The organism is Rhizobium sp. KNZ14-9A (assembly GCF_056755015.1).
The window spans coordinates 2501-453772 of record NZ_JBPGXB010000002.1 but is presented as its reverse complement, the minus strand read 5'-3'; the positions used below and the strand labels follow the sequence as shown (position 1 = coordinate 453772).

Annotated in this window: 428 protein-coding genes, 2 tRNA genes, 2 rRNA genes and 10 pseudogenes (1 of these 442 running past the window's edge); 222 read left to right on the top strand and 220 right to left on the bottom strand. The window is 59.9% G+C overall.

Annotated features, from left to right (window positions below; all coding sequences use genetic code 11):
- Positions 1–1259, bottom strand: partial view of a formate--tetrahydrofolate ligase gene (locus ACR9ZQ_RS08310; protein ID WP_481427527.1) — the 5' portion only. It extends 421 nt beyond the left edge of the window; 1259 of the gene's 1680 nt are visible here — the first part of the coding sequence; the start codon lies at positions 1257–1259; its stop codon lies off the left edge, out of view.
- A gap of 154 nt (positions 1260–1413) precedes the next feature.
- On the opposite strand from ACR9ZQ_RS08310, the pseudogene ACR9ZQ_RS08305 reads away from it, so the two are divergent.
- Positions 1414–1941 (top strand): annotated as a pseudogene (locus tag ACR9ZQ_RS08305) (TIGR00645 family protein).
- A 90-nt stretch (positions 1942–2031) separates the two neighbouring features.
- Here the strand turns inward: ACR9ZQ_RS08305 and ACR9ZQ_RS08300 are convergent.
- Together ACR9ZQ_RS08300 and putA are read right to left on the bottom strand one after the other, a co-directional pair.
- Positions 2032–3723, bottom strand: a complete 1692-nt coding sequence (locus tag ACR9ZQ_RS08300) for a COG3904 family protein (protein WP_481427526.1) — start codon at positions 3721–3723, stop codon at positions 2032–2034.
- A gap of 95 nt (positions 3724–3818) precedes the next feature.
- Positions 3819–6935, bottom strand: a complete 3117-nt coding sequence (gene putA, locus ACR9ZQ_RS08295; RefSeq protein ID WP_481427525.1) for a bifunctional proline dehydrogenase/L-glutamate gamma-semialdehyde dehydrogenase PutA — start codon at positions 6933–6935, stop codon at positions 3819–3821.
- Positions 6936–7047: 112 nt separating this feature from the next.
- Here putA and ACR9ZQ_RS08290 point away from each other — a divergent pair, with 112 nt between their 5' ends.
- From ACR9ZQ_RS08290 to ACR9ZQ_RS08280, 3 genes are all read left to right on the top strand, one after another.
- Positions 7048–7509: an Lrp/AsnC ligand binding domain-containing protein gene (locus ACR9ZQ_RS08290; protein WP_007824522.1), complete on the top strand. Its 462-nt coding sequence runs from the start codon at positions 7048–7050 to the stop codon at positions 7507–7509.
- Positions 7510–7654: 145 nt separating this feature from the next.
- On the top strand, positions 7655–8380 hold the full coding sequence (locus ACR9ZQ_RS08285) for a helix-turn-helix transcriptional regulator (protein WP_007824523.1): 726 nt from the start codon (positions 7655–7657) through the stop codon (positions 8378–8380).
- A 46-nt stretch (positions 8381–8426) separates the two neighbouring features.
- Entirely contained in the window at positions 8427–8888 is a 462-nt protein-coding gene (locus tag ACR9ZQ_RS08280) for a PAS domain-containing protein (RefSeq protein WP_113321981.1), read from the top strand.
- On the opposite strand, the gene ACR9ZQ_RS08275 is transcribed toward ACR9ZQ_RS08280, so the two are convergent.
- The 3 genes from ACR9ZQ_RS08275 to ACR9ZQ_RS08265 form a co-directional block, all read right to left on the bottom strand.
- Entirely contained in the window at positions 8885–10006 is a 1122-nt protein-coding gene (locus ACR9ZQ_RS08275) for a DUF2333 family protein (protein ID WP_481427524.1), read from the bottom strand. The genes ACR9ZQ_RS08280 and ACR9ZQ_RS08275 overlap by 4 nt on opposite strands.
- A 151-nt stretch (positions 10007–10157) precedes the next feature.
- A complete protein-coding gene (locus ACR9ZQ_RS08270) occupies positions 10158–11231 on the bottom strand; it encodes a hypothetical protein (protein WP_481427523.1) in 1074 nt (357 codons plus the stop codon).
- A 73-nt stretch (positions 11232–11304) separates the two neighbouring features.
- Complete coding sequence (locus ACR9ZQ_RS08265) at positions 11305–11907, bottom strand: thymidine kinase (protein WP_481427522.1); 603 nt, start codon at positions 11905–11907, stop codon at positions 11305–11307.
- 236 nt (positions 11908–12143) lie between these two features.
- Here ACR9ZQ_RS08265 and ACR9ZQ_RS08260 point away from each other — a divergent pair, with 236 nt between their 5' ends.
- The 5 genes from ACR9ZQ_RS08260 to ACR9ZQ_RS08240 all read left to right on the top strand — a co-directional run bounded on the left by ACR9ZQ_RS08260 (position 12144) and on the right by ACR9ZQ_RS08240 (position 16388).
- Positions 12144–13100 (top strand): choline ABC transporter substrate-binding protein, encoded by a 957-nt coding sequence (locus tag ACR9ZQ_RS08260; protein ID WP_481427521.1) that lies wholly within the window; start codon positions 12144–12146, stop codon positions 13098–13100.
- Between the two features lie 77 nt (positions 13101–13177).
- Positions 13178–14023: a choline ABC transporter permease subunit gene (choW, locus tag ACR9ZQ_RS08255; protein ID WP_481427520.1), complete on the top strand. Its 846-nt coding sequence runs from the start codon at positions 13178–13180 to the stop codon at positions 14021–14023.
- Positions 14020–15066, top strand: a complete 1047-nt coding sequence (gene choV, locus ACR9ZQ_RS08250; protein WP_481427519.1) for a choline ABC transporter ATP-binding protein — start codon at positions 14020–14022, stop codon at positions 15064–15066. The genes choW and choV overlap by 4 nt, the downstream gene beginning before the upstream one ends.
- A gap of 139 nt (positions 15067–15205) precedes the next feature.
- Positions 15206–15955: a HugZ family pyridoxamine 5'-phosphate oxidase gene (locus ACR9ZQ_RS08245; RefSeq protein WP_481427518.1), complete on the top strand. Its 750-nt coding sequence runs from the start codon at positions 15206–15208 to the stop codon at positions 15953–15955.
- Between the two features lie 115 nt (positions 15956–16070).
- On the top strand, positions 16071–16388 hold the full coding sequence (locus ACR9ZQ_RS08240) for an ArsR/SmtB family transcription factor (RefSeq protein WP_007824533.1): 318 nt from the start codon (positions 16071–16073) through the stop codon (positions 16386–16388).
- Positions 16389–16531: 143 nt separating this feature from the next.
- Here the strand turns inward: ACR9ZQ_RS08240 and ACR9ZQ_RS08235 are convergent, their stop codons facing one another.
- Positions 16532–18505, bottom strand: a complete 1974-nt coding sequence (locus ACR9ZQ_RS08235; protein ID WP_481427517.1) for a PhoX family protein — start codon at positions 18503–18505, stop codon at positions 16532–16534.
- Positions 18506–18752: 247 nt separating this feature from the next.
- Here ACR9ZQ_RS08235 and aptA point away from each other — a divergent pair, with 247 nt between their 5' ends.
- Together aptA and ACR9ZQ_RS08225 are read left to right on the top strand one after the other, a co-directional pair.
- A complete protein-coding gene (gene aptA / locus ACR9ZQ_RS08230) occupies positions 18753–20081 on the top strand; it encodes an omega-aminotransferase AptA (protein ID WP_481427516.1) in 1329 nt (442 codons plus the stop codon).
- A 139-nt stretch (positions 20082–20220) separates the two neighbouring features.
- On the top strand, positions 20221–21279 hold the full coding sequence (locus ACR9ZQ_RS08225; RefSeq protein ID WP_481427515.1) for an alpha/beta hydrolase family protein: 1059 nt from the start codon (positions 20221–20223) through the stop codon (positions 21277–21279).
- Positions 21280–21385: 106 nt separating this feature from the next.
- Here ACR9ZQ_RS08225 and ACR9ZQ_RS08220 read toward each other — a convergent pair whose 3' ends face one another.
- Entirely contained in the window at positions 21386–22297 is a 912-nt protein-coding gene (locus tag ACR9ZQ_RS08220) for an HD-GYP domain-containing protein (protein WP_310386844.1), read from the bottom strand.
- Between the two features lie 622 nt (positions 22298–22919).
- Here ACR9ZQ_RS08220 and ACR9ZQ_RS08215 point away from each other — a divergent pair.
- Both ACR9ZQ_RS08215 and ade read left to right on the top strand, forming a co-directional pair.
- Positions 22920–24023, top strand: coding sequence for a branched-chain amino acid ABC transporter substrate-binding protein (locus ACR9ZQ_RS08215; protein WP_481427514.1), 1104 nt, complete (start codon positions 22920–22922; stop codon positions 24021–24023).
- 117 nt (positions 24024–24140) lie between these two features.
- On the top strand, positions 24141–25838 hold the full coding sequence (gene ade, locus ACR9ZQ_RS08210) for an adenine deaminase (RefSeq protein ID WP_481427513.1): 1698 nt from the start codon (positions 24141–24143) through the stop codon (positions 25836–25838).
- Here the strand turns inward: ade and bglA are convergent.
- Positions 25831–27480 carry a beta-galactosidase BglA gene (gene bglA, locus ACR9ZQ_RS08205; protein WP_481427512.1) on the bottom strand — a complete coding sequence of 550 codons (1650 nt, stop codon included), beginning with the start codon at positions 27478–27480 and terminating at the stop codon, positions 25831–25833. The two genes, ade and bglA, sit on opposite strands and share 8 nt — an antisense overlap.
- A 376-nt stretch (positions 27481–27856) precedes the next feature.
- Here bglA and ACR9ZQ_RS08200 point away from each other — a divergent pair, with 376 nt between their 5' ends.
- The 6 genes and pseudogenes from ACR9ZQ_RS08200 (at position 27857) to ACR9ZQ_RS08175 (ending at position 34347) form a co-directional block, all read left to right on the top strand.
- Positions 27857–29437 (top strand): peptide ABC transporter substrate-binding protein, encoded by a 1581-nt coding sequence (locus ACR9ZQ_RS08200; RefSeq protein ID WP_037100156.1) that lies wholly within the window; start codon positions 27857–27859, stop codon positions 29435–29437.
- 48 nt (positions 29438–29485) lie between these two features.
- Positions 29486–30409, top strand: coding sequence for an ABC transporter permease subunit (locus ACR9ZQ_RS08195; protein WP_310386835.1), 924 nt, complete (start codon positions 29486–29488; stop codon positions 30407–30409).
- On the top strand, positions 30406–31323 hold the full coding sequence (locus tag ACR9ZQ_RS08190; RefSeq protein WP_007824543.1) for an ABC transporter permease: 918 nt from the start codon (positions 30406–30408) through the stop codon (positions 31321–31323). The genes ACR9ZQ_RS08195 and ACR9ZQ_RS08190 overlap by 4 nt, the downstream gene beginning before the upstream one ends.
- 1 nt (position 31324) lies before the next feature.
- Entirely contained in the window at positions 31325–32344 is a 1020-nt protein-coding gene (locus ACR9ZQ_RS08185; protein ID WP_113321966.1) for an ABC transporter ATP-binding protein, read from the top strand.
- Positions 32337–33323: an ABC transporter ATP-binding protein gene (locus ACR9ZQ_RS08180; RefSeq protein WP_113321965.1), complete on the top strand. Its 987-nt coding sequence runs from the start codon at positions 32337–32339 to the stop codon at positions 33321–33323. The genes ACR9ZQ_RS08185 and ACR9ZQ_RS08180 overlap by 8 nt, the downstream gene beginning before the upstream one ends.
- 113 nt (positions 33324–33436) lie before the next feature.
- Positions 33437–34347, top strand: a pseudogene (locus ACR9ZQ_RS08175) (sugar kinase).
- A gap of 90 nt (positions 34348–34437) precedes the next feature.
- Here the strand turns inward: ACR9ZQ_RS08175 and gstI are convergent.
- Entirely contained in the window at positions 34438–34629 is a 192-nt protein-coding gene (gene gstI, locus ACR9ZQ_RS08170) for a glutamine synthetase translation inhibitor GstI (RefSeq protein WP_113321963.1), read from the bottom strand.
- Between the two features lie 427 nt (positions 34630–35056).
- On the opposite strand from gstI, the gene ACR9ZQ_RS08165 reads away from it, so the two are divergent.
- Together ACR9ZQ_RS08165 and ACR9ZQ_RS08160 are read left to right on the top strand one after the other, a co-directional pair.
- The gene (locus ACR9ZQ_RS08165; protein WP_113322021.1) at positions 35057–36097 is read left to right on the top strand and encodes a glutamine synthetase beta-grasp domain-containing protein; all 1041 of its coding nucleotides are present in this window, start codon (positions 35057–35059) and stop codon (positions 36095–36097) included.
- Positions 36098–36343: 246 nt separating this feature from the next.
- Positions 36344–37522 (top strand): glycosyltransferase family 4 protein, encoded by a 1179-nt coding sequence (locus ACR9ZQ_RS08160; RefSeq protein WP_481427511.1) that lies wholly within the window; start codon positions 36344–36346, stop codon positions 37520–37522.
- Between the two features lie 3 nt (positions 37523–37525).
- Here the strand turns inward: ACR9ZQ_RS08160 and ACR9ZQ_RS08155 are convergent, their stop codons facing one another.
- A complete protein-coding gene (locus ACR9ZQ_RS08155; RefSeq protein ID WP_481427510.1) occupies positions 37526–38539 on the bottom strand; it encodes an alpha/beta hydrolase in 1014 nt (337 codons plus the stop codon).
- A 165-nt stretch (positions 38540–38704) separates the two neighbouring features.
- Between ACR9ZQ_RS08155 and ACR9ZQ_RS08150 the strand changes: the two genes are divergently transcribed.
- Both ACR9ZQ_RS08150 and ACR9ZQ_RS08145 read left to right on the top strand, forming a co-directional pair.
- Complete coding sequence (locus ACR9ZQ_RS08150; RefSeq protein WP_439016098.1) at positions 38705–39142, top strand: MarR family winged helix-turn-helix transcriptional regulator; 438 nt, start codon at positions 38705–38707, stop codon at positions 39140–39142.
- Between the two features lie 141 nt (positions 39143–39283).
- Positions 39284–40318, top strand: a complete 1035-nt coding sequence (locus ACR9ZQ_RS08145; protein ID WP_481427509.1) for a calcium-binding protein — start codon at positions 39284–39286, stop codon at positions 40316–40318.
- 34 nt (positions 40319–40352) lie between these two features.
- On the opposite strand, the gene der is transcribed toward ACR9ZQ_RS08145, so the two are convergent.
- The 3 genes from der to ACR9ZQ_RS08130 form a co-directional block, all read right to left on the bottom strand.
- Entirely contained in the window at positions 40353–41777 is a 1425-nt protein-coding gene (der, locus tag ACR9ZQ_RS08140) for a ribosome biogenesis GTPase Der (protein WP_481427508.1), read from the bottom strand.
- Between the two features lie 15 nt (positions 41778–41792).
- Complete coding sequence (locus ACR9ZQ_RS08135; RefSeq protein WP_310386815.1) at positions 41793–42476, bottom strand: tetratricopeptide repeat protein; 684 nt, start codon at positions 42474–42476, stop codon at positions 41793–41795.
- Between the two features lie 101 nt (positions 42477–42577).
- Entirely contained in the window at positions 42578–43174 is a 597-nt protein-coding gene (locus tag ACR9ZQ_RS08130) for an NnrU family protein (RefSeq protein WP_310386813.1), read from the bottom strand.
- Positions 43175–43303: 129 nt separating this feature from the next.
- On the opposite strand from ACR9ZQ_RS08130, the gene ACR9ZQ_RS08125 reads away from it, so the two are divergent.
- Together ACR9ZQ_RS08125 and ACR9ZQ_RS08120 are read left to right on the top strand one after the other, a co-directional pair.
- Positions 43304–44293, top strand: coding sequence for a polysaccharide deacetylase family protein (locus ACR9ZQ_RS08125; RefSeq protein WP_481429285.1), 990 nt, complete (start codon positions 43304–43306; stop codon positions 44291–44293).
- Between the two features lie 120 nt (positions 44294–44413).
- Positions 44414–44944, top strand: coding sequence for a PAS domain-containing protein (locus ACR9ZQ_RS08120; RefSeq protein ID WP_481427507.1), 531 nt, complete (start codon positions 44414–44416; stop codon positions 44942–44944).
- Positions 44945–45004: 60 nt separating this feature from the next.
- Here the strand turns inward: ACR9ZQ_RS08120 and sbmA are convergent, their stop codons facing one another.
- Positions 45005–46270, bottom strand: a complete 1266-nt coding sequence (gene sbmA, locus ACR9ZQ_RS08115) for a peptide antibiotic transporter SbmA (protein ID WP_481427506.1) — start codon at positions 46268–46270, stop codon at positions 45005–45007.
- Between the two features lie 123 nt (positions 46271–46393).
- Positions 46394–47575 carry a YbfB/YjiJ family MFS transporter gene (locus tag ACR9ZQ_RS08110; protein ID WP_481427505.1) on the bottom strand — a complete coding sequence of 394 codons (1182 nt, stop codon included), beginning with the start codon at positions 47573–47575 and terminating at the stop codon, positions 46394–46396.
- 162 nt (positions 47576–47737) lie between these two features.
- Here ACR9ZQ_RS08110 and ACR9ZQ_RS08105 point away from each other — a divergent pair, with 162 nt between their 5' ends.
- Complete coding sequence (locus ACR9ZQ_RS08105) at positions 47738–48355, top strand: PadR family transcriptional regulator (RefSeq protein WP_310386806.1); 618 nt, start codon at positions 47738–47740, stop codon at positions 48353–48355.
- Between the two features lie 39 nt (positions 48356–48394).
- Here the strand turns inward: ACR9ZQ_RS08105 and ACR9ZQ_RS08100 are convergent, their stop codons facing one another.
- Positions 48395–48991, bottom strand: a complete 597-nt coding sequence (locus ACR9ZQ_RS08100) for a TetR/AcrR family transcriptional regulator (RefSeq protein WP_310386805.1) — start codon at positions 48989–48991, stop codon at positions 48395–48397.
- Positions 48992–49184: 193 nt separating this feature from the next.
- Between ACR9ZQ_RS08100 and ACR9ZQ_RS08095 the strand changes: the two genes are divergently transcribed.
- Positions 49185–49583: a RidA family protein gene (locus tag ACR9ZQ_RS08095; protein WP_310386803.1), complete on the top strand. Its 399-nt coding sequence runs from the start codon at positions 49185–49187 to the stop codon at positions 49581–49583.
- 39 nt (positions 49584–49622) lie between these two features.
- Here the strand turns inward: ACR9ZQ_RS08095 and greA are convergent, their stop codons facing one another.
- The 6 genes from greA to ACR9ZQ_RS08065 all read right to left on the bottom strand — a co-directional run bounded on the left by greA (position 49623) and on the right by ACR9ZQ_RS08065 (position 54357).
- Positions 49623–50105, bottom strand: coding sequence for a transcription elongation factor GreA (gene greA / locus ACR9ZQ_RS08090; protein ID WP_481427504.1), 483 nt, complete (start codon positions 50103–50105; stop codon positions 49623–49625).
- A 29-nt stretch (positions 50106–50134) separates the two neighbouring features.
- Positions 50135–50884, bottom strand: a complete 750-nt coding sequence (gene map, locus ACR9ZQ_RS08085; RefSeq protein ID WP_037104909.1) for a type I methionyl aminopeptidase — start codon at positions 50882–50884, stop codon at positions 50135–50137.
- A gap of 40 nt (positions 50885–50924) precedes the next feature.
- Positions 50925–51986 (bottom strand): LLM class flavin-dependent oxidoreductase, encoded by a 1062-nt coding sequence (locus tag ACR9ZQ_RS08080; protein WP_481427503.1) that lies wholly within the window; start codon positions 51984–51986, stop codon positions 50925–50927.
- A 106-nt stretch (positions 51987–52092) separates the two neighbouring features.
- Entirely contained in the window at positions 52093–52599 is a 507-nt protein-coding gene (locus tag ACR9ZQ_RS08075; RefSeq protein ID WP_481427502.1) for an N-acetyltransferase family protein, read from the bottom strand.
- A 124-nt stretch (positions 52600–52723) separates the two neighbouring features.
- Positions 52724–53986, bottom strand: coding sequence for an RNA polymerase sigma factor (locus ACR9ZQ_RS08070; RefSeq protein ID WP_481427501.1), 1263 nt, complete (start codon positions 53984–53986; stop codon positions 52724–52726).
- Positions 53983–54357, bottom strand: a complete 375-nt coding sequence (locus ACR9ZQ_RS08065) for a YciI family protein (RefSeq protein ID WP_113325623.1) — start codon at positions 54355–54357, stop codon at positions 53983–53985. The genes ACR9ZQ_RS08070 and ACR9ZQ_RS08065 overlap by 4 nt, the downstream gene beginning before the upstream one ends.
- Positions 54358–54561: 204 nt before the next feature.
- Here ACR9ZQ_RS08065 and ACR9ZQ_RS08060 point away from each other — a divergent pair, with 204 nt between their 5' ends.
- Positions 54562–55524, top strand: a complete 963-nt coding sequence (locus tag ACR9ZQ_RS08060; protein ID WP_481427500.1) for a hypothetical protein — start codon at positions 54562–54564, stop codon at positions 55522–55524.
- A 51-nt stretch (positions 55525–55575) separates the two neighbouring features.
- Here the strand turns inward: ACR9ZQ_RS08060 and ACR9ZQ_RS08055 are convergent, their stop codons facing one another.
- The gene (locus tag ACR9ZQ_RS08055; RefSeq protein WP_481427499.1) at positions 55576–56217 is read right to left on the bottom strand and encodes an HD domain-containing protein; all 642 of its coding nucleotides are present in this window, start codon (positions 56215–56217) and stop codon (positions 55576–55578) included.
- Between the two features lie 117 nt (positions 56218–56334).
- On the opposite strand from ACR9ZQ_RS08055, the gene ACR9ZQ_RS08050 reads away from it, so the two are divergent.
- Complete coding sequence (locus tag ACR9ZQ_RS08050; RefSeq protein WP_481427498.1) at positions 56335–57306, top strand: GlxA family transcriptional regulator; 972 nt, start codon at positions 56335–56337, stop codon at positions 57304–57306.
- Between the two features lie 4 nt (positions 57307–57310).
- Here the strand turns inward: ACR9ZQ_RS08050 and glpK are convergent, their stop codons facing one another.
- The gene (gene glpK / locus ACR9ZQ_RS08045) at positions 57311–58804 is read right to left on the bottom strand and encodes a glycerol kinase GlpK (protein WP_310386784.1); all 1494 of its coding nucleotides are present in this window, start codon (positions 58802–58804) and stop codon (positions 57311–57313) included.
- A 180-nt stretch (positions 58805–58984) separates the two neighbouring features.
- Here glpK and ACR9ZQ_RS08040 point away from each other — a divergent pair, with 180 nt between their 5' ends.
- The 4 genes from ACR9ZQ_RS08040 to xdhC are packed head-to-tail and all read left to right on the top strand — an operon-like array spanning position 58985 to position 64447.
- Positions 58985–59761 (top strand): 3-hydroxybutyrate dehydrogenase, encoded by a 777-nt coding sequence (locus ACR9ZQ_RS08040; protein ID WP_310386782.1) that lies wholly within the window; start codon positions 58985–58987, stop codon positions 59759–59761.
- 29 nt (positions 59762–59790) lie between these two features.
- Complete coding sequence (gene xdhA, locus ACR9ZQ_RS08035; RefSeq protein WP_481427497.1) at positions 59791–61257, top strand: xanthine dehydrogenase small subunit; 1467 nt, start codon at positions 59791–59793, stop codon at positions 61255–61257.
- On the top strand, positions 61257–63593 hold the full coding sequence (xdhB, locus tag ACR9ZQ_RS08030; protein WP_481427496.1) for a xanthine dehydrogenase molybdopterin binding subunit: 2337 nt from the start codon (positions 61257–61259) through the stop codon (positions 63591–63593). Before xdhA ends, xdhB begins: the two co-directional genes overlap by 1 nt.
- Positions 63594–63595: 2 nt before the next feature.
- Positions 63596–64447 carry a xanthine dehydrogenase accessory protein XdhC gene (xdhC, locus tag ACR9ZQ_RS08025; protein WP_481427495.1) on the top strand — a complete coding sequence of 284 codons (852 nt, stop codon included), beginning with the start codon at positions 63596–63598 and terminating at the stop codon, positions 64445–64447.
- On the opposite strand, the gene ACR9ZQ_RS08020 is transcribed toward xdhC, so the two are convergent.
- Positions 64423–64620, bottom strand: a complete 198-nt coding sequence (locus ACR9ZQ_RS08020; RefSeq protein ID WP_481429284.1) for a hypothetical protein — start codon at positions 64618–64620, stop codon at positions 64423–64425. The genes xdhC and ACR9ZQ_RS08020 overlap by 25 nt on opposite strands.
- A 100-nt stretch (positions 64621–64720) precedes the next feature.
- Between ACR9ZQ_RS08020 and ACR9ZQ_RS08015 the strand changes: the two genes are divergently transcribed.
- Positions 64721–65617: a LysR substrate-binding domain-containing protein gene (locus ACR9ZQ_RS08015; protein ID WP_481427494.1), complete on the top strand. Its 897-nt coding sequence runs from the start codon at positions 64721–64723 to the stop codon at positions 65615–65617.
- 36 nt (positions 65618–65653) lie between these two features.
- Here the strand turns inward: ACR9ZQ_RS08015 and ACR9ZQ_RS08010 are convergent, their stop codons facing one another.
- A complete protein-coding gene (locus ACR9ZQ_RS08010) occupies positions 65654–65986 on the bottom strand; it encodes a hypothetical protein (protein WP_113323240.1) in 333 nt (110 codons plus the stop codon).
- 251 nt (positions 65987–66237) lie between these two features.
- On the opposite strand from ACR9ZQ_RS08010, the gene ACR9ZQ_RS08005 reads away from it, so the two are divergent.
- Both ACR9ZQ_RS08005 and ACR9ZQ_RS08000 read left to right on the top strand, forming a co-directional pair.
- The gene (locus ACR9ZQ_RS08005) at positions 66238–67767 is read left to right on the top strand and encodes a winged helix-turn-helix domain-containing tetratricopeptide repeat protein (protein ID WP_481427493.1); all 1530 of its coding nucleotides are present in this window, start codon (positions 66238–66240) and stop codon (positions 67765–67767) included.
- 112 nt (positions 67768–67879) lie between these two features.
- Positions 67880–68134 carry a hypothetical protein gene (locus ACR9ZQ_RS08000; RefSeq protein ID WP_481427492.1) on the top strand — a complete coding sequence of 85 codons (255 nt, stop codon included), beginning with the start codon at positions 67880–67882 and terminating at the stop codon, positions 68132–68134.
- 1 nt (position 68135) lies between these two features.
- Here ACR9ZQ_RS08000 and ACR9ZQ_RS07995 read toward each other — a convergent pair whose 3' ends face one another.
- Positions 68136–68330 carry a hypothetical protein gene (locus ACR9ZQ_RS07995; protein WP_310386770.1) on the bottom strand — a complete coding sequence of 65 codons (195 nt, stop codon included), beginning with the start codon at positions 68328–68330 and terminating at the stop codon, positions 68136–68138.
- A 168-nt stretch (positions 68331–68498) separates the two neighbouring features.
- On the opposite strand from ACR9ZQ_RS07995, the gene ACR9ZQ_RS07990 reads away from it, so the two are divergent.
- The 3 genes from ACR9ZQ_RS07990 to ACR9ZQ_RS07980 all read left to right on the top strand — a co-directional run bounded on the left by ACR9ZQ_RS07990 (position 68499) and on the right by ACR9ZQ_RS07980 (position 72282).
- Complete coding sequence (locus tag ACR9ZQ_RS07990) at positions 68499–69737, top strand: urate hydroxylase PuuD (protein WP_310386768.1); 1239 nt, start codon at positions 68499–68501, stop codon at positions 69735–69737.
- Positions 69734–71041 (top strand): guanine deaminase, encoded by a 1308-nt coding sequence (gene guaD / locus ACR9ZQ_RS07985; RefSeq protein WP_481427491.1) that lies wholly within the window; start codon positions 69734–69736, stop codon positions 71039–71041. The genes ACR9ZQ_RS07990 and guaD overlap by 4 nt, the downstream gene beginning before the upstream one ends.
- 98 nt (positions 71042–71139) lie before the next feature.
- Positions 71140–72282 carry an alpha-hydroxy acid oxidase gene (locus ACR9ZQ_RS07980; RefSeq protein WP_481427490.1) on the top strand — a complete coding sequence of 381 codons (1143 nt, stop codon included), beginning with the start codon at positions 71140–71142 and terminating at the stop codon, positions 72280–72282.
- Here the strand turns inward: ACR9ZQ_RS07980 and ACR9ZQ_RS07975 are convergent.
- From ACR9ZQ_RS07975 to ACR9ZQ_RS07930, 10 genes are all read right to left on the bottom strand, one after another.
- On the bottom strand, positions 72263–73024 hold the full coding sequence (locus tag ACR9ZQ_RS07975; RefSeq protein ID WP_481427489.1) for a metallophosphoesterase family protein: 762 nt from the start codon (positions 73022–73024) through the stop codon (positions 72263–72265). The genes ACR9ZQ_RS07980 and ACR9ZQ_RS07975 overlap by 20 nt on opposite strands.
- Before the next feature lies 1 nt (position 73025).
- Positions 73026–73382: a hydroxyisourate hydrolase gene (gene uraH / locus ACR9ZQ_RS07970; RefSeq protein ID WP_113323246.1), complete on the bottom strand. Its 357-nt coding sequence runs from the start codon at positions 73380–73382 to the stop codon at positions 73026–73028.
- The gene (locus tag ACR9ZQ_RS07965) at positions 73379–73879 is read right to left on the bottom strand and encodes an ureidoglycolate lyase (RefSeq protein ID WP_310386760.1); all 501 of its coding nucleotides are present in this window, start codon (positions 73877–73879) and stop codon (positions 73379–73381) included. The genes uraH and ACR9ZQ_RS07965 overlap by 4 nt, the downstream gene beginning before the upstream one ends.
- A gap of 5 nt (positions 73880–73884) precedes the next feature.
- Positions 73885–74247, bottom strand: a complete 363-nt coding sequence (locus tag ACR9ZQ_RS07960) for a HepT-like ribonuclease domain-containing protein (protein WP_481427488.1) — start codon at positions 74245–74247, stop codon at positions 73885–73887.
- Entirely contained in the window at positions 74244–74531 is a 288-nt protein-coding gene (locus ACR9ZQ_RS07955) for a nucleotidyltransferase family protein (protein ID WP_481427487.1), read from the bottom strand. Before ACR9ZQ_RS07955 ends, ACR9ZQ_RS07960 begins: the two co-directional genes overlap by 4 nt.
- A 57-nt stretch (positions 74532–74588) precedes the next feature.
- The gene (alc, locus tag ACR9ZQ_RS07950; RefSeq protein ID WP_481427486.1) at positions 74589–75611 is read right to left on the bottom strand and encodes an allantoicase; all 1023 of its coding nucleotides are present in this window, start codon (positions 75609–75611) and stop codon (positions 74589–74591) included.
- Positions 75612–76109 carry a 2-oxo-4-hydroxy-4-carboxy-5-ureidoimidazoline decarboxylase gene (gene uraD / locus ACR9ZQ_RS07945; protein WP_481427485.1) on the bottom strand — a complete coding sequence of 166 codons (498 nt, stop codon included), beginning with the start codon at positions 76107–76109 and terminating at the stop codon, positions 75612–75614.
- Positions 76109–77032 (bottom strand): allantoinase PuuE, encoded by a 924-nt coding sequence (gene puuE / locus ACR9ZQ_RS07940; RefSeq protein WP_481427484.1) that lies wholly within the window; start codon positions 77030–77032, stop codon positions 76109–76111. Before puuE ends, uraD begins: the two co-directional genes overlap by 1 nt.
- A gap of 99 nt (positions 77033–77131) precedes the next feature.
- On the bottom strand, positions 77132–77839 hold the full coding sequence (locus ACR9ZQ_RS07935; protein WP_310386749.1) for a DUF1045 domain-containing protein: 708 nt from the start codon (positions 77837–77839) through the stop codon (positions 77132–77134).
- A 116-nt stretch (positions 77840–77955) separates the two neighbouring features.
- A complete protein-coding gene (locus ACR9ZQ_RS07930) occupies positions 77956–79134 on the bottom strand; it encodes an NAD(P)/FAD-dependent oxidoreductase (protein WP_481427483.1) in 1179 nt (392 codons plus the stop codon).
- Here ACR9ZQ_RS07930 and mnmC2 point away from each other — a divergent pair.
- On the top strand, positions 79133–79855 hold the full coding sequence (gene mnmC2, locus ACR9ZQ_RS07925) for a tRNA (5-methylaminomethyl-2-thiouridine)(34)-methyltransferase MnmC2 (protein ID WP_481427482.1): 723 nt from the start codon (positions 79133–79135) through the stop codon (positions 79853–79855). The genes ACR9ZQ_RS07930 and mnmC2 overlap by 2 nt on opposite strands.
- Here mnmC2 and ACR9ZQ_RS07920 read toward each other — a convergent pair.
- Both ACR9ZQ_RS07920 and ACR9ZQ_RS07915 read right to left on the bottom strand, forming a co-directional pair.
- The gene (locus ACR9ZQ_RS07920) at positions 79849–83259 is read right to left on the bottom strand and encodes a response regulator (protein ID WP_481427481.1); all 3411 of its coding nucleotides are present in this window, start codon (positions 83257–83259) and stop codon (positions 79849–79851) included. The two genes, mnmC2 and ACR9ZQ_RS07920, sit on opposite strands and share 7 nt — an antisense overlap.
- A gap of 126 nt (positions 83260–83385) precedes the next feature.
- Positions 83386–83601: a hypothetical protein gene (locus ACR9ZQ_RS07915; RefSeq protein ID WP_481427480.1), complete on the bottom strand. Its 216-nt coding sequence runs from the start codon at positions 83599–83601 to the stop codon at positions 83386–83388.
- Here ACR9ZQ_RS07915 and ACR9ZQ_RS07910 point away from each other — a divergent pair.
- The 3 genes from ACR9ZQ_RS07910 (at position 83600) to ACR9ZQ_RS07900 (ending at position 87054) form a co-directional block, all read left to right on the top strand.
- The gene (locus ACR9ZQ_RS07910; protein ID WP_481427479.1) at positions 83600–83917 is read left to right on the top strand and encodes a hypothetical protein; all 318 of its coding nucleotides are present in this window, start codon (positions 83600–83602) and stop codon (positions 83915–83917) included. The genes ACR9ZQ_RS07915 and ACR9ZQ_RS07910 overlap by 2 nt on opposite strands.
- A 72-nt stretch (positions 83918–83989) precedes the next feature.
- Entirely contained in the window at positions 83990–85117 is a 1128-nt protein-coding gene (locus tag ACR9ZQ_RS07905) for a DNA alkylation repair protein (protein WP_481427478.1), read from the top strand.
- 206 nt (positions 85118–85323) lie between these two features.
- Positions 85324–87054, top strand: coding sequence for a DEAD/DEAH box helicase (locus ACR9ZQ_RS07900; RefSeq protein WP_481429283.1), 1731 nt, complete (start codon positions 85324–85326; stop codon positions 87052–87054).
- Between the two features lie 10 nt (positions 87055–87064).
- On the opposite strand, the gene ACR9ZQ_RS07895 is transcribed toward ACR9ZQ_RS07900, so the two are convergent.
- Positions 87065–87376: a hypothetical protein gene (locus ACR9ZQ_RS07895; protein ID WP_481427477.1), complete on the bottom strand. Its 312-nt coding sequence runs from the start codon at positions 87374–87376 to the stop codon at positions 87065–87067.
- On the opposite strand from ACR9ZQ_RS07895, the gene ACR9ZQ_RS07890 reads away from it, so the two are divergent.
- The 6 genes from ACR9ZQ_RS07890 (at position 87354) to ACR9ZQ_RS07865 (ending at position 93260) form a co-directional block, all read left to right on the top strand.
- Positions 87354–88763, top strand: a complete 1410-nt coding sequence (locus tag ACR9ZQ_RS07890) for a circularly permuted type 2 ATP-grasp protein (protein ID WP_113185316.1) — start codon at positions 87354–87356, stop codon at positions 88761–88763. The two genes, ACR9ZQ_RS07895 and ACR9ZQ_RS07890, sit on opposite strands and share 23 nt — an antisense overlap.
- On the top strand, positions 88763–89704 hold the full coding sequence (locus ACR9ZQ_RS07885) for an alpha-E domain-containing protein (RefSeq protein ID WP_113185317.1): 942 nt from the start codon (positions 88763–88765) through the stop codon (positions 89702–89704). Before ACR9ZQ_RS07890 ends, ACR9ZQ_RS07885 begins: the two co-directional genes overlap by 1 nt.
- Before the next feature lie 12 nt (positions 89705–89716).
- Positions 89717–90541, top strand: coding sequence for a transglutaminase family protein (locus ACR9ZQ_RS07880; protein ID WP_113325155.1), 825 nt, complete (start codon positions 89717–89719; stop codon positions 90539–90541).
- Positions 90542–90732: 191 nt separating this feature from the next.
- Positions 90733–91788 carry an HD domain-containing phosphohydrolase gene (locus ACR9ZQ_RS07875; protein ID WP_481427476.1) on the top strand — a complete coding sequence of 352 codons (1056 nt, stop codon included), beginning with the start codon at positions 90733–90735 and terminating at the stop codon, positions 91786–91788.
- Between the two features lie 97 nt (positions 91789–91885).
- The gene (locus tag ACR9ZQ_RS07870; protein ID WP_310386729.1) at positions 91886–92527 is read left to right on the top strand and encodes a DUF2268 domain-containing putative Zn-dependent protease; all 642 of its coding nucleotides are present in this window, start codon (positions 91886–91888) and stop codon (positions 92525–92527) included.
- A gap of 139 nt (positions 92528–92666) precedes the next feature.
- A complete protein-coding gene (locus ACR9ZQ_RS07865; protein ID WP_481427475.1) occupies positions 92667–93260 on the top strand; it encodes a nucleotidyltransferase family protein in 594 nt (197 codons plus the stop codon).
- 199 nt (positions 93261–93459) lie between these two features.
- Here the strand turns inward: ACR9ZQ_RS07865 and araD are convergent, their stop codons facing one another.
- The 6 genes from araD to chvE form a co-directional block, all read right to left on the bottom strand.
- Positions 93460–95199 carry an L-arabinonate dehydratase gene (gene araD, locus ACR9ZQ_RS07860; RefSeq protein ID WP_481427474.1) on the bottom strand — a complete coding sequence of 580 codons (1740 nt, stop codon included), beginning with the start codon at positions 95197–95199 and terminating at the stop codon, positions 93460–93462.
- A gap of 62 nt (positions 95200–95261) precedes the next feature.
- The gene (locus ACR9ZQ_RS07855; RefSeq protein WP_481427473.1) at positions 95262–96695 is read right to left on the bottom strand and encodes an aldehyde dehydrogenase family protein; all 1434 of its coding nucleotides are present in this window, start codon (positions 96693–96695) and stop codon (positions 95262–95264) included.
- Between the two features lie 61 nt (positions 96696–96756).
- A complete protein-coding gene (gene araD1 / locus ACR9ZQ_RS07850) occupies positions 96757–97752 on the bottom strand; it encodes an AraD1 family protein (RefSeq protein WP_481427472.1) in 996 nt (331 codons plus the stop codon).
- A 107-nt stretch (positions 97753–97859) separates the two neighbouring features.
- Positions 97860–99071, bottom strand: a complete 1212-nt coding sequence (gene mmsB / locus ACR9ZQ_RS07845; protein ID WP_113325148.1) for a multiple monosaccharide ABC transporter permease — start codon at positions 99069–99071, stop codon at positions 97860–97862.
- Positions 99068–100606 carry a multiple monosaccharide ABC transporter ATP-binding protein gene (mmsA, locus tag ACR9ZQ_RS07840; RefSeq protein WP_481427471.1) on the bottom strand — a complete coding sequence of 513 codons (1539 nt, stop codon included), beginning with the start codon at positions 100604–100606 and terminating at the stop codon, positions 99068–99070. Before mmsA ends, mmsB begins: the two co-directional genes overlap by 4 nt.
- Positions 100607–100698: 92 nt before the next feature.
- A complete protein-coding gene (chvE, locus tag ACR9ZQ_RS07835) occupies positions 100699–101763 on the bottom strand; it encodes a multiple monosaccharide ABC transporter substrate-binding protein (protein WP_310386719.1) in 1065 nt (354 codons plus the stop codon).
- 270 nt (positions 101764–102033) lie between these two features.
- Here chvE and ACR9ZQ_RS07830 point away from each other — a divergent pair, with 270 nt between their 5' ends.
- Positions 102034–103044, top strand: a complete 1011-nt coding sequence (locus ACR9ZQ_RS07830) for a LysR family transcriptional regulator (RefSeq protein ID WP_310386717.1) — start codon at positions 102034–102036, stop codon at positions 103042–103044.
- A 35-nt stretch (positions 103045–103079) separates the two neighbouring features.
- Here the strand turns inward: ACR9ZQ_RS07830 and ACR9ZQ_RS07825 are convergent, their stop codons facing one another.
- A complete protein-coding gene (locus ACR9ZQ_RS07825) occupies positions 103080–103634 on the bottom strand; it encodes a putative glycolipid-binding domain-containing protein (protein WP_481427470.1) in 555 nt (184 codons plus the stop codon).
- Positions 103635–103870: 236 nt separating this feature from the next.
- Between ACR9ZQ_RS07825 and ACR9ZQ_RS07820 the strand changes: the two are divergent.
- A pseudogene (locus tag ACR9ZQ_RS07820) lies at positions 103871–104325 on the top strand (hypothetical protein).
- Between the two features lie 316 nt (positions 104326–104641).
- The gene (locus ACR9ZQ_RS07815) at positions 104642–105532 is read left to right on the top strand and encodes a Hint domain-containing protein (protein ID WP_481427469.1); all 891 of its coding nucleotides are present in this window, start codon (positions 104642–104644) and stop codon (positions 105530–105532) included.
- A 143-nt stretch (positions 105533–105675) separates the two neighbouring features.
- On the opposite strand, the gene ACR9ZQ_RS07810 is transcribed toward ACR9ZQ_RS07815, so the two are convergent.
- Positions 105676–105942: a hypothetical protein gene (locus ACR9ZQ_RS07810; protein ID WP_310385486.1), complete on the bottom strand. Its 267-nt coding sequence runs from the start codon at positions 105940–105942 to the stop codon at positions 105676–105678.
- A 199-nt stretch (positions 105943–106141) separates the two neighbouring features.
- On the opposite strand from ACR9ZQ_RS07810, the gene iolG reads away from it, so the two are divergent.
- Positions 106142–107134, top strand: coding sequence for an inositol 2-dehydrogenase (iolG, locus tag ACR9ZQ_RS07805; RefSeq protein ID WP_310385488.1), 993 nt, complete (start codon positions 106142–106144; stop codon positions 107132–107134).
- Between the two features lie 80 nt (positions 107135–107214).
- Here iolG and ACR9ZQ_RS07800 read toward each other — a convergent pair whose 3' ends face one another.
- A complete protein-coding gene (locus ACR9ZQ_RS07800) occupies positions 107215–108438 on the bottom strand; it encodes an ROK family transcriptional regulator (protein WP_113322473.1) in 1224 nt (407 codons plus the stop codon).
- Positions 108439–108665: 227 nt separating this feature from the next.
- Between ACR9ZQ_RS07800 and xylF the strand changes: the two genes are divergently transcribed.
- The 3 genes from xylF to ACR9ZQ_RS07785 all read left to right on the top strand — a co-directional run bounded on the left by xylF (position 108666) and on the right by ACR9ZQ_RS07785 (position 112073).
- Positions 108666–109706: a D-xylose ABC transporter substrate-binding protein gene (gene xylF, locus ACR9ZQ_RS07795; RefSeq protein WP_007815345.1), complete on the top strand. Its 1041-nt coding sequence runs from the start codon at positions 108666–108668 to the stop codon at positions 109704–109706.
- 259 nt (positions 109707–109965) lie between these two features.
- A complete protein-coding gene (locus ACR9ZQ_RS07790; protein ID WP_439016143.1) occupies positions 109966–111276 on the top strand; it encodes a sugar ABC transporter permease in 1311 nt (436 codons plus the stop codon).
- Between the two features lie 14 nt (positions 111277–111290).
- Complete coding sequence (locus ACR9ZQ_RS07785; protein ID WP_481427468.1) at positions 111291–112073, top strand: ATP-binding cassette domain-containing protein; 783 nt, start codon at positions 111291–111293, stop codon at positions 112071–112073.
- A gap of 302 nt (positions 112074–112375) precedes the next feature.
- Here ACR9ZQ_RS07785 and ACR9ZQ_RS07780 read toward each other — a convergent pair whose 3' ends face one another.
- Complete coding sequence (locus tag ACR9ZQ_RS07780) at positions 112376–112759, bottom strand: nuclear transport factor 2 family protein (RefSeq protein ID WP_310385494.1); 384 nt, start codon at positions 112757–112759, stop codon at positions 112376–112378.
- Positions 112756–113205: a VOC family protein gene (locus ACR9ZQ_RS07775; protein WP_310385497.1), complete on the bottom strand. Its 450-nt coding sequence runs from the start codon at positions 113203–113205 to the stop codon at positions 112756–112758. The genes ACR9ZQ_RS07780 and ACR9ZQ_RS07775 overlap by 4 nt, the downstream gene beginning before the upstream one ends.
- A gap of 51 nt (positions 113206–113256) precedes the next feature.
- On the opposite strand from ACR9ZQ_RS07775, the gene ACR9ZQ_RS07770 reads away from it, so the two are divergent.
- Positions 113257–113862 carry a TetR/AcrR family transcriptional regulator gene (locus ACR9ZQ_RS07770; protein WP_481427467.1) on the top strand — a complete coding sequence of 202 codons (606 nt, stop codon included), beginning with the start codon at positions 113257–113259 and terminating at the stop codon, positions 113860–113862.
- Positions 113856–114106, top strand: a pseudogene (locus ACR9ZQ_RS07765) (ATP-binding cassette domain-containing protein); the annotation flags it as partial. The gene ACR9ZQ_RS07770 and the pseudogene ACR9ZQ_RS07765, both read left to right, overlap by 7 nt.
- Positions 114107–114169: 63 nt before the next feature.
- Here the strand turns inward: ACR9ZQ_RS07765 and ACR9ZQ_RS07760 are convergent.
- Both ACR9ZQ_RS07760 and ACR9ZQ_RS07755 read right to left on the bottom strand, forming a co-directional pair.
- Positions 114170–114460 (bottom strand): hypothetical protein, encoded by a 291-nt coding sequence (locus ACR9ZQ_RS07760; RefSeq protein WP_481427466.1) that lies wholly within the window; start codon positions 114458–114460, stop codon positions 114170–114172.
- 2 nt (positions 114461–114462) lie between these two features.
- On the bottom strand, positions 114463–114942 hold the full coding sequence (locus tag ACR9ZQ_RS07755; protein WP_481427465.1) for a hypothetical protein: 480 nt from the start codon (positions 114940–114942) through the stop codon (positions 114463–114465).
- Between the two features lie 173 nt (positions 114943–115115).
- Here ACR9ZQ_RS07755 and ACR9ZQ_RS07750 point away from each other — a divergent pair.
- The 3 genes from ACR9ZQ_RS07750 (at position 115116) to ACR9ZQ_RS07740 (ending at position 118397) form a co-directional block, all read left to right on the top strand.
- A tRNA-Arg gene (locus tag ACR9ZQ_RS07750) sits at positions 115116–115192 on the top strand.
- A gap of 291 nt (positions 115193–115483) precedes the next feature.
- The gene (gene leuS, locus ACR9ZQ_RS07745; RefSeq protein WP_481429282.1) at positions 115484–118009 is read left to right on the top strand and encodes a leucine--tRNA ligase; all 2526 of its coding nucleotides are present in this window, start codon (positions 115484–115486) and stop codon (positions 118007–118009) included.
- Between the two features lie 124 nt (positions 118010–118133).
- Complete coding sequence (locus ACR9ZQ_RS07740) at positions 118134–118397, top strand: DUF982 domain-containing protein (protein ID WP_481427464.1); 264 nt, start codon at positions 118134–118136, stop codon at positions 118395–118397.
- Positions 118398–118509: 112 nt separating this feature from the next.
- On the opposite strand, the gene ACR9ZQ_RS07735 is transcribed toward ACR9ZQ_RS07740, so the two are convergent.
- Positions 118510–119433, bottom strand: coding sequence for a LysR family transcriptional regulator (locus ACR9ZQ_RS07735; protein WP_481427463.1), 924 nt, complete (start codon positions 119431–119433; stop codon positions 118510–118512).
- A gap of 260 nt (positions 119434–119693) precedes the next feature.
- Here ACR9ZQ_RS07735 and ACR9ZQ_RS07730 point away from each other — a divergent pair, with 260 nt between their 5' ends.
- Positions 119694–120512, top strand: a complete 819-nt coding sequence (locus ACR9ZQ_RS07730) for an alpha/beta fold hydrolase (protein WP_439016151.1) — start codon at positions 119694–119696, stop codon at positions 120510–120512.
- Positions 120513–121159: 647 nt separating this feature from the next.
- Here ACR9ZQ_RS07730 and ACR9ZQ_RS07725 read toward each other — a convergent pair.
- A complete protein-coding gene (locus ACR9ZQ_RS07725; protein ID WP_481427462.1) occupies positions 121160–122482 on the bottom strand; it encodes a virulence-associated E family protein in 1323 nt (440 codons plus the stop codon).
- A gap of 659 nt (positions 122483–123141) precedes the next feature.
- Here ACR9ZQ_RS07725 and ACR9ZQ_RS07720 point away from each other — a divergent pair.
- On the top strand, positions 123142–123288 hold the full coding sequence (locus ACR9ZQ_RS07720; protein ID WP_310385516.1) for a hypothetical protein: 147 nt from the start codon (positions 123142–123144) through the stop codon (positions 123286–123288).
- Between the two features lie 343 nt (positions 123289–123631).
- Complete coding sequence (locus tag ACR9ZQ_RS07715; protein WP_310386167.1) at positions 123632–124315, top strand: hypothetical protein; 684 nt, start codon at positions 123632–123634, stop codon at positions 124313–124315.
- A gap of 18 nt (positions 124316–124333) precedes the next feature.
- Here ACR9ZQ_RS07715 and ACR9ZQ_RS07710 read toward each other — a convergent pair whose 3' ends face one another.
- The gene (locus tag ACR9ZQ_RS07710) at positions 124334–125941 is read right to left on the bottom strand and encodes an FAD-dependent monooxygenase (protein ID WP_481427461.1); all 1608 of its coding nucleotides are present in this window, start codon (positions 125939–125941) and stop codon (positions 124334–124336) included.
- Between the two features lie 135 nt (positions 125942–126076).
- Here ACR9ZQ_RS07710 and ACR9ZQ_RS07705 point away from each other — a divergent pair, with 135 nt between their 5' ends.
- Positions 126077–126511, top strand: coding sequence for a MarR family winged helix-turn-helix transcriptional regulator (locus tag ACR9ZQ_RS07705; protein ID WP_481427460.1), 435 nt, complete (start codon positions 126077–126079; stop codon positions 126509–126511).
- A 217-nt stretch (positions 126512–126728) separates the two neighbouring features.
- Here the strand turns inward: ACR9ZQ_RS07705 and ACR9ZQ_RS07700 are convergent, their stop codons facing one another.
- Together ACR9ZQ_RS07700 and ACR9ZQ_RS07695 are read right to left on the bottom strand one after the other, a co-directional pair.
- Positions 126729–126959, bottom strand: a complete 231-nt coding sequence (locus tag ACR9ZQ_RS07700) for a hypothetical protein (RefSeq protein ID WP_481427459.1) — start codon at positions 126957–126959, stop codon at positions 126729–126731.
- A gap of 53 nt (positions 126960–127012) precedes the next feature.
- Positions 127013–127486: an Hsp20 family protein gene (locus tag ACR9ZQ_RS07695; protein WP_481427458.1), complete on the bottom strand. Its 474-nt coding sequence runs from the start codon at positions 127484–127486 to the stop codon at positions 127013–127015.
- A gap of 242 nt (positions 127487–127728) precedes the next feature.
- Between ACR9ZQ_RS07695 and ACR9ZQ_RS07690 the strand changes: the two genes are divergently transcribed.
- The 3 genes from ACR9ZQ_RS07690 to ACR9ZQ_RS07680 all read left to right on the top strand — a co-directional run bounded on the left by ACR9ZQ_RS07690 (position 127729) and on the right by ACR9ZQ_RS07680 (position 129006).
- A complete protein-coding gene (locus ACR9ZQ_RS07690; protein WP_439016159.1) occupies positions 127729–128064 on the top strand; it encodes a hypothetical protein in 336 nt (111 codons plus the stop codon).
- An 11-nt stretch (positions 128065–128075) separates the two neighbouring features.
- Positions 128076–128372, top strand: coding sequence for a hypothetical protein (locus ACR9ZQ_RS07685; RefSeq protein ID WP_481427457.1), 297 nt, complete (start codon positions 128076–128078; stop codon positions 128370–128372).
- A gap of 109 nt (positions 128373–128481) precedes the next feature.
- A complete protein-coding gene (locus ACR9ZQ_RS07680; protein ID WP_481427456.1) occupies positions 128482–129006 on the top strand; it encodes an AAA family ATPase in 525 nt (174 codons plus the stop codon).
- 44 nt (positions 129007–129050) lie between these two features.
- Here ACR9ZQ_RS07680 and ACR9ZQ_RS07675 read toward each other — a convergent pair whose 3' ends face one another.
- From ACR9ZQ_RS07675 to ACR9ZQ_RS07665, 3 genes are all read right to left on the bottom strand, one after another.
- Positions 129051–129833: an ATP-binding cassette domain-containing protein gene (locus ACR9ZQ_RS07675; RefSeq protein WP_007815323.1), complete on the bottom strand. Its 783-nt coding sequence runs from the start codon at positions 129831–129833 to the stop codon at positions 129051–129053.
- On the bottom strand, positions 129826–132081 hold the full coding sequence (locus ACR9ZQ_RS07670; RefSeq protein WP_481427455.1) for an ABC transporter permease: 2256 nt from the start codon (positions 132079–132081) through the stop codon (positions 129826–129828). The genes ACR9ZQ_RS07675 and ACR9ZQ_RS07670 overlap by 8 nt, the downstream gene beginning before the upstream one ends.
- 84 nt (positions 132082–132165) lie before the next feature.
- Complete coding sequence (locus tag ACR9ZQ_RS07665) at positions 132166–133248, bottom strand: substrate-binding domain-containing protein (RefSeq protein WP_113322496.1); 1083 nt, start codon at positions 133246–133248, stop codon at positions 132166–132168.
- 374 nt (positions 133249–133622) lie between these two features.
- Between ACR9ZQ_RS07665 and ACR9ZQ_RS07660 the strand changes: the two genes are divergently transcribed.
- Positions 133623–133871, top strand: coding sequence for a type II toxin-antitoxin system ParD family antitoxin (locus ACR9ZQ_RS07660; protein WP_310385534.1), 249 nt, complete (start codon positions 133623–133625; stop codon positions 133869–133871).
- Positions 133868–134158 (top strand): type II toxin-antitoxin system RelE/ParE family toxin, encoded by a 291-nt coding sequence (locus ACR9ZQ_RS07655; protein WP_439016164.1) that lies wholly within the window; start codon positions 133868–133870, stop codon positions 134156–134158. Before ACR9ZQ_RS07660 ends, ACR9ZQ_RS07655 begins: the two co-directional genes overlap by 4 nt.
- A 225-nt stretch (positions 134159–134383) precedes the next feature.
- On the opposite strand, the gene ACR9ZQ_RS07650 is transcribed toward ACR9ZQ_RS07655, so the two are convergent.
- Together ACR9ZQ_RS07650 and ACR9ZQ_RS07645 are read right to left on the bottom strand one after the other, a co-directional pair.
- On the bottom strand, positions 134384–135577 hold the full coding sequence (locus ACR9ZQ_RS07650; protein WP_481427454.1) for a peptidase M14: 1194 nt from the start codon (positions 135575–135577) through the stop codon (positions 134384–134386).
- 166 nt (positions 135578–135743) lie between these two features.
- On the bottom strand, positions 135744–136568 hold the full coding sequence (locus ACR9ZQ_RS07645; RefSeq protein ID WP_481427453.1) for an AraC family transcriptional regulator: 825 nt from the start codon (positions 136566–136568) through the stop codon (positions 135744–135746).
- A gap of 167 nt (positions 136569–136735) precedes the next feature.
- Between ACR9ZQ_RS07645 and ACR9ZQ_RS07640 the strand changes: the two genes are divergently transcribed.
- From ACR9ZQ_RS07640 to ACR9ZQ_RS07630, 3 genes are read left to right on the top strand one after another with little or no spacing between them, the layout of a single operon-like run.
- Positions 136736–138763: an FUSC family protein gene (locus ACR9ZQ_RS07640; RefSeq protein WP_481427452.1), complete on the top strand. Its 2028-nt coding sequence runs from the start codon at positions 136736–136738 to the stop codon at positions 138761–138763.
- Positions 138760–138975 (top strand): DUF1656 domain-containing protein, encoded by a 216-nt coding sequence (locus ACR9ZQ_RS07635; protein ID WP_310385543.1) that lies wholly within the window; start codon positions 138760–138762, stop codon positions 138973–138975. Before ACR9ZQ_RS07640 ends, ACR9ZQ_RS07635 begins: the two co-directional genes overlap by 4 nt.
- Positions 138972–139889, top strand: a complete 918-nt coding sequence (locus ACR9ZQ_RS07630) for an efflux RND transporter periplasmic adaptor subunit (RefSeq protein WP_481427451.1) — start codon at positions 138972–138974, stop codon at positions 139887–139889. The genes ACR9ZQ_RS07635 and ACR9ZQ_RS07630 overlap by 4 nt, the downstream gene beginning before the upstream one ends.
- Before the next feature lie 46 nt (positions 139890–139935).
- Here the strand turns inward: ACR9ZQ_RS07630 and ACR9ZQ_RS07625 are convergent, their stop codons facing one another.
- Positions 139936–140691: an SDR family NAD(P)-dependent oxidoreductase gene (locus ACR9ZQ_RS07625; RefSeq protein ID WP_310385546.1), complete on the bottom strand. Its 756-nt coding sequence runs from the start codon at positions 140689–140691 to the stop codon at positions 139936–139938.
- A gap of 202 nt (positions 140692–140893) precedes the next feature.
- Between ACR9ZQ_RS07625 and ACR9ZQ_RS07620 the strand changes: the two genes are divergently transcribed.
- The 6 genes from ACR9ZQ_RS07620 to ACR9ZQ_RS07595 all read left to right on the top strand — a co-directional run bounded on the left by ACR9ZQ_RS07620 (position 140894) and on the right by ACR9ZQ_RS07595 (position 145044).
- Entirely contained in the window at positions 140894–141490 is a 597-nt protein-coding gene (locus ACR9ZQ_RS07620; RefSeq protein ID WP_310385548.1) for a L,D-transpeptidase, read from the top strand.
- A gap of 163 nt (positions 141491–141653) precedes the next feature.
- Positions 141654–141776: a hypothetical protein gene (locus tag ACR9ZQ_RS07615; protein ID WP_007815309.1), complete on the top strand. Its 123-nt coding sequence runs from the start codon at positions 141654–141656 to the stop codon at positions 141774–141776.
- A gap of 157 nt (positions 141777–141933) precedes the next feature.
- Positions 141934–142518 (top strand): hypothetical protein, encoded by a 585-nt coding sequence (locus ACR9ZQ_RS07610; protein WP_310385552.1) that lies wholly within the window; start codon positions 141934–141936, stop codon positions 142516–142518.
- 60 nt (positions 142519–142578) lie between these two features.
- Positions 142579–143166, top strand: a complete 588-nt coding sequence (locus ACR9ZQ_RS07605) for a protein-S-isoprenylcysteine O-methyltransferase (protein WP_310385555.1) — start codon at positions 142579–142581, stop codon at positions 143164–143166.
- A 217-nt stretch (positions 143167–143383) separates the two neighbouring features.
- Positions 143384–144169, top strand: a complete 786-nt coding sequence (locus tag ACR9ZQ_RS07600) for a hypothetical protein (protein ID WP_310385557.1) — start codon at positions 143384–143386, stop codon at positions 144167–144169.
- Positions 144166–145044, top strand: coding sequence for an SDR family NAD(P)-dependent oxidoreductase (locus ACR9ZQ_RS07595; RefSeq protein WP_481427450.1), 879 nt, complete (start codon positions 144166–144168; stop codon positions 145042–145044). Before ACR9ZQ_RS07600 ends, ACR9ZQ_RS07595 begins: the two co-directional genes overlap by 4 nt.
- A 75-nt stretch (positions 145045–145119) precedes the next feature.
- Here ACR9ZQ_RS07595 and ACR9ZQ_RS07590 read toward each other — a convergent pair whose 3' ends face one another.
- The gene (locus ACR9ZQ_RS07590; RefSeq protein WP_481427449.1) at positions 145120–145407 is read right to left on the bottom strand and encodes a hypothetical protein; all 288 of its coding nucleotides are present in this window, start codon (positions 145405–145407) and stop codon (positions 145120–145122) included.
- Between the two features lie 177 nt (positions 145408–145584).
- Here ACR9ZQ_RS07590 and ACR9ZQ_RS07585 point away from each other — a divergent pair, with 177 nt between their 5' ends.
- From ACR9ZQ_RS07585 to ACR9ZQ_RS07560, 6 genes are all read left to right on the top strand, one after another.
- On the top strand, positions 145585–146271 hold the full coding sequence (locus tag ACR9ZQ_RS07585) for a CerR family C-terminal domain-containing protein (protein ID WP_481427448.1): 687 nt from the start codon (positions 145585–145587) through the stop codon (positions 146269–146271).
- A complete protein-coding gene (hlyD, locus tag ACR9ZQ_RS07580; RefSeq protein WP_439016172.1) occupies positions 146271–147278 on the top strand; it encodes a secretion protein HlyD in 1008 nt (335 codons plus the stop codon). The genes ACR9ZQ_RS07585 and hlyD overlap by 1 nt, the downstream gene beginning before the upstream one ends.
- On the top strand, positions 147275–149020 hold the full coding sequence (locus ACR9ZQ_RS07575; protein WP_481427447.1) for an ATP-binding cassette domain-containing protein: 1746 nt from the start codon (positions 147275–147277) through the stop codon (positions 149018–149020). Before hlyD ends, ACR9ZQ_RS07575 begins: the two co-directional genes overlap by 4 nt.
- Positions 149017–150141 (top strand): ABC transporter permease, encoded by a 1125-nt coding sequence (locus ACR9ZQ_RS07570; protein WP_481427446.1) that lies wholly within the window; start codon positions 149017–149019, stop codon positions 150139–150141. Before ACR9ZQ_RS07575 ends, ACR9ZQ_RS07570 begins: the two co-directional genes overlap by 4 nt.
- A gap of 1 nt (position 150142) precedes the next feature.
- Entirely contained in the window at positions 150143–151255 is a 1113-nt protein-coding gene (locus ACR9ZQ_RS07565) for an ABC transporter permease (protein WP_481427445.1), read from the top strand.
- A 239-nt stretch (positions 151256–151494) separates the two neighbouring features.
- Positions 151495–151890 carry a DUF1236 domain-containing protein gene (locus tag ACR9ZQ_RS07560; protein ID WP_113322509.1) on the top strand — a complete coding sequence of 132 codons (396 nt, stop codon included), beginning with the start codon at positions 151495–151497 and terminating at the stop codon, positions 151888–151890.
- A 38-nt stretch (positions 151891–151928) separates the two neighbouring features.
- Here the strand turns inward: ACR9ZQ_RS07560 and olsC are convergent, their stop codons facing one another.
- The 5 genes from olsC to ACR9ZQ_RS07535 all read right to left on the bottom strand — a co-directional run bounded on the left by olsC (position 151929) and on the right by ACR9ZQ_RS07535 (position 156022).
- Positions 151929–152768, bottom strand: a complete 840-nt coding sequence (olsC, locus tag ACR9ZQ_RS07555; RefSeq protein ID WP_481427444.1) for an ornithine lipid ester-linked acyl 2-hydroxylase OlsC — start codon at positions 152766–152768, stop codon at positions 151929–151931.
- Between the two features lie 307 nt (positions 152769–153075).
- Positions 153076–154119 (bottom strand): Gfo/Idh/MocA family protein, encoded by a 1044-nt coding sequence (locus ACR9ZQ_RS07550; RefSeq protein WP_113322510.1) that lies wholly within the window; start codon positions 154117–154119, stop codon positions 153076–153078.
- 9 nt (positions 154120–154128) lie between these two features.
- Positions 154129–154914, bottom strand: a complete 786-nt coding sequence (locus ACR9ZQ_RS07545) for a ThuA domain-containing protein (protein WP_481427443.1) — start codon at positions 154912–154914, stop codon at positions 154129–154131.
- A 183-nt stretch (positions 154915–155097) separates the two neighbouring features.
- Positions 155098–155439, bottom strand: a complete 342-nt coding sequence (locus ACR9ZQ_RS07540) for a DMT family transporter (protein WP_310385579.1) — start codon at positions 155437–155439, stop codon at positions 155098–155100.
- Between the two features lie 19 nt (positions 155440–155458).
- Positions 155459–156022, bottom strand: coding sequence for a TetR/AcrR family transcriptional regulator (locus tag ACR9ZQ_RS07535; RefSeq protein WP_310385581.1), 564 nt, complete (start codon positions 156020–156022; stop codon positions 155459–155461).
- Between the two features lie 247 nt (positions 156023–156269).
- Between ACR9ZQ_RS07535 and ACR9ZQ_RS07530 the strand changes: the two genes are divergently transcribed.
- Both ACR9ZQ_RS07530 and ACR9ZQ_RS07525 read left to right on the top strand, forming a co-directional pair.
- Entirely contained in the window at positions 156270–156671 is a 402-nt protein-coding gene (locus tag ACR9ZQ_RS07530; protein ID WP_310385583.1) for a group II truncated hemoglobin, read from the top strand.
- 2 nt (positions 156672–156673) lie between these two features.
- The gene (locus ACR9ZQ_RS07525; RefSeq protein ID WP_007815276.1) at positions 156674–157045 is read left to right on the top strand and encodes a DUF423 domain-containing protein; all 372 of its coding nucleotides are present in this window, start codon (positions 156674–156676) and stop codon (positions 157043–157045) included.
- A gap of 3 nt (positions 157046–157048) precedes the next feature.
- Here the strand turns inward: ACR9ZQ_RS07525 and ACR9ZQ_RS07520 are convergent, their stop codons facing one another.
- The 6 genes from ACR9ZQ_RS07520 to ACR9ZQ_RS07495 all read right to left on the bottom strand — a co-directional run bounded on the left by ACR9ZQ_RS07520 (position 157049) and on the right by ACR9ZQ_RS07495 (position 160375).
- A complete protein-coding gene (locus tag ACR9ZQ_RS07520) occupies positions 157049–157414 on the bottom strand; it encodes a bleomycin resistance protein (RefSeq protein ID WP_310385585.1) in 366 nt (121 codons plus the stop codon).
- Positions 157411–157725, bottom strand: a complete 315-nt coding sequence (gene hmuQ / locus ACR9ZQ_RS07515; RefSeq protein ID WP_113321676.1) for a heme-degrading protein HmuQ — start codon at positions 157723–157725, stop codon at positions 157411–157413. The genes ACR9ZQ_RS07520 and hmuQ overlap by 4 nt, the downstream gene beginning before the upstream one ends.
- Before the next feature lie 10 nt (positions 157726–157735).
- Positions 157736–158008 (bottom strand): hypothetical protein, encoded by a 273-nt coding sequence (locus ACR9ZQ_RS07510; protein WP_310385588.1) that lies wholly within the window; start codon positions 158006–158008, stop codon positions 157736–157738.
- On the bottom strand, positions 158005–158412 hold the full coding sequence (locus ACR9ZQ_RS07505) for a DUF2325 domain-containing protein (RefSeq protein WP_310385590.1): 408 nt from the start codon (positions 158410–158412) through the stop codon (positions 158005–158007). Before ACR9ZQ_RS07505 ends, ACR9ZQ_RS07510 begins: the two co-directional genes overlap by 4 nt.
- Positions 158413–158520: 108 nt before the next feature.
- On the bottom strand, positions 158521–159888 hold the full coding sequence (locus ACR9ZQ_RS07500; RefSeq protein WP_481427442.1) for an energy transducer TonB family protein: 1368 nt from the start codon (positions 159886–159888) through the stop codon (positions 158521–158523).
- A gap of 55 nt (positions 159889–159943) precedes the next feature.
- Positions 159944–160375 (bottom strand): hypothetical protein, encoded by a 432-nt coding sequence (locus ACR9ZQ_RS07495; protein ID WP_481429281.1) that lies wholly within the window; start codon positions 160373–160375, stop codon positions 159944–159946.
- Between the two features lie 180 nt (positions 160376–160555).
- On the opposite strand from ACR9ZQ_RS07495, the gene hemP reads away from it, so the two are divergent.
- From hemP to ACR9ZQ_RS07460, 7 genes are all read left to right on the top strand, one after another.
- The gene (hemP, locus tag ACR9ZQ_RS07490) at positions 160556–160741 is read left to right on the top strand and encodes a hemin uptake protein HemP (RefSeq protein ID WP_037104648.1); all 186 of its coding nucleotides are present in this window, start codon (positions 160556–160558) and stop codon (positions 160739–160741) included.
- Positions 160742–160761: 20 nt separating this feature from the next.
- Complete coding sequence (locus ACR9ZQ_RS07485; RefSeq protein WP_481427441.1) at positions 160762–161811, top strand: hemin-degrading factor; 1050 nt, start codon at positions 160762–160764, stop codon at positions 161809–161811.
- 11 nt (positions 161812–161822) lie between these two features.
- Positions 161823–162752 (top strand): heme/hemin ABC transporter substrate-binding protein, encoded by a 930-nt coding sequence (locus ACR9ZQ_RS07480; protein WP_310385595.1) that lies wholly within the window; start codon positions 161823–161825, stop codon positions 162750–162752.
- Positions 162753–162754: 2 nt separating this feature from the next.
- The gene (locus tag ACR9ZQ_RS07475) at positions 162755–163864 is read left to right on the top strand and encodes a FecCD family ABC transporter permease (RefSeq protein WP_481427440.1); all 1110 of its coding nucleotides are present in this window, start codon (positions 162755–162757) and stop codon (positions 163862–163864) included.
- Positions 163865–163873: 9 nt separating this feature from the next.
- Positions 163874–164668: a heme ABC transporter ATP-binding protein gene (locus ACR9ZQ_RS07470; protein ID WP_481427439.1), complete on the top strand. Its 795-nt coding sequence runs from the start codon at positions 163874–163876 to the stop codon at positions 164666–164668.
- A gap of 134 nt (positions 164669–164802) precedes the next feature.
- Positions 164803–165147, top strand: a complete 345-nt coding sequence (locus ACR9ZQ_RS07465) for an ElaB/YgaM/YqjD family protein (protein ID WP_310385601.1) — start codon at positions 164803–164805, stop codon at positions 165145–165147.
- Positions 165148–165155: 8 nt separating this feature from the next.
- On the top strand, positions 165156–165557 hold the full coding sequence (locus ACR9ZQ_RS07460; RefSeq protein ID WP_113321672.1) for a hypothetical protein: 402 nt from the start codon (positions 165156–165158) through the stop codon (positions 165555–165557).
- Positions 165558–165782: 225 nt separating this feature from the next.
- Here the strand turns inward: ACR9ZQ_RS07460 and ACR9ZQ_RS07455 are convergent, their stop codons facing one another.
- Positions 165783–166337, bottom strand: a complete 555-nt coding sequence (locus ACR9ZQ_RS07455; RefSeq protein WP_007815244.1) for an RNA polymerase sigma factor — start codon at positions 166335–166337, stop codon at positions 165783–165785.
- A 10-nt stretch (positions 166338–166347) separates the two neighbouring features.
- Positions 166348–166554 carry a NepR family anti-sigma factor gene (locus tag ACR9ZQ_RS07450; protein ID WP_007815242.1) on the bottom strand — a complete coding sequence of 69 codons (207 nt, stop codon included), beginning with the start codon at positions 166552–166554 and terminating at the stop codon, positions 166348–166350.
- A 274-nt stretch (positions 166555–166828) separates the two neighbouring features.
- On the opposite strand from ACR9ZQ_RS07450, the gene ACR9ZQ_RS07445 reads away from it, so the two are divergent.
- From ACR9ZQ_RS07445 to preA, 4 genes are all read left to right on the top strand, one after another.
- A complete protein-coding gene (locus tag ACR9ZQ_RS07445; RefSeq protein WP_113185377.1) occupies positions 166829–167623 on the top strand; it encodes a response regulator in 795 nt (264 codons plus the stop codon).
- 193 nt (positions 167624–167816) lie between these two features.
- Positions 167817–168812, top strand: coding sequence for a sensor histidine kinase (locus ACR9ZQ_RS07440; protein ID WP_310386173.1), 996 nt, complete (start codon positions 167817–167819; stop codon positions 168810–168812).
- Positions 168813–169268: 456 nt separating this feature from the next.
- Positions 169269–170630: an NAD(P)-dependent oxidoreductase gene (locus ACR9ZQ_RS07435; protein ID WP_481427438.1), complete on the top strand. Its 1362-nt coding sequence runs from the start codon at positions 169269–169271 to the stop codon at positions 170628–170630.
- A gap of 15 nt (positions 170631–170645) precedes the next feature.
- On the top strand, positions 170646–171959 hold the full coding sequence (gene preA / locus ACR9ZQ_RS07430) for an NAD-dependent dihydropyrimidine dehydrogenase subunit PreA (RefSeq protein ID WP_310385609.1): 1314 nt from the start codon (positions 170646–170648) through the stop codon (positions 171957–171959).
- Between the two features lie 64 nt (positions 171960–172023).
- Here preA and ftrA read toward each other — a convergent pair whose 3' ends face one another.
- The gene (gene ftrA / locus ACR9ZQ_RS07425; protein ID WP_481429280.1) at positions 172024–173025 is read right to left on the bottom strand and encodes a transcriptional regulator FtrA; all 1002 of its coding nucleotides are present in this window, start codon (positions 173023–173025) and stop codon (positions 172024–172026) included.
- Positions 173026–173097: 72 nt separating this feature from the next.
- Between ftrA and ACR9ZQ_RS07420 the strand changes: the two genes are divergently transcribed.
- From ACR9ZQ_RS07420 to ACR9ZQ_RS07410, 3 genes are all read left to right on the top strand, one after another.
- Complete coding sequence (locus tag ACR9ZQ_RS07420; RefSeq protein WP_310385611.1) at positions 173098–173508, top strand: rhodanese-like domain-containing protein; 411 nt, start codon at positions 173098–173100, stop codon at positions 173506–173508.
- Between the two features lie 257 nt (positions 173509–173765).
- The gene (locus tag ACR9ZQ_RS07415; protein ID WP_481427437.1) at positions 173766–174299 is read left to right on the top strand and encodes a biliverdin-producing heme oxygenase; all 534 of its coding nucleotides are present in this window, start codon (positions 173766–173768) and stop codon (positions 174297–174299) included.
- Positions 174299–176872: an HWE histidine kinase domain-containing protein gene (locus tag ACR9ZQ_RS07410; RefSeq protein ID WP_481427436.1), complete on the top strand. Its 2574-nt coding sequence runs from the start codon at positions 174299–174301 to the stop codon at positions 176870–176872. Before ACR9ZQ_RS07415 ends, ACR9ZQ_RS07410 begins: the two co-directional genes overlap by 1 nt.
- A gap of 29 nt (positions 176873–176901) precedes the next feature.
- Here ACR9ZQ_RS07410 and ACR9ZQ_RS07405 read toward each other — a convergent pair whose 3' ends face one another.
- Positions 176902–177552, bottom strand: a complete 651-nt coding sequence (locus ACR9ZQ_RS07405) for a TetR family transcriptional regulator C-terminal domain-containing protein (RefSeq protein ID WP_481427435.1) — start codon at positions 177550–177552, stop codon at positions 176902–176904.
- Between the two features lie 300 nt (positions 177553–177852).
- On the opposite strand from ACR9ZQ_RS07405, the gene ACR9ZQ_RS07400 reads away from it, so the two are divergent.
- From ACR9ZQ_RS07400 to ACR9ZQ_RS07385, 4 genes are read left to right on the top strand one after another with little or no spacing between them, the layout of a single operon-like run.
- A complete protein-coding gene (locus ACR9ZQ_RS07400) occupies positions 177853–179106 on the top strand; it encodes a Zn-dependent hydrolase (RefSeq protein ID WP_481427434.1) in 1254 nt (417 codons plus the stop codon).
- Positions 179103–179384: a hypothetical protein gene (locus tag ACR9ZQ_RS07395; protein WP_481427433.1), complete on the top strand. Its 282-nt coding sequence runs from the start codon at positions 179103–179105 to the stop codon at positions 179382–179384. The genes ACR9ZQ_RS07400 and ACR9ZQ_RS07395 overlap by 4 nt, the downstream gene beginning before the upstream one ends.
- Complete coding sequence (hydA, locus tag ACR9ZQ_RS07390) at positions 179381–180835, top strand: dihydropyrimidinase (RefSeq protein ID WP_481427432.1); 1455 nt, start codon at positions 179381–179383, stop codon at positions 180833–180835. Before ACR9ZQ_RS07395 ends, hydA begins: the two co-directional genes overlap by 4 nt.
- A 5-nt stretch (positions 180836–180840) precedes the next feature.
- Positions 180841–181218 carry a hypothetical protein gene (locus ACR9ZQ_RS07385; protein WP_481427431.1) on the top strand — a complete coding sequence of 126 codons (378 nt, stop codon included), beginning with the start codon at positions 180841–180843 and terminating at the stop codon, positions 181216–181218.
- A 2-nt stretch (positions 181219–181220) separates the two neighbouring features.
- Here ACR9ZQ_RS07385 and ACR9ZQ_RS07380 read toward each other — a convergent pair whose 3' ends face one another.
- Positions 181221–181634, bottom strand: a complete 414-nt coding sequence (locus ACR9ZQ_RS07380; RefSeq protein ID WP_481427430.1) for a cupin domain-containing protein — start codon at positions 181632–181634, stop codon at positions 181221–181223.
- A gap of 94 nt (positions 181635–181728) precedes the next feature.
- On the opposite strand from ACR9ZQ_RS07380, the gene ACR9ZQ_RS07375 reads away from it, so the two are divergent.
- The 6 genes from ACR9ZQ_RS07375 to ACR9ZQ_RS07350 all read left to right on the top strand — a co-directional run bounded on the left by ACR9ZQ_RS07375 (position 181729) and on the right by ACR9ZQ_RS07350 (position 190522).
- Positions 181729–182511 carry an ABC transporter ATP-binding protein gene (locus ACR9ZQ_RS07375; protein ID WP_113321661.1) on the top strand — a complete coding sequence of 261 codons (783 nt, stop codon included), beginning with the start codon at positions 181729–181731 and terminating at the stop codon, positions 182509–182511.
- A 30-nt stretch (positions 182512–182541) separates the two neighbouring features.
- Positions 182542–183426, top strand: a complete 885-nt coding sequence (locus ACR9ZQ_RS07370) for an ABC transporter permease (RefSeq protein ID WP_481427429.1) — start codon at positions 182542–182544, stop codon at positions 183424–183426.
- Positions 183423–184550 carry an ABC transporter permease gene (locus ACR9ZQ_RS07365; protein WP_310385628.1) on the top strand — a complete coding sequence of 376 codons (1128 nt, stop codon included), beginning with the start codon at positions 183423–183425 and terminating at the stop codon, positions 184548–184550. Before ACR9ZQ_RS07370 ends, ACR9ZQ_RS07365 begins: the two co-directional genes overlap by 4 nt.
- 54 nt (positions 184551–184604) lie before the next feature.
- Positions 184605–185576, top strand: coding sequence for an ABC transporter substrate-binding protein (locus ACR9ZQ_RS07360; RefSeq protein WP_113321658.1), 972 nt, complete (start codon positions 184605–184607; stop codon positions 185574–185576).
- Positions 185577–185986: 410 nt separating this feature from the next.
- Positions 185987–187189, top strand: a complete 1203-nt coding sequence (locus ACR9ZQ_RS07355) for an efflux RND transporter periplasmic adaptor subunit (protein WP_310385630.1) — start codon at positions 185987–185989, stop codon at positions 187187–187189.
- 12 nt (positions 187190–187201) lie between these two features.
- Positions 187202–190522 (top strand): efflux RND transporter permease subunit, encoded by a 3321-nt coding sequence (locus ACR9ZQ_RS07350; protein ID WP_481427428.1) that lies wholly within the window; start codon positions 187202–187204, stop codon positions 190520–190522.
- Between the two features lie 58 nt (positions 190523–190580).
- Here ACR9ZQ_RS07350 and ACR9ZQ_RS07345 read toward each other — a convergent pair whose 3' ends face one another.
- Positions 190581–191642, bottom strand: a complete 1062-nt coding sequence (locus tag ACR9ZQ_RS07345; RefSeq protein WP_481427427.1) for a LacI family DNA-binding transcriptional regulator — start codon at positions 191640–191642, stop codon at positions 190581–190583.
- A 156-nt stretch (positions 191643–191798) separates the two neighbouring features.
- Between ACR9ZQ_RS07345 and ACR9ZQ_RS07340 the strand changes: the two genes are divergently transcribed.
- The gene (locus tag ACR9ZQ_RS07340) at positions 191799–191996 is read left to right on the top strand and encodes a hypothetical protein (protein ID WP_310385636.1); all 198 of its coding nucleotides are present in this window, start codon (positions 191799–191801) and stop codon (positions 191994–191996) included.
- A gap of 111 nt (positions 191997–192107) precedes the next feature.
- Positions 192108–192794, top strand: coding sequence for a Crp/Fnr family transcriptional regulator (locus ACR9ZQ_RS07335; protein WP_481427426.1), 687 nt, complete (start codon positions 192108–192110; stop codon positions 192792–192794).
- 69 nt (positions 192795–192863) lie between these two features.
- On the opposite strand, the gene ureG is transcribed toward ACR9ZQ_RS07335, so the two are convergent.
- From ureG to ACR9ZQ_RS07245, 18 genes and pseudogenes are all read right to left on the bottom strand, one after another.
- Positions 192864–193475, bottom strand: a complete 612-nt coding sequence (gene ureG, locus ACR9ZQ_RS07330; RefSeq protein WP_007816053.1) for an urease accessory protein UreG — start codon at positions 193473–193475, stop codon at positions 192864–192866.
- 87 nt (positions 193476–193562) lie between these two features.
- On the bottom strand, positions 193563–194234 hold the full coding sequence (locus tag ACR9ZQ_RS07325; RefSeq protein ID WP_310385644.1) for an urease accessory protein UreF: 672 nt from the start codon (positions 194232–194234) through the stop codon (positions 193563–193565).
- A 6-nt stretch (positions 194235–194240) separates the two neighbouring features.
- Positions 194241–194786 carry an urease accessory protein UreE gene (gene ureE, locus ACR9ZQ_RS07320; RefSeq protein WP_481427425.1) on the bottom strand — a complete coding sequence of 182 codons (546 nt, stop codon included), beginning with the start codon at positions 194784–194786 and terminating at the stop codon, positions 194241–194243.
- A gap of 85 nt (positions 194787–194871) precedes the next feature.
- The gene (locus ACR9ZQ_RS07315; RefSeq protein ID WP_481427424.1) at positions 194872–195735 is read right to left on the bottom strand and encodes a GGDEF domain-containing protein; all 864 of its coding nucleotides are present in this window, start codon (positions 195733–195735) and stop codon (positions 194872–194874) included.
- A gap of 407 nt (positions 195736–196142) precedes the next feature.
- Positions 196143–196816: pseudogene (locus ACR9ZQ_RS07310) on the bottom strand (TIGR02117 family protein).
- A 21-nt stretch (positions 196817–196837) separates the two neighbouring features.
- Entirely contained in the window at positions 196838–198550 is a 1713-nt protein-coding gene (gene ureC / locus ACR9ZQ_RS07305; RefSeq protein ID WP_481427423.1) for an urease subunit alpha, read from the bottom strand.
- Positions 198551–198553: 3 nt separating this feature from the next.
- Entirely contained in the window at positions 198554–199177 is a 624-nt protein-coding gene (locus ACR9ZQ_RS07300; protein ID WP_442206937.1) for a Urease operon accessory protein, read from the bottom strand.
- Between the two features lie 16 nt (positions 199178–199193).
- Complete coding sequence (locus tag ACR9ZQ_RS07295; RefSeq protein WP_310385651.1) at positions 199194–199604, bottom strand: lysozyme inhibitor LprI family protein; 411 nt, start codon at positions 199602–199604, stop codon at positions 199194–199196.
- A gap of 27 nt (positions 199605–199631) precedes the next feature.
- Positions 199632–199937, bottom strand: coding sequence for an urease subunit beta (locus ACR9ZQ_RS07290; protein WP_113321646.1), 306 nt, complete (start codon positions 199935–199937; stop codon positions 199632–199634).
- Positions 199938–199947: 10 nt separating this feature from the next.
- On the bottom strand, positions 199948–200199 hold the full coding sequence (locus tag ACR9ZQ_RS07285) for a DUF1272 domain-containing protein (protein WP_481427422.1): 252 nt from the start codon (positions 200197–200199) through the stop codon (positions 199948–199950).
- 10 nt (positions 200200–200209) lie between these two features.
- The gene (locus ACR9ZQ_RS07280) at positions 200210–200512 is read right to left on the bottom strand and encodes an urease subunit gamma (protein ID WP_007816043.1); all 303 of its coding nucleotides are present in this window, start codon (positions 200510–200512) and stop codon (positions 200210–200212) included.
- Between the two features lie 20 nt (positions 200513–200532).
- On the bottom strand, positions 200533–201357 hold the full coding sequence (locus ACR9ZQ_RS07275; protein ID WP_481427421.1) for an urease accessory protein UreD: 825 nt from the start codon (positions 201355–201357) through the stop codon (positions 200533–200535).
- A 176-nt stretch (positions 201358–201533) separates the two neighbouring features.
- Positions 201534–202229: an urea ABC transporter ATP-binding subunit UrtE gene (urtE, locus tag ACR9ZQ_RS07270; protein ID WP_007816041.1), complete on the bottom strand. Its 696-nt coding sequence runs from the start codon at positions 202227–202229 to the stop codon at positions 201534–201536.
- A gap of 1 nt (position 202230) precedes the next feature.
- Complete coding sequence (gene urtD, locus ACR9ZQ_RS07265) at positions 202231–202986, bottom strand: urea ABC transporter ATP-binding protein UrtD (RefSeq protein ID WP_113185400.1); 756 nt, start codon at positions 202984–202986, stop codon at positions 202231–202233.
- A 76-nt stretch (positions 202987–203062) separates the two neighbouring features.
- Positions 203063–204154: pseudogene (gene urtC / locus ACR9ZQ_RS07260) on the bottom strand (urea ABC transporter permease subunit UrtC); the annotation flags it as partial.
- On the bottom strand, positions 204151–205770 hold the full coding sequence (gene urtB / locus ACR9ZQ_RS07255; RefSeq protein WP_481427420.1) for an urea ABC transporter permease subunit UrtB: 1620 nt from the start codon (positions 205768–205770) through the stop codon (positions 204151–204153). The pseudogene urtC and the gene urtB, both read right to left, overlap by 4 nt.
- Positions 205771–205964: 194 nt before the next feature.
- Positions 205965–207257, bottom strand: a complete 1293-nt coding sequence (gene urtA, locus ACR9ZQ_RS07250) for an urea ABC transporter substrate-binding protein (protein ID WP_481427419.1) — start codon at positions 207255–207257, stop codon at positions 205965–205967.
- A gap of 184 nt (positions 207258–207441) precedes the next feature.
- Positions 207442–209346 carry an acid phosphatase gene (locus ACR9ZQ_RS07245; RefSeq protein WP_481427418.1) on the bottom strand — a complete coding sequence of 635 codons (1905 nt, stop codon included), beginning with the start codon at positions 209344–209346 and terminating at the stop codon, positions 207442–207444.
- Between the two features lie 179 nt (positions 209347–209525).
- On the opposite strand from ACR9ZQ_RS07245, the gene ACR9ZQ_RS07240 reads away from it, so the two are divergent.
- Together ACR9ZQ_RS07240 and ACR9ZQ_RS07235 are read left to right on the top strand one after the other, a co-directional pair.
- Entirely contained in the window at positions 209526–212912 is a 3387-nt protein-coding gene (locus ACR9ZQ_RS07240; RefSeq protein WP_481427417.1) for a hybrid sensor histidine kinase/response regulator, read from the top strand.
- Entirely contained in the window at positions 212905–213816 is a 912-nt protein-coding gene (locus ACR9ZQ_RS07235; protein ID WP_481427416.1) for a response regulator, read from the top strand. Before ACR9ZQ_RS07240 ends, ACR9ZQ_RS07235 begins: the two co-directional genes overlap by 8 nt.
- A 16-nt stretch (positions 213817–213832) precedes the next feature.
- Here the strand turns inward: ACR9ZQ_RS07235 and ACR9ZQ_RS07230 are convergent, their stop codons facing one another.
- The 7 genes from ACR9ZQ_RS07230 to ACR9ZQ_RS07200 form a co-directional block, all read right to left on the bottom strand.
- Entirely contained in the window at positions 213833–214801 is a 969-nt protein-coding gene (locus ACR9ZQ_RS07230; protein ID WP_481427415.1) for a 2-hydroxyacid dehydrogenase, read from the bottom strand.
- A gap of 165 nt (positions 214802–214966) precedes the next feature.
- Positions 214967–216088, bottom strand: a complete 1122-nt coding sequence (locus tag ACR9ZQ_RS07225; RefSeq protein ID WP_113321635.1) for a branched-chain amino acid ABC transporter substrate-binding protein — start codon at positions 216086–216088, stop codon at positions 214967–214969.
- 119 nt (positions 216089–216207) lie between these two features.
- Positions 216208–216561, bottom strand: a complete 354-nt coding sequence (locus tag ACR9ZQ_RS07220; RefSeq protein WP_113321634.1) for a DUF6867 family protein — start codon at positions 216559–216561, stop codon at positions 216208–216210.
- A 22-nt stretch (positions 216562–216583) separates the two neighbouring features.
- The gene (locus tag ACR9ZQ_RS07215; protein ID WP_007816029.1) at positions 216584–217315 is read right to left on the bottom strand and encodes an ABC transporter ATP-binding protein; all 732 of its coding nucleotides are present in this window, start codon (positions 217313–217315) and stop codon (positions 216584–216586) included.
- Positions 217315–218181, bottom strand: a complete 867-nt coding sequence (locus ACR9ZQ_RS07210) for an ABC transporter ATP-binding protein (protein WP_113321633.1) — start codon at positions 218179–218181, stop codon at positions 217315–217317. The genes ACR9ZQ_RS07215 and ACR9ZQ_RS07210 overlap by 1 nt, the downstream gene beginning before the upstream one ends.
- On the bottom strand, positions 218181–219578 hold the full coding sequence (gene livM / locus ACR9ZQ_RS07205) for a high-affinity branched-chain amino acid ABC transporter permease LivM (protein WP_310385677.1): 1398 nt from the start codon (positions 219576–219578) through the stop codon (positions 218181–218183). The genes ACR9ZQ_RS07210 and livM overlap by 1 nt, the downstream gene beginning before the upstream one ends.
- A gap of 3 nt (positions 219579–219581) precedes the next feature.
- Positions 219582–220484, bottom strand: coding sequence for a branched-chain amino acid ABC transporter permease (locus ACR9ZQ_RS07200; protein WP_310385679.1), 903 nt, complete (start codon positions 220482–220484; stop codon positions 219582–219584).
- 507 nt (positions 220485–220991) lie between these two features.
- Between ACR9ZQ_RS07200 and cysQ the strand changes: the two genes are divergently transcribed.
- The 5 genes from cysQ (at position 220992) to ACR9ZQ_RS07175 (ending at position 225697) form a co-directional block, all read left to right on the top strand.
- A complete protein-coding gene (gene cysQ, locus ACR9ZQ_RS07195) occupies positions 220992–221789 on the top strand; it encodes a 3'(2'),5'-bisphosphate nucleotidase CysQ (protein ID WP_481427414.1) in 798 nt (265 codons plus the stop codon).
- 252 nt (positions 221790–222041) lie between these two features.
- Complete coding sequence (locus ACR9ZQ_RS07190; protein WP_082935752.1) at positions 222042–222392, top strand: transposase; 351 nt, start codon at positions 222042–222044, stop codon at positions 222390–222392.
- Complete coding sequence (gene tnpB, locus ACR9ZQ_RS07185; RefSeq protein WP_003592504.1) at positions 222389–222733, top strand: IS66 family insertion sequence element accessory protein TnpB; 345 nt, start codon at positions 222389–222391, stop codon at positions 222731–222733. The genes ACR9ZQ_RS07190 and tnpB overlap by 4 nt, the downstream gene beginning before the upstream one ends.
- Positions 222734–222807: 74 nt before the next feature.
- On the top strand, positions 222808–224400 hold the full coding sequence (locus tag ACR9ZQ_RS07180) for an IS66-like element ISRle3 family transposase (RefSeq protein WP_016737534.1): 1593 nt from the start codon (positions 222808–222810) through the stop codon (positions 224398–224400).
- Between the two features lie 580 nt (positions 224401–224980).
- Positions 224981–225697, top strand: a complete 717-nt coding sequence (locus tag ACR9ZQ_RS07175) for a sugar transferase (protein ID WP_481429279.1) — start codon at positions 224981–224983, stop codon at positions 225695–225697.
- 24 nt (positions 225698–225721) lie between these two features.
- Here the strand turns inward: ACR9ZQ_RS07175 and ACR9ZQ_RS07170 are convergent, their stop codons facing one another.
- The gene (locus ACR9ZQ_RS07170) at positions 225722–226468 is read right to left on the bottom strand and encodes a LuxR C-terminal-related transcriptional regulator (RefSeq protein WP_310385684.1); all 747 of its coding nucleotides are present in this window, start codon (positions 226466–226468) and stop codon (positions 225722–225724) included.
- 398 nt (positions 226469–226866) lie between these two features.
- Between ACR9ZQ_RS07170 and sciP the strand changes: the two genes are divergently transcribed.
- Positions 226867–227142: a CtrA inhibitor SciP gene (sciP, locus tag ACR9ZQ_RS07165; RefSeq protein ID WP_007533628.1), complete on the top strand. Its 276-nt coding sequence runs from the start codon at positions 226867–226869 to the stop codon at positions 227140–227142.
- 15 nt (positions 227143–227157) lie between these two features.
- On the opposite strand, the gene ACR9ZQ_RS07160 is transcribed toward sciP, so the two are convergent.
- The gene (locus ACR9ZQ_RS07160) at positions 227158–227673 is read right to left on the bottom strand and encodes a paraquat-inducible protein A (RefSeq protein ID WP_481427413.1); all 516 of its coding nucleotides are present in this window, start codon (positions 227671–227673) and stop codon (positions 227158–227160) included.
- Positions 227674–227725: 52 nt separating this feature from the next.
- Here ACR9ZQ_RS07160 and ACR9ZQ_RS07155 point away from each other — a divergent pair, with 52 nt between their 5' ends.
- Positions 227726–228004 carry a GNAT family N-acetyltransferase gene (locus tag ACR9ZQ_RS07155; RefSeq protein ID WP_113321626.1) on the top strand — a complete coding sequence of 93 codons (279 nt, stop codon included), beginning with the start codon at positions 227726–227728 and terminating at the stop codon, positions 228002–228004.
- Positions 228005–228120: 116 nt separating this feature from the next.
- On the opposite strand, the gene ACR9ZQ_RS07150 is transcribed toward ACR9ZQ_RS07155, so the two are convergent.
- Positions 228121–228471, bottom strand: a complete 351-nt coding sequence (locus tag ACR9ZQ_RS07150; RefSeq protein ID WP_481427412.1) for a flagellar export protein FliJ — start codon at positions 228469–228471, stop codon at positions 228121–228123.
- Positions 228472–228907: 436 nt separating this feature from the next.
- Between ACR9ZQ_RS07150 and ctrA the strand changes: the two genes are divergently transcribed.
- Positions 228908–229609, top strand: a complete 702-nt coding sequence (gene ctrA / locus ACR9ZQ_RS07145; protein ID WP_007815188.1) for a response regulator transcription factor CtrA — start codon at positions 228908–228910, stop codon at positions 229607–229609.
- Between the two features lie 127 nt (positions 229610–229736).
- Here the strand turns inward: ctrA and ACR9ZQ_RS07140 are convergent, their stop codons facing one another.
- The gene (locus tag ACR9ZQ_RS07140) at positions 229737–230099 is read right to left on the bottom strand and encodes a response regulator (protein WP_037104520.1); all 363 of its coding nucleotides are present in this window, start codon (positions 230097–230099) and stop codon (positions 229737–229739) included.
- 113 nt (positions 230100–230212) lie between these two features.
- Positions 230213–230860, bottom strand: a complete 648-nt coding sequence (chpT, locus tag ACR9ZQ_RS07135) for a histidine phosphotransferase ChpT (protein WP_113321625.1) — start codon at positions 230858–230860, stop codon at positions 230213–230215.
- Between the two features lie 182 nt (positions 230861–231042).
- Here chpT and ACR9ZQ_RS07130 point away from each other — a divergent pair, with 182 nt between their 5' ends.
- Positions 231043–231633 carry a DUF1134 domain-containing protein gene (locus tag ACR9ZQ_RS07130; protein WP_007815180.1) on the top strand — a complete coding sequence of 197 codons (591 nt, stop codon included), beginning with the start codon at positions 231043–231045 and terminating at the stop codon, positions 231631–231633.
- Between the two features lie 129 nt (positions 231634–231762).
- Positions 231763–232923 (top strand): hypothetical protein, encoded by a 1161-nt coding sequence (locus ACR9ZQ_RS07125; protein ID WP_481427411.1) that lies wholly within the window; start codon positions 231763–231765, stop codon positions 232921–232923.
- A 6-nt stretch (positions 232924–232929) separates the two neighbouring features.
- On the opposite strand, the gene ACR9ZQ_RS07120 is transcribed toward ACR9ZQ_RS07125, so the two are convergent.
- On the bottom strand, positions 232930–233754 hold the full coding sequence (locus tag ACR9ZQ_RS07120) for a TrmH family RNA methyltransferase (protein WP_310385861.1): 825 nt from the start codon (positions 233752–233754) through the stop codon (positions 232930–232932).
- Between the two features lie 7 nt (positions 233755–233761).
- The gene (locus ACR9ZQ_RS07115) at positions 233762–234154 is read right to left on the bottom strand and encodes a hypothetical protein (protein ID WP_310385863.1); all 393 of its coding nucleotides are present in this window, start codon (positions 234152–234154) and stop codon (positions 233762–233764) included.
- 42 nt (positions 234155–234196) lie between these two features.
- Between ACR9ZQ_RS07115 and ACR9ZQ_RS07110 the strand changes: the two genes are divergently transcribed.
- Complete coding sequence (locus ACR9ZQ_RS07110) at positions 234197–235222, top strand: RluA family pseudouridine synthase (protein WP_481427410.1); 1026 nt, start codon at positions 234197–234199, stop codon at positions 235220–235222.
- A 13-nt stretch (positions 235223–235235) separates the two neighbouring features.
- Here ACR9ZQ_RS07110 and ACR9ZQ_RS07105 read toward each other — a convergent pair whose 3' ends face one another.
- On the bottom strand, positions 235236–235397 hold the full coding sequence (locus ACR9ZQ_RS07105; protein ID WP_113185412.1) for an entericidin: 162 nt from the start codon (positions 235395–235397) through the stop codon (positions 235236–235238).
- Between the two features lie 269 nt (positions 235398–235666).
- Between ACR9ZQ_RS07105 and rpoH the strand changes: the two genes are divergently transcribed.
- Entirely contained in the window at positions 235667–236575 is a 909-nt protein-coding gene (gene rpoH / locus ACR9ZQ_RS07100; RefSeq protein ID WP_037104500.1) for an RNA polymerase sigma factor RpoH, read from the top strand.
- Between the two features lie 87 nt (positions 236576–236662).
- Here the strand turns inward: rpoH and ACR9ZQ_RS07095 are convergent, their stop codons facing one another.
- Both ACR9ZQ_RS07095 and ACR9ZQ_RS07090 read right to left on the bottom strand, forming a co-directional pair.
- Positions 236663–239050: a hypothetical protein gene (locus tag ACR9ZQ_RS07095; protein WP_481427409.1), complete on the bottom strand. Its 2388-nt coding sequence runs from the start codon at positions 239048–239050 to the stop codon at positions 236663–236665.
- A 60-nt stretch (positions 239051–239110) separates the two neighbouring features.
- The gene (locus tag ACR9ZQ_RS07090) at positions 239111–240409 is read right to left on the bottom strand and encodes an adenylosuccinate synthase (protein ID WP_113325387.1); all 1299 of its coding nucleotides are present in this window, start codon (positions 240407–240409) and stop codon (positions 239111–239113) included.
- A gap of 188 nt (positions 240410–240597) precedes the next feature.
- Between ACR9ZQ_RS07090 and ACR9ZQ_RS07085 the strand changes: the two genes are divergently transcribed.
- Positions 240598–241515 carry a DMT family transporter gene (locus tag ACR9ZQ_RS07085; protein WP_481427408.1) on the top strand — a complete coding sequence of 306 codons (918 nt, stop codon included), beginning with the start codon at positions 240598–240600 and terminating at the stop codon, positions 241513–241515.
- Here the strand turns inward: ACR9ZQ_RS07085 and ACR9ZQ_RS07080 are convergent.
- Together ACR9ZQ_RS07080 and ACR9ZQ_RS07075 are read right to left on the bottom strand one after the other, a co-directional pair.
- A complete protein-coding gene (locus ACR9ZQ_RS07080; protein ID WP_481427407.1) occupies positions 241512–242360 on the bottom strand; it encodes a GNAT family N-acetyltransferase in 849 nt (282 codons plus the stop codon). The two genes, ACR9ZQ_RS07085 and ACR9ZQ_RS07080, sit on opposite strands and share 4 nt — an antisense overlap.
- 267 nt (positions 242361–242627) lie before the next feature.
- Positions 242628–242966 (bottom strand): hypothetical protein, encoded by a 339-nt coding sequence (locus ACR9ZQ_RS07075; RefSeq protein ID WP_113325390.1) that lies wholly within the window; start codon positions 242964–242966, stop codon positions 242628–242630.
- A gap of 263 nt (positions 242967–243229) precedes the next feature.
- Here ACR9ZQ_RS07075 and ACR9ZQ_RS07070 point away from each other — a divergent pair, with 263 nt between their 5' ends.
- A complete protein-coding gene (locus tag ACR9ZQ_RS07070) occupies positions 243230–243439 on the top strand; it encodes a KTSC domain-containing protein (RefSeq protein ID WP_113325391.1) in 210 nt (69 codons plus the stop codon).
- Positions 243440–243565: 126 nt separating this feature from the next.
- The gene (locus ACR9ZQ_RS07065; RefSeq protein WP_442206901.1) at positions 243566–244405 is read left to right on the top strand and encodes a DUF6030 family protein; all 840 of its coding nucleotides are present in this window, start codon (positions 243566–243568) and stop codon (positions 244403–244405) included.
- On the opposite strand, the gene ACR9ZQ_RS07060 is transcribed toward ACR9ZQ_RS07065, so the two are convergent.
- Complete coding sequence (locus tag ACR9ZQ_RS07060; protein WP_481427406.1) at positions 244406–244939, bottom strand: hypothetical protein; 534 nt, start codon at positions 244937–244939, stop codon at positions 244406–244408. It lies immediately after the preceding gene.
- A 265-nt stretch (positions 244940–245204) separates the two neighbouring features.
- Between ACR9ZQ_RS07060 and ACR9ZQ_RS07055 the strand changes: the two genes are divergently transcribed.
- On the top strand, positions 245205–245405 hold the full coding sequence (locus tag ACR9ZQ_RS07055) for a KTSC domain-containing protein (RefSeq protein WP_051942244.1): 201 nt from the start codon (positions 245205–245207) through the stop codon (positions 245403–245405).
- A 131-nt stretch (positions 245406–245536) separates the two neighbouring features.
- Here ACR9ZQ_RS07055 and ACR9ZQ_RS07050 read toward each other — a convergent pair.
- From ACR9ZQ_RS07050 to ACR9ZQ_RS07025, 6 genes and pseudogenes are all read right to left on the bottom strand, one after another.
- A pseudogene (locus ACR9ZQ_RS07050) lies at positions 245537–247347 on the bottom strand (putative bifunctional diguanylate cyclase/phosphodiesterase).
- A gap of 115 nt (positions 247348–247462) precedes the next feature.
- Positions 247463–249247, bottom strand: coding sequence for an IlvD/Edd family dehydratase (locus ACR9ZQ_RS07045; protein ID WP_481427405.1), 1785 nt, complete (start codon positions 249245–249247; stop codon positions 247463–247465).
- Positions 249244–250167: pseudogene (locus tag ACR9ZQ_RS07040) on the bottom strand (NAD(P)-dependent oxidoreductase); the annotation flags it as partial. The gene ACR9ZQ_RS07045 and the pseudogene ACR9ZQ_RS07040, both read right to left, overlap by 4 nt.
- Before the next feature lie 139 nt (positions 250168–250306).
- Positions 250307–253504, bottom strand: coding sequence for an efflux RND transporter permease subunit (locus ACR9ZQ_RS07035; RefSeq protein WP_310385884.1), 3198 nt, complete (start codon positions 253502–253504; stop codon positions 250307–250309).
- Positions 253505–253625: 121 nt separating this feature from the next.
- Entirely contained in the window at positions 253626–254816 is a 1191-nt protein-coding gene (locus tag ACR9ZQ_RS07030; protein WP_310385886.1) for an efflux RND transporter periplasmic adaptor subunit, read from the bottom strand.
- Between the two features lie 48 nt (positions 254817–254864).
- A complete protein-coding gene (locus tag ACR9ZQ_RS07025; protein WP_310385888.1) occupies positions 254865–255677 on the bottom strand; it encodes an alpha/beta hydrolase in 813 nt (270 codons plus the stop codon).
- 165 nt (positions 255678–255842) lie between these two features.
- Between ACR9ZQ_RS07025 and ACR9ZQ_RS07020 the strand changes: the two genes are divergently transcribed.
- Positions 255843–256754 (top strand): LysR family transcriptional regulator, encoded by a 912-nt coding sequence (locus tag ACR9ZQ_RS07020; protein WP_481427404.1) that lies wholly within the window; start codon positions 255843–255845, stop codon positions 256752–256754.
- Positions 256755–256995: 241 nt separating this feature from the next.
- On the opposite strand, the gene ACR9ZQ_RS07015 is transcribed toward ACR9ZQ_RS07020, so the two are convergent.
- On the bottom strand, positions 256996–257898 hold the full coding sequence (locus ACR9ZQ_RS07015) for an SDR family oxidoreductase (protein ID WP_481427403.1): 903 nt from the start codon (positions 257896–257898) through the stop codon (positions 256996–256998).
- Between the two features lie 82 nt (positions 257899–257980).
- The gene (locus tag ACR9ZQ_RS07010) at positions 257981–258721 is read right to left on the bottom strand and encodes an SDR family oxidoreductase (RefSeq protein WP_481427402.1); all 741 of its coding nucleotides are present in this window, start codon (positions 258719–258721) and stop codon (positions 257981–257983) included.
- A gap of 120 nt (positions 258722–258841) precedes the next feature.
- Here ACR9ZQ_RS07010 and ACR9ZQ_RS07005 point away from each other — a divergent pair, with 120 nt between their 5' ends.
- Both ACR9ZQ_RS07005 and ACR9ZQ_RS07000 read left to right on the top strand, forming a co-directional pair.
- On the top strand, positions 258842–259756 hold the full coding sequence (locus tag ACR9ZQ_RS07005) for a LysR family transcriptional regulator (protein ID WP_310385897.1): 915 nt from the start codon (positions 258842–258844) through the stop codon (positions 259754–259756).
- A gap of 19 nt (positions 259757–259775) precedes the next feature.
- A complete protein-coding gene (locus tag ACR9ZQ_RS07000) occupies positions 259776–260090 on the top strand; it encodes a hypothetical protein (protein ID WP_310385899.1) in 315 nt (104 codons plus the stop codon).
- Here ACR9ZQ_RS07000 and ACR9ZQ_RS06995 read toward each other — a convergent pair.
- Positions 260087–260407, bottom strand: a complete 321-nt coding sequence (locus ACR9ZQ_RS06995; protein WP_310385900.1) for a hypothetical protein — start codon at positions 260405–260407, stop codon at positions 260087–260089. The genes ACR9ZQ_RS07000 and ACR9ZQ_RS06995 overlap by 4 nt on opposite strands.
- An 83-nt stretch (positions 260408–260490) precedes the next feature.
- Between ACR9ZQ_RS06995 and ACR9ZQ_RS06990 the strand changes: the two genes are divergently transcribed.
- Positions 260491–261105, top strand: a complete 615-nt coding sequence (locus ACR9ZQ_RS06990) for a DNA-3-methyladenine glycosylase (protein ID WP_310385902.1) — start codon at positions 260491–260493, stop codon at positions 261103–261105.
- Between the two features lie 16 nt (positions 261106–261121).
- Here ACR9ZQ_RS06990 and ACR9ZQ_RS06985 read toward each other — a convergent pair whose 3' ends face one another.
- The 3 genes from ACR9ZQ_RS06985 to ACR9ZQ_RS06975 are packed head-to-tail and all read right to left on the bottom strand — an operon-like array spanning position 261122 to position 264349.
- On the bottom strand, positions 261122–262663 hold the full coding sequence (locus tag ACR9ZQ_RS06985; protein WP_481427401.1) for a DHA2 family efflux MFS transporter permease subunit: 1542 nt from the start codon (positions 262661–262663) through the stop codon (positions 261122–261124).
- Between the two features lie 5 nt (positions 262664–262668).
- Entirely contained in the window at positions 262669–263892 is a 1224-nt protein-coding gene (locus ACR9ZQ_RS06980) for an HlyD family secretion protein (RefSeq protein WP_481427400.1), read from the bottom strand.
- The gene (locus ACR9ZQ_RS06975) at positions 263885–264349 is read right to left on the bottom strand and encodes a MarR family winged helix-turn-helix transcriptional regulator (protein WP_037070867.1); all 465 of its coding nucleotides are present in this window, start codon (positions 264347–264349) and stop codon (positions 263885–263887) included. The genes ACR9ZQ_RS06980 and ACR9ZQ_RS06975 overlap by 8 nt, the downstream gene beginning before the upstream one ends.
- Before the next feature lie 496 nt (positions 264350–264845).
- Between ACR9ZQ_RS06975 and ACR9ZQ_RS06970 the strand changes: the two genes are divergently transcribed.
- Both ACR9ZQ_RS06970 and ACR9ZQ_RS06965 read left to right on the top strand, forming a co-directional pair.
- A complete protein-coding gene (locus tag ACR9ZQ_RS06970; RefSeq protein ID WP_481427399.1) occupies positions 264846–266021 on the top strand; it encodes an efflux RND transporter periplasmic adaptor subunit in 1176 nt (391 codons plus the stop codon).
- Positions 266018–269197, top strand: a complete 3180-nt coding sequence (locus ACR9ZQ_RS06965) for an efflux RND transporter permease subunit (RefSeq protein ID WP_481427398.1) — start codon at positions 266018–266020, stop codon at positions 269195–269197. Before ACR9ZQ_RS06970 ends, ACR9ZQ_RS06965 begins: the two co-directional genes overlap by 4 nt.
- A gap of 7 nt (positions 269198–269204) precedes the next feature.
- Here ACR9ZQ_RS06965 and ACR9ZQ_RS06960 read toward each other — a convergent pair whose 3' ends face one another.
- On the bottom strand, positions 269205–269981 hold the full coding sequence (locus tag ACR9ZQ_RS06960) for a metallophosphoesterase (protein ID WP_481427397.1): 777 nt from the start codon (positions 269979–269981) through the stop codon (positions 269205–269207).
- Between the two features lie 162 nt (positions 269982–270143).
- On the opposite strand from ACR9ZQ_RS06960, the gene ACR9ZQ_RS06955 reads away from it, so the two are divergent.
- The gene (locus ACR9ZQ_RS06955; protein WP_481427396.1) at positions 270144–271268 is read left to right on the top strand and encodes an acyl-CoA dehydrogenase family protein; all 1125 of its coding nucleotides are present in this window, start codon (positions 270144–270146) and stop codon (positions 271266–271268) included.
- A gap of 66 nt (positions 271269–271334) precedes the next feature.
- Here ACR9ZQ_RS06955 and ACR9ZQ_RS06950 read toward each other — a convergent pair whose 3' ends face one another.
- Both ACR9ZQ_RS06950 and ACR9ZQ_RS06945 read right to left on the bottom strand, forming a co-directional pair.
- Positions 271335–271796 (bottom strand): RrF2 family transcriptional regulator, encoded by a 462-nt coding sequence (locus tag ACR9ZQ_RS06950; RefSeq protein ID WP_113319555.1) that lies wholly within the window; start codon positions 271794–271796, stop codon positions 271335–271337.
- A 207-nt stretch (positions 271797–272003) separates the two neighbouring features.
- Positions 272004–272792, bottom strand: coding sequence for an SDR family NAD(P)-dependent oxidoreductase (locus ACR9ZQ_RS06945; protein ID WP_481427395.1), 789 nt, complete (start codon positions 272790–272792; stop codon positions 272004–272006).
- A gap of 163 nt (positions 272793–272955) precedes the next feature.
- Here ACR9ZQ_RS06945 and ACR9ZQ_RS06940 point away from each other — a divergent pair, with 163 nt between their 5' ends.
- Positions 272956–273723, top strand: coding sequence for a TIM barrel protein (locus ACR9ZQ_RS06940; protein ID WP_481427394.1), 768 nt, complete (start codon positions 272956–272958; stop codon positions 273721–273723).
- Positions 273724–273761: 38 nt separating this feature from the next.
- Here ACR9ZQ_RS06940 and ACR9ZQ_RS06935 read toward each other — a convergent pair whose 3' ends face one another.
- The gene (locus tag ACR9ZQ_RS06935; RefSeq protein ID WP_481427393.1) at positions 273762–274817 is read right to left on the bottom strand and encodes a LacI family DNA-binding transcriptional regulator; all 1056 of its coding nucleotides are present in this window, start codon (positions 274815–274817) and stop codon (positions 273762–273764) included.
- Positions 274818–275003: 186 nt separating this feature from the next.
- Here ACR9ZQ_RS06935 and ACR9ZQ_RS06930 point away from each other — a divergent pair, with 186 nt between their 5' ends.
- From ACR9ZQ_RS06930 to ACR9ZQ_RS06895, 8 genes are all read left to right on the top strand, one after another.
- The gene (locus tag ACR9ZQ_RS06930; protein ID WP_481427392.1) at positions 275004–276929 is read left to right on the top strand and encodes an ABC transporter substrate-binding protein; all 1926 of its coding nucleotides are present in this window, start codon (positions 275004–275006) and stop codon (positions 276927–276929) included.
- Between the two features lie 86 nt (positions 276930–277015).
- Positions 277016–279124 (top strand): family 10 glycosylhydrolase, encoded by a 2109-nt coding sequence (locus ACR9ZQ_RS06925; RefSeq protein ID WP_481427391.1) that lies wholly within the window; start codon positions 277016–277018, stop codon positions 279122–279124.
- A 107-nt stretch (positions 279125–279231) separates the two neighbouring features.
- Positions 279232–280218, top strand: a complete 987-nt coding sequence (locus ACR9ZQ_RS06920; protein ID WP_481427390.1) for an ABC transporter permease — start codon at positions 279232–279234, stop codon at positions 280216–280218.
- Positions 280219–280228: 10 nt separating this feature from the next.
- Positions 280229–281422, top strand: coding sequence for an ABC transporter permease (locus tag ACR9ZQ_RS06915; RefSeq protein WP_481427389.1), 1194 nt, complete (start codon positions 280229–280231; stop codon positions 281420–281422).
- Positions 281423–281432: 10 nt separating this feature from the next.
- Complete coding sequence (locus ACR9ZQ_RS06910; protein WP_481427388.1) at positions 281433–283142, top strand: ABC transporter ATP-binding protein; 1710 nt, start codon at positions 281433–281435, stop codon at positions 283140–283142.
- 10 nt (positions 283143–283152) lie between these two features.
- The gene (gene otnI, locus ACR9ZQ_RS06905) at positions 283153–283932 is read left to right on the top strand and encodes a 2-oxo-tetronate isomerase (protein WP_481427387.1); all 780 of its coding nucleotides are present in this window, start codon (positions 283153–283155) and stop codon (positions 283930–283932) included.
- A 7-nt stretch (positions 283933–283939) separates the two neighbouring features.
- Complete coding sequence (locus tag ACR9ZQ_RS06900; RefSeq protein ID WP_481427386.1) at positions 283940–284815, top strand: 2-hydroxy-3-oxopropionate reductase; 876 nt, start codon at positions 283940–283942, stop codon at positions 284813–284815.
- A gap of 107 nt (positions 284816–284922) precedes the next feature.
- Complete coding sequence (locus ACR9ZQ_RS06895) at positions 284923–287025, top strand: beta-galactosidase (RefSeq protein WP_310385938.1); 2103 nt, start codon at positions 284923–284925, stop codon at positions 287023–287025.
- Here the strand turns inward: ACR9ZQ_RS06895 and ACR9ZQ_RS06890 are convergent, their stop codons facing one another.
- From ACR9ZQ_RS06890 to ACR9ZQ_RS06865, 6 genes are read right to left on the bottom strand one after another with little or no spacing between them, the layout of a single operon-like run.
- A complete protein-coding gene (locus tag ACR9ZQ_RS06890) occupies positions 287026–287754 on the bottom strand; it encodes an ABC transporter ATP-binding protein (RefSeq protein WP_481427385.1) in 729 nt (242 codons plus the stop codon).
- Complete coding sequence (locus tag ACR9ZQ_RS06885; RefSeq protein WP_481427384.1) at positions 287751–288575, bottom strand: ATP-binding cassette domain-containing protein; 825 nt, start codon at positions 288573–288575, stop codon at positions 287751–287753. Before ACR9ZQ_RS06885 ends, ACR9ZQ_RS06890 begins: the two co-directional genes overlap by 4 nt.
- Complete coding sequence (locus tag ACR9ZQ_RS06880; RefSeq protein ID WP_310385943.1) at positions 288568–289425, bottom strand: ABC transporter permease; 858 nt, start codon at positions 289423–289425, stop codon at positions 288568–288570. The genes ACR9ZQ_RS06885 and ACR9ZQ_RS06880 overlap by 8 nt, the downstream gene beginning before the upstream one ends.
- Positions 289422–290504, bottom strand: a complete 1083-nt coding sequence (locus ACR9ZQ_RS06875) for an ABC transporter permease (RefSeq protein WP_481427383.1) — start codon at positions 290502–290504, stop codon at positions 289422–289424. Before ACR9ZQ_RS06875 ends, ACR9ZQ_RS06880 begins: the two co-directional genes overlap by 4 nt.
- Positions 290505–292091 carry an ABC transporter substrate-binding protein gene (locus ACR9ZQ_RS06870; protein ID WP_481427382.1) on the bottom strand — a complete coding sequence of 529 codons (1587 nt, stop codon included), beginning with the start codon at positions 292089–292091 and terminating at the stop codon, positions 290505–290507.
- Between the two features lie 28 nt (positions 292092–292119).
- Complete coding sequence (locus tag ACR9ZQ_RS06865; protein ID WP_310385949.1) at positions 292120–292650, bottom strand: carboxymuconolactone decarboxylase family protein; 531 nt, start codon at positions 292648–292650, stop codon at positions 292120–292122.
- 230 nt (positions 292651–292880) lie between these two features.
- Between ACR9ZQ_RS06865 and ACR9ZQ_RS06860 the strand changes: the two genes are divergently transcribed.
- Genes ACR9ZQ_RS06860 through ACR9ZQ_RS06835 form a run of 6 tightly spaced genes read left to right on the top strand, consistent with a single transcriptional unit; the run spans position 292881 to position 296677 of the window.
- On the top strand, positions 292881–293552 hold the full coding sequence (locus ACR9ZQ_RS06860; protein ID WP_481427381.1) for an amino acid ABC transporter permease: 672 nt from the start codon (positions 292881–292883) through the stop codon (positions 293550–293552).
- Positions 293552–293806, top strand: coding sequence for an ABC transporter permease subunit (locus tag ACR9ZQ_RS06855; protein ID WP_481427380.1), 255 nt, complete (start codon positions 293552–293554; stop codon positions 293804–293806). The genes ACR9ZQ_RS06860 and ACR9ZQ_RS06855 overlap by 1 nt, the downstream gene beginning before the upstream one ends.
- Positions 293803–294201 (top strand): ABC transporter permease subunit, encoded by a 399-nt coding sequence (locus tag ACR9ZQ_RS06850; RefSeq protein ID WP_481427379.1) that lies wholly within the window; start codon positions 293803–293805, stop codon positions 294199–294201. Before ACR9ZQ_RS06855 ends, ACR9ZQ_RS06850 begins: the two co-directional genes overlap by 4 nt.
- A 1-nt stretch (position 294202) precedes the next feature.
- A complete protein-coding gene (locus tag ACR9ZQ_RS06845) occupies positions 294203–294937 on the top strand; it encodes an amino acid ABC transporter ATP-binding protein (protein WP_310385955.1) in 735 nt (244 codons plus the stop codon).
- Positions 294938–294945: 8 nt separating this feature from the next.
- On the top strand, positions 294946–295863 hold the full coding sequence (locus tag ACR9ZQ_RS06840) for an isoaspartyl peptidase/L-asparaginase (RefSeq protein ID WP_310385957.1): 918 nt from the start codon (positions 294946–294948) through the stop codon (positions 295861–295863).
- 22 nt (positions 295864–295885) lie between these two features.
- A complete protein-coding gene (locus tag ACR9ZQ_RS06835) occupies positions 295886–296677 on the top strand; it encodes a transporter substrate-binding domain-containing protein (RefSeq protein WP_310385959.1) in 792 nt (263 codons plus the stop codon).
- A gap of 40 nt (positions 296678–296717) precedes the next feature.
- On the opposite strand, the gene ACR9ZQ_RS06830 is transcribed toward ACR9ZQ_RS06835, so the two are convergent.
- On the bottom strand, positions 296718–297719 hold the full coding sequence (locus ACR9ZQ_RS06830; protein WP_113319536.1) for a LacI family DNA-binding transcriptional regulator: 1002 nt from the start codon (positions 297717–297719) through the stop codon (positions 296718–296720).
- A 148-nt stretch (positions 297720–297867) separates the two neighbouring features.
- On the opposite strand from ACR9ZQ_RS06830, the gene ACR9ZQ_RS06825 reads away from it, so the two are divergent.
- Positions 297868–299226 carry a M24 family metallopeptidase gene (locus tag ACR9ZQ_RS06825; protein ID WP_481427378.1) on the top strand — a complete coding sequence of 453 codons (1359 nt, stop codon included), beginning with the start codon at positions 297868–297870 and terminating at the stop codon, positions 299224–299226.
- A gap of 74 nt (positions 299227–299300) precedes the next feature.
- Positions 299301–299771, top strand: a complete 471-nt coding sequence (locus ACR9ZQ_RS06820; RefSeq protein ID WP_025668423.1) for a cupin domain-containing protein — start codon at positions 299301–299303, stop codon at positions 299769–299771.
- Between the two features lie 3 nt (positions 299772–299774).
- Here ACR9ZQ_RS06820 and ACR9ZQ_RS06815 read toward each other — a convergent pair whose 3' ends face one another.
- From ACR9ZQ_RS06815 to ACR9ZQ_RS06750, 14 genes are all read right to left on the bottom strand, one after another.
- Positions 299775–301388 (bottom strand): GMC family oxidoreductase, encoded by a 1614-nt coding sequence (locus tag ACR9ZQ_RS06815; protein ID WP_481427377.1) that lies wholly within the window; start codon positions 301386–301388, stop codon positions 299775–299777.
- Between the two features lie 8 nt (positions 301389–301396).
- The gene (locus ACR9ZQ_RS06810) at positions 301397–302614 is read right to left on the bottom strand and encodes a mandelate racemase/muconate lactonizing enzyme family protein (RefSeq protein ID WP_481427376.1); all 1218 of its coding nucleotides are present in this window, start codon (positions 302612–302614) and stop codon (positions 301397–301399) included.
- An 11-nt stretch (positions 302615–302625) separates the two neighbouring features.
- On the bottom strand, positions 302626–304044 hold the full coding sequence (gene aldA, locus ACR9ZQ_RS06805; protein ID WP_481427375.1) for an aldehyde dehydrogenase: 1419 nt from the start codon (positions 304042–304044) through the stop codon (positions 302626–302628).
- Positions 304045–304140: 96 nt separating this feature from the next.
- On the bottom strand, positions 304141–305730 hold the full coding sequence (locus ACR9ZQ_RS06800) for a dipeptide ABC transporter ATP-binding protein (protein WP_481427374.1): 1590 nt from the start codon (positions 305728–305730) through the stop codon (positions 304141–304143).
- The gene (locus tag ACR9ZQ_RS06795) at positions 305727–306572 is read right to left on the bottom strand and encodes an ABC transporter permease (RefSeq protein ID WP_310385973.1); all 846 of its coding nucleotides are present in this window, start codon (positions 306570–306572) and stop codon (positions 305727–305729) included. The genes ACR9ZQ_RS06800 and ACR9ZQ_RS06795 overlap by 4 nt, the downstream gene beginning before the upstream one ends.
- A gap of 7 nt (positions 306573–306579) precedes the next feature.
- Positions 306580–307539, bottom strand: coding sequence for an ABC transporter permease (locus ACR9ZQ_RS06790; RefSeq protein WP_310385975.1), 960 nt, complete (start codon positions 307537–307539; stop codon positions 306580–306582).
- A gap of 50 nt (positions 307540–307589) precedes the next feature.
- On the bottom strand, positions 307590–309215 hold the full coding sequence (locus ACR9ZQ_RS06785; RefSeq protein ID WP_481427373.1) for an ABC transporter substrate-binding protein: 1626 nt from the start codon (positions 309213–309215) through the stop codon (positions 307590–307592).
- 36 nt (positions 309216–309251) lie between these two features.
- On the bottom strand, positions 309252–310262 hold the full coding sequence (locus tag ACR9ZQ_RS06780; RefSeq protein ID WP_481427372.1) for a LysR family transcriptional regulator: 1011 nt from the start codon (positions 310260–310262) through the stop codon (positions 309252–309254).
- The gene (locus tag ACR9ZQ_RS06775; protein WP_310385982.1) at positions 310262–311707 is read right to left on the bottom strand and encodes an NAD-dependent succinate-semialdehyde dehydrogenase; all 1446 of its coding nucleotides are present in this window, start codon (positions 311705–311707) and stop codon (positions 310262–310264) included. Before ACR9ZQ_RS06775 ends, ACR9ZQ_RS06780 begins: the two co-directional genes overlap by 1 nt.
- 1 nt (position 311708) lies before the next feature.
- The gene (gene fae, locus ACR9ZQ_RS06770; RefSeq protein ID WP_113319527.1) at positions 311709–312218 is read right to left on the bottom strand and encodes a formaldehyde-activating enzyme; all 510 of its coding nucleotides are present in this window, start codon (positions 312216–312218) and stop codon (positions 311709–311711) included.
- 33 nt (positions 312219–312251) lie between these two features.
- Positions 312252–313247 (bottom strand): aldo/keto reductase, encoded by a 996-nt coding sequence (locus tag ACR9ZQ_RS06765; protein ID WP_310385985.1) that lies wholly within the window; start codon positions 313245–313247, stop codon positions 312252–312254.
- 105 nt (positions 313248–313352) lie between these two features.
- Positions 313353–314525 carry an ABC transporter permease gene (locus tag ACR9ZQ_RS06760; protein WP_310385987.1) on the bottom strand — a complete coding sequence of 391 codons (1173 nt, stop codon included), beginning with the start codon at positions 314523–314525 and terminating at the stop codon, positions 313353–313355.
- Positions 314522–315733, bottom strand: coding sequence for an ABC transporter permease (locus ACR9ZQ_RS06755; RefSeq protein WP_481427371.1), 1212 nt, complete (start codon positions 315731–315733; stop codon positions 314522–314524). The genes ACR9ZQ_RS06760 and ACR9ZQ_RS06755 overlap by 4 nt, the downstream gene beginning before the upstream one ends.
- 1 nt (position 315734) lies before the next feature.
- Complete coding sequence (locus tag ACR9ZQ_RS06750; RefSeq protein WP_310385993.1) at positions 315735–316721, bottom strand: HlyD family secretion protein; 987 nt, start codon at positions 316719–316721, stop codon at positions 315735–315737.
- A gap of 565 nt (positions 316722–317286) precedes the next feature.
- Here ACR9ZQ_RS06750 and ACR9ZQ_RS06745 point away from each other — a divergent pair.
- From ACR9ZQ_RS06745 to ACR9ZQ_RS06715, 7 genes and pseudogenes are all read left to right on the top strand, one after another.
- Positions 317287–318876, top strand: coding sequence for a sensor histidine kinase (locus ACR9ZQ_RS06745; protein ID WP_310385995.1), 1590 nt, complete (start codon positions 317287–317289; stop codon positions 318874–318876).
- Positions 318863–319510 (top strand): response regulator transcription factor, encoded by a 648-nt coding sequence (locus ACR9ZQ_RS06740; RefSeq protein ID WP_113319521.1) that lies wholly within the window; start codon positions 318863–318865, stop codon positions 319508–319510. The genes ACR9ZQ_RS06745 and ACR9ZQ_RS06740 overlap by 14 nt, the downstream gene beginning before the upstream one ends.
- Positions 319511–319603: 93 nt before the next feature.
- Complete coding sequence (locus tag ACR9ZQ_RS06735; RefSeq protein WP_113319520.1) at positions 319604–319972, top strand: response regulator transcription factor; 369 nt, start codon at positions 319604–319606, stop codon at positions 319970–319972.
- Positions 319973–320121: 149 nt separating this feature from the next.
- Entirely contained in the window at positions 320122–320328 is a 207-nt protein-coding gene (locus tag ACR9ZQ_RS06730; RefSeq protein ID WP_310386000.1) for a hypothetical protein, read from the top strand.
- 66 nt (positions 320329–320394) lie between these two features.
- Positions 320395–321129, top strand: a complete 735-nt coding sequence (locus ACR9ZQ_RS06725; RefSeq protein WP_481427370.1) for a helix-turn-helix transcriptional regulator — start codon at positions 320395–320397, stop codon at positions 321127–321129.
- A 240-nt stretch (positions 321130–321369) separates the two neighbouring features.
- Complete coding sequence (locus ACR9ZQ_RS06720) at positions 321370–322119, top strand: GntR family transcriptional regulator (protein WP_481427369.1); 750 nt, start codon at positions 321370–321372, stop codon at positions 322117–322119.
- A gap of 24 nt (positions 322120–322143) precedes the next feature.
- Positions 322144–322536 (top strand): annotated as a pseudogene (locus ACR9ZQ_RS06715) (ACT domain-containing protein); the annotation flags it as partial.
- Between the two features lie 78 nt (positions 322537–322614).
- On the opposite strand, the gene uxuA reads toward ACR9ZQ_RS06715, so the two are convergent.
- Entirely contained in the window at positions 322615–323802 is a 1188-nt protein-coding gene (gene uxuA / locus ACR9ZQ_RS06710; protein WP_481427368.1) for a mannonate dehydratase, read from the bottom strand.
- Positions 323803–323846: 44 nt separating this feature from the next.
- Positions 323847–324569, bottom strand: coding sequence for a GntR family transcriptional regulator (locus tag ACR9ZQ_RS06705; protein WP_481427367.1), 723 nt, complete (start codon positions 324567–324569; stop codon positions 323847–323849).
- Between the two features lie 237 nt (positions 324570–324806).
- Here ACR9ZQ_RS06705 and ACR9ZQ_RS06700 point away from each other — a divergent pair, with 237 nt between their 5' ends.
- From ACR9ZQ_RS06700 to ACR9ZQ_RS06685, 4 genes are all read left to right on the top strand, one after another.
- Positions 324807–325982 carry an extracellular solute-binding protein gene (locus ACR9ZQ_RS06700; protein ID WP_310386012.1) on the top strand — a complete coding sequence of 392 codons (1176 nt, stop codon included), beginning with the start codon at positions 324807–324809 and terminating at the stop codon, positions 325980–325982.
- 121 nt (positions 325983–326103) lie between these two features.
- On the top strand, positions 326104–327207 hold the full coding sequence (locus ACR9ZQ_RS06695) for an ABC transporter ATP-binding protein (RefSeq protein WP_481427366.1): 1104 nt from the start codon (positions 326104–326106) through the stop codon (positions 327205–327207).
- Complete coding sequence (locus ACR9ZQ_RS06690; RefSeq protein WP_481427365.1) at positions 327204–328088, top strand: ABC transporter permease; 885 nt, start codon at positions 327204–327206, stop codon at positions 328086–328088. Before ACR9ZQ_RS06695 ends, ACR9ZQ_RS06690 begins: the two co-directional genes overlap by 4 nt.
- A 3-nt stretch (positions 328089–328091) precedes the next feature.
- Positions 328092–328934 (top strand): ABC transporter permease, encoded by an 843-nt coding sequence (locus ACR9ZQ_RS06685; protein ID WP_310386017.1) that lies wholly within the window; start codon positions 328092–328094, stop codon positions 328932–328934.
- 39 nt (positions 328935–328973) lie between these two features.
- Here ACR9ZQ_RS06685 and ppk2 read toward each other — a convergent pair whose 3' ends face one another.
- Positions 328974–329882, bottom strand: a complete 909-nt coding sequence (ppk2, locus tag ACR9ZQ_RS06680; protein ID WP_113319511.1) for a polyphosphate kinase 2 — start codon at positions 329880–329882, stop codon at positions 328974–328976.
- On the opposite strand from ppk2, the gene ACR9ZQ_RS06675 reads away from it, so the two are divergent.
- The 6 genes from ACR9ZQ_RS06675 to ACR9ZQ_RS06650 are packed head-to-tail and all read left to right on the top strand — an operon-like array spanning position 329881 to position 334778.
- On the top strand, positions 329881–330246 hold the full coding sequence (locus ACR9ZQ_RS06675) for a hypothetical protein (RefSeq protein WP_481427364.1): 366 nt from the start codon (positions 329881–329883) through the stop codon (positions 330244–330246). The genes ppk2 and ACR9ZQ_RS06675 overlap by 2 nt on opposite strands.
- Positions 330216–331391: an ABC transporter substrate-binding protein gene (locus ACR9ZQ_RS06670; protein WP_481427363.1), complete on the top strand. Its 1176-nt coding sequence runs from the start codon at positions 330216–330218 to the stop codon at positions 331389–331391. The genes ACR9ZQ_RS06675 and ACR9ZQ_RS06670 overlap by 31 nt, the downstream gene beginning before the upstream one ends.
- A 54-nt stretch (positions 331392–331445) precedes the next feature.
- Positions 331446–332306, top strand: a complete 861-nt coding sequence (locus tag ACR9ZQ_RS06665) for a branched-chain amino acid ABC transporter permease (protein ID WP_310386021.1) — start codon at positions 331446–331448, stop codon at positions 332304–332306.
- Positions 332303–333337 carry a branched-chain amino acid ABC transporter permease gene (locus tag ACR9ZQ_RS06660; RefSeq protein ID WP_310386023.1) on the top strand — a complete coding sequence of 345 codons (1035 nt, stop codon included), beginning with the start codon at positions 332303–332305 and terminating at the stop codon, positions 333335–333337. Before ACR9ZQ_RS06665 ends, ACR9ZQ_RS06660 begins: the two co-directional genes overlap by 4 nt.
- Positions 333334–334080 (top strand): ABC transporter ATP-binding protein, encoded by a 747-nt coding sequence (locus ACR9ZQ_RS06655; protein WP_310386025.1) that lies wholly within the window; start codon positions 333334–333336, stop codon positions 334078–334080. The genes ACR9ZQ_RS06660 and ACR9ZQ_RS06655 overlap by 4 nt, the downstream gene beginning before the upstream one ends.
- On the top strand, positions 334080–334778 hold the full coding sequence (locus ACR9ZQ_RS06650) for an ABC transporter ATP-binding protein (RefSeq protein ID WP_481427362.1): 699 nt from the start codon (positions 334080–334082) through the stop codon (positions 334776–334778). Before ACR9ZQ_RS06655 ends, ACR9ZQ_RS06650 begins: the two co-directional genes overlap by 1 nt.
- Positions 334779–334780: 2 nt before the next feature.
- Here the strand turns inward: ACR9ZQ_RS06650 and murA are convergent, their stop codons facing one another.
- From murA to ACR9ZQ_RS06635, 3 genes are all read right to left on the bottom strand, one after another.
- Positions 334781–336103: a UDP-N-acetylglucosamine 1-carboxyvinyltransferase gene (gene murA / locus ACR9ZQ_RS06645; protein ID WP_481427361.1), complete on the bottom strand. Its 1323-nt coding sequence runs from the start codon at positions 336101–336103 to the stop codon at positions 334781–334783.
- Between the two features lie 195 nt (positions 336104–336298).
- Positions 336299–337711, bottom strand: a complete 1413-nt coding sequence (gene ligM / locus ACR9ZQ_RS06640; RefSeq protein WP_481427360.1) for a vanillate/3-O-methylgallate O-demethylase — start codon at positions 337709–337711, stop codon at positions 336299–336301.
- A gap of 156 nt (positions 337712–337867) precedes the next feature.
- Positions 337868–338602 carry a GntR family transcriptional regulator gene (locus ACR9ZQ_RS06635; RefSeq protein WP_481427359.1) on the bottom strand — a complete coding sequence of 245 codons (735 nt, stop codon included), beginning with the start codon at positions 338600–338602 and terminating at the stop codon, positions 337868–337870.
- Positions 338603–338800: 198 nt separating this feature from the next.
- On the opposite strand from ACR9ZQ_RS06635, the gene ACR9ZQ_RS06630 reads away from it, so the two are divergent.
- Genes ACR9ZQ_RS06630 through ACR9ZQ_RS06620 form a run of 3 tightly spaced genes read left to right on the top strand, consistent with a single transcriptional unit; the run spans position 338801 to position 341017 of the window.
- Positions 338801–339856 (top strand): alpha/beta fold hydrolase, encoded by a 1056-nt coding sequence (locus ACR9ZQ_RS06630; protein ID WP_481427358.1) that lies wholly within the window; start codon positions 338801–338803, stop codon positions 339854–339856.
- Entirely contained in the window at positions 339849–340691 is an 843-nt protein-coding gene (locus ACR9ZQ_RS06625) for a class III extradiol dioxygenase family protein (RefSeq protein WP_481427357.1), read from the top strand. Before ACR9ZQ_RS06630 ends, ACR9ZQ_RS06625 begins: the two co-directional genes overlap by 8 nt.
- Positions 340691–341017, top strand: coding sequence for a YciI family protein (locus ACR9ZQ_RS06620; RefSeq protein WP_481427356.1), 327 nt, complete (start codon positions 340691–340693; stop codon positions 341015–341017). Before ACR9ZQ_RS06625 ends, ACR9ZQ_RS06620 begins: the two co-directional genes overlap by 1 nt.
- Before the next feature lie 159 nt (positions 341018–341176).
- On the opposite strand, the gene ACR9ZQ_RS06615 is transcribed toward ACR9ZQ_RS06620, so the two are convergent.
- From ACR9ZQ_RS06615 to ACR9ZQ_RS06595, 5 genes are all read right to left on the bottom strand, one after another.
- Complete coding sequence (locus ACR9ZQ_RS06615) at positions 341177–342034, bottom strand: NAD(P)-dependent oxidoreductase (RefSeq protein ID WP_481427355.1); 858 nt, start codon at positions 342032–342034, stop codon at positions 341177–341179.
- A 66-nt stretch (positions 342035–342100) separates the two neighbouring features.
- Positions 342101–343159, bottom strand: coding sequence for a 4-oxalomesaconate tautomerase (locus tag ACR9ZQ_RS06610; RefSeq protein WP_310386043.1), 1059 nt, complete (start codon positions 343157–343159; stop codon positions 342101–342103).
- The gene (ligK, locus tag ACR9ZQ_RS06605) at positions 343152–343823 is read right to left on the bottom strand and encodes a 4-carboxy-4-hydroxy-2-oxoadipate aldolase/oxaloacetate decarboxylase (protein ID WP_481427354.1); all 672 of its coding nucleotides are present in this window, start codon (positions 343821–343823) and stop codon (positions 343152–343154) included. The genes ACR9ZQ_RS06610 and ligK overlap by 8 nt, the downstream gene beginning before the upstream one ends.
- Positions 343823–344551, bottom strand: a complete 729-nt coding sequence (locus ACR9ZQ_RS06600; RefSeq protein ID WP_481427353.1) for a PIG-L deacetylase family protein — start codon at positions 344549–344551, stop codon at positions 343823–343825. Before ACR9ZQ_RS06600 ends, ligK begins: the two co-directional genes overlap by 1 nt.
- Before the next feature lie 3 nt (positions 344552–344554).
- Positions 344555–345514, bottom strand: a complete 960-nt coding sequence (locus ACR9ZQ_RS06595) for a VOC family protein (RefSeq protein WP_481427352.1) — start codon at positions 345512–345514, stop codon at positions 344555–344557.
- Between the two features lie 508 nt (positions 345515–346022).
- Between ACR9ZQ_RS06595 and ACR9ZQ_RS06590 the strand changes: the two genes are divergently transcribed.
- From ACR9ZQ_RS06590 to ACR9ZQ_RS06580, 3 genes are all read left to right on the top strand, one after another.
- The gene (locus tag ACR9ZQ_RS06590) at positions 346023–346943 is read left to right on the top strand and encodes a methylenetetrahydrofolate reductase (protein WP_310386051.1); all 921 of its coding nucleotides are present in this window, start codon (positions 346023–346025) and stop codon (positions 346941–346943) included.
- Positions 346944–346974: 31 nt separating this feature from the next.
- Positions 346975–348171 carry a LysR family transcriptional regulator gene (locus tag ACR9ZQ_RS06585; RefSeq protein WP_310386053.1) on the top strand — a complete coding sequence of 399 codons (1197 nt, stop codon included), beginning with the start codon at positions 346975–346977 and terminating at the stop codon, positions 348169–348171.
- 107 nt (positions 348172–348278) lie between these two features.
- Positions 348279–349250 carry a D-2-hydroxyacid dehydrogenase family protein gene (locus ACR9ZQ_RS06580; RefSeq protein WP_310386055.1) on the top strand — a complete coding sequence of 324 codons (972 nt, stop codon included), beginning with the start codon at positions 348279–348281 and terminating at the stop codon, positions 349248–349250.
- Between the two features lie 112 nt (positions 349251–349362).
- On the opposite strand, the gene ACR9ZQ_RS06575 is transcribed toward ACR9ZQ_RS06580, so the two are convergent.
- From ACR9ZQ_RS06575 to ACR9ZQ_RS06565, 3 genes are read right to left on the bottom strand one after another with little or no spacing between them, the layout of a single operon-like run.
- Complete coding sequence (locus ACR9ZQ_RS06575) at positions 349363–350289, bottom strand: dihydrodipicolinate synthase family protein (RefSeq protein WP_481427351.1); 927 nt, start codon at positions 350287–350289, stop codon at positions 349363–349365.
- On the bottom strand, positions 350286–350990 hold the full coding sequence (locus ACR9ZQ_RS06570) for a ribonuclease activity regulator RraA (protein ID WP_481427350.1): 705 nt from the start codon (positions 350988–350990) through the stop codon (positions 350286–350288). Before ACR9ZQ_RS06570 ends, ACR9ZQ_RS06575 begins: the two co-directional genes overlap by 4 nt.
- Before the next feature lie 10 nt (positions 350991–351000).
- Positions 351001–351786 (bottom strand): SDR family oxidoreductase, encoded by a 786-nt coding sequence (locus tag ACR9ZQ_RS06565; RefSeq protein WP_481427349.1) that lies wholly within the window; start codon positions 351784–351786, stop codon positions 351001–351003.
- A 93-nt stretch (positions 351787–351879) separates the two neighbouring features.
- Here ACR9ZQ_RS06565 and ACR9ZQ_RS06560 point away from each other — a divergent pair, with 93 nt between their 5' ends.
- A complete protein-coding gene (locus ACR9ZQ_RS06560; protein ID WP_310386061.1) occupies positions 351880–352761 on the top strand; it encodes a LysR family transcriptional regulator in 882 nt (293 codons plus the stop codon).
- Here ACR9ZQ_RS06560 and ACR9ZQ_RS06555 read toward each other — a convergent pair.
- The 5 genes from ACR9ZQ_RS06555 to ACR9ZQ_RS06535 form a co-directional block, all read right to left on the bottom strand.
- Positions 352758–353588, bottom strand: coding sequence for a glycoside hydrolase family 16 protein (locus ACR9ZQ_RS06555; protein ID WP_029868545.1), 831 nt, complete (start codon positions 353586–353588; stop codon positions 352758–352760). The two genes, ACR9ZQ_RS06560 and ACR9ZQ_RS06555, sit on opposite strands and share 4 nt — an antisense overlap.
- A 50-nt stretch (positions 353589–353638) precedes the next feature.
- Complete coding sequence (locus ACR9ZQ_RS06550) at positions 353639–355120, bottom strand: oligosaccharide flippase family protein (protein ID WP_029868544.1); 1482 nt, start codon at positions 355118–355120, stop codon at positions 353639–353641.
- 77 nt (positions 355121–355197) lie between these two features.
- Positions 355198–356442 carry a glycosyltransferase family 4 protein gene (locus tag ACR9ZQ_RS06545; protein WP_029868543.1) on the bottom strand — a complete coding sequence of 415 codons (1245 nt, stop codon included), beginning with the start codon at positions 356440–356442 and terminating at the stop codon, positions 355198–355200.
- Entirely contained in the window at positions 356439–357830 is a 1392-nt protein-coding gene (locus ACR9ZQ_RS06540; RefSeq protein ID WP_481427348.1) for a glycosyltransferase family 4 protein, read from the bottom strand. The genes ACR9ZQ_RS06545 and ACR9ZQ_RS06540 overlap by 4 nt, the downstream gene beginning before the upstream one ends.
- A gap of 119 nt (positions 357831–357949) precedes the next feature.
- A complete protein-coding gene (locus ACR9ZQ_RS06535; RefSeq protein WP_007820756.1) occupies positions 357950–358687 on the bottom strand; it encodes a Crp/Fnr family transcriptional regulator in 738 nt (245 codons plus the stop codon).
- A gap of 472 nt (positions 358688–359159) precedes the next feature.
- Between ACR9ZQ_RS06535 and ACR9ZQ_RS06530 the strand changes: the two genes are divergently transcribed.
- The 5 genes from ACR9ZQ_RS06530 to ACR9ZQ_RS06510 all read left to right on the top strand — a co-directional run bounded on the left by ACR9ZQ_RS06530 (position 359160) and on the right by ACR9ZQ_RS06510 (position 365622).
- Positions 359160–359873 (top strand): sugar transferase, encoded by a 714-nt coding sequence (locus tag ACR9ZQ_RS06530; protein WP_310386067.1) that lies wholly within the window; start codon positions 359160–359162, stop codon positions 359871–359873.
- Between the two features lie 89 nt (positions 359874–359962).
- Positions 359963–361714 (top strand): Wzz/FepE/Etk N-terminal domain-containing protein, encoded by a 1752-nt coding sequence (locus ACR9ZQ_RS06525; protein ID WP_029868591.1) that lies wholly within the window; start codon positions 359963–359965, stop codon positions 361712–361714.
- Positions 361711–362661 (top strand): glycosyltransferase family 2 protein, encoded by a 951-nt coding sequence (locus ACR9ZQ_RS06520; protein ID WP_029868590.1) that lies wholly within the window; start codon positions 361711–361713, stop codon positions 362659–362661. Before ACR9ZQ_RS06525 ends, ACR9ZQ_RS06520 begins: the two co-directional genes overlap by 4 nt.
- A gap of 8 nt (positions 362662–362669) precedes the next feature.
- Positions 362670–364037 (top strand): polysaccharide biosynthesis/export family protein, encoded by a 1368-nt coding sequence (locus ACR9ZQ_RS06515; RefSeq protein WP_029868589.1) that lies wholly within the window; start codon positions 362670–362672, stop codon positions 364035–364037.
- A gap of 133 nt (positions 364038–364170) precedes the next feature.
- The gene (locus ACR9ZQ_RS06510; RefSeq protein ID WP_029868588.1) at positions 364171–365622 is read left to right on the top strand and encodes a hypothetical protein; all 1452 of its coding nucleotides are present in this window, start codon (positions 364171–364173) and stop codon (positions 365620–365622) included.
- A 29-nt stretch (positions 365623–365651) separates the two neighbouring features.
- Here ACR9ZQ_RS06510 and ACR9ZQ_RS06505 read toward each other — a convergent pair whose 3' ends face one another.
- Positions 365652–365948: a hypothetical protein gene (locus ACR9ZQ_RS06505; RefSeq protein WP_029868587.1), complete on the bottom strand. Its 297-nt coding sequence runs from the start codon at positions 365946–365948 to the stop codon at positions 365652–365654.
- A 283-nt stretch (positions 365949–366231) separates the two neighbouring features.
- Between ACR9ZQ_RS06505 and ACR9ZQ_RS06500 the strand changes: the two genes are divergently transcribed.
- The 10 genes from ACR9ZQ_RS06500 (at position 366232) to ACR9ZQ_RS06455 (ending at position 377835) form a co-directional block, all read left to right on the top strand.
- Positions 366232–367143, top strand: coding sequence for a glycosyltransferase family 8 protein (locus ACR9ZQ_RS06500; RefSeq protein WP_481427347.1), 912 nt, complete (start codon positions 366232–366234; stop codon positions 367141–367143).
- Positions 367144–367212: 69 nt separating this feature from the next.
- A complete protein-coding gene (locus tag ACR9ZQ_RS06495) occupies positions 367213–368316 on the top strand; it encodes a glycosyltransferase family 2 protein (RefSeq protein WP_481427346.1) in 1104 nt (367 codons plus the stop codon).
- Positions 368317–368472: 156 nt separating this feature from the next.
- On the top strand, positions 368473–369687 hold the full coding sequence (locus tag ACR9ZQ_RS06490; protein WP_481427345.1) for an alpha/beta hydrolase: 1215 nt from the start codon (positions 368473–368475) through the stop codon (positions 369685–369687).
- A gap of 186 nt (positions 369688–369873) precedes the next feature.
- Complete coding sequence (locus ACR9ZQ_RS06485; protein ID WP_481427344.1) at positions 369874–371499, top strand: arylsulfatase; 1626 nt, start codon at positions 369874–369876, stop codon at positions 371497–371499.
- A gap of 72 nt (positions 371500–371571) precedes the next feature.
- Positions 371572–372549, top strand: coding sequence for an AAA family ATPase (locus ACR9ZQ_RS06480; protein ID WP_481427343.1), 978 nt, complete (start codon positions 371572–371574; stop codon positions 372547–372549).
- A complete protein-coding gene (locus tag ACR9ZQ_RS06475) occupies positions 372546–373499 on the top strand; it encodes a DUF58 domain-containing protein (RefSeq protein WP_481427342.1) in 954 nt (317 codons plus the stop codon). Before ACR9ZQ_RS06480 ends, ACR9ZQ_RS06475 begins: the two co-directional genes overlap by 4 nt.
- On the top strand, positions 373499–374011 hold the full coding sequence (locus tag ACR9ZQ_RS06470) for a DUF4381 domain-containing protein (protein ID WP_310386090.1): 513 nt from the start codon (positions 373499–373501) through the stop codon (positions 374009–374011). Before ACR9ZQ_RS06475 ends, ACR9ZQ_RS06470 begins: the two co-directional genes overlap by 1 nt.
- Positions 373998–374987, top strand: coding sequence for a vWA domain-containing protein (locus ACR9ZQ_RS06465; protein ID WP_310386092.1), 990 nt, complete (start codon positions 373998–374000; stop codon positions 374985–374987). The genes ACR9ZQ_RS06470 and ACR9ZQ_RS06465 overlap by 14 nt, the downstream gene beginning before the upstream one ends.
- Complete coding sequence (locus ACR9ZQ_RS06460) at positions 374984–376540, top strand: VWA domain-containing protein (RefSeq protein WP_481427341.1); 1557 nt, start codon at positions 374984–374986, stop codon at positions 376538–376540. Before ACR9ZQ_RS06465 ends, ACR9ZQ_RS06460 begins: the two co-directional genes overlap by 4 nt.
- Positions 376537–377835 carry a hypothetical protein gene (locus ACR9ZQ_RS06455; RefSeq protein WP_310386096.1) on the top strand — a complete coding sequence of 433 codons (1299 nt, stop codon included), beginning with the start codon at positions 376537–376539 and terminating at the stop codon, positions 377833–377835. The genes ACR9ZQ_RS06460 and ACR9ZQ_RS06455 overlap by 4 nt, the downstream gene beginning before the upstream one ends.
- Positions 377836–377850: 15 nt before the next feature.
- Here the strand turns inward: ACR9ZQ_RS06455 and ACR9ZQ_RS06450 are convergent, their stop codons facing one another.
- The gene (locus ACR9ZQ_RS06450) at positions 377851–378606 is read right to left on the bottom strand and encodes a transporter (protein ID WP_405049746.1); all 756 of its coding nucleotides are present in this window, start codon (positions 378604–378606) and stop codon (positions 377851–377853) included.
- 231 nt (positions 378607–378837) lie between these two features.
- Between ACR9ZQ_RS06450 and ACR9ZQ_RS06445 the strand changes: the two genes are divergently transcribed.
- Together ACR9ZQ_RS06445 and ACR9ZQ_RS06440 are read left to right on the top strand one after the other, a co-directional pair.
- The gene (locus tag ACR9ZQ_RS06445) at positions 378838–379842 is read left to right on the top strand and encodes a formylglycine-generating enzyme family protein (RefSeq protein ID WP_113322695.1); all 1005 of its coding nucleotides are present in this window, start codon (positions 378838–378840) and stop codon (positions 379840–379842) included.
- Positions 379817–380833 (top strand): HAD family hydrolase, encoded by a 1017-nt coding sequence (locus tag ACR9ZQ_RS06440; protein WP_481427340.1) that lies wholly within the window; start codon positions 379817–379819, stop codon positions 380831–380833. Before ACR9ZQ_RS06445 ends, ACR9ZQ_RS06440 begins: the two co-directional genes overlap by 26 nt.
- Before the next feature lie 45 nt (positions 380834–380878).
- Here the strand turns inward: ACR9ZQ_RS06440 and ACR9ZQ_RS06435 are convergent, their stop codons facing one another.
- The 3 genes from ACR9ZQ_RS06435 to ACR9ZQ_RS06425 form a co-directional block, all read right to left on the bottom strand.
- Positions 380879–381661, bottom strand: coding sequence for a hypothetical protein (locus tag ACR9ZQ_RS06435; protein WP_481427339.1), 783 nt, complete (start codon positions 381659–381661; stop codon positions 380879–380881).
- A gap of 252 nt (positions 381662–381913) precedes the next feature.
- Entirely contained in the window at positions 381914–383653 is a 1740-nt protein-coding gene (locus ACR9ZQ_RS06430; protein WP_481427338.1) for a hypothetical protein, read from the bottom strand.
- Between the two features lie 126 nt (positions 383654–383779).
- On the bottom strand, positions 383780–384079 hold the full coding sequence (locus ACR9ZQ_RS06425; RefSeq protein ID WP_113322702.1) for a hypothetical protein: 300 nt from the start codon (positions 384077–384079) through the stop codon (positions 383780–383782).
- Between the two features lie 242 nt (positions 384080–384321).
- Between ACR9ZQ_RS06425 and ACR9ZQ_RS06420 the strand changes: the two genes are divergently transcribed.
- The gene (locus ACR9ZQ_RS06420; RefSeq protein WP_481427337.1) at positions 384322–386259 is read left to right on the top strand and encodes a mechanosensitive ion channel family protein; all 1938 of its coding nucleotides are present in this window, start codon (positions 384322–384324) and stop codon (positions 386257–386259) included.
- A 27-nt stretch (positions 386260–386286) separates the two neighbouring features.
- Here ACR9ZQ_RS06420 and ACR9ZQ_RS06415 read toward each other — a convergent pair whose 3' ends face one another.
- The 4 genes from ACR9ZQ_RS06415 to ACR9ZQ_RS06400 form a co-directional block, all read right to left on the bottom strand.
- A complete protein-coding gene (locus tag ACR9ZQ_RS06415) occupies positions 386287–387342 on the bottom strand; it encodes an NAD(P)H-dependent flavin oxidoreductase (protein WP_310386108.1) in 1056 nt (351 codons plus the stop codon).
- Between the two features lie 65 nt (positions 387343–387407).
- On the bottom strand, positions 387408–387653 hold the full coding sequence (locus tag ACR9ZQ_RS06410; protein ID WP_113322707.1) for a tautomerase family protein: 246 nt from the start codon (positions 387651–387653) through the stop codon (positions 387408–387410).
- Between the two features lie 61 nt (positions 387654–387714).
- Positions 387715–388428: an SDR family NAD(P)-dependent oxidoreductase gene (locus tag ACR9ZQ_RS06405; protein WP_481427336.1), complete on the bottom strand. Its 714-nt coding sequence runs from the start codon at positions 388426–388428 to the stop codon at positions 387715–387717.
- A gap of 48 nt (positions 388429–388476) precedes the next feature.
- A complete protein-coding gene (locus tag ACR9ZQ_RS06400) occupies positions 388477–389259 on the bottom strand; it encodes an MBL fold metallo-hydrolase (RefSeq protein WP_481427335.1) in 783 nt (260 codons plus the stop codon).
- A gap of 78 nt (positions 389260–389337) precedes the next feature.
- Between ACR9ZQ_RS06400 and ACR9ZQ_RS06395 the strand changes: the two genes are divergently transcribed.
- Entirely contained in the window at positions 389338–390225 is an 888-nt protein-coding gene (locus tag ACR9ZQ_RS06395) for a LysR family transcriptional regulator (RefSeq protein WP_310386113.1), read from the top strand.
- A 33-nt stretch (positions 390226–390258) separates the two neighbouring features.
- Here the strand turns inward: ACR9ZQ_RS06395 and ACR9ZQ_RS06390 are convergent, their stop codons facing one another.
- The 7 genes from ACR9ZQ_RS06390 to ACR9ZQ_RS06360 all read right to left on the bottom strand — a co-directional run bounded on the left by ACR9ZQ_RS06390 (position 390259) and on the right by ACR9ZQ_RS06360 (position 397788).
- Positions 390259–391017, bottom strand: coding sequence for a FadR/GntR family transcriptional regulator (locus ACR9ZQ_RS06390; RefSeq protein ID WP_310386115.1), 759 nt, complete (start codon positions 391015–391017; stop codon positions 390259–390261).
- 24 nt (positions 391018–391041) lie between these two features.
- The gene (locus tag ACR9ZQ_RS06385; RefSeq protein WP_481427334.1) at positions 391042–392103 is read right to left on the bottom strand and encodes a four-carbon acid sugar kinase family protein; all 1062 of its coding nucleotides are present in this window, start codon (positions 392101–392103) and stop codon (positions 391042–391044) included.
- Positions 392100–393092 (bottom strand): ABC transporter ATP-binding protein, encoded by a 993-nt coding sequence (locus ACR9ZQ_RS06380; protein WP_310386119.1) that lies wholly within the window; start codon positions 393090–393092, stop codon positions 392100–392102. Before ACR9ZQ_RS06380 ends, ACR9ZQ_RS06385 begins: the two co-directional genes overlap by 4 nt.
- Complete coding sequence (locus ACR9ZQ_RS06375) at positions 393092–394096, bottom strand: ABC transporter ATP-binding protein (RefSeq protein ID WP_405049747.1); 1005 nt, start codon at positions 394094–394096, stop codon at positions 393092–393094. The genes ACR9ZQ_RS06380 and ACR9ZQ_RS06375 overlap by 1 nt, the downstream gene beginning before the upstream one ends.
- A complete protein-coding gene (locus tag ACR9ZQ_RS06370; RefSeq protein WP_481427333.1) occupies positions 394096–395055 on the bottom strand; it encodes an ABC transporter permease in 960 nt (319 codons plus the stop codon). The genes ACR9ZQ_RS06375 and ACR9ZQ_RS06370 overlap by 1 nt, the downstream gene beginning before the upstream one ends.
- A gap of 2 nt (positions 395056–395057) precedes the next feature.
- Positions 395058–396014: an ABC transporter permease gene (locus tag ACR9ZQ_RS06365; RefSeq protein ID WP_113322721.1), complete on the bottom strand. Its 957-nt coding sequence runs from the start codon at positions 396012–396014 to the stop codon at positions 395058–395060.
- Positions 396015–396147: 133 nt separating this feature from the next.
- The gene (locus ACR9ZQ_RS06360; RefSeq protein ID WP_481427332.1) at positions 396148–397788 is read right to left on the bottom strand and encodes an ABC transporter substrate-binding protein; all 1641 of its coding nucleotides are present in this window, start codon (positions 397786–397788) and stop codon (positions 396148–396150) included.
- 276 nt (positions 397789–398064) lie between these two features.
- Here ACR9ZQ_RS06360 and ACR9ZQ_RS06355 point away from each other — a divergent pair, with 276 nt between their 5' ends.
- The 4 genes from ACR9ZQ_RS06355 to pdxA all read left to right on the top strand — a co-directional run bounded on the left by ACR9ZQ_RS06355 (position 398065) and on the right by pdxA (position 402654).
- Positions 398065–398970 carry a dihydrodipicolinate synthase family protein gene (locus tag ACR9ZQ_RS06355; protein ID WP_310386127.1) on the top strand — a complete coding sequence of 302 codons (906 nt, stop codon included), beginning with the start codon at positions 398065–398067 and terminating at the stop codon, positions 398968–398970.
- 11 nt (positions 398971–398981) lie between these two features.
- Complete coding sequence (locus ACR9ZQ_RS06350) at positions 398982–400166, top strand: sialidase family protein (protein WP_481427331.1); 1185 nt, start codon at positions 398982–398984, stop codon at positions 400164–400166.
- A 327-nt stretch (positions 400167–400493) separates the two neighbouring features.
- Positions 400494–401627 carry an iron-containing alcohol dehydrogenase gene (locus ACR9ZQ_RS06345; RefSeq protein WP_029868599.1) on the top strand — a complete coding sequence of 378 codons (1134 nt, stop codon included), beginning with the start codon at positions 400494–400496 and terminating at the stop codon, positions 401625–401627.
- 28 nt (positions 401628–401655) lie between these two features.
- A complete protein-coding gene (pdxA, locus tag ACR9ZQ_RS06340; RefSeq protein WP_481427330.1) occupies positions 401656–402654 on the top strand; it encodes a 4-hydroxythreonine-4-phosphate dehydrogenase PdxA in 999 nt (332 codons plus the stop codon).
- 139 nt (positions 402655–402793) lie between these two features.
- On the opposite strand, the gene ACR9ZQ_RS06335 is transcribed toward pdxA, so the two are convergent.
- The 3 genes from ACR9ZQ_RS06335 to ACR9ZQ_RS06325 all read right to left on the bottom strand — a co-directional run bounded on the left by ACR9ZQ_RS06335 (position 402794) and on the right by ACR9ZQ_RS06325 (position 405786).
- On the bottom strand, positions 402794–403576 hold the full coding sequence (locus ACR9ZQ_RS06335; protein ID WP_481427329.1) for a FadR/GntR family transcriptional regulator: 783 nt from the start codon (positions 403574–403576) through the stop codon (positions 402794–402796).
- A gap of 194 nt (positions 403577–403770) precedes the next feature.
- Entirely contained in the window at positions 403771–404757 is a 987-nt protein-coding gene (locus ACR9ZQ_RS06330) for a substrate-binding domain-containing protein (protein WP_029868596.1), read from the bottom strand.
- 48 nt (positions 404758–404805) lie between these two features.
- On the bottom strand, positions 404806–405786 hold the full coding sequence (locus ACR9ZQ_RS06325) for an NAD-dependent epimerase/dehydratase family protein (RefSeq protein ID WP_481427328.1): 981 nt from the start codon (positions 405784–405786) through the stop codon (positions 404806–404808).
- Between the two features lie 256 nt (positions 405787–406042).
- Between ACR9ZQ_RS06325 and ACR9ZQ_RS06320 the strand changes: the two genes are divergently transcribed.
- Positions 406043–406783, top strand: coding sequence for an ATP-binding cassette domain-containing protein (locus tag ACR9ZQ_RS06320; RefSeq protein WP_310386138.1), 741 nt, complete (start codon positions 406043–406045; stop codon positions 406781–406783).
- Between the two features lie 40 nt (positions 406784–406823).
- On the top strand, positions 406824–407822 hold the full coding sequence (locus ACR9ZQ_RS06315; protein WP_113322736.1) for an ABC transporter permease: 999 nt from the start codon (positions 406824–406826) through the stop codon (positions 407820–407822).
- 155 nt (positions 407823–407977) lie between these two features.
- Here the strand turns inward: ACR9ZQ_RS06315 and ACR9ZQ_RS06310 are convergent, their stop codons facing one another.
- The 3 genes from ACR9ZQ_RS06310 to ACR9ZQ_RS06300 form a co-directional block, all read right to left on the bottom strand.
- Complete coding sequence (locus ACR9ZQ_RS06310; protein ID WP_029868626.1) at positions 407978–408331, bottom strand: EF-hand domain-containing protein; 354 nt, start codon at positions 408329–408331, stop codon at positions 407978–407980.
- A 17-nt stretch (positions 408332–408348) separates the two neighbouring features.
- Positions 408349–408591: a glycine zipper 2TM domain-containing protein gene (locus tag ACR9ZQ_RS06305; RefSeq protein WP_310386141.1), complete on the bottom strand. Its 243-nt coding sequence runs from the start codon at positions 408589–408591 to the stop codon at positions 408349–408351.
- 312 nt (positions 408592–408903) lie between these two features.
- Positions 408904–410049, bottom strand: coding sequence for a helix-turn-helix domain-containing protein (locus ACR9ZQ_RS06300; RefSeq protein WP_481427327.1), 1146 nt, complete (start codon positions 410047–410049; stop codon positions 408904–408906).
- 591 nt (positions 410050–410640) lie between these two features.
- Here ACR9ZQ_RS06300 and ACR9ZQ_RS06295 point away from each other — a divergent pair.
- Both ACR9ZQ_RS06295 and ACR9ZQ_RS06290 read left to right on the top strand, forming a co-directional pair.
- Positions 410641–411690: an efflux RND transporter periplasmic adaptor subunit gene (locus ACR9ZQ_RS06295; RefSeq protein ID WP_481427326.1), complete on the top strand. Its 1050-nt coding sequence runs from the start codon at positions 410641–410643 to the stop codon at positions 411688–411690.
- Positions 411687–414853 (top strand): annotated as a pseudogene (locus ACR9ZQ_RS06290) (efflux RND transporter permease subunit). The gene ACR9ZQ_RS06295 and the pseudogene ACR9ZQ_RS06290 overlap by 4 nt, the downstream one beginning before the upstream one ends.
- Positions 414854–414875: 22 nt before the next feature.
- On the opposite strand, the gene ACR9ZQ_RS06285 reads toward ACR9ZQ_RS06290, so the two are convergent.
- From ACR9ZQ_RS06285 to ACR9ZQ_RS06260, 6 genes are all read right to left on the bottom strand, one after another.
- A complete protein-coding gene (locus ACR9ZQ_RS06285; RefSeq protein WP_310386150.1) occupies positions 414876–415892 on the bottom strand; it encodes an AI-2E family transporter in 1017 nt (338 codons plus the stop codon).
- Positions 415893–416063: 171 nt separating this feature from the next.
- Positions 416064–416558: a DUF1269 domain-containing protein gene (locus ACR9ZQ_RS06280; protein ID WP_025669117.1), complete on the bottom strand. Its 495-nt coding sequence runs from the start codon at positions 416556–416558 to the stop codon at positions 416064–416066.
- A 186-nt stretch (positions 416559–416744) separates the two neighbouring features.
- Entirely contained in the window at positions 416745–418415 is a 1671-nt protein-coding gene (locus ACR9ZQ_RS06275; protein WP_481427325.1) for an alpha/beta hydrolase, read from the bottom strand.
- Positions 418416–418498: 83 nt separating this feature from the next.
- Positions 418499–419746: an arginine deiminase gene (arcA, locus tag ACR9ZQ_RS06270; RefSeq protein WP_481427324.1), complete on the bottom strand. Its 1248-nt coding sequence runs from the start codon at positions 419744–419746 to the stop codon at positions 418499–418501.
- A gap of 18 nt (positions 419747–419764) precedes the next feature.
- Entirely contained in the window at positions 419765–421198 is a 1434-nt protein-coding gene (locus ACR9ZQ_RS06265; RefSeq protein ID WP_310386156.1) for a basic amino acid/polyamine antiporter, read from the bottom strand.
- Positions 421199–421444: 246 nt separating this feature from the next.
- Positions 421445–422875, bottom strand: a complete 1431-nt coding sequence (locus ACR9ZQ_RS06260) for a basic amino acid/polyamine antiporter (protein WP_481429278.1) — start codon at positions 422873–422875, stop codon at positions 421445–421447.
- Between the two features lie 347 nt (positions 422876–423222).
- Between ACR9ZQ_RS06260 and ACR9ZQ_RS06255 the strand changes: the two genes are divergently transcribed.
- From ACR9ZQ_RS06255 to ACR9ZQ_RS06235, 5 genes are all read left to right on the top strand, one after another.
- The gene (locus ACR9ZQ_RS06255; protein WP_481427323.1) at positions 423223–423717 is read left to right on the top strand and encodes a YqhA family protein; all 495 of its coding nucleotides are present in this window, start codon (positions 423223–423225) and stop codon (positions 423715–423717) included.
- An 861-nt stretch (positions 423718–424578) separates the two neighbouring features.
- Complete coding sequence (locus ACR9ZQ_RS06250; protein ID WP_481427322.1) at positions 424579–424998, top strand: hypothetical protein; 420 nt, start codon at positions 424579–424581, stop codon at positions 424996–424998.
- A 172-nt stretch (positions 424999–425170) separates the two neighbouring features.
- Entirely contained in the window at positions 425171–427036 is a 1866-nt protein-coding gene (locus tag ACR9ZQ_RS06245) for an ATP-dependent nuclease (RefSeq protein WP_481427321.1), read from the top strand.
- A complete protein-coding gene (locus tag ACR9ZQ_RS06240) occupies positions 427033–428844 on the top strand; it encodes a UvrD-helicase domain-containing protein (RefSeq protein ID WP_481427320.1) in 1812 nt (603 codons plus the stop codon). Before ACR9ZQ_RS06245 ends, ACR9ZQ_RS06240 begins: the two co-directional genes overlap by 4 nt.
- A 120-nt stretch (positions 428845–428964) precedes the next feature.
- Positions 428965–429954, top strand: coding sequence for a hypothetical protein (locus tag ACR9ZQ_RS06235; protein WP_481427319.1), 990 nt, complete (start codon positions 428965–428967; stop codon positions 429952–429954).
- 33 nt (positions 429955–429987) lie between these two features.
- Here the strand turns inward: ACR9ZQ_RS06235 and ACR9ZQ_RS06230 are convergent, their stop codons facing one another.
- From ACR9ZQ_RS06230 to ACR9ZQ_RS06215, 4 genes are read right to left on the bottom strand one after another with little or no spacing between them, the layout of a single operon-like run.
- Positions 429988–430557 (bottom strand): hypothetical protein, encoded by a 570-nt coding sequence (locus tag ACR9ZQ_RS06230; RefSeq protein ID WP_481427318.1) that lies wholly within the window; start codon positions 430555–430557, stop codon positions 429988–429990.
- Between the two features lie 11 nt (positions 430558–430568).
- Positions 430569–431204 carry a TIR domain-containing protein gene (locus tag ACR9ZQ_RS06225; protein WP_481427317.1) on the bottom strand — a complete coding sequence of 212 codons (636 nt, stop codon included), beginning with the start codon at positions 431202–431204 and terminating at the stop codon, positions 430569–430571.
- 14 nt (positions 431205–431218) lie between these two features.
- Positions 431219–431464, bottom strand: coding sequence for a hypothetical protein (locus ACR9ZQ_RS06220; RefSeq protein ID WP_481427316.1), 246 nt, complete (start codon positions 431462–431464; stop codon positions 431219–431221).
- A 2-nt stretch (positions 431465–431466) separates the two neighbouring features.
- Positions 431467–431748, bottom strand: a complete 282-nt coding sequence (locus ACR9ZQ_RS06215) for a hypothetical protein (RefSeq protein ID WP_481427315.1) — start codon at positions 431746–431748, stop codon at positions 431467–431469.
- Positions 431749–431949: 201 nt separating this feature from the next.
- Here ACR9ZQ_RS06215 and ACR9ZQ_RS06210 point away from each other — a divergent pair, with 201 nt between their 5' ends.
- Entirely contained in the window at positions 431950–433224 is a 1275-nt protein-coding gene (locus ACR9ZQ_RS06210; RefSeq protein WP_481427314.1) for a hypothetical protein, read from the top strand.
- Positions 433225–433407: 183 nt separating this feature from the next.
- Positions 433408–433893, top strand: coding sequence for a hypothetical protein (locus ACR9ZQ_RS06205; RefSeq protein ID WP_481427313.1), 486 nt, complete (start codon positions 433408–433410; stop codon positions 433891–433893).
- Positions 433894–434359: 466 nt separating this feature from the next.
- On the opposite strand, the gene ACR9ZQ_RS06200 is transcribed toward ACR9ZQ_RS06205, so the two are convergent.
- Together ACR9ZQ_RS06200 and ACR9ZQ_RS06195 are read right to left on the bottom strand one after the other, a co-directional pair.
- Entirely contained in the window at positions 434360–435277 is a 918-nt protein-coding gene (locus ACR9ZQ_RS06200) for an FRG domain-containing protein (protein WP_481427312.1), read from the bottom strand.
- Positions 435278–435541: 264 nt separating this feature from the next.
- Positions 435542–436153, bottom strand: coding sequence for a recombinase family protein (locus ACR9ZQ_RS06195; RefSeq protein WP_481427311.1), 612 nt, complete (start codon positions 436151–436153; stop codon positions 435542–435544).
- Between the two features lie 231 nt (positions 436154–436384).
- Between ACR9ZQ_RS06195 and ACR9ZQ_RS06190 the strand changes: the two genes are divergently transcribed.
- The 8 genes from ACR9ZQ_RS06190 to ACR9ZQ_RS06155 all read left to right on the top strand — a co-directional run bounded on the left by ACR9ZQ_RS06190 (position 436385) and on the right by ACR9ZQ_RS06155 (position 441553).
- Entirely contained in the window at positions 436385–436696 is a 312-nt protein-coding gene (locus ACR9ZQ_RS06190) for a hypothetical protein (protein WP_481427310.1), read from the top strand.
- On the top strand, positions 436696–437061 hold the full coding sequence (locus ACR9ZQ_RS06185) for a hypothetical protein (protein ID WP_481427309.1): 366 nt from the start codon (positions 436696–436698) through the stop codon (positions 437059–437061). The genes ACR9ZQ_RS06190 and ACR9ZQ_RS06185 overlap by 1 nt, the downstream gene beginning before the upstream one ends.
- Before the next feature lie 62 nt (positions 437062–437123).
- Positions 437124–437528, top strand: coding sequence for a hypothetical protein (locus ACR9ZQ_RS06180; RefSeq protein WP_481427308.1), 405 nt, complete (start codon positions 437124–437126; stop codon positions 437526–437528).
- A 721-nt stretch (positions 437529–438249) separates the two neighbouring features.
- Complete coding sequence (locus ACR9ZQ_RS06175) at positions 438250–438660, top strand: hypothetical protein (RefSeq protein WP_481427307.1); 411 nt, start codon at positions 438250–438252, stop codon at positions 438658–438660.
- A 2-nt stretch (positions 438661–438662) separates the two neighbouring features.
- Positions 438663–438845, top strand: coding sequence for a hypothetical protein (locus ACR9ZQ_RS06170; RefSeq protein ID WP_481427306.1), 183 nt, complete (start codon positions 438663–438665; stop codon positions 438843–438845).
- A 162-nt stretch (positions 438846–439007) separates the two neighbouring features.
- On the top strand, positions 439008–439277 hold the full coding sequence (locus tag ACR9ZQ_RS06165; protein ID WP_481427305.1) for a hypothetical protein: 270 nt from the start codon (positions 439008–439010) through the stop codon (positions 439275–439277).
- A 56-nt stretch (positions 439278–439333) separates the two neighbouring features.
- On the top strand, positions 439334–439705 hold the full coding sequence (locus ACR9ZQ_RS06160; RefSeq protein ID WP_481427304.1) for a hypothetical protein: 372 nt from the start codon (positions 439334–439336) through the stop codon (positions 439703–439705).
- Between the two features lie 291 nt (positions 439706–439996).
- Positions 439997–441553, top strand: coding sequence for a type IV secretory system conjugative DNA transfer family protein (locus ACR9ZQ_RS06155; protein WP_481427303.1), 1557 nt, complete (start codon positions 439997–439999; stop codon positions 441551–441553).
- 126 nt (positions 441554–441679) lie between these two features.
- Here ACR9ZQ_RS06155 and mobQ read toward each other — a convergent pair whose 3' ends face one another.
- Positions 441680–442930, bottom strand: coding sequence for a MobQ family relaxase (mobQ, locus tag ACR9ZQ_RS06150; protein WP_481427302.1), 1251 nt, complete (start codon positions 442928–442930; stop codon positions 441680–441682).
- Between the two features lie 231 nt (positions 442931–443161).
- On the opposite strand from mobQ, the gene ACR9ZQ_RS06145 reads away from it, so the two are divergent.
- A complete protein-coding gene (locus ACR9ZQ_RS06145; protein ID WP_481427301.1) occupies positions 443162–443482 on the top strand; it encodes a hypothetical protein in 321 nt (106 codons plus the stop codon).
- Here ACR9ZQ_RS06145 and ACR9ZQ_RS06140 read toward each other — a convergent pair.
- The 8 genes from ACR9ZQ_RS06140 to ACR9ZQ_RS06105 form a co-directional block, all read right to left on the bottom strand.
- The gene (locus tag ACR9ZQ_RS06140; RefSeq protein WP_481427300.1) at positions 443479–444597 is read right to left on the bottom strand and encodes a hypothetical protein; all 1119 of its coding nucleotides are present in this window, start codon (positions 444595–444597) and stop codon (positions 443479–443481) included. The two genes, ACR9ZQ_RS06145 and ACR9ZQ_RS06140, sit on opposite strands and share 4 nt — an antisense overlap.
- A 17-nt stretch (positions 444598–444614) precedes the next feature.
- A complete protein-coding gene (locus tag ACR9ZQ_RS06135) occupies positions 444615–444980 on the bottom strand; it encodes a type II toxin-antitoxin system RelE/ParE family toxin (protein WP_481427299.1) in 366 nt (121 codons plus the stop codon).
- A gap of 2 nt (positions 444981–444982) precedes the next feature.
- The gene (locus ACR9ZQ_RS06130) at positions 444983–445234 is read right to left on the bottom strand and encodes a ribbon-helix-helix domain-containing protein (protein WP_481429277.1); all 252 of its coding nucleotides are present in this window, start codon (positions 445232–445234) and stop codon (positions 444983–444985) included.
- Between the two features lie 189 nt (positions 445235–445423).
- Complete coding sequence (locus ACR9ZQ_RS06125) at positions 445424–445621, bottom strand: hypothetical protein (protein WP_481427298.1); 198 nt, start codon at positions 445619–445621, stop codon at positions 445424–445426.
- Between the two features lie 459 nt (positions 445622–446080).
- Positions 446081–447340, bottom strand: a complete 1260-nt coding sequence (locus ACR9ZQ_RS06120; protein ID WP_481427297.1) for a tyrosine-type recombinase/integrase — start codon at positions 447338–447340, stop codon at positions 446081–446083.
- Between the two features lie 164 nt (positions 447341–447504).
- Positions 447505–447581: transfer RNA gene (locus ACR9ZQ_RS06115), tRNA-Met, on the bottom strand.
- 234 nt (positions 447582–447815) lie between these two features.
- Positions 447816–447930: ribosomal RNA gene (gene rrf / locus ACR9ZQ_RS06110) — 5S ribosomal RNA — on the bottom strand.
- A gap of 218 nt (positions 447931–448148) precedes the next feature.
- A 23S ribosomal RNA gene (locus ACR9ZQ_RS06105) occupies positions 448149–450947 on the bottom strand.
- Between the last annotated feature and the right edge of the window lie 325 nt (positions 450948–451272).

The window sequence follows — 451272 nt, the reverse complement described above, 5'->3', positions numbered from 1 at the left end:
TCGATGCCTTCAGACCCTTCCGCCCAATGACGGCAGAGGATGGCTTCCGCTCCGTGACGCGCGACGAAATCTTTGACGGCAGCGATTTCCGCATCCGTATCCGAGGTGAAATGGTTGATCGCAACGACGACAGGCACGCCGAACCGGCGCACATTGGCGATATGGCGGCCAAGATTGGAGCAGCCGCGAACCAGCGCCTGAACATTCTCCGCGCCGAGATCGTCCTTCTTCACGCCGCCGTTCATCTTCAGCGCCCGGACTGTCGCCACGATCACGGCAGCACTCGGCTTCAACCCTGCCTTTCGGCACTTGATGTTGAAGAATTTCTCTGCGCCGAGATCGGCCCCGAAGCCCGCTTCCGTCACGACATATTCGCCGAGCTTCAGCGCGGTCTTCGTCGCAATCACCGAATTGCAGCCGTGAGCAATATTGGCGAAAGGACCGCCGTGAACGAAGGCAGGATTGTTCTCCAGGGTCTGCACGAGGTTCGGCTGCATGGCGTCTTTCAGGAGCACGACCATGGCCCCATCCGCCTTGAGATCGCGGGCATAAACCGGCGTCTTGTCGAAGCGATAGCCGATGATGATATCGCCAAGGCGACGTTCCAAATCCCTGAGATCGGTCGCAAGGCAGAGAATTGCCATCACTTCAGAGGCGACGGTGATATCGAAGCCGTTCTGCCGCGGAAAGCCGTTGGAAACCCCACCGAGTGAAGACACCATGCTGCGTAGCGCCCGGTCGTTCATGTCCATCACCCGCCGCCATGTGATGCGGCGCAGGTCGATATTCTCTTCGTTGCCCCAGTAGATGTGATTGTCGATCATCGCCGCGAGCAGATTGTGTGCCGAGGTGATCGCGTGGAAATCGCCCGTGAAATGCAGGTTGATGTCTTCCATCGGCACGACCTGGGCATATCCGCCACCTGCCGCCCCGCCCTTCACACCGAAGCAGGGACCAAGCGAGGCCTCGCGCACGCAGACGATCGCCTTCCTGCCGATGCGGTTCAGCCCGTCGCCGAGACCGACGGTGGTCGTCGTCTTGCCCTCGCCCGCCGGCGTCGGGTTGATGGCGGTAACAAGGATGAGCTTGCCGTCCTTCTTGCCCTCCTGGGCGGCGATGAACTCGGCGCTGATCTTCGCCTTGTCATGTCCATAAGGAACAAGCTGTTCCGGGGGGATGCCAAGCTTGGCGCCGATTTCGAAAATCGGCTTCTTCGTCGCCGCGCGTGCGATTTCGATATCGGATTTGATGGCAGCCATGGATCGTGTCCTCATTCTCTCAGCACAACGGACTCGGCGTTTATTTCAATCGGATAGCGAAATATCCCGAACCTGTGAATAGTACTGCGCCTTGCAGTCCGCCTATTCCATTGTTTATTAGGGGCCAACGATTCTGGGATTTACGGGGTAGATCATGAAATCACTCGAACTTCTGGTCGAGCGCATCATTCTTTCCAGCCGCTGGCTGCTGGTGGTCTTCTATATCGGCCTTGTGCTTGCGTTGGCCGTTTATGCCGTATCTTTCGCCTTCAAGTTCCTGAAGGTCGCAGGAAGCGTGTTCGAACTCGACGAGGCGGAAATGATCCTCGCCATGCTCGGTCTCATCGATGCGGCACTCGTCGCAAGCCTCATCGTCATGGTCATGATCTCCGGCTACGAGAATTTCGTCAGCCGTTTCGACGAGGCCGAAAAAGAAGGCGAAGTCTCCTTCCTCGGCAAGCTCGATTCCGGCAGCCTGAAAATCAAGGTCGCCTCCTCGATCGTCGCCATCTCCTCCATCCACCTCCTGTAGGTCTTCTTGAACGTCGATCAATATACCGACGGCAGGATCATGTGGCTGACCCTCATGCATCTCGCCTTTGTCGTCTCGGCAGTCATGCTCGGCTTCCTCGAGAAGCTGATGAGCGTGACCTCGAAGAATGGTTTGAAGGACAAGGCGTAAGGCGGCGTCAAGCCGGACACATCCGGCGAACGAGAGCCGCACAAAGCAAAAGTGCCGTATCGCGGCGGCGCATCTTTTCGGATATCGGCATCAATTGACCGTGGCCGCAACCGGAACAGTTTCCACACCGGATCTCCTGGGGCACCGGACGCTTCCCTTCGCGTTCGGTCCGCAGAGATGAAGGCCCGGCTCTTCATCGTAGGGAATCACACCATCGATGATGTCAAGCTTGAGCGCCTGAGGTGGATATATATCGCCTCTCCCGAATGACGGCGTTATCATCATCGTGTCGAATGTCTCGGGACTGATGCCCATCTCGCTGAAATAGGCAATGAATTTTCCGCGCTCGGTCTCCGTAAGCTCGATCGCCGGCTGGCTGAGGCCAAGAGCAGAAGTCTTTCCGACGAACCGCAACTCTCCGCCCATGAAGGCAAGCGTGCAGCTCGAAAAGCAGTACGCACCGCCGGCAAAGACCTCACCTTCGGTCGGCCCGTTTTTGGCCATACTCGCAGTGCAACGCGGATCCTGCATCGGACAATTCGGCAAGCGCGTTCTACCAATCGACGTATCGAGACCTGCGGCGCGGATCATACGCCCCATCGCGAAAGCAGCATCTCTGTCGCCGCCATAGGACTGAAAGACGACGGGCAGCTTTTTTTCTCCGAGCGTCTTCAAGACCGCGTCCAGCTGAGCCGGCGTATCCGGCGTGATGTCCCCATCCGCAGAAACCCACTGCGTATACTCGTCCTGGCAATTGCCATCGTACATCACGAGAAAGTCCATAGGATGGGTTTTAGGCAGACCGCCGCTTGTGTATACGGTCGCACGCTTCACCGGTGCCTCCGCCACAGGCGCCGACGCTACAGCCACCTCGGCCGCAGGATGGCGATAGCAGACGGCGCTCGCCGCGGCGTCTTTGGGACAGAGCGGCATACCGGGCCACTCACTGAATGTCAGCACATCCGTGAGAAGACCCATTCGAACTGCGTCTTCAGGCGGTATGACTGCGATGCTTGCAGGGGTGGTCGCCATCATCAGATCAACCAGATCACCACTGACGCCCATTTCTTTCAAATAGCCCGTCAGGGCAGCGGTGGCTTTCTTGCCTAGCTTGGTGGAACTGCGCTGCCCAGCTGGCTTTCGTCCAACCTCCTTGCGGGAGACTTCCGTCTTCTTACCGTTCACCATTTTGTATTCGATCCGGTAAGAGACACGCACCTTCTGATAGACGGTCGTGATCTGGTGGACGCCGATATAGGCCCACTGCGACGAGGCGCGCGACGTGCCACCAGCCAGCACCAGAGGACACGCCGAATAGCAGAACGCACCATCCGAATAAGTGTCCCCGAGCGAAGTGCCATCCTTTGCGATAGCAGCAGCGCAGCGCCTATCGTCATCGGGGCAATCCTTAAGCTGCGTCCCGCCGACTGCCGTTTCAAGACCAGCCTTGCGGATCATCCGGCCCATCGCATAGGCGGCATCGACTTCGCCGCCCTCCGAGCGGAGGACGACAGGTACTTTCCGGTCGCCGATCTTCTTGAGAAATTTTCTCAACCGCGCTGGCGTATCTGACGTTATCCGCCCCTCCGCCGATATCCATTCAGGACAGTCTTCCAGACAGGAGAGGCTGTGCACGAGAATGAAATCCATCGGGGGTTGCCCCGCCTGTTTCTGCTTGGCTGCTTCGGAGGCAGTAGCTCCGATCGGCAAGTTCAAAAGGAACAAAATAAGTAATGATCGGAAGGATAGGCACTTCACCAAAAAAGAAACTGCAAAGCGCACGATTAGATCGCCTTAGTTGCACCTGACCATACGCTTAGCAATTGGATTAAACGGCAGCAAGCGGGATTCCGAGGGCTTGCCGCCGCCTTATTACTTTATTCGCCCATCGCAATCAGGCTGGCATTGCCGCCTGCGGCAGCCGTGTTCACCGAGATCACCTGCTCCAGCGCAAAACGCAGCAGATAGGCGGGCCCGCCGGCCTTGAAGCCGGTGCCGGATAAACCTGAACCGCCGAAGGGCTGGGTGCCGACGACGGCGCCGATCATGTTACGGTTCACATAGACATTGCCAGTATCGAGCGCATCGGTGACGGTGCGGATCGTGGATTCGATGCGGCTGTGAACGCCAAGCGTCAGGCCGTAGCCGGAGGCCTGGATATCCTGCAGCACCCTGGGCAATTCCTTCGCCTTCCATCTCACGATGTGCAGCACCGGCCCGAAGACTTCCTTGGCCAGTGCCGCAGGCTTGTCGAGCTCGATGATATGCGGCGCGAAGAAGCTTCCGCCATCAGGCGCCTTGCCGGCATAGCGAACCTTCTGCGTTTTCTGCATGTTGGCGATATGGGCTTCCAACATCGCCTTCTGCTTCTCGTCGATGATCGGGCCGACATCGGTCGTTTCCAATGCGGGATCGCCAAGCTGCAGTTCGCGCGCAGCACCTTCGATCATCTGCGTCATGTGCTCGGCCACGTCCTCCTGCAGGAAGAGCAGGCGAAGTGCAGAGCACCGCTGACCGGCAGAGCGGAAGGCTGAGAGGACCACGTCATCGGCCACCTGTTCGCCGAGCGCGGTTGCATCGACCACCATGGCGTTGAGACCGCCCGTTTCGGCGATCAGCGGCACGATCGGCCCATCCTTGGCAGCAAGCGCTCGGTTGATCGCCCATGCCGTCTTCGTCGAACCGGTGAAGGCAACGCCGGCAAGCGCTGCATGCGCCGTGATAGCGGCACCGACGTCGGGACCGCCAGGCACGAAGAGCAGCGCATCTTCCGGCACGCCGGCCTTGTGGAACAGCTTCACTGCTTCATAGGCGATCAGCGGCGTCTGCGGTGCAGGCTTTGCAAGCACGGCATTGCCGGAAACGAGTGCGGCCGAAACCTGCCCAAGGAAGATCGCCAACGGAAAGTTCCAGGGCGAGATGCAGGTAAAAACCCCGCGGCCGCGCCATAGATACCGATTATCCTCTCCAGTCGGCCCCGGCATCTTGGTCGCTGTGCCGAAGAGCCGCCGCGCCTCGCTGGCGTAATAGCGGCAGAAATCCACCGCCTCGCGTATTTCCGCAATGCCGTCGTCGAGCGTCTTGCCGGCTTCTGCGGCCAAAAGAACAAGCAGCCTGTCGCGATTTTCTTCCATAAGGTCGGCCGTGCGCTCCAGCGCAGATGCACGTTCTTCGACCGGACGGCGCGACCATGCTTTGTAGCCTTTGGCGGCAACGGCAAAGGCCTTGTCGATATCGGCAACGGTGGCATTGCGAACCGAGCCGACGGTCCTGGAGCGATCGGACGGTGAAAGGACGGGCGCTTCCGAAGCGCTGGCAGCCACGCCCGGAATGAGGGGCGCGGCCGCGATGGCGGGAAGCCCCTTCCGGATCGCCTCCATCAGCTTTTCAAGCGTCGCCCGATGGCCGAATTCCAGTCCGGCGCTGTTCTTCCGCTTGCCGTAAAGCTGCAGCGGCATCGGGATCCTGCTGTTGCGCGCACTGACGCCGACATCGAATTGCAATTTGTCCGCCGGACGCTCCAGCAATGCCTTGATCGGCACATTCTTGTCGCCGGCCATAGCAACGAAGGAGGAATTGGCGCCGTTTTCGAGAAGACGGCGGACAAGATAGGCGAGCAGATCGCGGTAGCCTCCAACAGGCGCATAGATCCGGCAGGCGATCCGGTCGTTGGTATCAAGCAGATGATTGTAGAGGCTCTCGCCCATACCATGCAGGCGCTGGAACTCGAAGCCGGAACGATCATTGCCGGCAAGCTCCAGAATGGTGGAAACCGTCAGTGCATTATGGGTGGCAAATTGCGGGAAAATACGCGCCCGCTTGGCGAGCATGTGCTGCGCGCAGGCGAGATAGGAAAGGTCTGTCGCCTGCTTGCGCGTCCAGACCGGATAATCGTCAAGCCCGCGTTCCTGCGCCCGCTTGACCTCGGTATCCCAGTAGGCGCCCTTGACGAGGCGCACCATCATGCGGCGGCCAAGCTTTGCGCAGAGTTCATCAACATAATCGATCACGGCGACCGCGCGCTTCTGATAGGCCTGGATTGCAAGGCCAAAACCATCCCAGCCGGCAAGCGACGGATCGGAAAAGACCGCGGCGATCACGTCGAGCGAAAGTTCCAGCCGGTCGGCTTCTTCGGCATCGATGGTGAAATTGAGCTGATGTGCCTTAGCCATCTGCGCAAGCTTCAGGAGGTCGGGCACGAGTTCCCTCATCACGCGATCGCGGTGAGTGGCGAGATAGCGCGGATGCAGCGCCGAAAGCTTGACAGAAATACCCATGCGATCGGGCAGATCCTTGCCCTTGGCGTTCTTCGCCATCCAGCCGCCGATCGCTTCGATCGCCATGGCGTAGGATTGCCAGTAACGTTTGGCATCTTCGGCCGTCCGTGCGCCCTCGCCCAACATGTCGAAGGAATGGCGATAGCCCTTCTCCTCGCTCTTGGCCGCGCGGTTGAGAGCGTCCTTAATGGTTTCGCCGAGCACGAAGTGATGGCCAAGGAAGCGCATGGCCTGCTTGGTGGCATTGCGAACGGTCGGCAGGCCCATGCGTTTGACAAGGCCGCGAAGCACGCCCTCGGGCGTCTCACCGGGGCGGATGATGCGGGCTGAAACGCCGAGCGCCCAGGCGGATGCCGAGACAAACCAGCTGTCGGCCTTGCCCTCATGCTCGCTCCAGCCGCCTTCCTTCAGCTTGTCCTCGATCAGCTTGTCCTGCGTCAACGCGTCGGGCACGCGCAGCAGCGCCTCGGCAAGCACCATCAGCGCCAGGCCCTCCTTGGTGGAAAGCCCGTATTCCCTGAGGAAATCCTCCACGCCGCCGATCGATCCCGAATTGCTGCGGATCGCCTCGATCATGCCCCCGGCACGCTTGTCGATCGCAACATCCTGGGAGGCCGAAAAGCGCAAGCCTTCGGCGAAACCATGCAGCAGGCGATCATCGTCACCGGCAAATGGAGCGTTGAACAGGGCAAAAGGCGTGGAAATCTGGGTCGGCATGAAGTGTTCTCCGTGATTTCGGCAACATAGCTGTTCATTCGTGGTGTTTTTCACTAAACTGAGGCCGACCAACACGATCTTCGCCTACCGACCGCCTGAAAGGCCGCGAAAAATGAAAGAGCTCGACCGTCTCGACCGCAAGATTCTCCGTGCGCTGCAGAAGGAAGGACGACTTTCCAACATAGAGCTCGCCGAACGCGTCAACCTGTCTCCCACGGCCACTGCCGAGCGCGTCAAGCGGCTGACCCGAGACGGTTATATCACGGGCTATATGGCAATCCTCTCGCCGGAAAAACTCGGCCGCAACCTCCTCGTTTTCGTACAGGTGAAACTTGACCGCACCACGCCTGACGTTTTCGATGCCTTTGCTGCGGCAGTAAAACGTAGCGACGACGTCATGGAATGTCATATGGTCGCAGGAGGTTTCGACTATCTTGTGAAGGCGCGCATGGCGGGGATGGAGGCTTATCGCCAATTCCTCTCGGAGGTGATTCTTTCCCTCCCCGGCGTACGCGAAACACACACCTATGCGGTCATGGAGGAGGTAAAAGGCACAGCCCTTCTACCCGTATAGCTCGAAAATCAACTTAAGCGCGTTTTTCATCTGGTTAATTTTTCACAAAATGAATTAATCAGCGTGTGCTAAGTCAATTAGGGCTAGCATGCAGGCGGATTTATGTATTTGATAGCGGTAACATAGGGACTTGCGGGGGCATATAATGTCTTACATGACTACCTCTGAAAGGCAGTCATTACTATCGAGCGAACTGGCAGTGGCGCGCACGCGCGGCCTGTTCGCACAAGCGCTTGGAAGGGTGGCAGCCGCATTCGGTTTTGAGCACGCCACCCTGCTGAACGCGCCGACGATAGAAGATTTGCTGCTCAAGCCGCTGATCATCGAGAGCTCGCTGCCGGTTTCCTACATCAGGGATTTCGATCGCGCGCATATGCTGCGCGCCTGTCCCTTTGCCGCACGCATGAGGGAATCAGCCGTACCGCAGGTATGGCATCTTAACGATCCCGGCCATGCCCAATCTTTCCCCGCCGGCACCAGAAACTTGATGCTCCAGCACGCTATGAGCGCCGGCATTGCCATGCCGATCAATTCGGCCGATGGACAGCGCCTCGTCTTCTGGTTCGGCGGCGAACGCGCATCCCTCGGCCAGAGCGAGATCAACGAACTCGCGATGATCGTTCTTCACGCCGTCGACACCTACAACAGCGTCAAGCGCAATGAGGAGAGCCCCCATAGCGCGCTCTCGGCCCGCGAGCTCGAGGTCGTGCGGTGGACGGCGCAGGGCAAGACCTCGATCGAGATTGGCCAGATCCTGGCGCTCTCGGATCACACGGTAAATGCTTATATGACCAACGCAATTAAAAAACTCGATTGCGTCAACCGCACCCAGTTGGTAGCAAAAGCCATCCGATTGAAGCTGATCAACTGAGGAATCAGAAGAGAATCAGCGCGCCATCCCGAATTAGGGGGAAACCGTGCCTCTTCGTTTCGAACAGTCAGCCGTCGAACATCGGCTGCAATCCCGTGCCCACATCGGAATTACCGATGCAGAAGCGCTGACCATGTTCGCTGCCTACCGCCTCTTCGGCTTCTGGCGGATGAACCTCGAGACCGGGCATTTCTTCGCCAGCGAAGACGTACACCAGATCTTCGATCTTCCTTACAGCGAAGGTCCGGTCAACCTGACCGAACTCATGTCGCGCATCCATGCGGAAGACCGGCTGCTGATTGCCGAAACCTTCGAGCAGGCAAGCCTCTACCGGGTCGGCTTCCACTATGTCTATCGCGTCGACAACGGGCTCGGCGGCTACAAGATGGTGCGCTCCGTCGGCAAATTCCGCGACGACGCCAGCGGCGGCGGTATCGTCGGTATCACCTATGAATTCGTCGAGAAGCTGCGCATCCTCGGCTTCGAGGACGGCGGCACTCCGGCTTAACGGTCCAGCACCGAGCGGATTTCAACCAGGTTCGACCGCACTCTCAGCATATAAAAGCCCATCGTGGCGAGATGGCTCGGCATGATCCAGCCATCCTCCCGTCCGTTGGAAATGATTGCCGGCTGGATGCGAAGTGCTGCCTGAAACTGTTTGGTCGTGCCCGCCCAGATTGCTCCGAGGTTCCGTTCTGCCACAACCTGAGAGAAGTCCGACTGCGCGGCCGTCAGAATCGCGTAATAAGCGTATAGCTGGCCATAGGCGAACCAGAATCGATCGTCCGCCCGCGTGTCAAACCAGCCGCGATTATGGTTTTCCGAGCGCTCCGCCAGCATGTCGGAGGTGCTGCCGAGATCGTTGGCGATGCGGTCGATGAACTGCATCAGGTTGTCCGCGCGACCGTCGAAAACTGCGTTGCAGGCGGCGAGATCAGTGTTGAACTTGCGCAAGTCTTTGATGGCCGTGCGATAATAGGCAGGCGTCGGCGTCTTCAGTCCGAAGGGATCGAGCCCGAAATACCAGCTGTGTTCATCGAACTGCAGATTGCCGCGCGCGCTCTGCAGATCGTTGTTGATGCCGGACGTGCCTCGCACGCGCCCGAGCGTATCAACAAGCTCCGCCGAAGTTCGCCGGACCGCCTGGTTGATGCCGCGCTGGAAGGATGCCTTGTTGTCCAGGAAGGGCGTGTGATCCCAATCGATGCCGAACAGGCCCATCTTGTAGAGCACCATCGACGATATCCAGGCATTCTGGTTGACGTTGAAATCCGTCAGATCGGCCGCGACATCGACGATCGCCGAGCGCTGGCAGGTCTTGGCAGCAGTTCCGTCGGCCGCCCGAATTTCCTGTCCTGCCGGCACCTTGCGATCCGAAAGGCGATATTGATCGACGAAGTTCGTATTGAAATTCGACCAGGCCTGCGTCTGCCAGATGAAATAGCCGTAAAGGACGACGAGAAGTGCGAGAAACGCGATGATCGGCAGCCGGATCATCCAGGTCCGCCGCGCATACCATCCGTGCGCGGCCATGAATGGCCAGATCGCCCAGGCGGCAAAAAGGCGAACCCAGCGGCTGATCGTCTGGCCGATCAGTCTGAAAAAACCGGCAATCCGGTCGAGCATCGTCGTCTCCTGTCAGGCGGCGAAAACAGGGATATCCTTTCCATCCACATATGCGCTCGATCGCCCAAGTACAACAACAGACAAGGATATTTCGGCCAACGGAGTGCGAGCCAGACGCGACAGATCGGATACGCCTTCCCTCGCCGCCCCGTTAGGAGCGCAGCGAACGGAGGAATCCGAGGCTGAATATGGGAGATTTTCGCACCACATCGATCAGCGGCGCCTCCGAGGGCTCCTCGGCATAGGCGGGAAATTTCCGGGCAAATTCCTGATCTGCACGGCTCTTTCGCTGGACCAGATCCTGAGGCACCAGCATGCCCTTTTCGAAAAGCGCAATAGATGCGGCAATATTCGGGAAAAGCTCCGGCTTGATCCTCACCTTCATGCCCGGACGGTCGGTATCGACCTGCGCCTGATAGATGATGAGCCGCTCCTCGGTATCGACCGAAAGCTTGCGGACGAGCACGTTGCAGCCGGCGATACGGCCATTCAGCCTGTCGACGAAGGCCTGGAACATGCCGATGAAGCGTTCGCGTCGCTGGCTCTCGTCGCGCATCGCATGTTCCTCGACGGAAATGCGCTCGGCCTCCGCCTTTAACGCTAGGCGCTCCGCCTCCATCTGCTCCCAGTGCGCCTTGTTGCCATAGACCCCGATGCGCCCCTGCGTGTTCAATGCCTTGGCGTTGAGCTCCTTCATCCGCATCCGTGCAATGTCGATCTCGTCGACGAGCCGCCGCCGGTGCTCGACAATGTCGATGAGGCTCAATTCGGCGCTCTTGTGACGCGCGACAAGGGACAGCCTCTGGCCTTTAAGCAGCGTCGCCAGCAGATCGGATTTCGCTAGAAGATCGAGTAGTTGTTCCACGACCGGCGCCTCGCGCACCCGCGCGCTATGCATGCGCCACATGCGCTGCCGGGAAAACCATCCGGCCATTTTTTCGCGGCGCGTCAGCCCGCGAAAACTGTCGAGATCGGCCGAAACCTTGGCCGTCAGCCGGTCCAGGGAGAAGACGAGTTCCGCAAGCAGCACATCGAGCGTGGCACTGTCGTTTAAGAAGGCCTGGAAGCGCGCATTCTGCTCCAGGAAAATCTCGTCGGATGAGCGCGACTCGTCACCATCGAAACTTGTGATGCAGGCGGCGCAATAGTCGGCTTCGCCGGCCATGGCCTCGGCAAGGTCACGGGCAGCATGATACTGGCTATCGAAGGGCGGGCTCTTGCGCACCGGGCACTCCCATGGAATCTCCGTCTTCCAGACTATTCACTTGCCGCGCTAAAGAAAACAGGCGTCGATCCGTTCAGACCGGCTCGGCAATCCATTCGCCGTTCATTGCATCATCCCAATGGCGACGACACAATGAAACATATTTCTCGTTCCCGCCGACATCGATCTGTGCGCCTTCGTGCAGCACCTTGCCCTCGGCATCGAGCCGCACGACCATGGTGGCCTTGCGCCCGCAATGGCAGATGGTACGCACCTCCCTCATCTCGTCGGCAATCGCCAGCAGCTCCTGCGAGGCCGGGAAGAGCTTGCCCTGGAAATCCGTCCTCAGGCCGTAGACCATCACGGGAATGCCGAGCCTGTCGACGACGCGGGCAAGCTGCCAGATATGATCGCGCGTCATGAAATGCGCTTCATCGACGAAGACGCAGGAGATCGCCTGTCCTTCACCGCTGAGTTTCCGGACCAGCGCATAGAGATCGCTGTCGCTTTCGAAGGGGATGGCCTCCGCTTCGAGCCCGATACGCGAACCGATGATGCCGCGCCCCACCCGATCGTCGAAGGCCGCGATCAACAGAACCGTGCGCATGCCGCGCTCCTGGTAATTGTAGGAGGCCTGCAGCAGCATGGTCGACTTGCCGGCATTCATCGTCGAGTAGTTGAAATAGAGTTTTGCCATCGGATTCTCCTTGTCTGGCTTCTTGAAAGCTGGAGAACGCAAAGAAAAGCCCCGACAAATCGATAATCACAGGAAATCTTGGCGGCGAAATCGCCAAAAGCCTTGAAATTCAAGCCTTCCCAAAAAACGCTGGGGCGTCGCAATCATATAGTCCGGAACGCCGCAAACGCGCCGAGATCGCTTGTAAAACTGGTCTATTGATGGTTGGCTTGGGAACGTAAGACTGGGAGTCTAAAATGAAAACAACAAGCGCATTCAAACTCATTACCGCAACTGCCGTCGCAGCTCTCTCCGTTGCGACCGCCGCCTTCTCCGCAGACCCTGAAAGCTGCTCCACCGTCCATCTTTCGGACATCGGCTGGACGGACGTCACTTCTACTACGGCGACCGCCTCCCTGCTCCTCAAGAAGCTCGGCTATGAGACCGACATCAAGGTTCTCTCCTTGCCGGTCACCTATACCTCGATGAAGAACAAGGACATCGACGTCTTCCTCGGCAACTGGATGCAGTCCCAGAAGGCAGATATCCAGCCCTACCTCGACGACAAGTCGGTCGAGTCCTACGGTCCGAACCTCGTCGGCGCCAAGTATACGCTGGCGACCAATGCCAAGGGCGCCGAACTCGGCATCAAGGACTTCAAGGACATCGCCGCTCACAAGAGCGATCTCGACGGCAAGATCTATGGCATCGAGCCCGGCAATGACGGCAACCGCCACGTCATCGACATGATCGACAAGAACACCTTCGGCATGAAGGAGATGGAACTGGTCGAATCCTCCGAGCAGGGCATGCTGGCACAGGTCGCCCGCGCCGAGAAGGAAGGCAAGCCGATCGTCTTCCTCGGCTGGGAACCGCATCCGATGAACACCAACTTCAAGATGACCTATCTGTCGGGTGGCGACGACACCTTCGGACCGAATTTCGGCGGCGCCGAAGTCTACACCAACGTGCGTGCCGGCTATCTAGATGAGTGCCCGAACGTCGGGACGTTGGTCAAGAATCTGAAGTTCTCCCTGACAATGGAGAACGAGATCATGAACAAGATCCTGAACGACGGCGAAGATCCGGAAAAGGCAGCGGGCGAATGGCTGAAGGCCAATCCGTCCACGGTCGAACCCTGGCTTGCCGGCGTCAAGACGCGCGATGGCAGCAGCGATGGCCTCGCAGCCGTCAAGTCAGGCCTCGGCCTCTGATGAAATGAACGGGGCGGATCTGCCGCCCCGTTTTCGTTTTCATCCCGATCTTCGTTCTCAAAAGACAGGCGCGCCTCGTGAATTGGATCACCGACGCTAAAATTCCCATTGGCCCCTGGGCCAAGTCCTTCGTTGACTGGCTGACGACAAACGGCGAATGGTTCTTCAACCAACTCTCCGCGCTGCTGTCCCATGTCATCAATGCCTTGCTTTTCGTGCTGCAGACGCCCAATCCGCTGGTCGCCGTCCTCGCCATAAGCCTCATCGCCTGGTGGCTGCGCCGATCGATAACAGTGGCGGTCTTCACCTGTCTTGGGCTGCTGCTCATCATGAACCAGGGCTACTGGAAGGAGACGACGGAAACGCTGGCGCTCGTACTCGCCGCGACCTTCGTCAGCATGGTGATCGGCATTCCGCTCGGCATTGCGGCTGCCCGCCGCGCCTGGATCTATGCCGCGATGCGGCCCGTTCTGGACCTCATGCAGACCATTCCGACCTTCGTCTATCTGATTCCAGCACTTATCCTTTTCGGCCTCGGCATGGTGCCGGGCCTGATCGCAACCGTCATCTTCGCCATCCCCGCCCCCATCCGCCTTACCCGCCTCGGCATTATCTCGACGCCCCCTTCCCTCGTCGAAGCCGCCGTCGCCTTCGGCGCGACGCCGATCCAGGTTCTGCGCAAGGTCGAACTGCCCTTTGCAACACCGCAGATCATGGCCGGCCTGACACAGACCATCATGCTCTCCCTCTCGATGGTCGTGATCGCCGCCCTCGTTGGCGCTCCCGGTCTCGGCGTACCGGTCGTGCGTGCCTTGAACACCGTCAACATCGCCAAGGGTTTTGAGGCCGGTTTCTGTATCGTCATCCTGGCAATCATTCTGGACCGCATGTTCCGCACCGCAGGCGAAGGAGACGGCGCATGACCGCGGTCAGTTTCAGAGACGTCAACATCATCTTCGGCGACCGGCCGGAAATCGAACTCGCCATGGTCGACCAGGGTCGCTCACGTGACGAGATCGGCGCCGAGACCGGCCTCGTTCTCGGCGTCGCCAATGCCTCGCTGACCATCGAGGAAGGCGAAATCCTCGTGCTGATGGGCCTATCGGGTTCCGGCAAGTCGACGCTCCTGCGTGCCGTCAACGGGCTTGCGCCCGTCGTGCGCGGCGACGTCGCCGTTTCGACGGCAACGGGGTCGGTAAACCCCTACAAATGCAGTGCCAAGGCGCTGCGCGACCTGCGCACGCATACGGTCTCTATGGTGTTCCAGCAGTTCGCTCTCCTGCCTTGGCGCACCGTTGCCGAGAATGTCGGTTTCGGCCTTGAGCTCTCGGGCGTGCGGGAAGCCGAGCGCAAGAGCCGGGTCGGCGAGCAGCTCGAACTCGTCAACCTGACGAAATGGGCGGACCGCAAGGTCAACGAGCTCTCCGGCGGCATGCAGCAGCGCGTCGGCCTTGCCCGTGCATTCGCCACCGGCGCGCCGATCCTCCTCATGGACGAGCCGTTCTCCGCGCTCGATCCGCTGATCCGTACGCGCCTGCAGGACGAGTTGCTGGAATTCCAGCGGCGGCTGAAGAAGACCATCCTCTTCGTCAGCCACGATCTCGACGAGGCCTTCCGCATCGGCAATCGCATCGCCATCATGGAGGGCGGACGCATCATCCAGTGCGGAACGCCACAGGAGATCGTCAAGAACCCGGCCGATCAATATGTCGCCGACTTCGTGCAGAACATGAATCCGATCAACATGCTGATGGCCTCTGACATCATGCAGCCTGGGCTTGGCGACGCAGCAATCGGCATGTCGGTCAGCGCCACCGCCCGCCCCACGACGCCGCTTGTCGATATCCTCGATGCCCTCTCCCGGCAGCCCGGCAGTATCGGCGTGGTCGACAACGGCCAGATCGTCGGCACGATCTCGGCGCAGGATGTCGTCACCGGCCTTACACGGCACAAGCGGAAGGAATAAAGCATGTCGCGCAAAAGTGTGCAGCGGTTTTGCGGTAACGACATGCGAAAACAAAAACCTAAAGCGTGGCAAGCAAATCCTGGAGATCGCGACACGCTTTAGACTTGATCCTTTCACTCCGCTTTGCGACAACGCGGATATGAAAGAACAGTCTTCTACGCTCCGCGAAACCGACGACGAGGCCCGTAAGCTGGCGCGCACTCTCTTGCGCTCCGCCCGCTATGCTGCCCTCGCCGTTCTCGATCCCGAAACCGGCTTTCCCTTCGCAAGCCGGGTTCTCCTCGGCACCGACATAGACGGCGTGCCGGTCATTCTCGTTTCCGCGCTCTCGACCCACACGAAAGCGCTCGCTGCCGATGCCAGGGCCTCGCTCCTGACCGGCGAGCCCGGCAAGGGCGATCCGCTTGCCCATGCCCGCCTGACGACCCAATGCCGTGCGGAACAGGTGGAGCGGGATACGCCTCTCCACGCGCGCATCCGCGCTCGTTTCCTCAACCGTCACGCCAAGGCGAAACTCTATATCGATTTCCCGGATTTCCGTTTCTTCCGGCTCATCCCGCAATCGGCCAGCCTTAATGGCGGATTCGGCCGTGCTTACATTTTGGACGGCAGCGATCTCGTGATTCACTCCGAGGCAAATGATCACATCGCTGAAAAAGCTGACGCCGCAGTGCAAGATTTAGTAGCGCGCCATCCGGACCTCATGTTAGCGCTGACATCCAGGCTGAAGGCACCTGAAGCGGGTCCCTGGCGCATATGTGGGGTCGATTCCGAAGGTTTTGATATGATTTCAGGTGACTTATTGATGCGTTGCGAGTTCGACATACCCGCTGAGGACTTAGATCACATTTGTTCAAACATATCTAAAATAGCATACCTGATACCTTAAATTTAGGTATATACAATCTTCGAGCCCAATTGCTAGTTTTCGCTGTCAGTCAAAGAACCGTCTGACGGCCTGTGCCTGTACGGATGATGTACGTTTCGCATTAGGAAGAAAAAATATGGAAACCTCTGATTTGGCCGAGCACACCAATGTGGCGGCAGCTTTATTATCGGCCATGGCCAACCCCAAGCGTTTGCTGATCCTCACCAGCCTGGTAAAGGGAGAAGTGCCTGTCGGCGTTCTCGCCACCCAGGTCGGCCTGAGCCAGTCGGCCCTCTCCCAGCATCTGTCGAAATTGCGCGCTCAGAAGCTGGTCAAGACCCGTCGTGATGCACAGACGATCTACTATTCCAGCAACTCCGAGCCGGTCATGAAGATCCTCGCGACGCTGGAGGATATCTACGTGGCTCAGAACCGGAGCAGGTCTGCAGCCTGATGTCAGCGCTGACATGATGTCAGTCTGAGCAGCGTTCCAGGGAAATGCTTCCGCGGGCGCCGCTTAACGATTTTCAGCACGTAAAACCTTTGGGACCGGCAATTCGCAAGAATTGCCGGTCCCGTCTGTGTCAGAACGACAGGTTAGCTGCCCACCACTCCGTTGCTAGCGCGCGTCAGCACGACGAGCGACGGACGCGCCGGCACACCCGGCTTGAAGTCCGGCCAGTTAGTGCCGGCATCTTCCATTGAGGTCGCATCCTCGTTATCGGCCATGCGCAATTCGCCCGGATGCTGGACCGAGAGGAAGACGCTGGAGCCGTCCGAGGTAAAGGTCGGCGAGCAGGTCTCCGAACCGACAGGCGCGATATAGATGAGCTTCGGCAAAGCGCGGCCCGAACCCTCCGTATCCATTACATAGACGGAATCGGCGATGCCTTCCGGCGGCGGGCCGTCGGTGGTCACCCAAAGGCGGCCTGCTGGATCCACGGCAAGGTTATCGGGGTCGGTGAACCAGCCGGCCGAGGTGGTCGCTGGATGGAACATCGCCTGGTCTTCGGGCTTGGCCGGATCGCCGCAGAGCACGAAGACGTCCCACTTGAAGCTCTCAGCGGCGTAATCGGGCTTGTCAGGACCGCCTGGCGTTACAAGCTCCAGCAGATGCCCATGCGGATTGGGGCCACGTGGATTGGCAACGTTGACCTGTTCCTTCTCGTCGTCACCCTGGCCCTTCGGCAGGCGATCCTCGTTTTCGGTCATGGCCACATAGAGCTTGCCGGTGCCGAGATGCGGGATGAAGCCCTCCGGCCCGTCCATTGGCGTCGCACCAACGAGGTCGGCGGCAGTGCGGGTGGCGAGAACCACGTCTGCCTGCGTCTTGAAGCCGGCTTCCGCCGTCAACGGGCCTTCGCCAGCAACGAGCGGGATCCAGCGCATCGTGCCGTCGCTTTCGAACTTGGCGACAGACAGGGTGCCGTGATCGAGCAGATCCTTGTTGGCGGCGCGATCGTTGGGGTTCCACGGATCGCGGGTGACGAAGCGGTAGATATATTCGAAATCGTCGTCATCGCCCATGAAGACCACGACGCGGCCGTCAGGCGCGACGCAACATTGCGCGCCTTCATGCGTCATGCGGCCGAGCGAAGTGCGCTTGACCGGCTTTGCCGTCGGATCGAACGGATCGATTTCCACCACCCAGTCGAAACGCATCCATTCGTTCGGCTCTTCCTCGAACTTGAAACGCGGCTCGACGCGGCTGACGGAATAGATGTCGTTCTCATCCTCGTCCCAGCCCTGGCGCTCGACCAGTTCCTGGTTCGGCAACTTGGTATAGTCGCCGGCAAAAACATCCATCGCGCCTTCTTCGCCTGAGAGCATCGTGCCCCAGGGTGTGATGCCGCCATTGCAGTTCGAGATCGTGCCGAAGACAACCGTGCCGGTCGGATCGGCCTTGGTCTTGAGCCGGTCGTCGCCGGCAGCCGGGCCGGAAATGCCGATCTCCGTGCTCATGTGGATGCGGCGGTTATACTTGCCGTCCTTGACCACCTGCCACTGATTGCCATCCTTGCGCACTTCGAAAACGGATATGCCGACAGCAGCCATGACGGCGCGGATCTGATCCTCGGTCATCTTCTCGCGGTAATCGTCCGCCATCAGGCCCGGGAACATCAGAAAGGGCGTCGCATATTCATGGCTGACGACCATCAGGCCGTGATCGGAGCTCTTTTCGCCCCAGGGCAGCGGCAGGAACTGCGTGAAGTCGTTGTTATAGCCGAACTGGCGCTCGGCAGCCTTGCCATTGAGCTTGGCGACATCGAATTCCGGGCTGTCGGTGAAGAGAGCGTCGCCCCAGCGAATGAGGATCTGGCGCTCGTAACCATCAGGCCAATGGTCGGCGGTGTCACGCACGCGCTTCAGTTCGGGGAAAGTAAGGGTCGACTCGGCGGCTTCCGCCCTCGTTGCTTCGAGCGCCGGCGCAAAAGCGGCTGCCCCCATGGCTGCGATGAAGCCCTTGAGAACGGTACGGCGACGAACGCCTTCTTCGAGAATGGTGCCGTAGCTCGGCGCAAATGCACGCCGCGGATTGGGACGCGGTCTGGTTTTCTGGCGGTCCGTCATGACTACCTCCGGTAAAAACGGTTGAATTTCAAGGAAATGGATGAAATGCCCTCGGCCATTGCGGCCATCGATTTTTGTAGCAATGCCGGGCGAAGGATTGATGACGCCCGAAGTGTCCGGCAACGGCAGACAGCGGCGCTTCTTCGGCTTGACGCCTTGCCGGGCGCTGATAATTTGACCGGGCAGTAAAAATAAACGGCGCCAAGCCTTGAACGGGAACGGCCTCCCCAACGGCCAGGAGAACAGCATGTCCAACCGCCTGAATGCAACGCCAAACGACCTTCGCGCCTTTTGGATGCCCTTTACCGCAAACCGTCAGTTCAAGAAGGAACCGCGCCTCTTCGTGAGCGCCAAGGATATGTACTACCAGACCCATGACGGGCGTCAGGTTCTGGACGGTACGGCTGGCCTCTGGTGCGTGAATGCCGGACATTGCCGTCCGAAGATCACCGAGGCGATCAGCGAACAGGCCGGCGAACTCGATTACGCCCCGGCCTTTCAGCTCGGCCATCCCAAGGCTTTCGAGCTCGCCAACCGCCTGGTCGACATCGCGCCGGAAGGATTGGACCACGTCCTCTTCACCAATTCCGGTTCTAAATCGGTGGAAACGGCGCTCAAGGTGGCGCTCGCCTATCACCGCGTGAAGGGCAACGGCTCACGCTTCCGCCTGATCGGCCGCGAGCGTGGCTATCATGGCGTCAACTTTGGAGGCATCTCGGTCGGCGGCATCGTCACCAACCGCAAGATGTTCGGTACCCTGCTGACCGGCGTCGACCACATGCCGCACACCCACCTGCCCGGCAAGAACAACTTCACCCGCGGCGAACCCGAGCATGGCGGCGATATCGCCACCGAACTCGAGCGCATCGTTACCCTGCATGACGCGTCCACGATCGCCGCCGTGATCGTCGAACCGGTCGCTGGCTCCACCGGCGTTCTCATTCCGCCAAAGGGCTATCTGCAGAAGCTGCGCGAGATCTGCACCAAGCACGGCATCCTGCTGATCTTCGACGAAGTCATCACCGGCTTCGGCCGCCTGGGCGCACCCTTCGCTGCTCAATACTACGATGTGAAGCCCGATATCATCACCACCGCCAAGGGCTTGACCAACGGCGTCATCCCGATGGGCGCGGTCTTTGTGACCTCGGAAATCCATGATGCCTTCATGAATGGCCCCGAGCACATGATCGAGTTCTTCCATGGCTATACCTATTCCGGTAACCCGATCGCCTCGGCCGCAGCACTTGCAACGCTCGACACCTACAAGGAAGAGGGCCTGCTGACCCGTGCAGCCGAACTCTCGGACTACTGGGCTGATGCGCTGCATTCGCTGAAGGATTGCCCCAACGTCATCGACATCAGAAATACCGGCCTTATCGGCGCCATCGAACTCGACCCGATCGCCGGTGAGCCGACCAAACGCGCCTTCACGGCCTTCCTCAAGGCTTACGAAAGCGGCCTGCTGATCCGCACGACAGGCGACATCATCGCGCTCTCCCCGCCGCTGATCATCGAGAAGAAGCACATCGACGAACTCTTCGGCAAGCTGCGTACGATCCTGCAGAACAACATCTGAGCTCAATCGTCCCAAGTGAATTCAAGGGCGAGGCTCCGGCCTCGCCCTTTCTTTTGATATCGGCGACCTCAATCGCGTTATCGGTCTCCAGCCTCAGGGATTTCCTCCAGACAGGGCAAATCAACCCAATGGAGATCCCATGCCAAGACTTGCCTTTGTCCTCCCTCTGCTCCTGCTGCTGGTATCGGCAGCACATGCCGGAACCGGTTTCCGCCAAACCACCCTGCCCGGCAAAAACGCCGATCGCCCGATGCATGTCAGCATCTGGTATCCGACCGCGTCTGACGCCACACCGGTCCTTCTCGGCGAAACACCGGCCTTCATCGGCCAACCTGTAATCAAGGATGCCGAACCCATAGCCGGCCCGCATCCGCTGGTCGTCCTCTCCCATGGTTATGGCGGCAGCTGGCGCAACCTCGCCTGGCTTGCGGCCGACCTCGTTGACGCAGGCTATGTCGTCGCCGCACCCGATCATCCCGGCACGACCACATTCGACATGCGAAAGCCCGATACCGTCGAACTGTGGAAGCGCCCCGGCGACCTCAGCCGCACGATCGATGCTCTGCTCGACAATCCCGATCTGACGGGCGGCGTGGCATCCGATCGGATTGCCGCCATCGGCCATTCGCTCGGCGGCTGGACGGTCGTCGAACTGGCGGGCGGCCGCTTCGATGCAGCCAAGGTGACGACGAATTGCGTGGCTGAATTCAGCCCGATCTATTGCAAAATATTCGAGGCGCTCGGCATCGGGCGCGATGCGGCCTCCAATGCGGCGATGGCCGCGGATCTCGGTGATGCGAGGATTCGTGCCGTCGCGACACTCGATCTCGGACCTGGCCGCGGGCTGACACCGGAGAGCCTTGCGGCAATCCATATCCCCCTCATGGTGCTGGGTGCCTCGGCGGATGTCGATGCGGACACGGCAACCGAGGCGGACATAGCCGCCACCAACAAGGATTCCGGTTACCTTGCCCGCTATCTGCCGCCTGCGACCACCACCTACGGCCTTATCCCCGGATCGCTGCATTTCAGCTTCATGCAACCCTGCAAACCGGGCGCCGCCGAACTGATCGAGAAGGAAGCGCCAGGGGAGAGCATCGTCTGCCGGGATGGTGTTGGCGCGGATCGCGGAACAATTCACCAGCAGGTTTCCAGCATGGTCACGGATTTCCTGGGAAAGGCGCTCGCTGATCAATAGAGCAGCTTCCTCATCCTGCGCGCTTTCGGGGAGTCACGGATCACGAAGACATAAGGCCTGCGGCGGATCAGATCCCCGCAGGCCTTATGTGATGAAATAGATACCCTCAGGAAACGGAGGCGATCGACAGGCAGAGGGCGAATTTTTTGACGAGCCGGCGGTCGAAATGCCCTTCATTGGCCAGCATCCAGCTCAGCGCCTCCTTCGCGCTCCACGGAGCCTTGTAGGGGCGCACCGAAGTAACGGCGTCATAGACATCGCAAATCGCGGCAAGACGTGCGTGAAGGCTGATCTCGCCGTGGGACAGCTTGCGCGGATAACCCTTGCCGTCGATCCGTTCATGATGATTGAGGCAAACGTCGAGAACGATTTCCGACATGCCCTCCTGACGCGACAGGATCGCATGCCCTTTTTCCGGATGATCACGGATCAACTGGATCTCGTCTTCGTTCAGGCGCCCTTCCTTGTTGAGTACTTCGAGCGGAATTTCGAGCTTGCCGACGTCGTGCAACAGCCCAGCCGTGCCGAGTGTCTGCACCACTTCCTCATCCAGTCCGAGATGGCGGCTGAAAAGGATCATCAAGGCACTGACCGAAAGGGAATGCAGAAAGGTCACTTCGTCCTTGGACTTCAGCCGGGTAACGCTGATGAAGACGGCGGGGTGGTCATCCATCGATTTGGAAACGGAGGAAATCACCGGCTCGACCTGATCGACGGCGATCCCATCTCCGCCCTGCAGCCGACCGAAGACATTTTCCAGCACCTCCACGGATTTCTGAATGGTCTCACGCGCCGCCTTGACGTCGACCTCGATCTTACGTGAGGTGTTCCTGACATCGAGGCCCTTGGTCGTGTTGATCACGACGCCCGCATCCGCGCACTCGTTAAGCTTCAGCGTATCGCTCTCGCGTCGCAGTAAGAACCGCCGCCGAGATAGAAGAGGATCGTGCCAGATGCCCTCGACCATCTCGATAAACATCCCAGTCCGCACCTGCCTGGCTTCAATACGCTTGAGCATCCAGATATCTGTTCCCGCTATATGCCTGTATCGACAAATCGAATATTTTTTGCGCCGCAACAATATACTAGGGAATGGTAGTATACTGGGATTCTTAGAATCAATTGTTAACTTGCTAAAACAGTAAAACCAAAACAGTGGTCAACGGCGCCATTACCGGATATCTGCTTATCCGCGGCCGTCGATATGCTCTGTCGGGGAAGCTTCGCCTCGACTTTCTGCAAAGGTTGCAAGTCATGCACGACTGAAAGCACGCGATCAAAAAACATCGTCTGACGGTCGCAGATTAGACTGCCCCGATGCGGCCGCGGCAAGTGCGAGGAATGGTCGAGACAAGGCAGACCGAAAATTGCGGGAAATGGACTGAAAAATCAAAAAATCGGGCGCAATCTTTCCAGATTTGGCGAAAACGAACCTGATCTTGTTATCATCTTGCGGAATCTCACCGAAATTCCTAGAAATCTTGCCATGCGCCGCGCGAGCCAAATATGGCCGCTGGGCTCATTGATCGCGCAGCTTTTCCTCGTCCTTGGCACGCTCCCAAAAGGATCGCTGACAAAAGAAACGGCTTTCGCGGCAAGCAACCGGTGGTCGAAGACGACCCTACCCAAGGAGAGAGAACATGACCCTGAAGACTCTGACGGCGACGCTCGTCGCCTCGCTGGCATTTGCGCCGCTCGCACATGCGGATATCGTCATCGGCCTCATCGCACCGCTGACCGGTCCGGTGGCAGCCTATGGTGATCAGGTAAAGAACGGCGCGCAGACCGCCGTCGATGAAATCAACAAGAGCGGCGGCATTCTCGGTGAGAAGGTCGTGCTCGAGCTTGCAGACGACGCCGGCGAACCGAAGCAGGGCGTTTCCGCCGCAAACAAGGTTGTCGCCGACGGCATCCGCTTCGTCGTCGGTCCGGTCACCTCCGGCGTTGCAATCCCGGTTTCCGACGTTCTGGCCGAAAACGGCGTGCTGATGGTCACGCCAACGGCAACCGCGCCTGACCTCACCAAGCGCGGCCTGACCAACGTTCTGCGCACCTGCGGCCGTGACGACCAGCAGGCCGAAGTCGCCGCCAAATATGCTCTGGAACACTTCAAGGACAAGCGCGTCGCCATCATCAACGACAAGGGCGCTTACGGTAAGGGCCTTGCCGACGCCTTCAAGGCGACACTGAACGCAGGCGGCGTCACCGAAGTCATCAACGACTCCATTACGCCCGGCGACAAGGACTTCTCCGCACTCACGACCCGTATCAAGGCCGAAAAGGTCGATCTCGTCTATTTCGGCGGCTACCACCCGGAAGGCGGCCTGCTTGCCCGCCAGTTGCATGACCTATCGGTCAACGCCCAGATCATCGGCGGCGACGGCCTCTCCAACACCGAGTTCTGGTCGATCGGCACGGATGCAGCAGCCGGCACGTTGTTTACCAACGCCTCCGACGCCACCAAGAGCCCGGACTCCAAGGCTGCTGCTGATGCACTGGCCGCCAAGAACATCCCGGCCGAAGCCTTCACGCTCAACGCCTATGCTGCCGTCGAAGTGCTGAAGGCCGGCATCGAGAAGGCCGGTAGTGCCGAGGATGCGGAAGCCGTTGCTGCTGCCCTGAAGGGTGGCGAACAAATCTCGACCGTCATCGGCAAGCTCACCTACGGCGAAACCGGCGACCTCACCTCGCAGAGCTTCTCGCTCTACAAGTGGGAAGGCGGCAAGATCGTTGCTGCCGAGTAATCGAAACGAATGAGACACGCGATCGGGCGCCATTGGCGCCCGGTTTCGTTTGCGGGCATCCAATCCGCAGACGGATGCGCTATAACTCGCGGAATCGATTGTATCGCGAGGATAGTTATGACCGCCAAGCTCGAACGTCTCATCGATCAGGGTGTGGGTCGCATACCGGCCGATATCGTATTGAAAGGCGGACGCTTCTTCGATCTCGTGACGGGTGAACTCGTCCAGTCGGACATTGCCATCGGCGGCGACCGCATCGTCGGCACCTGCGGCAACTATAGCGGTGAGACCGAAATCGATATTTCCGGCAAGATCGTCGTTCCCGGCTTCATCGACACACATCTGCATATCGAATCCTCGCTGGTCACACCGCATGAGTTCGACCGCTGCGTGCTGCCCTATGGCGTGACGACCGTGATCTGCGACCCACATGAGATCGCCAATGTACTTGGTAAGGAAGGCATCGAATTCTTCCTCGCTTCAGCGCTCGAAACGATCATGGATATCCGCGTTCAGCTTTCCTCCTGCGTGCCGGCCACGCATCTGGAAACATCAGGCGCCGATCTGCCGGTCGAAAGCCTCCTGCCCTATCGCGACCATCCCAAGGTCATCGGCCTTGCCGAATTCATGAATTTCCCCGGTGTGATCCACAAGGATCCCGTCTGCATGGCAAAGCTCGATGCTTTCCAAGGAGGTCATATCGACGGGCATGCGCCGCTGCTCTCAGGTAATGATCTCAACGGCTATCTCTCCACCGGCATTCGCACCGAGCATGAATGCACGAGTGCTGTCGAAGCGCTGGAGAAAATTCGCAAGGGCATGCATATCCTCGTGCGCGAGGGCTCCGTCTCCAAGGACCTGCACGCCCTGATGCCGATTATCACCGAACGCCTCTCGTCATACCTCGCGCTCTGCACCGATGACCGCAATCCGCTCGATATCGCCGAGCAGGGCCATCTCGACTACATGATCCGCACGGCGATCGCTGCTGGTGTCGAGCCGCTGGCGATCTACCGGGCCGCCTCGATCTCCGCCGCCCGCGCCTTCGGTCTGCGTGACCGCGGCCTTGTTGCCCCCGGCTGGAGGGCCGACTTCGTCGTTGTCGACAGCCTGGAGAATTGCCGGGCGGAGATGGTCTTCTCGGCCGGCCGCCACGTCACCGACGCGCTGTTTGCCACCCGCAAACCCGTCTCGCCTGTCGGCCTAGACAGCGTCAAGGCGCGGCCGGTCAATGCGGCCCACTTCGGCGTACCCGTCTCGGAAGGCGAAACGCCCGTCATCGGCGTGATGCCCGGCAAGATCATCACCGAGCATCGTCGCTACCGCCTGCCAGCCAGTGGCAACCAGACCACCGTCGACCTCGGGAATGACATCATCAAGGTCGCCGTCATCGAGCGTCATGGCAAGAACGGCAATCACGCGAACGGCTTCGTCCAGGGTTTTGGATTGAAGAAAGGCGCCATCGCATCGACAGTCGGCCATGATAGCCACAATATCTGCGTCGTCGGCGTCAGCGAGGATGACATGGCGCTTGCGGCCAATCGTCTCGGCGAGATCAAGGGCGGCTTCGTCGTCGTCGAAGACGGCAAGGTCACGGGCGAGATTGCCCTGCCGGTCGCCGGCCTGATGAGCCTGGAACCCTATGAGGCGGTGCGCGACACGCTGCATCATCTGCGCAAGGCGGCTTATGCGCTGGGCACGACGCTGGAAGAACCCTTCCTGCAGGTTGCCTTCCTGCCCCTGCCCGTGATCCCCCACTTGAAGATCTCGGACAAGGGGATGGTGGACGTCGATCGCTTCGCGCTGATCAGCTGATACGGGCGCAGAAAGCGTCGAGCGCGTCGAGCTTCACCGCATGATCGCGCGCAACGGCCTTGAACCCCGGCATCGCCAGGGGTTCACCGAGCGACATGCCGGCTGGAAAACGGAACTCCGCGGGCTTGCGCGTCAGGTTGAAGACGAAGAGCAGCTTCTCGCCGCCTTTCTCGCGGACGAAGGCGAGCAGCTCCTGGTTGGTGCCGACGAATTCCATGCTGCCGTCGATCAACACCGGCTGGCTTTTGCGGAATTCCAGCGCGCGCCGGTAATGGTGCAGCACGGAACTGTCATTGTTTTCCTGGGTATCCACGGAAAGCGCCGCCTGTTCGTAGGGCACCGGCAGCCAGCTCTTCTCCGCGCTGGTGAAGCCGGCATGCGCCTTGCCAGCCTCCCATGGCATCGGCGTGCGGCACCCGTCGCGGCCCTTGAAGGCCGGCCAGAAGCGGATGCCATAGGGGTCGCGCAGGTCTTCGAAGGCAAGCTCCGCCTCCGGCAGCCCCAGCTCCTCGCCCTGATAGAGGCAGATCGAACCGCGAAGTGCTGCCAGAACCGAAATCGCCAGCTTGGCGATAACCGGACGCTCCTCTTCCGTCAGCGCGAAACGGCTGACATGGCGGTTGACGTCGTGATTGGAGAAGGCCCAGCAGACCCAGCCGTCCTTCACCATACGCTGGAAACTCTCGACACAGCCGCGGATATGATCTGCCGTGAAGTCCGGACCAAGCAGGTCGAAGGTGTAGCACATATGCAGCTTGTCGCCGCCGGTCGTATAGGCCGCAACAGTCTTCAGCGAGCGCGCACCGTCGCCGACTTCACCGACGGTCGTGCGCCCCTCATATTGGTCGAGCAAAGCCCGAAAGCGCTTGAGGAATTCCAGGTTTTCCGGCTGCGTCTTGTCGTAAAGGTGGTTCTGCATGCCATAGGGATTGCTGTCGGGCGCATCGAGGCCGGGCTGATCCGGGTCTGGCTCATGCGGCGGATTGTCTCGGAGCTGCTTGTCGCAGAAGTAATAATTCACCGTATCCAGCCGAAAACCGTCCACACCGCGGTCGAGCCAGAATTTCACCGTCTGCAGCAGCGCATCCTGAACCGGCTTGCTGTGAAAATTCAGGTCGGGCTGCGAGGTCAGGAAGTTATGCTGGTAATATTGCCGGCGCACGCCGTCCCATTCCCAGCCAGGGCCGCCGAAGATCGACAGCCAGTTGTTCGGCGCTGTCCCATCCGGCTTCGGGTCGGCCCATACATACCAGTCGGCCTTGTCGTTCGTGCGGCTGGAACGGCTTTCCACGAACCATGGATGCCGGTCTGACGTATGAGAGATCACCTGATCGATGATGACCTTTATGCCGAGCCTGTGAGCTTCTGCCATCATCGCGTCGAAATCGTCGAGCGTGCCGAAAATCGGGTCGACGTCGCAATAGTCGGAGACGTCATAACCCATGTCGGCCATGGGTGATTTGAAGAAGGGAGAGAGCCAGATGGCATCGACGCCAAGGCTTGCGATATGGGAGAGGCGCCGGGTTATCCCCTTGAGATCGCCGAGCCCGTCGCCATTCGTATCCTGAAACGATCGCGGATAGACCTGATAGATCACCGCACCGCGCCACCAATCCGCATTCCCGCCTGTCTGCAGCACCATTGACCACCGCCTCCTGCTTCATTTCGCCCGCAACACTAAAGCATGTCGCGCAAAAGTGCGCAGCGGTTTTGCGATAACGACATGCGTAAAACAAAGACTTAAAGCGTGGCAAGCGGATCTGAAAGATCGCGGCGCGCTTTAAGCGGCGAAGCAAAAAACAACAGCGCAATAGCGCATTTGGACTTGAATGATGGACGGTCGCGATCGGACAAAAGGGAGACGCTTATAAGCTTGTCCACACCCGAATGCTACCCACCGGTTTAGGGGTTGCAACGCCAAACCTTTGCGTTAAGGTGCCGTTGACCTGCACGTAACAGGTCAAATCGGGAACAAATGACTAAAGAAAAGGCGAAAAGCCTAGAAAGGTGGACCCAGTATGTCCTTTTTCACGAAAAAATTTCTCGCGTCTGCAATGGTTGGCTCATTGCTCGCATTTTCGGCCCATGCGGCCACGCTGAATATCCATAATGGTGGCGACCCCACCTCGCTGGATCCGCAAAAACTCTCCGGCGACTGGGAAAACCGTATTGCCGGCGACATCTTCGAAGGCCTCGTCACCGAAGACGCCAAGGACAACCCGGTTCCCGGCCAGGCTGAAAGCTGGACCATTTCCCCTGATGGCAAGGTCTACACTTTCAAGCTCCGTGATGGCATCAAGTGGTCCGATGGCCAACCGGTAACGGCCGGCGACTTTGTGTTCGCCTTCCAGCGCCTCATCGATCCGAAAAATGCGGCCGACTACGCCTATCTGCAGTTCACCATCAAGAACGCAGAGAAGATCAATAAGGGCGAGATCACCGATCTGAACGAGCTCGGCGTCAAGGCAATCGATGACAAGACGCTCGAGATCACCCTTGAAAACCCGACCCCTTATTTCATCAACGCCCTGATGCACTACACGGCCTATCCGCTGCCGAAGCATGTCGTCGAGGCCAAGGGTCAGGATTGGGTCAAGATTGGCAACATCGTCACCAACGGTCCGTACAAGCCGACCGAATGGGTCCCCGGTTCGCACGTCACGACCGTCAAGAACGACCAGTATTACGGTGCTAAGGATATCAAGATCGACGGCGCGAAGTTCTTCGTGCTTGAGGATCAGGAAGCCGCGCTGAAGCGTTACCGTGCCGGCGAATTCGACATTCTCACCGACTTCCCGACCGACCAGTACGAGTGGATGAAGAAGAACCTGCCGGGCCAGGCGCATGTCGCCCCCTTCTCCGGCCTCTACTACTACGTCATCAACTCGACCAAGCCGCCCTTCAACGACAAGCGCGTCCGTCAGGCTCTCTCGATGGCGATCAACCGCGAAGTCATCGGCCCGCAGATCCTCGGCACCGGCGAACTGCCGGCTTACTCCTGGGTTCCGCCGGGCACGGCAAATTACGGCGAACCGGCCTACGTTTCGTGGAAGGACCTTCCTTACAAGGACAAGGTTGAAGAAGCCAAGAAGCTTCTGAAGGAAGCCGGCTTCGGCCCGGATCATCCGCTGACCACCGAGCTCAAGTACAACACCAACGACAACCACAAGCGTATCGCCGTCGCGATCGCTTCCATGTGGAAGCCGCTGGGCGTGAATGTTGAGCTCGTCAACGCTGAGACGAAGGTCCACTACGACCAGCTGCAGCGTGGTGAAGTGCAGATCGGACGTGCCGGCTGGCTCGCCGACTACAACGATCCGGACAACTTCCTGAACCTGCTCGTCACGGGCGTTCAGATGAACTACGGCCGCTGGTCGAATGCCGACTATGACAAGCTGATCAAGGACGGCAACGCTCAGACCGATCTGACGAAGCGCGCCGAAATCTTCAAGAAGGCCGAACAGCTCGCGCTGGACGATTCCGCCGCACTTCCGATCTATTACTACGTCTCCAAGAACGTCGTCTCGCCCAAGATCGAGGGCTTCGTCGACAACGTTCAGGACATCCACCGCACCCGCTGGCTGTCCATCAAGGAATAAGGATGAAAGGCTCTTCCCGGTTCTCCCGGGAAGAGCCGCTCCACGCCCATGATCAAATATGCACTCCGTCGATTGCTGTCGACGATCCCCGTTCTGTGGATCGCCGTCACAGCTTGCTTTTTCGTTTTGCGCCTTGCCCCCGGCGGCCCCTTCGATGGCGAAAGGCCATTGCCGCCGGTGATCCTGAAAAACCTTGCGGCCCACTACAATCTGGATAAGCCGCTCATTCAGCAGTACCTGATCTATGTCGGCGACCTGCTGAAAGGTGACCTCGGCCCCTCCTTCGCGAGCGAGGACTTCACCGTCACCCAGCAGATCATGATCGGCCTGCCCTACACCTTCACCATCGGTACGGCTGCCTTCCTGATCGCCATCATCGTCGGCGTGGGTGTCGGCTGTCTTGGGGCGCTCTATCAGAACAAGGCACCGGATTATATTCTGGGTGCCCTTATTCTCGTAGGCGTCGTTCTCCCGAACTTCCTGATCGCGCCCATCATGCAGCTCGTCTTCGGCATCCACCTCGCGTGGTTTCCGGTCGGTGGCTGGGGTGACGGTTCGATCAAATATCTCGTCCTGCCGATTGTCGTTCTGTCCCTGCCGCATGCCGGCCGCATCTCGCGCATCACCCGCGGTTCGATGATCGAGGTGATGAACCAGAACTTCATCCGCACCGCCAAGGCAAAGGGCATCGGTCCGCGCCTGACGGTCATGCGCCACGCGCTGAAGCCCGCCATGATGCCCGTCGTCTCCTATCTGGGCCCGGCGGCAAGTTACCTTCTCACCGGCTCGCTGGTTGTCGAAAGCATCTTCGGATTGCCCGGCATCGGCCGCTATTTCGTCAACGCAGCGCTGAACCGCGATTACGGCATGGTTCTCGGTACGGTCATCTTCTACATGGTGCTGATCGTGTTCCTGAACCTTCTGGTCGACATCGCCTATGCCTGGCTGGACCCGAAAGTGAGAAACAGATGATCCTCAATCCTGCAAAAAGAGAGCTGCTCGCAGCCGAATTGCTGGAAGCGGAAGGCCTGGCTCCGGAAGGCCGCTCGCTGACGAAAGACGCGCTGCGCCGTCTCTCCCGCAACAAGGCGGCAGTCATCTCCATCGGCGTGCTTGTGCTGCTGATCCTCGCTGCCTTCCTCGGCCCGAACTTCATCCCCTTCAACTATGAAGACCCGGACTGGGCCGCCTTCCGCACCCCGCCCTCCTTCGAAAGCGGCCACTATTTCGGCACCGACCCGAACGGCCGCGACCTGCTCGCCCGCGTGCTCTATGGCACGCGCGTTTCGCTGGCCGTGGCGCTGACGGCAACCCTCGTCTCCGTCGTCATCGGCGTGCTCTACGGTGCGGTCTCCGGCTACATCGGCGGCAGGCTGGACTCCATCATGATGCGCTTCGTCGACATCATGTATGCGCTCCCCTACATCCTCTTCGTCATCCTGCTGATGGTCATCTTCGGCCGCAACGTCTACCTGCTCTTTGCGGCGATCGGCGCGCTCGAATGGCTGACCATGGCCCGTATCGTGCGCGGCCAGACCCTGTCGCTCAAGCACCGCGAATTCGTGGAGGCTGCCCGCGCTTCGGGTCAGAAGCCCTTCAAGATCATCACCAAGCACATCATCCCGAACCTCGTCGGCCCCGTCGTCATCTTCGCCGCCCTGACCGTGCCTGAGATCATCGCGACCGAGAGCTTCCTTTCCTATCTCGGTTTCGGCGTTCAGGAACCGCTGACCTCGCTCGGCACACTGATTGCCGAAGGCACCGACGCCATGGAAAGCATGCCCTGGCTGCTGATTTTCCCGGCAAGCTTCCTCGTGGCCCTGCTGCTGAGCCTGCTCTTCATCGGCGACGGCCTGCGCGATGCGTTCGACCCGAAGGATCGATAGGATGACCCCAGAAAATCAAAAAGAAAAACAGAACGATATCCTTCTCGAACTGAAGGACTATTCGATCACCTTCGAAACGCCCGAGGGGCAGGTGAAGGCGGTCTCCAACATGAACCTGACGGTGCGCCGCGGCGAGCGCATCGCCATCGTCGGCGAATCCGGTTCGGGCAAGAGCCAGACCTTCCTCGGCATCATGGGCCTGCTCGCCAAGAACGGTAAAACGACCGGTCAGGCTCTGCTCGAAGGCAAGGACGTGCTGGCGCTTAAACCCCGTGAGCTCGACCATGTCCGCGGCAAGGATATGGCCATGGTCTTCCAGGACCCGATGACGGCGCTGAACCCGTCGCTCCGGATTTCCCGGCAGTTGACGGAACAGCTTGAGATTCATCGCGGCTTTACCGCCAAGGCGGCCTCTGCCGCGGCTCTGGAGATGTTGAAGCGCGTCGGCATTCCCGATCCGACACGCCGTTTCAATCTTTATCCGCACGAGCTCTCGGGCGGCATGCGCCAGCGCATCGTCATTGCCATGGCGCTGCTCACCAAGCCGAAACTGCTGATCGCCGACGAGCCGACCACGGCGCTCGACGTGACCATCCAGGCCCAGATCCTGGATCTCTTCAATGATCTGACGGCCGAAATGAACACGGCGCTTCTGATGATCACCCACGACCTCGGCGTCGTCGCGGGTCTCGCAGACAGGGTTGCCGTCATGTATGCCGGCCGCATCGTCGAGGAAGCTCCGGTCGATGAGCTCTTCGAAAACCCGGCCCACCCCTATACGGCCGCACTCCATGCTTCGATCCCGCGCCCGGACCAGGACGTCGACGACCTCGTCGTCATTCCCGGCCGCCCGCCGAACCTGCAGCACCTGCCGAAGGGCTGCAATTTCTCGCCGCGCTGTTCGCAGGTCCAGGACGATTGCATCGACCGCCCGCCGCAGCTTCAACAGCAGGGGGCAAATCATTGCGCCGCCTGTTTCCATCCCTTCCCCCGCCGCGAGGAGTTGCTGATCCATGGCTGAACGCTCGCTTCTGAGGGTCGAGAACCTGACAACCCAGTTCGAGATCCCCTCGAAATCCTTCTTCAAACCGCCGCTGATGCTGACGGCCGTCAACAATGTCAGCTTCGATCTCGCCGAAGGCCGCACGCTTGGCATTGTCGGTGAATCCGGCTGCGGCAAGTCGACGCTCGGCCGCTCTATCCTGCGTCTTCTGAAGGCACAGAAGGGCCGTATCCTCTGGCAGGGCCGCAACCTGCTCGATCTGACGGATGAGGAAATGCGTGCCGCACGCCGCGACATGCAGATTATCTTCCAGGATCCGATCGCCTCGCTCGATCCGCGCATGACGGTCGGCGATATCATTGCCGAGCCGCTCACCGTCTTCGAGCCGAAGCTGACAAGGTCTCAGCGTCTTGAGCGCGTGCGGGAGATCATGACCGCCGTCGGTCTGGTGCCGGAAATGATCAACCGTTATCCGCACGAATTCTCGGGCGGTCAGGCGCAGCGCATCGGCATCGCCCGCGCTGTCGTCACCCGGCCGAAGCTCATCATCTGCGACGAACCGGTCTCCGCTCTCGACGTGTCGATCCAGGGCCAGGTCATCACGCTGCTTCGCAAGCTGCGCAAGGAGTTCGGCCTGACGCTGATCTTCATCAGCCACGACCTCTCGGTCGTACGTCTGATCTCGGATGACGTGCTGGTGCTCTATCTTGGCAAGGTCGTGGAAGCCGGTGATTGCGCGACCGTCTTCGAACACCCGGCCCATCCCTACACGCAGGCGCTCTTCTCGGCAGCTCCGATCCCGGATCCTAAACTTGCGCGCCTGCGCAGCCGCATCCGACTGCAGGGGGACCCGCCCTCGCCGCTCAATCCGCCGAAGGGCTGCGTCTTTTCGCCCCGCTGCTGGAAGGCGACGGATATCTGCCGCACCGAGATGCCGCCGACGGAACTGGTTCGTCCCGGCCAGACGGCTGCCTGCTATCATATGGACAGGCCCTGACCTGAATTCCCCATCGCCCCGGCATCGGGGCGATGGACTTTCCGCTTTCGTTGACTTGTCTCATCCCGCCTCTTCGCGTATCCGCAAGAGCAGAAAAAATCCGGGAGGATGGCTTGAGCGGACGGTTTCTGTCGATCGGCGAATGCATGGTGGAGCTCTCGCAGGCGGGTGAAGGCCTGCTGCGGAAAGGCTTTGCCGGCGATACTTTCAACACCGCATGGTATGCCCGCGCCTGCCTGCCCCCGCCTGGTCGGTCGATTACTTCACCGCGCTCGGCGATGATCCGATGTCCGACGAGATGGTCGCCTTCATGGGCAAGGCCGGCATCGGCACGGATCTCATCCGCCGCATCAAGGGCAAGACGCCCGGCCTTTACATGATCAATCTGAGGAACGGCGAGCGCTCCTTCAGCTACTGGCGCGACAGTTCGGCCGCCCGCAGCCTCGCGACCGATCCCGACCGCCTGCGCGAAGCAGTGGAAAGTGCCGATGTCGTCTATTTCTCCGGCATCACGCTCGCCATCCTCTCCCAAGACGATGCCGAGACGCTGCTCGCGGAAATCCGCCGTGCTAAGGCCATCGGCAAATTCGTCGTCTTCGATCCCAACATTCGCCCGCGCCTATGGTCGAGCTACGACGTGATGCACATCACAATCAATGAAGGCGCACGTTCCTCCTCGCTGGTCATGCCGAGCTTCGATGATGAGGCCGCCCATTTCGGAGACGCTTCCATCGACGCCACCATTGCGCGCTATCTTGCGCTTGGTGCCTCGCATGTCGTCGTCAAGAACGGCGCCGAAGGTGCAACGCTGAGCTTCGCCAACGAGAAAGCTTACGTGCCGGCGGAAAAGGTCAAAAAGGTCGTCGACACGACGAGCGCGGGCGACAGTTTCAACGGCGCATTCCTTGCTCATTATCTGGAAAACCGGGACGCCCCGGCAGCCGCTCGCTTCGGGGCTAAAATCGCCGCCCGCGTGGTCAGCGAACATGGCGCACTCGTGCCGAAGGAAAAGCTCGGCCTCTGATATCATGATGAAGCCTGCGCATGTCGCTTATCGCGCGGCCACGCGCAGGCCGGCCCCCGCCTAAGCGGTCATTCATCATCGATCGTCAGATCAGGAATTGGGCTTCTTGTCGTCGGCGCGAACGGCTTCGTCGTGATACCAGCAGCTGTCGAGCGCAGCGTCACACACATCAGCGGCCTCCCGCTCCATCATGCGAAAGCGCTCGAAGCGGTTCTGTGCCTGAACGGCCTTGACGGGAAACTGGTAGATTGTCGCGGATTCACGATGGAAACCGATTGCCATGAGATAGCCTTTCTTCAGTTCGGCCTATCAACATTCACGGTCTGTATAATAGCACAATGCACATAGTTTATGCAAATTGCACAAAATAACAGCATTGTTGCAATTATAAACGATCGATGCAGCATTTCCTGATTAAGCTTGCGCTGATTTGTTTAAAACTTCATCCGTCAGCCTCAACGCCAGAATTTTCATCTGGTTCCAACGCGGAAAATGCTCATCTCTAAGCGGGATAGCCATATACCGGCTCCATCCGCCTCCTGCCGCGTCCGCTCCGAAATTGCGATCGCGGGATGATTCGTAAATTTTTTATGTCGACCGCCCGATCTGGCACGCTACGTGCTTCACAAGAGGCATCCCCTGGCGGGAGAGCGCACCCTTGCGTCTACTGCCTCAGGATTTGCTCAAGTTCGCAGCAGAGAGAGTTGCGATGACAAAGTATAAGCTCGAGTATATTTGGCTCGATGGGTACACCCCGGTACCGAACCTGCGTGGCAAGACGCAGATCAAGGAATTCGATAGTTTCCCGACGCTCGAACAGCTCCCGCTCTGGGGCTTCGATGGTTCGTCGACGATGCAGGCTGAAGGCCGCAGCTCTGACTGCGTGCTGAAGCCGGTTGCCATCTATCCCGATCCGGCCCGCACCAACGGTGTGCTCGTCATGTGCGAAGTCATGATGCCGGATGGCGTGACACCGCATGCAAGCAACGCGCGTGCGACCATCCTCGACGACGAGGATGCCTGGTTCGGCTTCGAGCAGGAATATTTCTTCTACGAGAATGGCCGTCCGCTCGGCTTCCCGGAGAGCGGCTACCCGGCTCCGCAGGGTCCTTACTACACCGGCGTCGGCTACTCGAATGTCGGCTCGGTTGCCCGCGAAATCGTTGAAGAGCACCTCGACCTCTGCCTGGCTGCCGGCATCAACCACGAAGGCATCAACGCCGAAGTGGCTAAGGGCCAGTGGGAATTCCAGATTTTCGGCAAGGGCTCCAAGAAGGCCGCCGACCAGATCTGGATGGCGCGCTACCTGCTGCAGCGCCTGACCGAAAAATACGGCATCGACATCGAGTATCACTGCAAGCCGCTCGGCGACACCGACTGGAACGGTTCGGGCATGCATTGCAACTTCTCGACCAAGTTCATGCGCGAAGTCGGCGGCAAGGCCTATTTCGAAGCGCTGATGGCGCAGTTCGACAAGAACCTGATGGACCACATCAACGTTTACGGCCCCGACAACGACAAGCGTCTGACCGGCAAGCACGAGACGGCTCCGTGGAACAAGTTCTCCTACGGCGTTGCTGACCGTGGCGCCTCGATCCGTGTTCCGCATTCCTTCGTCAAGAACGACTACAAGGGCTACCTCGAAGATCGCCGCCCGAACTCCCAGGGCGACCCCTACCAGATCGCTTCGCAGGTTCTGAAGACCATCTCGGAAGTCCCGACTTCCGGTTTCGCTTCGGCTGCAGCCTAAGTTTTACTGCGGCGCCGACTTCCCCGTCGGCGCCGTTCCTTTTCAAGGCGCAAACGCCTTTCGGCCATTCATCGCCGACATAATTGCTGGCCCCGGCTGCCGTAAGTTCCTGTAAATACTCGTACAGGGCTGTAATATTTCCATCATGCACTTCCGCCAAAATAAGAATGCGGGAATCGCCATTCCGGAAACCCCGCCAGGGGTTGTGCGTTGCCAAAACTAAGCGACGCTGATGGAAATGGAAACATGCTGCAACGTCCGTCAAATTCATATAGCGGCGAAAGCTGGGCTAGTGCCGCTGGGGCTGTGCCGGAGCGGCTTGTGATCGTCACCGATGCTTGGCATCCGCAGGTCAATGGCGTCGTCCGCTCGATCGAAAACACCAATCGCGAACTGGCCAGGATGGGCGTCGAAGTCTCGATGGTGACGCCCGAGCGTTTCGCCAGCATCCCCTGCCCCACCTACCCTGAGATCCGCCTGTCGATCGCCTGGTACCGCCGCGTCGCCCGCGAGATCGAAAAGCACAATCCTTCCTACGTCCACATCGCGACGGAAGGCCCGCTCGGCCTGTCGGCGCGGCGGTGGTGCATCCGCAAGCGCATGCCCTTTTCCACCAGCTACCACACCCGCTTTCCGGAATATGTGTCGGCTCGCCTGCCGATCCCCGAGAGCTGGCTCTACGCCTTCGTGCGCTGGTTCCATAATGGCGGCGCCGGCTGCATGGTGGCGACGCCCAGCCTTGCCCGCGAACTGGCTGCCAAGGGGCTCAAGAACCTGATGCCCTGGAGCCGCGGCATCGATGCCACGCAATTTCATCCGATGCCGCAGGAGGAAAAGCCCTTCGGCCTTCCCCGGCCGATTTTCATGACAGTCGGCCGCGTGGCATTGGAAAAGAACCTGCCGGCCTTTCTGGATCTCGATCTGCCCGGCTCGAAAGTGGTGGTCGGCGACGGCCCCGCACGCGCCGAACTCGAAGAACGCTATCCGGATGTGCATTTCACCGGCGTGAAATTCGGCGAAGAACTGGCAAATGCCTATGCGCAGGCCGATGTCTTCGTCTTCCCGTCGCTGACGGATACGTTCGGCAACACCATTCTGGAGGCGCTTGCATCAGGCGTCCCGGTCGCGGCCTATCCCGTTACCGGCCCGCTGGATATCATCGGCGAAGAAAGCGTTGTCGGCGCGCTGGACGAGAACCTGCAGGCTGCCTGCATTGCTGCCCTCTCCAGCTCGCGGGAGAAGGCACGCGAGCTTGCCCTGCAATATTCCTGGGAAGCGGCAACGCTGCAATTCATCAACAATATCCGCGCCGCCAACGGCGTCATCACGCCGAAATGGAAGAAGGCGTGGCAATATGCCACCAAATCCCTTCCAAGAAGCAGAAAGCCCGGCGATACCGCCGGGCCTCTCTCTTCAGCTGATTGACCCTTACTTGTGAAGCGCGGCGCGCAGCGTATCGTTGGCGACGGAGATGGCGCCACGCACGGCCGGCGTTTCGGCAATCGCATTCAAGAGCACGAAATCGTGGATCGTGCCGTTGTAGCGGATCGATGTGACCTTCACGCCGGCCTGAGTGAGCTTGCGGCCATAGGCTTCGCCTTCATCGCGCAGCACGTCGTTTTCATCGGTGATGATGAGGGCCGGCGGCAGGCCGTTCAACTGCTCGAGTGAGGCCTGCAGCGGCGAAGCGGTCGGATCCTTGCGCTTGGCTTCGTCCGGCAGGTAAGCGTTCCAGAACCACTTCATGGCCTCCCTGGTCAGCCACGGGCCATTGGCGAACTGGTTGTAGGAGCCAGTGTCGAAATTAGCGTCGGTGACAGGGTAGAACAGCACCTGCTGGTCGATAGCAGGACCGCCACGTTCCTTGGCAAGCAGCGTCACGACAGCCGCCATATTGCCTCCGACGCTATCGCCGGCAACGGCAAGACGGCTTGCATCCACGTGGAATTCCTTGGCATGATCGGCGACATATTTGGTGGCGGCATAAGCCTGTTCGATGGCGATCGGGTAACGCGCTTCCGGCGAACGATCATAGTCGACAAAGACGACAGCGGCTTTCGCGCCATTGGCAATTTCGCGCACCAGCCTGTCATGTGTATCGGCATCGCCCAATACCCAGCCGCCGCCATGGAAATACATAATCACAGGCAATGTGCCCTTAGCGCCCTCAGGGCGGACGACGCGCAGCTTGACACTGCCCGTCGGGCCGACCTTGATCACCTTGTCCTCTTCCTGGGCCGCCAACTTCTTGACGTCGCCCTTCTGGGCGCCGGCGAGAATGTTGCGGGCATCGCCGGGCGAGAACGTGTAGATCGGCTTGGAGCCGGCCAGGCTATCGATGAATTTCTGCGTTGTCGGTTCCAGTACCGGATCGGCAAACGCTCCAATGGCGGAAGCTGCCAGGATTGCTGCTGCGGAAACTGCGGTCTTGATCGTCGACATTGTCGTGTCCTCTTCGGGTTTGTTGCGTTCGTCCTGAACACAACATTTATATCGCACACGACTAATTATCGTGCGATATAAATTATTACATAACTGCCATGCATTAAAAGCGGCTACGATTATTTATCGCACGATATAATATCCGGCGGTTTTGGAGATCGTGCCATGTCGAACCAACTGAAACTCGACAGTTTCATCTGCTTTGCCGTCTATACCGCAAGCCACGCCTTTAACCGCGTCTACAAGCCTCTGCTGGACGAACTCGGTCTCACCTATCCGCAATATCTGGCGATGGTTTCCCTTTGGGAAGAAGACGGCCAGACAGTCGGCGGCCTCGGCGAAAAGCTCTTCCTGGAATCGAGCACGCTGACCCCTCTCCTCAAACGCTTGGAAACGGCAGGCTACATCCGCCGCGAACGCAGCAGGCAGGACGAGCGCGTCGTCGTGCTTCGCCTGACGGAGGAAGGCAAGCGTCTGAAGGAAAGAGCTGAGACCGTGCCGGGTTGCATCATCGACGCAAGCGGCCGCGACACGGATCAACTTGCACGGCTGCAGGCGGAAATCATCGCTCTGCGGGAAGCGCTGAATAAGAGCACCACATAAAAGAACAATTTTTCATTGCATATAGAAATTGCAATTTCAGGTCGAAATTGTTAACAGTTGGTTACCTTTCTGGGCATGAAGCCAAACGCTCGCTTAGTCCCGACATCAATGTTGATGGCCGGGCTGAAAGGAAACCGTTCAATGACGACCATCCTTCCCCTTAACCTCTCAGCTCTCACCATTTTGCGTGACTCGCGTCAGCCGGGATATGAAGACGCAGCTCAAGACACGGCGCGACGTATTCTTGCATCTTATATGGTCAATGATGAAGCATTGGCGAACGCCCTCAAAACGATCAGCGAGACGCTCTTTGGCAACGGAAACACGTCCGCCGGCGAAGATGGTTCAACGATCAACGGCAGCAACAACAGCGATAAGATTCGCTCGGGTTCGCGGAGCACGGTCAACGGTGGTGCGGGCGACAACTCCATACATGCGGGGCACAACAGTGTCGTTAAGGGCGGGGCCGGCAGGGACATAATTCTTGGCGACACAGAGACCACGATTGATGGCGGCGACGGTGACGATATCCTCGTTAGCGGCCCCGACTACGGCGTGGCCGACAGCCCTATGCGCGGAGGGAAAGGCAACGACGTGCTAACTGTCGGCAATGATACCAGCGCCGATGGTGGCGACGGCGACGATATCATAATCGCCGGCTGCAATGCGACGATCTATGAGCGACTTATCAGCGGCGGCGCAGGTAACGACATCATCACCACTAAATATTACAGCGCTGTGGATGGCGGTACGGGCGACGACAGGATCGAGACAGGGGACAAAAGCTCGGCCAAAGGCGGCTCGGGCAACGATATCATTAGTAGCGACTACGAAAGCACGATCGAAGGCGGCAAGGGCAATGACACCATTACTGCGACAGCGGATTCAACCATCCGTTTTTCTGCAGGGGATGGTGAGGATAGCATCAAGCTTCGGGGTGAAAACAACACCATAGCGCTTGGTCCGGGTCTCGCGGCCGCCAATACCATCATCTCGGTATCTGGCGATAAGACAACGATCACTTTCGCCGGCTCTACTGACAAGATCACAGTCGATACACGGTCGATACGCTCTTTTGCGATCAGCTTTGCAGATGGCACGACACAGCAGATCGGCAGACTGTACCCAGTACGCCCTGCACCATCTTCCTTTGCTCAAGCCTACGCCGAGCATTGACTGCTCCGCTATATCAGCAAGCGACAGAAGCGGACTAAGTCCGCCTCTTCTTGCCCTCAAACGGATTGTCCGGCGACCGGTAGTGGATCCGGATCGGTACGCTCGGCATATCGAAATCCGCCCGCAACCCGTTGATCAGATAGCGTGTATAGGATTCAGGCAGGGCATCGGAACGGGTACAGGACACCATGAAGGCCGGCGGGCGCGCCTTTACCTGCGTCATATATTTGAGCTTGATGCGGCGACCGGAAACGGCCGGTGGCGGATGCTGGACCTGCTGCTGCTCCAGCCAGCGATTGAGCTTGGCGGTGGAGATGCGCTTGTTCCAGACACGGTCCGTATCGATGATCGACTGCATGAGCTTGTCGAGCCCCCAGCCTGTCTGGCCAGAGATCGGCACGGCGCGGATGCCGCGCGCCTGCGGCAGCAGCCGGTCGGTCTTTTCGCGCAGGTCAGCAAGCACGGCCTGGCGATCCTCGATCATATCCCACTTGTTGAAAGCAAGCACGGCCGCGCGGCCTTCGCGCAGCACGAGATCGACGATATGCAGATCCTGCTTCTCGAAGGGGATCGTCGCGTCGAAGACGATGACGACGGTCTCGGCAAAGCGGATGGCGCGCAGCCCATCGGCAACGGAAAGCTTTTCCAGCTTCTCGATCACCTTGGCCTTGCGGCGCATGCCGGCCGTATCGAACATCTTGATGGTACGTCCGCGCCAATCCCATTCAACGGAGATGGAATCGCGGGTGATGCCGGCTTCCGGCCCCGTCAGCAGCCGGTCTTCGCCGAGGAAGCGATTGATCAGCGTCGATTTGCCGGCATTAGGACGGCCGACAATTGCCACGCGCAGCGGCTTGGTGTCGTCATAGGCGGGCTCTTCGTCTTCTTCGCCCTCTTCACCGGTCGGCTGCGGCAGATCGACGTCGGTGATGGCAACGTCGTCTTTCGATGGATAAGCGACATCCTCGCCGAGCGCAGCAACGATGGCGTCGCGCAGATCGAGCATGCCCTGCCCATGTTCGGCCGAAATCGGCACGGGTTCGCCAAGCCCCAGCGAATAGGCATCGTAGAAACCGCTGTCGGAACCGCGCGCCTCAGACTTGTTGGCAACGAGCACAACCGGCTTGCCGCGACGGCGCAGCATTTCGCCGAGCGCCGTATCGACCGGCGTCAGACCGGTTTTGGCATCGACGACGAAGAGCGATAGATCGGCCTCGTCGATTGCCGTTTCCGTCTGCTGGCGCATGCGGCCCTGCAGGCTCTCATCCGTCATCTCTTCGAGGCCTGCCGTATCGACAATTGTAAAACGCAGGTCGATTAGCCGCGCTTCACCCGGACGGCGGTCGCGGGTCACGCCCGGCGTGTCATCGACAAGCGCAAGCTTCTTCCCCACCAGCCGGTTGAAAAGCGTCGACTTGCCGACATTCGGGCGTCCGACGATGGCGACCGTAAAACTCATTATTTTCCCTTAAGCTCAGCCCTGCGCGGCGGGCGCCTTGCCGGATGCGGTGATGAGATCAAGCATCATATGGGCACGATTGGCAACACCGCGCGGGCTGTCCACATCGTCGACGATCGACTGGAACCACTGACGCGCCTGCGCCATGTTGCCGGCCTTGTAGGCTGCAAGACCGAGAGCCTCGCGCGCCGAGTGGCGGAAGGCATTGCCCGGAACGGCCATTTCCTCGACGGCGGCAGAAACCTGCTCATAGGTGCCGTTTTCGATCAGCAGCCAGCCGGCGCGCATCTTGGCGGCGTCCTGCACGGCAGCCGGAACGGACGTGTCCTTGGCAATGGACTGGAAGGATGCAATCGCACCGGCATTGTCGCCCTTCTGCGACTGGACGGTCGCGGCGCGCATGCGCGCCAGGACCGGGTAAGCGCCGTGGCCTTCCTTCTCCAGCTTGTCGAGAGCGGCGAGCGCCTCGTCAGTCTTGTTCTCGTCGGCAAGCTTCATCGCCGCCAGGAACTGGTCGCCGGCGCCGGAGGAACGGGTATTGTCCCAATATTCGTAGGCGACCTTGCCGATGGTTCCGAGCACGATGAGAACGGCAATGGCAATGATATAGCGGCCAAACCGGCGCACCGCGCCCTTCATCTGGTCGGAACGCAGTTCCTCATTGACTTCACGAATGAAGCTATCGTCGTTGAATGCCATTCTCGTCTCCGGCCGCGGATACCCATATACAATGCAAAACGCACATTGTCGGGCCTTCTACTCCATTTTGCAGCAGTTGTAAGGGGGATATCGCAGAATCGTCACGAAGCAAGCATCGGTAGCGGCGCGACACCGATCAGCCATTCGTGAACACGCCAGATCATCAGCGCCCAGACGACTACGCCGATGATGACGGCATAGATGTCATATTTGGCCGAAACGAAGATCGGCAGCGTGATCTCGCCCCGGCGCTGGCGCCGCTTCAGCGAAATGCGCACCACCACGCCCCAGGCAAGGAATGCAGCAAAGAGCAGCACCGAATAGGCCTCGCCATTCGACAGAAGATGAGCAAGCGCCCAGATCTTCACCGACAGAACGATCGGATGTTTCGTCTTCGTCTTGATATAACCGGCTGGCAGGAAACCGGCGACGAGACAGATCACTGCAATCAACATCAGAGTGACGGTGAGATGCGCCATGCCCATGGGTGGATTGTAAAGCATGCCGATCGGCTCGCTACGGGCGACGCCAAAGGCATAGACCACGAAGATCAGCGTCAGAATGCTGGCAATCGAGTGGAAGGCGATCCAGGCGGGCTTGCCCACCCTGTCAATCATCGCCTGCCGGAAGCCCGGAACGACGACACGGATCAGATGCAGGCCGAGGAAGAGAATGAGGCTGAGGACGAGCAGAGCCATGATGATCTGGTTTTCCTATTTTGACGGTCAGCCATGAATTACCGGCAGACGGCGAAAAATGCCAGCAAGACCGCAGCTTCGCCGCATTTCTGTAACAGGAAAACCGCAATGCAAATTGTCGCGGTGCCCATGTTTCGTTTTATTTTTTCTGCGTCCCTCGCTCTCTCCTCGATTTTTCCTGCTGTTGCGGACGCCGCCGACAAGCCGAAACAGCTTGTCATCATTTCCTTTGACGGCGCGCACGACAATGCGCTCTGGCAGAAGAGCCGCGAGATGGCGGCGAAGAACGACGCACATTTCACCTATTTCCTCTCCTGCACCTTTCTGATGAATCAGGGAGCCAAGCAGGCTTACCAGGCCCCTCATCAGAAACGTGGAAAATCCAATGTCGGCTTCGCACAGAGCGACGACGAAATCCGTGAACGCCTCGGCAATATCTGGCACGCTCACCTCGAGGGCCATGATATTTCCAGCCATGCCTGCGGCCATTTCGACGGCCGGCAATGGGGCGAAGCGGACTGGTCAGCCGAATATGCGACTTTCAAGACCACGCTGAGGAACGCCTGGAAAAGTGTCGGCCTGGAAGAGCCAGCCGGCTGGCAGGATCTCGTCGATCACGGCATCAAGGGGTTTCGCGCCCCTTACCTTTCCACTGGCGGCGGCGCGGACATGATCGCAGCCGAGAAGAAGGCCGGCTTTACCTATGATGCAAGCCTCGTCACCAGGGGGCCGGCCATGCCGGTCGAGGAAGACGGCGTCATCCGCTTCGGCCTGCCGCTCATCCCTGAAGGTCCGGGCGAAAAGCCCATCATCGGCATGGATTACAATCTCTTCGTCCGCCACTCCAAGGGCGAGGAGGATGCAGCTGACAGCGCCGCTTTCGAAGAGCGCGCCTATGCCGCCTTTAAGGAAGCCTTCGACAAGCAATATACCGGTAGCCGCATTCCCCTGCAGCTCGGCTTCCACTTCGTGGAAATGAACGGCGGCGCCTATTGGCGCGCGCTCGACAGGCTGGTCAGCGACGTTTGCCACAGATCAGATGTCGCCTGTGTCAGCTATTCCGAAGCGATCCCCATGATCGAGGCCCGCGGCAAGCTGCAGGAGACCTCCGGGTTGTAAGGCGCACTTACAGCTCAAACTGTTGGATATCAAAAACCACCTGCACCTATTGATTGCATCGAGGCTGCACTTCGATAAGCATTACCTCACAAATGCGCGGCAAGCATGGGAGGTAACGTCATGACATTTATTGAGAACCCGGAGTGCCTGGCTGACAAGGACGAATTTCCCGCTTGTGAAACTGGCTTCTTCACTTGGGATATCGTTGCGAACCTCCTCTATGGCGACGGAGCGGTCGCTGAAATGTTCGGACTTGATTCCGCGGAAACGGCAAGTGGCCTTCCACTCGAAGCCTATGTTGCCCGTATCCATCCGGAGGATCAGCCGGCGGCCGCCAAGATCATCCATGATACAATCCTGACGCAGGAGCCAGAGCAACAGAGCTACCGCGTACGTCGCGCCAACGGCACCTTCCGTCAGGTCATGGCATTTGGGCGGTGCTTCCGCGACAAGAACGGCGTTCCGTCTCTCTACGGCGGCATTGTCTTTCCCCTTCCCGAGGAAGCGCCGGTGGCTACACCGCTGCTCGACCATTGCCTGGCGGCCTACGATATTGCCATCAGGGAAGACAACATGGCCGTCGCCGACCATATTCTGGAGGCATTGATGGATATGGACTGGAAAAATACGGGCTGTACGCGCCCGAACTGACGATCCTCGTCGGGTCCCAAAAGAAAAGGGCCACCGCATCGGTGGCCCTTCTTGTTTGTATCAGCCGTCGGCGTGAACGGCACCGGCCTCGCGCTCCAGATAGCGCTGGTCGATATCAGGCAGCGGCTCGTTGTCGATTGCCGCCTCGAAGGCCTTGAGACGCTTGTGGATGGAGAGCAGCTCGATGATCGTCGACCAGGAGTTCACCAGGTATTGGAAAGAATTGCTGACCTGGCCGAAAGCGGTCGCGATCTGTTGGAAGATACCGTACGTGATGGCGCCGGCAACGAGGGTGGGCGCCATAAAGAAATAGACGAAAAGATTGTCTGCCTGCAGATAAAACGAGCGGGCAACGTTAAAATACATGTAGTGAAAGTAGAGCGTGAAATAGTTTTTCCGCACCCTTGAAAACAGTTCTTGGACGGTCGGCGGCTGCGCCCGGTCGGCGTGGTCCTCGCCATAAACCAGTTCCTTGCGGTATGCGGCTTCCACGCGCTGGTTCTTGAAGTTCAGACCAGGCAGCTTGATACCCGCCACAGCGAGCAGGACCGTACCGAAGGCCGACCAGAAGATAGCCAGCCAGAAGAGAGAGTTCGGCACTTCACCAAGAAACGGCAGGGTCGTTACATAATGCGATAGCGCCAGCATGATCGGCAGGAAGACGACCAGCGTCATCACCGAATTGATCAGGTTGATGCCGAGCCCTTCCAGCGTCGTGGAAAAACGCATCGTGTCTTCCTGCACACGCTGCGATGCGCCTTCGATGTGACGAAGCTTTTCCCAATTCGCCATGTAGAAATTGTTCATCGCGGTTCGCCAGCGGAAGATGTAATGGCTGGTGAAAAAGTCGGTCATGATCGATACGAACATGGCGAGGAAGGCGATCTGTGCAAAGATCAGAAACAGATCATAGAAGTTCTCGACGGTAATACCCGGCTTCTTCGCCAGCGCGTTCTGCAGCAGATCGCCAAATGGCCGACGCCAATTGTTGATCACGACCGAGATCTGCACACTAAAATAGGTCACGAAAATGATCAGCGCCGATCCCCATATCGACCATATCTTCCAGGGATGGCTCATCGCCTTGAGATGCCAAGCACCGCAAAAGATCAAAGCGCTCGCCAGGAAGTAGCCGTAAAACCAAAGATTTTCTGGCAGCAGGAAGAACGAGAGATCGATCGGCTGCTGCTCTTCAGGAACCGGCGCAAATCCAAGCGAAACACCAAGATCGGCGGCGAAGAAATACCAGCCTAAAATCGCAGCCAGCGTCCAAATTGTGAGCGAAATAAAGAACGCCTTTGGCTGGGGAAAGAAGGAATGAAACACGGGAGGATTTGCTTTCCTGAACTGGAGTCACGGAAGAGTGGCGAACCACTGATTGCCCGGAAATTAAGGCAGTTCGAAGAAAGCGGCAATGGGTTCAGCCCATTGTTACGCACTTGTAACCACTTAAGGGATTTTCTTCATCACAGGCATGACAAGTAGTGCGCAGAAAACCAGCACGATGGCAGCAATAATGGTCGGCAGCACGAAATTTCCGGTTGCCTCGGCGATCCATCCAGCAACGACTGGGCCGATAATCTGGCCGACACCGAAAGCCGCCGTCATCAGCGCCAGGATGCGGCGCGGGCTTTCCGGTGAGAGCCGGCGGCCGATCTGCAATCCATAGGCGGTGATGGCAAGGAAAGTGGCGCCGAACAGCGCGCCGCCGATCAATGGTGCCACCGAATGCGGCAGTTCGACCGTTGCGAGCACGCCGATAGCCTCGATGATGAGCGCCGCGACATAGACGCCGCCAAGACCGAGCAAGCGCACGAAAGGCTTCCAGATGAACAGCGCGACCGTCGCCATCAGCCCCGCGATGAACCAGCAGAGGAACTCGACGATCGGCCCGGACGCGCTCGCGCGGGCGATGGCGACGAGGAACGTGGCGGTAATGACATAGCCGAAGCCGAACAAACCATAGGACAGTGTCAGCAGCACCATCGGCCGGCTCCAGATCAGCGCCGGCTCCTTCACCTGCCCGTTGTGCACCGGTGCCTTCGGCAGCAATGACCAGACGATAACGAGGCTGACCAGGCAGAAAAGCGCTCCACCGATCCAGTCTGCACGCCAGCCGCCGGCCGCATCGTCAAAAACGTAGCCAAGCGCAAGCACCATGACGGATGAAATCGCAATCCCCGCCCCCGGCCCGCCAAAATGCGTCGCCTGAACGTGATCATTGCCTGCAGCAGCGCCGTGACTCAGCACGATTGCCGAACTGAAGACCAGCGTGAAGGCGCTCGCCACGCCCGCCAGGAAGCGGATGATGGCAAAGAGCAAGACTGAATCCGTCGCCGCCATGGCGGCCAGCAGGATTGCAGTCGCAAGCAAGGAAAGAAGCGCCACCAGCCGCTCGCGCCCCGCCGCCCAGCCATAGGCGGCAAGAACGGCGCCGACGAGATAACCGACGAAATTGGCGGAAGCGATGAAGCCCGCATCGGCGGCCGAAAGCGGCACCCCGACCATCATGCCGGGCAGGATCGGCGTGAAGGAAAAGCGCCCGAAGCCCATGGCCGCCGCCATGGCGACGGCGCCTGCAAGCGCTGTGGTGAGGAGATTGACCGGCCGGTCGTTATTTGGAGCCAACATGGCCCGTTTATCGCGCTGCAACATAGGTGTCACAAGTGAGTAATTCTGATGGGTGCTTCAATTTCGCGAATAGATTTTTCGCGCTCACCTCTTGAACGACATATCTTACGATATATGTTTTACGACATAGTGAGCGATACATCAGATATAAAGGAGCATGTCATGAGAGGTTTTCGAGGTGGTTTCGTCGGTGAGGCGATGCGCATGGGAATGGGCCGCAGGTTTTCCGCAGGCGAATTGCAGACGATCCTGCTGGCGCTTCTGGAAGAACGTCCCAGCCACGGCTATGAACTGATTAAGACGCTGGAAGAGCGCTCCGGCGGCTTCTACGTGCCGAGCCCGGGCGTCATCTATCCGGCGCTGACCTATCTGGAAGAAACCGGCCTGGCGGAAGTCGAAAACGACGGCGCAAAAAAGCTCTACAAGATCACCGAGGCCGGCCGCCAGAAGGTGGAAGATAACCGCGCCGCGATCGACGAGACGCTTGCCAAGCTGGAGCGCATTGCCGAAGGCATGGCCTTCGTCAATCGTATGTTCGACCCTGACCAGCCCCACGGCGGAAATGGTGGTGGTGGCCGCGGCCACCGCCGTCGTGATCAAGAGGACGACGATTTCGGCCGCGACCACAGCAATGTCCATGCCGCACGCCAGTTGCTGCGCTCGGCGCTACGCATGCGCCATCCCTGGTCGGCAAGCGAAGCTGCCAGGATTTCCGGGATATTGGAACGAGCGGCCATGGAAATCCTGCAGGGCGGCAAGACCGACCCGCAGCAGGACTAATTCCGCTTGAACGAGTGGCGGCTCAAGTGGCCGCCCTCGTCAGTTGTCAGTTTTCAAAAGACCGCTTGCCAGACGTCGGAACGCATCGACGACCTTTGCCAGAACAGCATGAGGATCATCCTCCGCGGCAACCCAGAGCGCCGCGCTGAGCGACGCTCCATTGAGCAGCCGGGCGGCGGCTTCCGCATCGACGGATCTGACAGTACCTTCATCGATCAGCGCCTGGATGGTCTGGGTCGTCGTACGAAGGCAAGCATTCTGGCTTGGCCATTGCGAGGGATCGCCCAGCACCGCCGGCCCGTCGAGCATCATAATGCGCTGGATCTCCGGCTCCAGCGACATCTCGATATAGGCTGTATATTCCGCCAATAGCCCGAGCCAGCTCGTCTCCGCACGATCGCGCTCCATGCGCAGCCGCTCCACCATCTCGCCGTCGATCTGGTCGATGACGGCCTGCAACAGCCCCTTCTTGTCCCCGAAATTATGATAGAGAGCGCCCCGTGTCAGGCCGACATCGGCAGTCAGATCGTCCATGGACGCCGCCGCATAACCTTTGACCGCGAAGGCTTTCCGGGCGGCCTGAATGAGCTTCGCCCTCGTCTCCTCCATCATCTGCGCCCGGTTTTTTGCGGCCATCGTCATCTCCAAGTTAACATACGCACCGTATGCGTATTGACATACGCGGCGTATCCCCCAATATATCCACATACGGAGCGTATATCAATTACGGTTCCGCATAACGGACGAGACCCGTACCCACGAATGCTTCACCTCCCACGACGGACGCGAGTCCGGCGATAGGTACTCTTTTGTCTACAGGAGAAAAACAATGACCAAGCGTGACGCGATCTTCCCCGCCGGCAGGCAGGCACTGTATGAAATCAACCGCTATTCGGCAGCGATCCGCTCCGGCGACCTTCTCTTCGTCTCCGGCCAGGTCGGCAGCCGTGAAGATGGCTCGCCGGAGCCCGATTTCGCGAAGCAGGTCCAGCTTGCCTTCGACAATCTGAAAGCCGTGCTGGCCGCTGCCGGCGCCACCTTCGACGATGTCATCGATGTCACGACCTTCCACACCGATCCCGAGGCGCAGTGGCCGGCAATTTCGGGTATCAGAATGAAGGAAATCGGCGAAGCGCCCTACCCGAACTGGACGGCAGTCGGCGTGAACTGGCTTGCCGGGTTCGATTTCGAGATCAAGGTCATCGCCCGCCTGCCGCAGGCCGCCTGACGCAGAGATGAGCGCCGCGTCTCGAAAGCGCGCGGCGCTCTACGCGATCTCGACGATTTCGAGTTCCTGCTGACCGACAGTCACGACATCGCCGACACCCTTGCCCATGAGAATCCGGGCAACAGGCGAGACATAGGAAATCGACCCGGCTTTCGGATCGGCCTCATCCTCTCCAACGATGCGATATGTCTGCACCCGTCCGTCGTCGCGGCTGAAGGTAACGGTGCTTCCGAAGGCCACGACCTCGGTCGAAGCCGGGTCCGCAACCAGTTGCGCCGTGCGGACACGTTCGACGAAATAGCGCAGGTCGCGCAATGGATTTGCCTGCTGCCGCCGACGCTCATTCACATCTTCGAACACGCCTGCTGCCTCGTAGGCCTGCCGCGCTTCCTGCACCTGCAGTTCAAGCGCCTTCAGCCCGGCCTCCGTCACGAGGTTGGGATGAGACGAGATTGGCCGATCGGGCAGCAGCGTTTCCGCTGCGGTTTCGGCACTTTCTTCCTTGGTAAAAGCAACAGCCATCTCGGCCTCCGGCAGCGAGGGAAAAACCCTCAAGCCGCCAATGTCAGAATAATCGGCCCGTTGCGGGTTGCAACGACAGTATGTTCGTACTGCACCGTTGGGGCCTTGGGATCGGCATAAAGCGTCCAGGCATCGTCGCCGCCTTCCGCCCAGGTGGCACCGAGCGACAGGAAGGGTTCGACGGTAAAGACGAGGCCTTCCGTCATCATGCGCCGTTCGGAGGGATCCGGCCAGGTGGAAAGCTCGGCCGGCTCTTCATGCAGCGAGCGGCCGACGCCGTGGCTCGCAAGATTGGCGACGAGCGTATAGCGGTTCTTCTGCGCGAAGGCACCTACGGCATTACCGATCTTCGCTAGCGGCTCGCCAGCCTTGATCTGGTTGAGACCGACCCAGAGCGCCCGCTTGCCGTCCCGGCAGAGCCTCTCGATCCTCGATTTGACCGGCGGCACGGCGAAGGAAGCGCCGGTATCGGCAAAGAAGCCGTCCTTTTCCGCCGAGACATCGATATTGACGAGATCGCCAGGGCGAATGACCCGCGGCCCGGGAATGCCGTGGGCGATTTCCTCGTTGACGCTGATACAGGTCGCACCCGGAAACTGGTAGCAGAATTCCGGAGCGGAACGCGCGCCGGCATCTTCCAGCACCTTGCGGCCGATCTGGTCGAGTTCCAGCGTCGTCATGCCCGGCTCCATGGCCGCCGCCATCACCTGTATGGCATTGGCACAGATGCGGCCGATATCCTTGAGCTTAGTAAGTTCTTCGTCGTTCTCGATAACCATAGACCGTTCCGGATTTTACCCGAGAGCGACAGGCTCTGCGTCAAGCGGTGGCTTTCGCGCCTTCGGGAGCCTCAGTCAATGCCTTTCTGACAATCGGCGCCACTTTTGTACCGTAGAGCTCGATGCCGCGCATGACCTGGTCATGTGGCATCAGGCCGATCGCCATCTGCAGCAGGAAGCGGTCGTTGCGGAAAACCTTGTGCGCGGCAATGATCTTCTCGGCCACGAGTTCCGGATCACCGAGGAAGAGATTGCCGGCCGGGCCGCGTGACACGTCGAACTGCGCCCGGCTCGTCGGACCCCAACCACGCTCGCGGCCGATGCGGTTCATCACTTCGGCCTGCGGGCCGTAAAACTGGTCTGCTGCGGCCTCAGTCGTATCGGCAATAAAACCATGCACGTTGATGCTGGTCTTCAGCTTCGCCGCATCCTGCCCTGCCCGACGGGCAGCTTCCCGATAGAGATCCAACAATGGCGCAAATCGCGGATATTCGCCACCGATGATGGCAAGCGCCACCGGCAGGCCGAGCGCACCGGCGCGAGCGACGGATTGCGGCGTACCGCCCACCGCGATCCACAGCGGCAACGGATCCTGCAGCGGCCGAGGATAGACGCCGCGTCCCTGGATCGGCGCACGAAGCTCGCCTTTCCAGGTGACGACCTCGTTATCGCGCAGCGCCAGAAGAAGATCGAGCTTCTCCTCAAAGAGCTGGTCGTAATCTTCGAGATTGTAGCCGAAGAGCGGGAAGGATTCGATGAAGGAGCCGCGCCCCGCCATGATTTCGGCTCGGCCGTTGGAGATCAGGTCGAGTGTCGCGAATTGCTGGAACACCCGCACCGGATCGTCGGAGGAAAGAACCGTGACGGCGCTGCTGAGGCGAATGTTCTTCGTCTTCGCCGCAGCCACTGCCAGCACAACCACCGGCGCCGACGCCACATAATCAGGCCGATGATGTTCGCCAAGCCCAAAGACATCGAGCCCAACCTGATCGGCAAGCTCGATCTCTTCGATCAGATGCTTGATCCGCTCGGCCCCCTCCACTCCCTTGCTGCGGGACGGGTTGGGATTGACGTCTGCGAATGTATAAAGGCCCAGTTCCATGGTCGGCATCCTGTTGAACTCAGCCGGAGATAAGGATGCGGCGAGTGAAGAGCAAACAGAAATTCTGGAACGATATCTTCGAGAAAATCGATAGTCTGATCGCCCGTCAGCAATGCCGTGTTTTGGCAAGAATACCCATGATGAGCACATCCTGATAGTCGCCATCGAGGATGATTGCATTGCGCAAGACCCCCTCGCGCTCGAAACCAAATTTCTCATAGAGGCGAATGGCACGTTGATTGGAAGCATTCACGCTAAGCTCGATCCGTGTCAGCCCGACGGACCACCCGGCGGCAAGCGCCGCCTCCATCAGCCGACTGCCAATACCCTTTTCGCGATAATCGGCAAGCAACCCCATTCCGAGCATGCCGGCATGAAGCGCATTGAACTCCGTATTGCGCGTGACATCGCACCAGCCGATGACGGCATCGCCATCAAGCGCAACGAAGTGCGGATTGCCGCGCTCCATATTATCGAGCACGAAGATCCTGCTCCGTTCGATCGGCGGCGCGTCGTCGCGCGCCAGATAATTCCGTTCCCGCGCAACAGCACCGAGAACCTGATGATATTGGTCGATGAGATCGGCGGTGATCGGCGCAATCGAAACGGTCATCCGAAATTCCCTGCTGAAATGACGCCATCCTACGGACAAAGCGGCGACACCACCAATTCAACCTGGTGACCAATGCCAGAAGTGAATGGAATGGATTGCCATTTCGATCGGGCCAGAAACAGGATTACGGCCTTGCCGCCGGCTGCGCCGCCTCTTCCTGCATCTTGTCGATCTGCCGGCGGATATGGGCCGCTTCCGCAGCCGAATGGGCAAGTGCAATCGCGCGGTCGAAGGCGATCCGTGCCTGGGCGATGCGGCCGAGCTGCTTCAAGAGATTGCCGTGCAGGCCGTGATAATAGAAGTAACCGTCGAGCTTTTCGCCGAGCGGCTCCATGAGGTCGAGCGCCGCCTGCGGGCCATGAAGTTTGGAAATGACGACAGCGCGGTTCAGCGTCACGACAGGTGATGGCTGGACACGTTCGAGCGCGCGATAGAGCAGATCGATTTCCACCCAGTCGGTATCCTCAGCGCGTTTGGCGCGGGAATGAACGGCGGCGATTGCCGCCTGCAACTGATAGGGACCGGGCTTGCGGTGACGCAGCGCCTTGTCGAGCAGCGCCAGCGCCTCGTTGATGAACGGTTGGTTCCAGAGCGAGCGATCCTGATCCTCGAGCAGCACGATCTCGTCTTCGGCACTGAAGCGTGCCTGCCTGCGGGAAATCTGCAGCAGCATCAGGGAAAGCAGCCCCATCAATTCCGGCTCGGCGGGGAAGATATGCAGCATCAGCCGCGCCAGCCGGATCGCCTCGTCGCTGAAGGCGGCCGCTTCCTGCTCCGGATCAGCCTGGCTGTAGCCCTCATTGAAGATCAGATAGATCATCGTGCTGACGATTATCAGCCGCACGGCCCTCTCCTGCGGGCTGGGCGTCTCGAACGGCACGCCAGCCTTCGCCACCCGTGCCTTGGCCCGCGTTATGCGCTGCTCCATGGCGCTTTCGGAGACGAGGAAGGCACGGGCGATCTGCGTCACCGACAGGCCGGAAACGATGCGCAGCGCCAGCGCGATCTGCTGGGTGGCCGGCAAGTCCGGATGGCAGCAGATGAAAAGCAATCGCAGGATATCGTCACGATAATGGGAATCGTCCAGCCGATCGGCAATGTCGCTTTCAGCGTCCTCGGTGTCAGAAATCTGGTCCTCGTCCGGCAGCGCCTGGATCTTCGCCCGCTTGCGCACCGCATCGATGCCGCTGTTGCGGCCAACGAAGATCAGCCAGGCGGTCGGGTCGCGCGGCGGTCCCTTTTCCGGCCAGGTCCGGATCGCCCTCAGGCACGCCTCCTGAAACGCTTCTTCCGCCGTATCGAGATTACGAAAGTAGCGCAGCAGCGCGCCGAGCGCCTTCGGCCGGGCCGAGGCAAGCGCGAGGTCGATCCAGGCAATGTCTGTCATGATGCTGTATCTCCCGGCCGGAATGTGTAGAACGGCCGAATTTCGTAAGAGGTGGAACCAGGATTGACCGCCGAAAGCTGTTTCGTGAAGCCGATCGCCTCATCCAGCGTTTCGAAATCAACTGTATAGAAGCCGAGAAGCGCCTCCTTCGTTTCCGCAAACGGACCGTCGACCACAAAGGCCTCGTCCCTGCCCTTGCGCACGGTCGTTGCCGTCGTCGTCGGCATCAGCCGGCCGGTCGGGCCGAGCTTGCCGGCCGCGGCGAGCGGCTCGATCACGGCATGGAGATTTCCCATGACGGCAGCCTCTTCCTCCTCGGTCCAGGCGAAGACGGTTTCCTCATTGGCGTAGCAAAGGATTGCGTAAAGCATCGGTGGCTCCTCTTTCCGAATGACGAATGAGTAACCGTTTGGCCGACAGGCCGCATCAAAAAATTACGAATGGGAAAATTGGTAAATCTGATGAATGCAGCGCGGTTAACTATCCACAAGGGCTCTGCAATCGCCGCCATTGAGTTGCCCAATTTGGTCCAGAGAGCTCTGCGCGCTTTCCATCACCTTTCCATTCGAGAACCCATGAACAAATCTCAGAGACTTCTCGTTGCGCTTGCCACCCTCGTGTTGTCGACGCAGGCTGCCCATGCCGCCTCCGCCCCGGAAAACTTCCTCTATATGGGTTCTGGCGATCTCGCCGCCGCAAAGGCGAGGCTCGCCCGGCCCGATATCAGTGGCGTACAGGTCGTCTATAACTGGAAGAGCCTGGAAACGGCGAAGGGACAGTATGATTTCTCGGCCATTGAGCAGGACCTCGCCATCGCCAAGGGCCTGAACAAGAAGATGTTCATCCAGGTGCAGGACCGCTTTTTCAATCCGAAGGCGCGCAACATTCCAGACTACATGCTGACCGAGCCGGAATATGACGGCGGCCTGACCCCACAATTCGACAATCCCGGCGAGAACAAGCCGGTCGGTTCCGGCTGGGTCGCCCAGCAGTGGAACCCGGCCGTTCGCGAACGGTATCAGGCGCTGCTGAAGGCGCTTGCTGAAAAGTTCGACGGCGAGGTCTACGGCATCAACCTGCCGGAAACCTCCATCGACCTCGATCCGAAGCATGAGCCGAAGGGTTTCTCCTGCGACGCCTATTTCTCCGCCGAGATGAAAAACCTCGCCTTTGCCCGCAAGGCCTTCGAGAAGTCGCTGGTTGTCCAGTACGTGAACTTCTGGCCCTGCGAATGGGAGAACGACCATAATTACATGGGCCGTCTCTTCGATTACGCCGCCAAGAACAATGTCGGCCTCGGCGGCCCCGACATCGTGCCGAACCGCAAGGCGCAGATGAAGAACTCTTATCCCTTCTTCAACAAGTACAAGGGCAAGCTCTCCTATGTCGGCTTCGCCGTGCAGGAGCCGACGCTGACCTACAAGAACCCGGCCACCAAGAAGCCCTTCACCAAGGAAGAGTTCACCGCCTTCGCCCAGGACTATCTCGGCGCCAACGTGATCTTCTGGAGCACGGCGACACCCTGGCTGAAAAAGTAACGAGAGCAGGCAGGCGGCGCCGAAGCCGCCTGCCTGGACTTTTCGAATACTCTAGCCGATCCAGGCTGAATTGCGGATCACGCTGCAGAAATTGCCTCTGTGGAAATGCGGATCCTTATCAGCCAGTACATCCGCCTTCACATTGCCAAAAGTCGTTTCCGGCTTGTGCTTGATGCCGTCATAGAAGGTCTGGAGGATATCTTCCTTGAAATGCGGCGTGCGCGGATGGGCATGGACGACTGCGTCTCGATCGGCATCACCGAACCCATGATAATCGATGCCGAGCACATCCATCTCCACGCCCGCCGTCACGAGCGCTACGACCGGATGCATGTGCTGCGGAATGCCGGGCGTCGTATGCAGCGCAATCGCCGTCCAGACCGTATCGATATCGGCATGCGCGATACCGTAACTCTTCAAGAAATCACGAGCGGCATTGGCGCCATCGACCTCGAAACGCTCACGCTCCGAACTGTGCTGATGCGTCAGCCCCATATCGTGGAACATGGCGCCGGCATAAAGCAGTTCGGGATCGAAGCGCAGTCCGCGGCGCTTGCCCGCAAGCGCACCAAAATAGAAGACACGGCTGGAGTGGTGGAAGAGCAGCGGCGACTCGGTGTCCCGAACCAGTTCGGTAATGTCGCGTGCCAGCTTGCTGTCGGGAATACTGATATCGCCAATCGTCAATGTCATCGTCTTTCTCCTTGCTGGTGGATATCAGGGAGAGTAGAAGCTGCCAACGATGGCTGGAATGAACGCTATCCGTCATTTCCTGCCAAAACCATTCTACTGCGGACATGAGGCCATCAGATGAAACTCAGAAACATCGCCATCCTCGCCGTTCCCGGCGTCCAGCTTCTGGATGTCTCCGGCCCGCTCGACGTCTTTGCCGAAGCTAATCTGCAAAGCGGCATGGAAGCCTATCGCCCCGTCGTCATCGCCAGCAGCCACGGCCATATCCGCAGTTCCTCCGGCGTGCGGCTGGTTGCCGATTACACGATCGAAGATGAGATCGGTCCGCTGGATACGCTTCTCGTCGCCGGCTGCCCGAATGCGGCTGAGATCAGACCCGATGCAAGGTTGCTAGATTGGCTCCGCAAGACCGCACCTCGCGCCCGGCGCTACGGTTCAGTCTGCAGCGGCGCATTTCTGCTCGCCGCTGCAGGATTGCTCGACCACCGGCGAGTAACGACCCATTGGGCCGTCACCGAGAGGCTGAGGGAGGCCTACCCTTCGGTGACTGTCGAGGAAGATGCCATCCATGTAGCCGATGGAGAATTGAGGACAGCGGCTGGCGTCACTGCAGGACTGGATCTTGCCCTCTCCCTCGTCGAAGAGGATCTCGGTCGCGATGTGGCGATGCGCACCGCAGCCCAGCTCGTCATGTTCTTCAAGCGCCCCGGCGGCCAGATGCAATTCAGCCGTAAGGGTGAAGCCGCCCCCGCCGGACGCTCGGCATTGCAGGAGGTGCAGCGCTGGATCGCCGCCAATCCGGCTGCCGATCACAGTGTGGCGGAACTGGCCCGCCGGATGGAGCTGAGCCCCCGCCATTTCGCCCGCCTTTTTCGCGAAGAGGTCGGGATGACACCCGCAAGCTGGGTCGAATCCACTCGTATCACGGCTGCCCGTCGCCTGCTCGAAAGCGGCCACGCGCCGAAACAGGTGGCAAGCGAATGCGGCTTTGCCGATGACGATACGCTACGCCGCGCCTTCACGCGCCATCTTGGCGTGACGCCGGCGGAATACCGCAAGCAGTATGCTCATATGAGCTCGCCAAACTGAGCAATCAAAGCTCGTTCAGCGTCCGCTTCACCGCATTCTTCCAACCCTTGAGCTTAGCGGCACGGGTCTTCTCGTCCATCGAGGGCTCGAAGCGCCGGTCACGCTTCCAGGTCGCCGAAAACTTCTCCCTGTCCGGCCACACCCCAGCCCTGCTGCCGGCCAGCCAGGCAGCACCGAGCGCCGTCGTCTCGAGAATGACAGGACGATCGACCGGCGCCTCAAGCAGATCGGCAAGCCGCTGCATCGTCCAGTCCGAGGCCACCATGCCGCCATCGACGCGCAGCACCGTATCGTCGGTTCCGTTCTTCCAGTCCTTCTGCATCGCTTCCAAGAGGTCGCGCGTCTGGTAGCAGACGGCCTCCAGTGCCGCGCGGGAAAGCTCCGCCGGGCCGCTGTTGCGAGTCAGGCCGTAAATCGCACCGCGTGCCTTGGCATCCCAATGCGGGGCGCCGAGGCCGGTAAAGGCCGGCACGAGATAGACGTCCTGTGTCGGATCAGCCTTCTCCGCTAGGTCGTTCGTATCGGACGCCCTGTCGATGATGCCGAGGCCGTCGCGCAGCCACTGCACGGCTGCCCCGGCAATGAAGATCGAACCCTCCAGCGCATAGGTCGTCTCACCATCAAGGCGATAGGCGATGGTCGTCAGCAGCCGGTTCTTCGACCGCACCATATCGCTGCCGGTATTGAGCAGCGCGAAGCAGCCGGTGCCATAGGTCGATTTCAGCATGCCCGGCTCGAAGCAGGCCTGGCCGATCGTCGCCGCCTGCTGGTCGCCGGCAACACCGAGGATCGGGATGGCCGCACCAAAGAGTTCGGGATCGACGGTGCCGAAATCATCGGCGCAATCCTTCACCTCTGGCAGCATGGCGGCCGGCACGCGCAGGATATCGAGCAGATCCTCGTCCCACTCATTGGTCGCGATATTGAACATCAGCGTGCGCGATGCATTGGTCGCGTCGGTCACGAAGCTTTTGCCGCCAGTCAGCCGCCAGATGAGGAACGTGTCGATCGTGCCGAAGCAGAGATCGCCCCGCGCTGCCCTCGCCCTTGCGCCCTTCACATTGGCGAGCATCCAGGAGAGCTTCGTTCCCGAGAAATAGGGATCGAGGATAAGGCCGGTCTTCTTCGTGAAGGTGCGCTCGAGATCCTGCCGCTTGAGATTGTCACAATAGCTTGCCGTGCGCCGGTCCTGCCAGACGATGGCGTTCTGGATCGGCTTGCCGGTTTCGCGCTCCCAGACGACGACGGTCTCACGCTGGTTGGTGATGCCGAGTGCGGCAATATCCTTGGCCGTCACCTTGGCTTCGCGCAGCGCCATGTGGATCGTGGAAACGACCGAGTCCCAGATCTCCTCGGGATCGTGCTCCACCCAGCCGGAGCGCGGATAGATCTGTGTGAATTCCTTCTGGCCCATGCCGGCGATCTTCATGTCGCCGTCGAAGACGATCGCCCGCGTCGAGGTCGTTCCCTGATCGACCGCCAGAACATATCCACCCATGCGATTCCTCCCGCTGCATGCTGTTGTCGTGGCAATCAATAGGGCAGGTCCGCCTGGCTTGGAAGGGCGTAAGTGGCAGCCAGGCCCCTCAGTCACTTCCCGATTGCCAGCTCGCCGCCTTTGGGCATAACCTCGCCTTGACGCTGCAATGCAGCATCTCATAGTCAGGGAGGAAGAAGCATGAGCAGATCAGTCGTCGTCACCGGCTCCACCAGCGGCATCGGGCTTGCGATCGCCACTGCCTTTGCTGCCAGCGGCGACAACGTCGTCATCAACGGCTTCGGAAAGGACGACGAAATCAAGGCGATAATCGAACGCCTTGAATCATCGTCGAAAGCGAAGGCCCTCTATCATCCGGCCGACATGACGAAACCCTCAGAGATTGCCGATCTGATCGAGACTGCCGGCAAGACCTTCGGAACGGTCGATGTACTCGTCAACAATGCCGGCATCCAGCATGTCGAAAAGATCGAGGATTTCCCGATCGAGAAGTGGGACCAGATCATCGCCATCAATCTCTCCAGCTCCTTCCATACGATGCGGGCTGCGATCCCGCTGATGAAGGCGAGGAAATATGGCCGCATCATCAATATCGCCTCGGCCCATGGCCTGGTCGCCTCGCCCTTCAAATCTGCCTATGTAGCGGCAAAGCATGGTATATTAGGCCTGACGAAGACGGCTGCCCTGGAGCTTGCCGAATTCGGCGTGACGGTAAACGCCATCTGCCCGGGCTATGTATTGACCCCGCTGGTCGAAAAGCAGATCCCCGATACCGCCAAGGCGCGCGGCATGACCGAGGAGCAGGTCAAGACCGAGGTCATCCTCAAGGCGCAGCCGACGCATGAATTCGTCAAGGCCGAGGAGATCGGCGCGCTGGCGCTTTACCTCGCAAGCGAGGAAGCCCGGCAGGTAACCGGTACGCATATCTCGATTGACGGGGGCTGGACGGCGGCATAACCATTTTAAGAAAAACAACCGGGAATATCATGAACGACAGCATCCGCTTCATCCTCAATGGCGAGGACGTTTCCTTGAGTAAGGTCCGGCCGACGGAGACTCTTCTCGATTTTCTCCGGCTGAAGCGGCGGCTGACGGGCACCAAGGAAGGCTGCGCCGAAGGCGATTGCGGTGCCTGCACCGTGCTGGTCGGCCGGCTCATCGACGGCAAGCTTTTCTACGAATCCGTCAATGCCTGCATCCGCTTCATCGGCTCGCTGCACGCGACCCATGTGGTGACGATCGAGCACCTGGCAGCCAAGGACGGCACGCTGCATCCGGTGCAACAGGCCATGGTCGATTGCCATGGTTCGCAATGCGGCTTCTGCACACCGGGCTTCATCATGTCCCTTTATGGCCTCTGGCTCTCCAACGAGAAGCCGGACCGTGCCGAGATCGAAAAGGCGCTGCAAGGCAATCTCTGTCGCTGCACCGGCTATGAGCCGATCGTCAAGGCCGCCGAACAGGTGAGCCTGCAGCGGCCGAGCACCCTCTTCGATCCGCTCGAGAAGACCCGTGCCGAAATCATCTCTCGCCTCTGGGCCATGCAAGCATCCGATACGATTTCGATTGTGTCAGAAGAAGGCCGCCTCATCGTGCCGCGCTCCGTCGATGCGCTTGCGCGGGTGCTGGCGGCCGAGCCGACCGCAACCGTCATTGCCGGCTCCACCGATGTCGGCCTCTGGGTCACCAAGCAGATGCAGCACCTGAACCCCGTGGTCTTCATCAATCATCTGGCGGAGCTTCAGACGATCACTGCAGGTGAATATGGCATCGCGATCGGCGCCGGCGTCACCTACACCCGCGCGCTCGACACCATCGCCCGGAAGATCCCCGCCTTTGCCCGCCTCATCACCCGCATCGGTGGCGATCAGGTGCGCAACATGGGCACGATCGGCGGTAATATCGCCAATGGCTCGCCGATCGGCGACAGCCCACCGCCGCTGATTGCGCTTGGCGCGCAGCTGACGCTGCGCTCGGCCGGAGGCGCCCGTACTCTGCCGCTGGAAGATTACTTCATCGCCTATGGCAAGCAGGATCGCCGGCCGGGCGAATTCGTCGAAAGCGTCTTCGTGCCCCACCCGGTCGCGGACGCCAAATTCGCCGTCTACAAGATCAGCAAGCGCCGCGACGAGGATATCACCGCCGTGCTCGGCGCCTTCTATCTGGTGCTTGGTGAGGACGAGCGCGTGACCGAGATCCACATCGCCTTCGGCGGCATGGCGGCAACGCCGAAGCGCGCCCGCAGCGTCGAAGCCGAGTTGATCGGCAAACCCTGGACGGAAGCGACCATAGAGGCCGCACGCCCTGCCTTTGATGCCGATTTCCAGCCGCTGACGGACTGGCGCGCTACGGCGGAATACCGCCAGTTGACGGCCAAGAACCTGCTGACGCGCTTCTATCTCGAAACCGTCGGCGCACCTGCCGAACTGAAGCGGTTCGAGGAGGTTGCCTGATGGACAAATCCACCTTCGAAGACCGCAAGCTCATCAACGGCCAGATGCATGTGTCCTTGCGCCATGATTCAGCGCATAAGCATGTCACCGGAAGTGCCGATTATATCGACGATATTCCCGAACCCGCCGATCTCCTGCACGGCGCTATCGGCATGTCCGATCGCGCCCATGCCGAGATCATCTCGATGGACCTGTCGGAGGTCGCGGCCCATCCCGGCGTGGTCTGGGTCTTCACCGGCAAGGACATCCCCGGCATCAACGACGTCAGCTCGAATGGCAGCCATGACGAGCCGCTGCTTGCCGAAACCCTGGTTCAATTCCACGGCCAGCCGATCTTCGCCGTCATAGCCGAAACCCGCGAGGCTGCTCGTCGTGCGGCCCGCATGGCAAAAATCGAATATCGCGACTTGCCGCACTGGAGCGACATCGACGGCGCCGTCGAAAACGGCAGCCCGCTTGTGATCACCCCGATGACGCTGAAACGCGGTGAGGCGAAAACCGAAATGGAAAACGCCCCTCGCCGGCTGACAGGCCGTATGCGCATCGGCGGTCAGGAGCATTTCTACCTCGAAAGCCATATCGCCATGGCGATCCCAGGCGAGGACGACGAGGTCACCGTCTGGTCTTCGACCCAGCATCCGAGCGAAATCCAGCATATCGTCGGCCATGTGCTGCATATTCCCTCGAATGCCGTCACCGTGAATGTGCGCCGCATGGGCGGCGGCTTTGGCGGCAAGGAAACGCAGGGCAACCAGTTCGCAGCCCTCGCCGCGGTCGCGGCCAAGAAGCTTAAGCGCGCCATCAAGTTCCGTCCCGATCGCGACGAGGACATGAGCGCCACCGGCAAACGCCATGATTTCCGCGTCGATTATGAACTCGGCTTCGATGACGAAGGCCGCATCCACGCTGTCGACGCCACCTATTCGGCGCGCTGCGGCTTCTCGTCGGACCTGTCGGGCCCGGTGACCGACCGTGCGCTCTTCCACGCCGATTCCAGCTATTTCTATCCGCATGTGCATCTGACCTCGCAGCCGCTGAAGACGCATACCGTCTCCAACACCGCCTTCCGCGGTTTCGGCGGCCCGCAGGGCATGCTCGGCGCCGAGCGCTTCATCGAAGAGATCGCCTATTCCGTCGGCAAGGATCCGCTCGATATCCGCAAGCTGAATTTCTACGGCCAGCCAGGCTCCGGGCGCACGACCACGCCCTATCATCAGGAAGTCGAGGACAATATCATCGCCCGCGTGGTCGAGGAGCTGGAGGACAGCGCCGACTACCGCGCCCGACGCAACACCATCGTCTCATTCAACCGCGACAGCCGCTATATCCGCAAGGGCATCGCCCTGACGCCGGTGAAATTCGGCATCTCCTTCACCATGACCGCCTTCAACCAGGCCGGCGCCCTCGTCCATATCTATCAGGATGGCTCGATCCACCTGAACCATGGCGGGACTGAAATGGGCCAGGGCCTCTATACCAAGGTGGCGCAGGTGCTGGCGGACAGCTTCCAGGTCGATATCGACCGCGTGAAGATCACAGCGACCACGACGGGCAAGGTGCCGAACACTTCGGCGACCGCCGCCTCTTCCGGTTCGGACCTAAACGGCATGGCCGCCTATGATGCCGCCCGCCAGCTCAAAGAACGGCTGCTCGCCTTCGCGGCGGAAAAGTGGGAGGTTCCGGTTTCGGAAATCGTCTTCCTCCCGAACCGCGTGCGGGTCGGCGAGATTGAAATCCCCTTCCCCGATTTCATAAAGCAGGCTTACTTCGCTCGCGTTCAGCTGTCCGCCGCCGGCTTCTACAAGACGCCGAAGATCCACTGGGATCGCCAGGCCGGCCGCGGCACGCCCTTTTACTATTTCGCCTATGGCGCTGCCTGCACCGAGGTCACGATCGATACGCTGACCGGCGAATATCTGATCGACCGCACCGACATTCTCCACGATGTCGGCCGCTCGCTGAACCCGGCAATCGATATCGGCCAGGTTGAAGGCGCCTTCGTCCAGGGCATGGGCTGGCTGACGACCGAAGAATTGTGGTGGGATGACAAGGGCCGCCTGCGCACGCATGCGCCCTCCACTTACAAGATCCCGCTTGCCTCCGACCGGCCGAAAACCTTCAATGTGCGGCTCGCCGAATGGTCCGAGAATGCGGAAGCCACCATCGGCCGCTCCAAGGCCGTCGGCGAACCGCCCTTCATGCTGGCGATTTCAGTGCTGGAAGCGCTCTCCATGGCCGTCGCCAGCGTCGCCAACTATCGCGTCTGCCCCCATCTCGATGCGCCCGCAACGCCTGAACGCGTGCTGATGGCGGTCGAGAGGATGAAGAGGGTGTAGCCATGACACGGCGCGAAATCCTTTCCGGTTTTGTGCCCGGCAGCGACTTCCGCGCCTTCCTGGCCCTCCAGCCCGAAGCGATCCTGATCGAGATATCAGGCACGCAGGGTTCGACACCGCGCGACACCGGCACCTTCATGCTGGTCTCGGCAGCAAGCCTCTGGGGCACGATCGGCGGCGGCCAATTCGAATTCATCGCCATCGCCAATGCCCGGGAATTGCTTGCCGGCACCGGCGGCACTGATGTGATGGACATTCCGCTCGGGCCGGAAATCGGCCAGTGCTGCGGCGGCCGCACGCAACTGCATTTCCGCCGTGTGACCGATGCCGTCAGGGACGAACTGGGGAAAAAGCAGGAAAGTGAAGCCGAACGCCTGCCGGAAGTCTATGTCTTCGGCGCAGGCCATGTTGGTCGCGCCCTTGCAGCGGCGCTCGCGCCACTACCGCTTTCCATCACCGTCATCGAGACCCGGCGGGATGAACTCGCCAATCTTCCGGTCTCGACGAAGAGCCTGTTGGTGCCGATGCCCGAGGCATTGGTGAAGGACATGCCCGCCGGCGCAGCACTCGTCATCCTGACCCACGATCATGCCCTTGATTTCCTGATCGCCCGTGAAGCACTTGCCCGCACCGACCTTGCCTATACCGGCATGATCGGTTCGGCGACCAAACGAGCGACCTTTGCGAGCTGGCTTTCCCGCGAAGCCGGCGGCGAACGCTCCTGGCTGGAGCGCCTTACCTTGCCGATCGGCGGTTCCTTCGTGAAGGACAAACGCCCCGAAGTGATCGCCGCCATGACAGCGGCCGAAATCCTGACCGCACTTGCCGCCTACCGCGACCGGTCATCCTCGTAGCGCGGGTCGCGTCCATCCAGGAAACCGAGATCGCGCTTGATGCGATCGGGTGTGACGTCGATATCCAGCCGCGGCCTCCGGCTGCCAATCCCCCGGGCCAGTCGGCGAATGATGACGGTGAACAATGCCTCTCTTGCAGGAGAACGGCTCGCTTCGATAGCTTGGCAGTCCATGACATCACCTTGATGGTTTGATGAGATGATTGCAGTTTGCCGGGAAAAATGCTGCAATTCCAATCGAACAACCGTCTGCATCCATAAAGAGAACTTATCCATGAAACTGTCGAAGCAGTTCCCGCTGAATGCGCTGCGCGTCTTCGAAGCCGTGGCCCGGCTCGGCAGTTTCACCCGGGCCGGCGATGAGCTCGGCATGACGCAGACGGCCGTCAGCTACCAGATCAAGCTTCTGGAGGAGAATATCGGCGAGCCGCTCTTCCTGCGCTTGCCCCGCCAGATCGAGCTGACGGAAGCAGGTAAACATCTGGCCCCCAGGGTCTCCGAAGCATTCAACATTCTGATCGAAGCCATGGCCTCGATGCGTAAGACGACCGGGGAAACGCTGACGATCCATTCGACGGCGACCTTCGCCCAGCAATGGCTCTCGCGTTACATCGGCGCTTTCCAGCTGCAGTTTCCGGACATTGCCGTCAGGCTCGTCACCTCAGGCACGATCGTCGACTTCCAGAAAGAGGCTGCCGACGTGGCGATCCGTTGGGGACGCGGCGATTGGCCCGGCCTGATCAGTCATCGGCTGATGAAACTTGACTACTCCCCCATGCTGAGCCCCAAGCTCGCGGCCGAAATCGGCGGCATCCACGAGCCCGCCGATCTTCTGAAACTGTTCCTGATCAGCGCCGGCAATTCCTGGTGGGCAGAATGGTTCGCGGCCGCAGGCGTCAAGGATGCCGATCTCTCCCGCTATCCGAAAAGCGAATTCGGCACCCAGATCCTCGATGCCAGCATCGCGATTGCCGGCGGCGGTGTCGCCATGCTCAATCCCGGCCATTTCCAGGACGATGTCGCCGCCGGAAGGCTTTACCAACCCTTCGAACTGACCGGCAATGACGGACGCGACTATTGGCTCGCCTATCCTGAAAACAGGCGAAACGTGCCGAAAATCAGGAATTTTCGGAAATGGCTGCTGCAGAAATTCGATGTGGAGCAGGACTGAACATGTCACGCAAAGACGACAGGGCTTAAAATCCTCTCAGTAACCCATATCGGGCGCATAGAAACATCGCGGGGTGTCTTCGTTCGGGAACAGGCAGATATGATAATCGCTATCGCCTGAATGCATCGCCCTGGTCATCGGCAGCAGGAAGACATGGCTTCGCGTCACCAGCCGGTGATCGCCGGGCCTCAGCGTCACGCGATAGCCATCCGGCGTTATGGCCACAGTCTTGGACGGGATCATCTGGCAATCGCCGTTTTCGGCATTTCCATTGCAACAATAGGGGTCGTAACTCCACCCCGTACCGGCGTCGTGGGCTGCCGCGAACGACGCATATGCAATCATCACGCATGTCAGAATGCTGCGCATGGGCATCTTCTCCGTCGATGAATGCGCCGCCGGTCTTTAGCGGTTTCCACCCTTTCCCGGCGGCCTGTGTTTCAAAACTGTAACCCGATCTTCACATTTCAAGGAATCGGCTGCTCCACATCGGAACACCCGCGGTGGATAAAATGTCGCAGAAATCTGATGTTTTTTAAGGCATGCGAATGCCACATCCGCCCGACAGCACAGCAATCAACCAGATTGCCACCTCAAATTGCGCGGATATAAGTATTGTGATGGAAGAGCAGCGCTATGCTTTCGGCCGTTTCATGCTTGACCCCGGCAGCGGCATGCTGCGGCGGGATGGCCAGCCAGTCCCGCTCGGCCAGCGCGCGATTTCATTGCTCAAGGCGCTGCTCGACGCCGACGGACGCCCGGTCGGAAAAGACGCTTTGATCGAAGCGGGCTGGCCGGGACTGATGGTCGAGGAAGGCAATCTTTCCGTCCAGATCGCCCATCTGCGCAAGGCGCTCGGGCCGCGGCCGGACGGGCAGGAATGGATCGTGACACTGCCGCGCCTCGGCTATCGCCTTTTCAGGAACCAGGCTCCGCTCGCGAACATCGGGGAACAGGTCGTCCCATCGCTCGCGGTGCTGCCATTCGAAAACCTGAGCGGAGATCCCGAGCAGCAATATTTTGCCGATGGCGTCGTCGATGACATCATTACTGCGCTCAGCCGCTTCAAATCCTTTGCCGTCATCGCCCGCAATACCAGCTTCGTTTATCGGGACGTGGGCGATATCAGAAAAATCGCAATCGAACTCGGCGTCAAATATGTGCTGGAAGGCAGCCTGCGCAAATCCGGCAACAGACTGCGCATCTATGCCCGGCTGGTGGATGCCTCGGCCAATGTTCAGCTCTGGGCGCAAAGCTTTGACGGCAATCTCGAAGACGTCTTCGAATTTCAGGACCGCATTACCGAATCTGTCGCCATAGGGATCGAGCCCCATCTCCAGCGAGCCGAGCTGGAACGCGCACGCCGGGAACGGCCGGGCAGCATTTCCGTCTATGACATCTGTCTGCAGACCCTGCCGAAGATTCTTGCAGAAACCTCCACTCAGAATGCCGAGGCCCACGCGCTATTGACTGCAGCGCTCGAGCGCGAGCCGGACAATGCGCGTATCCTGGCGCTCGCGTCCTATACGCTCGAACATCGCAGAACGATGGGCTGGCCGCCTTTTGGGCGGGATGATGCAGAAAAATGCGTCGCGCTCGCGCGCCGTGGCATCGAACTGGCGAGAGGCGACGCTACGATCATGGCCACCTGCGGCATGTCGCTCATTCAGGTCGGACGCGAATATGATTGGGGTCTGGCGATCATGCAGGCCGCTGTCGATCTCAATCCCAATAGCCTTAGCGTTGTCGTAAGAGCCGGAATTGCCCACGTTCATTGCGGCAATCTCGATCAGGGGCAGCAATATCTCATGCGTGCCCACCGCCTGAGCCCGCTTGATCCCTACGCCCATATCACCTTTTGCGGTCTCGCCGACATCGAGATGATCCGCGGCAACTACGAGCAATCGCTTCTCTGGGCGTCGCGCTCACTGGCGCTAAACCCGAATTTCGATCCAACAGTCTGGATTCTGATCACCGACAACATGTTTCTCGGGCGGCAGGAAGAAGCAAAACGCTTCCTGCAGCATCTGTTGCGCATCGCGCCCGGTAGCACGCTGGCAAGCATCGCGGCCGGGCAGGTAACCAAAGTCCCGGAGCGCCTGGCCCTTGTCCTGACCGGCCTTCGCAAGGCAGGCCTGCCGGAAGCTTAGGAAGCTTTCGTCATTCTTTGGATCTTTTAGGCTGTCGCTAAAGGACCCGACGCATACAGGCGGAGCAATCTCCTCTCATTGCGCAAACAGCGCAGCACTCTGGGAGGTCCCGATGTTATCGCCCTTGATGATCCTGTCGCTCGACCAGGGCAAACTCGCTCCTGCCCCACGGTCTGTCGGTCCATTCGATGCCCGCCTGCTGGAAGACGTCGCCGATTGTATCGCTGAGCCCAAAGTCCCAGCCGCAGCCGATCCGCAGACCGCCGGACTAATGGCCTTCATCCGCAAGAGACTGATGTTCTGGCCGGCACGCTCTGTGAACTGGCCCGTGCCGCGGCCGGCACAGCTGCACCGGCCTAAACCGTAAACTAGTGCTTCTTCTGCTGCTGTTCGGCAGCCGTGACGCGGTTCAGCATCGCGACCATTTTCGTCTTGATCGATCCGTAGGTGCCAAGTTCGAAATTGCAGCTGAAACAGGTGATGATGTCGCTGTCGATCGGCTGCGGGCGCGGAAACTTCATGCGCGTGTTGCGGCACTTCGGGCAAGGGACTTCGATCTGCATGTTTCAGCGGCTCCTTATTAGCGTCGTCGCCGATGCCCTAGCACAAATGCCGCACCCGGCAAGCTCTTCCTGCAATCTCCACTGCGGCAAGAAACCCCACGTGCCCCCTTTCCTCGCGCCGGAATTTCTCGCAATCTCACGAGTCGGGAAGAAGAACAGGGGAACTGAATGTATGAATATGCAATAGCCTGGGAGTGGCTGGCCTTTGCGGCGCGCTGGTTCCATGTCGTCACCGCGATCGCCTGGATCGGGTCGTCCTTCTATTTCATCGCGCTCGACCTCGGCCTGGTGAAACGTCCGCATCTACCCGCCGGTGTTCACGGCGAGGAATGGCAGGTGCATGGCGGCGGTTTCTACCATATCCAGAAATATCTGGTGGCGCCGGCTGAAATGCCGGAACACCTGACCTGGTTCAAATATGAGAGCTATTTCACCTGGCTCTCCGGCTTCCTGATGCTCTGCATCGTCTATTATGGCGGCGCCGACCTGTTCCTCATCGATCGCCACGTGCTCGATATCTCGAAGCCGGTGGCGATCCTGATCTCGCTCGCGTCTCTCGCCGGCGGCTGGATCATCTACGATCTGCTCTGCAAGTCGCCGCTCGGCAAGAACACCTGGGGCCTGATGGCGGTCCTCTACGTCGTGCTGGTCTTCATGGCCTGGGGCTATACGCAGGTCTTCACCGGCCGAGCCGCCTTCCTGCATCTCGGCGCCTTCACCGCCACGATCATGTCGGCCAACGTCTTCATGATCATCATCCCCAACCAGAAGATCGTCGTTGCCGACCTGATCGCCGGTCGCACGCCGGATGCCAAATATGGCTACATGGCCAAGCAGCGCTCGCTCCACAACAACTACCTGACGCTGCCCGTCATCTTCTTCATGCTGTCGAACCACTATCCGCTGGCTTTCGGCACTGCCTTCAACTGGGTGATCGCCGCACTCGTCTTCCTGATGGGCGTGACGATCCGCCACTGGTTCAACACCACCCATGCTCGCAAGGGCCGACCGACCTGGACCTGGATCGTCACGGTCGTGCTCTTCATCCTCATCATGTGGCTGTCGACCGTGCCCAAATTGCTGACTGGCGAGGATCAGAATGCCTCCGTCGCTCCCGCCTTCCAGCAATTTGCCGGCGATCCGCATTTTCCCGCCGTGAAGCAGCTGATCGGCACGCGCTGTTCCATGTGCCATGCGGCAGAACCGGTCTATGAGGGCATCGCCCGGCCACCAAACGGCGTGATTCTGGAAAATGACGCGGAAATTGCCGCACATGCGCGCGAAATCTATATACAGGCCGGTCGAAGCCATGCCATGCCGCCGGGCAACGTGACCGACATTACGCCCGATGAGCGCAAGCTGCTCGTCGCCTGGTTCGAAAGCGCAGTCGAAGGCAAACAAGAATGACCACGATACTCCTGCGCGGGCGCCTGCTCTCCTTTCGCCGTGCCCCGCTCAGCCTTGCCGATAGCGAGAGCTATCTCTACGAGACAGACGGCGGTCTGTTGATTGAGGATGGCATCATCGCCGCTGTCGGCACCTATGCTGACGTCAGGGCCAAGGCACCTGCCGAGGTCGCCGAAATCGATCACCATCCGCATCTGATCATGCCTGGCCTCATCGACATGCACCTTCACTTTCCCCAGATGCAGGTCATTGCCTCCTATGCCGCAAACCTTCTGGAATGGCTGAATACCTACACATTCCCGGAGGAATGCCGCTTCGTCGAAAGCGCCCATGCGCAGAGGATCGCGACGCATTTCTACGACGAGCTGATCCGCCACGGCACGACGACGGCCGTTGCCTATTGCTCTGTTCATAAGACCTCGGCCGATGCCTATTTCGCGGAGGCCATGCGCCGCAACATGCGCATGGTCGGCGGTAAGGTGATGATGGACCGCAATGCTCCGCAAGGCCTGCTCGATACGCCGGAGATGGGTTATGACGAGACCCGGCAGGTGATTGCCGACTGGCACGGCAAGGGCCGCAACCACGTCGCCATCACACCGCGCTTCGCGATCACCTCGACGCCCGCCCAGATGGAGGCGACGGCAGCACTCGCCCGCGAATTCCCCGATCTGCACATCCAGACGCATCTGTCGGAAAACCACGACGAGATCAAATTCAGCTGCGAGCTCTATCCGGAAGCGATCGACTACACCGACATCTACGCCCGCTATGGCCTGCTCGGACCAAAAAGTCTCTTCGGCCATGCCATCCATCTTTCGGAGCGTGAGGCGGATGCCATGAGCGAGACCGGCGCGGTCGCCGTCCATTGCCCGACCTCCAACCTCTTCCTCGGCTCCGGCCTCTTCCCGCTGAAGGCATTCGCCCGCCGCGAGAAGCCCGTTCGCATCGGCGTTGCCACGGATATTGGCGGCGGCTCCAGCTATTCCATGCTGCGGACCATGGATGAGGCCTACAAGATCCAGCAATTGCTGGGCGAACGACTGAACCCGCTGGACAGCTATTACTACATGACGCTCGGCAATGCCGAGGCGCTGTCGCTGGCTGACAAAATCGGCTCACTGGAGCCCGGCACGGACGCCGACCTCATCGTTCTCAACGCCGCAGCGACACCTGCTATGGCTTTGAAGATGGAAGTGGTGAAGACGCTTCCGGAGGAACTGTTCCTGCTGCAAACCATGGGCGACGACCGCGCTGTGGCGGAGACTTATGTGGCGGGCGTCGCAATGAAAAGCGGGCTTTAGCAAGGCGATGGCCTGATGGTAAAACTCCTCTGAAATCAAATACCAAAGACTGAGAAAGCGTGGTATTCGACCACATCATCAGATGTGAAAGTTCGCTCATGGCCAAGCCGCTGACCATCGCCGATCTCAAGAAAATGGCTCAGCGCCGCGTCCCGAAGATGTTCTTTGACTACGCGGATTCCGGCGCCTGGACGGAATCGACCTATGCCGCCAACGAAGCCGATTTTCGGGACATCAAGCTGCGCCAGCGGGTGTTGGTCGACATGACCAACCGCACGCTTGAGACGACGATGATCGGCCAGAAGGTGTCGATGCCGGTGGCGCTTGCGCCCACCGGCATGACCGGCATGCAGCATGCCGACGGTGAAATGCTGGCGGCGCGTGCGGCGGAAGAATTCGGCGTGCCCTTCACGCTCTCGACGATGAGCATCTGCTCGATCGAGGATGTCGCTTCGGTTACGACCAAACCCTTCTGGTTCCAGCTCTATGTCATGCGCGACAGGGGCTTCGTGATCGATCTCATCAATCGCGCCAAGGCCGCCAAATGCTCCGCCCTGGTGCTGACCGCCGACCTGCAGATCCTCGGTCAGCGCCACAAGGACCTGCGCAACGGCCTCTCAGCGCCGCCGAAATTCACGCCGAAACATATCTGGCAGATGGCGACGCGCCCCTTCTGGTGCATGGACATGATGAAGACGAAGCGACGCAGCTTCGGCAATATTCTCGGCCACGCCAAGGGTGTCACCGACCTCTCATCGATCTCGACTTTCACGCATGAACAGTTCGATCCACAGCTGTCATGGAAGGATGTCGCCTGGATCAAGGAACAGTGGGGCGGCCCGTTGATCATCAAGGGCATCCTCGATGTCGAGGATGCAAAACAGGCCGTAGATACTGGGGCCGACGCCATTATCGTGTCCAACCACGGTGGCCGCCAGCTCGATGGCGCCCCCTCCTCGATCAGCATGTTGCCGAGGATCGTCGATGCTGTCGCCGACCGCATCGAGGTGCATTTGGATGGCGGCATACGCGCCGGTCAGGATGTGTTGAAAGCCGTGGCGCTCGGTGCGCGCGGCACCTATATCGGCCGGCCTTTCCTCTATGGCCTCGGCGCCATGGGCAAAGAGGGCGTGACACTGGCGCTAGACATCATTCGCAAGGAGATGGACATGACCATGGCGCTGTGCGGCAAGCGCGACATCAAGGACGTCGATTCCTCCATCATCGCCGGACGACAGTAAGGTTACGGCATCGGCCTGTCGCGAGCGCAGATGCCCATTCCGGGCGTCCATTGGCTTCTGCCAGCACCGACATCGCCATGTTGTCGTATCGGACATTGCGGAATTGTGCCGTCCATCCACTGGCCGATTTTTCCAGCACCGCATAACTCGCCATCGCGTGGCCGGTTTCGACCTTGTGCGGATAGGGCTTGTCATCGTCATAGGCCGGGCCGCCGACGCTGCCGGGATTGACTATAAGACGGCCGCCTGAAAGTGCTGCCATGCGCGGAATATGCGTGTGACCACACAGGATCAATGGCCTTTCGATACCTTCCGCCAGCGCTTCGATCTCTGCCTGCGGCCGCAGCACCACGCTGCCGTCGGCAACGGCCATGTCCAACCAATAGAGGTTGTCATCCTCGGGCGTGGCGTGGCAGAGATAGACCTCATCCCTGTAGATCAGGTCGACCGGCAGCGACCGTAGCCAATCGAAATGAGCTGCATCTAGCTGCGCATAGGCTGCAGCATCCGAGATATGCATCTCCTCCGGCGGTCCTTCGATCAGATAGCGGTCGTGATTGCCGCGCACGGTCGGAATGGAGAGCGATAGCAGCCGGTCGGCCACCCTGCCCGCCTCCAGTGGGCCACTGAAACAATCGCCGAGATTGACGATATCTGTAATCCCTTGAGCAGCGATGTCAGCCAGCACAGCGTCCAGTGCGGGGTAGTTTCCATGGATATCGGCGATAGCGGCAAAGCGCATGTCAGCTCCCGCGATAGGTGGAATAGCCATAGGGCGAGATCAGCAGCGGCACATGATAATGCGCCGCGATATCGGCAATGCCAAAGCGGATCGGCACGAGATCGAGGAAGGCAGGATGCGGCAGAGGCGTCCCGTTTGCCCTCAGATAATCTCCGGCGTGAAAAAGCAGTTCATAGGTACCAGCGCGAAAGCTCTCGCCGGTGAGGATCGGCCCGCCATCGACGCGGCCATCGGCATTGGTCTCGACCGTCTTGATAAGGTGGCGAAGCTCACCCTCGATGTGAAAGAGATCGATCCTCAACCCCTGTGCCGGCTTGCCGAGTGCTGTATCGAGAACATGAGTGGTCAGTCCGGTCATAGGCCTGGCTCTTTGATGATGAAGGGTTCGTCGAAAAAGAATTCTTCCAGATTGTTGCCCGGCCCGTCACGATCGACAACGAGAAAATCGCTCGGCTCGCCGAGCGCCATCAGCGGATGGTGCCAGACATTGCGCCTGTAATTGACGCCCTGATCGCCGCGCGCGAGAAAGGCCTGCGGACGACCGGGACGACCGCCCTCATCTTCCGAAACGACGACGAGGAAGGGACGGCCTGATATCGGCGAGAAGCTCTGGCTGCCGAACGGGTGCCGTTCCATCATGCCGAGCTCGTAGGGAAAACCGCGCGGCTGGCCACGGAAGAGATTGATGATGATACGAGCGCCCTCGCCTGCAGCTTCAGGCGTGGCAAGCGCATGGAAACGCTCGGTGTTGCCGCCATTGATCAGCCGCATGCTTGTGGGATCGGCTTCGATCACCTCACCGAACGGGGCGAAGGCAGATTTGGTAAGGCGAGAGACGTCAATAAAGCGGGACATTGGGACTACTCGCCTTGCGCACGCCAGTGGCGGACAAGATCAAGCCTGTCGAGCAGATCAGGCACGTCGTCTTTGGCTGTCGCCCAGACCTTCTCCAGATCAATGTCGAAATAGCCATCGGCAATGCGGTTACGCATGCCGCGCATCGCACCCCAGGGAAACTCGGGGTGCTCGACAGCGAATTCAGGATGGATCCTCATCAATTGAGCAGCCGTCTCCGATGCCATTAGGAGGCTCATCCCGACGGCACGCTGCAAAATGATATCCTCAAGAAACCGCTGCTTGCTGACATCTGCGATCATTGCTTGAGCATCGGCCGCCGCCGAGCGCATCCGCTCCAGAAGATACGGGATACGGCTCTCGTTCATATGGGCTTGGCCTCGGAAAGAACCCGGGTCCGGATCGATTCAGGAAAATCGCCGGGGGTCAGCAAGTGGATCGACATGCCAATCATCATCTGCTCCAAAGCATCCTGCAAACCACCAAGCGTCAGCAATGTGCTGCCTGGCAGCGCATCCACCAGAATATCCAGATCCGGCCGATCCTCGCCGCGGGCAACGGAGCCGAAGACACGCGGGTTCGCCGCGTTGAAGCGTTTGGTCGCTTCGCGGATCGCCTGCCTGTTCTTTTCCAGCACTTCCGACGGTCTCATCGCGGCGTCAACCCTGATGCCGCGAATATAAGGGACGTGGCTGAGAGAGGAAAGAACTCAAGCCTTCACCCCATAGAGCCTGAGGCGCATCGTGCCGCCATCCGGATGCATGGCGTAGCGCACATGCGTGATGGGGCCGATATCGGCGATCGTATCGCTGCCATATTCATGGATGTGATCCATCTGCAGCTTGCTGCGCGGAAGGATCGGCTTCCAGTTTTCCGAAGCGGCAATATCGGCCTCCGAGAGCGTATCGCCGAGATCAGGCAGATAGGCGCCGAACAGTTCGCAAGTGTCGGGGAAATTGCCCTTGTAGAAGGCGGTGTCGACGATCACGCGCTTGATCGTGCCGGCATGACCGAGGCGGATGACCGCCCAGTCGTGACCCGGGCCGCGACGACGCTTGGTTTCCCAGCCGTCGCCCATGTTGAGGCCGCGGCCGGGGCCGAGCAGCTTGTCGGGATGGCCGTAATGCGCATCCGACCAGGCAAGCGACTTCGCGCCATTGAAGATATAGGCAAGGTCGATCTCCTCGCCCGCGCCGACCTTAGACCAATCGAAATAGGCCGAGCCATAGACGCGCAGACGCGCCACGCCACCGTCCGGGTAAATATGCAGGCGAAGATGCGTCCAGATCTTCTCCTTGTCGGCATTCTCGAAGAAGTGGTGGGCGCTGGAGCCGAGCGGCGATTTGGGCAGGATTTCCGTCCATGCGGTCGCGTCAGTCGGATCGCCGCTCTCGACGAAGGCCGCCTCGATCGAGCAATGCGGCGGATAGTTGCCGGTGAAATAGCTGGTATCGATATCGAAGCCGAAGATGCGGCCCGGCATGGCGAGCTTCACGATCGCCCAGTCATGGCCCTGCACGCGCTTGCGGCGGCTTTCCCAGCCGTCCATGTACTTGCCGTTATCGTCGTAGAGATCCGGATCGAAGCTTGCCGGCACATCCTGCAGCATGCGCTCCAGCGGCGCGAAGAATTCGTCCGTGGCGTAGAGACCTTTGGCGCCGAGACGGGCCGAGGCAAGATTGATGGCGCCCGTGGCGAAAGCTGGCAGGCTGGTATCGGTCGTAGCGGTCATTCAGGTCTCCGGAAGCATGGATGTCAGGCGCAGCAGCGCGATCTTTTCGACCTCAGCTGCCGCAGTCACGAATTCTTCGTCGCTGGTATTGTCGATCCGCTTTTCGAAAGCCACAAGGATATCGTCCTTGTTCAGCCCCTTCACCGCGATGATGAAGGGAAAGCCGAATTTCTGCGTATAGGCGGAATTGAGCTCGGTGAAACGCGCATGCTCGGCAGGGCTTAACCGGTCGAGCCCGGCACCAGCCTGTTCCTTTTTGCTGTCTTCAGTCAGCTCGCCCGATATCGCCAGCCGCCCGGCAAGATCGGGATGAGCACGCAGGACGCCGAGGCGCTCCTCTCTGCTCGCGGCGCGGAAAATGGCGACGAGCTCCGTGTGCACACGATCCACCGTCAGCTTGTCGCCGACGAAACCATCGTCATAGGCCCGTTCTGCGATGAAGGGCGAATGCTCGAACACCCCACCGAAGCGGGACACAAATTCGTTGCGCGAAATCATCAGACTGTTTCCGGCTTGTGGTTCGCATGCCAGTGCCGCGCGATCTCGATACGGCGAGGGATCCAGACCTTGTCGTGCTTCAGCACATATTCCATGAAGCGCCTCAGCGACGCCACGCGTCCCGGCCGGCCGACGAGACGGCAGTGCAGACCGACCGACATCATCTTCGGACTGCCTTCCTTGCCTTCCTCGTAGAGCGTATCGAAGGCGTCCTTGAGGTAGGTGAAGAACTGGTCACCGGAATTGAAGCCCTGCGGCGTGGCAAAGCGCATGTCGTTGGTTTCGAGCGTATAGGGAATGATGAGGAAGGGATTTTCGTCGATGCCCTTCACCCAATAGGGCAGATCGTCTGCATAAGAGTCCGACGAATAAAGGAACCCGCCCTCCTCCTGCACCAGCTTCAGCGTATTGTCGGAGGGCTTGCCCTGATACAGGCCATAGGGCCGCTCACCGGTCAGCTCGGTATGCAGGCGCACGGCTTCGAGAATATGCTTGCGCTCCAGATCCTCGGGGAAATCCTTGTATTCCAGCCAGCGGTAGCCGTGGCTGGCAATCTCCCAGCCCGCTTCCTTCATGGCGGCCACCGCTTCCGGATTGCGGGCCATGGCAAGCGTCACGCCATAGACGGTCGCCTGCACCTTGAGATCGGTGAAAAGACGCCAGAGCCGCCAGAAGCCGGCGCGGGAGCCGTATTCGTAGATCAACTCCATGTTGAGATTGCGCTGGTTCGGCCAGGGTTGCGCGCCGACGATTTCAGACAGCAGGTTTTCCGAAGCCGGATCGCCGTCGAGGATGGAGCTCTCGCCGCCCTCCTCGTAATTGATGACGAACTGCACTGCGACGCGTGCCTCGCCGGGCCACTTCGGATCGGGCGTATTGCGCCCGTAGCCGATGAGATTGCGCGGATAGGTCTCGGATACCATCAAATCACCTTTTGAAAAGACAGGTGAAACGGTAGCATCCGTGAGCGGAATGTCGAGCCGTAAAAGTGCGTAACTGGCCTTCGGCCCGAGGCGCCCGCCTCAGGCGATTTTGCGCGCGCTGACCTTGCCCATCGGATGCAGCGAGTGCACACGGAACGGGCCGCCGGTGCCCTCCTCGATCATCAGCGCGACATTCGAGACCGTCACCGGTTCGGCAAGCACCGGATCGAACAGTGACCGCAGTGCCTGCTCGATACGCGGCATGTCGACCGCGTTGACCGGACCTGTGACCGGCATATGAAAGCGGAACTCGTCCATCACGTAGGGATTACCCCAGCGATGCAGGTTCGTGAATTGCGCGGCCGACAGTCCATCCGGATCGCTGCGCTCGATATCCGCCTCGGAGAGCGGCGCACGAAACCGGTCGAACTCCTGGACGATAGCAGATGCGAGGTAGTGAACCTGATCGCAAGGACGGATCGGTGACAGGCTGTAGAAAGTGCCGAGGCGCGCAACTTCCAGACGCGGAATCTGGAAGGGCGAAAGCGTCCCGCAAAAGCGCATCAGATCGCGCAGCAGTTGCGATTCGGAAACCTCGGGCGAGAGGTGGAAAGGGGCCTTCAGCACGCCGTGAAACCCATAGCGACGCGGCACTGCCGTATGAAAGGCGATCTCATGGATCCCGAGGCCGCGGATTGCCGGGGGCTCGACCATATCGCCTGAAAATACGTTGCGGCCAAGCCAATTGGCCGCCACATGCGAGAGCGGATCGCTCGCGGGGGGCGTGAAGCAAATGGCATAGCGCATGCGATTTCCTCCATCGGATGAAATGAGCGCGGGATCCCGTCCCGCGCCGTCGATGCGCAAGCAGATAGGTGATTTGCATGACAGAATAACGAAGCGGAGCGGCTTCTAATTCACGTTTAACGTGAAGAGATTGTGATGTGGTTTGAAATTGCAAAGCTTTCCGGCAACAAAAATTCTGCATTTGCATCGCTTGCAATGCGTATCGCCGCTTCCGCCAGCCGATGCGCGAGCCCGAAACTGACCTTGAAACCACCCGTCAGGGCGATGAGATTGTGATTCTCCGGATGCGCGCCGACCATCGGATCGCGGTCGATCGCCTTGGGACGCAATCCGGCCCAGCGCTCGATGACAGGCGCATCGCGCAGCACTGGCGCCATATCACGGGCGGCGTCGATCAGCGCGTCGAGTTGCTCATCGGTGGAAAGCGGATCGGCAAAGCTGTTCTCGCTGGTGCTACCAACAGCCACGTGCCCTCCCTCATGCGCGACCACATAAAGCCCATCGCGGAAGATTGTCGGCAAGGCGGGATCGATATGGGCGGCAAGCAGGGCCGCCTGGCCTTTCACGGCTTGCCCGAGAGGTTTCCGCAACCCGGGCGTCAGTTTTTCCAGAAAGGGAAACGAGCGATATCCCGCTGCGAGGATGCAGCGGCCGAAGGCGATCGTCCCGCCGTCGATAGAGGCCGTTCCCTGCGCTGCATCGATCTCTGCTATTTCCGTATTCTCCAGCACCCGCACATGCCGTGCGCGACGCAGAAAGGCTTCGAGCGCGGCGACCAGCGAACGCGGCGCAACGCGGGCGGCAAGCGTGTCATGCACGAAACCGCTCTCGCCAGCGGCCGGATCGATCCAGCCTTCACCGGGTGGTCTATCCAGCACATGCCAATGGAAACGCCTCTCTCCCGCTCTCCAGTGAGCCTCCGCATCCTTGGAATGGCCAAGGGCGATCTCGCGCAGATGCGGCTTCGGCAGCGGGATGAGCCGGCCGGAGCGCCGATAGCCGGCCGAGAGCCCGGTTTCCGCCTCAATGGTCGCAATCTCGGCCTCCAGCGAAACCAGCGCATCGAACTGAAACTGCTTCTTTTCCGACCAGCGATCCGGCATATGCGGCATCAGCGCACCGAGCAGTCCGCCGCTTGCGCCACTGCCGAGCCGACCTGCATCGACAAGCAGAGTGCTGATGCCACTGCGCTCCGCATGCACGGCTGCCCACAGGCCCATAATGCCGCCGCCGACAATGAGGAGATCGATCGATGATTGACCCGAGGCCGGGGCGGGATTATCGGCTTTTTCCATGACAGACATCAATCCCGATCAGATCGGCGCGGGCAAGCCGCAGCCCCTCGAATGGCGCGACGGCGATATGCCCTATTCGACCGCCTTTGGCGACCATTTTTATTGCCAGACCGATGGAAGGCTGGAATGCGGCCACGTCTTCCTCTCGGGAAACGGCCTGCCTGATCGATGGAGCGGCCGCCCAACGTTTCTCATTGGCGAACTCGGCTTCGGCACCGGGCTGAATTTCTCAGAGACCTGGCGGCAATGGAAGCTTTATCGTCAGTCCGGACAGCATCTGCATTTCATGTCCTTCGAGCTCTATCCGATGCGCCGCGCGGAAATCGACCGCGCGCTGGCCCATTGGCCCGAGATCGATGCCGAGCGGCAGGCCCTCGCCGCCATCTGGCCGGATATTCCCAAAGGCATCGTCTCGCTCGATCTGGATGAGCAGACGAGGCTCAGCGTCGTCTGCGGCCGTGCGATCGATGGGGTTTCTGAAGCCGCTCTCGGATTCGACGCCTGGTATCTCGACGGCTTCGCCCCCTCGCGCAACAGCGATATGTGGTCGGAAGAACTGATGCGTCTCGTCTGCGAAAAGACTGCTGCTGGCGGAAGCTTTGCGACCTATGCCGCCGCGGGCTTCGTGCGCCGCAATCTCACGGCCGCCGGCTTCGACGTGGAGCGTCGCAAGGGCTTTGCCGGCAAGCGGGAAATGCTCTGCGGGGTAAAGCCTCAGTAGCCGGAGCGACCCGGCTGCAATTCGCCGCCACCAAGCCACTGGCGGATCTTATCTTCCAGAAGTTCCGGGCTGATCGGCTTGGACATGTAATCGTCCATGCCGGCATCGAGGCAAAGCTCGCGGTCGCTTTCCAGCGCATGTGCGGTGACCCCGATGACAGGCACGCGATGCCCCTGCCCCTGTTCCTTCTCGCGGATCAGCCTGGTCGCCTGATGGCCGTTCATGACAGGCATCGAGACATCCATCATGATCAGCCGCGGAGTATGATGCTCCCAGGCCTCCACCGCTTCCTCGCCGTTGTTGACGACGAGGAAGGAAAGCCCGGTTCCCTGCAGGATCTGCGTGAAGACGATCTGGTTGACCTCGTTGTCCTCGGCGACGAGCACATCGACGAAATCGGCCGCTCGTCTTTGCGGAGCAGGTGCGGGTGCCGGCGGCGGCACCTCGATCTCTTTCTGCAGCCGCGCAATCTCGGCCTCGGAGGCCTGTTTGACGCGGCTTGCCCGCACCACCTCGACGACCGTATTACGCAGCAAATTGGCGCGCGCCGGCTTCATCAGATGCGCATGGCCGTTCAGCGCCGCAAACTCCTTCTCCGTTCCGGAAATATCCATAGAGGTCAGGAAGATGATCGGCAGCTCTACGAAACGGCTGTCAGCGCGAAGGCGTCGGGCGACTTCGGCGCCGTTCATGTCGGGCATATGATAATCGAGCACGACGGCATCGACCTTGATGCCGAGATCAGCGGCAGCCTCCAGAATGGCAAAGCCTGTGGCGCCACCCTCTGCGGCAACGCCGTCAAAGCCCCAGAGGCCGAGCTGTTCGGTGAGGATCCGGCGATTGACCTCATTGTCGTCGACGACGAGAACGCGCGCACCCTGCACGTTGATCGGCAAAGGCTTCGGCTCGATGCGGGCGGCGGCGATGGCGAAAGGCAGCTTGACGGTAAAGACCGAACCCTTGCCCCATTCGCTTTCGACATCGATGTAACCGCCGAAAAGATCGACGAGACCGGCAGTGATTGCCAAGCCTAGGCCCGTGCCCTCATGCCGCCGGGTCGACGAAGCGTCGACCTGCGAGAATTTGTCGAAGACCGTTTCCACCTTCTCGGGCGGAATGCCGATGCCGGTATCCTCGATGCGGATGCTGATCATGATCTCGCCGCCGGCGGATTGCTCCGAGCCGATATCGACGAAGACATGGCCGCGCTCCGTGAATTTCACCGCATTGCCGACGAGGTTCGTAACGATCTGGCGGAAACGCCCGGCATCGCCGATGACGGCTGCAGGCAGATCGGGTGCCGCGCGCACCAGAAGCTCGATATCCTTCTCGGCTGCGGGCGAGGAAAGCAGCGTCGCCACATCCTCGACAGCCTCGATCAGATCGAAGGCCGCCTTGCGCAGCTTCATCTGCCCGGCATCGATCTTCGAGAAATCGAGGATGTCGTTGATGATCGTCAAGAGCGCATTGCCCGACTTGACGATGATATCGACGAAGGTCTTCTGGCGGGTATCGAGATTGGTCTTGGCAAGCAGTTCCGCCATGCCGAGCACGCCGTTCATCGGCGTGCGGATCTCATGGCTCATATTGGCAAGGAACTCCGACTTGGCGCGGTCTGCGGCCTCGGCGCGCGACAGAAGCTGCGTCAGTTCCTCCTCGCGCCGCTTGAGCTCGGTGACATCGGTAAATAGCGCCACCCAGTGCTGCCGTTCGCTGATGGTGGCTTCCATGTTCACCCAGCGCTCGCCGCCGACGTGGAAGACGGTGGAGATCGGCTGACGCGCGGCGATATTGGCACGCCACCCCTCCAGCGTTTCGACCGCCTTGTCGTGGAAATCGCCGCGATTGGCGCAGAACTGGAAGAGATCGATCCATTCCCGGCCAACTTCCGTCAGTTCGGCCGGAATGCGCAGCACCTCGGCCAGCCCGTCATTGGAAAGCTTGATCAGGCCGTCCTGGACGATCGCAAGCCCCTGCGGCATGGCATGCGTCGCATCGCGCATCATCTCGCCGAGATTTTCCAGCGCTGCACGAGCCTCGTGGATTTCCCTCTCGCGCTCACGCACCGAGGAAATATCGGAATAGGTCAGCAGGATACGGTTGCTGGAAATGCGCCGGCTGTCGAAAATGACCGACTTGCCCGCGGCCCAGTCAAGCTCGATCGGCTCCGGATTATCAGCCTCGAAAAGCCCCTTGCGAAATCCGTAGATCTCTTCCGGTGTCTGCGTCTCACCATAGCGGCCGAGTTCGTAATTGCGCTTGATGACATCGATGAACGGCCGCCCATCGAAACGGTCGTCGAGCGGCAGCTCCCAGATGCTGTAGAACTCGTCATTGACGTAGAGAATGGTGTGGTCGTTGTCGAGGATGAGCACGCCGACCGGAAGCGAGCGCAGGATGCTCTCGATTTCCTGATGCAGCACTTCCTCATGCTTGCGCGCCTCGATCAGTTCCTTCTCGCGCGCCTTCAGGGGCGTGATGTCGGAGAAGGAGCCGACGACATAGTGCTTGCCATCTGGTGTTACGACCCGGTTGACACGGGAGATCACCTGGAAGATTTCGCCGTCGGTATTCGGCAGGTAGCTCTCGACTTCGGTCAGCGCGCCGTTTTTCAGCGCCCGCAGGTTTTCCCGGTAGATCGCCTCACCCGCCTCCTGCCCGAACATGTCGTGCTCGGTCAGGCCGAGTACCTTGGAGCGGGCATGGCCGGTGAAGGTCTCGTAATATTGGTTCGCATAGACCAGCCGGTGGTCCTCGTCTCGCACGAAGGCGGCGACCGGGAGATCCTCCATGATGGTGCGCAGCAGATCGCGCTCCCTCACACTTTCATGCCAGGCAGTCTCACCCACAGGCCCAGGCTTGCTGCCACCAGGCGCAGACTTGCTGCCGTCGGGCGCATACCTGCTGCCACTCCGATAGGCGGCATTAACGATCAGCGGCCGGCCGTCATCGGCAAAGATGCCGATCGGATGATCGAGATTTTCGAGCGCTTCGCGGATGCGGCCGAGATCGGTCGCCATCGTATCCGCCACCTCTGGAATGGCGCGGCGCGGTTCGCGTGCATCGAAGATGCCGAGCACATAGGCCCGGTCCTGGGAAGGCGAAAAGCTCTCGATCAGCACGCGCTCATGGCTGAGGCCTGCGGCATCGAATGAAATGGCGCTCTCTTCCGTACCGAACACCAGCGCACGGCGTTCGCGATCCTCGCGCTCCTCTTCTTCCGGCCGGTCGAAGAGTTCGCGGCTGCGCCGCCCGATGAAATCGGAAATCTCGCGGCCGAAGAAGCGGGCATAGGCCTCGTTGACGGCGACATAGCGGAGTTCGCTGTTTTTGACATAGGCCGGGGTATCCAGATCAGCGATCCGGCGGCAGGCCAGCTCCAAGAGTTCCCCGGTAAAATTCAAAAAATCTTCACTCCCGCAATGAACGAAATATCCCCTACAACAACTATAACGCCAAGGCTTTTAACAAGCTGTTAACCATAAAATTCCACCGGCAAAAATTCCAAGCCGGCTCATGGACCTGATGAATCAGAGTGACAATAAAGGCTTGCACGAAACTGAAATGATTTGAAGATTCACCGAGAAAACCGCCACCGGGCCACGGGGAGGATCCCGGCCCGGCAATGACCAAGCATGGAGAAAATTTAATCCCGACGCGGCTTGCGCGACCATCAGCGCGCCGCGATCGGAGCCGATTCTGGCAATGGCTTCAATGACGAGCCTACCACGAAAGGAATTCGACATGTCCGTTCTTCATAAGACAATGGCGGCGGGCCTGATTGCACTGACATTTGCCGGCGCTTTGCTGGCAACGGCCGGGACTGCAGACGCCCATTCCGGCAATGCTTTCTGGGGCGGCCTTGCCGGTGGTGTTGTCGGCGGCGTTGTGGGTGGGGCGATCGCCTCGCGGCCCGCTTACCCTGGACCCTATGCTTATTATCCACAACCTTATGCCTACTATCCGGCCTATCCCGCCTATTACGGTCCGCGCTACTGCCATCCCGAATGGCGTTACGATCGCTGGGGCCAGCCCTATCGCATTGAAGTCTGCAGGCGCTGAGGGCTTTCCCGGCGCCGCTTGACCTCCCACCAGCATCGGGCCATGCATCGCATGACCCGAGGGAGGAATGTGATGCCGGAACCACTCAAGAACCTTCTCCACCCGGCGCTCGTACGCGCGATGGCTGAGATCATCGCCGCCAACGCGCCCTCCTTCGACCGCGACCGCTTCACCGCACTTGCAACTGATGGCATCGATTCGCTGGAGCTCATGGAGCGCGCAGCACTGATCCGCGACGCGCTCTTTGCGACCCTGCCCGAAAACTTCCCCGAGGCGGCAGCCATTCTCGCTGCAAGCCTGCCGACCACCGGCAAGATTGGGCTGACGGGCTGGATGCTGCTGCCCGTCAACCAGTTCATCGCGGCGCGCGGCATCAGAGATTTCGATATCGGTCTTGACCTTCTGAAAGCGCTGACGCCGCATTTCACGGCGGAGTTCGGCATCCGCCAGTTCATCCATCAGGATCAACAACGAGCGCTGGCGACGATCGCTCGCTGGGTCGATGACGCCAACCACCATGTCCGCCGGCTGGCGAGCGAAGGCACCCGCCCGCGCCTGCCCTGGGCGATGCGCCTGCCGCAGTTGATCAAGGACCCTTCTCCCATCCTGCCGATTCTGACTGCGCTGATGGACGATCCCGAAGACTATGTTCGCCGTTCAGTGGCAAACAGCCTGAACGATATCGCCAAGGATCATCCGGATCTCGTCGCGTCCCTCATCGCCGAGCATATCGAAGGCGCTCCTGCCGAGCGCCGCTGGCTGCTGAAACATGCTTCCCGCACCCTTCTGAAAAAGGGTCATGCCCGGGCGCTCGCCAATTTCGGCTTCGGCGCGGCCGCATCGCTGGAATGCAACTTGCTGCTCGCGAACCCGGCGGTGCTTTTCGGCGAAGGGCTGGATTTCGAGATCCGCCTGCGCAATGCCGGCGATATCGCGCAATCCCTGATGATCGACTACGCGATCCACCATGTGAAGGCCGACGGCTCGCTCTCTCCCAAGGTCTTCAAATGGAAGACCGTCACGCTGGAAGCGGGCGAAGACCATATCGTGCAGCGCCGCCACGCCATGCGGCCGATCACGACGCGGCGCTACTATCCCGGCGAACATCGCATCGTCATTCTCGTCAACGGCACCGAGACGGCCTCGGGAAATTTCGTCCTTTCCATGCCCTCAGAGGTCATTGTCGGCCGGTCCCCTTGACTTTCAGTGGGAAATAGACCACATGGCGCTCAGCTTTCACCTTCCGGCCGCCGCGTGAGCGTGCCACTGCGATAGACGCTGAAGAAGGATAGAGCGCATTCTGATAATGCCGCACCCAAGAGCGGCAAGACGCGCTGGAAGCTTTTTCCAACTTACAAGTTCCCATTTCACGCGGGGTTCTTGACGCCAGATTAACACCGGACCGCATTCGGCGATCCGGCGTTTTCGTTTGGCGCGCCCTAAAAGGTTATGACTTGACCAATTTTGAATCGCTCGGTGTCTCCAAGCCGGTCGTCGCCACTCTGTTCCAGCTCGGCATCGAAACGCCGACCCCTATCCAGGAACAGGCTATCCCGCTCCTCATTCAGGGCCGTGACCTGATCGGCCTTGCCCAGACCGGCACCGGCAAGACGGCCGCCTTCGGCCTGCCGCTCATCGAGCGCCTGCTCAAGGAAGAAAAGCGTCCCGACAACCGCTCGGTCCGCACGCTGATCCTGGCTCCGACACGCGAACTGGTGAACCAGATCGCCGACAGTCTCAGAAAATTCATCCGCAAGTCGCCGCTGCGCATCAACGTCGTCGTCGGCGGTGTCTCCATCAACAAGCAGCAGCTTCAACTCGAGCGCGGCTCCGATATCCTCGTCGCCACTCCCGGCCGCCTGCTCGATCTCTGCAACCGCAATGCCATTACACTGACGGCTGTGCGCTACCTCGTGCTCGATGAAGCCGACCAGATGCTCGATCTCGGCTTCGTGCATGACCTGCGCAAGATCGCCAAGATGGTGCCGAAGCGCCGCCAGACCATGCTCTTCTCGGCAACCATGCCGAAGGCGATTGCCGATCTCGCCGGCGACTACCTGACCGATCCGGTTACGGTCCAAGTGACGCCTCCGGGCAAGGCTGCCGACAAGGTCGAGCAGTATGTGCACTTCGTTCCCGGCAAGAACGACAAGACGGTTCTCTTGAAGAAGTCGCTGACCGAAAACCCTGATGGCCGCGCCATCGTCTTCCTGCGCACCAAGCACGGCGCTGAAAAGCTCGCCAAGCATCTGGAGCAGGTCGGCTATTCCGTCGCCTCCATCCATGGCAACAAGAGCCAGGGCCAGCGCGAACGTGCGCTGAAGGGCTTCCGCGACGGCGCCATCAAGACGCTGATCGCAACCGACGTCGCCGCTCGCGGCATCGATATCCCTGCCGTCAGCCACGTCTTCAACTACGACCTGCCGGAAGTGGCGGAAGCCTACGTCCACCGCATCGGCCGCACGGCCCGTGCCGGCCGCGACGGCATTGCGATTGCCTTCTGCGCACCCGACGAAGCCCGCCTGCTGCGCGACATCGAAAAGCTGATGGGTATCGACATTGCCGTTGCCAGCGGCGAACCGCCGGCTGACATGCGTGCCGCTCCCCGTAGCAACAATCGCGGCCGCGGCCAGAACCAGCAGCGCGGCCCAGGTGGTCGTGGTGAAGGTGGCCGTGGTGAAGGTGGCGAGCGTCGCGAAGGTGGCCGTCGTGAAGGCGGACGCAGCGAAACCCGCAATGGCAGCGGCCGGCCCGCCGGCCATGGTGACCGCCGTCCGCGTAACGATGGCGACGTCACTGAAGTGCGCGCCGGCGAAGAGCGCCGCGCCCGCCCTCAGCACAACAACCGCAATCAGGATTTCCGTGGCCAGCGCCGCAATGAGCAGGCTCCGGATCACGGCCCGGACAATGATCTGGTTTCGACCTCGGATTTCCGCCCTGCCCGCAATCAGCAGCAGCGCCTGGCTCAGCCGGCTGAGGCAACCGGTCATCATCGCGGTAACAAGCAGCACGTCCATGGCCGCCCGCCGCGCAATCACGGCGACCAGCAGCCGCAGGGCGAACAGCGCCGCGAAGGCAATGGCGGCCTGCGCCGCAAGGGCCGCAATGGCGGCGGCCCGCGTCGCGAACGCGCTTAAGCTAGTGATATCAGTGAGGGCCGGAGCGATCCGGCCCTTTTCTTTTGGCCGTCCTTCGGTCACCGGCACGGGCAGAGTTTGATCCGTCGCCCGGGCAGGAAATAATCACCTGCTCATCTTTTGTGCGCGATGTCAGGATTGACAGGAATCCGCCTCGCGCCAGATCTTGATAAATGCCCAGTTTTTCACCGGTTTTTCGCACTGCAGAAGATTTTATGAATTTTCCATGCGAACTGTGCATGGTTCTTGCATTGCCTTTTGCGTTGTATTCAAATGAAGAAAAAAGGGGAGCCACACCTTTGGCATTTGATGAAATGATCACCGGAGACGAAAGTCCCCGTACGCCATATGAAAAATACTTTGAGTGGTACAACAGCCAAGACCGGGCACATCTGATTTCAAAGTCCCGCGACGCTGAAAACATCTTCCGCAAAACCGGCATCACCTTCGCGGTTTACGGCCACGCCGACAGTTCCGAAAAGCTCATCCCCTTCGACATCATCCCGCGCATCATCTCTGCCCGCGAATGGCGCAAGCTCGCTCAGGGTATCGAGCAGCGGGTGATCGCGCTCAACGCTTTCCTCGATGATATCTACCACAAGCAGGAAATCATCCGCGCAGGCCGCATCCCGCGCGAGTTGATCGAAAAGAACGTTGCATTCCTGCCCGAGATGATCGGCTTCCGGCCGCCCGGCGGCGTCTACACTCATATCGTGGGCACGGATATCGTACGAACAGGCGAAGACCAGTTCTATGTCCTCGAGGATAATGCCCGCACGCCCTCAGGCGTCAGCTACATGCTGGAAAACCGGGAAACCATGATGCAGATGTTCCCGGAACTCTTCCATGAGAACAAGGTGCAGCGCGTCGAGGACTATCCCTATCTCCTGCGCCAGAGCCTGGCTTCGCTGGCACCTCCCGGCTGCAAGGGCAAGCCGCGCGTCGCCGTTCTGACGCCCGGTATCTATAACTCCGCCTATTACGAACATTCCTTCCTCGCCGACACGATGGGTGTCGAGCTCGTCGAAGGCTCGGATCTGCGCGTCATCGACGGCAAGGTGAAGATGCGCACGACGCGAGGCTATGAGGCGATCGATGTGCTCTATCGCCGGGTCGACGACGACTTCCTCGATCCCCTCACCTTCCGCCCGGAATCGGCCCTCGGCATTCCCGGCATCATGGATGTCTACCGCTCCGGCAATATCACCATCGCCAATGCACCCGGCACCGGTATTTCCGACGACAAGGCGATCTATTCCTACATGCCCGAGATCGTCGAGTTCTATACGGGCCGCAAGCCGATCCTCGAGAACGTGCCGACCTGGCGCTGTTCGGAAGCATCAAGCCTGAAATATGTGCTGGAGCACCTGGAAGAACTGGTCGTCAAGGAAGTGCACGGCTCCGGCGGCTACGGCATGCTCGTCGGCCCGACCGCTTCCAAGAAGGAACGCGTCGATTTCGCCGAGAAGCTGAAGGCAAAGCCCAGCAATTACATTGCCCAGCCCACACTTTCGCTGTCCACCGTTCCTATCCTCGTCAACAAGGGTATCGCACCCCGCCATGTCGACCTGCGCCCTTACGTGCTGGTCTCCGACAAGGTGCAGATCATTCCGGGCGGGCTCACCCGCGTGGCGCTGAAGCAAGGCTCGCTGGTGGTCAATTCCAGCCAGGGCGGCGGCACCAAAGACACCTGGGTATTGGAGGACTGATGCTCGGAAGAACTGCAAACGGGCTCTACTGGATGTTCCGGTATATCGAGCGCGCCGAGAATATTGCACGTCTCGTGGATGCCGGCCTGCGCATGTCGCTAACGCGCAGCGACGCCGGTGATGACAATTGGGACGGCGTGCTGCAAAGCGCCGGCGTGCGCGAACTCTATGACGAGACCCATTCGAAGCTGACCGGTCCTGATGTCATCGACTACATGTTGCGCGACCGCCAGAACGCGTCGAGCGTCATGTCCTGCATTGATTTCGGCCGCAACAACGCCCGCATGGTGCGCACCGCGCTGACGCGGGAGACCTGGGAAGCGACCAACGAATGCTGGATCGATCTCAAGGAACTGCTGTCGAAAAAACTGAAGGCAGCAGAACTGCCCGAGGTCATCGATGTCATCAAGCATCGCGCCGGCCTCATCCGCGGCGCCTTCCATGGTTCGATGCTGCGCAACGAGCTCTATAATTTCGCCCGCATCGGCACCTTCATCGAACGTGCGGACAATACGAGCCGCATCCTCGACGTGAAATATTACGTGCTGCTGCCCTCGATCTCGCAGGTAGGCTCTTCGGTCGACAACGTTCAGTGGGAATCGATCCTGCGTTCGGTCTCCGCCCACCGTTCCTATAGCTGGGCCTATGACGGCGAATACCGCGCCATGAACATTGCCGACTTCCTGATCTTGAACGGTCAGATGCCGCGTTCGCTCGCCTATAGCTACGAGAAGATCGTCAGCAACCTCGGTTACATCGCCAAGGATTACGGCGAGCGGCTGGCCGCACATGATACGGCGGATGCCATTCGCGCCACGCTGCAGACATTGAAGATAAAGGATGTCATGGATCAGGGTCTGCATGAGTTTCTCGAGGATTTCGTCGCTCAAAACAACAAGCTCGGCAGCGAAATCTCCGATGGCTACCGGTTCTATGCTTAAGCGGGTCAGATCATGAAACTGAAGATCAGCCACCTCACCGAATACCGCTACGACGAACCGGCGCAGTTTTCCCTGCAGCGGCTGCGCCTGACACCACCGACCGCGATCGGCCAGACCGTGCTCAACTGGTCCCTCCATGTCGAAGGCGCCAAGCCGGAAGTCGAATATGACGACCAGTTCGGCAACCATGTGAACCTCGTCTCGCTGGAAGGCGAACAGCAGGTGACGCGCATTGTCGCCGAAGGCGAGATCGAGACCGAAGACCGCAACGGCGTGACCGGCCCCCATACCGGCTTCTGCCCGCTCTGGCTCTTCCTGCGCGATACGCCGCTCACCAAGGCAGGCAAACTGGTAAAGGAACTGACCAAGGGCGTGAGCGGTGAGAACGATCTTGCCCGCATGCATGCGTTGATGGCGGCGATCCACGAGGCAGTGGAATACAAGCCCGGCACCAGCAGCACCGAAACCACTGCCGAACAGGCGCTAGAGAGGAAGACCGGCGTCTGCCAGGACCATGCCCATATCTTCGTCACCGCGGCGCGCGCCCTGGATATTCCGGCGCGCTACGTCTCCGGCTATCTGATGATGGAAGAAAAGGTCGATCAGGCTGCCACCCATGCCTGGGGCGAGGCGCATATTCCAGGCCTCGGCTGGGTCGGCTTCGATCCTGCCAACGAGATCTGCCCGGATGACCGCTATGTCCGCATGGCCTCCGGCCTCTGCTATCGCGATGCGGCTCCCGTGTCGGGCATGCGCATCGGCACTCCAGGTGAAAAACTGTCGGTCACCGTAAAGGTCGAGGACAGCGACCAGATGCAGAGCCAAAGCCAGAGCTGACAAAAGCAGCCAATTTGCGGCGGCTTCTCTGCGTGCCGAAACACGCAATAATTGCTGTTGCAACCAATTCTCTACTTCGAGCTAACCCGATCTTAAACCGGCTGGCGGAAGCTGTGCGCTCATAAGGCCCGCATTTGTGGGCACCGGCGCACAGCGCGCCGGCCTGTTTTGAGATTTCAGTAGGTCGTTTTATGTCTCTTCTTATTATCGATGACAGCAAATCCAGCCTGCTTGCCCTTGAAACCGCCGTCCGCCGCTTCGCCAGCTGCGAGATCGAAAGCTTCACCAATCCGCTGGAAGCCCTCGAGCGCGCGAGAACAGTCGAATTCGATCTCGTGCTGGTCGATTACATGATGCCCGAGCTCAACGGTATCACCGTGATTCACCGCCTGCGCAGCCAGCGCGGCTATGAAACCGTACCCATCGTGATGGTAACCTCCCAGACGGAACGCTCCGTGCGTCTGGAAGCGCTGGAGGCCGGCGCCACGGACTTCCTGGCAAAACCCTTCGATCCGCTGGAACTCGAGGCTCGCATCCTCAATCTTCTCGCCCTGCGCAGCGCCCAGCTTGCCCTCGTCGACCGTGCCCGCTCGCTCGATCAGGCTTTCCGCCGTGCCACCGAACGAGCCGATATCCGCGAGCAGGAGATCGTCTGGTGTCTGGCGCAGGCCATGGCCTCGCGTGACGGCAATACCGGCGATCACATCGAACGTGTCGCCAACATCGCCGAACTGATTGCCGAAGGCCTCGGCATGGACCGCATCCAGCGCCGCAACATCTATCTCGCCGCGCCCCTGCACGATATCGGCAAGATCGGCATTCCCGACGCCATCCTGCAGAAGCCCGGCAAACTGGAGCCGCACGAGATCGAAAAGATGCGCGAGCATGTACCGATCGGCGTTTCGATCCTGCGCAACAGTTCCGCCGAGCTTTCGCGCGTCGCCACCGCCATCATCGGCGGCCACCACGAAAAATGGGACGGCACGGGCTACCCGCAGGGCCTTGCCGGCGAACAGATACCGATCGAGGCCCGCATCGTCGCCGTTGCCGATGTCTTCGATGCGCTCTGCTCCGAGCGGCCCTACAAGCAGGCATGGCCGATCGACAAGGCCTACCGGGAAATCATCGCCTGCAGCGGCACCCATTTCGATCCGGCTTGCGTCGCCGCCTTCCACCGCAAATGGCCGGCGATCCGCATGCTCTTCGAACAGCTTGAGGTGGAAGAACGCCTGCGCTCCAGCGGTTGACACCCGATCGGGTTCCATGACGCCTTCTTCCACAGACCGGCGATCCGGTGCCGGCGGCCATTTGCCGAAATCCCCTGCATGAGCTTATGGTACAGTCATGTCTCGCATGAACCTTCATTTTCTTGACGCACGCGGTGCACTTTCCGAGCTGCGTGATTGGCTGAATGAGCGGCTGTCCGATGCATTCGATAAAGGGAGCGCTCTACTGCGAGCAGCACCTGTCGATGTCGTGGTGAAAGCTGGAACCCACGTGTTGTCCGAGAAGGGGCATCTTGGATATGCACCAGAACCGGGCTTGATCTATCTGACGGTCGATCCTGCCAATCCAGCTCTTGCTGCAAATGCCGATGCGTCGTTGGAGCGGATGTTTGTGCATGAACTGCATCACGCTGCCCGATGGAATGGACCCGGATACGGAAATTCATTGGGGGAAGCATTGGTTTCTGAAGGCCTAGCGGGACATTTTGCGCAGGAAATTTACGGTGGTCCCCCTGAACCCTGGGAAAAACTATCCAGCGATGAAATCCGCAGATATGTGACCCGTGCCGCGCAGGAGTGGGGCAATCGCAGCTATGACCACGAGGCGTGGTTCTTCGGGACGTCCGATCTGCCGGGGCAGCTCGGATATTCAATGGGTTTCCAGCTCGTCGCCGACCACTTGATGCGGACGGGCCAAAGACCATCTGCCCTGGTTTACGAAGCAGCGTCCGAATTCAGATTTTCTCTGGATCAAATCTAGAGTTCGCTCCGTGACGAGGCGCCTGAATTTGCGAAGGCAGCGGGCTTTAAAGGTTTCGCACCAATGCCCAGCAATCACCCCGCACAGTTGGGGTTCGGGATAACCGATTTGGGGAAGCTATTGGACAATAGGAGAGGCTATGTCGCTTAGCGAGCAGCAATTTATCGAGTTGGTCCGCCGGAACCCGATAAACGCCGAATTGCTAAGCCGGCTGGGCCTCCTCCGGATTCCTCAAGGCATTCTGACCGCCGGCTGCCTCGTGCAGACGGTTTGGAATCTAAAGTCGGGTTATGATCCTCAGCACGGGATAAAGGACTATGACGTCTTCTACTTCGACGACTCCGACCTGTCATGGGACGCCGAAGATGCCGTCATTCGCCGGGTGCAGCAGGCCGTCGCCGATCTACCTGTAAAGGTGGAGATCAAGAACCAAGCCCGGGTCCATCTCTGGTACAAGGACAAGTTTGGAGCGGACTATCCGACGTTGCAAAAGGCGGAGGATGGCATCGACCGTTACCTCACCCTTTGCACAAGGATCGGTATTCGCCTCAGCGACGGCAGTCTTTATGCACCCGATGGCTTGGATGACATGTGGAACGGCATCCTGCGCCTGAACCCTCTCAATCCTCAGCGTGGCTTATTTCTGGATAAGTGCAATCAGTACCTGCAGCGATGGCCTTGGCTGACGATTGTCGATGACAAAATCGGCGATTGCGCTGCGCGGTCAAAATGACGGTTGGCATTTCGCGCATTCAGCCTCCAGCGGAGTTCCTGACTTTCAAGACAAGGCCGCCAGCACCGAACTTTCCCGTAAATTTCTGTCGCAAAACCACTCGCAAAAGCCGGAGTTTCGCGACAGAAATTTACGAACATTTCAGCTAAAAGGCGGGGTTCTCACCCCGCCCTCCATCAATCTACGGTCGATACGTCCGTTAGTGGCTGTCCCTGCCGACAGCACTTCCGCGACATCCCTTGAGGAAGTCGAGGTCGGCGCCGGTATCGGCACCTTCGACATGCTGCTGATGCAGGAAGGCATAGCCGGACTTCGGCAGATCATGGTTCGGCTGCCACTCGGCGAGACGCTTTGCCAGTTCCTCTTCGGAAATGTCGAGATGCAGGCGGCGGTTCGGCACATCGAGCTCGATCATGTCGCCGTTTCTGACGACGGCAAGCGGGCCGCCGACAGCGGCTTCCGGCGAGGTATGCAGGACGACGGTGCCGTAGGCGGTGCCGGACATGCGGGCGTCGGAAATGCGCACCATGTCGGTAATGCCCTTCTTGAGCACCTTCGGCGGCAGGCCCATGTTGCCGACTTCGGCCATGCCCGGATAGCCCTTCGGACCACAGTTCTTCATGACCATGATGCAGGTCTCGTCGATGTCGAGGCTGTCGTCGTTGATCTTGGCCTTGTAGTCGTCGATGTCTTCGAAGACGACTGCCCTGCCCTTGTGCACCATCAGGTGCGGCGAGGCGGCAGACGGCTTCAAAACCGCGCCCTTCGGCGCGAGGTTGCCACGCAGGACAACGATACCGCCGGAAGAGGTCAGCGCCTTTTCAGCCGGCAGGATGACGTCTTCGTTCCAGTTGACGACGTCCTTGACTTCGTCCCAGACAGTCTCGCCCGAAACCGTCACCGCATCCTTGTGCAGCAGGCCGGCTTCGCCGAGACGCTTCAGCACGACAGGCAAGCCGCCGGCATAGAAGAACTCTTCCATGAGGTACTTGCCCGACGGCATCAGGTTGACGATGGTCGGAACGTCGCGGCCGCAGCGGTCCCAATCGTCGAGCGTCAGGTCGACGCCGACGCGGCCGGCCATGGCCAGCAGGTGGATGACGGCATTGGTCGAACCGCCGATGGCCGCATTGGTGCGGATGGCGTTTTCGAAGGCCTGCTTGGTCATGATATCGGAAGGCTTCAGGTCGTCCTTGACCATCTGCACGATGCGGCGGCCGGTCAGCTGCGCCATGACCTTGCGGCGGGAATCGACGCCAGGGATCGCGGCGTTGCCGGAGAGTGCCATGCCGAGCGCTTCCGCCATGGACGCCATGGTGGAAGCCGTGCCCATCGTGTTGCAGGTGCCCGACGAACGGCTCATCGAGGCCTCTGCCTCGAGGAATTCGGCCTGCGTCATCTCGCCGGCCTTCACCATTTCGGAGAACTTCCAGAGATGCGTGCCGGAGCCGACGCGTTCGCCGCGGAAATAGCCGTTCAGCATCGGACCGCCGGTGACGACGATCGACGGCAGATCGACGGAGGCAGCACCCATCAGCAGCGACGGCGTGGTCTTGTCGCAGCCGACGAGCAGTACGCAGCCATCCATCGGCTGGCCGCGGATCGCTTCTTCGACCGCGAGTGCGGCAAGGTTGCGATACATCATCGCGGTCGGGCGGAAGGTATTTTCGGATGCCGAGAATACCGGCACCTCGAGCGGGAAGCCGCCGGCTTCCCAGACACCTGCCTTCACCTTTTCGGCAAGCTCGCGCAGATGACCGTTGCACGGCGTCATGTCCGACCAGGTATTGAGGATGCCGATGACCGGGCGGCCGTCGAACAGGTCGTGCGGATATCCCTGGTTCTTAAGCCAGCCGCGGTGGTAGATCACGTCGCGGCTCGTGCCGCCGTACCATTCCTGCGACCTCAGCTTGCGCGGCCATTCTGCTTTCTTCTTCATAATTTCTGTCCTTCAGGATATCCCCTGATCGCCTCGTACGATCAGGGTTATCGCACTTCGTCTCAAGCCAGCGTGTAGGCGGTCTTGACGGTTGTGTAGAATTCGGCGGCGTACTTGCCCTGCTCGCGCGGGCCGTAGGACGAGCCCTTGCGGCCGCCGAAAGGAACGTGGAAATCGACGCCGGCAGTCGGCAGGTTCACCATCACCATGCCGGCCTCGGAGTTGCGCTTGAAATGCGTCGCATGCTTGAGGCTCGTCGTGGCAATGCCCGCAGACAGGCCGAACGGCGTGTCGTTGGCAGTTGCCAGCGCCTCTTCGTAATCCTTCACGCGGATCACGGAAACGACAGGTCCGAAGATCTCTTCGCGCGAGATGCGCATCTGGTTGGTCGCTTCGGTAAAGAGCGTCGGCTGCAGGTAGAAGCCGGGCGTATCGCGCGAGATGAGTTCGCCGCCGAAGGCAAGCTTGGCGCCCTCTTCCTTGCCGATCTTGATATAATCGGTATCGGTCTGAAGCTGGCGGGCATCGACGACAGGGCCGATATGGGTGCCGGGCTTCATGGCATTGTCGACGACGACGGTTTTCAGCTTTTCGGTGAGTGCTGCAACGAACTTGTCGTGGATGCCCTCGGTGACGATCAGCCGCGACGACGCCGTGCAGCGCTGGCCGGTGGAGAAGAAGCCGGAATTGGCAGCGGCCTCGACGGCCACGGTCAGGTCGGCGTCGTCGAGCACGACCATCGGGTTCTTGCCGCCCATTTCCAGCTGGAACTTGCGGTTATGCTCGATGGAGGAGGTGGCGACGCGCCTGCCCGTGCCTGTCGAACCGGTAAAGGTGATGCCGGCAATGTCGGGACTGTCGAGCATGGCCTGCCCCACGACCGAGCCTTTGCCCATGACGAGGTTCAGGACGCCCTTCGGCAGGCCCGCGCGGTGCAGGATATCCGCAATCGCCCAGGAACAGCCAGGAACCAGATCCGCCGGCTTGAAGACGACAGTGTTGCCATAGCAAAGCGCCGGAGCGATCTTCCAGGCCGGGATGGCGATCGGGAAGTTCCAGGGCGTGATGATGCCGATGACACCGAGCGGCTCGCGAGTGATCTCGACGCCAATGTTGGGACGCACCGAGGGAACGACTTCGCCGGCAAGGCGCAGTGCTTCGCCTGCGAAGAATTCGAAGATCTGCGATGCGCGGATCGTTTCGCCGATCGCTTCTGGAAGCGTCTTGCCTTCCTCGCGGGCAAGCAGAGCACCAAGCTCGTCCTTGCGCGCCATGATCTCGTCGCCAGCCTTCTTCAGAATGACGTGGCGCTCCCAGATGCCGGAGCGCGACCAGGCCGGAAAGGCAGCCTTGGCAGCGGCGATCGCAGCCTTGGCATCCTCGGCGCTCGCTTGAGCGTAGAGGCCGACGACCTCGTTCGTGTCGGACGGGTTGATATTCTCGGCGGCATTGGTGCCGGTCCATTCACCGGCGATGAGATTCTGATGGACGGTCATGGGCCTTGGAGCCTCCTCTAGACAAATGACCGGCCGCTTGCATGGCAGCCGGTCTTGGAAATCAGAGCTGCTTGACGGCGATCTCTTCTTCGGCAGCAACCTTCAGCGGGTTGCGCAGCGGCAGGCCGAATTCGGCCACCTCGATTTCAAAGACATCGCCCTCTTCCGCCTTGATGCCATCGGCAAAGGAAAGCGTCGCCGTACCGAACATATGTACATGCACATCACCCGGCACGCGGAAGAGGCCATATTTGAAATGGTGATATTCCAGATTGGCGAAAGTGTGCGACATGTTCGCTTCGCCCGACAGGAACGGCTTCTCGAAGATCATCTGGTTGCCGCGCTTGATGCGCGAGGTGCCACGGATATCCTCAGGAGCCACACCGATGCGGATTTCAGGACCGAAGCTTGCCGGACGCAGCTTGGAATGGGCGAGGAAGAGATAGTTGATCCGCTCGGTGACGTGGTCGGAAAACTCGTTCGACAGTGCAAAGCCGATACGGAACGGCGTGCCGTCCTTGGCGATGACATAGATGCCGGCCATCTCAGGCTCTTCGCCGCCGTCGAGCGCGAAGGACGGCGAAACGAGCGGAGCGCCCGGAGCAGCAGCGCCATAGCCATTGCCCTTGTAGAACCATTCGGGCTGCACGCCCTTATGGCCGGCAGCCGGCTTGCCGCCTTCAAGACCCATCTTGAACATCTTCATGGAGTCGGTCAGCGTTTCCTCTGCCGCCTCGGAGGTCTTCTTGTGCATGGAATCGCGCGTCGCGGCGGAGCCCAGATGCGTCAGGCCCGTACCGGTCAGGTGCAGATGCGCGGCATCCGGATGGGTGATCGGCGGCAGGAAGCGTCCCTCGGCATAGGCCTTTTCAAGATCGACGGGTTCGCCATATCCGCGAGCCTCGATAACGGAAACGAGCGACTTGCCACTATCTGCGGCTTCCATCGCCAGAGCGTAGACGCTCACAGCACCCTTGACGGCCTTGGCGGCGGCACCCGGTTCGCGCACGGCGACGATGATCTCTCCGTTTGCGCCCTTGATCTGCGAAATAAGCACGGTCTTCATCCTTTTCGTTTGGCGATGACAAAGCTTCGCCGCTCCGGCTCCATCCGGAGCCGGAATTCAATTTTCATATGACTGCGATGCGGGGGCTGAGCCTAAACTCAGCCCTTGTTCTTATTATAGACGTCGAAGAAGACGGCAGCGAGAAGCACTGCACCCTTGACCATCTGCTGGGAGTCAGTGCCAAGGCCGTGGATCGACATGCCGTTGTTCATGATACCCATGATCAGAGCGCCGATGACAGCGCCGGTCACCTTGCCCACGCCGCCCTGTGCCGATGCGCCGCCGATGAAGCAGGCCGCGATCACGTCGAGCTCGAGGCCGAAGCCGCCCTTCGCCGTTGCCGAGTTGAGACGCAGCGCAACGATCAGACCAGCCAGACCGGCAAGCAGACCCATATTTGCGAAAGTGAGGAAGGTCAGCCGCTCGGTGTTGATACCGGAGAGCTTCGTTGCCTTCTCGTTACCGCCCATCGCGTAGATACGGCGGCCGATCGTCGTGCGACGCGTGATGAAAGCGTAAGCCGTGATCAGCACCAGCATGATGACGAGCACGTTCGGGAAGCCCTTGTAGATCGACAGCTGATAGCCGAGCGCCAGGATGGCGAGAGCGACGATGCCGTTCTGCGCAATGAAGAAGCCCAGAGGCTCGACGTCGTTGCCGTGCTTTTCGTTCGACTTGCGCGCGCGCCATGCCAGATAGACGAGGGTCACGGCGCCGATGACGGTCAGGATGATCGAGGTCGAGTTGATGCCGCCCATATCGAAAAGGTTGGGCAGGAAGCCGATGCTGATCAGCTGAAAGGCCGGAGGGAACGGACCGATGCTGGTGCCCGTTCCGGCTCCCGTCATCACGGTCAGTGTCAGGCCGCGGAAGACCAGCATGCCGGCGAGCGTAACGATGAAGGACGGGATCTTGTGATAGGCGACGAAATAACCCTGAACGCCGCCGACCAGCGCACCCACGGCCAGACAAATAACCGTCGCGAGCACATAGTTCATATGCCACTGCACCGTCATGACGGCGGCGATGGCGCCGATGAAACCGACGACGGAGCCGACCGAAAGATCGATATGGCCGGCAACGATCACCAGCAGCATGCCCAGCGCCATGACGACGATGAACGAGTTCTGCAGGATGATGTTCGTCAGGTTGAGCGGCCTGAAGAGAACGCCGCCGGTCGAGATCTGGAAGAACACCATGATCGCGATGAGCGCGATGAACATGCCGTATTCACGGATGTTGCCTCGAACAAATTCGCCGATGGAGACGACACGCCCTTGCTCGGTGATGGGTTGATTGATCGGCGTCATTGTTTCTTCTCTCCTGAGCGCATGATGGCGCGCATGATGGTTTCCTGGCTCGCTTCTCCCTTCGGCAGTTCCGCAACGATACGTCCTTCGTTCATGACGTAGATGCGGTCGCACGTACCAAGAAGCTCAGGCATTTCCGATGAAATCATCAGAACGCCTTTACCGTCAGCCGCGAGCTGGTTGATGATAGTATAGATTTCATATTTGGCGCCAACATCAATGCCGCGCGTCGGTTCGTCCAGGATCAACACTTCGGGATCCGAGAACAACCATTTCGACAGAACGACCTTTTGCTGGTTGCCGCCCGACAGGTTGACCGCTTCCTGGAAGATGCTGGAGGAACGAATGCGCAGCTTCGACCGATAGTCGGAGGCGACGCGCAATTCCCTGACACTGTCGATAACGGTGGCATTCGACACCGCTTCCAGATTGGCAAGCGTCGTGTTGTGAATGATTGTTTCGCCCAGCACGAGGCCAAGGTGTTTGCGGTCTTCGGTCACATAGGCGAGACCGGCGTCGATCGCCTTGCGCACCGTCGTCGTATCGACCTTCTTGCCGTCGACGAAGACGTCGCCGGTGATCTTGTGCCCATAGGACTTGCCGAAAACGCTCATGGCAAATTCAGTGCGGCCGGCGCCCATCAGGCCCGCGATGCCGACGACCTCGCCCTTGCGGACATTCACGTTGATGTCGTGCAGGACCTGGCGGTCGCGATGCTGCTGGTGGAAGGCATTCCAGTTCTTGACTTCGAAGATCGTCTCGCCGATCGGTACGGAGCGCGGCGGATAACGGTCCGCGAGGTCTCGGCCCACCATGTTCTTGATGATGATGTCTTCGCTGATCTCGTCCTTGTGACAGTCGAGCGTCTTGACGGTCATGCCGTCGCGCAGGACCGTGATCTGGTCGGCGACCTTGCGGATCTCGTTCAGCTTGTGGGAGATGATGATCGAGGTAATGCCCTGCTTGCGGAATTCCATCAGCAGGGTGAGCAGCGCATCGGAATCGCTTTCGTTCAGCGATGCGGTAGGCTCGTCGAGAATGAGCAGCTTAACGCTCTTCGACAGTGCCTTGGCGATCTCGACGAGCTGCTGCTTGCCGACGCCGATGTCGGTGACGAGCGTGTTCGGAGATTCCGCCAGGCCCACCTTGGCGAGCAATTGCTTCGTGCGATTGAATGTATCGCCCCAGCTGATGACGCCGTTCTTGGCGTTTTCATTCCCGAGGAAGATGTTTTCGCCGATTGAAAGCTGGGGTACCAGCGCCAGTTCCTGGTGGATGATGACGATACCGATTTCTTCGGAATCCTTCAGGACCCTGAAGTTGCGCACATCGCCTTCATAGACGATGTCGCCATCATAGCTTCCTGCCGGATAGACGCCGGAGAGCACCTTCATCAGGGTCGACTTGCCGGCCCCGTTTTCGCCCACCAATGCGTGGATCTCACCCTGACGAACCTTGAGGTTCACATTCTCGAGCGCCTTGACGCCCGGGAACGTCTTGGTGATGTTCCGCATTTCGAGGATTGTATTTTCCATGACTAAAAACCCAACGCCGCGATCAGAAATGACCCGGCGATCATAGAATTGAAGACCGGAACCCGCAATCGTGCGGGTTCCGGCCATTCATGTTACTTCAGCTGGTCTTCCTTGTAGTAACCGCCATCAACGAGAACTGCCTTGTAGTTCTCCTTGGTCACGGCGACCGGCTTCAGCAGGTAGGACGGAACGACCTTGACACCGTTGTCGTAGGTCTTCGTGTCGTTGACTTCAGGCTCCTTGCCGGACATGACGGCATCAACCATCGAAACGGTGACCTTCGCCAGATCGCGGGTATCCTTGAAGATCGACGAATACTGTTCGCCAGCGATGATCGACTTGATCGACGGGATTTCCGAGTCCTGGCCGGTGACGACAGGCAGCGGCTGCCCAGCCGAACCGTAGCCGACGCCCTTCAGCGACGAGAGGATACCGATCGACAGACCGTCGTACGGAGACAGGACAGCGTCAACCTTGGCGTCGGTGTAGTTAGCCGAGAGCAGGTTGTCCATGCGGGCCTGGGCCGTTGCCGGATCCCAACGCAGCGTGCCGACCTTGTCCATGCCGGTCTGGCCGGACTTCACGACGAGCTTGCCGGAGTCGATGTAGGGCTGCAGGACAGACATTGCGCCGTCATAGAAGAAGAAGGCGTTGTTGTCGTCCGGCGAACCGCCGAAGAGTTCGATGTTGAACGGGCCCTTGCCGTCCTTGAGGCCGAGCTTGTCGACGATCGTACCAGCCTGCAGAACGCCAACCTGGAAGTTGTCGAACGTGGCGTAGTAGTCGACGTTGGCAGAGTCGCGGATCAGGCGGTCATAAGCGATGACCTTGATGCCGGCGTCATGAGCCTTCTGGAGAACGTCGGAAAGGGTCGTGCCGTCGATCGAAGCGACGACGAGAACCTTGGCGCCCTTCGTGACCATGTTTTCGATCTGCGAAAGCTGGTTCGGAATATCGTCGTCAGCATACTGCAGGTCGGTCTGGTAGCCGGCAGCCTGGAGCTGCTTGACGATGTTGTTACCGTCGTCGATCCAGCGAGCCGAAGCCTTCGTCGGCATTGCGATGCCAACCAGACCCTTGTCCTGTGCCATAGCCGGCATAACGAACGATGCGACGCCGAAAGCAGCCGCAGCCATCAATGAGATAATGGATTTCATTTCTCTCTCCCTTGTTAAAGATTAGCGGACGAAAAATCGCCCGCCCCGAAACTGTGGCAGGTTCCGTATTGGATAGTTACTTCAGATGGTGAGAAACGAAGTAGGTCTCCTCCACGATCTCACACGTGTTGAGTGCCAACCAGCACACGGCGGCAAACTGGTATGGATTCCTATAACTGTCAAATAGAATAACTGGTAATGTGCATAACAAATTTGGTATATCGTTAAAAAGTATTACTTTTGATGGAGCGCAGTGGGGAGGCTGCAACCATGACGATTATCTCCGAGCCATTTTCTTTGGAACATGTCGACATTAACAGCGACAATTTTGGCGATGACGGCCTTCTACGTGCAGGACTTAAGCTGAATCACCTGCGTATGATTGTCGCAATCGAAGATAGCGGGCAGATTTCGGCTGCCGCAGAGGTGCTGAACATATCGCAGCCGGCGGCCTCCCGAATGCTGTCCGAAATGGAGTCGATTGTGAAGACTCCGCTCTATGAGCGGGTTGCCCGCGGCGTGGTGCTGACCACCTTCGGCGAAGCTCTCGCCAGGCGTGCGCGCAAGATCCTTCTGGAGCTGCGTGAGGCAAGCCGCGAGATCGGCGAATTGAAGAGCGGCAAGGGCGGCTCGGTCTTCATCGGTGCGGTCACTGCGCCCGCCATGAGCCTCGTCGTTCCCGCCATCAACACGGTGCGCAAGACCTTTCCAGGCATCGAGGTCAATATCCAGGTCGAGACCAGCAATGTGCTGGCGCGCGAACTTCTCGCCGCCCGCCACGACTTCATCATCAGCCGCATCCCCGATGACCTCAACCCGCGCCTTTTCGAGGTCCGCGAGATCGGCGTCGAGAAAGCCTGCCTGATCGTGCGCAGCCGCCATCCCCTCTTAAAGAAGAAGAGCCCAAGCAGCCTGTCGGAGATCAAGGATTACGATTGGGTGTTCCAGCCGCCGGGCACGCTGCTACGCCGCACGATAGAGGATATCTTCCTGTCGCGCGCCGTTCGGCTTCCGGAAAACATCGTCAACACCTCTTCGCTGCTGCTGACTTGCGCGATCATCTGCGAGACGGATGCCATTGCCCCCGTCGCCGTCGATGTCGCCCAGTTTCTCGCCTCGCAGAGCTCGAACGCCTCCGACGTGCGCATCCTACCGATCGACTTCGAGATCAACGTCAAGCCTTACAGCCTGATCACCGTCCGCGAGCGCGCCCTGCCGCCGAGCGCCCGGCTGCTCTACGATCTCATTCTGGAAGAGAGCATCCGGCAGGCCGAGAACTAGGGCCTTCAAGATACCCGGACTGAACGACGCACATGCTACGACAATCTTCTGAAAACGCCTGGGTAGTCCAGCACGATGCCGTCGCCGTCGACCTCGAGTTCGGCGGAAAATCCGGTTGATATGCCCTCATAGAGAAAGCGGTGCTCGGCAAGTTTGGTATAGCGCTGTTTGACGGGTTCGACGATCAGGTCCGGCAAGGAAACATAGGCAGCGTTGATGTCCTCGGAGACACCTATTCTTTGTTCAAGCCGCCGAATTGGCAGGGTGTTGGTGAAGGGTGTTGCTGCAATATCGACATCGATGCACCCGGCCAAATCGGAAATCTCCGAGCCATTCCCGTTGACCCAACGACCGCGGCCGTCAGACAGAATGTGCAGTCTTGGACCCTTGGCGATCTGAACCCCGACTTCGCGCACCCGCCAATGCGGGTCGATCACCAACCGGTAGGTCAGATCATATTTGCCGGCTTCGAACTGTCCGGTCACCACACCTTCCGCAAGCACACCCTCATCATTGTGGAGGATGGAAAGACGCTCAAGTCCGTCTCCGTTCCAATCGGTCCATTCTACTGTCCGCTTCCACGCTATCATGCGCGCCCCCATTTCCTTGTCCACAATGCTGCCCCTGTCGCGGCGACCGGCTCTGGACACAATACATAACGGACAGTTCGCCAGGCATGGGATTCCACCAGGCTGGCACCACGCCAAGATTTACTCTGGCCACCAGAATGCTTCAATCTGACCGGGACAGGCTCAGGATCGTGTATCGAAATCCAGCCCGGCGCCAACTTGGCGCCGTCTAATGCGCCGCTCGCAAAGGAAGGCGCATGCTGTTCGGACAATCGATATTCCAATCCGTTCTCGAACGGTTGAAAGAGGAAGAGGCCGGAGAAGCGGAAGAGCCGGCCGCCCATCGCGTTCCCGGCTTTCCGACAGGCCTCGCCTTCGATGTGATGGAGGGTGTTTCGGCTGCCTCGCAGCGGGTCGGGCAAGCCTATTTCGACAATCTCGGCCCCGAGCCCGCGATTGCGGAGTCTCCCCGCTGGCGCCCGAACCGATCATGCCCGATCACCTCGCCCGCATCGCGCCGGAAGAGATTGCCGCGGATCTGTCGATTTCATCTGCCGATACGCAACAGACGCTGAACGAGAAACGGCGCGCTTTCGCCAAGGCCAATCATCCTGATGGTGTCGCTGAGCCTTTCCGCGCCAATGCCAACAGACGCATGATGATCGCCAACCTGCTGATCGACGAGGCGATGCGCCGCCTGCCGCACAGCTGAAGCTTCCCTGTCCGCCGTCGAACGATCTGACGCGTTCCAGGCTTTGGACGGCTGGCGTTTCCGGCTCGCTTTGCGGCTTGTCTACACTGCTTTTTTCTGACAACTCAACCGGTACTGATAGCAGCCCGATTGAATATTTCGCGTTTTAGTAGCAGATAATTCCTCAGCTTTTTGGTACAGGCGACAGCATATTTCGGCAGGCCAACATACCGTGCCTACTCCCTTTTCGGTAGGCCTCAACGCTATTTAGCGAAATTGAATGCGATACAACCTTTTGTAACATAGGCCGGTGTTAATGTTATCGAAGGACACCAGCATGTCATCCACGCAAGATCCTAAGCTGCCACGCAATACCGCGCGCAGACATTTTCTAGGTGTTGCCGCTGCGGCCGGTGCCCGGCTTGCCGGCGTTGCGGCATTGGCGACGGCAATTTCCACCTCTCCCGCGAATGCGTTGGGGCGCCGGTGGGGGCGGGGCGGCTCCGGTGGACATGGAGGCTCTGGCGGACACGGCGGCTCCGGTGGGCACGGAGGCTCTGGCGGAAGCGGTGGCGGCGGCAGTGGCCCGCAGTGTTTCCTGCGTGGGACGGCGATCCTCACGGATTGCGGTGAAAAGCCCGTCGAGGACCTGCGCGTCGGCGATCGCGTTGCCCTTCCGGACGGGAGCGCCCGTCCCATCAAATGGGTCGGCCGCCAGGTCTTCAGGAAGAGCGGCGCGCGCTGGCATGAAAGCGTCATGCCGATCCGGATTTCCCGCCATGCGCTGGATAGCCGTACGCCACATTCCGATCTCTACCTATCGCCGGGCCATGCGCTGTATCTGAACGGCGTTCTGATCCGCGTGAAGGACCTCGTGAACGGCACGACCATTGCGCCGGTCACTCCGGCCGACGACGTGCCGGTCGAATACTATGCCGTTCTGCTCGATACGCATGAAGTCATCCTTGCCGAAGGTGCCGCGGCCGAGACCTTCCATCTCCTGGGGAGCAATCACGAGGACTTCTCCAATTTTGCGGAATACAAGCGCCTCTACGGTGAGGAACGTGCCGCGATGACATCCTATGCACCGGTGCTGGGCGAGGAAGGCGGCTGGAAACACTTGAAAGCGCTTCTCCTCCTTGGCGCTTCGCCACTCGTGCCGATGCGCGATCCGTTCGGGGATGCCTGCAAAAAGATCGACGCGCAAGCCAAAGAGCTGTCGCTCTGATCAGCTGCGGGCCTTCCGCGCCGAATGGGACGGCCGGAGAACTCGTGTTACGCAAAACTGTGCAGCGGATTTGCAAGCACGATATGCGTGAAAACAAGGACCTGAAGCGTGACGCGCATCCGAAAGATCGCGGCACGCTTTAACTATTCGGCCTTCTTCTCTTCTTCTATTGCCGGCTTGTCCCCGTCCTCATCATCGGGTGTGACAACTGCTGCCGTTTCCGGCGGCTTCGGATCGAAGGTCCAGATCAGCATATAGAAGGAATAGGCGCCGGCGCCGCCCGCAAGCACGCCCCAGAAGGGGTCGCCGCCGATGAATTCGAAGATCCCCCATCCGAAACAGACCACGACGATGAGGACACGAACCCAAAGGTGTCGATAGGTCGGATGGTTAGGATCGATCAGCTGCATCTCTGTCCCATTGTCGTAATAACTCCGTCTCACTCTTGTGATGACGCACGTCTCACTGTTGTGATGACGTCACTTGTCTTTAGGATGGATTTCACAAATGTGAAAGGCCCGCGGACTTGACGCGGCGACAGGAAAATGGAATGAAAATTCCAAACTTATATCAATTCGGTTTATTTGTTCCGAATATAGGGAGGCAGTAATGACAGTGAGATTTGGTCTTCTCGGCGCCGGCCGCATCGGCAAGGTTCATGCAAAGGCCGTCAGCGGCGATGCCAATGCAAAGCTCGTGGCTGTCGCCGACGCCTTCCCGCAGGCTGCCGAAGCGATCGCTTCCGCCTATGGCTGCGAAGTGCGCACGATCGAAGCGATCGAGGCCGCCAAGGATATCGACGCCGTCGTCATCTGCACGCCGACCGATACGCATGCCGACCTGATCGAGCGCTTCGCCCGCGCCGGCAAGGCGATCTTCTGCGAAAAGCCGATCGACTTGGATGTTGCGCGCGTAAAAGCCTGCATCAAGGTCGTGGAAGAGACCGGCGCCAAGCTGATGGTCGGCTTCAACCGCCGCTTCGACCCGCATTTCATGGCGGTCCGCAAGGTCATCGACGAAGGCAAGATCGGCGATGTCGAGATGGTGACGATCACCTCGCGCGATCCCGGCGCCCCGCCGGTCGATTACATCAAGCGTTCCGGCGGCATCTTCCGCGACATGACGATCCACGATTTCGACATGGCCCGCTTCCTGCTCGGCGAAGAGCCGGTCTCGGTTTTCGCGACCGCAGCCGTGCTCGTCGACAAGGCTATCGGCGCAGCCGGCGATTACGACAGCGTCTCCGTCATCCTGCAGACCGCGTCGGGCAAGCAGGCGGTGATCTCCAATTCGCGCCGCGCCACCTATGGCTACGACCAGCGCATCGAGGCTCACGGCTCCAAGGGTCTCGTTTCGGCCGAAAACCAGCGTCCGGTCTCGATCGAAGTCGCCAACGGCGAAGGCTATACCCGCCCGCCGCTGCATGACTTCTTCATGACCCGCTACACCGAAGCCTATGCCAACGAGATCGCAAGCTTCATCGCCGCGATCGAAAAGGGCTCGAAGATTTCGCCGTCCGGCGCCGATGGCCTGGCTGCTCTTGCTCTCGCAGATGCAGCCGTCCAGTCGGTCAAGGAAGGCAAGCTCATCAAGATCGGCTGACCGCCCTCTCCCGACGGTCGCCATAATGAGATGGCCGGGCTCTTGCCCGGCCATTTCTCGTTTAAGCAGTATCCTGCGTTTCAATCCGTTCCCTGGAGACCGGCCACGACGATATCTTCATCGATGACTGCCAGCGCCCGGTTCAGATGTCCTTCGAAGACGAGAATCTGTTCGTCCGCGACGACCCTGAGTTCCGGCATGCCCTCCATGCGCACCATATGGGATTGGCCGAGCCCCTCCTCGATCCCCTGCCGCAGCAGATCGTAATAGCGCGTGCCGGGTCCGGTGATCGCGATCGGCATGCGCTCCGTCAGGCTCAGCATACGTGATAAACCGTTACCGAGCGCGAGCCCCGCCTGTCGGAAGGCAAAGCCCGAGATACGATGGCCCTGCCGGGCCCGCGCCGCGATCTTGTCGAGCTCGGCCACTGGCACGAACTTTGCCGGGATCGTATCGAGCGGCACTTCGAAGGCAGTGCGCAGGATCGCGTAGAAACCGGCATAGGCCTCGATGCAGCCGCGCGTGCCGCACCGGCAAAGCCCGCCATTGGCCATATGCAGCATATGCCCGAAATTGGGCGCGGAGACTTCATGCCCGCCATGGGTCGTCCGTCGCACGATTCCAAGCCCGATGCTGTGGCCGAGCGAAAGGGCGGCCAGCGAGCGGAAATCCGCACCTTTGACATTCTCCTCACGCGCGCCGAGAGCGGCGGCGACCAGCAGCGTCTCGTTGTCGAGAATGACCTTCGCCTTCCATTCCGGTTTGAGCGCCAGTTCGAAATCGATCTGGTCGCTGCCGAAGATCGGCGACCAGACGAGAACCGGTTCGGAGGAGTTGACCAGCCCCTTGCTGCTGATCGAAATGAGCAGCACCTTCTCCCGTTCGATCCGCGAGCGCGACAGGATACGCTCTAGCCCAGCCCGCACCCCGTTCACGAAGCGGCCAGCCCCATCAGGATCATGCGACCTTTCCTCGCTGAAGCGGTCGATCAGCTTGCCCGAGTAATCGACGAGCGAATATTGCACGGCATCCGAGGAGATGATGACGACGATCAGATAGCCGCAGTCGCGGCGCTGGCGCAAAAGCACGCGCGGGCGCCCTCGCCCGCTCGCTGCCTGGTGCTCGGATTTTTCGATCACCTGCGCCTTTTCGAGATCGGCCGTGATCGCAGAAACGGTGGCGGACGAAAGCCGCGTGAAATCGGATATTTCAGTGTGAGCAAGTGGCCCGTGGCGGCGGAGAGTGGCGAGCACAAGCACGCTGTTTCTCTGCCGTACGAGCTCCGTGCTCGACTTGGTCAGCATCTATCGCCGCCTCTTCCCCGTTCGTTCCGCCCTTCACTTGCCACAGCATCTCCAGCCCCTCCAGTCAAAGGAAATTAAGCCGGTAGTGCGGTGTTGACAGTTGAAAAAATCTCTGACACTAAATTTCTCGACTGTCGAGAAAAAAATCCGAACCTTTCTGGACAGGCTTTCGCGGTGGCCGGAGGAGGCTGATGCTGGGCCGGCTGCAATTCACTCGGGAGGACATTATGAAGTCTATTTATAAGCTGATGGCGGGTGCTGCCATTCTCGTTTCGCTGCAGTCGGCTGCCATGGCTGCAGACCTCGTCGTTGGCGTTTCCTGGTCGAACTTCCAGGAAGAGCGCTGGAAGACCGACGAAGCCGCTATCAAAAAGGCTCTGGAAGCCAAGGGCGCAAAGTACATTTCCGCTGACGCACAGTCTTCGGCTGCAAAGCAGCTCACCGACGTCGAGTCGCTGATCTCGCAGGGCGCAAACGCACTCATCATTCTCGCTCAGGACTCCGACGCAATCGGCCCGGCTGTTGAAAAGGCCGCCAGCGAAGGTATCCCGGTCGTCGGTTACGACCGCCTGATCGAAAATCCGTCTGCCTTCTACATCACCTTCGACAACAAGGAAGTCGGCCGCCTGCAGGCTCAGGGCGTCTTCAAGGCAAAGCCGGAAGGCAACTACGTCTTCATCAAGGGCTCGTCTTCCGACCCGAACGCTGACTTCCTCTTCGCAGGTCAGCAGGAAGTCCTGAAGGCTGCAATCGACGCCGGCAAGATCAAGAATGTCGGCGAAGCCTATACCGACGGCTGGCTGCCGCAGAACGCTCAGCGCAACATGGAGCAGTTCCTGACCGCCAACAACAACAAGGTTGACGCTGTCGTTGCTTCCAACGACGGTACGGCCGGTGGCGCCGTCGCCGCTCTCGACGCACAGGGTCTCGCCGGCACCGTTCCGGTTTCCGGCCAGGACGCCGACAAGGCTGCTCTCAACCGCATCGCTCTCGGCACGCAGACGGTTTCCGTCTGGAAGGACAGCCGCGAACTCGGCAAGCGCGCTGCCGAAGTCGCTCTCGATCTCGCCGGCGGCACGGCCCTCGACAAGGTTGCAGGTGTTCAGACCTTCGAAGGCGGCCCGAAGAAGGTGAAGATGCAGTCGATCTTCCTGACTCCGCTCGCCATCACCAAGGACAACCTGAACGTCGTCATCGACGCCGGCTGGATTTCCAAGGCTGAAGCTTGCCAGGGCGTCAAGGCCGGCTCCGTCAAGGCTTGCGACTAATCCTCGCCTGACGATCTGAAATACCGGCGCCGCAGCGGCCCTCCGCTGCGGCGCCGGATGCGGATGAAGCCCGCTCAGTGGTGCTTCTCCGTTCTCGCGCACATCGCGGATGCTTTGATTCCCTGCCAGAATAGTGCCGTTGTGATCGGCTATTTTCGGAAGCGTCCCGGTGGTCACATCTAGAACAGGGCGGTCATCGGCCAGCTATTCCTATCAGGAGCAGGCCTGCGCCCAAACAAATGGGGGAAACGGCAAACCCATGGCAGACATCACCCAATCGACCTCCTCCGGCCCGCGCACGGCAGTTGAAGGCCCCTTCACGCGCTTCCTAAGAGCAACGGAAATAGACACCCGCCTTCTCGGCATGATCGGCGCATTGCTGGTCATCTGGGTCGGCTTCCACTTCTATACCGGCGGCCTGTTCCTCACGCCCAGAAACCTCTGGAACCTCTCCGTCCAGACGACCGAAATCGCGGTTCTGGCGACCGGCATGGTGCTGGTCATCGTCACCAGAAACATCGACCTGTCGATCGGCTCGATCCTTGGCTTCGTCGCCATGATCATGGGCGTGGTCCAGGCGAAGTTCCTGCCGCAATATCTGGGCTTCGACAATTCCTTCACCTGGGTCATCACGCTGATCTGCGGCCTCATCGTCGGCTCGGCTATCGGCCTGTTCCAGGGCGTCATCATCGCCTTCATGGGCGTGCCGTCCTTCATCGTCACCCTCGGCGGCTTCCTCGCCTGGCGCGGCCTTGCCTGGTATGTCACGAGCGGCCAGACGGTCGCCCCCCTCGACACCACCTTCCGCATCATGGGCGGCGGCGCCGAAGGCGCAATCGGTGCCACCTGGAGCTGGATCATCGGTGCGGCTGCCTGCGTGCTGATCGTCATTTCCATCATCGGCTCGCGTCACCAGCGCCGGCGCTTCAACTTCCCGCGCCGTCCGCTCTGGGCCGAATATGTCCTCGGCGTGCTCGGCTGTGCCATGGTGCTCGGCGCGATCTGGGTCTCCACGATCTATTACTGGCCGCCGGCCATCGCCAAGCGCTATGCCGAAGCCAATAACATCACCATGCCGGAAACCGGCCTGATGATCCCCTACGGCATTGCCGTGCCGGTGCTGATCGCCATCCTCGTCGGCATCGTCATGACCTTCATCGCCACGCGCCTGCGCTTCGGCCGCTATGTCTTCGCGATCGGCGGCAACCCGGAAGCGGCAGAACTTGCCGGCATCAAGACCCGCTGGGTCACGGTGCGCATCTTCGCGCTGATGGGCTTCCTCGCAGCGGTGGCCGCCGCCATCTCGACGGCGCGCCTCAACGCCGCCGCCAATTCGCAGGGCACGACCTACGAGCTCTATACGATCGCAGCAGCCGTCATCGGCGGCACGTCGCTCGCAGGCGGTACCGGCACGATTGCCGGCGCCATGCTCGGCGCGCTCGTCATGCAGTCGCTCCAGTCAGGCATGGGTCTCGCAAATGTCGATACGCCCATCCAGAACGTCGTCGTCGGCGCGGTGCTCGTCATTGCCGTCTGGCTAGACACTGTCTATCGCTCCCGTGCGAAGTAAGAGGAGTACGAACCATGGCTGAACAACGCACTCCCCTTGTCGAACTGAAGAATATCTCGATCTCCTTCGGCGGTATCCACGCGGTCGACAATGCCTCGGTCGATCTCTATCCCGGTGAAGTCGTGGCCCTTCTCGGCCATAACGGCGCCGGCAAGTCGACGCTGATCAAGATCCTCTCCGGCGCCTACAAGCGCAACTCGGGTGAAATCCTGATCAACGGCGAACCGGCCGACATCCGCAATCCGCGCGATGCCAAGAAGTTCGGCATCGAGACGATCTACCAGACGCTCGCCGTCGCCGATAATGTCGACGCCGCCGCCAATCTCTATCTCGGCCGCGAGCTGAAGACCCGCTGGGGCACGCTCGACGACGTCGCGATGGAACATTCCGCCCGCGAGGTGATGGGTCGCCTGAACCCCAACTTCAAGCGCTTCAAGGAGCCGGTCAAGGCATTGTCAGGCGGCCAGCGCCAGTCGGTCGCCATTGCCCGCGCCATCCTCTTCAACGCCCGCATCCTGATCATGGACGAGCCGACGGCAGCCCTTGGTCCTCAGGAAACGGCGCAGGTGGGCGAGCTCATCAAGCAGCTGAAGAAGGAAGGCATCGGCATCTTCCTCATCAGCCACGACATCCACGACGTCTTCGACCTCGCGGACCGTGTCTCTGTCATGAAGAACGGCCAGGTCGTCGGCCACGCCCGCACCGAGGATGTCACCAAGGACGAAGTCCTCGGCATGATCATCCTCGGCAAGGTGCCCCCCAAGGCCATCCCCGGCCCCGGCGCCATGCAGGTCTGATTGTCCTGTAATATCCGATGCGGAAACTCCGCCGCCCCCTGGGGCTGGCGGAGTTTTTATATGCATTCTCCGGGCTGACGGGTAAAAATACCCTCCAAACTGCAAGCGTCGGTAATTCTGAAAATTTCGCGATTGAAGCCAGCCGCAAGCTAAGAACCACGCATCGGACAGGCGATTCACACCGCGCATAGGGCGCGCTGGAGTGACCGGATTACGTGGCTCTCAGAAGGGGCTGCGGGCGTCGCGCATGACCTCTTCGTGGATCAGTGAGACAGGCGTGGCGGCATCCGCCGCAGGGGACGCTAGGCACCGCTCCTGGCAGGGGAGAGGTGGGTCAGTACGCATCGCCACCTGTTGCCCTCCCGGTGATAGACGTCGGTGATCCATTCGTCGGCTGATATCGGTTCGCCACGGAACATGCCCGTGTTCTGCCCGCGACCGGTAACCGTGGCGACATTGCCGAGCAGATGGACGTGATGCGTCGTCTTGGTCATCGTGTCATGGCTCAGGACACCGGATCCGATCGCCGAAAGAATAGCCTGTGCAGGGATTGGGCCACGCTCAGGCGTCACCAGCACCCAGTCCTTCGTGATCCAGGCGGCGATCTTGACGGGATCGTTGGAAACCATCGCCGCGTTGAAGGCGCGCTCAGCCTCCTCGAGCGCTTCAAGGGCTGCAGCGCTCACGCCGACATGTCCTCGTTCCAGCGGCGCTGCATCTCCTCAGGCGTGACCTGCTCGATGGTTTGCGACAGCATCCAGCGATGACCGAAGGGATCAAGCACCTGCGCCACCCGCTCGCCAAAACTCTGGTCGGTCGCCGGGCGCAACATCGTCGCCCCGGCCGACAGCGCCTGCGCCAGTGCTGCGTCGGTCGACACCGTGTCCATGTGGAAGGTTACCGGCGAGCCTCCGACGGTATCGGGAGACAGGGCGCCGAAGTCCGGATACTCGTCTGCCAACATCATCAGCGTCTCTCCGAAACGCAGCTCGGCATGGCCGATCCGCCCGTCCGAAGGATCGGTCATGCGGAAGACTTCCGTGGCGCCGAAAGCCTCCTTGTAGAAGTCGATGGCCCGCGCCGCATCCTTGACGATGAAGTAGGAGCTCACTTTTCGGGCAAAACTCGGCATGGATGATCCTCCTTGACTGGTTCTTATATTAACGTTACGTATCGTAAAGATATGAGTCAAGAGAATAACGCAACACCGAAGAAACGAGGGCGGCCGCCAAGCGCTGCCGCGCAGAGGCGTGCCTTGGAGGCCGCCCATGAAATCCTGATGGCCGAAGGTTTTGGCCGCATGACGATCGAAGCCGTGGCGGCGCGGTCCGGTGTCGGCAAGCCGACGATCTACCGCTCCTGGGCCAACGCGCAGGAACTGGCGATGGCCGCCCTTCTGGTCAACCGGCTGCCGGAAGCGGAGGTCGGAGGGGGCACGGCGCAGGCGGCTCTCGGCGCGCAGATGAGCGGACTGGTGACTGCCTTTGCGAGCACGCGCGGGCGGCAGATCACCATGGCACTGGCGGCCGCCGATCCGGAAAGCGAATTCACCAAGGCCTTCCGCAATCAGGTGATCCTGTCGAGTCGCAACGCGGGTCGCGTCATCCTGGAGGAGGCTCTGGCTCGGGGAGAGATCGTTTCGCCGCTTGATATGGAGGCGCTGCTCGACATGATCTACGGACCGGTCTTCTTCCGGCTGCTGGTCGGCCATCGCCAGGTCTCGCCGGAGTTCGGCGATGCGATCGTCAGGACCGCGTTGCGGGCCGTTGCACCGTCGGGGACGAAGTGATGGGCCGCCTGAACCCGAACTTCAAGCGCTTCAAGGAGCCGGTCAAGGCACTGTCAGGCGGCCAGCGCCAGTCCGTCGCCATTGCCCGCGCCATCCTGTTCAACGCCCGCATCCTGATCATGGACGAGCCGACGGCAGCCCTTGGTCCGCAGGAAACGGCGCCAAGGACGAAGCTCTCTGCATGATCATCCTCTGTAAGGTGCCGCCGAAAGCCATGCCCGGCTCCGGCGCCATGCAGCTCTGATCGCCGATAGCTCGACAGCAAAACTCCACCGCCCGAAAGGGCCGGCGGGGTTTTCATTTTAGCTCAGCCTGCGGCCGCTGCACCCGCGGCAAGTTCCGCAAGCCGCGCCAGCCTGACCGGCTCATCCATCACGAAAGACGCATTCTCCGAGAGGATCGCATGCGCCCGCGTCGCAAAGCGCTGCGCATCATCCATCTCGCCCTTCATCGCATAACACTCGGTAAGCTCTTCATAGACATAAGGCGCCGCGTCATTGGCCGCATCCGCAAGCGCCACGACCTTCTCCCCGAGCGCAATCGCCTCATCCACCCGCGACAGCGCCCTGAGTGTGCGCACGACCGCATAACGCGCCACCTTCAGCGTCTGCGCATTGCCGGAAGCCTCCCGGATCGCCTCATCCCGCCGGAACGCGCCGAGCGCATCCTCGAAGCGCCCCCCGCCTCGAAATAGGTCCAGCCGAGATTGTGATGCAGCATGCCCCGCCACTGCGGGCTTGCGCCATGCGCCTCGATATAATCGAGCGCCACCGCCACCCATTGCTCGGCCGCCTCGACATCCGACGCGATCGCCAGCATATGCACCGCATCGACAGCCAGATTATGGTCCCCCACCCTCTGCGCCAGTTCGAAGGCCTCGGCAAAGAACGGCGCCGCCTCGGCAGGCAAGCCGGCACTGTTGAAGAGCCGCCCCCGCTCGATCGCAACCGAAGCCCGCACCCAGGCATCCTCACCGGCTTGTTTGGCAGCACCATCGAGGATCTCGTGCCCCAACGAAAAATTGCCCGAGAGCCCTGCAAACCGCGCCCGCCGCGTCAGATCGAAAACAGTCTCGCCCACCTCATCCCCCGATGAAAACCAAACCATCCAAGGGAGCTTTTACCGGCGCCCCATCGCCTTGAAAATCCCGGATAATCGCAACGAGCCGAATTTCCGCGAACTTGGCGATTGAAGCAAACCCAAAGCTAGGCTAAGAACCACGACATCGGACGACGAGTCACATCGTCAGGCATGCACCCGTAGCTCAGCTGGATAGAGTGTTGGATTCCGATTCCAAAGGTCACAGGTTCGAATCCTGTCGGGTGCGCCATTTTTCAAATTGTCCATACCGAAGACCTAGAGCTCGTGAGGAACGCGCTCGACATAGTCCCTTGGCACATTGTCAAACTGACCGCGCCGGCGTCTGGACAGGAAAGCGGTTCCGTGGCATCAAAAAAGGCATGAACACCGCGCGCACCAATTCAAAGCTCCTACTCGCCATCATTCCGATGGTGGGTTAGCACGCGCTTGCGTTTCAAAGATGCAGCAACCCGCCGAAGAGGCGGGTTTTTTGTTGCCATTCCTCTTCGGTCGGAATTTCGAGACAGAAGGGAAGTCGCAAATGCCATATGACCCCAAGACGATCGAGCCGCGATGGCAACGATACTGGGAGGAAAACCAGACATTCAGGACCGAGGACGACCAAAGCCGTCCGAAATATTATGTCCTGGACATGTTTCCCTATCCGTCCGGCGACGGCCTGCATGTAGGTCATCCGGAAGGCTATACCGCGACCGACGTCGTGGCTCGGTACAAGCGAATGATGGGCTTCAATGTCCTGCATCCCATCGGGTGGGATGCCTACGGGCTGCCCGCCGAGCGATACGCCGTGCGGACAGGCATCCATCCGGCGATCACCACGCGGAGCAACATCTCGAATTTCAGGAAGCAGGTCCGGCGCCTGGGCTTTTCCTACGATTGGAGTCGGGAGATTTCGACCACCGATCCCGAGTTCGTACGATGGACGCAATGGATCTTCCTGCAAATGTACAAGGCCGGCTTGGCCTACCAGGCGGAAGTTGCCGTCAACTGGTGCCCGGCACAAGGTACGGTCCTCGCCAACGAGGAAGTGAAGGACGGCCGCTACGTGGAAACCGGAGACCCGGTGGAACGTCGCACGATGCGTCAGTGGATGCTGAAAATCACCGCTTATGCCGACCGCCTGCTCGCGGATCTGGACGAGCTGGACTGGCCGGAAGGCATCAAGGCGATGCAGCGCAACTGGATTGGCAGATCGGAAGGCGCTGAAGTGACTTTCAACGTCGAGGGTAGCGAGAGTTCCCTGACAGTTTACACCACGCGTCCGGAAACGATCTTCGGCGCTACCTTCTTGGTCCTGTCCCCCGAGCACCCTGCTATCGATGCCATCACTTCCGTCGGCCAACGCGGAGAGGTCGACGCCTACCGCGCCCGCGCGGCGGCAATGAGCGCGATAGAGAAGTCGCAAGTCCAGTCGAAAAGCGGAGTATTCACCGGAGCCTATGCGATCAACCCGGCGAATGGTTCGCGGATTCCGGTATGGGTCGCTGACTACGTACTGATGAGCTACGGCACCGGAGCAATCATGGCCGTTCCCGCCCATGACGACCGCGACCGCGATTTCGCGCAGGAGTTCGGGCTGCCGATCGTCGAAGTCGTGTCGGCATTTGGCTCCCCCTCCAGCGATGTGCCGCCCGCTGCGCGGACTGGGGAAGGCTTGATGGTCAACTCCGGTTTCATGGATGGCATGGAGACGAAAACGGCGAGAACGGCAGCGATCTCATGGATGACCGAGCAAGGCGTTGGTCTCGGGCGCGTCGAGTACAAGCTGCGCGACTGGCTGTTCTCGCGGCAGAGATACTGGGGAGAACCCTTTCCTATCCTGCATGCCGCCGACGGCAGTATCGTGCCCCTGCCGGAGGACGCCCTGCCACTGCTGCCTCCTGAACTGGACGAGTACAGGCCAACGCCGGACGGGGAGCCGCCGCTGGCACGGGCGGGCGATTGGGTTCGGACGGTCGATCCGAAGTCCGGCATGGAAGCTCTGCGGGAAACCAACACGATGCCACAATGGGCGGGATCGTGCTGGTATTACCTGCGTTTTGCCGATCCCTGGAATGTGACCGCGCCGATCGATCCCGAGAAGGAGAAATACTGGCTGCCCGTCGATCTCTACGTGGGAGGAGCCGAGCATGCGGTGCTGCATCTGCTGTACGCGCGCTTCTGGCACAAAGTCCTGTTCGACATCGGCGTCGTGACGTCCAAAGAACCGTTCAGCAAGCTGTTCAACCAGGGAATGATCCTGGCCTTCAGCTACAAGGATGCGACCGGGAGGTATTATCGACCCGAGGACGCGGCCGAACGCGACGGTCGCTGGCATGTCGGAGAAATCGAGGTCGAGCGCCAGGTCGAGAAGATGTCGAAGTCGAAGTTCAATGTCGTCAATCCTGACGAGGTGGTCGAACAATACGGCGCAGACGCCATGCGTCTGTATGAACTCTTCATGGGGCCATTGGACGTTGCCAAGCCGTGGCAAATGTCCGGCGTGGCCGGGGTCAGCCGCTTCCTCCATCGCGTATGGCGGATCGCAATTGGAGAGGATGGCATGTTGTCGAGCAAAATTATCGATGCGAAGCCGTCCCCGGAGATCGCGCGCGTTCTTCATAAGACGATCAAGGCTGTCGGCAACGACATCGATGGCCTGCGTTTCAACACGGCGATTTCTAAACTGATGGAGCTGTCAAACGCATTGACGGGACTGGACATCAAGCCACGGTCGGCGGTCGAATCCTTCGTTCTGCTGCTGGCACCGTTCGCGCCGCACATTGCCGAGGAACTCTGGAAAATGCTGGGGCATCCGGAAAGTCTGTCGCATGAACCCTGGCCGACATACGACCCCACCCTCGCCGACGATGATATCCGCGAATTTATCGTTCAGGTGAACGGCAAACTGCGTGGCAGGATTCAGGCTCCCTCGACGCTCGCCGCTGATGAACTCGTCAGACTGGCTGCGCAGGAGCCTGACGTTCGGTCGAGGTTGACGGGGAAGGCGGTGCTGAAGGAAATCGTTGTGCCTGGACGGCTGGTGAACTTCGTGCTTGCTCCATAGCATGGAGCCGCTCTGGAACGTGGCCGAGACTGTCGGCCACGGCCGAGCGTTGCCATCCCCCGACCGCCCCTGGCACGCCTCTTGCTTCGTTAACACTACGCCATCCCATCGGGAGTATTGTGTAGTGGAATGGGACACCCCAATCGAATTCGATCCCGTGATCCTGATGTTTCATGATCCGGATAGGCTCCTGTCCGTCCGCACGGCTATCGGAGCCGCCAACGCGCTCATGAAGGAATTCCCCTGCGATGACGGGGAGGAATTTCTTGCGGCGATCAAGATCTGTATCGATGTCGTGAAGGGCAACGCTGAGCCCGAGGAGCTACGAGCCGCGATTATTCGCGCCGCAGACGAGGCCGGGATTACCGCCATCGCCATATTGCACTGAGCCGGCCGTTTCTTGACCAGATAGAATGCGGCGCGTGCGGAAGCCACGGAGCGGGAAACCGCCCCTTTGCCGGCCGATCCATCAGACCGCCCAGGAGGTAAAGGGGTCCCTACTATGGAACTTCAGCATAGCGGATGATGCTCTGATTTTGGACATTGGCGACTAATTCATCTGAACGAGACAAAAATCGGCGGAGCAAGGGTGAGGAATTTGAATCGTTGTATCCTAAGGTGAGATCAATTGTTGGAGGCACACCCTCAAGTGCTCTAGCAACGACATTTGGCGTCAGCATATTTTGCGCATAAAGCGGAATAAGCGTTATTCCACCTGTAGACACGACGAGCGACATTGCTGATGGTAGGCCTTCGCCTTCGTACTCTGCCTTGAGTGTGATCCCAACGTCCGACGCGTAATCTTGGATCACGGATTGCAATACGGGAGAAATTCTAGCCGAACTGACGTAAGTTTCGCGGGCAAGGTCCTGCGGCCGGATCTTTTTGCGCGACGTCAAGCGATGGTCCGCCGGCAGCACGGCGATCAGTGGCTCCTTGGCTAAAAACTTGAAGGACACACCAACACTCTGCGTCTCGGGGCGAAGGAAAGCGACGTCCAGCTTGCCTCGCATCAATGCCAGAGCAAGGTCCGGGGAAGACTGACTGGACAATACGATTTCAACCTCCGGCGCTTCCTCACGAATAATACGCAATGCATGGGGTAGCCACACGACCTCTTGCCCTGCGAGAAAACCGATAGTGAACGACTGCTTTTCCGGCCGTTCTGCCCGCCGGGCCCCTTCCGCAGCCGCCTCGACTTGCAATAAGGCCAGCCGCGCGTGATCAAGAAACACTTTACCGGCGGCGGTGAGCGTCACGCCGCGCGACTGCCGTTCCAGCAGCTTTACACCGACTTCGGTTTCCAGATCGCGAATTTGCCTGCTGAGTGAGGGCTGGGACGTGTGAAGCCGCCGCTCTGCTGCGGTCAGTAAGCTTCCCTCCTCCGCAACAGCAACAAAATAGCGCAAATGCCTCAGTTCCATCGGGTCCTCGCTATACCTTTAAGGCATAGCTCGAACGTACAAGGTATTTGTCTTCGATAGAAGGGGGATTTAATTAACGTCGCAATTTCGGGATATAATCGAACGCGCCTCACCGGAGTATTTCGCCTGCGCGTCGAAAAGAAAGATGAGGCATGCGTGGCAATCTTGCGTTTATTATTGCAGTAGCGCGTGGATGAATGGCTCTAATTGATTATTTTGACCTTCAAAGGAATGTTTAACAGCGCAGATGGAGAGACTCGATGCCTACAATTACGACCACGGACGGCATAAACATCTTCTACAAGGACTGGGGCTCAGGCCAGCCAATCGTTTTCAGCCACGGCTGGCCGCTGTCGGCGGACGACTGGGACGCCCAGATGACCTTCTTCCTTCACCACGGCTACCGGGTGATCGCCCACGACCGGCGCGGCCACGGCCGGTCCGACCAGCCCGGCACCGGCAACGACATGGACCACTGGGTTGCTGACCTCGCGGCCCTGACCGAGCACCTCAACCTGCGCGACGCGATCCACATCGGCCACTCCACGGGTGGCGGTGAGGTAGCTCGCTATGTCGCCCGCCACCCGGAGCGGGTCGCAAAGGCGGTACTGGTCGCTTCCCTGACGCCGAACATGTACCGGAGCGAGGACAACCCGTCCGGTCAGCCGCCGGAGTGGTTCGAGGCAATCCGCGCGGGCGTGCTGGGCAACCGGTCGCAGTTCTTCCGGTTCGTCCCTGAGAACCCGTTCTACGGTTACAACCTCGACGGGGCCGAGCCTTCGGAGGCGATCATTGCGAACTGGTGGCGCCAGGGCATGGCCGGTGGTGCCCTGGCTCACTACGCGACTGTCGACTCTTGGCTGGAAGATTATACCGAAGACCTCAAGAAGATCACCGTGCCGGTGCTGGTGATGCATGGCGAGGCCGATCAAGTCGTCCCCTTCGCAAGTTCCGTGCCGCGTGCGGTCGACCTGCTCAAGAACGGGTCGCTGAAGACCTATCCGGGCTACCCCCATGGCATGCTGACCACACATGCGGATGTCCTCAACCCCGACCTGCTCTCGTTCATCAGGTCTTGACGACATCGACCGGACCGCGGCCGTCACCCAACGTCGGCCGGACGATCTGTCACCCGGCAGTACCGGGCGACACCTGTCGCCATCGACAGGCCAGCGTGCTTTCCGGCCCAGGCGCAGGCGGCACCGCCACTGCGAGGAGGAATTTCTTGCGGCGATCAAGATCTGTCTTGATGTCGTGCACGGCAACGCTGTCCCTTGGGAATTGAGAGCGGCGATTATTCGCGCTGCAGACGAGGCCGGGATTACCGCTATCGCCGTACTTCACTGAACCTTCGCTTTTGCGACAACGGCGGCTTGACGCCTGAATTTCGTAAGCGCTTCCATTCACCCGCAAGTTTCGTAAGCAAGATCCCAAAGCAAAATCAGTATCTTAACAATTACGCTTACGAACTTACGAAATTTCGGCATGTCTCCAACTCTCATGCGGACAGCCGACAGTCCTGGAATACCGGTCTGTCTCCGCACCTGTGTTTCGCAATTATCCCCGTAAGTCCGTAAGCGAAGCAATAAATCATTGAAACTATTGGAGAAACGCGCTTACGAAGTTTATGTGTGCAATCGTAAGCGCCGTAAGCAAGTCTGAAGGTCGGCCGGCACGACAGAGCCGCCGGAAGGCCAGCGTCTGCGAGGCGTTACGCTCGCACACTTTAGAAGACCCGTTCCCGCCCTCGCCGGCCGTGCTCGAATTCAATCCGTCCATCCACCCATCTCGCCCAGTGCCTGCTGCTCACATCGCCGCGAACATAGACACGCACAGCTTCCCGCCCGCGATTGGAAACCACCGCCTGAGGTTCGAACCCCAGCCCGACAAGCGCCCTCTGCAGATTGGCGCGCCAGCCTGCCGGCAACCGGCTGGCATCCTCGCTTCCGCCCGTCAAAAGCTTGCGCATGTCGGCGCAAGGCACCATCATGTCGCCATCGGGGATCAGGTCGCGGATGATCTCGAAGATGGGGCCGAAATCCGTCACGCCCTGGTGCAGGGCTTCAAGATCGGCCCGCAATGCCGGGTCATCCAGCCACAGCGGCTCGCGCTCGTAGATCGTCATGACTTCGGCCCAGACCTGCGCGCGATCGGCCCGGATTGCCGCGATATCGATCGCGGTGGGCTTGACCGGCCACCAGCGGCGATTGCCCGTCGTATCCGTCAGGAACTCGTCGGCGTTCGTCGTGGCGTAGAACACGAACTGGCGCGGCACGTCGTCGACCCTCTGCTTATACGCCCCGCGCGCGGTATCCGTGCGAACCGTGATGAACTTCCTGATCGCCTCGATCTCCCGGTTCGACCTGCCGGCAAGCTCCGCAAGCTCGACAAGCCAGCGCCCGCGCGTGTTCTCGATCACTTCGCGCGCGCCATCGCCCACCGTGACGCCGTCGGTCACCCATTCCTCGATCGGAACGAGAGCCCGGCCGAAGGATGATTTTCCGAGGCCTTGCCTGCCCTGCAGGGTCAGCACGTGGTCGAACTGGCACCCTGGCTGAAACACGCGTCTGGCCAGCGCTGAGAGCCATTTACGCGCGAAAGCGCGGTTCAGGCGCGTGTCCTCGGCGCCGAGATAACAGGTCAGGAACGTATCGACACGCCTCGTTCCATCCCATGCCGGCAGCGACGTGAGCCAGCCTTTCACCGGGTGATAGGGATGCCGGCTGGCGACCTTTTCGATAACGGGATTGATGTTGAAAACCTTCGGCGTCAGGCCAAACCCTTCCAGCCATTCCACCGCTTCGGCAAGGTCATTGTTGCCGACGGGACGAGGCTTCCAGTCGCCCTGGCGCAAATCCCACGGCGGGCGGGCAAGCAACATCGTCTGGCCGCTGAATTCATCATGGGCAAGCATCCCACGCGCGTCGGGATGGTGTTCCAGCATCACGGTCCAATTGAGCGTGAGTCCCGGACGGGGATTGCCCTTATCATTCGTCTTGAGCATGGCGAGCCAGTCGCGCGGCGGCTCGTGTGCGGTCATATGTGGCATGAGATTTTCCGCGTAGGATGAAGTGGCGTTCCCTTCTCCCCAGCGGGGGTCCGAAGGACGGGTCACGACCCGTGGCTCGACCCCCGCTGGAGAGAAGGCGACGTGGACTGTTTCGAACGTCGCCAGACCTATTCGGAAAACGGTTGGCAGATAGAATCGCGCTGCGAGACAGGGTTCGACGCCTCCAAGGCGAAGTGGATCGCGGTATAGCCGGCCAGTCAGGCCCCTTCTCGCCTCATCAGCGGTCAGCGCGCTCTCTCGCGTGCCGGAAACGAGGATATCGAACAATGGCATCCACAGCGGTCGCGAAGTCCCGCACGGCTTCAACCCGGGGTATGCTGCTGAAAATTAGCGCCGCGATCCGCCGGTATAGCTCGACCGTCCCGGTGCACGTTCAAAAACGATTGTCAGGCGGTAAACGCCGTCGTCCACGGCTTCAAGACCGCCACCGGGCGGGCCTCAGCTTGGAAATGAATTCGTTCCACGCCTTCCGAAGAGGCCCATCGGGCCGAGAGTGAACCGGCTTACTCCAAGCCCCGATATCTTGAGGCAATCGCGTCGAATAGGTACTCGCCGCAGTTGCCGATGCCGATGGTTTGGGGAATACTCGTGCTCTGGCCCTGAAGGCCTGCGCGGTGACTGATAAGGGGGACAATGTCATGCCTGTAAAATACCTTTTGGCCGCGGTAACGATCGCGCTTCTGAGCCTTTCAGGGTGCGCGACCACCGGCACCGGCGGCGACAACACGACCTACGCAACTCCACTGGGGATGGGTCCCGTTCGCGGCAATATCGGTGGCTATTAGTAGCTGCTGATTTCCATTGAGAGCTGATCCACCGAGGGGTTCGGGAAACCGGCCTGTCGATCACAGTTTTCGAACCCTGTCTGGTTAGAGCAATTCCAGCAAAAGTGCATAGCGGTGTTGCGTCTGGAATTGCGTAAAAACAAAGAGATAGAGTGGTTCCACACCCGCTTCTGGCTGTCTGCGGCTTCGCTTGAGCGGCAGGTCCGACAAGTGTCTCGGCATAGGGGCCGTAGTTCTCCCGCAGCAAATGATGGATATATGCTGCTAGAGGGAAACATTCGTAAAGCTCTGTCGCCGCGACAAGGTGAAGAGCTGTCCAGAAGCGGAGCCTGGGATTGCTTCAATGGTACATGACGTGAGCGCGGGGCGCCGCCAAAACACCGCCGGTCTGCGCCGGTTCCTCGACCTTGAGCAGCAGCGCGATTGGATGCACGGTGAGACGATCCTGCACGATGCCGACGAGCGCTCGGAGTCCCTGGAATTGCGTCTCAAGTACGTCCCCAGGTTTGAGAAGCTGCTGCGCCGGCCGCAGGCACAAGCGGTTCTGGACATTGTCAGGCGCTACGGGAGCGACTGCATTCCGATCCCGCGCCGGACCGAGCGGCACTACTGGTCGGTTTCCTGTCTGCCGTCGACACCGGGCAAAGCCCTCGTTCGCGTCAATGCGAGCTGGATGGAGCTCTTCTCGCTCTATGCTGATGATGAGGACATCCGCGCTCTCTTCCTGGTGCATCTTTCCGATTTCACCACCGACCACTCACTCGATCACGGCCAGGTGGACGAGGATTTCCTTGGGTCCTGTGTCATGATGCCTGATCACGTCAGCTATGTCTTTCCCAGGGGCGAGGACATTTTCGGCGTCAAGGTCCGCGGCTTCTCCTCAATTGGCAAATTTCTCGCCACACCCCGTGCGTTGCAGGCTATCCGGGCATTCAACCTGACGCACATGAACCGTGGCCGGAACGCCTATCAGGCGAGCCACTGTTACAGGCTGGCGGATCACATGCTGGGCGACGACGGACGTTGAGCAATTGAGTTCAGCAGGTCATCGACGCACGCCCTCGAGGTGGTCGACACGCATACCGATCCCATCCAGAACTTGGACAAGCCGGCCTTCGATGTCGATCTCCGCGCTTGGCGCACGCCACGCAACGAAGCCGTCGGGGCGAACCAGCACGGCGCCGCCATCGCCCACGCCATAAGCATGAGGCCAGCGTCCTTCCGGGTCGCCGAGATCGCCGTGCGCGCCGAAGACATGGCAAGCGAGCGGGATGCCGCCGTCCTTGCGCAAGCGATCCGCCGCGGCGCGCCAGTTCGCATCGTTTGCCAGCAACACGAAACCGCGTCCGAACAGATCCAGCGTCGAGAGCCTTTCGCCTTCACGCTCGATGACGAGATGCGGCGCGCGGGTGCCGGGAACGCCGGCGAGTTCCGCGACCGGTTCGAACGACCGGTCGCGAGCGGCAGCCTCGAACACCAATGCGCCGGTGTCGTCGCGCTGTCCGAACACGACATCGTAGTCATCTACGATGGCGACGGCAGGCGGCAACCGCCCCGCAGGGTCCTTGAACCATTGCTGCAGACGAGCGAGCGCCTGCGCCAGCGTCGCGGCGATCACCGGCCGGCGCTCCGCGTCGTAGCTGTCGAGCAGGCTGGCATCCGCCTCGCCGCGAACGACCATCGCGAGCTTCCAGGCCAGGTTGTGCGCATCGTGGATGCCCGAATTTCCCCCGAATGCGCCGGTCGGTGGCATGAGGTGCGCAGCGTCGCCGATCAGGAAGCAGCGGCCCGCACAGAAACGGTCTGCAACGAACGCCGCCATCTCCCAGGACCGCGCATCGACCAACTCCGCCTTGACGCCGGATCGGCCGGCCGCTTTTTCGACGAGTTCCCGGCAACGGTCGCGGTCGAAGTCCTCCGGTCGCTCGCCCCTTTCCGGAAAATATTGCAACGCCAGCAGCCAACGCCCGCCTGGACGCGGCGTGATGGTGGCGTTGAGATCGCTGACGAAGCAGGAGGTGAGCGGCCTGCCGCCGATCTCGGGAGACAGGTCCGTGTCGAAGATGATGCTCATCCAGTGCTGCAACACGCCTGACCCCTTCCAGTCGATACCGAGGTTTTCGCGCAGCGTGCCATTGGCGCCGTCAGCGCCGATCAGATAGTCGGCGACAACAGTTTCCTCCTTCCCGGTTTCGCGATTGCGGATGACAGCACGAACCGCGGCGGAATCCTGCTCCAGGGATGAAAACTCGGTATTGAAGCGAATGTCCGCGCCGGTCCTCTCCGCGTAATTGCGCAGGATCGGTTCCAGCACATGCTGGTCGCAGGTCGCGGGCTGTGTTGGACTGTAGGGGCTAGCATCGTGCCATGCCGGACCGCCCCATCGAATATCCGGATCGGCAAGGTTTCTTGCCCGTGCAATACCGCCGCCCTGCTGGTCGCCGGTGCGTTTGGCGCGGATTTCCGTCTCCAGCCCGAGACTGCGGAATATCTCCATGCTGCGCGGCGAGATGCCGGTGAACTTGTACTGGATCGAAGTGCCGGCATGACGCTCCACCACCATGCAGCCGACACCCTGATGGGCAAGGAGTGCAGCGGCCGTGAGTCCGTTCAGGCCGCCGCCGACGATCAGAACCGGGATATGCGTGCTCATGCGTTTCTCCTATGTTTGGGACACGACAGGTCCGTTCCCGGCAAAGCCAGGCTGCAAATGGAGGTTTATTACTTTGATTGACAAAAATATTTGATGACTCAAAATATGTCAAGATAGCAGCACCGGAGCCGAGACATGACACCCCCTCGCGATGCGTCCAACCTTGCCGATGAGGCCTGGCGTTTGATGTTCAACTTTCTGATGAGTTCGGCGCCGCAGCGTCTGGCTGCGCAGCAGAGGTATAGGCTGACGCCGAACGATTCCCGCGCCCTTTTCTCGCTCGGCGCGGACGGCAAGCCGATCGGGGCATTGGCGCGCGAATGGGGCTGCGATCCCTCGACCGCAACATGGCTGGTAGACCGGCTGGAGCGATCCGGCCTGGCCGATCGCATTCCGTCGTCAAGTGATCGACGTGTGAAGCTCGTGCGGGCAACCGAAAAGGGGACTGAAACGAAGACCGAATTGCTGGCGGCCTATCATCAGCCTCCGCCAGAACTGGCAAGCCTATCGGAGAGTGATCTGGATGCACTCGTCAGGATTTTCGGGAAGCTGCACGCCGAAGGCGCTTGATCGCGCCGCCCGGCCCGGTGTGCCATTTCCTCCACTCAGGAGCGAAACCGGGCACTGAAATCCGCTCCAGCCGCGGCATGGCGTGGGAGAGATCGCAAACTTCTGGGAAGCTCTAATGACCTCGCCGAGGCGAAGGCCAATCCGAAAGTAAAATGATGCCGAACCTTGTCGGAAACGGAAAAATCTTCGCCGGCGCGATCTCGGAAACCGGCGGCCGCTATAGGGCGCGGTCGAAGTGCCCGCGCGCGCCTTCCACCATGATGCGCAGATACTCGGGATCGCGCACCCCCTGCCGATAAAGCTCGACGGTGATTGCGGCAATGCGCGCGGCCTCTTCGGAGGCCTTGTCGACGCCCGCCTCTTTCAGAAGCGTATCGAAAACGGGCTGGCACGCGGAAAGATCGCGGGCGTCGAATGGCTGCGGTTTTCGGACATCGATGGTCTTCATGTCGTTCAAAAGCCGGCGCCATCGGTGGCGCCGGCTTCCTCCCTCCCCTCCGATCAAGCGACGTTCTTTTCGCCTTCGATCATCTGCATCGGCGCCTGGGAACCCTCGGCGCTGCCGATGGCGATCTTGCGCGGCTTCATCGCTTCAGGGATCTCGCGCTTCAGCTCGATCGTCAGAAGGCCGTTCGTCAGCGACGCATTCTCGACCCGAACATGATCGGCAAGTTCAAAGCGCCGCTCGAAGGAGCGGCCGGCAATGCCGCGATGCAGGTAGTCGCCCTGCTTCTCCTCCGCCTTCTGACCCTTCACGATCAGCACGTTGCGTTCCTGGGTGATGTCGAGGTCGCTGTCGGCGAAACCTGCGACCGCCATCTGGATGCGGTAGTCGTCCTCGCCGGACTTGACGATATCGTAGGGCGGCCATGTGTCGATGGCCTGCAGACGCTGCGGATTGTTCAGAAGGTTGAACACACGGTCGAAGCCGATGCTCGAGCGGTAGAAGGGTGCGAAGTCGAATTCGTTTCTCATGACCAAATCCTCCGTAAAGCGAGTTGGAAAGGAGACGCGTCGGAAACTGCGTCCCCGGCTTCCGGCCCCCTTTGGGCTGCCGGCGAATATCGATTTGGTTTGGCTTTTTTTGCGTTTCAAGAGGCTTCGAAAATTTTTTTGAACGTTCGGCAGCGGCCCACTTGAACGCCGAAAACAGCGAAACAATCTCTTATCCGCCTGGAGATTTTCCTCAACCGTCGAAAGTTTTTAGGAGATCCAACATGACAATCGAAGGCAAGACGACAGCCGGCCCGGCCAATGTCCTCGACGCCATTTCGGCGTCGCATATCCTGCATCCCCATCGGCACTTTTCCCATCCGGACGAAGTGGTTGTTTCGGACACGATGACGACCGAAGAGAAGCGCGCGATCCTCGCCTCCTGGGCATCCGACCTTCACGCGGTCGAATCCTGTCCCGAGTTGCGCCATCCTCCGGGTGTCGCCTGCTCCATCCGCTACCAGGACATCCTTTCTGCCTTGAAGGCCCTGGATGGCAGCCGGCGGGATTTCGCCATGAGAAGGCAGACCCGCAAGCCGGTCTGCACCATGCTGGAATAAGGGAGGCCGGAATGCGACAGAAGGCGTCACAGTCTCCATCCGCTCCGGAAGGCAACCCGATCACCGACAGGCTCGTTCTCGCGTCGAGATATGCGGAATGTCTGCGGCGGCTCTCGCGCTCGGCCGACCGGCTGCGCCACGCCGATCTCGGCGAGAAGCTGATGGAGATTGCCGGGTGCATGGACCGGATGAGCTACGACATCGCGATCAACGATGCGGGCGTCGAAATCCTGAGGCGCGCAGCACGCCTCATCGGCACGGTGGAAGCATTGGTCGACCGCAAGGCGAAGGCATCGATCCTGCACTGAACGATCCGTGCAAGCGATTGAAGCGTCGGAAATCCGTTGCACTTCTGCGCCATAAGGCGGAGGTGTACTTTGGCTATCACCGAAGAGTGCTGCATCGAACGAGAGCGGAATGGGCGTCAGGAATTATCTGATCGAAGGCGTGTCCGGGACCGGCAAGACCTCGGTCGCCACCGAATTGCAGCGGCGCGGTTATCACGTCATTCATGGTGACCGCGAGCTTGCCTATCGAGGCGATCCCCATACGGGTGAACCGCTGGATGGTTCTCGGCATGAGCAGAACGATGTGGCCTTTGTGCAGAGGCACCATCTCTGGCATGTCGACAAAGTCAGGTCGCTCGCGGCCGATAAAAGCCACCCGATCTCCTTCTTCTGCGGCGGCTCGCGGAATTTCCATCGCTTCATCGATCTGTTTGACGGGGTCTTCGTTCTCGATGTCGATCCGGACACGCTGAAGAGGCGGCTCGCCGGCAGGGCCGAAGACGAATTTGGCGGAAAACCGGCCGAACGGGACCTGGTCCTGCACCTGCATGCGACGAAGGAAGACATTCCCGGGAATGCGACGACCATCGACGCCACCCGGCCGCTCGCCTCCGTCGTCGACGATATCCTGTCGAGATGCGCTGAGGCCAGCTAAGCGCCGCAATATCCGTACCCGCGCGAAGCGGAGCAGTCGATCGATCAGATCTTTCTCGCCTCGTCGGCTGTCCGCGCGCTCTCTCGCGTGCCGGAAACGATAATCTCCAGCACTTCATGCTCGTCAGTATTCCTGATGTAACGATCGCCGACATATTCGCCGCGCTTGAGGACCATGACGCGATCACCCACGGCAAAAATATCGACCAGGCGGTGTGAGATGATGATCTGGGCGACGCCCTGTCTCTTCAGTTCCAGCATGGTTTCGAGCAGCCGCTCCGTCGCCATCACGGAAAGGTTGGCGGTCGGCTCGTCGAGGATCACGACGCGCGGCTCGAACGAGATTGCGCGGGCGATCGCGACGGATTGCTGGCGGCCGCCCGACAGGCTTTCGACCTTTTGATAGACGGAGTTCACGTCGACCTTGAGCCGTTTCAGCACGCTGTCGGCTTCCGCATACATCTTCCGCCTGTTAACGAAGGGGCCTTTGAGCGGCCAGCGGCCAAGGAAGATGTTCTGGCCGACATCCATGTTGCCGCAGAGCGCGAAATCCTGGTAGATCATCTCGATGCCGACGCCGCGGCTCTCGTGCGGGCTCTTGAAGCGCACCGGTTGCCCGGCAACGAGGATATCACCCGCATCGCGCTGATAGGCACCGGTCAGGATCTTCATCAGCGTCGATTTGCCGGCGGAATTGTCGCCGACCAGGCCGAGAATCTCACCGGGATAAAGCGTCAGATCAACCTTGCGAAGCGCCTGCACGGCCCCGAAGGCTTTTTCGATGCCCCGCATTTCCACGATCGGCGCGGATGGTGTCGCCTCAGCCATGACTGCTGTCCCCTGTTGACGCCCCTCTTCTCAGCCGGGCTCGCAGGCGTCCGAAAATATTGGCCTGGCGCACCCATATATCGATCAGCACTGCGACGATGAGGATGACGCCGATAAAGACGTTGATCCAGTGCTGCGGCATGCTGAACCCCTGGACGTTGAGTTGAAGCAGTGCGCGGACGAGCGTGATGACGGCGGCACCCGCAAGCGAACCGATCATCGTGCCGTAACCGCCGAAGATCGATCCGCCGCCGATGATGACGGAAGCGATCGCATCGAGCTCGCGAAACTGGCCGGCGACCGGGTTGAAGCTGCGGAAGTAGGCGACATTGATGATCCCGGCCATGGTGGCGCAGAGCGCCGACAGCATGAGCGCGATGAAGCGCACGCGGTTGGTGTTGATACCGGCATAGGCTGCGGCGCGCACGTTGCCGCCGGCCGCACAGACCTTCAGCCCGAACGGCGTATAGGCAAGCACGATACCGGCGATCACGGCGATGAAAAACATCCAGATCGTCTGGACGCTGACGACCTCGGCGACCGAGCGAATGATCCCCGGCGGCAATGCAAGGCCGAAATGCAGGAGAACGTCATTCACCTTGCGCCCGAGCAGGTTATAGCCCTCCGGCCAGCCCGTCAGCTGCTGTCCCGCGACGAACCAGGCGGCGAGCCCGCGGGCAATGTAGAACATGCCGAGCGTGGCGATGAAGGCAGGTAGTTTGAAGCCGACGACGACCGTGGCGTTGACGGCGCCGGCGCACGTCCCCGCAAACAGGCCCATCGCCACGGCGGTGAGCGGGTCGGCGCCGAGCACCTTCAGGAAATAGGCCGCAGTGCTGCCAGCAAGGGCAAGCACCGCGCCGACGGAGAGATCGATATCGCCGGCTGCGATGACATAGGTGAGCCCGACCGTGATGAGGGCCAGTTCCGTGTAATTGAGCAGGATGGCAAAGGTATTGGGCAGGTTCCACCAGTAATCCGGCCTGAGCGCGAGGCCCGTCAGCCACAACACGACGGTCAGGATGATGGCTAATGCGTCGCGGCGGGCGAGAAACTTGCCGAGCCCGGTGGCAGACAGCGCCATGTCGGCCGCCATCGCCCCCTTGGTCTGGACACCTTCAATCGCCACGCCGCCCATTTCGTAGGCCGGCGGGGGCGGCCGGCGGCGCAGCCATGCCCATAGCCGGGCCGCAACCTGGCGCCGGATAAGGAAGGGCTCGATCAGCACGGCGATGACGAGAAGCAGACCCAGGAAAACCAGCACGGCGCCGGCCGGCAGGGTGAACTTGGCGCCGACTGCGATGCTTTCGCCGTCGATCACGACGATGCGCGTGATCGGCCATCCCTCGCGCAGCACCTTGTCGATCAGCACGACGACTGCAGCACCCAGGCAAGACCCGATGACGCGCCCGCGCCCGCCCAGGATCGATGCGCCGCCGATGACGACGGATGCGATAACGGTGAGTTCCCAGCTGACACCATAGAGAGGGGTGACACCCTTGTCCTGCGCGGCCGACAGGAGAGCTGCAAGGGTCGCGCAAAGCGAGGAGAGCAGATAGGCGCGAATGCGCACCCAGCGTGTGCGAATGCCGGCATAGACCGCCGCCTGCTCGTTTCCGCCGGTGGCGAAAGTCTCATAGCCCCAGCGGGTCTTGGCAAGCACAAGGGCCCCCACCATGGCGATGAGGAAGAAGATCGCGATCTGGTTGTTGAAGCCGAGGATATTCGTCTCTCCGAGGTGGAAGAACAGCGGATGGTCTTTCGCCTTGTCGGAATAATAGATTGCCTGACCATGTGTGAGCGCCAGCACGAAGCCGCGGCCGATGAAGAGGATCGTCAGCGTCGCGATGAAGGCCGGCACTTTCAGGACCGTGACGAGCACGCCGTTGATCAGGCCGATCGCTGTGCCCAGCAGCACGCAGAGGATCACCGACTGGATCACGCCGAAATCGAGAAAGCTCGGGGAAAAAAGCCTGGCGAAAACGACGGCGATCAGACCGTAGGTCGAACCGACCGAAAGATCGAGATCCCTGTTGACGATGACGAAAGTCATCCCGACCGCGATGATCCCCACACGGGACGTATCGCGCAGAAGCGCGTGAAGGGCCTCTGTCGATCCGAAGAAGGCCGGATTGACGATGGCCCCGCCGAAGTAGAGCAGCGCAAGAAACATGAGGAGCCCCGCCTCCCAGCCGCCGACGAGCTGGGGCGGCGCACGGCCGAGCGATGTCGTCGTGGCGGGCTCCATGAGTTTCTACCGACCGATCCTTGCTTTGACGTGGCGGGACGGCTCGCACCCTCCCGCCTTGATTTCAGACGTTTCGAACGGCAGTCAGTTCTCGAAGCGCTTGCCGACGTTGGCGACCGTTTCCTTCGTCACGAGCTGGGCACGCGTGTCGAGATTGGCAGCTGCGATACCGCGATCGATCTGGAGATAGAGCTGCATGACAGGCCAGAAGCCCTGCAGGAAGGGCTGCTGGCCGAGCGAGCCGGTCAGGTTCCCTGCTGCGATGCCTTCCTGCTGTGCCGGGCCGAGATCGAAACCATAAGCGCACAACTTGCCGGTCTTCCCCATCTGGGCAACCGCCTTGACGAGCGGCGGCGTAAAGACGTTGTTGGCTGTGAAGGCGCCGACCACGTCACCGCGGGACTCAAAGAGCGAAACAAGTGCGTTGACGGGGTCGTTCGGGTTCGTGTCGATGCCGACATTCTCCGGACCGGCGTCAACCTTGAAGGCATCGAGCTTGCCTGCGTCCTTCAACGTCTTGACGATGGCATTGAAGGCGGCGGTGACACGGTTGTTCACCTCGATATTGCCCATCGCCGTGGAGGACGGCAGCACGATCGAGCCACTGGTCGCGCCACTGGCAAGCACGCAATTTGCAAGCGCCTCGCCGCCGATTGCCGCCGCCGACGCATCCTGGCCGGTGTGGCTGATCGCGCTCCGGTGCAGAATGTTGCCGTCGAACGAGTTGGTCGTCGCGATCGGGATGCCGGCCGCCTCGGCAGCCTTGACGATGTCATTATAGGCGCCGACCTGCGGCGTCGTCATGATGATACCGTCGATAGTCGGGTCCTGAATGATCTGGTTCAGGATCTCGAGCTCGCGGGCGGGGTCGTCCACCGGCGATTCCGAACCGAGCAGCAATATCTTGGCACCGATCATATTGCCGGCGACGGTCGCGCCGACATAGACAGGGTCAAAGAAGCCGTTGCCTGCCGTATGCGTTACGATCGCGAAGGTCAGATGACCGTCAGCCGAATGGAAATCCTTCGTGCCGGGGGCCTCTTTTGCGGCTTCCTCGAAGTTGTAGCCGCCAACCGCTTTCTCGACGCCGCCCGACTGCGCAAATGCATGCGAGACACCGAGCGATAGTATCGCGGCTGATGCCGCGTAGAACAATACCCGCCTCATGATTGGTCCTCCCTTGAAACCAAGGGAGGAAAGCCGTCGGGCGCAATGTATCGAGAGTGGGGCCGAAGGCTTATCCTCCCATTTGCTAATATTCTGCGCAATTCCGACCCAAGTAAACGGATAAGTTGATCATCCTGGCGAATTTGTTTGCTTTAGAAGCATCCGATAACCGATTTTGATTGGCAGGCATCACTTTGATCGCGCGGTTCCTGCGCGCGACCTGACCATTGGGTGAGCGCCGCTCGTCCATTCGGATGCACAAAGGACGATTTCGGGGCCGATGCTGGAGGGCTGCACGCATCGCCGGTTGCCATCCTCCAAATATTGGCAATCCTTGCCAAACTATGCCATTATCTCAAAACGAGGTGATTGATATGGCAACCATGAATGTTTCCCTGCCCGACCCGATGAAGGAGTGGGTGGAAGCCCAGACCAGGACGGGGCGCTACAGCAACGCAAGCGATTATGTCCGTGATCTGATCCGGCGCGATCAGGAGCGATCGGACAAGCTGGCAGAGCTGCAACGGCTTGTTACCGAAGGTTTGGACAGTGGCGTCAGCGACCGCTCAAAGGAAGACATTCTCCAGGCTGCGCGTGAACGGTTGGCCGCCAGCCGGGCATGAAATATCGAACAACCTTTGAAGCAGATCGGGATATAATCGATATCTACGTTCTCGGCGCCGAACAGTTCGGCGTCGCGCAGTCCGAGCGATATGTGGACGAGTTGTTCGGCACGTTCGAATTGCTTGCCGATAATCCGCAAATGGCCCGGGAGCGCCGGGAACTGAACCCGCCCATGCGGCTTCATCCCTATCAGGCACACATGATTGCCTACACAATCCGGGAGCACGGCATTCTGATTGTTCGCGTCCTGCACGGTCGGCAGGATTGGCAAGGTCTTTTCAGCTAGGAACCGGCAGGAATCGTGTGTCCTCAATCAGGCTCCTGATATCACTTCTCCTATGTCGCCCCGCATAAAGCGGAAGCGCCGCTGGCGATAACGCCATCGCCCGCCGACCGCGATTTACGCCATGCATACGCGAGAAAAAAAACGGCACAAGCGGCGAACGGATCAGCAAAGACAGGCCGTAGCGCAATGCTGGAATGATGTCTCGGATCGCCGCGTGATCGCGGATTACTCGGGATAGGCCTCAGCGCCGTCCAGCGCCGCCTTGTGGAAGAGGATGAAGACCAGGGGGTTGCCGGGCTCGGACATTGCATCGCTGCGCTGTCCCGTTATCTCTCCGGCCACGCCGCTCGTATATTCCGCGACCACTTCGCCGAAGCTGTTGCGCTGGATGGCCACCTTCTGTCCGGGTTCGACCTTGTCGTTGAGCTTGACCAGATGCTCGACGATCCCGCCCTGGGTTGCCAGGATAGGGAACGCACTGTTGCCGACGAAGACATTCACGTCCTTGCCTGTCCGGCCCATCGGCCCGGCAACGATGCCGTGATGCTTGAGGACGTTCATCGTGCCTTCCACGAACAGCGCGATCATCTCGATGTCCAGAACGCGCGCAGCGCCGATCTCCGGCGTGAAGGACGGGATGCCCTCATCCATGAACGCGTTGTGCAGGACACCGGGATAGACATGGTTGTCGAAGATCTGGCCGACGGGATAGAGCTCCACCATGGCCTTGACCTCGGGCACATCCATGCCGCCAATATTGAATGCGGTGACTTCGAACCCGGTTGTTCCGGTGTGGAAGTCGATCGCGAAGTCGGCGTTCGGCCGCAGCAGCCGGTTGAACAGCAGCCCGGCATGCCGGCTGGGCGCGGAGGCACCGTTCTCGTTCCCGGGCCATTCCCTGTTCATATCGATCAGATCTACGCCCCTGCCCTGATTGGGCCACCTGCGCTGCATGCTTTCAAGGGCCGGGCGTGCCACGTCGGTGACCGCCATGACCGTGCCCGACATCTGCGCCGGATCGAGCTGGTTCATCACGGTCTGCACCGTGTGAATGTTGCTCATTTCATCGCCATGCACACCGCTGGTCAGGATGCCGCGCTTGCCCGGCTTTGCCCCCTTGGCGACCGTCACCGACACATACCAGTGCTGCCCCGTGGGCATCTGCGCACCTTGAAAATACAGGAGGTGCTTCTGCCCGGGCTCCAAGTCGTCGACGTCGAGCGCGCTGACGACCTTTTTCCCCTGGATGACATCGCCGGTATAGACCGTTCCCGAGGCTGGATTGGCAGCGGGTTTTGCTGCGTCCTGGCCATTCGCAGCACCGGTGCTGACGGCGAGCGCCGCCGACGCGCCGACCGTGGCAATGGATGCGATCAGGAGATCGCGGCGATCGATGCCTTTCTTCGATTTGTCCGACATGATGGAAGCCCTTTGTGTTGAGAACAACGGCACGTACATCGGTCGCGAGAAGCCCGCGCAACTTCAATCTAGGGTATGCTGCTGAACCGGCAAGGCCGCGTGATTTCTGCGAACCTGTGCCGGGTTTACGAACTTGCGATGTCGTCCGGCAAAATCCGAAAAGCAGTCATTCTTTCAGAGCGCGTTTCGGGACTGTGAACAGCATCGCTCTGCGTTGCGCGAAATATTGCGCGGGTGTGTTACCCAGAGCCTTCTTGAACATCGTGATGAAGGCGTTCACCGAGTCGTAGCCCAACTCGGCAGCTACGGTCTGCACCGTCGAACCGCTGGCGAGTTCCCGAAGCGCTACGACAAGGTGCAATTGCTGCCGCCAGCGTCCAAACGTCAGGCCCGTCTCCCGGATCATCAAACGAGCCAACGATCTCTCGCTCATCGCCACGCGCTGCGCCCACTCGCCTAACGTGCTGCGGTCAGACGGTTCGATCGTCAAGGCATCCGCTATCGCACGGATCTTTGAATGGCTGGAGATCGGCAGATTGAAGCGTTCACGCGGCATTTCGACCAGTTCGTCCAAAGTCACCCTCGCAATCCGGGCGGCGTGGCTATCTGGAAGATAATCCGCACTCTCGCGCGCCAGCCGATGGACCATTTCCCGGATCATCGGAGAGATCGATAGGGTGCAGCATTCCTCGGGCAGGTTCGCGGCGCCTGGCTCCACGAACAGGTAGCTGAGCCGGGCATTCGCCGTCGCCCTCGCGCTATGCGGCACCGAGCCCGGTATCCAGACTCCGCAGTTGGGCGGTACGATCCAGATCTCGTTGTCCGCAGCGCAGGTGACTGCCCCGTGCAGCGCGAGAATCAACTGACCCTTGCGATGCGTGTGCGTCGGCACTTCCGCTTCGTATTCTGCGAAGTCGAGCTGGCGCGCGACCGCCGGCCGATCCGTGAGATCGGGGTCAAAGACGGAAATGGCTGATCGTGAGGTGCGCATAGTATTGGCAGGATTCAGGTGTTTTTTGACAGGATACCGAATTTATTTACCTTGGCAACTCGGCGATAGTGGCCGGCATGAGCACAGTCCATACTTCAAAAAGTCCCCTCGCGAGGGCCAGCGCCACAATAGCGCGCGCGGGTTCGAATCTACTTCGAACTCCCACCATGAAGGCAGATGCGGATGCGCTGCTCTTCTCGGTAAAGAGCTTCGCTGCGGCGATGCTCGCCTACTACATCTCGCTGCGCGTTGGGCTTCCCAAGCCTTATTGGGCCATCGTCACCGTCTATATCGTCTCGCAGACCTCTGCCGGCGCATCGCTCAGCCGCGGCGTCTATCGTCTCGCCGGGACGATTGCCGGCGCCGTGGCGACAGTGGCGATAGTACCGCGTTTCGTGAACGATCCGATCGCATGCAGCGTGGTGCTCGCCTGCTGGATCGGTGTGTGCCTCTACTTCTCGCTGCTCGATCGCACTCCGCGAGCTTATGCCTTTGTTCTTGCAGGCTACACCGCGAGCCTGATTGGCTTCCCAAGCGTACTCGATCCAGGCGCGGTCTTCGATACGGCATCGGTGCGGGTCCAGGAGATCTCGATCGGGATCCTCTGCGCCGTCCTGTTACATCGCTACGTCCTGCCGAAGCGCATAACCGACCAGTTCATCGGCAAGCTGTCGGCAACGCTGCGGGACGCCCGTCGGCTGGCAGGTGACGCGCTGAACGGAACGCCGGGAGAGAAGACCCGTCGCGACCGCAACCACCTGGCAGTGGACCTCCTTGTCCTGCAGGGGCTTGCGACGCACCTGCCATACGACCCGGCCCCCGTGACACCGCGTCGGGAGAAACTGCAGTTGGTCCATGATCGTCTCGCACGGCTGCTTCCGCTTGCGACCGAGATCGAGGCTCGGATCCATGCCCTGAGTATCGGGAACCACAACCCGCCCGACGAACTGACCTCCTTGCTGCGGGACGTCGAGGCTTGGATCGAAGCCGTCGACGTGGCTGAGCGAGAGGGCGGCGCGGTGCCGCTGATCGACCGCGCGCGGTCGCTCAAGGCATGCATCAGCCCGAATGCCGTGACGCCTGGCGACAGGCTCGCCGCAAACCTCGTCGGCCATCTCGCAGAGATGATCGGCCTGCTCCACGATTGCGATCGGCTCACGCCGAACCTCGCGACGGCCATCCGATCACGCGATGCCGGATCATTCCACTGGCAAAGGCGCGCGAAGGGCTACGTCTATCACCGCGACCCCTGGATGGCGGCCCGGGCCGGGTTGGGTGCCATCGTCGGCATCCTCATCGGCTGCACTTTCTGGATATCGTCGGCCTGGCCGGACGGCGGGACAGCCGTCTCGATCCTCGGTGTATGCTGCACTCTATTTGGGAATGTCGATGCGCCGGCATCGAACGTCATCAAGTATATAATCGGCTCGGTCTGCGGGGTGGCGATCAGCCTCGCCTACAGCTTCGTCATCCTTCCCCGAGTCACGGACTTCAGCGTCCTTATCGCAGTGCTCGCGCCTGCGTTCCTGTTTGCCGGTTCCATGCAAGCGCGTCCCCCGACGACGTTCATGGCGCTCGGAATAACCCTCACCATTCCGATCCTCTCGGGTCTGGGCACCACCTACAGCGGTAACTTCGCAGCATCCCTCAACACCGTCATCGCGCTTTTTGCGGCAACCGGATTTGGGGCGGTCAGCATGACACTGTTTCAGACCGTACCGATCGACGCCGCGATCAACCGACTGCTTCGACTGAGTCGGCGAGACGTCAGGCGGCGAGCCCTTGGCAACGCTCCCAACGAAGCGCACTGGACAAGCCTCATGGTCGATCGGACAGCGCTGCTGCTTCCAAGGTTCCGATTATCCAATAAGTCCTATTCGGATGTGCTTGACGATACGCTGCACCATCTTCGCATCGGCCACGCCATTGGTCGGATCCGTCAGACGATCGGGCAGATCGAGGGCGAGATCGGCGACAACGCGCGTGCTCTTCTTTCGGCGATCGCCGCACACTTCGGCGCCGCGCGCCCGACTGGACCTGTCGAAGGCATCGGTCTGGATCAGCGCATCGAGACGTTGACGATGCTGATCGCCGGCAGCCCCAACGAAAAACATTCACTGTTGCTCGACCTGCTCATCGACCTTCGGTTCGCCTTGAATCCGAGTAGTACTGCGGACGCGGAGATCGGGTCATGATCGTCGATCTCAACATCGGGGGCGTCCTCATACCCGGTTTGCTGGTGCTCGTGTTCGTCGCGCTGGTCGCCACGATTGCAGTGATCCGTCTGCTGGTCGTCGCGGGCATCTTCCGCCTGTTCGCCTACCGGCCACTCGTCGAGCTCGCCACCTTCACCATCATCTACGGTCTGCTCGTGCAGCACCTGCCATCCACCGGATTATTCCAATGAAGCCTGTTTTATCCCTGCTCGGCCGCTACGCCCTGACCCTCTGCCTCGTCGCGATCGCCGCTCTTGTCGCTTTGCCGGTGTGGAGGCGCTACGAGCAGATGCCCTGGACGCGGGATGGGCGCGTGCGCGCCGATGTGGTGCGTATCGCGCCCGACGTGTCCGGCCTCGTCAGCGAGGTGCTGGTCCAAGACAACGAAGAAGTTCATGCGGGTGACGTGATCTTCCGTATCGATCATGTGCGCTATACGCTCGCCCTGAAAGCCGCGGAAGCCAAAGTCGACAGCAGCAAGGCCGCGCTCGACATGGCCAATCGCGATCTCGTCCGCTATCGCCAGCTCAACGACACGACCGTCACCCGGCAGAAAGTGGAACAGGTAGAAACAGCCGCCGGCCAGGCTGAGGCGACCCATCGGCAGGCACAACTCGACCGTGACCTAGCCGCGCTCAATCTGGAACGTTCTTCGGTCAAGGCTCCAGTTGACGGCATCGTTACCAACCTGGGCATCCATCCAGGAGATTTCCTGGCAACCGGGACGCAGGCGGTGGCCCTTGTCGATACCGCCTCGCTACGCATCGAGGGATACTTCGAGGAGACGAAGCTGCGGCAGGTCGCGATCGGCGATCCGGCCAGAGTCCGGCTGATGGGAGACGATGCCGAGATCACCGGCCGTGTGGAGAGCATCGCCGCCGCCATCGCCGACGATCAGCGGAGCGACGCGGGCAATCTCCTGCCGAAGGTCGTGCCCACCTTCTCGTGGGTCAGGCTCGCACTGCGCATCCCGGTCCGCATCCACATCGACCCCGTCCCCATCGGCATCAGGCTGATCGCCGGCAGCACCGCGACCGTGGAGATCGTCCCCGCTACAACATCGGCCCGAAAATCGGGATCGCTTTTCGGAAAGCCTGATGCGTAGATTCAAAGAGTTAGAGCGCTGTGCGTACGAATGAACGCACGGCGCTCTAATGTGCAGTATAGGCGCCATCCACCAGGTAGTGAGCTCCTGTAATGAAGCTCGCCTGTTCCGACAGCAGGAAGCTGACGAGATTGGCGACCTCATCAGGTGTTCCCCGCCGGCACATTGGCTGCAGCGCCGCCATCCGCCGTGTGCTTGCTGCTTCCAGATGCTCCGACAGGAGTGGCGTGTCGATCCAGCCGGGACCGACGGCGTTTACTCGGATTCCATATCGCGCATATTCTATCGCGGCGACCTTCGTCAGGCCGACAAGGCCGTGCTTGGCTGTGGTATAGGCGGCCGCGGTCGGCAACCCGACGGCCCCAAGGGCCGACGACATGTTCACGATTGACCCCCCGCCCGATTTCAGCATCGCGCCGATCTCGCATTTCATGCAGTAGAAAACGCTGTTCAGATTGACGTTCATCAATCTGTGCCAGTCGTCGAGCGGATAGTCTGCGACCGCTGCCCGTACGCCATCGACCCCCGCATTGTTGACGGCGAGATTGAGACCACCGCATTCCTCGACGGCAAAATGGACAAGCCTCTGCACCGCCTCGAAATCGGTCACATCGACGACAAAGGCGCGGGCGCGACCGCCGTCCGCAGCAATTGCCGCGGCAGTCTTGTGCGCAGCATCCTCATTGAGATCGGCAACGACGACCTCGGCACCCTCGTTGGCGAGCTGCCGGGAAACGGCAGCCCCGATACCGGAGCCCCCACCCGTCACGATCGCGACTTTTCCTTCCAGGCAAAGTTTCATCGCTTCCTTCCATTCTCGTATTCTAATACTCTTGCAAAACGAGTGGCCGAGGCAAGGAGATTCGTGAATGATCGAAATGCATACTATTGCAAGTTGCGAAGCTTGTCCGCCTGCCAGATACGCAATTCCACAGAAGCGAATGGGCCGCAAACGAGCCCGCTGCTGACCGGAAAACATCGAAGCTGACTAAGGGTAGGTGGAAATGAACGAAAGGGCAGCAGTCACGCGCCGGGGCCTCGTATTGGGGAGCCTGGCTCTGATGCTTCATGGATGCAGTACGACATCGGATGGCCCGCCGCTGGGCTATCGGGTTTTGGGAAGGGACCCGGATGCCGATCCCCGCTATCGCCGGCAGGAAGTGGCCTATGACGGCAGCGAACCGCCCGGCACCATCGTCGTCGATACGGGCGCACGCTATCTCTATTTCGTCGAGGACGGCGGCGTTGCCACGCGCTATGGCGTCGCCGTTGGCGAGGAAGGCTTAAGCTTCAAGGGCGAAGCCACGATCGGCCGCAAGGCGGAGTGGCCTTCGTGGAAGCCCACCGACGACATGATCGCGCGCAAGCCGCGGCTGGCCCAATATGCCGATGGCGTTCCGGGAGGACCGGACAACCCGCTGGGGGCTGCGGCCCTTTACCTCTACCAGGGCGGCCAGGACACACTCTTCCGGCTGCACGGAACCAACGCGCCCTGGTCGATCGGTCATGCAGTGTCGAACGGCTGCATTCGCCTGACCAATGCAAACATCGTCGACCTCTACTCCCGCACCCGGGTGGGAACGCGTGTAGTCGTCATTTGATGCCGTTTACCATGTGAAATTACGGGGTTGGCCACACCGGTAAGTATCTGCTAATGTAGATTCGTTGCACGTTGCATCACTCCCGCACTGTCCAAGGTGCCGATTATCGTCAAACTTTGAGGTGCAGCCTTTCAGGCCTGCACCAGGATGAGGAGAGGACTTAATGAGCAGAATTTTATTCGTGATCCTCGCAACGCTTGCGGTGGCCAATCTGAGTGCCTGCGGGTCGATTGGTAAAGGCAAGGGGAAAGCTCCACCGCCTGCAGCAACGGCCGTCTACAAGTAAAATTCGCATAACACTTAGGAAGGGCTCGGTAGGCCCTTCCTCTCTCTAACATCCTAAAACGGCCAGGATTGATCCCGCCTGCCATTCAGGACGCAGGAACGGCGCATCAGCCGGCATCAGGCCCGCATTCGCAGGAGCCTGCACATGGAGCGTGTTGATGGCGCTTGGAAGAAGCCGCTTGTGCTTGGTCGCCATTTTGGCGGTTGTGGTATCATCGTGTCAGTCAGAAGACAAAGCCCCCCTGCCACGTTATACATCCGATGCCCGTGACCTGAAGAAACCGGTTGCGGCTCGGGACCAGGCGGGACGGCGTTTCATCGAGTTCCGCTCGCGTTACGCGCTGACCTACGGTCACACCTATGTCGTCTTCGGAAGCGCCGACAAGAACGGAAGAATGATCAGTCCCGAGGTTGCGGGACTTGCCCCGGCTTCGGAAGATGCCGCGCCCTATGTCATCGGCCACTTCATTCCCGTCCCCGCCACGACAGGCGAAACGGATGGCGATCTCGAAGAGCAATACCGCTCGGCGAGTTGGCGCGTGATGCTGACGGACGCCGAATATAACGACACGGTCGCCTATATTCGCAAACTCCAGGCGCGCAGCCGTCTCTGGGAGGCGACCGTCTACAATTGCAACGCCTTCGTGGCCGATATCGCCAAGCATATGGGGTATAAGACGCCTGGCATCTGGCTTCGCCCGCAGCAATTCATTACAAATCTGCGGGAGATGAATACGGGTTGATAGAAAAGCAGGGCGATCCCGGAAAACGGATCGTGGAAAGGTTCTGGTGCCGATTTGAGCTTGTCGGTTCACACCATTGGCGAGATCGTCTGGGTCCTCGGAATTATCGCATGGTACATCATTCGATACCCATTTGAGCGCCGCGGCAAACGCGTGCCCGTCGTCAGCAGCCAGCGGAGCGTTTCGGAGAAGATAGCCCTTGCGGCGGCTCTCGCCGGGCTCGCGATCGTGCCGGGATTTTACGTCGCGACCGGCATCCCGAAAGCCGCCGACTACCCTGCCCACCTATGGGCGGTCGTGCTTGGGGCCGCCATCTTCTGCCTTGCAATGTGGGTCTTTCGCAGGACACACAAGCAACTGGGACGAAACTGGTCCATCACGCTGGAAATCCGCCAGAAGCACGAGCTGATATCATCAGGTCCCTACGCGCTGGTGCGCCACCCCATGTACACTTCCTTCATGCTGATGGGCCTCGCCCAGGCTTTCCTCCTGTCGAACTGGGTGGCGGGTCTTGCAGGCCTCATCGGCTTTGCCGTGCTGTTCTTCCTGCGGGTGGACAAGGAAGAGCGTATGATGATGGATGTTTTTGGTCCCGAGTACCGCGCCTATATGGACAGGACGAAGCGGATCATCCCTTATCTCTATTAGAGCAATTCCAGCAAAAGTGTGCAGCGGTTTTGCGTCCGGAATTGCGTGAAAACAAGGAGATAGAGCATTTCCGTGTTTCGAGGAAAAACGGAAATGCTCTACAGCATCGGCCCGGAAATCGGGATCGATTTTCGGAAAGCCTGATGCGTAGAATCAAAGAGCTAGAGCGTCCTTTGTGTGTCCGAATGGACGCACGGTGCTCTAGGAGGAGGGCACGATGAAGGGACGAACAATAAGGCTTTCGCCCGCAAGGCGGCTTGTCGGAGATCTCATGCGATTTTCGATCGGCATCCCACGCGTCACCGTGCAGCGGCAGATGAATATCCGCCCGCTGCTGGATGCCCGAAGCGCCTGCAATCCGCGCCCGTCATGGACCGTGCTGTTCCTGAAAGGCTATGCGCTGCTTTCGAAGGAGACCCCGGATCTCCGGCGCGCCTATATCAAATTCCCGATCCATCAGCTCTACGAATATCCCGAAAGCGTGGCCTCCATCGCCCATGAGCGCGAGCATGAGGGCGAGCGGATCGTCCTCCTGAGCAAGATAAAGGGGCCGGAACAGCGCCCCATTCCCGAGCTGGAAAAGCTGATCCGCGAAGCCCGCTCGCTGCCGATTGGCGAGATCAAGGACTTCCGGCGTTCGCTCAAACTTGCCCGGGCGCCTGCCCTGCTCCGCTGGTCCATGATGTGGCTCGGGCTCAATCTGGCAAAACGGCGTGGGCACTATTTCGGCACGTTCCAGTTCTCTGTCTATTCCGGCCTCGGCGCCGAATCCCTCAATCCGCTCACGCCGCTCACCACGCTACTGAACTACGGCCCGATCGATGCGGACGGCTCTGTCACCGTGCGCATCCACTATGACCACCGCGTCATGGATGGCGCCAGCATCGCCCGGGCATTGGAGCGGTTTGAAAAGATCCTGAACGGCGAGGTCACCGACGAGGTCAGGGGGTTGCCGCAGGCGGAAAAGCCCACCGGCATATCGATTGCGGGAATTGCCCCATGAGCGTCAGCGCCGAGCAGCGCCTGGCTGTCGTCGTTCTCGGAGCGTCCCGTGGCATCGGGCGGGCCATTGCCCGAGTTGCCGCACGCGAGGGCAATATCGTCGTTCTTGTGGCACGCTCCCCCGAAGGCCTTGCGGCTGCCGCAACGGAGATTACGCAGGCGGGCGGCGAAGCCTTCACGATTGAACTCGACCTCGCCTCTGCGGATGCATCCGCCCGGCTGGAATCCTATCTCGCCGAAAACGGGCTCGCCTGCGGCGTTCTGGTTAACAGCGCCGGTTATGGGCTGCGCGGCGCGGCAACCTCCCTGCCCACCGAGGATCAGCTTGGGATCATCGACGTCAACATCCGCGCGCTCGCCGACATGACCCTTCGCTTCCTGCCGGGCATGGTGGCGCGCCGCAGCGGCGGCGTCATCAATCTCGGCTCCGTCGCCGGTTTCACGCCAGGCCCCTACATGGCCTTCTATTACGCCAGCAAGAATTTCGTGCGCGCCTTCTCGACCGCCCTTCATGAGGAGGTCCGCCGCTTCGGTGTGACGGTAACCTGCGTCGCCCCCGGCCCTGTCTCGACCGACTTTCTGGAAAAATCCGGCGCCAACCGGGCCGCCCTCTTCAAGGTCCTGCCCAAGCTCGATGCCGATTATGTGGCCGAGCAGGCATGGCAGGGCTTCAAGTCCGGCCGCCGCCTCGTCATTCCCGGCATCTCTTCGAAGCTCGCCGCCTTCATTGCGAGAATCTTGCCCTCAGCGGTGGCGCTCCGCCTGATCGGCCGGGCTCAGCGCCGCAAAAGAGACCCGAGCCCCCATCGGCCGGAGACGAGCACTACGGCACCGGCCCGCAAACCGGAATCGGCTTTCGAAAAGCCCGATGCGTAGGCTCTGGGAGTTAAGGCGTCCTTCGTGCCTGAGAATGGACGCGCAGCGCTTCAGCTGAGGCTGCGGTGCCCGGGATTAGGGCTGGTTGTCGCTGCGCACGAAAACCTGCTTTGAATGATCAGGCTGATCGGCCTGCGGTGCCTCTCGCCTGATTCGCAGCCACCAGACCGCGCTCATATGCGGCGCCGTCAGCCGTCCGTCATGCGGTGATGGTTTCACCACCTCGTTCTGGATGCGATTGCCTTTTCCGGGCGCAATATCGTCAGCGCAAGCCATGGTCACAGGAAGAGCAAGAGCAGCGCCGGTAACAAGCGCTCTCCAGGCATGTCGTCCGATTCCTGGCGTGACGTGCTGGTTTCTCATCAGCCCATTCAGCCAGAATATTAGCCTTTACGGAAGTACGAAACGGTAAATGCGCCGACAGTAAACGTAAATATACTGACGGTTCGCGCCCGTAACCCTCATACACATCTAGCCAGGCCCGGCAAGATAAACATTCATTCGATTGACTGAAACTTTGGTTGGAGTTATATATGAGGCGTGACTGATGAACAAAACCAACCAAACCGCGCCGAAATCACCCGGGAAAAGCTGCTTTCCGCGGCGCTTGATGTCTTCGGTCGATACGGCTTCGACGGCACCTCGACGCGGCAGCTGAGCGAGGCTGCGGGCGTCAACCTGCAGGCCATCCCCTATTATTTCGGTGGCAAGGAAGGCCTCTATGTCGCGACGGCGGAATATCTGGTCTCGCGCATCGACCGCCATGTCGGCTCCCTGCGCCAGCAGATCGGCGCCCATCTCATGGCGCTCGAGGCTGCGGGTCAGACACTGAGCGAAGAGGATGCGCGGCGCCTGCTGACGGAGATGGGCGCGACCATGGTCGGCCTTTTCGTCAGCAAGGAGTCCGAGCCCTGGGCGCGCTTCATCATCCGCGAGCAGATGGAGCCGACCGAGGCCTTCGCCCGTGTCTATCAGGGCCTCATGCGCCCGATGATCGAAATGGCGCGCCGCATGATCGGCACCATCCTGCAGGAAGACCCGGCCAGCGAGCATGTTCGTCTGCGCACCCTCGCCTTCGTCGGCAACATCATAGTCTTCCGCGTCGCCCATGCGGCCGTTCTCGCCCAGATGGAGTGGCAGTCGGTCGGCCCTGAACAACTCCAGACCCTGCGTAACCTCGTTGCAGAGCTTGTCGGCCAGCTGCGTCAGGCGAAAGGAAATACCTGATGAGACGGATCCTCCCCCTTGCCATCGTCATTCTCCTCGCTGCGGGTGCCGCCGCCTGGTGGTACGGCCTGCCTCAGAAGCTCGGCTGGCTGCCGGAACGCACCAAGGAATTCGCGCTCTATGGCAATGTCGATATCCGCCAGGTCTCTCTCGGTTTCCGCGTCGATGGCCGGCTTGCCTCGCTCGCCGTCGATGAGGGCGACATGATCAAGAGCGGCGATGTGCTCGGCAAGCTCGACGTCGCACCTTTCGAAGCGGCTGTCGCCTCGGCGCAAGCCAATGTCGCCGCCCTGCAGGCGACGCTCGACAAGCTGAAGGCAGGTCCGCGCCCGACGGAGATCGCCCAGGCGCAAGCCTCCTACGATGAAAGCCTTGCTGCGCTGCGCAATGCTAATATCGCCTATGACCGCGCCCGCCAGCTCCGCCCTCAGGGCACGATATCGGAGGCGAACCTCGATCAGGCGACCGCCAATCGTTCGATGGCGGCAGCACGTGCGGATTCCGCTAATGAAGCGCTGAAACTCCTGCAGGAGGGCAGCCGCGTGGAAGACATTGCCAATGCCGAGGCGCAATTGAAGGCCGCGCAATCTGCATTGGTCTCTGCCCGCATCTCGCTTGCCGATACCGAACTGCGCGCGCCGAATGACGGTGTCATCCTGTCGCGCGTGCGGGAACCCGGCGCCATCGTTTCGCCGGCTGATACGGTCTATGTCCTCTCCCTCACGCAGCCGGTCTGGGTGCGCAGCTATGTCGCGGAAGGCGATCTTGGCCGCTTGCATCCCGGCATGAAGGTTCAGGTCACCTCGGATACGCAGCCGGACAAGCCCTATGAAGGCACGATCGGCTTCATTTCGCCGGTCGCCGAATTCACGCCGAAATCGGTCGAGACGCCGGAGCTTCGCACCGATCTCGTCTATCGCCTGCGCATCGTCATCGACAAGCCCGGCCCGGACCTGCGCCAGGGCATGCCGGTCACCGTGCACTTTCCCTCGCTGGCCGCACAATGAGCGCGTCTCCCGCCCCAAAGGATGAAGCGCTGGTGCGGCTTGCCGATGTAACCAAGCGCTTCAGCGATGGCCCGCCGGCACTCGATGCCGTCTCCGGCGAGGTGAAGGGCGGCGCGATCACCGGCCTCGTCGGCCCCGACGGCGCCGGCAAGACGACGCTGATCCGGCTGATGACCGGCCTGATGCTACCCGATAGCGGCACGGTGGAGGTGCTGGGCTTCGATACGCACAAGAACCCGGCCGCCATCCAGGCCTCGATCGGCTACATGCCGCAGCGCTTCGGCCTCTATGAGGACCTATCGGTTCAGGAAAATCTCGATCTCTACGCCGATCTGCGCGGCCTGCCGAAGGCCGAACGCGCAGCCTCCTTCGAGGAACTGCTGACCTTCACCGATCTCAAGCGCTTCACGACGCGGCTTGCCGGCAAGCTCTCGGGCGGCATGAAACAGAAGCTCGGCCTTGCCTGCGCGCTGCTGAAGAAGCCGCGCCTGCTGCTGCTCGATGAGCCGGGCGTCGGCGTCGATCCGATCTCGCGGCGCGACCTCTGGAAGATGGTCGAGAACCTGACGCAGGAAGGCATCGGCGTGCTCTGGTCGACCGCCTATCTGGATGAGGCAGAGGCCTGTGGTCACGTTCTGCTGCTCAATCAGGGCAAGCTGCTCTTTTCCGGCAAGCCGCACGACCTGACCGGCCGCATGAAAGACCGCGTCTTCAAGGTATCGGGCGTGACGGGCCGCAGGCGGCAGGTGCTGGCCGAACTGCTGCAGACAAAGGGTGTCATCGACGGCGTCATCCAAGGCGATGCCATCCGCCTCGTCACCGGCAAGGACGAGAGCCCTGACATCGGCAACGCCGGCGGCGGGGCAAAACTGACGCCCACCCCTGCCCGCTTCGAGGATGCCTTCATCGATATGCTCGGCGGCGGCCCCGGCGGACGCTCGAAACTCGCGGAAGCGCAAGCGGCGCCGAGCGAGATGGGTGATCGTCCCGTCATCGAGGCGCATGGCCTGACCAAGCGCTTCGGGGATTTCACCGCTGCCGACAAGATCACCTTCGATATAAGCCGCGGCGAGATCTTCGGCCTGCTCGGCCCGAATGGTGCGGGCAAGTCCACCACCTTCAAGATGCTCTGCGGCCTGTTGAAGCCGACGGAGGGCGAAGGCCGTGTTGCCGGTTTCGATCTGCGCAAGGATGCCGCCGAAGCCCGCAACCAGCTCGGCTATATGGCGCAGAAATTCTCGCTCTATGGCGATCTCACCGTCATGCAGAACCTCGAATTCTTCGCCGGCGTCTACGGCCTTCGCGGTACGCGCCGGCACGAACGCATCGAGTTGATGACCGACATCTTCGATTTCGGCCGCCACGCGCGCCATTCGGCCAAGGACCTGCCGCTCGGCCTGAAACAGCGCCTGGCGCTTGCCTGCGCCGTCATGCATGAGCCCCGCGCCCTCTTCCTCGACGAACCCACATCAGGCGTCGATCCGATCACGCGGCGCGAATTCTGGACCCATATCAACGCGCTCGTCGAAAAGGGCGTCACGGTGCTCGTGACGACGCATTTCATGGACGAGGCCGAATATTGCGACCGCATCTCGCTGATCTATCGCGGCCGCTCGATCGCGCTCGGTTCGCCTGACGAGCTGAAGGCGCGTGTCGCAACCAGGGAAGAGCCGGACCCGACGATGGAGGACGCCTTCATCGCCCTGGTTCAGGAGTCGGAAACGGAAGGGGAAGCCGCGTGAGCACCTCTTCCCGCATCCGCCGCTTCGTCGCCCTCGTGCGCAAGGAAAGCTATCAGGCGATCCGTGATCCCAGCACCATTCTCATCGCCTTCGTGCTGCCGCTGATCCTGCTCTTCCTCTTCGGCTATGGCGTGTCGCTGGATACGACGCGCACCCGCATCGGCCTCGTGCTGGAACAGGCCACACCCTTGACGCAGGACCTCTCCGCAAGCTTCCAGGCCTCCCGCTACTTCTCCGTCACGGTCGGACGCGACCGGCGCATGTTCGAAAACGATCTCGTTCTCGGCAATGTGCGCGGCATCGTCGTCATTCCCGCCGATTTCACGACGGACTATGCCGCCGGCAACCGCCCGCAGATCCAGGTTCTCGTCGATGGCTCCGACCCGAATACCGCCAATTTCGTGCAGAACTATGCGCAGGGTGCCGTCGCCAACTGGGAGCGGCAGCGGCAATCCGAGATGGTGGCCGCCGGTCCGCCGATCTCCATCGAGCAGCGCTTCTGGTTCAATCCGGAGCTCACGAGCCGCAACTTCCTCGTCCCCGGCTCCATCGCCATCGTCATGACGCTGGTCGGCACGCTGCTCACCTCTCTCGTCGTCGCCCGCGAATGGGAGCGCGGCACGATGGAGGCGATGATGGCGACGCCGGTGACATCAGCCGAACTGCTTGCCGGCAAGATCCTTCCCTATTTCCTGCTTGGCCTCGCCTCGATGACGCTCTGCGTGCTGCTGGCCGTCTTCCTCTTCGGCGTGCCGTTCCGCGGCTCGGTCGCAGCGCTCTATGCCCTGTCAGCCGCCTTCCTGATCCCCGCGCTCGGCCAGGGCCTGCTGATTTCGACGGCGACCAAGAACCAGTTCCTCGCCTCGCAGATCGCGCTGATCACAGCCTTTCTGCCGGCCTTCCTGCTGTCGGGCTTTCTCTTCGAGATCAATTCCATGCCCGCAATCATCCAGTGGATCACCATCATCGTGCCGGCCCGCTATCTGATCCCCAGCCTGCAGACGGTGTTCCTGGCAGGCGATATCTGGCCAATGTTCGCCCGCTCCATCGCCGTCATGCTCACGATCGGCGGCATCATGTTTGTGCTGGCTGCCCGCAGCACCAGAAAGAGGATCGGCTGAGATGTGGTGGACCCGGCTGAAGGCCCTCATCATCAAGGAACTGCTCGCCGTGATGCGCGACCCCAAGGGTCGCTTCGTGCTGATCGTGCCGCCCCTCATGCAGCTCCTCGTCTTTTCCTATGCGGCGACGCTTGAAGTGCGCAATGTCGATGTCATGGTGCTGAACCGCGACAGCGGTCATTGGGGGCAGGAACTGATCCAGCGCATCCAGGGCTCCCCGACCTTCCGGCGCATCGAGACCACCGATAACCAGACCGATATCCGCGAGGCGATCGACGGCCAGTCCGTCATTGCCGCAATCGAGATCGGCCCGGATTTCTCCCGCAACATCGAGGCCGGTATCCCCGCCGACCTGCAGATCATCCTCGACGGGCGCCGCTCCAACGCTTCCCAGATCGTCTCCGGCTATCTCACCCAAATCGGCATGACGCTTTCGGCCGAAACGCCGGCAGGCCGGCGCGCCATGGCGAAGACGGTCGCGACCGTGCCGCGCAACTGGTTCAACGCCAACCTCACCTATCAATGGTTCATGGTGCCGAACCTGATCGCCAGCATCGCCTTGCTCATCGGCCTCATCGTCACAGCGCTCTCCATTGCCCGCGAACGGGAACTCGGCACTTTCGACCAGCTGATGGTCTCGCCGCTGCGCGTCCATGAAATCCTGATCGGCAAGCTCATTCCGCCGATGATGATAGGCCTCTTCCACATGACGCTTTATGTGCTGGCGGCAATCTTCATCTTCGGCGTGCCTTTGCGCGGCTCGCTCTTCCTGCTCTATGGCAGCTCGATCTTCTATCTGGGTTCGGTGGCAGGCCTCGGCCTCTTCATCTCGGCGCTCTCGATGACACAGCAGCAGGCGATCCTCGGCGCCTTCCTGTTCATGGTGCCGGCCATGCTGCTTTCGGGTTTCGCAACCCCGATCGAGAACATGCCGGACTGGCTGCAGCCCGTGACGATTGTCAATCCGCTGCGCTATTTCCTCATCATCGTCAAAGGCGTCTTCCTGAAGGATATTCCGGCCGCCGAGGTGCTGAACCAGACCATTCCGCTGGCGCTGATCGCCTGCGCGACACTTGGTGCTGCCGCCTGGCTATTCCGCCGTAGGCTGGAATAGCGCGCCTCACACTATGTGAACTGCGCTTCCAAACCGTGACTCCGAAACGCTTCTCCGGCCGGAACATCGACATTGATGGGCTCGTTACCCCAGTGCAGACCAAAGCAATTCCAGCAGAAATGTGAATTGGTTTGCGTCCGGTGTTGCGTGAAAACACCGAGCAATTCCAGCAAAAGTGCGAAGCGGTTTTGCGTCCGGAATTGCGTGAAAACAAAGACATAGAGCTAAGGAGAAGCAAAATGTACAAGATCATTCTTGTCTCGAGCGCGCTTGCGCTCTCGTCTCTGGCCACGAACGCGATGGCCGATGGAGCCGTGACGGGTGCCGCCGGCGGCGCAATCACCGGCGCCATTGTCGGCGGTCCCGTGGGCGCTGCAATTGGCGGCGTGGCAGGCGGTGTAGCCGGTGCTGTCGTCGATCCGCCGCCGCGCGAGGTCGTAACCTACGTCCAGCAGCAGCCGGCCCCGCCGTCAGCAGTGGTCGTGCAGCAGCCGATCGTGGTCGGCAAGCCGCTGCCCGCAGATGTTCAGGTGATCCCGGTGCCGGATAATCCGCGCTATGCCTATACCGTCATCAACGACCGCCATGTGATTGTCGAGCCGCAGACCCATCGTGTGGTTCAGGTGATCGAATAACAGGGAACTGGCCCCGCTTGCTTCAGCGGGGCCTTTTTCTATGTACGGTTCCGCAGGGCTTCCGCCTGCGCATAGAACTTCTTTTCCCATTCCTTGTGATTATCGAGCCCTTCGCGAATGAACGGCGTGAAAATCGCAAGATTGAGAAGAGCCCAGTTGATCAGCCGCGCCGGGAATTTCAGCGGCTTAACGAAATCGATGAACAGAACGACACGCGTCTTGTCCGTGTGGTTCCAGGCTTCATGCTCATAGGCGTCGTCGAAGATCAGCGCCTTGCCTTCCTGCCAATGGCAGATCTGGTCCTTGATGCGGATCGCGAGCTTGTCGGCGGGCTCCGGCACGATCATGCCGAGATGCAGGCGCAGCACGCCATTATAGGGGCCGCGATGCGCCGGCAGATGCTTGCCGGGCTCGAAGATCGAAAACATCGCCGTCTTCAGGCCGGGGATCTTCTGCACCGCCTTCCAGGTTTCCGGGCAGGCCTGGATGTTCTGCTCCGACTTTACGCCGAAACCGACAAGGAAGAAGGTCTTCCAGCGATTGTCCTTGGAAATGGTCTGCACGTCGGTGGAGATTTCCTGGAAGCTCGGCAGCTCGCTCTGGCGCACCAGCACGCGGTCGAGCTCGGCGCGGATCTCAGGCCAGGCCTTCTCGACCTCCTTCGCCCACGGGAACACCGCGTTGTCATAAACAGGCGGATTGCCGAGCTTGGCATGTTTGAAATTCAGGCCCTCGGCCCAGGCGACGATGCCCATGAAGAAGCGCGTTATCGCGCTCGGCCGGTCCATAGGGGCGATCCCGGCAGTGGCGAAGCCCTGCGCGTCGGGGATAGATACTGATTTTTCGGGAAGGGGTGTATTGGCGATACCGTCAGTCATAGGCTTTCCATTGCGGACCAAAGCAATTCCAGCAAAGTGCACACGGTTCTGCGGCCGGAACTGCGTCAAAAACGAAGAAATAGAACGCTTCCGTGTTTCGAAGAAAAACGGAAATGCTCCAGCAATGACATGGCCTTCCGCGCAGGAGCCGATACGACGGTTACCGCGTTGGCCATTGAGCAAATATGGACAGTGCTGGGCGTGGCTCAAGTACACTTAAGTACAGGTTTTAGCGATCAATTGCCGCATGTCACCACCGCGCTGCGAGCGCGGCGGTGACAATCTCTAAGAGATGTCCTGAAGAATATCAGACTTTCAGTTCGCGGCGTTCGCGCTCGGTGACCATGGCAAGGTCGAGCACCTTCTGCAGGTTTGCCGCATGACGGAAATTCGGGTCGAGCTGCACGCCCGTTGCCACGGCCTCAGCGAAGCGCTGGTAGTTGGTTGGAACCGGCGGCACGTCGACCGGCTTCCAGGTTGCCGTTTCCACATCGTCGCCGAGGCAGCCATGCAGTTCGGAACCGCTTGGACGGTGGATGACCTCGAGGCTGCCCTTCTCGCCATAGATGCGCAGCTTCAGCTCGTTCAGATGCCCGGTCGCCCAGCGGCTGGCATGGATGACGCCGAGGGCACCATTGGCGAAATCAACCGACATGGTGAAGCTGTCATTGGCATCGAGCATATATTCGCCGATCTGGCCGCCCGGTACTTTGTTGAAGGTCTTCAGCCGGGCGAAGACATGATCGATATCGGTCGCAGCACCATAGGCCGCGAAGTCGAGGATATGAATGCCGACATCGCCGAGCACGCCGTTCGAACCGTGGCCGGTGGAAAGCCTCCACAGCCAGGTCGATTCCGTACGCCAATCGCCCCAGGCGCGGGACACCAGCCAGCTCTGCAGATAGGAGGCCTCCACATGCTTGATTGTTCCGAGCTCGCCTGACAGCACCATCTCGCGGGCGCGCTGCAGCGGTGCGACGTTGCGATAGGTGAGATTGACCATGTTGATGACGCCGGCGGTCTCAGCCGCTTCCGTCATCTCCAGCGCCTTGGGATAGTTTTCCGCCAGCGGCTTCTCACACAGCACATGCTTGCCGGCCGCGATCAGCGCCATGGTGGTCGGGTAATGGATTCGGTCAGGCGTGATATTCGTCGCCGCATCGAACTCGCCCCAGGCGATCGCCTCCTCCAGCGTCAGAAACCGCTTCTCGATATTGAACTTATCGGCGAATGCGGCAAGGCGGTCGGAATCCGTATCAACGGCGCCGACCACGGTCACGCCGTCCATATTCGCGAAATGGGCGAGCTGGTTTTTCGCCATCACGCCCGTACCAAGAACGAGTAGTCGCATGGATGCTCCTCAGCGGTAACCGGCTTCGCCGGCCTGGTGCAGTCTCGGGCCGCGTTCGACGATCGGCTCCAGTGCCTTCTCTACCGGCACATTTGGGGCGTCGGTGATACCAGTCAACGCACCCTCGGGGTTATAGGCCCATTTCACGCCGTTGATCAGCACCTTCTGCACGTTCGCATCGTGATAGGTCGGATAGGTTTCGTGGCCGGGGCGGAAATAGAAGATATTACCGGCACCACGGCGCCAGGTCAGGCCAGACCGGAAGACTTCGCCGCCCTGGAACCAGGAGATGAACACCGTTTCCAGTGGCTCCGGTACGGAGAACTGCTCGCCATACATTTCCTCGTTTTCAAGCTCGAAATGCTCGCCGAGACCAGCAGCGATCGGATGGCGCCGATTGATCGTCCACAGACGCTCGCGCTCGCCCGCCTCGCGCCATTTCAGCGCACAGGGCGTGCCCATCAGCCGCTTGAAGATCTTGGAGAAATGGCCGGAGTGCAGAACGAGCAGGCCCATGCCTTCCCACACCCGCTTGGCGACGCGCTCGACGACGACATCGGAGACGGCGCCGTGATCCTTGTGGCCCCACCAGGTCAGAACGTCGGTCTCGGCAAGCCGGGCTTCGCTGAGGCCATGTTCCGGCTCCTGCAGCGTTGCCGTGGTCGCGGAAATCGCCGGATCGGTGTTCAGCGCCTTGGCGATCGTGGTGTGCATGCCCTCGGGGTAAATGCCCCGGACAATGGCGTTGGTTGTCTCATGGATGTTCTCTCCCCATACGACGGTGCGAATGGCCATGGCTATGCTCCTCTAGAACCTTTGGATTTTTGGCAAGCAGGAAGGCGGGATTCAAAGCGCTTTGGAAAGATGGTCAGCCAAAGCAGTCCCTCCTCCGCGTCAGAGGAAGACATAGACCTTTGTCGGTATTTTGACAAAGAGGATTTTTCCCGGTTTCACGACCGGGAAAAATCCCTTGTCACATCAATGGGAAACGGTCTTGGAAAACAGGTTGACGACGACGACGCCAGAGATGATCAGGCCGAGGCCGATGATGGCGGGCGTATCCAGCCGCTGCTTGAAAAACACGAGGCCGACAGAGGAAATCAGCACGATTCCCAAAGCGCTCCAAATCGCATAGGCGATGCCGACTGGAATATGCTTCAGCGTCAGCGACAGGCAGTAGAAGGCAGCCCCATAGCAAGCGATGACGAGCGCCGTCGGCCCGAGGCGGGTGAACTGCTGGGAGAGCTGAAGTGCTGTCGTGCCGATAACTTCAAGCACGATGGCTGCAACGAGCAGCCCATAGACGGCAGCCGGGTTCATGGCGGTATTCCTTCTTGATCTACTTGTGGGTCAGCTCGATGAGGCGGGCGATCAGCTCTCGCCTCAGAGCGTCACTGATGTCATGGCTTTCCAACGTATCTGCGAACCACAGACCGTCGGCGGCAAAACGCACGATCAGAGTGTCGGGCGCCGAGTCGGTGCCGATATATTCCTCGGCTCTTGCCGCCACCCATTGGCGCCATCGGAGGCGCAGCCGGGGTTCGGCGAGAAGCGCGATCGTGACCTGCGTCCAGCTTCTGGAATCGTCGGGACGATCCTTCAGCCCGGACACCGCCTGCAGATAGGCGCGCGAGAAACGGCCCTGCGGCAGCGGATCGGCGCGCATCAGCTCGTCTATATCGGCGTCGAACTTCTCCAGCAGGCTCTCGAACAGGGCGTCCAGCAGCGCATTCTTCGTCGGGAAGTGATGCAGCAGTCCGCCCTTGCTGACGCCTGACGCAGCCGAGACCGCATCGAGCGTGACAGCGCTCATGCCACTCTCACCAGCAAGACGCGCGGCGACCTCCAGCAACTGCTGGCGCACGAGCACGGGTTGTTTCTTGCGATGATGAGCGTTTGACATGAATTTACAAAGATACCGTCCGGACGGTTTTGTCAAGAAGAATTGACTGAAGGCCCTGCCTCACAAAGGATTATGCGCGAAATGCCGCGGTGTTTTGATGACAGTTGCGATCCTTTTTTATCGGGTGCATGTAGAGCATCGGACCGAAAAGTGTGAAACGGTTTTCGGACAATCCGATGCTGGAACAAAAACCAAGAGTGGCGGAGGGGACACTGACGCTCTGGGGCGGGTATTAAGGGATGGTTTCGTGCCGGAGCAGGCAACTTCACAGGTTACAACTTTATACGAGGCGATCGGCGGTGATCCTGTCGTCCGGGCGCTGACGCATCGTTTCTACGAACTGATGGATACGCTGCCGGAGGCGAAAAACGTGCGCGCCGTGCATCCGCCAAGCCTCGAAGGTAGCGAAGAGAAATTCTACGAATACATGACCGGCTATCTGGGCGGTCCGCCGCTCTATACCGACAAGCGCGGCCATCCCCGTCTGCGCAGCCGTCATTTCGTCGCCGAGATCGGCCCTGTCGAACGCGACGAATGGCTGCTCTGCTTCCGCCGCGCCATGGATGAAACCATCGCCAGCAAGGCATTGCGCGACCTCATCTGGGCGCCGGTCGAGCGCCTCGCCCATCACATGCAGAACAAGGAATAGTCATGAGCCTGAACGCGCGTCTGGAACCGGTGCTCTATCTCTTTGCCGGTCTGTTCGGCCTTGCAGGCGTGGCGCTGGCCGCCCTCGCCGCCCATGGCGGTGGTGATGCGCATCTGGCCACCTCGGCCTCCGCCATGTGCCTCGCCCACGCCCCTGCCCTGCTGGCACTGGCGCTGGGTGCCGGCAAAATCAAAAGCGCCTGGCTGGCCGGTTTGCTGATGATTGTGGGGACGTTGCTCTTTGCGGGCGATCTCGTCACCCTGCGCTTTACCGGCTCCAGCCTCTTTCCCTATGCCGCGCCGACGGGCGGCTGGGCCATGATGCTGGGCTGGCTGGCAGTTTCGGCGAGCGCCTTCTTCCGCGTCAAGAGTTAAACTCTATGGCTGCGGTATGCGGCCAAAGCGCAGGAGATTGCCGTGCGGATCATGGATATAGAATTCCTCCATGTTCCACGGCCGCACCTCCATATCCGACAGGCGTGAAACGCCCTTCGTACGGTATTCCGCATGAAGGGCGGCAATGCCGCCGCCGCGCAGGTAGACGGATGTCTTTTCCGGCAGGCTTCGATCATCCGTCAGCCAGAAATGCAGCTCCATCTCGCCGCGCCTGAGGATCAGATAATCCGGCGTCTGGTGCACGATTTTGGCAAAGCCGAGCTGATCGCGATAGAAGGCGAGCGTCTCTGCGATATCGAGCGACGGCAGGACCGGCAGAACCTCGATACGATCGGGATTACCGCTCATATGCCGTCAACGACGTTGAAGCCCTCGAACACCGGCGGGCCCTTATACAGGCCCTTGTTGTCGCCTGCATTGCGATGCGCGGCGCGGAAATTCTCCGACTTCGTCCAGTTCAGAAAATCCTCTTCGCTGCGCCAGAGCGTATGGGAGGAAAACAGCGTATAACCCTCCTCCGCATTAGCCTTGCCACGCAGCAGGCGGAATTCGACGAAGCCCGGAACCTCCGAAAGGCTGGAATCGCGATTGCGCCAGACAGTCTCGAAATCGCCTTCGGCGCCGGCGGCCACCTTGAAGCGGTTCATCGCGATATACATCAAAAACTCCCTATGCCTTTTTCTTGTCCGCCCGCTCCGCATAACGCGGAAAGACGACGATATTATTGCCATCGGCCGCATCCGCGCCAATGGGCTTTAAAGCCGCTTCACCGGGCATGCGCGCCTCCCAGGCGGGGAACAGTACCACATTGGGATAGCTGCGCTGGCGCGCGGCATTTTCCAGGAAAACCTCGTAAAGCGCCGGCACCATGCCGTCGCCGCCGTGAGCGGCGAGCTTATGCAGGCCGATCATCGTGAACCCATCAGGGCGTTCTTCATTCATCGGGAATTGTCTCGTTCGTTCATCGTCTGTAGCGCACGCTCCAGGCTCGACTTGCTGCCATTGCGCAACGGGATGAAGGCCTTGCTGAACTTCTTGCAGCCGGTCTTCACACGCAGGCAGGCATCGTGGCTGATACAGTCGATGGGGCAGAACACGCAGTCGACCGAGGGAAGCAACGTATCGATGCGGGAAACGGCTTCGCGAAGACCGCCATCATGGTGGATGAGCTCGGCACCGAAATTGCTGGCGATCTGGCGAAGATGCGCCACCTGGCAATCACGACCGCCGACATAGAGGAAACTGCGGCCATCCAGCTTGGAGCGGCCCGAGGAGATCTCCTTCGTCTCCTGATCGGCCTGAACACGCATCTCCCGGTTCGCCCCCTTCTTCGCCTTTCGAGCCATTTACCACCCGTTCGCTCGTTGATCGTCACACGATTCATGCGTGTGCGAACGGACCTTATTAAACTTGATTTTTAGAGTAAAGTATAAAGTTGATTGTTTTTATCATATTTATTGAATCTGGATGGGAACCGACAAAGTCATGGCCTGCCCACCCGGCGGAGGGCTGAATGGCGCAGCGCGGCGGACCGCATCGAGAGCAAGTTGATCGATATCGGGAACGCCGGACCCCTGCGAAACGCGAGCCCCCGCGAGCCCGCCATTGCCGCTCACCGAAAAGGTCACGACCACGGTGCCTTCGACCCCACGGGGTTTCCTGATCGCCCGGCGGATACGGCTTCTGACTTTGCCCTTGTAATTGGCAACGGCTGCGGTGCCGACACCGTTGTTGTTGCTGGCAACCTGCGAATTGCTGTCCGATTGCGCGGTTGAGGTTCCTTCCGCAACACCCCGCTGGGAATCCTGCTGGCCCTCGCCTCGCGAACCCGCCGTCTTCTTCGGCGCTTGCTTCTTCTCAACCGGCTTCGGCTTCTCCTGCGTCGTCACCTTGGGCTTCGGCGTCGGGGTTATCGCCTCCGGCGGCTGCTCCGGCTCGGGCTGGACTTCGGCGGCTTCCACCGGCTTCACCTCTTCGACAGCCACTGCGGTCTCAGGCTGCGTCTCTGATGGCTGAACTTCGGTCGGCTGTACCGCGCTCGGTGGCACCTCGGAGGGTTGCACCTCCGCAGAGACCGCATCAACCGTCACCTGCTGTTCGGGAACGACCGTCGACATCGGTTGCGCAACGGATTCCTCGGCCGGTACCTCCGAAACCAGAATTTCCGGCTCGGCGGCCGTCGCCGTTTCCGGCGAGACGCGCGTCACTTCCGGTGCCGGCGCCTGCTGAACGGCATCATGCGTCTCGACAGGCGAGACCTCCGTCGGCTGCACGGCCTCCGGCTGAACTTGCGCCGTCTGCGTCGGATGGATCGTGTCGGGTTGGACGGCCTCAGGAATGATTTCTTGCTGGATGGTCGTTTCTGTCTCGCCGGCAGCCGTCTGATCGACATCGGAGTTGCCGTACATGACGACGCTGACAGCTTCGCCAGCCTCCTCGATCGCCTCTTCGGGCGCCTTGGGGAAAGCAACGATCAGTGCAGTCGCCAGCGCCGCATGAAAGAGCAGCGAGCAGATGCAGGTCACCGTCAGCCGGCGCCGCACGGGCGCCTTCTCGTCTTCCTGCTTTTCCACCGCAGCATCCATTGGTGGCGGGGTGACGGAAGATGCCGCTGCGGTTTCCGGATGATCGGGGAAAGAGGAGATCTGCGCAAAACGCGCATAATGAATGACCTGCTCGCCGGCCGGCTGGCGCTGCGCATTTCGCAGATCGGACAACTCGTGGCCGGGATGCATGCCGGGATTGTTGTCGTTCAGGCTCTCGTCAGCGCTCGCCTCCTCGATGAGCACGTGTCTCGATCTGGACTTCGCTGAAATAGCCATTTTACGCCTCGGACAGCTTGGAACATGCGCGCCGGGCTTCATCCCGGCTTTCGTCTTAACCTTCGAAAGGAACTGAGATCTGCGAGCGGGTCACCAGACCCTTCATGCATTCCCCCGCCGCCGGCCCGTCACAAACAGGCGTGTCGTTGATGAGGATGCGGGTAACCGTCTCGCATTTGACGTTCGGCATATCGAACTGGCGCACGCGCTTCTTGCCCTGCGGCAGATCGCGGAAATCGAGCACGGTGATGCGGTCGACGGCATTCTTGTCGTTGAAGAAGGCGAGTTCGAAGGAGATCTTGTTGATCGGTGTCTGCAGATTGTTCTCGGCCACGAAGGTCATCATGCAGCCCTTCTGCGAGGGCGCCAGCGCATTGAGCTCGACGACAAGTTTGGCGGCTGCAGTCGCATCCTGCGCATAGGTCTGTGCAATACCCGACACCGAAAACAGCACACTAGCCGCAAACGCAGCAAACCGACCCGTCATCATCGCCTCTCCATAAGCAAATTGACCGCCGTCCAGCGGCTTCAAAACAGCAGGATCAAAAACTTGACTGCTTTTGTCTTCAATTATTGCGTCTTTAAAAAACTATGAGTATGAGAGTCAAGATAATTGTCACCGGAACCGGGGTCTTGACCCCCGCAATCACGGAATAAGCCAACAGAAATGATGGTTGAAAAGCCAGATACCTTTAAGCTCGCACCATCGCGGAACGAACCTGCGGTGGCCGAGATCCGCGTTCTCGAAGGCAGCGATCTTTTTCGCGGCGCAAACGAGATCATGATTCGGCACGACGGCGTGATCTACCGCCTGAAGATCACCCGTCAGGGCAAACTCATTCTCAACAAATAAGCTCAATAGCAGGGTAGAACATGACCGAGCAGACCAGACCGGCACCATCCGAAATCCGCGCATTCCGCGCTGAAAATCCGAAGATGCGCGAGCGCGATATCGCCGCGCAGCTGAAGATCTCCGAGGCGGCCCTCATCGCAGCCGAAGTCGGCGTCAGTGCTATCAGAATCGATGCCAGCGCCGTCAAGCTGCTCGAACGTGTCGCCGATCTCGGTGAAGTCATGGCCCTGTCGCGCAACGAAAGCGCCGTACACGAGAAGATCGGTGTCTACGAAAACATCAAGGTCGGCGAGCACAACGCCATCGTACTCGGCGAAAACATCGATCTGCGCGTCTTTCCAAGCCGCTGGGTCCACGCCTTTGCCGTCACCAAGAAGGACGGCGACACGGAGCGCCTCAGCCTCCAGTATTTCGACAAGACGGGCAACGCCGTCCACAAGATCCATCTGCGCCCGGCATCCAATGTCGAGGCCTACCATCGCATCGTCGCCGAACTGAAGCTCGAGGACCAGGGCCAAGAACTCGTCGAAGCGGAGGCTTCCCCGGATGTCGACGAAGACGGCGATGTCAGCCGCGAAGAGCTGCGCGACAACTGGAGCAAGATGACCGACACGCATGAATTCTTCGGCATGCTGAAGCGCCTGAAGATCGGCCGCCAGGCCGCCGTGCGCAGGGTTGGCGACGACTATGCCTGGAAGCTCGACAATACGGCGACGGCAGAGATGATGCATGCCTCCGTCAAATCAGGCCTGCCGATCATGTGCTTCGTTGCCAATAACGGCATCGTGCAGATCCATTCCGGCCCGATCTTCAACGTCCAGCCGATGGGTCCGTGGATCAACATCCTCGACGAAACCTTCCATCTGCATCTGCGCCAGGACCACATTGCCGAGACCTGGGCCGTACGCAAGCCGACCAAGGACGGCCACGTCACCTCGCTCGAAGCCTATGACGCCAACGGCAACATGATCATCCAGTTCTTCGGCAAGCGGAAGGAAGGCTCCGACGAGAATGCCGGATGGCGTGACATCATGGAAAACCTGCCGCGGGCCACAAGCGTCGCCGCATAAGGATCGCAACGATGAAGATGCTTAGAAACCTGCGCCGGATCCGCCTCTGGGAGCTGGCCCTGACGGCGGCCGTCATGACCCTGCCACTGATCCCGGCAGCACCGGCCGGCGAGAACTATGCTTTCGTCCGCGCCGCGCACGCTGAGGAAAAGAAGCTCGACACCTCGCGGCTGGTTTCGGTCGGCGGCGACGTCACCGAGATCATCTACGCGCTCGGAGAAGAAAACAGGCTGATCGCCCGCGATACCACGAGCATGTTTCCCGAAGCCGCCCTGAAGCTGCCTGATGTCGGCTACATGCGCGCCCTTTCGCCGGAAGGCATTCTTGCCATGAACCCGACGGCGATCATCGCCGTCGAGGGCTCCGGACCGCAGGAAGCGCTGAACGTCCTGAAGAATGCCAGCGTGCCCTTCGAAACCGTTCCGAATGCCTATACGCGCGACGGTATCATCGCCAAGATCGATCGCGTCGGTACGCTGCTCAATGTGCCGGAAAAGGCTAAGGCACTTGAAGAAAAGGTCGGCGCCGATCTCGATGCCGCCGTCACTGATGCCGCGAAACGCCCCGAGGCCGAGCGCAAGCGCGTTCTCTTCGTCCTCAGCGCCCAGAACGGCCGTATCATGGCGTCGGGCACCGGCACCGCCGCAGACGGCGTCATCAAGCTTGCCGGCGCCATCAATGCGGTCGGCGAATTCCCAGGCTACAAGCCGCTTACCGATGAGGCGATCATCAGCGCCAAGCCCGACGTCATCCTGATGATGAACCGCGGCGATGGCGCCGGCACCAAGAACGAGGATCTGCTGGCACAGCCGTCGATCGCGCTGACGCCTGCCGGTGAAAACAAGGCGATCATCCGGATGGATGGCCTGCATCTCCTGGGCTTCGGTCCGCGCACGGCAAGTGCTGTTCGCGAACTCAACGCGGCGATCTACGGAGGCTGACGATGGCCGTGTCGGAAGCCATGATGGAAAACAGGCGATCCTTTTCGGCGGCATTCCGCAGACCCCGGCAGGCGGGCGACAGAACCGAGCTCGCTCTGCTGGGCATCGCCTTCCTTATCGCGGCTTCCGTCTTCGCCCTGCTCTTCTCCATCACGACAGGGGCATCGGACGCCTCCATCCTCGATGTCGTCAGAAACATGGCGGGCTCGCAGACAGCGCTCAGCATGCGTGACCGGATCATCATCTTCGATATCCGCCTGCCCCGCGCCATCCTCGGCTTCCTGATCGGCGGATCGCTCGCCGTCTCCGGCGCCGTCATGCAGGGCCTGTTCCGCAACCCGCTGGCCGATCCCGGCCTTGTCGGCGTCTCCTCGGGCGCCGGCCTCGGCGCTGTCGTGATGATCGTGCTCGGCGGCACCATTGCCGCGCCCTTCTACCTGGCGCTCGGCATCTATGCCCTGCCGCTTGCAGCCTTCGGCGGCGGTCTCGCCACCACGCTGCTGCTCTACCGGGTCGCCACAAGCAACGGCCAGACCTCGGTTGCCACCATGCTGCTTGCCGGTATCGCGCTTGGCGCCCTGGCCGGGGCGCTGACGGGCGTGCTGATCTATATGGCGAACGACCAGCAGCTGCGTGATCTGACCTTCTGGGGCATGGGCTCGCTTGCCGGCGCCACCTGGATCAAGATCGCCGCAGCCGGCCCCATCATCCTCCTGTCCTTCGTCGCCCTGCCCTTCATGGCGCGTGGCCTGAACGCCATCACGCTCGGCGAGGCCGCGGCCTTTCACATGGGCGTGCCGGTCCAGCGGCTGAAGAATATCGCGATCGTCACCGTTGCGGCCGCAACCGGCGCCTCCGTTGCCGTCAGTGGCGGTATCGGCTTCGTCGGCATTGTCGTGCCGCATATCTTGCGCATGGTGATCGGCCCGGACCATCGTTTCCTGCTGCCGGCCTCGGCCCTGCTCGGCGGCTCGCTGCTGATCTTCGCAGACGTACTCGCCCGCACAATCGTGGCACCGGCCGAACTGCCGATCGGCATCATCACGGCGGCAGTCGGCGGGCCCTTCTTCCTCTGGATCCTGTTGCGGCAGCGCTCGCGCCTTGCCCTTTGAGTTTGTTCGATGATCGAAGTTTCCGGCGTCTGCGTGCACCTCTCCGGCAAGACCATCGTTCGCGATGTTGCCTTCACTGCGAAGGCGGGCGAACTGACCGCCATTGCCGGCCCGAACGGCTCCGGCAAGACGACGACGATGAAAGCCGTTTCCGGCGAGCTTGCCTATGAAGGTTCCGTTCGTTTGAACGGCGAAGAGGTGCGCGCACTGAAGCCGTGGCAGCTTGGCTCCATTCGCGGGGTCCTGCCGCAAGCAAGCAGCATCTCCTTTCCCTTCACGGTACGGGAAATCGTCCGCATGGGTCTGACCTCCGGCCTCAACCTTCACGCCGATCAGGCCGATGAGACGGCCGCAAAAGCGCTTGCCGCCGTCGATCTTACCGGCTTCGAAGGGCGCTTCTACCAGGAACTCTCGGGCGGCGAGCAGCAGCGCGTTCAGCTTGCCCGCGTGCTCTGCCAGATCGCCGAGCCGGTCGTCGACGGCAAACCCTGCTGGCTGCTGCTCGACGAGCCGGTCTCCAGTCTCGACATCAGCCACCAGCTGACGATCATGACGCTGGCGCGTAATTTCTGCGAGCGCGGCGGCGGGGTGATCGCTGTCATGCACGATCTCAACCTGACGGCCCTCTTCGCCGACAGGATCGTATTGATGAAATCCGGCCGGCTGGCAGCCGCTGGCAATGTGTGTGAGGTACTGACGGACGAAACCATGCAATCCGTCTTCGGCTGCCCGTTGCGCGTCAATCAGGTGCCGGTCGACGGCACGCCCTTCGTGCTTGCGCACAGCGCGCTTCCCGCCAACTGAGGAACCTTTCCACCCCAAATGCGTTGTCCGCAATGATTTGGGTCAAAGCCGGGCGCTCTCTTCCGTGCCATCAGTGGCGCTGACCCTGTGTGAAACCGGGCGGTGCTTGTCCGCGCCCAGCTATGGAGACAGTCATGGCCTATTCCCTCTTCCAATCCAGCCGCAGCCGCCGCAACGGCGCTCTCCACAATCTCGAAGCCAGTATCGAAGATCAGATCGAGGCGCTCCGCGAAGAACTCGCCGAATTGACGCAGGTTCTCGGCAAGACCTCGCGCCGTCAGGGCGAGAAACTGCGCTCGCATGCATCCGCAAGCTACGAGGACATCCTCGGCCGCAGCGAGGATCTGCTGAACGAACTGCAGCAGAGTTACCTGCGCGGCGCAAGCGAAGTACGCAATACGGTCCGCCGTCACCCGCTGGCAACAGTCGGTGCCGCTGCCGCCTTCGGCCTGCTTATCGCCATGCTCGCCCGCCGCTAGGAGGCTCGATGCTCTACCCGATCCTGAGCCTGCTCGTAGGCACCAGCGTTCACCGCACAGTGGAACGCACTAAGCGCAACGGCATCTTCATCGCCGTTGCGTTGCTTTTTCTTCTGACCGCCTATGCGCTTGGCGTGACCGCTGGGGCGATCTGGCTGGCAGGCATCTATGGGCCGATCGGCGCTTCGCTTTTCCTGGCAGCCTGCGCCTTGCTGATCGCGATCATCGTCTTCGTCGTCATGGCGATCATGAATCGCCAGGAAGCCCGCCGCGCCCGCGAACGTCGCGCCGCACTTGAATCCCTGGCAACCGTCGGCCTCGGCCTTGTCCGCTCCCAGCCGCTATTGACTGCAGGCATAGTGGCCGCTCTTGTCGCCGCCAATCTCGTGGGTTCGAAGCGGGACGACTGACGTTCCGCAGCACCTTTCACTTTCCCGACATTGCTTTTGTCGCAAATATATCCCGCGCCCAAATCCTTGGGCGCAGGATACTGCATTCCAGCGAGTGATCGCATCGACGCTGTGGTGCCCGGTTTTCGGCGACCAGCTCAGGCAGGCAGGTGACCGGGACGCCAAATAAAAAGCCGGCGCCCCGTAGGGCAACCGGCCTTCCTTCCTCCCACGGAAACAAGTTGATCAGAAGGCAAAGGCCTTCGACGTCAGTGGCGCCGACGTAGCATCCGGGCCGAAATCCGCCTCGCCTGATATCTGCAGGAGATCCTGCAGACGCTGGCGCGCGCGGTTCACACGGCTCTTGATGGTACCGACGGCGCAGCCGCAGATTTCCGCCGCTTCCTCGTAAGAGAAGCCCGATGCGCCGACGAGGATGATCGCTTCGCGCTGGTCCGGCGGCAGCTGGTCCAGCGCCTTCTTGAAATCCTGCAGGTCGAGTGCGCCGTATTGGGACGGGTGCGTCGCCATGGATTCGGTAAACAAACCGTCGCTGTCCTGCACCTCGCGCCCGCTCTTGCGCATCTGGCTGTAAAGCTCGTTGCGCAGGATCGTGAAGAGCCAGGCCTTCATGTTGGTGCCCATCTCGAAATGGTCCTGCTTGGCCCAGGCCTTCATGATGGTGTCCTGGACCAGGTCGTCGGCGCGATCGTGCCGGCCGATCAGGGATATGGCGAAAGCGCGAAGGCTTGGCAGTGCCGCCAGGAGTTCGCGCTTGAAGCTCGGTTGCGCTTTTTCCATGCGGGTATTCCTATTCGGCCATCTTGGCGGAAGCCATCAATTCGGCCTGGTCGAGCTTTTCCAGCAGATCGAGAAAGCGGTCGGGAATAGCTTCCTCCTGCGCGGCGGCATAGAGCGACCGCAGCCTGACGCCGATCTGATTGTTCGGATCCAGTATGTCGCTCGCCCGCAACTCCAGCTGGCGCTCGTCCGGTGCTTCTGTCTTTGCTGTCGTCATCAACTGATCACTTCTTGCCTGTTGTCTCGGGATGAAAGGCAAAGTCTGCTGTGAAAGATAAATGGAACGTATATCCAATCGATCAAGCCGGTTCTTTCAAACCCTTGATGCAATAGATCCATTCCGCTCACATGGGTCAAAACGCGACGCCCTTCATTTGTCGGCTAGGATAATGCGGCGCTGCAAAAAAAGTTCCTTCCATCAGGAACTTTTTTATCAAGACCGCGTTTTCAGATCATTGCAGCTATTCATGGCCTGTAGACGGGAGTTTTTAATGACACTTTCCACTCGAATTGCGCCGCACCTTCCTTATCTGCGTCGCTATTCCCGCGCGCTTACCGGCACTCAGACTTCTGGCGATGCTTACGTCGCCGCCGTCCTGGAAGCGATCATCGCCGATCTCTCCATATTCCCGGATACCGCGAATGACCGCGTCGCACTCTACAAACTGTTCACGCAACTGTTTGGTTCCACTGCGGTCGAGATTCCCGAACCATCCTCTCCCTATGCCTGGGAACAGCGCGCGACGCTGAACCTCTCGAAGGTTTCGCCCCTTGCCCGGCAGGCTTTCCTGCTCGCCTCCGTCGAGAATTTTCGTGTCTCCGAGATCGCCGACATCCTCGAAATCAGCGATGACGAAACCATGGAGCTCCTCGACAAGGCTTCGCACGAGATCTCGCGCCAGGTGGCCACCGATATCATGATCATCGAGGACGAACCGCTGATCGCCATGGATATCGAGCAGATGGTCGAGAGCCTCGGCCACCGCGTTACCGGCATCGCCCGCACCCATACGGAAGCCGTCGCACTCTATAACAAGACCAAACCAAGCATGGTTCTGGCCGATATCCAGCTTGCCGACGGCAGCTCGGGCATCGATGCCGTCAACGATATCCTGAAGACATCGAGTGTGCCCGTCATCTTCATCACCGCCTTCCCCGAGAGATTGCTGACCGGGGAGCGGCCGGAGCCCACCTTCCTGGTGACCAAGCCCTTCAACCCCGACATGGTCAAGGCTCTGATCAGTCAGGCGCTTTTCTTCAATGAAACGACCCGTGTGGCGGCCTGAAACATGAATTTCAGCCGCGCCGGAACCATTCCGGTAGCGATGCGTTCCGGCTCTGCCGGAGCGTATTGGCGGCTTTAACGGTTTTTGCAGCGCTTGCTTTTAGAATGACCGGCAGTTTTGTCGGGAGGGGTAACATCCCTCCGTATCTTCGAAGGGACTGAGGAAAGGCGGCCGAGTGAATACGACTGGACCACTGTCCGGAACGCCTTTCACCACCGAAGGCAAGGCGGCCATTATGGAGCGCGCGCTCGCCAGCGCCGCTATCTCTATCCTGTATCAGGATGCGGGCCTTGCAATAATCTATGCCGAAAACCTTCTCCCCTATTTCCAGAAGCGTTTTGTCGCCGGTGGTGATGACGGTTCGCTGTTTGGCGAAGCACACGGCAAATCCCTTGCCGCGATGAAGCGGATGGTGCTTGAGACCGGCGCCTCCAGCAATGCCGAGGTCGATGTTGCAATCGACGGCGAAGTCAGGACATTCGAACTGAACGTTCAACGCACCGGCGCGCACGGCAATTACGGCCTGCTCTCCGTCATCTCGGAGATTACCGAAAGCCGGCATCGCGAAAAGGTGCTGAAATCGCTGCTGCGCGAGCTTTCCCACCGCTCCAAGAACCTGCTTGCCATCATCCAGGGCATCGCCACGCAGACCGCGCGCAACACCATTTCTCTCGATGCTTTCCTGATGAAATTCCGCGGCCGTCTTCAGTCGCTCTCCAACTCGCAGGATCTGATCACCGATTCCAGCTGGCGCGGTGCCTTTCTGTTCGAGCTCGCCGGAAAGCAGTTCGCCCCCTACTGGCCGGAAACATCAGGCTCCATGCCGATCTTTGGCATCAACGCCCATCTGACACCAAACGCCGCCGTGCATGTCGGTCTGGCGCTACATGAACTGATCGTCAATTCCGCCTCCTATGGCGCAATCGCCAGCGGGGCGACATCGGTCACGCTGAATTGCCGGGAGGCAAAGATTGCCGGCCGCCGGGCAATCGAGCTCACCTGGGTGGAAGTGCTTCCAAACAGCGCCGACGTACACGAATTCAGCGAAAACAGCTTCGGCCGCACGGTGCTGGAGCGTGTCGTGCCCTCCTCCGTCAACGGCAAGGCCGAATTGACGCTCGTACCCGGCCGCATTGAATATCACCTGACCGTTCCGGAAACGGAATTTGAAATCCTGAAACGCACTTGAGACGTTTTACCGCTGCACGTTTTGCCGGAATGCCTGCTTGCTGAAATTGTTGGGACCTAGACGGAAAAACAGCCGGTGCGAGGGCGGCGCACCGGCTGTCTCCACTCACCGGGAGGGGACCGTGAGTTCGTCCGAATGATGGGTTGGGGGCGCGCATGTTGGGTCGATGCGGTCATCATCCGGATATCGCATTAACTACGCTCATTAACTTTGGTTCCCCCGGTTCGAAAAAAATTTGGCCTTTTGTCAATTTTTTCTCGGACACCCGAACTGGGTTGCCACTCAGATCCACCCAATCGGAAGGCAGAGCCTGCCTAAAGAATTATCATGACAAACAAAATCAATTACTTACATGACGCAGACTAAAGAAAATTGCCAAAATTTTACCGTTTGATAAATTTTTAAACCTGAGTTACAATTCCCTCACTAGTCGTTACCAATAAAGAGGGAACTTCAATGGAACGCCTGGAAACTGGGATTCGTGCTGGCCGGCTTTTGTCCGCCGAGTACGAGGCTAATTTTTCCGATCTTCATCCGCGCCTCGACAACCACGAAGCGCTGGTCGCCGCCGACCGCTGTTATTTCTGCTATGACGCGCCGTGCATGACGGCCTGTCCCACCTCCATCGATATTCCGCTCTTCATCCGCCAGATTTCGACCGGCAATCCGATCGGCTCAGCGAAGACGATCTTCGACCAGAACATCCTTGGCGGCATGTGCGCCCGCGTCTGTCCCACCGAAGAGCTCTGCGAACAGGCCTGCGTGCGCAACACGGCCGAAGAGCGCCCTGTCGAGATCGGCCGCCTGCAGCGCTATGCGACGGATGCGGCAATGGCCGCCGACAAGCAGTTCTATCGGCGTGCGGAACCGACCGGCAAGAAGATCGCCGTCGTCGGCGCCGGTCCCGCCGGCCTTGCGGCAGCCCACCGCCTCGCCGTCAAAGGCCATGATGTGGTGATCTACGACACCAAGCCGAAATCCGGCGGCCTCAACGAATATGGCATCGCCACCTACAAGACGGTCGATGACTTCGCGCAGAAAGAGGTCGATTACGTCCTTTCGATCGGCGGCATCGAAGTGAAGCACGACCAGCAGCTCGGCCGCGATTTCTCGCTCTCCGATTTGCAGGGCCAGTACGATGCCGTCTTCCTCGGCCTCGGCCTTGCCGGCGTCAACGCATTGCGCGTCGACAATGAAAACCTGCCTGGTGTCGATGATGCAGTCGATTTCATTGCCGCCCTGCGCCAGGCCGGCGACAAGGGCGAGATCGCCATTGGCCGCCGTGTCGTCGTTCTCGGCGGCGGCATGACGGCAATCGATGCCGCCGTGCAGGCAAAGCTTCTCGGCGCCGAGGAAGTGACGATCTGCTACCGCCGCGGCAAGGAACATATGAACGCCTCAGAATTCGAGCAGGATCTCGCGACATCAAAGGGCGTCATCATTCGCCACTGGCTAGCGCCGAAATCCATCCTCTCGCAGGATGGCAAGGTGGCGGCAATCGAGGTGGAATATACCGCCATCATCGATGGCCGCCTTTCGGGCACCGGTGAGACCGGCGTGATCGCCACCGACCAGATCTTCAAGGCAATCGGCCAGACATTCGAGACCTCAGGTCTCGGCGCGCTGCGGATGGAATCCGGCCGCATCGCAGTTGATGCTGAAGGCCGCACATCGGTTGATGGCGTCTGGGCCGGCGGCGACTGCGTCTTCGGCGGTGAAGACCTTACCGTATCTGCCGTCGCCCATGGCCGTGATGCGGCCGAATCCATTCACCGCACCCTGTCCGCCGCAGCCGCTCCGGCTGTTGCCGTCGCCTGAAGGGGAGAATGAACAATGGCTGATCTCCGCAATAATTTCGTCGGCATCAAGTCCCCGAACCCCTTCTGGCTCGCTTCTGCACCGCCAACCGACAAGGCCTACAATGTCGAGCGCGCCTTCAAGGCCGGCTGGGGCGGCGTCGTCTGGAAGACGCTAGGTGAAGAAGGCCCGCCTGTCGTCAACGTCAATGGTCCGCGCTACGGCGCGATCTGGGGTGCCGACCGTCGCCTGCTCGGCCTGAACAATATCGAGCTCATCACCGACCGCGACCTGCAGACCAACCTGCGCGAAATGAAGCAGGTCAAGATGAATTGGCCCGACCGGGCGCTCATCGCCTCGATCATGGTGCCCTGCGAGGAACAGGCCTGGAAGGCGATCCTGCCGCTGGTGGAAGAAACCGAAGCAGACGGTATCGAACTGAACTTCGGCTGTCCGCACGGCATGTCCGAGCGCGGCATGGGCTCGGCCGTTGGACAGGTGCCAGAATATATCGAAATGGTCGTGCGCTGGTGCAAGCAATACACGCGCATGCCCGTCATCACCAAGCTGACGCCCAACATCACCGATATCCGCCGCCCTGCCCGCGCCGCCAAGGCCGGCGGCACGGACGCCGTCTCGCTGATCAACACGATCAACTCGATCGTCTCGGTCGATCTCGACAATTTCGCGCCAAACCCGACCGTTGGGGGCAAGGGCAGTCACGGCGGCTATTGCGGCCCTGCGGTGAAACCGATCGCGCTCAACATGGTCGCCGAAATCGCTCGCGACCCGGAAACCTACGGCCTGCCGATCTCGGGCATCGGCGGCATCACCACCTGGCGGGACGCTGCCGAATTCCTCGTCCTCGGCGCCGGCAACGTCCAGGTCTGCACGGCGGCCATGACCTACGGCTTCAAGATCGTGCAGGAAATGATCACGGGCCTTTCCGACTGGATGGACGAAAAGGGCCACAAGACCCTCGACGACATCACCGGCCGCGCCGTGCCCAACGTCACCGACTGGCAGTACCTCAACCTCAACTACATCGCCAAGGCCAAGATCGATCAGGACGCCTGCATCAAATGCGGCCGCTGCTACATCGCCTGCGAGGACACCTCGCACCAGGCAATCACCAACTTCGTCGACGGCGTTCGCCATTTCGAGGTGATGGACGAGGAATGTGTCGGCTGCAATCTCTGCGTCAGCGTCTGCCCGGTCGAAAACTGCATCACCATGGAGCAGCTTCCCGCCGGCGCCCTCGATAAGCGCACCGGTAAAGTGGTCGATCCGAACTACGCCAACTGGACGACCCATCCGAACAACCCGATGGCGCGCCAGGCTGCGGAGTAAGCGCTCCGAAAGCCCGATGAAAAAGCCGCCCATCCACGGCGGCTTTTTCTTTATCTGTCAGCCTTCAAAGCCCGAATGACTTCCTATAGGCGCTAGGGCTCGTGCCGAGCCTATTGCGGAAATGATGGCGCATCGTCGCCAAGGTGCCGAAGCCGCTGGCGATGGCGATATCGTCGAGCGACACCGCAAGCTCCTTCTCCAGAAGGTCGCGAGCATGCCGCAACCGCTCCTTCAGCAGCCACTCACCGACACTGTCGCCCGTCGTTGCCTCGAAGCGACGCTGGAAGGTGCGCATGCTCATGCCGGCCTTGCCGGCAAGCAGGCTGATCGGCTGCTCCTCGGAAAGCTTCTCGCGCATCCATTCGATCAGCGGGCCAAGGCGAATGCCCTCTCGCTCTTCCGGCACGGGAGCCGCAATGAACTGTGCCTGCCCGCCCTCGCGATGCGGCGGAACCACGAGACGTCGCGCCACGCTGTTCGCGGCATCCGGACCGAAATCGCCGCGTACCACATGCAGGCAGAGATCGATGCCGGCCGCACTGCCCGCTGCCGTCAGGATGCTGCCTTCGTCCATGTAAAGCACGTCGGCATCGAGCGCGATGTCGGGGTAGCGCGCAGCAATCGAGGCGACATAGCGCCAATGGGTCGTCGCCCGCCGCCCGGCCAGCAGGCCGGCCGCGGCAAGCACGGCCACGCCGGAGCAAAGCGACATCACGCGTGCTCCCCGCTCATGGGCTGCCTTCAAAGCGGCGATCAGAGGCTCCGGCACCGGCGCATCGATCGCCCGCCATCCCGGCGCGATGATCAGATCCGCCTCGTCGAGCAGCTCAAGCCCTTGGTCGACCGCGACCGTCAGCCCGCCGGCGGCCCTCAGCGGACCCGGCTCTATGCCGGCGACGGAAAAGCGATACCAGCGCTCGCCCATCTCCGGCCGCGACAGGCCGAAGACCTCATAGGCGATACCGAATTCGAAGGTGCAGAGCCCGTCATAGGCGAGCGCCACAACATGCGGTCCCTGCGTCCGGTGTAGATCCGATTTTGGCATGATCTTTACGCTGTCAGTCACGATGGCCAATTTCGCCAATCCGTAGCATCGGCGATGATCTGCGGCAACAGCAAAGCAAGAAAGGAAAAGATCATGCCAAGCCCCGTTTCCGAAATCCCTACAGCTTCCCCCGAAACCGCCGCCGAACATTTCGCCCGCAAGCTCGCCTTCGAGACTGACTGCTCGGATGTGCACGCCGCCTTCGCCTCCGGCAAGGTCGATTTCGTACTGCTCGACGTCCGCTCGCCACAGCTCTTCGCCCACTCACATGTTCCGGGTGCCCTCAACCTGCCGCATGGCAAGATGACTGCGCACCGCATGTCCGAATGGCCTGATGATACGCTGTTCGTGGTCTATTGCGCCGGCCCGCATTGCAACGGCGCAGATAAGGCCGCACTGCGTCTCTCCCGGCTCGGTCTCTCCGTAAAGCTGATGATTGGCGGCCTGACCGGATGGGCAGACGAAGGTCTTGCCTTTGAAGGCGGAGCAAGCGCTGCCGCCTGATCTCTGCTCCCTTCTCTCCGTCGGGGAGAAGGGAATTTCATCCTTTGCCAGCTATGTTTTCCAGACCGCAATCAATATGCGGCCGCGTAGCATCCGCTATGATAGGCGGATCCAGAGAAACTGGATTGCCAATCACGCCGAAATCTATGTTTTTCTACATGTTTCGCTGGAAATAAGCGGATGCTGCCGTATATCGCTAGTATCGTCGGCCCCGTCCCGGCAGCATCCTATGCGACATTACTTGGAACACGGTCAGCATGTCACTTCGTAGTGCCCTTCGCGCACAAACAGCAGATTGTCATGCCGAGGTGGACGCCCTCTTCGGCAACTTCAACCTCTCCGACATCAACGATTATAGAGCTTTCTTGCGTTCCCATGCCCGCGCTGTTCCTTCGGTCGAAGCCGCACTGGAGCAGTCCGGTATTACCCGGCTGTTGCCGGACTGGCCGGAACGGCGGCGCACGTCACTTCTTCTTGCCGACATAGCCGAACTCGGCGATTCCGCCACGTCGCCTCTTCCGCAGCCTGAGCTTCACAATGAGGCCTCACTCTGGGGGGCGGTTTACGTGCTGGAAGGCTCCAAACTCGGTGGCGCCATGCTGGCAAAGGCAGTACCGGCTCATCTGCCGAGCCGCTACCTCAGTCCGCAAGGGCCGAAAGGCTCCATGCGAGCCTTCATGGAACGTCTCGATACCAGTGGCATTGACGATATCGCAGGCGCAGTTGCGGCTGCGCGCGATGTCTTCTGTCTCTTCCTGAGGGCTGCGCAGCTCGAACTGGAAGCTGCTTGATGAACCAGATCACAGCCCCCGTCGATCTCACCAATTGCGACCGTGAACCGATCCATCACCTCGGCTCCGTCCAGCCTTTCGGCTTCCTGCTGGCCGTCTCCTTGGACTGGATCGTCACCCGCGCGTCGGCAAATCTTTCGGAATTTCTGGGCATAACGCATACCGAAGCCGTCGGTCGGCCCATTTTGTCGTTCATTGCCCCTGAAGCGCTCCATGCGCTCCGCAACAAGCTTGCCACGCTCCGCGGCCCCGATATCGTTGAGCGCATTTTCGGCATTGCGCTCATTGCCGGCGAGGCGCGCTTTGACGTCGCGGTGCATGTCAGCAACGGCCAGATCATCATCGAGGGGGAGGCTTTTGACGAGGGCAAATCCAACGCGCCGTCGCTCTCCATGCGCAGCATGATGTCCCGTCTCGACCATACCGAAACCCTGGAGACTTTTTTTCGCGAAGGCGCGCGCCAGGCCCGCGCCCTGACCGGCTTCGACCGGGTCATGGTCTACCGCTTCGACGACAGCGGCTCTGGCGAGGTCGTGGCCGAAGCCGCCCGGCCGGGCATCGGCTCGTTCCTCGGCCTGCATTACCCCGCGTCCGATATTCCCGCTCAAGCCCGCGCACTCTATCTGCGCAATCTCTTCCGCATTATCGCCGATATCAATGCGACACCGGTGCCGATCCTGCCCGAACTTGACGAACATGGCCGCCCGCTCGATCTCTCCATGTCCGTGCTGCGTTCGGTTTCGCCGATCCACATCGAATATCTGAAGAATATGGGTGTCGGCGCCTCGCTCTCCATTTCCATCGTCGTCGATGGCAAGCTCTGGGGCCTCTTTGCATGCCACCACTACGGCGCCCGACTGCCCTCGGCCGAAAGCCGCTCGACGGCCGAACTCTTCGGCCAGATGTTCGCCTCCCGTCTCGAAAGCCGCGAACGGCGTCTGGCGCTCGACTACGAGACCAAGGCACGCCGCATCGCCGACCGGCTCCTCACTTCCGTTGCCGACAATGCCAGCCTGCTCGATGATCCGACGTGGCTGATCGACGCCCTGGCAGACGTCATTCCAGCCGACGGTATCGGCGTCTGGATCAACGGGCGGCTGACGATTGCCGGCCTCGGCCCGGATGAAAAGAGCTTTGCCGCCCTCGTCCGACACCTCAATCGTAATGCAGCCGGCCGGGTTTATGCGGTGGATCGGCTTGCAGAAACCTATCCCGATCTCGAAATCGATGATGCCGTCGCGGGCATGCTCGCCATTCCGATCTCCCGTTCACCGCGTGACTACGTCGTGCTGTTTCGCCAGGAGATCGTGCGCACCGTCCGTTGGGCCGGCGATCCGCATAAGCCGATCGAATATGGCCCGAACGGACCGCGCCTGACCCCGCGCAAGAGTTTTGAAGCCTGGTCCGAGCTGGTGCGGGGCCGCTCGCTACCCTTTACCGAAGCAGAGCGGCGCGTTGCGGAAACCGTCCGCGTCACGCTCATCGAAGTCGTGTTGCGCCTGACCGACGAAGCAAGCATGGCACGCCAGCTCGCCAACGAGCGGCAGGAACTGCTGATTGCCGAGCTGAACCATCGCGTCCGCAATATTCTCGGCCTTATCGGCGGGTTGATCCGGCAATCGCAATCATCAGCCATCGGCCTGCCGGATTACGTCCGGCAGCTCGATGGCCGCGTTCAGTCCCTCTCCAGAGCCCACGACCAGATCACCCGTGATCACTGGGCGCCGGCTTCGTTGCGGCAGCTGCTGCTGGCGGAAGCCGGCGCCTATCTCGGCAAAAATGTCCAGCGTATCCGGATGATCGGGGACGATGTACTGCTGGAACCGCAAGCCTTTTCGACCACGGCTCTGGTCTTCCATGAACTGGTGACGAACAGTGCCAAATATGGAAGCCTGTCCGGATCGGGCTTTGTCGAACTCGGCTGGGAGCGGGATGAAGAAGGCAATCTCCATATCCGCTGGCGCGAAAAGGATGGCCCGCCAGTCGTTGAACCGACGCGTCACGGCTTCGGCTCCACGATCATCCGTCGCTCGATCCCCTACGATCTCGGCGGCAAGGCCGAGGTCCGCTATATCGAGCATGGGCTGGAGGCCGATTTCTGCATCCCCGGCAAGCATGTCAATGCGGTGCCCGCCGCAAGCGAAGGTTCGATTCCTGCTCCGCTGGAAATTGCCGAACGCACCCGGACGGCCGCCGCAAATAACCAACCGCTTGCCGGCCTGAATGTGCTGCTTGTCGAAAATAACCTCATCATCGCCATGGACGGCGAAGACATACTGCGTCGTCTGGGTGCGGAAGTCGCAACCGCACCTAGCGTTGCCGATGCGATGGAATACCTTGCCGGCCAATCCTTCGATCTTGCACTTCTCGACGTCAATCTCGGCGACGAAACCAGTTTTGCCATTGCCGACCGTTTGGCTGCCAACAACGTACCCTTTGTTTTTGCGACCGGTTACGGCGAAGGAATAGCACAGGCCCACAGCCATTCGGATGCGCCGGTTCTGCAGAAGCCCTACACGATAGAGGGGATGACGGACTTGCTCGCACGCATACCGATTCCGGCAAGGCCCTGAAGCAAAGCACGCAGCGGTTTTGCGCCCGATCAGGCACCCGAATGATCCGGTAGCAGACCATTGATGAAAAGCTGCTCCAGGAACCGCGCTGCATCCTCGAAACGCCCGTCGCCGGAATGCTCTTCGCCGAGCACGGCGCGAACCTGGACGTCGAAATCGGCATAGTGCTGCGTCGTCGACCAGATGGAAAAGATCAGATGGTAGGGGTCGCAGCGGGCGATCTTGCCGCTTTTGATCCAGGTGCGGATCACGGCCGCCTTTTCGTCGACCAGCTCTTTCAGCGGTCCTTTCAGCATGTCGAGAACGTGCGGCGCGCCTTGCAACATCTCGTTGGCGAATAGCCGGCTCTCGCGGGGGAAATCGCGCGCCATCTCCAGCTTGCGGCGGATATAGCTGCGGATCTCCGCTTCCGGATCGCCTTCCGCATCGAAGGCCCTCAGAGGCTCCAGCCAGTTATAGAGCACCCGGTCGATCAGCGCCCGGTGCATGGCTTCCTTGGTGCGGAAATAATAGAGCAAGTTCGGCTTCGACATGCCGGCCACTTCGGCGATCTGGTCGATGGTCGAGCCGCGGAAGCCGCTGACCGAAAACACATCCAGAGCCGCTTCCAGGATCTGCTCTTCCTTCTCCTCCTGGATGCGTGTCCGCCGAAGTGTCTTCGCCGCTCTCGGTATGGCCATTCGCTCTTTTCCCCTTGAAATTCAACTCCTTCGCTCAAGATTTGAAGAACGGCCCCTCCTGCCGCTTTATCAGGCAACTGCCTGCATTTTTGTCTATATTTTTCGTGATTTTCGTCTTGAGCGCAGCGATGGAAGTTGTAATGTTTACCAATCGGTCAAATTATCCGCCAGATAAAAAACAAAGGCAACTGGCGATTTTCCGGCGCGGACAGAACAAGAAGCGGCAGCGGAATTTGACCACGGGAACAAGGCGGGCATGCACCTCGCATGACTGCCGCAAAACAGGTGAGGATTTTCAGTATGGTGGCAGCGCCAGGCGAAAACATGCGCGTCAATGGGGACCGTCTCTGGGACAGTCTCATGGACATGGCAAAGATCGGCCCGGGAATTGCCGGCGGCAATAACCGCCAGACGCTGACGGATTCGGATGCCGAAGGCCGCAGCCTTTTCCGGAAGTGGTGCGAAGACGCCGGCCTGACCCTCGGCGTCGACAAGATGGGCACGATGTTCGCGACCCGCGCCGGCACCGATCCCGATGCGCTTCCCGTCTATGTCGGCTCGCACCTCGATACCCAGCCGACCGGCGGCAAGTATGATGGCGTGCTCGGCGTGCTCGGCGCCCTCGAAGTCGTCAGAACCATGAACGACCTCGGCATCAAGACCAAGCACCCCATTGTCGTCACCAACTGGACCAACGAGGAAGGCGCCCGCTTCGCGCCTGCCATGCTGGCCTCCGGCGTCTTCGCCGGTGCGCACAGCCTGGACTTCGCCTACAATCGCAAGGATCCCGAAGGCAATCTCTTCGGTGACGAGCTGAAGCGCATCGGCTGGGTCGGCGACGAGGAAGTCGGCGCCCGCAAGATGCACGCCTATTTCGAATATCACATCGAGCAGGGCCCGATCCTCGAAGCCGAAAACAAGCAGATCGGCGTCGTTACCCACTGTCAGGGCCTGTGGTGGCTGGAATTCACGCTGACCGGCAAGGAAGCCCATACCGGCTCAACTCCGATGAACATGCGCGTCAATGCCGGCCTTGCGATGTCGCGCATTCTGGAAATGGTCCAGGGTGTCGCCATGGGCGAACAGCCAGGCGCCGTCGGCGGCGTCGGCCAGGTCTTCTTCTCGCCGAATTCCCGCAACGTGCTGCCGGGCAAGGTCGTCTTCACCGTCGACATCCGCTCGCCCGACAAGGCCAAGCTCGACCGCATGCGGGCAAAGATCGAGGCCGAAGCGCCGAAGATCTGCGATACACTGGGCGTCAGCTGTTCCATCGAGGCGATTGGCCATTTCGAACCCGTCACCTTCGACGAGAAACTCGTCACCTCGGTCCGCTCCGCCGCCGACCGCCTCGGCTACAGCCACATGAACATCATCTCCGGCGCCGGCCATGACGCCTGCTGGGCCGCCAAGGTCGCCCCTGCCACCATGGTCATGTGCCCCTGCGTCGGTGGTCTCTCGCACAACGAAGCGGAAGACATTTCCAAGGAATGGGCAACGGCGGGCGCCGATGTGCTGTTCCATGCGGTGGTCGAGACGGCGGAGATAGTGTCGTGATCACGGATCCGGACGCAGATCTGGACAGCATGAGCCACGCTGATCTGTTATCGGCGGCACGAGCCATGCGCCACGCGATCCGCATTCACCGCGATACGTCGGGCCATGAACTCTGTTGGCATCATCCCAATCTGTGGGCGCTTCTGCCTGATATGCCGGCCGGCGGTCAGATCGTGCCCGATTGGCCTCAATTTATGCGCGGCTGCATCCGCTACCGCCAGTCATTGGATAACCAGCTTGCGCAGGCACCGCGCAGCGACAGGGAGTTCGGAGAATGAGCACAGTCATCAAGAACGGCACCATCGTCACCGCCGACCTCACCTATAAGGCGGATGTGAAGATCGACGGCGGCAAGATCGTCGAGATCGGCCAGAACCTCTCCGGCAACGAGGTGCTGGATGCCACAGGCTGTTACATCATGCCTGGTGGCATCGATCCGCACACCCATCTCGAAATGCCCTTCATGGGCACCTATTCCTCCGACGATTTCGAAAGCGGCACGCGTGCTGCCCTTTCCGGCGGCACGACCATGGTCGTCGATTTCGCCCTTCCCTCGCCCGGCCAGTCGCTGCTCGAGGCGCTGACCATGTGGGACAACAAGTCCACGCGTGCCAATTGCGACTATTCCTTCCACATGGCAATCACCTGGTGGGGCGAGCAGGTCTTCAACGAAATGAAGACGATCGTTGAGGACAAGGGCATCAACACCTTCAAGCACTTCATGGCCTATAAGGGCGCGCTGATGGTGAATGACGACGAGATGTTCGCCTCCTTCCAGCGTTGCGCCGAGCTTGGCGCTCTGCCGCTCGTCCATGCCGAAAACGGCGATGTCGTCGCCTCCCTTTCCGCCAAGCTGCTGTCGGAAGGCAATAACGGCCCCGAGGCGCATGCCTATTCGCGCCCGGCTGAAGTCGAGGGCGAGGCCACCAACCGCGCCATCATGATCGCCGACATGGCCGGCTGCCCTGTTTATATCGTTCACACTTCCTGCGAACAGGCGCATGAAGCGATCCGCCGCGCCCGCCAAAAGGGCATCCGCGCCTATGGCGAGCCGCTGATCCAGCACCTGACCCTCGACGAGTCAGAATATTTCGACAAGGACTGGGATCATGCCGCCCGCCGCGTCATGTCCCCGCCCTTCCGCAATAAGCAGCATCAGGACAGCCTTTGGGCGGGCCTCGCCTCCGGTTCGCTGCAGGTGGTGGCGACCGACCATTGCGCCTTCACCACGGCGCAAAAGCGCTTCGGCGTCGGCGACTTCACCAAGATCCCGAACGGCACCGGCGGCCTCGAAGACCGGATGCCGATGCTCTGGACTTACGGCGTCAATACCGGCCGCCTGACGATGAACGAGTTCGTCGCCGTCACCTCCACCAACATTGCCAAGATCCTCAACATCTACCCGAAGAAGGGCGCGATCCTCGTCGGCGCCGATGCCGATCTCGTCGTCTGGGATCCGAAGCGCTCCAAGACCATTACGTCGAAGAGCCAGCAGTCGGCGATCGATTACAACGTCTTCGAAGGCAAGGAAGTAACCGGCCTGCCGCGCTATACCCTGACACGTGGCATCGTGGCGATCGAGGAAGGGACTGTCAAAACCCGCTCCGGCCATGGCGAATTCGTCAAGCGCGAGCCGGTCACCGCCGTTAGCAAGGCGCTGTCGACCTGGAAGGAGATCACCGCTCCCCGCAAGGTCGAACGCACGGGCATCCCGGCGAGCGGGGTGTGACACACATGCGCGGCCATCTGCTTCTGACGATCGTTTCCCTGGCCGCGCTTTCCACCGCGGCGAATGCCGACACGCTGCCCATCAAGGGCAGCTACGGCAACAAGGATGGCTGCGCCTACGCCAAGAGCGGCGAAAGCACAGGTTCCGACAACTTCTTTCTGCTGACTTCCGAGGGCATCACCACGGCGGCCTCTTACTGCGAAATCAAGAAAGTCCTGAAGACCGAAGGCAAGGACTTCACCGCCACGGTCGCTTGCCAGGCGGAGGGCGAAGAGAGCAGCAACGACGACACCGTCAAGATCACATCAGGGCCTAAAGGCTATACGATCGGGTTCGTGGCTGATGCCGCAATCAAGTGGGGGCCGCTGCCGCTATGCGAATAGCCTCACGCCGGCACCAGCGCATCCAGCTCGGGCAGCAGGATCACGCTTTCCTGCTCGTTCGGATCGGTGCGGGCAATGATCGCCGTGCAGGGCGTGCCGCTGAGGTTTGCCGGAAGATGCGGCACACCGGCCGGAATGTAGAAAAGTTCGCCGGCGCGCACGATCACATGGTTCTCCAGTCTGTCGCCATACCAGGTATGCGCCTCACCGGAGAGCATGTAGATCGCCGTCTCATGCGCCTCATGCAGATGCGCCTTGGCGCGCACGCCGGGCGGGATCGTCAGAAGATGCATGCAGATGCCCTTCGCGCCCACGGTCTCGGCCGCAATACCCTCGAAATAGCTGAGCCCCTGCTTGCCGTCATAGGTGTGGTTAGGGCGAACAATGTGGCAGGTGGGCTTTGATTTTGCGTCCATCCTCATCCTCCAAGGACTGTGCTGTCGGTAAGACCGGCGGCAATGATATCATGGAAAATCGCGCCGGCGCGGCGAAAACAAGACTGGTTTATTGATGCAAGCACCCTCCGTCGTATCCGCCAAGGATCTCTGTCTCAGCTACCAGACGAATGACGGCGCGGTGCACGCGCTTGCTGATGTCAATCTCGATATCCGCAGGGGCGAGTTTGTCTCCTTCATCGGCCCTTCCGGCTGCGGCAAGACGACTTTCCTGCGCGTCATCGCCGATCTCGAGCGCAAGACCTCCGGCGACATCGCCATCAACGGCATGACACCGGATGAGGCCCGCAAGGCCCGCGCCTATGGCTACGTCTTCCAGGCGCCGGCACTTTATCCGTGGCGCACAATCGAGAAGAACATCGCCCTGCCACTGGAGATCATGGGTTATTCGAAACCGGAACAGAAGAAGCGTATTGATGGGGCGCTCGACCTCGTCGAACTCTCCGGCTTCGAGAAGAAATTTCCCTGGCAGCTCTCAGGCGGCATGCAGCAGCGTGCCTCGATCGCCCGCGCGCTCGCCTTCGACGCCGATCTGCTCTTGATGGACGAACCCTTCGGCGCCCTCGATGAAATCGTCCGCGATCACCTGAATGCGGCGCTTCTGAAACTGTGGTCGCGCACCAACAAGACGATCTGCTTCGTCACCCATTCCATTCCGGAAGCCGTCTACCTCTCCACCAAGATCGTCGTCATGTCGCCACGCCCCGGCCGCGTGACTGATATCATCGACTCGACACTGCCGAAGGAACGACCGCTCGACATCCGCGAGACACCGGAATTCCTGGAAATCGCCCACCGCGTCCGCGAAGGGCTGAGGGCGGGGCACAGTTATGAGTAAGCGCATACGCGGAATTTCGAGGGAGGCCGCATGAAACCCGACACCCTCAAGGACAAGATCATCCCCGTCCTCACGATCCTGCTGGTGCTGATCGCCGTCTGGTATGTCGCCGCGGTCTTCCTCAACGCGCCGTTCCAGCGCGATATGGACACGCGCAATAACGTCACCTCAACGACGACGGAATTCATCGGCAGGACACTCTCCCAGCCTAAGCCCATCCTGCCGGCGCCGCATCAGGTGGCGCAGAACGTCTTCGAAAACACCTTCCTGCGAAAGCTCTCCAGCAATCGCAGCCTCGTCTACCACGCAGGCGTCACCCTCTCTTCCACCGCGCTCGGCTTTGCGCTCGGTACACTGCTCGGTATCGTGATCGCCGTCGGCATCATCCATATCAAGGCGCTCGATCGCAGCCTGATGCCGTGGATCATCGCATCCCAAACCGTGCCGATCCTGGCAATCGCACCGATGGTCATCGTCGTGCTCGGCTCGATCAATATTACCGGCCTCATCCCGAAGGCGCTGATCTCCACCTACCTCTCCTTCTTCCCGGTCACGGTCGGCATGGTGAAGGGGCTGCGCTCGCCCGAGGTCATGCATCTCGATCTGATGCGCACCTATAATGCCACGGCCGCACAAACCTTTTGGAAGCTGCGCGTGCCCGCCTCCATCCCCTTCCTCTTCACCTCGATGAAGGTGGCGATCGCCGCAAGCCTCGTCGGCGCTATCGTCGGCGAGCTGCCGACCGGCGCCGTCGCCGGTATCGGCTCCAAGCTGCTTGCCGGCTCCTATTACAGCCAGACGATCGATATCTGGGCAGCGCTGGTCGCCGGCTCGGTCCTTGCCGCAATCCTTGTCGCGATCGTTGGCCTCGTCGCGAAGATCGTTGACCGCGCCATGGGCGGGAGGCCGGCATGAAGCAAGTCGTGCTTTCCTGGCAGGGCCTGATCGCCCTCCTCTGCGTGGCAGGCGCAATGGTCATGTTGCCTGTCTTTGGGGCCGGTGCCACACAGCCTCCATCCGCAGGAACTGTCATCCTGATCGCTCTGCTTGCGATCGTCGCGGCACTGATCTCCTTCACACCCCTATCCACATCGCTTGTCGCAACCGCCCTCTTCGTGGGCGCTCACGGGGCGGCATGGCTGCTGCTCGGTACGCTTTCGGGCAATGAAGGCTTCGCCGGCACCTCCTTCTTCCTGCTGCTGGCCGCCTGCTGGCTGCTTGCCTGGCGCTGCGTCACCGAGCTTTCGGAACTCAAGCCGACAACACCGTCCGGCCAGTGGCTGCTAAGGCTGCTAATCCCGGCAATCTTCGGCGCCTGGATCCTCATCATCTGGGAAACGATCACGCGCGGCGCCGGTGTCCCTTTCGTGCTGCTGCCGCCGCCGTCCGCGATCGGCGCACGCATCATAGGCTCCCTGCCGATTCTCGGCGAAGATATCAGGCAGACGATCTTCAAGGCCGTTCTGATCGGTTACGCCATCGGCTGCGTCAGCGGCTTCGTCGTCGCCATCCTCGCCGACCGTTTCGCCTTTCTGCGCCGCGGCCTGCTGCCGATCGGCAATTTAGTTTCGGCCCTGCCGATGATCGGCGTGGCACCAATCATGGTCATGTGGTTCGGCTTCGACTGGCCGTCGAAGGCTGCCGTCGTCATCATCATGACCTTCTTCCCGATGCTGGTGAACACCGTTGCGGGGCTTGCCGCCTCCGGCAACATGGAGCGCGACCTGATGCGCACCTATGCATCGAACTACTGGCAGACGCTGGTCAAGCTCAGGCTTCCCGCCGCAATGCCCTTCATTTTCAATGCACTGAAGATCAACTCGACGCTGGCTCTGATTGGTGCCATCGTTGCGGAATTCTTCGGAACGCCGATCGTCGGCATGGGCTTCCGCATCTCCACGGAGATCGGCCGCATGAATGTCGACATGGTCTGGGCCGAGATCGCCGTCGCGGCGCTTGCAGGCTCGATCTTCTATGGTGTCGTCGCCCTTGCCGAGAGGGCGGTGACGTTCTGGCATCCGTCTATCCGTGGTGGTTAGACGTGCCCCGGCCCCGCACTAGGGCCTGGGCATAACTTCAGAGGGAACAAGAAAATGAAAAAATTAATGGTTGCAATGATGGCGAGCGCTATGTCGCTTGCCGCCGCCCACGCGATGGCGGCCGACAAGGTGGCGCTCCAGTTGAAGTGGGTCACCCAGTCGCAATTCGCCGGCTACTACGTCGCCAAGGACAAGGGCTACTATGAAGAAGAAGGCCTCGACGTCGATATCAAGCCAGGCGGCCCCGATATCGCTCCCGAGCAGGTGATCGCCGGCGGCGGCGCCGATGTGATCGTCGACTGGATGGGTGGTGCGCTGGTTGCTCGCGAAAAGGGCGTTCCGCTGGTCAACATCGCCCAGCCCTATCAAAAGTCGGGCATGGAAATGATCTGCCGCAAGGACGGCCCGGTCAAGACCGAAGCCGATTTCAAGGGCCACACACTTGGCGTCTGGTTCTTCGGCAACGAATATCCCTTCTTCGCCTGGATGAGCAAGCTCGGCCTCAAGACCGACGGCGGCCCTGATGGTGTGACGGTACTCAAGCAGAGCTTCGACGTTCAGCCGCTGTTGCAGAAGCAGGCCGATTGCATCTCCGTCATGACCTATAACGAATACTGGCAGGCGATCGATGCCGGCCTGAAGCCGGAAGATCTCACCGTCTTCAACTACACCGCCATGGGCAACGACCTCTTGGAAGACGGCCTCTATGCTTCGGAAGAAAAGCTGAAGGATCCGGCCTTCAAGGAAAAGATGGTCAAGTTCGTCCGCGCCTCCATGAAGGGCTGGAAATACGCCATGGAGAACCCGGATGAAGCAGCCGGGATTGTCGTCGACGCCGGCGGCCAGGACGAAAACCACCAGAAGCGCATGATGGGCGAAGTCGCCAAGCTGATCGGTGACGGCACCGGCAAACTCGACACCACGCTCTATGATCGTACGGCGAAGGCCCTGCTCGACCAGAAGATCATCAACAAGGAGCCATCGGGCGCCTGGACCCACGACATCACTGACGCTGCCGCCAAGTAACGGCATAGCGATACCAAAATGCAACGCGCGCGGGAGAATCTCCCGCGCGTTTCTATTTTTTGCACTCAATGAAAAAAATCGCCTTGCAACTGTCGCATTTATCAGGCGTCAAACGTCAAGCATATGAGAGCCGATCAATCATCGTCATGTTCACATAACCCTGAGGTGATTGATGAGCCCCGCAATGGTAATTAATATTATCTCATGGGGAATTATTTTCTGCCAGGCTTGCACGTGGAGCAAATCGATACCACGTTCTAGCTGGATTTGCCGGAGAGGGATGACGCGTTCCGGCAGATGAGATGCGGGTAAATACCTCTGAGATTTGGAAGACGGCATTTGCCCGGTTCGCGAGTTGCATGACGACGCGCGAGTCCGGCTGATCCTGTCAAAAGATTGGACGAAGACGCATGGCACGCAAGCCGCACGCATTACTACGCGCCTCCACTTTTCTTGTTGCTGCATTTGCGGCCTCGGCTGTATTTGCGCAGGAACCCAAGGCCACCCAGCCGCAGGCCCAAGCTCTGCAGAACCTGCCGGCAATCGTTGTCACCAAGGCCGTAAACCGCACCCTCGTCGACCGTGTCATCGGCACGGGAACGGTCAAGCCCGTCGAGGAAGTCTATATCCAGCCGCAGGTCGAAGGCCTCTCCATCCGCACCCTGAAGGCCGATGTCGGCGACAAGGTTCAGGCGGAAAGCACGCTGGCGACGCTGAACGATGACGCTCTGGTCTTGACGAAGAGCCAGATGATGGCGACGAAAGCCAAGGGCGAGGCAAGCCTTGCCCAGCTACGCGCCCAGCTCGTCGAGGCTCAGGCCAATGCCGAGCAGGCAAGGCAGCAGCAGGTCCGCGCCCAGGAAATGGTCAAGAAGGGTACGGTTTCGACCGCCCAGGTCGAGCAGGCCGATGCAACTGCCGCCGCCGCCAATGCCCGCGTCTCCTCCGCCGAGCAGGCGATCGAGGTCGCCGAAGCCGATCTCAAGGTCTTCGACAGCCAGATCGCCGACGCGGACCTGAAACTGGCGCGCACCGATGTGAAGACACCGGTCGCGGGCATCATTTCGGCCAAGAACGCCAAGGTCGGCGCTATTGCCGCCGGCAACGGCGATCCGCTATTCACCGTCATCCGCGACGGCGACGTCGAACTTGTCGCCGAAGTCGCCGAAAGCGACATCGTCAGGATCATGGCCGGCCAGAAGGCGACGATTTCGCTTTCCGGCAGCCGCGAGAAGCTTTCCGGCGCCGTGCGCCTGGTGTCGCCGACCGTCGATCCGGTCACCCGCCTCGGCCTCGTCCATATCTCTATCGACGATGACAGCAAGGCGCGTTCCGGCATGTATGGCAGCGCCGAGATCATCGTTCGCGAGACGGAGGGCGTATCGCTTCCCCTGACGGCAGTGCTCACCAGCAACGAAGGCTCCTCCGCCCGCAGGGTCGAGGATGGCGTGGTGAAATACGCCAAGGTCGAGACCGGCATCCAGGACGGTGCCTATGTCGAGATCGTCAATGGATTGAAGACCGGCGACGAGGTCGTGGCCAAGGCGGGCGCTTATGTCCGCGACGGTGACCATATCACTCCGGTGCGTGAACAGCCTCCGGCTTCCAACTAAAGAGACCATCCGATGAATTTTTCAGCCTGGTCCATTCGAAATCCCATCGCGCCGCTCCTGGCCTTCTGCCTGCTGGTGTTCATCGGCATGCAGTCCTTCAATTCGCTGCCGATCACGCGCTTTCCAAACATCGACGTGCCGCTCGTTTCGATCAGCGTGACACAGAGCGGCGCCTCGCCGGCCGAACTCGAAATGCAGGTGACGAAGGAGATCGAAGATGCGGTCGCCTCCATCACCGGCATCGACGAGATCCAGTCGACGGTGACCGACGGCAGCTCGCAGACCAACGTCATGTTCCGTATGGAAGTGCCGACCGAACAGGCCGTGCAGGACACCAAGGACGCGATCGACCGTATCCGCAGCGATCTGCCGGCAAACATCGAAGAACCGATTGTCTCCAAGGTCGATGTTGAAGGCCAGGCGATCCAGACTTTCGCCGTATCCTCGCCAGACCTGTCGCTGGAGGAACTCTCCTGGTTCGTTGACGACACGATCAAGCGTTCACTGCAGGGCCAGTCCGGCATCGGCCGCGTCGACCGCTACGGTGGCGCAGAGCGCGAAGTGCGCATCGAACTCACCCCCGGCAAGCTCGATGCATATGGCATCACTGCGGCGAGCGTGAATCAGCAGCTGCGCGGCACCAATGTCGATCTCGGCTCCGGCCGCGGCCAGGTGGCCGGCAGCGAGCAGGCGATCCGCGTTCTCGGCGATGCCCGCAACGTCGCCGAGCTTGCCGACACGACGATTGCTCTGCCGAACGGTCGCTTCGTCAAGCTGTCCGATCTCGGTGTCATCAAGGACACCTACGAGGAGCCGAAATCCTTCTCGCGCTTCAATGATACGCCTGTCGTTACCTTCGGCGTCTTCCGCTCGAAGGGCGCCAGCGAAGTCAGCGTCGCCGAAACCGTGGCGCAGAGCCTCGAGAAGGTGCGGGGCGAAAACCCGAACGTAAAGATCGAGCTGATCGACGATTCGGTCTATTTCACCTACGGCAACTACGAAGCCGCCATCCATACGCTGCTCGAAGGTGCTCTCCTCGCCATCATCGTCGTCCTTCTGTTTCTCAGGAACTGGCGTGCGACCCTGATCTCGGCAATCGCGCTACCGCTCTCCGCCATCCCGACCTTCTGGGTCATGGACATGATGGGCTTCTCGCTGAACCTTGTCAGCTTCCTCGCTTTGACGCTTGCGACCGGTATTCTCGTTGACGATGCGATCGTCGAAATCGAAAACATCGCCCGCCATATCAAGATGGGCAAGACACCCTATCGGGCGGCGATCGAGGCGGCTGATGAAATCGGCCTTGCCGTCATCGCCACCACCTTCACCATCATCGCGGTCTTCGTGCCGGTTTCCTTCATGCCGGGGATTCCGGGCCAGTACTTCATCCAGTTCGGCCTGACCGTCGCCTTCTCCGTCTTCTTCTCGCTGATGGTGGCGCGCCTCATCACCCCGATGATGGCCGCCTATTTGATGCGTGCCGAAGACGGCATGGAAGACCATCACGACAATGACGGCCTGCTGATGAAGGGCTATACGCGCCTGGTGCGGGGCACGACCGGGCACTGGTACACGCGTTACGCGACGCTGCTTGCGGCGATCGGTTTCCTGATCGGTTCTGTCTTCCTGCTGATGCAGGTTCCCGGCAGCTTCCTGCCGCCGGAAGACGCCTCGCGCATCGTTCTCTCCGTCGAACTGCCGCCCAATGCCCGGCTCGACGACACCGAGAAGACGACCGATGCGATCTATGACAGGGTCAAGGACATCAACGGCGTCGAAAGCGTCTTCGTTCTCGGCGGCGCATCGCCGAAGGGCGATCTCGAACTGCGCCGTGCGACGATCACGCTTGCGCTCCACAAGCTCGACCAGTCGCTGGTCAAGAAGGTGGTCAATGATGTGCTCGGCCATATTCCCGTCATCGGCCCGATGCTGCCGAAGGTGGAAGTCCACGGCCGCGAACGTCCGCAATGGGATATCGAAAAGGAAGTCTTCGCCAAGCTGCGCGACATTCCCGACGTCCACATCCTCAAGCTCAACGACCGCGGCGAACGCGACCTGTCCTTCAACTTCCTCTCCAAGAACGAGAAGGACCTGAATGATGCGGTCGGCATTCTGGAATCCAAGCTGCGTGCCGATCCGCTGCTGGCGAATGTCAGCGCCGACGGCGCCCTGCCCCGTCCGGAATTGCAGGTCTACCCGCGCAAGGACGAAGCCGCCCGCCTCGGCATCACGCCGCAGCAGATCTCCGAGACGATCCGTGTCGCCACCATCGGCGATGTGGACGCAGCCCTTGCCAAGATCTCGCTCGACGATCGCCAGATCCCGATCCGGGTTCAGGCAGCACTCGACATGCGCCGTGATCTCGCGGCCATCCGGGCATTGAAGATCCAGACCGCCAGCGGCGGTACCGTTCCGCTCGCAAGCGTCGCCAATATCGATTATTCGGAAGGCGTAAGCTCGATCAAGCGCAACAACCGCTACCGCGTCGTCTCGATCGGCTCCGACCTGCCACAGGGCGTGGCGCTCGACACGGCTTCGGCCCGCTTCCGCCAGATCGTCAACGACGCAAAGATCCCGGCCACCGTGCACCTTGCCGAAAGCGGCGATACCAAGGTGCAGACGGAGATGCAGCAGAGCTTCGTCAACGCCATGCTGATGGGCCTCCTGCTGGTGCTGACGGTGCTGATCCTGCTCTTCAAGGACGTAATCCAGCCCTTCACCATCCTGTTCTCCCTGCCGCTCGCCATCGGCGGCGTGGCGGCGGGCCTGATCGTCACCAGCAATCCGCTGTCGATGCCGGTCATGATCGGCATTCTGATGCTGATGGGTATCGTCACCAAGAACGCCATCCTGCTCGTCGATTTCGCGATCGAGATGCGCCACCAGGGCATGGCTCGTGTCGAGGCCATGGTTGAAGCCGGCCGCAAGCGCGCACGGCCGATCATCATGACCTCGATCGCCATGTCGGCCGGCATGCTGCCTTCCGCGCTCGGCGTCGGCGAAGGCGGTTCATTCCGCGCGCCGATGGCGATCGCGGTGATCGGCGGCATTATCGTCTCGACGGTGCTCTCGCTCGTCGTCGTGCCCTCCTTCTTCCTGATCATGGACGATCTTTCCCGCCTGCTCGGCTGGATCTTCGGCCGCTTGGTCGGCAAGAAGGACAAGGAGGATCTGCCGATGTCGAGCGAAGATCTCACCCGCGTCACCCGCGAGAACCGCAGCGACATCGACTCGCTGGAGGAACGCCTGACCGCGATCGAAAGACCGGAAAGCAAGCGCAAGGTTGGCAACGACACCAACGTGCTGCGCCTGCCGCCCTTCGCGGCCGAATAAGCCTGACGCCATGAAGGAAAAGGCCGGCCATCGACCCGGCCTTTTTATTTTCTAAGCCTTAGCGTGGACGCGGCGGCGCCGTGCTGTCTCTCACGACAAGTTCGAGATCGAGCGCCTCATGATCTTCCGGCAGCGCGTTCTCGAGGATCGCCGTCACCGAGCGCCGTGCGATTTCGGCAAAGGGCTGGGCGACAGTGGTCAGGCGCGGCAGCGAGGTTGCGGCTTCCGGCACACCGTCGAAACCGATAATGGATACGTCCTCCGGCACTTTTAGCCCGCGCGCGGCGAGCCACTGCATGGCAAACAGTGCAACCTTGTCCGACATCGCCAGAATGGCCGTCGGTGGATTGGCAGAGGAGAACAGGGCTTCCATAGCCGTGATGGTGCTCGGCCTGTCATGCAGCGTTCCCTGGATCGGAACGGCTTCGCGAGGAATACCGTATTCCGCTAACGCCTGCCAGTAGCCATGCATGCGGTCACGCGGCGTCGCTTCCATTTCAGGATCGACACGCGCGGGCGCCACCAGCCCGACAAGGCCATCGACATCGCCGATCGATAGGATCGCGATATTCCGGTGCCCGAGCTCCAGCAGATGCCGCGCAGCCGCAGCTCCGCCCGCGACATTGTCGATGCCGATCGCCGGGATCGTCTCATCCTCGATACCGAGCGCCAGCGCGATGAACGGCAGCTGGCGCTGACGGGTGAGTTCCACCAGCCTCTCTCCGCCTTCCACGCAAAGCAGAATGAAGCCGTCGACGAGCGCGCTGTTGATGTTCCAGGCAAGCCGCTCCTCGTTCATCGCCGATACGACGGCAATGCCTGTGCCGCTGGCATCGCAAACTTCACCGATCGCTGTCATCAGCGAACGCGCCCAGGGATCGTCGAAGAAATAGGTGAGCGGTTCGACGGCGGCGACGCCGATCGCGTTCACCCGCCCTGCCCTGAGCAGCCTGCCCTTGACATCAGGCCCACCATAACCGAGCTCGCGTGCGACATTGAGCACCCGCTCTCGAACCTCCTCCCGAACCACGTCTGGACGGCTGAATACGTTCGATGCCGTGCCCTGCGATACGCCTGCCGCCTTGGCGACATCAGCCAGTCTCACATGCCCTTTGCCCAAAGCTACTCCTTGCAGGTGCGAATTCGGCTCAGTCTAGCAAAAGATTGTATCGGTTCAAAATAAACTTGACAGCGTTACGGATGAGGAAGAAGATTGAATCGGTTCAATAAATCCATTAGGATTTTGAATCGATTCAATCTGGCGGAGAATAGAGCGATGATCCCGATCAGTTCGCTATTCAAGGATATCTATGAAGACCGCTGGGGAAACCCGCGTAACAACCAACCTGCCGAGGAGGTCGAACGCGGCACGCGCCTGTTTGTCCTCATGCCGTTCATGCGTCGGTTCATCAGCAATCGCAAAGGCCCGGGCGCCTGGTCTTTCACCATCCCGATCGATCGCCGGCTTCGATAAGAGGCTCTCCTGAGGCGTTTGACCAAAATCAATTCCCGCGCGCTTCGCTTCCCCTATTCTGGCATCATCAAGGGGATATTGGCGGCATTGGCCGCTGCCGGAGGCCGGAACATGAACAGGATGCTGATGCCGAGCAGCCGCGAGCGGGTGCTGCTTTCCAGAGCCGGAATATTTGCAGAGCTGGACAGCGTGGAAGCCGAGGCGCTGCGCGCCTGCTCCACCGTAATCACGTCCGCTTCGCACGACATTCTCTTTCAGGAAGGCGAGCCAGGCGTTTATTTCTACAGCGTGCTGGAGGGCTACGTCCGGCTCTTTCGCCTGAACGGAGAAGGGCGTGAGGCAGACATCCGCATCTGCGAGCCCGGCGACAGCTTCGCCGAGTGTCTGATCCAGGCAGGCGGCATCTATCGCTACGGCGCCCAGTCGATGGACAACACGATGCTTGCCCGCTTCCACATCGGCAAGGTACGCGCCCTCTTGGCTGAACACCCGCAGATCGGCACTGCGATCATGCGCAGCCTGTCGCTGCATCTGCTGTCGACGATGGAATGCCTCGCCAACGACCGGATGCAGACGGCGCCGCAGCGCGTGGCACACTACCTTCTTTCGCATTGCGTGGAGGAAGGACCGGCCATGGCGTCGCTGCGGCTACCCTTCCCGAAGAATTTGCTCGCCCGCAAGCTGGGTCTGGCACCGGAGGCGCTGTCCCGCGCTTTCTCGACGCTCAAATCCGCAGGCGTGACCGTGCGCGGCCGTTTCATCGCCATCAGCGACATCAACACGCTCAGGCGTATCTAGGTCTCAGCAATTCCAGCAAAAGTGTGCAGCGGTTTTGCGTCAGGAATTGCTTCGAAAACCGGAGATGCTCTACAGACCGCCCTGCACCCGTAGGAAGTCGACGATCGAACCGATGCCGTCGCCGCGCTTCATGTCGGAGAAGACGAAGGGACGCGTTGCGCGCATGCGCGTCGCATCCCGGTCCATCACATCGAGGTCAGCCCCGACATAAGGCGCCAGATCCTTCTTGTTGATGACAAGCAGATCGGACCTTGTGATACCCGGCCCGCCCTTTCGCGGGATTTCCTCACCCTGGCAGACGGAGATCACATAGATGGTGATGTCGGCGAGATCAGGCGAGAACGTCGCCGCCAGATTGTCACCACCGGATTCGATGAAAACAACATCGAGATCGGGGATGCGCTCATTGAGACCTGCAATCGCCTGCAGATTGATCGTCGCATCCTCGCGGATGGCCGTATGCGGGCAGCCACCAGTCTCCACACCAACGATCCGCTCGGACGGGAGCGCCTGCATGCGCACCAGCGCCTCGGCATCCTCGGTCGTATAGATGTCGTTGGTCACGACGGCGACGGAATAGTCGTCGCGCATCGCCTTGCAGAGCTTTTCGGTCAGCGCCGTCTTGCCCGAGCCGACCGGCCCGCCGATACCGACGCGCAGAGGTCCATTTCTTGATTTCATGTGTCTTACTCCTATCGAAGTCAGATGATAGCGAAGCGCTGCTTTCCCGCCACCGTCAAATGACGCAGATATCAGCATAAGTCCTGCTCAGGAGCGGAACAGCCGCGTCTGCTGCGTCTCGTGGCGAAGCGCGGCAATGTCGGCCTGAACCGTCGCGGAACCGAGATCCTCGAGAGTGGAGCAGGCAGCACGCGCGGCAATATCCATCACATGCTCCTCCAGCCCGGCGAGAACGGCAACGCCGTCCTTCTGTCCCGTGACACCGAGCCGGATACCGGAGGAGACCGCCTGGGAGAGATAGGCATGCAGGAAGGCAGCCAGCGCTTTCTCGATTGCTATCCCGTGCGCGCCCGTCACCGCACCGACGGCCACCGGATAGGCCGTCTTCTTCGGCAATCGGCTGAACACGTCATCGGGCCAGGCCTGCGCAGCCATCAGGAAGGCTTCGCCAAGCAGCATCGTCTCCTGATGCCGCTCGCGCGAGCCGGCAAGCGCCGCCGCCAGTTCGGCCAGCTCGGCAAGGCGATCGCCTTTGTCATGACCACGATGGCTTTCGGCAAAGAGCACAGCATCGTTCCAGACTGAACCGTTGCCGATCAGCGTCTGAAGCCAGCGCCGCAGCATATCCGCATCGCCGACGAGTCCATCCGCCACCGCCCGCTCCAGCCCGCCGGAATAGGCGAAGGAACCGATGGGAAAAGCCGGCGAAAGCCATGCCGTCAGGCGCAGCAAAGCCTGCAGCTCGCGATCCTCAGCCATCAGGCGTCAATCGTGCTTGTGATGGTGGTGGCCGTGGTTATCACCATGCTCGTGATCATGGTCATGATGATCGTGGTCGTGATGCTCATGATCATGGTCATGCCCGTGCGAATGTCCGCCGTGAGAATGATAGGCGCCACGGGCAGGCTGGAAGGGCTCGTTAATATCGAGCACCATCGCGCCCAGCCCCTGCAACATCGTGCGGATGACGTGATCGCGCAGGATCACGATGCGATCTTCCTCGATCTGCGCCGAGAGATGACGGTTGCCGAGATGCCAGGCAAGTTCGATCAGATGCGCGCGGTCACGGCCGCGCACTTCAAACAGTTTCTCGTCGGCGGCAAGGATTTCGATCAGCTCGCCATCCTCGCGCACCAGCATGTCACCATTGGCGAAAAGCACCGGATCCTTGAGATCGAGCATCACCATCTCGCCGTTCTCCAGATGCAGGAGCTTGCGGCGCAGGTGCCGCAGATCGTGCGGCAGCTTGACCTGTGCGGTCGGATGGAAGGAAGGGGTGCCGGCGGGAAGGTAAGATGTGACGCGCTGCATGACATATCCATTAAACTGGGACCTAGACCATGCAAAATAGCCCTTCGCGATGCAAGCACCAATGCACGTTTCGTAACGCGCTAGCCTAGATTCCATATGCCTGCAGCAGGCTCCCCTCGTCAGGTCCGACACCCTGCACGCCAAGGCCGTTTTCGACGAGGCCATGCCAGGCGTGGTTCAGCCCTTCCCGCTCATGGACGACACGATTACGGCCGAGCGCCTTGGCGAGATAGAGCGCCTTGTCGGCGGAGGCATAGACCGCCTCCTTGTCGCGTCCCTCGTGGAGATCGGCAATACCGCCTGATATCGTGATGGTGACGTCATGCCCATCCGCCGGAATTGGCCGCGCGGCAATCTGTGCCCTCACCCCTTCAATGCGCGCCACCCGCTCCTCCCGCGTCCCGCCTTGAACGACAACACCGAACTCCTCGCCGCCGAGCCGCGCCACGACCGACGCGCCATCGAAAGCCGCAGAAAGCATGGCTGAGACGGCAGTAATGACGGCATCACCACAGCCATGGCCGAAACGGTCGTTGATCGCCTTGAAACGGTCGACGTCGAAAATGGCGAGACAGGCATCCCCCTCTACCCTCGCCAGGGCATCGGTGAAAGCACGCCGGTTCAGAAGCCCCGACAGCGTGTCGGTCCGGCTGAGCTTTTCGAATTTGGCACGGGAGACGGTCAGGTCATGAATGGCGAAACCCGCCACCAGCGACAACACGCCGGACACCATTCCGCCGATCAACCAGGAGAGGATGATGGCAAAGATCATGGCATGCCCGAGGGTAATCGGCAGCACCCCCATGAAGTTGAGCGGAGGCAGCGTGATCACGATGATGAAGCCGGACAGAATAACCGCCAGAAAACTCATCTTCAGCGCAAAAGTATAAACGGTCTTGCGATGCTCGAAACTGCCTAGCTCAGCCTGAAGCGATATCCAGTTTTCCATGAGAATCGGCCTTCCTGCCTAGCGTCTTCAGGCCATTGATAGGGTTGCAATTGCTGCGGGGGTCTTAATCCAATCGCTAAAATTCGAGTGATTTCAGGGGATTCAGCCGTTCTGTTTTTTCTAGCAGGGAGTGCAACTTTTCGGGACAGGCATGTCCACTATGGGAAACACATCTAAAAACTTGATTTCAAACGGATTTTACAGGGGACAATCGGCGCCTGTTCCAGAATGAACTATGGATTAAAAATCACAGTCTATCCACCGATTTTCACAACCAGTCGGGGAATGATGCTCAGATTTCACTTTAAGGGCAACAATGGGGAATAGTGTCTCTAAAACACAAGGGTTAAAACGGAAAATAACGCCGCGCCGTCAGCAGCGCCAAGCTGCAGAAGATCCTCTATACTTCAATTATAGAGACTAAGCGAAAGCACCAGCGTCTGCGGCAACGGGTTCCAGAAACCCGTTCGCAAGCCGCCTGTCCGTAGCGCAGCGGCAGTCCATGTATTGCAACCAACCAGCGCATTGAAATACCCCCTCGCCTCGAAGAACCTGTCGTAGTCGCCATATCCCCTGTCGCCGACCGGCACGACCGCTCCATTTTCCCGGATGAAACTGTCATTGATGAAGCCGAGCAATTGCTCGAAGCGCCCACCATCGACATTGAGAACCGTCACGGCCGGATGGGTTTCGGAGATGCCTCCGGCAACATCCACATGCATCACCGATCCGTCGATCGTCAGCGCCCGAAATACCGGCATCGGCTTCAGATCGGCCCAGGTCGGTGTCTCCAGATAGAATGAGCGACCGCCCATCCGAAGATCAGCCATTGTGCGGCAGGATCGCTCACCGGAACACCCGCATCCTCAAGGAATGAAAACGAAGCCCGAAGCCGATCGTCGAGCGGGATCGCAATATCCGTGTGGATCGGGCCGGAAAGCAACAGAATGCGTTGCGAGGACGTTGTATCGGGAGAAGCCTCGGCTGCCCCAAGCATAGGCCTTGGAATGAACGTCCCTACAGCCGCCAATAATAAAAGCAGCGCGATTGCCCGTATCAGCCATCGCGCTGTCAGTTTCAAACCGCCCATGGACGAACGGTCTCAAAACAGGAAATAACGCTGCGCCATCGGCAGCACCGTTGCCGGCTCGCAGGTCAGCAATTCGCCATTCGCTCGCACCTCATAGGTCTCCGGATCGACCTCGATCTCAGGTGTCAGGTCGTTGTGGATCATCGACGCCTTGGAGATGCCGCCACGGGTGTTCTTCACTGCAACGAGATTCTTGGCGACGCCGAGGCGGCCCTTGAGACCGGCGTCGAGCGAAGCCTGAGAAACGAAGGTGACCGATGAGTTCGTCAGGCTCTTGCCGAAGGAGGCAAACATCGGACGGTAATGCACCGGCTGCGGCGTCGGGATCGAGGCATTCGGATCACCCATCGGTGCAGCGGCAATCGAGCCACCGAGCAACACCATGTCCGGCTTCACGCCGAAGAAGGCCGGGTTCCATAGAACGAGGTCGGCGCGTTTGCCGACTTCGATGGAGCCGATCTCATGGGACAGGCCATGGGCGATCGCCGGATTGATCGTGTATTTGGCGACGTAACGGCGGACACGGAAATTGTCGTTGTCGCCCTTCTCGTCTTTCAGGCGGCCGCGCTGGCGCTTCATCTTGTCGGCCGTCTGCCAGGTACGGATCAGCACTTCGCCGACACGGCCCATGGCCTGACTGTCCGACGAAATGATCGAGAAGGCGCCAATATCGTGCAGGATGTCTTCGGCCGCGATCGTCTCCTTGCGAATGCGGCTTTCGGCAAAGGCGATATCTTCGGGGATCGACGACGACAGGTGATGGCAGACCATCAGCATGTCCAGGTGCTCGGCGATAGTATTGACCGTATAGGGCCGCGTCGGATTGGTGGATGACGGAATGACGTTCGGCTGACCGCAGATCTTGATGATGTCGGGTGCATGACCACCGCCCGCCCCTTCCGTATGGAAGGCATGGATGGTACGGCCCCTGATCGCGCCGATCGTGTCCTCCACGAAGCCGCTCTCATTCAGCGTATCCGTATGGATCATCACCTGTACGTCATATTCGTCGGCGACCGACAGGCAGCAGTCGATGGCGCCGGGCGTCGTGCCCCAGTCCTCGTGCAGCTTCAGCGAGGTGGCGCCGGCGAGCAGCATTTCCTGCAATGCACCCGGAAGCGACGCATTGCCCTTGCCGGCAAAAGCGAGGTTCATCGGGAAAGCATCGGCTGCCTCGATCATGCGCGCAATATGCCAAGGGCCAGGCGTGCAGGTCGTCGCAAGTGTCCCGTGCGCCGGCCCCGTGCCGCCGCCGAGCATGCAGGTCAGGCCGCTCATCAGCGCTTCCTCGATCTGCTGCGGCGCGATGAAATGGATATGGCTGTCCATGCCGCCGGCCGTGATGATCTTGCCTTCGCCGGCAATCGCTTCCGTGCCCGGACCGACGATGATATTGACGCCCGGCTGCATATCCGGATTGCCGGCCTTGCCGATCGCCGCGATACGACCGTCCTTCAAGCCGATATCGGCCTTGTAGATACCGGCATGGTCGATGATGACGGCATTGGTGATGACGGTATCGACCGCGCCATCTGCCCGCGTCACCTGGCTCTGGCCCATGCCGTCACGGATGACTTTCCCACCGCCGAACTTCACCTCTTCGCCATAGGTGGTAAAATCCTTTTCGATCTCGATGAAAAGCTCCGTATCGGCAAGGCGGACCTTGTCGCCGGTGGTCGGACCGAACATGCCGGCGTAAGCCTTGCGGGAGATCTTGTAGGGCATCTATCAGGCTCCTTGGGAGGAAGAGACGAATGGTTTTCCGGCAAGCCGTCTGAGACGGCCGGCCGCAATATGGGAGTCGACGAGCTGCTTCTCGGCGGCGAAGGGATGCCATTCCCAGCCCACATGGCCGAAGCCTGCGAGCGTCACCTCGTCGTTGGGAAATCTGTCGAGCACTTCGCCGATGACGATCATGCCACTGCTCGGCACGATGTAAGGCGCCGGCGAGAAGGCAGACAGCGCCTGATCGACGGCTTCGTGAACCTGTTTGTCAACGATCCGATGCACCTTGCCAGCTTCAGCACAGAAAGCGCTGAATTGGTTGGTGTAATCGTCGCAGAAATCATCGAGCTCCGGATGCGAAGCCGCAAGAGGTGCGCGCATCGCCGCGAATTTTTCGGGATTGCGCACACTCCAGATTTCCGAGGCTTCGACAACACCGGGATGGATGCGCCAGCTTTCCGAGCCGAGCATGGCCTTGGCGGGTCGGCCGGTATTGCACACAGCAACCACATCGGTGCGCGTGCCGCCAGCACCATAGGAGCGGCATTCGTTGAAGCGGATGACGAAGTCGGCGGCGTCGATGATCTCAGCCCCTCCTTCTCCCACTTCGCCGTTGCCCACGATCATGATCGTCCTGCCCACCTTACTGGCCCATTCCATTGGCGAGTTCTTTGAGCTCCTTGGTCCTGAGATCCGTCAGGTCAGCAAGGCAGCCCGCCACCAGCATCGGCTCCATCGTGCCGCCGCGCGCCTGAAAGCCGTAATTCTCACATTGAGCGTCGCGATAACTGATCCAGGCGCGTTGTGCCTTGAGAAGCGCCTGTTCGGCACCCTTCATGTCACCCTCGAGATCGCCGTCGATCGCCACCATGGCGGCACGCGTCTGCTTGTACTGGGCATTGAGCGCCTTGTCGGCCTCTTCATAGCGCGCCTCCGCGCAGCTCGTCATATCGGATTGTGTCTGCGCATTGTCGCAGTCCACGTCCTCGGCATGGGCAGCACCGGCGGCAAGCAGCATAAACGCTCCACCGATGAGCCCGATCTTCAAGCGCATGAATTTCCTCCCGTCATTTTCTTTTAATTAGAGCCGGCCCATGACGAGCTGGCGGAAGCCGTAGACTTCACGTTTGCCGGACAGAGGAATGAGCGTCACCGAGCGGGTCTGGCCCGGCTCAAAACGCACGGCCGTGCCGGCGGGAATATCGAGCCGCATGCCATGGGCCTTGTCGCGATCGAAGGACAGGCCGGCATTGGTCTCGGCAAAATGATAATGGCTGCCAACCTGCACCGGGCGGTCGCCGGTATTGGAAACCTCGAGCATCACAGTCGGTGCGCCGGCATTGAGCTCGATCTCGCCGCTCGCAGCAATGATTTCGCCAGGGATCATCTATCTCTCCTTAAGCCGCCTTGGGCGCGCAGCCCTCGGCCTTCAGAACACGTTTCGTGGAGGCCGGATTGTTCGCAAGTTTTGCCGCAGGCCGGATCGGCCTGATAACGAGATTGCCGCCGCAATTCGGGCACTCACCCTTGAGGACATTTTCAACGCAATCCGCACAGAACGTGCATTCGAATGTGCAGATCATCGCTTCCGCGCTATGAGGCGGCAGATCCTTGTCGCAGCATTCGCAATTGGGTCGAAGCTCCAGCATGGCGTAATCCTCAGCGGATCGGTTCGTGCACGGTCACCAGCTTCGTGCCATCGGGGAATGTCGCCTCGACCTGCACGTCATGGATCATCTCTGCAATGCCTTCCATCACCTGGTCGCGGCTGATCACATGGGCGCCGGCCTCCATCAACTCGGCAACCGGGCGGCCATCACGCGCGCCCTCGACGACAAAATCGCTGATGAGGGCGATAGCTTCCGGATAGTTCAGCTTGACGCCGCGCTCCAGCCGCCGGCGGGCCACCATGGCGGCCATGGAAATCAACAGCTTGTCTTTTTCTCTCGGGGTGAGGTTCATCGTCTATCCGCTTGTTGAACTCATAGATTCCAGACTTTCGGCACAGGCGCTCCATTGCGCAAGGCGGAAATGACCGGGATGAGGATTTTTCTCAGCGCAAAGCCATCGGCTGCGGCAAGGCGCACGACGATCTTATCGCTCCAGGCGCTTGCCCCGCCCATATGCCCGTCTACCAGCGGCCGTACTTTGGTGAGATAGGCTTCCGACATCGGTCCGGCATAAAGCACCGTCGCAAAAGCCACCTGCCCACCGAGCACCGCCTGCTCTGCCGCAAGCAGCGCCACGGCATCGGAAAGGCGCAACTCCTCGGCATGGATCAGCCGGCCCGACCGGCGGATACGCCAGCGATCGCGAAACAGCCCCGTCTCCATCGTCTCGCCCATCGCCTTGCGCCCGAGCAGGATAGCCTCGACGGCCAGGAACTCCGCGCTGTCGTCGAGATCAACATCCAGACGGCGAAACAATGAAGCGCGGTCGAAAAGAATGGTCTCCTGCGGCAGCCAGTCGACGCGGGCGCCCGGCCCAACCTCGATCTGCGTCGTCACCTCTGCCGTTCCGGCCGATGCCTTGTAGATCTTCTCGCAGGCCTGCGTCGTCACATCGATGCGCGTCCCTGCCCCAGCCGAGACGCTCCAGTTCATCCGGTCGCCGCCGGTCAGCCCGCCGGCCGTATTGATGAGAACAGCCTCCATCGAGGCATCGAACGTATCCGGCAGGCGGATCTTCGCTGCACCTTCCTGATAAAGCTCACGGATTCGCGTACGCCCATCCTGCACCTTGGCAGCAAGATGCCCGCGTCCTTCCGCTCTCTGCGGTCTTGTGATGCCCGCCGCCGCGCCTCTCATGCCACCCCCGTGCAGATGCCATCCTGTCTGGCAACTTGCGTTGAATGTGTCTGTTGACTGCAACAAAGCAAGTCCCGTGCCGCTTTCCGAAAGCCCGTGCCCCCACGGGCTATAAGGATGACGCGGAAGGCATTTGCCGCAAAATGCGGCATCTGCCAGCGCGATCGCCAAAGAGGTCATACGGTCAGATGGCGACGTGCTTCCGGCGTATCCAGCGTCTCGGCAAGGCCCTCGTGAACGATCTCGCCGCGATCCATGATGTAGACATAGTCGGCAAGCTCGCGGCAAAAATCGAGATATTGCTCGACGAGCAGGATCGCCATGCCGGTGGAATCGCGCAGGTAGCGGATTGCCCGGCCGATATCCTTGATGATCGACGGCTGGATACCCTCCGTCGGCTCGTCGAGCACGAGGATCTTCGGCCGCGTGACCATGGCGCGACCGATCGCCAGCTGCTGTTGCTGCCCGCCCGAGAGATCGCCGCCGCGACGGGACAACATCGATTTCAGCACAGGGAAGAGACTGAAGATATCGTCTGGGATGTTACGGTCGCGGCGGCCAAGCGGAGCAAAGCCGGTCTCGAGGTTTTCCTTGACTGTCAGGAGCGGGAAGATTTCACGCCCCTGCGGCACATAGCCGATGCCCTGCTTGGCGCGGGCAAAAGGCGGCAGGCCGTTCAGCTTCGCATCGTTGAAGGTGATGGTTCCCGCCGATATGGGGTGCTGGCCGGTCACGGCGCGCAACAGCGAGCTCTTGCCCACGCCATTGCGTCCGAGCACGCAGGTGATCTTGCCCATCTCGGCCTTGATCGAGATACCGCGCAGCGCCTGCGCAGCACCATAGTGAAGATTTGCGTTTTCAACGGTCAGCATATTAGCGCCCCAGATAGTTTTCGATCACCTTCGGATCGTTGCTGACGAAATCGATGGATCCTTCGGCCAATACCGAACCTTCCGCCAGGCAGGTTACCTTGACACCAAGATCGCGGATGAAACCCATGTCGTGCTCGACGACGACGACCGAACGTGTCTTGGCGATATCCTTGAGCAGGATCGCCGTTTCCGCCGTTTCGGCATCGGTCATGCCCGCCACCGGTTCATCGACGAGCAAAAGTTTCGGCTCCTGCGCCAACAGCATGCCGATCTCCAGCCACTGCTTCTGGCCATGCGAGAGATTGGCGGCGAATTCGTCGCGGCGATGCGTCAGCCGCACCGTTTCCAGGATTTCCTCAATACGCGCCTTGTCCTCACCGGAGAGGCGATAAAACAGCGTTGAAAACACCGTGCGCCGGCGGTTCAGCGCCAGCTCCAGATTGTCCCAGACCGTATGGCTTTCGAAGACCGTGGGCTTCTGAAATTTCCGGCCGATGCCGAGCTGGGCGATATCGGCCTCATCCTTCTTGGTGAGATCGATCGTGCCGTTGAAGAAGACCTCACCCTCGTCGGGGCGGGTCTTGCCGGTGATGATATCCATCATCGTCGTCTTGCCGGCACCATTAGGGCCGATGATTGCTCTCAGTTCACCGGGTTCGATGACGATGGAGAGCGAATTCAGCGCCTTGAAGCCATCGAAGGAGACCGAGACACCGTTGAGATAGAGCACGCTGTTGGGTTTGACGTCGGGGATCATGGGTCTACTCCGCAGCCTGGATTTTCGCGTCGACGCCTTCTTCGACAGCCGTCGGCGGCACGCCATTCGAAACCGGTTTCCGCTTGCCGAGATACTGGGCGATCGTGCCGACGATGCCCTTGGGCAGCAGCAGCGTGACGAGCACGAAGAGGCCGCCGAGCGCGAACAGCCAGTAATCGGGAAAGAGGCCGGTGAAGATCGTCTTGCCGCCATTGACGAGGATGGCGCCGATGATCGGTCCGATCAGCGTCGCGCGGCCGCCGACGGCCGTCCAGATGACGACTTCGATGGAGTTGGCCGGTGCGAATTCACCGGGATTGATGATGCCGACCTGCGGCACATAAAGCGCGCCGGCAATACCCGCCATCATCGCCGAAACGACGAAGGTGAAGAGCTTGAAATGCTCGACGCGATAACCGAGGAAGCGCGTGCGACTTTCCGCATCGCGCACGCCAACCAGCACCTTGCCGAATTTCGAACGCGCGATCGCCGAGGCAATCATCAGCGAGAGCGCCAGGAAGATCGCGGTTGCAGCAAAGAGCGTCGCACGCGTACCATCGGCCTGCACATTGAAGCCAAGGATATCCTTGAAATCGGTCATGCCGTTATTGCCGCCGAAGCCCATATCGTTGCGGAAGAAGGCGAGCAGCAGCGCATAAGTCATGGCCTGGGTGATGATCGACAGGTACACGCCGTTGACGCGCGAGCGGAAGGCGAACCAGCCGAAGACGAAGGCAAGCAGGCCGGGCACCAGCACCACCATCAGCGCGGCAAACCAGAACTGATCGAAACCGTACCAGAACCAGGGCAGTTCCTTCCAGTTCAGGAAGACCATGAAATCGGGCAGAACAGGGTCGCCATAGACGCCGCGCGAACCGATCTGGCGCATCAGATACATACCCATCGCATAACCACCGAGCGCGAAGAACGCGCCGTGGCCGAGCGAAAGGATGCCGCAGAAACCCCAGACGAGATCGAGCGCCAGCGCCAGCAGCGCGTAGGTCAGGTATTTGCCGAACAGCGCCATGATATACGTTGGCACATGCAGCGGATTGTCCGCCGAAGTCGCCAGATTGAGCACCGGCACCAGAACCGCGATCACCAGCAGGATGGCGATGGCAATGGAGATCCGGCGATCGAGAGACCGGAGAAGGAAGGCCGTAATCATGCTTCCACCGCCCTTCCTTTGAGTGCGAAGAGCCCGCGTGGACGCTTCTGGATGAAGAGAATGATGAGGACGAGCACCAGGATCTTGCCGAGCACGGCGCCGGCAAAGGGCTCGAGGAACTTGTTGACGACACCAAGCGACAATGCGCCGACCAGCGTGCCCCAGAGATTTCCGACACCACCGAAGACCACGACCATGAAACTGTCGATGATGTAGCTCTGGCCGAGGTTCGGCGAGACGTTATCGATCTGCGAGAGCGCCACGCCCGCCATGCCGGCAATGCCGGAGCCGAGCGCGAAGGTGAAGGCATCGACCCAGCCGGTGCGGATACCCATTGACGAGGCCATGCGCCGGTTCTGGGTGACGGCGCGCATCTGCAGGCCGAAGACGGAGCGCTTCAGGAGCATCAGCAGCGCCACGAAGACCGCCATCGAGAAGACGATGATCCAGAGCCGGTTCCAGGTGATCGACAGACCACCGAACTCGAAAGCCCCCGACATCCAGCTCGGGTTGCGGACTTCGCGGTTGGTCGGGCCGAAGACAGTGCGCACTGCCTGCTGCAGGATCAGCGAGACGCCCCAGGTAGCCAGCAGCGTTTCCAGCGGCCGGCCGTAAAGATAGCGGATGACGACGCGTTCGATGATAAGGCCGACGAAACCGGTGAAGACGAAGGCAGCAGGCACGGCAAAGGCCAGCGAATAATCCGCCATGCCGGGAAAGTTCGCGGTGATATATTCCTGCACGACATAGGTGGTGTAGGCGCCGATCATCACCATCTCGCCATGCGCCATGTTGATGACGCCCATGACGCCGAAGGTGATGGCAAGGCCGATGGCCGCAAGCAGCAGCACCGAGCCGAGCGACAGCCCGTACCAGACATTCTGAACGATATTCCAGAGAGCCAGACTACGGTTGATGGTGCTGATATGCGCCTGAATGGCAGGTTTGAGATCATCCGGTGCGGTTGCCAGTGCCGTGGTCAGAATGGTCAGCGCATCGCGGCCGCCGCGAGCAGCAACCGTATCGATCGCTTCCCTCTTCTCATCGGCACTCATATCGCTTTTCAACACCATCACGGCACGAGCCGCTTCCATGGTGCTCTTGATCTCGGCGTCTTTTTCATCGGCCAGAGCGGAGTTCAGCAGATCGAGATTGGCAGGATCGGCATCCTTCAAAAGCCCTTGGGCAGCCGCAAGGCGAGCGCCGCGATCAGGGCTCAGCAGCGTCAGCTGGCTCATCTGCGTGGCAATGAGCGTGCGCACCGAATTGTTGACCCTGACTTTCGACATCGTGTCGGGATCGATATCGGCGACCGCCTCGCCGGTGAGCGGATCGGAATAAGTCGGCTCGTCATCCGTGCCGCCCTGCAGGAGCACGGGACCACCCTCGTCGGAATTGACGTAAAGCAGGCCGTCGCTCAGCTGCTGCAATATCTGGCTGACATGCGCATCCTTGGAAGCGACGAGCGCCTTGATGGCCGCTTCACGCTCCGGAAAGCCGCCGACGCCAAGTGCATCGACAAGAGCGTGGACATCATCCTGGGCCTTGAGGCCGGTCGTCAGCCCCGTGAGCGTCAGGCAAATGGTCAAAAGAAAGATCTTGATGGCGCGATACATCGGCTTTCCCGCCTAAACTAGAGCATTTCGAAATGCTCTATCCCCCTGTTTTCGCAATTCCGGACGCAAACGCTGCGCAGTCTTTCTGGAATTGCTCCAGCGCCGGCCTGTTCGCCAACCCGCTGGGGACGGAGCTTCCGCCCGGATTTGAAATCCGGACGGAAGTTCTTCTGGCTCGTGTCGGATCGGCTAACTCAGGAACCCTTGCCGCCGCACTTGCCGGTGGCAACGTTGAAGTTGCCGCAGTTCATCGGCTTGCGCCAATCGGAGATCAGATCCTTGGAGTCCGGCAGGAAGTCGGACCATTCGTCGCCGACGACCTCAGGGGTCTGCTGTACGATTTCGAACTGGCCGTTTGCCTGGATTTCACCGATCAGCACCGGCTTGGTGATGTGGTGGTTCGGCATGACGGTCGCGGTGCCGCCGGAAAGGTTCGGAACGGAAACACCGATAATGTGGTCGAGAACCGCATCCGTATCGGTCGTACCGGCAGCCTGAACGGCCTTAACCCAGGCGTTGAAGCCGATATAGGCAGCTTCCATCGGGTCGTTGGTCACGCGCTTGTCGTTCTTGGTATAGGCATGCCATTCCTTGATGAACTTCTTGTTGATCGGCGTATCGACCAATTCGAAGTAGTTCCAGGCAGCCAGATGGCCGACGAGCGGCTTGGTGTCGAGACCGGCAAGCTCTTCTTCGCCGACCGAGAAGGCGACGACCGGAATATCGGTTGCCTTGACGCCCTGGTTGCCGAGTTCCTTGTAGAAGGGAACGTTGGCGTCACCGTTAATGGTCGAGACGACGGCGGTCTTCTTGCCGGCTGAGCCGAATTCCTTGATCTTGGAAACTTCCGTCTGCCAGTCGGAGAAGCCGAACGGCGTGTAGTTGATCAGGATGTCTTCCTTCGGAATGCCCTTGGATTCGAGATAGGCTTCCAGGATCTTGTTGGTCGTGCGCGGATAGACGTAGTCGGTGCCTTCGAGCACGAAGCGCTTAACGCCTTCGGTGTTCATAAGGTAATCGACGGCCGGAATTGCCTGCTGGTTCGGAGCGGCACCCGTATAGAAGATGTTACGCGAGGATTCTTCACCCTCGTACTGGACCGGGTAGAAAAGCAGCGAGTTCAGCTCTTCGAAAACCGGCAGGACCGATTTGCGCGAAGACGAGGTCCAGCAACCGAAAACGGCAGCGACCTTGTCCTTCTCGATCAGTTCGCGGGCCTTTTCGGCAAACAGCGGCCAGTCGGAAGCCGGATCGACGACGACGGCTTCGAGCTTCTTGCCGAGGAGACCGCCCTTCTTGTTCTGCTCATCGATGAGCATCAGCATGGCGTCTTTCAGCGTCGTTTCGGAAATCGCCATCGTGCCGGAAAGCGAATGCAGCACGCCGACCTTGATCGTGTCGTCGGCGGCAATTGCGCCCTGGAAGGCTGCCGTTGCCGCCATGACGGCGCCGAGCGCGACGCCTGTGATAGTGGATCTGAGATTCATCTGGTTGAACTCCCCTCTTCTTGTTCCGCAACAGGCCGGAAACGGAAATTAACTGTTGCCGAGGGGACTATCGGGTGCTGCAGCGCAAAAACACATACGCAAAATGACGTAGGCGACAGGGGCAAACGGGCAGGCAAAGACAAGACGGGGCATCCCACGGAGAGGATGCCCTGTCAGTTCGATATTATCCGCCGATCGTCAAGGTGACGGATGTCGGGCCATAGGAAAGGGTCGCCTTGTGGCCGGAGATGGTGAACCTGTCGAAGATGCCGGTGATGGCTCCCGCCTTCAGGATCTCGATCTGCGTTCCGGGCGCCGGGGCGTAGCCCGAGGCAAGTGTGACGTCGAGGTCGCCGGAGAGCGCCGCCTTGCCCGCGATGACCAGCGTGCCCGCGCCGTCAGCACCGAGCGTCGGTTTCGCCGCGGCATTGGCGAGCTGCTGGTAATCACCGCCTACGGTCAGCGGCTTATCGGCCGCCAGAACGAGGGAGCCGCCGTTCACGGACAGTCCGCCGGTGCCGAAGGCCGAGGGCGAGCCTGCCACCAGCACGCCTTCTTCCAGCACCGTGCCGCCGGCATAACTGTTGGCGCCGGAAAGGCCGAGAATGCCGCTGCCACGCTTCGCCAGTTTGCCCTTGCCGCCGATATCGTTGCGCCAGGTATCGATCGCATTGAAGCCGCCCTTTGCGGCATCCATCGTCACGGTCACGTCCTGATCGAAGGCGCCATAGCCGTCTGCCGCGGCAAACAGGTTGAGGCGGCCATAACCTTCAGCATCATCGAGCAGCGGATAGCCCGAGGCGATCTCCGTCGTGCCAAGCACGTCGCGGCGCTGCTCGCCGTCGAGATAGGGCAGACGCGTTTCGAGAAGCGCTTCGGCACCCTGCGGCACGCGCGCCGGCTGGTCGGTCCCATGGATGGTAGGCAGGCCATAGCTCAGGCGCTGCAGCACGTAAGCGCGGTTGGCGTCATGATCGGCGAAACGGTCTGCGGCAAGCGGCGCTGCATGGGCCACGACTTCGAGCGCGCCCGCATCCGCAACGCCTGATTTGGCAATAAGCCATGACTGCGCTTGGGCGTAAGCATCGCTCTTCAGCGCGGCGTTGTCGGCCTTGTTTAGATTGTAGACGACCGTGGCGGTGCCGAGCATGCGGCCGCCCATCACGTCGAGGGGGGAATGCATGCCGGCAAGGATACGGTCTTCGCCCAATTCGCTGGCGCGCGTGATCATTTCCTGAAAACGCTGCGGCACGAGATAGGCCATGGCGAGCGCATCGCGCCAGGCTTCCGCCGTATGCCCGCTCGGGAAGCCGCCGTCCTCGACCGGCTTGCCGTTCTTGGCGGGCTCGAGCGTCGGGACGACCGAGACGTCCTGGCTCCAACGATAGGGACGGGCATATTTGAAATAGCGCTTGGCCGGCTCCGTCGAGCCATCACCGCTCGCGGCATTGATGAAATCGATGGCAAGGCCCATGTCCGGATTGGCATCGGTCTTGTTTTCCGTGTCCGGCTTGCTGCCGGCGCCGCGATTGTTGCCCTTGTCGTCGTATTTCACCGTCGTCGCATCGGCCGCGACTGCGGTGATCGTAGTGGTCTGCTTGGAGCCCGCCTTCCAGGCATCCGTCAGCGGGCCGAGGCCATCGACAATGCTGGCATTCTTGCCCCGCCGATCGTCGAGATAAGCAGCAACCGCCTGATCGGCCGTCCGTGCTCGCGTCGCCTTGACGACATAGGCAATGTTCGCGTCATGGACGAGCTTGTTGACGACTTGGCCGTCTGTCTTGCTTGAGGGAATGCCGTCCCAATCCGTCTTGGCAACCGCAGGGCAATTGTCCTTGGCCGGGGCCTCTACACCGGCGTCGACGAACGGCGTGCGCGGCGTCCAGACTTCGAGGAAGCCGGAGAGAAGATGGACGGCGGCATTGGTGTCCACCGTCGAGAAGCAGGCGTCGCCACGCTTGTTGGTGTTTCCAGCCTCCACATAAGGCGCTTTCGCCGCCGTGGCCTGCTCGGCGGCGGCAAGCGATGGCACGAGCGAAAGAAGGCAGACGAGCGCGGTGCTCAGGCGGCAAAGGCTTGGAACAGACATGGTGATACCCGAAATGGTTGAACGGACGGCGCGAGAGTTAGAGCCCTTATGTGACAGACCGGTTTCAAAAATATTGCCGTTCTGTGAATCTGCCGGCGTTCCGCCTCTTGCCTTTCCCGTCCATCCCGCCAAAAGTGGCTCGGGAGACGATAAGCTGACCGGAACGCCGGAAAGAGGGCATGACAGCGCGCCAACGCATCATTCCGGTGAGACGCGAATATAATCGCTGGGTCGCCAACCAGACGCTTGAAGATTACGCGCTGCGCTTCACCGCAAAGAGCGCCCGGCGTTTCTCCTCCCAGCGCATCTCGCAGACGGCGATCGGCGCTATCTCCTTCCTGGCGCTGGAGGCGATCGGCGGCGCTATCACACTGTCCTACGGCACCACCAATGCCTTCTATGCCATCATCGTTGCCTCGGTCGCCATGCTGGCGATCGGCCTGCCGATCAGCCGATACGCCATTCGCCACGGCGTCGATATCGACCTGCTGACGCGCGGTGCAAGCTTCGGTTATATCGGCTCGACCATCACCTCGCTGATCTACGCCAGCTTCACCTTCATGCTGTTTGCGATCGAGGCCTCGATCATGTCGGGTGCGCTGGAGCTGACGCTCGGCATTCCACTCTGGATCGGCTACATCATCAGCGCCGTGATGGTGATCCCGCTCGTCACCCACGGCGTGCGGCTGATCAGCAAATTCCAGCTGATGACCCAGCCTTTCTGGATCATCCTGAATATCCTGCCCTTCATCTTCATCGCCTTTCTGGACTGGGGCCAATTCGACGTCTGGCGCGCCTTTGCCGGTATCCGCCACGTCTCCGGCCCCCCCGGCACGGTCGCAGATTTCAATCTCGTCGAATTCGGCGCAGCTTCCGCCGTCATCCTGGCGCTGATGTCGCAGATCGGCGAACAGGCGGACTTCCTGCGCTTCCTGCCGCCGGACCCGCAGCGCAAATGGCGCCATCGCCTCGCCATCTTCCTCGCCGGTCCCGGCTGGGTCATCATCGGTGCACCCAAGCTGCTTGCCGGTTCATTTCTCGTCGTGCTGACCTTCTCCTCCGGCGTGCCCCTCGACCGCGCCGCCGACCCGGCGCAGATGTACCTGACCGCCTTCGGCTACATGATCCCCTGGCACAATGCCGCCCTGCTGCTGATGGCCGCCTTCGTCGTGGTCTCGCAGTTGAAGATCAACGTGATGAATGCCTATGCCGGCTCGCTCGCCTGGTCGAACTTCTTTTCGCGCCTGACCCACAGCCATCCCGGCCGCGTCATCTGGCTGGTCTTCAACGTGGCGATCGCGCTGCTCTTGATGGAGCTCGGCATCTACCGGCTGCTTGAGGAAACGCTCGGTATCTTCTCGATTATCGCCATGGCCTGGCTCTGCACGATCTCGGCCGATCTCTTCATCAACAAGCCGCTCGGCCTTGCTCCTCCCGGCATCGAATTCAAGCGCGCCCATCTCTATGACATCAACCCGGTCGGCCTCGGCGCCATGACGCTGTCGGCCGGCGTCGCGCTCATCGCCCATTTCGGCACCTTCGGCTCGATCGCGGCTTCGCTTGCGCCCTACATCACCCTCGTGATCGCGCTGATCGCCTCCCCCACCCTCGCCTGGGCGACGAAGGGCAAGTTTTATCTCGCCCGCAAACCGCGCCATGCCTGGAAGAACCTGACCACCATCACCTGCTCCGTCTGCGAACATCCATTCGAGCCGGAAGACATGGCCTGGTGCCCGGCCTATGCCGCGCCGATCTGCTCGCTCTGCTGCTCGCTCGACAGCCGCTGCCACGACATGTGCAAGCCGAATGCCCGCTTCAATGCGCAGGTCGGCGCCGTCGCAAAGACCCTGCTGCCGGAAGCCATCGTCCAGAAGCTGACCACCCGCCTCGGCCGCTACGGTATTGCCGTGGCGCTGGCGCTGACGGCCGTCGGTGCAATTCTTGCGATGATCGCCCATCAGGTCAGCTCGGCCTCGCCGGAGACGGCCGAAGTCGTGAACCGCACCATCCTGATCGTCTTCTTCGTCTTCTCGGTCATCGCCGGCGTCGCCTGCTGGTTCTATGTGCTTGCCCATGACAGCCGCGTCGTCGCCGAGGAAGAATCCTCCCGCCAGAACACCCTGCTCCTCAAGGAAATCGCTGCCCACAAGAAAACCGATGCCGCACTGCAGACTGCCAAGGAAACCGCTGAAGCCGCCAACCGTGCCAAGAGCCGCTATGTCGTGGGCCTAAGCCACGAATTGCGCACGCCACTGAATGCCGTTCTCGGCTATGCGCAGATCCTCGAACGCGACGAGACGATTCCCGCGCCACGCCAGTCCTCGATCAAGGTGATCCGCCGCAGCGCCGAACATCTCTCCGGTCTGATCGATGGTCTTCTGGACATCTCGAAGATCGAAGCCGGGCGTCTGCAGGTCTATTCGAACGAAATCAATATCCAGGACTTCCTCGACCAGATCGTCGATATGTTCCGACCGCAGGCGCAGGCAAAGGGGCTCACCTTCATCCACGAGCGTGCTCCGTCCCTGCCGCAATTCGTGCGCACCGACGAGAAGCGGCTGCGCCAGATTCTCGTCAACCTGCTCTCCAATGCCATCAAGTTTACCGACGAAGGCAGCGTAACCTTCGATGTCGGCTACCGCAGCCAGGTCGCGACCTTCACCGTCTCCGACACAGGCCGCGGCATCGCCGAGAAGGATCTGACGCGCATTTACGAGCCCTTTCAGCGCGGCGAAGCGGAGAGCGTGCGGCCGATGCCCGGTCTCGGCCTTGGCCTCACCATCACTCGCCTACTGACCAACACGCTCGGCGGCGAAATCTCTGTCACGAGTGAAAAGGACAAGGGCTCGACCTTCCGCGTCCGTCTCATGCTGTCGGCCGTCATGCGCGCCGTTGCAGCACCGCCGCAGGAAAAGAAGATCGTCAGCTATGACGGCCCGCGCCGCACTATCGTCGTTGTCGACGACAATGAGGATCATCGCGAGATGATGCGCGAAATCCTGGTCCCCCTCGATTTCATCGTGCTGACGGCCGCGACCGGTCCCGACTGCCTGACGCTGGTCGAAGGCATCGAGCCGGATCTCTTCCTCGTCGATATATCCATGCCCGGCATGAACGGCTGGCAGCTCGTCTCCCGGCTGCGCGAGACGGGACGTACAGCGCCGATCCTGATGCTATCAGCAAATATCGGCGATGCCGCCGCTCACAGCGACAGCGACGACAGCCACAGTGACGCGATCGGCAAGCCGGTCGACATCAAGCAGTTGCGCGACAAGCTGGCCCTGCATCTCGCCCTGAAATGGCTCTATGCCGACGATCAGACACCCGCGCCGGTGATTGCTGCCATGCCGCTCAAGAGCCCTGGAACAGCGCATGTACAGGAACTGCTGCGTCTCGGCGAGATCGGCTACATCAGAGGCATAGAAGCCAAGCTCACCGACCTTGCCAAGGTGGAGGCAAATCAGCCATTCACAGAAGAACTCCGCTCCTATGTCGCCGCCTTCGATCTCACCGGCTTCATGGATTTCCTGCATAAATTCGAAGAAAAAGGTGAAACCGTTGGCTGAGCTTCCCCGCGACATCGTTCTGCTGGTCGATGATTCGCCCGAGGCCCTCGGCTTCCTGACCGACGCACTGGAACAGTCGGGCTTTTCCGTACTGATTGCCACCTCCGGCTCGGCCGCGCTCAATATCGTCGAGCGCATCACGCCCGATCTCGTCCTCCTCGATGCGGTCATGCCCTCGATGGACGGTTTTGAGACCTGCCGCCGCTTGAAGGCCAATGCCGCCGTCGCCCAGGTGCCCGTCATCTTCATGACCGGGCTCACGGAAACCGAACATGTCGTGCACGCGCTGGAATCAGGCGGCGTCGACTACCTGTCGAAGCCGATCAATATCGATGAGTTGCGTGCCCGCATTCGCGTTCACCTGCGCAACGCACGCTCGGCACAGAGCGCGCGCGTGGCGCTCGATGCCGCCGGCCGCCACCTTCTGGCCGTGAAGGGCAATGGTGCGATCCACTGGTCGACGCCGCAGGCAACCCGCCTCGTCAACGCCGCCATGGGCAGCGACGACGGCATGGAGGTTGTCTCCCGCACGATCGGCAACTGGATGAAGGAACGCGCCGCAGCCGCCCGCGATGCACTCATCTCCATTGCTCATGCCGGGCAGGCTGCCCTGCAACTCGCCTTCCTCGGCGCCATCGGTCCGGACGAATATCTCTTCCGCTTGACGGCCGCCAACCAGCGCAACGACGACGCGGTCCTGCGTCAGCACTTTGCGCTGACACAGCGCGAATCCGAGGTTCTGATGTGGATCGCCAAAGGCAAGGCCAACCGCGATATTGGCGAAATTCTCGGCCTCTCTGCGCGCACGGTGAACAAGCACCTGGAACAGATCTATGTGAAGCTCGGCGTCGAGAACAGGGCATCCGCCGCCGTGAAGGCAGCGCACGTACTGCATGAGATGTGAGGGATAGCAGGCTGCCTTAAACCACCCGGTCTGGCGCCTCCCGGCCCTCGAAGAAATCAGTTACATTCTCCACGACCTTCATCCCCATCGCTGTGCGGGTTTCCTCCGTCGCGCTGCCAAGATGCGGCAACAGAACGACATTCTCCATCCGCCGCAACGCGTCCGGCACATGCGGCTCCGCCTCGTAGACATCGAGCCCTGCGCCACGGATCGCGCCTTTATCAAGCGCAGCAATCAACGCCATCTCATCGACCACGTCGCCGCGCGCCGTATTGATGAGGAAGGCGCCTGGCTTCATTGCCGTAAGCCGCGCAGCATTCATCAAATGCCGGTTTTCTGCGCCGCCGGGGCAATGCAGCGAGACGAAATCGGAAGCGGCAAGCACCTCCTCCACCGAAGCAAGCTGACGTGCTCCGTAGCGTGCCGCTTCGGCGGGATCGATCTGTGAGCGATTGTAGAACACGACATCCATGCCGAAGCCGAAATGGCAGCGTTGTGCGAAAGCCTTGCCGATTCGTCCAAAGCCGATAATACCGACCGTCTTGCCCGTCACCTTCGTGCCAACCATATGCGTTGGGCACCAGCCCTTCCATTCGCCGGAACGCAGCTGCCGCTCGCCCTCCCCGCCGCGACGTGCGACGGACAGAAGAAGCAGCATGGCGATATCAGCCGTGCAATCGGTCAGCACGCCAGGCGTGTTCGTCACCACGATGCCCTTCGCCTTGGCGGTGGCGATATCGATGTGATTGAAGCCAACCCCGAAATTGCCGAGGATTTTCGTACGGACATCCCCGGAAAAGACCGCAGCCGGCAGCTTGTCAGAAACGGTCGGCAACACCGCATCATAATTCGCCAGCGCCTGACGCAGTTCGCTTTCAGCAAGCGGTACATCATCTCTGTTGAGCGTCAGGTCGAAGCGCTCCGCGAGCACGGCCTCTACCGCGGCAGGCCAGCGTCGGGTGACGAGAATGCGGGGTTTTGGCATGAATCTGGATCCTCCATCCTTTGCCTCTGACTTAGGCCATGAAGGCTAGGAATGGAATGGCTTTCGAACCCGTAGAGACTGCGATCTTGACCGGCGCAGGCGAAACGAAAGAAGCCCGGTCGATGACCGGGCTTCCATGAAAGGCATCACTGCCAGAGGCTGAAATTAGTCGGCCTTCGGGAAGTAGCTGTACTTGCCGTCTTCGCCCTTCTTCCATTCGTACATCACGTAGCCTGGAAGCTTCGGGTCGCCCTTTCCGTCGAAGGAGATATCGCCGAGAACGGTCGGGAACGGACCCTTTTCCTTCATGGCTGCGGCAACAGCTTCAGCGTCGGTAGATCCGGCAGCCTTGGCAGCAGCAGCGATCGTCTGCAACGCAGCGTAGGAGTAGAGGGTGTAAGCTTCCGGATTGAAGCCGGCAGCCTTGAACTTCGCAACGAGGTCCTTGTTGGCCGGGTTGATCGTCGGATCCGGGCCGAAGGTGTTCAGCGTACCGGCAACGGCGTCACCAGCGATGGAAGCAAGTTCGTTCGAGACGATACCGTCACCCGAAACGAGCGCTGCTTTCAGGCCCTGGTCGGCCGACTGGCGGATGATGAGACCGGCTTCGGTGTGCAGACCACCCCAGTAGATGATCGAAACGCCGGCTTCCTTCATCTTTGCGATGAGGGCCGAGAAGTCCTTGTCGCCGACGTTCACGCCTTCGTACATGACTTCGGTGACACCAGCGGCATTCAGAGCCTTCTTGGTTTCGTCAGCGAGACCCTGGCCATAAGGAGTCTTGTCGTGAATGACGGCGATCTTGGCGTCCTTGAAGTGGTCGGCCAGATACTTGCCGGCGATAGCGCCCTGCTGGTCGTCACGGCCGCAGGTGCGGAAGGTGTTCCACAGGCCACGCTCGGTGAAAACAGGGTTGGTAGCAGCCGGGGTAATTTCGAGAATGCCGTTTTCGGCGTAAACTTCAGAAGCCGGGATGGAAACGCCCGAGTTGAAGTGACCGATAACGAACTTCACGCCGTCAGCAACGAACTTGTTGGCAACGGAGATACCCTGCTTCGGGTCGGAAACGTCGTCGCCGAGTTCGATCTTGATCTGCTCGCCGTTGATGCCGCCAGCAGCATTGATGTCAGCGGCTGCCTGCTCGGCACCCTTCTGCAGCTGGGCACCGAACGCAGCGTTCGGGCCTGTCAGCGGACCACCCACGCCGATCAGGATGTCAGCTCGTGCGATGCCGCCGAAAGCGACGATCGCCGTCAGTGCCACCGCTGACAAGAGAGACTTCTTCATATTGTTACTCCCAATTTTTGGGCGGGTTTCTTCCAAGGCCTGACGCATACCCCACCTTTGACTGCGCCAGGAAAGCTGTTCCGCTCTGAAGGCAATTCATGCCTAGTTTCAACGGGCTGTCAATGTTTCTCCTTCCACGAAAACGCGGAAGTTTTTTCATACAGCCAGTAATAGTTGTTCACCATTTGGTTGGTGCGGCGATAGCGGAACCCTGCTGTCGAGAAGATCAGCAGAGTTACGAAATCGATAATGTAGAAGAGGCCGCTGAGCATCGGGCCGTTAAACAGCGCGTGATGCAGGAATTGCATCGCCCATGCGAGCAGGAAGGTATAGACGACGACCAGCGGATAGTTGTTCCAGCCGTCCGCAACCGCCCTGCCGGCACGCCACGCCGTCCAGAAACCGATGAGCACAACGAGTCCGCGGATGACGATCTTTACGCCGTTGTCGCTTTCGAAGAAAAGTCCCTGCATAATCAAACTCTCCCTTCTGCGGTCAATGCCGCCCGCCTTCGAGATAGGCAGCACGGACCTCAGGATTGGCAAGCAGTTCCTTGCCGCTGCCGCTCATCGTCACCTTGCCATTCACGAGCACATAGGCACGGTGCGACAGCTTAAGTGCGGCGAATGCGTTCTGCTCCACGAGGAAGACGGTCAGCCCTTCCTTCTCGTTCAGCACCTTGATGGCTTCAAAGATGCCCTTGACGATCAGCGGCGCGAGGCCGAGCGAGGGTTCGTCGAGCAGCAGGAGTTTCGGGCGGGCCATCAGCGCGCGGCCGATCGAAAGCATCTGCTGTTCACCGCCCGAAAGGGTACCGCCGCGCTGCGACTGGCGCTCTTTCAAGCGCGGGAACATCGTGAAAATCTTCTCGACGTCCTCATTGAAATATTTGAGGTTGTCGAGACCCGCGCCCATCTGTAGATTTTCCAGAACGGTCATGCGTGGGAAGATGCGTCGTCCCTCGGGCGACTGCGCGATACGCAGCCGTGCGATCTCGTGCGTCGGTAGCCTGGTGATGTCCTGGCCGTCGAAGATGATCGAGCCGGTACGGGCCTGCGGGCTGCCGCAGATCGTCATCATCAGCGTCGACTTGCCGGCGCCATTGGCGCCGATCAGGCTGACGATTTCACCCTTTTTCACCTCGACATCGATGCCGGCGAGTGCGCGGATATTGCCGTAATAGGTCTCGACGCCCTGAACCTTGAGAAGCTGTTCTCCGGCCGCCATCAGATTGCGCCCCCTTCTACGGTCGCAATGACCTCTTCGACTTCTTCATCTTCGACACCGAGATAGGCCGCAATAACCCTCGGGTCGTTCTTCACGTGGTCAGGGTTGCCGTCGGAAATCTTCTGGCCGTATTCCAGAACGATGACGTGGTCGGAAATTTCCATGACCACCGACATGTCGTGCTCGATGAGCAGGATAGAGGTCCCGGTTTCGGTGCGAATGCCTTTCAGCAAGGCATTGAGCGCTGCCGATTCACGCGGATTGAGACCGGCAGCCGGCTCATCGAGGCAAAGCAGCTCCGGACCGGTGCACATAGCGCGGGCGATTTCCAGACGACGCTGGGCGCCGTAAGGCAGGTCGCCGGCAGGATCGTCGGCGCGGTCGATAAGATCGGCCTTCTCCAGCCAAAAGCGCGCAAGCTCGATGGCGGCAGCCGCTTCCTTCTTATAGGGACCGATGCCGAGCAGGCCGAGCACCGTGAAGCCCGAAGCCTTCATCAGCTTGTTGTGCTGGGCAACCAGCAGATTTTCCAGAACGGTGAGGCCCGAGAACAGGCGGATGTTCTGGAAGGTACGGGCAACCTTGGCTTCCTTGGTGATGCGGAAGTCCAGCAGACGCTCGAGCAGGTACTGCTTGCCGCTCTTCTGCGTCAGCGTAATCATGCCCATCGTCGGCTTGTAGAAGCCGGTGATGCAGTTGAAGACGGTCGTTTTGCCCGCACCGTTCGGGCCGATCAGCGCGGTGATCTCGCCGCGCTTGGCCTCGAAGGATAAGTCGTTGATGGCCATCAGGCCGCCGAACTTCATCGACAGGTGCTCGACCTTGAGCAAAGTGTCATTCGACATCGTATTCTCGACGGGGCTCATCAACCATGGCCCTCCTTGGTAAAGCTTCCGGATACCGCCTTGCGCTCCTTGAGGAAGGCTGTCGGTTCACGCGAACCGACGAAACCGCGCGGCTTGAACAGCATGACGATGACCATGGCAAGGCCGAAGAGCAGCATGCGGTAGAGTTCCGGCGTGAAATCCGGCCCAAAGACGACCTTGAGGAAGTCCATTTCGCGCAGCACTTCCGTACCGCCAACCATGACGACGGCGGCAATCGCAATACCTGTCAGCGAACCCATGCCGCCGAGAACGACGATGGCGAGGATGACGGCCGATTCCAGGAACACGAAGGATTCCGGCGAGACGAAGCCCTGGCGTGCGGCGAAGAAGGAGCCGGCGAAGCCACCGAACATCGCACCGGTGGCGAAAGCCGTCAGCTTCGTCGTCACCGTGTTGATGCCGAGCGAGCGGCAGGCAATTTCATCCTCGCGCAATGCTTCCCACGCACGGCCGATCGGCATGCGGCGCAGACGGATCGTCACATAGGCCGTCAGCATGCAGAGCGCCAGAATGACGTAGAACAGGAAGATCTTGTAGTAGGCCGATGATGACGGCAGGCCGAAAACTTTGGCGAAATTGTTCGCCTTGCCGACATCGAAGCTCAAGATGCCGAAAACCGAAGCCTTGGCGATGCCGGAGATACCGAAGGTACCCTTGGTCACTTCCGTCCAATTGATGATGACTAGGCGGATGATTTCACCGAAGGCAAGCGTGACGATCGCAAGATAGTCGCCGCGCAGGCGCAGCACCGGAAAGCCGAGGATGACGCCCCAGAGAGCTGCAAAAATGCCGGCGAGCGGCAGCAGCACCCAGAAGGACAGACCGAAATGGGCCGAAAGCAGCGCATAGGAATAGGCGCCGACCGCGTAGAAGGCGACGTAACCGAGGTCGAGCAGCCCGGCGAGGCCGACGACGATGTTCAGACCCCAGGCGAGCATCACATAGATCAGGATCTGGATGCCAAAATTGTCCACCCACTTCAACGCGCCCTGCGGGCCGAGGAAATAGGCAGTGGCAAGCGGATAGACCAGAAGGAATACGAGCGCGATCTTCAGGAAATGCGTCCGGAAGAAGCCCTTCTCTGTCGAAATCTCGAGATCGCCTTGCCGCGCCTTCGAAAGCTTGCGCTGATCAAGATGCGGCCTGACGAAAACGACCACGATGAAACGGCCGACGGCGGCGACCAGCACGAAAATGGCCAGCAATCCCCAGCGCTGAACGACGATCAACTCGTTGTTGATGTTCTGCTGCGTGCCGAGACCGACATAGAGAACGAACAGGCCAAGTGCGATGAGGCCGGAGAAGAAGGCTTCCCTAAGCCCCTTCTGGACAAGCCCGGCGTCGGACTTGCCAGCGGAAGTGTCGATGTTTGCCATGACTTATACCTTCTCGACTTCCGGCCGGCCGAGAATGCCCGTCGGCTTGAAGATCAGCACGAATGCAAGAATGGCAAAGGTAGCGACATCCTTGTACGCGATGGTGAAATAGGCCGACCACAGGGATTCGATAAGGCCGATCATCAGCCCGCCGAGAACAGCGCCCGGCAGTGAGCCGATGCCGCCGAGAACGGCTGCAGTGAAGGCCTTAACGCCCGGAACGAAGCCGTCGTTGAACGAGGCGACACCATAATACATCAGGTACATCGTGCCGGCGACGGCAGCGAGTGCCGCACCCATGATGAAGGTTATGGAGATCGTCTGATCGACATTGACGCCGAGCAGGGCTGCCATCTTGCGGTCTTGCTCCGTTGCGCGCTGGGCGCGCCCGAGTGCCGTCTTGTTGACGATGTACCAGAAGGCGGCGAGCAGGACGACGGTCACAATGATGATGATGATCTGCTTCAGCGAGATCGAGAGATTGCCGACATTATAAACCGTGCCGACAAGTGGCGGGATCGGCTTGTTGCGCGGACCCTGCGTGACCTGGATGAAGTTCGATAGCGTGATCGACATGCCGATCGCGGTAATCAGCGGCGCCAGGCGGAAAGAACCGCGCAGCGGGCGGTAGGCGACGCGCTCGATCGTCCAATTCCACAAACTCGTCATCAGCATCGCGACCACAAGCATCGCCAGCAGCAGCACGGCTACCGGAAGACCTGCAAAGATGGATGTGAGAACGAGAAAGACGATAAGAGCAGCGAAACCACCGAGCATGAAAATGTCGCCATGGGCGAAGTTGATCATGCCGATAATGCCGTAAACCATCGTATAGCCAATAGCCACAAGGCCATAGATGGATCCGAGAGTCAGCCCATTGAAGAGCTGCTGGACAAAATACTCCATATGTCATTTCCCCTGGATGCGAACCAAATTTAAGTTGCATCTCTTATTAGTTTTATCGCTCGTGCTTTCACACGAGCCACTAGTCGCATTGCATAGCGGTTTCGTTGGAAATGTGAAGACAAAAAGGATTTATTGCGCCAGAATCTTGGGCAAACAGGCCTAAATGGCGCAATTCAAATCAAAATCCACACAAAAGCGGCAGCGACTGGCAAATTTTTAGCCAGAATGGGCTTCGCTAATAATTTTTTTGGCACCGAACGAAGCCAGAAACGCTCGCCTTATGCGTAAACTGTTCCACAAGTAAGGAAATCGACGAAATTTCAAACTCGAAGATGCTGTCAATTGCAAATGGCATTTCACGGGCAATTGCTTCTGACGCGTTTTGTGCAAACCTTACGAGCCTGTGCTAATGTTACGGGATTCCAGCAAAGGGGTGCGGCAGCACCTCCTATACACTATATATAGCGCGGTGGTCTCAAGACGAATTTGCAGACGAACGGCAGGAATATGCTGAAGACATTTGAACGGGCGGCACTCGAAGCCGGCAAAGCCATTATAGAAGTCTTCTGCGATGGCTGCCCGGTGGAAATGAAAGCCGATGCAAGCCCGGTGACGATCGCCGACCAGGAGGCCGAGCGCATAATACTGGCGCATCTGAAACGTGATTTCCCTGAGATCCCCGTCATCGCCGAAGAATTGGTAGCCGCTGGCAGAGTGCCTGATATCGCCGGAAAGTCCTTCTTTCTGGTCGATCCCTTGGATGGCACCCGCGAATTCCTGGATAAGCGCCAGGAGTTCACCGTCAATATCGCCTATGTGGAAAATGGCATCCCCGTCGCCGGTATCGTCTATGCCCCAGCACTCGGCATCGCGTTTTCCGGCGAGCGCGGAAGCGCGGAGAAACTAGCGATCGACGAGAACTTTGCGATAACGGAGAGAATGCCGATCAAAGTGCGCAAACAGCCCGCAGAAAGTATGGCGCTCGCGAGTTTTCGGCATGATAGTCCCGAGACTGGCCTCTTCCTCGCGAGGCACGCGATCTCCAAATGCACCAACATCGGCTCGTCCCTGAAATTCTGCCTGCTCGCAGAAGGCAAGGCCGACGTCTACCCACGCTTCACCCGCACCATGGAGTGGGATACCGCGGCCGGCGATGCGGTGTTGCGTGCAGCCGGCGGATCGACTGTTACGATGGACGGCCAGCCACTCCTCTACGGCAAAACCGGTGCGGCTGCTGATTTCGACTTCGCAAATCCCCATTTCGTCTCCTGGGGCGGCACGAAGCCTGCGCTCGAGCGGGCGTAGCGATCGCCGAAAGTCGGTGTCTTTCAGCTTTGTCGCTGCAATATTGTAGCGGGCTGTTCGACACCATTTCCTGGATGCCTCCGGCCGGGAAAATCACCCCGTAAGTTCCATCTCCGGTCTTCACTTCTGATTCGTAAGCGACAAGCTGACCCCATCTGGCGTCAGTAGCGTTGGCCGCTGTATTGCGGACAGACGATTCACAAACTGTGAGCTTCTATGTCTGCGCCTAGCTCTGGAACTAGAAACTTCCATATGATCGAGGCTGTTCCGGAACGGCTTGAGGGCGCCCCACGGCAATTTCGGCGCCGCTGGTCCGATGATTTTAAAGCGCGGGCTGTGGCTGAGGCAATGGAGCCCGGCGCAAGCGTCTCGGCCATTGCGCATCGCATCGGCATACATCCCTCGCAGCTATTTGGCTGGCGTCGTGATGCTCGTGACGGACAACGATCCTCCTCGCAAGATCGGGCTGGTCAGACGGAGACTGGGACGATTGGCACACGTGCGATGATCGAGCTTATCATCGGCGACGTCGTTATCCGGGCCGACGCAGATATCGGCGAAGCACACCTGCAGCGGGTGATCCGAGCGGTGCGGTCGGCATGATCCCGTCCGGCGTGAAGGTCTTTCTTGCGAGCCATCCCATCGACTTCCGAAAGGGGCCGGACAGCTTGCTTTCGCTGGTACGGGATGCTGGCAGTGATCCGTTCAACGGTGCACTTTATGTCTTTCGGGCCAAGAGAGCAGACCGAGTCAAGATCGTGTGGTGGGATGGCTCCGGCGTTTGCCTCTATGCGAAGCGGCTGGAAAAAGCCCAGTTCTGCTGGCCCCGGATCGGCCATCATCGCGTCCAGCTCAATCATGCCCAGCTTCTGGCTTTAGTCGACGGAATGGACTGGAAGCGGGTTCGATCCACGCCGGTGAAGCCTCCCGAGATTGTTGGGTAAAACCGCTGCGGCGAAGTGAATCAGGTCCCTGAAAGCATGGGCGGAGCGCGGCAAAATATGCTCTGATCATACCCATGACGCGGCCCGAGATTGAGCTCCCGGATGATGTAGAGGCTCTCAAAGCCATGGTTCTTGCTATGGCCGCAAAAGCAGCCCGCGTCGAGGCTTTGGAGAAGCAGGTTGACGATCTAGAGGCCCGCAACGCGGACGCCGATGAGCGCATCGAGCGGCTGACGCAGATCCTGAAGGCTTTCGATCGCGCCCGATTTGGCCGACGCTCGGAAAGGCTTGCATCATCCACCGTCGATGACGAGCAGCATGCCTTTGTCTTCGAAGAGATCGAGACCGGCATTGCGACGATCAAGGCTCAGGTCACGAAAGGCCGCGGTAGCGCGGACAGCAAACGCGCTCCGCGGCCACGCAAGGGCTTTGCGCCTCATCTTGAGCGCGTCGAGGTCGTGATCGAACCGGAAGAGCTTCCAGAACATGCAGGTAAGACCAAAATCCTGATTGGAGAAGACGTCTCCGAGCGGCTGGATGTCGTGGCAGCGAAGTTCCGTGTCATCGTCACCCGCCGGCCGAAGTATGCCTTTAGGAACGAGGATGGTGTCGTCCAGGCGGCGGCTCCGGCACATATCATCGAAGGTGGCATTCCGACGGAAGCACTTCTGGCCCAGATCGCCGTTTCCAAATATGCCGACGGGCTGCCACTCTATCGCCAGGAAGCCATCTACGCACGCGACAAGGTCGAACTCGACCGCAAGCTGATGGCTCAATGGATGGGCAAGCTGGGGTTCGAGCTCAATATCCTCGCCGACTACATCCTCGATGAGATCAAGAAGGCCGAACGGATCTTTGCCGACGAAACGACCTTGCCCACACTTGCACCTGGTTCCGGATCAGCGAAGACGGCATGGCTATGGGCGTATGCCAGGGATGACCGGACTTTTGGGGGCAGCGGTCCACCGATGGTAGCCTATCGCTTCGAGGACAGTCGAGCCACCGAGTGTGTCGCACGACACCTGAGCGGCTATCGTGGAATCCTGCAGGTCGACGGATATGCCGCTTATAACAAGCTCGTCCGGAAAGATGGAGGCAATGACAGCGCCATCCTGGCCGGCTGTTGGTCGCACAGCCGGAGAAAGTTCTACGAGTTGCATGTCGCAAAGAGCTCGAAGGTCGCTACAGACACCGTCGAGCGTATGGCGAGGTTATGGGAGATCGAGGAGCGTGTGCGCGGCCAAAGCCCTGAAGCTCGTGTCGCTGCACGCCAGGAGATCTCCGCAGCGATCGTCCGTGACCTCTTCACTCTCTGGCAGGCGACCCTGCCACGGGTCTCTGGAAAATCCAAACTCGCCGAAGCTCTGCGGTATGCCATCTCGCGTCGAGACATCTTCGAGCGCTTCCTGACCGACGGCCGCATCGAACTCGACTCCAACATAGTCGAGCGAGCAATCAGACCCCAAGCGATCACGAGAAAAAATAGTCTATTCGCTGGAAGCGACGGTGGCGGCCGGACTTGGGCGACCATCGCGACGCTCCTGCAAACGGCAAAGATGAATGCAGTCGATCCGCAAGCTTGGTTGACCCAGACGCTTGAGCGCCTTGCGAATGGATGGCCCAGCAGTGAAATCGACGCGCTCATGCCATGGAACTACGCCGCCTGAACGGCCCCGGCTTGTCGCTTACTCTGATTCGGAGTCCGCGCCCTTCCCTTTTCCGGTCGCATGCCCTCCCGCCGCAATGTCGCCACAATCGCTACCGCCACCATCATGTGACTTCGGTAACATTAGCGCGTAGGCAGACATAATTATGGTATTAACTCCATAGTTTCGGAATACAAATTCCGACAGCCTCCGCTCATCCGGCTCCGGCGCAATAGACAATAAATTCGATCTAGACGGGACCGGGATCCCGTAGACGCTGCGGGAATGGAGCGTTTTGGCACGGTGTAAGCCATGGCCATCACAACCGTCGTCTGTGTTCCGAATCTGACCAAACACATAAGATTCCTAATAAAAACCCCGGTTGAAAAATAAAACTCCTGATTTTGCATAAACTTAACGCAACTGCGAAGTTTGCTGCGATGCGAAATTTCTCTGGACTCGGTTAAACAAATGTCGCAAATTTAGGATGTAGTAGGGTTAAACGTCGCCTAACATTCTGGTGCCTTAATGTGGCGCTAACCAAGCCAGCGAATGACACCGCCGAAAGCTTCAAAATACAAAGGGTAGATCCTTGAGCGTCATGGACCTTAACAAGAGTATTTCTGAAGAGAGCTTTCGCGTTCCGCCTGTTCGTCAGGTGAACGCGAGGTTCCCAGTTACCGCACTCGACAGCATCGTTCCGCCACCTGCCTCCATGCAGTTCGTGCTGAAGCGAGCCTTCGATATTTTTGCCTCGATCAGCGCACTTATCGTGCTTGCTCCGCTTCTTCTGGTCGTCGCAGCCCTGATCAAGATGGACAGCCCCGGTCCGGTGCTCTTCAAGCAGACGCGCTGGGGCAAGAACTGCCGGGCCATCAAGGTCTACAAGTTCCGTTCCATGCGTACGGATATGCAAGACGTCACCGGCGTTGCGCAGACGGTCAAGAATGACCCCCGCGTCACACGCGTCGGCGCTTTCCTGCGCCGTTCGAACATTGACGAGCTCCCGCAGCTCCTCAATGTGCTGAAGGGTGACATGTCGGTTGTCGGGCCGCGTTGCCATGCAATCGGCATGCGTGCCGGCGGCATGCTCTATGAAGAGCTGGTTCCGGAATATCATCACCGCCACGCCATGCGTCCGGGCATCACCGGCCTGGCGCAGATGCGCGGCCTGCGCGGCCCGACGGACCGTCCGGCCAAGGCGCGCGCCCGCATCGCCAGCGATCTCCACTATGTCGAGAACTTCTCGATATTAATGGACATCCGCATCATCATCGGAACGCTGATTTCCGAGCTGAATGGCGGCAAAGGCTTCTGATTGGAGAAGTAAGGGTATCGGCTGTTACAGCAGCCGATACCGAAATGCCCGGGCGACGGCTTGCATGCGGTTGACCGAATCCAGTTTGCGCATCGCGCTCTTCAGATATCCCACCACCGTATGCGATGAGAGATCGAGAATGATCGCTATTTCGTCGCTGCTCTTGCCTGCGGCCGACCAGCGCAGGCATTCGATCTCGCGCCGGGTGAGGCTTTCCGAGGGCCGGTCTTCCGGCTTCTCGTCGCCCGGCAGCGTGTCCAGAAGCTCCATACAGCCATAAAGCAGCGCCGTCGCTTCTTCGCGGGAGGGCATGGCACGCGCGCCCGAAAAGGCGAAGATGTATTGTTTCAGGTCAGCGTCGTGCAGCGCGAACGCGAACGTATGCTTCAGCCCGTGCATCTGAAACATCGTGTTCAGACGGCGGTTTTCCTGATTCGCTGCATTGCCACCAAAAGGCCCCTCTTCGCAGAAAATGGGCATGATCGTGCGCTTCATGACGGCGACCAGCTTGCTGCAATAGAAGAGGTCCGCCTCCTCGTAAAAGTTGACGAGGCTCTGCGGCCAGTTGCTGATCAGCTTGTTCTCGAGAAAGGCCGTCCGGTCCCCGCGCGGGAATACGGAAAACAGGTGGAATTCGAACCCGGCGGCCTTCGTCAGCTCGTCCAGGCGGCTTGCACCGTCGACAGCGGAAATGCCCGCAGAACTGGCCTTGAACGCAGAAAATGCGGCATCATCGGCGCAGTCGCGGACTGCGCGTTCACGTCTCTTCATTCTCTTATTCCTTCACGGGCCTGGCTTCGGCTCGGCCTCGCAACCGGCAGCGGCTTGGACGCGCCGGACATCAGGAAAGACAGCATCTGCCCCGCATCCGAAGGATACGAAGCATTCAAACGGCAATCTTTATTGATACTGCGGGAGCAACGGAGACGAAGTCTTTGCGCTCATACTTATGTTGCAGCGCTTATAAAATTATCCGGAAGAAATATGTAACATTTATTCCGCATGGCTCCCATGCAGCCGCATCAAATTGACGTAACGGCAGGGGCCAGCAAATCAGCCCTCCGGCGCGCGTCTAAAGTTATTATCAAAGTGTTACGATGCGTTTAGGCAATTTTTAAATGTGGCAAGTTAGAGTGGCGCCCGTGGTCTTGCGTTGTGTAGAGAGTCCAATGACCGAAATGATACGTCCCCGAGTGAAATATGTCATCGGCCCCGATGGCAGCCCCCTGACGATTGCGGATCTTCCGCCGCCGAACACGCGGCGCTGGGTCATCCGCCGGAAGGCAGAGGTTGTCGCGGCTGTTCGCGGTGGCCTGTTGAGCTTGGAAGAAGCCTGTGAGCGTTACACGCTTACTGTCGAAGAATTCCTTTCCTGGCAGTCCTCCATCAACAGCCATGGTCTCGCCGGCCTGCGCACTACGCGCATCCAGCAGTACCGCCACTGATTCCATTCGATTTGATTATTTCGGGCCGGACGCATTTCCCTTGAGGGAATGAAGAAGGCCCGAAATCATTGCCGAGGCCGCGTAACACCAGAGGCCGGGTTGCGTAAACGCATTCGCAAGTCCCGTCGTCTTCGCTGCCGCAATCACGATCGCGACCAGCAGCACGTCCATCATTGACCACTTGGACAGATGCGGCACGACGTTGCGATAAAACAGGCTGCCGGTGCCGCCGGCAGCCATGGATTCAGCCGCGATCCCGATCATTTTCAAAACCGGCAATACGATCGAGACGAGCGCAACCAGTGCCGCAAGCGCCACGTCACCTCCATTCCAGAGCGAAGCCACGATTTCCAGCAGTGACGGCGTCTCGTCGAAGAACCAGAGCTTCTCGAAGCGGATGAGCGGCAACACGAGGCCAAGCGCCAGTAGAAACGGCGCCGTCACCAATAGAACGGGCCGGACCGCCGAAAGCCTGTTCAATTTTCCGCCTCCCTTTTGAACACACTGTCTCCTGCCGCTACGGCTTGGCATGCCGATGCCGCCATGTCACGTTCGCGAGCACATAATTTGTCAGGAGACAGGCATGGATATCAGGATTGAAGAAAACACCTCCGGCGGCCGCTATGTTGCGACGCTGGAAGGCCATGAAGCGGAAATGACCTATTCCCGCACATCACCGAAACTCATCATCATCGATCATACCGGCGTGCCGGACGCTTTGCGCGGCAAGGGCGTCGGCCAGGCACTCGCCCTTCATGCGGTCGAGGCAGCCCGCGAGGGCGGCTGGAAGATCATCCCGCTCTGCCCCTTCTTTAAATCACAGGCGCAGCGCCATCCGGAATGGAACGACGTCGTAAACTGAGAACATCCGTCATACGATAGAAACACCAAAAGCCATGCATGACGGACACCGCGCCCGTCATGCATGGCTTCTGTGGTTATCCCCCAAGGCGCCGTGACCGGCGCCCGCAACATTCGTCAGGCCCGGACGCGAACCGCGCCATCACGCTCTTCGAGCGCCGTTGCCCTGGCAAATTCCGCCTGCATTTCCTCAAGCGCCAATTCCAGCGCCTCCTCCTGAACCTTCAGTTCCTTGATCGAGACCTGAAGATTATCGGCGCGCTGACGTGCGGCCTTGGCGAAGGTCGGATATGCAAAGTGATTCGGGTCGGAAATACCGGACTTCTTTTCCTCGACGACGATCTGGCTCTCCAGATCCTTCGTCATCCGTTCAAATTCGGACATCATCATCTGCAACTGCTGCAGCTGACGACGTTTTTCGTTAACCTGAAACTCTTTCAGGCGAACGAGGCTCTCTCGCGACTTCATACGCATTACTCCCGTGATGCGAGACCCCGGCTCAACTTGAAACCGCCCTTGCGCGCCGCTTTGACACGGTTTGCTAAAAAATTTCCTGCGATATTAACAAAAACCTACCGCTGGTAACCTTTCGTTTACGGGCATCGTTAATGATAGGCCCGATGATTTAAGGCTCGGTAAACACCAGGACAGGAAAGCCGAACCTTTTCATTAGCGAGTCGGATGAATCACTTAGCGCATATTCTTAATGTTGAAGTTGAGAATTGCGTTTCGAGATTCCCATTGGAAAACAGGGAAATGGAAAAATTATTTAATAAATTCGATACTCCTTGCCAGAGTGAATTAGAATTTGTTAACCATTTCGTGGCAGCTTCCAAATCACGTAGCTTATTCGGTATCGCGTAGGGGGCCATGCCACCTTTCGGCGGCGGTAAAGGGGATAATTATGCGGGTACTTCTCATCGAGGATGATAGCGCTACGGCGCAGAGCATCGAACTGATGCTCAAATCTGAGAGTTTTAATGTTTATACGACAGATCTCGGCGAAGAAGGCGTGGATCTGGGCAAGTTGTATGATTACGATATCATCCTTCTCGATCTGAACCTTCCCGACATGTCCGGATACGAAGTGCTGCGCACTCTCCGCCTGTCGAAGGTCAAGACGCCGATCCTCATCCTCTCGGGCATGGCCGGCATCGAAGACAAGGTTCGTGGTCTCGGCTTCGGCGCCGACGACTACATGACCAAGCCGTTCCACAAGGACGAGCTCGTCGCCCGTATCCACGCCATCGTCCGCCGGTCCAAGGGTCATGCCCAGTCTGTCATCATCACGGGCGAGCTTATCGTCAACCTCGACGCCAAGACCGTCGAAGTCGGCGGCCAGCGCGTCCACCTGACGGGCAAGGAATATCAGATGCTGGAGCTTCTTTCGCTCCGCAAGGGCACCACGCTCACCAAGGAAATGTTCCTTAACCACCTCTATGGCGGCATGGACGAGCCGGAACTGAAGATCATCGACGTCTTCATCTGCAAGCTGCGCAAGAAGCTCGCAAATGCTGCCGGCGGCGCCAATTACATCGAAACCGTCTGGGGCCGCGGCTATGTGCTGCGTGAGCCCGATGGTGCCGAATACGCCGAAACCGCCTGATCCGCCGAATCCCCTTACCAAATGAAAAGTCCCGCCTCTCCGGCGGGACTTTTATTTTGTCGGCAATGTGCGGAAATGAAAAAACCGCCCAAAAGGACGGCCCCCGTTAACGATTTGTGCGACCTATTCAGGCAGCGATTGCGCGATTTCCGAACACGGCGGTAAGGATTTTGCGGTCGAACGGCTTGAGCAGGAAGTCGGTTGCCCCTGCCCGCTTGCCGGCCATCAGCTTCTTCAGATCGGCCTCGATGACGCAATAGTAGATCTTGACCTCTTTGCCGCCGTCCATGGCGCGGATATTGGCAATGAGATCGAGCGCGCCTTCCATGCCCGAATCGACGATCAGATATTCGGGAAGCTCAGCCTGGCAGCGCTGCAACGCCTCCTCGGCATTCGAAGCTTCGCTGACCAGAAAATCGAGCTCTGAAAGGATTCGCTTGCCGACCTTGCGAACGATGTCCGAACTATCGGTGATCATGAATCTTTGCATGGCAGCTCCTTACCCCTCGCGCTGTCTCCGTCGAGGGTCTTCCTAACCTTCGAGGATAGGTTGATCAGGCTAAGGAATCGTTACTGCACTCGCTTCGATCAGCAATCCGTGAATTACGCTGCGGCTACTTTGGCAGTGAAGACGATCTCTTCGGCGCTGGCTGAATAATCCAGAACCATGCCGCATTCTTCCGCTAGCAGCACAGTGTAATAAGGCTGGATCGAATGCGCATCGATCGCTTCCTCGGCGGTGCCGGTAGCGATTTCGACGAATTTCGGCGGCAAGCGCATCAGCTTGCCCCTGGCGACGAGCTTGAAACTGGCATCGAATTCCGGATTTTCCAGCGTAATATCCAGATTGCCGCCACGCGGAATGGAAGAATATGCGACGAGGAAGAGGTTAAGGAGAAGCTTGACCCTGTTCTTGGCGACGATCGCGCGTGGGCCGCTCCAGCTGACCTCGGTCTTCTTCTCTGCCACGGCAAAGTCTTTGGCTGCACGTTCGGCCTCGCCGGTATCGATCGAGGCGCCGACGGAACCGGATGCACCGAAGGCAAGGCGCGCGAATTTGAGACGGACCGAGGCATTGAGCGCACTGGTGCGGATGAGATCCATCGCGTCCGAATCCGCTCCGCCTTCGTCCAGAAGTTCCAGACCGTTATTGATCGCGCCGACGGGCGAGATCACGTCATGGCACACACGACTGCAAAGAAGTGCTGCCAGGTCCGGGCCGGACAGAGTGAGATTCGGGTTCTTGGACATCATCGTCTCCTGAGGGCGGCAGTGTCATTCCACCCGGTAGTGTGCCTGATCAAAATTGCGCGAAGTTTGCGACCGTACTCGCCGCCATAATGACACCATATTTGGTAAACCGATTGTTAAGACGATCGGAGCAAAATGCATCAAATGCCAATGCCCCCCGACAATGACGAATGGATGACATCATGCGCCTCCAATTTCTCGGAAGATTTATCGGCTTCTGCAAGTTGCTGACCGCTATCATGATCTCGTCGGTGATGATTACCGGACAGGCCGCAGCGCAGCAGAACAACGGCCAGTACACAGTGCAGGAAATCGTTGATGCCGGTCATTCCTTCTTCGGCGAGACCAGCGGCGGCCTTGCCAAAGTCGTTGAAAGCGCCTTCCAGAAATACGGCCTGCCGAACGGCTATATCCTCGGCCAGGAGGGCGGCGGCGCCTTCATCGCCGGCCTCACCTACGGCGAAGGCCAGCTCAATACCAAGAATGCCGGCGAGCATCCGCTTTACTGGCAGGGTCCATCTCTTGGCCTCGACTACGGTGGCCAGGGCTCCCGCGTCATGATGCTGGTCTACGACCTGCCGTCCATCGACTCCATCTATGCTCGCTTCGGCGGCGTCAGCGGCTCGGCCTATGTCATTGCCGGTTTCGGCATGACGCTTCTCAAGAACAACAATGTTCTGGTAGTGCCGATCCGCACTGGTGTCGGCGCCCGCCTCGGCATCAATGTCGGCTATCTGAAGGTCACCCCGAACCCGACCTGGAACCCCTTCTGAAAAACCAAAATCGGCGCTAATATCCTTGGGAATATGGTCTTCCCGGTGCCCGCAGCCTTGTCGCTGCGCGCGCTGCGTGCTTAATCAGGCGGACTGACCCGTATCAACCTTCGAATCGATGGCCGCGCCGTGATCGAATATGCTCTTTTGTTCGGATTGGGCTTCCTGACCGCGGCCTTTCTCGTCTTTCTGGTTTCGCCCGCAGTTCACCGCCGCATCGTCTGGTATACCGAAAACCGCCTCAAGGCGACGATGCCGCTGAGCCCGCAGGAAGTACGGGCACAGAAAGACATGGTGCGCGCGCTCTACGCCGCTGAAAATGCCCGCACTGCACAGGACCTGCACCGCGAACGCGAAAAGTCGCTCTCCCTCCAGCTGCGCCACGACGCACTCGCCGTCGATGCCGGCAGGCTGGCCTCTGAAGTCAATGAGGCGCGCGCACAGATCGGCGAAATGCAGGTAGAGGCTGCCGAGCAGCGCTCCCACCTGCGCAAGGACGAAAACTATATCAGCCAGTTGAAGACGAGCCTGCATATTGCCGAGCAGGCTGGCTCCAATAAGGATAGCGAGCTGGAAACGCTGCGGGCGCGGCTTTCCAAGATCACGGAACAGGCCAACAACCTGAAGATCGACCTTGCTGCGCGTGAGACTGAAGCCGAGAATCTGAAGTTCCGCACCAATGCCCTGCGCGACGAACGCGATACGATGCGCCAGGACGTGACCGTGCTGCAGAAGCGCGCCAAGGATGCCGAACAGAAGCTCAGCCAGCAGCAGCACATGGTCATTCGCCTGGAAGACAAGGCCGCCCGTGAGGCCGCCTCTGCCGCGGACAAGGAAGCCCTGCTCGGCCGCCGGCAACAGGAAATCGCCAAGCTGAAGGATCAGTTGAAGGCTGCCAATGCCGAACTCCGTAAGGTCGCCAAGGTGCTGCGTGATGCCGGCCTCTCCAAGGCCATTGCCGATCTGCCCGCCGAAGCGACCAGCGAAGCAGAGGCCTCTGAACTCGATCTCGCTGCCATCACAGCGCAGATGAGCGACAATGTGCGCCGGCGCAGCGCAGCACTTGCCGACCACCTTCAGAAGGCAAGAAACAATACCGGCCGTGATGGCGCGCTTCGCGAGGAAATCACCTCGATCGCCGCCAACATGGTAGCGCTCACTGCGCTCAAGGAAGGCCCGTCCTCTCCGATCCTGTCCCTGCTGCCCGATGGCGGGGAGAAGAAGGGCGCAAACGACCGCGCAAACCTCGCCGACCGCGCAGCCGTAATCATCGCCGATCCGCAGCGCTGAACCCCGTCAGATCCGCGCCATCGCCGCAGATATGGCAAAGAGCGCAATACCCGTCGCCGTGGCCACGTTGAGACTGTCCAGTCCTTCAGACTGCGGAATGCGCGCACTGCGGAAACGGGAAAGCACCGCTTCCGGCAGTCCCTCGCCCTCAGTGCCGACGACGAGCGCCATGCGACTGGAAGCCGGTATCTGCCGGATATCCGTCTCGCCGCGTGGCGAAAGCGTCCAGATTGAAAAGCCGCGCTCGGCAAGGCTCGAAAGAAGAGCGAGCGCATCGCCACCGCGATGATAGGGCATGCTCAGGACCGAGCCGACCGAAACGCGCAGTGCCTTGCGGTAGAGCGGGTCGCAGCAGGTCTCATCAAGGAGGATCGCATCCGCCTTAAAGGCAGCGGCATTGCGGAACATCGACCCGGCATTGTCATGATTGGAAATGCCACAGCCGACGAGGACCAACGCCTGCTCGGCTAGCGTATCGAGAAGCATGGTTTCCGTCGCCTGCTCGCGGCGACCGAGCGCAAGCACGCCGCGATGCATGTTGAAGCCGACGATACCGTCAAGAACATCGGCGTCGGCCACATAGACCGGTACGTCGTTCGGAAAGGTGTCGAGGATCTCCGCCACGCCGTCGAGCCGATTGCGGAGCAGCAAGATCTTTTCGGCTGAAAATCCTCTACCCGCCGCATGCGCATCAGCGAGCATGCGCAGCACGACGGTACCCTCGGCGATGAAGCGGTTCTGCCGGCCCGTCAGGTCGCGCTCGCGGATATCGCGAAACTCCGCGATCCGCAGATCGTCCGGGGTTTCGATCGTGAGGGGCTGTCCGGCCATGCCGGCCTCAATTGCCTGACAGCGTGATGTCAGCCACGATGCGGCCCGCTTTGATATCGAAGACAAGGGCCTTGCGCTTGCCGTCGACCGCCGTGCCGTAAAACAGGATCTGTCCGCCTGAAAGCGATGTCTGCTCGATCTTGAAGCCGAGCGGCAGCGAGGCTGTCGAATTCATCGGCGAGTCGGAGGGAACACCGGAAGAGCCTGCGGACGCCGTGGTCTGCGAGGGCTCCGTACGCGTCACCTTGTAGACAACAGCGCCGAAGACCGCCATAAGGCTCACGAACATGATGGCGCCCGAGACGATCTGCAGGCGAACCATCTTGCGCCGGACACTTTCCATAGCCGGATCAAGGGGCTTTTCTTCCTGCTCATCGTCGGCTGGCTCGAATTTCGTCATCTATGGCGTCCCGTTCTAAAAATACGTCGGAGAAGAAGCGTCTTGAGCGACCCCTTTAAACAAGCAGATGACAATAGAAAAGTCCTGACCGCCGATGAGGCAGCCGAAGGCCGCCTCGACGCCTGGCTGACCGCGCAGGTCGGTGAGGAATTTTCCCGCAGCCGCATCAAGGCGCTGATCAAGGACGGGCAGGTCTTTTTGAAGGGCGCGCCGATTACCGATCCCCAAAAGAAGGTGCGAGCCGGCGACAGCTACGAGATCATCCTGCCCGAGCCCGAAGACCCGGCCCCGAAGGGCGAGGATATTCCGCTCGATATCCTCTACGAGGATGAAGATGTCATCGTCATTTCCAAGCCGGCTGGCCTCGTCGTCCATCCCGGCCCCGGCAACTGGATCGGTACGCTCGTCAACGCGCTGATCTACCATTGCGGCGATACCCTCTCCGGCATTGGCGGCGTGCGCCGCCCCGGCATCGTTCACCGCCTCGACAAGGATACGACCGGCGTCATGGTCGTCGCCAAGAACGATATGGCGCATCGCCATCTCTCGCTGCAGTTCGCCGATCACGGCCGCACCATGCCGCTGGAACGTGCCTATCGGGCGATCGTCTGGGGCCGCCCGCGCTCGCTCTCAGGAACGATCGACGCGCCGCTCGGCCGTGCCACCGGCGACCGGACCCGCCGCGCCGTCAAGCGCCCCGAAAACGAGAGTGCCGACGAGGCGATCACCCACTACGAAGTGCTCGAGCGCTTCCATGAAAGTCCGGATGCGAGCGCGCTTGCCTCGCTCGTCGAATGCCACCTGGAAACCGGCCGCACGCACCAGATCCGCGTCCACATGGCCCATATCGGCCATCCGCTGCTGGGTGACGCCGTCTACGGCGCCGGCTTCAAGACCAAGGCCAATCTTCTGCCCGACGGGGCCCGCAAGGTCGTCAAGGCTTTCGACCGCCAGGCGCTGCATGCCTACATGCTGCAATTCGAGCATCCGCGCACCGGCGAAGTGATGCATTTCGAAGTGCCACTACCAGGCGATATGGTGGAACTCGCCGACGCCCTGCGGGGATGAGAAACGGCCGCTGCTATTTCTTGGAGCCGGCACCCAGGACCCGATGCGTCGCATTGTCGAGAGCGTGGCTGGTGTCGCGCCCGTCCTGCGCCAATCCCCTGGCGGTGTTCCCGCAGGATGAAAGAGCGGCGGAAAGCGAAAGCAGCAGGATGGCGGCAAGGGCTGGTCTGATCATCTGGTTCCCCTCATAAAAGCGGCTGGGCAAGAGTGCCACCGCCACTGGAAAAATGCGGCAGCTCTCGGTAAAATCAATGCCTCTGGTTGGCTCTGGCAAAGGCCGGATAACGCCCTCGTGAACGCCAAGGCGACCTTGAATCCCTGTTTCGCCATACTTATTTGTAAATAGACTTATTGCGGGCTTGGAGAGAGCCGCATGTCCCGGTTTGCCTTTAACGCGAGGGCGCGTTCCATCGGGAACCGGAATCCATATAAGGAGGGTGCATCATGGCCCGAAATAACTTGCCGTCCATTACCGCCGGCGAAGCCGGTCTCAATCGTTACTTGGACGAAATCCGTAAATTCCCGATGCTGGAGCCGCAGGAAGAGTACATGCTCGCCAAGCGTTACTCCGAGCACGGCGATCGTGACGCCGCCCACAGGCTCGTCACCAGCCACCTTCGCCTCGTCGCGAAGATCGCCATGGGCTATCGCGGCTACGGCCTGCCGATCGGCGAAGTCGTATCCGAAGGTAACGTCGGTCTCATGCAGGCCGTCAAGAAATTCGATCCGGAACGCGGTTTCCGCCTTGCCACATACGCCATGTGGTGGATCAAGGCCTCGATCCAGGAATATATCCTGCGTTCGTGGTCTCTGGTGAAGATGGGCACGACTGCCAATCAGAAGCGCCTGTTCTTCAACCTGCGTCGCCTGAAGGGCCGTATCCAGGCCATCGATGACGGCGACCTGAAGCCCGAGCATGTGACCGAAATCGCTACCAAGCTGAACGTCTCTGAGGAAGAGGTCGTTTCGATGAACCGCCGCCTTTCCGGCGACGCATCGCTGAACGCGCCCATCAAGGCCTCTGAAGGCGACAGCGGCCAGTGGCAGGATTGGCTCGTGGACGACCACGACAGCCAGGAAGACGTGCTGATCGAGCAGGATGAGCTCGATACCCGTCGCCGTATGTTGTCGAAGGCCATGAGCGTGCTGAACGACCGCGAACGCCGCATCTTCGAGGCTCGCCGCCTTGCTGAAGATCCGGTAACGCTGGAAGATCTTTCGGCCGAGTTCGATATCAGCCGCGAGCGTGTCCGCCAGATCGAAGTCCGCGCCTTTGAAAAGGTGCAGGATGCGGTCCGCAAGGAAGCGCTGGAGCGTGCCAAGGCCGTGCGTGTGGTCGAAGCCACCGCATAAGCTGGTCGTCATCTGAAATCAAAAAAGGCGGGTCCCTGCGGCCCGCCTTTTATTTTGCGTGATTTCCGAGGCTCCGCGACGCCGGCCCTACTGGCTGGTCGAGAGATCTCCGAGCGCTGTCCATTCCTTGATCGCCGTGTTGAAGGCATTCCCGCCTGTGGCGCCCTTCTGCATGGTCAGCAGCGCACGGCGGCCGTTGCGATAGGTGACCGGAATGTCGATCCAGTCGCGCGTGGCAAGCAGGTCCAGATTGGCCTTGCGCGCATCCGGATAGTCGTTGAGCGCGATCATGTGAAAATCGTCGGTAATTTTGGCCGGCACCGCAATCAGCGGATCGCCGCGATCCTGCTCCGTACGTTTCATCGAGATGCGCTGGACGCTATCGATGCTGCCGCCTTCGAAATTCGGCGGAACGGAGAAGACGATCTCGACCAGATGGCTTGCCGGCAGCGACGGGTCGGAATTGCGCTTGAAGGTTACAAGCGCCGAAAGATTGCGCTCCGGAACGGTGACATTGCCCTGCACGGTGGCTTCCTGGCGGCCGTCCTGTCCGGCTTCATGCTGAACGGTCCAGACGACCGACCCCTCGATTGCCGTCGGCGAGCTTTCGCCGATCCGCTCCTCATAGAGGAACATCTTTTCGGTGGCGCCGATAGGTGTGTTCTGCGCCGCAGGTGCTGCGGCAGGGCCGTTCGGCGTCAGGTTTTCAGCAGGCGCAGCATCGGACTGGACACTCGGCGTGCTGGTATCAGCTGCAGCAACGTTCTGCGCGGCAACCGACTTGCCTTCCGCCGTCGGCGTTCCCGGCACTGCTGCAGGGCCGCTATCGACTTCGGTGCCATCGGCGAGCAGCCGCTGGGTAAACTTGGTATTGGCAGCCGAACCGTCCAGCGAGGCAACTTCCTGGTTGGGTCGCGCCGGCGGCGTGGTAGCACTCTGATCTGCCGGCTGGGTCGTGGCCGGCGTACTGTTTTGCTGCACCGGAGGCGTTGTGGCTGGCGTCGTCACAGTCTCGTCGCGCGCAGCCTGTGACGGCGCGGAGCTGACGAGACCATCGACCATTTCCATCACCGCTTCGCGGTTCATCCAGCCCGCGTAGGCGGCGCCACCGAGAATGCCGAGCGTAACGAGAATCGCCAGAATGGTGCCGATGCCGAAGCGTCGGCGCTTCGGTTCCATGCGGAAACTCTTGCCCTGCATCTTCGAGGCAACGATCTGATCCAGATCCATCGGCGGATTGCTGTCGTCGTCATCGGTCGCAGCGTTGCGGCGGTCATAACCACGCAGCGTCCGCGCCTCACGCCAGCCTTCGCTTGGCGCTGCGGCCGGTGCGGGAGCTGCAGAGCCGGAACCGTTGCCAGCATGCACTTCCGCAAAGATATCGACGTCGTCGAAATGCGCGGAAGCTGGTGTCTTCTTGTCCGTACCAGCCTCGATCGGCGGCAGATCGTCGAAAGCGGCAGCTTCCCAGGAGAAATTTTCCTTGGCAGCCGGCATGACGGCCGGCGAAGCGCTGTTTCTGAGCGTTGAAACCTCATTGAGAGCGCGTGCCGAAGCATCGGCGGGAACGGCGGGCGTTGCCTCAGCATAGGAATGGAGTTCTTCGCGCGCCCATTCGGTCTCAGCTTCCTGCGCTACAGGAGCCGGTGTTTCGGCAGCCGGCTCGGACCACATGCGATCGAAATGCGCTGCCGCATCCATTGCAATCGGTTCTTCGCGCGTGTGCTCGATGAAGTCGCTGGTTTGCGGCTGCGATTGGGGTTCGAAATCGGCCATCGGCTCGACGAGCCGGTTGGACGCACGGTCAAGGCCGCGTGGAGCCGGCTGATGAGCCTCTTCGCGCTGAAGCTCTTCTTCCACCTCATGGGCGGTTTCGGCTACCGGCTCTGCAGCGACCTCTTCCGGCCGCGGTTCTTCCGGATAATATTCCTCTACCGGCTCATGAGGGCTCTCGGGCTCGGCGTGAACCTCTGCCTGCTCCGGCGCGCGCCATTCGTCTGCAGGCGCTTCTTCCTCATGAGGCGGATGCCATTCGGCGTGCTCGGGCACCACCTCTTCGGCGGCAGCCGCCGCCTGAACGACCTCCTCTGGCTCAGCAGGCTGCTCGTAGGCGGGATGTTCTACGTCCTCCTGCTGCTCATGGCTTTCGGAGACGGGTTCCTCAGCAGCAGGGGCCGTCTCCGTGACAGGCTCATGTTCGAGCGCGGGCTCCTCATGGACCTCAGGCTCCGGAGCGGCGGCGACCGGTTCCTCGACAGGCACGGCTTCCGAGTGTTCGCCCTCGACTTCGCGGATTGCGGCCTCGAGCTTTTCGAGCTGGCGTTGCAGCATGGCTTCCGGCGGACGCGGCTTCATGTTCTCGAGCTGCCGCTGCACTGCGCCGCGCGCACGCTCGTAGACCTTCACCCGCATCTCGGGCGTATTTTCAGACAGGCCGTCGACTGCCCGCCGAATAACTGCAATAAAATCCGCCATCAGTACTTTCTCAAGAAGTCCGGCACACTCCCGAACACTCGCCCTAGGTGACCCGCGACATTAATCCTCAAACGGATCAGTCACAAGTATGGTGTCGTCACGCTCAGGGCTTGTCGAGAGAAGCGCGACAGGCGCGCCGATCAGCTCTTCGACCTGGCGAACATATTTGATCGCCTGCGCCGGCAGATCCGCCCAGCTGCGGGCGCCAACCGTCGATTCCTTCCAGCCTTCCAGCGTGACGTAGATCGGCTCGACCCGAGCCTGTGCCGCTTGGCTTGCCGGAAGATGATCGATCTGTTCGCCATCGAGATTGTAGCCGACGCAGATCTTCAGTTCGTCGAGACCATCGAGCACATCGAGCTTTGTCAGCGCAATGCCGCTAATGCCATTGGTGGCGACCGACTGGCGCACCAATGCAGCGTCAAACCAGCCGCAACGGCGCTTGCGCCCCGTCACCGTGCCGAACTCATGGCCCTTCTCGCCAAGGAACTGACCGATCTCGTCCGTCAATTCGGTCGGGAACGGACCTTCGCCGACTCGCGTCGTATAGGCCTTGGTGATGCCGAGGATATAGCCGAGCGAACCCGGACCCATGCCCGAACCGGCAGCGGCCTGGCCGGCCACCGTGTTGGACGAGGTCACGAAGGGATAGGTGCCGTGATCGATATCGAGGAGGCTGCCCTGCGCACCTTCGAAGAGGATGCGGGCGCCCTTGCGGCGCTGCTTGTCGAGGAACAGCCAGACCGTATCGCGGAAAGGCAGCACACGATCGGCGATCGAGGTCAGTTCATCCATGATTGTCTGGTGGCTGACTTCCGCAACGCCGAGGCCGCGGCGAAGCGCGTTGTGGTGGGTCAGGATGCGATCGACCTTGCCCGGCAAGGCTTCGAGGTCCGCGAGATCCATGACGCGGATGGCACGACGGCCGACCTTGTCTTCATAGGCCGGGCCGATGCCGCGCCGCGTCGTGCCGATCTTGGTGCCGCTGTTGGAGGCTGCATCTTCGCGGTAGGCATCGAGCTCGCGGTGCAGGGAAAGGATGAGGGTCGCGTTGTCGGCGATGCGCAGGTTCTCAGGCGTCACCTTCACGCCCTGCGCTTCCAGCCGGCCGATCTCGGCGATCAACGCATGCGGATCAACGACGACACCGTTACCGATGACGGCCATTTTGCCGGGGCGTACGACGCCGGAAGGCAGCAGCGAGAGCTTGTAGCTCGTACCGTCGATGACGAGCGTATGGCCGGCATTGTGTCCGCCCTGATAGCGCACAACGATGTCAGCACGTTCCGAAAGCCAATCGACAATCTTGCCCTTGCCTTCGTCGCCCCACTGCGAACCGACCACGACCACGTTCGTCATCAAACTCTTCCTGTTACCGGCGGAGAACCGCACACCTGCTCAAACCCGCGCATCTATAAAGCTTTGTTTTTGGGAAAGCGACCCTGTTGTCACAGCAGATTCGGCTTTTTACGTGACAAATCAGCCGCCGGCAGGCTAAGCCCCGTCATAAAAAGCCTGCCAGAGACGACAAAGACGGGAAGATCCCCTTGCAAGCTACAGCCTATATCTGCCTCGTCATTGCAACTCTCTGCTGGGGCGGCAATGCCGTGGCAGGCAAGCTGGCGCTCGGCCATGTCAGCCCGATGATGCTGACCTTCCTTCGCTGGCTCCTGGCTGTCGTGCTGATCGCCGCCGTCTCGCTGCCACAGTTGAAGAAGGACTGGCCGGTGGTGCGCAACAACCTGCCCCTCCTCTTCTTCTATGGTGTGGTCGGCTACACGACCTTCAATGCCATGCTCTATTCGGCCGTGCAGTACACGACGGCAATCAATGTCGCGATCGAGCAAGCCGGCATTCCCATGCTGATCTTCCTGTTGAATTTCGTCTTTTTCCGCACCGGCGTTTCGCTGGCCCAGGTCGTCGGCTTCGGCATGACGCTTGTCGGCGTCGCACTGACGGCTGCCCATGGCGAGCTTGCAACCCTGCTGCAGCTCAGCCTGAACCGCGGAGATGGATTGATGCTGATCGCTGTCGCCGCCTATGCCGTCTATACGATCTTCCTGCGCTGGAAGCCCGTCGTCGACTGGCGCACGCTGATGGCGATTCCCGCGCTCGGCGCGGCGCTGACTGCCCTGCCACTGCTTCTATGGGAGGCCTCCCGCGGCGCGGCCCAATGGCCTGATGGCAAAGGCTGCGCGATTGCTGTCTATACGGCAATCTTCGCCTCGCTGCTGGCGCAGATACTCTATATCAGGGGCGTCGAGGAAATCGGCGCCAATCGCGCCGGCCTGTTCATCAATCTCGTCCCGGTTTTCGGCACGCTGCTTTCTGTCGCCCTGCTCGGCGAAACGCTGCAGCTTTTCCACATGATTGCGCTGGTGCTGACGCTCGGCGGCATCGCTATCGCCGAAAAGGGCCGGCCAAAAACGGCTGCGCCCACCGTGCCCGCTTCACCGGTCGACTAACCAAGCTCCAGCGTCGTCACGCCATAGACGTTCTTCAGCGGGATTTCCGGCGCCGGACCGCGATACATGCGCGCGGTTTCCATGACTGGCTCAAGCCCTATGCTTTCTGCAAGTGCAATCGCCTCGGCATTGGCCAAGGGGATATCGATATAGATAGACGCGCCATGCGCCTGGGGAATGAGGCCGGCCAGAAGGGCGGCGGCGCTATCTGCGTCGCCAGCAAAAAGCGGGCCGATCTTGTAGCCCTCATAACAGCGGCGAATCGTACCGTAACCGCGGATCTTGCCGCTCTTGCGCACGACGACCGAGCTGCGCCCCTTGCGGCCCGTGCACCAGGCGGCAAGGAAGGCCGCGCGTGGCTGCGGAAAAATACCGCTGTCATAGCGAAGCAGGCCTTCGAGCCTCGCATCCGGGACCGGCTGCGCGACGAGTGACGACTGCGGCACCGATGTCGGCACGCCGCCATAGCGGATCGTGGTATAGGCGACCTCGAAACCGGCCTTGCGGTAGGCTGCCTGCTGAGCCGCAACCCCATCGAGGCCGATCGTGCGGTCTCCCGCCGAAGCGATGCCAGCGTTCCAGATCGCCTTGCCGAAGCCCCGGCCACGGAAATCGGGATGCACGATGTAAAGACCGAGAAAGGCAAAATTGTCGCCATATTTGACGACCGAGATAGAACCGACCGGCACCTCACCGATGGCGCCGACGAAAAATCCGGAAGGATCAGCTTCGTGGAATGCGATCGCGTCGTCGAGGCCGGGATTCCAGCCCTCCTGACGTGCCCATTCCAGCGCAAGCTCCAGTTCGCCGGGCCGCATGGAACGAACGGCAAATTCCGAATTCATGCAACCTTCCCAGATTGAAACCCGCAAGTCCATTCCGCCGTGCGCCAAGCAATCGTCAAGTCGATTGTCCCTGCGCTCAGACCGGTCATGATGAACTCGCGTTCACGGCTTGAACGATGTGTGTCGTCGTTTTGAAATGCAATGCAAAAGAACTTCGATCTCGCCTTACCATGAAACAATGTAATTGCAATCTCAAGAAAATTACTGCGCCCGCCGGATCCTTCCGGCGGGCGCAAATCGAAAGACGACATATGAAGTATTTAAGCCTTAGCGCAGAAACGGACCCAGCGCTTCGGCAGTACCGATGGTCTGGGCAGCCTGGCTGAGAACACTGTCGAAAACGAAGCCGACAACGATGGTCAGCTGCTGCGAATAGGCCTTCAGCTGATAGCCCTCGCCTTCGACCTGTGCCGGAGCGCTCAGGGCAAAGGGAATGTTCGGGCGAACGAAGCCAATGCTCGTTGTCAGCGGCTCCTCGGGCAGATGGCCGATGGCCGACGTGTATATGAGATCGCGGCCGAAACCGCCCGGGCCAAAGGCGAAAGCCGGCTGGCTTGCAGCCGATACCGTCATTGCGAGCGTCGCGGCGAGAAGAAGTCTGCTCATCTTAAAGTCCCCTTTTCCAGTCGGCCGGCGATTTCCGCCTGGCCGCAGCGCCGGTCGCATCTGTCCATGCCCGGCCGCTTTCATGAGGGGCACTCTACATGCCAGTATTTGCAGGCTTTTTAAGCCGATCCGTACAATTTTATTGAAACGCGATTTTTTAGACTGTCGCTGTTCAAGCAGAAAACAATCTTTACCATACGCCTTGACGGTATCTTCGCATCCTTACTTTTAAGGTGCCTCAAAACGAAACAGGGGCAAAAACGATGCACGAAGTTCCAGTCAAATCCCGTATTATCCAGAACGTCTATTTCAGCCAGGAAGACGGGCGCCTGCGCATCTGCTTCCGCAACGGCGAAGAACGCCTGTTCGAAGGCGTACCGGCCGACGACGTCAGCACCATGGTGATGGCGCCCTCCCCGGGCCAGTATTATATCGACCGCATCAGAAAGCGTTACCGTCGCATCGCAGCTTAAAGCACTTCGATACTTTTACCGGCGCGGCTTTAAATCGATTACGCCGCGCCAGGTGAGATCGATTGCCACATCGGTCCGAGCCTTATAAATGATGACTTCCATTGTCCGAGGTCTCGCGAACTGACGATGCCATCGTCCGATCAGAACATGAAACTGGCGCCGCAGCCGCGAAAGGGCCGCGCCGTCATGTGGCTGCTGATTGTTCTGTCCGTTTCAATTGTTGGCGCAACGGTGCTGCTGTCGAATGACATGCGGCACCTGAAGTCGCTGGCCCACTACTTCGGCATAGAGCTTTTTCCGCCCGCGGCACCTCCGCCTCCCCCGCCGCCCAAGGTCTTCCGCCGCACCGAACCTGTCAGCATCAAGATCGCACCGCGCATGTTCGACCCGCCGCAGCCGGCGCTCGCGAGCGTTTTCCTGCGCACCTGGCGGATTTCCGGCCCGGTCATGTGCGAAGCGCTGCGCTCAGCCGGCGTGGAAACCAGCGAATGGGCGGAAACGGCGTTCAATTCCGATACGTTCGAATGCTCCTACGAACATGTCTACAAGAAGGAGAAGGAGCACGTCGTCAGCTCGCTCTTCCTCGTCGTACGCGGCAATGGCAGAGGCACGATTACGAGCATGCGCGTGAAACTCCTCGGTCCCGCGACCGACAGCAACGGACAGCTTGATCCCAGCATATCGCGCATCTTTGAAACCATGCTGACTCAGCCGGCGTGGCTGGATTTCCATGATGCACTGACGGCAATCCGCAATCTCAGGGATGTGAAGGAGGAAGGCTTCGGTGCCCTCATCAATTTCACCCAGGAATATTCTCGGCCGGGCGCCTTCAACTTCACGCTCCTGCTTCAGGAGGCCTCCGCCCAACAGCGCCGCACGAAGGATTACTTCTCCCCGAAGACCTGGCTGCCCGCGCCCGACCCCTCCTGGCAGGTGCCGGAACTCATCTTCTGGCGACGCGCCTGATCACTTCGCGCTGGCAACGAGCTGCACCTCGGGCATGTCGTTGAGCAACCCGGCGAGGTCCTGACCGTCCCGCCGGCAACTCACCATGAACAGCTTCGGCGCTAACTCCTTGCTGCTGCATTCGATGAAGCTGCGGCGCAAGGCAGTCCGCAGCAGGCCCGCTGCATTCTGGCCGCAGGCAAGGCGCCGACCCTGCGCATCGGCGCAAAGCGCCCGCGGGGCGATCCGCGCGACACCGGCAATGACGAAGGTGTTGCCATCAAGGGAAAAGGTCGCATTGTCGATGACCTTCAGGGCCGGGCCGGCAGAAAACTTGAAGGGATAGCGATCGGGCTCGCGTTCATAGGGCTGATGGCTCAGATCGATATGAACCGGCACGAGGGTCCAGATCGCTCCACTTTCTGCATCCATCCGTGGCGTCGCATCGACCGGAGAGGCGATCAGATAGGAGGCGAAAGCCATCGTGCCCACAACGGCCACGAGCGCGCAACAGATGCGGCCGAAAAGAATGATCAGCTCTGCAATCACCCGCAAGGACATCCCCATTTCAAGGCTGGACGAAACGCTTTTGAACGCTCGCTGAGGGAGCATTGTTCCGCTGCAGGTTGCGCTTAATTGTCATGACGCTTTCGGGCTAATTTAGAGCGTCAAACTTCAGACGCATTTAACTCAAAATAGGTAGGGCTCCACTCTTGGATCCTTGACTTGAATCGACCAGAGATTAGCTTGACGCTGTCTTGAACCGCTCGTCGGATCCAGCAGCCACCTCTCGCGCGCGAAACACATCGGGGAGTACCGCATGGAAACTAGACTGCAGTCCAAACTCATTGAAGCGATCGATTACAAGCGCGAGACTCGACACCTCACGCTCTATCTGACCAACGGTCAACGTCGTCATTACGAAGATGTCCCTGAAGGCATCGTCGTCGGACTGACCGCAGCAGCTTCTCCTGGCGACTTCTACATGAGCCAGATCCGGGGCCGCTTCCGCACTACCTGAAAAATACGGCACGCACCCAAGGCGTGCCGTGTCAGTGCACTGAGAGTTAGCTTAAAGTGCTCGCCGACTGGATCGTTCGAACCGAAATCGGCTTCCCATTCCATTCATCGACTAAACTTCATCCGCAAATCTCAACCGGCCACACTTCGCGATTTGCCGCCGTGGCCGTTTGATGCAAGAAGGCGCCCCGTATCGGCGGCGTTGGAGGGATAGCCGAGCGCAAAACCCTGCAGGCTGTCGCAGCCGAGCCATGACAGCGTCACGGCATGGGCTTCGGTCTCCACCCCTTCCGCAATCACTTCCACATCGAGAGCCTTGGCAATCTCGACGATCGATCCGACCACGCGCCTCTGCTCAGCCGATTCCACCACATCGGTGACGAGTTGGCGGTCGATCTTCAGCCGCTTCGGTTTCAGTCGCACGAGGCCGATGAGCGAGGCATGGCCGGAACCGAAGTCATCGATCTCGATATCGATGCCCATCTGCTTGATGAGGTCGATATTGGCGAGGAATTTCTCATCGCAATCGTCGAGGAAGATCGTCTCCACGAGCTCGAAGACGATGGCACCCGGCGGGATGGCCAGCCGGCGCAACTTGTCCAGCAGAGCAGGATCGGCAAGACGCCCGGGCGAGATGTTCACGGCGATCCGCGGCACATGGTAGCCCAAGGCCTGCCAGGCGACGCGATCTTCAAGCGCGCGCTGCAGAACCGCGGCATCGATTTCCGCCGAAAGCCCGTATTCATCCGCAATGCGCAGGAAGACGCCTGGCGCAAGCACGCCCTTTTCCGGATGGTTCCAGCGTGCCAGCGCCTCCAGCCCCGTGATCTCGCGGGTGCGCGCATCGAGCTGCACCTGGTAGTAGGGAATGATCTCACCCTGCTCCAGGGCCTGGGCGAGATCTTCGGCCAAGCGACGCTTGCCGCGCAAATCGTCCTGAAGCTGTCGGCTGAAGAATTCGATACGATTACGGCCGAGCTTTTTTGCCTGATAGAGCGCCAGATCGGATTCGGCGAGCAGGTTGCGCGCCCTTTTGTCGCTGCTCCAGGATACGCCGATCGACGCACCGGATTGCAGCATCTCCTGCCCGAAGCGGATTTTCTTCAGCAATCGCCGCTGCACATCCTCAACGATTGCCTTCAGCGCATCGAGGCCGGCGAAATTGATCAGTACGATAACGAAATCGTCGCCGCCGACACGGGCAGCCATGCCATCTGAGGGAATGGCAGCGGCAATTCTGAGTGATGCCGTGCGCAGCACGGCATCACCGGCGGCGTGGCCATGGCTGTCATTGATCTGTTTGAACTGGTCGAGATCGAGATGCAGAACGGCAAGCGTCGACACGCTCTTATCCGCCAGCAACGCCGCGAGCCGCCTGTCGAACAGGCGCCGGTTCGGCATGCCGGTCAGGTAATCATGATTGGCGACATGCTCGATCCGCGCATTGCTTTCTTCAAGCGCCAGCGCCCGGGCCTCGGCCATCATCTTCTGCTTGCCGAGCTCGGCATTGAGCAGCACATCGGATGTCACGTCCCATTCGGCACCGATGAAAGAGGGTGTGCCCTCCTCATCGACATAGAAATGTGCACGCGACCTTAAATGCCTGATTTCTCCGCTCGGCAGAATGATGCGAAACTGGGAGTTATAGGCACCCCGGGCGGCAACCGCTTTTTCGAAATCCCGCTCGGCCTGCCCCCTGTCGTCAGGATGTATGGCCTCGGACCAGACAGAGGTCGGCACCTCTCGATTTGTCTGACCGGTGCCGTAGAGGCGATGCATCTGCACGTCCCAAAGAATAGCATCCTTGTTGATGCTGTGTTCCCACACACCAATTTGCGAAGCATCAAGCGCCAGCTCCAGTCGCCGAAGAAGATCCTGGAACTCTTGCTCTGATCGCGTTGGTTTATTCTTGGCCAATTCGTTTCAGCCTTCGAAGCCTGCAAAAACTCATAATATAGTCGCAAGCCCTCATTAATGAAGCCTTTTCGTAAGTACCGAACTAGTTACTAGGTGAACTGTTGGTTACGACTGCCTTCTTTTCAATCAGTATTGCTTTAATCAGTGATTGTGTCGCGGTGGGTTTCTGGCGATCTGCCGGAATTCTGCTGCCCCCTCGATGACCGCGCCATCTGACAGCTGCGTCACCGTTTTCCGGTAGATGCGCTGCCATGGCGTAGCATCGGCCGGCACCGGCGGGACTCCATCGCCCTTGCGTCGCTCGATTTCAGCCTCGTCAACCAGCATATCGCAACGACCCTGATTGAAATCGATGCGAATGATGTCGCCGGTCCTGAGCCACGCGAGCCCGCCGCCTGCCGCGCTTTCCGGCGAGGCATTGAGGATCGACGGACTGTCCGAAGTGCCGGACTGTCGCCCGTCACCGATCGTCGGCAGGCTCTTGATGCCGCGCTTCAGGATATGATCCGGCGGCTGCATGTTGACCACTTCCGCAGAGCCCGGCCAGCCGAGCGGACCAGCGCCGCGGATGGCGAGGATCGTGTTCTCGTCGATGCCGAGCTCCGGATCGTTGATGCGCTTGTGATAATCCTCCGAACCGTCGAAGACGACAGCCTTGCCCTCGAAGACGCCTTCCCGGCCCGGCTCCTGCAGGTAACGCTTACGGAAATCCTCGGATACGACGCTCATCTTCATGATGGCGAAATCGAAGAGGTTGCCCTTGAGTACGAGGAAGCCCGCACGCTCTTTCAGAGGCTCGCTGTAGGATTTGATGACGTCGCGGTCACGTGACTCTCGCCCTCTCAGGTTCTCCGCCATGGTCTTGCCGGTGACGGTACGACAGTCACCATCGAGCTTGCTGGCCTGCAGCAATTCCCACATGACGGCAGGGGTGCCGCCGGCGCGATGGAACTTCTCGCCGAGATAGGCACCCGCCGGCTGCACATTGGCGAGCAGCGGAATATCGAAACCATGCATCTGCCAATCCTCGGGATACAACTCAACTCCAGCATGCTTCGCCATGGCGGCAAGATGCGGCTGGGCGTTCGTCGAGCCACCAATCGCCGAATTGGTTTTGATGGCGTTGAGGAAGGCTTCGCGCGTCAGGATATCGGACGGCTTCAGGCCTTCGAATACGATCTCTACGGCGCGACGACCGGTGCGATAGGCCATCTGGCCCCGCTCACGATAGGCAGCAGGAATATTGCCGCAGCCTGTCAGCGACAGGCCAAGCGCCTCGGCCAGCGCATTCATGGTCGAGGCCGTGCCCATCGTGTTGCAATGGCCGACGGAGGGTGCCGAATCGAGCGCCGTCTGTAGGAATTCCTCTTCGTCGATCTCGCCTGCCGCGAGCTTCCGGCGCGACTGCCAGATCGCCATGCCCGAGCCGGCGAGTTTTCCTTCATGCCAGCCGTCGAGCATTGGCCCGCCGGAGAGAACGATTGCCGGAATATCGACCGTCGAAGCTGCCATGATCGCCGAAGGCGTGGTCTTGTCGCAGCCGGTCGTCAACACGACTCCGTCGAGTGGATAGCCGTAGAGAATTTCGACAAGGCCGAGATAGGCGAGATTGCGGTCGAGTGCTGCCGTCGGGCGCTTGCAGTTCTCGAAGATCGGATGCGTCGGAAATTCGATCGGGATGCCGCCCGCATCGCGGATGCCGTCCCGCACGCGCTTTGCCAATTCGATATGGACGCGGTTGCAGGGGGTCAAATCGCTGCCGCTCTGGGCGATGCCGATGATCGGCTTGCCGGACCGCAGCTCCTCCGGCGTTACCCCGTAATTCATGAAGCGCTCCAGATAGAGCGCCGTCATGTCGATATGATCGGGATTGTCGAACCAGTCCTGCGAACGCAGGCGGCGCTTGGCGGTCTTGCTGTCGGTCATCTCTTTCCTCCCGGTCGGGCATTCCTGTCTTCGAGATGGAGCAGCAAGGCGCTGTGATCCGTCTCGCCGTTGCCCCTGGCAACAAATTCTGTGAATTCGGCATGAACCGCTTCCGTCAGCGGCAAGGTCAGAGAAAGGGCTTTCGCCGTCGCCATGACGGCGTCGAGATCCTTCAACTGGTTGGCCGAAGAACCACCCGGCGCGAACTGCCGGTCGATCATGCGCTTGCCGTGGATCTCCAGAATGCGGCTGTCTACAAAGCCGCCACGCACCGCGTCCCGGAAGGCGGCCGGCGAACCACCGCCGGCCTCGATCAGCATCATCGCCTCCGCGACGGCGCCGATCGTCACCGCAACGATCTGCTGGTTGGCAAGTTTGGCAAGCTGACCGGCCCCATGTGGGCCGACATGCGTGACCCGCCCCATCGGCGCGAAGACATCCGAAAGTTCGGCGATGACGGCAGCATCCCCACCCGCCATGATGGCAAGCGTCCCGGCCGAAGCCCCGACCACGCCGCCGGAAACCGGCGCATCGATATGGCGGATGCCGCGCTTGGCAAGCTTCTCGGCATGTTCCCGCGCGAAAGGCGGAGCGATCGAGCTCATGTCGATGACAACAGCACCCGGCTTCATTGCCTCGACGGTGCCCATGTCGAACAGCACTTGGCTGACGGCCTGAGCATTGGTCAGCATGGAGATGACGACATCGGCTGTGGAAGCAGCCTCCAAGGGCGTAGAAGCTATAGTGGCACCATCGCCGGACAGCGCCTTAGCCTTGTCTCGGTCACGATTCCAGACGGTAACGGAAAAGCCTGCACCCAGTAAACGCCGCGCCATCGGCGCACCCATGAGCCCCGTACCGAGGAAAGCGATCTTCCGCTTTCCTCTGTTTTCCAATGCGTGTGTCACCCAGCCCTCCCGAACTGTTGCCTGCCCTTGATATCCCCCTCACCTCAGCATGCAACCGTTTTGATGGACGTAACGCATTTTTGTCTCATCGCCTAAAAACGAAACGGGCGAGGACCGAGGCCCCCGCCCGATTTACCCGACAAAGGAGAGGTTATTCCGCAGCGACCTTCATATGGTCATCCTCGTCCTGCGGATGATTGTCGTTGTGCTGAACGAGCGGGCGGTTGCCCGTCATCCGGCGCAGAAGCACGTAGAATACCGGCGTCATGAAGATGCCGAAGAAGGTCACGCCGATCATGCCCGAGAAGACCGCGACACCCATGGCCGCGCGCATTTCCGAACCCGCACCGGTCGAGGTGACGAGCGGCACGACGCCCATGATGAAGGCCATGGAGGTCATCAGGATTGGGCGCAGACGCAGGCGGCTGGCCTCGATCGCAGCTTCACGCGGCGTCCTGCCTTCGAACTCCAGTTCGCGGGCAAATTCCACGATCAGGATCGCGTTCTTGGCCGATAGACCGACAAGGACGACGAGGCCGATCTGCGTGAAGATGTTGTTGTCTCCACCCGTGAGCCAGACGCCGGTCAAGGCGGCCAGAACCCCCATCGGCACGATCATGATGATCGCAAGCGGCAATGTCAGGCTTTCATACTGGGCAGCGAGCACGAGGAAGACGAGCAGCAAGGCCAGCGGGAAGACAACGATGCTGGAGTTACCGGCAAGGATCTGCTGGTAGGTCAGGTCCGTCCACTCGAAGTCGATGCCAGCAGGAAGTGTCTCATGCAGGATCTTCTCGATCGCCGCCTGAGCCTGCCCGGACGAGAAGCCTGGAGCCGGACCCCCGTTGATATCGGCAGCGAGGAAGCCGTTATAGCGGTTCGCACGCTCCGGACCGGTGCTTGCATCCACCTTCAGGAGAGCTGCAAGCGGGATCATCTGGCCCGATGCCGAGCGAACCTTCAACTGGCCGATATCTTCCGGCTGGGCGCGGAACTTGGCATCGGCCTGCACACGGACGCTGTAGGTACGGCCGAAGGCGTTGAAATCGTTCACATAGAGCGAACCGAGATAGATCTGCAGCGTCTGGAAGACGTCGGTGACGGAAACTCCAAGCTGCTCGGCCTTGGCGCGGTCGAGATCGGCATAGAGCTGCGGCACGTTGATCTGGAAGCTGGAAAACAAACCAGCAAGTTCAGGCGTCTGATAGGCCTTGGCAAGCACTGCCTTGGTCGCTTCGTCGAGCGCCTGATTGCCTAAGCCTGCGCGATCCTCGATCTGCAGCTTGAAACCGCCCGTCGTACCGAGGCCGTTGACCGGCGGCGGCGGGAACATGGCGATGAACGCATCCTGGATGACGCCGAACTTCTGGTTCAGCGCCATGGCAATTGCCCCACCCGAAAGATCAGGCGTCTTGCGCTCCTCGAAATCCTTCAGCGTCACGAAGACGATGCCGGCGTTCGAAGAGTTGGTGAAGCCATTGATCGACAGGCCCGGGAAGGCGATCGCGTTGGCAACGCCCGGCTGCGCCAGAGCGATGTCGGTCATGCGCTTGATGACGCCTTCCGTACGATCCAGGCTTGCGGCATCCGGCAACTGGGCAAAGCCGATCAGATACTGCTTGTCCTGCGACGGCACGAAACCGCCCGGTACCGTATTGAAGATGCTGTAGGTCGCTCCCACCAGCGCAAGGTAGATCACCATGACGATGCTCTTGCGCGATACTAGACCGCCGACGCCCTTGCCGTAGGCGTTCGAACCGGTGCCGAAAGCGCGATTGAAGCCACGGAAGAACCAGCCGAAGATCGCGTCCATGAACCGCGTCAGCCAGTCCTTCGGCGCATGGTGACCCTTCAGCAGAAGGGCGGCCAGAGCCGGAGACAGCGTCAGCGAATTGAAGGCCGAAATGACAGTCGAGATCGCGATCGTCAGCGCGAACTGGCGATAGAACTGACCCGACAGACCGGAGATGAAGGCGAGCGGCACGAAGACCGCGACGAGCACTAGCGCGATGGCGATGATCGGGCCGGAGACTTCCTTCATGGCCTTGTAAGTCGCCTGACGCGGACTGAGCCCGGCCTCGATGTTGCGTTCGACGTTTTCAACGACGACGATTGCGTCATCCACAACGATACCGATCGCCAGCACCAGACCGAAAAGGCTGAGTGCATTGATCGAGAAGCCAAACATGTACATGACCGCGAATGTACCGATGATGGATACCGGAACGGCAATCAACGGGATGATCGAAGCACGCCATGTCTGCAGGAACAGGATGACGACGAGAACGACGAGCGCGATGGCTTCGAGCAGCGTGTCGATGACCTTCTCGATCGAGGCGCGAACGAACTTCGTCGTATCATAGACGATCTCGTACTTCACGCCTGAAGGCATGGCCAACTGCAGCTCGTCCATCGTCGCGCGAACATTATCGGCGATCTCGATCGCGTTCGAACCCGGCGCCTGGAGAACGGCAACGGCGACAGCCGGCTTGCCGTCGAGCAGCGAACGCAGCGTGTAGTCCGCGGCACCCAGTTCGATCCGGGCAACGTCGCGCAGACGAGTAATCTCGCCATTGGCGCCCGTCTTGACGATGATGCTGCCGAATTCCTCGGGCGTGCGCAGACGACCCTGGGCGTTCACGTTGAGTTGAAGATCGACCCCCGGCTGGCTCGGCGAAGCGCCGATGATGCCGGCAGCAGCCTGAACGTTCTGCGAGCTGATCGCATTACTGATGTCGCTTGCGGCAAGATTATGCTCGGCTGCCTTCTGCGGATCGATCCACACACGCATGGAATAGTCGCCGGCACCGAAGACCTGCACCTGGCCGACACCGGCGATACGGGCAAGCCGGTCCTTGACGTTCAGCGTCGCATAGTTACGCAGATAGGTGATGTCATGGCTGTTCCCGTCGGAGACGAGGTTGACGACCATGATGAAGTCGGGCGAGCTCTTGACCGTGGTAATGCCGAGCGCGCGAACTTCCGCCGGCAGGCGCGGTTCGGCCTGCGACACTCGGTTCTGCACGAGCTGCTGTGCCTTATCGGGGTCCGTACCGAGCTTGAAGGTGACGGTGACGTTCAAGGCGCCGTCAGACGTCGCCTGGCTTGACATGTAGAGCATGCCCTCGACGCCATTGATCTGTTCTTCGAGCGGTGTGGCTACCGTTTCGGCGATGACCGACGGGTTTGCGCCGGGATAGGTGGCATGCACGACGATCGACGGCGGCACGACCTCGGGATATTCGGAGATCGGCAGCGCCCGGAGGCCGATGAGGCCGGCGACCACGATGAGGACCGAAAGAACACCGGCAAAGACCGGGCGGTCGATAAAGAATCTGGATATGTTCATTTTAACGCCCTCTCCGGGGTGAACATGGATGCAAAGTCCCTCGCCGGCGGCTTAAAGGCGCACCGGCAGGTCATGTTATCTGGTGTAACGGCCGCCTCCCCGAGGGAAGGCAGCTCAGATCTTACTGAGCGGTCGCGACCTTCTCTTCCATCTGGGGTGCTACGACTGCACCCGGACGGATACGCTGAAGGCCGTTGACGACGATCTTGTCGCCGACTTCGAGGCCGTCTTCGACCACGCGCTGGCCATCGAACAGCGAACCAAGCTTGATCTGCCGGTAGTTGACCTTGTTCTCACCATCGACGACGAAGACGAATTTCTTGTCCTGGTCGGTTCCGACGGCGCGGTCACTGATGACGATCTTGTTCTCGGCCTTCGGCTGGCCCATGCGCACCCGAACGAACTGGCCGGGGATCAATTTGCCGCCGGGATTGTCGAAGACTGCCCGCACAGCAATGGTGCCGCTGGCAGCATCGACTTCGTTGTCGACGAGCTGAAGCTTGCCCTTGATCGGCGTTCCCTCATCGGCGAGCGTGCCGATTTCAACCGGGATCTGTTCAACAGCCGGCAATGCGGCGTCAGTCGCCGGAAGCTCCGAAAGAGCCTTCGTGACCATCTCTTCGCTGGCATTGAAGCTTGCATAGATCGGATCGACAGAGACCAGCGTCGTCAGCTCAGGCGAAGCCGAACCGGCCGCAACAATATTGCCGACCGTGACCTCGATCTTGCCAATACGGCCGGAAACCGGCGCCTGAACCTGCGTATAGTCGAGGTCGAGCTGCGCGGACTGGAGAGCCGCCTGTGCCGAACGCAGGCTCGCCTGGGCTTCGGCCAGCGTGCTCTGGCGCTGGTCGAGATCGCTCTGCGAGATTGTACGGTTGTCCGAAAGCCTGCGGCCACGGTCGAGTTCGGTCTGTGCCAGGCTGACCTTGGCTTCAGCCGAAGCGACCTGGCCCTGGGCCTGGGCGACCGCCGCCTGATAGGGCGCCGGATCGATGGCGAAAAGCAGGTCGCCCTGCTTCACCAAGGCACCTTCACGGAAATGCACGGACTGGATGGCACCCCCAACCCGGGGGCGGATCTGCACGCGGTCAATGGCCTCGAGACGACCGGAGAAATTCTCCCAGTTCGTCACATCACGGCTGGCGACGACGGCAACCGTCACCGGCACAGCGGGAGGCTGCGCAGGTTCAGAGGCGGCCGTGGCGGTTGCGCTCATCGGCAGTTCGAAAAAGATGGCAGCGGCCGAAACGGACGCAGCAACACCCAGACCGGCGCCCACCAGGGCCCAGCGCTTATTTCTGGACGTCATCGGTACTCTCCTTGCGGCCCTGAATGGCCGTAAAAAATCAGTTCGTCTTCAATGCAATTGTGGCTGAACGCTCACGTCCTGAAGAAAATCTCCAAAGTGGCGGCTGACGTTGCCCTGCCACGTGGAAGTCCCCTCAGATTTTCCGCCATAAATGGATGGCCAACCTGTCCCGGCGGGAAGGACATGCTGGCGCACGCCAACGCCTGCCTTCTTCAGGCGAGCGGCGTAACCGATAGTCTCGTCGTGCAGCGGATCGTCTTCCGCCGTGAAAATCAGAGCCGGTGCAACACCTGATATACGCGAGCACAGGCAAGGCGCGGCATAGGGATGACAGCCACCGCCGCTCAGGTAATGGCTCCAGCCTTCCGTCCAGCGCTGGCGCATGCCGATCTTCTCCGCTTTGCGGATCGAAGACGTACCCATGAAAGGATCGAGAAGAGGAGAAAGCAGGATCTGGCCGTCAAGCGCATCCGGCATCTGGTCACGTGCTTTCAGCGCAACACCGGCGGCGACGTTACCACCCGCCTCTTCGCCAGCAACGAAAAGCAGCGACTTGCGGTCGCCGAGGCCGGCCTTCTTGAGTGCGAGGTAGGAAAAGATCGAAAAGGAGACTTCGAGCGCCTTCGGAAAGACATTGCCCGAAAGCGTGCTGTAGTCGGCGGAGACGACGATCGCGCCGGCCTTTGCGAGGCTGCTTGCAATCGGGCGATCGGCCTTGGGGTCGCTGTCGAGAAACGCCCCACCATGCAGATAAAGCACGATCGGCGGACCCTTGCCGAAATCGGCGCCCATATAGACGCGCGCAGAAACGGGGCCAGCGGCCACCTTTTCCAGCACCATGTCCTTAATTTCGGGCACCATAGTCTCTATCTCTTCGCTGCTTTGCAGATGGGCGGATATCCCCCGTCTCTTGCATTTTGCACTAAAAAGATATTGTTATTCAAAACCGGGAATAAGAAGCGATATCGCGATAACACTATTCCAAATCCCGAACAATGTTGCAACGCAAACTGCGGAATTGAACCGATGGATCAGCTCTCGGCAATGCGCGTCTTCATCCGCGTAGTGGAGACGGGCAATTTCACCCGCGCCGCCGACATGCTCGCCATGCCCAAGGCGACGGTGACCAATCTCATTCAAGGACTGGAAGCGCATCTGCGCACCAAGCTCCTCAACCGCACCACCCGCCGTGTCATGGTGACGACGGATGGCGCTCTTTATTATGAACGCGCCGCGCAGATCATTTCCGAGCTCGAGGAGCTGGACGGCAGTCTTTCAAACTCCCAGAGCCTGCCGACGGGCAGGCTGCGCGTCGAGATGGCGGGCGCCTTTGCCGATTCCATTCTGGTACCGGCGCTCTGTGATTTCTATCAGCGTTATCCCGATATCCGCATCGACCTCGGCGTCGGCGACCGCACCGTCGACTATCTCGCCGAAAACGTCGACTGTGCTCTGCGCGCCGGCACGCCGGCCGACCAGTCGCTGATTGCGAGGCGCGTTTCGGAAATCGAAATGATCACCTGCGCCGCCCCCCTCTACGTCGAGAAATTCGGCCTGCCGCAGCGGCCGGAAGAGCTTGAAACGGAACATTATTCCGTCAATTATTTCCGCGCCCAGAACAATCGCACGGTGCCTTTCGAATTCCGGAAGGATAATGAGAGTATCGAGGTCAATCCGCGCTATATCGTCTCCGTCAATGACAGCCGCACCTATATGACCGCGGCACTCGCCGGCCTCGGCCTCGCCCAGGTCCCGATCTTCATGGCCCGTGAGCCACTGGCAAAGGGGGAACTGGTTCAGACCCTGACGGAATGGACGCGCGAGTCGCTGCCGCTCTACGTCGTCTATCCGCCGAACCGGCATCTCAGCAACAAGGTTCGCGTCTTCGTCGACTGGCTGGTGAAACTGCTGGCAGACGCAAAACTCAACGCCCGCTGACCTAGAGCCACTGGCAGAAAAGAAGCGGCCCGTGATGGGAGGGATAACCGTCACGGGCCTTGATCTGATGTCTGAAACTGAAGGCCTGTCGCACCGCAGGAAAGGCGCGGCAGGCCCTGGAGTGGAGGTCGGGAGGCGGGCGGCGATTGCCGTCCGCCTCCGTCCATTGTGATATAGGTACGCTTAGCCGGATAGTAAGGGGCAGCTCACCAAGAGGCCGTTCACAAGTTTGCGACGATCTTTATCCGTTCGTGACGGGCTTCAGCAGATCCTCGATGCCGATGCGGCGGAAGAGTTCGGCGCGCACGCGGTCCGCAACGCCGTTGACGATCTCCGCGCCGTCTTCCGACGGATCGATATGGGTACGGAACGGCCGTTTTCCGAAGGGCATGTTCACGACATCGACGATGGCGGTTGCAACGGAAGCGGCATCTGCATCAGCGGGTTCGAGCGAGGCAAGACCTTTCAGCGCCTGTTCCGGCAGGCCCTTATAGGGACCTTCATTATATTCGGCGGCGCGGGCGGCATCGGCAGGCGAGCCGGAATGGGCGAAGTGGTTCGTACCCTTGGTGAAGGCGCCGGGAACGATGATTGCCGTTTCGATGCCCCACCGGGTTAGCTCACTGGCATAGGAAACGGCAAGCGAGTCCATGGCGGCCTTGGCGGCGAAATAGGGAGCAAGGTACGGAGGCGTACCGCCGCGGGTGCTGGAGGAAGAAACCCAGACAACCAGTCCCTTGCCCTGCTTGCGCAGATGCGGCAGCACCGCGCGGTTTACACGCTGGGTCGACAGCACGTTGATATCGAAAAGCTCGGCATATTGCTCCGGCGTAAAGGCTTCAGCCGGGCCGAAGGACATGTGGCCGGCATTATGGATGATCGTGTCGATATGGCCTTCGGCAGCGATCACCTTGGCAATGCCTGCTTCGACCGAACCATCAGAGGCGACATCCAGTTCGACGGCCTTCAGATCGACGCCGTTTTCTTTGGAGAAGGCCTCCACTGCCTCGACTTGCGGCCGGTTGCGGCCTTCGGTTTCACGCATCGAGGCATAGACGGTGTGACCGGCCTTGGCGAGAGCGCGGGCGGTAAGAGCGCCGAAACCGCTTGAAGCGCCGGTAATGATGATGACTTGCTTGCTCATGATCCTGTTCCTTCTATGAGAGTGGGGCGGTTGAGAAAATGCGGGGAAGAGTGAGGCGGCGCGACACCGGCACGAGTTTGCGTCAGACCATGCCGCCATTGGCACGCAGCACCTGACCGTTGACCCAGGCACCATCAGGGCCGGCGAGGAAGGCAACGACACCAGCAATATCCTCAGGCGTGCCGAGACGTTCCAGCGGGTTTGCCTTGGCAAGGTGGTCGATCAGTTCGTCGGACTTGCCGTTGAGGAAGAGGTCGGTGCCTGTCGGGCCGGGAGCGACCGAGTTGACGGTAATCTGGCGGCCGCGCATTTCCTTGGACATGATGGCGCCCATCGTCTCGACGGCGGCCTTCGTGGCGGCGTAGACGCTATAGGCTTCCGGCTTCAGGCCGACGACCGAGCTCGAGAAGTTGATGACCCGGCCGCCGTCACGCAGTCGCTTGGCAGCTTCGCGCAACGTGTTGAAAGTGCCCTTGAGGTTTATGCTGATCTGGCGGTCGAAGGTGGCATCGTCCACGTCGGCAAGACGGGAGAGCAGCATGATACCGGCATTGTTGACGAGGACGTCGACGCCGCCGAAGGCTGCCTCTGCAGCATCGAACATGCGGCGCACGGCGTCCGCATCGGCAACGTCGGCCTGTGCCGTCAGGGCCTTGCCGCCGGCCTTCTCGATCCTCTGGGCCAGTTCTTCGGCAAGCGCCGCGTTGCCAGCGTAGTTGATAACGACGGTGAAGCCGTCCTTTGCGAGACGTTCTGCGATCGAAGCACCGATGCCGCGGGAAGCGCCGGTAACGAGAGCGACCTTGTTTTGATTGGCAGACATTTTCTTCTCCTTTGGTTCGGCGCCGCAGCGCCCTTTCGATGAGAAGAAGATGTCCCTTTTCACTTTGCGGATAATCAGCCATTATTCGGCATCACTATCCGGTAATTGCGAACAAACAAAATGGACAGATTTGATGCCATGCGGGTCTTTTCCCGTGTCGTGGAGCGCCGCAGCTTCACGCTTGCCGCCGAAGACACCGGCTTGCCGCGCTCGACGGTGACGGATGCGGTCAAGCAGCTGGAAGCGCGCCTCGGCGTGCGCCTGCTCCAGCGCACGACGCGCCATGTCAGCCCGACGCTCGATGGCGAAGCCTATTACCAGCGTTGCCTGTCGATCCTCGCCGATATCGAAGATGCCGAAGGCGCTTTCGCCGGCGCCAAGCCGAAGGGGCTACTGCGGGTCGATGTGCACGGCACGCTTGCCCGGCATTTCGTGCTGCCAAGTCTGCCGTCCTTTCTGGAAACTTATCCCGATATCGAGTTCTACATGAGCGAGGGCGACCGGCTGGTGGATCTGGTGCGCGAGGGCATCGACTGCGTGCTGCGCGTCGGTACTCCGCAGGACAGCGACATGGTCGCCCGGCGTGTCGCCATGCTGGATGAGATCACCCTCGCCTCGCCGTCCTATATCGCCGCTCTCGGTCAGCCCGAACATCCCGACAGTCTCGACGCGCACCGCATGGTCGGCTTCCGCGCGACCGGCAGCGCCGGCCCCCTGCCCCTGGAATTCATCGTCGACGGCAGCGTGCGCAACATCACGATCCCCGCGACTGTGACCGTCAACGCTGCCGAAAGCTATATCTCCGCCGCTCGCATGGGGCTCGGCATGATCCAGATCCCGCGTTACCACGCCGAACAGGATCTCGCCGCCGGCACCCTGGTCCAAGTGCTCGCCGATTTTCCACTCACGCAGACGCCGGTTTCGCTGCTCTATCCGCGCAACCGCCAACTCTCACCGCGCGTACGCGTCTTCATCGACTGGTTGGTGAAGGTCTTCGCTCGACAAAACTCCGAAAACGCGGTTCACTCATATTAGCATTCTCGGAGGAACGGGCATGGCACTCAGCGACACCATGGTTTACCAGACGGATGAGGGCTTCGTCGTCGAGTTCGGCAACGAGGGTGAAGACAGGATCGCAGTCACGCTGCGCAACGCCCCCGATCTCACGCACGAAAATGCCATCGCCAGGGCGAAAGCACTGCTTTCTTCCGCATTCGAGCCCGTTCACGGTGACGGCCCTCGCAGCAAGGATGCAGCGGTCCTTGAAGAAGAGCTGCAGGAAGGCCTGGAAGATTCCTTCCCGGCGAGCGACCCGGTTTCCGTTACCAGTTCGTCGATTTCGATACGCGACCCCAATGCCGGCCACTAGATCTGTGTCGAGATGATATTGTCGACGCGGACCTCTCCGCGCACAACGCCACGCTCGGTGATATTAGTGCGCGCCGCTTCCTCGATGACGGTATAGAGCTTTTCGTTGCGGAAGGCGCTCGCGTTCTTTGTCGACTTGTCTTCCGCCGGCGAACCGTCGATCTCCAGAAAATCGAGTTCGGCTTCGGAGGCGACGACGCGTGCATCCCCTGGTGTAAGAGCAGCAACGACGACCACACCATGGGACGGCGCAAGATCCCAGTTGGGATCGTCAGGGGCGGCGGCGGGAACCAGCCGGTAGAGCTTGAGATCATCCATGATCCATTTCCTTGCGATTGTTGGCTTGCGTTCCAAACGCCGGCCGGCAAATCATTGTTCCGGATGGCGAATGAGCAAAGAGGATGCTATCGGCACTCTCCATGACGACCGATATGATCAATGGCGCGATCGGCGCCGGCCCGCTTGCCGGGGAAAGCCTGCGCCATTTCTTCGAACGCGATGCGATCGAGGTCGCCCGCGACCTGCTCGGCTGCCATCTGACGGTCAACGACACAGGCGGGCGGATCACCGAGACGGAAGCCTATTATCCGGATGACGAGGCTTCCCACAGTTTCCGTGGCCCGACGAAGCGCAATGGCGCCATGTACGGCCATCCGGGCAATGTCTATATCTACCGCATCTACGGCATGTACTGGTGCCTGAACTTCGTCTGCATGCCGGGCTCGGCGGTGCTGATCCGTGCGCTGGAGCCGGAAACAGGCTTGCCGGCCATGATGGAACGGCGCGGCACCGATGTGCTGACCCAGCTCTGCAGCGGCCCCGGCAAGCTCTGCCAGGCGCTCGGCATCGATATCTCCATCAACGACCGGACGCTCGACCAGCCACCCTATGCGATCTCGCCTTCCGCGCCAGTGCCCATCGTCTCGGGCAAGCGGATCGGCATTACGAAAAATGCCGAAGCACCATGGCGCTTCGGCATTCAGGGATCGCGATATCTGAGCAAGCCGTTCCGCTAAATGGGAACCTTCAACGTCATTCCATGACGGCGCTATGGTCCATGGCCGGCGCGGCCTTCGGCTTGCGCAACAACAGGACCAGCGGCATGACGGCGAGCGACATCAGCATCAGCAGCTTGAAGTCGTCCATATAAGCGATGATGGTCGACTGCAGCGTAATGACGTCGTTGAGCGCCGCGCGGCCGACCGCCGTCAGCGGGCTGAGGCTTTGTGCGGCCGTCGCATTGAAGGCGTGGTTGAACGGCGTCACGTAGGCCGCAATCAACTCATGGTTGCTCTGCGTGTTCTCGACAATCAGTGCCGAGACAATCGAAATGCCGACAGAGGAGCCGATGTTTCGCGACAGGTTATAGAGGCCGGTTCCGTCGCCGCGCATCTGGGCCGGCAGCGTCGCAAAGGCAATCGTCGTCAGCGGCACGAAGAGGAAGCCGAGGCCGGCACCCTGGATGAAGCCGACCGAGACGATCGTCCACTGCGAGACGTCGGGCGTCCAGCCGGTCATGTCGTACATCGCCCAGGCCGTCAGCCCGAGACCGAGCAGCAACAGCCAACGGGTATCCACCTTGCCGATCAACCGGCCGACGATGAACATGCAGAGCATGGTGCCGAGACCGCGCGGTCCCATGACGATGCCCGCCGTAGTGACCGGATAGCCCATCAGCGTCTGCAGATACGGCGTCATCAGCGCCAGTGAGGCGAGATAGGTGATGCCGATCACGAAGATGAAGATCATGCTGACGGTGAAATTCTGGTCGAGGAACAGCCGCGGATTGACGAAGGATTTCTCCGCCGTCAGCGTATGCACCAGCAGCAGATAGAAGGCCGCAGAGCAGACGATCGCCTCGACCATGATCTCGCCGGAGGAGAACCAGTCGAGCTGCTCGCCGCGATCGAGGAACAGCTGCAGCGCCGCAATAAACAGGCTCATTATTCCGAAGCCGAACCAGTCGAGCTTGGCGAGCGCATCCCTCTTCGTCTCCGAGACGAATATGACGATGCCGGCAAAGGCGAGCGCGCCGATCGGGATGTTGATGTAAAAGACCCAGCGCCAACTGATATTGTCCGTCAGCCAGCCGCCGATGACAGGACCCAGAACCGGCCCGACCATGACCGAGACGCCGAATAGGGCCATGGCCGAGCCGCGCTCCTCGGCGGAATAGATGTCGAGGAGGATGCCCTGGGAAAGCGGAACCAGCGAGGCGCCGAACAGGCCCTGCAGCAGGCGGAAGGCAACGATCTGCGGCAGCGACTGCGCCAGACCGCAAAGCACGGAGGCGACAACGAAGCCGACAATCGCCGTCAGCAACACACGTTTGCGGCCGAACTTGGCAGCAAGAAAGCCCGAAGGCGGCGTCATGATCGCGGCCGCGACGATGTAGGAGGTTAAAACCCAGTTGATCTGGTCGGCGGAGGCCGAAACGCTGCCCTGGATATAGGGCAGCGCCACGTTGGCGATCGTCGTATCCAGCGCCTGCATGATGACGGCGAGAATAACGCAGGCCGTGATCGCGCCGCGATTGGCAACCGGGGTTGCCGGTGATGTAGGAGCAGTGCTCATGGCCGTTACTCGTGGCTGTTGCCGTGGCCCAAAAGGTTGTTGACGAAATCAGGCAGGCCGCGCGCATGGCCGGTATCGACATCGACCACCGTGCTCATGCCGACGCGAAGCGGCGGCTTGCCCTGAGAGTCGTCAATGCTGACGCGCATCGGAATGCGCTGTACGACCTTTACCCAGTTGCCGGTCGTATTCTGTGCCGGCAGCAGCGAGAAGGAAGAACCCGATGCCGGGCTGATGCTCTCGACCTTGCCCTTCCAAAGCGCGCCCGGATAGGTGTCGACGTAGATATCGACCGACTGGCCGGGCTTGACGTAGGTGAGCTCAGTTTCCTTCGGGCTTGCGGCGATCCATAGATGCGAGGTCGAAACCAGCGAGAAGGCCTGCTGCGAAGCCTGGAGGTAGGAGCCGACCTGAAGCGCGTTGACGTTGGTCACGATGCCGTCGAAAGGTGCCTTGACAACGCTGTGATCGAGCTCGCGCTGAGCGTTGTCGACCTGCGACTTGGCCTGCAAGTAGAGCGGATTTTCCTCGACCGGCTGGTCGGCATTGCCGCCGAGCTGAGCAAGCGTCGTTGCGGCTTCCGCCTTGGCGACGGAAACCTTCTGCTGTGCCGCCTCGAGATTGTGCTTGGCTTCGTCATAGGCCGACTGTGTCGCGCTGCCGTTGTTGACGAGATTTTGCTGCCGGTCGAACTGATCCTGGTAATAGGGCAGATCGGCTTCGGCCTGTGTGATCTCGGCAAGCGACTGCTGGTAGCTGGCCTTCAGGTTCATGATCTGGTTGCGCTGCGCCCCGAGCTGCGCCTTGGCGCCATCGAGCGCGATCTTGAAGGAATCCGAGCGCAGGCTGAAGAGCACCTGCCCCGCCTTGACCTGCTCGTTCTCATGCACGTTGATCTGCTCGACGAGACCGGAAACGTCAGTCGTGATGCCCACCATATCCGCCTGGATATAGGCATTGTCGGTCGACATGATCTGACCGCCATTGATGTAGTAGTAGCCACCGACGACGAGCGCCACCGGCAGCAGGGCAAAGAGAACGGGGCGGGTGAAGCTGCGCCGGCGGCGGACCTTGTTGCCGCCAGGCGCAGCCACCGCGGCAGCCGCGGGCGCTGAATTGGATGAAGGCGCCTCAGCCACCGTTTCCGGTTGTTGGGGAATTTCTTTTTCTTCGACAGGGTTCTTGGCATTCGCGTCGGACACGACGCGCAGGGGGGATTGATCAGCCATGTTTCGTCTCATTCTCGGCGACCGGACTCCGGCACGCCTGCACCAGATTCGTCTTCATTACGGATAGGATGTGGAAAAGCTGGTCGCGCTGTTCGGGTGTTATGCTTTCCAGCGCCTCGCCGCGGGTCACGTCACCGATCTTTCGCATTTCGGCGAGAATCGGATGGGCTGCTTCACGCATGTAGAGCAGCCAGATACGCCTGTCGGTCGGGTGCTGGCGGCGCTCGATCAGGCCGCGCTCGGCGAGCTTGTCGAGGATGCGGACCAGCGTGATCGGCTCGATTTCGAGGATTTCGGCAAGCCCGCTCTGATGGATGCCCTCATTATTGGCGAGATAGGCAAGCGTCTGCCACTGAGACCGCGTCAGCCCAAGGTCCTTTGCGCGCTGCTCGAACCGTTTCCGAAGCAGACGAGCCACGTCGTGCAGAAGAAAACCGAGTGTTGGATTGTTGGTCATATACCTTCGCCGGCTAGTAATAAGCATCCTTATGATATTGGTAGATATATTGAGCATATGCAGTGCACAAGGATACAACCTCAAGATTCCGCACCTGCGGCCAAAATGCCGCAGCCCACACCTAGCGGAGCCTTCGATCCGGTCTTTCGAAAGGTTCAAGCAGCGGCCGAAACTCGTCTCAGCAATTTGACAAAGCGAGGCATCGGCGGAAATGCCCGGGGTTTGTGGAACTCCAAATCCATGCAATCAATTGGCATTTGCAATTTTTGGATTCTCCCGTTTATAGTCTGCCTTCATAGAGTTAGGGAGAAGCAGGATTTTCTTCCTCCGGTTGATTTCGAGGTGCTGGCTTGCACCTGTCATCTTCCCGGCAGCCAAGCATGAGTAGAATTCGGACTTAGGACGAAGCTCATGCTTTCGTTCCAGCAGACATGAACAGCTTATCTCAGGCATAGGTTCAGGCGGCTGCGTTCGGCCGCCCGCAAGGGGGACCGGAATGGCTTATTCGCTTCGACAGACATTGGCGCTCGGCTGCGTTGCGGCCTTCCTACCGCTCATCGCTGAGGCCCAGCAGGCGCCTGCTCCCCCGCCCGTCACCGTCGCCAAACCCGTCGTGCGCGATGTGGTCGACAATGATGAGTTCATCGGCCGCTTCGAGCCTGTCGACGAAGTCTCCATCCGCTCCCGCGTCGGTGGTTACCTACAGGAAATCGACTTCACCGACGGCGCTCTGGTGAAGAAGGACGACCGGCTCTTCGTCATCGATCAGAGGCCATTCGTAACCGCGCTCAACCAAGCCAATGCTGCGCTTGAGGCCTCGAAATCGGCTCTGGTCTTTGCCGATGCGCAATACAAGCGTGCTCAGTCGCTCGCTTCGAGCGGCAGCCAATCGGCGCAGACGCTGGACGATCGCCGCCGCGAATTCGATTCGGCCCAGGCCAATGTCCGCGGCGCACAGGCCGCTGCCGATCGCGCTTCTCTCGACATGGAATATACCGAGATCAAGGCGCCGCTCAGCGGCCGCATCGACCGCCGCCTGATCTCCGCCGGCAACCTCGTGCAGACCGACCAGACGGTGCTGACGACGATCGTTTCACTCGACCCGATCGATTTCTATTTCGACGTCGACGAGCGCCGGCTGCTGAATTTCGCCGACACGGCGCGCAAACTGGGCAAGGATCTCCAGCAGGGCGGTGGCGGACTGGACGTGACAGTCACGATCTCGGATCCCAATGCCAAGCCATTCAAGGGAAAACTCGATTTCGCCGAGAACCGGATCGACAACGAAAGCGGCACCATTCGTCTGCGTGCCCGCTTCCCCAACCCCGATCTCGTCCTTCAGCCCGGCCTCTTCGGCCGCATCCAGGTCGAAGCCTCCAACACCTATCAGGCCATTCTCGTCCCTGACGAGGCAATCGGCGCAGACCAGAACGAGCGCGTTGTCTATGTCGTCGGCGCAGACGGCACGGTATCGACCAAGCCCGTGAGACCCGGTCCGCGGCTCTATGGCTACCGCGTCATTCGCGAAGGCCTCGACGGCACCGAGACGATGATTGTCAACGGCCTGATACGCGCCCGGCCCGGCGCAAAGGTAACACCTCAGATGACCGAACTGCCGAAGGAGCGGACGGACGCTCCGCCGGAAACCGCCGGTGCGGAGAGCGGCCAATGAGATTTGCTCACTTCTTCGTAGACCGGCCGATCTTTGCGGCCGTCATCTCGATCGTTCTCCTCGTTGTCGGCAGCATCGCCTATACGCAATTGCCGGTCTCCCAATATCCGGAGATCGCGCCGCCGACCATTGTCGTGCGCACCTCCTATCCGGGCGCCGACCCGCAGACGATCGCCGATACGGTTTCGACCCCGCTCGAGCAGCAGATCAACGGCGTCGAAGACATGCTCTACATGTCTTCCTACTCCAGCGCCGATGGCGCCATGTCGCTGACGATCACCTTCAAGCTCGGCACCGATCTCGACAAGGTCCAGGTTCTTGTCCAGAACCGCGTTTCCATCGCCCTGCCCCGTCTTCCCGAGGAAGTCCAGCGGCTTGGCGTGACCACCGACAAAAGCTCGCCTGACCTGATGATGGTGGTGCACCTCTTGTCGCCGTCACACCGCTATGACCAGCTCTACGTCTCGAACTACGCCCGCAACCGCATACGCGACGTTCTCGTGCGCCTTGACGGCGTCGGCGACGTGCAACTCTTCGGCGAGCGCCAGTATTCGATGCGAATCTGGCTGGATCCGGAAAAGCTCTCCGCCTACGGAATGACATCCGATGACGTCGTCGCCGCATTGAGAGACCAGAACGTTCAAGTATCGGGTGGCAAGATCGGCGCCCCGCCCGTCACCGGCAAGAATGCGTTTGAATATACGGTGCGAACGGACGGACGTTTCTCGGATGTGCGCCAGTTCCGCTACGTCATCGTGAAATCGACGGCCACCGGCCGGCTTGTGGCCTTGCAGGATGTCGCCCGCATCGAGCTTGGCGCACAAGACTACGTCACCAACAGCTATCTCAACAATGACCCCGCAGTTGCTCTCGGCATCTTCGCCCGACCGGGAACCAATGCACTGGATACGGCCCATCAGATCCAAGGGATCATGAAGGATCTTTCCCAGAACTTCCCACAGGGTCTGGAGTACCGCATCGTCTACGATACGACCGAATTCATCTCGGATTCGATCAATGAAGTCTACAGGACCATCGCCGAAGCGGCGATCCTCGTGGCAATCGTCGTCCTCGTCTTCCTGCAATCCTGGCGAACTGCCCTCATTCCGATCATCGCCATCCCCGTATCGCTGATCGGCACTTTCGCGGTCCTGCTCGCCTTCGGCTTCTCGCTCAATATGCTGACGCTGTTCGGCCTCGTCCTTGCGATCGGCATCGTCGTCGACGACGCGATCGTGGTGGTGGAAAATGTCGAGCGAAACCTGGCGCGCGGCATGACCCCGAAACAGGCGGCGCACGTCACGATGGACGAAGTCGGGACCGCCGTGGTCGCCATCTCGCTGGTGCTGATCGCGGTGTTCGTGCCGACGGCCTTCATTCCCGGCATTTCCGGACAATTCTACAGACAATTCGCGGTGACGATTTCAGTCACCACGGCAATTTCCGCATTGAATTCGCTGACGCTGTCGCCTGCGCTCGCAGGCATATTGCTGAAAACCCACGATCACGAGACCAAGCACAAGAATATCTTCTCCCAGCTGGGAAGCGGGCTTGCCAACGGCTTCAACCGCGGATTCGATCGAATGAGTTCCGGCTATTCCTGGATCGTTCGGCATCTGGTCAGCAGTTGGGTAGGATTGACAGCTTCGCTTATTGTCTTCGCCGGCCTGCTAGGCGCTACCTGGTACATGGGACAGAAAGTTCCCTCGGGGTTCATCCCGACCATGGACCAGGGTTACGCAATCATCGTCATCCAGCTTCCGGACGGCGCTTCGCTTGCGCGTACCGACGCCGTCGTCAAACAAGTGGGTGACATTGCCCGCACGGTGCCGGGCGTCGGCAATGCCGTGCAATTTGCCGGTTTCAGCGGGGCAACTTTCACCAATGCCTCGAATGCCGGCGTCGTCTTCGTCCCGTTCAAATCCTTTGCCGAACGTGAAGAAGGTGGCGAAACCGCCAACAAGATCATCGGCGAACTCTACGGCAAGCTGCAAAGCATCCAGGAAGCCTTTATTATTGCCATCCCACCGCCATCCGTGCGCGGCGTCGGCAATTCCGGCGGCTTCAAGATGCAGATTTCGGATCTTGAAAACGCTGATATGACGCGCGTCCTTGGTCTGGCCCGCCAGATGATGGGTGCTGCCGCAACGACCGAGGGGCTTACCGGCGTCTTCACGACATTCTCGGATGCAAGCCCGCAATATTTCCTTGCGATCGATCGCGACAAGGCACGTTTCCTGAACGTGCCGATCCCCAACATCTTCAACGCACTGTCCATCAACCTCGGCGTTGCCTATGTGAACGACTTCAATGCATTCGGGCGCGTTTATCAGGTTCGCGCCCAGGCTGACCGGCAATATCGCATGGACAGGGACGACATCCTGGCGCTGAAGGTTCGATCGGCAACCGGTGCACTGGTCCCGCTCGGCACTCTGACGGACATACAGGATTCCAGCGGTCCGGCACTTGTCCAGCGCTACAACATGTATGTCTCGGTGCCGCTTCAGGGCAATCCGACTCCCGGCACATCGACCGGCGATGCCATCAAGAAGATGGAAGCGCTGGCGGGGCAGATCCTGCCGCCCGGAACGACCTTTGAATGGACCGAGCTTGCCTATCAGGAAACCCATACCGGCAATACCGCCATCTATATCTTCGCCCTGTCGGTGATCTTCGTCTTCCTTGCGCTTGCGGCACAATATGAAAGCTGGGTCCTGCCCCTGGCCATCATCCTCATCGTTCCGCTCGCAGTGCTCGCCGCGTTGATCGGCGTATGGCTCAGGGGAATGGACAACAACGTCCTCACCCAGATCGGCCTGATCGTCCTGATCGGCCTTGCGGCCAAGAACGCCATTCTGATCGTCGAGTTTGCACGACAGGCGGAAGAAGAAGGGAAAAGCGTCGTGGATGCCGCAATCGAGGCAAGCCATCTTCGCCTGCGCCCGATCCTGATGACGGCCTTCGCCTTCATCTTCGGCGTTCTACCGCTTGCCATCGCCACCGGCCCAGGTGCTGAAATGCGCCAGTCGCTCGGCACGGCTGTGTTCTCGGGCATGTTGGGTGTGACGATCTTCGGCCTGTTCCTGACGCCGGTCTTTTATGTCGTGCTGCGCCGCTGGCGCAAAAAGCCGGCGGAAGCGCCGGCTCAGGTCGATGCGGAGGAGAATGCTGCCTGAACCGGTTTCAGGTGGAGAAGAGGTAAACCTGGCCCTGCCAGAAGCGGGCGACGGAGAGCCTGCCGCTCCTGAAGGCGCGGGTGTCGAGGTTCAGCCGCATTGGCTGCACATCCGGCTGATCGCCGGGCGTGTGACCATGGACGATGAGCTTCGGCAGTGGCAGCGGGCTTTCCAGGAAACGCTGGCGGATGAAAGCCAGATCGTCATCGGCCTGCTCTTCGAGCGGCACGCGCGGGTCGATGCCCGCATGCACGAAGGCGACATTGGGCGTATCGAGCATGATCGGCAATGAGCGGATGAAATCGATATGGGTATGCGGCAGCGACTGGCGGATGAAGGCGTCGAGCTGCGCACCGGAACGGAAAACGAGCGGCAGGTGATCGGGATCGAGACCGTAGGATCGCAGAAGCTCGGCGGCACCCATGGTCATCCAGTCGTCATAGGATGCCCAGCCGTCGATATAGTCGAGCATGACGATCTCATGGTTGCCGGCAAGGCAGATGCGCTCGAAACCCTCGGGCGCCGGGTCCATGATATGGCCGATGACATGCGCCGATTGTGGACCGCGGTCGATATAATCGCCAAGCATGACGATGAGTTTGGTGCCCGGTATATGCTCTGCATCCCGGACGATCGCCTCTTCCGCTTTCTGCAGCAGATCGAGACGACCATGCACGTCGCCGATGGCATAAGTGGGGATGTCGGCTATATCCATGCTCACGCGCGGGCGCGGCTGACGTCCAGCCTTCGAACCCTCGCGGCTTCGTGCAAGAGAATCACTCATCATCATTCCTGATCAGTTCGCCGTCCCTTAACCATAAGTAGAGCATACGGCAAGGCGATCAAGCTGGTAAGAAAATTCCGCCGGCCGGGCTTTTGTGGAAAAAGCGGCCTTACGCAAGTCGATGCAATCACGCACTTTTTTAGCACCAGGAAAGAGTGGCAGATGGGCACCGTATCGCAACTGCACGACTATGTGCGTCCTCCGGCGCACCGCATCGAGACTGAGGAGGAGGCCATCTCCGCGGCTCGCGAGCTTGCGGCCGGATTTCGCCGGCAGGCAAGCGAGCGCGACATCAACCGCCTCATGCCAAACGCCGAGCTCGACGCGCTCTCGCAATCCGGCCTCACAGCAATCACCGTTCCCCCTGAATATACCGGGCTTGATATTTCCAACGCCCTGCTCGCCGAGATCGTCGCCATCGTTGCCGAAAGCGATGCCTCGATCGGCAACGTGCTGACATCTCACTTCCGCGTGCTGGAAGGGCTGCGCAACCAGCCCTCGGAAGAGCTGAAGATCGCCCTTTTCACCCGCGCCTTGGACGGCGACCGTTTCGCTGCAACCCGTTTTACCGATCAGGCAGGCCTCGTTGCCGAGGGCTCCGGCTTTCGCCTGACAGGCCGGTCGGAACAGGCAGCCGCCATCCTTTTCTCCGACTGGATCGCCGCAGCAGCGATCGATCCCGGCGGCCACAGGGTGACGTTGCATCTGCTGCGTGACAGCGAGGAACTGCAGGCGGTGGACGACTGGGATGCTTTCGGGCTGCGCACCAACGGCACGGCAACGCTGATTGCCGGCAAGCTGCATGTGAATGCAGACACCGTCACCGCCGCTCCATCCGGCGATCACACGACGGAAAAGTCCCTGGGCCTTCTGCTGCAGGCAGCCGTCAGCCTCGGTATCGCCCGTGCAGCCTTTGCCGACCTGCTCGTCATGGCGAAGGAGCCCTCTGCCCTCTTTGGCAAAATCGGCGAGCGCGCCATCCGCATCGAAATCGCGACCGGCGCGCTGGAACAGGCAGGCCGCAAACTGGATATCGCCCAGGTAAGCCCCGCCGAAGCAGCCATGGCGGAAGCCTATTTCTCCGCCTCATCCGCCTGCCTCACGGCAACCGAGGTGGCGCTGGACACGGCAAATGCTCTCTTCGAACTGGCCCGGGGCGCGACCGGCAGCATAGCGCTCAACCTCGACCGTCACTGGCGCAACGCCCGCATCCACGACATGGCAATCCAGCGCGAGCCGCTGTTGAACGCAGCAGGCGCGCATATTCTGAAAATCAGGGAAAGTTGAAGCAACTCCCGCAAAACTGTGCCACGGTTTGCGTCCGGAATTGCGTGGAAATAAGGGGAGCGCGGATCAGCTCGCGGCGGAAACCGGGACCTTTTCCTCGACCGTTTCGATGCCGCCGCCGACAACGAACTGTTCGAGCGTCATGTTGTCGAGAATGGCAGCGATCGCGTCCCGGACTTCGGTCATCGAGCGCCGCACCTGACAGGTCTCGGGATCTGCGCAGTCATCGCAGGCCTCGTAAGCCGTGCGGCTGGCGCAGCGGATCGGCGCAAGCGGCCCATCCAGCGTACGGATAACATGACCAATGCGGATCTCCGACGCAGGCCGCGACAGCGAATACCCGCCGCCCGGCCCCTTCTTCGACCGCAGGATGCCGACATTGCGCAGTTCGAGCAGGATCGTATCGAGAAACTTCTTCGGAATATTGTTGCGCGACGCGATGTCGTTGATGAAGGCGGTCTCGCCCGGCGCCAGCCGCGCCAGATCGACCAGCGCCTTCAATCCGTATTTTCCTTTTTTCGTCAACATCTGGGTCGCCCTGCACTTTCCGGCATTATGCTTCTGTAATAGCAGGCAAATAGAGTCAAAACCATGAAGAGACAACAAAATAACCAGTTTTTATAGGCTACATCAGCAATATGTTGCCGTAAAACCGCTATTCAGAGTTTCCTGAACCTTGCAGGCCTCCAGAAGGTTGTCTCGCACCGCCAACCGATGCGAGACCGGAAGTCTCGTCTAGACCGTTTTCAGCATGCCGCCATCGACGAAATAGGTGGAGCCAATACTGTAGCTCGCTCGGTCGGAGCAGAGGAAGACGAAGAAGTTTGCAAGCTCCTCCGGCGTGCCGAAACGTTTGGACGAGGCATGCTCATCCGCCACGCTCTGCAGGTAGCCCTCCCAGTCACCACCGGTCTCCGCTGTCAGCTGCTTGGCGGTCTTGATCCAGTCGGGCGTCAGGATGAGGCCGGCGTTGATGCAGTTGACGCGAATCTTGTCCTTGACGAGCTCGGTGGAGAGCGTCTTGGAAAACATCATGAGCGCCGCCTTGGTGATATTATAGATCGGCTCGTACCACAGCGGCTGCACGGCACAGATCGAGGCATTGTGAAGGATCACCCCGCCGCCGCGCTTCTTCATCTGCGGTGCAATTCCACGGGCAAGCCGCACGGCGGCCATCACATGCAGATCAAAATACGCCTGCCACTTCTCGTCGGGCGCCTCCATGACCGTCTCATTGGAGCCGGTGCCGGCATTGTTGATGAGAATATCCGCTCCACCACGTTCGGCTGCCGCCGCGATGATCGCCTCAGTGCCTTCGACAGTCGCCACATCGCTTTCGACCGCAATGGCGCTGACACCATATTTTTCGGCAATGCGCACGGCTTCAGCATCCAACCGCTCGCGTCCACGCGCAGACAAAATGAGGTTAGCACCCTCGGCCGCCAGCCCTTCGGCGATCGCCAGCCCGATACCGACGGAACCACCCGTGATGACGGCGGTCTTCCCCTTCAATCCAAGATCCATGAAATCCTCCCAATCCGGCCGGCGGTCCGGCCGCTCCGCCAACTCTTCCGGCATTGGCTCTGCCCGTCAAGCCATGGCGGAAAATCATTGGTGCTGCTAACTGATCCCTCTTGCCGCAGGTCGCGTTCTGTCGCATGCCTGCGGGCATAGTGGAGGAATTTTCATGCGTCTTTATTCAGCTTGCATTGAATGGCTGTTTGCCGAGGAAGGCGATAATTTCACCGATCGCATCCGCCGTGCCCATGCCGCCGGCCTCAAGGCCATCGAGTTTTGGCGCTGGACGGACAAGGACCTCGACGCGATCGAAGCCGCATTGAAGGAAACCGGCCTCAAGGTGACGAGCCTCGTCGCCGAGCCGATGATCGCGCTGACCGATACCGCCAATCGCGAAACCTGGCTGAAGGGCCTTGCCGAATCCGTTGCCGTTGCAAAGCGCCTCGGCGCCCCTGTCCTGATCGCTCAGGCCGGCGATGACCTCAAGGGCTTCACGCGGGACGAACAGCGCAAGGCGCTGACCGAAACCCTGCGTGCCGGTTCCGACATATTGAAGGACAGCGGCGTGCGCCTCGGTGTCGAGCCGCTCAATATCCGCATCGATCATATCGGCTATTTCCTCGATTCCACCCGCGAGGGGCTGGATATCGTTGACGATATCGCCCGCTCCGAAATCGGCATCGTCTACGACATCTATCACTCCGCCGTCATGGACGAGCGTACCGAGGATGTCCTGGCCGGCCGCATCGACAGCGTATTCCATGTCCATGTCGCCGATCATCCCGGCCGCAACGAACCCGGCACCGGCACGATCGATCTGTCCCATCGCCTGAACTGGGTCTTCGCAAACGGTTATACCGGCGCTGTCGGTCTGGAATACAAGCCGACGAAACCGGGTGCGGATACAGTTAAGGCAGCGATTGCCACCCTGGGCTGACGGTCGCCATCAACAGCGACCCGGCAGAGCCGATCTGATCACTTCACAAGAGCGCTGAACTCAGCCGGTTCCGATTCCCGCTTGGCCGGACCGATCGTCGCCGGCACCTTGCACGGACCTGCAGAGCGGCGCTCGATAATGCGCGAGGCAACCATGATGCGCCGAGCCGGCATGCCCGGCAGGCGAGGATTTTCGATGCGCTCCAGCAAAAGCCGAAGGCCTACGGCCCCGCATTCCTGCCCTTCCATCCGCACGGTCGTCAGTGCCGGCGATATCTGCGTGGCGGGCGAAAAATCGCCGAAACCGACGACCGAAACGTCGTCGGGAATGCGGTAGCCCTGCCCCAGCAACTCGGAAACCACAGTCAGCGCTAGACCGTCATGCGCACAGAAGAAGGCCGTCGGGTGGATCCCGCTTGCCTTGAGATCGCGAAAGGCTTCTCCGAAGCCGATCTGCTCATCAAACCGCAGCACATGCAGTGAGACGTCCTCGCAGCGCTCGGCGATCTCCCGCGCGCCATAGAAGCGCTCGCGTCGGCCGCGGAAACCGGGCGTGCCGTTGACATAAACGATCGACCGATGGCCGAGTTCGATGAGATACTGCAATACCGCCTGCCCCGCCTCATGATCGGTCCCGGTGACCTGATCGGCCTGCTCCAGCGGGTCGACCCAGCCGAAACGCACGACAGGGATACCGGTCGCCGTCGCCGCCACGATCGCTTCTCCGTCATGCGGGCCGACGAGCAGCAGTCCGGCGCACGAATGCGCCAGTTCTTCCAGCTGGCTAGGGCTGTGGGTCCAGCGGATGCGCAGCGCCATGCCCAGCCTATGCGCCTCGCGCTGCACACCATTCTGAACCTGCATGTAAAGTTCGCTGTTGACGGCATCGAGATCGTGGAAAACGACGGCGATATCATTGGTCTGCGATTGGCCGGCAGGGCGCGTGTAGCCCAGCCGTTCGGCCGCCGCGCGGATCAGCGCACGCGTCTCCTCACTGACACCGCTCCTGCCGGCTAGCGAGCGCGACACCGCATATTTCGAGAGGCCGACCTCCCGCGCGATCGTCTGTAAGGTAACTCGCCCCCTGCTTCCCACTTTCCACCTCGATGTTCCATCCGGCATTCGGAGCGCTTCGCTACACGTTACCTACCGGAATTGCAAATTCTTGCACTAACAGAACATAACGCTTTACCTAACAATATCCAAATGTATTCTTCTCGTTATCCCAGCCTGAAAGCAAAAAATAACGATAAGGGCTGAGGATTTTTGGAGGAGAACCCTATGATCAAGCTGAAACGTCGTGCGTTTCTGGCCGGGACTTCGGCCGTTCTGATCCTGCCGGCTCTGCCGGCATTCGCCGCCGACTTCAAGGAAGCGGACATTCTGAAAGACAAAGTTTCAAGCGGCGCGTTGCCGGCCCTCAAGGACCGGCTGCCGGAAAATCCGCTTGTCATCAAGCCGGTCGAAAGCGTCGGCAAACACGGTGGCGACTGGAATATGGCCCTCGTCGGCGGCGGCTCGCTGTCGATGCTGTTCCGCTATCAGGCCTATGAACCGCTGCTGCGCTATACGCCCGACTGGTCCGGCGTGACGCTGAATGTCGCCGAGGCCTTCGACGGCAATGCGGATTCAACGGAATACACCATCCGCCTGCGCAAGGGCATGAAGTGGTCAGACGGCCAGCCCTACACCACGGCTGATGTGAAATTCTGGTACGACACGATCCTGACCGACAAGCGCGTCGCCGTTAACGGACAAGGCCACTGGAAAACTGCTGGTAAGCCGGCCAAGCTCGAAATTGTCGACGAACAGACGTTTAAAGTTATCTTCGCGAAACCTAACGGTATGTTCCCGCTTCAGATCGCTTGGGCCAATAGTGACCACACGACCCGCTGCCCCAAACATTATCTCGAGCAGTTCCATATCGACTATAACCCGAAGGCCGACGAGCTTGCCAAACAGCGCGGCTTCGAAAGCTGGATCGCCGCCTTCCAGTCCGCTTCCGGCTTCCAGGATGACAACGCCTTCTTCCTGAACTCCTCGAAGAAGCCCTGCCTGCATGCCTGGATGTTTACGACTGCACCCGGCGAGAATACCGAACGCGCTATTGCCGAACGCAACCCCTTCTATTGGAAGGTGGATACGGAGGGTAACCAACTCCCCTATATGGATCGCATCGTCTACCAGATGGTCGCCGATCCGCAGGTGCTGCTGCTCAAGGTCATGCAGGGCGAAATCGACCTGATGGACCAGTATATCGCCACACCGAACAACAAGTCCGTGCTCTACGATGCGCGCGAGCAGGGCAAGTATGATTTCTACACGCTGACTTCCACCGAAGCCAATGTGATGAACTTCATTTTCAACCTGAACCACAATGACGAGACCAAGCGAAAGCTCTTCCGCAACAAGGATTTTCGCGCGGCACTCTCCATGGCGCTCGATCGCCAGTCGCTGATCGACGCCGTGCTCGTCGGCCAGGGCGCACCTGCCCAGCCTTCGATCAAGCAGGGCGACCCGCTCTACAATGAGCAGCTTGCCACGCAGTTCACGAGCTACGATGTCGACAAGGCGAATGCCCTGCTCGATACGCTGATCCCGAAGCGTGACGACCAGAACTTCCGTTTGGACGAGAAAGGCCGTCGCCTGACGGTGATCTTCGAGATCGACCAGGCACGCGCCGTCTTCCTCGATCTCTTCCAGCTCGTCATCCCCATGTTCCAGGCGGTCGGCATCGATGCACAGATGCGCACCATGGACCGTTCGCTCTGGGAAACCCGTGTCCGTCAGGGCCGTGATTTCGACGCGACGGCTCACCAGTTCGGTGCGAATGGTGGTGTCGCCGCCATGCTCGACCCGCGCTACTACGTACCGACGGATTCGAATGCAATGTATGCCCCGGCCTGGCAGCTCTGGTATCTCGACCGCAACAACGCCAGTGCCGAGGAGCCACCGGAAGAAACCAAAAAGCAGCTTGAGCTCTACGACAAGCTGAAATCGACCTCAGATGCCGCCGGACAGCAGGAGATCATGAAGCAGATCCTGCAGGGTGCCGCCGACAACTTCTATGTCTTCGGCATATCCCAGCCGCCGGATGGCTACGGCATCGTCAAGAACGGCATGAAGAACATTACCAAAACCATGCCGAACTCCTTCGGCTGGCCGACGCCCGCTCCCACCATGCCGGAGCAGTTCTACAAGGTCTGATGGCCTGCGACAGCAATGATGCATTCCGGGCGCCGGCTCTACCGGTCGGCGCCATGGCCTTCTTTTGCCAATGATTGGATGAGACGATGCTCGACGCCAGAAGACAGAATACCGACACGCTGCGCACGCCGGACTGGTTCAAAACCGCAACGCGCTGGACGCAGCTAACCTTCGTGGAAGACGACCCGGAAAAATACGATCCGGCCTTCTGGGTCGATGTCTTCAAGCGCACGAAATCCAACGCCGTATGCCTTAGCGCCGGCGGCTACATCGCCTACTACCCAAGTGAAGTACCCTATCACTATGTCAGCAAGTATCTGGGCGACAAGGATATTTTCGGCGCGCTCGTTGATGCCGCCCGCAAGCTCGACATGCATGTGATGGCCCGCGTCGACCCGCACGCAATCCATGACGATGCGGCAAAAGCGCATCCCGAATGGGTGATGATCAATGCCGACGGCACACCGCGCCGCCACTGGGCCTATCCCGATGTCTGGGTCACCAATGCCTATGGTGATTACAACACCGTCTTCATGCCCGAGGTGGTGAAGGAGATCGTCCGCAAATACGATATCGACGCCGTCTTCGCCAATCGCTGGCAGGGCCACGGCGTCGATTACAGCGAAGACAGCGCCCGCCGCTTCAAAGACATGTTCGGCCATGCTCTGCCGAAGAAGCCGGATGCCGATGATCCCGCCTGGCAAGCCTGGGTGCAGTGGCGCCGCCGCGTGCTGACCGACATGATCGCCCAGTGGGACGACGCGGTCAAAGCGATCCGCCCGCATGCGAGCTTCATTCCCAACATGGGTGGCGCCTCGTTAATGGAATTCGACCTCTCGGTCATCGCCAAACATTGCCCCTTCCTTGTCGTCGATCATCAGGGCCGCAAGGGTCTGGAACTCGGCTGGTCGGCCGGCCGTAACGGCAAGCGCATCCGCGCCACCTTCCCCGACCGCCCGGTCGTGCTCATCACCTCGATCGGCCCGGAGGAGGAATATCGCTGGAAGGATGCTGTCACCTCGGGCGAGGAAATGCAGCTTTGGATCAATGATGGCACCGCCCACGGCCTCTATGCCTGGTTCACCAAGTTCAACGGCGTCGTGCCGGACAAGCGCTGGGTGGAACCGGTCGCCGATGCTTTCGCCCTGCAGGCAGCTGTCGAGCCAGTTCTCGAAAGCATGCATCCGACAGCAGAAATCGCCGTCATCGACCCCTCGACCACGCTCCGCCACTGGGCGCCGGAAGAGCGCCACAGCGCCGATAAACATGATCTCGGCTTCTATCACGCCCTCGTCGAGGCCCGGCTGCCCTTCGAGCTTCTCTCTGATCAGGTTCTGACCAGGGAAAACCTCGACCGCTTCAAGCTGGTCATCCTCGCCAACGCCTCCTGCCTCTCGGACGCCCAGAACGAGGCGATCCGCGCCTATGTAGACCGCGGCGGCAGCGTCATCGCATCCTACGAAACCTCGCTTCGTGATGAGTTCGGCAAGAAGCGCAGCGAATTCGGCCTTTCCGATGTGCTCGGCGCCAAATTCGTCTCCGGCCCGCGCGGCATCGTCAAGAACACCTATGTGGCGCTGTCGGGCAATCATCCGGTCAATCAGAGTTATGAGGGTGCCGAGCGCATCATGGGCGGTACGCGTCTTATTCATGCCGATTCCATCGGCAATGCAACAACACCCTTCCTCTATGTTCCCGACTTCCCCGATCTGCCGATGGAAGAGGTCTATCCGCGCAAGGCACCGGAAGGCGCCGGCGTCATCGCCCGCGAAACCGGCAAGGGCGGCCGCACCGTCTATATCCCATGGAATATCGGCGAGATCTTCTGGGAAGTCTTCGCGGTCGACCATGGAAAGCTGATCGGCAATGCGGTGCGCTGGGCGCTCGGTAAGACCCCTCGTGTCACCGTCGAAGGTCCTGGCGTCATCGACATGGCGTTGCGCGAAAATGCCGAAGGCATCGCGCTCAGTCTCTTCAATCTCACAAACCCGATGATGATGAAGGGGCCGATACGCGAAAATTACCCACTGGCGGCGCAGACGGTTTCAGTGGAAATTCCCCCGGGCAAATCGGTGGCGAAGGCATGGCTTGTCGTTACCGACCGCGCCGCAACCTTCAGCGTCAAGGATGGCCGCGCACAGGTGGAGGTACCGGGCATCGAGCGGCTGGAGGTGCTGCACCTCACCTGGAAATGAGGTGCTGAAGCAAGGAGGAGCGCTTTCGGCCCGGAGGGGCCGAAAGCGGATGGAGATCCGAAGGAAGCACCTGACCGGGCGCTCTCAACGGGAGGAGAAACATTCCGATGCTTGGCTACATTTTCAAGCGCGTGCTCTACATGATACCGACCCTGTTCGGCATGTCGCTGATCTCGTTCCTGATCATCCAGCTGCCGCCGGGTGACTACCTAAACTCGATGATCGCGACGATGAGCGACAGCGGGCAGGCCGTCGACCCCGCGCAGATCGAGCGGCTGAAAGAGATCTACGGCTTCGACGATCCTTTCTATATCCAGTATTTGAAGTGGATATGGGGCATCGTCAGTCGCGGCGATTTCGGCTGGTCCTTCGAATGGAACCAGCCCGTTTCCGGTCTCATCTGGGCGCGAATGGGCTCGACGCTGGTCATCTCGCTGCTGAGCCTCCTCTTTGTCTGGATCGTCGCCCTGCCGATCGGCATCTATTCAGCCGTACGCCGCCATTCGATCAGCGACCACGTCTTCACCTTCTTCGGCTTCATCGGACTGGCAGTGCCGAACTTCATCCTGGCGCTGACGCTGATGTATGTCGCCTATCGCTATCTCGGCCAGAGCGTCGGCGGTCTCAATTCGCCCGAATTTGCCGAAGCGCCCTGGAGCCTCGCCAAGGTCGGCGATTTCCTCGCCCATCTCTGGATACCGATCATCATCATCGGCGCCTCGGGCACAGCCGCCCTCATCCGCGTCCTGCGCGCCAACCTGACGGACGAGCTGCACAAGCCCTATGTCATCACCGCCCGCGCCAAGGGCCTGCCGGAATACAAGGTCATTCTCAAATATCCGGTCCGTATCGCGCTCAACCCCTTCGTGTCGGCGATCGGCTGGGTATTGCCACATCTCGTCTCCGGCGTGACGATCACCGCGATCGTCCTGAACTTGCCGACCGCAGGTCCGCTGCTCTTCCGCGCGCTGGTCTCGCAGGACATGTATCTCGCCGGCAGCTTCATCCTGCTGCTGTCAGCGCTGACCCTCGTCGGCATGCTCCTGTCGGACCTGCTGCTTGCGCTGCTCGATCCGCGCATCCGGTTCAATTGAGGAGGCGCCGATGACACACGAAACATTTGCAACCCATACCGGCCCCCTGAACGTCAACGTCGTCGCCGACGGCCCCTCGATCAGCCCGCTGAAAGAGGGCAAGACCGTATCGACCGCTGCCGTCGGTCCTTGGCGGCTGATTGCCGGCAAGTTGATCCGCCAGAAGGTGGCGATGGTCGCCGGCGCGATCATTCTATTCCTTTATCTCGTCGGACTCTTTGCCGAATTCCTGGCACCGTCGCTCCCCGCGACATCAAAGCCGCAATATACCTACGCTCCACCACAGGGCTTCAGCTTCTTCGTGGAGAAGCCAGATGGCAGTTCGGAATTCAATTTCCATGTGAAGGGTTACAAGGTGGAGATCGACAAGGTGGCGTTGAGACGTACCTTCGTCGTCGACGACAGCAAAGTCGTGCCGATCGGTTTCTTCGTCAAAGGCGCAGCCTACAAGCTCTGGGGCCTGATCCCTATGACCACGCATTTCATCGGCCCGATCAATGCAAATGATCCCATGTATCTGCTCGGCGCCGACCGCCTCGGCCGCGACGTTCTCACCCGGCTGATCTACGGCACGCGCATTTCCATGTCGATCGGCCTCGTTGGCGTTGCCATGTCGTTGGTACTAGGCGTGGTGCTCGGCTCCATCTCTGGCTTCTACGGCGGTTGGGTCGATACGCTGATCCAGCGTGTCATCGAAGTCGTCAGTGCAATGCCCACCATTCCGCTCTGGCTCGGCCTTGCGGCGGCAATCCCGCTGACATGGTCACCGGTTAACGTCTATTTCGTCATCACCATCATCGTCTCGCTGCTCGGCTGGACGAGCCTTGCCCGCGAAGTGCGGGGGCGCTTCCTGGCGCTGCGCAGCGAAGATTTCGTCACGGCCGCAAAGCTCGACGGTTCGAGCGAGGCGCGGTTGATCTTCCGCCATATCCTGCCCTCGCTGACAAGCCACATCCTCGCCGTCGTCACGCTTGCCGTGCCTACGATGATCGTTGCCGAGACCTCGCTTTCCTTCCTCGGCATCGGTCTCAAGCCACCGGTCGTCAGCTGGGGGGTGCTGCTGCAGGATGCCCAGAACATTCGCACGGTCGCAACCGCGCCCTGGCTGCTGATCTGGCCGTCTCTCGCGGTCGTCATTGCCGTCCTTTCCTTCAACTTCTTCGGCGACGGCCTGCGCGATGCGGCCGATCCCTATGACAATTGAGGAGGAAGCCATGACCGATCTTCCAGAAGATGTCGTCCTCTCGGTTGAAAATCTCTCGATCGATTTCCGCCTGCGCACGCATATCCTGCATGCTGTCGAAGATGTCAGCTTCCAGCTCAAGCGCGGCCAGACGCTATGCCTGGTCGGCGAAAGCGGCTCTGGCAAGAGCGTAACGGCCCGCTCGTTGCTGCAGATCGTCGATAAACCCGGCACCATCGTCGGCGGCCGCATTCTGCTGCGCAACGGCAGCGAGATCACCGACATCGTCACCCTTGCCCCTGGCAGCCGCGCCATGCGGGAGATCCGTGGCCGACGCATCGGCCTCATCTTCCAGGAGCCGATGAGTTCGCTCTCACCGGTCCACACGATCGGCTCGCAGATCATCGAGGCGATCCGCCTGCATAGCAATCTCGACAAGAAGGCGGCGCGTGCGCGCATGGTCGAGCTGTTGCGGCAGGTGGAAATCCCCAATCCCGACAAGATGGCCGACCGCTATACGTTCGAATTCTCAGGCGGCATGCGCCAGCGCGCCATGATCGCCATGGCGCTTGCCGGCAATCCCGATATCCTGATCGCCGACGAGCCGACCACCGCTCTCGACGTGACGACACAGGCCGAAATCCTCGACCTGATCAAGCGCCTACAGGTCGATCGCGGCATGGCGATGCTGCTCATCACCCACGATATGGGCATTGTGGCCGAAGTGGCGGATGAAGTCGCCGTCATGCGCTTCGGCCATATTGTCGAGCGCGGCCCGGTCGACGCCATCTATCACGCCGCTACCCATCCCTATACGCGCCAACTGCTGGCCTCGACGGTGAAGCTGACGCATCACGTCGAAGGTCGATTGCCGGCCATCGCCCTCTCAGCGGAAGCGCCGCAGCCCATCCTGTCGGTGCGCAATCTCGGCAAGATCTTCGGCTGGCATGGCAATGCCAATACGCTGCGTGCCGTCGATGACGCCAATTTCGATCTCTATCCCGGCGAAAACCTCGGCATCGTCGGCGAAAGCGGTTCCGGCAAGACGACACTCGGCCGCCTGATCCTGCGCACCGTCGAGCCGACGACCGGCACCGTCCTATTCCGCGGCAAGGATGGCGGTGAGACCGACGTGACCAAGCTCGGCAAGAAGGACCTGCGCAACTTCCATCGCGAAGTCCGCCTCGTCTTCCAGGATCCTTTCGCCTCGCTCAATCCGCGCATGACCGTCAAGGAAGTCATCGCCGATCCACTCATCGTCAACGGCCTCGCCAAGGGCAAAGCGCTGGAGGACCGCGTCGCCGAACTGATGCGCCTCGTCGGCCTCGATCCGATGGGCATGGAGCGTTATCCCCACGCCTTTTCGGGCGGCCAGCGCCAGCGCATCGGCATTGCCCGGGCGCTAGCGCTCGATCCTCGCATCATCATCGCCGATGAAGCGACCTCGGCACTCGACGTTTCCATCCGCAGCCAGATCCTCGACCTGCTGCTCGATATCCGCCAGCGGCTGAACCTCAGCTTCATCTTCATTTCGCACGATATTTCCGTGGTACGCTATTTCTGCGACCGCGTGGCCGTCATGCATCGCGGCAAGATCGTCGAACTCGGCGAGGCCGAGCAGATCTGCACCGCGCCGCAGGAAGCCTATACGAAGAGCCTCATTTCAGCCGTTCCCAATCCCGACCCACGCGACAAGCGCATGCTGCACCGGCATCGGTTCGTCGCTCCCGCCAATGCCTGAGGATGTTCCAGTGCCGAAATTTTCCGCCAATCTTTCCTTCCTCTATCAGGATCTTGCCTTTCTGGATCGTTTCGCCGCCGCCGCAAAGGATGGTTTCGGCGCGCTCGAATATCTCGGCCCCTATGCCGAACCGAAGGAAAAGGTCGCCGATGCGCTCAAGGCAAACGGCCTGAAGCAGGCCCTCTTCAACGTTCCGTCGGGTGACTGGGCTGGCGGCGAACGCGGCACTGCCTGCCTGCCGGATCGTGTCGAGGAATTCCGCAGCGGCATCTCACTCGCCCTCGACTACGCCAAGGCGCTCGAATGCCCGCAGGTCAACGTCATCTCCGGCCTCGTGCCAAAGGGGGCCGATCTCGAAACGCTGGAAAAAGTGCTGGTGGAGAACCTGAAATATGCAGCGCGGCGCACGGCCGATGTGGGTGTGAAGCTGTTGATCGAGCCGATCAACCTACGCGATATTCCCGGCTTCTTCCTGTCGACGACCGATCATGCCGAGCGCATCCTCGACAAGGTCGGCTCCGACAATCTCTACATCCAGTACGATTTCTACCACATGCAGATCATGCAGGGCGATCTCATCCCGACCTTCACAAGACTGAAGGACAGGATTGCCCATGTGCAGATCGCCGACAATCCCGGCCGCAACGAACCCGGCACGGGCGAGATCAACTACGGCTTCATCCTCTCCGAACTCGACCGCCTCGGCTACGACGGCTGGGTCGGCTGCGAATACAAGCCGAGGGCCGGCACCAGCGAGGGCCTGACCTGGATGAAACCCTATCGGAAGTGAGCGTGACATGAATATCGGTTTTATCGGACTGGGCGTCATGGGCCGCCCGATGGCGGAACACCTGATCGATGCCGGCCATACGCTGCATCTGAGCCGCGTGAAGGAAGCCTCGCAGCATCTCGTCACCAAGGGCGGCAAGGCAACTGCCAGCGCCAAGGCCGTCGCGGAAGCCTCCGACATCATCATCCTGATGTTGCCGGATACGCCTGATGTCGAAGCGGTCCTCTTCGGCGAGAACGGGGTGGCCGCGGGCCTTTCGGCCGGCAAGCTGGTCATCGATATGAGCTCGATCTCGCCCGTCGCCACCAAGGAGTTCGCGAGGCGCGTCGAAGCGCTCGACTGCGATTATGTCGACGCTCCCGTTTCCGGCGGTGAAGTCGGCGCCAAAGCCGCCTCGCTGACGATCATGATCGGCGGCAAGGAAGCAGCCTTTGAGCGCGCCAGGCCGCTGTTTGAAAAGATGGGGAAGAACATCACGCTGGTCGGCGGCGTCGGTGACGGCCAGACGGCCAAGGTCGCCAACCAGATCATCGTAGGCCTCACCATCGAGGCCGTCTCCGAAGCGCTGCTTTTTGTCAAACGCGCCGGCGCCGATCCGGCCAAGGTGCGCGCGGCCCTAATGGGTGGCTTTGCCGCCTCGCGCATTCTCGAAGTACACGGCGAACGTATGGTCAAGGAGACTTTCGAACCGGGCTTCCGCATCCGCCTGCACCGCAAGGACATGACGCTCGCCGTCGATGCCGCTCGCGCGCTCGACCTTTCGCTGCCGAACACGGCCGCCACCCAGCAGCTCATGAATGCCGCGATCGCCAATGGCGATGGTGAACGCGACCATTCCGCCCTTATCCGCACGCTTGAGCTCCTCGCCGGAGGGCCGCGCTAGATCAGGACCACCTAGAACACCCGGACGACATCTTCGATTGCCCCTGCCGGAGCCGCTTCTCCGGACGGCGAAGCCATGTCCGGACATCAATAGAAAAGGACAGGACAATGCTCAGAAACGATATCCAATTCCCTTTCGGCGCCGTCTATTTCCGCAAGTCCAATCCACCGCGCGACGATTGGGAGCGCGACTACACGACGGCGGGCGAAGATGGCCTGAACATCTTCCGCCACTGGTTCATGTGGAGCGCAATTGAAGTCGCCCCAGGCGTCTACGACTGGGAAGAATATGACCGCCAGCTCGATCTTGCCGCCAAGAACGGCATCAAGACCGTCATCGCCGAACTCATTCATGCCGTGCCGGATTGGGCCGTCCGAAAATATGCCGATGCGCTGCAGGTCAATGCCGACGGCACCAAGCTCGGCTCCTACATGGGTGTCTCGGCCGCGACCGGCGGCTTTTCCAACAATGGCGGCGGCGCCGGAGCGCTGACGTTAAATTGCCCGGAAGTGAAGGAAGCCGCCGGCAAGTTCCTGACGGCACTCGCCACCCGCTACAAGGACCATCCAGCGATTTACGGTTACGACGTCTGGAACGAGGTCAACTATTCCGCCGATGTCGATTACAGCAGCTATGCCAAGGCCGCGTTCCGCAAATGGCTGGAGAAGAAATACGGCAGCCTGAACGTGCTCGCCAAGGCATGGCATCGCTATAGCTATGCCGAATGGGACAATATCGAGCCGCCGGTCCATATGGCGCCCTACCCTGAATGCATCGACTGGCTGCAGTTCAAGCGCGACAACTTCTATGGCCAGATGCAGTGGCGCATCGATACGATCCGCGCCGTCGACCAGAAGAACGTCATTGCCGCGCACGGCATTTCCGGCGCGATCCCAAACATGGCTGCCAATGGCTGCGACGACTGGCTCGCCGCCGCCAAGGTGGAAATCTACGGCTTCACCTGGATCCAGGCCCGTAAGGGCACGGAGCCGTGGAAGACCTGGTACGGCGTCGATATCAACCGCGCCGCTGCCCGCGGCAAGCCTTTCTGGCATGCCGAGCGTCAGGGCGGCCCGCTCTGGCTGCAGCCGCAGGTGATCGGCCGCGACAAGGAAGACGGTCGTGTCGCTGAGCCCGAGGATATCCGCATCTGGAGCATGACCTCCTTTGCCGGCGGCGCTCGCGGCGTCCTGAACCTGCGCTGGCGCCCGCTGCTCGATGGCCCACTCTTTGGCGCCTTCGGTGCTTATGGCATGGACGGCAGCCGCACGCCGCGTTCCGATATGCAAAGCGCCATGGCGAAATGGGCGAATGATCCGGCGCAGAAGGCACTCTGGGACGCAAAGCCTGTTCGTGGTGAGATCGGCATTCTCGTGGTCCCAGAAACACAGGAATGGGATTACCTGCTGAACTATGACCGAAAGGAAAAGCCTTATCCGGAAGCCATGTGGGGCGCCTATCGCGCCTTCCTCGGTCATGGCTTGCAGCCGGACTGGGTGCATATCGATGATATCGACGCCTACGACTTCCTCTATTTCCCCTACCCGATCATGTTCACCGCCGAGCAGGCATCGCGCCTCAAGGCCTGGGTGGAAAAGGGCGGCACGCTGATTGCCGAAGCCTGCCCCGGCTATTTCGGTGACCGCGGCCATGTCGGTGAAGTACAGCCGAATATGGGCCTCGATGAAGTCTTCGGCGCCCGTGAAGAAGAAGTGGAGTTCATGCCTGATATCGGCAACCGCATCCACTTCAAGTTCGACGAAACCGCCGTCGATGGCGGCGGTCTCCTGCAATCCTACCGCCTGACCGGCGGCACCGGCCGCGGCACCTTCGACGGCGGACGTCTTGCCATCGTCGAAAACCGCTTTGGCGAGGGCCGTACCCTGCTGATCGGCACCAACCCGTCGGTCGCCTTCTATCGCACCGATGGCAAGGCCAACGCCACCTTCTTCGCCGAACTGGTGAAATGGAGCGGCAGGGCGCGTCATGCGACGCTTTCCAATGATGCGGTCTTCGCCCGAATCCACAAGGGCGAGAAGGGAAGCTTCCTCTGGCTGGTCAATCCGACGCGTAAGGTACAGACGACAACAGTCACTCTCGCAGATGGAAAACTGTCGGGCAGCAAGCCCGCCTGGCCGGTGAACCATGCCTATGATGCTGGCCGCATAGAGGTGCCGGCTCGCGACGTATTGATCCTGCCAATCGCCTGACTAGTGGAGGGCAAGCTGTTCGACCCAGCCGCCTTGCGAAAGCGCGGCGCGGTCGAGTTCGCTTTCGATGCGACCGGACTGCATCAGCACGGCCCGGTCGCACATATGCGCAACGACACCGGGATCGTGGCTGACGAGCACGAAGGTCATACCATGCGAAGACTTCAGGTCGTTCAGCAGGTTGAGGATTTCGGCCTGGACCGAGACATCCAGCGCCGAGGTCGGCTCGTCGAGCAGCAGCAGCTTCGGCTTCAAGAGCAGCGCACGCGCAATCGCCACGCGCTGCCGCTGTCCGCCGGAAAGCTGGTGCGGATATCGTCCAGCTGCGGCGGCCGGCAGGCCGACCTGATCGAGCGCGATGCGAACCTCATCCTCGACATTGCGGACGCCCCGCAAGACTAGCGGCTCGCCGAGAATGCGGGAAACGCGATGGCGCGGATGCAGCGACGAATAAGGATCCTGAAACACCATCTGGATATTGGATCGCAACGCGCCGGTAATCTTATGCGCCGGCTGCAGCGCCTCATCGAAGACAGTGATGGAGCCCTGCCAATTGGTGTTCAGCCCGGCAACAGCACGCAGCGCCGTCGTTTTGCCGCAGCCGGAGGGACCGATCAGCCCGAACGTCTCGCCCGGCGCAACGTCGAAGCTGACACCACGCACGGCGGTAAAACCCTTGCTGCTGCTCTGGAAGGTCACGAAAAGATCGGAAACGGAGAGCGCGCTCATGCCTCGTCTCCATAAACCGGCAGCCGCGTCCCGTAAGTCGCAGCCGAAGGCCGCGCCGCCCAGAGCGCCCGCGTATAATCCGATTTCGCATTGGCAAGATCGGCGGACGCCATCTGCTCCTCGATCTTGCCATGCCGCATGACCATGACGCGGTCGGCATAACGCGAGACCTGCTGCAGATCATGGCTGATGAGCAGAAGTCCCATGCCGAGTTCCTCCGTCAGCGACCGCAGCAGCGTCAGGATCTGGTCCTGCAGACCGCGATCCAGAGCCGAGGTCGGCTCGTCGGCAATCAGCAGTTTCGGCCGGTTGATCAGCATGGCCGCGATCATCACCCGCTGCCCCATGCCGCCCGAGAGGGAAGCGGGATAGCTGGAATAGATCCGCTTCGGATCCGGAAGACCGACCTTGTCCAGCATATCGAGCGCCCGCTCGCGCCGCTCGGCAGCCGATAGTTTCGTGTGCAGAAGCAGCGCCTCTTCGACCTGCCTGCCGAGCTTATGGGCCGGATTCAGCGAATATTTCGGATCCTGCAAAATCAGCCCGAGACCACTACCGCGCAACCTGTTCCAGCCGGACGCGGACAGCGTCGTCAGCTCCTCCCTGTCGAAGGCGAGACGCTTTGCCCTCACCTCGGCCCGACGCGGCAATAGACCCATGATCGCCCGGCCCGTCATCGACTTGCCGGAGCCGGATTCACCGACCAGCGCCACGACCTCGCGACCGACGGAGAAGGAAATGCCATCGACGACACGCACTGGCCCTGCCTCGGATGGAAAGGCGATCGACAGATCCTCGATGGAAAGCAGCGGCTCAGTCATGGCGCGGATCCAGGATATCGCGCAGGCCATCGGCCAGCAGGTTGAAGGCGAAGGAGGTGATCAGAATGGCAAAGCCCGGTACGGCCGCCACCCACCATTGATCGAAGATCACCTGTGTTCCCTCCGACACCATCGAACCCCACTCCGCCGTCGGCGGACGCACGCCGAGACCGAGAAAACCGAGACCGGCAGCCGCAAGGATGATGCCCGAGAGATCGAGCGCCAGACGGATGATCGCCGAAGGCAGCACCAGTGGGAGGATATGCCCCCAGAGCAGCCGCACGCCTCTGATACCAACCATTTCGGCCGCCGCCAGATAATCGCTGCGCCGTAACGCCGCCGTCTCGACGCGGGCCTGGCGCGCATAGGCGGGCCAACTCGTCAGCGCCAGTGCCAACGCGCCATTGATGAGCCCCGGCCCCATGATGGCGACGAAGGCGAAGGCGAGCAGGAGCCGCGGGAAGGACATGACGATATCGGTGATCCGCATCAGTACGCGCTCGGTGATGCCGCCGAAGAAACCCGAGAGGATGCCGACGAGAATGCCGAGCGGCGCCATCAACAGCACGACGACGAGCACCAGCAGCAGCGTCGGCCGCGCGCCATAGACGATGCGTGACAGGATATCCCGGCCGAAACCATCGGTGCCGAACCAGTGCGCGGCGTCAGGCGGCATCAGGCGATTGGCCGTTTCCTGCAGGTTCGGATCATAGGGCGCAATCAGCGGCGCCAGCAGCGCAAGTGCCAGAATGAAAAGCACGACTGCACCGCCCACCGTGGCCGAAGGCGAGCGCAGTACGCGACGCAGGAAGGATGGGCCGCCGAGCGGCGCCTGGACGATCGCGCTCATCGCTTCGTCCCCGCAGTCAGCCGCGCCACGCCGAGATCGGTCAGCGCGTTGAGAAGCACGAAGGAGGCACCGACGACCAGCGTCGCGCCAAGGATTGCCGGCATGTCACCGGCAAACATGGCCGTCGTCAGATAGCGGCCGATACCCGGCCAGGCAAAGACCGTCTCGGTCAGCACGGCGCCTTCCAACAGGCTCGCGTAGGAAAGGGCGATCACCGTGAGCAGAGTTCCTGAAATATTCGGCAGGATATGGATGAAGACGATACGGCGAAGGCTCGCTCCCTTGGCACGCGCCGTCGTCACATATTCCTGCCCGAGTTCGGTGAGAATCGCAGCGCGGGTCAATCGTGAAATCGCAGCAAGCGCATGGAAGGCAAGCACGATCGCCGGCAGCGCCAGATGCGCCAACGCATCGCGAAAAGCCCCTGCCTTGCCCGATATCCATGCATCGATCAGCGCAAAACCGGTCACCGATTTGACCGTGTATTGAAAAACAACATCCGCCCTGCCCGGCCCCGGCGCCCAGTGCAGCCGCGCATACAACAGCAGCAGCATCAACAGGCCAAGCCAGAAGATCGGCACGGAATAGCCGAAGAGAGACACGAAACGGGCAAGCCCATCCACCCATGTCCCCTGCCGCATGGCGGCGGTTATGCCGAGCGCAAGACCGATAACCGCGCCGAGGATGATCGCCGCTGTCGCAAGCTCGATCGTTGCCGGGAACGTCCGGGCAATGTCCTTCGCGACCGGTTGGCCCGTCGAGATCGACTGGCCAAAATTGCCTGACAAAGCCGTCTCGACATAGCGGGAAAACTGCACCGGCAGCGGCTGGTCCAGCCCAAGCTCCAGCCGCGCCTGCTCATAGGTAGACTGGCTGGCATGGTCGCCGACGAGTTGCAGCGCCGGATCGATCGGCGATAACCGCGTCATTGCGAAGGTCACCAGTGCCAGCCCGAAGAGCGTCAGCGCAAAGGACCACAGCCATTTCGAAAGCGACCAGACGAACGACAACTCCCGCCAGCTGTTGCGCTGGCGGGAGTTGGTCATGTCGGCATTATCTGTCGTTGCCGTTTGCGGCACTTATTTTGCTACCTTGTCGTAATAGACCTGGTCTGCGTTCAGGCCCTGGGCATAGTTCTTCACCTTGTCGCTTAGCACGACCTGGTCATTGCCTTGAAGCATGAAAACGAAGGGCGAGCTTGCCTGAACCTTCTTCTGCAGATCCTGATAGAGCGCAGCGCGCTTGGCGGCGTCCTGTTCCTTTACGGCGGCGAGCGTCTCGTCGGTCAGTTCCGGGATCACCCAGCCGGCCTGCTTGGCAACCGTATTGGCCGAGTTGTCCTTGTTGATCGCAAAGGCGCTGGCGTTGGAGTGCGCGTCGAAATAATCCGGGATCCAGTAACGCAGCGTCATCTCGAACTTGCCGGCGCGGCCGCGGGCATAGATGTCGCTCGCAACACCCGGCTGGATATCGAGCGTGATGCCTGCCTGAGCGAAGGTGGACTGCAGCGACTGGGCGATCGACAGGAACGGCTGGTCGTTGAAGACGATGAATTCGATCTTGAACGGCGTCTTGATGCCGCCATCGGCAAGGATCTTCTTTGCCTTCTCGACATCGAGCTTGAAAGGCGTGTCGCTGAGCGCGCCGGGGAAGCCGTTCGGCAGGAAGGCCTGGTGAACGCTGCTCTGGCCGCGCAGCAGGTTCTTGGTGATGCCGTCATAATCGACGAGGTAACGTGCCGCTTCCCAGAAAGCCGGGTTGCCGAGCGTCGGGTTCGCCTTGCTGTTCAGCAGGATATAGTCCTGACGGGCGGAGGGAACGGAGAGCACCTTGATGCCGCTCTTGTCCTTCAGCGCTTCGATCTGGTCGGCAGACAGGCCGCGGGCGATATCGGCATCGCCCTGCTCGACGAGCAGGCGGCGGGCGCCAACATCAGGCACGTTGCGGATGATGACGCTTTCGAGCGTCGGCTTATCTGACGAATTGGCATTGGCCTGCAGCACCAGCGCCTCATGCGGCGTGTAGGTGGCGATCGTGTAAGCGCCACTGCCGGCCGAATTAGTCTTCAGCCAGCCATTGCCAAAATCATTGTCCTTGGCCTGCGGCGAAACTGTCTGCTCATCGACGATGGAGGCTATCGGCGCCGTGAGGATCGACAGCGCGAAGCCGGAGCCGACATCCGCCGTCCAGGTGAGCTTGACATGCTTGTCGTCAACCTTGGTGATCGCGGCATCGACATTGTCGGCCTTCCAGCCGAGTTCGTTAAGGATGAAGGCCGGCGACTTGTTGAGCTTCACGGCGCGCGTCAGCGAGAAGATCACGTCTTCGGGGCGAACCGGATTGCCAGACGCAAACTTGGCATCATCAAGCGCGAAGGTCAGGCTCTTGCCATCGCTGCCGGCTTCCCAGGTAGCGGCAAGTGCAGCCTCGATCTTCGTGCCATCATCGCGGTTGGACTGCACGAGGCGCTGGTAGATGTTGTTGAAGGACTGGACAGTCGTCAGCTCGAAGCCTTCGGCCGGGTCGAAGCTGACGGCATCGTCGATCGACTGGGCGACGACGAGCACATTCGCAGGCGTTTCGGCGTGAACGGCCGGCCCGCTGAATGCCAGGGCAAGGCTGAAGACAGTGCTGAGCAGCTTGGCGCGGCTGGTAATGATGGACATGGAAAACTCCCCTCGGGTGATGAAAAAGTTAGGTGGCGCCTTCGGCGAAAGCCTCAAGCTCGGGGTCGAAATCGACCTCGACAACATTGATGTAGACGGCAGTGGCAATCATGATGCCGGCAAAGGCGACGAGATCGACTAGCACCTTGGTCTCGTATCGTGCCTTCAACTCGGCCCAGATATCGGCAGGAATGGCATTGGAATCGGCGACGATTGCCGCGCCAAAACGTTTAAGCAGTCGTTCCGTATCGCTTAACTCCAAGGCATCGGGATTGAACCCGTTCTTGATCAGCGCCCGGCGAAAGAAAGTAATGGCAATGTCGGACTTCAGCGCCGTGGAGATCGAATGCGAGAAGATCCATATCTCGCGGTCGCTGATGGCAGGATTGAGTTCGGCCCTGAGCGTGAACCATTCGGCATAGATGCGGTGTGCCTGCGGCGAATGCAGCAACGTCCGCTTCATGTTGGTCATGTTGCCGCGAACCCGCACTTCCTCGTCATGCGCTGCTCGAATCTCTTCGGAAGCGGTGTCGTAATCGATATGGGGAAGCTGGCTCATGCGGATTGCTCTTTCTTTGTGCGATAAAGGCTAACGAGGTGGCGAGATATTGTGCAGTCCATATTCATCCAGCTTTTCCGCCTTTTGACGAAAAATATTCCGCCGAACGTTACCGGTAAAAACGAACTTTTCGTCACAGATATATCAGCATTTCACAGCTGGCATTCTTGACATTGGTGCCCACAAACGACACGATGAAACCGGTTTCAATCGTACATAAGGGAGTGATCGTGCGGTTCGACCTTTCGATCCTCTTGCCCCATCTGGGCTTTCTCGCGCAAGGCGCGCTGCTGACGGCGGAGGCCTGCGCCCTGGCGCTGGTCGGCAGCGTCATCATGGGCGCTTTCGTTGCCATTGCGCGCACCTCCTCCTCGGTTCTTCTGCGCAGAATTTCCTTCGTCTACGTCGATATCTTCCGCAACGTCCCCTTCATCGTGCAGCTGTTCTTCTTCTATTACGGCCTGCCCGAGATCGGCATCTATATCGATGCCTTCACGACGGGTGTTGTGGCACTTTCGATTGCCGGCGGCGCCTATGCCTCTGACGTCATCCGCGCCGGCATCCTGGCGATCGATCCCGGCATCATCGAAGCCGCCGAAGTGAGCGGCCTGTCGCGCCGGGTGGTCTTCACCAAGATCGTGCTGCCGATCGCACTCAGAACCTCCGTTCGGCCGCTGGGCTCCGTGCTGATCAACATGGTCCTGACCTCTTCGATCCTCTCGACCATCACGCTGAACGAATTGACCGGCTCGGCTCAGATCGTCGTCTCGCAGACCTATCGGCCCTTCGAAGTCTATATCGTGCTTCTCGTCGTCTATGCCGTTCTGACCTATCTGGTCTCGCTGGGTATCGCCCTCCTCCACCGCCGCCTGAACCGCGACATGATGGAGGCCGTAGCCTGATGCGCTTTTCCGATTTCACACCATTCGATATCTGGCTGCTGCTGCAAGGCCTTGGCGTCAGCCTCGGCCTGTTCTTCTCGACATCGCTGATGGGCCTGCTGATCGGCACACTCTGGGCCGTCTGCCGCTTCTATCGCGTGCCGGTGTTGACGCCGGTAATCACCTTCTTTGCCGAACTCCTGAAGAACTCGCCTGTTCTGGTGCAGCTCTTCCTCGTCTTCTTCGGCCTGCCCGGCCTCTTTCATATCCGATGATCACGCTGTCGGCCAATTCGGCTGCCTTCGTCTATGTCATCGCGGTCTCGGCCATCGAATCCATCGGTCGCGACCAGATCGAGGCGGCCCGCGTCTTCGGCCTCACCCGCTGGCAGGTGCTGCGCCATGTCGTTGCGCCGCAAGCCATGGCCTTTGCCATCGGCCCGCTGACGGCGCTTCTCGTCAACCAGCTGCAGGTCACTTCGCTGATCTCGGTCATCGGCGTCGTCGATCTCACCAAGATCGGCAACATCCTCAACCTGCGCACGCTGAAGCCCTTCATCGTCTGGACGGTGGTCGGCCTGCTCTATTACGTCTGCGCCAAGCTGCTCGCATGGCTCGGCGCCCGCTTCGAAAACCGCCTCAGGGCGCATGCCGCCTGGAGAGGGCTCTGATATGCTCAAAGTAGAAAATGTCCAGAAGGCCTTCGGTCCTACAACCGTTCTCGATGGCGTCAATCTCACCATCAATCCCGGCGAGGTCGTCTCCATCCTCGGCTCTTCCGGCTCCGGCAAGTCGACGCTGATCCGCTGCATCAACGGCCTGGAAAAATTGAACGGCGGCAGCATCACCGTCGATGATTTCGACGTCAGCAAGCCGAAGGAATTGGCCGAGGCCCGCAAGCGCTCTGGCACCGTCTTCCAGCTCTTCAACCTCTATCCGCATATGACCGTACTCGGAAACATTACGCTGGCGCCGATCGAAGTGCTGAAGAAGCCTCGTGCAGAAGCAGAAGCCACCGCCCGCGCCCTGCTGCAGTCCGTCGGCCTAGGCGATCGGGCCGACGCCTATCCGGCCCAGCTCTCCGGCGGCCAGCGCCAGCGCGTCGGCATCTGCCGGGCGCTTGCCATGCAGCCGCGCTATCTGCTGCTCGATGAAGTCACCAGCGCGCTCGACCCGGAAATGACATCGGAAGTCCTTGCGATCCTCGCCAAGCTGGCGACCGAGGGCACGACCATGCTCTTCGTCACCCACGAAATCGAATTCGCGCGGCAGATTTCCAACCGCATCGTCTTCCTCGACAAGGGCAAGCTGCTCGTCGATCTGCCGACGGCGGATTTCTTCGCCGCCGAGGGCGGTATGGCCAACTCCCGTATCGCCCAGTTCCTGTCCAAAATGCGCAAAGATTAGAGGTATTCATGCTGCTCTTGGCCAATAAAGAAGCCTGGCCCGGTTTCCCGACGACAGTGCAGATGCTGCGCGAAGGTGCCATCAGCCTCGACGCGATGGTCGCCGGCATCAGCAAGGTGGAAAGCGAAGTCCAGGTGCGCAGCGTCGGTTACGGCGGCTGGCCGAACATGCTCGGCAACATGGAACTCGACGCCGCCGTCATGGATGGCAACACGCGTGACGTCGGCACCGTCGGCGCCGTGCCGAACACATTGCCCGTCGCCCGCCTCGCCCATGAGGTGATGAAACGTCTGCCACATGTGATGCTGACTGGCGACGGAGCTCGCCGCTTTGCCAGTGAAATCGGTTTCTCCGAAGACGATGTGCTCTTTGAAGATAGCAAGCGCGTCTGGTGGGAACGGCTCGAAAAGGAACTCTCGCCGGAGGAATTGGCGAAATTCCCCAATATCCCGCTGGCGCCGCTGAGCCGCGCCATCACCGATCCCGAGCGCGTGCGTGACACGACCGTCTTCCTGTCCGCCGATCCCACACGTGGCATCCATGCTGCGACGTCGACGTCGGGCTGGGCCTGGAAATATCCGGGCCGCCTCGGCGACAGTCCCATTCCCGGCGCCGGCTTCTATGCCGACAGCCGCTATGGCGCGGCCGCCTGCACCCATACCGGCGAGATGACAATGCGCTGCTCGACTGCGCGCACCGTCGTGCTTGCGCTCAAATTCGGCTATTCGCTTTCCGACGCCGTCAAGCTGGCCGTCGAGGAGCTCAACGAACTTTCCTCTGGTTTCCTGGCCGGCGTGGTCATCCACGCCGTCGATGCCAAGGGGAACCATGAGGTCGTGAATTTCAGATGCGAGGGCGAAATCCGCTACTGGCTCTGGGAGGACTCGATGCCCGAACCGGAACTCCGGGCAGCGAAACAGGCATAATCAAGAAGAGGGAAATGGAACCATGAAACGCATTCTCACAGCCATTGCCGCGCTGGCCGTCGTTGCCGGCTCTGCGCTTCCATCCTTTGCCGGCATGATCGACGACATCCGCTCGCGCGGCATCGTTCGCATCGGCGTATCGCTTGGCGGTGAGCCGATCGGCTTCCGCGACGCGCAGAACAACCCGGTCGGTTATGACGTCGACGTTGCCACTCGCCTGGCCGAAAAGCTCGGCGTACCGGTCGAATTCACCGACGTCTCGGGCGACGCCCGCATCTCCATGCTGGTCTCCGGCCAGATCGACGTCGCGATCGCCAACACCTCGGCTACGCTCGAGCGCGCCAAGGTCGTCAATTTCTCGATCCCCTATAACCGCGCCGGCCTGCGCGTCATCGTCCAGAAGGACTCCGGCATCAAGGAGCTGAAGGATCTCGCTGGCAAGAAGGTCGTCGTCGGCCGTGGCACCACGGGTGAAACCTTCCTCAAGTCCGCCGTTCCGGATGCGCAGCTCGTCTATGTCGACCAGTTCGCCCCTGATGGCGTCCTGCAGCTTCAGCAGAAGCGTGTCGATGCGGCAATCGAAGACTCCTCGCTGCTCGACTATCTCGCCACCAAGAACCCGACGCTGGTCACCCTGGCCGGCCTCTATTCCAACGACCCGATCGGCATGGCTGTTGCCAAGGGCGATCCGGAATTCGTTCGCTGGCTCGATATGTTCGTCTCAGACTACATCCAGTCGGGCGCCTATGAAGCCAATTACAAGAAGTGGTGGGGTGCCGAAGCCAACCCGCCGGCTCTAAACCCGCAGTGGTAAGACAATCCTCACAGGCCGCCTTCGGGCGGCCTGTTTGCTATCAGGAGGTTAACCGCGGAAAATAGGTCGTTGGCACGATGACCGGCGGCTGGCCGGGGTGAAAATCGCCAGGATTTGCGATGAAATCGACGACGTGCTCGACATAGACGCCTTTGTTGTAACCGATCGAGGAAATCGGATAGGCGTCGAAATCGGTGAGCGAGAGATTGTCGAAACCATAGAGCCGGAAACGTGTCGGCCGGTTGCCGGGAAAATCGGCACGGCAGACATCGAGAATGCCCATGGCCATCGCATCGGACGTGCAGAAAATCGCATCCGGGCAACCCGCGCCGGTCAGCTCCGCAGCCGCCGCGTGGCCGCTCTCATAGGAATAGTCGCCTTGCACCGTGCGCACCAGCTCTATGCCATTCTCCGCGAAGGCCTGTCTGTAGAAGCCGATGCGCGCGTGCTCCATCGGCGACGACGAACGGCCGGTGACGAGACCTGCCCGCTTCACGCCCTTCTTTGCCGCATCGGCGACGGCTTCGGCAATGCCGCTGCCTTCATCGGGAATAACGACGGGCGAAAGATCGTCATGAAGACCGTTCAGCATGACGACGAGATCGGAGCGGAACATGCGCCGGACCGTGGGCGCATCCGCAAAATCCGAAAAGACCAGTGCCGCATCGACATGATAGGCGACGCCGTTGCGCAGGAATTCCTCGACGCGGGCGACAGAACCGATGCGGATCATGATGACCTGCTTGCCGATCGACTGAATCTGATCCAGCAACCGATCGAAAAGATCGAGATCCGAAAGGTCGTGGATATGGTTGACGACGACGGCGACGAGGTTGACCGTCTTGGTCGTCAGACTTTGCGCCAGAAGGTTCGGCTTGTAGCCGAGCTGTGCGGCAGCCTCGACCACCCGCTCGCGCTTGTCGGCAGAAACCGGCCGCGGCTCGTTGGAGAGCGCCCGGCTCGCAACCGCACGCGATACCCCGGCGAGCTTTGCAACATCGGCAATCGTCGGGGCGGCATCGCGGCCATTGTTCTGAGTCATATTCGAGCGCTTTCCAACCTGTCATGGCGTGATAGCGCACAGAAGCGCATCTTCGCTATCGGAAACTTGCAATCATCCACTTTCGTGGCACTGAAACCGGTGCCACCAGCCCTTTTCGCTTCGATACCAGCTTGAATGGAGGAACTGTATGGCAATCACCCTTTCACCCATAACCCTGCCCGATTTCGGCCCTGTCGGCGCCGAGCAGCCACAGATCCCGGCGGAGACGTACGCAGCCCGCGCCGACGCCGCGCTAAAAGTTGCTGGCACCGATTGGCTCGTCGTCTATGCCGACCGTGAGCATTTCGGCAACATCATGTTCCTCTCCGGCTTCGAGCCACGCTTCGAAGAGGCCCTGCTGTTGCTCGGCCCCAAGGGAAAGCGGGTGATCATCACGGGCAATGAATCCGAGAGCTACACGGTGCTCGCCCGCCTGCCGGGCATCGAGGTGCTGCGAGCCCAGACCTTCAGCCTGATGGGTCAGGACCGCACGCAAAACCCGCGCCTCTCCGACCGTCTGCGCGACGCCGGCATCAGCAAGGGCGATAGCATCGGCCTCGTCGGCTGGAAGTATCTTTCGGCGGAGGAGGATGAGGATCACGCAAACTGCTTTTTCGTGCCCGACTTCATTGTCTCTGCGCTGCGCCGCTTGGCCGACAAGATCACCGATGCGACCACCGTTCTCATGCATCCAGAGACCGGCTTGCGTGCCGTCGTCGATATCGACCAGCTCGCCGCGTTCGAATGGGCTTCGGCCCGCTGCTCACGCGCGCTCTGGCGCGTCGTCTCAGGTGTTCGCGAAGGCGACAGCGAGTTCGAGGCACTCGGAAGACTGGGCTATGAAGGCGACCCGCTGAACCTTCACACGATGTTCGCCTCTGTCGGTTCCGGCGAGGCCATCGTCGGCCTGCGCAGCCCGACGGCACGGCGTGTGAAGAAGGGTGACGGCGTGACGACTGCCCTTGGTTACTGGGGCGCCCTCTCCTCCCGCGCCGGCCTGCTGACCGACCATGACGACGCCTTCCTGAAACCCGCCAAGGCCTATTTCGAAGCTCTGATCACCTGGTACGAGACGGCCGATATCGGCACGACCGGCGGCGATCTCTTCACATCAGTCACCGAGAAACTGAAATCCGCCGGCCTGAACTCGGCGCTTAACCCTGGCCATCTCGGCAGCCACGAGGAATGGCTGCATTCGCCGGTCCGCCCAGGCTCCACCGAACGCCTGCGCTCAGGCATGCCCTTCCAGGTCGACGTCATCCCCGTGCCCATACCAGCCGGCTGGGCGTTGAACTGCGAGGATACGATCGCCTTTGCAGATGCAAAGCTGAGAGAGGCGATCCGCACGAAGTACCCTGAGATGCACGCCCGCATTACTGCTCGCCGCGCCTTCACGGCGGATAAGCTCGGCGTCGCCCTGAAAGACAGTATCCTGCCCCTGTCGGACACGCCGCTCTACCTGCCACCCTTCTGGCTGAAAGCGAACCATGTGCTGATCCGCGAATAGCGCGTAAAGGATCGACGGCCCTTGGCTGTCGATCCGACCTTACCTAAATTCAGCTTGAAAGCAGGAGGAGCGGCATGAGCGACGATCACAAGCATATCGACTGGCGCGAACATGGCGTAAAGGTTATTCCCGGCAATGCGCTCGATCCGAATACGGCGCAGACGCCGGGCATGAACCGCGCGACCGCTATCAACAATGCGCGCGCCGGGGCCGAAAAGATCTGGGCCGGCACAGTGACGATCCATGCCAATGCCAAGACCGGCGCCCATCATCACGGCGATCTCGAAAGCATCATCTATGTGGTGAAAGGCAAAGCCCGCATGCGCTGGGGCGAAAACCTCGAATTCACTGCAGAAGCCGGCCCCGGCGATTTCATCTACGTGCCGCCTTTCGTTCCGCATCAGGAAATCAATGCCAACCGTGACGAGACGCTGGAATGCGTGGTCGTGCGCTCGGGCCAGGAACCGGTGGTCGTCAACCTCGACATCGAACCGGTCGAAAAGCCCGAGGACGTGCCGTGGATCGACCCGATCCACCGCCACTAGCTCTCAGGCAGCGGCGAGGATCATCGCCGCACCTTTTTCCGCCACCATCATCGTCGGTGCGTTGATATTGCCGGCCGTGATGTTCGGGAAGACCGAGGCATCGACGATCCGCAGCCCGGTGATGCCGTGCACCCTCAGGGAGGCGTCAACCACGGATGTCGTGGCATCCGGCCCCATCGAAGCCGATCCGCAGAGGTGGTAGATCGAACCGGAATTGCCGCGGAAATAGGTAAGCAGTTCCTCATCCGTCTGGGCCTCCACCGAAGGCGGCATCTCCACTTCAGTGATCGCCCGCAGGGCCGGCGCTTCCATGATCCGGCGCACCAGCCGGCTGCCCTGAATGACCTCTTCTTCGTCATGCACAGTGCCGAGATAATTCGGCCTGATCTGTGGCGCTTCCGTCATCTCGGGCGAGACGATGCCGACCGTGCCGCGGCTCGTCGGCCTGCAGGAGTTGAAGGCGAGAAGGAAACCCGAATAGGGCTCCGGCTTCAGACCTGCCTTCGGATCCGTTGGAATACGATAGGAGAGCGGATTGAAGTAAAGCTGGATATTCGGTCGCTCTTCATCCGGGCTGCCACGCAGGAAGGCGCCGGCCTGGTTGACGCTGAGCGCCAGCGGCCCGCGCCGCGTCAGGATATAGCGCAGTGCCTGCCGCGCCTGACCGAACAGCGTTCCGAGCTCGTCGTTCAGCGTCGGCACGGTGGAGCGATAGTAGAAGCTGGCACAGAGATGATCCTGCAGGTTCTTGCCGACGGCCGGCAGGTGCCGCAACAGCGGAATGTTGAGCGATTGCAGATGCGCGCCGTCACCGATGCCAGAGAGCTGCAGCAGCTTCGGTGTATCGACCGCACCTGCAGAGAGGATGACTTCCTGTCGGGCCGAGTAGTTTGTTATGCCGCCGGGACCGATCACTTCGACGCCGGTCGCGCGGGCTTCCGCATCGACGATGACGCGCCTTACCCGGCTGTTGCGCAGGATAGCAAGATTGGGCCGTCCGAGCGCCGGTCTGAGATAGGCGAGCGATGACGAGGAGCGAACGCCGTTCCGCGTATTGATGTCGTAGATGCCGGCGCCTTCGATGCTTTCGCCATTGAAATCCGCGTTCAGCGGCATCTGCAGCTCGGCGCAGGCTTCCAGGAAACGGTCGGTAATCGCATGCGATTGGCCGCGCATCGGCGTCACATGGATCGGCCCGCCGCCGCCATGATATTTGCTCTCGCCGCCCGCATGCGTCTCCAGCTTGCGGAAGAAAGGCAGCACGTCTTCATAACCCCACCCGAGGTTGCCGGCAGCCTTCCAGTCGTCGAAATCATCAGCCGCGCCGCGCACGAAGATCATCGCGTTGATGGAGCCGGAACCGCCCTGCACCTTGCCGCGTGGCGCATAAATGCGACGGCCGTTGAGCGCGGCCTCCGGCTCGCTCCAGTACATCCAGTTGACCTTCGGATCGTAGTAGGAGCGCGCATAGCCAACCGGGACACGAAACCACGGCGAACTGTCATTGCCGCCGGCTTCGATCAGCAGCACATTGTGCCTGCCACTCTCACTGAGACGTGCAGCCAGAATGCAGCCGGCCGAGCCGGCGCCGACGATGATGTAATCGTATGTCGTCATCTTCGTTCTCAGCCGCGGGCCGGCGCAAAGGCCTTCACGTCGGCGGGCTTGTCATCCATTTGCAGATGCAGTCGCTGCCCTTCGTAGGGCGAGTGTTTGGCGACGACATCGAGATTGAGCTCCACGCCCAGCCCCGGCTCGTCTGAGGGGAACAGGTAGCCGTCCTCGAAGCGCAGCGGCGTCTTCAGAATCTCGGCATAGAAGCCCGAGAAATCGACGATCGCCTCATGGATCAGGAAATTCGGCGAGGAAGCGGCAAGCTGAATACTGGCGGCAGCACCGATAGGACCATTGTAGAGATGCGGCGCGATCTGCGCGTAATAGGCTTCAGCCATGCCCGCGATCTTCTTGGATTCCAGAATGCCGCCGGCGCGCGCCACGTTCATCTGCAGGATGGAGGCCGCACCCGTTTCCAGCACGCGCTGGAACTCGTATTTCGTTGTCAGCCGCTCACCCGTCGAAATGGGGATCGAGGTCTTGCGAGCAACCTCCGCCATCGCCTCTTCCTGGCCGGGAGGCACCGGCTCCTCGAACCAGAGCGGATCGTATTTCTCCAGCCGCTGCGCCAACCGGATCGCCGAGGACGGTACCATTTGCCCATGCGTGCCGAAGAGCAGGTCGGCTCTGCTGCCGACAGCCTCGCGGATCTTGGCGCAGAACTCTTCGCAGCGGTCCATCACGCCGAGCGACACCTGATGGCCGGAATAGGCCGTATAGGGACCGGCCGGGTCGAACTTGACGGCGGTAAAGCCCATCTCGACCATCTTCACCGCGCATTCGGCGGCAAGATCCGGATCGTTATAGTCATATTCTCCGGCAGCGTTCTTCGGATAGAGATAGGTATAGGCGCGCAGCTTCTCGTGCACGCGCCCGCCGATCAGCTTGTGCACCGGCTTGCCGGCAGCTTTGCCGATAATGTCCCAGCAGGCGATCTCCAGGCCGGAAACGATGCCCATCATCGTCGGATCAGGGCGCTGGGTGAAACCACTCGAATAGGCAAGCCGCCAGAAGCGCTCGATATCATGCGGATCGCGACCGAGCAGGTATCGCTGGAAGACATCCTCGATCAGAGGCACCAGTGCCCTCGGATGGAAGGCAGTCGAGTAGATTTCCCCGACACCCTCGATACCGTCGGCCGTCGTCAGCCGCACGAAGATCCAGTACATGCCGCCGATATGCGGGGGCGGGACGGCGACGACATGGGTGGAAAGCGATGCGATCTGCATGGCCGTGATCCTCAATGCTTGAGTATGACGAGGCGCGTCTGGGTGAATTCGAGCATGCCATGCTTGCCGTCATCGCCACCGAGGCCGGAGCGTTTCCAGCCGGCGTGATAGCCCTGATAGGGATCGGCCGGGAAACGGTTGACGTAGAATTCCCCAGCTTCGATCGCGTCGGAAAAGCGCATGATCGTGCGGTGATTGTTGGTGAAGAGCACCGAGCTCAGACCGAACTGATGATCATTGGCAAGCGCCAGCGCCTCCTCGGTCGTGTCATAGGCGACGACTGGCAGAACCGGCCCGAATATTTCCTCGACAATGATCTCCATGTCCTGACGGCAATTGGACAGCAGCGTCGGCGGATAGAAGAAGCCGGCGCTTTCAGGCAGGATACCACCCGCCTCGATGCGCGCGCCCTGCTCCACGGCCTTCAGGACGGCCTTGTGCACATTCGTCTGCGCAGACTTGGTGGCGAGCGGCCCGACGCGAAACGCATCGACCGAGCGGTCGCCGAAGGCGCGTACAGCAAAACCGGCCTTCAGCTTGGCAAGCAGCGCATCATGGATGGAGCGATGAACATAAACACGCTCCGGCGCGGTGCAGAGCTGACCGCAATGATTGGTCTTGGCGGCGACGAGCTGGGCGGCAACAGCATCGAGATCGGCATCCGGCTCGATGATAACGGGCGTCTTGCCGCCGAGTTCCAGCGACGGCTTGGCGATGTTCGCCTTGCAATAGTCAAGCACGACCCGGCCCGCCTGCAGGCTGCCGGTCAGGGTGATCATTCCGACCTTGGGATGGGTGCAAAGTGTGGCCGCAACCTCGTGCGACATGGTGAGAATGTTGATAAGCCCCGCGGGCAGTCCCGCCTCAGCCACGGCTTTGGCAATCTCGAAACCCGAGGTTGGCGTCGAATTGCTCGGGCGCACGACGACGGCATTGCCGGCAATCAGCGCCGGCGCAATCTTGCGCACCAGCGTATAGATCGGGAAGTTAAAGGGTATCAGGCAGGCAACAACTCCGATCGCCTCGCGCTTCAGAAGCAGCGTCTCATTGGTATTGTCGCTCGGAATGATCTCGCCCTCGATGCGCCGCGCCCATTCGGCGTGGTAGCGCATCAGCTCGGCGCCATAGATCGCCTCACCCGTCGCATCGGCAGAACTCTTGCCGGATTCCAGCGCCAGCGCCGTGCCAATCTTTTCCGCCCGCTGCTCGATGACGGCAGCAAGCTTGCGCAGCGCGTCGCCACGGGCAATTGCCGGCAGCGCCCGCCATTCCTTCTGTGCCTTCGCCGCCGCCTCGACAGCCTCGACGGCTTCTTCGGCAGTCGCCGACGGCACCTTGGCGAATTGGGCTTCCGTTGCCGGATTGAGCACCGGCACCAGACTGCTGGAAGACCGGAATTGTCCGGCTATGAAATTGCGATAATCCCTCATCACGGTATCCTCAGGACAATAGCCAACCACGCGCATGCCGGCCTCTGCCGGCCATGCGTTGAAACGAAACAGTGTGCCGTCGCCCGGAAGCGGCAGCTAGAACGTGCTGCGGCCCGGCGCCGCGTCGAGAAGCGTTCTCGTGTATGGGTGTGTCGGCGCCTGCAGCACCTGGGCCGCACTGCCGCGCTCGACGATTTCACCCTTCTGCATCACCACGATCTCGTCGCTGATCTGGGCAGCGACGCGCAGGTCGTGGGTGATGAAGACGATGGCGAGCTGCAGCTTCTCCTGCAGCTCGCGAAGCAGTTTCAGGACCTGTGCCTGCACGGAGACGTCGAGCGCCGAAACGCTTTCGTCGGCGATCAGGACATCCGGCCGCATGGCGAGCGCACGCGCAATGCCGATGCGTTGGCGCTGTCCGCCGGAAAAGGCCGACGGCTTGCGCCAATAGGCACTCTTCTGCAGACCGACGAGATCTAGCAGTTCTTCCGCACGGTGCCGCGCTTCGCCTGCCTCGACACCGGCAAGCATGGCGGAGCGGGCAATCATCGGACCGACACGGCGGCGCGGATTGAGCGAGCCGAACGGATCCTGGAAGATCATCTGGATTGACCGGCGCCGGGCGCGCAACGGCGCCGGCGCAAGACCGAGAAGATCGGCACCCGCAACCTCCACCCGACCGCTCTTCGGCTGGATGAGGCGGATCATCGCTTTCGCAAGGGTAGACTTGCCGCAGCCGGATTCACCGACGATGGACACCACGCGGCCCGGCGAGAGGCTGAGCTCCACATGTTTCAAGACCTGGACGCTGCCGTAGGAATGCTGCAAGTCGTGCACGGCAAGTACCGGCTCTTCACCCTGCGGCGGCGCCGGGCGATCGTGCGGCGTCAGGCTCGGCACGGCGGCGATGAGCTCTTTGGTGTAGGGATGGCTCGGCGCTGTCAGCACCTGTTTTGCTTCGCCGATCTCGACAATCTCGCCGTAGCGCATGACGGCCACGCGATCGGCAATATCGGCAACAACACCGAAGTCATGCGTGATGAAGAGAATGCCATGGTCGTGCATATTACGAAGCTCGCGCATGAGCCTCAGCACTTGGGCCTGGGTCGTCACATCGAGCGCCGTCGTTGGCTCGTCCGCAATCAGCACACGCGGGTTCATGGCAAGCGCCATGGCGATGACGACGCGCTGGCACTGGCCGCCGGAGAGTTCGTGCGGATAGGCCTGCAGGATACGGTCCGGGTTCGGCAGATGCATGGATTCGATCAGCGCGCGGGCGCGCTTCTTGCGCTCGGCGGCATCGAAATCCGAATGCAGCTCGAAGACTTCCTCGATCTGCGCCGAAACCGTCATCGCCGGATTGAGCGAGGCGATCGGCTCCTGGAAGATCATGGCGATATCACTGCCCCTGACGGCGCGGAAAGCCCTCTCGGAGAGGCCGACGAGATCGGTATCGCCGAGCATCACTTTGCCGCCCGCAATCTTCAGCCCCTCCGGTACGGCCCCCATCAATGCGGCCGACAGAACCGACTTGCCGGACCCGGATTCCCCGACAACGCAGAGAATTTCACGCGGCCTGAGATCGAAGCTCGCCGCCTTGACGGCATAGGGCCTGTCGGCGCCCTTCGGCAGCGCGACACTCAGATTTTCGACCCGAAGGATCGGTTGGCTTTCGTTGCTGCTCATGCACGCCTCCCCTGCGCTTCCGAGACTTCTTGCAATCCGTCTGCCAGCAGGCTCAAGCCCAGCATCAGCGACGAGATCGCAAGGCATGGAAAGATGACGAGATGCGGGAAGGCGATCGCCATGGCGCGGCCTTCATTGACCATTGTGCCCCAATCCGGCGTTGGTGGCGGCAGGCCGAGGCCGAGGAAGCCGAGCGTGCCGATGGTGATCGCCGTGTAGCCGAGGCGCAAGCAGAAATCGACTGCGAGCGGGCCGCTGGCATTGGGCAGAATATCGAAGAGCATGATGCGCCAGGTGCTTTCGCCCTGTGTCACCGCAGACGCCACGAAGTCGCGGCTCGACACATCGATGGTAATGCCGCGCACGATGCGGAAGATCGCCGGCGCACTACCGAAGGTGACCGCAAGCACGATGTTGAATGGCGAGGAGCCGACAACGACGATGATGACGATATAAAGCACCAGAACCGGGAAGGAGAGCACCACATTGGCGATGTAGGACAGGACCGCATCGATCCAGCCGCGCCAGTAGCCGGCGATAAGACCGAGCGCCACGCCGACCACATAGGCAGTCACGGTCGCAAGCGTCGAGAACACCACGACAGTGCGTGCGCCATAGATCAGGCGTGAGAGGATATCGCGGCCGAGCTTGTCGGTGCCGAGCCAGAATACGCCGCCTGTCGGAGCGGCAGTACCGGGCTTTGCCAGTGGCAACAGCGTGCGGATCGGATCGAAGGGCGCAAGGATTGGCGCAAAGATCGCCACCAGCAGCCAGCCAATCGTCAGGAATCCGCCGATCAGCACGACCGGATTGGTGAGATAGGGTGTTACAGCTTTCCGCATGCCGCCCTCACTTCCGTCCCTTGGCTGCATCGAGCAGCGAGACACGCGGATTGAGCCAGCCATAGGCGAGGTCGGAGAGGATCTGCGTCGCGACGACGACGACGACGCTCACCATCGCGCAGGCTTCGACCAGGCGGATATCGCTATTGAGCGCGGCGTCATAGAGAAGCGTGCCGAAGCCCTTATAGGCATAGAAAACCTCCACGACGATGACGCCCGAGAGCAGCCAGGGAAACTGCAGCATGATGACGGTAACCGGCGTGATCAGCGCATTACGCAGCGCATGGCGCCAGACGATACGCGCCGTGCTGGCGCCCTTCAGTCGCGCCGTGCGGACGTAATGCGTGCCCATGACTTCGATCATCGACGCGCGGGTGACGCGCGCCAGGTAACCGGTGGAATAGAAGGCGAGCACCAGCACGGGCAGAATGATCTGCTGCAGCGAGAAACCTGATAGCATGGTGCTGGCACCTGGCAGCCAGTGCAGCCAGAAGACGAAGACGGCCGAGAAGAAGACGGCGGAGGCGAAATCCGGGATCGAGGTCGTGGCGATCGCAATGAAAGAGACGATACGATCGAGAACCGAACCCTGACGCATGCCGGCAACGATGCCCGCAAACAGGCCGACGGGCACGATCACCAGCAGCGCACCGCCGGCAAGAATGCCGGAAGCCGCAAGTCGGTCCGGGATAAGCTGCGCAACCGGCGCGCGGTAATAGGTGGACACGCCCCAGTCGCCGGTCACGAAGGACCAGAGCCAGCGGCCGTAGCGAATGATGAAGGGGGCATCGTAACCGTTGGCAGTCAGCCACTGGGCGCGCTGAGCTGGCGTCGAGAACTGGCCGAGGACCTTGACGGCGACATCGCCGACATTGACCTCCAGTGCCAGGTAAACGAGCAGCGACACGGTGAACATCACCGCGAGTGCGCTTGCCAGTTTACGAAGAATGAAACGGAAAACGGTCACGAACCACCTCTTTGCCGGGTCGGGGCCGCCGCGATGAGCGGCCCCGAAGATCAAGCCTTGGCGAGCCAGACGCCGTCCATGCGGAAGTAATCCGCCGGATGGAGCACGAAACCGTGGACGGTGGTGGCTGCGGCGCTGAAGCGGTTCGGCCAGTAGGGTTGAATGATGACCCCGGAATCCTGCAGGATCTGCTCGACATCCTTCATGGCTTCGGGACGCTTGGCCGGATCGACGACGGCGAGAGCCTTGTCGAGCGCGGCGTCGAATTCCTTGCTGGCGAAATGGCTCTCGTTCCAGGCACCACCGGAGCGATAGGCAAGATCGAGCGTCATCGCACCGAGCGGACGGTGCGCCCAGTATGTCAGACCGAAGGGAACCTTGTCCCAGATCGGCCAATATTGCGAGGCCGGCAGAACATTGAGCTTGAGCCGGATGCCGGCTTCGGCAAGGTTCTGCTGCAGCACCTGCGCAGTGTCCTGCTCCCAGGTGCCCTGCGTGTTACCAAGCGTCAGCTCAATATCCAGGCCGTCCTTGTGGCCAGCTTCTGCAAGCAGGGCCTTGGCCTTCTCGACATCGCGGGTAACCGCCGGCAGCGCGAAGTAATCGGGCTGAACCGGCGAGACGTGGAAGTTGGCGCCCACTTCGCCCTCGCCACGATAGGCGACGTCGAGCATCTGCTTGTTGTCGGCGGCAAGCTGCACGGCCTTGCGGACGCGAACATCGTCGAACGGCTTCTGATCGGACTGCATGCGCATGACGAGCGTATGTGCCGCCTTGCCGGTCAGGATCTGGATGTTCGGCAGCGACTTCATGAGATCGTATTCGGCGATCGTCGCGCGGTAGATGATATCGATCTGACCGCTCGAAAGTGCTGCGAGATGCGTGGTGATATCGGTGCCGAGGTCGATATACTGGATGCCATCGAGATGAACAGGCGTGCCCCAGTAATCCGCGCGCTTGGAGAACACGGCCTGACGGCCGACTTCATAACTTTCCAGCTTGAAGGGACCGGTACCAACAGGATTGGCCGGCCAGTTGGCGCCGCCCTTGACGAAATCGCGGTGCAGCATCGGGCAGGTGTAGGAGTAGAGCTGTTCGGGCAGCGAGGAAACCGCGCGCGACAGCGTGATGCGGACCGCATGGTCGCCGGTCTTTTCCACCTTTTCGACGGCCGAGAAAGCGGTCTTGTTGGAAGACTGCGAGTCCGGAGCGATCCAGCGCTGGATATTGAAGATCACGTCTTCGGGCGTGAAGGCATCGCCATTCGACCATTTGGCGCGCTCGTCCAGCTCGAAATCCCAGGTCTTGAGATCGGCAGACGGCGTCCAGCTCTTGGCGAGATAGGGATGGGTGACGTTGTCGGCATCGACAAAGGTCAGGAATTCGAGGCTGTTGCGATAGAGGTTCGAAGCCTCGATCCAGCTCGTCATCATTGGATCGGTCAGTTCCTGGATCTGGCAGCCGAAACGCAGCGTACCGCCATCAGTAGGCGTTTCCTGCGCAAGAGCCGGCTTGCTGTCACCGAGGAAGGCGCTGGCGGAGGCCGCCGTCACACCGAGCCAGGCGACGGCACGCAGGAAACCGCGGCGATCGATCTCGCCGGCACGGACCTGTTCGCACAGTTCCGGCACGGAGGGATGCAGCGGGTTGCCGCTGTTGGTTTTCAATTCAGTCATGATCTGCCTCCTCCTTGAATGGCAGTATGGTCGCTATCAGACACCCTCTGTGCCAGACACGATGCGCAGGGCGGGCTTTTCACCGTCGTTCATCATACGATTACTGAAGCGGCTGATGATCCAGGATCGAAACCCTGCAATCAGAGGATCCACCAGCCCTTCCGCATCGGTCTTCAGGTAATAGCCGAAGCCTTCGTAATAGTGTGCGGTAACCGGCGCAACCAAGCGGCCGCTTTCTATTTCCTCCCGAAATAGCGCCGGGTCCGCCAGCACTAGGCCCTGCCCCGACAATGCGTACTGAACCCCGAGGCTGGCGCTGTCGAATGTCACGCCACGCGCTACAGAAACCCCGCCGAGACCGTTCTGAACAAGGAAGCGCTGCCAGGTCAGATAGGGCTCCATGTCGACGATCTTGATGTGGATGATCTCGTTTGCTCCAATGAAGGCCGCAAGCTCCGAAACTCCTCCCTGCATCAGATCGGCCCGCACCAGATCAGGATGGCACAGGATCGTAGGCCGCTCCTCCCAGAGCAGGTCGGTGACCCATTCATCGACGGCCGGCCGCGTATAGACGACCGCCACGTCGAATTCGCTGTCCGGCACCCCGTAGGGCGTCGAAACCTCCAGCAGCACTTCCGGGAAGCTGCGCCGGAAATCGGTCAGCAGCGGCACGGTGAGCTTCATCGCAAAGCTCGGTGGCAGGTTGATACGCAGCTTGCGCTGACGCTGTTCTTCCGGCGCGCAGACTTCCTTCAGCGCCTGCTCGATGCGGTCGAAACCCTTGCCGATACCGGCAACGAGCGAGCGCCCGTCATCCGTCAGCGTCGTGGCCTTGTGACCGCGTTCGAAAAGCTTGCGCCCGATGCTCTCTTCCAGACCGATGACATGCCGCGAAAGTGCGCTCTGCGAAATGTTGAGTGCGGCGGCCGCCGCCGTGAAGCTGCCGTGATGCGCAACGGCCTCAAAGGCCCGGAGCGCGTTCAGCGGCAACCGGCGGCGATCGACCGCCGGCTCCTTCTTCGTCTGGGGAGAGCGATCCTCCGTCATTATCCCGCAAGCCCACCGAACAGGACGTATTTGCTCTCCAGATATTCATCGAGCCCTTCGGCAGCACCTTCACGGCCAAGGCCGGACTGCTTGACGCCTCCGAATGGCGCGACTTCCGTCGAGATCACGCCCTCGTTGATGCCGACCATGCCTGCTTCCAGCGCTTCGGCGACACGCCAGGCGCGGCCGAGATTCTGGGTGAAGAAATAGGCCGAGAGGCCAGTTTCCGTATCATTGGCGAGCGCGATCGCCTCTTCCTCACCCTTGAAGCGGAAAAGACCGGCGACCGGGCCGAAGGTCTCTTCGGTCGCAAGTGCCATATCCCTCGTCATGCCGGTCAGCACCGTCGGCGCATAGAACAGGCCGCCGCGCTCATGCCGCCGGCCGCCGGTCAGCACCTTGGCACCCTTCTCGACGGCGTCGGTCACATGCCGCTCGACCTTCGTCAGCGCCGGCGCATTGATGAGCGGCCCCTGAGCCACGCCATCCTCGACGCCGGGCGCAACCTTCATCGCCGCGACGGCCTTGGCAAGCGCCTCGGCATAGCGGTCATAAATACCGTCCTCGACGAGGATACGGTTGGCGCAGACGCAGGTCTGTCCAGTATTGCGGAACTTGGAGGCGATCGTGCCGCGCACCGCCTGATCGATATCGGCATCGTCGAAGACGATCAGCGGCGCATTCCCGCCGAGCTCAAGGCTGATGCGCTTCACCGTATCGGCGCTCTGGCGCATGAGCAGCTTGCCGGTCGCCGTCGATCCCGTGAACGAGAACTTGCGCACGACGGGGCTCTTCATCCAGACGCCGACGACATCGACCGGCGACTTCGTCGTCACCACGCTGACCACACCAGCGGGAACGCCTGCCTGTTCGCCGAGACGGGCAAGCGCCAGAGCCGAAAGCGGCGTATCTTCCGCCGGCTTGATGATGATGGTGCAGCCGGCAGCAAGTGCGGGACCGACCTTGCGGGTAATCATCGCCAGAGGGAAGTTCCATGGCGTTACAGCCGCGACGACACCGACAGGCTCCTTCATCACGACGATGCGCGCATCGACCTTGTGCGACGGCACGACGCCACCATGCGAGCGGCGGCCTTCCTCGGCAAACCAGGTGAGGAAACCGGCCGCATAGGCGACCTCGCCACGCGCTTCAGCGAGCGGCTTGCCCTGCTCAGCCGTCAACAATCGGGCGAGGTCTTCCTGATTGGCAAGCATCAGATCCGCCCAGCGTCGCAGCACGGCAGAACGCTCCGAAGCGAGCGTCTTGTGCCAGGTCTTGAAGGCCTTCGCTGCGGCGTCGATCGCCTGCTGCGCCTCCGCCGCACCGCAATCCGGCACGGTCGCAAGCTCGCTGCCATCGGCGGGATTGAGCACGGCAAAGCGCTTGCTGTCAGCAGCACTTCCCCAGCCTCCACCGATCAGCGCATTGTCTTCGACAAGCTTCATATCAGGCGACCTTCGGCGTGAAGAAAGGATTGCCGACCGTTGCCACGCCTTCGGCAAGCTCGGCACGCGACGGCCAGCCCTTCAGCAATGCGCGCTTGGCAGCAAGATGGGTTGCAGCCTTGTTGTTATGATACACTTCTTCGGCGTCGTTGGCCGACGGATTGACCCAGACGGCGGCAATCGCGACCCAGTCATCTTCAGCTTCCGCCGGCAGCGAACCATCGAGCAGCGCTGCAGTAATACCGGCGGCGACACCGGCCTGCGCCGGACCCCAGGTCATCAGCTCATGCGACGAACCGGATTCCATCACCGCCTTGGCGATGAAAAGCGTCACCGGCTTTGCCGGCAGGTTTGGCTTCAGTACTGCCTGGAACGGCAGGTGGCCGGGACCCGGACTCGCTGCCGCACCGGCGAGCGCGCCGGAAATCGGGCCGTTCTTCGGGCCGATGTAGAGGTTGATATGGGCAGCGTTCGGGCCGGAACCCTCGAAGCCTTCACCGATATAAAGCATTGAAATCTCCAGTAGCGATGCGAGTCGAACCCATTATGCCTTCGAAAGGGCGCGGGGGCGACGGACCGGGTTATAGTCATTGATCATGTCGCGCGGGCGGTAGGGCTCTTCCAGGAAGGCACGCTCTTCGCCCGTCAGCTCGATCGCAGCCGCTTCGATGGCAGCAGTGACATGCTCGGGGCTCTCCGTGCCGACGATTGGAACCGTGCTGTTGCCGGAACCGATGACCCAGGCTTGGGCGATCTGGCTGGCCGTCTTGTCGCGCTTGGCAGCGATCTCGTTGACGCGCTTGGCGATCTCCTGGTCGATCTCATCGCCGAACCAGTCGAGATAGAGGTCATGGGCGATGCGCGGCGCCGAGCCGCCGCCGGCGAGATAACCGCGGGCGAGCGGCGAAAAGGTCGTGACCGCAATGCCCTCATCCTGACAGTAAGGCATCATCTCGCGCTCTTCCTCCCGGTAGAGCAGCGAATACTGGCACTGCATGTTGACGAACCGCGTCCAGCCATTCTTGTTGGCGACATGGTTCATCTTGGCGAACTGCCAGGAATACATGGTGGAAGCGCCGATGTAGCGTGCCTTGCCCGACTTCACGATGTCATGCAGAGCGTTCATCGTTTCCTCGATTGGTGTTTCCGGATCGAAGGCGTGGATGACGTAAAGGTCGACATAGTCGGTGCCCATCTGCTTCAGCGACTTGTCGATGGAGGCCATCAGATGCTTGCGCGACAGGCCCTTGTCGTTCGGATCGTCGCTCATCGGATAGAAGGCCTTGGTGGCGAGCACCAGCTTTTCGCGTTCCGTCAGCGACAGCAGTGTGCGGGCCACGACCTGCTCGTTGACGCCGGTCGAATACCAGTCCGCCATGTCGAAGAAATTGATACCGACATCGAGCGCCTTCTTCAGGATTGGCACCGATTTTTCTTCGTCCAACACCCAACCCTTCCACTTGGATGTCCCGATACCCATGGTACCAAGGCAAAGCGACGAAACCTTCAGGCCGGTCTGGCCAAAGCGCACATATTCCACAGCAATGTCCTAAAAGTGTTTCTCCCTCCTAAGACTATGCCGTGGCGACACTATTGTGACAAATAGGTTTATTCGATGCGGCTATCTCAAAATGAGATGGCGCCATCAACCGCCCGCAGGGGCCTGTGCCGCAGGCTTTTCCCTTGCGGACCTGATGTCCAGCAGCACCGCGACGAGCCCGTAAACCGCGGCAAGTATCCACAGCGTAAGGAACGGTTCCCTGACCGCCTGAAGCGGAGCGCCGAGCTGCGACACCTCGACGATGCCGTTGATGGCGCTGGTGCTTGGCAGCAGAACGGTCAGCGCCCGCAGCGGCTCGGGTATGGCTTCGCTCGGCCACGAAAAACCGGCAAGGAACATGAAAGGCAACCCGAGCGTGGCGCAGACGAGCTGAACAGCGAGCGGCTTGCGGAACAGGCTGGCAATCACCATCCCGAGCGTGGCAACTGCCAGAACAAACGGCAGGCAGAAAGCAAATATCGTCAGCAAACCACCCAATCGCGGAATGCCGTAAAGGTAAGGCAGCACGATCAGATAGAATGGCAATACAATCGCCTCGATAACGAGATAGGCAAGCAGCCTGCCGCCGACGCGGGCAAAGGGGCCGGCGGCCGAGGCAGCAGTATCCCGCGCCGCCGCATCATTGTCGATCGTCCCAAGTAGACCGACGCCGATCAGCAGCGTTTGCTGCAGGATCAGAACAAAGGCTGCGGGCAGGATATAGGTCGCATAGCCGCCCTGCGGATTGAACAGTGCGACCGTCGTCAACGGCATGGGATCGGGGGCAGCTGCCGCCAATACCGGGTCGATATTGGCCGCAATCAGCCGCGCCGTCTCGATTTCCGCGCCCATGGTCCTCGCGACGGCAACGACGGCGCCGGAAATGCGCTGATAGATCAGGAAATAGCTGGCGTCCCCATAAAGCGCGACCGGCGATTGCCGCCCATGCAGCAGATCACGTTCGAAATATTGCGGGATGACCAGAATGCCGTAGAGCTGGCGTCCTTGAACCGCCCGCTCGGCACTGACCTGATCTGGCAGCATCGCGGCCACGGCAACATCACTCGACGCATCGATACGGCGCACCAGCTCACGGCTGCTCGTCGTATCGTCGAGATCGACGACGGCGATCGGCACGTCGCGCAGCGCCTCGTTTGCATAAGGCTGTGGGTAATAGAGGGCATAGATTAGTGGCCCGAAGACCAGTACCGCGAGTGCCGGGCGCAGAGTCAGGATGCGGATCAGCTCGATGCGGAAGATCGCCAGCAAGGCCCTCATGGCGTGACCTCCCTCAGCCGCTGCGCCGCCTGTCGCTGCCGGCGAATGCGGAACACTTCCAGCCGCAGCGCCGTCACGATCGCCAGCACCAGCACGAATATGCCGAGCACCATCAAAGGCTTCAGCGACAGATCGACCGGCGTGCCTCGGATCGTCTGATCGATCCTAGCCGTCAGATACCAGGTGCCGGGAATGAGCTCGCCCCACCAGTAGGAGAAGTCGTTCATCGCCAACCGCGGAAAGCCGATGCCCATATAACCGAACGATGGCGCGAACATCAGCGTGCCGATGCTGATGGCGCTTGCGACCGGCCGCAGGAAAAGCGCCAACAGCACACCGATGAACTGGTTCGCGAGAATGAAGAGCAATCCGGCCACGACGAGGATGCAACGCTCGCCCCTGAGCGGCATGTCGAGCACGCCGAAAAGAATGGCGTCCGAAAGACCGAGAACCACAAGGAAGATCAGTGTGTAGGGTAGCATCTTGCCAGCCATTGCCGGCCACAGACCGCCGCCAAGCCGCCGCAGAATGACGAGACGGTGCGTTGTTTCGGCATCCATGCCAACCGTGTAAGCCATGGTGGTAACGATCACCACCTGCAGCAAGGCGGGCATCAGCGCTGCGAGCAGAAAATGCGCATAGTTGAGCGTCGGATTGAAAAGCGGATTGACCTGCACGGGGATCGGCGAAAGATCGGCCTGCGCAATATCGACCGGCTGCCCCTGCGCCGTGCGCAGCGACAGGCGGATGCCGGCGGCCACAGTCGGCACGGCAGCACTGACGCCCCTGAGCGTAAGATTACCTGTTGTCAGCGTCTGCGTATTGTAAAAGAACACCACCTCGGGACGCCGGCCGGCGAAAACATCGCGCTCCAGATTGCGTGGCAGCATCAGTAGTCCGTGAACCTTGCCGGACAGGATCAGCGCACGGCCTTCCGTGAGGTCGCTGACATTGACTGCGACAGCGGTATCCGGCGTCGCATCGACTGCGCGAATAATCGTTCGCGAAAGATCGCTGCCGTCGAGATCGAGCACGGCGATCGGCAGCCGTGTCGCCAGTCCCGCGCTGAAGACGATGGCAAGTACACCCATCAAGAGCAGCGGCAAGAGCGTCGTCAGGAAAAGCAGAAACGGCCGGCGATAGAACCAGTCGAACTCCCGCCGGAACACCAGGAGGAAGCCGGGACGAAGCCCGCCGGGCGGCTTCATCTCAACGCCCCGCCGGCGGCCAGGAGGCGATGACGCTCATGCCTGGCCGAAGCCCCTCGACGGGATTGACCGGAACGGCGCGTACCTCGAAGGTGCGCAGGTCGAAATCGCCGGTCGCGCGTGTCGCGCGCCAGGTCGCATATTGGCCCTGCGCGTTGATCATCGTCACCTTGACCGGGATTGGACTGCCGGCAAGCGCCGGAACCGTGACGTCAAAACCGTCGCCGACCTTGAGTCCCTTCAGCAGGTCCTCGCGAAGATTGAACGTGAACCAGGGATTCTGCAGGTCGATAATCGAAAACAGCGGCGAACCGGCGCTGAAATTTTCGCCGAGCTCGGCGACGCGCGTCGTCACCTGACCGGAGATCGGCGCATGGATGACCAGTTCTGAAACGTCCACTTGCTGCTGGTTGAGCGACGCACGTGCCTGCTCCACCTGAGCGGCCGCAAGCGCCTTTTCTTCCTTGCTGGAACCGGCCGTCGCAAGCCGTGCATTGGCGGCTGCGGATTCCTGCTTGCGGATCGCGGCCTCCAGGTTACGGGCAGTCTGATCGACCTGCGCCTGCGTCGAAGCGCCTGTCGTGATCAACCGCGCCTGACGGGCGGACTCTTCCTGATAAAGCGTGACATCGGCGCTTGCTGCGGCAAGCTCGGCATTGGCCGCATCGATAGTTTCGGGACGCGTGCTGTTGACACGAGTGAGGTCGGCCTCTGAAACGCCGACTGCCGCTTCAGCCAAATGCAGCGCCGCCGTCAATTGCGGGCTTTCCAGTTCGGCAATAACGGTGCCCTTCTCGACATTGTCACCGACATCGGCGTTGAGTTTGAGAATACGGCCAGCGACGCGCGGGCTGATATCGACGCGATTGGCGGAAACCTCGCCCTGCACCACCAGCGGCGGTGGTCGCGTCGCAAACCACAGGAGAACACCAAGAACGACAAGGGCTACAATTCCCACAACTGCCCGAACCATTCCTGCTACCTTCATCGGTGCCCCCGTTCAGATGGAGTGTTCCGGCTGAACTGTGTCTCAGGATTATCCCTCTGGCAATATGACAAGCCTGCTGCAACTCCTTGGCACGCCGTAAAGTCGTGATCGTGTCCGAGGAATTTTTACCGTTCTGCTTGCCATCTGCAGCGTCATTATTGCGATAGCGGAAGTCGTCGGAACAAATTTCAAAGCCATTCACCAGGGAAACCGACCTGCCGCTTCGTATGGCCGGACCAAAACCTAAGTATAGTTATGTCTCAGGACGCTTGGATTTAACTTGTACTCGTAGCTCGGAACCGACCTGACCATTCACGGTTCCAAGCTGGTGGCACCGCCCCTTGCCACCTCTAGGGCAGGCGCCCCCCTCCGCCGAAGCCCTGCGGATCCTCCCATCCGCCAGAGACCGTCCCGCCGCCCGGGGCGGTCTTTCCTTTTCAAGCGTAGAGACAATTCGGCCCATGCTTCCAACACTTTGGTATAGTTTTGCGCCGATAAACACGCCATTAAGGTAAACGCGCACTAGCCGGTATGGGTAGAAGACCGGAACCAACAGCGAGGGGGTATGGGATCATTCATTGTATCGAAACTCATCAACCGGCGAGGAACGCTCTCGCATGAGATCACGCTCGGCCTGATCGCACTGGTGCTCGGCGCCACCGTGTTCTACGTCGATGCCTTCACTGAGATCGAAAGCGCTATCGCCGTCCTCTATGTTATCGTGCTGCTGCTATCGGCCGAAATACTGACGAGGATAGGCACCACGCTCCTCACAGTTGTCTGCGCCGCCCTTACCCTTTTCGCCTATTTCTTTTCGCACGGCCTCGGGGAAAATGTCCCAGCTCAGTTGCGGTTGGCGGTTTCTCTCGCCGCCATCACCATCACCTGCGCCCTTATCCTCAGGAACGAAACCGCGCGTGCCGGCCTCATCGAAGCCAACTTGCATCTTCGCGACAGCGAAACCCGCTATCGCTACATCTTCGAGCACAGCCGAATCGCACTCTGGGAACGCGATTATTCCGCAGTGCGAGCCTTCCTGATGTCTTTGAAAGCGGAAGGTGTGAGTGACCTCAAAGACTATTACCGAACAAACCCCAGTGTCATCGCCACCTGCACAGGCCTCATCCGCACCATCGCCTCCAACGACGCAGCAATGGAACTGCTCGGCCATGTGGCCGGCGGCCTGCCCTCGCACACGATGCGCCACTACATCGCCCCTGATGACGATACCTTCCTGGACCTGATGAATGCCATCTTCTGCGGCGAACGGCATTTCGAGGGCAAGGGCAATCTGATTGCGGAGAATGGCGAGACCAGGCTTGTCATCATGAGCATGAGCTTTCCGGAAGATCCCGCCGCCTTCAATCGCGTGGTCGTCGGCATGGTGGATATCACCCAGCGGGAAATGATGCAGAAGGCCATTCGCGAGGCTCAGGATGAGCTTGCCCGCGCCTCGCGCGCCGCGACTGTCGGCACACTTTCCGCCTCGCTCGCCCACGAGCTCAACCAGCCGCTCGGCGCTATCGTCGTCAACGCCCAGACGCTCCTCAGATGGCTGAACCGCGAGCCGCCGGATCTCGCGGCCGTTCGCCGTTCGGCCGAGCGCATCATTCGCGACAGCCAGCGGGCGAGCGAAATCATCCACAATACCCGCTCCATGCTGACACAGGGCGATCGCACGCCCGAGCAGGTCGACCTCGAAACGTTGATCGAGGAAACACGCGCCCTGATGGAGCACGACTTCCAGCGCGACATGGTCGACTTCGATGTGAACCCACCCGAACAGCCGATCACAGTGAAGGCGATCCGTATCGAGCTGCAGCAGGTGCTCATCAACCTCGTCACCAATGCCGTGCAGGCCATGCGCGAAACGGCAATCGACCAGCGTAAGATTCTGATCTCGCTCGCCAGGAAGGATGATATATTCGTCAGCCTCTCCGTCAGGGATTTCGGCCCCGGTATCAGCGAGGAGGCCATGGCGAAGCTCTTCACCCCCTTCTTCACGACCAAGCCCTCCGGAATGGGCATGGGGCTCTCCATCTGCCGCAGCACGCTGGAGGCCAGAGGCGGCCAGCTGATCGCCGGCAATCATCCTGAAGGGGGCGCCATCTTCGAAATGATCATACCGATTGAGGACGACCATGACCGACACTAGCGCCGCATCGAAGGCAGCCTCGCAATCCGCATCACCGATAGTCTATGTCGTCGATGATGACGAATCCATCCGCGAGTCGCTTGTCGATCTTTTCCGGTCGATCCAGATGGATGCGGTCTCCTTCGCGACCACGACTGCCTTTCTCGATACCGCCGACCTGCGACGGCCGGGCTGCATTCTCCTCGATGTGCGCCTGCCAGGTCTAAGCGGGCTGGATTTCCAACTTCATCTCGAACGGATCGGCAGCAGGATGCCGATCGTCTTCATGACCGGCTTCGGCGATATTCCGATGAGCGTGCGCGCCATGAAGGCCGGCGCTGTCGACTTCCTCACCAAGCCCTTCCGAGACCAGGATATTCTCGATGCCGTCGGCATCGCGATCGAAAAGGATATGGCCCGCCGGCGGGAAATGGCGGCAAGCGATGCCGTCGCCTCGCTGGTCGATACACTGACGCCCCGCGAGCGGGAGGTGATGGCGGCCGTCGTCAAGGGGCTGATGAACAAGCAGATCGCCTATGACCTCGGCATCAGCGAAATCACCGTGAAGCTGCATCGTGGCAATGTCATGCGCAAAATGCAGGTCCGCTCGGTGGCGGATCTGGTGCGCAAGGCCGAAATGCTGGAAGGCAGATAGTGGAACCTAGACCCTTGTATGGTACCGCGACACGGCCCCGATCCTCATAATATAGCCTAACGTAATGTAAGAATAAGCAAGGCTACCAATCTCGTGTCACATACATCCACAATCGCTGTCGTCGATGACGACCAGGCTATCCGGGAGGCGCTTGACGATCTGATCCAGTCCTGCGGCTACCAGAGCAAGCTTTTCGCTTCGGCGGAAGAGTTCCTGGCCTTTGACGACAGGGCGACGATTGACTGCATGCTGGTCGACGTCAAGATGCCCGGACTGAGCGGCATCGAACTGCAGCAAATCCTCAACGGCGAACCTGAAAAGCCGCCGATGATCTTCATGACATCCTATCGCGACGAGAGAACTCGTACGGCCGCCATGGAAGGCGGTGCGCTGGCCTTTCTGGGCAAGCCGGTCGAATTCGATTCCCTCATCAACTATCTGGAAATAGCTTTGAAGCCGTAAGGCCCCACTGCGTCGGGTTCCCGGGTGTTGCTTCCGCCATCAGATCAGTTCGAATTATACACCTATGTATAATTTAAGATGGAAACAATAAAGACTATAGTTAATCTCGTATCTTCCAGTAAAATGGATAGAAAAACGAGGTGAACGCCATGATAAAGCTCAAGCGCCCGATATTTATCAGCGTCGGGAAGAACATTCTGATGGATGTGATCTTCTCCAACATCGTAACCGGTGCGAATTACAAGTTCCACTGCGCGCTGCTGCGCCTGGAACCGGAAAATCCGATCTACGAATATCAGCCGGTCCGCATTGCCACGCATCGCCGCCCGGACGAAATCAGCCGGACGCATTTCTGATCCTCCCCCTTCTGGCGCTGACCGGTTTCCTCCCGGCCGGTCAGTGCATTTGCCGGCAGATGATCCATGACCCTCAAGAATACGGCAAAATCCCCCTGGCAGGGGGATGCAACCAGCGCCACTGTACAGGCCGATCCCACGACAAGTTTCTCTACTGCCCTGCAGGAAGTCATGCAGGTGCATGGCTTTCGTTTCTTCCTCGCCGCCAGCTTTCCGCAAGCCGACAAGCTCGGCTTTCGCGCCAACATCATCGCCAGCAACTGGCCACAGGAACTGATCGACCGCTACGACGCTTCAGATCTCTTTTGGCGCAGCCAGCTGATCGATGGTTTGAAGAAGACCATCATGCCGATCTATTCCGGCATCGGCATCTTCGCCCAGCCTGCCAGCGTAAGCAGCTCGGAAGAACTCTCCCGTCGTTTCGAGGATCTCGGCCTTCACAACACCGTCAGCTTCACGCTGCATGACGCCATTCTAAGGCACTATGTCATCATGTTCTCCGGCCTGCGCAGCCCGCTCGACGAGCAGGAATGCGCGCGCATGGTCTTTGCCGTACTGAAGGCGCTGGACAGCTACAGCCTTGCGACCGAGCCGCCGCTTGCCGATTACGAGCGCCTGACCGTTCGCGAGATCGAATGCCTGCGCTGGTCAGCCTCCGGCAAGAGTAGCGAGGAGATCGCCATCATCCTGCATATCTCCTCCCATACGGTGAACGGTTATCTGAAGGCGGCGATGCGCAAGCTCGATGCCGTCAACCGCATGCAGGCCGTGGCGAGGGCCTATCGTTTCCGTCTCATCTGAAGGTCTGCAAGCTCTAAAACTCTTCTGGTTTCAGGCCATCCAAACCTATCCGCGTGGCCGCTGACGAGATATCTGCGAAATTTCGGCTGAGATCATCGTCAAATAATGCGACAACTCCCCGTCAATTCACGCGCGAAGCGCCTCAACCTACGCATGCAGGACAAATATCAGCACTATTGTTCCTGTTGTCGACAGAACATGCTAAGTTACCAGCGGGAGGGACATTTCTCAGGAGTTCTCTTGTCCGCCGAATACACGTCAGCCGATACGGCCCACGCCTCCGGCAATCTGCCGCATATCGACTCGCGCCAGCGCGCCGAGGCGGTTGCCGCCCGTCTCGTCACTGAACAACACGACCGGCCGTCGCTGGTTTCCACCATCGCCCGCGAAGTGGCAGCCGAGATCATCGAAGACATTCGCAAACCGGGCGATGACCTGAACTCCGTCGAACTTGCACGGCGCTACAAGACCAGCCGGACGCCGATCCGCGAAGCCCTGATGCTTCTGGAAAGGGAAGGACTCGTCGAAATCCCGCCGCGCCGTCGCCCACGTGTCGCTAGCCTCTCGATCAAGGAGATCCGCGATATCTACCGCGTCCGCGCCAATCTGCTGGAACTGATTGCCGGCGACATTGCGCGGGACGCGTCGCTTGACGATATCCGCACCCTCCAGCCGATCATGCAGGTCATGGAAAACGCGAGCAAGGCCGGCGATGTGAACGTCTATTTCTGGGCAAATGTCGACTTTCACGAACGCAATACCGAACTCGCCGGCAATCGCACGGTCAAGAAGATCATCGATTCCTTGCTTCTGAGAACCCTTCGCTTGCGCCGTATCGGCCTATCCCAGCCCGGCCGCCTGCAGAAATCCTATGAGGATCACGAACGGTTGTGCCGCGCGTACGAGGATCGCGATCCGACGCTCGCGGCCGCGCTCATCCGCTCCAACCATATCACCGGCCTTTCGGTGCTGGAAAACATCTATTCATAGGACGGGACGTCAGGGAAACACGACATGACAGGCATTACCGACCTCTCAGTTCTTCTCGCGACGATGGAGCCGGAATTGGTGGCAGGCGAATTCGTCTATTGCGCCGTGCCGGCCTCGCAGTCGGAAGACTATCTCCATCTTCGCCCGCTCGCCCTCTTTCGCGAAACGGAAGGCCTGACGCTCATTCTGCCCCAGGATACGGCAAACAAAGCCGGCCTGCAGGCAAGCGCGCCCCTGCGGCACATCACGCTAAAAGTACATTCTTCGCTTGAAGCCGTCGGCCTGACCGCCACCTTCTCCCGCGCGTTGACGGAAGTCGGCATCAGCGCCAATGTGGTCGCGGCCTACTACCACGACCACATTTTCGTGCCTGTCGTCGATGCCGAACGGGCCGTCGAAGCGCTGCGGCAGCTCTCGGCGGCAAGCCGGAGCTACAGCAATTCCAGCAAAAGTGTGCAGCGGTTTTGCGTTCGGAATTGCGTAAAAACAAAAAAGTCAGGTCGGCGGCGCGTCGAGCGCGTGCAGAATGCCGCGCAGCTCGGCAAGGCCGCGAAGACGGCCGATTGCCGGATAGCCGGGCGTGACATTCTTCTGCAGGTCGTCGAGCATCCGGTGGCCGTGATCCGAGCGGAAGACGATCGACTGGTCAACGCTGCGGCGGTGATCCTCCGCGACCAGCTCCTTCAGCACGGCAACCATGTTCACGTCACCTTCGAGATGCGCGCTTTCATGGAAGGTGCGGCCGTCGCCTTCGCGGGTCGTGGCGCGAAGATGCGCGAAATAGATGCGCGAGGCGAAGCGCCGGGCGATTGCCGGCAGATCGTTGTCGGCGCGCACACCGAGGCTGCCGGTGCAGTAGCACATGCCGTTGGCCGCAGCCGGCACCGCATCGAAAAGCGCCGCATAATCCTCAGCCGTCGAAGCGATGCGCGGCAGGCCGAAGAGCGAGCGCGGCGGATCGTCGGGATGCAGCGTCAGCTTCACCCCGCGCGCTTCTGCAGCCGGCACAACGGCCTCGAGGAATTCAACGAGGTGCTGGCGAAGCTTCTTCGCATCGATGCCTTGATAGGCAATAAGCTTTTCGCGGAAAGCCGGAATGGTCAGTGGCTCGGTCGTCGAACCGGGCAGAGCCGAGGTGATGATGCGGGTAATTTCGGCAATCTCCGCGTCTGTCATGCTCTCATAGACGGCCTTGGCCCGTGCCCTGTCTTCGTCGGAATATTCGTCGGCAGCGCCCGGACGTTCCAGCACGAATAACTCGAAGGCGGCAAAGCGCTGATGATCGAAGCGCATGGCGGTAGCGCCGGTCGGCGTCACGTAGTCGAGATCGGTACGCGTCCAGTCGACAACGGGCATGAAGTTGTAGCAGACGATCGGAATACCGCAGGCAGAAACCGCCTCGAGACTGGCGATCCAGGCTTCGATCTCGGCCTTGGCCTGCCCGCCCTTACGCTTGACGGCATCGGGGATCGGGATGCTTTCGACGACGCTCCAGGTCAGTTGCGAGCGGCCCGCCGGCGTCGTTTCGATCAGCGACTGGCGCTCGCGCACTTCTGCCTTGGTCCAGGCACGGCCGATCGGCACCTGATGTAGCGACGAAACGATGTTCGTCGCACCCGTCTGGCGCACCTCGTCCAGCGTGACCGGTGCCTCCGGCCCGAACCATCTCCAACCTTGCCGCATCTCGTCTTTCTCTCCTTGGTATCCTGTGTTTTGTCGTTCCGCCGTCAGCAGAAATAGTCGGGGAACTGCGAGCGCAGCTCCGCCACGTCTGGTATAACGGCGCTTAAGTGATGAATCATCGACTCGCGCGCCGCCGCGATATCATGCGCAGCAATGGCGTCGCGGATGACAATATGCTCGTGCACGACATTGTCCATGCGCCCGAGCACCGGCAGCGTCAGACGCCGCGCCCGGTCGATCTGCACCTTCACGGTCTTCAAAATGGTCCAGATACCGGGATACCCAGCGATCTGCGCGATTGCCTCGTGAAACGCCTCATCCTCTTCATGGAAGCTGGAGGCGTTGCCGAGTGCTGCATGCGTTTTCTGTCGGGCGATGATCGCATCCAGCCGCGCGATATCGATCTCCGTCGCGATGTTTGCCGCCGTTTCCACCGTCGTTCCCTCGAGCGCCTTGCGCACCACGACCGCTTCTGGAATGGCCGAAACCGGCACGCGCGAAACCACCGTGCCGGACTGCGGATAGATATCGACGAGCCCACCCTCGGAGAGCCTCAGCAGCGCCTCGCGCACCGGCGTTCGGCTCACACCAAAATCCTCGGCAATGCGCTTTTCCTGCAGCGCCGTGCCCGGTGGGATCCTCAGAGAGACGATGTCGGCATGCAGCCGCTCATGGATCGCGGCAGCCGTCGTCACGCGACGGATCTTTCCAACGGCATCGCGTGGCGCCGAGAAGGAGAGGATTTCAGGGTCGGAAGCCTGCCGCATGCATGGTCTCGGGACGTTGACACTTTCGTGCATACTAGTATATCAATTGAATTCTGTTGCCAAGACATGCCGCAGAGGAGAACAGCGGCATGTCATTGCACCTGGAGGAAAAGCTTCAAGCTGCGAGCATTTGATGCCGCCGGAAAACCGGCGCATCGAGGCATGAGACGTGCATTGCGATGCAAACGAGCGGCGCTCGGGGCAAAGGCCGGCACCGCCGCAAAGGAGGAGGACAGAATGAAGATCACACGCAGAACCTTCGTCGGCGGAGCTGCCGGCGTCGCCGCGGCCGGAATGTTGCCGCTGCGCGCTTTCGCCCAGGCAAAGGCACCGGCAAGCCCTGTTACCATCACCATCGTCGATGTCGCCGGCAATCTGGCGCTGACGCAGGGCATGTTCCAAAACTACGCCAAGGCCAAGCCGGAATTCGTTTCCAGCTTTTCCTTCACCAAGGCCCCTGCTCCGGAACTGCCGGCCAAGATCCAAGCCCAGCAGGCTGCCGGCAAGGTCGATATCGATCTCGTCCTGACCGGCACGGACGCGCTTTCGGCCGGCGTCGACCAGGGTCTCTGGGTCGACCTGTCCAGCCACAAGTCGGCACTGCCCAATCTTGAAAGCATCCTGCAGCCACAGGCCTTCAAGATGCAGGCGCTCGCCAAGGATCAGGGCGTCGTCATCACCTATTATCCGTCCGGCCCGCTGATCGAATACATGCCGGACAAGGTGGCGACCCCGCCGAAGACTGCGCAGGAGCTGCTCGACTGGACGAAGCAGAACAAGAACAAGTTTCTCTATGCCCGCCCGGCAAACTCCGGCCCCGGCCGCACGCTGCTGATGGGCCTGCCCTACCTGCTCGGCGACAGCAATCCGCGAGACCCGGTCAACGGCTGGGCCAAGACCTGGGAATATCTGGCCGCTCTCGGCGAAAACATCGAATACTACCCGACCGGCACCGCCGTGGTCTTCAAGGAACTCGGCGAAGGCACGCGCGACATCGTCGCTACGACCACCGGTTGGGACATCAACCCGCGCGCGCTCGGCATCGTTCCCGAGGAAGCCAAGGTTGGTAAGCTCGAAGGCTTCCACTGGGTCACTGACGCCCACTATGCGGCGATCCCAAAGGGCGTTTCCGACGAAAAGATCGGCGTTCTGCTCGACGTTCTGAACTTCATCTATCAGCCGCAGCAGCAGGCGATCGCCTATGACGCCGGCTACTTCTATCCTGGCCCGGCGGTGAAGGATGTCACGCTCGAGATGGCGCCGGCAGAAAGCCAGGAAACCATCAAGGAATTCGGCCGGCCGGAATATGCCGACTGGATCGCCAGCAGCCCGCTGGAAGTGCCGCTGGAGCCCAAGCAGCTTGTCCAGGCCTTCCGCATCTGGGACGAAAAGATCGGCGCCAAGAAGGGCTGATCCCTGCTGGTCATAATAATCCGGCGCTGGCTTCACGGCGCCGGAATTGCTTGAAAACAAAGGATAGAGCGTCGCCGTGCTTCAAGAGCGGTGATGCTCTATCGGCCAAGATTGCCGATAAATGGAGATTGCATTGACTTTGCCGGTTCAAAACGCAGCAACGCTGTCTTCGCGGAAGAATGCGCGCCTTGAGCTTGATGGCATCAAGCGATCCTTCGGCGCCTATAACGCCCTCGATGGCATTGATCTCACAATTGAACCCGGCGAATTCATCGCACTTCTCGGCCCCTCCGGCTGCGGCAAATCCACGGCGCTGAACTGCATTGCCGGCCTGCTTGGCCTTACCGGCGGCGAAATTCGCCTCGGCGGCAACCGCATCGACCAATTGGAGCCGGAAAAGCGCGGCTTCGGCATGGTCTTCCAGAGCTATGCCCTCTTCCCACATATGAGCGTGCGCAAGAATGTCGGCTTCGGCCTTGCCATGCAAGGTATTCGCGGCGCCGAGGCCGACAAGCGCGTCATCGATGCACTGGCGCTGGTGCGCCTCGAAAGCCAGGCCGATAAGCTGCCCGGCCAGCTCTCCGGCGGCCAGCAGCAGCGCGTCGCCATCGCCCGCGCTATCGTCATTCGCCCGCCGATCGTCCTGATGGATGAGCCACTCTCCAACCTCGACGCCAAGCTGCGTTTGGAAATGCGCGCCGAAATTCGCGGCATCCATGACCAGATCGGCTCGACCACCATCTATGTCACACACGACCAGGATGAGGCACTTTCGCTTGCCGATCGTATCGTCGTCATGAGCCAGGGCCATATCCAGCAGATCGGCACGCCGCAGGATCTCTACCAGCGACCGGTCAATCTCAATGTTGCCGATTTCATGGGCTTCCGCACCCGCATTCCCGGTCGCGTCGTCTCCGTATCCGGCACTGAGGCGGAAATCGAAGCCGCCGGCGCCCGGCTGACCGGCACCATGCGCGACACGTTGAAAGTCGGCGATACCGCTGTCCTCTCAGTGCGCCCGGAAGATCTCGTTGCCACCACCGACGGCATTCCCGTCATCGTCGCGAGCACCGAATATCGCGGCCGCGCCTTCTTCGGCATGGCCCGCTCGGCCGACGGATCGGAGCTCTATTTCCGCTCCGACGATGCCTTGCCGCGTGGCTCTGCCACCACCCTGCAGCCGGTCGCAGGCCGTTCTCTGGTCTTCAAAGGCTCACCTGCATGAACGGCGGCCCCTCATTGAAAACCAGACTTGCCGCACAAGGCCTCGACGGCACGACGCTGCTCGTGCTGCCGGGCCTGCTCTTCATGATCGCGCTCTTCATCTACCCCTTCATCTACGGCGTCGCGGATTCGCTGATGCCGAAGGATGGCGGGCTCTGGTACGAAAATTACGCGAAGTTCTTCTCCGACCAGTTCCAGTACGGCACGATCGCCAACACCATGTGGCTCGCCTTGCCGGTCACCATCGTCAACCTGGCCTTCGCAGTCCCCGTTGCCTTCCGCGTCCGGCTGATGCGCCGCCAGCGTCTGCTGACGACGATCCTCGTGCTGCCGATCACGCTCGGTACCGTCTTCGTCGCTGATGGTCTGCTGACCTTTCTCGGCCCGCGCGGCTGGTTCAACGAAACGCTCATCCTGTTCGGCATCCTGGATTCGCCAGTCAAGCTTACCAACAATTATTGGGGCGTCTTTGCCTCGCTGCTGATAACAGGCTTTCCCTTCGCCTTCCTACTGACGCTGTCCTACATCACCGGCATCGATCCGGCGATCGAGCAGGCCGCCGCCACGCTCGGCGCCAATGCGCGCCGGCGCTTCATACGCGTTTTCCTGCCACTGCTTGTGCCCGGTCTCGCCGTGACCTTCTGCCTGTCCTTCGTGCAAGCTTTCGCCGTCTTCCCGTCAGCTGTCCTGCTGGGCGCGCCGGCGGGCCCGACCCGCGTCATCTCGATCGCCGCCTACCAGGCCGCTTTCGAACAATATGACCATTCCTACGGCACGGCGATCGCCCTCATCATGGGCGGCGTCGAACTCATCGTTGTCGTCGCCATTCTCGGCGCGCGTTCATTCTTCTACCGCGGCCCTGCCGGCGGCACGAAAGGCTGAGCCATGATCCGTGACCAGGGCCTTACCTCGAAGATCTGGCGCATCGCCGTCTGGGCGCTCGCAACCCTCTTCGTCCTCAACCTGCTTGCGGTCATCGCGGCCGTGATCGTCAACTCCTTCGCCACGCGCTGGCTCGGCACATGGCTGCCGCGCGGCTGGACGGATCGCTGGTATTTCAGCGCCTGGAATGAGTTCCAACTTTCCAGCGTCGTCATCGTCACCTTCGAGATGGCCTTCGTCGTTGTGATCATTTCGGGCATTCTCGGCGTCATGACGGCCTATGCGCTGGCGCGTCGCGACTTTCCGGGCAAACGCGCCATCATCCTGCTTTTCCTGCTGCCGTTGCTGATCCCGCCGCTGACCTATGGTATCCCGCTGGCGACCGTGCTTTATCAGCTCGGTCTCGGCGGCACGTTCTGGGGCGTGGTGCTGATCAACCTGGTGCCCTCCTTCCCCTTCGTCGTGCTCGTCATGATCCCCTTCATCGAGCAGATCGATCCGCGCATCGAGGCGGCAGCCCGCGTCTTCGGCGCCGGCACCACGAGCCTCTTTATCCGTATCCTGCTGCCATTGTTGCTGCCCGGGATGCTGGCAGCACTGCTGCTCGTTCTGGTGCGCACTCTTGCCATGTTCGAGCTGACCTTCCTGATCGCCGGACCGCAGACGCAGACGCTGGTCGTCTCGCTCTATTACGCGGTCTTTGCATCCGGCGTGCGTGCCAGCCAGTCGATCGATGCGATGGCGGTGATCTATATGGTGACGACGCTTTTCTGGCTCATCATCGCGCTGCAATTCGTCAATCCGACGCAGATCGTCGCCCGCGCCAAGCAGCAATCGGCGCATTGAGAAACCGCTGCCGGCAGAACCGGCAGCGGCTCCAAGAAATCAGTAAACTTCGGGAACGTAGAGTTCCGGCGGAACCGGGATACGCTGATAGTCTTCGTGACGCACGCGCTCGGGAAGTACGATCTCTTCCTTCGGCACATCCTCGTAAGGAATCTGGCTCAGCAGATGCGCGATGCAGTTCAGGCGCGCCCGCTTCTTGTCCACGGCCTGGACGACCCACCACGGTGCTTCGTCGATATGCGTGCGATCCAGCATCTCTTCCTTGGCCTTGGTGTATTCTTCCCAGTGGACACGGCTCTGCAGATCCATCGGCGAAAGCTTCCACTGCTTCAGCGGATCGTGGATACGCATGTTGAAGCGGAATTCCTGCTCCTCGTCGGTGATCGAGAACCAGTACTTGATGAGGATGATGCCGGAGCGCACCAGCATGCGCTCGAACTCAGGCACCGAGCGGAAGAACTCTTCCAGCTCGTCCTTGCTGCAGAAGCCCATGACACGCTCGACGCCCGCGCGGTTGTACCAGCTGCGGTCGAAGAGCACCATTTCGCCTGCCGACGGCAGATGCGGAGTATAGCGCTGAAAATACCACTGGTTCCGCTCGCGCTCGGTCGGCGCCGGAAGTGCCACGACGCGGCAGACGCGCGGGTTGAGGCGCTGGGTCACGCGCTTGATCGCGCCGCCTTTGCCGGCGGAATCGCGGCCTTCGAAGAGCACGACGACCTTGAGCTTCTTGTAGTGGACCCAGTCCTGAAGGCGGACAAGTTCATGCTGCAGGCGGAAAAGCTCTCGGAAATAGAGCTTGCGTTCGAGCGTCTGTTCGGCCGGGCCGGACATGCCCTCGGCGACCAGCTCGTCGAGCCGGTCCTCCTCCATCTGCATTTCCAGCTCTTCATCGAAGCTGTCTGCAATCTCGTTCTTGATACGGTCGAGCTCAGTGTTTTCGATCATGGCACGCTCCCTGTTCAATTCGCTCGATAAAGCACGTTCTCGCCATAGCTATATGACAGAGTTGCGACGATCAAAAATTTGCTTTGGCAAAACGCAAAATTATAAGGCGCAAACACCGGCTTATCCCGCCTTTCATTGCCGTTCCGGCGGGCGCAATCGACTGGTTCTACAGATGGCCGCGGCTTGTGCCATGTCAAGTTTTATGTATACATTAGACTTGCTGAGCAATTTTCGCGATGGCGGCGTTTTTTTCGGAGGAGCGAGGGAAAACGCTCAGGTCGCGGGCATGTCTCCGGGAGAGAGATATGGTGCACAACATTGGGAGGAGTATACATGGTTTCGTTTTCAAGAAGACTATTCGTAGCTGGCGCTGCGCTCGCCACACTTGCCGGAGCGCCTGCATTTGCACAGGAAACGGTCAAGATCGGCGTGATCCTGCCGATGACCGGCCCTTTCGCCTCAACCGGACGCCAGGTCGAGGCCGGCGCTCGCGCATACATGGCAATCAACGGCGATACGGTTGCAGGCAAGAAGGTCGAGCTCGTCCTGCGTGACGATGCCGGCACTGCCGACCAGACCCGCCGCATCGCCCAGGAACTCGTCGTCAATGATGGCGTCAAGATGCTCGTCGGCTTCGGCCTGACGCCGCTTGCCATGGGCGTCGCCCCGGTTCTCAACCAGGCGAAGGTTCCGGCTATCATCACCTCGGCCACAACCTCGGCCATCATGAAGCAGTCGCCCTATTTCGTGCGCACCTCGATGGGCGGTCCGCAATCCGCCGTCCCGGTCGCCACCTGGGCCGTCCAGAACAATCTGAAGCGGGTCGTCACGCTGGTGACCGATTACGGTCCGGGCATCGACATCGAAAAAGGCTTTACCGACCAGTTCAAGAAAGAAGGGGGCACGGTTGTTGAAGCACTCCGCGTTCCCCTGCAGAACCCGGATTTTGCGCCCTTCCTTCAGCGTGTGCGCGATGCCAAGCCGGATGCCCTCTTCGTCTTCGTGCCCTCGGGTGTCGGCGCGATTTTCATGAAGCAGTTCGTCGATCGCGGTCTAGCGGATGCCGGTATCAAGCTGATCGCCACCGGCGACGTCACCGATGACGACCTCCTGAACGGCATGGGGCCGGCCGCCAAGGGCGTCATCACCGGCCACTTCTATTCGACCGACCACGACAGCCCGGAAAACAAGGCCTTCGTTGCCGAAGTTCGCAAGGCCAACAAGAACATGCGCCCGAACTTCATGTCGGTCGGCGGTTATGACGCCATGCATGTCGCCTATGCCGCCCTCGAAAAGACCGGCGGCGATACTGACGGCACCAAGCTTGTCGAAGCCATGAAGGGCATGGAATTCGTCAGCCCCCGCGGGCCTATCGCCATCGATCCTGATACCCGCGACATCGTGCAGGATATCTACATGCGCGAGGTCAAGGAGAAGAATGGCGAGCTCTACAATGTCGAGTTCGCGACTTACCCGAAGATCCACGATCCGAATACGGCTGCCAAGTAAGCCCAGGAAACAGGCGGCGGAAGCAATTCCGCCGTCTGGATGCAGTGAGGTCTCATGCTGACAATCCTGTTCGACGGCATCGCCTATGGCATGCTTCTCTTTGTTCTCGCCTGCGGATTGTCGGTCACGCTGGGCCTGATGAATTTCGTCAATCTGGCGCATGGCGCCTTTGCCATGGCAGGCGGTTACGTCACCGTCATCATGATGAATAGCTACGGCATCTCCTTCTACTGGTGCCTGCCGGCCGCCTTCATCGTCACAGCGCTTGCCGGCGTTGTGTTGGAACGGCTGCTTTACCGCCGCCTCTATTCGGCTTCGCATCTCGATCAGGTGCTGTTTTCGATCGGCCTCGTCTTCATGGCGATCGCGGCAATCGACTATTTCATGGGCGGGCAGCAGCAACTCATCAACCTGCCACCTGAGCTCAGCGGCCGCTTCGACTTCCTCGGTATCGATATCGGCCGCTACCGGCTTTTCATCATCGTCATCTGCGCGGTGCTGACGGTCACGCTGCAACTGGCGCTCACCCGAACCCGCTTCGGCAGCCAGCTACGTGCGGCCGTCGATGACGGACGCGTCGCCCGCGGCATGGGCATCAATGTCTCGGTCATCTTCGCGCTGACCTTCGCGCTCGGCTCCGGTCTCGCTGGCCTTGGTGGTGCGCTCGGCACCGAACTGCTCGGCCTCGATCCGAACTTTCCGCTGAAATACCTCATCTATTTCATGATCGTCGTGACCGTCGGCGGCACCTCGTCCATTACCGGCCCGTTCATCGCAGCACTTCTGCTCGGCGTCGCCGATGTCGCCGGCAAATATTACGTGCCGCAACTCGGCGCCTTCATCATCTATGCCGTCATGATCCTTGTGCTGATCCTCCGGCCCCATGGCCTCTTCTCCCGGGAGGGCGGCCGATGAGCGGCGAACGCAACAACGCCTCCAAGCAGGCCATGGGGCTCCTGAGGCACGCCGGCCGCTGGCAGATCTGGGAATTAGCGCTGTGGCTGGCGACCATCGCTGCGATCTTCGTCCTGCCATCGCAGATGCTGATCCTGACGGAGATCGCCATCCTGGCGCTCTTTGCCGTCTCGTTGGATCTTATCCTCGGTTATGCCGGCATCGTCTCGCTCGGCCACACCGCCTTCTTCGGCCTCGGCGCTTATGCAGCAGGCCTCTTCGCCGTCCATGTCTCCGGCGAGCCCGTGATCGGCCTGATGGCGGCTGGCCTCGTCAGCGCCCTCTTCGGCTTCCTGACGAGTTTCCTCGTATTGCGGGGCTCCGATCTCACGCGCCTTATGACCACCTTTGGCGTCGCCATGCTGCTTGCCGAAGTGGTTAATCAGGCGGCCTGGCTTACCGGCGGCGCTGACGGACTGAGCGGTATCATCATCGACCCGATCCTCGGCTATTTCGAATTCGATCTCTGGGGCCGCACCGGCTATGTCTATTGCCTTATCGTGCTTGTCGCTCTGACCTACATCGCCCGTCGCATCGTCAATTCGCCTTTCGGCCTGTCGCTGAAGGCGATCAAGCGCAACCAGCGCCGCGCCTCCATGCTCGGCATATCGCCTACCCGCCGCATCGTCGCGATCTACACGATCTCGGCGGCCTATGCCGGTATCGCAGGCGCGCTGCTGACCCAGACGACAAGCTTCGTCTCACCGGACGTGCTCGCTTTCCACCGTTCAGCCGAAGTGCTGCTGGTGCTGGTCATCGGCGGCGCCGGTTATCTCTATGGCGGCGTCTTCGGCGCGGTGATCTTCTCCATCCTGCGCAACTGGCTGTCGGTCATCACGCCGCAATACTGGATGTTCTGGATCGGCCTCGTGCTTATCATCATCGTTCTGGTCGGCCGCGAGCGCCTGACACGCTGGCAGACCCTGCTACCAGGCTCGGCCCGCAAGCGCGAAGCCGGCATGCAGCAAACCGTCGCGGAGGAAAGCAAATGACGCTCGCCCTCGAAACCCGTCATCTCGTCAAGCGCTTTGGCGGCTTCATCGCCACCAACGATGTCTCGCTGCAGATCCGCCAAGGTGCCCGCCATGCCCTGATCGGCCCGAACGGAGCCGGCAAGACCACGATCATCAACCTGCTGAGCGGCGTACTGACACCGAACAGTGGCGAGATCCTGCTCGCTGGTGAGGACATTACCGGTGTCTCTTCCTATCGCCGCGTCGGCAAGGGTCTTGCCCGTACCTTTCAGATCAATCAGCTCTTCGGCGATTTCACGCCGCTCGATTCCGTCATGCTGGCGATCAGCGAACGCAAGGGCCATGGCCGCTTCGCCTGGCGGCCGCTCTCGGCCGACCGCGAAGTCGCCGATGAAGCCGCCGCACTGCTGGAGCGCTTTCGTTTGGTCGATGTCATGGGCACGCCGACGACACTCCTGCCCTATGGCAAGCAGCGCCTTCTGGAGATCGCCCTTGCGATTGCCATGCAGCCGAAGGTGCTGCTGCTCGATGAGCCCGCCGCCGGCGTTCCCGAAGAGGAGCGGCACGAGGTTCTCGGCATCGTCCGCGAGCTGCCGGCCAATGTCACCGTCGTGCTGATCGAACACGATATGGATCTCGTCTTCTCATTCGCAGACCGTATCTCGGTACTCGCCGCCGGGGCGCTCTTTGCCGAGGGAACCGTCGCCGAGATCTCGAAAGACCCGCGGGTGAAAGCCATCTATCTCGGGGAGGATGCCTGATGACCGAATTGCTGCGGATTGAGCGCCTCGTTGCCGGTTATGGCGAAGCGCAGGTGCTTGCCAAGGTCGATGTCTCGCTGGAGGAAGGCCGTTCGCTGGCATTGCTCGGCCGCAACGGCGCCGGCAAGACGACGCTGCTCAACACCATTATCGGCGTCACCGCCCACCACGCCGGCTCCATCCACCTGCAGCAGCGCGACATCACCCGGCTCAGGGCGGAAAAGCGCGCGCCGCTCGGCATCGGCTGGGTGCCGCAGGAACGCAATATCTTCCGTTCGCTGACGGTGGAGGAAAACCTGACGGCGAGCGCCCGCCCCGGCGCATGGAATGTCGGCCGCGTCTACCAGATGTTCCCACGTCTGCAGGAACGCCGTCGCAACCTCGGCAACCAGCTCTCCGGCGGCGAGCAGCAGATGCTCGCGATCGCCCGCGCCCTGATGCTCAATCCGAAGATCCTGCTGCTCGATGAGCCGCTGGAAGGCCTCGCGCCGATCATCGTCGACGAACTTCTGGCCGCACTGCGCCGCATCGTCACCGGTGAGGGCATGTCGGCGATCATTGTCGAGCAGAAGGCTCGCAAGGTGCTGCCGCTGACGGATGAGGTCATCGTGCTTGAACGCGGCGCAGTCACCTACCGCAACACGTCCGAGGCACTTCTCGCCTCACCGGAGACCCTCGACGCGCATCTCAGCGTCTGAGATTATGCCTCGCGCGGCGGTACACGGGTGATGCGCGCACCGAGCGCGTTCAGCCGCTCCTCGATCCGCTCATAGCCGCGCTCGATTTGCTGGGCATTGTTGATGACGCTCGTTCCCTCGGCACACATGGCGGCGATCAGCATTGCCATGCCAGCGCGGATATCCGGGCTTTCCACCTGTGCGGCACGCAGCTTGGAAGGGCCGGCGACGATCGCGCGATGCGGATCGCAAAGAACTATGCGGGCACCCATGGTAATCAGCTTGTCGACGAAGAACATCCGGCTTTCGAACATCTTCTCGAACATCAACACCACACCATCACACTGCGAGGCGGTAACGATGGCGATCGACATTGTGTCGGCCGGAAATGCCGGCCAGGGCTGATCTTCGATCTTCGGAATGTGCCCGCCGAAATCCGGCTGGATTTTCATCTCCTGCCCCGCCGGCACCACGAGATCGTCGCCCTCGACGCGGCAGCGGATGCCGAGACGTTCGAAGGTCATCAGCGTCGAGCGCAGATGTTCCACGCCCGCCCGTCGGATGGTGATTTCGGAACCGGTGACGGCAGCAAGGCCGATCAGCGAGCCGATCTCGTTATGGTCAGGGCCGATACGGTGCGACGCGCCGCCAAGCGGCTGGCCGCCGTGAATGGTCATTGTATTGGTGCCGATACCCTCGATCTTCGCACCCAGGGCAATGAGGAAATGAGCGAGATCTTGAACATGCGGCTCGGAGGCGCAATTGCGCAGGATCGTCTTGCCTTCGGCGGCAACAGCCGCGCAGAGCGCATTTTCCGTTGCCGTGACCGAGGGTTCGTCCAGGAAAACGTCCGCACCGCACAGGTGCCTGGCGCGGAAACTATAGGAGCCGTTAACGCTGATCTCCGCACCGAGTTGTTCCAATGCGAGAAAGTGTGTGTCAACGCGGCGGCGGCCGATGACATCGCCGCCCGGCGGCGGCAGCGTGATCTCGCCACAGCGCGCCAGCATCGGACCGGCAAGCAGGATCGACGCGCGGATACGAGCGCAGAGGCCAGGATCAAGATCAGCCGGCTTGAGATCACTCGCCTCGATCTCGAGTTCGTTGCGGCCGAGCCAGCGCGCCTTGGCGCCGACGGATTGGATCAGCTCGACCAGTGCTTCGACATCGCGGATGCGCGGCACGTTGGTCAGATGCACGAGCTTGTCGGTCAGCAGCGAGGCGGCAATGATCGGCAGGGCGGCATTCTTGTTGCCGCTTGGTTGGATCTCGCCGGCAAGGCGATGGCCGCCCTCGACGATGTACTGAATTCGCTCATGCGGCTGGGCCTGTGCCACTGCTGTCATCCTTGTTCGATTCGATTTTCAGGGGGCATATCTGCGTTGTCATTGTGACATCGGAGTGATCGCCGATCGGGAAGTGTGGCTGTTTTTTAGCGCTGCTGCGCACGGACGGCTAGAGGCAAGAGGACCGGACGAATCCATAAAAAACGGCGCCCTCCCGGGCGCCGTCGTTAACACCGTGGATGGAGGTGTCGGATTTCAGCCCTTCTTGCTACGCCAACTGTCGGCGTAATTCTCGCGGGCTTCGCTGGCATAGGGCGTGGGCGAAACGCGCACACGGATTTCCGCCTGCTTGTGCGGCTCGACGGACGTCTTGCCGGAGCCGCCATCGGGCTCGCCCCAGACGAGGGTCAAGACATCGCCGATCTCGACATCTGCATCAACGATGCCGAGCGAAAGCATGCAGCGTTCGTTGTAGCTGTAGCCGTTGAACATCGACATGCCGACCATCTTGCCATCGCGCATGATCTTGTCGGCGCTGGTCGAGGCATAGTTCGGCTGCGGGAAATCGATCCACTTGAAGTGATCCTCGCCCGGACGGAAGGCCGAGGCGATGACGTTGACGACGTCTTCGGCGTTCCACTCGAAGGTCACCTTCTTGCGGCTCGTCTGGCCCTTCATCTTCTCGAGCGCGGACTTGCCGATGAAATCGTCCTTCTTCCAGCCGATGTAGAAGTCGTAGCCGAGTTCGAACGGCGTGACGTAATAATCCTCGATATTGCTGGAAACGAAGCTGCCGCCGATGGCACCGGTTGCCTCATAGCTGTCGGCGCCGAGCCAGTCGCGATAGGCCGCCAGCATGCCGTCGCCCGTATAAATGCCGGGCAGCGGCGACGGGATCCAGCCGGATTCCAGCGTGTTGGTGGAATAGGCGCGGCTGCCGCAGCGAACGAGATCGACGCCGGCCGCCTTTGCGGATTCCATGATGACCGAGTGGATATAGGCCTTGTCTTCGTAAGGGCCCCAGATTTCCAGGCCCGGCGCGCCGGACATGCCGTGGCGCAGCGCATTCACCGTCTTCGAGCCGACCTTGATCTTGTCGACATGGAAGAACTTGATGTCAGGGATCGGCCCGCCATTCATCTTCTCGAAGATCTTTGGGGCATCCGGTCCCTGGATCTGGTAGCGGTAATGCGTGCGCAGCACCCGTTCGCCTTCCGGGCGGGAGGGCGAACGCGGATCATATTTCAGGCGCACATTCCATTTGCCGTAGGCAGCACAGAACATCAGCCAGTTGGAAGTCGGCGAACGGCCGACGAGGATGAACTTGTCTTCGCGCTCACGGAAGCTGATCTGGTCGCCGATGACATGACCGGCAGGCGTGACCGGCACGAAATGCTTGGCGCGGTTCGTATCGAAATTCGAGAAGGCGTTGACGCCGTGATAGGCGAGGAACTTCTCCGCATCCGGGCCTTCAACAGTCAGCTCGTCCATATGGTGCGACTGATCGAAGAGGACGGCGGAGTTGCGCCACGCGGCCTGCTCCGAACGCCAGTTGGAAAACTCGGCCGCCACGACCGGGTATACATACATGCCGACCTTGGAATTGCGCAGCAACTCCACCGTATTGCCGGCCGACTTCAAAACTTCGGATAGGTTCGATCTCGCCACCTGATATCCTCCCATTGGCATGCGATAATGTATACATCAAATGCCCAAAGCGATCAGATTGCAAGCCTATTTTCTCCCGGCAGCGCCCAGTTCAATGCACCGAAAATGAAAAAGGGCGGCCACGAGCCGCCCTGTTGAAGCGCGAATTATCTGAAATTACCGGTGAATCAGCGCAAGCCCCCTGATCTGCTCGATCAGGGTTGGGTCCTCCGCCAGAATGTATTCAAGATTGCGCCGCGCCGTCCGTGCGTGCTCCCTGGCGATCGCTTCCGCGCGGCTGCCTTCGCGCGCTTCGATCGCACTGACAAGCGCCTTGTGCTGGTCCTGCGCGGAGCGCAGCGAACGGCGGAAGGCGGTGATATCAGCCTTGTCGGGCAGGAAGGCCGACGGCGAGGCAAAGGGCAGCGAACTTGCCCGCTCCACCTCACGCCGAATGATCTCGCTGCCGGCAAGTGCTGCAAGCTGATGGTGGAATTTTTCGTTCAGGTCGGAATAGGCGTCGAAATCCACATCATCGAGCTGCTCGCCAAAACAGGCGTCGAGGTTGAGCACCGTCTGCCTGATATCCTCGAGCGCATCAGGTGTGGCACCTCGTTCCGCAGCGAGCCTTGCCGCCATGCCTTCCATGACGCCACGCACCTCGATGGAATCGACCACATCGGCAAAGCCGAAGCGACGGACCACAAAACCGCCATTTGGCAGACGATCGAGCAGCCCCTCCTCCGTCAGCCGCGACATCGCCTCGCGCACCGGTGTGCGTGAAATATCAAGCGCCTCCGCCAACGGTACTTCGAAGAGACGCGTGCCGCCCTGCAGTTCGCCGCTCAAAATCTTTTCCCGCAACTCGATAACGGCGCGACGGCCATGCGTTGCGGCTTCACTCTGCTTCATCGGCGCCTCCAATCCCGGCTAAATGTATATAACAGCGCGAACGCATACAAAACCCCGCTTCAAGCCATCACTCTAGCACAGATCTGTATGCATATCAGAGGCAATATCCGCGAAGCACGGCAATTATCATAGCCATATCGGCCGATCTCTTGACACAATGTATACATTTATGATGTCTGTCTTGCGGGAGGAAAATCGATGGCAACGCTCGTGCTCATTCCGGGGCTCGTGTCCGACAGCATTGTATGGGCGCCACTTGCCGAGGCTGTCGCGCAGCACATGGCGGTGCATGCAGCCGACGTCTCTCGCACCTCCTCGATATCAACCATGGCGGAAAGCATTCTCGCTGCCACCGACGGCGATCTCATTGCGGTCGGCCACTCCATGGGCGGGCGCGTCGCCATGGAAATGGCACGCATCGCACCGGACCGCATGCGCGGCCTGGTGCTCGCCAACACCGGCCATCACCCGAAACGCGACGGCGAGGAAATCAGACGCCAGCAGATGATCGACCTTGGCCACCGCAGCATGGAAGAATTGGCCGACGAGTGGCTGCCGCCCATGCTGAGCCCAGCCCGGCTGACGGATGCGGAACTCATCACCAGCCTGCGCGCCATGGTGCTGCGAGCCGATCCCGATATGCATGAGCGGCAGATCCGCTCATTGATCAACCGGCCAAACGCCAGCGCCTATATAGCCGAACTCGGCTGTCCCATTCTGCTTGTCGCAGCGCGCCACGATGGTTGGAGCCCGATCGTCCAGCATCAGGAAATCGCGGACGCGGCATCCGATACAGAACTCGTCATCATCGAAGATGCCGGGCACTTCGCACCCGTAGAGCGGCCAGTCGAAGTTACGGCCGCAATCGCCAGCTGGCTGACGCGCAGATTTGGAGGAATTATGCTCGAGAATACCGCGACCATTCCGGATACGCCGCTCTTCGACCGGGCCGGCTCGATCCGTGGCTACCAGCTCAACAAGATGGCGATGGCGCTTGCTCAGCCTGCTAACCGCGACGCCTTCAAGGCGGATGAGGATGCCTATCTTGCCCGCTTCGGCCTGGACGATGAGGAAAAAGCCGCCGTCAAAAACCGTGACTGGCACGAGATGGTGCGCCTCGGCGGCAACCTGTTCTTCATCCTGAAGATCGCCGCCGTCGACCCTACGCCGATCACTCAGATCGGCGCTGCACAGGCCGGCATGTCGCATGAGGATTTCCTCTACGAAAGACTGGGAAAGAAAAGAAATGGCTAAGATCATCGGCGGCCTCGGAACGAGCCACGTTCCCTCGATCGGCGCAGCACTCGACAAGGGCCTGCGCGACACGCCGGACTGGAAGCCTTTCTTCGATGGCTACGAGGCAGGCAAGCAATGGATGCGCGAGGCGAAGCCCGATATCGCCGTTGTCGTCTTCAACGATCACGGCAACAGCTTCTTCCTCGACCGCGTGCCGACCTTTGCCGTCGGCGTGGCGGAAACCTATCAGCCGGTCGATGAAGGCTGGGGACCGCGGTCCATTCCCGCCTTCGAAGGTGCCGTCGATTTTTCCTGGCACTTCGTCGACAGACTGGTCGAGCGCCATTTCGATCCGCTGGTCTGCCGCGAGATCGAGGTCGATCACGGCCTGCAGGTGCCGATGGAACTCTTCTTTGGCCGACCGGAGCGCTGGCCGGTCAAGGTTCTGCCGATCTGGGTCAACACGATCCAGTATCCGATCCCCACCCCGCAGCGCTGCTGGGAAATGGGCAAGGTATTGCGCGAGGCGATCGAAAGCTGGCCGGGTGACGAACGTGTCGTCATCCTCGGCACCGGCGGCCTGTCGCATCAGCTTCAAGGCGCCCGCGCCGGCTTCATCAACCAGACGGCGGATCGCGCCTGGCTGGACGGCATTGCTGCCAATCCTGAACCTTATCGCGCCATGAGCCGCGAGGCTTATGTCGAGCAGTTCGGTTCTGAAGGCGCAGAGCTCATCATGTGGCTGGTCATGCGTGCCGCCATGAACGAGCAGGTAAACCTCGTCCACAAGCACTATCATGCCCCTGCCTCCATGACCGGTGCCGGCATGATCGTTTTGGAAAACGCCGCCTGATGCCCGCCTTCTTCCTCATGCGCTGCTTGCACCATTCCGGGCAGGATAGCGCCCGCGACCTGCACCGCCCGACCCATCGCGCCTGGGTGCAATCCGGCGGTGAAGGCCTCGCTACGGTGCTGATCGGCTCTGCCCTGCTCGATGACGGCGGGACCTCGATCGGCAATTTCGGCATATTGGAAACGGCTGGTATCGCCGAAGCAACAGCCTTTGCAGAGGGCGACCCTTTCAACAGGGCAGGCATTGTGGCAAAGATCGAACTCACGCCATTGCCTGCGACATTCCAGGCCGGACGCATCAGTGATCCGATGACACCGAGGACATAGAGTTTTAGTTCCGCCACGAGCGGGAGGGATGCCCCGGAGAGGGGCAGATGAGGGGGCTGGCAAAGCAAGAGAGGGAACGATCGGACCGAGAGGGACGGTCGCTTGTGAGCTACGGCCCCCTCATCCGGGCCATACGATCCCTCGGATGCTAATCCTTTCTTAAGGCCTCAACCGCAATTCCAGCACACGTCCGACAGTTTCTTCCAGCCCGCCAGTCTGGCCGAGGCCGCAAGCACCCATGCGCTCCTGCACCTCGGCAATCTCCATCGCCAAGCCGCCACGAAGCCCAAGCGCATCGAGCGTCGCAGCGCTTTCGCGCATCTCCGCCGCCCGCCGCCGCCCGTGCCGCGTCGTGCGCTCCATCTGGTATTCGGCAAATTGTGGCCAGTTGAGACCAGGAAAAGACCCTGAAAGCGAAGAGAGGATTTCCTCGTAGCAGCCGGATGCCTTTGCTGCGAGCAAGGCCTCGACAGTGATCGCCTCCAGCCCTTTCACAAATAGCGAACGTACCATCTTGATCGCTGTTGCAGCACCGGCTGCCGGCCCCGCAATCTCTGCCGAAAAGCCGAAACCCAGAAGCTCCGGCAACAGCCGCTCAGCCGGAGCACCGGCGAGCAGTACGGGCGTCTGGTGCTTGCGCGGGTGAACCGGCGCCATGACCGCCATGTCGAGATAATCGCCGCCCGCCGCTTCTACAGCGAGAGCTGTCCCCCGTTTTCGGCCGGGAGACACGGAATTGATATCGATCACCACCTGCCCCTGACGCAGATGCGGCAGCAGCGGTTCGACCGCAAGCAGGCTCTGGTCGGCAGTCACGGCGCTGAACACCCAGTCCGCTTCCGAGAGCCCCGCAATGGTCTCGGAAATATCGGCGCCGCGGTTCCGCATCGCTTCGCGCACGGCCTCGCCGCCCGAGGCAAGCAGGATATCATAGGCGATGAAGCTCAGGCCCGGCCGGCTCAAGCCCTCGTGAAAAGCTCGCGCCGCTTCGCCGTAACCTAGAAACCCGATCCTCATCTCAGCCTCCTGTTTTGCGGATATGACGGCCTGTCCTTGTTGATCAGCAACAAAGTGCAGCAGCATTCACGCAAAGACATATCCATCGAAAAGCTTACGGGCGGTCCGCAGCACTGCAGCATCGGTCACGACACCGTCCCTGACGGTCGCGACCACACTCATCTCCCCGGTCGGATGCTCGACCGAGATCAGTTTCTCGTTGCCATCGGGCACGACAGCCAGTTTTGCCGCCGGCCCTTCGGGCAGCAGGCAGGCCGTCGCCACACTGACGGCGCCGAGCACGCCGATCGCATCATGGCAGCGATGCGGAATGAAGGTGCGTGTCGAGATCGCGCCACCAGCTCTTGCCGACGAAACCATGGTCATCTTCGGCACGGATTTCTTCGCGACATCGCCAAGATTCATCATCGGCCCTGCCTTCAACCGGATCGCCTCAAGTTTTGCTTTGAGGTTTCCATCGGCTTCGAGCGTATCAGGCGTTTCCGTCCCATCGATGCCGAGATCGCTGGCGAGCATGACGACACAGGGCATTCCATTATCGATCAACGTGCATGCGACACCCTCGATGATATCGACGGCATGGCCGGTCGGCAGCAGGGCTCCACAACTTGAACCTGCCGTATCTGCAAAGGTGATCGGCACCGCCGCCGCCGTGCCCGGCACGCCGTCGATACGAGCGTCACCCGCATAGGTCACACGGCGATCCGGCGTGGCGATCTTGGCGGTGGCGACCTGCCCGGTATTTTCCATGAAGATGCGGACTTCGGTCTGCTCATCCTCGGCCTCGATCAGGCCGCGCTCAATGGCAAAAGGCCCGACGCCGGCAAGGATATTACCGCAATTCTGCGCATCGGTGACGATGGGCTCGTCGACATAAACCTGCAGGAAAAGATAGTCGATATCGACGCCGGGCCTCTCGGACCGCTGGACGACAGCGATCTTAGAGGTCAGCGGGTCGGCACCTCCCATGCCGTCGATCTGTCGCGGATCGGGCGAGCCCATCACGCGCAGCAGAAATCCATCGCGATCCTCGGGCAGATCCTCAGCCAGGAAATAACCGCCCTTGGAGGTGCCGCCGCGCATCCACATGCAGCGAACGCCGTCTTGCGCGGCGGCCCTAGACATATTTCAGCCCCTTCTCCGTCAGCCGTTCGCGCATCTTGTAGATATCAAGCCCGAGTTCGCCTGCGGCAAGCCGCCGGCGCTTCTCCTCTTCCGCCGCGACCCGCTGCTCGGCCTTGCCGGCAACGTCAGCAGCCTCGTCCCGCCGCACGACACAGACGCCATCATCGTCGGCAACGATCACGTCACCTGGATTGACCAGTGCAGCGGCGCAGACGACGGGAATATTGACCGAGCCTAGCGTCTCCTTGACCGTCCCCTGCGCAGAGATCGCCTTCGACCAAACGGGAAAATTCATCGTCTTGAGATCGGCAACATCGCGTACGCCGGCATCGATCACCAGCCCGCGGCAGCCACGCGCCATGGCAGACGTCGCCAGAAGATCGCCGAAATAACCGTCCTCACAGGGGCTGGTTGGCGCAAGCAGCAGGATATCACCCGCTCTGATCTGCTCGATAGCCACATGGAGCATCCAGTTGTCGCCCGGAGGGGCGGAAATAGTAACCGCGCTCGCCGCAATCCTCGCACCCGGATAGATTGGTCGCATGTAGCTTGCGAGCAGGCCCTTGCGGCCCTGAGCCTCATGCACGGTCGCCACCCCGCAGGCAGCGAGACGATTGATGACGGATTGTTCCGCCCTCTCGATGTTCTGAACGACGACGCCCATCAGAGTTCATCCACCGTTCGCGGGAACACCGACTGGAAGCCCTCGGCATGTGTTGCTTTGCGGCCGCCCGACTGGCCCCCGGAATTCCGCATGAAATGATTGCCGCGGTTCTCGGCGACATTCTTGTAATAGTGCCAGAGATGCTCCTGCCCCTCCATGCACTGGATCGCCGCCCATTTCTTCTCCCAGACCGGTGAAATATCGAGGAAGACGTCGGGCTTCCATTCCATCTGCTCTGTCTGATGCGGCTCGAAGAGATAGAGCTGCGGCGCACCAAGGACCTTCTCGCCGGGATTATGCCCCCAGGCCTGCGCGATCATCCGCGCTTCGAGCGCCACCTGTGTCGCGTACATATGGTCGGTATTATAGGGATCCCATTTGGAGTGGCTGAGCATGAATTCCGGCTGCACGGCACGGATCACATCGACCAGCCGATACTTTGCCTCCTGATCCACAACCAGCGGATAGTCGCCGAGATCGAAGAACTGGATATCGTGCACGCCAAGCGCCTTGGCCGCATTTTCCGCTTCGATACGCCGCCCTGCCTTTACCTTTTCCAGGGTCATCCCGGCATTCTTCCAGAGCTTGGCGCTCTCGCCACGCTCGCCGTAGGAGAGGCATACGACCGTCACCTCGTAGCCCTTTTCCTGATGCAGCGCGATCGCGCCGCCGCAGCGCCAGACGAAATCCGCCGAATGCGCGCTGATGACCAAGGCCGTTTTTGCCATGAACTAGTCCTTCCTTGCCACAGGGGGCGTGCCATGCGTGTGAAATGTCTCGATCGTTTTCAGGCCCCAGGCCTGGCCTTTCTTGCGCTCCGTCTCTGTCCAGGTCACGGTCGGCCAATCGGGCCTGAGGATCAGCCGAGCGCCGGCATTGGCGAGCTCGACACGGTTGCCCGCCGGCTCCCAGACGTAGAGGAAAAAGGTGCCCTGGATCGCATGCTTGTGCGGCCCGGTTTCGATATGGACGCCGTTCTCCAGAAAGATATCGGCCGCGCGCAGAATGTCCTCGCGCTGGTCGACCGCGTAGGTCACGTGATGGAAGCGACCCTTCGCACCGGTATGGTCCTCGGAATAGGCGATGTCATAGGTCTTGTTGTTGACCGTGAACCAGCAGCCTCCAAGCCGGCCATTGTCGAGCTGGATCTGCTCCGTCACCCGGCTGCCAAGCGCTTTCGTCATGAAGTCGCGGATTGCCCTGATATCGCTTGCGAGCAGGTTCAGGTGGTCGAGCCGACGGGGACTGGCGCCCCGCCCGTGATAGCGCTGGGCGATATTCTTCAGCGCTGGACGCTCCCCTTCGGGCGCCTCATAGACATGCGTTTCGTAATAGAGCTCGAAAATATGACCGTCCGGATCGATGAAGCGATAGGCGCGGCCATGTCCCGCATCGCCGTCCACCCAGCCGAGGCCACAGCCCATTTCCTCGATCACCTTCACACGCCGCTCCAGAGCTTCCGGAGACGACGTGCGGTAGCCGACATGGCCGACGCCGGTCGTGTGATGGCGCACCAGCTTCAACGTATGGAATTCATAATCATCGAAGGCGCGCAGATAGGCGACGCCATCTTCGATCAGGCTGGGTGTGAGCCCATAGACCCTTGTGAAGAAATCCAGGCTCTCATCGAAACGGTCGCTGTAGAGTTCCACATGACCGAGATGGGCGACGTCAAAACAGGGCTCGGTCATGCGGCAGGCTGCCGGGCGATGGCCTCACCGGCTTTCAAAAATCTCATGATGATCCTCCTCGCAGGAGCACGCCTCCACGTCCGCCTGCCATTGAAAATACTAGGAAGGTTGGCAGCGGCAGGCAACTTCGTTCTGCTGACGGGTCATAAGCTGAGGTTACAGATAGAGGCAGAAGTGGCCTGAAAGGATGGCTGCCAAGCCCCGCTCTGGCGACCGTCCACCCTGCCCGCACCTAGACAAAATGGATGGTTTTCAGCTCGATATAATTGTCGAGGCCCTCGATGCCGCCTTTAGCGGCCCTGCCCGGATTTATTGACGCTGCCGGAGCGAATGCACCGCCTACACGACAGGCACGTTCCTGTCCTTTTCGAGTTAAATGAATACCTATAGATCGAGATATCTGCAGATTTATCGCAATTTCACCCGAAATTGACTCATCTGGATTGAAATAGATTTCTATATGTATACATTTTGAGAGGCGTAGAGGAGTGCCGAAGGGAGTGATGAAATGGCGTTGTTGAATTTTGCCGGCAAATCCAGGGAACGCACTCCTGAGCCGGAATTCGCAGACATGATCGAGGGCTGCTCGATCGAGGTCATGCCACGTACGGCCGCTAAGATCGATGACTTTCGTGCATTCCTGCCGACGGGGACCCGAGTCTATATCGCTCATCTCGACGGCACCCCGATCGATGATATGGTGGCGACGGCAAGGCGGCTAAGCGCACAAGGGTTTGCAGTCATGCCGCATCTCCCGGCCCGCAGTATTCCTGATGTCAGCACATTGGCGGACTGGCTGGAACGATATCGGGGCGAAGCCGATGTCCGCCAGGCTCTCCTGCTCGGTGGCGGCAGGAACACGCCTGTAGGCGATTTTCACAGTTCCACACAATTGATCGAGACCGGGCTTTTCGACCATCACGGCTTCACGCATCTGCATTTTGCCGGTCATCCGGAAGGCAGCCGCGATGTCGATCCGGACGGATCAACTGCCCTGGCCGATCGGGCACTGCTCTGGAAACAGGATTTCGCCTCGCGTACCGATGCGCAGCTTGCCATCACCACTCAATTCACCTTCGATCCTCAGCCTGTCATCGACTGGGCGGAACGCATCCAGGCAGCCGGCGTCACCATGCCCATCCATGTCGGCATTGCCGGTCCAGCCAAGCTGCAGACATTGATCAAATACGCAATCTCCTGCGGCATTGGCCCCTCGATCAAGGTGCTGCAGAAGCGCGCCATGGACATGAGCAAGCTGCTCTTGCCCTACGAGCCGACCGATCTGGTCGCTGCCTTTGCCGATCACAAAGCAGAAAAGCCTGAAAGCCTCATCGGCCAACTGCATATCTTCCCGCTCGGCGGCATCCAGGTGGCGGCAGACTGGATGAACAAACACCGTTCCGTCGAAACATCGGTCGCGCTACCCTGAGAAGCCCCTCCCCGGGTCCTCAGGAAGAGCCATGCCGACGCCCAACCATCCAAATATCAGACATATCAGGCTGCTCGTCGCCTGCGCCGAGACCGGCTCGCTGACATCAGCCGCAGCCATTCTCGGCATCACCCAGCCTGCAGCATCCCAGGCCTTGCGGCGGCTGGAAGAGCTTCTGAACGCAACCCTGGTCGAACGCGACGCCATGACGCTGACGGCAGAAGGCCAGATCGCCCAACAGCGGTTCCGTCGCCTTCTTGGTCTTATCCGTCAGGCCTGTGGACCAGCTGCAAAAGCGGCAATCGGCGTTATCGAGATGCGCCTCACATGGCCGCACCTGCGCGCCATTGCGACATTTGCCGAACATGGCAGCTTCAGCGCCGCTGCCCGCATGCTGGAGCAATCGGAACCGGCCGTACAACGCGCCGCTCGCGAAGCCGAAGCCGTCACGGGCATTTCCCTTTTCGAAAATTCCGGTCGCAATGTCCGCCTGACGGCCGCAGGCCTTTCCGCCGCCCGCTGGTTCGGCCTGGCGATTTCTGAATTCGAAAACCTTCGCGACGAGCTTCTGGAGACACGAAATCACTATGCCGGCCGTATCTCGATCGGCACCCTGCCACTGACCCGAACCTTCCTGGTGCCCGACGTAGTCGCACTTCTCGCTAGCCGCTATCCGCTCGCGCGCTTCGAAATCGTGGAGGGCAGCTACGGGGTGCTGATCGACGATCTCGAGCGCGGTCGTATCGATATCCTCGTCGGCGCACTGCGCAGAAGCCTCATCTCGAAAACGCTGCATCAGGAACCGCTCTTCGATTTCGATCTCAGCGTCGTCGGACGGGCCAACCATCCCCTGACGCAGCGCCGGGAGATCACCCCTGACGATCTCGCAAACTACCCCTGGGTCGTCGCCCGCCGCGACACGCCCTCGCGCGAAACCTTCAACACCGTGGCAGCAACCTTTCCGAAGGACAAACCTGCCCGCCAGAGCGTCGAGACCGGCTCGCTCAATGCCATCAGGGGCGTGCTCCTGAAGTCCGATCACCTCGCTCTGCTCTCCCGCTATCAGATCCGCTATGAGCTAGAGGCAGGCTTTCTCGCCGCGATGGATTATCCGCTGCCGGATTCGCGCCGCCCCGTCGGTGTCACGCTGCGCCGCCATTGGCTGCCGACGGCCCTTCAGGCGGAGTTTCTGGCTTTGCTCAGGGAGCATTCGGCAGAACTCGACTAGCCTATGCCTCTCTCACGATTGCGCGAGCGGCCACCATATCCTCGGAATATGCGATAATGGTTCTCTGACCAGGGCGCCAAACACCGATATTTCATGGAGTTCTTCGAATGCCTTTACGCTGTGCCATTCTCGATGATTACCAGCGCGTCGCCCTCTCCATGGCCGACTGGAGCGGCATCGAGGGGAAGGTCGAGATCAATCGTTTCGACGACCATATAGCCGATACCGACACGCTGATCGGCCGGCTGGCGGACTATGACATCATCATCGCCATGCGGGAACGCACCCCTTTCGACGCCGAACGCCTCGGTCGGCTGCCGAAGCTGAAACTGCTGATCACGACCGGCATGGCCAATGCCTCGATCGACATGGCCGCTGCCACCCGCCTCGGCATCACGGTTGCCGGCACGCGCGGTTTTGTCGGCTCAGCCGCTGAACTCACCTGGGCGCTGCTGATGGCGCTGGTTCGCCATATCCCCTCGGAAGTCGCCAACTTCCGCGCAGCGCAAAATCCGTGGCAACTCTCCGTCGGGCGCGACCTCAGGGGGCTGACACTCGGCGTCGTCGGTCTCGGCAAGCTCGGCCAGCAGGTCGCCACTTACGGCCGCGCCTTCGGCATGAACGTCATCGGCTGGTCGCGCTCCAACACGCCGCAGAAAAGTGCCGATCTCGGTATCGGCTACGCCGCCTCCCTCGATGAACTGCTATCCGCCGCCGATATCGTCACGCTGCATCTCACCCTCAATGCTGAAACAAAAGGCATCATCAGCAAGCGCGAACTCGACCGCATGAAACCGGGTGCCATACTTCTCAACACGTCCCGGGGACCACTTGTCGACGAGCAGGCACTGGTCACAACACTGGAAAGCGGCCATCTCGGCGGCGCCGGCCTTGATGTCTTCGACGAGGAGCCCCTGCCCGCAAACCACGCGTTCCGGCGGCTCGCCAATGTCGTGGCGACACCGCATCTCGGCTATGTGACAGAGGAAACCTATCGCATCTTCTATCGGGATGCCGTGGAGGATATCGCCGCCTGGATCGACGGAAAACCGGTCCGGGTTCTAAATTCTCCGAAGTAGAGTGGGAACGACTGCTTACACATTGCCTCGCAGGCGAGCGCCGCCATCGAGCGAGCGGCGGTGCATTTTGAACAACAAGGGCTCCCCGCTTTGCCGTGGGGAGCCTTGTTCCTCAGACCGGTGCGCGAGGATCGTGCCGCGCAAGGCGGCGCAGCAGGTAGTCGACCTCAGCCCGTGCCGTTGCACCGAGCGCGCTTCCAGGCTTGCGCTGCGCATCCGAGGTGATGACGCTCCGGCGCATGAGAACATGCTTGCGGACGGCAAGGCCGACGCCGAGCTGCTGCTCGTAGCGGATCAGCGGCAGATGCGCATCAAAGAGATCATGCGCCTCATCGCGTTTTCCCGCGGCAAACAGATTGACCAGTTCCACCAGCATGTCCGGGAAACCGTAGCCGGTCATGGCGCCGTCAGCACCACGCTCCGGCTCGAAATCGAGAAACATGCCGCCATTGCCGCAGAGGATCGAGAAGGGCCGAAGCTCGCCGGCTTTCTGCATGGCGCGCAGCTTTGAGATCTTCTCCAGCCCCGGCCAGTCCTCGTGCTTGAGCATGACGCAGGAGGGATGATCGGAAATGATCTTGGCAACCACGCTGGCCGACATGACGACCGTCAGCGTCAGCGGATAATCCTGTAGCACCCACGGAACGTCAGTGCCGACGGCCTCAACAGCCTGCGCAAAATACTGGACGATCTGCTCATCGGTGCGAAGCGCCGGCGTCGGCGCGATCATCACGCCGGCAGCCCCCATGTCCATCGCATCGCGGGCGAGCGAACGCATCGCCGCAAAGCCAGGTGCAGAGACGCCGACAACGACCGGCACTCTTGAACGGCCGACCACCTGGCGAATGATTGCTCGCGATTCCGCCGGCTCAAGCTTCGGAGCCTCGCCCATGATCCCGAGGATGGTCATGCCGGTAACGCCGCTGTCCTGATAGAAGTCGGTCAACTTGTCGATTGAAGGCGCGTCGAGAGTACCATCAGGCAGGAATGGCGTGGTCGCAATTGCATAGACGCCCTTTGCGTCAGTTCCGAAGCTCATTGTGCATCCTTCCACGCCTGATAGCGTGCCTTGGTTTCCGCTTTCATGGGATAGAGACCAGGCAGCGGCACGCCCCGGTCGATTTCGGTCATGATCCAGCCTTCCATGCGCTCCTGTTCCGGCGCTTCGGCAAGCACCGCATCGAGAAGGGCGGCTGGTATAAGCACGGCGCCGTCCTCGTCCGCAACGACGATATCGCCGGGGAAAACAGCAACACCACCGCAGGCGATCGGCTGCTGCCAGCCGACGAAGGTCAGCCCGGCGACGGAGGGCGGCGCAGCCATGCCATCGCACCAGACGGGCAACTCGCTCGCAAGCACCCCTTCCAGATCGCGCACCACACCATCGCTGACCAAGGCCGCAACCTTACGCTTCATCATCCGGGCGCAGAGAATATCGCCGAAGATACCGGCATCCTGCACCCCCATCGCATCGACCACGGCGATGCATCCCTCGGGCATATCCTCGATCGCCGCCCGTGTGGAGATCGGCGAAGCCCAGCTTTCGGGCGTTGCCAGATCCTCACGCGCCGGTACGAAACGCAGCGTGAAGGCTGGGCCGACCACCCGCTCCTGGCCCGGCCTTAGCGGCTTTGTACCGCGCATCCAGACATTCCTGAGCCCCTTTTTCAGAAGCACGGTTGTCAGAGTCGCCGTGGAGACGCCCTTCAGAGTTTCGATAACGGCTGGATCTAGAGACATGGATTGCACCTCATATGCTCTGGATGAGGCCGCCGTCGATGCGGATGACGGAGCCGGTAATATAGGATGCGCGCGGGCTGGCGAGAAAAGCAACCGTGTCGCCATATTCCTCCGGCCGGCCGTAACGCCCGACAGGAATGGCGGCTGTGCTCTCCGCCGTCACTTCTTCCACCGGCCGGTTTTCGCGCTTCGCCTTCTGCTCGTCGAGGAAAGTAATGCGGCCGGTCGCGATGCGCCCCGGCAGCACGATATTGGCGGTAATCCCATCGCGGCCGATCTCACGGGCGAGCGTCTTCGACCAGCCGACCAACGCCAGACGCAGGCTGTTGGAAATACCCAGATTGGGGATCGGCGCCACGACGCCAGATGACGTGGACGTAATGACACGGCCCCAACCACGCGCCTTCATGCCGGGCACTACGGCATCCGTCACGGCAATCACCGAACGCACCATCATGTCGAAATATTTCGACCAGGTTTCCGCCGATTGACCGGAGGCCGGTGTTGGTGGCGGTCCGCCCGTATTGTTGACGAGGATATCGACGGCCCCAAAAGTATCGGCGATCACAGCCAGCCTCGCCTCGATAACAGAGAGATCGGCGATATCCCAGCCGATAACCAGCGCCTTCCCTCCAGCGGAAACGATGCCTTCCGCCGTCTTCCTGGCCGCGGCTTCATCGATATCGGCAACGGCGACGCGAACGCCTTCCGAGGCCAGCGAGCGGGCAATCGCGCCACCCAAACCACCACCAGCGCCGAACACCAGCGCGGTCTTTCCATTCAATTGCATATCCAAGGCAGATACTCCGGTTTCGTCAGCATTATGGCGATCACGAAAAGAAGAAAAATCTCGCTTTTTCCAGTTTCAGAAGATAGAAAAACTTTTCTTATGGAAACGCGCTTTCTCGATACCTTCCTGCTGGTTGCCGAACTCGGATCGCTGGCCGAAGCCTCCCGCCGCCTCGGCATCACGCCGGCCGCGGTCGCCCAGCGCATGCAGGCGCTGGAAGACGATGTCGGCGTGCCGCTGCTGACCCGGGTTGGCCGCCGTGTCCGCCCGACCGATACCGGCCACGCCATCATCGAAAAGAGCCGCAGGATCCTCGCAGAGGTCCGCGATCTGCGCAGCCTTGCCAACGCCGATCTGCCTTCCGGCGAGCTTCGTCTCGGCGCCATCACGACTGCGCTGACCGGGCTGCTGCCCTCAGCCCTGCATGAAGTCTTCGCCAGCATGCCGCTGGTCGAGGTCTTCCTGCTGCCAGGCCCGTCGACCGATCTCTACCAGCGGCTGATAGACCGGGATATCGACGCGGCGATCATCGTAAAGCCACCTTTTTCGATACCGAAAACATTGGAATGGGAACTGCTGCGGGCCGAACGTCTGGTTCTCGTAGCGCCTGCCGATTGCCGGGGCGAGAACCCGCACGAACTCCTGAAGACCCGCCCCTTCATCCGCTACGACCGGAACAACTGGGGCGGCCGCCTTGCCGATGAATATCTTCAAAGACAGGGTTTGAAGCCGGCTGAACGTCTGGAACTCGATTCCCTCGAAGCGATCTCGGTCATGGTCGCCAATGGGCTCGGCGTCTCGCTGGTGCCGGACTGGGCAAGACCCTGGCCGGAAGGTCTCAACATCGCTGTCCTCGAACTGCCCGTGCCCTTTCCACCGCGAGAGGTCGGGATGCTCTGGCCGCGCAGCTCCCCATCGCGCCGGTTGACCGGCATCGTACTCGACGCGCTCAAACGCTCGCAGACCGCCATCCGGCCCTAATCGTTTTTGGCCGAAATCAGGTTCTTTCGCTGATAGACATGGATATAATCGACCAGCAGATAGGACGGGTTCGGCGTTTCATCGATCGGCCAGCCTGACCCCAGCGCAAGATTGACCAGCGGATAGAAGGGCATCTGGAATTCCGGCGGCGTATCAAAACTCCAGAGGGGATTACGATCCAGATAGAAGGTCGATTTCTGCGGGCCGATATCGACGCCAAAAGTGTGGTAGTCGCTGCTGAGCGAGCCTTCGGGCACATTCGTCAGATGGCCGTCCGTCGTGTGCTGGTTGCTCGGGCGCCAGACATGATAGCCCATGCTGAACTCGCCGGGCGCACGGCCGTAATATTCGATCACGTCGATTTCCGAGGTAAATTTGGACCGGTCGAGGCCGATCAGCCAGAAAGCCGGCCAGACGCCCTTGCCGGGCGGCAGCTTCATGCGCGCTTCAAAATAACCGAACGTCTGGGAGAAGCCTTCGCCCTTCGGATTGGTGGAGGCGAGCAGACCGGAGCGCCACTTACCATCCGCATCCTTCCGAGCCTCGATCCGCAAGATGCCGTCATTGACCGTAAAAGGGAAACCGTCCATCGGGTCGGTAAACTGAGCATCGCCGAAATCGCCATTCCACGGTGTATGCGCGATCCAGCGCGATCCGTTCTCGCCCCAGGCCGAAGCATCGAGCGTGTTGAAGTCTTCGGCAAAGGTCAGCTGAAAATCGTCGAGATTGAGCGGCTCTTCTGCCTCGCTCGGCCGCGGACTTGGCGGGCCGAAAAGGCCGATGACGATAAGAAGCGCAAATCTTCCGGCAAATTTCGTGTGGTGCATGTTTCTCCCTCCAGGAGATTTCGACCCCGTTGTAGGGTTTTGCGAGCCGATCATGAAACGACGACTCCGTTTCGCCAGGGCATGATCTTTCTGACGACGATGGCTTCCAGCCCGTCGGGCCGCCCTACGGCCTGCCACAAGAGCAGGGAGGAAACCCAGAAGATTGCAAGCGCCGCACCGCTGCAGAGACCGACGCCGATGACGAGTTCGATGCCGAGCGGCATGGCGATGAGAACAGGCTGAACCCAGAGCAGGAAACCGATCATCGGCAGGCAGGCCGCAAGCGGCCGGACAAACGCGTAGAGCTGCGCGCCAATCGAGGCACCGATCAGCCGCTGCGTGATGACAAGGCAGACGGCATAGGCGACGACAGCGGCGATGACGCGCGCTGCCAGCGCACCGTCAAGCCCGAACATCACGACGCCGAGCACGGTAACCGGTGCCCTCACTGCGAATTCAGCAAACATCCTGAGCGCCACATAGCGGGTCTTGTCGAGAACCATGACGAGCGGCGGCATGATGGTCGTCGGCAGACCGATCAGGCTGACGGCGCAGAGCCACTGCAGGATCGGCGCCGCAAAGGCCCACTTCTCGCCGACGACGATGCGCAGGATCGGTTCGGCCAGGAAAATGATGACGAACAGGATGGGAGCCGCCACGACCATGATTGCATTGGTGGCCTTCAAATAGGCGGTAATCTGCTTGCCTCGGTCGCTGACATTGGAAAAGGCGGCCATCAGCGGGCGCATCAGCGGACCGACGAATGTCTGATAGGGAATGCCGGCAAGATTATCCGCGACGCTGAAGGCACCGTAGGTGGAAAGGCTCGTAAAGCGCGGCAGCAGCAGCCGGTCCATCTGCCAGTTGAGTGAATTGAGAACCTGCGAAATCGTGTTCCAGCCGATCATGTCCTGGAAGTGCTTCCATTCCGAAAGGCTGAGCCTCGGCCGCATCGGCGCGAAGATATAGGAGACGATGGTCGACGCCGTCGGTCCGGCAACGGCGCCAATCGCCAGCCCCCAGTAACTGTCGGTCGCAAGCGCGACACCGACGCCGAAGATCAGGGTCGATCCCTTGGCGATGATGTCGAGCGCGAATTCGCGCCTGAAGTCGAAACGCTGCATGAAAAGCACCATGCGCGGGCTGATGACGCTACGCATCGCAGGCGCGATCGAAACCACGGCAACCAGCTGAAAAAGCCGCGGATCGTTGTAAATGAGAGCCATCGGCCAGGCGATGACGATCATCAACAGGCTGATCGCCGTTCCTCTTAGGAGGCTCAACGTAAAGGCCGTTGCAAACATCCGCTCAGTTGGCAAGGGAACACGCACCAACGCCTGGGTGAGCGGCAGATCGAGGATCGCCTCGACGATGACAAGAACCGACGTGGCAATGGCGACGATTCCGAAATCGGCCGGGCTCAAAAGTCTTGCAAGAATGAGCAGGCTCACGAAATCGAGCAGTCGTGCCAGGAATTTTCCGCTGATTGTCCAGATGCTTGCTGTCGCCGTTCTATGCGATACGCTTGACACGATCTATTCCTTGGCCATGAGCAACGAACCTCTTCTGGGGAGCGCTGGGTGCCGCCGCTCCGGGGTTTTTGTGCGTGTCAGCTTACTTTCCTCCTGACGGGGCTTGCGGCCTGATGGCCATGCTTGGCGAGTTGCTCATCGATGAGCGAGCCGAGGCGGTCGCGGAACACTGCTGCGGAGAATTTCAGGGCGTGGTTATGGATCGCCACCGGATCGAGCGTGTCCTCGACCGCTTCGAAGGCTGCCATCGTTTCCATCAGCGCTTCCGTACTCTGCTCGGCAAAGCGGAAGCCGACATGCGGTGCGCAGACAGTCTCGCGTGCGCCACCTGCATCGAAAGCCAGAACCGGCCGGCCGGACGCCATCGCTTCCACCGGCAGAATGCCGAAGTCTTCGATGCCGGGGAACAGCAGTGCGCGGCAGCGCGACAGATGATCGCGCAGAACCGGGAACGGCTGATGGCCGAGAAACTGCACCGTCGGTCCGGCGATTGACCTCAGATAGGCCTCCTGCTCGCCCTCACCGATCACGACCAGATTGCGGCCCATTTCCGTGCAGGCCTTCACGGCAATATCCGGCCGCTTATAGGCGGTGAGCTGGCCCGCATAGAGATAGAATTCGCCCTTGCCCTGCCCGATGGCGAAATCGTCGGTCGCGACCGGCGGATAGATAACGACGGCGTCACGGTCATAGAAGCGGCGGATACGGCCCGCGACATAGCTGGAATTCGCTACGAACGTATCGACGCGCGAGGCGGTCGTCACATCCCAGGCCCGCAGCATCGGAGCCGTGAGTGACATCATTGCCTTGCCGATCCATGAAACACCGCGCCGGTACACATGGAACTGATCCCAGATGTAGCGCATCGGCGAATGGCAGTAGCAGATGTGGAGTGCATCCGCCCGGGTGATGACACCCTTGGCGGGGCCGGATTCACTTGAAATGACAAGATCATAGTCCTGCAGGTCAAAGTGCTCGAGCGCGAAGGGCATGAGCGGCAGCATCTTCGTGTAATGGCGCGTAGAACGCGGGATCTTCTGCAGGAAGGACGTTTGGATGTTGCGGCTGTTCAGGAAATCGCTGGTACGCTCGGGATTATGCACCAGCGTGAAGATGTCTGCCTGAGGGAACATACGGCAGAGTTCTTCCACCACCTTTTCGCCACCGCGCATCGATACCAGCCAGTAGTGGACAATCGCGACGCGAGGCTGCTTCGCATCGACCCTGCTGCCGGCTTCGACGACCCGGCTTCTTGCCACGACGGGCGCGTCGCCCCGGAATGCCATTGCTTCGGGGAGAGAGCTTGCTGCTTTAACAGTCACCTGAACGCTCCTTGTACGATCGCCCCGCCCCTCGGCTCGGGCACTACATTCGTCGGAATCAGACTGCGGTATTGCGCGAGAAGGGCATCGCGCCATTCTTCGTGTGTTGTTGCCAGATTGGGCGATAGCCGGAAGGCGCGTTCGCTCATGAGGCGAACATCCTCCTTCGGCATTTTGCGGAAGGCCGTCAGCGTTGTGGCGAAGGCTTCCTCGTCCATCGTGTTGCAGGAGATCGCCATTCCGGCCCTCTCCATTTCCTCGGCAAGGAAAGCACCCTTGGTCATGATAACGGGAAGACCGCTGCGCGCCGCCTCGATCGCCACAAGGCCGAACGGCTCCGGATAGCGAGACGGCATGACAAGCGCGCTTGCGGTGCGGATGATCCGACCGATCTCCGCATGCGACTGCCAGCCCATGGCCCGGACATGATCGCCGGCCGCCACGACCTTCGGCATCAGCGGCCCATCGCCGATCACGCAAAGCCTTGCACCGGCCCTGCGTGTAGCAGCAAGCGCGTCTTCGATGCCCTTTTCCTCGTCCAGCCGGCCGATGAAGACGAGCTCATCATTGTCCTCGGCCATGACACGCTCGGCCGTCAGCGGCGCGATCGGATTGCGGATGGTGACGAGCCGTTCCGGCTGGTAGCCGGAGCCCACCAGGAACTCTGCCATCTTTTCGTGGAGCAGGATGATCCTGCTAAAGGCGGGACGGCTTCTCAGCGCGCGCAAGAGATTGGCGCCGCGGGCTGCACGCCAGAGCTTTTGCATATAGCTGCGCTTGTCGCAGGAGGTGGTGATGCAGCCTGCCCCGAGCGGACGACGCTGGCAGATCTCCTGCGCCTGATAATCGAAAAAGGCCCCATTGGGACAACCGGTAAAGAAATCATGGGCGTGAACGACGCATCGCTCCGCAACGGGTGTAAGCGCGTCGAAGACCGCCGGCGACAGGATCTGATGCCAGCCATGAACATGATAGGCTGTCCTGGGCGTATCATTGGCCCGCACCCAGGCGGAAATCATGCTGCCGGCTGCCGGATTATGAATGCCGGTCGCGAAGGCCTTGGCTCGGTTGGAACTCAGGAGGTCACGGCTATTCAGCTTGACGATTGAAACGCCGAGGGAAGCAAGCTCCTCGTTCGCTCCATCGTCGCCGCAGATATAGGTCACGGCAATGCCGAGTCCGCAGAAGAGCTTCGCCGACAGGACCGCAAGGGCGGTCGCCCCACCCCTCGCCGTCGAATAGTCGTCAATGACGACCACACGGTCGAGCACCGGGTGCGCCGCGATGCCGTCCCTCCATATTTTTGCGTAGCGTCCGGAAGCCGGCCACCGCAACGTCGAAACGGCAGGCCCATTCTCATCAGGACGCAGTTGGCCGATGTCGTTCATAGAAGCTCTCCGACGACAGACACAATGGATGCTTTTTGACGGCCAGGCCCCTAACCGTCCATGAGGGTGAAGTGGTCACGGACCGGCTGCGAACGGCAGCCGGATCGTGACGAAGTGCATTATTTTGCCGACGCCGCACCGTCGGCATAGGCTTCCAGCGCCTTGCGGTTGAGGATACGGATCCTGCCCTGGGCTCCGTCGATCACCTTGCATTCACGCAGGCGACGCAAGCACTGGTTGACTTTTTCACGAGAAGCCGGAAGCGTCGCCGCCAGATCGTTCTGGGAAATTATCAGCACGTCCCGGTTCGCCGGCGTATCCTTTCCGTAGACCGAAGATAGCCGCAGAAGCATTGCCGCCAGCCGCGACTGAAGGCTGGATCCGGCGTTCGAAATGATGCGGCGCTCCAGCTCGGAAACACGCGCAAGCGTTCTCGAAAAAACCTTCTCCTGGAACTGCGGATCGGTGGCGTACCTTTCCCGCAGCAGCCGGCCTTCGAAGAAGTATAGCTCGCAATCCGAACTGGCTCTATACTCCAGATTCAGTATTTGCTTACGTAATACTTCGAGCTCACCGATCAAACCGCCCCTCGGAATGATCTCGACAATGAACTCCCTGCCATCAGGCAGCATCGTACTGGCGCTGACTAGCCCGCGCTGTACGCGAGCGAACATGTCTACAAAGACTCCAGCGCCTGCAATAAGTTCGCCGCGACGAAAATTGCGTATAGTCGCGCGGCAGAACGGGAAGTCGTCGTCACTTGAGATGCGATTGTTCAAAGATGTATCCGGAACAACGCTAATAGCCGCATTGCCCACAGCGACCCTATAGTCTCTCGTTTGTGTAGCTCCGTCCATGCGCATAACTCCCCAACAAAACAGATTGGTCGTAGCTGATGCTGCACTGCATCATTTATATTGTCCTAACTTGAGAGTCAAATAACAATCGAAGATGACAAGAGCATCTCAAATAATAGTGACAATACCCCCAGTTATATAGATTATATTTTTTCTAGTATCCGTCGAATTCAGGAGAGGTATTAAGCCAAACTGCCTATTTTTGGGGCGGTCCCTATCAAAATTGTTCAAAAAATAGCTACAACGCCCGGCTTCATCTATTCAAGCCGTGCGCCTTAGACGACATGTAAGTTAAATTTTCGAATAAAATTAGGATGTAGAAATCCCCTGCCGCCGAATTCGTAGAGAACTCCGTAGCATTACAGTATTAGCATAAAGAATTTGCTAATCATTATGACCGCGGTCACAGACAAGCACATTGCGCTGCACCAAACTTCATAAGGTTCTAACCGGAAACTTTTGGAGTCGGTCGATGACTTGGGAAACACAGAGTATTGAAGTTCGTGAATCCTGGCCGAACGTTGACCAGTCCGCGCCGAATAACGATCGTCGCATAGTATCACGGCCTCATGTGGTCGGAAGGGCATCCAAGCGCGCGGTTGATATCGTCGTGGCAACCACCGCTCTGGTTCTGCTGTCACCTCTGATGCTGATCGTAGCACTCATCGTAAAGTTGAGCGATCCCGGGCCAGTCTTCTATTCGCATACGCGGATTGGATATGGGGGCGCCGCCTTCGGCTGTCTCAAGTTCCGCACCATGAAGACCGATGCCGCCACACAGCTCGCCGAGTTGCTGCGCGCCAATCCCTCAGCGCGGGCCGAGTGGGAAACGACGCGGAAGCTGAAGAACGATCCGCGCATCACCACTGTCGGTGAGATCCTGAGGAAGTCCAGCATCGATGAGCTCCCGCAGCTCATCAATATCTTGCGCGGCGAAATGAGCGTTGTAGGCCCGCGGCCGGTGACGGCTGAAGAACTCGCCCGCTACGGCGAGCATGTCACGAGCTATATGGCCGCAAGACCAGGCCTGACCGGACAGTGGCAGACCAGCGGCCGCAACGATGTCAGCTACGAATATCGCGTTGCGCTTGATGTCCAATATGTCCGCGACTGGTCGCTCGCGCGCGATTTCATCATCATCGCAAAGACCGTTCCCGCCCTGTTCTCGCAGCGCGGCTGCTACTAATCCAAGAACGACGTATGGCCCGACCCGGGCCATACGCACCTGCTGGATATCAACGAAGAAGACACTCTCGCCCTTTGGATCAGGACACTATGAACTCAAATCACGTCTTCAGCAGCGTCTCCCCGATATCTTTGCCGGCCACGGCCAGCGGTAGTTCGTCGCTGACGCTGCGGGACATGTCCTTTTTCGTCAGGATGCGTTGGCCTTGGATCGTGTCTACCATCCTGGTCTTCCTGGCACTTGCCGCTGCCTATCTCCTCATCGCCAAGCCGACCTACGTGGCCAGTACGCAGCTTATGGTCTTCCCGCAGGTGAACGGCTCGGACGCTCAACGCGCGTTCGCCGAAGACGCCTTCATCGATGCACAGCTTGAAATAGCGAAGTCCAGCGACGTGCTTGGTGGCGCCGCCAGCGCGCTGAACCTCGCCAACGATCCGGCCTTCTCCAATCAGTCCCTGTCCCTGCAGGACAAGGTCAAGGACTGGCTGACGGGCAACGCCACCAGCACCGCCCAGCCGGAGACGGCACGGGGTGATGCAACCTCGGGCAATGCCCAGCCAGCTGCGACGAGCCAGGAAACGCAGCGGACCGACCGGGCGATCGCACGGCTGCGCAATATTGTCGCGATGCGCCGCATCGGCCAATCGACGATCCTCGAAATATCCGCATCCGCATCCAGCCCGCAGACGGCGGTTGAGATCGCCGATGCGGTTGCCCAGCAATACATCCGCAAGAATGTCCAGATGAAGGCCGCTGCGGCCCAGCAGTACAGCGAATGGCTAGAACAGTTCGTCAATGAACAGCAGCGCGGACTTGCCGATGCCGCAAGTGCGCTTGCGACCTTCAAGGCGAACCCGCGCGACCAGTTCAAGCTTGCTGAGTTGCAGAGCGCGACCGACGCCCGCCGCACCCTCTTCGAAAACACCCTCACGCAGTACACCGAGGCCAAGCAGCGCATTTCCTATCCGGTCTCCGACGCCACCATCGTTTCGCGGGCCACCTCACCGCTCTCCAAGGCGCAGCCGAACAATTCGCTGATCCTCGCCTTCGCGCTGATCGTAGGCGCCGGTTCCGGCCTTGGCCTAGCCATGATCCGCCATGTCAGCGACCGGCGCATCATGCGCACCAACCAGCTCTCGCAGGCGGCCAGCCTGTCTTTCGTCACACCCCTTGGACGCGCAAAAAGGGCTGGCCGCGCGGCGGCCCTGCCTACTGCCAATGATAGCGGCACCGTCGCCTATCCAATGATCCCCGGAATGGCCGAACTTGGTGCGACTGTCACAGGCTTTCGCCGCAGACGGCGCGTGGTGATCGGCATCGTGGCCGTCAACCCGGGCGGAGGAGCATCCACCATCGCCTGCGAGCTTGCCGTGCTCTCGGCAATATCAGGTTCGCGTACCCTGCTGATCGATGCCGCGGCGACAAAATCTTCCCTGAGCAAGTCCATTGCGCCGAACAGTTCAGCCGGCCTGATCGACGTGCTCGACAATATCGAGGCAATCCGCACCGCCACCCTGTCACTGACACCGACGCTCAAGTTCCTGCCTCTTGGCAAGGTCCGCGCCGTGACGCCCGCCGTCCGTCTGAGCTCGCGCCGCACTCAGCTCAACTTCAGCGATCTGAAGAAGGAATTCGACGCCATATTCGTCGATATCTCCGCCTTCACCTCGTCGCCTGACGCCAATGCGATCGCTCCGGAGCTGGACGGCGTTCTCGTCGTAACCTCTTACGGCCGCACTTCGATTGACGAGACCGTTCGCGTCATCGACAGCATGCGCAATGTCGGCGCAGAAATTCTTGGCGCGATCATCAACAACACACCAGCGAGTGTTCAGACATGATGGCTCCGACCCCACAAGCACCGAAGCTGAAGATCGCCGTCGGCATTGCCTCGGCGGGCCGGCCCGCGACGCTTCTGGAGACGGTAACCTATATCGACAGCCTCCAGCCTCACCCGGAGCGCATCATCGTCTGCGTCCCCAACCTGGATGATGCTGCCGGGCTCACCGACCGAAAGGGCGTGGAATTGAAGGTCGGCCCTCGCGGCCTGACCTCCCAGCGCAACCGGATCATTGAAGCCGCAAGCGCTGACATGGACGTGCTGATCTTCCTCGACGACGACTTCATTCCCGCGCCCGGCTTTATTCCGCGCATGGCAGCCGTTTTCGCCGACAATCCGGATGTGGTCATCGCGACCGGAGACGTCCTCGCCGACGGCATTCTCGGCAAGGGGCTGACCCAGTCCGAAGCCATGCATGTCATCAAGACCGCAGGCGAAAGAGGCGAGCAGGTGACCGAAATCTATAACGCCTATGGATGCAACATGGCGGTTCGGCTGGCGCCAATTGTCGGCCACGGGCTCGCCTTCGACGAGGAGTTGCCACTCTACGGCTGGCTCGAAGATGTTGATTTCAGCCGATCCATCGCCCGCTACGGACGATCGGTGCATATTTCGGGCGCCTGCGGCGTCCATCTCGGCGTCAAGTCCGGACGCCAGCCCGGCAAGAGGCTCGGCTATTCGCAAGTCGCAAATCCCGTGCATCTGATGCGCAAGGGCACCATGTCCTTGACCCGTGCGCTGGCGCAGATCGGCCGCAATATCCTGGCGAACGCCCGGGGCACCCTGCTCAATGATCGCGCGGTCGACCGTCGTGGCCGGCTGAACGGCAATTTCCTGGCTTTGTCCGATCTGCTGATGGGACGTGCATCTCCCATGCGCATCCTCGAACTCAGCCAGTTCCCAAATCGCGAGATGCCTTCGCCATCCATCGCGGCAAAACGGAGGTAACAGACGCCATGTGGCCCATGTCTTTCCTTGATCGTCTTCCATTCGTTGGCCTTGCCGCCGTCTTTACCTGCGCGATGGGATGGAGTGCTGCCCACGCCGACAGCTACACGCTCGTCCCCGAAGACAAGATAAAGCTGCGGGTCGTGGAATGGCGTTCCACCGATTCCAAATATGCGAGCTGGGAAGCTCTCGATGGAACCTACAGCGTCGATGATGCGGGCAATCTTTCGATCCCGATCGCCGGTCAAATCAGGGCCTCCGGCCAGACGACCGAGCAGCTGTCGGATGCCATTTCAGACGCACTGGCCGACAAGGCCGACCTTCCCGGAAGGCCTTTCATCGCTGTCGAAATCGACCAGCACGCGCCGATCTTCGTCAACGGCAGCATCGAGCGGCCGGGACGCTATCCCTTCGAGGCCAATATGACCGTCATCAAGGCCGTCAGCATTGCAGGCGGCTACATGCGGTCGCGTGACGACAGCAGCTACTATCAGCGAGACCGAATCCAGTCGGCCGGCGACTATCGCTCAGCCCTCCTGAATCGCCGTGATCTCTTGATGCGTGCAGCCCGCCTGCGCGCCGAGATCGCCGGTCAGTCAGATTTCGACATTCCTGCCGAGATCGCAGGCGTCCCGGATATCGACAAGCTCAAGGTCGAGGAACTGAACCTGATGCGCCTGCGGGCTGTCGAGTCCAACAGCCAGATTGAGGCGGCAGACGATCTGAGCCGCCTCTATACGCAGGAAATCCAGTCATTGGAGGCCAAGATCGTCTCCCAGAAGCGACAGATCGACCTTGCGCAGCAGGAGCTGAACAACGTCAACAGCCTCGTCAGCAAGGGCCTGACCAGCAATACCCGCCAATATTCGGTGGACCGCGGCCTGGCTGAAACCCAGAGCGAACTGCTGGACCTCGAGATCGCGCTGACCAAGTCCCGCCAGGGACTGAACGAGAGCCAGCGTGAAAAGGCAACTATAATCAACAAGCGGAATGCCGAAAACCAGCAAGAGCTGAACACGCTCAGCCTCGCCATCAACAAGGCGGGCATCGACATGCAGGTGGCGCAACTGCTCGGTGATCAGGCCGGATATAGTGCCGAACTCGCCCGCATGGGTGCGGAATCGACGCTTCTCGGCACGACGAAGAAGAACTTCAAGATCATTCGCCGCAACGAGGACGGCAGCTACACCAATATCGTGGCAAATGAAAACACCGCTCTGTTGCCGCATGACATCATCGAGATCGGCGTCGAGGCAGCTGCCGATGCCTCATCTGCTGCATCGCAGCCCCAGCAGCCGGCCGCCGCCCTCATCCCTAATGTAGCCCGAAGCGATACGCCCCGTCCCAACTGGGTATCGCGGACGGGATCGAACTAGGAGACCACGGTAGGACTATGCCTGTTAGCGTCGGAGTTCAGTTCATGTCTGCATTTGCCGTCTTTTTGCGCCGCACGCAGGGTGTGCGTGGCGTGACGGCAGAGAATCGTCGACGCTGTTCGGAGGTAGCGGCATGACCATTGAACCGATCGGCTTCCTCGTCTTCCTGCTCGGCCTGGCGCTCGTCTACTATGGATCCCGCTTTGCGATAACTGCCCTCTGCATCTCCACGCTGCTCGGTGCAGCCGCAGCCTTCCAGCTTCCCGCACTCGGCGGCAGCAGCATTCAGCCGAGCCATCTGCTGCTGCTCTTCGTCGCGATCGGTGTGCTGCTTCGTCCCCGCCAGAAACAGGCGGCCCTGACCAGCCTGGCCTATCCAGGCCCCGGCTTCTGGTTTGCGGCCTATGTTCTGTTTTCCGCCGTATCGGCCTTCTTCCTGCCCCGCATTTTCGCCGGCGCGACACTGGTTTATTCATCCGCACGTAGCAGTTCCGGCTTGATGTCGATCATGGCATCGCCGCTGGCGCCGGGTTCCTCCAATCTCACGCAGTCCGTCTACCTGCTCGGCGACCTCATCTGCTTCGCTGTCGTCTGCGGTTTTGCCCGGCTCGGGCACGGGCGCTTCATCGCCCGCCAGCTCATCGTCACGGCGCTCGTCTGCCTGGGTTTCGCCCTGCTCGATATCGCAACGTTCACGATAGGTCAGCCTGACCTGCTCGATTTCATGCGCAACGCCAACTATACGATGCACACAGCCGAGGTCATCGGCGGCTTCAAGCGCATCGTCGGTTCCTTCCCGGAGGCAAGTGCCTATGGTGCGGCGGCTCTGGTGTTTTTCAGCTTCACCCTCATCCTCTGGCTTGAGCGCTTCCCGAGCCGCTTCACCGGCTTTGCAACGGTATCGGTCGGCCTGACCGTGATCCTCTGCACCTCGACGACTGCCTATGTCGCCGGCCTCTTCATGATCGGTGTTGCGATCCTGTTTAGCCTCAAGCGGCTTTTGAGCGGCCAGGCCACACGTCCCTATGCGACCTTCCTTTTGATCACTCTGCTCATGGTGCCCTGCGTGATCATGGCTGTGGCCCTGATCCCGAGCGCGTGGAACGCCGTCGGCGATTTGGCGAACGTCACCCTGGCCAACAAGCTCGAATCGCAATCCGGCGAGGAGCGCACCGCCTGGAACACATTGGCGCTGGTCTCTTTCGTGGAAACAGCCACTTTCGGGGCAGGCCTCGGCACCGTGCGCGCATCGAGCTTCGCCGCCGCACTTCTGTCGAACGTCGGCCTCACCGGGACGGTCCTATTCGTGCTCTTCCTTTACAGCCTCCTGACGGCTGCTGCTCGCAGCAAACTGGCGAGCCGTGAAAACCGGGCGATTGGGATGGCTGCCGTTTTCGCTTCCGTCGCGCAGATTGCCTCGGCGACGATTTCCGGAAGCAGCACCGACCTCGGCCTGCTTTTCAGCATCACGGCCGGGCTTGCAAGCGGTTGCCTGACCGCCCCCTATGGGCAGCAGAACCGCATGACCCGCCTGCAGAGGACGCCGGCATCTCTGATGAGTACGCCGGTATTTCCATCACGATGATGTGCGGGGCAGAAAACATGTCGGTGATATCAGCCCTGCTGCTGCTTGCTCGGCACGGGCGCCGGGTCGACGATCGCACTCTCCTTGGACGGCTTGCGGCTGCGGCGCCAAAGCCCGGCCACGAAGACCCCTGCCACATAGCAGACCTGCATCAGCACGAGGATAGCGAGACCGTAAAGCGCGGCTTCAAGCAGCGAAGCGTTTTGATGAGCCACGATGCCGAAACCGAGGGCTACAACGATCGCGAATATCGCGAAGGCCCAGGCGCGAATGGCCGCTCCGGCTGCGAGCGAAATCAGTATCACAATGATCGTGCCGTTCAGCATTGCGATGCCTTATTCCTTTCTATCGTCCCACATGCGCCCCGTGCCGATCTTCACATTACAGGGCTTAATCCACAACACCCGGCTTTTGGTAGTGGAGCGATAGCAATGGTTAATTTTCTCACAATCCGCCGTGATCAAAACGCCGACGAGGCACGATTGGCTCCCGACCGGATGAGAAATTACTCGCCTGTGACAAGTACAAGGCAGCAACTCGACAAAGAGAAATTTTTTACAGACTCAATAAAGACACTTGCCGACGAAGAACGACGAGAAGGATTGTACCATGAGTAATCAGTGCGTGGCCTACGTTACGGATGTCGAATATTCCTTTCCGACTATTCTCTCGGCGCTGCAGGCCCGAAAATTTGCAAATTCCGAGACGGATGTCTGTGTTCTTATGTCGGAACATCTGGACAATTTTGAGGAGCTGAAGAGCCTTCTGGCGTTGAGCGGTGTCAAGCTGATGGATGCGACAGAAGCACTGCACCAATCCCTCGGCAAGCTCGATGGTTCGCATTTCATGGGCCGTATCAGCGTCAGCACCATGGCCAAGCTCGTACTCGCCGAGATTCTGCCTGACAATTACACCCAGATCATCTATCTGGATGGCGACACGCAGATCGTCAGCAGCCTTGCCGATCTCGAAAATGCCTTCGCGCCGCCCGGAAAGTTCTTCGCAGCCCGCGATTACACCTCTATCAATGGCTTGCTGCAAAACGGCAAGGACAGCAGTTACTTCAATGCCGGCGTTCTGAAATTCCACCGCGACGGCTGGATCGGGCCGGAAGCGCTGCAACTCTTTGCCACGAACCCGGAAGCCTGCGACGGCAAGCATGATCAGGGCGCGTTGAACTATGTTTGTGGCTCCTCGCTCATCCTGGTGTCGAACCGGTGGAACTTCCCCAAGCAGTTCCTGCATCTGGTGGACATGTCCTCGCTCGCCATCGTCCACTACATGGCGCACCCCAAGCCCTGGCATGGGACGTTCTTCCCTTGGAGCGATACCGAAAGCCAAGTCTATATCGATCTGCGCAAGACACACCCAGCCTATAACGCGCTCTACCGGGGCATCAGCTTCGACCGCAAGGTGGTCTACAAATATCGTTCGATGCGCGAGCGCGTGATGCATGCCCTTCAGAATGAGATGCCCAATCCGCGCGTCCAGACCCTGCTCGCCGGCGACTATGTCGTCTGACGAAAAGTCGGCCCGATCCCTGCAGGCAGAGCCGGTCTTTAAAGCCGGCACCAGTGTTCAGGAGCAGAAATGAGTGCTTTGACGACCAGCATCTCGCACTACGCCAAGGCCCGGCTGCGCCGTTCGCTGAAGGCTGGCCAGGTCGGTTATGCCGGGCTGCGCGACAGCCTGAAGCAGGCACGCCACGTGCTGATCTGCGTGATCCGCGACGAAGGACACCGGATGGAGTTCTTCCTGCAATATTATCGCGATCTCGGTGTCGAGCACTTCATCTGCATCGACAACGGTTCGAGCGACGGCACGGCCGAGCTCCTGTCCGGCATGCAGGATGTTTCGCTGTTGTCAGCCACCGGTTCCTACAAGGCAGCGCGCTTCGGCAATGACTGGATCAACGCGGTCATGAACCGCCATTGCCAGGAAAAATGGGTTCTCTATGTCGATGCGGATGAGTTTCTCGTCTATCCGCATTGCGATACGCGTTCGATCAGCCAGTTGACCGCCTATATGGAATCCGTCGGTGCCCGCTCGCTCCGTTCGGTCATGATCGACATGTACAGCCGCAATCCGGTCAGCGAAAACATCTGCGAGCCCGGCCGCAATCCGCTCGAGGTCTGCAGCCTCTTCGACCGATCAGGCTATGAATCGCATTTCGACAGGAACAGCCGCACTATTTGGATCAAGGGCGGTGTACGCGGTCGTGTCTATTTTCGCGGCCGCATCTGGGATGGCCCAGCGCTCAACAAGATCCCGCTGATCTACGTATCCGGTGAACGCCTCTATCTCAAATCCTCGCACCAGGTCTGGCCGCTCGCCCTGAACCTTGGCGAAATGCGCGGCGCTGTCGGAATCACAAGCGCCCTCCTGCACTTCAAGTTCCTGTCGAGCTTTCTCAACAAGGTCGCCGATCCCGCCAACCGCTCGGAGCATACTGCCGAGTACACGATGTACTCTTCCCCCGAAGACGCTCGCAACTTCGTCCACACAGGCACCAGCACCTATCACCACTGGAAGGATCTCTCCGACAGCGGTCTTATACAGGGCGAAGGTTGGCAACTCTGGCGCAGCGCGTCCGACAGCGACCTGCGGCAGCAGAGTCTGCTTTCACAGGAAAAAGCAGGTATCCCGGCACAGGGAGGCGCAGTCATCGTGGGCGAAGCGCAAGCTTCCCGTTGAATTCGTACATTTAGATGGCGCATCGGCCGGCCTTCACTTCGGGTCGCTGCCGAGGCTGCTTAAACATTCGTATTAACACCCGCATTTACGGTAACTTACTTCCATCCGCGCTGTAGCGTGGCCTAGAGTGCCGGACTGTTGAACCAGGAAGTGATCATGCTGCGACGCATTCTCCTTGCCGCACTTTCCGTGCTGGCAAGCTGCGGCCATCCTACCGGGGTGTTGACCCCTGTCGCCCTCACGGCCAATACTCCGAAAACCTCGCAGGTCGAGATGCTGGTGGCGACCACTCGTCAGCCTTCCGCAAATCCTGCGACGCTTTTCAATGGGGAACGCAGTCCGAAGCCCTACCTGACGGATATCGCAATTTCCATTCCGCCGAAGCGCGCGGCTGGCACCGTACAGTGGCCCGAAAAGCTGCCGCCAAACCCGGCGACTGATTTCGCCGTCACGCGGGTCGAGCAGCTCGAGACGCGGGCGGAAGGGCGTGCGTGGTTCCAACAGCATCTCGTTGATGGCCACGCACTCGTTTTCATACACGGGTTCAACAATACCTATGAGGATTCCGTCTTCCGCCTCGCCCAGATCGTCCACGACAGCGGCATGAAGGCGACGCCGGTCCTTTTCACCTGGCCTTCGCGTGCAAAGCTGACGGCCTATGAATACGACAAGGAAAGCACGAACTATTCGCGCACGGCACTCGAACAGGCGCTGCGAATCCTCGCGCAGGATCCGAGCGTCAAGGATATCACTATTCTTGCCCATTCCATGGGAACCTGGCTCGCCATGGAATCTCTGCGCCAGATGGGCATCCGTGACGGGCATGTGAACACCAAGATCCGCGATGTCATTCTTGCCTCGCCCGATATCGATATACAGGTTTTCGCCAAGCAGTTCGTGGAAATGGGTACGCCCCATCCGAAATTCACGATCTTCGTTTCGCAGGACGATCGGGCTTTGGCAGTTTCGAGCTTAATCACCGGAAAAGTATCCCGGCTGGGCGCCATCGACCCGTCCAAGGAACCCTATCGCAGCAGGCTGGAGGAGGCCGGCATTACGGCCATCGATCTGACAAAGGTCGACACCGGTGACAAGCTCAATCACGGCAAATTTGCCGAAAGCCCCGAAATCGTCCAGCTGATCGGCCAGCGGCTGATGACTGGCCAGCCCCTGACGGACTCCAACATCACCCTCGGCGAGGGCGTTGCCGCCGTCGTAGGAGGCACGGTGCAAACAGTGGGTAAGGTCGCCGGCACGGCAGTCGCAGCACCGCTGACGATCATCGGACAGCCTCTGCCGGCCGCTGCAAAACCAGTCGAAGTCGAAGATACACTTCGCGCCGACCCGCAATCGAAGCCGCTGACGCAGTAACGAGCGCGATTTACGTGGGCGGTTACGTCTCGCAACACCGGCATTTACGGTAACGTACTTCCGCAAACGACCTCAAAGTAGAAGTCTCTCCCGGTCGAATGGCGACGATCCAGTTCCGGCGGGGTCATCCCTGCCCGACACCAAGGAGAGCGGAATGTTGAACGACCTTGCGAAGGGGAGGACGTGATGGCCACGACACTCTCCGGGAGACTTCTTTCGGCAACGGCAGCTGTCGCAATGAGCCTCGCCGCTGCACCCTTCGTTTCGATGGCCTACGCTCAGGAGGCGGTTCCTGCCGCAACGGCAGCGCCAGCGACGCCCGACAAGCCGAATATCCTCGTCATCTTCGGTGATGACGTCGGCCAGACGAATATCAGCGCCTATTCCTTCGGCGTCATGGGCTACCGCACGCCCAACATCGATCGCATCGCCAAGGAAGGCCTGATGTTCACGGACTACTATGCCGAGAATAGCTGCACGGCGGGCCGCTCCACGTTCATAACCGGCCAGGTCTGCCTGCGCACCGGTCTCTGCAAGGTCGGCATTCCCGGCGCAACCGTCGGCCTGCAGCCGCGTGACATCACCATTGCCCAGGCCCTCAAACCGCTCGGTTATTCGACGGGCCAGTTTGGCAAGAACCACCTTGGCGACCGCGACGAATTCCTGCCGACCAAGCATGGTTTCGATGAGTTCTACGGCAACCTCTATCACCTGAATGCCGAAGAGGAGCCGGAACGTCCCTATTATCCGAAAGACGATGAGGAGTTCGTTCGCACCAGCTCACCGCGCGGCGTGCTGAAGGCAACGGCAGACGGAAAGATCGAGGATACCGGTGCGCTTAACACCAAGCGCATGGAAACCATCGACGATGAGACGACGGCCGCGGCGATCGATTTCATGGACAGGCAGGCGAAGGCGGGCAAACCCTTCTTCACCTGGATGAACACGACCCGCATGCATGCCTTCACGCACGTGCGTGCGTCGATGCAGGGCCAGAGCGGGATGACCGGCAACGAATATGCCGATGGCATGATCGAGCATGACGGCGACGTCGGCAAGCTCTTGAAAGCCCTCGATGATCTCGGCATCGCCGACAATACGATCGTGGTCTATACGACTGACAACGGGCCTAACCAATGGTCCTGGCCGGATGCCGCTCCCACGGCGTTCCGAAGCGAGAAGGATACCAACTGGGAAGGCGCGTTCCGCGTTCCCGCCCTGGTGCGCTGGCCGGGCCATATCAAGGCCGGCGAGGTCTCCAACCAGATGATATCAGGCCTCGACTGGTTCCCGACGCTGCTTGCCGCGGCCGGCGACCCAGACATCAAGGACAAGCTGGTAAAAGGCACGACGATCGGCGGCAACCAATTCAAGGTCCATCTCGACGGCTATAACCAGCTTCCCTATCTCACGGACCAGCAAGAGAAATCGAACCGTCAAGACTTCTACTACTTCAACGACGACGGACAGCTCGTCGCCTATCGCTACAACAACTGGAAGATCGTCTTCTGCGAACAGCGGGAGCCGGGTGGCTTCGTGGTATGGGCCAATCCCTTCGTATGCCTGCGCGCACCGAAGGTCTTCAATCTGCGGATGGACCCGTACGAGCGAGCCGATGTCGTCTCCGACCAGTATTACGACTGGCTGGCGAAGAATGCTTATCTCATCCAGTACGGCGTCTGGCGTGTTGCGCCATTCCTCCAGACCTTCCGCGAATTCCCGCCAAGCCAACGTTCGGCGAGCTTCAGCGTCGACCAGATGGTTGAGGCGCTGATGCGATCGCTCGAGCAGAGCCCAGCTGGCGCCCAATAGCATCGCCTGGCGAAAGACCGCAGGCGTGGCAAATTCTATCGCGCCTGCAATTCGAACTCACGCGGAGCGCATATGACGGCACGTGACGACATCCTGGATCTCGGCAAGCGTATCAGCCAATCGATCATCGGACAGGAGACGATGGTCGAACGGCTGCTGCTCGGGCTGCTCGCCAATGGCCATCTGCTGGTCGAGGGCCTGCCAGGCCTTGCCAAGACGCGGGCGATCAAGAGCCTGGCAAAAAACCTCGATTCAGAGCTTTCTCGTGTCCAGTTCACGCCGGACCTGCTGCCCGCCGATATCACCGGATCGGAGATCTATTTCTCTGAAGGCGGCAAGGGTGAGTTCAAGTTTCAAGAGGGGCCGATCTTCGCCAATCTCATCCTTGCCGACGAGATCAACCGCGCACCGGCCAAGGTACAATCGGCCCTGCTGGAGGCGATGGAAGAGCGGCAGGTTACCGTCGGCGGCAAGAGCTATCCGTTGCCTGATCTCTTCATGGTCATGGCGACACAGAACCCGATCGAGCAGGAAGGCACCTATCCCCTGCCCGAGGCGCAGCTCGATCGCTTCCTCATGCATGTCGAGGTCACCTATCCTGACGGGGCATCGGAAGCCGCGATCATGCGGCTCAACCGAGACGAGGAGAACGCTGCCCACACCAAAGGTTCCGCGCCGGCCACGGAGCGCCTGAACCCGCAGGCGGTATTCGATGCCCGCAAGGAAATCGGCGCGGTGACGGTCTCCGAACCGGTCGAGAAATACATGGTCGCCCTCGTCTTAGCCACGCGCTATCCCGACCGATACGACAAGGACCTGGCAAAACTCCTGCAGGTCGGCGTCAGCCCGCGGGGCGTCATCGGCCTCGACAAGGTTTCACGCGCCTACGCATGGCTGAAAGGCCGCGATTACGTGACCCCCGACGATGTGAAGGCCATCGTCAACGATGTCTTTCGCCATCGCCTTATCCTGTCCTACGAGGCACACGCCGCCAATACCACCGCCGATCAGGTCATCGCCCGCGTCACCGAACTGGTCGCGGTCTCATGAGTGGCGCGGCCCTCAGCAACGATGGCGTCTACGTCACGACGGAAGAGCTCGTCGCTCTCGAGGGCCGCGCCCGCAACCTGACCTTCGTCCAGAAGGCAAGAAGCCACCAGCAGCTCGCCGGCCGCATGCAATCGGCGCTGCGCGGCCGCGGCCTGATCTTCGAGGAATTGCGGGATTACCTACCGGGCGACGATATCCGTTCCATCGATTGGCGGGTGACGGCGCGTACGAGCAGGCCGGTCGTCCGCATCTATGGTGAGGAGAAGGAGCGGCCGGCCATCCTGGTGGTCGACCAGCGGATCAGCATGTTCTTCGGCAGCCGCCGCGCCATGAAATCCGTCACCGCCGCCGAGGCCGCCATGCTCTGCGCCTGGCGCATTCTTGGATCGGGCGACCGGGTGGGCGGCTTCATCTTTGGCGATGGCGATATAGAGGAGGTGAAGCCACATCGGAGCCGCAATGCCATCATCGCGCTTGCCGACAAGATTGCCGCCAAGAACGCGGCGTTAAACGCCGGCTTTGCGGGCGCGCCCTCTCCGGCCTCGCTGGATGAAGTGCTGCAGCGCGTAGCGGGTATCGCCCATCACGATCATCTCATCGTGATCATCAGCGATTTCGGCGGGCACGGCGTGACGACGCGCGATCTGCTGCTGGCACTCTCGGCTCGCAATGACGTGATCTGTCTGCTGATCTACGATCCCTTTCTCCTGGAGCTTCCCAAATCCGCCGATATCGTCGTCAGCGGCGGAGGATTGCAGGCGGAACTGTCGCTCAGCCAGGCCGGCGTGCGCAAATCCATCGACACCTTCGCCCGCAATCGCGGCCGCGAATTGCGGGCATGGCAACGCGAACTTGGCCTGCCCATGCTGCCCGTCTCCACTGCCGAGGAGACGGCGCCGCAGCTTCGCCGCCTGCTCGAGCAATCCGCCTGGCGGCAGCGGAGGCGCTGATGGAGCCGAAAATCCAGCTCGATCCGATGACCGAAACGGCACTCCGCTCTTTACACGACATTGCGGTTCCGCCGCATGTCTCCTGGCTGCCTCAGACCTGGGGCTGGGCTGCACTTGCTGTCTTGCTCGGCATTGCAGTGCTGGCGGCCCTCCTTGTCTGGCTCAGGCGATATCGCCGCAATGCCTACCGGCGGGAAGCTCTGCGATTGCTTGATGGCATCGAAGCCGACATTCGCAGTCCGTCGAGCCGGGAAAAGGGTGTCCACGAACTGTCGGAACTCTTGAAGCGCACGGCACTCGCGGCATGGCCAAGGAGTGATGTCGCAGCCCTCACCGGTCAGGCGTGGCTGCAGCGCATGGACAGCCGCGGAGCGTACAAGGCGCTGACCCGCCTGCTCGATGATCTCGAGTATCACGACAGTGCAGCCATCGCCGCTCTTCCCCCTGATAGCGCCAATGAGCTCATACTCAATTCGAGACGGTGGATCAGGAGGCACCATGTATCAGCTTGAGCATCCATGGCTGCTTCTGCTGCTTCCACTTCCCCTGCTGATCTGGTGGTTGCTGCCACCGCACCGGGAGACATCGGCATCGATCCGTCTGCCGTTTTTCGATCAAGTAACACGCGCCGCCGGCGTTCATCCGACAGAGGGTTCCGTCGTGCCGAAGCGAGCATGGCACCAGACGATCGTCGAGGGCCTCGCCTGGTGCCTTGTCGTGCTGGCGCTCGCCCGGCCACAATTCGTCGAGCCACCGCTCGAAAAGGTAGAGCCGCAGCGCGATATCCTCTTGGCGCTCGACCTCTCGCAATCGATGGAGACACGTGATTTCCCGGTACCCGACGGCAGTCTGAGAGCGCGCGTCGACGCCGTACGAACCGTGGTCGCCGATTTCGTCACGAAACGACCGAACGACCGGCTAGGCCTGATCGCTTTCGGCGATGCGCCCTACCCGCTTGCGCCCTTCACCATGGACCATGATCTCGTACGGATGATGATCAACGGATTGCTGCCCGGCATTGCCGGCCCGCGCACATCGCTTGGGGATTCGATCGGCCTCGCGCTTAGAATGTTCGAAAAGACCACAGTCCCGGAAAAAGTCCTGATTCTGCTGACCGACGGCAATGATACGGCAAGCAAGATGCCGCCGCTGAAGGCGGCAGAGATCGCCGGCAGGAATAACATCATCATCCATGCGATCGGCATCGGTGATCCCGCCGCGACAGGCGAGGACAAGCTGGATACGAGCACATTGCAGAAGATTGCCGCAGATACTGGCGGCCGTTATTTCTTCGGCGGCGACCAGAACCAGCTCGAGGCGATATATGACGTTCTCGACCAGATCACGCCTGATGAACAGAAGGTACTGTCCTGGCGCCCGCGTATCGAACTGTTCCATTGGCCGCTTGGCGCCGCGATCGTCATTCTCGCCCTCTATCACCTTTTTGCAGGCGCTTACGGCCTGATCCGCAGGAGGACTGTGGCATGATCACGGATCTGCATTTCCTGCGGCCATGGTGGTTGCTGGCGCTATTCGTTCCGCCGCTCATCCTCTGGCTAGCAGCGCGCTCAGACGATATTCGCGACCGTTGGAAGGGCATGATCGCGCCGCATCTCCTCGACAAGCTGATCGTCGAGCCTGTCGGTCATGGCCGGATCAATCCGGCATGGCTGCTCGCCGGTCTGATCGCTTTGGGCACAATCGCCGCAGCAGGCCCGACATGGCAGCGCGAGGCCCCGCCCTTTGTCGAGGATACAGCGCCTCTCGTCATCGCCGTCGATCTTTCGCCGACCATGGATGCGATCGATATCAGCCCCAGCCGCATCGAACGCGCAAAGCTCAAGATCCGCGATATCCTTGCCGCGCGACCCGGGGCGAAAACCGCAGTCGTCGCCTATGCCGGCAGCGCCCACCTCGTAGTACCGCTGACAGAAGATGCCTCCTTGATCGAGAGCTACTCGGATGCCTTGGCGACGCGGATCATGCCCAAGCCCGGCAAGGACACGTCAGCTGCGCTTTCGCTGTCGAACAACCTTTTCAAGACCGAGGGCATGGCTGGCACGATCCTGTTTCTGACCGATGGTATCGAACCGGCGGCACTGGATGCACTGAAGGCCGCAAATGCCAATAGCGTCGTCATTCTCGGCATAGGAACTGCCGAGGGCGGTCCGGTCAAGACGGCCGACGGCAGCTTTCTGACAGGTGCGGGCGGCGGGCGCCTCCTGCCCAAACTCGATGTCGAGGCCCTGAAGCAGGTACAGTCGGCGACGGAGGCAGATGTCGCAACGATCACGGATGACGATACGGACGTGCGCTGGATCAGCCAGCGCATCAGCACGAATTTTGCCGATGCGCAGGCTTCCGAAGGCAATCGCTGGCGGGATGCCGGCTGGTGGCTGGTTGGTCCGGTCGCCTTGTTGCTCGCCTTCTCCTTCCGACGCGGCTGGGTGATCAGGGTCGGCGCTCTGTTCCTCGCTATCCGATTGCTGACGCCGTCTCCGGCGGAGGCGGCTGACTTCATGGATCTGTGGCTGACGCCGAACCAGCAGGGGCGACTGGCTTTCGAACAGGACGATTTCGAGAGGGCTGCCGGCCATTTCAGGGATCCCATGTGGAAAGGCGTCGCGCTTTACCGGGCTGGCCATTTTCAGGATGCGCTCGACGCCTTCGCAGCCGTCGATACGGCCGAGAGCTGGTACAATCAGGGAAATACACTCCTGCATCTCGGCAAATTCGAAGAGGCCGTCGCGGCTTACCAGAAGGCGATCGAAAAACAGAAGGACTGGCCGGACGCTGAGGCCGATCTCGTCATCGCAGAAAGGCTACTAAAGGCCCAACAGGAGAAGGAAGAAGAGCAGCCGCAGGAGCCGAACGAGAAGCCCGACAGCGTCCAGTTCGACGACAAGGGAAAAAAAGGCAAGGAAGGGCAGATCAGCATCGCCGAACAGACCTCGGAGATGTGGATGAAGAACATTCAGACGAGCCCGGCCGACCTGATGGCGCGCAAGTTCGCAATGGAAGCGCAGGAGCAAAAGCAATGATGCGCTTTGGCCTGTTGTTTTGGCTGGTGATATCGGGGAGTGCGCTCGCCGCCGAACCGTTTGCGCGGGCGGCGATCGAAGGCAACGGCGAGATCGTGCCGGGGCAGCAGATGCGCCTGACGGTCGATGTCTTCGTACCCGACTTCTTCACCTCGCCGCCGCAGTTTCCCCTATTCGATGTTCCGAACGCAATGGTCACCCTGCCGGAGGAGCGCAGCTTCAACCTGACGCAGACCATCGACGGCGTGCAATATTCCGGCATCCGCCGCAGTTATGCGATCGTGCCGGAAGTATCCGGCCTCTTTACCCTGCCGGATATCCCGATCGAGCTTGGCTATGCCGTGGAAGGAAAGCCGACAAAGGCAACCGTCACCATCCCGGGTATTTCTTTCACGGTCGGTGGCGACTCCCTCCCGGACCAGCCGGTATTTGCGGCGCATGGTTTGACGATCGAACAATCCTTCGATCGTGATCCGTCCAGGCTGAAGGCAGGCGATGCGCTTTCGCGGACCATCACCGTCACGGCTCTGGACACACAGGCAATGATGATGCCGCCGGTAGACATCGGTCCCGCATCCGGGCTGCAGCAATATGTGAAGCCGCCGAAGATAGAAGACGGCATAGATATGAACAGGGAAACGGCCAGCAGACACACCGAAACCATTGTCTATACCACCGCCACCGCCGGAACATTCGACATACCCGCGGTTTCCTACCCGTGGTTCGATGTCGACAGCAAAACGCAGAAAACCGCGACACTTCCCGATGTGAAAGTCACGGTCGGCGCTGCAGCGGTCAAAGAGGCGATCGCTCCACAGCTTTCACAGGAAGAGAACCCCTCGTCGCGCCCGCGCAGCATCTGGCTCATCGCCGCAATCGCCGTCGCATTGGCGGCTGCCGTCCTCATTGTCCGCTGGCTCGCACCCAGTTTCGCCGCATGGCGCTCGAAACATCGGGATCTCAGAGACGGTTCCCGCTCCCATCACCTTCGCCAAATAACGCAGACCATCAGGACCGGCAGCGAAACCGCAATCTATGCGGCCCTGCAGGCCTGGGCCTCGGAACTCGGGTACCGAACTATCGCCGATTGGCTGGCAAGAGAGGGCTCTGCCGACCTCAAGCAGCAGATCGAACTTCTGGAACGCAGGCTTTTTGCGGCACAAGTGGGTACGGATATCGACAGGACCGCAATCGCCAAGGCCCTTGTCCTGCACGGTGCTGTGAGCGACGAGAAAAAACGATCGGCGCTGCCGCCGCTCAACCCGATCACGGCCGATGAAAGATCGCCAGCCTGACGGCCCACCCGGTTTCTATTTCGGAAACAGGAATGTCATGCCGACGCGAAAGGCCCAGCCTTCGGCCCCATTGTCGGGCGCATCCGCCCAGTAGCGAACGCCGGCGGACAGGCTGACTGGCTGCTGGCCGAATTTCAGAAGCTTCGAAGCCTGCAGATTGATCGGTACGGACCACTGGTTGGCTTCCCAGTCATAGGTGCTCTCGGTGTTGAGCGTGAAGGTCCAGGCATCCTTTGTCGTGTAGGAGAGGAAGGGCTGCAGGAAGGTCGAGCTCACATCCGCCCTGTCGCTCTGTCCCGCGAAGGACCAGATATGGTTGGCGAGAATGCCATAAGTCCAGGGACCGTCCTGTTTCAACAGCACCGCGGTCGGACCCGCGCCCCATTTCCCGGCCCCCAGCAATTCGTCCGTCGCTGTCGGAATGAGAAAGACCGGGCCAACACCCCAGATGAGTCCACCCGGTCCGGGCTGCTTGGGAGAGAAGAAGAAGCTCTGCGTGATATCGCCGATACCGAACTGATGCCCGGAGGAGCCAGCAATATCGTCCTGCCATATGACAGGCAGAATGGTGCGCGAAATGATGTTCCAGTCCTCATTGATGGAAAACGGAATGACCGGCTGAATATTCAGCGTCTCGCGATTGCCGTCTTCCGGGCCGAAACCGCGGTCATAGTTGAACTGGAAGGGGACGCTGATCAGCGAAGCGACCGGATTGGTGAGCTTCTTGGCAAGATCGCTGTCGGACTCCTGCGCCGCAGCCGAGCCGATCATGCCGAACAGCCCGTGCAAAAGCGCCAGCAGGCAAGACGCCAACCTGATCCGGCTCATAATATCCGTCCGATACCCATGCGGCACGAGAAGACACAGGCTCACCCTCGCAAACAAGTACGTTACCGTAAATTTACGCCAGCCATTACCTCGCGCGCGAGCGCGTTTACGGTAACGTACTTCCGTCTCCCCCGCTTAAGCGCGAAACTTCAAGCTCAGACTCCGGAGGTGACGATGGCGTTGGCATTCGACGATGGGCAGGCTTCGGGAGCGACACCCGAAGGCATGGTCTGGATTCCCGGCCGGACCTTCACGATGGGTTCGAACGACCACTACCCGGAGGAAGCGCCCGCACATCCCGTGAAGGTCAATGGCTTCTGGATCGACGAAATCCCGGTCACGAACCGCAGGTTCACGGAGTTCGTCAAGGCGACCGGCTATATCACCTTCGCCGAAAAGACGCCCGAGGCAAGGGACTACCCCGGCGCCAGGCCAGAGATGCTGCGCGCCGGATCGCTTGTCTTTTTCCAGCCGAAGACGGTCAGTGGGTCTGATATCACCCAGTGGTGGACCTTCAAGTTCGGTGCGAACTGGCGCAGGCCGCTCGGTGGCCTGAGCGACCTGCGCGGCAAGCTCGACCACCCCGTCGTTCATGTCGCCTGGTGCGATGCCAAGGCCTATGCGGACTGGGCAGGCCTTGACCTGCCGAGTGAAGCGGAATGGGAGCTTGCAGCTCGCGGCGGCCTGGACGATACCGAATTCGCCTGGGGCAACGAGCTGATGCCCGGCGGCACCCCCATGGCCAACACCTGGCAGGGAACCTTCCCCGTGACATCCACGAAACCGAAAGGCCATGAGCGGACTTCGCCCGTTCGCAGCTTTCCGCCGAACGGCTACGGCCTCTACGACATGATCGGCAATGTCTGGGAATGGACCACCGACTACTGGTCCGACCGCCACACGGAACCCGCTGCAAAAGCCTGCTGCATTCCAAGCAATCCGCGCGGCGGCGGCGTGGAGGCGAGTTACGATCCCCGCCAACCCAGCATCCGCATTCCGCGCCGTGTGCTGAAGGGCGGCTCGCATCTTTGTGCACCGAATTACTGCCGTCGCTATCGCCCGGCAGCCCGCCATGCCGAACCGGAGGATACATCGACGAGCCATCTCGGCTTCCGCTGCATCAAACGCGTTTCAGCGCCACCGGAGGACGTCCATGAGACGATCCACTCAAACCATTGACGCAAGCCTTGCCTCCCTCGTCGTCGCTCTCATCCTTCTGATCGCGGCATCGTGGAACCCGGTCCTCGCGCAGGAGCCGCTGCCTTCGTGGAATGACACGTCCGCCAAGAGCCGCATCACGGATTTCGTCAAGGCAACCGTCACGGAGGGTGGTGAGCGCTATGTCGCGCCTTTGAACCGCATCGCCGTCTTCGACAATGACGGCACGCTTTGGTCCGAGCAGCCCTACTACGCGCAGCTCGGCTTTGTGCTCGACCGGGTCAAGACGCTCGCGCCACAGCATCCCGAATGGAAGACCAGAGAGCCCTTCAAGAGCGTTCTCGGCGGCGACCTGAAAGGCGTCGCAAGAGGTGGTGAAAAGGGCATGGTGGACCTCGTGATGGTGACGCATGCCAACACGACCACGGACGAATTCAACACGATCGTCACCGACTGGTTTGCGGCATCGAAACATCCGAAGACCGGCAAGCCCTATACCGAGATGACCTACCTGCCGATGCGCGAACTGCTGGACTATCTGCGCGCTAACAGCTTTCGCACCTATATCGTCTCGGGCGGCGGCGTGGAATTCATGCGTCCGGTGACGGAAAAGATCTACGGCATCCCGCCCGAACAGGTCGTCGGCAGTACGATTGCCTCCGAATATGATCTGGTCGGCGACGTTCCGGTTCTCAGACGCCTGCCGAAGATCGACTTTGTCGACGATGGTCCAGGCAAGCCGGTGGGCATCAACAAGTTCATTGGCCTCAGGCCGATCTTCGTCGCCGGCAATTCGGATGGCGACTACGAGATGATGCGCTGGACGACGGCAGGCAAAGGTCCGGGCTTCGCCATGCTGGTCCACCATACCGACGCCGCGCGGGAATACGCCTATGATAGGGATTCAGCCTTCGGGAAGCTGGATAAGGCACTCAACGAGGCCGAGCGCCGCAACTGGCTGGTGGTCGACATGAAGAACGACTGGAAAAAGATCTTCGCTTTCGATCAGTGAAAAAGCGCTCGGTCGGGTGATTGCCGCGAGCGCCCTCGCGCAATCTCAGAAATGAAAGACGACGCCCAGGATCGGGCCATGCTCGACGATATCGTTGGTCAGGGTATCGTCACTATAGTTCACGCCGAGAGCACGATAGCCGGCAACGGCGGAAATGGTGTCATTCCATTTGTAGCCGATAGCCGCCATGACATCCCAGTCGAGATCGGCACCGCCGGCGCCGATCAGACCCCACCCGGTAAAATAGATCGAAGGCGTGATCGAATACATCCCCCTGACGCCGGCCATGGCATCGACCCAAGTGGCATCGTCAGTGCCTGACACGCCGCCCAGCGGGCCGCCGGAAAAGGAAATCGTCGTTTCGGTATACCAGATCTTCACGCCGCCGATCACATCGAGGCGGCCCTGGGGCTCGTCTGTCACCGAGTAACCCGCACCGATCATCGCCGTGAAGGTTTCCGTTTTCAGGTCGACCTCGTCGGCGAATATGCCGCGCGGCGTGGCCGAGTCCGTCGTTATGCGGGCATAGATAATATCGGTCACGATGCTGAAACGGTCATAACGGGCGTCACCCGCTGCCATGAAGCCGAAATCGATATCCGAGAGAATATCGCCGAAACTCTCGTCGACATGAACCTCCGGAAGGCCGAAAACACCGGTGTCGCCCGTGATCCCGGCGGCCCAGAAATAGGGCGAGATCGAAAAGGTCCATTTGTCAGGATCATCCGGCAGCGGCTGTGGAGCGAGAACGGGAGCAATATCCGCAGCCTTCACGACTGCGGGAGCGGCCAGAATGGCCGCGGAAAGCAATAGCATGGTGGTTCGCATCCAATATCCCTCTGCTGACCCACGAATTTAATCGCCCCTGTGGCGATAGGATACATCTCCGGCTCTACGCGGAAGTACGTTACGGTAAACCGCGCCGTAAACGCCGCTGTAAACGGGCCTGTCGTTTTCGGGATATTGCGACGCTTCTGCCTCGGAAGCCGAAAGGAAAAACGCTTCGAATGTTCTCGTCGCATCGGCCCACCAGGTTGCAGGAGAGCTTTGCAGAGAACGGAAGCGAGCAGCTAATCCCATTTACGGGTTCACGGCTCCGGTGACGTCGTTGAGCGCGAATACGGCCCCCGCCTTTGTCAGTCCTGCTACGATCTCTGCCGAAAGTAATGGCTGGAAGCGCCTTGCCTCGAGCTTCCAACGCAAGGTGCGCTCGAAATCCGGATCCCTGCCCCGCACATCGGCAAGCCGCTCCTTCGCCTGGTCGGAACCGAGCTGACCGAGTGCGGCCACCCGTAAAGCCCGCACGACGAAATCGGTGCAGTTCACCTGTTCGGCAAGCAATGAGGCCTCCGACCAATCACCGCGGCGATAAGCATCCAGGGCAAGCACGAGCATGGCATCACGCGGCACGATATCGACGGCCCGCCCCGCATCCTGCGCCATGGCGACACCGGCGTCGAAGTAACCGGCCGAAAACAGTACGGAAGCAAGTTTCGCCACCGCATCCGGATTGCTCGGATTGAGCGAGATCGCCCGGTTCCCGGCCTGCAGCGCCGCATCGATGCGCCCATCGGCGAACTGCGTCATCATCAGCGCCACATAGGCGCGGTCCGACATTGGGGCGAGCGAAACCGCGCGGTTTGCCAAATCGAGAGCACGGGCGCGCACCGCGGCATCCCCGGCCGCGGCCTCCGGCGCGATGAGGACACGTGCGAGCAGCGCCTTCGCATCGGAATTGCTCGGATCGGCGGCAAGCGTCCGTTCAAGGCAGGAGCGCACCGCGGCCATATTGTCCGAGCTGCCGTCATCGAGCTGATATTCGGCACGCAGGACGCAGGCGTTTCCGATCGACTCCGTACTGCCGGCATGCGTTTCGATATTATTGATCGCCCCCCGCGTCGCTGCAAAGCGGCGAGCAAGAACATCGACGATCTCCTGACGGGCCGCTGCCGGGCTCCTGCCATCGATGGCGATCTTTTCGAGCCCCGATTTCAGGAGGTCGCCGGACTGGCTGTCAACGATCTGCCACCAGACGCTCCTGATATCCCCGTCGCCGTAATATTTCATGTCTATTTCATAGGCCCGCCCCGAGACCTTCTGGTTTCGCTTATCGGCATAACCTGCCTTCGCCACTGTCAGCGTCTGGAATTGTGTCAGCGCCGTCAGCAGCATATCGCGCGTCTGGCTAGCCTCGCCCTGCAGCCTGCTGTCGACTGCATCCATGGAAAGAGCAACGGAAGGACGGACCGTCAGGGACGGCTTCGATGCATAGGCGACAGCGCCGGCGACAATCGCGACGCACAGCAGCAGCGCCCCGCTGGCATATATCGCCAGAGGCCGACCTGAGGGTGAAGCGGCAACAGAGCTCTCCGCAACTTGAGAAACCGGAACATCATCCGGCGTCTCGGGCAGATCGCTTTCCAACGCCAGCTTTTCCTCGTCTTGTTCGTAAGGCACATGCGAACGGGGGAAAAGCGTCACATACGTTCCCTTGGGGATGTGGATTGTCACATCACGCTCGGCACCGAAGGCTTCGTAATAGTTCTCGACCGACGAACGCAGCCGGCTCACCTCGATGCGCACGATCGGATCGTTGGATGCATCGAAATTGCTCGCTCGGCCGAGAACGTCTAGTGCGATGGAATAGGCCTTAACCCCCTCCTCGCAGCCGGCGAAACGCCTTTCCGCAAGATACCTGAGAATGGCCCGTTGCCGTTCCGTGGCGTGGAATCTGGGATCGGACAGAATTCGTTCGAGTTCCGCCCTGGCCTCCGGCAACGATACTTCGCATGCCCTGGTATCGTGTACTTCAGCACCCATGATCGCCCCGTACGCGCTGATTAGGCTAAAGTATAACAGAGATGTTTATCGCCGAGACAGCAGAAGGTTGCAACCGAAAATGCTAACAAAACCAGTAGACGATAGATTTTAACGCGAGTCAGCGCCTCAATCCGGCACGCTAGGGCGGTGTTCCAGGACATATTGAATGATGTCGGATTCGATTTCGGCACAGATGGTTTCGTATTCTGTCACCATCGGATAATGCTCGTCTCCAGGCTGCCGCATCAGCCGCCCCAGAGCGAGGCTTGCTTCTTCATAAGCCTCAAAGAGATCGTCGAGCGAATGGGATTTCGATGCGAGAAGCTGCAGTCTGCCGCGCATGGCAGGCAATTTCAGCATGAGCCGCCACAGCCCGCGCTGTGCGGTTTCGGTACTGTTGCGATTAATGCCTCCTTTCCCACGCATTGGAATTTCGGCCTCCTGCTCATCCCGCCAACTATGGAGTGGCGGGCGGAAGATGGAAGTACGTTACCGTAAATTCGCCACCGTTTACGCTTCCTCCCTCGCCTTTACGCCGGAGTTTACCGTAACGTACTCCCCTAAACGCATCGGCTGTGCACATCCTTCTATTTGTGTAAGGATGAGCGCATGGACAGATCGGTGACGGCCTCTGCTGCAACCGGCAGCTTCGCCGGGAGACATCTAGGATGATCAGGCTGGCGGTATTTCTTCTGGCTTTCCTCGTTGTGACCGCGGCGGCGGCTCAAACCGCGCCACCACCGCCTCAGCAGAAGATCGACCAACTGATAGGCCTGTTGCAGGATCCCGAGATCCAAACCTGGCTGGAAAGTCGGAAGAAGGAGCAGGACGCAACAGCCGCAGCCGCCCAGCCATCAGGCTTTGCGACCTGGGAAGCGCGAGTGCGCGCGCGCATCGATGGTATTCTCGCGGCCGTTCCGCGCATCCCCTCCGAAATGTCCGAAGGCGCCGCTCGTGCTCGCCAGGACGCCGTCTCACACGGCTATGCGCCGATCTTCCTGATTTTTGCCGGCTTGGTCGCAATAGGCGCGGCCGCCGAATGGCTCTTCAGGCGCGCGCGCCCCGCATCGATCGGCCCGGTCGCCCGTCTTCTTCCGGTCGCAGTCTTTAGCGTGGTTGTGGCGATCATATTCTTCGCCGTCGAATGGCCGCCGCTCGCCCGGCTGGTCCTCCTTGCCTATCTGGTCGCCTTCATCGTCTACCGCATCGGCGCTGTCCTGATTGGCCTCGTGGAAAGCAATCGCCCCGGGCTTGTTATCCGCGCCCGAATCTTTCTCGGCATCACACTGTTTGCTGTAGCAACCTCAACACTCGGAGCACCACTTGGCGTTGATCCCGCCGTCACCGAAGCGATCTCCTACGGCTTCTCGATTCTTCTACTGGCGCTGGCGATTGAAACGGTCTGGTCGGCTCTCATCCATCCCCTTGTCATAAAGGCAGGGCTGACCGCCTTTCTTGCCCTCCTATGGGCACTCTGGTGCCTGGATCTGCAAGGTCTTTTCTGGATCGGCGTCTATGTCCTTGTCCTGCCGGATCTGTTGCGCGCCACGGGCAGGGCTGCGGCAACACTCACTTCTGCACCGCCTGAGAGTCCGAAGAGCATATTGCTCGTGCGCGGCAGTCGGGCAATCGTCATCGCGCTCGCTGCTGGGTGGCTTGCTCTCGTCTGGCGCTTCAGCCCGGATTCCCTCGCAAATCAGAACGCGACGATAGCCGCCGTCCTCAATGGATTGCTGAAAGGCGTCATCGTACTTTTGATTGCCGATCTTCTCTGGCAGCTTGCCAAGGGCTGGATCGATCGCACCATTACCACCTCTGCAGACGCGACCGGCCTCGCCCCTGCCGAAGTGGCAAAACGCGCGAGATTCAGGACGCTTTTGCCGATCTTCCGCAATGGACTTGCCGTCATGGTGGCGGTCATGGCCGGCCTGATCGTTCTCTCCCAGCTTGGCGTCGAGATCGGGCCGCTCATCGCCGGCGCGGGCATCTTCGGCGTAGCGATCGGCTTCGGTTCACAGACGCTGGTCAAGGACGTCATCAGCGGCGTTTTCTACATGCTCGACGATGCCTTCCGCGTCGGCGAATATATTCAGGCGAAAAACTACAAGGGAACGGTGGAAGGCTTCAGCCTGCGCTCGGTGCGGCTGCGCCACCATCGCGGCCCAGTCTTCACTGTCCCCTTCGGAGAGCTCGGCGCTGTGGAGAACATGAGCCGCGACTGGGTGATCGACAAATTCCGCATCTCGGTCGCCTATAACACCGACATCAACAAGGCCCGGAAAATTACCAAGGCGATCGGCGCAGAGCTGAAAGAAGATGCCGAGGTCGGTCCCCTCTTCATCGAGCCGCTCAAGATGAAGGGCGTCGAGGAATTCGGCGACTACGGCATCGTCCTGAGTTTCGCCATGACGACCGTGCCCGGCATGCAGACCTATATTCGCCGCAAGGCCTACGCGATGATCCGGGAAGCCTTCCAGAGCAACGGCATCGAATTCGCCCAGCCCATGGTTCAGGTCGGCGGCGACGACAAGAACGGCGCGGCCGCCGCCGCAACAGCCACGCTCCGCGCTACCCAGCAGGCGAAGGCAGCCGGCGCGGAGGGCTGACATATTATTGTAACGGCAGCGACCGTCTTAATCGGCCTCGACGAGATAACGCGTCAGCGCCGCCGCCGACATTTCGCGCGCTAGGCTCGCGGCCTGACCGGCCCACATATTGCTGAAATCCGGCCTGCCATCCTTCTCGGTCACCGCTCTCAGCGGCGCAAGTGCACCGCCGGCGGTCGGGAAGGCCGGTGCGGTGTCCGACAGCGGTCCGATTTCCCGCATGATACGATTGACAATCCCCCGTGCCGGACGGCCGGTAAAGATATTGGTCAAGGCGGTATTGTCGTCCCGCGCCGATTTCAGCGCTTCACGGTGAAAGGTCGTGACCTTTGCCTCCGGCGTAAAGAGATAGGCGGTACCCACCTGAACTGCGGACGCGCCAAGCACAAAAGCGGCGCGAACACCGCGCCGGTCACTGATGCCACCAGCCGCGATAACAGGCACGAAAACAGCATCGACGATCTGCGGCACGAGCGCCATCGTACCGACCTGCGTTATCATGTCGTCATCAAGGAAATTGCCCCGGTGTCCGCCGGCTTCCAGGCCCATTGCAATGACCGCATCGACACCGCGCTCCACCAGCCAGCGCGCCTCCGCGACTGTCGTCGCCGAAGCGATGATCTTCGCACCGGTGAGCCGCACGCGCTCAAGCAGGTCCGCTCCCGGCAGGCCGAAATGGAAGCTGACGACTTCGGGCCGATAGCTTTCGACAACCGCACAATAATCGCTATCGAAAGGTGCACGCCCTGCCGCCGGCACCGGCGCGGCAGGATCGAGCCCCAGCTCGACATAATAGGGCGCAAGCGCGGTGCGCCATTTCATCTGGGCGACGGGATCGGTTGCAGGATTGGCATGTGCGAAGAAATTCACATTGATCGGCTTTGATGTCGCCGAGCGTATCTGGTCGAGTGCCGCTTTCGTCTGCTCGATTGTCAGTAGCGCTGCAGGAAGCGATCCAAGACCGCCGGCTTCGCTCGCCGCAATCACCATCTCGGGCGTGGTCGCGCCTGCCATTGGGGCCTGAATGATGGGGAGCTCGATCCCGAAGAGGCCGATGATACGATTGTCCTGCCAATTGCCCATGACACGATACTCCATGCATTGCGTTTGATCATAAGCGAGTGGCGGCTTTGCAGGCCGCCACGACACTATTTCTGCTTTGCTGCTTTTTCCGCAAGCTGCTTGCGATATTCAGGCACAGGCACACCACCGACACCCCAGTTTTCCATCTCGACTTCATCAATGACGACAAAGGTGCTGTCGTGCGGCTTGCCGAGGATATCGAAGAGCAGATCGCTGACGCCTTTAATCAGGGCGGCTTTCTGCTCCGGCGTCGTGCTGGTTGCGCCCGGAGCCGTGCCTTCACGCGTCACTTTGATATTCACATAAGGCATTGTCGTTCTCCTTGAAGGACGGGCGCTATGGAGCGCTCCGTCCGTTGCCTATTCTCTCGGCTTACCAGCGACCGGCATGCTGGCCGCCATCGACATTCAGCGTCTCGCCGGTGACGAAGCCGGCACGCTCCAGATAGAGCACGGCATCGACGACTTCGCTCACCTCACCCAAGCGGCCGACCGGATGCAGGGCGCTGAGGAACTCATGCGTTTCCGGCGCATGCATCGGCGTCCTGATGATACCGGGCGCCACCGCATTCACGCGAATGCCGCTCTTGGCATATTCGATCGCAAGCCCGCGGGTTACGGCGTCGAGACCGCCCTTCGTCAGCGTCGCAAGGCCCGTGGGAACGCCGGCGATCGGCTGATCCACGAGGGCCGTCGTAATCTGAACGATGTGACCATGGCTCTGCTTCAGCATCTGGGCAATGGCAAATTGCGTGACATGGAAGAAGCCCGCAACGTTGACGTTGATGACGTTGTTGAAGTCCTCAACCGTGTATTCGGTGAACGGTTTGCCGATGAAGATGCCGGCATTGTTGATCAGCGTATCGATGCGGCCGAAACGCTCGACGGCCGTCTTGACCACCTCTTCGGCCACGCCACGCTCGCCGATGCTGCCGGGTACTGCGACAATGCCTGCATCGGACGAAGGCTGGATGTTGCGGGAGTTGGCAACGACGACATAGCCTTCCTTGCGATAGGCTTCGACGATGCCCGCGCCGATACCCTGCGAGGCACCGGTGACGATTGCGACTTTCTGTTCATTGCTCATGGTATGTCTCCGTGGAAGATGGCGCTTTGCGCCATGTTTGAGAGGTGATCAGGCCGTCAGGTCGACGGCGAGCGGCTTGCCTTTTTCGAAGAGTTTCAGGCGATCTTTGAGGTTGAAGACCGAGAACGTGTGTGCGAGCTGGTCCTGAGTTTCGCGGAAGTGCACCCAGCCTTCGTTATGCGCGGATACGAGGAGGGCGTTCGGGAAGGCGTGCGCCGCCTCCAGAGCGTCTTCGCTGCCCATCGTCACGTGGAAGCGGCCACGGGGCTCGGCAGCGCCCGTAAACAACAGCACGACCTTGGGAGAAAACAGCCGCGCAACCTCGGCCGTACCCTCGTACCAGACCGTGTCACCGGTCACGTAGAGAAGGTCACCTGGCTTTTCGCGGCCGAGAGCAAAACCGACGACATCACCGGAAATCGGCTCGATGCCGACGGGGCCGTGGCGGGCAGGTGTTGCGGTGACCAGCAGCTTCTCGCCGCCGGCGCCTTCCAGCGTTACGGTTTCGAACGGTGCAAGGCCCAGCGCATTGTCGCCCAGCCGCTCCGCTCCAGCCTTCGTCGTGAAGGTGGTGCGGACGTCAGGAAGCATTGCCCGTCCGGCATTGTCGAGATTGTCGAAGTGCTGGTCGTGGCTCAAAAGAACCGCATCCAGCCGACCAATCTCTTCGACCGACAAGGCAGGGCCGGAAGTCTTTTCGAAACGGACTGGCGTTTCCTTGTAGAGGCCCGGCGGGTCGAAGGTCGGATCGGTGAGAAGCCGGAGCGTGCCGTGTTCGATCAGCACGGTTGGCCCGCCGATAAGCGTGAGATTAAGATTGGAAGAGGTCATGTCGGCAACCTTTCTGTTTCGAGGTCGCCTCCTATCTAGTCCCGTTCCCTTCTGCGAAAAATTCTCTATTCTTTGCCAATGGCTGATAAAAAACGCACAGAGCCCGATTGGCAGGACATCAGGGTTTTTCTCGCACTCGGACGGCACGGCAGCCTTTCGGCCGCGGCCCGCACATTGCGCGTCAACCACGCAACGATTGCCCGCCGGCTTCATTCACTTGAGGAAACGCTCGGCGAAAAACTGGTCGAGCGCCGCCCGGACGGCTATGTGCTCACACCCGCCGGAACCCGCGCACTCACTGCAGCAAGCGATATGGAAGCCTCCGTCCAGACGCTCGGACGGGGCTGGAAGGATGACACGCCGAAAGGCTTGGTGCGCATCAACGCGTCGCCCGCACTCTCGCAGGGCTTCCTGATCCCCCGTCTGGCGGAAATCACCAAACAATATCCGGGCCTCGACATCGACCTTGCGACTGACCTGCGTACCATAAGCCTTGAACGCCACGAGGCCGACATCGCCATACGCCTGGCAAAACCTCAGGACGGCGATCTCATTGCCAAGCAGCTCGCGACAATCGGATACGGATTTTACGGAACGCAGGAGGTTTGCCGGCAGGTCGAAAACGGCGCGGAACCCGTCTTCGTCGGATTTGACGAGGTGAACGGCTATGTGCCCGAGGCGATCTGGCTGGCCCGCCACTTCTCGCACGCGCGTGTGTCCTTCCGCGCCAACAATCAGGTTTCCCAGGCGATGGCTGCCAAGTCAGGCGCAGGTCTGGCGCTCCTGCCGCATTACATCGGTCGCACAGAAAAAAGCCTCTATGCTTGCTCGCTCGAGCTCGTCCCGCCGCCGCGGGAAGCCTGGCTTCTCACCCGACGCCAGCAGCGCAAGGATCTGCCGATCCGGACCGTCGCCGAATACATCACCAAGATATTCGCGACGGAACGAGCTTTATTCGAGGAATGAGGCCTCGAGTCCACATCACGGAGCCGGGCTTCCTCAGAAGGACAGGTCGAGCACGCGTCCTTCGAACAGACGGTCGCGTGAACCCTCCAGGTGAGCGCGCATCAGGTCACGGGCGCTCTCCGCCCTGCCCTCGGCGATCGCCTTGTAGATTTCGTTATGCTCCTTGTACACCTGCTCCAGCCCAGGCCGCGGGCCGAGCAGCGAAAGCCCGTGCAGATGCATGCCAACGGCGATATGCGCTTTCAGCGCATCCATGGAGGCCGTGTAATAGTGATTGTTGGCCGCCTCGGTGACGGCGCGGTGGAAGACGAAGTCGGCATCCACCCGGTGCAGCTGATGACTTGTCGCTTCGCGCAGATCCGCAAGGGCTGCGGCAATCTTCTGGATCGCGGCATCGTCGCGGCGCTTGGCAGCAAAATAGGCGGCAGCCGGCTCGATCGTCAGGCGGAATTCGTAGCAGCGCTGGATATCGGCAATCGTCTTGACCGGCGAATAGGCAAGCTGCGCCGTCGGCGAGCCATGCGCGCTGACGAAGGTGCCAGCCCCCTGCCTTGCATAGACAATCCCCTGCTCTCTGAGACGCGCCAGCGCATCGCGCACAATGGGGCGCGAGACGCCCAGCAGAGAGGCAAGTTCATGTTCGCCCGGAAGGCGTGAATCCGGCGGATAGTTGCCGGCGCGGATACGCTCCATCAGCTGATCGAAGACACGGTCGACCAGCTTCACGGCTCTGCCTGGCCGGGCTGCCGGCGCCGCTTCCGGATTCACCGATCCGCCATTCGCTTCATCCACTCTCATTCTCCCTGCTAGCATCCGTTACGCCGCCCGATTCCGAACGATCAGTCTTAGCAAACTATCGGAATTGCCGAAGCCCCCCGACTTGACGGCACACCGGAATTGCCGCCCGTTGACGCCGGTCACGTCAAACCACGGAATACCGGCCTCGATTTCCCCCTTCGGCAACAGGATCGAAACGCCCAGTTCGCGAAAAACGGCAAGCGCAGTATCGCCGCCGCCCACCATGATCATGTCCGGGTTGGTATCATCTATGACCGATTTCACACCCTGCGCAAAGCGAGTGGCAACGAGTGCGGCATCGCTCTTCATCTCGCCTGTGCAGCGCACCAGCGCCGGCAGCGCCAGACCCTCACCACTTTCAACCGCGCCCATGGGCGCATCGACAACGACACGCAACGCACCGGAAGCTTCCAGACGATCCATCTGCCCGGAAGTGATCGGATCCCGCGAGCCGAAGGCAAAGAGTGTTTTTCGCGTCGCAAGAAATTCCGGCATCAGCCGCGCGGTTCCGCCGAGCCGGCGCGCCAGGGCGGAACCCAGACCACGGGCACCGACTGCAAGGGTGGAAAGCCAGTCGTTCTCCGTGACGACAATATCGAGATCGGCATCGTCTTCGGCATCGGCAACCATCACGTCGCGGCCAGATCCTGCAAAGAGGCCGGCTATCGGCAAGGGATGCTCCACACCGCGCCCGACCACGCAGCCACGATAGGTGATCCGCTCCTGATCGGGAATGGCAGGCGCCATGAGGATTGTCTTGAGACCCAGCACATCGGCAAGCGCAATGCTTTCGGCTGCGACATTGCCCTTCAGCCGCGAGTCGATCTTCTTCATGAAGATGGCCGACCCGGCAGCGCGCAGGGTCTCGGCAACGGCCCGCACGCGCGCGACCGCATCCGCTTCCGGCAATCCGCGCGAAGCAGTATTGACGACAACGACTTCGGCGCCGGTTCCCAGCGCCTTGCCAGCCGCCTCCACATCGATCGCCACAGCGACTGACAACCCGGCCTCCACGAAGGGTGTACCCGTATCGAGGGAGCCGGTCAGGTCGTCGGCAATGATGGCGACTTTCAAAGTCATGAAGTCTGCCCCGGATTGACGGCATGGCAGGCAACGAGATGGCCGGGCTTCGCTTCCTTCCATTCCGGAATGACCTTGCTGCAAACCTCCATCGCGATCGGGCAGCGTGTATGGAAACGACAGCCTGTCGGCGGATTCAGCGGGCTTGGCACATCGCCCTGCAGGATCTGACGCTTACGTGACCGCTCAAGCTCCGGATCGGTCTCCGGCACGGCCGAAAGCAGCGCCTTCGTATAGGGATGCAGCGGATTGTCGAAAAGCTCTTCGCGCGTTGCAAGCTCGGCCAGACGACCGAGATACATGACGCCGACGCGCGTACTGATATGGCGCACGACGGCCAGGTCATGGGCGATGAAGAGATAGGTCAGGCCGTATTTTTCCTGCAGGTCGAGCAGCAGGTTGATGATCTGCGCCTGGATCGACACATCGAGCGCCGAGATCGCCTCGTCGCAGACGATGAACTTCGGCTGACAGGCAAGCGCGCGGGCAATGACGACACGCTGGCGCTGGCCGCCCGAGAGCTCATGCGGATAGCGCTGGGCAAAACGTGTCGGCAGGCCGACATCCGTCAGCAGCGCTGCGACCTTGTCTTTCAGCTCGGCCTTGGTGGCAAGCTTGTGGAAGAGGATCGGCTCGCCGATCGCCTCGCCGACCGTCATGCGCGGGTTCAGCGTTGAATAGGGATCCTGGAAGACGATCTGCAGGTCACGGCGGAACGGCCGCATCTGCTTTTCGTCCAGCGTCGCAAGATCCTGGCCTTTATAGACCACCTTGCCGCTAGTCGCCTTGTAGAGATTGAGGATGGTGAAGCCGGTCGTCGACTTGCCGCAGCCGGATTCGCCGACAAGGCTCAGCGTCTCGCCTTCCATGATCTCGAGATTGACATTGTCGAGCGCATAGACGGTCGCCGAGCGTTCTCCGAAAGCACCGAGCTTGACATGGAAATGCTTGACGAGGTTTTCGACCTTCAAGAGCGGTTGAGCACCCATCACGCAGCCTCCTGCATTCTCTGGACGACGAAACAGGCGGCGCGATGCGCGCTGTTGCCGGAAATCGGCTCAAGCCGCGGCACACGCTCATGACAGACGGCTTCGGCCAGCGGGCAGCGTGGCGCAAAGGGGCAGCCCTTCGGCCGGCGGCCGGGCTCCGGCGGCGTGCCGCCGATCGAGGACAGGCGGCTTGCCGGCGCATCCGAAAGCTTCGGGATCGAGGACAAGAGGCCGCGCGTGTAAGGATGGCTGGGACGAGCATAAAGCTCGTCCACAGGCGCATCTTCCACGACCGTGCCGGCATAGAGCACGGCGACGCGATCGACGAGACCCGCAATCAGCGCGAGGTCGTGGGTGATCCAGACGACGGACATGCCGAGCTTGGCGCGCAGATCCTTCACCAGATCGACGATCTGGGCCTGGATCGTCACGTCGAGTGCAGTCGTCGGCTCGTCGGCGATCAGAAGCTTCGGATTGCAGGCAAGGCCGATCGCGATCATCACGCGTTGGCGCATGCCACCGGACAGCTCGTGCGGATAGGCCATCAGCCGCTCTTCCGGCCCCGGAATGCCAACGAGGCGCAGAAGCTCGACGGCGCGAGCCCGTGCCTCTTTCTTCGACATCTCGCGGTGATAGATCAGCGGCTCGCAGATCTGGTCGCCGATGCGCATGACCGGATTGAGCGACGTCATCGGATCCTGGAAGACGAAGCCGACATCGCCGCCGCGCACCTTGCGCAGCTCGCGGTTCGACATCTTCTGCAGGTCGCGGCCGTCAAACTTGGCCGTACCCTTCGTTACCTTGATCTTGTTCGGCAGAAGCCGCATCAGGCTCAACATCGTCAGGCTCTTGCCGCAGCCGGATTCACCGACGACGCCAAGCGTCTCGCCCTTGTTGACGTAGAGGTCGATGCCGTCGACGACGACGGCCGGGCCGCGGCGCGTGTCGATCTCGATGGTGAGGTCCTTCACGTCCAGCAGGCGTTCACTGGTGGTTGCGTTCATCATTTGCTGCCCCGCGGATTGAGTGCGTCGTTGAGGCCATCGCCGAGGAAGCTGAAGGCCACCGAAGCAAGACCGAGCACGGCCGCCGGAGCGGCGAGGAGATGCGGATAATGCTGCCATACGCGTAGGCCGTCCGAGATCATGTTGCCCCAGCTCGGCGTGGGCGGGTTAACCCCGACACCGAGGAAGCTGAAGGCACTTTCCAGCACCATTGCCGTGCCTAGGCCGGCGCTGACGGAAACGATCAGCGGACCAAGCGCATTCGGCACGATGTAGCGCATGATGACGATCCAGTTGGAAAGGCCAAGCGCCTGTGCCGCCATGACGTAGGGACGATTGCGGATCGACAGGACCTGCGCGCGAACGAGGCGCGCATAGGGCGGCCAGGAGATCAGCGCCATCGAACCGAAGACCAGGAGGAAGTCCACCCAGACCGTCTGGCGGTAGAACGGATTGAGGGTCACGAGATACTGCGCCTCCATCCATTTGGTGATCGGCGTCTTCAGCGATGCATTGATAACGACGACGAGAAGCAGGTTCGGTACCGACATCGTCACATCCGTCAGCCACATGATGACCCGGTCGAAGGGATTGCCGAAGAAGCCGGCGACCGCACCAAGCAGAAGCCCGATCACGACAGCGATAAAGGTGACGATGACGGCAACGAGGAAGGCCGTGCGCGTACCAAACACGATGCGGCTGAAGACGTCGCGGCCGAGATCATCAGTTCCGAAGAAATGCGCGAGGGACGGCGGTGCATTGCGCGAGGCAAGATCCTGACTGAGATAGTCATATGGCGTCAGATACGGACCGAAGATCGCCGTGAAGGCGAGGACCACGATCACGATCAGGCCGAAGATCGCAAGCTTGTTGCGCTTCAGGCGATGCCAGGCATCGCGCCACAGGTTGACCGGCGGCTCCTCGGCCGTGTCGATCGTCGAAAGAGGAATAGCGGACATGATCAGCGGCTCCTTCTGGAATCATTTGCGCGCGGATCGAGCAGCGGGTAGAGCACATCGACCAGCAGGTTCGACACCATGACCAGGAAGGATCCGATCAGGGTGATCGCGAGAATGACGGGATAATCGGAATTGGTGAGCGCCTGCACGGTCAACCGGCCGAGACCCGGCAGGCCAAAGACGAGCTCGACGAAGATGGCGCCGTTGACGATGGTGATCATGATGAGACCGAGCTGTGTGACGACGGGCGTCAGCACCGGGCGCAGGATATGCTTCAGCGCCACCACGATTTCCGGCACGCCCTTGGCACGCGCGGTGCGAACGAAATCTTCGGACAGCACTTCAATAACGGCGGCGCGCGTCTGGCGCACGATCAGCGCGATCGGCTGGAAGGAGAGCACGACGAGCGGCAGGATGATGCGCATGTCGAAGACGCCGCCCCAGCCGTAGGGCACCTTGATCATCGGCAACAGCACGATCAGCGCCACCATCAGCAGCGGACCGGCGACATAGGCAGGGATCGCCCAGAGAAAAAGTGCCGTACCGAGGATCGTATAGTCGATGCGGTTGTTCTGGTTCAGAGCGGCGATCATCCCGAGCGGGATCGCAACGACCGTCGTCAGGATGATGGAACAGAGTGCAAGCTGGAAGGAGACGGGAGCAGCTGCCGAAACCATTGCCCAGACGGAGCGGCCGGATGTCAACGAATTGCCGAACTGCCCGTGCAGGAGGTTCCAGACATAGAGGCCGAACTGCTCGATGAAGGGCTTGTTGAGACCAGCACTTTCGCGGATCGCCTCGATCCGCTGTGGGTTGTAAGCGACGTCACCAGGCGCGCGAAGGAAGATCAGCTTGATCGGATCGCCCGCGCCATAGAACGCCATCGCGTAGACGGCCATCATCACGACAAGGACAGACGGAATCCAGATGGCAAACCGCGTGAACACATAGCGTAGCAAGGCCACCTCCCATTCTTGCCCGGCGCATTCCCGCGGGAGGCCGCAGCCGCCGGTTCTTCTTGAAATATAGCGCGAAGGCCTTTCGGCCTTCGCGCCGCTGCTTTGGCCGCATCATGCGGCCCTGCTATCGGCTTCAGCCGATGGAAACATCCCAGGGAGCCACGACCTGCCAGTCGAGGTTCTTTTCCATTGCCTTGACGTCCTTGGTTGCCCAGCGCGACATCGCCTGAGAGTACCACGGAAGGAAGGCCCAGTCGTCGCGGAAGGCCTTTTGGGCCTCCTGCGCGAGCTTCACGCGATCCGGATCATCGGCAGCCTTGGTCGCGGCTTCCGCCAGCAGACTGTCCACCTTGTCGTTCTTGTATCCGCCGAGCTTATTCTGGGCGTTGGACGAGGGGGAGGCGATCGAACCGGCGAGATAGGAGACCGCATCGGGAACACGCGTACCGACGTCATCACGGAAGATCTGAACCGAGTTCTGGTCCGGACCGGCATAGGCGTCCTGCTGCGGCTTCATGTCGACGGCAGTGATGCCTAGGTTCTGGCGCCACTGCTCGGCGATGAACTGGGCAGCCGCCTGGATCGCCGGGCCGGAAATGCCGACGAACAGCAGCTTTGGAAGACGCTCAGGACCGCCATAGCTCGATTCAGCCAGCAACTTCTTGGCCGCTGCAGGATCATACGGATAGGGTTCGAAACCGGAATTGTCAGCACCCGGAACCGAGTTCAGGATCTGGTCGGCCTTCTTGTGGGGACCATCCGGATAGGACGCCTTGAACAGGCCGTCGCGATCGACCGCCATGATCAGCGCCTGACGCACCTTCGGGTCATCCATCGGCGCGCGCGACGTGTTGAACCAGAAATGCTGGCTGGTCGGGATGAGCGGACCGGCAGAAAACTCCGGGCCGAGATCCTGGATGATCGTCGAGGTGACGAGCTCGGTGTGAGCATTGTATTCGCCGGACTTGATCAGCGAGGTCGCAGTCACGTTGTCTTCGATCGAGCTGATCTCGATGCGGGCGAGCTTCGGCTTCGGTCCGAAGAACTTTTCGTTCGGCTCGAAGGTCAGCGTGCCGGCGTCGATATCAAGCGCCGTCAGCTTGAAGGGACCGGAATAGACGGCGCTGCCATCAGGCTTGTACCAATCGGCCACCTCCTCACCATCGCTGCCGCGCGACTGGGCGGCCTTGGTGATCGGGACGATGTGGTTGGCAAGGCGCATGAAGAAGATCGGATCTGGCTGCGTCAGCGTGCAGACAACCGTCAATTCATCAGGCGTTGTTACGCCGGTCAGCTCCTTGGCGGAGCCGGCGGAGATTTCCTTGTAACCGGCGACCTTGTTCAGCACCTGATCGACGCGCTGGTTCTTCGTATTGGGCATGGAAGAAACCTCCCAGGAGCCCTTGATATCGGCCGCGGTGATCTTGCTGCCATCGGAGAAGACTGCCTTCGGGTCGATCTTGAACGTCCAGACCTTCTTGTCCGGCGAGTCCCAGCTCGTGAAGACGTAAGGCTGGATCTTGCCCTCGGCGTCGAAATACATCGGCGACGCCCACCAGAAGGAATTCCAGCGGAAGGTTCTGCCGCCGCCGCGCAGCGGCGACCAGTCCTGGTCGAAGGCCGGATTGATGGCCTTCAAGACCTGTCCGTCCTGCGCCATGACGATGCGCGCGCTCGCACCGAAGAGCGAGAAGCCGACACCGGCCGCAAGCCCGAGCTTCAGCGCTTCACGACGGGAAATCTGCGAAAAGTTTTGGTCACTACCAATTGTCATTTGCTCCTCCGTGGCAAATAGCGCGCCTTTCGAAAGACCTCCCCGAAGCTGCGCGATATGGCGCTGACATTTGCGCGATAATGTAAATCTGTCAATGGAAAATAGGGTACGAAAGATTAAAAACGAGGATCTCAATTATTTAATGATAAAAATCAATATCTTGAAAATGCGCATACGAAATTTTCAAATTTGTAAGATTGACAACTACGCCGCATTGAGATGAATACGACAGCGTAGGAACGTGCCGGGAAGGCCCGGTCTGACGAGGAGGATACTTTGCGCAATCACAAGATTACAGGCGTCTATAGCGCCGCCACCACCCCTCTCAATACCGATGGCAGCCCCGATCTCGGCCTTTTCACCGAACATTGCCAGCGGCTGATCGAAGAAGGCTGCCACGGCGTGGCACTGCTCGGAACGACGGGCGAAGCCAACTCCTTCTCTTCCCCCGAACGCCGCATGATCCTCGAAGCGGCTCTGAAGGCTGGCATTCCAGCCGACAAGCTGCTGCCAGGCACCGGCGTCGTCGCCATTCCCGAGACGGTCGAACTGACGAAGCATGCGCTTTCGCTTGGTGTTACCAAGGTGGTCATGCTGCCGCCCTTCTACTACAAGGGTGTCTCCGATGAGGGGCTGTTCACTGCCTATGCGCAGATTCTGGAGAAGATCGGCGATACCAGGCTGCAGGTGATCCTCTATCATATCCCGCAGGTCTCAGGCGTTCCGCTCTCCATTCCGCTGATCAGCCGGCTGGTCGAAGCCTTCCCGGAAACGGTCGTCGGCATTAAGGAATCCGCAGGCGATTTCACCAACATGCAGGCGATCATCGCAGCCTGCCCTGGCTTCTCGGTGCTGTGTGGTGCCGACCCGCTACTGCTACCGCTCCTGAAGGCCGGAGGCGCCGGTTGCATTACCGCGACCTCGAACCTCGTCGCAAATTCGCTGCGCACGGTCTACGACCATGTCCACGACGAGACGAAGAGGGCAGAGGTCGAGGCTGCGCAGGCGCGCATCAATGCCTTCCGCACCCTGTCGAACTCCTATGTCCAGATCCCGACGATCAAAGCCATGGTCGGCTTGAAGACCGGCAATGCCGGCTGGCGACGCACGCGCCCGCCGCTGGTGCCACTCAATGATGCCGAATATGCAGCGCTCGCCGAAGGCTACGCAAAGCTGCCGTAAAGGAGGATGCCATGCAAACGACAGGTTTGAAGCCCGAGGACATTCCGACGTTGATGGACGGTGTCCTCAGAGCAAATACCGCCCAGACTGACCGCTTTGATGCCTATCTCCCCTCTCCCTGCATCCAGAACCACGCCTCCAATCTCGCTTTTCTGGCCGATGGCACGCTGACCTGCGTCTGGTTTGGTGGCACGATGGAAGGCATGGGCGACATCTCGATTTACATGTCGCGGCTGGCACCCGGCGCGGATCGCTGGTCCGAACCGGAGAAGATGTCTGACGATCCGGCAAAATCCGAGCAAAATCCGTTGATTTTCAACGCGCCGGATGGTCGGGTCTGGCTGCTTTACACCTCGCAAACATCTGGCGATCAGGACGGCGCGGTTGTCAAATGCCGGATCTCTGAAAATGGTGGCGAGAGTTTTGCTCCGCCCACCATTCTCTGCGACCTGCCGGGCACCTTCGTGCGCCAGCAGATTGTCGTTAATGGCAAAGGCGACTGGTTACTTCCCATCTTCCGTTGCATCAGCCTGCCCGGTCAGCGCTGGAGCGGCGATGCCGACACCGCAGGCGTTCTGATCTCCCGCGATGCTGGAAAGAGCTGGCAAATGAAGGAGATAGAAGGCAGTCTGGGCGCCGTGCACATGAATATCATACCGCTCGAGGGCGATAGGATGATCGCCTTCTTCCGCGATCGTTATTCGGAGAATATTCGCGCCTCGCTGTCATTAGACCGGGGCGAGACCTGGAGCGCTCCGGAGCCGACCAATCTGCCCAACAATAATTCCTCGATCCAGGCCGTAGGGCTGACGGACCGGAGAATCGCGATGGTTTACAACCACAGCAACGCCGCGTCCTCCGATGCGCGACGCCACTCGCTCTATGACGAAATCGAAAGCGATAAGGCGCCTGTCGCGGAAATTTCGAGCATGCCGGCCAGAAAGGCCATCTGGGGCGTTCCGCGCGCGCCGCTCAGCCTTGCAGTTTCTGCCAATACAGATGGTCATTTCGAACGCAAGTTCGATCTCGATACCGGCGATGGTTACTGCCTGAGCAACAATTCGAAGGATATGCTCAATCGCGAGTTCTCCTATCCCTCCATCACGCAGGGACCAGATGGCGCGCTTCATGTAGCCTACACCTATTACCGGCGCGCCATCAAATATGTGCGTCTTCCTTTGGAATCAATTGCTTAGAAGCAATCGCAAGTTCCGACTGCAGATGGAGGAGGCCAAATGTGTGAAACACTTCGGCCTCCTCCATGCGCGTCATTATTTTTACAAATACACGACAAGCGATTGACCAAGCTGGCTTAGCTAGACGAACCCAATGTCGCATTGCAATAATTATCATTATATATCAATTATTTAAGCAATACAAAGAGCATGAAAACACCTCCCATTTGCCGGGAATTGATCGACAGACGAGAAAAATCCTCATTCATTCTTGCCAAAAACGGTAGGACAGGATAACAAATTTACATCATTGGCGGTCAAGTCCGTCGCGCATCGGGAGGACCGTATATGGTCAGTTTGGATTCACCTATTACCGTTGTCCGGCCACACCTGATCGAGTTCGGTGTCGGAACTGCGGGGAAGTTGGGCGCCTGGGCGGCCGGCAAGGGTTATTCCCGAACGCTGGTTATCTCGGATGCTTTCAACGCCGCACGCATTGATGTGCTGCAGCTGAAGGGTGAGGTTTCGGTCTTCTCCGATGTAACGCCCGAGCCGGATATTGCCAATCTCGACAAAGTGCTCGCCGCGGCAGAAGCGACACAGGCTGAGCTCATCGTCGGCTTCGGCGGTGGTAGCGCCATGGATCTTGCCAAGCTCGCTGCCGTACTTGCCGGCTCGCAGCAGACGCTTCGCGAAGTTGTCGGCCCGAACAAGGTGCAGAAGGCGCGCAAGGCAGCGCTCGCGCAGGTGCCGACCACATCGGGCACAGGCAGCGAGGCCGGCATCCGCGCGCTCGTCACCGATCCCGAGACCAAGGCTAAACTCGCGGTCGAGAGCCTTCACATGCTCGCCGATATCGCCGTCATCGACCCGTCGCTGACCTTCTCCGTTCCAGCTCGCACCACCGCCGCAACCGGCATCGATGCCATGGCGCATTGCGTCGAGGCCTTCACCAATCGCAAGGCGCATCCGATGATCGACATGTATGCGATCGAGGGAACGCGGCTCGTCGGCAAGTATCTTGCAAGAGCCGTGCGCGACGGCTCGGATGCCGAAGCCCGCGCCGGGCTTTCGCTGGCCTCACTCTATGGCGGCTTCTGCCTTGGCCCGGTCAATACCGCCGGCGGCCATGCACTCGCCTATCCGCTCGGCACCCGCTGGCATGTCGCCCATGGCGCGGCCAATGCACTGATCTTCCCGCATGTGCTCGCCTTCAACACGCCGGCCGTGCCGGAAAAGACGAAGGCGGTCATGGAAGCGCTTGGTTACGACACATCCGATACCGTCACATCGGTCTTCGATGCGGCCTATGCCTTCTGCGCCGAACTCGGCATCGAAATGACGCTCTCCGGCCTCGGTGTGCCGGAAAACGATCTCGACGCTATGGCCGACGATGCTTTCGCGATCCGCAGGCTGCTCGATAACAATCCGCGCGACTTGACGCGCACTGACATACGCTCGATCTACGAAGCGGCCTATTGAGGCAGGGCTTTCAAGAGGAATTTGTTTGATGGACAGAAATGCAAAAGTCGCAGTAACCCTTGGCGACCCTGCCGGCGTAGGCCCTGAAGTGATCGTCAAGGCGCTGGCCGCACTGCCGGCCGCCGAACGGCGCGATTTCGTCATCGTTGGCAATGCCGAAGCATTGGAACGCGCTGCGCGCGCCACTGACGTCGGCCTCAATTTTGGCCCCTCCGCCTCCGAAGACGGAAATACCATCGCCGTCGATGAGGTACCGCTTGGCGCCCCCCTCCCCGAAATCGGCAAGGTCAGCCCGGTCGCCGGCGACGCCTCCGTTCGCTACATCGCCCGCGCCGTCGATCTCGCAATGTCGAAGGAGGCCGACGTCATCGTCACGGCGCCGATCAACAAGGAAGCCATGAACCTTGCCGGCCATCATTTCGATGGCCATACCGGCCTGCTGGCGCATCTGACCGGTTCCAAGAGTTCCTTCATGCTGCTCGCCTCCGAGCGGCTGAACACGATCCACGTCTCCACCCATATCTCGCTGAAGGGTGCGATCGAGCGGGCCAAGACCGAGCGCGTGCTGGCAACGATCGAAGCCGGCCACAATCACTTCATGCGCCTCGGCAAGAAAGCCCGCATCGCCGTTGCCGGTCTCAACCCGCATTGTGGCGAAAACGGCCTCTTCGGAACCGAAGACACGGAATTCCTGGCGCCTGCCGTCGAACTCGCACAGGCCAAGGGTATCGACGTGGTCGGCCCGATCTCCGCCGACACGGTCTTCGCCCGCGCCTATAACGGCGCCTTCGATCTCGTCATCGCCCAATATCACGACCAGGGCCACATCCCGATCAAGCTTGTCGCTTTTGAGACCGCCGTGAACGTCTCCCTCGGCCTGCCGATCGACCGCGTCTCGGTCGATCATGGCACCGCCTTCGACATCGCCGGAACCGGCCGCGCCAACCACGTCAATATGCTGTCAGCCATCGCATATGCACGACTGATGGCGAGGTCGCCGCGCGGGGCCACAGCGCTGGCCTCCTAAGCAACGGGTTTTAAATTTAAGCTCTTGGCCAACAAAAAGCCCGCTTGAGAGCGGGCTTTTCCGTCAGTGGTTCGGCGATATTTCAAGATACGCACGCGGGACTGGCGACCGAGCCCTCAGCCGGACAGGATACAAATTTCTATCGTGACCACCGTGCTATGATTTGGTCTGTATTTGCCAGCACCTTGCGGACTGCGTTGCGCGCCATGTTCGGTCGCTGCAATCGGATGCTTTTCTCAATATTTTCATGAAGTTTCAGCACATATACCAAGTCGTCTTCCTCACGCGTGACATGGGTGAACAGGTGGTTCAGCGCCAACTCGATCAATACGCCGAGCGGCACCAGCAGATCGTTTCCGGAGGCGCGCAAGATCGCGATGTGAAATCGCGCATCGGCTTCCGTTCGCTGCTGGAGTGATGTCGCGTGACCCATATCATGCAGGGCCTGGCTGATCGCGTTCATTTGCTCTTCAGTTCGGCGCTCAGCAGCAAGCGCGGTCGCTTCCGGCTCGATGATATGCCTGAGTTCCTGCACGGCCCTCAGAAACGATTCGCGATCGGGTGATGCGGCATACCAGCCCAATACATCCCGATCCAGCAGGTTCCAACGTTCCTTGGGTTCGACCCAACTGCCGATTTTTGGGCGGGAAGAAAGTAGGCCCTTGGCCATCAGCATCTTGATCGCTTCGCGCACCGCCGACCGGCTGACTTCAAAGACTTGCGACCATTTTGCCTCGTTTGGCAGGATCGTGCCGGGCGGATAGTCACCGCGCACGATCCGGAGACCGATCTCGCCCGCCAAAGACACATGAACACTCGCCCCCGTCATGCGGGGAGCATTTGGGCGCCTTGTGGTGGCTGAGCGGTCAACCACCGCCACCTCGACCGGAGTCATAGGCTTTCCCGATTTCTTGTCAGGCATCTATTTCTACTGCCTCAGCATTCTTTCGACTGTCTGCACGTATTATCAAAACAATCGTAATAACGAGGAAGTCGCCTGCGATTGGATCCGGCACAAAGCTCGGAATTCAGGGCGCGTCAAGCCCTGCAGATCTTTCGATCCGCCACGTCGAGGCAGTCGGCGCACCCTTGTACCGGGTGCGCCAAGCCGCGAGCCTACTTTTGAATGCAGGTATCGACTGTGTCCTTCGTGCACTCATCGAGCCCGGTGAATACCGGATCTTCAACTGCCTTGCCGGCAATCAGATCCATCATCACCGTAGGTGCCTTGTAGCCCATCTCGAACGGCCGTTGGCCAACGAGTGCAGTCACCAGGCCTTCTCTCGCAATAGCAACCTCGTCACCGATCGTATCGGCAGCACCGATGACGAAATCGTTGCTGGCGATCTTGTCGGCCATCGGCTTGAACAGGTCACGATAGGGTTGCGGCGCGCCGAATAATGGCCAGCCGCCCATGATGCCGAATGCGTCGAGGTCGGAATTGGCCGCGAGGATATCGGTCATTGCCTGCACACCCTTGGCACCGTCGTCATTGGTGAAGACCGGGCAGCCTGCGACCTCCGTCCAACCGCCCTCGCCTTTCAATGCGGTCAGGCCTTTCTGGCCAGTGAGCGTGTCACGCATACCTTGCGCGCGGCGTAGAATATTGTCTGCTCCCGGATTGCCTTCGATTGTGCAGATCTTGCCGCCCTTCGGCTTGGCCTTCTTGATGTATTCGCCGATGCGTGCGCCCATCAGATAGTTGTCGGTGCCGAGATAGGTCTTGCGCAAGGCTGCATCCTCGGCTGCAAGATCGGCATCAAGCGTCATCACCGGAACCGTCGGATTGGCGGTCTTCAGGGTCTGCGCGATGAGCTTTGCATTTGACGGCGAAATCGCGATTGCAGCCGTGTCTGCCTTGCCCAACATATCCTGAACGATCTGCGCTTCGCCGGCTTCATCCGATGTCGATGCCGGACCAGTGTAGAAGCACTCATATTCCGCAGTCGGGTTCTCCTTGTTCCACTTCTGGCAACCTTGATTGATTGCTTCGAAGAACGGATTGTCGAGGCCCTTGACGACGATGACGAGTTGCTTCTTGGCCAGGGCCTGCCCGGCGGTCAATGCTAGAACTGCGGCTGTAAGTAATAATGCCTTCCTCATGGTTTCCTCCCTTGAAATAGACGGGCACGGCATGCCCGCCACACGAAATCAACCCGGATACCAGACGATGCGAGGCTCCTCCTTCGAACGCTCATATTGCCACGCCGAGTCGATAAGCATTTCGAGATCGTAGTTTGGCCGCCAATCCAGCAGGTATTTCGCCTTGCTGTTGTCCATCCAATTGGAATGAAAACGGCTCGGTATGTCGACGGAGCCGAGATTTCGCGTGCGCGACAAGTAGGCGGCGACTTCAGCATAGTCGACAGGCCGATCCATGCAGATATTGAAGAGTTGCCGCTCCGCCCGGGGGTTGTCGATCGCTGCCAATATTGCCGATACCAGGTCATCGACATGCACGAAGTTGCGTTTCAGCGGACGACCGTCAGCATCGAGCAACAGCGGCACAGTCCCCATGGCCGCATAGCCCCGCGCGGCTTCTTCCGGAACGAGCGTCTTCCAGTCCGGGCCACCGAAGACGTCGTCTCCAAAGGACAGCGAATATTTGAAATCGTCCTTTTCCATGATCCAGGGCGCGCGTAGGCAACAGCCATTGAGGCCGTACTGAATGCCAAACTGCTCCAGCATGACCTCTTCCAGAACCTTGGAGAGCGCGTAGCTTCCCGGATAGGCGCAATGGGGAGCGCTCTCGGTGATCGGCCCATTGTGGCGATAGTGGAAATGCCCGATGCCCGCATCGCCGCCGATCAGGATGAACTGGCGTGCCCTGACGCTCGCACGGAACTCCTCAAGCAGCCAAAAGAGACCTTTGACCGTGACATCCATGATGTCTTCAGGCGTTTCCTTGCATGTGGCGAGATGCACGACATGGGTAACATCAGAGAGCGCCGCGGCCACAACATCGCGATCGGCGATCGAGCCGCGGATGACTTCGACACGGTCTGTCGCCTCGCACAAACGATTATGACAAAGCGCGCGAATACGGGCTTTGGAAAATCTCGGATCGTCAAGCAGCCCAGCAATGAAGCGCCGCCCGACCTTGCCCGTCGCACCGGTAACAAGGATCAGCATGCTCTCTCTCCCAGTGATAGCTAATATTCGGACGCCACTTCCGTCAATTGATATTTGTCCGACAAAACAGATTTTTGCTACAATAGGGCCAAGACCTCGGACAATGAGTTGACGCTGTCGCGGGGTTTTGCGTAAATGCTAATAATCGCTTTTCCTGGGAGGATATTGGAAAGGCCAATTCGCTTGAGCCTCGTCAAAAACAAGCCGGGTCCGGAGCGAACTGATAGCGACAAGTTTTTGGGAGGCCAGGAGGCTGGTGGCGGTTCTCGAGCTCACCAATATTTCCAAACATTTCGGTGCCATCCAGGCCGTCAACGATGTTTCGTTTTCCCTCGAAGCGGGGCAAGTGGTCGGCCTCATGGGTGACAACGGCGCCGGTAAGTCCACATTGGTCAAAATGATCGCCGGCAACTTTCGGCCGAGCCACGGAACCATGCGCCTTGATGGCGCCGATCTCGTGCTTCATCGGCCGAAGGAGGCGCGACTGCACGGCATCGAGATCGTTCATCAGGATCTGGCGCTCTGCAACAATCTTACGGCGGCAGCGAACGTATTCCTTGGACGAGAATTGCGCCGCGGCGTATGGCCTCTTCGCATCCTCGACTACAAGACCATGTACAAGCGCGCCGGCGAGATATTTCGCGAACTCAAATCCGAGACGCGGCCGCGCGATCTCGTCAAGCAAATGTCAGGCGGACAGCGGCAAGCGGTCGCGATTGCTCGCACGATGCTGTCGGAAGCGAAAATCGTGCTGATGGACGAGCCGACAGCAGCCATTTCCGTGCGCCAGGTGGCCGAGGTTCTGAATTTGATCCGCCAATTGCGTGACCGGGGCATTGTCGTTGTCCTGATCAGCCACCGCATGCCCGACGTCTTTTCGGTCGCAGACCGCGTGATCGTGATGCGGCGGGGCAGAAAAGTGGCCGACAAGCCAATTGCGGCAAGTTCGCCGGAGGAAGTGACGGGACTGATCACCGGCGCCATCGAACAGGTGTGATCGATGCTATCCGTTGCAGCAGCAAGAAAGAAGGTCGACGATGGCGATTACACTTGACCAGACGATCGGACAGAAGCAACGGAGCTGGCTTGCGGCGATCTTGGGCGGCCAGACATTTTGGGTTCTGATTGCGGTCATTCTCGCCTGCATTTTTCTGTCGATGGCGACAGACTCCTTTGCGACGGCAAAGAACATCTACAATATCACCCGCAACGTCACCTTCGTCGCAATTATCGCGCTGGGCATGACGCTGGTCATCATCACCGGCGGCATCGACTTGTCCGTTGGCTCCGTGCTTTGCCTGTGCAGCATGGTGCTGGCGGTCGTCATGCACGCGGGGTACAGCATTGAGGTCGGCATCGCCGCCTCGATCGGTACCGCTCTTTTAGTCGGAGCTTTCAATGGCCTGTTGATTGCCTATCTTGGCTTCCCGCCTTTCGTCGTCACGCTCGGCATGTTGTCGATCGCGCGCAGTCTTGCGATGGTTGCGTCCAACAACACCGTCGTTTTCCAGTTCGGGCCTGATCACGACAAGCTGCTGGCGCTGGGTGGTGGTGCTTGGCTTTTCGGCATCGCCAATCCAGTGCTTTACATGGTCGTGCTGGCACTCATTACCGGTTTTGTGCTGCGCTGGACCAAGTTCGGCCGCTATGTTTTTGCCATCGGCGGCAATGAGCACGCCGCGACACTGACTGGCGTTCCCGTGCAGAGGATCAAGGTCATCGTCTATATGATTTCCGCCCTGTCGGCGGGGGTTGCCGGCATCATCCAGACCGGTTGGCTCGGCGCTGTCACCACAAATATCGGCGCCGGGATGGAACTTCAGGTCATCGCGGCTGCGGTCATCGGCGGCGCCAATCTGGCCGGTGGCGTCGGCACCGCCTTTGGGGCGTTGATCGGCGCCGCGCTCATCGAGGTTATCCGCAACAGTCTCGGCCTGCTCGGCATCAACGCCTTCTGGCAAGGCTGCTTTATCGGCGGGGCAATTGTCCTTGCCGTTCTTTTCGACCGAATTCGCAACTTGCGACGCGACGAGTAGGCGAGCCCGATCCCACATCCTCAAGCCTCACGAGACCGGCATGACGAACTATGTGAGGGTCGACAGAGTGAAGCCTGCCAACGCGCGCACCTAGCCGTCGTTACCGCGTAGAGGGAGCGGAAACACGCTTGCCTTGGCGCTTGGATCTCTGTGCGTTACTGCAGGCTCCCGTCGCCGCCGCGGTCGGCGGTCTTGAAGTCCGCCATCACCCTATTCAGGAACTCGCTCTGGCTGACTTTGCCGTCGCCGTTGGCGTCGGTGGCGGAGAATTGCTGGACGGTCAGAACTCCGACAACTTCGTCAGAGTTCAGGCTGCCGTCCTTGTTCTTGTCCAGGCTCGTGAAGGCCGATGTCATGAAGGCTTGATATTCAGATCGGTCGATCGCTCCATTCTTGTCACGATCGAGCCGGTCCATTTGGCCCTGGTTCATAGCGACCGGTTGGTTCTGCGCGGCGGCCGCAATGGCGGTAAAAAAAACGAATCCCGTCAGCAGGACTACTCTTTTCATAATTCCGACCTTTCGCGTCAATGACATGTCAAGGCACTGCCGCCTGCAGCGCCCAGAGTAGCGCCGCCGCCAACAGCCCAGAGCTGCCCGGTCCCCGAGCCAATGGTCGCACCAAGCAATCCACCGACGACCGCGCCGCCGACCGTACCGGCGATGCAGCCGAACTCGTTACTGCGTCCCCCTTGGGACGTCGAAGCAGATTGGCAGCCAGACAAGGCAAGGCAGCCTAAGAGAGTAAGACCTATCGTGCACTTGGTCATTTTTTCCTCCAGTATATCCGTTCACGTTTAAGACAAACAGGCGGAGGCACCGTTGAGCGGCGGCTGAGTATGTTCCTCATGTGCGAGAGATTTTCTGCTAATTAGAAGCAACTCACAGACGAAACATACAAAGCGCGCGCCAAAGCTGCAACGCTACTATTGAATACTACCACTGCGCATGGGTGAAAACAACACCTGCGCCTGTCTCCACCGCTGATGTCCTGCTAGAGCGAGAACAGATCGCTGGTTTCAGCGCTGTCAGACCGGATGCGATCTCGCTCCTGTTTCGTTCAAAGCGATCGTCGGTCCGCCTCAGCCGTGAAGCCGGCGCAACAGTACGCCAAACCGTTCTTCAGGAGCATACGCCTTTAGATCGGTCGCCGGCCTGTACGGCAGATCGGCCTTTTGCCCGCTTCTTACGTCGGTGGGACTACAACCAAATTCGCGCCGGAAAGCGCGGCTGAATTCCGTCCCATCGTTGAAACAGTGTTGCTCAGCGATCTCGATGATACGGCGTTGATCGGTCGGATCACTCAGTGCCGAATGCGCATCGAGCAGGCGCCGATGCTGAATATAATGCATGACGCCGCCGAACGGTTCAAACAGGCGATAGAGCCGTGAGCGTGAGACGCCAAGTTCCCGACGCAGGGAATCTGCCCCAAACTTCGGATCGAATAATTTGGCCTGGATAATTCGATGCGCCCTTTCGATCAGCACCGACGCAATCGGCTCCCGCGCTTCCTCAATATGGTCCGCAGAAGGCGACGCACAGGCGAGTATCATTGCCCGCGTGGCAGCTACCAGTGCTGGAAGTTCAGCTTCATCAATCACCGACAGCCGCTTGGCAAGGCCAATCATGTAGTCCGTGAACAGCCGACCCATTCCGGTGCTGAGATTGGAGAATTCCGCGGCATTCAGGGCGCCCGTTACTTCGGTGCAAAAATCACGTGGAACGAACAACATCAGCATTTCGCTATTGGTGATATTCCCTTCGAAGGGTCGGCCAAGAGGATGGACCTGAACCACACCCGCACTGCCTTCAAACGTCCTGGCTGGTGCGATGGTATTCACGCACCCGTAAAGTAACGTCGTCAGCGTCCAATGATCCAGTGGATCCCGTCGTGTATGTCCGGGCAGGCTGACGAATCCCAATGCGTCGGTCTCGATGCGAGAGAAGGCAAGGCAACCGAGGTCCCAGGTCACTTGTTTGCCGCCAAAGCCGACTGTCACGTCGTCGGGTTCGTCGAACTCGAGCATGGGTGCAAAGTTGTTGCGCCAAGCTTCAAACTGGTATCCCGGGGGAAGATCGTGTGTCGTGAGTTCATATGTGGGCAGGTGCTTGGCGCCACGTGCTCCCTGTTCGGACTCAACTGGTGTTTGCTTCGGAGCCGCGGGCTTTGCATCTGAGATTGTGCCGTTGGCCAAGATATCTCGTCCGATCGCGCCTTCGACTCTCATAGCTTCACACTCCCGATAACTAGGAGAGCACGCAACCGGTCGCCTACCGCGGCTACGTCTACTGAAATCAAGCAAATCACCCTTTTCTGAAGATGCTGCTCCGACATCACTCCCCCCGACGGCCAGATACTCACCCCTGCGTAGCAATAGTGCATAACACAATTAATCCGGATTGTTTAGATGTTGCTTACATCCAACGCTGCACAGGGATCGCCCGGCACAACTGCAGCGCCGACGTGGTTAACAACATATGAACGCTTGCATGCCACTTCTGGGTGGTGCTCGAAATAGCTCGGACCACCCCTGCACGTCAGCAGCAAATGGCCGACACATCTCTTGGTGCGCAAGAGGTCAAACTGATCTCTATTCGCTCCACGTCCCAAATCTTGGCAATCAGTCCATTTCTATGTGGAGTGGTAGGGAATTTCTTGTTCGCACAGTGGTCCGCAATATATATTTTCTCCGTGCGACGATGCTATCGCCTTGGAGATCCAGATGAAAAATATCTCCTGGACTATCCTTGCCATCTCTCCTTGGCTCGTCTTTTTTTTAGCATTGCCGGTCCGCATTTCAGCGCAGGACACCCCTCCTGTGGGCCGGCCGCCCCCCACTGTCGTGGTGCAATCGGTTGTCGATGGACCGGTTGAATCTCCGAGTGAGAATATCGGCCGCGTAGAGGCCCTGGAGGCGGTGGACGTTCGCGCTCGCGTTTCGGGTTTCATCGAGGAAGTCGCATTCAGTCCGGGCGCAGCCGTAAGCGATGGCGATATTCTGTTCGTCATTGAGCCTGCGCTCTATGAAGCTGCCGTCGCCACTGCCAAGGCGCAGGTCGCACGTGCCGAGGCAACCCTTCACCAGGCCACGGATAATCGAAACAGGAATGCGGAACTTGTCCGACGCAGCACCGTGGCGCGCGCCGCCTATGAAGAGGCCCAGACAGCCTTTGAGATTGCAACCGCCGACCTTGCCGCAGCTCAGGCAGGCCTCACGAAGGCTGGACTCGATCTTTCCTACACGCGCATAACAGCGCCGATCTCGGGCCGCGTCGGTCAGCCGCTTTTTACCAAAGGCAATTTCGTTGGTCCGGATGTCGGAGCGCTTGTTCGACTGGTGCAGGTCGATCCGGTGCGCGTTGCCTTTTCTGTCACCGAAGGAGACATCACAACCTTTCGTCAAAGAGACGCGGCGGAGATGAAATCGACAGCCGAGGCCATGAAATTGACCCTGAGGTTACCGAACGGCAGCGTTTACAATCAGGATGGTATTCTGGAGTTCCTATCGCCAGAAGTCGATTCAAGAACAGGAACAGCAACCGTCGGAACGATATTCCCAAATCCCGAGGGACTGTTGATGCCTGGCCAGTTCGTCAAGCTCATTGTCGGTAGCGCCCAGCAGGCTATGGGGCCATCCGTGCCCCAAACCGCCGTCCTGCAGGACCGCGACGGTCGCTTCTTATACGTGATGGGCGAGAACAATATTGTTCGGCAACGCCGTATCGACACCGGGGCGAAGGTCGGTGATCTGTGGGCTGTCCGACAGGGTGTGAAATCGGGTGAAAAGATCGTTGTGCAAGGGACGCAACGGCTCTCCGATGGCATCGCTGTCCAGCCCGTCGAGCAAGATGCTGGGAAGCAGCCATGATTTCGGGCTTCTTCATCTCCCGTCCACGGTTCGCAATTGTCGTCGCCATTATCCTATGCCTCGCCGGCGGCCTATCAATTTTCGGGCTTCCCATTGCCCAATATCCCAACATAACGCCGCCAAGCATCACGGTTTCGGCTTTCTATCCCGGCGCCAATGCCGAGGTCATCGCAAAAGTGGTCGGGGACCCGCTGGAAACGGCGATCAATGGCGTCGACGACATGATATATATGTCATCAAACAGCTCCGATGCCGGTTCCTATACCCTAACGGTGACCTTCGCCGTCGGCACCGATCCCAACCTCGCCCAGATCAACGTCCAGAATCGTGCTCAACTTGCAACCGCACAGTTGCCGGCCGCGGTCTCCCAGCAGGGGATCACCGTGCGAGCCCGCTCTCCTGATTTCCTGGTGGCCTTCGGCTTCTATTCCCCGGATCACACGCTCAGCGAACTCGACATTGCCAATTACCTCTCCATGAATGTCACAGACGCCCTATCGCGCGTGCCGGGTGTCGGCGAAGCGTCGGTCATGGGATCGTCCCAATATAGTATGCGCATCTGGATGGATCCCGTGCGCATGGCAGCGCTCGAAATAACACCGGATGATGTCGCATCGGCAATTCAAGCCCAGAATATTCAGGCGTCGATCGGCCAGGTCGGCGGTCCGCCTTCGCAAGACTATGCGAAGGTTCAGTACACGCTGGTCGCCCAAGGACGACTTGAGGAGACCGGAGCCTTCGCCGACATTATCGTGAAGACAGGCCAGGCGGGCGCTCTCGTTCGCATACGCGATATCGGCCGGGTCGAACTCGGGGCGCAAAGCTACGCGTCTAGCGTGAGAGTGAACGGAGCTCCCGGTGCAATGCTCGTCGTAAATCAGGCGCCGCGCGCCAATGCGCTGGGTACAGCAGATGCGGTGACCAAGGAACTTGAAACTCTCTCGCAACAGTTTCCGCGCGGTCTGACCTATGAGCCGGTTTATGACTCGACGCAGTTCGTGCGCGCGTCCATTCGCGAAATCATCATAACGCTCGCAATAACCTTCATAATTGTGGTGGCGGTCACTTTCTTGTTTCTTGGCGAATGGCGCGCAACCATTATTCCTGCGCTCGCCATTCCGGCATCGCTGATCGCCACATTCGCCGTTCTCTATGTCGCGGGGTTTTCAATCAATCTCATCACGCTGCTTGCGCTCATACTGGCGACGGGACTTGTTGTTGATGACGCCATTCTCGTCGTGGAAAATGTGCAGCGGCTCATGAAAGATCAGGGATTGGACGCAAAAACTGCCAGTGAAAGGGCCATGCTACAGGTCACCGGTCCGATCATCTCCACGACGATGGTGCTACTGGGCGTGTTTGTTCCGACGGCATTTCTGCAGGGCATTAACGGCCAGCTTTACCGGCAGTTTGCGGTCACAATCTCCGCATCGCTCGTCTTTTCATCTTTTATCGGTTTAACCTTGAGCCCGGCCCTTTGCGCGTCCCTTCTCCGCAAGCCGGCAGAACTCAGCGGACCGCTGGCAAGATTCGAGTCCGTGCTGGAAAAGACGCGCAATGGCTATGCCCGTGTTGTCAGCGGTCTCGCTCGGCGTACCGTCATTGTTCTTGGCATCCTTGCTGCCACGATCGTCGTAGCAATGCTGCTTTTCCTGAAAGTGCCGTCGTCATTCCTGCCGGATGAGGATCAGGGCTTCCTCTTTGTGGACCTTCAGCTACCCAATGCATCCACACTTTCGACCACCGAAAAAACGATGCAACAGGTTGAAGCGGCGCTGCGAGAAACGGAGGGCGTGGCGAAGGTCGTGACGATATCCGGTTTCAGCCTTCTGCAGGGCGGCTCTGTGCCGAATGGCGGCTTCGCCATTGTCATGCTGGATCCCTGGGAAAAAGAGACGCGCCAAACCTGTCAACAACAGCCTTATTGGCATCGCTCAATGCGCGCTTCTCGACCCTTCCGCAGGCCAACGTTGCTGTATTCGCTCCTCCGCCCATCCCCGGCATCGGGCAAGTGGGGGGATTGGACTTCAGGCTACAAGCACACTTGGGCCAATCGCCGGAAGACATCAGTCAGGTGGCACGGGCGCTGATAGCCGCTGCCGGCCAGACGCCGGAGATTGCGATTGCATCCAGTTCTTTCTCGGCGGATGTCCCCCGGGTTTTCGTGAATGTCAATCGCGTGCGTGCCGAAAGCCTGGGCGTCAGCGTCGACCAGATTTATTCAACGCTCGGAGCCCAGTTCGGCGGAAGATATGTCAACGATTTCACGCATGACGGCAGATCATTCAAGGTCAACCTGCAGGCGGACAGCCGGTTCAGAACAATTCCGGATGATGTTCTCAATCTGCATGTCAGAAGCCGCGATGGCACGATGGTACCCCTGCGCACTCTGATAACCCTGCAACCAGACCTCGGACCGTTTTCTCTGTCGCGCTATAATCTTTTTCCCGCCGCTCCCATAAACGGAATTCCGGCTGTGGGAACCAGTTCGGCTCGGGCGATGTCGGCTTTCGAGAGCGCGGCCTCAGAAGTGCTGCCTGAAGGCTACGGCTACGAATGGTCAGGACTGTCACTGCAGGAGCGGCAATCTGCGGCGCAGACCCCTATGATTTTGGCGCTGGCACTCATCTTTGCGTTCTTGTTTCTTGTTGCCCAGTACGAAAGCTGGACTCTGCCGGTCTCCATCATCCTCTCGCTCTCCTTTGCCGCTTTAGGTGCAATCACGGCGCTCGCGGTATCAGGACTGGAAAACTCGCTATATGCCCAGATTGGTATCGTTCTGCTGATTGGCCTCGCTTCGAAAAATGCCATCCTGATCGTCGAATTTGCGCGAGTTGAACGGGAGCGCGGGCTCTCGATCGTTGATTCAGCGGTTTCCGCAGCGGCTCAGCGTTTTAGGGCGGTGATGATGACTGCCGTTTCGTTCATCTTGGGGATGATCCCGCTGGTGGTCGCAACGGGCGCCGGTGCCAACGCGCGTCAAGCACTTGGCGTCACCATCCTCGGAGGCATGTTGGCGGCGACGACCGTGGGAATATTGTTGATCCCGGGATTGTTCGTCGTTGTGGAACGATTTGCAGAATGGTTTTCCGGCCGGTTCACCCGCCCGCTCGACGATGCTCGGGAAGCAGAGGAGGCGGAACAGCGACGCTCGTCACGCTGACCGGTCCAGATTCACTGGCCGGTCATATCGACGACCCTCGCGAAGCTAGCGTCGCGATCCATCTCGTGGATTGCTCGCCCGAGCAATAGACAATGAAGGCAATTAGAATTGGCACACCGATGAAGGCGCCAGGAACACCCCACATGAAACTCCAAAAAAACACTGCGAAAATTACCGCAAACGGTGAAATCGAAAGAGAAGTGCCAATCAGCAGCGGCTCAAGATAGCTCCCAATAACAAATTGGATCAGGTTGAGCCCCACGAAGACTCCGACCGCCATCGGCCATGACTCGAATTGGGCAATGGCGAACAGTGTCGGCAATACCGTTGCGACAAACGGACCCAAGAACGGGATATAATTGAGCGTAAAGGCTATCGCGCCCCAAGCGGCCGCGAGCTCCAGCCCTGCCGCGAGTGCGAACATCCAGACGACGAGACCCGTCAACAAACTGGCGAATGTGCGCACGATCATGAAGCGGCGCAATTTCATGCCAATCTCGCGGTTTGCAAGGAGAATGCGCGCGCCATAAGGCTGTGCAGCAGGGGTCTTCAGTCTTTCGTTGAAATCGTCGACCTCGAGCAGACCAAGCATGGTGAAGACAAGAACCAGCAGTGCGAAGCCGGCAAAACTATTGACTCGACCGGCCATTCCTTGCGTGAAGCCGACCAGCCACCTCACATCGAAACGGTCGGCGAGTACGCCGGCGATTGCTATGCCATGCCCTTCCAGCCAGTCGGTCCAGTTGGTGTAGATGAGCTGGAAACGGCTCGCATTGGCGAAAAGCCATTGACCGAGTTTACCGAACCCCCAAGCGACCGATGAACTGATGGCGGCAATGATTGCCATCGTTAGAATAAGGGTGAGAAGCAGCGCTATCAGCTGCGGCAACCACCGCTGCAGTGTGGATTGGATTGGACAAACCAACGCGATGAGAAACAGCGAGAATGCAAGTGGAACGAAGATCGCCTGAGCGAAATGAAGGAGGGCAAGAATCAGAATGCCGGTCGCAATAGGTCCGAATTGCCTTTGTCCTGTCATGTTTCACTCCCTATCGGCTCGCCAAACGGAATATCAGGATGCTCATGCGCCGATGGGGCGTCGCCTGGATTGCCTGGCGACTTCGAAAATTTCGATTTTCGCATACCTCCTTCTCGCCGGCTCAATGCCGGCGATCATATTGGTTACGCTTCAGGCGTGAACATCGGCCAATTAGGCTGCCGCATCTTTCTGCAGGGCGTCACGTAACGTCTGCTCCTTGGTCTCATCCAAGGAGGTTTTAAGCACCACTCCGCCAAAACCGGATATTTCCTTCAGCAGCTTATCGGCCGTCATCTCCTGCACCAGCACAAACAACGCCGCATTCCCGGGCTGCAGACTGCTCGCAAGGTCTTTCATGAATGCATCGTCTATGCCGACATCGGTTAGTGCGCCTGCGATGGCTCCCGATGCCGCCCCCACCGCGGCGCCGATGAGCGGGTTCAGAAATAGGACGCCTACCAGAAGGCCCCAAAAACTGCCCGATACAGCTCCAGACGTCGTCATACTTACAAGCTGGTTCAGCCTGACTTTGCCGCCCTGTGTCTTGGTTGCGATGACAGCGTCACCAAGTTTGATCAAATATTCCTTCTGCAGTTCGATAAGGCGTCGGCGTACTTCCTCAGCCTTTGCTTCCGTTGGATAGACGATGGCGATGAGACTAGACATGACACCCTCCAAGTTGTGAACCGAACCCTTAGACCTTGATCACCAGGCCACACCGAAAACATATCGCGCGAACGCAGCGAGGAAATTGGCATAGAATCCCAGAGGGATGCGTTGCGTCTCTTTTTGAATGCGCCGCCGCCAGCAATGCATACGACACTGCGGTCGACCAGCGCCGCTGATCAAATCCTATCCATGCACGGCAAGCTCAGCGCCACTTCGAAACTTGTTCTCGAAAGATGTCTTGAGGCGCATAACATCATCGGGGGAAAGGCCCTGCGGATCGGTGACGGCAATCCACGCATCGATATAGTGTTCCGGCGCGTAAACATGGCCATACCCGATCGGAGATGTGGTGGCTGTTGCCATGTCCAGTAAAAGTTGCGTCATTGTGACCAAGGGGAACCAGCGCAACTCAGGGGACACATCCGGACCGCGTGGCATCTTCATCCAATCAGGTTCCCGGTAGAGCGAATGAAAATCGAAAAACGTGACTGGATCGCTGGCATACTGCAGGTAAACGATCCGGATCGGCCCCCAGACGGAACCCGGGATGTTTAGCGCATTATGCTGATTGGTAAATCGAATGATGGAGCCGTCGCGGAAACGCGGCAACCAGGCGGGTGAACCGGGATTGCGATTGGCAGTCACTGACTTCCACGTGCGACTCTGGAAGGGAGGCCCGCTCCACAATGCGCCTTGAAACGGGTCGGCAACGATATCGAAGAGATCGGCCGAAAGCTCTGAATTCATCGCGCCAAGGCTGAGGCCATGCAGGTACAGTTTCGGGCGCTGATCACGAGGGAGTGTGATCCAATAGCGATAAACTTCACGAAAAAGCGCGCGCCCCGCTTCCGCGCCGTAGGCTGGCTCGACCAACAGCGACAGCCAACTGCTCAGGTATGAATACTGGAGGGCTACGCTCGCAACATCGCCCTTGTGAAGGAATTCGACTGTGTCCACTGCCGCGGGGTCGACCCAACCAGTCCCTGTTGGAACAATGACAATCAGAATGGATCTCTTGAAAGCCCCGTTTCGCTTGAGCTCCGCCAAAGCCAACCGAGCTCTCTCCTCAGCGGTATCTGCGCTGTTAAGTCCGACATAAACCCGGATAGGGTCGAGAGCGTTTTCGTGGAAGAAATTGCCAATTTCAGCGCCTGTAGGCCCGGAAATAATGAACTCGCGGCCCCGCCGACCCAGTTCTTTCCAGTCGATAAGAGAAGCCGCACTGCCTGTTTTTAGAGGATCACCCGGCATCGCCAGATCATCGTCAATCATGGCGTCGAGCTGCTGGAATGACGTATCCGCAATCCGCAACGCTGTTCTGAAAAGAAGACCCTCTGCGATCGACCAAAACAATCCGATCGCAATCAAACCGCCGACGAGAATGGACACTCGTCTTGGAAGAAATCGTTCGAACAACGCCGCGAGAACCACGCAGGTCAGCCTGAAGAGCCTCGCGAACAATACCAGCAAGCCGAACACCGCCAGCGCAATGACAACAAGCTCAAAGGGCTCTGCGCTTTGCACTGGATCGAGCCCCATCAGCTTCCGAATGGAGTTCTGCCACTCGGTGGCTCTCCAAAGAACGATAGCCGCAATTGCGACGCAGATGGCAATGGACGCGATCTTCACGGTTATTCGAGTACGCGGCAGCGGCAACTCCAAATAGAGCCAAAGCCAACGCATCAAGACGCCGACCCCATAACCCAGCGCTGCGCAGAAACCGGCAACAATGCCTTGAACCAGGTAAGTTCGTGGCATCAGGCTCGGGCTTAAGGATGCAGCGAAAAAGACAGTGCCGACAACCAAACCGAAAATTGAGAATGATCTCGCCAATGCAACAATTTTCGCCTGCAACTAACCCTCCGCACAGTAGGCGTTAAACTCTGCTACTATAAAGCGTGCGCAGTATTTGCCACAGCAATCAAAGCATCCCAGAATTAGTAATCCACCGCATCCCGGATGATCGGGCACGTCATGCAATGGCCGCCACCACGACCGCGGCCAAGCTCGGCGCCTATGATGGTAATGACCTCGATGCCCTGCTTACGCAAAAGCGTGTTGGTGTAGGTGTTGCGATCATATGCGAAGACGACACCCGGACCGGCGCAAACGAGATTGGCACCACTGTCCCACTGCGTGCGTTCGCGCATATAATCATTACCGCCCGTTTCAACGATACGTAGCTCCTTGAGGCCTAGAGCGTCGCGGACAGTCTCGACAAATGTTCCCTTATCTTTGTGCAGTTCGACCGTTCCCGGCGTTGCACCGGGCCGATACGAAAAGGCGGAGATGCCATTGACGATATCGGGATAGAGCAGCACGCAGTCGCGATCGGCAAAGGTGAACACTGTATCGAGGTGCATCGCGGCACGCAGTTTCGGCATCGCCGCGACAATGACCCGTTCGGCTGCACCTTGCGCGAAGAGATTGGCGGCAACCTGGCTGATCGCCTGGCGCGAGGTGCGTTCGCTCATGCCAATGAGCACATTGCCTTTGCCGATCGGCATGACGTCTCCGCCCTCGAGCGTGGCAAGACCCCAGTCCTTGGTCGGATCGCCCCACCATACCTTGACCTTGCCAGCGAAGTCAGGATGGAATTTATAGATGGCGGTGGTGAGTATGGTCTCCTCGTGGCGTGCCGGCCAGTAGAGCGAGTTCAGCGTCACGCCGCCATAGATCCAGCAGGTCGTGTCGCGGGTGTACAGCGTGTTGGGCAGCGGCGGCAGCAGATATTCGGTGACGCCAGCCGCCTCGCGTACCAGCTTCAGCATTTCGCCGCCGTGGGTCTCAGGGAATTCCTGCGTCGACAGGCCACCGATCAGGGTTTCCGCCAATTCGCGGTTGGACAATCCTTCAAGATAGCTGCGGATTTCATCGACGAGGCCTAGACCGACCTGGTTTGGCACCACCTGGTTGTCGAGGATCCACTTCTTGCCTTCAGGGACCGCAACGGTTTCAGCGAGCAGATTGTGCATCTCCACCACTTCGATGCCGCGGTCGCGCATTTTGGTCATGAAGTCGAAATGATCGCGCTTGGCGTTGTCGACCCAGAGAACGTCGTCGAAGAGCAAGGCGTCGCAGTTGGTCGGCGTCAGGCGTTGATGGGCACGACCAGGCGCACAAACCATCACCTTGCGCAATTGGCCGACCTCGGAGTGAACGCCAAATGTGATGTCTTGGGTCATGATTCTTCTACCTCCCTATCAAGGCGTGATAGTGCCGCTCAGCAGGCCGTAGGCGCCGATCATGCCGGCGATCACCGTGACGGCCAAAACGATGAGTTCGACAGACGTAAACATCTGCACCTTCTGCTCACGCCGCGCCCAGACGTAGAGAATTGTGCCTGGCACGAACAAGACCGCTACGAGCAGCACATATTTGAGCCCGGCGGCGATGAACATGATGATCGTGTAGATGACCGCAATCCAGGAAAAGATCTGGTCGCGGCCGCGTTCATTGGCGGTTTCTTCATAGCCTTCGCCACTGCGGGCGAGCAGAACGCCGTAACCCGCGACAAGCAGATAGGGCAAAAGAGCCGTGACGCTGGTCATGTCGAGCATGAAGTTGAACGCATCCCGAGACCAGTAGGTGGAGATGACGAATAGCGACACGACGATGTTGGTCAGCCACAGGGCATTGGCGGGCACCCGATTGCCGTTCTGCGCGGCAAAAAGCCTCGGCATGTCCTCAGATTTGGCGGCAGCAAACAGGACCTCGGCGCAAATCAGCGACCAGGCGAGATAAGCGCCAAGAACCGAGACCAGAACGCCGATGGAAATGAAGACGGCGCCCCAATGACCGACGACCGCCTCGAGAACGCTGGCCATCGAAGGTTGCTGCACGGCTGCGATAGCCGATTGCGGCATCGCTGCGTAGGGCAGCAGGGTGACCGCCACCATCAGGCCGGTGACGCCAACGAACCCCAGAATCGTGGCGGTCCCGACATCCGCGCGCTCCTTGGCAAAGCGCGAATAGACACTCGCCCCTTCGATCCCGAGGAAAACAAACACGGTGATCAGCATGGTATCACGCACCTGCGCGACCAACGACTTTTCCGGCATGCCGGCGCCGCCGAAGAAGTTTTCGGCGAACTGCCCGTAGTGGAAGGAGAAGATCAGCATCAGGATGAAGACGAGGATCGGCACGATCTTGGCGATGGTGACGATGGTGTTGATGAACGCCGCCTGCTCGACGCCGCGCAGGATCATGAAATGAAATGCCCAGATACCGATCAACGACACGATGATCGCCGTGGCGCTGCTTCCGTCGCCGAAGACGGCAGGGAAAAAGCGCCCCAGCGTCGAGCCGATCAGCACCCAGTAGAAGACGTTGCCAAGGCAACTACCAAGCCAGTAGCCAAAAGCCGACAGGAAGCCCATATAGTTGCCGAAGCCAGCCTTGGCATAGGCGAACACGCCCGAGTCGATATCCGGCTTTTTCTCGGCAAGCGCTTGAAACACGCGGGCGAGCATGTACATGCCGGTGCCCGCGATCGCCCAGGCGATCATGGCGCCAAATGGGCCTGTTGCGGCACCGAACCGACCGGGCAGGTTGAATATGCCAGCGCCGACCATTGATCCGACGACCATGGCCGTTAGCGCAAACAACGAGAATTTCTGAGTAGAGTCTGAAGTCATGGTGTCCTCTACAAAACTCTATCAAATGTCCGAGTGCGCTGACCGCGGCGAGTGCTGATTTGAATTATAGTGTTGTTCGGTCCTCCAGTGGATCAGCATAGAATCCCACGACTATTCTTCGCGTCCCGATTTTCGTGGCGACTTACGCAAGCAACGACCTTTTGGGCCGAAATGAAACACTGCGACTGGCTGAGCCAGCAATGGCGCCAAAACGTTTCCTTCGCCGCACACCGTTATGGCGCCCGGTCAAACGGAAATGAGACCTGTTGTGATGGAATAGATCGCTATTGCCGCGCCAAGACTTGCAACTGCGAACATGATCAATTCGCTTGGAGTGAAGACGGTTTTGCCCCTTTCACGGCGCGCAATAATAAAAAGAATCGAACCGGGGCCGTAGATCACCGCCGACAGTAGCAGGTGTTTTGCTCCGGCCGCATAGATCAAGCCCGCAGTGTATATCAGGGCGATCCCGGCACGCATCAGATCCGTCCGGTGGCCAGCCGGATCCCGGTCGTATGTTTCGCCTGACCAGGCAAGTTTAAATCCGTACGCGGCAACGAGGAGATAGGGAACGAGGATCATCGAGCTCGTCAGCTCGAGCGCAAGTCTGAACGCATATTGCGTAAACAGCGTCAGAATCAAAAACGTTTGAACGACGATATTGGTGAGCCACAATGCGTTCGAGGGCACTCCGTTTCTGTTTTCGTGCGACAAAAACTGCGGCATGGTTTCGTATTTCGAGGCCGAAAAAAGAATTTCTGCGGCGAGAAGCACCCACGACAGGTAGGCGCCCAGAACGGAAATCAACAATCCCAAACTGACAAATACCGCCCCCCAAGGTCCAACGACGCTTTGCAGAACGCCGGCCATGGACGGATTGCGCAGTCCTGCAAGATCGGCGCGCAACATGGCGCCATAGGAAAGGATCGTGACAAGAGCAAGCAGGCACAATACGCCGAGGAAACCCACAAGCGTTGCCACTCCAACATCGTTGCGGTTCTGCGCATAGCGGGAATACACACTGGCGCCTTCGATTCCGACAAAGACGAAGACGGTCACAAGCATCGTGGCGCGAACCTGGCTGGCGACGTTGCTGACACTGACGTCCTCGCCGCCCCAGAAATTGGCAGCGAAAATATCCGCGTGGAAACCCCAGGCAACAAAGGCAATGAAAAGGATGATTGGAATGATCTTGGCGAAAGTCACGATGGTGTTGACCGCGGCGGCGCCTCTGACACCGCGCAGAATGAGCGTGTGAAAGAGCCACAGCAGGATCGACGAGCAGAAGATCCCTATGATTGTGTTACCGTCCCCGAAGACGGGGAAAAACAAGCCAAGTGTCGACTTGATCAGTACGAAATACGAAACATTGCCGAGACAGGCAGCCGACCAGTATCCAAGCGCAGAGAGAAACCCGAGATAGTTGCCGAACCCGGCTTTTGCATAGGCGTATATCCCTGCGTCCAGCTCCGGCTTTCGTCGAGACAGTGTCTGAAATACGAAGGCTAGCATCAGCATGCCGATACCGGCGATCGACCATGCGATCAGTGCGCCGAACGGTCCGGTCGCGCGTCCGAAGGCCTGTGGCAGAGAAAAAATTCCGGCCCCGACCATTGAGCCCACGACCATCGCCATCAATGTCCAAACGGAAAAATGCCGGTTTGAATCTGAAGTCATGGTCACGCGCTCCTGGCGGACTGGTCATGTTCGTCGAATAGCCACTTTAGCCTTGCCCGGGAGGCCCGGTAATCGGCATGGAATCCCAAGACTATGCTTCAAGTCCATTTCGACCTGGAATGACCCGACGGCAATGGCGGGGCGGAGCGGTCCGGGCTATGCTTTGCCAACCGTACACGCAAATATCTGAATAACCTGAACGATTGGCCAGAGTTCCTTTCCTCCGATCTTCTGGTTCAGGAGTGATTGATTAGCTTTTGCTGACGCGGGTGCTGGGCATGCCCCGATGGAGCCGTTGCCCCAACATAGCAAGGTGGTTTGACCAGTTCCGCCGACGGAGTACGTTTATGCTCTCGCTGTTTCTATCGCTACGCTATGTCATCATCATCGCCCCTTTAGGCCTTCTAAGCGGTGCTGCGCTCACGTTCTGGGAGGGCACGCTGACGCTCGGCAATGCGTTCGCGGCCATTCGCATGGATCCAAGTTCGTCCGTTATCGCGGCAGTACTGCGTTCTACCGATAAGTTCATTTTCGGCATCATTCTGATCATCTTTGCATATGCGATTACGTTCGGATTCGTTTTCGATGTGTCGGATGACGAGCGTCGCAAAGTGCCGAGGTGGATGCTGCTGTCCACAATTAATGAACTGAAGATCCTCTTCTTCCAGGTCATCATTTTGTATTTGGTGGTTCATTTTGCGACGCTGATCGCAGAAACCGAAGGAGAACTGGAGTGGAACACTCTCGTGCTGCCCGGCGCTATCGTCCTGCTCGCTGCCGCAATGAAACTGGTGGCGAGTTCGTCGCATGACGAGAACCGCAGGCGAGCGGCACAAAAGTGATTGCTTTTCTCGCGCCAATTAAACAAGCCCGCTTTGCGGCGGGCTTATTTAATTGGTTTTGTGCTGCGGCATTACTGTTCGCTGCGCTGCCCCTTGCGGTTATGGAGCGCAGGACGAGGCGCCCAGGATGACCGTCGAAGATGCGGTCTTAGCGCGAGCGATAACAGACTTTGGTGTTTCGGGAAGCTGGAATTGCTTGGGAAGATTTTCGTTTGAGGATTTGTAGTTTCCCGTCCCGCTTTGTCGGCTTTGCCTGCTTGCAGGTGGCTTGTGCGGGGTTAGGTCCTGGGCTGATCAGCAATAAAAAAGCCCGCATCTGTGCGGGCTTGTTTTGGTTGCGGGGGCAGGATTTGAACCTGCGGCCTTCAGGTTATGAGCCTGACAGCGACAGGAACATGTAGCTATATTTGTTATACTATTTAGCCATCAAAAAATTCTGTGCTAAATTCTGTGCTAATGAGGCATTTCCAGCCTGCCACCGCGTTTAACCACGTCTTAACATCGTGTGCCTTGCGGGGCGCGATTCCCCAAAAGGCGACGATGCCCCTATGCCCACCAGCTCAGGTGAACAACACCGTGCACCAGTAGGAGCCCTGCTCCAATCCAAATGGCAGCTTTTGTTGCGGTTGGCTCATAGGACAGGCTACGCTCCGCACGAATGATCCCAATCAGAAAGCCGCCAACCATCAGGACAACGCCAATCAAATATATCCAATCCCACATGACTTTCCCTTTCGTATGTGTGGAGTGGCTCTTTCACATACTTTCCTTAAGAAAGAGGAAGCGTCAAAGTTGTAGCCAACAAAAGGTTCGTCACGTAGCTTTCGGATGTCCTCACTGCTCAAATGAAAGCTGATCGTCATGTCCACAATGGAGTATCATTACCAAACCATAGGCCGAATTCTCTCCCATCTGGTCAATGCGGGGCTTTCACGGGTTGATTTCGAGCAGTCCGACGCCATGGAAGTCATGACATATCGCATTGGTGATGAAGAAGACGTGCTAAGGACATTTGCTGATGTTCTGCACTGGATGAATGACGAAGGCCTCATCCGGGTTCGCAGTATTCAGGAATACGAGGGAGGCTACGCATTCAATGGTGTGCAACTCACTGCAAAGGGTGTCTCGGTGGTGCAGACAAAACCCAAAGACCCCGATCTGGGTGAAAGCATCGAGAAAAAAGTCAGCGAAAAGGGTGAACTCGACGCTTCAGTCTACACAAAAATCGGCTCGTTTGTCGGCGGTCTCATCGGCGGCGTAACGCAGGCAATGTCAGGCTAGCCCTCGTCGCGGATTGCCTGCCGGGAGTCCCCGTCGGCCTTAAAGAGTAATTTCCACCCCTGCCAAGGTGGAAATTAAATATTTACAACCATCAGTGCGTATTATTCGAATCTATGGTATTTGTCTTCTACATCGAATTAGCTGAAATTATTCAAAGGAAAGATTGCTAGAAGTGTATCTTGATCGACTTCGCTTGGAGCACTTCCGATCATTCGAAAATGGGTTAATCAAATTTCACCCCCATCTGACCGCTATTGTGGGCGAGAATAACGGGGGGAAGTCGAATATCATCGACGCTCTCAGGCTCTTGTTTCTCCCAACCAACGGCCGTCGCGAAACATACTGCGAAGAGTCAGATATACGGCGTGAGGCATCGGATATACGCCGTGAAGCGAACAACCGGTCTTTCCGAATTAAAGCCTGTATCAGTGAGTTGAGCCCTGCTCAGAAAGGGCTTTTAATATCAGCGGTCCCCAATCCCCTTAAAGCCGAAGCAATTTATGGACTGACGTTTTCAAGCGATGATGGAAAACGTTACCGACCCAATTATTGGTCAGGCAAATTCGAGGCTCAGCCTGAAGCCGGGTCAACGGACCTAATCCGCTATGTATATTTGCCCCCACTTCGCGACGCGCAGAGAGCCCTTGCTTCCGGAAATCCCACGAGGATCGCGCAGTTGCTTCGCTACTTTGTAGGCAAGAGCGAAGAAGAAAAATTCAAGGCCGATCTCCAACGAGCGCAAACAAGCGACGTCCTGACCACCATTGATGGCGAAATCGGGCTGCTACTGCGCGATCTCACGACAGGCGCACGAGAACAAAAAGCCGCCCTAGGCTTCTCAGACAACGAAAGCCTCTATGACATTGCACGTGATCTGCGATTCAAACTTGCAGACGTGGATATAGCCAGCCCGGAGGAGCTTCGCCATTCGGGACTCGGCTACGCCAATCTCCTCTTCATGGCGACCGTTATAATGGAGCTTGAGAAGGCTAAAGATGCCGATCTTACCTTATTCCTCGTAGAGGAACCGGAAGCACACCTTCACCCCCAATTACAAATGCTCGTGCTGGACTTTTTGCAGGAGAAAGCAAAGCAGAGCAGTCAAACTCCTCGCAACCCCGGTGAAGCAGAGGGACGGATACAGGTTGTTGTTACGACTCACTCCCCAAATCTGACAGCTTGGATTGAGCCGGAAAACCTGGTCGTGATGCGCTCATCGCCGGGCACCGACATGCGACCCGCATCGGCAGCAATTGCCATTCGCGCGCTGGGCCTTGAAAAGCGCAAACTGGCAAAGATCAGTCGCTATCTCGATGTGACGCGTTCCGCAATGCTATTTGGCGGCCGTGTGATGCTCATTGAAGGTATGGCAGAAGCTCTTCTGCTTCCCGTTTTTGCCGAGCGGTTGTTTAAGCATCGAGGAGACCCACTCCACGCAGACCGGGAAAAATGGAAACGCTTCCAGTCCGCCTCTCTGGTGTCAATTGAAGGCGTTGATTTCGAGCCCTATGCCTTGCTCCTGCTCAAGCCTGGACCTGACGCGCCCTGTATTGCGGAAAAGCTTGTCGTCGTAACCGATCGTGATCCCAGTGCGCCGGGAGACCGTGAAAAGAACCTAAAAACACTCGCAGCCTCTATGGGCGTCGGAAATAAGCTGAGTGTAGCTGTGAACGAGGTCACTCTCGAACAGTCATTATTCACCGCGGCCAATGCACCCTTGCTCAAGGTAGCATTTCTCGATCTCCATCCCAAATCAGAAAAGAAATGGGTCGACCAGATCGAAAGCGTAACCGAAGCAGAACGTCCAAAGGCATTCTTAGCGCTTTTTACGAGCCAAACAAATCCCGTCCGAAAAGGCGACTATGCGCAATCCCTAGCTTTCGCCCTTTCGCCTAAAGACCCGGAGTATGTGCCGGATACTATTCTTAAACTGCACAATGGGAACGTAGAGGCTGCAAAGAAAGCCTACGGCGATCACATCGAGGCCTTTGAGATTCCCGGTTATCTCCAGCGGGCCGTTTCAGAGCTTGTCGCATGACAGATGATGAAATCGCCCGATCGGAAGCAGAGGCTCGTCAACAAGCGGTCATCGAACACAAGGGCGAATGCTACGTGGAAGCGTGCCCCGGAGCAGGCAAGACCTTGACGCTGGTGAGACGGGTAATATCCGTCTCTGGAACACTAGGCTTGAGGCAAGGCATCGCCGTGCTTTCCTTCACAAACAGCGCTGTCGACGAATTCAAGGAAAAGCACAGCTCGGAAACCAACTCATCTCCCTTGAGCTTTCCCCATTTCGTGGGGACATTCGATGCATTCCTGAATCACTTTATCCTAATGCCGTTCGGTATTCCCGGTTGCGCCGACCGACCGACAATCGTGGACCGCTGGGAAGGCATCATGGTCGCTCACGGACGATCCGGGGTTGCCGCTCCGCCCATACCTCTTCATCATTTTGATGGTGAGACGGGGCTACTAGCTGCCAATCGGCACAACTTGCTTACTCCGGCCCAAGCTAAGGTGAAAAGCCACTACGAAGCAGCGGCAAAACGCAGACTTGATGGCCTTCATCGAAAGGCAATGCTTGCCGCGACCGCTGCACGAAAAGCGGCAATTGAATTTCTGAAAGAAAATCCTGAGCGAGCAAAAGCGCTAGGTGAAGCAATTGCGGCCCGTTTTGTGGAAATCATCGTGGATGAGGCACAAGACTGCAATGACGATGATGTCTATGTATTGGAATGGCTGAGAACGCACGGCGCAAAACTCGTTGTCGTGTGTGACCCGGATCAAGCGATTTATGGATTCCGAAACGGCTCCTCCGCCAATTTCGCTTCCTTTGCCGATAAGCTCCCATCGCTAGTAATGAACGGCAACTTTCGCAGCTCCAAAACAATTTGCGCTGCCGCCGCAACGATGCGTTCCGCCGGTCGAAGTACCCCCGACCTCGCCGTCGGCGTAGATCGCGATTCCCCCGAAGTCATCCATGTGATGCCGTATAAGGATTCCACCGCATCGAAGGCTGCGGTTGGAGCCAATTTCAGTGAACTTCTCGACGCATCAAAGCTGCTTAAAGAAGACAGCATGGTCCTGGCCCATAAGCGTAAACTGGCGGCACGCATCTCCGGAAACATCCCGCAAGCGGGCACTAAGAGTGAAGGACTGAAGCGATTAGCCGAAGCTGTTGCGGATTACCATCGACCTAGTATCTCGCCTCGTGAGCGGTCACACACGATCAAATCCACCATAAGACTCCTCATGGCGATTGAAGGGCATGACGAGGAAGAAGTCTGCAGTTTCCGTTCAGTTTCTGAAAGTCAGGAGCGGATGCGAGAGTATCACCGTAAAGCGGTCATGCTTCTTGAACATTTACCGCCCCGGTGCGCCGGTACAATAAGGATTGATAGCTGGCTGACCATGGCCAAGGCGGAAATACTGCACCTGACAGGCGTAAAGGCACTATGGAGACCACGTAAAAGCGATTGGGCTAGTCCCCTGATAACCGGCAGCGATAGTGTAAGCGGCATCCCTTATGCCACGGTTCACGAAGCAAAGGGCCGTGCCTACGATGCTGTCTGCGTCGTGGTCGATGGATCATCAGAAAACGTCATAGATCATTGGACGCAACGGGCTACAATAACGTCCGAGGCTCTCCGAGTACTTTATGTAGGTTTGACAAGGGCACGGAAGCTCGCCGTCCTCGCTGTCCCAGAAGGTCACGTAAACACCGCGACTGAGATTCTGAAAGGATCGGGCGTACCCCATCACGTCTGGACAATTCCTCGGAAAACCTCTTCGGTAAAACGCAGCGCCAAGCAGAAAACACCAGCCTTGGAAGAAGCAGCTTCTTGAAATTCTCTCGCCTTTGGAAAACAAACAACCCTAAGTGGACGCGCATAACTTCGATTACAAACTTCTTGACGCAATCTGATGACATGCGAAGCTACGACTCAGGGTCGTAGGGAGGACAGCATGCCGTTCAGGGAAGTGCCTTGGAAGAGAAACCTCAAGAAGGTTCCGCAAGAGATTTTTTCAAAGATTCAGCAGCTCGATACCGATGCCCTTGTCGTTGGCACGATAAAGACACTTTCCGCCGCTGATATAGCAGCGCATTTTAACCGTCTGGCTCCACCCGGTGAACTGGATGAGCCGTCAGAGATATTGCCTCCCAAAGAGATGGGAATGTTTTCGACCCGCAACGTCGAAGGGTGGGAAGTGAAACGTACCGATCTCCCAAAGATCACGAAGACGTTCTATTGGGAAACCCCTAATTTCGGCGATGCAGCCACCTACGGAACGCACCTGCATTTCCATGATCGGGAAGTTTATCGCCGCGAATTCCACGAGCCTCGATTATACAAAATTTCGACCAAACTGTTGAAAATGGCGACCGGCGCTAGCGGCGGCGGGGTATACCAGATCACGATTAACCAGCCTCTTCTCCGCACCCAAAAAGGCTACGAGGAAGAACTTTTCTTTATGCTAAATCTCCTCCAAGAGAATTGCGGCTCCATAGGAATATTCAGTGCAGACGCCTCACCAGAGGACATAATATCGACCCTTTCGCTGGATTGGGAGATTTTCCCTCCCGGCTCGAACGATGAAGTTGTTGGCCGGCTCACTGCCGGGCGTAGGCAGGATGCCCGAAAAGCTGGCGTCGTCGCGGAAAGAGTCAAGCTCTTCTCTCTTCTCAAGCCCAATGCCTACCTGCGCGGCAACGGAACCTTCGGCAGCTATATCGGGGCTCGCTACGCTGATAATCTCGTTGTCTTTGAAAATATGGAATACGGAAACGCCCTATACATCCTCTACGATGATTGGCAGGAGGTTTCTAAGAGGTCACGCTTAGACCTTATTCGGGGCACCGACGCCGAATTCGACCGTCTCCCGCATACCTATGGGTGGGAACAAGCATTCGGCAAGATTATGCGTCGGGAGAAGAAAAAACGTGGTCTGGTCTAGCACCAACCCTTGCAACTCTCGCCTGCCTGCTCCTCATTTTTCTTGCTTTTGAAGCTCGATAAGGGCGTCGTGGGCTTGCTCCAAACCTTCATTTAAAGCGTGGATATTCTCCAGGATCAGACGGGCTTCATTAGCTACGTCCTCAGGGGAATAGAACTGGTCCTCCATACGCGCGAGCCTGTATAAATCAAATCGGATCGAGGCTTTTCCACCTCCAGCGTACATCATGCCATCCAGGCGATTGGCCAATTCCATGCCGTAACGTTGCCGAATAAATTTTCGACTTCTCTCAAGAAAGTCAAGCGCTTCCTCCACGGCCTCACCGGTCTGGTTCATCCGTGTTGCAATGCCTTCGAAATCCTTCAGTTCGCCTTTTCCGGCGGCAATCGCTTCGAGATGTTTGCGGGAACCATCGCTCTTAAAGGCAAGGACATCCAGAGCATCAGCAACCTTGCGACCCTTGTAACGCTGCACGGCGTTGTCCGTTGCGCGGACATATCCAACTGTTCTTTCGAGCACACCCATCAGCTTTTCGACAGCCGTGAGAATGTCGGTAATACTCATCGGTGCGGCTACATTTACCGTTGTCGGTTTTTCGCTCATGGGCTTCACAATTATTCCCACATCCGATTTGCATCAAAATCGATCTTGGCGGCCTTCAACTCCTTCACCAGAGCCTGTTTCCAGCCTTCAGCGGGGTCCATATCCGTGTAGACGATCCCGAAGAGGTCGGAGGGGATTTCCACATTGCCCTTCCGCAACAGGCAAACACGCCCTCGCCCAAGCTTTCCCGCAAAATAGCCAAGCTCAAAGATGACATTCTGCCGTGCGCGTTGATTGTGCCCCTCGGCAGATACCGCCGATCCGACATCGTCGGGGGTCAGCAATACGACGGCAAAGCCAACTTCAGCCGCACTGGCTTCATATTTCTCGATGATCGTCCGCCCTTGGTTCGGCTGTTCCTTGAGGATGATGACCTCCAGCTTCAGCTTCTCCAGGAAACGGGCCAAACCATTCAAAGCCCCTTCGTCATGCCCGTGAACGATGAAAATCTTGTTGGAAGTTGGCAAAATGAGCTTCGGCTGGCTCTGACCAGATGTTGTCACGTAGGTTTTGTAATCCCTCACAAATGGAATGATCAGTTGCCCAGTGATTCCGTTGATACCCGACATAATCTTGGCTCCCGACCCGTGATAGGTATAGCCAAATTGCTCCATAAAGCCGGGATCTTCGGCAAACTTGAAGATCAACAGAAGCGTTAAGCCTAATGTTTCATCGGGATCTTCCGGCCAGTCGATTGTCCCTCCCCCATTCCACCATCGGAATCCTGCCGCGCCAAAAAGGCTTCCAAATCCAAACCGCTCGTCAGTTTCGCGTTCACAGCCGCCAGATCATCATGGCGCAACAGGCGCGCCAACGTTTTTAGCGGCTTTTGATAAGTCTGGTATTGAGCACCTTGCAGGTCCAGCACAGCATTGTTGATTTGCGTAAAGAGACTAACGCCATCCATGGTTATTCTTCGTCCTCGCTAAGACGTGCAGCCGCCGCCTTCTCAATAAGGCCTTCCCGGTATTGCTCCTTTAACCCTTCGATCAGCGGGGCAACAAACGGATTGGACGCATACCGCCCCACTCGCTCATCAATGATGGCCTCCACCTGACGGATAGCGTTCTCAATGCTGGCCGGATCATCGGGCGTAAACGTCACAGTTCCCAATTCACCGTCCAGTTCGGAGATGGCTTTCTGAGCATCCTCAAGCTGACGGTTCAACTTATCAAATCCCGTAATCTTCATGATTCGCTCTCCAAATTGCTGAAAAGCATACCACCTGTAATGGCAATTGCACTTCCCTTCGCTGCCCGATGAAGCACTTCCCGCTAAGTCGTCGGAAAGTGCACAGTCGCCCCGGTCAAACGCCAAAGATTTCTGCAATTGTAGTCAGCTACAGCAGCAGTGTCGCTAGAATGGTGCCCGAAATGAAAGCGAGGATACCCAATGACCCGAGAGGAACTTTACGAGTTAGTCTGGTCCAAACCCGTGACGGAGATTGCCAAAAGCCTCGACGTGTCGGGTAGCTACATGGCGCGTGTCTGCACCGTGCTGAATGTTCCCCGCCCTGAGCGGGGCTACTGGGCAAAACTGGCCGTCGGCAAGGCCCCTGCCCGCGAACCGTTACCCGAGGCACAGCCCGGCGATCAGTTGCACTGGTCGAAAGACGGCAAGCTCCATCCCCCACCCCGGCCCCGTGCCCAGATCAAGCGCCGGCGCGCACCTGCAACCCCGGCTCCGGCAGACGGCATCCACCCCCTCGTCCGTGGAGCCCGGCAACATTTCGAGACCGGCCGCCCGGTTGACGAAGGCGCCTATCTCAAGCCCTACAAACGGCTCCTGCTCGACATCAACACATCCAAGGCGTGCCTTGATAAGACCCTCACCTTCGCAAACGACCTCTACATTGCCCTCCAGTCAGCAGGCCATCGCGTGGTCACGGCTCCGTCAGGACAAGGGTTCTATCGCGGCAGCGTTGACGAAAGGGAGGATCGCCGTGCCCAGCGCAACAATTACTCGACAAGCCTTTGGTCACCGGACCGCCCCACCCTTGTCTATGTCGGAACCGTCGCTATATGCCTCGCGATCGTGGAAATGTCCGAACAGACGCTGATGCGCTACATCGGCAACGGACGCTACATCCGGGATGTCGATTATATCCCGCCCAAAGCCTCCCGCCGGGTTGCGGACCATACATGGACGACCACCAAGGAAAACCCGTCCGGACGCTTGCGTCTGGTGGCCTATTCACCCTACTCGCGCGTCACGTGGACAACCGACTGGCAGGAAACGAAATCCGTGCCCCTCGACAAATCTCTTAAAACCATCGTCAGGGCAATCGAAAGCGCCGCCGTCGATCTCGTCGCCCAACTGGAGGAAGCCGACCGCAAGGCCGAAATCGCCCGTCGTGAGTGGGAGGCGGCCGAGGAACGGCGGCGCCGGGCGGAGGACAAGCGCCATACCGAGCAGTCCGTCAAGGAAAGTCGCGACCATCTGGGACAGGTGATCCAGCAATGGGCCCAGGTGATGAGCATCGAACAATTTCTGCGGGGAGTCGAGGATCGTGCCGCTGCGCTACCAGACGAGGAACGGCATCATGTGCTCGAACGCCTGACGCTGGCCCGTAACTTCCTCGGCAACCAGAACCCTCTGGAGTTCTTCATGTCCTGGAAGACTCCAATAGAGCGCTATCAGCCTCGATATAGCGACGACAAGGAATAGGTTGGCTGTTTGCTTGAGCTGCATCACAATCTTTCGGCATTATCACACGCTTTATCCGCATAATTATTGACGCCAACACTTGTATTCAATTTAAAGATGCGGAATCCTTATTTCTAAGGGCATCTCGAAACTTTACATTCCTGAATACTACTTCAGCCACTTCGCATCGCCGGGGGATCCGTTATGCGTACATTTTTGTGCCTTTTGCTATCACCCCTGCTCCTGACCGCCTGCGCCGGAGTGCAGGTCAAGCGCGTCACAGCCCACAACCAGGAAGGCATTCGCTATTGGCGACCTGCGCCGTATCTGGCCCTCGTTGAAACCAAAACCGACAAGTCCGTCACATGTGATGTGAGGCCTTTCTATCTGCCCGACAAAACGGAAGAATACGCCATAACGATTTCAGCCGGTATGGGCGCGGTCAAAGCGACCCCTACGCTCACTGACGGCTGGAACCTCACCAGCCTCAGCACCGACGTAGATAGCAAAACAAATGAAAACATCACGGCCATCACTGGTTTGCTAAAAGAAGCCGTCGCAGCGACTCACGGGTTGCGGGAGGGCGAAAGCACACCGCCTCCGATGAAATGCCAAGGCGTCTTTAAAGTGGAATATGACGCTTCCGGCGGTTTCGCAGGCTTTAAGAAAGTGAACCTGGCCATTAATTGACGTGACCGGAGTTCAGGAAATCTGTTTGGAAAGCGTTTGAAGAGTACGCCGATGCATACGCTCGCTGGAATGATGTAGATGGCGAGGATGAAAGCGCTCAAAAAAATCGTCGCGCAGCGCTTTCTAAAGTGCGCAAAGAGAAACGCTTTGGCGACGATCATCCGGAAAAACGCCCATATCATCAACAGTGAAATCGATATTAACTAGTCGATGACATGTACGGCGCGTTAGGCGGCGTAGTAAAAAAATCTCCCGAACTGTTCGCCGAGTTGGGGAAGTCCTTGATGCGCTATCAAAAACGAAGAGGCGAAGATAAATAGGGGAATATATCGATCGCGGCAGAACACGCGGGGCAGATAGCAGGACTGCGCGATGCACTACGAGTCGCGGGCATGGCAGCTATTTGCTGGCCGCCAAGCGCAGAATGGCGTAGGACATAAGTTAATTCTTTATCGCAATCTGGCGATTAGGTTACTCGACAAATATCAGCCATTGCGTGATCGATCTGGGCGGCGTGGTTCTTCAATTGATAAAGGATACTGTCGTTTGATTCTAACGGCATCAAAGCCGACTCGGATACACGTGGGAAATCCGAACTCCAGAAATTCCCCGCGTCAATAAGTTGGATATTCGCCACCAGCCTACGCGACAATGTCGAAACTCTCTCTGGATCGCTATCAATTTGATTTTTGTTCGGTCCGTCGAACGGAAAGCGGCCGACGAGATAGCCATCTTGGTAATGAGGGCGCCTCGCGACGGGGGGGCAAACAGCTTGTAGGCGCGCTAAAACAATATGCTGATCAGCGTCGAAAGTTATAGAATTGGTGCTTGGCGTCAGAGCTACAATATAAAGGTTTCCCTTTGGACGACCGCCCCAGAGTGCAAAGCTTGCTGCTATTCGCAAATTTGTGGTGACATCGATGAGAGGTGTAGGCCAAACGTCGTAGTGTTGAGATACTGCCCACGCCGCTTCTCGAAACATTTCGATGCTGCGGCGGCGGGGAAGAGCGAATTGCTGAAGCGTGGAAACGATTAAAGGCGCGATAACGTTATTCAAATGATCCCAAATTTTTTGCCGGGCCAAGCTATTGTTCGGTATTCCGTGTTTCGTCTTGCTAATTGAAGTCCACTCAGATCGAAATATGCAAGGGATCGGATCTAGATGACGTCCCTGGCCACGGAAGAACAAGGATGATCGCTTGTTCATCACAGAAAAGAAAGAAACCATCTCTATGAGTTCATCAAAGCTTCCGGCCTTGAGGGACTCATCGTCCCAATGGACCCGAGAAGGCTTGAGTTCGGACTTAAACGACCGAAATTGGTTACCTTCTTGAAGAAAGCGCTTGTAGGCGCTCGGACCATATACAGCATCTAGCGGGTACATGTCTGGTCTCCGGTCGGCGAGTACACTTTTTCGCGCTAAGGCATACCAGCGATATCACAGTACTCAGTTCTATTCTCTAAGGTGCGCAAATTTCCCAGTATTGGCAAAATCAATTTCAGACCTAGCTCCCTGTCGGAAGCAGGGGGTGTCCACTGAACACCGAATACCGTTGTCGAAAACCATTAATACGCCGCAGCATTTCCTTCGCTCTAACCAGCATCGCACCTCCTAGATATCTGATGCGTGGGTTTGCTACCCAGAGTGTCACAAGGCCGTCAATTTAGGAATACGGCAAATCGTGCTCTCACTAACCCCGTATGTTTGCGCAATCCGCCCGCAAGACTCGCCGTTCTCTCGACGCTCAATGACTTTGGCCCGCTCACGTGGACCTAGCTTCGGCTTCCGCCCGAATTTTACACCACGCTTCCGCGCCAGTTCACGCCCCTGCGCGGTATTCTCAAGAATCCGCTTCCGTTGCCAGCGTGCCGCCCAGCCTACAAGGAATGCTATCAGGTCAGCCATTTCCGATGTGGTATCAATGAAAGGTTCATCAAGAAGCCGCAGTCCTGCCCCGGCTTCCTTCACAGTATTGAGGATATATAGAAGATCGAGGGGCGCACGGGCCATCCTGTCGGTGCTCGTCGCGAGCACCAAGTCGCCCGGCTGAAGAGCTTGCAATAGCTTAGCCAACTCCGGTCGATCAACCCGGTTCTTACCACTGCGCTTTTCATGAAAAATCCGGTCGCACCCTGCTTGGCGCAGGCTACCCAACTGATACGCGAGGTCCTGAGCTTCAGTAGAAACACGGGCATAACCGTAAATCACTGCAGAACCTCGCCAGATGAGTTCAGGGGACCAGAGAGCAAAAACATACATTCAACGCTTTGTATTGTTTGTAATTATCCTCCACATGCAAAGCATTCATAAATCACGATATTTGCAAGCGGGGATGATTCACGTTTTGTAACGAAAATCATACTTTAGCAAGACTGAAAGTATTGATCTTTTTGACTGAAAACGAGTGCATGTCAGGCCTTTCGGTCGTCCGTCATAAGTCGTGATTTTTGCTATCCACAGAGGGTATTCACTCTCCTTCAGGTAGCCCCCATGAGCGCACGCCTTCTTCGACTTTCCTTTCTTACCCCAATCGTTTTCGTCCTGCCCGGCTGGTCGTTGCTGGGTGGCGGTGATCCTTCACCTGATGCCGCCCAGCAATACCTGAGCGGGCGCGTTGGCAACGTCTGGAACCTCCAGCTCAGCAATTGCTCCGGTGACGACAACCGTAAAACCTGCGTCGTCGCCTACAATCGTTCCTTCGGCGCCTACAAATATTACGAGGAGCTGAACATGGATTTCCAGAAGACGCCTTCGGGCTGGAATGTCCTGCGCTACAGCGTCATCAAGACGGAGACGATGTGATGAAGCACACCGCTATCACCGCTGTCGCCATCGTCCTAACGCTCGTGCCTGCTGCCCGCGCCGATGATCAGGCCTGGGGAAGGTATTCGTATCAGACCAAAACTTACTACTACATGGATGCCTGCAATCGTGGCGGCCAGTCGCCCATGACGGGCGAATACATGAAGCGCCTCGAAGATAAGCTCAACGACTACGCCGCCGCCAACGGTTTCAAGGATGCAGACATTAACGCAATGCGGCGGGACGCCATCGCGGGCGTCAATTCCTCTATCAGCAGAGGCTGGCTTGATGGTCCGCGCTGTGCCGAGATCAGGGGCAATATCATCAAGAGATTGAATCAGGCGGATTTCTGGAGCTGGAACTAATATGCCGGTCCGTATTCGCTTATCGAGCAAAGGCATTCGGCGTCGTCACGCTGGTATGTCCGATGCGACGACTTAGTCTCATTTGCGCGGCGCTTGCGATACCGTTAGCCGCAGCGGCACAGGGTCAGCCCATCAAACTCGCGCCCGCCGATGGCTGCTTCCGCTATATCGGCGACGCGACGGAATTCGTGGGACGGTTCAAAGCCGGGAGCTATATCGGCATCACCATGAACTCCTTCGATGACAAGGGTTTTCCGATCACAAAAGGCGAAGAACCGCGCTCGCCTGTGATGGATGCCCCGGATTACCGAACAGATGATGGCATTGCGTGGTTTGGCCCCCTGCCGGAAAGCCGCTCGTATGGCATCACATTTGTGCCCCTGGCGGAGTTTGGAAGGGCTGCCGTCGTCACTATATGCGGGCGGGCACCTGCACCCACTTTAAAAATGTCGAGGCAAAAGCAGTGACATAGAATTGCCACATTATGTTGCATGTGTGCAACATAGTCTATTGCTGTCGCAAGCTATTGGTTGATTTCAATCGGGGCGCATTGACTATAGCGGTTCACCAGAGTTCAAAGATAACATGGTTATTGGGCTGGTACTTAACGCGTGGAACCCGGAGCGGGGTTTGTTTACCCTGGATGAATTTTCAGTCTCAAAAGAACCCCTTCGGAACCTATCCTGGGGGTTCGTGCTTTTGGAGCTGGATTAAAGCTGGTTGTTGACGAGGCTATCTGTTCACGGTATGTTCACTAAGATAATATTTTATCTTTTTACAGTCATAATCAGCGACGTAGAAGTTTGAAAGACGACTCCAAACGCCTTTCCAGTTGACGGCTTCTACGGTGTAGCGCGAGGAGCTAGCGGCCTCAAACTGCACAGCTGATACCAAGGAACGACGGCATTCATTAGATGCCGTCGTTTCTTTTTGTGTAAAAACGATGCACATTCCTCCAAAATCGCAAGTGCATTTCTTGCATAGCTCCCCCGTGATAAACGCTCTTGAAAGCGTGCCGGACGCTCCGCCATCCTGAGGAAGTCACTCAGCAAATAGGCGGGTGATCGTCTTGAGGCCGCTAGCCGGGTGTCCAAAGCCCAAACATCAAGACGCTAACGTCAACTGGAAAGGTGCGGGCGCAAATGCCCCACCGCCGGACGCTTACTGAGCGTCCATTGGAGCTCTATCATGCAAAATATACCCCCTGAACGAAGTATGCCGTCGGCATCGCGATTTAATCGTCATGATGCCGCGGGACGCCGCCTCTATCGCGTCAACGCACCGGCAACGTCCCTCGCCGTAAACAAGCCAAAGCAGGCATTGCCTTATGGCTTTCCCCTGCAAAGCCGGAAGGCCTATGCCAAGCTGGCCTTTTCTCATGATCCGGATTACCGCATCTTTGCAATCGGTATTGAAGATCAGGACGGCTTTCATCCGTTCTCGGAACGGCATGACTTGAAGGCTACCGGCGACGAGAAGCTCCCCTTCGAGATCATACTACCGAACAAGCCGCGCCACATTCGCGAAGCATTTGACTTCGCGGAAGAGTGGGTCCGCACTGTTCTCGACGGCCAGCCGAAGCTCAAGCAAGGCTCCTGATCATGAACGTCCCGGACCTCTTCGGCTCGGACGCGTCGACGGTGACTTTCGCGGTCGCCAGCGACATGGTTCAAAAGCTTAGCGATGATGAATACTGCGCCCTGATCTGGGCCAAGCTCGCTGCGATGCCCCCGCAAGCTCTTCGCGACGAAGACGAGTGGGGCTATCAGCAGGAAGAAGACTGAGCCCTTCCACAGCCTAAAAGCCGGGGCCTGCTCCCCGGCTTCTCAATCTCCCCAGGACCCAACCCAAGCCAGCACGCGGCTTTCCAGCCCGCGCGACGGCTTCGTGTTGCCTTCTGGGACTTCAGCAACAACCGGCCATTGGCCGCAAGTATGGAGAGTATCATGAACCTGATCACGTATACCGCCATCCGCAGCAAGAGGCTCTGGATCACGGACGCCGAGGTCCACCAGATTTTCGGTCGCACCCGTTGCTTCTACTCCGTAACCAACGGCTTCCGCCGCACGGAGGCAGACGGCGTCTTCATCCGCTTCCAGCGCAGCCGTGAAGGCACGTTGGGCTACGTCTTCCGCAATCCCCTTAACGGCGAGAATTGGCTGTGGGTCATCAGCCGGAAGAACCGCAAGCCGTTCGCTATCGGCCGCGTCAACTAACATCCAAGCGGCGGGGTCAATCTCCGCCGCCTTCCCCGCAATTAGGAAACGCACGTATGACCTTTCATAACGAGCGCTCAGGAAGCGCCCCGAAAAAGATCGCAAGCTCCAGTCTGGAACATATCAAACCGATGACGGCCTCAACAGCGGCGGTAGAGGGCGAGATTTTGCCACCGCTTCCGAGCCCCCCGGCACCGGTAACAAGGCCTAAGCCACTCTCTGCCAAGACCGTCGAACGTATCCTGACCAAAGCGATTGAAAACGAAGGGCTCGGTGACATCGAATGGCCCAAGGTGCGCGAATGGCGCACTTTGCCGGACGGCACCAGGGTAGCCGTCATCGAAGACGATCAAACCGCCATTCGTTATCAGTGGACGATTTCACCGGAGACGTTCGAGCCCCAGGACCTGGGGCCGATCGATGAATGACAGATGTCAGTCGCCATCGCTCTTGCAAAGCTGATTTTGCGTCTGGCCGAATGGTCATGCCACCTCGCATATGAGGTTGCCCTCACATTCGTGATGCTGGCGCAGCGGTTGATAGGGAAACCACAATCCAGACAACGGCGACCATCCCGACATATTCCGTTTCATCGGAACCGTCGTCATCGTCGCAATCGCACGACCAGGCCCCGCTAGTCGGGGCCTGACTGCTTTCAGGACTAACGCCTCGCTCCGTTTTAGTTGGCCCGCTCGCGTCTTTTATGAAAGATTTTCGCTATGGACGTGTTGAACGCCTTGATCCGCCTCGCTGGCTTCCTTCTCCGCATGACTTGGCGGTTGCTCATTCTCATCTTCAAGATTTTGCGCCGCTTCGGCCGTCACAGCCACCGCAAGGGCGGTTCTCACGGCTCCGCCCGCTGGGCCTCCCGATGGGAACAATGGCGTGGCGGCGCGATCACCGGCGAAGGCGTCGTCCTCGGCAAAGGCCCATTCGGCCGCCTGCTCCGCTTCTCTTCAGATGGTATGGTCATGATTTTCGGGGCTACAGGCGCAGGCAAAGGCCTCGGCATCGTAGTCCCCTCCCTGCTGACCTATCGCGGGTCAATGGTCGTCACCGATCCAAAGGGAGAAAATTACGCAATCAGCCGCCGTCGCCGCGCGCAATACGGCAAAGTGCTGATGCTCAACCCCACGGACTTGATTCATTCCGAGCGCTTCAATCCGATGGATGTTATCCGACGTGGCACACCCAATGAAGCGGATGATGCCGGCGCGCTGGCAGCGTTGATGGTCAAGCCCGACGCTCGCGAGGCCCACTGGGACGATCGGGCCATATCCCTGCTCAAAGCACTCATCCTGCACAGTCAGACCGAGCCCGACGCCAGCCGCACGCTGGCCACGGTCCGACGCCTTTCCGTAGGTACGCCGCAGGTGTTCACCGAAATGCTCACCGACATCGCCAACGAGTCCCCTTCCCTCGCCGCCCGCGAAATCGCCGCCGGATTCCTTACCAGCGCCAGGGGCAACGATGGCGACTTTTCCCAAGAGTTCAAATCGATCCTCTCGAACGTCCAGAAGGCAACGGAGCCATGGTCGGCCGGTTCTCCGGCGGGCCAACTCTCGCAATCGTCCACATTCGATCTTGCCGACCTGACGAAGGAAACGGTCACGCTTTATCTTTGCGTCGATGAAGACCTCCTCACCACTTACGAACGCTGGCTCCGCGTCATCGTCGGCTGCACGATCAAGATACTCACGCGCGCAAAATCGAACCGGCCGCGCCGGAAAGTCGTCCTCCTGCTCGATGAAGTCGCCGTGCTCGGCCGCCTCGATCCGCTGGAGTCGCAATCCGGCCTCCTGCGCGCCTATTGCACACCGGTCCTGATCTGGCAAAACCTGCCGCAAATTACCGCCATCTACGGCGAACGCGCCAAGGCCTTCCTCGCCAACGCGTCAGTACGGGTATTCTTCGGCGTGAATGACAACGATACGGCCCAATACGTCGCCACCATGGTCGGACAAACAACGACCTTGTCACGCAGCTCAAGCCAGTCCGCCAATTCCAAACAGAAGAGCCGTTCGGAAAGCGGCTACTGGCTGATTGATGCCGCCGAAGTGCAGCGCCTGCCGGTGACACGCATCATCGTCAAATTCCGCAACGTGCCGTTCTCGATCCTCGGCCACAGGCTCGACTATCGCAAGATGTGGCGCTGGCGCGGTCAGTGGGACCGCTGGCAAAGGTCTCAGCCTCGTGGGTTCAATAGCGAACCGTTGCTGCCGCCTGACATCGACGACCAATCGACAGATCGCGATCTCTCCGCCTTTCCTTCGTAGTGAATGGGCAACAAGGCCACTCATTGGCCTTGTTGGTCCCCAGCCCCTTCACGCCTGTTGAGAGGGTCAAGGCCGCAGAGCGCAGCGTGCCTTGACGCTCGAAGCGGGTGTGATCCTTCAGCGCCCCTACGAACGCTCCCGCCCCGGCTTCCGTGAGCGCGTCTCACCCGGCAGTGACCGCAACCACCGTTCGACTTCCTGTCGCCGGACCAGCGCGGATTCCTGGCCGCGCTGCGCGCCCAACGCCATCCTTTCCAGGACCTTCAACAGCGAGCGGAGCTGCTCGGCGCGTTTCCGGGCGTGAGCTGCGCTGCGGCGTGCCTCTTCCTGGCGCGCCTTGGCTTCCTGGGCCGCCCGCCAGCGGTCGAACCTGAACTCCGTCCCCTTGATCTGGCCTTCGAGGTAGAAGGCCGCGCGCCGTTCCCAATAATCCAGCTTCCGCTGGTAGCGGTCAAAGCGACGGTTCAGCGTCAGCAAATCGCGCTTGAGCCGCTCGTTGTTCCCGGCCACGACCTTTTCGAGCCAATTGAGCCGGGAGCCGCGATCCTGCGCCGGATAGTCGCGCCTGCGACGCTCCGCCGGCTTGGACGCCTCCCGGATGCGGTAGGCCCCCACCTCCCGTGCGCGACTGATTGGAACCCTTTCCCGGCGCGCTATGTGGCGCGCACGCGGCCCAACATGGATTTCCGGTTCGCGGTTGAGCATGGCAGCTCGGGCCACTTCACCAGCCCTCAGGGCGTCCTCCCGCTGAGCCTGAAGCGTGCGATGATCAACACGGGTCCGCTTACCTGCCCTCTCCAACGCAGCATTGCAGGCTATTTCCCATTCCACACGCCATAGTTGTAATAGCTCCTTGCTGTTCCATTCCCGGGTTTTGACCGGATCTAGTCCGGACGATGTCGCGCGCCGCAGGGTGAGCATGATGTGACAATGAAAGTTAAGGGGCGATTGCCCCTTTTCCGGGATCGGATCATGCAGCGCGAGGTCGGCGACCATGCCACGTTGCACAAACTGTTTCTCAACGAAATCGCGGGCCAATTCGAGACGCTCGGAGGCGCTCAATTCATACGGGAGCGCTGCATCAATCTCCCGACATAATTGTGCGTCTTTTCTCTTCTCCAGCGCATGGACAGTGTTCCAAAGAGTTTCCCGGTCGGTAAGCCACGGTGCACTCCCCGGCGGCGCCAGGATTTCCGCGTGAGCCACGCCCCTGCGCTGGCTGTAATCGTGAGCTTCTCCGCTGGCTCGGTCTACCAGCCGAGACCCCGAACGATAGGCAGCGGCTGCAACAGCGCTGGAAGGCGGACGGCGCGTGCCGTCGGGATTACGTTTGACTGCGCGGCCAAGAATGTGAACTTGAAAATGATAGATTGCCACAGCCTTCCCCTCTCGCCAGCGGCTGCGCCTCATGCGCATCCGCAACAGATAAAATCCATGCCCGAAGCGGCATTCCTTCCCGGCGGATCGCCACACCCCTGTGGCGGCCGGGGCACCTATGTTGCGATAGCAATGTATATGTGCGCATTCTTTCCTGACCACCCTCCCCTTGGCCTCGCTGTGTGACCTGTTATCCTCAGCTCGTTTTCACCTCTTTTCCCCAGGCCACTCATGTCAGCACCCTTTTCTCCAGCCCGTATCATCGGCAATCTTGCCGCAGTCGTGGGTGCCGTCCTGCTGGCGGCGTTGCTGGTCGATCTGGTGGCCGGTTGGGGCGGATATCAGCCGCAGGCGTTCTGTACGGTGCTGACCCCCATCATAACCTTCGCCCGTCAGATCGGAGTCGTCATTACCTCGATCGGCATCATTATCTGGGCCGTCTCGCTGGGTAAGAATCAGTCAGGAATCGCCCTCGCTCTGGGCGGTGTGTTGTTATTTGTCATGCCACTGGTGCTGCCGCATTATCTGGGTGCGGCATGCCCGTCGTCCTAGTAGAGCGTGATAAGCCTCAATTGGCGGCTGTCGGATTTGTATTCAAGTGCGGCAAGCAGCCGAACGGCCTCTTCGGCATCCGAGGATGGCAGTTCGATAATCACGTTGAATTTGGCCGTCCTGTGGACCTCATCGAACGACATGTTGTAAATATAGCTCGCGAGGATTTTTGACCGGATCAGTTCGGCAAGCTGTGCGGCGGTTACGTTTTCAAGTCCCGCTTTCGCAATCGAACCGGATTTTTCCGACTTGAGATAACGCAGCTTCGCCTCTTCTACTTCGACACTGAACTCCTCAAGTCGCTGCGGAGCCATGCTGATTGCGTTGAGGGAAAACTCGGTATCGGCCTCGAACCCTTCGAAAACCGGGCGCTCGATCTTGTAGGAAAGAAGCGTGCCTTCAAGCTGCGATTGGATGCTGACGCAGTCGAATCCGAACTCTGCAAACGGATAACCGCACATGTTGACGTTGTCCGTGTTGGGACGGTCATCCTCGTGCCCCTGGATAATGAAGCTGCGGTGTTTGAGAAACACGTTCGACAACATTGTTGAAAGCAATATCTTGAAAGGCGAGGCATACGTGGTGTCGGCATAGCCGACGTACGCCTCCCAATCGCGCAGGCTTGCATTGAATCGCTCCATCATCGCGTTGGTCAGGTTGTTGATATAGACGATGAAGAAATGGCTACTGTGTTCAAAATCAACATCCCGCGCAAACACAACAGCAGATGACATAGCTTCGAAAAGGAATGGTTGCTGCCCGTAACCGCCTGTGTAGTCGCCAGCTAGAACGGAATGATTGCTGTCCCTACTGAAGAGAGGGATAAGGCGACGGAATACAGGCAATCCATACCATCCGCGATCGAGCGCGCGGATATCAAACACGAGGGCCATTTCTCTCCGCTTGCGGTCGGGAACCAGAGCGGTTTTCAGATCGTCATAGCTTATGCCCTTCCCGGCAAGAGCTTCCTCGACCGAATGTCGAAGCCATTGAATTTCGCGGAACATCCGCTCCGGGGACAACTTGAATTGATCCCGCACGACCTCAAGCAGGATATTGCCGCGCGCGTTGAGGGTATGGAGAGATTTCGTTTCGCGAATGGGCTCATCCGACATATTCAGCCCCGGAGATTTTAGCTTTGATCGCTGCCCTCGTCCTTCGAAAGCAGAGCATGCAGGTCTTCCCTCAATCGAACGGGCAAATCCATTTTTTCATGGAGGATGCTCATGATACCGAGATCGCCGTTTTCCAATTGGCGGAAGAAAACGTAGTGATGCTCATAGCGGCTGAAAAAAGCCTTCTGCTTGATATCGGACGGCACAGCCAACTTCTGGGGAAGACGCCGCCAGACGAGGCGGTTTTCGCAGAGCCGCTGCAAATGCATGTGCAATCCTCGCAGATACGTGTCTGCCTGGGTCTCTCCCCATGTATCGGAAGTGTCGCGCCAAATCTTGTCCTGCGCGGCATCCGCGCGAGGATAAAAACGATACCCCGCCATAGTTAGCGGCGCTTGTTGCGGCGAATAACGTCCTCGGCGGTGACAGCGACGAACTCGCTATCTTTGGCGCGCATGGCGGGCGCCAACTCTTTCTGCAGGGCCTCCCACGCCTCGTCCCTTGTCTGCAAGTCGCGACGGATCAGCGCGCGGATATACTCGCTCGCATTTTCATAAAGTCCGTCATCACCGATCTGCTGCTGGATATGATCCTGCAAAGCCCCGCTGACCTTCACGTGAATGCTACCCGATGCCACAGACATTTACCCTTTCGTTCTCCCTATATTGTGGGTAACGTAGCACATATTGTCAATATTCATCACAGACTGTCTTTCTAGGGCACTTCTGACCGGCAGGCTGGCGCTTACGGGCCAAGCCGACCCGCTCGGCAGGCGCTGCATCAGGGGATGCAGCGCCATGGAGGACGGTATTCCGAGCGGGGCGCATCATGCGTCGTCCCGTTCGGTTTTCGGCTTGCGAATGATAAGGCGTCCGTTGAGGGGCACGGCGGCCAGTGTGAGGTTGATACCCTCGCCGTCGCTATGCGACCATCCGGCGCCTATCTTGATCCAGTGGGCTTTATCACGCTCCCCTTCAACGACGTAGACGGCGTAGTCGGGTTTGCTTTTTGGGGTCGGATTCATATTCGGTTCTCCCGTTGGTTATCCGGCTGCGCCCATCGCGGCCGGTCGGGGGATTTTGGCGCCCGCGCTTCTGAGCCGAAGGCGGCCGCAGGCAACGGCAACACGGGAGCGAAGCGAATGGAGCGGGCAGCCGATTGCCGGCGGCAGAAGCCGGGCGCATACCCCGACCCTACCGGCCGCGTGGCGACAGCCGGTGACGGGAGAACGCGGGGATGCCGCCTAAAACAAAATCCCCGCCCTTGTCGATGAACGGGGATGCGCATCCCACCGAAGATTGGTTGAGGTCGTTGCACGGCATGGAATACTCGGCAGGCCCCCTTCAATATGCGTTTACCGCCAAACGAGACCGGCCACCGACAATGCTGTCAGTGACCGGAAAGGGCGTGATCCCTTTTTGCTGGCCCGCCAAGCGGGCTGACGAATTGGCAAGCAATTCGTTGACGACACCCCTTCGGGTGTCTACCGGATCGCACGATGACGACTGTCCTGCCGGGACGGCGCTTCCGCCGTCCTATGCACGTTGCGACCCCGGTTCGATTTCCTCGGCTTACGCGCATTGATGAAGGACGCATCGAGCGTCGTCTTGATGTGCGCTGCATAGAATTTTTCAATCATTTCGACGCTGGTGCGGCAATTCTTGGCAATCGCATAAACATCAGCACCTTCCATGAGACGAAGGCAGATATAGGTGTGACGTAAGCTATAGGCTGTCCGAGGCTTGCCGTCGCGGTCCAGCTTGAGGTTCTGATCATCCAGCAGGTTATTGAACATCTTAAGATAGGTGCCAGGGAACACCAAATCCGTGGGTCCCGGGGTCTTGACCACGATCTCTGCGTCCGCCTTGGCTTTGCCACGAACGGGCTTGATCCGATCCCGCAACCGCTCATAGGGCTTTACTGCCCCCGGCATGGACTTGCACCAGCCGATGCCGCGCTTGCCGCGCACTTCGATTTCAAGGATGCGTTGCCGTGTTTCGGAATCTTCGACGATCGTCACGTCCCGGTGCTGGAGCTGCTTGGCCTCGTCCGGCCGCAGGCCGGTATTGCCCATGAACAGGACAAAGTCGTGCAACTGCTCCGCTTCCCACCGGAAATGCGGATTTTTCGGCTCCTTGGCATTCTGCCGGGTCGCCTCGTAGAGCTGCTTGTATTCCGCAGGGCTGAACCACGGACGATGGCTGATTTTGCCTTGGGTCTTGTAGGGCGGTGAGAGGTCCGGGAGGTGGCTGAGCCACTTGTGGCGAATGGCGGTCTTCAAGACCTGCCGCAACGTGCCGACCTCGTCATGCAAAGTGCTGCGCGACGGTGGCTTACCCATCTTTGATGTCGTCATCCGGTGAACACGGTAATCCTGAACCGTCCCGGCGTTGATCTCGGAAAGGCCCATCCTGCCGAAGAATGGAATGAGGTGCAGCCTCAGACGGATAGTGTGCCCCTCAACCCATTTCGGGCTGCGCTGGCCTTCCGTGATGATCCCGTACTCCTGCTCGAACTTCTTGGCAGCTTCCGCGAAGGTCGTTTCCGTTTTCAGCATCCCTGCCGCAGCCTTGCCGCGCAGCCCCAGATACCATTCCTCGGCAATGACCTTCGCCTGCTCTAACCCGGTTTCCTTGGTGCTGGCGCGATATTGGCGGCCTTTTACAGTGGCCGAGCAATGCCACGTCAGCCCCCCGCGCCGGTAAACATTGACCATTCCTCCGAGGATCTTATGGACCACCATGACCGCCCCCTGTTCGCTTTCCTTTGATGTAAGGACAGGGAATCACGGCATCAAGCCGCCGTCAAACCAGGGGCGGCCGTTTGTGCTAGAGTTGTGCTAGGCATAAAAACGACTTCGGCCTCCACTTGGGAGGCCAAAAAGTCATTGATAGTCTTTATAATTTTTGGTTGCGGGGGCAGGATTTGAACCTGCGGCCTTCAGGTTATGAGCCTGACGAGCTACCGGGCTGCTCCACCCCGCGTTACCTAGGTAAACTGCAAAGCAGTTTATCCGTCCCGCGACAAATCCGTTTTGGATTTGTCGCTGCTACGTAAATCGCTTTGCGATTTACGGATCTGTGCCGAGCAAATTGCGAAGCAATTTGTCTCGTATCATATGGCACCAAACACAAAAGGCCGCTTTGTGAGCGGCCCTTTGATCGGCTTTGGGCCGTAAATTTCGTAATGAGAAGATTTACACGAGTTGCGTTTTGCAGACCTGGCAGCGACCGACTCTCCCGCGTCTTAAGACGAAGTACCATAGGCGCTGGGGCGTTTCACGGCCGTGTTCGGAAAGGGAACGGGTGCAGCCACCCCGCCATGACCACCAGGTCAGCGAAGCGCAACTTGTGTTGAGAAGCTGGTGGATGTTTTCACATCCTTTTTATTTGAACACGTCTTTGAACCTTTCGCGAGGCACCTTCGGCCAGAAGGCCGCAAGCGCAAAGCGCGTCGCCGGTTGTCCGGCGCGCCGTCCGCAGCGCCATTGGCGCGTGAGGACAAAAGGTCAAGCATCATCAGGCAAAGCCTGATGAGCATAGTCAATGAGAACGATCAAGCCAATCGAGCTATTAGTACCGGTAAGCTTCATGCGTTGCCGCACTTCCACACCCGGCCTATCAACGTGGTCGTCTTCCACGGCTCTGATAGGGAATACTCGTTTCCAGGTGGGTTTCCCGCTTAGATGCCTTCAGCGGTTATCCCGTCCATATATAGCTACCCTGCTATGCCCTTGGCAGGACAACAGGTCCACCAGAGATATGTCCATCCCGGTCCTCTCGTACTAGGGACAGATCCTGTCAATATTCCTACACCCACGGCAGATAGGGACCGAACTGTCTCACGACGTTCTGAACCCAGCTCACGTACCGCTTTAATTGGCGAACAGCCAAACCCTTGGGACCTGCTCCAGCCCCAGGATGCGATGAGCCGACATCGAGGTGCCAAACAACCCCGTCGATATGGACTCTTGGGGGTCATCAGCCTGTTATCCCCGGCGTACCTTTTATCCGTTGAGCGATGGCCCTTCCACGCGGGACCACCGGATCACTATGACCGACTTTCGTCTCTGCTCGACTTGTCAGTCTCGCAGTCAGGCGGGCTTATGCCATTGCACTCGACGACCGATTTCCGACCGGTCTGAGCCCACCATCGCGCGCCTCCGTTACTCTTTCGGAGGCGACCGCCCCAGTCAAACTACCCACCATACACTGTCCCGGACCCGGATAACGGGCCGCGGTTAGACATCCATGACGATAAGGGTGGTATTTCAAGGATGGCTCCACAGAAACTGGCGTCCCTGCTTCAAAGCCTACCACCTATCCTACACATGCCGACACGAATGCCAGTGTAAAGCTATAGTAAAGGTGCACGGGGTCTTTCCGTCTGACCGCAGGAACCCCGCATCTTCACGGGGAATTCAATTTCACTGAGTCTATGTTGGAGACAGCGGGGAAGTCGTTACGCCATTCGTGCAGGTCGGAACTTACCCGACAAGGAATTTCGCTACCTTAGGACCGTTATAGTTACGGCCGCCGTTTACTGGGGCTTCGATTCAAAGCTTGCACCTCTCCTCTTAACCTTCCAGCACCGGGCAGGCGTCAGACCCTATACGTCGTCTTGCGACTTCGCAGAGCCCTGTGTTTTTGATAAACAGTCGCTACCCCCTGGTCTGTGCCACCCCACAATAGTTGCCTACTATGGGGTCACGCTTCTTCCGAAGTTACGCGTGCAATTTGCCGAGTTCCTTCAACATAGTTCTCTCAAGCGCCTTGGTATACTCTACCTGACCACCTGTGTCGGTTTCGGGTACGGTCTATACGGTGGAGCTATTTCCTGGAACCGCTCCGCTGCCCATCCAATCCAATAAGAATGAACAACTTGTGCGATCCGTCACTTCCACCAGGCCCACGAATATTAACGTGGTTCCCATCGACTACGCGTGTCCGCCTCGTCTTAGGGGCCGGCTAACCCTGCTCAGATTAACTTTAAGCAGGAACCCTTGGTCTTTCGGCGAGAGGGTCTCTCACCCTCTTTATCGTTACTCATGTCAACATTCGCACTTCCGATACCTCCAGGAGCCCTCACGGGTCTCCCTTCATCAGCTTACGGAACGCTCCGCTACCACTCCTCAAAGAGGAATCCTCAGCTTCGGTGCATGGCTTTAGCCCCGTTACATTTTCGGCGCAAAGACCCTTATTTAGACCAGTGAGCTGTTACGCTTTCTTTAAATGATGGCTGCTTCTAAGCCAACATCCTGGTTGTTTTGGGATCCTCACATCCTTTCCCACTTAGCCATGACTTGGGGACCTTAGCTGGAGGTTAGGGTTGTTGCCCTTTTCACGACGGACGTTAGCACCCGCCGTGTGTCTGCCTGGTAGTACTTCCCGGTATTCGGAGTTTGGTTAGGATCAGTAAGACGGTGAGTCCCCATAGCCCATCCAGTGCTCTACCCCCGGGAGTATTCGCCAGACGCTCTACCTAAATAGATTTCGCGGAGAACCAGCTATTTCCGAGTTTGATTGGCCTTTCACCCCTAGCCACAAGTCATCCCAATCTATTGCAACAGATGCGGGTTCGGTCCTCCAGTTGGTGTTACCCAACCTTCAACCTGCTCATGGCTAGATCACTCGGTTTCGGGTCTAATGCAACAAACTATATCGCCCTATTCAGACTCGCTTTCGCTGCGCCTACACCTACCGGCTTAAGCTTGCTTGTTACACTAAGTCGTTGACCCATTATACAAAAGGTACGCCGTCAGGGTTGCCCCCTCCGACTGTTTGTAGGCATCCGGTTTCAGGTACTATTTCACTCCCCTTGTCGGGGTGCTTTTCACCTTTCCCTCACGGTACTTGTTCGCTATCGGTCATGCACGAGTACTTAGGCTTGGAGAGTGGTCTCCCCATGTTCAGACAGGATTTCACGTGTCCCGCCCTACTCTAGGACATTAATGATATCTACGCGTACGGGGCTGTCACCCGCTACGGCCGCACTTTCCAGAGCGTTCCGCTTTAATCACTAATGCCACTGGCCTGGTCCGCGTTCGCTCGCCACTACTTGCGGAGTCTCGGTTGATGTCCTTTCCTGCAGGTACTTAGATGTTTCAGTTCCCTGCGTTCGCTTCTTACCCCTATGTATTCGAAAGTAAGATACCTTATAACAATGCTTGGAAACCCAAGCCGACCTTGCAGTCAGTTTGGATTTTCCAAGCATTTAAGGTGGGTTTCCCCATTCGGAGATCCATGGATCAAAGCTTATTCGCAGCTCCCCACGGCTTATCGCAGCGTAACACGTCCTTCATCGCCTGTGCATGCCAAGGCATCCACCAAATGCCCTTACGACACTTAATCGTTCTCATTGCCAATGCTCATCATCTCGCTGCCCGCTCCCGAAGGAAACGGCAACAGACCGGGTTACCTTTTACAACCCAGTCAATCCAATAATGCCATCGACGTGTTCGACCTGATCACTTTATTGGAGCTACGCCGAGCAGCTCGCTTGTGTCAGGTCTTAAGACCAGCTTCTCGAGATTGGATCCGATACCGCGCGGTCAGGCAACGGTAATCAAGTCGTCCGTCAGATGCTCACCCCGAAGGACAAGCAAACAACAACGACCCAGAGCGACAAGCTTCCTACCTACCTCCAGCCCCTCCACCATATCCGGCCGGCTAGGCC

Excerpts from the sequence above, each read along its gene's own strand:
- hlyD (WP_439016172.1), top strand. The coding sequence starts at position 146,271 with ATGAGACGGATCCTCCCCCTTGCCATCGTCATTCTCCTCGCTGCGGGT.
- ACR9ZQ_RS06920 (WP_481427390.1), top strand. The coding sequence starts at position 279,232 with ATGCTTGGCTACATTTTCAAGCGCGTGCTCTACATGATACCGACCCTG.
- ACR9ZQ_RS08010 (WP_113323240.1), bottom strand. The coding sequence starts at position 65,986 with ATGCGCAGCATTCTGACATGCGTGATGATTGCATATGCGTCGTTCGCG.
- ACR9ZQ_RS07500 (WP_481427442.1), bottom strand. The coding sequence starts at position 159,888 with ATGGCTATTTCAGCGAAGTCCAGATCGAGACACGTGCTCATCGAGGAG.
- ACR9ZQ_RS06385 (WP_481427334.1), bottom strand. The coding sequence starts at position 392,103 with ATGACTTTGAAAGTCGCCATCATTGCCGACGACCTGACCGGCTCCCTC.
- ACR9ZQ_RS07810 (WP_310385486.1), bottom strand. The coding sequence starts at position 105,942 with ATGCAGCTGATCGATCCTAACCATCCGACCTATCGACACCTTTGGGTT.
- ACR9ZQ_RS07520 (WP_310385585.1), bottom strand. The coding sequence starts at position 157,414 with ATGAGCGGTAATCCCGATCGTATCGAGGTTCTGCCGGTCCTGCCGTCG.
- ACR9ZQ_RS07005 (WP_310385897.1), top strand. The coding sequence starts at position 258,842 with ATGGACAGATTTGATGCCATGCGGGTCTTTTCCCGTGTCGTGGAGCGC.
- ACR9ZQ_RS06560 (WP_310386061.1), top strand. The coding sequence starts at position 351,880 with ATGGAAACGCGCTTTCTCGATACCTTCCTGCTGGTTGCCGAACTCGGA.
- ACR9ZQ_RS06495 (WP_481427346.1), top strand. The coding sequence starts at position 367,213 with ATGAGTGCTTTGACGACCAGCATCTCGCACTACGCCAAGGCCCGGCTG.
- ACR9ZQ_RS07120 (WP_310385861.1), bottom strand. The coding sequence starts at position 233,754 with ATGGCCGGACAGCCCCTCACGATCGAAACCCCGGACGATCTGCGGATC.
- ACR9ZQ_RS08075 (WP_481427502.1), bottom strand. The coding sequence starts at position 52,599 with ATGACCGTTTCGATTGCGCCGATCACCGCCGATCTCATCGACCAATAT.
- ACR9ZQ_RS08020 (WP_481429284.1), bottom strand. The coding sequence starts at position 64,620 with ATGGACTGCCAAGCTATCGAAGCGAGCCGTTCTCCTGCAAGAGAGGCA.
- ACR9ZQ_RS07030 (WP_310385886.1), bottom strand. The coding sequence starts at position 254,816 with ATGACGTCCAGAAATAAGCGCTGGGCCCTGGTGGGCGCCGGTCTGGGT.
- ACR9ZQ_RS07300 (WP_442206937.1), bottom strand. The coding sequence starts at position 199,177 with ATGATCGTGGGCAACGGCGAAGTGGGAGAAGGAGGGGCTGAGATCATC.
- ACR9ZQ_RS07140 (WP_037104520.1), bottom strand. The coding sequence starts at position 230,099 with ATGCAAAGATTCATGATCACCGATAGTTCGGACATCGTTCGCAAGGTC.
- ACR9ZQ_RS08130 (WP_310386813.1), bottom strand. The coding sequence starts at position 43,174 with ATGGCTCTGCTCGTCCTCAGCCTCATTCTCTTCCTCGGCCTGCATCTG.
- ACR9ZQ_RS07225 (WP_113321635.1), bottom strand. The coding sequence starts at position 216,088 with ATGAAGAAGTCTCTCTTGTCAGCGGTGGCACTGACGGCGATCGTCGCT.
- ACR9ZQ_RS08100 (WP_310386805.1), bottom strand. The coding sequence starts at position 48,991 with ATGGCCGCAAAAAACCGGGCGCAGATGATGGAGGAGACGAGGGCGAAG.
- uraD (WP_481427485.1), bottom strand. The coding sequence starts at position 76,109 with ATGATTTCGCGCAACGAATTTGTGTCCCGCTTCGGTGGGGTGTTCGAG.
- ACR9ZQ_RS06250 (WP_481427322.1), top strand. The coding sequence starts at position 424,579 with ATGTCCACAATGGAGTATCATTACCAAACCATAGGCCGAATTCTCTCC.
- uraH (WP_113323246.1), bottom strand. The coding sequence starts at position 73,382 with ATGACCGGACTGACCACTCATGTTCTCGATACAGCACTCGGCAAGCCG.
- ACR9ZQ_RS07590 (WP_481427449.1), bottom strand. The coding sequence starts at position 145,407 with ATGAGAAACCAGCACGTCACGCCAGGAATCGGACGACATGCCTGGAGA.
- ACR9ZQ_RS06570 (WP_481427350.1), bottom strand. The coding sequence starts at position 350,990 with ATGTCTCTAGATCCAGCCGTTATCGAAACTCTGAAGGGCGTCTCCACG.
- ACR9ZQ_RS06315 (WP_113322736.1), top strand. The coding sequence starts at position 406,824 with ATGGCGATTACACTTGACCAGACGATCGGACAGAAGCAACGGAGCTGG.
- ACR9ZQ_RS06585 (WP_310386053.1), top strand. The coding sequence starts at position 346,975 with ATGCCGACGCCCAACCATCCAAATATCAGACATATCAGGCTGCTCGTC.
- ACR9ZQ_RS07700 (WP_481427459.1), bottom strand. The coding sequence starts at position 126,959 with ATGAAGACCATCGATGTCCGAAAACCGCAGCCATTCGACGCCCGCGAT.
- ACR9ZQ_RS07600 (WP_310385557.1), top strand. The coding sequence starts at position 143,384 with ATGAAGGGACGAACAATAAGGCTTTCGCCCGCAAGGCGGCTTGTCGGA.
- araD (WP_481427474.1), bottom strand. The coding sequence starts at position 95,199 with ATGAAGAAGAAAGCAGAATGGCCGCGCAAGCTGAGGTCGCAGGAATGG.
- tnpB (WP_003592504.1), top strand. The coding sequence starts at position 222,389 with ATGATCCCGTCCGGCGTGAAGGTCTTTCTTGCGAGCCATCCCATCGAC.
- ACR9ZQ_RS07220 (WP_113321634.1), bottom strand. The coding sequence starts at position 216,561 with ATGCAGGGACTTTTCTTCGAAAGCGACAACGGCGTAAAGATCGTCATC.
- ACR9ZQ_RS07485 (WP_481427441.1), top strand. The coding sequence starts at position 160,762 with ATGACCGAGCAGACCAGACCGGCACCATCCGAAATCCGCGCATTCCGC.
- ACR9ZQ_RS06135 (WP_481427299.1), bottom strand. The coding sequence starts at position 444,980 with ATGGCGGGGTATCGTTTTTATCCTCGCGCGGATGCCGCGCAGGACAAG.
- rpoH (WP_037104500.1), top strand. The coding sequence starts at position 235,667 with ATGGCCCGAAATAACTTGCCGTCCATTACCGCCGGCGAAGCCGGTCTC.
- ACR9ZQ_RS07190 (WP_082935752.1), top strand. The coding sequence starts at position 222,042 with ATGATCGAGGCTGTTCCGGAACGGCTTGAGGGCGCCCCACGGCAATTT.
- ACR9ZQ_RS06450 (WP_405049746.1), bottom strand. The coding sequence starts at position 378,606 with ATGATCGGCTCGGCTGCGGCGCAGGAGTCCGACAGCGATCTTGCCAAG.
- ACR9ZQ_RS07565 (WP_481427445.1), top strand. The coding sequence starts at position 150,143 with ATGTGGTGGACCCGGCTGAAGGCCCTCATCATCAAGGAACTGCTCGCC.
- ACR9ZQ_RS06660 (WP_310386023.1), top strand. The coding sequence starts at position 332,303 with ATGAGCGGCGAACGCAACAACGCCTCCAAGCAGGCCATGGGGCTCCTG.
- ACR9ZQ_RS06445 (WP_113322695.1), top strand. The coding sequence starts at position 378,838 with ATGGCGTTGGCATTCGACGATGGGCAGGCTTCGGGAGCGACACCCGAA.
- ACR9ZQ_RS07635 (WP_310385543.1), top strand. The coding sequence starts at position 138,760 with ATGATCGTCGATCTCAACATCGGGGGCGTCCTCATACCCGGTTTGCTG.
- ACR9ZQ_RS07690 (WP_439016159.1), top strand. The coding sequence starts at position 127,729 with ATGACAATCGAAGGCAAGACGACAGCCGGCCCGGCCAATGTCCTCGAC.
- ACR9ZQ_RS06915 (WP_481427389.1), top strand. The coding sequence starts at position 280,229 with ATGACACACGAAACATTTGCAACCCATACCGGCCCCCTGAACGTCAAC.
- ACR9ZQ_RS06775 (WP_310385982.1), bottom strand. The coding sequence starts at position 311,707 with ATGAAGCTTGTCGAAGACAATGCGCTGATCGGTGGAGGCTGGGGAAGT.
- ACR9ZQ_RS08095 (WP_310386803.1), top strand. The coding sequence starts at position 49,185 with ATGACCAAGCGTGACGCGATCTTCCCCGCCGGCAGGCAGGCACTGTAT.
- putA (WP_481427525.1), bottom strand. The coding sequence starts at position 6,935 with ATGCCGACCCAGATTTCCACGCCTTTTGCCCTGTTCAACGCTCCATTT.
- ACR9ZQ_RS07980 (WP_481427490.1), top strand. The coding sequence starts at position 71,140 with ATGGCCAAGCCGCTGACCATCGCCGATCTCAAGAAAATGGCTCAGCGC.
- ACR9ZQ_RS06955 (WP_481427396.1), top strand. The coding sequence starts at position 270,144 with ATGGGCACCGTATCGCAACTGCACGACTATGTGCGTCCTCCGGCGCAC.
- ACR9ZQ_RS06895 (WP_310385938.1), top strand. The coding sequence starts at position 284,923 with ATGCTCAGAAACGATATCCAATTCCCTTTCGGCGCCGTCTATTTCCGC.
- ACR9ZQ_RS07725 (WP_481427462.1), bottom strand. The coding sequence starts at position 122,482 with ATGCCACATATGACCGCACACGAGCCGCCGCGCGACTGGCTCGCCATG.
- ACR9ZQ_RS06470 (WP_310386090.1), top strand. The coding sequence starts at position 373,499 with ATGGAGCCGAAAATCCAGCTCGATCCGATGACCGAAACGGCACTCCGC.
- ACR9ZQ_RS06380 (WP_310386119.1), bottom strand. The coding sequence starts at position 393,092 with ATGGGTGCTCAACCGCTCTTGAAGGTCGAAAACCTCGTCAAGCATTTC.
- ACR9ZQ_RS08260 (WP_481427521.1), top strand. The coding sequence starts at position 12,144 with ATGAAAACAACAAGCGCATTCAAACTCATTACCGCAACTGCCGTCGCA.
- ACR9ZQ_RS06675 (WP_481427364.1), top strand. The coding sequence starts at position 329,881 with ATGGCACGCTCCCTGTTCAATTCGCTCGATAAAGCACGTTCTCGCCAT.
- ACR9ZQ_RS06190 (WP_481427310.1), top strand. The coding sequence starts at position 436,385 with ATGAGCGCACGCCTTCTTCGACTTTCCTTTCTTACCCCAATCGTTTTC.
- ACR9ZQ_RS08160 (WP_481427511.1), top strand. The coding sequence starts at position 36,344 with ATGCTGCAACGTCCGTCAAATTCATATAGCGGCGAAAGCTGGGCTAGT.
- ACR9ZQ_RS06215 (WP_481427315.1), bottom strand. The coding sequence starts at position 431,748 with ATGAAGATTACGGGATTTGATAAGTTGAACCGTCAGCTTGAGGATGCT.
- ACR9ZQ_RS06975 (WP_037070867.1), bottom strand. The coding sequence starts at position 264,349 with ATGACCAACAATCCAACACTCGGTTTTCTTCTGCACGACGTGGCTCGT.
- ACR9ZQ_RS06730 (WP_310386000.1), top strand. The coding sequence starts at position 320,122 with ATGATAAAGCTCAAGCGCCCGATATTTATCAGCGTCGGGAAGAACATT.
- ACR9ZQ_RS07550 (WP_113322510.1), bottom strand. The coding sequence starts at position 154,119 with ATGCGACTACTCGTTCTTGGTACGGGCGTGATGGCGAAAAACCAGCTC.
- ACR9ZQ_RS06885 (WP_481427384.1), bottom strand. The coding sequence starts at position 288,575 with ATGACTGAGCCGCTGCTTTCCATCGAGGATCTGTCGATCGCCTTTCCA.
- ACR9ZQ_RS06280 (WP_025669117.1), bottom strand. The coding sequence starts at position 416,558 with ATGTCTAGTCTCATCGCCATCGTCTATCCAACGGAAGCAAAGGCTGAG.
- ACR9ZQ_RS06420 (WP_481427337.1), top strand. The coding sequence starts at position 384,322 with ATGATCAGGCTGGCGGTATTTCTTCTGGCTTTCCTCGTTGTGACCGCG.
- ACR9ZQ_RS06960 (WP_481427397.1), bottom strand. The coding sequence starts at position 269,981 with ATGAGTGATTCTCTTGCACGAAGCCGCGAGGGTTCGAAGGCTGGACGT.
- ACR9ZQ_RS07160 (WP_481427413.1), bottom strand. The coding sequence starts at position 227,673 with ATGCCAAGCCGTAGCGGCAGGAGACAGTGTGTTCAAAAGGGAGGCGGA.
- ACR9ZQ_RS08105 (WP_310386806.1), top strand. The coding sequence starts at position 47,738 with ATGAGAGGTTTTCGAGGTGGTTTCGTCGGTGAGGCGATGCGCATGGGA.
- ACR9ZQ_RS07935 (WP_310386749.1), bottom strand. The coding sequence starts at position 77,839 with ATGCGCTATGCCATTTGCTTCACGCCCCCCGCGAGCGATCCGCTCTCG.
- mmsB (WP_113325148.1), bottom strand. The coding sequence starts at position 99,071 with ATGACGCCGATCAATCAACCCATCACCGAGCAAGGGCGTGTCGTCTCC.
- ACR9ZQ_RS07210 (WP_113321633.1), bottom strand. The coding sequence starts at position 218,181 with ATGAGCCCCGTCGAGAATACGATGTCGAATGACACTTTGCTCAAGGTC.
- cysQ (WP_481427414.1), top strand. The coding sequence starts at position 220,992 with ATGCTGAAGACATTTGAACGGGCGGCACTCGAAGCCGGCAAAGCCATT.
- ACR9ZQ_RS08125 (WP_481429285.1), top strand. The coding sequence starts at position 43,304 with ATGTTTCGTTTTATTTTTTCTGCGTCCCTCGCTCTCTCCTCGATTTTT.
- ACR9ZQ_RS06940 (WP_481427394.1), top strand. The coding sequence starts at position 272,956 with ATGCGTCTTTATTCAGCTTGCATTGAATGGCTGTTTGCCGAGGAAGGC.
- ACR9ZQ_RS07770 (WP_481427467.1), top strand. The coding sequence starts at position 113,257 with ATGAGTCAAGAGAATAACGCAACACCGAAGAAACGAGGGCGGCCGCCA.
- ACR9ZQ_RS07115 (WP_310385863.1), bottom strand. The coding sequence starts at position 234,154 with ATGACGAAATTCGAGCCAGCCGACGATGAGCAGGAAGAAAAGCCCCTT.
- ACR9ZQ_RS07815 (WP_481427469.1), top strand. The coding sequence starts at position 104,642 with ATGTCATCCACGCAAGATCCTAAGCTGCCACGCAATACCGCGCGCAGA.
- ACR9ZQ_RS08185 (WP_113321966.1), top strand. The coding sequence starts at position 31,325 with ATGACCCCAGAAAATCAAAAAGAAAAACAGAACGATATCCTTCTCGAA.
- ACR9ZQ_RS08235 (WP_481427517.1), bottom strand. The coding sequence starts at position 18,505 with ATGACGGACCGCCAGAAAACCAGACCGCGTCCCAATCCGCGGCGTGCA.
- ACR9ZQ_RS07450 (WP_007815242.1), bottom strand. The coding sequence starts at position 166,554 with ATGACGACAGCAAAGACAGAAGCACCGGACGAGCGCCAGCTGGAGTTG.
- ACR9ZQ_RS07505 (WP_310385590.1), bottom strand. The coding sequence starts at position 158,412 with ATGGCTCGAAAGGCGAAGAAGGGGGCGAACCGGGAGATGCGTGTTCAG.
- ACR9ZQ_RS07240 (WP_481427417.1), top strand. The coding sequence starts at position 209,526 with ATGACAGCGCGCCAACGCATCATTCCGGTGAGACGCGAATATAATCGC.
- glpK (WP_310386784.1), bottom strand. The coding sequence starts at position 58,804 with ATGGGTGGATATGTTCTGGCGGTCGATCAGGGAACGACCTCGACGCGG.
- ACR9ZQ_RS07230 (WP_481427415.1), bottom strand. The coding sequence starts at position 214,801 with ATGCCAAAACCCCGCATTCTCGTCACCCGACGCTGGCCTGCCGCGGTA.
- ACR9ZQ_RS07990 (WP_310386768.1), top strand. The coding sequence starts at position 68,499 with ATGTATGAATATGCAATAGCCTGGGAGTGGCTGGCCTTTGCGGCGCGC.
- ACR9ZQ_RS06850 (WP_481427379.1), top strand. The coding sequence starts at position 293,803 with ATGATCACGCTGTCGGCCAATTCGGCTGCCTTCGTCTATGTCATCGCG.
- ACR9ZQ_RS08215 (WP_481427514.1), top strand. The coding sequence starts at position 22,920 with ATGACCCTGAAGACTCTGACGGCGACGCTCGTCGCCTCGCTGGCATTT.
- ACR9ZQ_RS07130 (WP_007815180.1), top strand. The coding sequence starts at position 231,043 with ATGCGCCTCCAATTTCTCGGAAGATTTATCGGCTTCTGCAAGTTGCTG.
- ACR9ZQ_RS07045 (WP_481427405.1), bottom strand. The coding sequence starts at position 249,247 with ATGACCGACAGCAAGACCGCCAAGCGCCGCCTGCGTTCGCAGGACTGG.
- ACR9ZQ_RS07730 (WP_439016151.1), top strand. The coding sequence starts at position 119,694 with ATGCCTACAATTACGACCACGGACGGCATAAACATCTTCTACAAGGAC.
- ACR9ZQ_RS07995 (WP_310386770.1), bottom strand. The coding sequence starts at position 68,330 with ATGCAGATCGAAGTCCCTTGCCCGAAGTGCCGCAACACGCGCATGAAG.
- ACR9ZQ_RS07905 (WP_481427478.1), top strand. The coding sequence starts at position 83,990 with ATGCCGGAACCACTCAAGAACCTTCTCCACCCGGCGCTCGTACGCGCG.
- murA (WP_481427361.1), bottom strand. The coding sequence starts at position 336,103 with ATGACAGCAGTGGCACAGGCCCAGCCGCATGAGCGAATTCAGTACATC.
- ACR9ZQ_RS07180 (WP_016737534.1), top strand. The coding sequence starts at position 222,808 with ATGACGCGGCCCGAGATTGAGCTCCCGGATGATGTAGAGGCTCTCAAA.
- ACR9ZQ_RS07965 (WP_310386760.1), bottom strand. The coding sequence starts at position 73,879 with ATGTCCCGCTTTATTGACGTCTCTCGCCTTACCAAATCTGCCTTCGCC.
- ACR9ZQ_RS07830 (WP_310386717.1), top strand. The coding sequence starts at position 102,034 with ATGACGATTATCTCCGAGCCATTTTCTTTGGAACATGTCGACATTAAC.
- ACR9ZQ_RS06300 (WP_481427327.1), bottom strand. The coding sequence starts at position 410,049 with ATGAGAGTCGAAGGCGCGATCGGACGAGATATCTTGGCCAACGGCACA.
- ACR9ZQ_RS06195 (WP_481427311.1), bottom strand. The coding sequence starts at position 436,153 with ATGTATGTTTTTGCTCTCTGGTCCCCTGAACTCATCTGGCGAGGTTCT.
- ACR9ZQ_RS07930 (WP_481427483.1), bottom strand. The coding sequence starts at position 79,134 with ATGGAAAAAGCCGATAATCCCGCCCCGGCCTCGGGTCAATCATCGATC.
- ACR9ZQ_RS06200 (WP_481427312.1), bottom strand. The coding sequence starts at position 435,277 with ATGTACCCGCTAGATGCTGTATATGGTCCGAGCGCCTACAAGCGCTTT.
- ACR9ZQ_RS08120 (WP_481427507.1), top strand. The coding sequence starts at position 44,414 with ATGACATTTATTGAGAACCCGGAGTGCCTGGCTGACAAGGACGAATTT.
- ACR9ZQ_RS06210 (WP_481427314.1), top strand. The coding sequence starts at position 431,950 with ATGACCCGAGAGGAACTTTACGAGTTAGTCTGGTCCAAACCCGTGACG.
- ACR9ZQ_RS06610 (WP_310386043.1), bottom strand. The coding sequence starts at position 343,159 with ATGTCTAGGGCCGCCGCGCAAGACGGCGTTCGCTGCATGTGGATGCGC.
- ACR9ZQ_RS06475 (WP_481427342.1), top strand. The coding sequence starts at position 372,546 with ATGAGTGGCGCGGCCCTCAGCAACGATGGCGTCTACGTCACGACGGAA.
- ACR9ZQ_RS07410 (WP_481427436.1), top strand. The coding sequence starts at position 174,299 with ATGAACCAGATCACAGCCCCCGTCGATCTCACCAATTGCGACCGTGAA.
- alc (WP_481427486.1), bottom strand. The coding sequence starts at position 75,611 with ATGACCGCTACGACCGATACCAGCCTGCCAGCTTTCGCCACGGGCGCC.
- ACR9ZQ_RS06665 (WP_310386021.1), top strand. The coding sequence starts at position 331,446 with ATGCTGACAATCCTGTTCGACGGCATCGCCTATGGCATGCTTCTCTTT.
- ACR9ZQ_RS07615 (WP_007815309.1), top strand. The coding sequence starts at position 141,654 with ATGAGCAGAATTTTATTCGTGATCCTCGCAACGCTTGCGGTGGCCAAT.
- ACR9ZQ_RS07435 (WP_481427438.1), top strand. The coding sequence starts at position 169,269 with ATGGAACGCCTGGAAACTGGGATTCGTGCTGGCCGGCTTTTGTCCGCC.
- ACR9ZQ_RS08005 (WP_481427493.1), top strand. The coding sequence starts at position 66,238 with ATGGAAGAGCAGCGCTATGCTTTCGGCCGTTTCATGCTTGACCCCGGC.
- ACR9ZQ_RS06575 (WP_481427351.1), bottom strand. The coding sequence starts at position 350,289 with ATGAGCTTCGGAACTGACGCAAAGGGCGTCTATGCAATTGCGACCACG.
- ACR9ZQ_RS06685 (WP_310386017.1), top strand. The coding sequence starts at position 328,092 with ATGATCCGTGACCAGGGCCTTACCTCGAAGATCTGGCGCATCGCCGTC.
- ACR9ZQ_RS07295 (WP_310385651.1), bottom strand. The coding sequence starts at position 199,604 with ATGCGCTTGAAGATCGGGCTCATCGGTGGAGCGTTTATGCTGCTTGCC.
- ACR9ZQ_RS06615 (WP_481427355.1), bottom strand. The coding sequence starts at position 342,034 with ATGAGGATCGGGTTTCTAGGTTACGGCGAAGCGGCGCGAGCTTTTCAC.
- ACR9ZQ_RS08165 (WP_113322021.1), top strand. The coding sequence starts at position 35,057 with ATGACAAAGTATAAGCTCGAGTATATTTGGCTCGATGGGTACACCCCG.
- ACR9ZQ_RS06795 (WP_310385973.1), bottom strand. The coding sequence starts at position 306,572 with ATGCGGAAAGCTGTAACACCCTATCTCACCAATCCGGTCGTGCTGATC.
- ACR9ZQ_RS06865 (WP_310385949.1), bottom strand. The coding sequence starts at position 292,650 with ATGAGCCAGCTTCCCCATATCGATTACGACACCGCTTCCGAAGAGATT.
- chpT (WP_113321625.1), bottom strand. The coding sequence starts at position 230,860 with ATGTCCAAGAACCCGAATCTCACTCTGTCCGGCCCGGACCTGGCAGCA.
- olsC (WP_481427444.1), bottom strand. The coding sequence starts at position 152,768 with ATGACTGACGGTATCGCCAATACACCCCTTCCCGAAAAATCAGTATCT.
- ACR9ZQ_RS06755 (WP_481427371.1), bottom strand. The coding sequence starts at position 315,733 with ATGAAGCCGCCCGGCGGGCTTCGTCCCGGCTTCCTCCTGGTGTTCCGG.
- ACR9ZQ_RS06690 (WP_481427365.1), top strand. The coding sequence starts at position 327,204 with ATGAACGGCGGCCCCTCATTGAAAACCAGACTTGCCGCACAAGGCCTC.
- ctrA (WP_007815188.1), top strand. The coding sequence starts at position 228,908 with ATGCGGGTACTTCTCATCGAGGATGATAGCGCTACGGCGCAGAGCATC.
- ACR9ZQ_RS06810 (WP_481427376.1), bottom strand. The coding sequence starts at position 302,614 with ATGCAGATCGCATCGCTTTCCACCCATGTCGTCGCCGTCCCGCCCCCG.
- der (WP_481427508.1), bottom strand. The coding sequence starts at position 41,777 with ATGAGTTTTACGGTCGCCATCGTCGGACGCCCGAATGTCGGCAAGTCG.
- mmsA (WP_481427471.1), bottom strand. The coding sequence starts at position 100,606 with ATGGAAAATACAATCCTCGAAATGCGGAACATCACCAAGACGTTCCCG.
- ACR9ZQ_RS07010 (WP_481427402.1), bottom strand. The coding sequence starts at position 258,721 with ATGTCTGCCAATCAAAACAAGGTCGCTCTCGTTACCGGCGCTTCCCGC.
- ACR9ZQ_RS06650 (WP_481427362.1), top strand. The coding sequence starts at position 334,080 with ATGACCGAATTGCTGCGGATTGAGCGCCTCGTTGCCGGTTATGGCGAA.
- ACR9ZQ_RS07610 (WP_310385552.1), top strand. The coding sequence starts at position 141,934 with ATGGCGCTTGGAAGAAGCCGCTTGTGCTTGGTCGCCATTTTGGCGGTT.
- ACR9ZQ_RS08265 (WP_481427522.1), bottom strand. The coding sequence starts at position 11,907 with ATGGCAAAACTCTATTTCAACTACTCGACGATGAATGCCGGCAAGTCG.
- ACR9ZQ_RS07340 (WP_310385636.1), top strand. The coding sequence starts at position 191,799 with ATGATCCCGATCAGTTCGCTATTCAAGGATATCTATGAAGACCGCTGG.
- ade (WP_481427513.1), top strand. The coding sequence starts at position 24,141 with ATGACCGCCAAGCTCGAACGTCTCATCGATCAGGGTGTGGGTCGCATA.
- ACR9ZQ_RS06265 (WP_310386156.1), bottom strand. The coding sequence starts at position 421,198 with ATGACTTCAGACTCTACTCAGAAATTCTCGTTGTTTGCGCTAACGGCC.
- ACR9ZQ_RS06535 (WP_007820756.1), bottom strand. The coding sequence starts at position 358,687 with ATGGACGGAGCTACACAAACGAGAGACTATAGGGTCGCTGTGGGCAAT.
- ACR9ZQ_RS06325 (WP_481427328.1), bottom strand. The coding sequence starts at position 405,786 with ATGCTGATCCTTGTTACCGGTGCGACGGGCAAGGTCGGGCGGCGCTTC.
- ACR9ZQ_RS08220 (WP_310386844.1), bottom strand. The coding sequence starts at position 22,297 with ATGCTCAAGCGTATTGAAGCCAGGCAGGTGCGGACTGGGATGTTTATC.
- ACR9ZQ_RS07090 (WP_113325387.1), bottom strand. The coding sequence starts at position 240,409 with ATGACGAACGTGGTCGTGGTCGGTTCGCAGTGGGGCGACGAAGGCAAG.
- ACR9ZQ_RS07595 (WP_481427450.1), top strand. The coding sequence starts at position 144,166 with ATGAGCGTCAGCGCCGAGCAGCGCCTGGCTGTCGTCGTTCTCGGAGCG.
- hemP (WP_037104648.1), top strand. The coding sequence starts at position 160,556 with ATGATGGTTGAAAAGCCAGATACCTTTAAGCTCGCACCATCGCGGAAC.
- ACR9ZQ_RS07495 (WP_481429281.1), bottom strand. The coding sequence starts at position 160,375 with ATGACGGGTCGGTTTGCTGCGTTTGCGGCTAGTGTGCTGTTTTCGGTG.
- ACR9ZQ_RS08195 (WP_310386835.1), top strand. The coding sequence starts at position 29,486 with ATGATCAAATATGCACTCCGTCGATTGCTGTCGACGATCCCCGTTCTG.
- ACR9ZQ_RS07215 (WP_007816029.1), bottom strand. The coding sequence starts at position 217,315 with ATGGCGGCCGGAGAACAGCTTCTCAAGGTTCAGGGCGTCGAGACCTAT.
- ACR9ZQ_RS06145 (WP_481427301.1), top strand. The coding sequence starts at position 443,162 with ATGTCAGCACCCTTTTCTCCAGCCCGTATCATCGGCAATCTTGCCGCA.
- ACR9ZQ_RS06540 (WP_481427348.1), bottom strand. The coding sequence starts at position 357,830 with ATGAACGACATCGGCCAACTGCGTCCTGATGAGAATGGGCCTGCCGTT.
- ACR9ZQ_RS07825 (WP_481427470.1), bottom strand. The coding sequence starts at position 103,634 with ATGATAGCGTGGAAGCGGACAGTAGAATGGACCGATTGGAACGGAGAC.
- ACR9ZQ_RS07455 (WP_007815244.1), bottom strand. The coding sequence starts at position 166,337 with ATGGAAAAAGCGCAACCGAGCTTCAAGCGCGAACTCCTGGCGGCACTG.
- ACR9ZQ_RS08070 (WP_481427501.1), bottom strand. The coding sequence starts at position 53,986 with ATGACAGACATTGCCTGGATCGACCTCGCGCTTGCCTCGGCCCGGCCG.
- ACR9ZQ_RS07675 (WP_007815323.1), bottom strand. The coding sequence starts at position 129,833 with ATGGCTGAGGCGACACCATCCGCGCCGATCGTGGAAATGCGGGGCATC.
- ACR9ZQ_RS07200 (WP_310385679.1), bottom strand. The coding sequence starts at position 220,484 with ATGGAGTATTTTGTCCAGCAGCTCTTCAATGGGCTGACTCTCGGATCC.
- ACR9ZQ_RS07955 (WP_481427487.1), bottom strand. The coding sequence starts at position 74,531 with ATGAGACCGTCGGAAGTGCTGGAAAAGAACAGGCAGGCGATCCGCGAA.
- ACR9ZQ_RS06970 (WP_481427399.1), top strand. The coding sequence starts at position 264,846 with ATGGCTTATTCGCTTCGACAGACATTGGCGCTCGGCTGCGTTGCGGCC.
- ACR9ZQ_RS06635 (WP_481427359.1), bottom strand. The coding sequence starts at position 338,602 with ATGAAGCAGAGTGAAGCCGCAACGCATGGCCGTCGCGCCGTTATCGAG.
- ACR9ZQ_RS07070 (WP_113325391.1), top strand. The coding sequence starts at position 243,230 with ATGCACGAAGTTCCAGTCAAATCCCGTATTATCCAGAACGTCTATTTC.
- ACR9ZQ_RS06780 (WP_481427372.1), bottom strand. The coding sequence starts at position 310,262 with ATGACGGAGGATCGCTCTCCCCAGACGAAGAAGGAGCCGGCGGTCGAT.
- ACR9ZQ_RS06405 (WP_481427336.1), bottom strand. The coding sequence starts at position 388,428 with ATGAGCAATGAACAGAAAGTCGCAATCGTCACCGGTGCCTCGCAGGGT.
- xylF (WP_007815345.1), top strand. The coding sequence starts at position 108,666 with ATGAAGTCTATTTATAAGCTGATGGCGGGTGCTGCCATTCTCGTTTCG.
- choV (WP_481427519.1), top strand. The coding sequence starts at position 14,020 with ATGACCGCGGTCAGTTTCAGAGACGTCAACATCATCTTCGGCGACCGG.
- ACR9ZQ_RS07000 (WP_310385899.1), top strand. The coding sequence starts at position 259,776 with ATGGCACTCAGCGACACCATGGTTTACCAGACGGATGAGGGCTTCGTC.
- ACR9ZQ_RS07355 (WP_310385630.1), top strand. The coding sequence starts at position 185,987 with ATGGCACGCAAGCCGCACGCATTACTACGCGCCTCCACTTTTCTTGTT.
- ACR9ZQ_RS06160 (WP_481427304.1), top strand. The coding sequence starts at position 439,334 with ATGACCTTTCATAACGAGCGCTCAGGAAGCGCCCCGAAAAAGATCGCA.
- ACR9ZQ_RS06345 (WP_029868599.1), top strand. The coding sequence starts at position 400,494 with ATGGTCAGTTTGGATTCACCTATTACCGTTGTCCGGCCACACCTGATC.
- ACR9ZQ_RS06125 (WP_481427298.1), bottom strand. The coding sequence starts at position 445,621 with ATGAATCCGACCCCAAAAAGCAAACCCGACTACGCCGTCTACGTCGTT.
- ACR9ZQ_RS07025 (WP_310385888.1), bottom strand. The coding sequence starts at position 255,677 with ATGGTGCCCGAAATTAAGGACATGGTGCTGGAAAAGGTGGCCGCTGGC.
- ACR9ZQ_RS07540 (WP_310385579.1), bottom strand. The coding sequence starts at position 155,439 with ATGAACCCGGCTGCCGTCTATGGGCTGCTCGTTGCAGCCATCGTGCTT.
- ACR9ZQ_RS06890 (WP_481427385.1), bottom strand. The coding sequence starts at position 287,754 with ATGAGCGCGCTCTCCGTTTCCGATCTTTTCGTGACCTTCCAGAGCAGC.
- ACR9ZQ_RS07465 (WP_310385601.1), top strand. The coding sequence starts at position 164,803 with ATGGCCTATTCCCTCTTCCAATCCAGCCGCAGCCGCCGCAACGGCGCT.
- ACR9ZQ_RS06410 (WP_113322707.1), bottom strand. The coding sequence starts at position 387,653 with ATGCCTTATGTGAATATCAAAGTGACGCGTGAAGGCACGGCTCCGGGC.
- ACR9ZQ_RS07245 (WP_481427418.1), bottom strand. The coding sequence starts at position 209,346 with ATGTCTGTTCCAAGCCTTTGCCGCCTGAGCACCGCGCTCGTCTGCCTT.
- ACR9ZQ_RS06370 (WP_481427333.1), bottom strand. The coding sequence starts at position 395,055 with ATGTCCGCTATTCCTCTTTCGACGATCGACACGGCCGAGGAGCCGCCG.
- ACR9ZQ_RS07655 (WP_439016164.1), top strand. The coding sequence starts at position 133,868 with ATGAAATATCGAACAACCTTTGAAGCAGATCGGGATATAATCGATATC.
- ACR9ZQ_RS06175 (WP_481427307.1), top strand. The coding sequence starts at position 438,250 with ATGCAAAATATACCCCCTGAACGAAGTATGCCGTCGGCATCGCGATTT.
- ACR9ZQ_RS06155 (WP_481427303.1), top strand. The coding sequence starts at position 439,997 with ATGGACGTGTTGAACGCCTTGATCCGCCTCGCTGGCTTCCTTCTCCGC.
- ACR9ZQ_RS06760 (WP_310385987.1), bottom strand. The coding sequence starts at position 314,525 with ATGAGGGCCTTGCTGGCGATCTTCCGCATCGAGCTGATCCGCATCCTG.
- ACR9ZQ_RS06900 (WP_481427386.1), top strand. The coding sequence starts at position 283,940 with ATGAATATCGGTTTTATCGGACTGGGCGTCATGGGCCGCCCGATGGCG.
- ACR9ZQ_RS06990 (WP_310385902.1), top strand. The coding sequence starts at position 260,491 with ATGCTATCGGCACTCTCCATGACGACCGATATGATCAATGGCGCGATC.
- leuS (WP_481429282.1), top strand. The coding sequence starts at position 115,484 with ATGCCATATGACCCCAAGACGATCGAGCCGCGATGGCAACGATACTGG.
- aldA (WP_481427375.1), bottom strand. The coding sequence starts at position 304,044 with ATGAGGGATTATCGCAATTTCATAGCCGGACAATTCCGGTCTTCCAGC.
- ACR9ZQ_RS07445 (WP_113185377.1), top strand. The coding sequence starts at position 166,829 with ATGACACTTTCCACTCGAATTGCGCCGCACCTTCCTTATCTGCGTCGC.
- ACR9ZQ_RS07400 (WP_481427434.1), top strand. The coding sequence starts at position 177,853 with ATGGTGGCAGCGCCAGGCGAAAACATGCGCGTCAATGGGGACCGTCTC.
- ACR9ZQ_RS07800 (WP_113322473.1), bottom strand. The coding sequence starts at position 108,438 with ATGCTGACCAAGTCGAGCACGGAGCTCGTACGGCAGAGAAACAGCGTG.
- ACR9ZQ_RS08190 (WP_007824543.1), top strand. The coding sequence starts at position 30,406 with ATGATCCTCAATCCTGCAAAAAGAGAGCTGCTCGCAGCCGAATTGCTG.
- sciP (WP_007533628.1), top strand. The coding sequence starts at position 226,867 with ATGACCGAAATGATACGTCCCCGAGTGAAATATGTCATCGGCCCCGAT.
- ACR9ZQ_RS07080 (WP_481427407.1), bottom strand. The coding sequence starts at position 242,360 with ATGAATTCGGAATTTGCCGTTCGTTCCATGCGGCCCGGCGAACTGGAG.
- ACR9ZQ_RS08180 (WP_113321965.1), top strand. The coding sequence starts at position 32,337 with ATGGCTGAACGCTCGCTTCTGAGGGTCGAGAACCTGACAACCCAGTTC.
- ACR9ZQ_RS07715 (WP_310386167.1), top strand. The coding sequence starts at position 123,632 with ATGGTACATGACGTGAGCGCGGGGCGCCGCCAAAACACCGCCGGTCTG.
- ACR9ZQ_RS07385 (WP_481427431.1), top strand. The coding sequence starts at position 180,841 with ATGCGCGGCCATCTGCTTCTGACGATCGTTTCCCTGGCCGCGCTTTCC.
- hydA (WP_481427432.1), top strand. The coding sequence starts at position 179,381 with ATGAGCACAGTCATCAAGAACGGCACCATCGTCACCGCCGACCTCACC.
- ACR9ZQ_RS08040 (WP_310386782.1), top strand. The coding sequence starts at position 58,985 with ATGAGCAGATCAGTCGTCGTCACCGGCTCCACCAGCGGCATCGGGCTT.
- ACR9ZQ_RS08145 (WP_481427509.1), top strand. The coding sequence starts at position 39,284 with ATGACGACCATCCTTCCCCTTAACCTCTCAGCTCTCACCATTTTGCGT.
- ACR9ZQ_RS06950 (WP_113319555.1), bottom strand. The coding sequence starts at position 271,796 with ATGTTGACGAAAAAAGGAAAATACGGATTGAAGGCGCTGGTCGATCTG.
- ACR9ZQ_RS07975 (WP_481427489.1), bottom strand. The coding sequence starts at position 73,024 with ATGCGCTTTGCCGCTATCGCCGATATCCATGGAAACTACCCCGCACTG.
- guaD (WP_481427491.1), top strand. The coding sequence starts at position 69,734 with ATGACCACGATACTCCTGCGCGGGCGCCTGCTCTCCTTTCGCCGTGCC.
- ACR9ZQ_RS06980 (WP_481427400.1), bottom strand. The coding sequence starts at position 263,892 with ATGGCTGATCAATCCCCCCTGCGCGTCGTGTCCGACGCGAATGCCAAG.
- ACR9ZQ_RS07020 (WP_481427404.1), top strand. The coding sequence starts at position 255,843 with ATGGATCAGCTCTCGGCAATGCGCGTCTTCATCCGCGTAGTGGAGACG.
- ACR9ZQ_RS07325 (WP_310385644.1), bottom strand. The coding sequence starts at position 194,234 with ATGGCTGAGGATCGCGAGCTGCAGGCTTTGCTGCGCCTGACGGCATGG.
- ACR9ZQ_RS06880 (WP_310385943.1), bottom strand. The coding sequence starts at position 289,425 with ATGAGCGCGATCGTCCAGGCGCCGCTCGGCGGCCCATCCTTCCTGCGT.
- ACR9ZQ_RS07885 (WP_113185317.1), top strand. The coding sequence starts at position 88,763 with ATGCTCGGAAGAACTGCAAACGGGCTCTACTGGATGTTCCGGTATATC.
- ACR9ZQ_RS07910 (WP_481427479.1), top strand. The coding sequence starts at position 83,600 with ATGTCCGTTCTTCATAAGACAATGGCGGCGGGCCTGATTGCACTGACA.
- ACR9ZQ_RS07105 (WP_113185412.1), bottom strand. The coding sequence starts at position 235,397 with ATGATCAGACCAGCCCTTGCCGCCATCCTGCTGCTTTCGCTTTCCGCC.
- ACR9ZQ_RS06400 (WP_481427335.1), bottom strand. The coding sequence starts at position 389,259 with ATGACCTCTTCCAATCTTAATCTCACGCTTATCGGCGGGCCAACCGTG.
- ACR9ZQ_RS08290 (WP_007824522.1), top strand. The coding sequence starts at position 7,048 with ATGAAAGAGCTCGACCGTCTCGACCGCAAGATTCTCCGTGCGCTGCAG.
- ACR9ZQ_RS06180 (WP_481427308.1), top strand. The coding sequence starts at position 437,124 with ATGCGACGACTTAGTCTCATTTGCGCGGCGCTTGCGATACCGTTAGCC.
- ACR9ZQ_RS07665 (WP_113322496.1), bottom strand. The coding sequence starts at position 133,248 with ATGAGGCGGGTATTGTTCTACGCGGCATCAGCCGCGATACTATCGCTC.
- ACR9ZQ_RS06910 (WP_481427388.1), top strand. The coding sequence starts at position 281,433 with ATGACCGATCTTCCAGAAGATGTCGTCCTCTCGGTTGAAAATCTCTCG.
- ACR9ZQ_RS07650 (WP_481427454.1), bottom strand. The coding sequence starts at position 135,577 with ATGTCGGACAAATCGAAGAAAGGCATCGATCGCCGCGATCTCCTGATC.
- ACR9ZQ_RS06695 (WP_481427366.1), top strand. The coding sequence starts at position 326,104 with ATGGAGATTGCATTGACTTTGCCGGTTCAAAACGCAGCAACGCTGTCT.
- ACR9ZQ_RS08050 (WP_481427498.1), top strand. The coding sequence starts at position 56,335 with ATGAAACTCAGAAACATCGCCATCCTCGCCGTTCCCGGCGTCCAGCTT.
- urtA (WP_481427419.1), bottom strand. The coding sequence starts at position 207,257 with ATGAATCTCAGATCCACTATCACAGGCGTCGCGCTCGGCGCCGTCATG.
- ACR9ZQ_RS08275 (WP_481427524.1), bottom strand. The coding sequence starts at position 10,006 with ATGCTCGACCGGATTGCCGGTTTTTTCAGACTGATCGGCCAGACGATC.
- aptA (WP_481427516.1), top strand. The coding sequence starts at position 18,753 with ATGTCCAACCGCCTGAATGCAACGCCAAACGACCTTCGCGCCTTTTGG.
- ACR9ZQ_RS07415 (WP_481427437.1), top strand. The coding sequence starts at position 173,766 with ATGTCACTTCGTAGTGCCCTTCGCGCACAAACAGCAGATTGTCATGCC.
- ACR9ZQ_RS06395 (WP_310386113.1), top strand. The coding sequence starts at position 389,338 with ATGGCTGATAAAAAACGCACAGAGCCCGATTGGCAGGACATCAGGGTT.
- ACR9ZQ_RS07560 (WP_113322509.1), top strand. The coding sequence starts at position 151,495 with ATGTACAAGATCATTCTTGTCTCGAGCGCGCTTGCGCTCTCGTCTCTG.
- ACR9ZQ_RS06750 (WP_310385993.1), bottom strand. The coding sequence starts at position 316,721 with ATGAAGGTAGCAGGAATGGTTCGGGCAGTTGTGGGAATTGTAGCCCTT.
- chvE (WP_310386719.1), bottom strand. The coding sequence starts at position 101,763 with ATGAAATCCATTATCTCATTGATGGCTGCGGCTGCTTTCGGCGTCGCA.
- ACR9ZQ_RS08245 (WP_481427518.1), top strand. The coding sequence starts at position 15,206 with ATGAAAGAACAGTCTTCTACGCTCCGCGAAACCGACGACGAGGCCCGT.
- ACR9ZQ_RS06330 (WP_029868596.1), bottom strand. The coding sequence starts at position 404,757 with ATGAGGAAGGCATTATTACTTACAGCCGCAGTTCTAGCATTGACCGCC.
- iolG (WP_310385488.1), top strand. The coding sequence starts at position 106,142 with ATGACAGTGAGATTTGGTCTTCTCGGCGCCGGCCGCATCGGCAAGGTT.
- ACR9ZQ_RS06845 (WP_310385955.1), top strand. The coding sequence starts at position 294,203 with ATGCTCAAAGTAGAAAATGTCCAGAAGGCCTTCGGTCCTACAACCGTT.
- ACR9ZQ_RS06815 (WP_481427377.1), bottom strand. The coding sequence starts at position 301,388 with ATGACGACATACGATTACATCATCGTCGGCGCCGGCTCGGCCGGCTGC.
- ACR9ZQ_RS08000 (WP_481427492.1), top strand. The coding sequence starts at position 67,880 with ATGTTATCGCCCTTGATGATCCTGTCGCTCGACCAGGGCAAACTCGCT.
- ACR9ZQ_RS07670 (WP_481427455.1), bottom strand. The coding sequence starts at position 132,081 with ATGGAGCCCGCCACGACGACATCGCTCGGCCGTGCGCCGCCCCAGCTC.
- ACR9ZQ_RS08200 (WP_037100156.1), top strand. The coding sequence starts at position 27,857 with ATGTCCTTTTTCACGAAAAAATTTCTCGCGTCTGCAATGGTTGGCTCA.
- ACR9ZQ_RS08110 (WP_481427505.1), bottom strand. The coding sequence starts at position 47,575 with ATGTTGGCTCCAAATAACGACCGGCCGGTCAATCTCCTCACCACAGCG.
- urtB (WP_481427420.1), bottom strand. The coding sequence starts at position 205,770 with ATGTATCGCGCCATCAAGATCTTTCTTTTGACCATTTGCCTGACGCTC.
- ACR9ZQ_RS07640 (WP_481427452.1), top strand. The coding sequence starts at position 136,736 with ATGAAGGCAGATGCGGATGCGCTGCTCTTCTCGGTAAAGAGCTTCGCT.
- ACR9ZQ_RS06595 (WP_481427352.1), bottom strand. The coding sequence starts at position 345,514 with ATGACCGAGCCCTGTTTTGACGTCGCCCATCTCGGTCATGTGGAACTC.
- ACR9ZQ_RS06515 (WP_029868589.1), top strand. The coding sequence starts at position 362,670 with ATGTGGCCCATGTCTTTCCTTGATCGTCTTCCATTCGTTGGCCTTGCC.
- ACR9ZQ_RS07280 (WP_007816043.1), bottom strand. The coding sequence starts at position 200,512 with ATGAACCTCACCCCGAGAGAAAAAGACAAGCTGTTGATTTCCATGGCC.
- ACR9ZQ_RS06985 (WP_481427401.1), bottom strand. The coding sequence starts at position 262,663 with ATGAGCACTGCTCCTACATCACCGGCAACCCCGGTTGCCAATCGCGGC.
- ACR9ZQ_RS07630 (WP_481427451.1), top strand. The coding sequence starts at position 138,972 with ATGAAGCCTGTTTTATCCCTGCTCGGCCGCTACGCCCTGACCCTCTGC.
- ACR9ZQ_RS07175 (WP_481429279.1), top strand. The coding sequence starts at position 224,981 with ATGGACCTTAACAAGAGTATTTCTGAAGAGAGCTTTCGCGTTCCGCCT.
- ACR9ZQ_RS06670 (WP_481427363.1), top strand. The coding sequence starts at position 330,216 with ATGGTTTCGTTTTCAAGAAGACTATTCGTAGCTGGCGCTGCGCTCGCC.
- bglA (WP_481427512.1), bottom strand. The coding sequence starts at position 27,480 with ATGGTGCTGCAGACAGGCGGGAATGCGGATTGGTGGCGCGGTGCGGTG.
- ACR9ZQ_RS07870 (WP_310386729.1), top strand. The coding sequence starts at position 91,886 with ATGTCTCGCATGAACCTTCATTTTCTTGACGCACGCGGTGCACTTTCC.
- ACR9ZQ_RS06855 (WP_481427380.1), top strand. The coding sequence starts at position 293,552 with ATGCGCTTTTCCGATTTCACACCATTCGATATCTGGCTGCTGCTGCAA.
- xdhC (WP_481427495.1), top strand. The coding sequence starts at position 63,596 with ATGACACGGCGCGAAATCCTTTCCGGTTTTGTGCCCGGCAGCGACTTC.
- ACR9ZQ_RS06240 (WP_481427320.1), top strand. The coding sequence starts at position 427,033 with ATGACAGATGATGAAATCGCCCGATCGGAAGCAGAGGCTCGTCAACAA.
- xdhA (WP_481427497.1), top strand. The coding sequence starts at position 59,791 with ATGAACGACAGCATCCGCTTCATCCTCAATGGCGAGGACGTTTCCTTG.
- ACR9ZQ_RS07735 (WP_481427463.1), bottom strand. The coding sequence starts at position 119,433 with ATGGAACTGAGGCATTTGCGCTATTTTGTTGCTGTTGCGGAGGAGGGA.
- urtD (WP_113185400.1), bottom strand. The coding sequence starts at position 202,986 with ATGATCCCCGACGTCAAACCCAACAGCGTGCTCTATCTCAACGGTGTC.
- ACR9ZQ_RS06480 (WP_481427343.1), top strand. The coding sequence starts at position 371,572 with ATGACGGCACGTGACGACATCCTGGATCTCGGCAAGCGTATCAGCCAA.
- ACR9ZQ_RS06430 (WP_481427338.1), bottom strand. The coding sequence starts at position 383,653 with ATGGGTGCTGAAGTACACGATACCAGGGCATGCGAAGTATCGTTGCCG.
- ACR9ZQ_RS06185 (WP_481427309.1), top strand. The coding sequence starts at position 436,696 with ATGAAGCACACCGCTATCACCGCTGTCGCCATCGTCCTAACGCTCGTG.
- ACR9ZQ_RS06555 (WP_029868545.1), bottom strand. The coding sequence starts at position 353,588 with ATGCACCACACGAAATTTGCCGGAAGATTTGCGCTTCTTATCGTCATC.
- ACR9ZQ_RS06435 (WP_481427339.1), bottom strand. The coding sequence starts at position 381,661 with ATGCGAACCACCATGCTATTGCTTTCCGCGGCCATTCTGGCCGCTCCC.
- ACR9ZQ_RS07380 (WP_481427430.1), bottom strand. The coding sequence starts at position 181,634 with ATGGACGCAAAATCAAAGCCCACCTGCCACATTGTTCGCCCTAACCAC.
- ACR9ZQ_RS06530 (WP_310386067.1), top strand. The coding sequence starts at position 359,160 with ATGACTTGGGAAACACAGAGTATTGAAGTTCGTGAATCCTGGCCGAAC.
- ACR9ZQ_RS06930 (WP_481427392.1), top strand. The coding sequence starts at position 275,004 with ATGATCAAGCTGAAACGTCGTGCGTTTCTGGCCGGGACTTCGGCCGTT.
- ACR9ZQ_RS07075 (WP_113325390.1), bottom strand. The coding sequence starts at position 242,966 with ATGAGCAGACTTCTTCTCGCCGCGACGCTCGCAATGACGGTATCGGCT.
- ACR9ZQ_RS07150 (WP_481427412.1), bottom strand. The coding sequence starts at position 228,471 with ATGAAGTCGCGAGAGAGCCTCGTTCGCCTGAAAGAGTTTCAGGTTAAC.
- puuE (WP_481427484.1), bottom strand. The coding sequence starts at position 77,032 with ATGGTATCCGAGACCTATCCGCGCAATCTCATCGGCTACGGGCGCAAT.
- ACR9ZQ_RS06630 (WP_481427358.1), top strand. The coding sequence starts at position 338,801 with ATGGCAACGCTCGTGCTCATTCCGGGGCTCGTGTCCGACAGCATTGTA.
- pdxA (WP_481427330.1), top strand. The coding sequence starts at position 401,656 with ATGGACAGAAATGCAAAAGTCGCAGTAACCCTTGGCGACCCTGCCGGC.
- uxuA (WP_481427368.1), bottom strand. The coding sequence starts at position 323,802 with ATGCGGCAAGGTTGGAGATGGTTCGGGCCGGAGGCACCGGTCACGCTG.
- ACR9ZQ_RS07695 (WP_481427458.1), bottom strand. The coding sequence starts at position 127,486 with ATGAGAAACGAATTCGACTTCGCACCCTTCTACCGCTCGAGCATCGGC.
- ACR9ZQ_RS07645 (WP_481427453.1), bottom strand. The coding sequence starts at position 136,568 with ATGCGCACCTCACGATCAGCCATTTCCGTCTTTGACCCCGATCTCACG.
- ACR9ZQ_RS06490 (WP_481427345.1), top strand. The coding sequence starts at position 368,473 with ATGCTGCGACGCATTCTCCTTGCCGCACTTTCCGTGCTGGCAAGCTGC.
- ACR9ZQ_RS06520 (WP_029868590.1), top strand. The coding sequence starts at position 361,711 with ATGATGGCTCCGACCCCACAAGCACCGAAGCTGAAGATCGCCGTCGGC.
- ACR9ZQ_RS07620 (WP_310385548.1), top strand. The coding sequence starts at position 140,894 with ATGAACGAAAGGGCAGCAGTCACGCGCCGGGGCCTCGTATTGGGGAGC.
- urtE (WP_007816041.1), bottom strand. The coding sequence starts at position 202,229 with ATGCTGACCGTTGAAAACGCAAATCTTCACTATGGTGCTGCGCAGGCG.
- ACR9ZQ_RS06120 (WP_481427297.1), bottom strand. The coding sequence starts at position 447,340 with ATGGTGGTCCATAAGATCCTCGGAGGAATGGTCAATGTTTACCGGCGC.
- ACR9ZQ_RS06305 (WP_310386141.1), bottom strand. The coding sequence starts at position 408,591 with ATGACCAAGTGCACGATAGGTCTTACTCTCTTAGGCTGCCTTGCCTTG.
- ACR9ZQ_RS08055 (WP_481427499.1), bottom strand. The coding sequence starts at position 56,217 with ATGACATTGACGATTGGCGATATCAGTATTCCCGACAGCAAGCTGGCA.
- ACR9ZQ_RS07470 (WP_481427439.1), top strand. The coding sequence starts at position 163,874 with ATGATCGAAGTTTCCGGCGTCTGCGTGCACCTCTCCGGCAAGACCATC.
- ACR9ZQ_RS07575 (WP_481427447.1), top strand. The coding sequence starts at position 147,275 with ATGAGCGCGTCTCCCGCCCCAAAGGATGAAGCGCTGGTGCGGCTTGCC.
- ACR9ZQ_RS06335 (WP_481427329.1), bottom strand. The coding sequence starts at position 403,576 with ATGCCTGACAAGAAATCGGGAAAGCCTATGACTCCGGTCGAGGTGGCG.
- ACR9ZQ_RS06725 (WP_481427370.1), top strand. The coding sequence starts at position 320,395 with ATGACCCTCAAGAATACGGCAAAATCCCCCTGGCAGGGGGATGCAACC.
- ACR9ZQ_RS06310 (WP_029868626.1), bottom strand. The coding sequence starts at position 408,331 with ATGAAAAGAGTAGTCCTGCTGACGGGATTCGTTTTTTTTACCGCCATT.
- ACR9ZQ_RS07170 (WP_310385684.1), bottom strand. The coding sequence starts at position 226,468 with ATGAAGAGACGTGAACGCGCAGTCCGCGACTGCGCCGATGATGCCGCA.
- ACR9ZQ_RS07405 (WP_481427435.1), bottom strand. The coding sequence starts at position 177,552 with ATGGCCATACCGAGAGCGGCGAAGACACTTCGGCGGACACGCATCCAG.
- ACR9ZQ_RS08065 (WP_113325623.1), bottom strand. The coding sequence starts at position 54,357 with ATGCTTTACGCAATCCTTTGCTACGCCAATGAGGAAACCGTCTTCGCC.
- ACR9ZQ_RS07290 (WP_113321646.1), bottom strand. The coding sequence starts at position 199,937 with ATGATCCCTGGCGAAATCATTGCTGCGAGCGGCGAGATCGAGCTCAAT.
- ACR9ZQ_RS07960 (WP_481427488.1), bottom strand. The coding sequence starts at position 74,247 with ATGAACGAGAGCCGTATCCCGTATCTTCTGGAGCGGATGCGCTCGGCG.
- ACR9ZQ_RS07915 (WP_481427480.1), bottom strand. The coding sequence starts at position 83,601 with ATGTCGAATTCCTTTCGTGGTAGGCTCGTCATTGAAGCCATTGCCAGA.
- ACR9ZQ_RS07315 (WP_481427424.1), bottom strand. The coding sequence starts at position 195,735 with ATGGAAAACTGGATATCGCTTCAGGCTGAGCTAGGCAGTTTCGAGCAT.
- ACR9ZQ_RS06465 (WP_310386092.1), top strand. The coding sequence starts at position 373,998 with ATGTATCAGCTTGAGCATCCATGGCTGCTTCTGCTGCTTCCACTTCCC.
- ACR9ZQ_RS07775 (WP_310385497.1), bottom strand. The coding sequence starts at position 113,205 with ATGCCGAGTTTTGCCCGAAAAGTGAGCTCCTACTTCATCGTCAAGGAT.
- ureG (WP_007816053.1), bottom strand. The coding sequence starts at position 193,475 with ATGAAATCAAGAAATGGACCTCTGCGCGTCGGTATCGGCGGGCCGGTC.
- ACR9ZQ_RS07360 (WP_113321658.1), top strand. The coding sequence starts at position 184,605 with ATGAAAAAATTAATGGTTGCAATGATGGCGAGCGCTATGTCGCTTGCC.
- ACR9ZQ_RS06505 (WP_029868587.1), bottom strand. The coding sequence starts at position 365,948 with ATGCTGAACGGCACGATCATTGTGATACTGATTTCGCTCGCAGCCGGA.
- ACR9ZQ_RS08225 (WP_481427515.1), top strand. The coding sequence starts at position 20,221 with ATGCCAAGACTTGCCTTTGTCCTCCCTCTGCTCCTGCTGCTGGTATCG.
- ACR9ZQ_RS06820 (WP_025668423.1), top strand. The coding sequence starts at position 299,301 with ATGAGCGACGATCACAAGCATATCGACTGGCGCGAACATGGCGTAAAG.
- ACR9ZQ_RS06235 (WP_481427319.1), top strand. The coding sequence starts at position 428,965 with ATGCCGTTCAGGGAAGTGCCTTGGAAGAGAAACCTCAAGAAGGTTCCG.
- ACR9ZQ_RS06440 (WP_481427340.1), top strand. The coding sequence starts at position 379,817 with ATGAGACGATCCACTCAAACCATTGACGCAAGCCTTGCCTCCCTCGTC.
- ACR9ZQ_RS07065 (WP_442206901.1), top strand. The coding sequence starts at position 243,566 with ATGCCATCGTCCGATCAGAACATGAAACTGGCGCCGCAGCCGCGAAAG.
- ACR9ZQ_RS07705 (WP_481427460.1), top strand. The coding sequence starts at position 126,077 with ATGACACCCCCTCGCGATGCGTCCAACCTTGCCGATGAGGCCTGGCGT.
- ACR9ZQ_RS06830 (WP_113319536.1), bottom strand. The coding sequence starts at position 297,719 with ATGACTCAGAACAATGGCCGCGATGCCGCCCCGACGATTGCCGATGTT.
- ACR9ZQ_RS07335 (WP_481427426.1), top strand. The coding sequence starts at position 192,108 with ATGAACAGGATGCTGATGCCGAGCAGCCGCGAGCGGGTGCTGCTTTCC.
- ACR9ZQ_RS06995 (WP_310385900.1), bottom strand. The coding sequence starts at position 260,407 with ATGGATGATCTCAAGCTCTACCGGCTGGTTCCCGCCGCCGCCCCTGAC.
- arcA (WP_481427324.1), bottom strand. The coding sequence starts at position 419,746 with ATGACCCAAGACATCACATTTGGCGTTCACTCCGAGGTCGGCCAATTG.
- ACR9ZQ_RS06425 (WP_113322702.1), bottom strand. The coding sequence starts at position 384,079 with ATGCGTGGGAAAGGAGGCATTAATCGCAACAGTACCGAAACCGCACAG.
- gstI (WP_113321963.1), bottom strand. The coding sequence starts at position 34,629 with ATGGCAATCGGTTTCCATCGTGAATCCGCGACAATCTACCAGTTTCCC.
- ACR9ZQ_RS06455 (WP_310386096.1), top strand. The coding sequence starts at position 376,537 with ATGATGCGCTTTGGCCTGTTGTTTTGGCTGGTGATATCGGGGAGTGCG.
- ACR9ZQ_RS07710 (WP_481427461.1), bottom strand. The coding sequence starts at position 125,941 with ATGAGCACGCATATCCCGGTTCTGATCGTCGGCGGCGGCCTGAACGGA.
- greA (WP_481427504.1), bottom strand. The coding sequence starts at position 50,105 with ATGGCTGTTGCTTTTACCAAGGAAGAAAGTGCCGAAACCGCAGCGGAA.
- ACR9ZQ_RS08285 (WP_007824523.1), top strand. The coding sequence starts at position 7,655 with ATGTCTTACATGACTACCTCTGAAAGGCAGTCATTACTATCGAGCGAA.
- ACR9ZQ_RS07875 (WP_481427476.1), top strand. The coding sequence starts at position 90,733 with ATGTCTCTTCTTATTATCGATGACAGCAAATCCAGCCTGCTTGCCCTT.
- ACR9ZQ_RS06525 (WP_029868591.1), top strand. The coding sequence starts at position 359,963 with ATGAACTCAAATCACGTCTTCAGCAGCGTCTCCCCGATATCTTTGCCG.
- ACR9ZQ_RS06700 (WP_310386012.1), top strand. The coding sequence starts at position 324,807 with ATGAAGATCACACGCAGAACCTTCGTCGGCGGAGCTGCCGGCGTCGCC.
- ACR9ZQ_RS07375 (WP_113321661.1), top strand. The coding sequence starts at position 181,729 with ATGCAAGCACCCTCCGTCGTATCCGCCAAGGATCTCTGTCTCAGCTAC.
- livM (WP_310385677.1), bottom strand. The coding sequence starts at position 219,578 with ATGGCAAACATCGACACTTCCGCTGGCAAGTCCGACGCCGGGCTTGTC.
- ACR9ZQ_RS06460 (WP_481427341.1), top strand. The coding sequence starts at position 374,984 with ATGATCACGGATCTGCATTTCCTGCGGCCATGGTGGTTGCTGGCGCTA.
- ACR9ZQ_RS07095 (WP_481427409.1), bottom strand. The coding sequence starts at position 239,050 with ATGGCGGATTTTATTGCAGTTATTCGGCGGGCAGTCGACGGCCTGTCT.
- ACR9ZQ_RS06230 (WP_481427318.1), bottom strand. The coding sequence starts at position 430,557 with ATGAGCGAAAAACCGACAACGGTAAATGTAGCCGCACCGATGAGTATT.
- ACR9ZQ_RS06140 (WP_481427300.1), bottom strand. The coding sequence starts at position 444,597 with ATGTCGGATGAGCCCATTCGCGAAACGAAATCTCTCCATACCCTCAAC.
- ACR9ZQ_RS06600 (WP_481427353.1), bottom strand. The coding sequence starts at position 344,551 with ATGGCAAAAACGGCCTTGGTCATCAGCGCGCATTCGGCGGATTTCGTC.
- ACR9ZQ_RS07680 (WP_481427456.1), top strand. The coding sequence starts at position 128,482 with ATGGGCGTCAGGAATTATCTGATCGAAGGCGTGTCCGGGACCGGCAAG.
- ACR9ZQ_RS06580 (WP_310386055.1), top strand. The coding sequence starts at position 348,279 with ATGCCTTTACGCTGTGCCATTCTCGATGATTACCAGCGCGTCGCCCTC.
- ACR9ZQ_RS06285 (WP_310386150.1), bottom strand. The coding sequence starts at position 415,892 with ATGACAGGACAAAGGCAATTCGGACCTATTGCGACCGGCATTCTGATT.
- ACR9ZQ_RS06260 (WP_481429278.1), bottom strand. The coding sequence starts at position 422,875 with ATGACTTCAGATTCAAACCGGCATTTTTCCGTTTGGACATTGATGGCG.
- ACR9ZQ_RS06800 (WP_481427374.1), bottom strand. The coding sequence starts at position 305,730 with ATGAGCAGCAACGAAAGCCAACCGATCCTTCGGGTCGAAAATCTGAGT.
- preA (WP_310385609.1), top strand. The coding sequence starts at position 170,646 with ATGGCTGATCTCCGCAATAATTTCGTCGGCATCAAGTCCCCGAACCCC.
- ACR9ZQ_RS06375 (WP_405049747.1), bottom strand. The coding sequence starts at position 394,096 with ATGAACGCAACCACCAGTGAACGCCTGCTGGACGTGAAGGACCTCACC.
- ACR9ZQ_RS07350 (WP_481427428.1), top strand. The coding sequence starts at position 187,202 with ATGAATTTTTCAGCCTGGTCCATTCGAAATCCCATCGCGCCGCTCCTG.
- ureC (WP_481427423.1), bottom strand. The coding sequence starts at position 198,550 with ATGCCCTACAAGATCTCCCGCAAGGCTTACGCCGGCATGTTCGGTCCG.
- ACR9ZQ_RS06620 (WP_481427356.1), top strand. The coding sequence starts at position 340,691 with ATGCCCGCCTTCTTCCTCATGCGCTGCTTGCACCATTCCGGGCAGGAT.
- ACR9ZQ_RS07275 (WP_481427421.1), bottom strand. The coding sequence starts at position 201,357 with ATGAGAGGCGCGGCGGCGGGCATCACAAGACCGCAGAGAGCGGAAGGA.
- ACR9ZQ_RS06745 (WP_310385995.1), top strand. The coding sequence starts at position 317,287 with ATGGGATCATTCATTGTATCGAAACTCATCAACCGGCGAGGAACGCTC.
- ACR9ZQ_RS07365 (WP_310385628.1), top strand. The coding sequence starts at position 183,423 with ATGAAGCAAGTCGTGCTTTCCTGGCAGGGCCTGATCGCCCTCCTCTGC.
- ACR9ZQ_RS07880 (WP_113325155.1), top strand. The coding sequence starts at position 89,717 with ATGAAACTGAAGATCAGCCACCTCACCGAATACCGCTACGACGAACCG.
- ACR9ZQ_RS06165 (WP_481427305.1), top strand. The coding sequence starts at position 439,008 with ATGAACCTGATCACGTATACCGCCATCCGCAGCAAGAGGCTCTGGATC.
- ACR9ZQ_RS07865 (WP_481427475.1), top strand. The coding sequence starts at position 92,667 with ATGTCGCTTAGCGAGCAGCAATTTATCGAGTTGGTCCGCCGGAACCCG.
- ACR9ZQ_RS07015 (WP_481427403.1), bottom strand. The coding sequence starts at position 257,898 with ATGAGCAAGCAAGTCATCATCATTACCGGCGCTTCAAGCGGTTTCGGC.
- ppk2 (WP_113319511.1), bottom strand. The coding sequence starts at position 329,882 with ATGATCGAAAACACTGAGCTCGACCGTATCAAGAACGAGATTGCAGAC.
- ACR9ZQ_RS06255 (WP_481427323.1), top strand. The coding sequence starts at position 423,223 with ATGCTCTCGCTGTTTCTATCGCTACGCTATGTCATCATCATCGCCCCT.
- ACR9ZQ_RS06510 (WP_029868588.1), top strand. The coding sequence starts at position 364,171 with ATGACCATTGAACCGATCGGCTTCCTCGTCTTCCTGCTCGGCCTGGCG.
- ACR9ZQ_RS07525 (WP_007815276.1), top strand. The coding sequence starts at position 156,674 with ATGAGCCTGAACGCGCGTCTGGAACCGGTGCTCTATCTCTTTGCCGGT.
- ACR9ZQ_RS06590 (WP_310386051.1), top strand. The coding sequence starts at position 346,023 with ATGGCGTTGTTGAATTTTGCCGGCAAATCCAGGGAACGCACTCCTGAG.
- ACR9ZQ_RS07420 (WP_310385611.1), top strand. The coding sequence starts at position 173,098 with ATGCCAAGCCCCGTTTCCGAAATCCCTACAGCTTCCCCCGAAACCGCC.
- ACR9ZQ_RS06785 (WP_481427373.1), bottom strand. The coding sequence starts at position 309,215 with ATGACTGAATTGAAAACCAACAGCGGCAACCCGCTGCATCCCTCCGTG.
- ACR9ZQ_RS08150 (WP_439016098.1), top strand. The coding sequence starts at position 38,705 with ATGTCGAACCAACTGAAACTCGACAGTTTCATCTGCTTTGCCGTCTAT.
- ligK (WP_481427354.1), bottom strand. The coding sequence starts at position 343,823 with ATGGGCGTCGTCGTTCAGAACATCGAGAGGGCGGAACAATCCGTCATC.
- ACR9ZQ_RS08080 (WP_481427503.1), bottom strand. The coding sequence starts at position 51,986 with ATGGAACTGGGCCTTTATACATTCGCAGACGTCAATCCCAACCCGTCC.
- ACR9ZQ_RS06500 (WP_481427347.1), top strand. The coding sequence starts at position 366,232 with ATGAGTAATCAGTGCGTGGCCTACGTTACGGATGTCGAATATTCCTTT.
- ACR9ZQ_RS08135 (WP_310386815.1), bottom strand. The coding sequence starts at position 42,476 with ATGGCATTCAACGACGATAGCTTCATTCGTGAAGTCAATGAGGAACTG.
- map (WP_037104909.1), bottom strand. The coding sequence starts at position 50,884 with ATGGTTATCGAGAACGACGAAGAACTTACTAAGCTCAAGGATATCGGC.
- mnmC2 (WP_481427482.1), top strand. The coding sequence starts at position 79,133 with ATGACAGACATCAATCCCGATCAGATCGGCGCGGGCAAGCCGCAGCCC.
- ACR9ZQ_RS06205 (WP_481427313.1), top strand. The coding sequence starts at position 433,408 with ATGCGTACATTTTTGTGCCTTTTGCTATCACCCCTGCTCCTGACCGCC.
- fae (WP_113319527.1), bottom strand. The coding sequence starts at position 312,218 with ATGCTTTATATCGGTGAAGGCTTCGAGGGTTCCGGCCCGAACGCTGCC.
- ACR9ZQ_RS07535 (WP_310385581.1), bottom strand. The coding sequence starts at position 156,022 with ATGTCAAACGCTCATCATCGCAAGAAACAACCCGTGCTCGTGCGCCAG.
- ACR9ZQ_RS07035 (WP_310385884.1), bottom strand. The coding sequence starts at position 253,504 with ATGAACATATCCAGATTCTTTATCGACCGCCCGGTCTTTGCCGGTGTT.
- ACR9ZQ_RS06825 (WP_481427378.1), top strand. The coding sequence starts at position 297,868 with ATGGCAATCACCCTTTCACCCATAACCCTGCCCGATTTCGGCCCTGTC.
- ACR9ZQ_RS06740 (WP_113319521.1), top strand. The coding sequence starts at position 318,863 with ATGACCGACACTAGCGCCGCATCGAAGGCAGCCTCGCAATCCGCATCA.
- ACR9ZQ_RS07785 (WP_481427468.1), top strand. The coding sequence starts at position 111,291 with ATGGCTGAACAACGCACTCCCCTTGTCGAACTGAAGAATATCTCGATC.
- ACR9ZQ_RS07155 (WP_113321626.1), top strand. The coding sequence starts at position 227,726 with ATGGATATCAGGATTGAAGAAAACACCTCCGGCGGCCGCTATGTTGCG.
- ureE (WP_481427425.1), bottom strand. The coding sequence starts at position 194,786 with ATGCAGCGCGTCACATCTTACCTTCCCGCCGGCACCCCTTCCTTCCAT.
- ACR9ZQ_RS06415 (WP_310386108.1), bottom strand. The coding sequence starts at position 387,342 with ATGGGCAATTGGCAGGACAATCGTATCATCGGCCTCTTCGGGATCGAG.
- ACR9ZQ_RS06835 (WP_310385959.1), top strand. The coding sequence starts at position 295,886 with ATGAAACGCATTCTCACAGCCATTGCCGCGCTGGCCGTCGTTGCCGGC.
- ACR9ZQ_RS08060 (WP_481427500.1), top strand. The coding sequence starts at position 54,562 with ATGAACAAATCTCAGAGACTTCTCGTTGCGCTTGCCACCCTCGTGTTG.
- ACR9ZQ_RS07685 (WP_481427457.1), top strand. The coding sequence starts at position 128,076 with ATGCGACAGAAGGCGTCACAGTCTCCATCCGCTCCGGAAGGCAACCCG.
- ACR9ZQ_RS07285 (WP_481427422.1), bottom strand. The coding sequence starts at position 200,199 with ATGCTGGAGCTTCGACCCAATTGCGAATGCTGCGACAAGGATCTGCCG.
- ACR9ZQ_RS06360 (WP_481427332.1), bottom strand. The coding sequence starts at position 397,788 with ATGACAATTGGTAGTGACCAAAACTTTTCGCAGATTTCCCGTCGTGAA.
- ACR9ZQ_RS08155 (WP_481427510.1), bottom strand. The coding sequence starts at position 38,539 with ATGTCGACGATCAAGACCGCAGTTTCCGCAGCAGCAATCCTGGCAGCT.
- ACR9ZQ_RS06170 (WP_481427306.1), top strand. The coding sequence starts at position 438,663 with ATGAACGTCCCGGACCTCTTCGGCTCGGACGCGTCGACGGTGACTTTC.
- ACR9ZQ_RS06655 (WP_310386025.1), top strand. The coding sequence starts at position 333,334 with ATGACGCTCGCCCTCGAAACCCGTCATCTCGTCAAGCGCTTTGGCGGC.
- ACR9ZQ_RS07475 (WP_481427440.1), top strand. The coding sequence starts at position 162,755 with ATGGCCGTGTCGGAAGCCATGATGGAAAACAGGCGATCCTTTTCGGCG.
- ACR9ZQ_RS07660 (WP_310385534.1), top strand. The coding sequence starts at position 133,623 with ATGGCAACCATGAATGTTTCCCTGCCCGACCCGATGAAGGAGTGGGTG.
- ACR9ZQ_RS06965 (WP_481427398.1), top strand. The coding sequence starts at position 266,018 with ATGAGATTTGCTCACTTCTTCGTAGACCGGCCGATCTTTGCGGCCGTC.
- ACR9ZQ_RS06870 (WP_481427382.1), bottom strand. The coding sequence starts at position 292,091 with ATGTCCATCATTACCAGCCGCGCCAAGCTGCTCAGCACTGTCTTCAGC.
- ACR9ZQ_RS07510 (WP_310385588.1), bottom strand. The coding sequence starts at position 158,008 with ATGAATGAAGAACGCCCTGATGGGTTCACGATGATCGGCCTGCATAAG.
- ACR9ZQ_RS07460 (WP_113321672.1), top strand. The coding sequence starts at position 165,156 with ATGCTCTACCCGATCCTGAGCCTGCTCGTAGGCACCAGCGTTCACCGC.
- ACR9ZQ_RS07790 (WP_439016143.1), top strand. The coding sequence starts at position 109,966 with ATGGCAGACATCACCCAATCGACCTCCTCCGGCCCGCGCACGGCAGTT.
- ACR9ZQ_RS06625 (WP_481427357.1), top strand. The coding sequence starts at position 339,849 with ATGGCTAAGATCATCGGCGGCCTCGGAACGAGCCACGTTCCCTCGATC.
- ACR9ZQ_RS06705 (WP_481427367.1), bottom strand. The coding sequence starts at position 324,569 with ATGCGGCAGGCTTCCGACCCTGAAATCCTCTCCTTCTCGGCGCCACGC.
- ACR9ZQ_RS07720 (WP_310385516.1), top strand. The coding sequence starts at position 123,142 with ATGCCTGTAAAATACCTTTTGGCCGCGGTAACGATCGCGCTTCTGAGC.
- ACR9ZQ_RS06925 (WP_481427391.1), top strand. The coding sequence starts at position 277,016 with ATGCTCGACGCCAGAAGACAGAATACCGACACGCTGCGCACGCCGGAC.
- xdhB (WP_481427496.1), top strand. The coding sequence starts at position 61,257 with ATGGACAAATCCACCTTCGAAGACCGCAAGCTCATCAACGGCCAGATG.
- hmuQ (WP_113321676.1), bottom strand. The coding sequence starts at position 157,725 with ATGTATATCGCGATGAACCGCTTCAAGGTGGCCGCCGGCGCCGAAGGC.
- ACR9ZQ_RS06840 (WP_310385957.1), top strand. The coding sequence starts at position 294,946 with ATGCTGCTCTTGGCCAATAAAGAAGCCTGGCCCGGTTTCCCGACGACA.
- ACR9ZQ_RS07545 (WP_481427443.1), bottom strand. The coding sequence starts at position 154,914 with ATGGCCATTCGCACCGTCGTATGGGGAGAGAACATCCATGAGACAACC.
- ACR9ZQ_RS07055 (WP_051942244.1), top strand. The coding sequence starts at position 245,205 with ATGGAAACTAGACTGCAGTCCAAACTCATTGAAGCGATCGATTACAAG.
- ACR9ZQ_RS06945 (WP_481427395.1), bottom strand. The coding sequence starts at position 272,792 with ATGGATCTTGGATTGAAGGGGAAGACCGCCGTCATCACGGGTGGTTCC.
- ACR9ZQ_RS07480 (WP_310385595.1), top strand. The coding sequence starts at position 161,823 with ATGAAGATGCTTAGAAACCTGCGCCGGATCCGCCTCTGGGAGCTGGCC.
- ACR9ZQ_RS07625 (WP_310385546.1), bottom strand. The coding sequence starts at position 140,691 with ATGAAACTTTGCCTGGAAGGAAAAGTCGCGATCGTGACGGGTGGGGGC.
- ACR9ZQ_RS06350 (WP_481427331.1), top strand. The coding sequence starts at position 398,982 with ATGCAAACGACAGGTTTGAAGCCCGAGGACATTCCGACGTTGATGGAC.
- ACR9ZQ_RS06485 (WP_481427344.1), top strand. The coding sequence starts at position 369,874 with ATGGCCACGACACTCTCCGGGAGACTTCTTTCGGCAACGGCAGCTGTC.
- ACR9ZQ_RS06220 (WP_481427316.1), bottom strand. The coding sequence starts at position 431,464 with ATGGATGGCGTTAGTCTCTTTACGCAAATCAACAATGCTGTGCTGGAC.
- ACR9ZQ_RS08015 (WP_481427494.1), top strand. The coding sequence starts at position 64,721 with ATGAAACTGTCGAAGCAGTTCCCGCTGAATGCGCTGCGCGTCTTCGAA.
- ACR9ZQ_RS08240 (WP_007824533.1), top strand. The coding sequence starts at position 16,071 with ATGGAAACCTCTGATTTGGCCGAGCACACCAATGTGGCGGCAGCTTTA.
- ACR9ZQ_RS07855 (WP_481427473.1), bottom strand. The coding sequence starts at position 96,695 with ATGACCGTCCATCAGAATCTCATCGCCGGTGAATGGACCGGCACCAAT.
- ACR9ZQ_RS07370 (WP_481427429.1), top strand. The coding sequence starts at position 182,542 with ATGAAACCCGACACCCTCAAGGACAAGATCATCCCCGTCCTCACGATC.